Origin of the sequence: Paenarthrobacter sp. Y-19 (assembly GCF_029223985.1) — a bacterium.
GTDB lineage: Bacteria > Actinomycetota > Actinomycetes > Actinomycetales > Micrococcaceae > Arthrobacter > Arthrobacter nicotinovorans.
In genome coordinates, this window is the sequence record NZ_CP119414.1 from 1,140,989 (window position 1) to 1,598,325 (window position 457,337).

Sequence of the window (457,337 nt, forward strand, 5' to 3'; positions counted from 1 at the left end):
AAACCCGGCAACGGCTCCGAGGTCACCATCATCTGCGACCTCAGTGAACGCGGCAGGGCCGATGCTGCCCAGCGCATTCCCACAGCCCGCATCACTGCCGACCTCGATGAACTGCTGGCCAGCGACCTGGACGCCGTACTGGTCCTGACCCCCGATAGCCAGCACGCCGCCGTCGCGGTCCGGACGCTCAAGGCGGGCATCCCCACCTTCTGCGAAAAGCCCCTCGACATCACGGTTGAGGCCGCGGACCTGATCCTCAGCACGGCTTTCGAAACCGGCACACGCCTGTACGTCGGCCACAACATGCGCCACATGCCGGTGGTAGTACAGATGCGCCAACTCATTGAGGAAGGCAGGATCGGGGACGTCAAAGCGGTCTGGTGCCGCCACTTCGTCGGCCACGGCGGGGACTACTACTTCAAGGACTGGCACGCCCAGCGCGCCAACGTCACCTCCCTCCTGCTTCAAAAGGGCGCCCACGACATCGACGTCATCCACTTGCTCGCCGGTGGCTACACCAAGCGGGTTGCCGCCGTCGGAGATCTGGCTGTCTATGGTGATGTCGCCAACCGTGCCGACAACACCGGCAAACGCATGGGGGACTGGTTCTCCCTGGACAACTGGCCGCCGACGGAGCAGAAGGATCTGGCGGAAGTGATCGACGTCGAGGACATTTCCATGATGAACATGGTTCTGGACAACGGTGTGCTGGCCTCCTACCAGCAGTGCCACTTCACCCCGGATTACTGGCGCAACTACACGATCATCGGAACCAAGGGCCGGATCGAGAACCTGGGCGATGGACCGGGAGAAACCATCAATGTGTGGACTTCCCGGACGTCGGGATATGCGGCACCGGATGAGGTCATCACCATCCAGGACGGCGAGGGCGGCCACGGCGGCGCCGACCCGCGCCTGATCGAGGAGTTCCTCCGCTTCGCGTCGGAGGGCGGGCAGACGCAAACCAGCCCCATTGCTGCACGGCAGGCGGTGGTTGCCGGCATCCTCGCGGCAGAATCGCTGCGGGGCGACGGCTCAGCGCGAGAGGTCCCGGAACTCCCGGCCGAGCTGGTGGCCTACTTCGACGCCGGCCAGCCCGCTTTGGTCCGCGACTGAGTCAGCGCGGTTCGGAAAGCCCGGTCATGACGGTTTGAAGTGACTCGCAAACCGTCATGACCGATTTCCGTTTAAGCGTCTCCGGACGGGCCAGGATGTCGATTTTGCGCACCGAGTTCACGCCGGACAACGGGCGCAGCACTACGCCGGCGTCCAGGACACGCCGGGCCGTGAAGCGCGGGAGCAGCCCGATCGCGCCGCCGGCCGAGACGAGCGCGGCCACGGTTGAGTAGTCGTTGATGCGGTGCAGGACCTCCGCAGGCCTCCCGCTCACGGCAACGACGGCGGCGAGCACGTCTGCGGGGGAGTAACCGTCGCGGCTGGTCACCCAGGGTTCATCCACGACGTCGGAAGGCTCCAGTTCGCGGCGGGATGCGAGTGGGTGATCCGCCGGAAGCGCGATGTCCAGCGGCTCGTCGGCCAGTGGGATCACCGCGACTTTGTCCTCCGGCCATTGCGGGCTGTTGTCCATGCGATGCGCCAAAACCAGGTCGTACCGTGCTGCCAACCCCGGGAAATCCTCCTGCGCCACGTCCTCGTCGGCGAGGCGCAGGCGAGGCGAGTTCCCGCCGTCGGACGCCAACAGCGCTGCCAGCGGCGCGAACAGCGCCTGCCCTGCGCTGTGGAAGGCGCTCACGCTGACCGGCGCGTCGGGAGCATCGTGATACGCGCCGATCGCTGCCCGCGCGTCTGCCATGGCATTTACGACGGCGGCACCCGCCTCGGCCAGCACGCGGCCCGCGTCGGTCAGGACCAGGGCGCGGCCCTCCTTCCGTGTCAACGGCACGTCCACGGACCTTTGGAGCAGGGCGAGCTGTTGCGACACAGCCGAAGGAGTGACCATGAGTGTCTCTGCTACCGCCTTGACGCTGCCCAGGTCGCCGAGCTCGCGGAGCATCTGCAGCTGATGAATTTCCATTAGCAAATCCTAAATCGTTGATTGAGAAGAATCTAGTTGTGCTAAATCGTTGCCGGGGCTTCAATGGACTCAGCAGCAGTGAAGCAGCCCCAGCAGTGAGGAATCCCATGAAGGCTCTCTACAAATCCGGACCCCACGCCGGTTTCGAACTCGTCGACCGTCCGGAACCTGAAGCGGGCGCAGGCGACGTCAAGATCCGCGTGATGACCACCGGAATCTGCGGCACGGACCTCCACATCCAGAGCTGGGACGCCTGGGCGCAGAGCATCATCGAAACCCCCTTGATCGCAGGCCACGAGTTTTACGGTGAAGTGGTTGAAGTCGGCGAGGACGTCCGCGACGTCAAGGTCGGCGACCGCGTCTCCGGCGAAGGGCACGTAGTATGCGGAATCTGCCGCAACTGCCGCGCCGGACGCCGCCAGATGTGCATCCACACGGTCTCCGTGGGCGTGCAGCGCGATGGCGCGTTCGCCGAATACGTCGTGATCCCGGAGACGAACGTCTGGGTCCACCATGACGAATCCGTCACCCCTGAGCTCGGCGCCATTTTCGACCCCTTCGGCAATGCCGTCCACACCGCTTTGAGCTTCCCGCTGGTCGGCGAGGACGTGCTCATCACCGGCGCCGGCCCGATCGGGCTGATGGCCATCGCTGTGGCCCGGCACGCCGGTGCACGCAAGATCGCCATCACCGACGTCTCCGCACCGCGCCTGGAACTCGCGCGGCAGATGGGCGTGGACCTCGCCGTCGACGTTTCCAAGATGCGCGTCCGCGAGGCACAGCAGGAACTGGGCATGCGCGAAGGCTTTGATATCGGTCTTGAAATGTCGGGACACCCCACGGCACTGCCTGAGATGATCGACAACATGAACCACGGCGGACGCATCGCCATGCTCGGCCTTCCCAGCCAGTCCATCGACATCGACTGGGGCAAGGTTGTCACCCACATGCTGACGCTCAAGGGTATTTACGGTCGCGAGATGTTCGAGACCTGGTACGCCATGAGCGCCATGCTCTCGTCCAACCCCGTGCTGCACCGCAGCATCTCCGCCGTCGTCACCGACAAGCTGTCCGCAGCCGACTGGGAAAAGGGCTTCGAAATCGCCCGCAACGGCACCGGCGGCAAAGTGGTCCTCGACTGGACCGAACTGTAACTGGACCGAACTGTAAACCGGACCGAACTGTCACCCGGACCGAACCGCCACCCGGACCGCCAAAGACTTAGGAGCACCCATGTACTCAGCCATCAAAGACCAACTGCAGGGCGAACTCGACGAGATCCGCACCGCCGGCCTCTTCAAGACCGAACGCCACATCGATTCCCCGCAGGCAAGCCACATCGCCGCAGGACAGCTCGGCCAGCCGGCCAACAAGGTCCTGAACTTCTGCGCCAACAACTACCTTGGCCTGGCCGACCACCTGGACATCATCGCCGCCGCCAAGTCCGCCATGGACGAGCGCGGCTTCGGCATGGCCTCCGTGCGCTTCATCTGCGGCACGCAGGACCTCCACCTGGAGCTCGAAGCCCGCGTCTCGAAGTTCCTCGGCACGGAGGACACCATCCTGTTCTCCAGCTGCTTCGACGCGAACGGCGGTGTCTTCGAGTCCCTGTTCGGCCCCGAGGACGCCATCATCTCGGACTCGCTGAACCATGCGTCCATCATCGACGGCATCCGCCTGAGCAAGGCCAAGCGGTTCCGCTACGCCAACCAGGACATGGCGGACCTTGAAGCCAAGCTGGTCGAAGCTGAGGGCTCACGCCGCAAGATCATCGTCACCGATGGCGTGTTTTCCATGGACGGGTACCTCGCTCCGCTGGAAGCCATCTGCGATCTCGCCGAGAAGCACGACGCCCTGGTCATGGTTGACGACTCCCACGCCGTCGGTTTCATGGGCCCCACCGGCGCCGGCACGCCGGAGCACGCCGGAGTCTCCGAGCGCGTCGACATCTACACGGGAACCTTCGGCAAGGCCCTCGGCGGGGCTTCGGGCGGATACGTTTCCGGCCGCGGCGAAATTGTCGCCATGCTGCGCCAGAAAGCCCGCCCTTACCTGTTCTCCAACTCCCTCGCCCCGGCTATTGTTGCGGCCACTATCAAGGCGATCGAGCTCGTCCAGGAATCCGGAGAATTGCGCACCCGCCTCTTCGAGAACGCCGCGCTGTTCCGCCGCCGCATGAGCGAGGAAGGTTTCGAACTCCTCGACGGCGAACACGCCATCATCCCCGTCATGTTCGGCGATGCCGTGGTGGCCGCCAAGATCGCTGACGAGATGCTCAACAATGGTGTCTTCGTCACCGCCTTCAGCTTCCCCGTAGTGCCGAAGGGCGTGGCACGGATCCGGGTGCAGCTTTCGGCCGCGCACAGTGCTGACGACGTCGAAGCGTGCGTCCAAGCGTTCGTCAAGAGCCGCGCCGCCGTCGCCTAACAGCGCTCGCTCACATTCCGCGTGCTTGCCCGCGACGCTCGCTCACGTCCCGCGTGCTTGCTCCCGTCGCTTCTTCACGTCCCGCGTGCTTGATTCCGACGCTCGCTCACATCCCGCGTGCTTGATCCCGACGCTCACTCACGTCCCGCGTGCTTGGTTCCGACGCTCACTCACGTCCCGCGTGCTTGATCCCGACGCTCGCTCACTTCCTTCTAACAAGTGAGTAAGCGTTGGGGTTTAAGGGGCTGTTATGTGAGTGAGCGTTGGGATTTAAAAGGCCTGTTTCGTGAGTGAGCGTTGGTAGTTGGTGCTGCCCGGACAGGCGACGTCGACGGCGGTGCGTGCGTTCGGGTCGTCGTCAACAGTCGCGCCGCGGTCAGCCCTCCAAACGCTTCCTCACATCCCTCGGGTTTCCTGCCGTCGCTTCCTCACGTCCCGCGTGCTTGGTTCCGACGCGTCCTCACGTCCCGCGTGCTTGCCCGCGACGCTCGCTCACTTCCTTCTAACAAGTGAGTAAGCGTTGGGTTTTAAGGGGCTGTTATGTGAGTGAGCGTTGGGGTTTAACGGCCTGTTTCGTGAGTAAGCGTTGGTAGTTGGTGCTGCCCGGACAGGCGACGTCGACGGCGGTGCGTGCGTTCGGGTCGTCGTCAACAGTCGCGCCGCGGTCACCCCTCCAAACCCTTCCTCACGTCCCGCGTGCTTGCCCGCGTCGCTTGCTCACATCCCTCGGGTTTCCAGGCGTCCCTCCATCGCTTTTCCCAAGAAAGTGAGCGAGCGATCCCGGGAAGCCCGTGGGATGTGAGCGAGGATCGGTGGCGGTTCGGCGGGCTTCTGACAGGATGGATCCATGGCTTCGAATTATGACGTGGTAATCGTTGGTGGCGGTATCGCCGGGCTGTCCTTGGCGGCGGCATTGGCGGGCAAATGCACAGTAGCTCTGGTGGAAGCGGAGCAATCGCTGGCCTTCCACACTTCTTCACGCTCGGCCCGTCAACTGATCCCCAGCTACGGGCCGCCGGTGGTGCAGGAGCTGACTCTCCGGACCTTGGAATTGATGGCCGCCCGCGACGCCCGGGCAACGGAGCCGATCCTCACTCCGCGAGGCTTCATGCTGGTGGGGGATGAGGAGACGGTGAGTGCCGAGGCCAGTGGCAACATGCACCGTATCACCCACGCTGAGGCAATGGACCTGTGCCCTGTCCTCGCCCCGGATTCCTTCACTGCCGCAGGACTCGACAACGGCTCGTTCGGATGTAATGCTCCACTGCTGCTCGACGAACACCGGCGCACCGCAGAGGCCGCAGGCGTGGACATCATCACCGGTGCCAAGGTCCATTCGGCCCAGCGCTTGGGGAGTGGCTGGCAGGTGGGCGCCGGCACCGAAGGGTTCCAGTCCGGCGTCGTGGTGAATGCGGCCGGTGCCTGGGCAGATGAGCTGGCAGTCATCAGCGGCGTGGAGAAGCTGGGGCTTCAGCCGTTCCGGCGGACCGCCGCAATCGTGAACGTCCGGAATCCGCTGACGCCGGAAACGCCTATGGTGTGCGCAGCGGATGATTCCTTCTACTTCCGGCCTGAAGGCAAGCAAGTGCTGATCTCGCCGTCAGAGCACGTTCCCAGCGGTCCGGAAGACGCGAAACCACAGCCCGGGGACGTTGAAAGCCTCATCACCAGGCTCAACAGCGTGACAACGTTGGGCATCCAGTCCGTGGACCGCGCTTGGACCGGCCTGCGGACCGAGGCCGCCGACGGCATCCCGGCGGTGGGATTCGACGCCGAAGCACCCGGCTTCTTCTGGCTCGCCGGACAGGGCGGCTACGGTTTCCAGACGTCCTCTGCCATCGCTGAACTGGCTGCGGCCCTCATCCTTGGCACCGTCGAGGCGGAGAGTCCGGAATCCCGGACAGCGGAGCAACTCGCGGCCACCCGTTGGTCCATCCGGCGCTGAACAATAGGCATATGAGCGGAACCACACCAGCCAGCACACTCATTACCAACATCGGCGAGCTGATGACCCAGGACCTGGAGCACCGGGTCCTCACGGATGCGGCCATCGTCTTTGAAGGCGAACGGATTTCCTGGATCGGGTCCCGCCAGGACGCTCCGGCCGCCGATGAAAAAGTCGACGCCGAAGGCCGCGCCGTCCTGCCTGGCTGGGTCGATTCGCATTCCCATCTTGTCTTCGCGGGGGACCGCACCGCCGAGTTCGAGGCCCGCATGGCCGGGCAGAGCTACAGCGCGGGCGGCATCGCCGTGACCACGGGAGCTACGCGCAGCGTCAGCGACGATGAACTCAGCCGCCTCGTGCGGGACCGGGTCAAAGAGGCGGTCTCCCAGGGGACCACCTACTTGGAGAGCAAGACGGGCTACGGGCTGGACGTGGACAACGAAGCCCGCAGCGCCAGGATCGCCGCGGCCGAGGTCGACGAGGTCACGTACCTCGGCGCGCACCTGGTCCCCGCCGGTTCGGACCCTGAGGAGTACACGGACCTGGTCTGCGGTGCCATGCTCGACGCCGTCCTCCCGCACGTCCGCTGGGCAGACGTCTTCTGCGAGCGCGGCGCTTTCACCGAAGACCAGTCCCGTCGCGTCCTGACGGCGGCCCGCAACGCAGGTCTCGGCCTGCGGGTCCACGGCAACCAGCTCGGCGAGGGGCCGGGTGTGGCGCTGGCCGTGGAGTTCGCGGCTGCGAGTGTGGACCACGTGAACTATCTTTCGGACAAGGACATCGCAGCCCTCGCGGAAACCTGGACCGGCTGGGACGCCGCTACAGGCCAGGGAGCACGGGGCACGGTTGCCACCTGCCTTCCGGCTTGCGATCTCTCCACCCGCCAGCCTTTGGCGCCTGGGCGTGAATTGATCGACGCCGGCGTGCAGATCGCGCTGGCGGCCAACTGCAACCCTGGAACGTCGTACACCACGTCCATGGCTTTCTGCGTCACCACAGCGGTTCTCCAGATGCACTTGAGCGTCCACGAGGCCGTCCGCGCGGCGACGTACGGCGGCGCCTTGGCGTTGGGCCGGGAGTCCGGGAACGACGTCGACGCCGAACGGGCGGTGGGTTCGCTCGCCGTCGGCCACCGGGCTGACCTGCACATGCTGAAGGCACCGTCGGCGACCCACCTGGCGTACCGTCCCGGAGTTCCGTTGACGCACTCGGTGTGGCGGGCGGGCGTGCGCGTTCCAGGACAACAGTAAAGAAGGGCGGTGTTCCGGTAGGAACACCGCCCTTCTTTACTGGTGCGTGGAAAGACTGAGGCGCGAAGGGACTATGCGCAGCTGAACTTCGCGTCCGCCCAATCACCCCAGTCGTCGCCGGCGTCGTCACCGTTCCTGTCGGCGATCAGTTCGACGTTCTGGACTCCCGTGATGTCCACGTTGAGGGGAAGTGCTGCAGAGTCGGCGCTGAGAACGGGAGTCCGCAGCAGTTCACGTCCGTCGCCCTTCACGATGAAGACCACCGAGCCGTGCAGGCCCTTGTTCAGCTTCGCGTCGTCCACTCCCGCCACGGCGGTGAAGGCGGTGCATTTTGCTTCGGTGGCGATGCTGATCTTCGAGTCGGCGTGGACGCCGATTCCCTTGGGGTAGACGACGCCGTCAAGCCGCAATGCGGGTCCGTCACCGGCGTTCTGCTCACCGTTGGCCCTGTCCCTTTCCGCTGGACCCCAACCGTTGATGCTGCCGATCCAGGGCAGGTCGGAGGCGAACACGGTGCCTTGCAGGACGGGTGCGGGCGGTTCCTGGGACGTGGACGAGCACGTGAACCTGGCATCAGCCCAGTCGGCGTGGTCGTTGCCGTTGGAGTCGCCGGCGTCGTCAGCTACGAGTTCCACGTACTGGGCGCCGGTGACATCAACGGTGAGCGGCAGGGGAGCGCTGGTGGCTCCCAGGACGGGGGTTGTGACCTTGGTTGTCCCGTCAGCCACCACGGAGAACTTCACGCTGCCCCGCGTCGGCTGGGCATCATCAATGCCGACTGTTGCGGTAAAGGCGGTGCAGTAGCCGCCAAGGTAGTAGCGGATGTTGCCGTTGGCGTGTGCGCCAAGTCCCTTCGCGAAGACGGTGCCGTTCAGCGTCAGCGGGGTGCCGTCGCCGGCCCCGGTTCCGCCGTTGGACTGGTCCTTTTCAACAGGGCCCCAGCCGTTGGTGGCGCTGACCCATGGGTGGTCGCTGGCGAACACTGTGGCCTGCGGCGGTTTGGGCAGTGTCCGGACAGTGGTGGTGGTGCCGATGGTCCGGCCGCCTACCGGGTTGTTGCCCGATGCTGCGGCGGTGTAACCGGCCTTGGCCGTGATGGGGTAGTCGCCGTCCGCGGACGCGGGTGCCGTGATCTTCCAGGTGGTGGTGAGGGTGCCACCGGCGGGCAGGGTTGCTGCCGTGGCCGGCGTGGACGGTGTCGCGGTCCATCCCTCGGGAAGCTCAAGCGCAACGGCGAGGTCGCTGATGGCCGCCGGTTCGTCGGAGATAAACGTGGTGACGAAGTCCTGTGCCTTGCCCTGCTGGACCACGTCGCCTTGAAGTCCGGCGGTGAGTTGCGCACACGCCGGAACGGCTTCCGAGGTACCGAGGTCCTCCACCAGGAAGTTGTCCAGCGTGAAGTCCGATCCGTTGGCGCTGCCCGTACGCTGCAAGCCCACGAAGTAGTCACCGCAGAAGCCGGTGTCGAGGATCTGCTCGAACCGCGTGGTGGTGGTTTTCGCGTCGATGGCCTGGCTGCCCGTCACTGCGGGGCCCGCCTGCGAGTCGTAGCCGGAAACCCAGGCGTATTGCCCGGCCTTGGAGTTCTGGTAGTCGAAGGACACCTTGTACTTGCGGCCGGCCTGGAACGGAACGCCCGCCTCGGTGGTGCGGTACACCATGCCCGGTCCGCCGTCAGGGGCGGTGTTTTCGTCGTGCGCGATCAGGGACCATGTGCCGTCCAGGACTTCATCGATCACATTGGTGTCCCAGCCCTTCTGGGTGAAGGGCTCGTTGCGCTCGGTGATGTGAGTCCGGGGGTCCGTTGAGCCGCCGGCGTTGCCCTTCACGAAGGGTCCCCAGCCTTGGTCCACGTTCTCGAAGTCTTCGCTGAGCACGCCGGTGGTGGCCACCCGGGCGGTCTTGACCGCCCGGAAGTCGTCGACGCGCACTGTGGCGTCGCCGTCGGCGGCTTTGACGGAAACAGTGGCCTTCGTGTTGTTCCGCGGCACATCAACCAGTACCCGCACGCGCTGGAACGAGGTCCCGTGCTTCTCGTCGCCGGCCACGTAGTTTTCTGCGTTGGATGAATCGATGGTGGTGCTTTCGGTCTTGCCGTTGATCTCGACAGAGAGGGTGGTGGGCCGGGCCTTGCCGGGCTGGATTTCAACCCAGGCGCTGACGGATTGGGTTCCGGCGTCCAGCTTGACGTCCTGGCTGATCGACGACGGCGTTGCCCCCATCTCGGCGAAGCGGCGGCCCTTGTCGTCGCGCACCTGGGTGACGTTGCCCGTGGGGTTCCAGGGGGAGAGGTCGGCGCCGTTGAAACCGGGATCGTTGAAGGCTGTGCCTTCGCCGAAGTCCGCCTTCTTGGGGAGCGCGTTGTTCTTGGTCGTGAGGACGTAGGGCTGCTTCGGGTCCGCGGTGACGGTGACCTGGCCGTTGACTACCGGTACATCAGCGACCTTCACTCGTCCGTTGTCGGTCAGTTTGAACATTTCCAGCGATGATGACTTGGCGAATTCCTCCGTGAGCGTCCAGGTGCTGGCGCCACCGGCGGGGTTGTAGTGGTAGAGCTTGTCGGCCTTGCCGTTTTCCTTGGAGGACCACGGCAGCAGGTAGCTTCCGCCTTGCAGCACGGAGGTTCCGGCGACGGTGATGTTGCGTTCCTCCGCGGTGTTTCCGGTGACGGCCACGGCATCGGCGAGGTCGATCCGGTCTGGTGTCCATTTGGTGATCTGGTGGTGCTGCAGGAACTTCGCCAGGAGGTTGGCTGTCCAGACATTCTCACTGAAGGCGTTGAAGTCGTTCTGCCCGGTCCAGCCTTCGAACTCCACGATGTGGCTCACGCCGAGCTTGGGGTCCGGGTTCCACACGTCTGATTGGGTGTTGTTGATGAAGCGCAGGATCTGGGAGTTGACGCCTTTGTTGGTGGAGCCACCGTACTTCTCATCGTTGGCCCAGTGGGACCACGTGTTGTTGCGGGACAGATGGTCGGCCCACTCCGAGCCGACACGGAAGCCGTTCTTGACCAGTTCCTGCTGCAGCTTCTCGGCAAGCCAGCCGAACTCGTAGTAGACGTCCACGTACACGAAGTCCAGGTTTTTGTCCGTGGCTTCGCGGAGTTCTTTGATGCGCTGGGCGAGCTTGCCGGAGTTGATGTCCTGGCGCTGGTTGATGTAGTAGGACTGGTCCAGCCAGTTCCAGCCGAGTCCCTTGTCGGCGCGCAACAGGTCTTCGCTGAAGGACTTCGCTTCGGGGTAGATCTCTGTGGCGTTGATGTGGACGCCGAAGCTGGCGTTCCAGTCTTTGCCCTCCTTCACCAAAGTGTTGAGGTCCTCCAGGCCGCCTGCGCGGGTGTTGAAGTTGTTTCCGTAATCGGTGTTGGCCGAGTCGTGGCCTTCGCTGGTGTAGCCCTTGAGCATGGCCACCTGGCCCAGTCCGTCCGTTGCCAGGGAGATGCGTTTGACGTCGTCCAAAGTGCGGAGGAACGGGTGGGTTGCCTGCGAGGCGAAGTTGAAGGGGATATGGGTGATCACGTTGTCCGGGGTCTGTTCGCCCTTGTTGGCGGACACCTGGATGGATCTCATGGCGATGGCCGCATCCTGCCAGTCCACGCCGCCATCGGCATTCGCATCGGTGGTGATGGCAACCCGGGTCCAGGGAAGTTCCTCCGTAGTGGTGGAACCATCGGCACGGTACAGCCACTGGCCGCTGGCGATGCCCATGGCCACCCCGCCGGCGCCGTCGCTGACGGCCTGGCGCCAGAAGCGTCCCTTGTCTTTCGCTCCCGGGCCGGAGGAAGTGTCGTAGAGGGCGTTTGATTCGACGGCGGCACCCAGTGCGGCGGTGTTGGCCAGCGCGTACGCGGAGCTTTTGGGTGCAGTATCCAGGGGCGTAGCTGCAGTAACGGGCGTGAATTCGTCTCCGCTGACGCTTCGGTCGACGGACAGATTGGCTGTGGAGATCTGGGCCCCGGCCTGGGTGGAACCTACAGTGACCAGGTTCAGCCGGGGGAGTTGAAGGGTCTTCACGAGGTGGTCCGCGGAGTCCTTGATTTCCGTGACGTTGAAGGACACCACATTCTTCTTGACGGAGAGCCGCGCCTTGATCACGGTGTTGCCGAAATCGGGCACGGTGAGGACGTAATCCCGGGCATCCTTTCCGGAGGCCGTGGACGTTCCGCTGACATTGAACTCCACTCCGTTGAGGGTGATGGTGTTCAACCGGGCCGGGGTGCCGTCGAGGCGGGCCTTGGTGGCGGTGTCGGTGTAGCCGAGGACTTGGGGGAAGGTGGTGGCGATGTCCACGGCGAGGCTGCCGGAGGTGATGGTGGCGGCTTCAGCGGCGCTGACGAGCTCGGCAGGCAGGACCAGGGGGCTTGCGGTGGCGGGCTGGATGGCCATCAAGCCCAGCGAGGATGAGGCGACGACACAGGCCAAACTCAACGAGGCGAGGCGTCTGGGGGATGATAAGCGGGGCATGATGCTCCTTATTGATTATTCCGAGTGAGTAATAATCACTTTCTTGCGGACTCATCCAAGCCTGCTGCACGAACAAGAACATGACAAGAGTTAACAGGTAGTTAACTTAAAAGCACACGCAAGAACATGATTGCGGCGTGGGTGGGACCTCTTCCGTCATGAGCGGCAAATGAGCAGTCTTCTCCAGTAGATGATCCTTGTGAGATCGAAAATGATCGTTTAGTGTTTCTATAGATCAAAAAACGTCATTACTTGAGCGGGAGCGAAACACACGATGAGCGAGAACATACTGGGTGCCTTCATGGAGGAAGAGCTGGTTTCCCAGCCTGTCGTATGGCAGCGCGCCGTTGAGCAGGCCCGCAGCGAAGACCTGCTTCCCGCAGATGGAAAACGCATCGCCGTCATTGGCTGCGGCACGTCATGGTTCATGGCCCAAAGCTACGCAGCTGCCCGCGAATCCGCAGGCAAAGGGGTCACGGACGCCTTTGCGGCCTCCGAGGCTTTCCTTAACAGCAACAGTGCGGACCGTCAGTACGACGCCGTCGTGGCCATCACGCGCTCCGGCACCACCACCGAAGTGCTGGAGATCCTCGCCGCGCTGAAGGGCATCGTCCCCACCGTCGCGATCATCGGAGACACCACCTCGCCCATCATCGAACTGGCCGACACCGTGATCGGCCTCCAGTATGCCGACGAGCGCTCCGTGGTGCAGACCCGTTTCGCCACCACCGCGCTGGTGTACATGCTGACCAGCCTCGACATCGACGTGCAGCAGGCCATCGCCGATGCCCGCGACGCCGTGTCCGCTCCGGTCCCGCAGGAACTCCTGGACGCCGAGCAATTCACTTTCCTCGGCACGGGATGGACGGTAGGGCTGGCCCACGAGGCCGGCCTCAAGATGCGCGAAGCCGTCCAAGGCTGGACCGAGTCCTACCCGGCCATGGAATACCGCCACGGTCCGATCTCCATCGCCGCTCCCGGCCGGGTTACCTGGTTGTTTGGCACCCAGCCCGAAGGACTGGACCAGGACATGGCCGCCACCGGCGCCCTCTACCTCCACACGGACAAGCACCCCCTGGCCGAGCTCGCCCGGGTCCATAAGGTCACCCTCGAGCGTGCACGGGTCCGTGGCTTGAACCCGGACCTGCCGCGCAACCTGACCCGCTCGGTCATTCTCGACGCCTCCGCCTAGGTACACGTCATGGTTCTCGGAGCCGCAGAATCACCGGTGCTGTCCTTCGATGTTGGCGGGACCGACATCAAAGCCGGTTTGGTGGATGCCAAGGGCGTGGTGCTGGGTATGCGCCGCGTCCCCACGCCACTGGACCCGGCACGTCCTGGCGAAGCCGTCGTTGAGCGGCTGGCAGAGCTCGCCGCCGAGCTGGCTGCCGAGTTCCCGGGCACCCCTGCCAAAGCCGCCGGAATCATCGTCCCCGGCATTGTCGACTCGGTGGCAGGGGTGGGCGTTTACTCGGCCAACCTCGGATGGCGGAACTTTCCCTTCACGGCCGAAGCCGAAAGGCGTCTCGGGATTCCGGTGGCCTTCGACCACGACGTCCGCTCCGCCGCTGCCGTTGAGCACGCGCTGGGGGGCTCCAGGGAGTTCAGCGACGTTGTGGTCATGGTGGTGGGCACCGGCATCGCGGCCGCAGTCTTCTCCGGAGGCAAAGCCGTTACTGCCGGGGGTTTCGCCGGAGAACTCGGCCACGCGCAGGTTCCGGATCCCGACGCCGGTCCCGGCGGCACCGCGGCCACCATCCTGGAAGCCGTCGGTTCCGCCGGGGGCATCGCAAAGCGCTACCACCGGAAGTCGGGAAACAAGGTCAACGGCGCCCGCAGCGTGCTGCTCAGGGCAAAGTCCGGCGACGCCCTGGCAGAACGCGTATGGGCAGAGGCGATGGACGCGCTCGCCTTCACCATCTGCCAATGCGTCAACATCATCGGCACCGAAGCGGTGGTGATCGGTGGAGGCCTCGCCGAGGCCGGTGAGGACCTCCTGCAGCCCCTGCGCGCCCGGGTTGATCAGACCCTGGATTTCCAACGCCGCCCCCATCTGATCCGTGCCCAGCTGGGTCAGGACGCAGGCCTGCTCGGTGCCGCCCACAACGCACGCAAGCTGCTGGGAGCCGGACAATGAAGCGAGCCAACGTGAACCGCATCATCACAGTCACGCCGAACCCTGCCATCGACATGACGTACACCGTCCACGGCATCACTGAAGGCGCCAGCCACCGCGTCCCCACTCCCATCAGCCGTGCCGGGGGCAAAGGCATCAACGTTGCCCGTGTGACGCACCAACTCGGATACCCGGTGCTGGCCATAGCGCCCACAGGCGGTGCCGCGGGCCAGACCCTGGCGGCCGAACTCTGGACCAGCGGAGTGCCGCACATCCTGGTGGGGGTCGCTGCAGAGACGCGCCGCAGCATTGCCCTGGTGGACACCGTGGGCGGCGAAACGTCCATCTTCAACGAGGAAGGCCAGGCGCTGCTTCCCGATGAGTGGCGCTCCCTGCGCACCGCCGTCGCTGAAGCCGTCACCGGAAACCGCAATCTCCCCGCCTCCGTGCTGGTCGGTTCCGGCAGCCTGCCTCCCGGCGCTCCCGCTGACTTCTACCCGGAGCTGGTCCGTCTGGCTCACGACGCCGGCATTCCCGCCATCATCGATACCTCCGGTCCCGGGATCATCGCCGCAGCCAAGGCCGGCGCGGACATCCTCAAGCCGAACCACCATGAACTCGCCGAAGCCACGGGGGAGTCCAGCCTCCAGGCTGCGGCGCTTTCCTTGATCGACATGGGCGCCCGCACTGTGCTGGTGAGCGCCGGAGCGGACGGCATGCTCGCCTTCGACCACGCCGCCCCCGGCGGTTATTGGAGTGCGCGCTTGCCTGAGTCGCTCAGCGGCAACCCCACAGGGGCGGGCGACGCCGGTGTGGCGGCTGCCGCCGTCGCGCTCGCCGAAGGCATCACCGAGCCGCGCGAGATTCTTCGCCGTGCCACCGCCTGGTCCGCAGCAGCCGTGCTCATGCCGGCAGCAGGCGAGATCTCGCCGCGGTACCAGGAACTGCAGGACCAACTGATCGTGACATGGAAGGAGACCCGGTGACCCTGGTCAACACGCGGGAACTGATGGACAAGGCAGCTGCCGCCGGCACCGGCCAAGGCGCGTTCAATGTCATCCACATTGAAACTGCGGAGGGCCTGGTGGGAGGTGCCGAGGCCGCCGGCGTTCCGCTGATTCTCCAAATCTCCGAGAACTGCGCCAAGTACCACGGCGGCCTGGAACCCATCGCGTCCGCAGCGCTTGCGATCGCGCGTTCGGCCTCCGTGCCGGTGGCCCTCCACCTCGACCACGCCGAGTCCGAAGACCTGGCGCTCGCCGCCGTCGACCTCGGGTTCGGTTCCGTGATGTACGACGGCGCCCACTTGCCTTATGAGTGGAACGTTGAGGTCACGCGCCGCGTCGCCAAATACGCGCACGAGCGCGGTGTGTACGTTGAGGCCGAGCTCGGAAAAGTTGGAGGCAAGGACGGAGCCCACGCACCGGGTGTCAGGACCGACCCGTCCGAGGCCCGGGATTTCGTTGAGGCCACGGAAGTGGACGCACTCGCTGTGGCCGTCGGTTCGTCCCACGCCATGACGGAGCGCAGCGCAGCGCTGGACCTGCACCTGATCACCCGCCTGAAGTCCGCCGTTGGAAAACCACTGGTTCTTCATGGCTCATCCGGTGTCACAGATGAGATGCTCGTATCCGCTATCGGCGCTGGTATGACTAAGATCAACGTATCCACACATTTGAACGGGTTCTTCACCCGCGCCGTCCGTGAGTACCTCGCTGCCAACCCCGCAGTGGTGGATTCCCGGAAGTACATCAAGGCCGGCCGGGAGGCCCTGGTGCTGGAGTCGGCACGTATGCTGACGCTGTTCGCCAAAGCGAAATAGCCGGAAACCGCGAAAGGCTTGTCATGACCCGCACCGATCGGCTGACCGCCATCCTCGATCTCCTGGCCGAATCCGGCCACGTGGAAGTCGAGGACATCGTGACGCGTCTAGGCGTGTCACCTGCCACGGCCCGCAGGGATCTGGACAGCCTCGCCAAGCAGCGGCTGCTGAGCCGCACCAGGGGAGGCGCCACGACGGGATCGGTGGCATACGACCTTCCCGGACGATACAACCGTGACGACCACGCCGAGGCCAAGCAGGAAATTGCGCTCGCGGCCTCCGCGCTGATCCGTCCTGGAGCGGTCATAGGGCTGAGCGGCGGAACCACCAACACCGCCTTGGCCCAGCTCCTGTCCACCCGCGAAGACCTCAACGCACCGTCGAACAGGCCCACGCTTACCGTGGTGACCAATGCAATCAACATCGCCTCCCAACTGGCGGTGCGCCCCAACATCAAGATCATGGTCACCGGCGGCATCCTGAACCCGCGGTCCTATGAGCTGGTGGGACCGTACACAGACGTGATCATGCAAAAGGTCGCCTTGGACATCGCCTTCATTGGCGTCAACGGCGTAGACCCGGACCTCGGCCCCACCATCACTGACGAGGGCGAAGCCATGGTGAACACCGTGATGGCACGCCGAGCCACGGAATCCTACGTGGTAGCCGATTCCTCAAAGGTGCGCCGGCGCTCTTTTGCCGCCATGGCCGGCTACGACTTCAGGCACCTCATCACCGATTCCGGGATCAGCCCCGACGACAAAGCGGCGTTCGAAGCCAACGGCACGGAAGTCATCGTCGCACCGGCAGGCTGACGGGGACCCCTAGAACCGCATCCGCGGGGCGTGGAGCACCGAATCGTCCACATCCCTGGGCACCCACTGGCTGAACGGCAGATCCAGGCTGTACTGGTCGTCGTCGTTCTTGACCAGCGTGCGCAGCTCAGCGTTGCCCGGATTGTTGAGCGACTCAAAGTACTCCACCGTCCAGTGGAACCATCGCATGCAGAACAGCCGCATCGTCAGCCCGTGCGTCACCAACAGGGTGTTCGGTGCGTACGTGGGCTTCTGCCAGTGCCGGTAAAGCGTCTCCATGAAGGAAGACACCCGGTCGTAGACGTCCGAGCCTGATTCGCCTTCGCGGAAACGGTAGAAGAAGTGGCCGTAGACGTTCCTGAGTTCCTTCTGGTCCTCAATGTCCCCGGCGATCTGGAAATTGGCCCAGTCCTGCTCACGGAGCCGCGGCTCCTCGATGACACGCTCAATCAGGGACCCCAGGTTGAGGGCTTCCAGCGTCTGGTAGGCGCGCAAATAGGGGGAAACATAGACGCAGACCTGCTGCCCGTCGAGTTTGCGCCGCAGGTCCTCGCCGGCCAACCGGGCCTCCTGGACGCCCTGGTCCGTCAGCGGAATCCGATAATCCGGCACGCGGTTGTAGATGGACGTGTCGGCGTTCGCGGCGGACTGTCCGTGCCGGATCATGAATATTCTCTCTGGGGCACCCATCCCACCAAGCATAGGGCGGCGGTTCCCGGCAAAGAGGCAGGAACTGCGGGCAAGATAGGTACATGTTCCTTGCTTCCCGTCGCCGGCTGCGCGCCGAAGTGCTCATTGTCCTGGGCCTTTCCCTGGGCCAGTCGGCTGTCTACTCCGTGGTGCAGCTGCTCGACAAGATGACGCGGGCGCCGCTGGCTGATGCAACGTCCACGCTGAACAGGTCCCAGAGCACCCGCGAATATTTCGATCTCACGTACCAGCTTCTGGATATCCTGTTCGCCCTGGTGCCCGTGGCGCTGGTGTTCTACTTCCTGTCCACGCACGTCCAGGCCACCAGGGACGGTGAAGGTTCGGCGTTCGCCCGGCTCGGCTTCAACCTGGCCCGCCCCGGCAAGGATCTGCTTCAGGGCCTGGGCCTCGCGGCGCTTATCGGCATACCGTCCCTTGGCCTCTACGCGGCCGGCCGGGCGCTGGGAATCACCACTGCCATTGTGCCCAGCGGCCTGGATGCCTACTGGTGGACGGTTCCCGTGCTGATTCTCTCCGCCGTGCGACACGCCATTGTGGAAGAAGTGATTGTGGTGGGGTATCTCCTGGACCGCTTCGGCAAGTTCGGCTGGAGCGTTCCGGCGGGCATCATCGTCAGCGCCCTCCTTCGCGGGAGTTACCACCTCTACCAGGGCTTTGGCCCGTTCATCGGCAATGTGGTGATGGGCCTGGTCTTTGGGTGGATCTACACCAAGACCAAGAGGGTGATGCCCTTGGTGATTGCCCATGCCCTGTTGGACATTGTGGCGTTCGTTGGATTCAGCCTGTTCGGCAAAGCGGTGGGCCTGGGCTGAGCAGCCGTGAAAGCCGTTGCAGCCGTTAAAAGTATCCGGCCGCCATCGGTGGGTGACGTCATTGGCACCCGCTGATGGCGGCCGAAGCATTGTTTGGACAGCGGTGTCCAGGGCCGGGACCAGCCCGGATCAGGGGAACGGTCAGATGGTGACGGCTCCGGAGGCGGTTTCGAAAGTGACGGCCATGATGCCCGGCGTGCCGCGTGGTGCTATCCACTGGACCGCGACGTCCTCGAGAGGCTTCTCCACTGGCTCGCCCAGCCATTCGGTCACGCGTTCGGCGGAACCTGCGATCGTGAGGCTGGACATCTTCACATCGCTCTCGTACACCTTGGACGGGTGAAGTGAGGGGTCGCCCTCCCACTTGAGCAGGTACGGCACCTGGGGATCGGCGATCAAGCCGAGGATGCCGATCTGCTGCCACACCAGTTCGCGGCCGTCAGGGAACTTGCGGTTGCCCGGGACTGCTGCGCGGCCGAGGCGTTCCTCAAACGGGGCGAGGTCGTCAACTGCCACGCACCAGCCCATCCAACCGCCGCCGGCGGCTGAGCGTGCACGGACAGCTTGGCCGAAGGGTGCTTTGTCGGAAGCAGGGTGGTCCAGGACCTCCACGACTTCCAGGTACTTGTTATCCGCAAGGGGAATGATCATGTTCCGGGTGCCGAAGCGCGGGTGCACTCCGCCCCGGACTGCGTCCACTCCCAGAGCCGCGGAAATTCGTTCGGTAGTGGCCAAGAGGCCATCTCGTTCACAGGCGTAAGAGACGTGATCCATGCGCATGGCTTCATCTTGGCACTTTGTGATCGGTGTCTCAGCTAAGCCAACCCTAACTAAGGTGGGATCTCGCGACGGGCGTCATGGAAGGTCGCAAAAGAGCCCATATATTCTGCTGGCGTCACAAAGCTGTCCAAGGACCCGGACACTTCCTAGACTGGCCGCAGCTTCCTTCCCGCAGCTATTCCGCCGACCACACGCGCCACGAACAGGAGAATTCCATGTCCCAAGGATGGTCTTTCGAAACCCGCCAGATCCACGCAGGCCAAGAGCCGGATGCCGCCACGGGCGCGCGTTCCCTGCCGATCTACCAGACAACGTCGTTCGTTTTCCCGAGTGCTGAAAGCGCGGCCAACCGCTTTGCCCTGGCCGAACTGGCTCCGATCTACACCCGGATAGGCAACCCCACGCAGGACGCCGTGGAACAGCGCGTCGCGAGCCTCGAAGGCGGTCTGGGTGCACTGCTGCTCAGTTCGGGCCAGGCAGCCGAGACCTTTGCCATCCTGAACATCGCCGAGGCCGGCGACCACGTCGTCGCGAGCCCCAGCCTCTACGGCGGCACGTACAACCTGCTGGCCCACACGCTGAAGAAGTTCGGCATCTCCGTGACTTTCGTCGAGGACCCGGACAACCTCGAGCAGTGGCGTGCGGCCGTCCAGTCGAACACCAAGCTGTTCTTTGGTGAAGTCGTCTCGAACCCACGCCAGGACGTGCTGGATATCGAAGGCGTCGCCGGTGTCGCGCACGAGGCAGGCGTGCCTCTCATCGTCGACAACACCCTCTCCACGCCGTTCCTCATCCGGCCCATCGAGTGGGGCGCGGACATTGTGGTCCACTCCGCAACCAAGTACCTCGGCGGACACGGTTCGGCGATCGCAGGCGTGATCGTGGACTCGGGCAACTTCGACTTCGGCAAAGACCCGGAGCGGTTCCCCGGCTTCAACACCCCGGACCCCAGTTACAACGGCTTGGTTTACGCCCGCGACCTGGGCAAGGACGGAGCGCTCGGAGCCAACCTTTCCTACATCCTGAAGGCCCGTGTCCAGCTCCTTCGCGACCTCGGCTCGGCCGTGTCGCCGTTCAACGCGTTCCTCATCGCGCAGGGCCTGGAAACCTTGAGCCTGCGGGTGGAGCGCCACGTCGCCAACGCCACCAAGGTGGCCGAGTGGCTGGAAGCGCATGACGACGTCGAATCGGTCGCCTATGCGGGCCTGCCGTCCAGCCCCTGGTACGAGCGGGGCCGCAAGTACGGACCCCAGGGCACGGGAGCCATCGTGGCCTTCAACATCAACGGTGGCGTAGAGGCCGGCAAGCGCTTCGTGGACGGTCTGGAGCTGCACTCCCACGTCGCCAACATCGGTGACGTCCGCTCCCTGGTCATCCACCCGGCGTCGACCACGCACAGCCAGCTGACGGTCGAGCAGCAGGTAGCCGCCGGCGTCAACCCGGGCCTGGTCCGCTTGTCCGTGGGCATTGAGCACATCGATGACATCATTGCCGACCTCGAAGCCGGCTTCCGCGCGGCCAAGGGTGCCTGAACGGGCAGTCCACGCCTGCAGCTGACGCACCTGGCTGACGGACCCGGGGTGTCGTCCACATCGACGATTATTCGCCGGACGGCACCCCGGAGTGCTCTTTCGTGAATGAAGCTGCCCTTGAACGTCACACTGGTGTCACATTCTTCGCCATAACGGTGGTGTCTTTCCTAGACTCTACGTATTAGGTCATGAGTGCCAGCAGATAGCCCCGGCTTGCTGGCCGGCAACCCTCCTTCCGCGGTGGGGTGCCCCGGGTGAAGACCTGGCCTGTTCGCACGCAAGGCGACGGGCAAGCGCGAAGTTAGGTGTCAAAGGAATGACCATCACTGCTACAGCACTTCCCAAATCCGGAGAAGAAGACGGAACCGTCAAGTACGCGGGCATAGGGCCGCTGGCGCTCGAAGCCGGCGGTCACCTCCCCAACGTCGTGTTGGCGTACGAAACCTGGGGACGACTCAACGCCGACGCGTCCAATGCCGTGCTCATCCAGCATGCGCTGACGGGCAGCACCCACGTTGCCCGCGGAGCCACGGACGAGGAAGGGTGGTGGGAGCAGTTGGTGGGTCCGGGCGCCACCATCGACACCAACAGGTTCTTCGTTGTCTCCATCAATATCGTGGGCGGCTGCTATGGCAGCACCGGCCCGTCCTCCGATGCGCCGGACGGCAAGCCGTGGGGTTCCCGGTTCCCCCTGGTCACTCTTCGCGACAGCACGGTTGCTGAGGCCCGTTTGGCGGACCTCTTGGGGATTGAATCCTGGCACGCGGTCCTGGGCGGCTCGATGGGTGGGGCCAGGGCCCTCGAATGGGCTGTCACGTTTCCGGAGAGGGTCAACCGCTGCGCCGTCATTTCGGTGGGAGCCTACAGCACCGCCGAGCAGATTGCCTTTGCGCAGGCCCAAACCCTGGCCATCCGGCAGGACCCGCACTTCAACAATGGGGACTACTACGGCGGTCCGGCCCCGGAACACGGACTTGCCCTGGCCCGCCGGATTGCGCACATCACGTACCGTTCCGCCCTGGAACTGGATCTCCGCTTCGGCAGGGAAGCCCAACATCAGGAAACGCCGCTCTCCGCAGCAGTCCTGGGGGAGCGTGGTCGCTACCAGGTGGAAAGCTACCTGGACCACCAAGGGACAAAGCTTGTGCGGCGGTTCGATGCCAACAGCTATATCGCCATCACCGAAGCGTTGATGTCTCACGACATCAGGCGGGGACGGGGCACACTGCAGGAAGCACTTTCGCGTGCCACCGCCGAGTTCTTTGTTGCTGCTGTGGACACGGACCGGCTGTACTTCCCGGCCCAGTCCAAGGAGCTGGCGGCAGCACTGCCGGGTAATGTTCCGGTCCACACCATCCAGGCGCCGATCGGCCACGATGGCTTCCTCACGGAAATCGGCCAATTGTCGGAGCAGCTTCGCGGGGCGTTCTTCGCCTGACCGTGAGGAGCCTGTTCGTAGAGTTGCCTGTTTGCGGACGTGCCTAGCCGTTCATGATCTCCCCGCGCTGTTTCATGTAGTCCTCCATGGCGATCTGGCCATTGGTGAACTTCGCATCCAGTTCAGCCAGCTTTCGGGCGCGGTAGCCCTGGGGCTCGGAACCGGCAGTGGGAAACGGCGCGGGAGCGGGCTGTCCGGCCCGGTAGGAATCGCTTGGGTAGGAACCGCTTGGGTAGGAGGCGTTCGACGGCGGCGCGACCTGAGGTGCCTCGTCTGCAGGCCGGATGACTGCCGGCCCTGGCGGGTAGCCCGGGTAGTTCTGTTGCGGGTAGTCCTGCGGCGGGTAATTTTGTGGTGGGAAACCCTGTTGCGGATAATCCTGACCACGAAAATTCCCGTTCTGCAGGCGGCGGGCCTTGGACCGGTTGTACATGCGGATTCCCATGGGAATCAGCCACGAGCAGACGATGATCCAGAAGATCAGATTGTTCACAGTGCAGGCCTCCTAGGTCTTAGCCCCAGCTTAGCCCTGTGCCCATCACAGCAGCTTGGCCTCCATGCCCAGGAAAATCCCGTAGCGTTCCGCTTCGGCTTCCAGGGCCATCTGCTCTTCCTTGGTTGTCGGCTTGTCCATCCGGACCTCGAGCCCGCACATGCCCCCTGCGAAGCTGTGCCGCCACCATCCGGCCAGCCTGCCGTCCACGAGGACTACATGCATGGGGCCGTTGTCCTCAGGCAAGTACGGTGCGGTACCGCCCAGGTAGTGGCGGGATTGCGAATACCCCATCACGTATTCGTCGAAGCATTGGATGAGGTCGACGCGGGGGAGCACGGAACCGGCCGCTGGGCCGGCAGGAGCCTCCAGGGCTTCTGCGTCAGCCGAGGCGACGTAAAAGTCCAGGTCATCGAAGGAGACCCGGGTCAACGTTCCCGGTGATAATTCCGCAGCGACGTTGAGTCCCAACGTCACGTCTTTCATGGTCAGCCCGGACCACGCCGAACAGTCCTTCACGGTAGCCGGTCCGCGACTGCTGAAATACCGCAGGGCCATCTGCCCCAGGGCGTGTTCCCGGTCCGCTCCGCTGAGTGGCCTGGAAAACGGAGCGGTGACGCGTTCGGAGAACAAAGCGTAGGTCTGTTTCAGGGCTCCTCCAGCCGAACGAACCGGAGCGCCGCTCACCAGAATGCCGCTGATTTCGGCGTGCATGAGGTGGTAGATGAAACCCAGCCCCTTGCCGGGAAAGCTGGCCTGGCCCAGAACATCAGCCAACTCCTCGCGGGTCTTGTGGGCACCATCCGCCACGGCTGCTGCAAGGATCCTCCCACTGTGTGCGGCAGTTTCCCCGTCCACCCCGGTCCGCTTGTACATGCCCTTGTTGCCTTGATGCAGCCGGTCAGCGGACAACGCCATCAACCAGCCCAAGTCATCCCTGTGCACAAAATGCCATGTGGGGCGCAGGATGTGCGTCCGCAGGATGGTCCCGTCGGCAACGGCCTGTTCCACTGCAGCTGCAGTGCTCGAGGGCGTCCGCTGCGCCACGGTCCAACGGGCATAGGCGAATTCCTGCGACTGGACGGCCAGGAGATTGCGCACCACATCCCCCGGAGCTGCACCCAGGGGAGGACGTAACTGTTGCCGTCGGAGACGCAACTGCCGGACCCCCACTGTACGGGGAGAGTCATCACTCGCCATGCTGGTTCACCGGCCCATCGCTTCCGGCTAGCTGCGCGGCATCACGGTACCGGCGGCACCAAAGACAGGTCCCGGCGTCGGACGCTTTGGCGTGATGCCGTCGCCGGACGATTGGTGACGGAGCCTCCGGATAACCCAAGGCACGAAGTACTCCCGTGCCCAGACCAGGTCCGATGAGCGGGCTTCCCGCCACGTCCGGGGAGGAAGAGCCTTGGGTACCAGCGGCTCCAGGGTGTGCTGGACGTTCAATGCCTCCAGGACCATCATGGCGATGGTGTGGTGGCCCAGGGGGGAGAAATGCAGGCGGTCGGCATCCCACATCTGGGTATCAGCGAGCTGCCGCAAGGACCACATGTCGGCAATGATGGCATCGTGCCGGGCTGCGACCGTTCGCAGGTTCTCGTTGTAGATGGCAACTTTGCCCCGGATGCGGCCAAGGACCGAGGACGCAGTATCCGGACCGTTGAAGAGGATTACCGTGGCGCCACCCGAGCCCAGTTCGCCGACGGCGGCGTCGAGTTTCTCGGCCAGAAGGTCGGGATCACCGCCGGGGCGGATGAGGTCGTTTCCTCCGGCGGAAATGGAGACGAGGTCCGGTTGCAGTTCCAGGCAGGGGCCGACTTGCTCGTCGACGATCTGCTGCAGCAACCGGCCCCGGATGGCGAGGTTGGCGTAGGCGAAGTCCTCGTGTCCGCGTCCCAGCTCTTCGGCGACACGGTCCGCCCAGCCACGGTAACCGCCGGGATTGGCAGGTTCGGGATCGCCGATGCCTTCCGTGAACGAATCACCCAACGCCACGTAACGGCTCCACGGGTGCTTTTGGGCGGGTTCGCCCGGTTTCACTAAATGATTGTTCTCACTCACGCTCATATCCTGCCCCCAGAGGGCCGACCTACGCCACCGTAGGTTGTTACTTACGGGTAACTGCAAGAATGGAGGCATGACTGAAGCCCCCGCTTTTCCAGCACCTGTTGTCCTCTGGTCCCACGACGAAGCCGAACGCGCCGGCAAGCCCCTCCTGGTCCTGCTGCACGGCTACGGATCCAACGAGGACGATCTCTTCAGCCTGGCCGGGTTGCTCCCCGAGGGGTTCGTCGTGGCATCGCTGCGTGCACCGATGCCCATGGGCCCGGGTTTTACGTGGTTCCCGCTCACTGCGTCCATCGACTACTCCCTGGACGCCGTGAAGCTTGCCGCCGAATACGCCCTGGATTGGCTGGACACGGTAAAGGCCAACCATTCCTCGGTTACGCTTCTTGGCTTCTCCATGGGCATGGCCATGGCGACCACCATGCTCCGGTACCGTCCCGCGGACTTCGCGGCCGTCGTCGGGCTTTCAGGCTTCGTGATCGACGCCGGTGGCGACGCCGCGTTCAAGGACGACGAGCTGGACGGATCGGTGCCGATGTTCTGGGGCCGTGACCAGCAGGATCCTGTCATTACGCCGGACAAGATCGAATACACCATGGGCTGGGTCCGCAAGCACGTGGACCTTACCAAGGTCCTCTACACGGGTATGTGGCACGGCATCAACCAGCAGGAAATCGGGCACGTAGGGGAGTTCCTCACCCACAAGGTCCTCGCCCCCTAAGGGGCGTTGTTTCAGGCGGTGGTGATCCGCACTGTCTGACCATTGACGGTCACGGTGTCACCGGCGTGGAGTTGGCGGCCGCGCCGTTCATCGATCTCGCCGTTGACCTTCACCAGGCCGTTCTTGATGAGCTCCGTGGCCTCCACGCCGTCCTCCACCAAGCTGGCGAGCTTGAGCAGTTGGCCAAGGCGGATCATGTCGTCGCGGATGGGGATCTCTTCAATTTCGGGGTTGCTCATACAGCAATGATGCCTGAAGTAGTGTTGAGACGGTGCCGCAGCCTTCTCCCCGTTCAGCCCTTCCGTTGGCCGTTGGCCTGCCCATTGCAGTAGCAACAGGCCTGGTCATTCCGCTGCAGGGAAGGATCAACGGGGCGCTCGGCGCCAAACTCGACGACGGCATCGCCGCAGCTGTGGTGAGCTTCACCACAGGCCTGCTGCTGATCAGCGCGATATCCTTGGCCACGCCCAAAGGAAGAGCCGGTCTCCAACGCATCATCCCCGCCGTGCGGAACCGCAGCTTTCCCCGCTTCTACGTCATGGCCGGTGCGATCGGTGCATTGTTCGTCTTCGCGCAGTCTTTCACGGTGGCACTGCTCGGAGTCGCGCTGTTCACCGTGGCAGCCGTGACAGGGCAGACGCTGAGCGGTTTGCTCGTTGACCGCATGGGCATCGGGCCGGGAGGGCGCCGCGCCATCACAGGGGTGCGGGTCCTCGGCAGCGTCCTGACCGTCGCCGCCGTCGCCTGGGCTGTCTCGCCGCGCTTCGGCGGAGACGCCGACCTCGCCTCGCTGGTGCTGCCCGTCCTTCTTCCCTTGGCTGCAGGCTTCCTGATGAGCTTCCAGCAAGCCATGAACGGCACCGCCACGGTTCATTACGGCACGCCCGTGGCGGCGACCCTGGTCAACTTCGTGGCAGGTTCAGCGGTTCTCTGGACAGCGTGGCTCATCAAGCTCGCCGTCGCGGGACCGGGCAATCCGCTTCCGGCTGAGTGGTGGTACTACCTCGGTGGCCCCATGGGTTGCGTCTTTATCGGGCTGGCGGCCCTGCTGGTCCGCAGCCTGGGCGTGCTGATCACCGGCTTGGGCATGATTGCCGGGCAGTTGGTCGGGTCTCTGGTGCTCGACGTCGTGATCCCCAGCCCCGGCGCGGTGGTCGCCTTGCCCACGGTGCTGGGTACGGTCCTCACCCTCGCCGCGATCATCGTCGCCACCTTGCCCTGGCCCAAGGGAGCTTTCGCACGGAGAGGTGCGGCGAAAGGCCGGTAGGGTAGGAGTCAGTAAATTTTCCCCCAAACCCCGCCGGACAACCTCGTCCGGAATCCGGGGTCAAACCACCGCGGACCGCACCCAGCGGCCCTGTAGAACAAATGGAGTCACCCATGGCAGCAAAATCCGTCCTTGACCAGGTCATTTCCCTCTCCAAGCGGAGGGGCTTTGTCTTCCAGGCCGGTGAAATCTATGGTGGCTCCCGTTCTGCCTGGGATTACGGCCCCCTCGGCGCAGAGCTGAAGGAAAACATCAAGCGCCAGTGGTGGCAGAGCATGGTCCGCGGCCGCGAGGACGTAGTGGGCCTGGATTCTTCCGTTATCCTGCCCCGCCAGGTATGGGAAGCGTCCGGCCACGTGGAGGTCTTCTCCGATCCCCTGGTTGAGTGCCTCTCCTGCCACAAGCGCTACCGCGCGGACCACCTCGAAGAAGAGTATGAGGAAAAGAAGGGCCGCCCGGCAGAGAACGGCTTGGCGGACATCGTCTGCGCCAACTGCGGTACGCGTGGTCAGTGGACCGAACCCCAGGAATTCTCCGGCCTCCTGAAGACCTTCCTTGGCCCCGTGGCCAGTGACGAAGGCATGCACTACCTGCGCCCGGAAACGGCACAGGGAATCTTTGTGAACTTCAACAACGTGCTCACCACCTCGCGCAAGAAGCCGCCGTTCGGCATCGGCCAGATCGGCAAGTCCTTCCGCAACGAAATCACGCCGGGCAACTTCATTTTCCGCACCCGCGAGTTCGAGCAGATGGAGATGGAGTTCTTCGTCGAGCCCGGCACGGATGAAGAGTGGCACCAGTACTGGATGAAGGAACGCATGTCCTGGTACACGGGCCTGGGTATCCGCGAAGAGAACCTGCGCTTCTTTGAGCACCCCTTGGAGAAGCTCAGCCACTACTCGAAGGGCACCACGGACATCGAGTACCGCTTCGGCTTCCAGGGTTCCGAGTGGGGCGAGCTCGAGGGCATCGCCAACCGCACTGACTTCGACCTCTCCACCCACGCCAAGGCCTCCGGCACGGACCTGAGCTACTTCAACCAGGCCACCAACGAGCGCTACACGCCGTACGTCATCGAGCCCGCCGCCGGCTTGACCCGCTCCTTCATGGCGTTCCTGATCGACGCCTACACCGAGGACGAGGCACCCAACGCCAAGGGCGGCGTCGACATCCGCACGGTACTGAAGCTGGATCCGCGCCTGGCACCGGTCAAGGCTGCCGTCCTGCCGCTGAGCCGCAACGAGGACCTGTCCCCGAAGGCCAAGGCGCTGGGCGCCCAGCTGCGCAAGAACTGGAACATCGACTTCGACGACGCCGGTGCCATCGGCCGTCGCTACCGTCGCCAGGACGAAATCGGTACGCCGTTCTGCATCACCGTGGACTTCGACACCCTCGAAGACCAGGCCGTGACCATCCGTGAGCGCGACACCATGAGCCAGGAACGCGTTTCCCTGGACAAGGTTGAGGGCTACCTGGCCGCGCGTTTGATCGGCGCTTAGCCATGGCCTTGGAATACCGCGAATGGAAGGAAGGCGACGACCTCGCCCTTCTGGAAATCTGGGGTGGTCCTGAGACCCTCCCCGCAGAACAGTTCCGTGCTGCCCTTGCACCATCGAGCAACCAACCGTGGCGCCGGTGCATCGTGGCCGAGGACGTAGTCGACGGGGTGCGGATTCCCGTTGCCGCCGGCGTGGTCCACGAGGCTTCCCTGCACCCGGAACGCCTGTGGGCCTACATCGAGGTTGCCAAGGACCACCGCCGCAGCGGCGTTGGTGCCACCCTCCTGACGATGCTGCGCCGTGAAGCCGGGAACTCGCCGTCGGGCGTTTCCAAGCTCCGCAGCAAAGTTGAACCGGACACTGCAGGTGCGGCGTTCGCCGCTGCCGCCGGGCTGGCACCGATCCAGCGCTCCCAGCTGGTGGTGGTGGATCCTGAGCCCCTGACGCTGCCGCGTTTCGGGGACGGTTCCGAGGAAGCAGCATCGGAGCGGGTGGAGGATCTTGCGACCGGCTCGGTTGAGCTCAGCGACGTTGTTGGTAAGTACTACTCCCACGTCCATCATTGGGACAGCCCGGGGGAGCTGAGCATCGCCACTGTCCAGCGACTGTTCCTGCACGATCTCACCGGCGCCCATGGTGCCATTGTGCTGCGGGCACCCAAAGCCAGCGCCTTCGGCGATGGTGTTCCGGCGAGCCGCAAGGGAAAGATCCAGGCTTTTGCCATCAGCTACGCCCAGGGTGGCACCGACGAACCGTCGGACGTCTTCCTTGGGCACGATCCCAGTCTGTCCGCCGAGGACGCTGCGTTTGCGGTGCGGGATCTGCTGGCGCTCATTGCCTATCAGCACCCAGTGTTGCTTGAAGTCGATGAGTCCATGACGGCCCTGCGGACAGTCCTTGGGCCGCTGCTGGAATCCGGTAAGGCCCATGTCCGGGGTGCGGATACGTTGATTGTGAGCGACTGAGCGACTGAGCGATCGACGGCGTCGCGGTCGCCGTTGGACTACTGGCAATCCTGTCTGGCCCATGTTTCATGGGTCAGGCAGGATTTGCCGTTTCCGGGGTGGTTCCCGAAGGTTCTTGACGCGGCAAACGCTCAGGAGTAGTCCTATCGAAGTAAGCCCCCACGCCATCACATCCGGGGGGAGAAGCGTGTGGAAACATCCGGTCTCACGTCTGAATCGATGGTAAGCACTATGAACAAAATCGCCCTCGACGGGCTCCGAGAACAGTTGCGCGGACAACTCGTGACTCCCGAAGATCCTGACTACGACGCGGCACGCGCCGTCTTCAACGCCATGGTGGACAAGCGTCCTGCCGGCGTCATCCGTGTAGCCCAGGTCTCCGACGTCATCGCCGGCGTGAACTTCGCCCGGGAAAACTCCATGCCACTGGCCATCAGGGGAGGTGGGCACAGCGCTCCCGGATTCGGCACGTGGGACGACGCATTGGTTCTGGACTTCGTTAATCGCCCGGGGGTGCGGGTGGACCCGCAAAATTCCAGGGCCCGTGCCGAGGCAGGTACTACCTGGGCCGACTTCAACCACGCCACCCATGCCTTCGGGCTCGCCACCACCGGCGGCATCGTGGGATCCACCGGTGTGGCGGGTCTGACCTTGGGCGGGGGAATTGGCTACCTGGCAAGAAAGTACGGGCTCTCCTGCGACAACCTGGTCTCTGCGGATGTGGTGACCGCCGATGGCAACTTCCTGATCGCCAGCGACGAACAAAATCAAGACCTGTTCTGGGCCATTCGTGGCGGGGGAGGAAACTTCGGCGTGGTGACTTCCCTCGAGTTCCAGCTCCATCCCGTGGATATGGTCCATGCGGGAATCATCATTTATGGTGCCGAGAACATCCCGGCTGTTGCCCGGTTCTACCGCGACTACATAGCATCCGCGCCCGAAGAGTTCGGCGCCTTCCTGGGCTTCCACCAAGGACCGCCCGTTCCTTTCCTCCCCGAGGAATGGCACGGAAAGTCCGTTTGCGTCGTCGTGGGAATGTGGACGGGCGATCCAGCCGAAGGCGAGGCTCGCTGGCAGCCCTTCCTGGACGCCGCCCCGGTGGCGGGCTCCATGGTGGCTCCCATGCCGTATCCGGCCCTGAATGTGGCATTTGACGGGCTCAACCAGAAAGGCATGCAGGGGTATTGGAAAGCCAACTTCCTGCGCGATCTCAACGACGGCGCGATCGCTGCCCACGCACAGTTCGGGGCCACAGTGACCAGCGTCAACACTGCGGTCCACGTCTATCCCATAGATGGAGCAGTGTCCCGCGTAGGCGTGCAGGACACTGCCTTTGCCCACCGCGACATGAAGTTCGCTCCGGTCATCGCCACCCAGTGGCCCGACCCTGCGGACAACGAAGCAAACATCGCATGGGCCCGAGCATATGCAGCTGCGTTGGCCCCGCACTCGGAAGCTGGTGGATACATCAATTTCATGGACTCCGAGGACCAGAACCGAATCGCGGACAATTACGGACCTAACTGGGAAAGGCTGGTAGCGGTCAAAGCCAAATACGACCCCGACAACCTCTTCCGCGTAAACCAGAACATCGCGCCGGCCTGAGTCGGGAGTCCGCACGTAAACGGCACCTATGGCTCGGCATGGCGTCGATAAGCTAACTGGATGACGATGATCGAGGCCTTTGGGCCTACCTTGCTGGGCGTCGTCCTCCTCGTGGCCCTGACCGCGGTAGTGCTGACCGTTTATCGGGTGCCCTACCGGTGGGCGCCGGCTCTGGCGATCCCGAGGGGGGACGGTGCAGTTGATGGTCATCAGTGTCATCCTCAGCGGTGTCATCTCGAGTCCATCGTTTGTTGCCGCAGCGTTGCTGGTCATGTTTGCCGTTGCTGCAATGACGGCCACCCGGCGGATGGGCTGGAGTTGGAAGAACCTTGGCCTCGTGGGCGGATCCATGGGGCTCGGTGTTGCCGTGACGCTCGAGGAAGTGGAAGGATGGTTGGCCTTGGGCCGACACCTCGTCAGTCAATGCTGGAGCTGGCCCGCCACACTGTGTATTCGGCGTTGATTCCGTCCATAGACCAAACAAAGACGACGGGGCTTGTGACTCTGCCGGGTGCTTTTGTCGGGGCTATATTCGGTGGCATTTCACCGCTTGAGGCCGGACGGTTCCAGATCGTGGTGCTGGCCGGAATCATGGCGGCCGGTGCTTTGACCGCAGTTTTGGTCATCGCTTCCCGCGCCGCTGTTCAGCTGCGTCCAGCGCCATTGAGCCGGTGATGGGGCTACCGGCGATATTTGAAGGCCCGAGGAGCAGGTAGCTGTTGAGGATGCCCGTGGCCAGCCTATGGCATGGACATTGGGAGAATGATCCTCATACAGGTGCCTTGCGGGCCCGTGGAAACCACGTCAGCGGAGCCTCCGGCGGCGACGGCGATGTCGCGGACAAGGGCCAGCCCGATGCCGAAACTGCGCTGCTGCTGGCCCACGCCTTGATGGGTTGTCCGGGCGAATCGGTCGAAGATCCGGTCCCGGTCAATGCCGGTGATGCCCGGGCCTGTATCAGTCACGGTAATGATGGCCTGGCCGCCGGCAACGTTGGTGGCAACCGCTATCTGGCCGCCTGCCGGAGTATGGACAAGGGCGTTCTCCGCCAGACCCAGGATTGCACGGTGAAGCCTTTGCGGCGCAATGACCGCCCGTGGTTGTCCCTGGTTGGAACAATTCAGGGTAATGTCCCGGTTGGCAGCCAACAGCCGGACGCTGTCCACCACGTCCTGGGCAACGCCAGCGACGTCAGTCACCACAGCATACGGTTCCTGCGCCGCTCCGCTGGCGGATTCAAGGAGTTCGTTGACGATCGCGGTCAGGGCGGACGTGTCGCTTCGGATTCTAGCCAGCGCTTGGCCGTCCGCCGTATCAGGTGTTGTGCTGCGCTGCACCAGTTGAATTCTGGCGTCCAGGATAGCCAGGGGCGTGCGCATCTCGTGACTCGCGTCCTGAACGAAACGCCGTTGGATGGCCAGTGCCTCGCCCAGCGGCCGGATCGCGCTGCGGGCGCTGAGCCAGCCAATACCCCCGGCCAGCAGGACTCCCACCGCCCCGGCGATGGTCATCGCTTTGATCAGATCCTTGGTATCGAGATAGGCGTACACCGCGCCCGGCTCAGCCGGTTCCGGGCTGCCGGACTGGTTGAGCAGGTACAGCGTAGCCGCCGCCAGGAGGCACAGGACCGCAATGGCGCAGGCGGCACTGATGCGAAGAGCGATTCGCAGGGATGCCCGACGCAGGAATGCTTGATCCTGACCCCCAGAAGCGGGTTCTTTAGTCATTCGCATCACCAATCTGATATCCCAAGCCGTGCACGGTCCGAATAACAGATTTCGAAATTTTTCGTCGCAGGTGGTGTACGTAGGTATCGATCATCCCTGGCAGGTCACCCTGGCTTAACGTGGCATTGAGCAGCTCTTCGCGCGTGTAGACGCGATCTGGTTTCGCCGCCATCGTAGCCAACAGTTCGCTCTCCTTCGCCGTCAGGGAGGCTTGGAATCCATGGATGGACCGGATGGACCTGGCAGCAGGGTCCAGTTCCCAATCTCCAATAGTGAAAGTCTTGGGCTCTGGCTGGTAATTGCGGGTCAACGCCCTCAGCCGCGCACCCAGTTCCAGCGCGTCGAAGGGCTTGGTCATGTAGTCATTGGCGCCCGCATCGAGTCCCCTGACCTTCTCATCTGTTGCGCCGAGCGCGGTAAGGATGAGGACAGGGGTGGCGATGCCTTTGGACCGGAGCGCGCCAATCAGCGCGACACCGTCCATGCCGGGCAGGCCCCGGTCCACTACCATCACATCCCAGCTCCGGGAAAGTCCCAGATGCAGGCCCTCATGGCCGTCTACCGCGACGTGGATTTGGTAGTCCGGCTCGAGGAGTTCGGCGATAAGCGGTCCCAGGACGGTGTCGTCTTCGACCAGAAGCAGGGACGGCTTGGTGGGTGTGCTCACGAATCCATTCTCGCTTGTTGGTCACTTTCCGGCTTACGGGCCCGCTTGCGCTTGAGGAACTCGATGCCCCACGGCAACACGGAGACGAGGACCATGACAATTGCTATGAGATCAATGTTCTTCGACACGAAGTCAAACCGCCCCAGCCAGGAGCCAAGCAAGGTCACGGAGGTCGCCCAGAGGATTGCCCCAGTGACATTCCAGAGAGCGAAGGATTTATAGTCATAGCGCGCGATTCCCGCGCTCAGCGGCGCGAAGGTCCGTACCACGGGCACAAAGCGCGCCAGGAGCAGGGCCGGGCCCCCTCGGCGACGGAAGAACTCCTCCGCCTTTGTCAGGCGCGCAGTCTTCAGTACCCGGGCGTCGTCCGAAAACCATCGGCGGCCGAACCGGCGGCCCAGCAGATAGCCCACTTGGTCACCGGCAATGGCGGCCACGGCCACAACGGTGATTAATACCGGCAATGTCAGGTTCAGTTGCTGGTGCAGGAGCCCGGCAGTGAAGAGCAGCGAATCTCCCGGCAGGAACGGAAACAGGACACCGGACTCGATAAAGATGATCAGAGCCACGACCGCCAGCGTTGCAGGGCCCAGACCCTGCAGGAGGCTTGCCGGATCCAGGATAGGCAGCAGTTCGGTGTGGATCAGTGCAGGGGCGAACGTGAGGGCTTCCATGTGGGCTTCTTTCACTGGGGACTCCGGCGGGACCGGGACGACGATGTGGACTGGAGCCGGGCAAAAACCGAGGGGGCATACCGGTTCCATAGGCCAGCCATCAACACGACGGCCGCAAGCGTTGCCGGGAACGACGCCACGACATCCAGGGGATAGTGTGCTCCGATGTACACGCGGGACCATGCGACGATCACTGCCAGGCCTGTTCCGATCCAGAGAACCGGTTTCTCCGCGCGGCTCCCTCGAGAGAGAAAATATGCCGCCAGGGCAAGGGCGACAGCCAGAGACGTGTGCCCGCTGGGAAAGCTGTTGGACACTGGCTCCGGAACAAGGGGATCCAGCAATAGGTCCGGGTCAGGTCGGATCCTGCCGATGACCACCTTGAACAACTGGCAGGTCAACCACCCTGAGCCCACCGTGAGGGCAAAGAGCACAGCTTTCGGGGGCGACCTTCGGATCAGGACGAGGTACAGGCTAGTGGCCAGCACCATCAGCGCTCCGGCCACAGGTCCGAACAGCAGGTTCAACGCCAAAGCCAAACCAGTCAGGACGGGGATGTGGTTGCGGCTGAAGCCTTGGTCCACGGCCAACTCAGCCGACGTGAAACCTGGCACCCACTGGACCGCCAGCCCAACAGTGATGACGGCCACCGCAAGCACCACCGCAACGGTCAGCCAGTGTCGGTGAGCGGGCAGCCGCTGTAGGTGCACAGGGCCGGATGGCGGTTTTTGCAAGATGGGACCCTTCGGCAGGACGTATCGTTCTTCCCATCGTCTGCCAGGACAATTAAGAACCAGTTAAGAAGTCCCCGGACAAGTTGTGCCGTCAAGTTGTGCCGTCAGATGGTGATACGGTCCGCGGGCTCCCTGACCTGTTCCCGAGGCAGCACCGGATCATCCTGACGCCGGATCCTCCAGAAGGAGGTCCGGCGAGCACTGCCGTCCCACGTAGGCTTAACCCCATGAGGTTTTGCAGCTGATGGGCCACAGTCATTCCCACGGTCATTCCGAGGGTTCGGAACCAACTCCGCAGGCGATCGCTTCCCGTAAACGGGCCAACTGGCTGCTGGCGGCCGTCCTGGTGCCGTTGGGTGTGCTCACTCTCGTGGCGATGTTGCTTATGTGGCCGTCGGGCAGCCGGGAGGGAATCAACTTTTCCAGTCCCTACCAGGCTGCCCCGGGGGTCACTTTCGATACCGGCAAAATCCAGAGCGTGGTGGTGGAGAGCTGCTCGCAGACGGGTCAAACGAACAGCAGCCAGTCCGGCAGCAGCCAGCCCGGCAACAGCCAGTCCAACCAAACCGGCGGGTCCCAGTGCACCTTCGCCTACACCGTTCCGGACAAGGGCGGCGAGGCGGTCAAGGTGGTCATCAACCCTGATGTTGCGATGTCCCACGGGGTGGATGTCGGCGACTCCATCCGCTACCTGAACCTTTCCGGCGTCCAAGGAAGCAGTGCGGGCAACGGCGCCCCGGCGTACGTCTTCGTTGATTTTGTCCGCAACATCCCCATAGCCGCCCTGGCGGTGCTGTACGCGGTGGTGGTGATCGCTGTTGCCCGTTGGCGCGGCTTCCGTGCCCTGCTGGGCCTGGTGGGGGCCTACTTCGTCCTGGTCAGCTTCATCCTGCCCGGTCTGGTGGAGGGCAAGCCACCGCTCCTGCTGGCGCTCGTGGGGTCCACGGTGATCATGATCGGGGTCCTCTACTTTGCCCACGGGTTCTCGGCGAGAACGTCCACAGCGTTGCTGGGCACCATCTTCGGCCTGGGAATCACCGCCCTGCTGGCCGCCTGGGCCACGGATGCAGCAAACCTGGCGGGCGTAGGAAACCACGACGCTTCAACGTTGGTGAACATGTCACCGCAGATATCGATCTCCGGGATTATCCTGTGCGGTTTGATTATTTCCGGCCTCGGTGTCCTCAATGACGTCACCATCACCCAGTCCTCGGCCGTTTGGGAACTCTATGAGCTGGCGCCGAACACCAGCGCCCGCAAGCTGTTTTCCTCTGCGATGCGGATTGGCCGGGACCACATTGCTTCCACGGTCTACACCATCGCCTTTGCGTATGCGGGTGCCGCCCTTCCCATTCTGATTATTGTGATGCTGTACGACCGCCCCTTGGCCGAGGCCCTGACCAGCGCCGAACTGTCGGAAGAAGTCATCCGGACCCTGGTGGGCTCCATCGGCCTCGTCCTTGCCATTCCGGTCACTACCCTCATCGCCGTCCTGGTGGTCAAGGCCACCGGGATGAAGCGCCTTGCCGCCGCGGGGACCGCCGTCAGTCCGGACGACCTTGACGACACCGGCGCGCTGGCCGCTGCCGCCGTCGTGGCCGGTTCCGAGAAGGACGAAAGGAACGACGCCGGTACCCGCCCGGGTGCCGGGGACGGGCCGGTGCGGCCCGGGAGTCGCCGGGCGCAGCGCGAAGCCGAACGCCGGGGCAGCGACTAGCCCGATGACATTTGTCATCCCGAACAGGTGACACCCGCTACGGGTGTATGGATGCTCCTCCGGCTTGAATGGGTACACCAGACCTATTCCAGGGAGAGCAATGACAACACCGGGTGTTCCTGCGGTTCGCGCCGCCGGACTTCATAAGAGCTTCGGAAAAGTGCAGGCGGTGCGCGGCCTGGACCTGACGGTTCAACAGGGGGAGGTCGTGGCTTTCCTGGGCCCCAACGGCGCGGGAAAGACCACCACCATCGACATGATCCTGGGCCTGAGCACCCCGGATGCCGGCGAGGTGTCCATTTTCGGCCACAGCCCCAGAGGGGCCGTTTCCCGCGGACAGGTGGCCGCCGTCATGCAGACGGGGGGTTTGCTGCGCGACATCAGCGTCCGGGAAACCGTGCAGCTCACGGCCGCGATGTTTGATTCGGCACGGCCCGTGGATGAAGTCCTGACCCGCGCGGGAATCCTGGACATCGCCGACCGCCGGGTTGAAAAGTGCTCCGGCGGCCAACAGCAACGTCTTCGCTTCGCCATGGCTTTGGTCTCGGACCCCGGCCTGCTGATCCTGGACGAGCCAACCACGGGCATGGACGTTGCGGGGCGCCGGGACTTCTGGTCCGCCATCCGCGACGACGCGTCGAGGGGTCGCACCGTCATCTTCGCCACCCACTACCTCGAGGAGGCCGACGCCTACGCAGACAGGATTGTGCTGGTCCGCCAAGGGACGGTGGTTGCTGACGGCACGGCAGCGCAGATCAAGAACCTGGCGTCCGGGAGGACAGTACGGGCTTCGCTGCCGGCCGGTGACCGCGCGCTGCTGGCAGGATTGCCGCCGGCAGACCATGTGGAGTTCGACGGCGGCCGCGTCACCGTCCGCACCTCCGACTCGGATTCCGTAGTCCGGTTCCTGCTCACCAAAACAGGAGCCCACGATCTTGAAGTGGTTGCGAACAACCTTGAGGAGGCCTTTGTGACCCTCACCGCGGACGAAGCCGGGACGGCCACAACCCCCACGGATCCAACAGCCCCCACGGATCCAACAGCCCCCACGTATACCTCAGCCCCCACTGCTTTGGAAGGGGAGCGGGCATGAGCCAGTCGACAGCAATGCAGGACCGCAAGCCCTCCGCCGGCGGTGTCAACACGACGTTCCTGTGGATCGAAATCAAGCGGATGCTCCGGAACCGCCGGACCATCGTCTTCACCGTGCTCATGCCCGCGATCTTCTTCTTCATTTTCGGGCTGTCCAACAAAGACCAGCAATTGCCCAACGGCCACAGCTACGGCCAGTACATCCTGATCAGCCTGACCGTGTACGCAGCCATGACGGCCGCCACGGGAGCCGGCAGCCAGGTGGCGGTCGAACGTGCCCAGGGATGGAGCCGGCAACTGCGCCTCACGCCCCTGCTGCCCGGGGCGTATATCGCCATCAAGGCAGCTGCGGCGTTGACCCTCTCGCTGGTGGCTGTGATCGCCCAGTTCGTGATCGGAGCCATCGCCGGAGTGACCATGGACGCGCAGACGTGGCTGACCGCCGGGCTGGTGGCCTGGTTGGGTTCCCTGGTGTTCGCCGCCCTGGGACTTTTCGTGGGGTACCTCATGCCCAGCCAGAACGTCATGCAGATCCTTGGACCGGCCCTGGCGATCCTTGCCATGCTGGGAGGCCTTTTCATGCCGATCGAAATCATGGGCGATACCTTCGGGACCATCGCCAAATTCACGCCCGCCTACGGGATCGGTCAGCTGGCGCGCAGCCCCATCACCGGTGAGTTCGACGTCTTGTGGATTCTCAACGTCCTGGTCTGGCTCGCCATCTTCGTCGGCGGCGCCGCCATGGCCTTCCGCCGCGACACCAGCCGCGTCTAAGTTGCTCCGGCGTGGCTAAGGTGGGATCCATGAGCAGCCAGTCCCTGGGGGATGCCTTCCGCGGTCCCGGACCCCGCAAATGGTTCATCGGCGCCGGCTTTTCCATTGTCCTCTGGGCGTGGCCCACCTGGAACCTCGTGTGGTCCGTGGACGAACCGGCAGGCTGGAAGGTACTGGCCTCGGCGTCGTTGGTGGCCTTCTTCGCCGCCTATGCCGTTTTGCCGATGTTCAGCCGGGTACGGGACAGTCGGACCGGCCTGCTGTGCCTCGCGATCCTGCTGGCACTCAACGGCCTGGTGATCCTTCTGGTGGGCAGGGAAGCGCTGTGGACGTGGCCTTTCCTGGCGTGCGCCATTGGAATGACCACACTTCCGCCGCGCGTCGACTTCGCTGTGATCGTGGCGCTTTCGGGAATTTCACTTGCGTCGGAACTCGCCGGCGGCAACCCTGGACAGGCTTTCTTCCAACCGGCCCTCATCCTGTCCCTGGGATTCATGATGTCCTCGTTTGCGCGCCTGATCCGCCAGACCGTTGAACTCCGGACCGCCCAGACTGAACTGGCGGATGCCGCCGTCGCCGCCGAACGCAGCCGTGTGGCCAGGGACATGCACGACATCCTGGGGCATTCCCTCACTGTCATAGCGGTCAAAGCCGAGTTGGCTGCCCGGCTGTTGGAGCAGGCACCCGGCGGACCGGCCAAGGACAAAGCCTCAGCGGAAATCGTGGAAGTCCAGGAGCTGGCGCGTGGTGCGCTCGCAGATGTCCGGGCCACAGTTGCCGGCTACCGCGGGGTCAATGTCCTGGCAGAACTCGCGGCGGCCCGGACGGCGCTGGAATCGGCGGGTATCGACGCTGATCTTCCGGGGACTGTGGAGCAGGTGCCCGCCAAGCACCGTGAGCTGTTCGGCTGGGTACTGCGCGAGGGCGTGACGAACGTTGTGCGGCATTCCGGTGCCGGGCGTTGCCGGGTCCGGTTGACGGCGTCGACGGTTCTGGTGGAGGACGACGGCGTGGGGCCGGGTCCGGCAGCGGGCGGCAACGGGCTGGCGGGGCTTCGGGAGAGAGTGGCCAGTGCCGGTGGCACAGTAAACATAGGTGCGAGCGACCTGGGAGGGTTCAGATTGGCTGTTGACGTATGACCATCCGGTTGGTGATCGCGGACGACCAGGCGCTGGTGCGCGGTGCCCTTGCCGCCCTTCTGGGGCTTGAAGAGGACATCGAGGTGGTGGCGGAGCTGGCGGACGGCGCAGGCGTTGTGTCGGCCGTGCTGGAGCATGCCGCCGACGTGGCGATGCTCGACGTCGAGATGCCCGGTCTGGATGGCATCAGCGCTGCCGCGGCAGTCCGCCGTGCGGTACCGACATGCCGCGTCCTGATGGTCACGACGTTCGGCAGGCCGGGTTATCTCAGGAGGGCCATGCAGGCCGGAGCCTCCGGGTTCGTGGTCAAAGACACGCCTGCGCGGCAGCTGGCCGAAGCCGTGCGTCGCGTGCACAGCGGGCTCCGCGTGGTGGACCCGATGCTCGCCGCGGAGTCTCTGACCTCCGGTGACAGTCCGCTGACCGAGCGGGAGGTCGAGGTGCTGAAGGCTGCATCCGACGGCGGTACGGTGGCGGACATTGCCAAAGCGGCGATGCTCTCAGAGGGCACGGTACGGAACTATCTCTCAGCGGCGATGGCCAAGACCGGCGGCCGGACGCGGGCGGAAGCCGTGCGCCTGGCACATGAGAACGGGTGGCTTCTGTGAGGGCCTGCGCCCCCGATTTGCCCTGCTTTGCAACAATGGATAGGTGACTGTAGTAGCAACGCCTCCCGCACCAAAGCTTGAGCTCCCGCCCCTGAAGCTCGGCGGGATTACCGTGGACACCCCGGTAATCCTTGCGCCGATGGCCGGAATCACCAACTCCGCCTTCCGCAGGCTCTGCCGTGAATACGGTGGCGGCTTGTACGTGGCCGAGATGGTGACCTCGCGTGCCTTGGTGGAGCGGACGCCGGAATCGCTGCGCATCATCTCCCATGACGAGGACGAGAAAGTCCGCTCCGTCCAGCTCTATGGCGTGGACCCCGTAACCGTAGGCGCAGCGGTGCGGATGCTCGTGGACGAGGACCGCGCCGACCACATCGACCTCAACTTCGGCTGCCCCGTCCCCAAGGTCACCCGCCGCGGGGGAGGGTCCGCGCTGCCGTGGAAGATCGACCTCTTCACCTCGATCGTGCAGACCGCGGTCAAGGAAGCCTCCAAGGGCGGAATCCCGCTGACCATCAAGATGCGCAAAGGCATCGACGATGACCACCTGACCTACCTGGAGGCAGGACGCATCGCCCGTGACTCCGGAGTTGCCGCAGTGGCACTCCATGGTCGGACGGCTGCACAGTTCTATTCCGGCCAGGCCGACTGGTCCGCGATCGCCCGCCTCCGCGAGGCCCTCCCGGACATCCCGGTGCTCGGCAACGGCGATATCTGGTCCGCTGAAGACGCTGTCCGGATGGTGCGCGAAACCGGCGTCGACGGTGTTGTCGTGGGCCGTGGGTGCCAGGGCCGTCCCTGGCTGTTCGGCGATCTCCAGGCTGCTTTCGAAGGCAGCGACCAGCGGCACCGGCCCGGGCTGCGCGAGGTTGCCGAGGGCGTCTACCGTCACGCGGAACTGATGGTGGAGACCTTCGGGAACGACGAATACAAGGCTCTCCGCGAGATCCGCAAGCACATGGCCTGGTACTTCAAGGGCTACGTGGTGGGCGGGGAGCTGCGGGCGAAACTTGCCACAGTGCCCACCCTGGAGGTCCTGCGGGAATTGCTCGACGAACTGGACATGGATCTTCCTTATCCGGGCGTCGATTCCGAGGGCCCCCGGGGGCGTGCCGGATCCCCGAAAAAGCCGGCGCTGCCCAAGGACTGGCTGGACAGCCGTCAGCTGAATGCTGAACAGAGCGCGGATATCTCCGCAGCGGAGCTGGACGTTTCGGGCGGTTAGCCTCACACGTGTAAGACTGGCTCAAGAAGCTCCACACCCCGGCGCTTGAAGGAGGCAGATACCCATGGGAACCGAAGCAATGCTTGGCCACGATGCAGCAAGCCACGATTTTGTGCTGGCCATCCCCGGATACGCCGAGGCAGACTCTGCCCGGTGGGTTGAAGAGCCGCGCAAGAGCAACTACCGCTCCGACTTTGAACGGGACCGCGCCAGGGTCCTGCATTCCTCCGCGCTGCGACGCCTGGGCGCCAAAACACAGGTCGTGGCCCCGGATACCGATGACTTTGTCCGCACCCGGCTCACGCACAGCCTCGAGGTAGCGCAGGTAGGCCGCGAACTGGGCCGTTCGCTGGGTTGCGATCCCGATGTCGTGGACACCGCTTGCCTGAGCCACGATCTTGGCCACCCTCCCTTTGGCCACAACGGCGAATCCGCATTGAACGAAGTGGCTCACACGATCGGCGGTTTCGAAGGCAACGCCCAGACGCTTCGGTTGCTGACCCGCCTCGAACCCAAGGTGCTCGCTGCGGACGGCAGGCCGGCAGGGCTTAACCTGACCCGCGCGAGCCTGGACGCCGCCTCCAAATACCCGTGGTCCGCCGTCGACGCCCCCGTGATCCATGGCCACCGCACCAGCAAGTTCGGCGCCTACGAAGACGACCTTCCCGTGTTTGAGTGGCTGCGCGAGGGCGCGCCCGGCAACCGCTCCTGTATCGAGGCGCATGTGATGGATCTGGCCGATGACATCTCGTACTCGGTGCACGACGTGGAAGATGCGATCGTTGCCGGCCACTTCCAGCTGAAGTGGATGGAGAACCCTGACCATCGGGCGCGGGTGGTGGGCTACACCAAGCAGTGGTACCTCCCGCACAACGACCCCGCCGAAATTGATGCTGCCCTTGCCCGGCTCGAGGCCACCAAGGTCTGGGTCCGGGAAGCTGACGGCAGCCGCAAGTCGATGGCGGCGCTGAAGGACATGACCAGCCAGTTGATCGGCAGGTTCTGCCAGAGTGCCATGGAAACAACGCGGGCGCATTTCGGACCGGCCAACCTCACCCGCTATGACGCCGAACTCATGGTCCCCGAGGAGACCGTGACGGAGATCGCGGTGCTCAAGGGACTGGCCACCACCTTCGTCATCTCCACGGACCACCGGCAGCCTGTTTACGAACGCCAACGCGAAGTGCTGCACGCGCTCGTGGGCGTCTTGAACGCCACAGGCGACCGCCACCTGGAGCCGATGTTCGCCGCCGACTGGAGGGACGCCGTCGACGACGGTGCCCGCCTGCGGGTCGTCATCGACCAGGTGGCGTCCTTGACGGATGTCTCTGCCCTGGCCATGTACGAGCGTCTGGTGGGCAGCCTCCCGTCGCTTTGGTGAGGCGCGCCCGGGAGCCGGGCGGTTTGGTCGATGCGACTAGGATGGACACGTGGCTGGCCTGATCAAACGTGAAGATATCGACGAAGTACGCCAGCGCACGGACATCAAGGAAGTCGTTGACGGATACGTCACACTCAAAGGTGCCGGACTGGGCAGTTTCAAAGGCCTGTGCCCTTTCCACGACGAACGTTCCCCCTCCTTCACCGTCCGCCCGCAGGTGGGCAGGTACCACTGCTTCGGCTGCGGCGAGGATGGCGACGCCATTTCCTTCGTCCAGAAGATGGATCACAGTTCCTTCCACGAAGCCGTGGAAAAGCTCGCGGCCAGGATCGGTTACGAGCTGCGGTACGAAGACGGCGGGACGGGTCCCAGCCGCGAGGAAGTGGGCAAGCGCCAGCGCCTGCTGGACGCCCACAAGATCGCCGATGAGTTCTTCCGCGCACAGCTTCTGACCCCCGGAGCTGCGGAAGGCCGTAACTTCCTGGATGGCCGCGGGTTCGACCGTGCTGCCGCCGAACACTTCGGAGTGGGATACGCGCCACAAGGCTGGGACGCGTTGTTGAAGCACCTGCGCGGACGCGGCTTCACGGATGCTGAGTTGAAGCTCACTGGAATGTTTTCAGAAGGCAATCGCGGCATCTACGACCGCTTCCGCGGCCGGCTGATCTGGCCTATCCGGGACATCGCGGGGGACACCATCGGTTTTGGTGCGCGCAAGCTCTACGAAGACGACCAGGGCCCAAAATACCTGAACACCCCGGAGACCACGCTCTACAAGAAATCCCAGGTCCTCTACGGCATCGACCTCGCCAAACGGAACATCGCCAAGGAGCGCCAGCTGGTAGTGGTGGAGGGGTACACGGACGTGATGGCCTGCCACCTTGCAGGGATCACGACGGCGGTAGCCACCTGCGGTACAGCCTTCGGTACCGAACACATCAAGGTGGCCAGGCGGCTGCTTTCCGACGACGGCAGCGGGGGAGAGGTCATTTTCACCTTCGACGGTGATGCTGCCGGCCAGAAGGCCGCTCTCAGGGCGTTCGAGGAGGACCAGCGGTTCACGGCCCAGACCTACGTGGCTGTGGAGCCTTCCGGTGCCGATCCCTGCGACCTTCGCCAGCTCAAGGGTGATGCCGCTGTGCGCGAGCTCATCGGCACCCGGAAACCGCTCTTCGAATTCGCCATCAGGGCCACCCTGCGGCGGCACAACCTGGACACCGTGGAAGGCCGCGTAGCAGCGCTGCGTGAGGCTTCTCCGGTGGTGGCGCAGATCAGGGACTCAGCCACAAGGCCCGAGTACACGCGGAACCTTGCCGGCTGGCTGGGCATGCCCATCGAGGAAGTCAGCCGATACGTCGGCGCGGCTGCTAAACGGGGGACTAGCGGCAGCAACCCTGCAGGCAGCGGCGAGCAAGCAGCAGCCGCGGCAGCACCGCCGTCGGGCGGTCCGGTGTTCAACCGTCCCAACCCCCGCGACCCCGTAGCGGGGATGGAACGCCAAGCACTCGAGGTGGTTCTTCAGGATCCCGCAGTGCTCGGTGGAGTGGCGTGGGACCGCTTTGCGGCTACGATGTTCGCCACGCCGGCCTATGCTGCCGTCCACGCGGCCATCCGCGCCACGGGGCTCGGTCATACGGCAGACCCGGTGTCGTGGGTGGAGCAGATCCGGCAGGAAGTACCCGAACCCCTGCGCAATCTGGTGTCCGAACTTGCTGTGACACCACTGCCCGCCAGCACCCCGGAAGCTATGCAACGGTATTGCCGGGATATCCTGGCCCGACTCTTCGAGCTTCAGATCACCCGCATCAAGGCCGACAAGATGGGGCAGCTCCAACGGCTCGACGCCGCCTCCCAGCCTGAGGAATTCCAGCGGCTGAACCGTGAGTTGATGCAGCTCGAAATGGAACGCCGGGCGCTGCGCTCGGACGGCTGAGATCCTCGATTTCGTTTTCCGGCAGCCCCCTGTTAAGCTAGTAACCGCTTCATTCCTCCGTAGCTCAATTGGCAGAGCATTCGACTGTTAATCGAAGGGTTACTGGTTCAAGTCCAGTCGGAGGAGCGCACAATACCCCCGTTCCGGTTCGCCGGAGCGGGGGTATTTTTATACCCCCAGGGGGTACCGCCGACCGATTTCACATCCGGTAAAACCTTTGCTAAAGTCATAACCGCTTCATTCCTCCGTAGCTCAATTGGCAGAGCATTCGACTGTTAATCGAAGGGTTACTGGTTCAAGTCCAGTCGGAGGAGCACAAGGGCCCCGTACCCGCCTAATGGCTGGTGCGGGGTCTGCCTTTTAAACGAAATCCATCTCCACCTGGAGGAAGCGCGCGGCTTCCGCCACAGCCGCCATGAACGAGTCCTGCTCGGTGGGAGGGGTCCTGGGCTCACGCGGATGCCACTCATGCGGCGCCGAGTAGACTCTCGTGAAACCGCCGCCCGGAGGGGCATAGAAAATCCCGAACCTTTGGACCGGCCACTCCGGCGAGGTCTCCGGAGCGACCAACAGTGCGGCATCCGTTTCGGGGTTGTACCACTGGGCTATGGGCCGTCGCCGGTCGTCCGTGAAGAGTCCACCCGCGTACAAAGCGGCCGACGGCGGACTGGTCACCGAGCACAGGCGCTCCCACCACAGCGGGAGGATGCGGTCATCCTTGCGCTGCCATGGTGCCGGTAACGGGTTCAGCTCTTGCCAATGTGGCACATCTCAACTTTATCGCCGGTGGGTGGCCGCGAAAAGAGCTTCTAGCGGGACAGGCCCAGGCGCGGGTAGAGCACTTCGAAGCCCTTCTCCAGACCGGCGTTCAATGCCAGGCCCACGTGTCCGCCGTTGGGTACCTCGTAGTAGGTCACTTTCATTCCGGACGCCTGCGCCGCCGCGGACACGGCTTTCGCGGCGGCCACGTAGGTGGGGTCGTCCGAGCCGGCAGTGAACACGGCAGTGGTGTCGGGGAACTGTTTGCCCTTCATGATGTTGATGGGCTTTTGGGCATCATAGGCGGCTTGGTTACCGCCAAAGATCCCGGCCAGGTTCTCCGCGGGGTCCTCTGCGCCGGGGAACTCCTCGCCTGAGATGTCCACCACGTTGCCCCACATTCCGGGGTACTTGACGGCGAAGGAGATGGCGCATTGGCCGCCGTTGGAATAACCGGCGATGGTCCAGTGGTCCCTGTCCGGAAGGATGCTCAAGTTGTCCTTGGCCCAGTTCACCACGTCCTGGTTGATGTACTTCTCGACGTTTCCGTACTTAGGGGTGTCCAGGCACAGGGTGTCATCCTGGTCCGGGCCGATCTGGTCGGCGACGATCGCAATGGGGGCCAGTCCATTGTTTTTTGCAGCGAACTCGTCGAGGGCGGCGGAGACGTACTGCGGATCGGGGAGGCCCGGCTGGCCCATCATGAGGACGAACAGGGGAAGCCTCGGTGGATTGGCAGTCAGGGCAGCCGGTGGAAGGTAGATACCGGCCGGGCGCGCGTCGAAACCCGACACCGTGGCCGGGATGACTTGGGTCCCCACCTTGCCTTTCGAGGGCATGTTGGCGGGCGGAGTCCAGTGCTGCCACAAGGGTCCGGCCGGAATGGACGCATCCGGGTCCGGCTTGTTCAGTTCAATGACGTCCTCGGTTGAGATCCCCAGGGCCGAACCCAGGGTGTTGTTCAGTCCGAACTCGGCGTTGATTTGCAGGGCGGAGACAGTGGCGAAGACGGGGACCGAGATGATGGCCACCACTTTCCGCCAGCGCGCGCTGTGGAGAAAACTCACCGCGACCAATCCCAAAGCGGCGAAGCAGCTGATCGACCAGAACCATACCCGCGGGGTCAGTCCCACGTGAAAGACGTCCAGCACGTCCTCCACGATCCACACGGTGAACCACCCCACCAGCCCTGCCACCACAATGGCGCTCATCGCCGTGAGGACCCAGCGGGCAGACGGCCGGAGGAAGAGCACCAGGAAGAACCCGACGGCGATGATCCCGGCGATCGTCAGGACTACGGGGCTGCTGATTTCGAGTTTCAGGACATCGTTCATGGACGCACCGCCGGATGACCGGTCATGCGGCAGGCTCCCGGGCCACCATCTGCCTCAACAAACCAGCGCTTTGTGCGGGCGAGAGCCCGGGCAGGTAGGCCGAGCCGACCGCCAGTCCGATCGATGGCAAGGCCAGGGGGTCCTGGTAGTACATGTACAAGGTCCGGTGCTCGGGTTGGAACCTTGACTTGAAGGCAGCCAATGATTTGAAGCCGTACATCGGCTCCAGGGCATTTCCCAACAGGGCCAGGACGCGGTCCAGGGTGCTTCGGTCACCTTCCGCGCCTCCGGTCCCCGCATTGGCCAATGGAGAGCCTGAGAGGGAGATCTGCGGAACTTGCTCCTTGAAGTGCGTCACGGCTGAGGCGATCAGGAATTCCATGACGCCCTTGAAGCCTGTTGTGCGGCGCCTCATGAAGTCGAGGGTCCAACCGGAGATCTCGCCGTTGCTGAAAACGGGAAGCCAGCTGGTCACCCCGTGGACCAGGCCGTCGTCGTCCACCGCCACGCAGCAGAGAACTTCGGGATCCTTGAGTTCGTTCAAGCCGCCTAAGGTGAATCCCATCTCGGGTAGGGCCTTGTCAGCCACCCACTCCTCGGAAATCTCGGCCAGTTGGGCCCTGATGCCCGGCGGCATGCTGCCGTAGTGGTACCAGAGGTCCTTGATGGACAGCTTCTCAGCGCGGTTCAGCGCAGTGCGGACGTTCTGCCACTCTTTGCCCTTGAATGTCATTGCCTGGACGTTGAGAAGTGTTTCCTCCGCGACCTCCAGTTTCCTGAAGCCGTAGGGGAGCAGCGGGCCATCCAGCCCGGAGTCGGCAGAATAGAAACACGGGACCAATCCCAATGCGGAACAGTGCGCCACAAAACCAAGCGCTGCCTCGTCATGGTGGCCGGCATCGCCGTAGGGTCCGGCAACGGTCAACGCCACCCCGTTGTGGACCTGGTAGGCGACGCCGGCCTTCCTGTCCGGAGTGAACCAGTACTGGTTGTTGTCCCACAGTGCCATCCAGGACAAGGTGCCACCGCCCTGGTGCAGCAGCTCGCGGGTGTGGCCGAGATCGGCAGCAGGGTCGGTGGCGATCATCCTGAAGCGGCGGAAGTTGTTGAGGACCAGGACCAGGATGAGAAGCCAGATGACGTCTCCTCCCAGGCCGTACAGCACAGTGCTCAGCAGCCCCTGGGGCAGCGCCACAACGAACGGGACAGGGAAGGGCACCAGGATGTGCGTCAGCTGTCCGGCGAGGTCCCACAGGGTTGACTGGCCCGGGTTGCCCTCCAGGAACCAGAACGCCACGTAGAGGGCCACTGAAGTCACGGCCAGGATCAAGGCGGCCCGGCCGAGGGCGCGGTATCCGGCGTCGCTGGACTCCACCCTGAACCTGTGCCGGTTTGCCAGCAGCAGTGCCACGATGATGATTGGTGCCAGGAGCGCGGGGACCACGTACAGGAGGAGGTAGCCGAAATCGTCGTCGCCCATGGTTACATCCGGGTCGCTGATGTATTGGACAATCGCCAGGACGGTCACCGCAGCCAGATACACCTGGATGATCAGTGTCAGCCGATAAGCCAGGCGGCGACCACGTCGCAGGCCTTCGGCGCAGACCAGCAAGAGCAGGACAGGGATCACCGTCAGGATGGCCGCACCAAAGCTCCGGACACCAACGATGTTTTGCAGGGCCACGCAGTTCGCTTCGTTCCTGCAGGCCTCCTGAACCTCATCGACGTCGGGGCTTGCCTGGAGCATGACCTCGGAGACCACCGAGAGCGGGCCCACCTCCCAGGTGCCCGTCAGTTGGGTCAACAGGGGCCCCAGGGCGAAGACGCCAACCACCGTGCCGACCAGGAAACGCGTCTCACGGAGGCTGGAGGCATTGAACGATCCGCCGCTCTTGTGAAGGACCACGGAGTGTGCGGCCCAGCCGGCAACGATTCCGATCACTGCGCCGGCGAGAGCCTGCAAGGTTTGGGCCACTCCAACGAAGAGGGCGAACATCAGTGCCGCAGCGAGCAACCACGTCCGGAGGCGGCGCCGCCACAGCGAGTCAAGTGCCGCCGTCGAAAATCCCAGGGCAGCCGCGGCTCCGCCGTAAGCGCCCACCGCGTACTCCCCGCCGAGGAAGCTCAGCCATTGGTCGCTGTTGTCGGTACCGAAAGCCACCAGCGCGACCAGCACCAGTGCGCTGAGGGCGGAGCCGGCGATGAAGGCAGCCAGGGCCAGCCACGGGCCCATGACCCTTTCGGCAATACCGACCCCCAGCAGGATCGCTGCGGTGCACGCCAGGTAGTCGAGAAGCGAGGAACCGAAGAACGTTGACGTGAAGACCGACCACCACGGCCCGGGTTCCACGGCCAAGCCAAGCCCCACCTGCTCCAGAAGTGCTTCGGGAGGACCGTTAAGGACGCTTCCCGTCGCCAGTGCCAAAACCCAGAGGACCACCACCAAGGCAAGCGTCAGCGGCAAACTCCGCACGGTTGCCAGGCCCCGTAGGGTGCCACGAAATCCGACCGCCGTGCTCATGTGATGTCCCCTTCACCGGTTAGGCACCGGTAACACCGGCTGGCCACCATTCTGCCCTGCGGCAGGGCTTTAGGGGAGGCTTTGAAACGTTCGACGCCGGAGGGTCGGCAAGTGACGCCGCTTAGTCACGGTTCCTGCCTGGTCACGATTCCTGTCTGGTGACGATTCCTGCCTAGTCACGGTTCCATGGTCCAGGATTGACCCGGTACAGAACCGCGGCGCCGATCACGGCCCCGAGCAACGCGCCGAAAACCGCGCTTCCTGCAGCGCGGCCGATGAGTGCCCCGGCCACCGCGCCCAGCATCGCACCGAGAAAGAGGCCCCTGCCATTGCGGTGCGGTTTGTTCGTCATAGTGACAGCCTACGGTGCGGTTGATGGATGGCAGCTAGTGGATGGAGGGCACGGTCCGTGGCCGCACAACCAACCAAAGTGCGGTCATGGAACCCGTAATGCAGACGGCCATCACAGCTCCCATGGGGACGGCGGAGGTGACCCCCAGCCAGCCCACCACCGGAGGAACGATGCCCGCCATCATGAACTGTGAAGCGCCAAGGAGGGAGGCCGCCGTGCCGGCTTGTGCGCCGTGGTTGGCCAGGGACAACACCTGGACGCACGGAAACATGAACCCGGTGGCGCAGATGTAGAACCACAGGGGAATCAAGGTGCCCCACAGCCCCACGTGGAACAGATCAAGCACGATGATCACAAGGGACATGCACAACATGAACAGCGTTGCTCCGGCCACAATCCACTGCGGGGCTACGCGCCGGATCAAGCGGGAACTGATCTGGACACCGGCCACGATGCCCAATGAATTGATGCCGAACAGGATGCCGTATTCCTGGGGGGAGAAGCCGTAGACCTTCTGGAAGAGGAAGGTGGACGCGGACAAATAGGCGAACAGGCCGCCGAAGTTGAGGCTGCCCACCAGCACCATGCCCACGAAAATCCGGTCCGTAAGTACCTTCTTGTAGCGCTGTCCGACCGTCACGGTGGACTTGCCGCGCTGTTCGGCAGGCAAGGTCTCCCGGATAAAGAAGATGGAGGCGATGATGACCAGCAGGCCGTAGCACGCCAGGAAGTAGAAAATCCCGGGCCAGGGAAAGACAAGGAGCAGTTGTGACCCGATCACCGGAGCCAGGATGGGCGCGAGCCCGTTGACCAGTGACATGCGGGAGAACATCCGCACCATGGAGTAGCCGTGGAAAAGGTCCCTGACCATTGCCATGGCCACCACGCCACCTCCGGCAGCCCCGATTCCCATGAGGACACGGAAAACGGAAAGCATGCCGATGTCGGTCGCCAGCGCAGCGCCCAGGGAAGAGCCAATATGCACGGCTGTGGCCAGGATCAGCGGCAGCCTGCGGCCTACCTTGTCGCTGAACGGTCCCACCACCAACTGGCCAAGACCGAAGCCGACGGTTGTTCCGGCCAGGGTGAGCTGGATTGCCGCTTCCGAGACGTTGAAACTTGATTCCAGGGCCGGGAACGCGGGGAGGTAGAGATCGATGGTGAAGGGACCCAAGGCCGTCAAGGCGCCCAGGAGGAGAATGTAGACAAGCTTTTCGCGTCGGCTCAGGGAATCGCCCGGGGCAATGGGAGGGGTCACGATCATCTATCCTATGGCCCGGATCATATTTATTGCTGCTATGACGGGCGCGCCGGAGCGTGGCCCCGAAAGTTCAGCAGGAACCTGAATGATAGCTTTGAGGACAGGTGTCCGCGGCGGAGTTTTCCGTTGCGTTCGCCCGACACGATGCCAAGAGGAAGCAGTTAGGCGGAACCCATGAGTGGACGTCACACCGGCCGGACCAGTCAAGGACCAGCCATTCGTACTTTGCCGAAGACCCTCAAGCTCGTTGCACGCTTGGCCCCACGGCAAATCAATGATGAGATCGCCCTTGCCAAGGTGGAACTCAAACGCAAGGCCACACAGCTTGGCGTGGCCGGCGCCTTTTTCGGTGTTGCCCTCGTCTTCATGGCGCTGCTGGTCATTGCACTGGTGGTGGCAGCCATTCTGGGCCTGGCCACCATCATGCCCGGCTGGCTCGCGGCTCTGCTCGTTTCAGCGTTTTTCCTTGTGGTTGTCGCCATCGCATCGCTGATCGGCATCGCCAAGTTCAAGAAGGCCATGCCGTTGGTCCCCGAGGACACCATCCGGGGCATCAAGCATGACCTCGGGATCGCCAAGGAAGGCTCAGCGTTCGACGAGTCGATCCTCGACCCGAACTCGCCTGCCGCCAAGTCCGCCAAAGCCGAAAAGGAAGCCGCAGCTGAGAAGGCCAAGGCCGAAAAGGCAGCAAAGGAAGCTGCCAAGGAAGCCGATGCCGTCAAGGCGCCCACGGAAGCCGAGCTTCGCTCCCGCCTGAAGAGGCGCCGCGAACACCTGACGGGTGTCCGCGATGAGCTGGGTGAACAGCTGGACGTCAAAAAGCAGGGCCAGGCCTTGCTCGAGAGCGCCAACGTCAGGTTCCAGGAGGGCAAGGAATTCGCTGCCGCGAAGTTTGCCGACCTCGGCGATTCAGTTCCCCAAAGCGTCAGCGAGCGGATGGCCGCGCACTGGAAAGACCTTGCAGCTTTCGCCACCGCCGCGGTGGTCTTCGTGGTTGCGCTGAGGAAGCTGCTGAAGAAATAGCAGGTTTCTGAGCGCCGGATACTGAACACGAGGAAGGGGGACACATGAGGCTGATCGGTGCTGGTTCGCACCCGGATCGTCCGCAGGTCGACCATGACCTCATCTTCACTGTCCCCAATATCCTCACCGTCCTGCGTTTCATGGGCGTGCCTCTCTTTGTCTGGCTCGTGCTCTCCGAACAGGAGTACGGGTTCGCGGTGCTGGTGCTCGTCGTCATGGGCAGCACGGACTGGGTGGACGGCTACATCGCCAGGCGGTTCGACCAGACCTCCAAATTGGGCAGGATCCTGGATCCGATGGCCGACCGGGCCGCCCTCCTGGCAGTGGCTTTCACTTTGGCGATTGCCGGCGTCGTGCAGTGGTGGTATCTGGCAGCGCTTCTGGTCCCTGACGCGATCCTGGCGATCGCATCGTTGATCTATTTCCGGAGCCACCCGGATCTTCCCGTGAGCATCGTCGGGAAAATCCGCACCGCCCTTCTGCTGGTGGGCACGCCATTGCTCGTCCTGTCCAAACTGCCCATACCCTTGACTGACGTGTATTTCGTGGCGGCGTGGACGTTCCTGGGCCTGGGCCTGGTGGGCCACTGGATTGCGGCATACAACTACTTCTGGGCCATCCTGCGAAAAGGAAAAGAATTGAAAACCGACGACGGCGGACTCGGCTGATGGTCTGGCTGGCGGTTTGCCTGGCGGTACTTGGAGCCTTCTTCCTCGCCATCGGCGCCCAGCGGCAGGGGAGCGCGGTGAAAGCCGATACGGGTGGCCTGGCGCTGAGCTCCAATGGCTTCCTGCGGCTCCTGCGGAATCCGCGCTGGATGCTGGGCCTGCTGTTCCTTGCCTTGGGCATGGTGATGAATGCCATTGCATTGGTGTCTGCGCCCTTGACGGTGGTGCAACCGATCGGCGCCATTGCGCTGGTCATCACCACGGTGGTCAATGCCAAAGACCAAGGACTGAGCATCAACCGGGCAACAGTTGTGGCGATCAGCGCCTGTGTCACCGGTTCCGCGCTGTTTGTATTGCTGGCCGTGTTCGTCACACAGGAAAATCACCACGTCAGCGGTGACGATGAGCTGACGATCGTGCTGCTCCTTGCCCTGGCCGTCGGTATTTTCGGCACCCTGGCCGTCCTGTTCAAACACCGGATGAGCGCCTTCATTTACATCCTGGGCGCAGGCGTCCTGTTCGGTTTCGTGGCCGTACTGACCCGGATTATCGGCAAGCACTTGCTCGATCCCAACGGACTCTTCCTGCTCAACGTCCAGTGGTACACGCTGATAGCCATCGTTGCTGCAGGTGGCCTGGGTTCATGGTTTGTCCAGAGTGCGTACTCTGGTGGACCGCCGGACCTCGTGATCGCGGGATTGACTGTGATTGACCCGATGGTGGGCATTGCGATCGGCATCGTCATCCTTGGTGAGCTTCGTCCCGATGTCCACGCCGTGATGGCGATCGCCATGGCAGCGGCCGCTACGCTTGCTATCGTGGGGGTTATTGCCCTAAGCAGGCACCATCCGGAAGTCACCAAGCGCAAAAAGGACGCGAAGGCGGCTGCCAGCCGGAAGGCCTAGGGCAGATCTTTACCTTGCGCCACCGCTTTTGCGGGCGGCAACCCGGCGACACCGCAGCATTGCCACAAGCAGTGCTGTCCGCACCGTGACCATCAGGAGTTCTCCACGTGACCATTCCCGACACCAACAAGCCCCTCACCATCCTGATTGCCGCGGACACCTACCCGCCGCATGTCAACGGTGCTGCCCAGTTCGGCTACCGCCTGGCCAAGGGGATGACGGCACGCGGACACAACGTTCACGTGTTGGCCTGCCGTCCGGATTCGGGCAAGAGCTACACGGAATTCCGCGACGAGGCCACCGTGCACCGGCTGCGCTCCCATGGCGTTTTCACCCATGAGTACTTCCGCATCTGCTTCCCATGGGAAATCAAGAAGGAAATCAGCCTCCTGTTCGACAAGGTGCAGCCCGATGTCGTGCACATCCAAAGCCACTACATGATTGGCGAACACGTCCTTTATGAGGCCGTCAAGCGTGGCATCAGGATCATTGCCACCAACCACTTCATGCCGGAGAACCTGAACCCGTTCCTGCCGTTCCCGCAGTGGTTCAAGGACATCGTGGGCCGCATTTCCTGGAAGGACATGGGCAAGGTCATGGGACAGGCTGACGTTGTCACCACCCCTACGCCTCTGGCCGCCAAGGCGATGCACCAGCACGCCTTCCTGCGCAAAGTCCTGCCGTTGTCCAACGGCATCGATTCTTCGGCGTATGAGCTTCACCCCGGTGAAGTCATTGAACCGCACAGCCATCCCACCGTGCTTTTCGTTGGGCGCCTCGCGGAGGAGAAGCACATCGATGTGCTGATCGACGCCGTGGCCAAGACTCCCCGGGAGTTGAACGTCAACCTTGAAATCGTGGGCGGCGGAGAAGTCCGTCCGGCCTTGGAAGCCCAAGTGGCCCGGCTTGGCCTGGGAGACCGGGTCAAATTCCTCGGGCTCGCGAGCGACGAGGACCTGCGTGAGGCCTACATCAAGGCCGACATCTTCTGCATGCCCGGCACGGCCGAACTGCAGTCCCTGGTGACGCTGGAAGCCATGTCCGCTTCCACCCCTGTCCTGCTTGCCAATGCCATGGCGCTGCCGCACCTGGTCCGCGACGGAGAAAACGGCTACCTCTTCACACCCAACGACAGCTCTGAACTCGCCGCGAAAATCACCAAACTGGTTCAGCTTCCCGAGGACGAGCTGGAAGCCATGGGCAAGGTGAGCCGCGAAATGGTGGAGCCGCACAGCCTTAATGGCACCCTGCAGACCTTCGAGGACCTTTACCGGGGCGCGTCCTATGAGGACATGGTGGTGTGACCAAAGCACTCCCCGTTAGCTATTAGTATTGCTAGAGTGCTTTGCCCGGAACGGCTGCTGGACGGCGGCTGTTCGGGCATCACGGGGCTATAGCTCAGCTGGTTAGAGCGCGGGACTCATAATCCTAAGGTCCTCGGTTCAAGTCCGAGTAGCCCTACCGGAAAATCCCCCTTGCCGACTCAAAGTCGGCAAGGGGGATCTTTTTTTGTGTTGCCGGCCCTGGGCAAGCAGCACCATGCATCGTTGCAGGAGGTGGCGTCATGCGGTAAGTTACTGATCAGTAACTTATTACCCGCCGGTAACTTGGCTGCCCTGCCGACTCCCGGGTCACAGCGCAGTCCTTCCGGGACCTTGACGTGGTCGCAGGTGACCACCCTTGAAGGAGCGAACATGTCCAACACCGCATTCGACGCCACCACTCTTCCTTACGCCGATGGTGACTTCTATGCCTTCGAGCAGTTGCTGACAGGCAAGGAGCAGGACCGTCTGGCCGAAGTGCGGGAGTTCCTTGCCCGCGAGGTCACTCCGATCGCAGTGGACTGCTGGAACCGCGGCGAATTCCCCATGGACCTCATTCCCAAGCTTGGCGAGCTGGACCTCGTAAGCCCGGTTCGGCGCCAGGGATACTCCAATCTCTTTGCCGGCATGCTCCATGCCGAAGTGACCCGAGCGGATGCTTCCATTGCCACGTTCATGGGCGTCCATGACGGCCTCTTCACGGGCTCCATTGAAGCCCTCGCCTCCCAGGAGCAAAAGGATGCGTGGCTGCCGGACATCTACTCCCTGAAGAAGATCGGCGCTTTCGGGCTGACCGAGCCGCTGGGTGGTTCCGATGTTGCAGGCGGAACCCGCACGACGGCACGACGTGAAGGCGACACGTGGATTCTCAACGGTGCAAAGCGCTGGATCGGCAATGCCACCTTCTCGGACTGGGTGGTCATCTATGCCAAGGACGTGGCCGACAACCAGGTGAAAGCATTCCTGGTGGACACCACCCTGCCGGGCTATTCCGCCAGCAAGATCGAGAACAAGATTTCCCTCCGCACGGTCCAGAACGCGGACATCACCCTGGATAACGTGGTGGTGCCGGACTTCTTCAAGCTGGCCAACGGCAACAGCTTCCGGGATACCAACAAGGTCCTGAAGGTCACGCGCCTGGCTGTGGCGTGGCAGGCCGTCGGACTTCAGATGGCCGCCTTTGACGTTGCCCGCAGCTACGCCGTGGAGCGCCAGCAGTTCGGGCGCCCGTTGGCAGCCTTCCAGCTGGTCCAGAACCAGTTGGTGCAGATCCTGGGCAACACAGTCGCCTCAATGGGCATGATGGTCAGGCTTGCACAGCTTGAGGACGCGGGCGTTGCCAAAGACGAACAGTCCGCCCTGGCCAAGGCTTTCACCACTGCACGCATGCGCGAAAGTGTCGCCCTGGGGCGCAGTATCCTCGGCGGCAATGGCATCGTGACGGACTACGGCATGGCCAAGATCTTCTCCGATGCCGAGGCGATCTACTCCTACGAGGGCACCCACGAAATCAACACTCTGGTGACCGGTCGGGCCATCACGGGCGTTTCTGCCATCGTCTAGAACCTCCGCGGACGGCGCGGCGGGGCTCACTCCAGCGGCAGCAACACTGATGGGCGCAGGTCGGACACAAAGCCCAGTGGATTGAGGTACTCCTCGCCGCGCCGAACACCCCAATGCAGGCACGTGGCGCTTCCGCAGTGTCCCGGCTGCAGGGTGCCGACCGTTTGCCCTTTGGCCACGTGGTCGCCCTGCTTAAGGCTGCTGGCCACGGGTTCGAAACTGCTCCTGAGTCCGTCGCCGTGATCGATGGTGAGGACCGGGCGGTCAACCACGACGCCGGCGAAGGCCACCACGCCATCGGACGGCGCGGTGACCTGTCCGCCGTCGGGCCTTGGGCCTAAATCCACGCCGCGGTGTCCGCTCAGCCACGGCTTGTCCGGAGGATCAAACGTCCGCAGGACGGACGGCTTGGGGGACAGCGGCCAGCTCCATCTTCCCTGGGGAGCGTCCGGGGCGCCGTCCGCCCCGGACGGGATGCTGAGAGTGATGTTGAGGGTAAGGATCAAGGTGGCTGCCAGCTTCAGGAAGGACATGGATCCAGCCTTCCCTTTGCGTGATCCCGGGGCTACCGCGGGGAGCCGGTATGTGGACAACTGCCGGTGATGGGCGGTCCGTTGGGCGGTATGGCTGTAGTACACTTGGTGGAGCAGTTTGCTGTGCCCTCAAGCTTGTTCAGGAACATGTCTCATTCAGATGTGTGGGGGTGCCAGGCTGACTACGCGTATCCAGCCCTCCTCCAGCGAAGCCCATGGTTTCATGCTGCGGAGGATTGTGCCTCTTGCGGTCCGGAGGAGCCTTTGGTTCCATGCCGGATGAGAAGCGCAATGGATGCCAGGAGCCGCGCCCGTCCGGGCAGAGGCTAAACAACCGTCAACTATTGGCAGGGTAAGAGCAGCCCCATGGGCTCTCTCATGAATGACCTGCCGGAAGGAGCGTCGGCATGCCCGTCGTAACCATGCGCCAGCTGCTTGACAGCGGCGTCCACTTTGGACACCAGACCCGTCGTTGGAACCCGAAGATGAAGCGCTTCATCTTCACGGAACGCAACGGCATCTACATCATCGACCTTCAGCAGTCGCTGTCCTACATCGACCGCGCCTACGAGTTCGTCAAGGCTACTGTCGCCCACGGCGGCACCGTCCTGTTCGTCGGCACCAAGAAGCAGGCTCAGGAAGCAATTGCCGAGCAGGCTACCCGTGTTGGCCAGCCGTACGTCAACCAGCGTTGGTTGGGCGGTATGCTCACCAACTTCCAGACCGTCGCCAAGCGTATCCAGCGCATGAAGGAACTCGAAGAGATCAACTTCGACGACGTCGCCGGCTCCGCTTACACCAAGAAGGAGCTCCTGCTCCTCAAGCGTGAACTCACCAAGCTCGAGTCCAACCTCGGCGGTATCCGCAACCTGACCAAGGCTCCCTCGGTTCTGTGGGTTGTTGACACCAAGAAGGAACACCTTGCTGTTGACGAAGCCAAGAAGCTGAACATCCCGGTTGTTGCCATCCTGGACACCAACTGCGATCCCGATGAAGTCGACTTCCCGATCCCGGGCAACGACGACGCCATCCGCTCCGTCAACCTGCTCACCCGCGTTGTTGCCGACGCCGTAGCTGAGGGCCTCATCGCCCGCAACCAGCGCGCAACCGGTACCACCGAAGCTCCGGAAGAGCCGCTGGCCGAGTGGGAGCGCGAGCTCCTCGAAGGCAGCAAGGCTGAAGAAGCAGCAGCAGCTGAGGCTCCGGCCGCAGAAGCTCCCGCAGCAGAAGCTCCGGAAGCAACTGAAGCTGCAACCGGCGAAGCCGAAGCCAAGTAAATCTGGACCTTCCCTGATGCTGGAGACAGCGTCGGGGGCAACTGACAGGATGGCGGCTCACACGGTGGGCTGCCGTCCTGTCAGTCCGTAAACACACAAATTTCTAGACAGAGGGGTTCACATGGCGAACTACACTGCTGCTGACATCAAGGCCCTGCGCGAGCGCACCGGCGCCGGCATGATGGACGTCAAGAAGGCTCTTGACGAGGCCAACGGTGACGCTGAGAAGGCCATCGAGATCATCCGCATCAAGGGCCTCAAGGGTGCCACCAAGCGCGAAGGCCGTTCCACGGCTGAGGGCCTGGTTGCTGCCAAGGTCAACGGCGGCGTTGGCGTAATGATCGAAGTCAACTGCGAGACCGACTTCGTTGCCAAGGCTGACAAGTTCATCCAGCTGGCCGACAAGGTCCTCAACGTTGCAGTCGAGTCCGGCGCAGCCGACCTCGAAACCCTGCTGGCAACCGAAGTCGACGGCAAGCCGTTGTCCGAGGTCGTCGTCGAAGAGGGCGCTGTCCTCGGCGAAAAGGTTGTTGTCCGTCGCATCTCCCGCGTTGAGGGCACCACGGTTGACGCCTACCTGCACAAGACGTCCAAGGACCTCCCGGCCCAGGTCGGCGTCCTGTTCGCTGTTGACGGTGAAGGCGAAGCCGCTGCCACCGCCGCACACGACATCGCTGTCCACGTTGCAGCAATGGCACCGAACTACCTGACCCGCGAAGACGTCCCGGCCGAACTGGTCGAGTCCGAGCGCCGTATCGCCGAAGAGACCGCGAAGGCTGAAGGCAAGCCTGAAGCTGCTCTCCCGAAGATCGTAGAAGGCCGCGTTACGGGCTTCTACAAGGGTGAAGTTCTGGTTGACCAGGCATTCGCCAAGGATTCCAAGAAGACTGTTGCACAGGTCCTCGAAGAAGCCGGCGTCAAGGCAACCGCAGTAACCCGTTTCCGCGTCGGAAACTAGTAATTCATGAAAAGGGGTGGTCACTTCGGTGGCCGCCCCTTTTTCATGCACGCGTCCGGGTAGTACCTGCGCGGACCCCCAGCACGATAATCTAGCCAGAGTCCACCAACGGGAAGGCACCATGGAAACCGTCAACACTGCAATCCAGCCCGAGAAGACCCGCCGACGTGTACTTCTGAAACTTTCCGGCGAAGTCATCGGCGGAGGCAAGCTCGGCGTCGATCCCGAGACCGTCAGGGCCATTGCCAAGCAGATCGCAGCAGGTGTTGCGGATGTGGAAGTTGCAATCGTTGTTGGCGGCGGCAACTTCTTCCGGGGCGCTGAACTGTCCCAAAGCGGCATGGATCGCTCCCGCGCCGACTACATGGGCATGCTGGGCACCGTCATGAACTGCCTCGCGCTGCAGGACTTCCTGGAGCAGGCCGGAGTGGAGACCCGTGTCCAGAGCGCCATCACGATGGGCCAGGTGGCCGAGGCCTACATTCCACGCCGCGCCATCCGCCACATGGAAAAAGGCCGGGTAGTCATTTTCGGTGCAGGCGCCGGCTTGCCGTATTTCTCCACCGACACGGTGGCTGCGCAGCGTGCGCTGGAAGTGCACGCAGATGTTGTCCTGATGGCCAAGAGCGGCGTGGACGGCGTTTACACGGCCGACCCGAAGAAGGACCCCACCGCCGAGAAGCTCGATGTCCTCAGCTACGACGACGCCCTGCGCCGCGACATCCGCGTCATGGACCAGACCGCCATGACCATGTGCAAGGACAACAACCTCTCCATGGTGGTCTTCGGCATGGAGGGCGAAGGCAATGTCACCCGGGCGATCCTCGGCGAAACGCTGGGAACCCTGGTAACTCCCTAGCAAGGGCTAGGATATTTCTAGGACCGTCCGCCCCTGGTGGCGGATCTTTACTGTGCATTGCCGCCTGCAGCTGGGCAGCAACTATTTCTGAGGAGAAACCCGTGATCGAAGAGACCTTACTCGAAGCCGGCGAGAAGATGGACAAAGCCGTGGAAGTAGCCAAGGACGATTTCGCCACGATCCGTACGGGCCGGGCCAACCCCGGTCTCTACAACAAGGTCATCGTTGAGTACTACGGCACACCCACCCCGCTCCAGCAGCTGGCGTCCTTCGGTGTGCCCGATGCCCGTACCATCCTGATCACGCCTTATGACAAGACCGCGCTGCGCGACATCGAAAAGGCCCTAAGTGACTCCGAAGTCGGGGCCAACCCGTCCAACGACGGCAACGTCATCCGCGTCACCATCCCGGAGCTCACCAAAGAGCGCCGCAAGGAATACGTGAAGATCGTCAAGGGCAAGGGTGAGGACGCCAAGGTCTCCATCCGAAGCATCCGCCGCAAGGCAAAGGACACCCTGGACAAGCTCGTCAAGGACGGCGAAGCCGGTGAAGACGAGGGCTCGCGCGCTGAGAAGGAGCTCGATGCCCTGACCAAGCAGCACGTCGACAGCATCGACGAGCTGCTCAAGCGCAAGGAAGCCGAGCTGCTCGAGGTCTGATGAGCCAGGCTGAGCCGGCGCCCGCTGAACGGGTCCCGACACGCGATACCCCCAAGCGCGCACGGCGTGTGCGGGCGAACCCCACACCCAAGGCAGGCCGCAACCTGCCCGCGGCCATCGGCGTCGGCCTTGCCATGCTGCTGGCCGTCCTGGGCGGGCTGCTGTTCCTCCCGTTGGGGTTCGTCCTGCTCACCACGGCCTTCGCGGTCCTTGGTGTTTGGGAAGTTTTCCGTGCCCTCGAAGCCCAAGGCACCAGGATGCCGATCGTTCCAGTGATGGTCGGCAGCCTGGTGATGCCGGTTTCGGCCTACTTTGGTGGTCTCGAAGGCCTGCTCTTCACCATGACAGCCAGCTCGGTGGCCGTACTGCTCTGGCGCTCCATCGAAAGCGCAGCCGGGGCGCCGCGCAGCGTCTTCGCGGGTGTCTTCACTTTGGCGTGGATACCGTTCCTGATCAGTTTCGCTGCGCTGCCGCTTCACGCCACTGGCGGAGCCACCCCCGTGGGCTTCTGGCCGCATGGAATCCCGGACGGGGCATGGCAGATCGCCTCCATGCTGCTGCTGGTGGTATCGAATGACACTTTCGGCTACATCGTGGGAGCTTCGTTCGGCAAGCACCCGATGGCTCCGAAGATCAGTCCCAAGAAGTCCTGGGAGGGGTTCGCGGGATCTGTGGGTGGTGCCATGGTGATCGGTGTCCTGGCCTGCATCTTCCTGCTGGACCGGCCTTGGTGGGTCGGCCTTGTCCTGGCCGTTGGAATGGTTGCCGCGGCAACCGCTGGCGACCTTGCCGAGTCCATGGTCAAGAGGGAACTCGGCGTCAAGGACATGAGCAGTATCTTGCCGGGCCATGGTGGTGTGATGGACCGTCTGGACTCGATCGTGTTCGCGGCCCCTGTGGCCTATGTTTTGTTCGCGCTGCTGAGCGGCGTCTGACAACCGATGAAGGAAAAATAGTGGCCTTGGATATTCGACGCCAGATCCCCGCGACGTTCGACCGCGTGGAACGCAGCAAATATGGTTATAACGCCAAGCAGGTAGACGAGTTTCTCCAGCGCGCACGGACGTCGTTTGAGAACCCTGTTGGCGCCGCTGACCAGGTTGCCAGCGTGGATGTCCGTGAGGTGGCTTTCGACCCCGTCAAGGGTGGCTACGACGCCCACAGCGTGGACGCCGCCCTGGACCGCCTTGAGGACGCGTTCGCACGCCGTGAGCGGGACGAACTGATCAGCCAACAAGGCGAGGAAGCCTGGTTGCGCCAGATCGGGAAGCTTTCCGGGATACTTCGCGGCAGGCTGCACAGGCCCGACGGTGAGCGTTTCCGCCGCCCGGCACGCAAGCGGACGCGCAGTTACAACGTCCAGGATGTCGATGCCCTGTGCGTTGAGTTGATCGGCTACCTGGAAAACGATCAGCCCTTGAGCGTAGACACCGTTCGACGCGCCGTGTTCCGTGCAGCCAAGGGCGATGAGGGCTACGAAGAAGCGCAGGTTGATGCCTTCCTCGCCCGAGTCGTGGAGCTGATGGCGGCCATTGACTGACGCCTACCCGGGCTGGTGAGGCGTGGGGGAGAGCGGCGGATTGTTCTTCCATACGTCCATGTAGTGGCGCCTGCCCCGTACCAAGGATGTGGCGAAGAACGCCAAAGCCACAACAACTGCGATGGCCACGGCAAGCACAACGGGCAGGCCGGCTGCCAGCAGGGCTGATCCGAGCAGCAGGGCGATCAGGGCAGAGTTGGCGAAGCCCATGAAAACCATGCTGCTGCCTGCCACCTGGCTGAAGTCCTTCCTGCCGCCCAGGAAGTAGTAGGTGTGCTTCGAGCCTTCTTCGTCGTCGTGGTACCCGGCCATCAAGTACGGAGCCATTCCAGGGTCCAGATCCACGTAGGCGGCACGGAGCCGGTTCATGGCAATGACGTACATGAGGTCCTCCATGCCGACGCTCATGACGCGGATATGCGTCAACAGGCCCACCACCAGGTCAATGCCCAGAACGGTCAGGGCAAAGGCCCGGAAGGCGCCGGAGAATTGGGTTGCCTGGCCCACCAGTGCCACGCTGAGCAGGCTGGCCGAGGTGAACGTCAGGAACATGCTGATCCGGGTGAGGACTTCCCCCTGCGTGGTGCTCCGTGAAGCGAGCAAGCTCCAATGCTCAGTGGCCAGCAGTTGCGCGCGGACGCTTGGCGACAGCTCCGGCGGACCGGCCGTTGCTTGCCCATGGCCGGCAGGTGTTGGTTCCCGGCCGCCGGATTGTGGTTCCTCGGACATGGCGACATTGTCCTCCCGGGCCGTTGCGCGGACAACAGCTTTCAGCGCTCGGTAGCTACCGGCCGCTCCGGTACATGCAGCCGTGACATCACCCGGTTGACTGAGGCGGGAACGCGGTTCCGCGTCACGTTGGACACGATTACCGTGACGGCGAAGGCTGAAGGCACACTCCACGCCGCGGGCTGGGCCAGCCAAGCGGGAGCGTTCCCTGTCCCAGTCAGGGTGCCCGCCACCATGGCACCCCCACACAGCACTGCGCCTGTGACCATCCCTGCGATCGCACCAAAGTCCGTCAGGCCGCGCCACCAAATGCCCAACAGCAGGACAGGACAGATGGTGGAAGCGGTGAACGCGAAGACCAGGCCGACGCTGCCGGCCAGGGCCAGGGTGTCCGTCATGAAAGCAAAACCCAAAGGCACGACGGCGGCCATCACCGCCGCGAGGCGGAACCCTCTCACACTTCCCCCGAACAGGTCCTGGCTAATGACACCGGACAGCGACACCACCAGGCCGGATGTTGTGGACAGGAAGGCAGCGAAGGCGCCTGCCACCACGAGCGCTGACAACAGGTCACCTGGCACCCCGCCGATCAGCTTGCCCGGGAGGAGGAGGATCAGGGCGTCCGCTTGTCCGGAGTGTGCGAGCTCGGGGGCGAACATCCGTCCCAAGGCGCCGGAGAGAGTGGGGAAGAGGTAGAACACGGAGAGTAGGCCCAGGACGATCAGCGTGGTCCGGCGCGCAGATTGGCCGTCCGGGTTGGTGTAGAACCGCACCAGCACATGCGGCAGGCCAAGGGTTCCGAACAGCAAGGCCACCAGCAGCGAGATGTGTTGGTAGGCACCCGCAGCGGCCTGGCCGGTGGGATTGACCGGCAAGGGCGCCTGCGGTGGTGTTCCGTTGCCAACCAGCACCAACAGGATGAAGACCACGGGCACGGCAAGGGCAGTCAGTTTTAGCCAGTACTGGAAAGCCTGGACAAACGTGATGGACCTCATGCCACCTGCCACCACCGTGAGGCACACAACCGCCACCACCGCCGTCGAGCCTACCCACGACGGCAGGCCGGTGGTTATCCGGATGGTGAGCGCGGCGCCGTGCAGTTGCGGAACGATGTAGAGCCAGCCCACGGCCACCACCACCAGGCTCGTGACGCGGCGGACCAAGGGGGAGTCCAGGCGGGCCTCGGTGAAATCGGGGATGGTGTACGCGCCGGAGCGGCGCAGCGGTGCTGCCACGAAGAGCAGGAGCATCAGGTAACCGGCCGTGTAGCCAACGGGGAACCAGAGAGCGTCGGTGCCGGAGAGCAGGATCAGCCCCGCTACCCCTAGGAAACTCGCGGCAGAAAGATACTCGCCGCCAATCGCGGAGGCGTTCCACCATGGAGGGACGGTGCGTGAGGCCACGTAGAAGTCGCTGGTGGTCCGGGAGACGCGCAACCCGTAAAAGCCGATGACCGCCGTGGCGAGGGAAACGGCGAGGAACGCGAACAAGCCAACGGCTGGGTTCACTTGTCCTCCACCAGGTCCCGGTAGCGGGCCTCGTTGCGTGCTGCTGCCCGGTTGTAAAGCCAGGCGCTCAGGCCGATCACCGGATAGATGCCCACCCCAAGCGCCAGCCAGTCCAAGCGGATTCCCACAACGCGCGTCTCCGCTACGCCGGGACCGTAGACCAGGATCGTTGCGAGTACAGCGAGGATGATCAGGAATCCGCACGCCACCACCAACGCCAGGCGAAGCTGGGAGCGGATGAGGGAACGGACAAAGATCCGGCCGGCGTCCGAGTCCTCTGCGGCCTCATGTGGGTACGGCACCCGGCCGGTGGCCGGCGCGGCCGACTGGCGTGGAGCGGTAACGCGGACCCGGGTCATGCCTGTGGCCGGATGCGGGTGGACTGCAGCTTGTCCCTGACCGAGGGCAGGTGCCGCCTGCTGATGGGCAGCTCAGCACCCGAGACAGCGACGCTCGGTCCGGTAGTGGAAAGCTTGAGGTGTTGCACGTGCTGCAGCGCGATCAGGTAGGAGCGGTGAATCCTGATGAACCCGGCGTCCGCCCATTTCTGCTCAAGGTCGGTGAGGGAAACCCGGATGAGGTAGCTGGCCTCGGCGGTGTGCAGCCTTGCGTAGTCGCCTTGTGCTTGGACGTACGTGACATCGTCACGGCGGATCATCCGGGTGGTGCTGCCAAGGTCAACGGTAATCATTTCCGGGGCAGGAGTACCGTCCTTGATGAGTTCACTGATCCGGTCCACCGAACGGGCAAGCCGTTCCGCCCGGAGCGGCTTGAGCAGATAGTCGACGGCGGCGAGGTCGAAGGCCTCCAGTGCGCAGTCTTCGTCGGCGGTGACGAAGACGACGGCGGGCGGGCTGCTGCTGCGGGAAATGGCGCGGGCAATGTCCAGGCCTGACAGGGCGGGCATATGGATGTCCAGGAAGACGGCATCGACGGATTCAGTTTCCAGCTTGCGGAGCGCCTCGGTCCCGGAGGACGCGCGATGGATGGCGCCAATCCGCGCATCCCGTCCGAGGAGGAAGGCAAGTTCTTCCACCGCGGGCAGTTCGTCATCGGCGACGAGCACGTTGATCATGATTAAAGACTAACCGCCGCCTCAGGCGTCGTGGCCGGGTTGCGACTTCGGGACCCGCAGCGTGATCAGGGTGCCTTCGCCGGGGGCCGTATCGATCACCAGGCCGTGCTCATCTCCGTAGACCTGTCGCAGCCGGGCATCGACATTGCGGAGCCCCACATGGTCGCCATCCGTATGTCCGGCGAGGACTGACCGCAGGTGCTCCGGATCCATGCCCACGCCGTCGTCTTCGATGGTGACTTCGGCGAACGCCCCTGAATCATTGGCGCAGATGGTGATGTGCCCCGGACCTTCCTTCGCTTCCAAACCGTGCCTGACCGCGTTTTCCACCAACGGTTGGAGGCTGAGGAACGGAATGACGGTGCTCAGCACTTCGGGTGCGATCCGCAGGCTGACTTGGACGCGCTCACCGAAGCGTGCCCGCTCCAGCAGGAGGTAACGGTCGATGCACCGCAGCTCCTCCGCCACCGTGGTGAAGTCGCCGTGCCTGCGGAAGGAGTACCTGGTGAAGTCGGCGAATTCCACGACGAGTTCCCTGGCCCTGGCCGGGTCCGTGTTGATAAAGGACGCAATGGCGTTCAACGAGTTGTAGATGAAGTGCGGGCTGATCTGCGCGCGCAGGGCCCGCACTTCCGCTTCCATCAGCAGGGTCCTTGAGGCCTCCAGCTCCGCCAGCTCCAGTTGTGCCGCAATCCAGTCAGCAACCTCACTGGTCGCCCGCACCAGACCTGCTCCGGCGGCGGGAGCCAACGCCGCAACCGAACCGACAACCCTGGATCCTGCCCTGATCGGGGCGATGACAGCACTGAAATCAGGCCCGGCTTTGTCCGTGGAATGGCCTGCGTGGGGAACCACGGCAGTCCGCCCGGTCGCAAGGACTTCGGCTGCGAGCCCCATCAGTGCTGGCCGGAGTTCCTCCGCCGCCCCATCCCACGCAAGTACAGAGGCGGTGTCCGTCATGGCGAAGGCGTCGCAGCCCAGCAGGACGCGCAGCTGCCTGCTGGCTTTGGCAGCTCCCGCAGGCTGGAGGCCCGCGCGCAGATGCTGGCCCGCCCGCGATGCTGCGTGCAGCGTGTTGTACGTCGCGCGTTCGGCGTCCGTGCCGAGGTCCCGGAAGGAGCGGATCACCTTCAGGCCAACGCCCACGACGACGGCGACCGCCAGCAGGATCACGGCGATGGCGGCTGCGGTGAAGAGCGGGGAATCGGGCATAAGGCCAGCGTAGTCCGATGTGTTCCCCGAACCCCGATATCGCCTGTGGCCTGCTGCAACCCACCGTTTGGCGCAGCGGTACAGCCGCTGGGCGACGCCGACCGGCGTATCTATGGATGGGAAGCCGGAGCGCATTCGATAGTGATTGCAGTCACATCAGCCGCGCGCGCTGACGTGGACTCATCACAACCAGGAGGAACCATGGGTAATGAGGCCCGACCCCAGGACGCAACGGCGTCCGTGGACTTCCAGGAAGTCCAGCAGACGGAACGGTTCAAGACGCTGCGCAAGCGGCACCGCAGCTTTGTCTTTCCCATGGCAGTGATCTTCCTGCTGTGGTATTTCGCGTACGTTCTTTTGGCCGACTATGCCGTCGCCTTCATGTCCACCAAAGTCTGGGGCAACATCAACGTCGGCCTGATTCTTGGCCTGCTCCAGTTCGTCACCACTTTCGGCATCACGGCCTGGTACGTGAGCTACTCCAACAGGAAGCTGGACCCCATCGCGGCCGAAATCCGCAATGAGATCGAGGGGCACCAATTCGATAAGGACGGCAACGTCATCCACGGAGGAGCCAAATGAACGCCACCATGGTCCCGGCAGTAGAGGTCGCTGCCCTAAAAGACACCACGCTCCTGAACATGGGCATTTTCGCCCTTTTCGTCGCCGTCACCATGGTGATTGTCTTCAGGGCAAGCCGCAACAACAAGACAGCTGCCGACTACTACGCAGCCGGACGTTCCTTCACCGGCTCCCAGAACGGTACCGCCATCGCCGGGGACTACCTTTCTGCGGCCTCGTTCCTTGGCATCACGGGCGCCATCGCCATCAACGGCTATGACGGTTTCCTCTACTCCATCGGCTTCCTCGTCGCCTGGCTGGTGGCCCTGCTGCTGGTGGCCGAACTGCTCCGGAACACCGGCAAGTTCACCATGGCCGATGTCCTGTCCTTCCGGTTGAGGCAACGCCCCGTGCGCATCGCGGCGGCACTGTCCACCCTCGCCGTCTGCTTCTTCTACCTCCTCGCCCAGATGGCCGGTGCGGGCAGCCTGATCTCGCTCCTGCTGGGTATCAGTGACTGGGGCGGACAAGCCCTGGTGATTATCGTCGTCGGGGCCTTGATGATCATGTACGTGCTTATCGGCGGCATGAAGGGCACCACCTGGGTGCAGATCATCAAAGCCATCCTGCTCATCGCCGGTGCCGCCGTCATGACGGCCATGGTCCTCGCGATCTACGGTTTCAACCTCTCCAACCTGCTGGGATCGGCAGCGGAAGCGGCCAACAACCCGAACATCCTCAACCCGGGCCTGCAGTACGGCAAGACCGAAACGTCCAAGCTCGACTTCATGTCCCTGGGCCTGGCATTGGTCCTTGGAACAGCCGCCCTGCCGCACGTCCTGATGCGCTTCTACACCGTCCCGACGGCCAAGGAAGCCCGCAAATCAGTGGTGTGGGCCATCTGGCTGATCGGCCTGTTCTACTTGTTCACTTTGGTGCTGGGCTACGGCGCAGCAGCCCTGGTGGGTGCAGAAACCATCAAGTCCGCACCCGGCGGCGTGAACTCGGCCGCCCCGCTCCTGGCGTTCCACCTGGGTGGCCCGCTGCTGCTTGGATTCATCTCGGCCGTGGCCTTCGCAACCATCCTTGCGGTGGTGGCCGGACTGACCATTACCGCGGCAGCATCCTTCGCCCACGACATCTACGCAAACGTCATCTCCAAGGGCAAGGCGGACGCCACCACGGAAGTCAAGGTCGCCCGGCGTACAGTGGTGGTGATCGGCGTCCTCGCCATCCTGGGAGGCATCTTCGCCAACGGCCAGAACGTGGCCTTCCTGGTGGCGCTCGCCTTCGCTGTTGCGGCATCAGCAAACCTGCCCACCATCGTGTACTCCCTCTTCTGGAAGAAGTTCACCACCCAGGGCGCAGTCTGGAGCATGTATGGCGGCCTCGCCGCAGCCATCCTGCTGATCACTTTCTCGCCCGTGGTCTCCGGCGCCAAGACGTCCATGATCCCCGGCGCCAACTTCGCCATTTTCCCGCTGAGCAACCCGGGCATCGTGTCCATCCCGTTGGCCTTCTTCCTGGGCTGGCTCGGAACTGTCCTGGACAAGCGGCGCGAGGACCCGGCCAAGCAAGCTGAAATGGAAGTACGTTCGCTGACCGGCATCGGCGCCGAAAAGGCGGTGAACCACTAAGACCGGAACAAAAGGCTCCCCTGGAAACAGCGTTTTCCGGGGGAGCCTTTTGCGTGCGTCATTTCTTCAGGCTGAGCCACTCTTTCAATTGGGCCAGCGGCCAGGTGGTCACGATGCGTTCCATCGGCACCCCCAGGGCTTCCGCGCGCTCGGCACCATACTGCAGGAAGTCGAGCTGGCCGGGAGCATGGGCATCGCTGTCGATGCTGAACAAGCAGCCGGCGTCGAGGGCCATCTTGACGAGGTCATCCGGTGGGTCCTGGCGCTCGGGCCGCGAGTTGATTTCGACGGCGACGCCCCACTCGGCGCATTCCTTGAAAACCTTGGGGGCGTCGAATTCCGATTGGGGCCGGGTCCCGCGTGATCCCTGGACCAGCCGACCGGTGCAATGACCCAAAACGTTGGTGTGGGGGTCGCTGATACCGCCAAGCATCCGTTCGGTCATGGTCTTCTTGTCGGCTCGGAGCTTGGAGTGGACACTGGCGACCACGACGTCGAGCTTGTCCAGCATTGCAGGGGTCTGGTCCAGTGTGCCGTCCTCCAGGATGTCCACCTCGATGCCCTTGAGCAAGCGGAAGTCGTCCTGGTAAGAATTGATCCCTTCCACCACGTCCAGCTGCTTTTCGAGCCGTTCGACGCTGAGGCCGTTGGCGATGGTGAGGTTGGGGGAGTGGTCGGTCAGGGCCAGGTATTCGCGTCCGAGCGTGCGGGCCGCGGCCACCATGGCTTCGATGGGCGAGCCGCCGTCGGACCAATTGCTGTGACTGTGCAGGTCGCCGCGCAACGCGGCCCTGAGTGTGTCTCCGCCGGAGGCAAGGGCTTCGGTGCCCTTCCCGCGGAGGTCGGCCAGGTAGTCGGGGACGCGGTCCTCCAGTGCCTGGGTGATGACTTCGGCGCTGCGGCTGCCTACGCCTTTGAGGCTGGTGATCCTGCCGCTGGCGACGAGCCGGGCCAATTCATCTGTTGAGAGTTTCCGTGCGGCGTCGGCCGCCTTCCGGAAAGCCTGGACCTTGAAGGTTGGTGCTTGGCTGCGTTCCAGCCAGAAAGAAATTTCGTCGAGCGCCTCAATGGGATCCATGGCTCCATGATCCACGAACCAGGCGCAGCATCAACAGTGGGCACGGTTTGATGGTGCGCCGGTCCGTGACCGCCACCTAGTGGTGGTGGCCCGGATCCAGGGCGGGATTGGAGCCCTGGCCGTTTTCTCCGACGGGTGCCTGGCCGTGTTCCCCGTGTGGAACGGCGTACTGGCCGGCCATCGACGCGGCCAGTCCGGGTGTTGCTACTGAGGCAACAACGACGGCGGCTCCGAACGCGGCTGCCAGAAGCCGCCCGGTCCTTGGCTGGCCGTGGGCGCCGCCGTCGTTGGTCTTGTGCTGCCGCCTGAGCCAGCCTGCCCCGGCAAGTGCCATGAGGGTCAGGCCGAAGGCGGCAAAGTGGCTGACGTCAAGGGAGCGCTGGGAGGTGATCCCTGCAGCCATGGCCGCTACGTGCGCGACCGCTGCCGTGGCGAGGGCCGGGAGCGCGAAACGGGCCAGGACGAGGGAATTGCGGTGCAGGCCCCACAGCGACCAGGCCATGAAGGCCAGGCCCGCCGCGAGGGCTGCACCGCCGGCAACAACCATGCCCAGGGCGGCGGATCCAGTTCCAGCGAGGTACCCGGCGGCCAGGGACAGTTCAACCATCCCGGCTGCCATCGCAGCGAAGTATACGTACAGCACTACAGCTGCCCTCAGGGTGGGGTGGTTCACGCGGTGCATGGCTGTTACCGTCCTCGTCCTTTGGAGTCGATGATCAGGCGCGGGCGGAAGCTACGGTGGCCTTGTCCTGGGACAATGCAACGCCCAGCAGTACCACGGCGCTGGCGAGGTGCAGGACGTTGTCCGCGCCGTTCAGGGCGATGATGTTCAGTGAGCTGCCCACCAGGAAGAGGCCCACGATGCCGACCAGCAGGTAGACGCCGCCGACTGCGGTGTTGATGGACTTGGACAGCGTGACGCTGTTCATGCCGGCGATGAGGAGGGCTGCGCCAATGGCCAAGTGGATGATGTTGTGAAGCGGGTTCACGGCGAAGATGATCAAATTGGCGCCCTCGGTGGCGAAGAAGCCGATTCCCGAGGTGACGAAGAATCCGAGCACGCCTACCAAGAGGTAGACGGCTCCGAAGATGGTGGCGATCAAGCGATTGGGCGAAGTACGCATTGGTCCGAGCCTTCCGGTGATGGCCGGGATTCCCGGCCGACCTGCTGAGTCCCGGTCGGGACTCTCAAGCAGTGATTCGGATCATGCGTTTGCGTGGATGGGTGGATGGGCGGATTTATTTCTTGCCGGCTAGGGGCGGAGGCGGATGCTGCTCATTTTGAGGTCGTTGGTGCCCTCGAAAACGTACTGGAGGTCGATCGTCTTGCCGTCACATTGCAGTTTGCCTGCGAGGTTGGCCTTGTTGTTCCCGTTGTTTGAGTCAACGCTTACGGAGTTGTAGTTCGGCTTGCACGAGCTGTCCAGTTCCAGGCTGGCGATGCCGTCCACGAAGGACTGCTTGTCCAGTTCGTCCTTGAGGGGCTGGCTGAGGTAGTTGTCGTAGGCCTGCTCGGTCTGGCCGGAGACCACAAGGTTGGTGAATTCGTCCGCCAGCGACCGGGCCTTGGAGGTGGCATTGCCCACCACGTTGACCAGGATAAGGACGCCGACTACCGCCAGCACGATGACGCCCGCCACGATGCCGAGGACGATCCACAGAACTTTTCGGTTCTTCTTGGGAGGTTGCTGGCCGTACTGGCCTGGTTGGTAATGCCCGGGCGGGTATTGGCCCGGTGGGTACTGGCCTGGCTGATATTGGCCTGGTTGATACTGCCCTGGTGGGGTTTGTCCCTGGGGATAGGGGTTCTGTTGGCCGGGAGCCGCGTATTGCGGGTTCCCGCTTTGGGGATCGGACGACGGCGGCTGTTGCCACTGCGGCGACGCTCCGGTCTGCGGCGGGTAACCGGGCCCCGGGGGAACCGGTGGCGGGTTGTACCCGGGCTGGTTCTGGCTGGGTTCTTGCGGGTTGCTCACGGTAGTGCCCCTTTCGGCAGCCTTCGGCAGCGCCACCACCTGGCCGGGAACCTCTGGGCGGCCCCCGGTGCGTCCTCTTGAATCAAAGCGCATTTCCGCTTCCGCGGGCAAGAGGCGCGACGGAACACCGCAGGTGAAGTGGCGGTTCAAGCCCCGGAACGACGTCCCAGGAGCGGCTGCACGCGGTACGGGATCATCTCACGCATGGCCAGCGCGGTGTCCGTCCTGTCCACTCCGTCGCAACCGAGGATCTTTCCATTGATGCGGTAGAGATCTTCCGCATCCAGCGCAACGACACGCAACAACAGGTCAGCGGAGCCGGTGAGGCCGAAGCCTTCGAGGATTTCCGGGATGTCGGCCAGGTCCCGCGCCAGGGAAGCGAGCTTCTGCTGCTGCACGTGGACGGTGATGAAGGCCGTCAGGGGGTAGCCGAGGGCCACAGGATTGATCCGTCGTTCGAACGACAGAAAGGCGTGTTTCTTTTCGAGCTGCGCCATGCGGGCCTGCACCGTGTTGCGGGAGAGGCCGAGCTTCTGCGCAAGGGCAACCACAGTGCCACGGGGATCCTTCGCCATGGCGGAAAGAAGGCGGGTGTCGGTGCCATCCAAGGGTTGCATAATGCGCAAGATTAGCACGCCTCAGATACTCCGAATAGTGCATAATGCTCAACTTCATCCCGGGTAGTTGTACCCGATGCGTTCTGTGAGTAGGGTCACAATTAACTCCGGCGAAGGTGCCGGAGGGCCGGCGTGCGGCAGGATCACAAGTCCTGCGAGCGCCGACGAAAACGAGCCGGAAGGTTGCGATCACCTGTGTTGACGGATCAGGCGGGCAAGGGAGTGCGACATGATGCTCCGGGCCCGGAACAAAGTGCACATATCTCCTTGCGGACTGGCGGCGATTTGCTCCAGTTGGTGTCTCCGGACGGCGAGCGCATCAGCCATCCCGAGTTTGATCTATGGGTTAAGGATGTCGGCGACGAACAACTGTGCTCGCTCTACGAGGACATGACCGTCATCCGCCGTATCGACGCAGAAGCCACGGCACTCCAACGCCAGGGTGAACTGGCCTTGTGGCCGCCGCTCCTTGGCCAGGAAGCGGCACAGATCGGTTCAAGCCGTTCACTGCGCGACGACGACTTCGTCTTCCCGAGCTACCGGGAAAGCGGAGTGGCCTACGTCCGGGGTGCCCATCTTTCCGAGATCGCGCGAGTGTGGCGTGGTAACGCTTCGTACGGTTGGGACCCGCAGCGCATCAACCTGGCGACTCCCCAGATCATCATTGGTTCCCAGAGCCTGCACGCTACGGGCTACGCCATGGGTGTGCAGCTGGACGGGGCCAACACGGCAGTCCTCGCGTACTTCGGCGACGGCGCCACGAGCGAAGGCGATGTCAACGAGGCCATGGTGTTCGCAGCCAGCTACCAAGCTCCTGTGGTGTTCTTCTGCCAGAACAACCACTGGGCAATTTCGGAGCCCGTGCGCATCCAGTCGCACGTTCAGTTGGCCGACAGGCCCACCGGCTTTGGTATTCCCAGCATGCGCGTGGACGGCAACGATGTCCTGGCTGTCATGGCGGCCACTCGTGTGGCGCTTGACCGGGCGCGCAAGGGTGGGGGACCAACCTTCATTGAAGCCGTCACCTACCGAATGGGTCCGCACACTACCGCTGATGACCCCACCCGCTACCGTGATCCGATTGAGCTGGAGGATTGGGCTGCCAAGGACCCGATTCTTAGGCTCCGGAAGCTCCTGGAGGCCAAGGGCCTGCTCACGGAGGATGTGGAAGCCCGCGTCAAAGCCAAGGCCGACGCCGTTGCGGCCGATCTCCGTTCGAGCTGCATTGGCATGCCCGACCCGCAGCCATTGGACGTGTTCAACCACGTCTACAGCACTCCGAATTCCTGGATCGAGCGCCAGAAGGACCACTACTCCCGCTACCTGAACAGTTTCAACCAGCCCGTCGAGGAAGGTGCACTCTGATGTCCAAGCTCACTTTTGCCCGGGCAATCAACGCCGGCCTCCGGAAATCGCTCGAAAATGATCCCAAAGTGGTCCTCATGGGTGAGGACATTGGCTCCCTTGGTGGCGTTTTCCGTGTCACCGACGGGCTGCAGAAAGACTTTGGAAAGCACCGTGTTATTGATTCTCCCCTGGCCGAGTCCGGGATTATAGGCACCGCAGTGGGGTTGGCCTACCGCGGTTACCGCCCGGTGTGCGAGATCCAGTTCGACGGTTTCATCTACCCTGCGTTCGACCAGATCGTCAGCCAGGTAGCCAAGATGCATTACCGCACCCAGGGCCGCGTCAAGATGCCCATCACTATCCGGGTGCCTTTTGGCGGCGGGATCGGATCGCCGGAACACCATTCCGAATCGCCGGAAGCCTACTTCACCCACACTTCGGGTTTGCGCGTCGTGGCCGTTTCCAACCCCCAGGATGCCTACACGATGATCCAGCAGGCCATAGCATCGGACGACCCCGTCCTCTACTTTGAGCCCAAGAGGCGCTACCACGACAAGGGTGATGTGGATGAGTCGCTCGACCTCGCCACGGCGTTGCCCCTGGATAAGGCTGCTGTCGTCAACGCCGGCTCCGACGTCACCCTCATTGCGTACGGTCCGCTGGTCAAAACAGCGAAGGATGCCGCCTTGGCTGCCGCTGACGAAGGCATATCGGTTGAAGTGATCGATCTCCGGTCATTGGCCCCAGTGGATTACCCGGTAGTGGAAGCCTCCGTCCGCAAGACGGGACGACTCGTGATCACCCACGAAGCAGGACAATCCGGTGGCGTTGGCGCCGAGATCGCGGCGAGCATTACGGAACGCTGCTTCAACTACCTGGAGTCCGCGCCAGTCCGGATTACCGGCTTTGACGTGCCGTATCCCTACTCCAAGCTCGAAATGCACCACTTGCCGGATCTGGACAGGATCCTCGACGGCGTGGATCGCGCCCTCGGCCGCCCCAACTCCCTGAGTGGACTGGAAGGATGACCGCCACCATGATCAAGGAATTCAGGCTCCCGGATTTGGGTGAGGGGCTGACGGAATCGGAAATCCTGAGTTGGAAGGTGGCAGTGGGCGACACTGTCACGTTGAACCAGGTCATCGCCGAGGTCGAAACCGCCAAAGCCGTGGTGGAGTTGCCGTCACCGTTTGCAGGAACGGTGGCCGCGCTTCACGAGCAGCCCGGAACGGTCGTGGAGGTCGGGAAGCCGATCGTCTCTTTCGAAGTGGACGACGCCGGGTCCTCCAACGGGGCTGGCTCGCCGCCCGCTGGTGCGGGGTCCGCCGTCGGGGCCTCTGCGCATGGTGCGCCTGCCGCCAGCGGTGTTGAAGCGGTGGGGACCCCCGCGAAACGTGAGCCGAACCTGGTGGGTTACGGTGCCGTCGTCGAACACTCCGGACGTCCAACGCGACGTGCCCGCGTTCAGGCGCCCGCAGCAGTGCAGGCTACGGTGCAGGCGGAAGTTCCGGCGATCCCGGAACCGGTCGCGGAGCCGCAGGCGGAGGTCTCGGGGGAGCGTCCGAGGTCCACGCCTCCGGTGCGCAAGTTGGCCCGCGACCTCGGGATCGACCTGGAACTGGTGCCAGGAACCGGCCCGGGCGGACTTATCACCCGCGAGGATGTCCAGAACTTTTCCGGCACAGCGGATGAGCTTGCCGTGGCGCCGGTTGCTGCAGGGCAGGGCGAGCGGGAAACCCGCACGCCCATCAAGGGAGTCCGGAAGTTCACCGCCGCCGCCATGGTGCAGAGCGCCTTTACGGCACCGCATGTCACGGAATTCCTGACAGTGGATGTCACCGCGACCATGGAATTGCTGGCCAGGCTCAAGGGCAACAGGACCTTCGAAGGCTTCAAACTGACGCCGCTGACCATCGCAGCCAAGGCGGTCCTGGTGGCTCTGCGGAACAATCCCTCGCTGAACTCCCGCTGGGATGAGGCGAACCAGGAGATTGTCCAGTTCAACTATGTGAACCTGGGTATCGCGGCCGCGACGCCGCGGGGCCTGACCGTCCCGAACATCAAGGACGCTGACCAACTGTCGCTGCGCGAGCTCTCCACTGCGTTGACCCAGCTCACCGACACGGCGCGGGCAGGCAAGACGTCTCCGTCCGATCTCTCCGGTGGCACGATCTCGATCACGAACATCGGCGTGTTCGGGATCGACGCGGGCACGCCGATCCTCAATCCGGGCGAGGCCGCGATTGTGGCCCTTGGTGCTGTCAGGAAGGCGCCATGGGTGGTGAACGATGAACTGGCAGTGCGCCAGGTCATGTCCCTTAGCCTGTCCTTCGACCACCGTCTGGTGGACGGGGAACAAGGCTCGCGGTTCCTGGCGGACCTGGGCGCCATCCTGTCCGACCCCGCCATGGTCATGACCATGATCTGATGCGTCCCAAGCTGCGGCGGCCCATCCCCTTACGAGTGCATGCAGGAAACTGCAGCCAGGGGATGGGCCGTCGCGCGTCGGGGCACAATGGTGCCGCGTCCGTGCTGAGCGTTAGTCCTCGGTGGGAGTGGTGCGGTTGGAGTGGACGTTGCGCCAGCTGTGCTCAGGTTCGAAGCCCAACAGTTTGCGCGCCTTGTCGATGGACAGCATGGTTTCATGCTCGCCCAGCTCCTTGAGAACCTCGACGCCGGGGAAGACTTCCGCTGCCAACTCAGCGCTGCTGCGGCTCATCACGGTATCGGCGGCGGCGATGATGAACGTCTCGAATCCCGGTTCCCCGTGTTCCAGAGCACGCACCACGGCCAGGGCCCCGTCCCGGGCATCGATGTAGCCCCAAAGGTTCCATTTGCGCAGTGTGGCGTCGGCGTCGAAGGACGGGAAGGCATCGTAGTCCTCGGGGTCCATGACATTGGAGAAACGAAGCGCCGTGATGCTCAGGTCGGGATCCCACCGCGTGAGCTGGATGGCCATCTGCTCCTCGAGGTGCTTCACCAGTGAGTACGTGCTTTCCGGGCGGGCGGGGTACTCCTCATCGACCGGAATGTAGGGAGGGTCGATGTCGAAGGGGAGGCCAAGGACGGTCTCGCTGGAGGCATAGACCACCTTTTTGATGCCGGCACGCCGTGCTGCCTGGAAAACGTTGTAGGTGGAGACCATGTTGTTTTCGAAGATCGCAGCGTCGGGGGCGAGGCCCGGCGCTGGGATGGCGGCCAGGTGAACTATTGCATCGAGGCCGTCATGTTGGTCATCCAGGCCCAGGATGACGTCCAGGACCTGTCCGTAGTTCCGAAGGTCCACGCTGACGTAGCCTCGTCCGCGTGTGCCGGCCCGGTCCATATTGAGAACCTGGTGGCCATCCTGCGTGAGGCGACGCACCACGCTCCTGCCCAGTTTCCCGCTTCCGCCGGTGACGGCAATCCTCATGGTGTGCTCCTTGATAGTGGCTGGACCTTGCCCTGCTGCAGTGTGCTTTCCAGCGGGGTTCGGTTTTCCAGCCTAGGCCGCACGCGTGCCGTGCGCAGCCCCTAAGGCAGGCTCTGTGAGTCCTAGGAATACCGGAGCGACCCACGTGCGTGGCAGTGCAGGCGTGCGAACGACGGCAGCTGTCGTGGCCAGCGCGTTGGGAGCAGTGCATGTCCGGGGGGGCATGTCCGGCGCCCGTTCGGGCTCCTGTTTAGCTGCGTCTTGGGCCTGCCTTAGGCGCGCGGGCATTGGGTTGCGTATTGGTTTTCCCGCCCTGGGGTCACGTTTTTCCCGCCCGGTGTCATGTTTTGGGTGGTGTGTGGTGGTGGTTGCGTCGGGGTGTTTGGTGGGGGTCGATGTTGGGTGGGGGGGATGAACCAGGGGACGCCGTTTTGGATGGTGATGCGCCAGTGTTCTTTGTGGATGAGGTGGTGGTGGTGGGAGCAGAGCAGGGTGGCGTTGTTTGTTCCTGTGGTGCCGCCTTGTGACCAGTAGGTGATGTGGTGGGCTTCGCACCAGGGTGCGGGGAGGGTGCAGTCGGGGAACGCGCAGCCGCCGTCGCGGGCGGTGATGGCTTTGCGGATGTGGGGTGGGAAGATCCGGGTGGTGCGGCCGATGTCGAGTATTTGGGAGTCGGTGCCGAGCAGGACGGGCAGGATGTCGGCGTCGCAGGCTATTTTGCGGATGGTGTTGGGGTGGATCGGGCCGGTGAAGGTCGCGGTGCCGGTACTGACAGTGTTCCGGGGGCCCGGCTGATGTGTCGCGTTGGGCTGCTTCGGGGTGTTGGTTTCTTTTGTGGCGCTCGTGGTGGTGTGGGTGAGTTGTTGGAAGAGTTCGTGGTGGTCGATGGTGACGGTGAGTTGGGGTCGGAGTCCGCCGTTGCTGGGCAGTTTCCCGGTGGTCATGGCTACGGCGCAGGCTCCGATGAGGCCGTCGAGGAGTTTCTGGGCGCGGGAGCGCCGGTCCAGCTGAGGGCCGGTGGTGCCGGTTTGGGTGTTTGTGGTGTTGGTGAGTCGTGGGTTGGTGGCGGCGTTCATGGCGGTGGTGAGGGTTTCGTATTGTTTGGTGGTGGTGAAGATTTCCAGGTGGTGGAGTCCGTGGCGGCGTTGGCGTCGGAGGAACGCGCCTTGGACGTGGCGGAGGGCTTCTTCGGTGGGTTCGGGGCCGTTTTGGTCGATGTGGTCGATCCAGCGGTTGGCCATTGTGGTGACGAAGTCGGGGTCGGATTGTGTGGCGGTGGTGGTGAGGGCGTGTTCCATGCCGGTGAGGGTGTCCGGGTCGGTGAAGTGTTGGGCTTTGTCCAGGGCGGTGCTGATGATCGTCGCGGACCGGGACGGGACCTGTCCGGTGTGGAGGGCCTCGGCGAGTCTTTGACGACGGGCCGGGATTTCCTGGCCGGTTATTCCGGCCCCGGGCAGGACCTCGTTCGCGAGGGCGAGCCTGCGCCGTGCTTCGCCGATCCCGATCCGCAACCGGGCTCGGAGGAACTCCGCCGCGTTCCGGTACCCATCATCCAAAACACTGCCACCACCACCATCAGCAGTACCCGCTTTGACGGTGCTTCCGGGGGCTGCTTCACCCGTACCACCACCGGATCCACCGCCACCTTCTGACTCACCGGCTGGCTCGGTCCACCCCGTCCGCCATTCCTGCGCACTCGACGGCGGGGACTGTCCGGGCTGCTGTGCCGGCACCGCACGCTGCGCCTCCGTCCGGGTCCGCTCCACAGCCTGCGCCGCAACGACTTGGAGGTACTCGATCGACCGCGAGAGGTCCTCGATGCTGCCGGCAAGGTCAGCAGCCTGTACTAGATTGAACAAGGGTGCCTGCTCGGCAAACGACAACCGTGCGGTGTCCAGAAGAGCCTGTCCGTCCTCAAGAAGTGCCGCGAGATCCGGCCCCGCAGGCGCAGCAGGTCTCCGCCGTCGGAACCCCTGTAGGTGGTGCCCTCGCGGCTGAGTAGTCCAACGCCGTGGAAGTGGCCGATAGCGGTGGCTACCGCCGTCGAACCCTTGATCCACTGGAGATTGCCTGGGGATTGCCGTGAGCAGCTCGCGGTCAGGGCAGCGACAGCAGGTGACGACGCCACCCGCGCTGCTGTCAGTTGCCCCAAAGCTTCCATGCATAAAGCTTTTCACCAGGGTCTGACATTATTAGCGCTTCACCCTGTCGGCTGCTCCGCGTTCCGGAAACTGCACACTCAGGCAGATGTCAGCGCCGCCAAGGCCATCTGCTCCAGTATGGGCCTGGCTGATTTCACTGCGATCCTGCGGCCGTGATGCCGGACCGAATGCGGGGTGGAGTTGATCAACCCGAAGGCTGCGTGTGCCCGGACGCGCAGGCCTGCGATGTCCGCGTCGGCATGAATCCGGGCCAGAACATCCACCCAGGTCTCTACATAACTGCGTTGCAGGGATCGGACCTCGGCCTGGTCTGCCTCAGTGAGGCTGGCGAAATCACGGTCCTGTACCCGGATGACATCCGGATTGCTCAGGGCGAAGTCCACCTGGAATTTCACCAGGGCTTTCAGGGCGTCCCCTGGGCTGCCGGCTTCCGCAACAACGCGACGGCCGCCCTCCAGGAGGTCGCGGCTGACACTGAGGAGCAGTTCACCCAGAACCGCCTGTTTTCCCGGAAAGTGCCGGTACACCGCCGGTCCGCTTACACCGGCCGCGGCTCCCAGGTCTTCCAGGGATACGCGGCTGAATCCGTTGTCCGCGAAGAGTCCGGCTGCGGCTGACAGCAGTGCCAACCGGCGGAGCTCTTTGGCTTGGCTCCGCTGGGTTGTGGCGGCACGGGAGCCTTCGGCGTGTGCTTCCGGGCTTGCTGTCATGGTGTCCTCCTCGTGCCCGTCCCAACGCAGGCGGCAGGAGCCCCGCTGTGCTGGACATGTCAGTTAATAAAGACTAACCTAAATTTCAGTTACATGGCACTAACCGAAATGGCCGTGGGCCGGGAATGGAACAGGGGTCGATGGAGACAATTGCCAGCCTGACGGGAGCTGCCGCCGGCACCTTCGAGGCCAACCAGGAGGCGCAGCGTGCCTTGGTGGAGGAACTGAAGGAGCGCCTCGCCGCGGCAGCATTGGGTGGACCGGCCAAATCCCGGGAGCGGCACGTTGCCCGGGGAAAGCTCCTGCCGAGGGAGCGCATTGATTTCCTGTTGGATGAGGGCAGCCCGTTCCTTGAGATCGCGCCTCTCGCCGCCAATGGCATGTACAACGACGATTCACCCGGCGCCGGGGTGATCGCCGGCATCGGCCTGGTCCATGGCCGGCACGTCCTGGTGATCTCCAATGATGCGACGGTCAAGGGCGGTACGTACTACCCGATGACCGTGAAGAAGCACCTCAGGGCCCAGGAGATTGCTTTGGAGAACAAGCTTCCGTGCATCTACTTGGTGGATTCCGGGGGAGCGTTCCTGCCCAAGCAGGACGAGGTCTTCCCGGACAAGGAACACTTTGGCCGGATCTTCTACAACCAGGCCAGGATGTCTGCGGCCAAGATCCCACAGATCGCCTCCGTGATGGGCTCCTGCACTGCCGGCGGTGCCTACGTCCCCGCAATGAGCGACGAAACAGTCATCGTCCGCAACCAAGGCACCATCTTTTTGGGCGGGCCTCCGCTGGTCAAAGCAGCCATCGGCGAGATCGTCACCGCGGAGGAACTGGGCGGTGGCGACGTCCACTCAAGGATCTCCGGGGTCACCGATCACCTGGCCGAGAACGACCAGCATGCGCTGGAAATCGTCCGGGACATCGTAGCGACGTTGCCGAAGCCGGCGCAGCCGGCCTGGGACGTGCTCGACGTCGTCCTACCGCCCGTCGTCGACCCCTCGGAGATCTACGGTGTGGTTCCCACGGACGTCAACGCCCAATATGACGTCCGGGAAGTCATCGCACGCCTCGTGGACGGTTCCGAATTCCATGAGTTCAAGAAGAACTATGGCACCACCCTGGTGACCGGTTTCGCGCACCTGCATGGCCACCCCGTGGGAATCGTGGCCAACAACGGAGTCCTTTTCAGCGAGTCGTCGTTGAAGGGTGCCCACTTCATTGAGCTGTGCGATCAGCGGGGCATTCCCTTGGTCTTCCTCCAGAATCTCTCCGGGTTCATGGTGGGAAAGGACTACGAACAGGGCGGCATCGCCAAGAACGGCGCCAAGATGGTCACGGCAGTGGCGACGGCCCGGGTGCCGAAACTGACCGTGGTGATCGGCGGCTCCTTCGGCGCGGGAAACTACTCCATGTGCGGCCGGGCTTATTCGCCGCGTTTCCTCTGGATGTGGCCCGCGGCCCGCATCTCCGTCATGGGCGGAAACCAGGCCTCCAGCGTCCTGGCAACAGTCAAAAGGGACCAATACGAGGCCGCCGGCCAGAAATGGTCCGTCGAGGACGAGGAAGCCTTCAAGGCCCCCATCAAGCAGCAGTACGAGGACCAGGGCAGCCCCTACTACTCCACCGCCCGGCTGTGGGATGACGGCATTATCGACCCCGCTGACACGCGGCGGGTTCTGGGCATGGCCCTCGACGTCGTTTCCCGCCCGCCACTGCCGGAGACCTCTTTCGGCCTCTTCAGGATGTGACCATGACCCTGCCAACAACAGCTACAGAACCAACAACAGCCACAGAACCCACAGTCTCAGCGCAGACCTTTTCTGCCGTCCTCGTTGCCAACCGAGGTGAGATCGCGTGCCGTGTCATCCGAACCCTAAGGGACATGGGCATCCGCTCAGTCGCCGTCTATTCGGAAGTGGACAAGGACGCCAAACACGTCAGCCTGGCGGATACGGCCGTCGCCATTGGCGGAACGTCACCTGCGGACAGCTACTTGAAGATCGACGCCATCATCGACGCGTGCCGCCGCAGCGGAGCGGAGGCCGTTCATCCGGGCTACGGCTTCCTGTCCGAGAACGTTGCGTTCGCCAAAGCGTTGGACGCTGCCGGCATCACGTTCATCGGACCCGGTATCGGTGCCATCGAAGTGATGGGAGACAAGATCCGCTCCAAGAACCACGTGATGGCCTACGACGTTCCCTGCGTTCCCGGCATCGCCAAGCCCGGACTCACTGACCAGGATCTCATTGAAGCAGCCACCGAAGTCGGCTTCCCGCTCCTGATCAAGCCATCGGCAGGCGGCGGTGGCAAGGGTATGCACGTGGTGGAACGGGCCGAGGACATGGCCTCCACGCTTCTGACGGCGAGGCGCGTCGCAGCGTCCGCTTTCGGTGACGACACTCTCTTCCTGGAACGGCTCATCCGGGCTCCCCGGCACATCGAAGTGCAGGTCCTGGCCGACAACCACGGAAACGTCATCCACCTCGGCGAGCGCGAATGTTCCCTGCAGCGCCGGCACCAAAAGGTCATCGAAGAAGCTCCCTCCGCGCTTTTCGAATCACTGGCGGACGGCGCTGCCCACAGGGCGCGGATCGGCGAGGCGGCCTGCAACGCAGCGCGTTCGGTCAATTACAGCGGCGCCGGAACCGTCGAGTTCCTGGTGTCCGACGAACATCCGGATGAGTTCTTCTTCATGGAGATGAACACCCGGCTGCAGGTGGAGCATCCCGTCACTGAGCTGGTCACGGGAATCGACCTCGTTGAATGGCAGGTGAGGATCGCCGCCGGTGAGGTGCTCACCGTGGCGCAGTCCGACGTCGTACTGCAAGGCCATGCCGTGGAGGCGCGGGTGTACGCGGAGGTGCCCGAGCGGAACTTCATGCCGTCGATGGGGCGCATCGTGGCACTCGCTGAGCATGGCGCGGCGGACGCCGCGGTGTCCGGTCAGCAGCAGGCCCATGCCAATGTGCGGATCGACTCCGCCATGCGGGACGGGCTGCAGATCACGGGTGACTACGATCCCATGCTCGCCAAAGTTATCGCGTGGGGAGCGGACAGGGCCGCCGCACTGGACACGCTGGATGCTGCGCTGGGCCGTTACACCTTGCTGGGCGTGGACACGAACGTCGAGTACCTTCGACTCCTGATCAACGACGCCGATGTCCGTGCCGGGCACCTCGACACCGGGTTGATTGAACGCAAGCTGCCGTCCATGGAGTTCCGGCACGCAGGCCCCAAGGAACTGATCGCGGCCGCCCTCACGCTGTGGCTTGAACGCCCGGCCCCGGCGCTCGCAGGAGATGCGTGGAAGAGCGCCGACGCTTGGCGGGTCGGGGCTCCCGGTGCCTGGACCGCGACCTTCGGCGTCCCAGGCGCCGCCATGGCTACGGTCGCCGTCACTGAAAAAGCCGGCACCGTGACGGCAAGGGTCGACGACGGCGAACCGGTGGGCGTGCGGGTGGCCGACCGCAGCGGGACCGGGATAACCCTGGAGTTCGACGGCGGTCAGGTCACCTATGCGGTGGCCACGGCGGACGCACCACGGGAGATCTTCGTGGGTAACGATGGCTGGTCCTGCCGGCTTGAGGTCCTTGACCGGGCCGGGCGCCTGCAACGGATGCTCGCGGGGATCCAGCGCGTCGAAGGAGCAGCCGATCCGGAAGTGCGCTCGCCCATGCCGGGGACGGTGGTTTCCGTGTCCGTGGCCAACGGTGACGTGGTCGAGGAAGGACAGGTCCTCCTGGCTGTTGAAGCCATGAAGATGGAGCACCAACTTGTGGCGTCCGTCGCCGGAACCGTCCACCTCACCAGCAAACCCGGCGATCTGGTCAAAGCCGACCAGGTGCTCGCCACCATCCATGCAGCGGTCGCCGCAGAAGACACGGCCAACGCGGGCCGCGACACCAACAACGGCCGGAACCCAGACAAGAGCCAGAACCCAGACAACGGCCAAATCCCAGACAAGGAAGTCCAGCCATGAGCACGTTTGAACTGACAGAGGAATACCAGGACCTCAGCGATTCCGTCAGGGAGTTCGCCGACGAGGTAGTAGCCCCTGTCTCCGCCAAGCACGACGAAGAGCACAGCTTCCCTTACGAAGTGGTCAAGCAGATGGGGGAGATGGGCCTGTTCGGCCTGCCGTTCCCCGAGGAATTCGGCGGGATGGGCGGAGATTACTTCGCGCTCGCCTTGGCGTTGGAACAGTTGGGGCGCGTAGACCAGTCCGTGGCCATCACCTTGGAGGCCGGAGTATCGCTGGGGGCCATGCCGGTTTACCGCTTCGGCACCGAAGAACAGAAGCAGGAGTGGCTGCCGCAGCTGGCATCCGGCCGGTCCTTGGCCGGTTTCGGGTTGACCGAGCGTGAAGCCGGATCCGACGCCGGCGGCACCAAGACCAACGCCCACCTGGAAAACGGCGAGTGGGTCATCAACGGCAACAAGGAGTTCATTACCAACTCCGGCACGGACATCACTACCCTGGTCACCGTCACGGCAGTGACAGGCCGGAAAGAGAACGCCGACGGCAGCACCAAGAAGGAGATCTCCACCATCCTGGTGCCGACGGACACGCCGGGGTTTACCGCAGAAAAGCCCTATAACAAGGTGGGGTGGAACGCGTCGGACACCCACCCGCTGACCCTGGACAACGTCAGGGTTCCCGAAGCCAATCTGTTGGGCGAGCGCGGCCGCGGCTATGCCAACTTCCTCTCCATCCTGGACGAGGGCCGGATCGCCATCGCTGCCCTGGCCACGGGTGCGGCCCAAGGTTGCGTGGACCTGTCCGTGAAGTACGCCAAGGAGCGCAGCGCGTTCGGACAGAACATCGGCAAGTACCAGGCCATCCAGTTCAAGATCGCCCGCATGCAGGCCAGGGCCCACACAGCCCGCCTTGCCTACTACGACGCCGCCGCGAGGATGCTGGCGGGCAAGCCGTTCAAGACCGAAGCAGCCATAGCTAAGATGGTCGCAGGCGAGGCAGCCATGGACAACGCGCGGGACGCCACCCAGGTGTTCGGCGGCTATGGCTTCATCAACGAATTCACGGTGGCACGCCATTACCGCGACTCCAAGATCCTTGAGATCGGCGAAGGCACCACCGAAGTCCAGTTGATGCTCATCGCCCGCGAGCTGGGTCTGTAACCGTACGTTGGGTCGGCAGTGGCAGGGAAGGATCAAGGATGATTGACAAGGTTGTTGCCAGCGCCGCCGAAGCGGTGAAGGACATCCCGGACGGAGCCGCGCTCGCGGTAGGGGGCTTTGGCTTATGCGGTATCCCCGTTTCCCTGATTGAAGCCCTTCATCAGCAGGGAACCACGGACCTGGAAACTGTCAGCAACAACTGCGGCGTGGACGATTGGGGCCTGGGAATCCTCCTCAAGGACGGCCGCATCCGCCGCACCATCAGTTCGTACGTGGGCGAGAACAAGGAGTTTGCCCGGCAGTATCTGGCGGGGGAGCTTGAAGTTGTCCTCACCCCGCAGGGCACCTTGGCGGAGAAGCTGCGCGCCGGCGGCGCAGGCATCCCGGCCTTTTATACCAAGGCCGGCGTGGGAACCCAGGTGTCCGAAGGCGGCCTCCCGCAAAAGTACGACGCCGAAGGCAACGTTGCGATTGCTTCGGCGCCGAAGGAGGTGCGGGCTTTCAAGGACGGCGACTACGTCCTGGAAGAGTCTTTGACCCCGGACTTCGGGCTGGTCCATGCCTGGAAGGGGGACCGCCACGGCAACCTTGTTTTCCATGCGACGGCCATGAACTTCAACCCTCTCTGTGCCATGGCGGCCCGGGTGACGATTGCCGAGGTCGAGGAACTCGTGGAACCGGGGGAGTTGGATCCGGAGCACATTCACACGCCGGGTATCTTCGTTCAGCGGGTCGTCGTAGCAGGAGCTGCGGAGAAACGGATCGAAAAGCGCACCGTCGCGTTGATCTCCGCAACAAACGGACAGACAGGAGCTTCATGATGGCCGACAACACTTATCAGGACTTACCGCCGCGTCCCGAAGCAGTACGGCACGAGTACCGGCGGGCCGACGTCGAACACCACGAAGCAAAAGGCTGGACCCGCAACGAACTGGCCGCCCGCGTGGCCAAGGAACTGGTCAACGGACAGTACGTGAACCTGGGAATCGGGATGCCCACCCTGATCCCCAACTACATCCCGGACGGAGTGGAGGTCATCCTCCACTCCGAGAACGGCATCCTCGGAGTTGGCCCGTACCCTACCGAGGACAGGGTCGATCCCGACCTCATCAATGCCGGCAAGGAGACCGTGACAACCAACCCGGGTGCTGCGTTCTTCGACTCGGCGTCCTCGTTCGGCATGATCCGCGGCGGACACGTGGACGTGGCGGTCCTGGGAGCGATGGAGGTCGCTGCCAACGGCGATCTTGCCAACTGGATGATCCCCGGCAAGATGGTCAAAGGCATGGGCGGCGCCATGGACCTGGTGTTCGGTGCCAAGAAGGTCATCGTCATGATGGAGCACGTCGACCGCAACGGCCGGCCAAAGATTGTCCCGAGCTGCACGCTCCCCCTCACCGGCAAGGGCTGTGTGGACAGGATCATCACGGACCTGGCGGTGATCGACGTCGTCAAGGACGAAGGTGATCCGCGGTTGGTGTTGCGCGAGCTCGCCCCGAACGTCACCCTTGACGACGTCCTGGCGGCCACAGGCGCCGAGCTGTTCGAAGAGGACCAGGAGCTCACTGTATGACGCGGGTCGTGGAACAACGCGGACTCTACTTCGACGAACTCGAAGAAGGCGTGATCTACGCCCACAAGCCCGGCCGCACCGTCACGGAGACGGACAACGTTCTCTTCACCACGTTGACCATGAACACCCAGGCGCTCCATCTGGATGCTGCCTGGAGTTCCGGACAGCCGTTCGGTCAGCGCCTCATGAATTCCATGTTCACGCTGTCCACCATGGTGGGGCAGTCGGTGACACAGCTGACGCAGGGGACCATCATTGCCCAGTTGGGGCTGACGGATGTCACGTTCCCGCACCCGCTGTATCACGGGGATACGCTGTACACGGAAACGGTGATCACGGGAAAGCGTCTGTCTTCGTCCCGGCCCGGACAAGGCGTGGTGACCATGCAGCACACGGGCCGCAACCAGGACGGTACCGTGGTAGCCCTGGCCACCCGCACCTGCCTGATGTGGACCAAGGAAGCGCACGCCGCGAACCTCGCCGACCATTAGTACGCGCAGCCATCAGCACGCCCAGCAGCAAGGAAATCCATGCACTCTCCCTTCACCATGGGCCCGGCCCTCCTCTTCTGCCCCGCCGACCGGCCGGAGCGTTTCGGCAAGGCCGCGGACCGCGCGGACGCGGTCATCCTGGACTTCGAGGATGCCGTGGCTCCCGCGGACAAGCCCGGGGCCCGTGATGCTGTTTTGAAGCAGCTGGGTGCCGGGGAACTGGACCCCCAACGGACCATAGTGCGCGTGAATCCAGTGGGAACCCGTGACTTCGAACTCGATCTCCAGGCCTTGGAACAGACGCCGTACCGGACGGTCATGCTGGCCAAAGCAGAAAGCGGGGAACAGCTGCGGGCGCTGGCTGGCTACAGCGTCATCGCACTGTGTGAAACCGCATCAGGCATCGTTAATGCTTCCGCCATCGCGGCTGAGCCCAACACCGTTGCCATGATGTGGGGTGCGGAGGACCTCCTGGCTTCCTTGGGCGGACTCTCCAGCAGGAACGGCGACGGCGGCTACCGCGCTGTCGCACTGCACGCGCGCTCCACTGTGCTGCTCGCAGCCAAAGCCGCCGGCAAGGAAGCAATCGACTCCGTGTACGTGAACATCCCGGACTTGGCGGGCCTGCTGACCGAGTCCGCAGACGCGGTGGCCAGCGGATTCGGGGCGAAGGCGTGCATCCACCCCAACCAGGTGGCCGTGGTCCGGGAGGCTTATGCGCCTGCCCCCGAAGCTGTTGCCCAAGCCGAAGAACTCCTCGAAGCAGCGGCCGCCGCGGGCTCAGGTGTGTTCCAGTTCAAGGGCAAGATGATCGACGGACCCATTCTCAAGCATGCGGAAGCGACGCTGCGCCGGGCCAGGCGTTAAACAGAACCGGCCCTTGTTGCGCAGCCACCGTAGACCGGTTCGCTGGGCGAACAAGGGCCGGATTCGTGTGCGTCCGGTACGACGCCTTAGGCGTGGACCGCCGTCGCGAGTTCAGTGAGTTCGACGGCAGCGGGCCTGGCAACCGTGCTCTTGATGACTTCGGCCTTCCCGCTCTTGGCCGAGGCGAGGACCGATTCCATGACGTCCAGTGCATGGAAGGCCAACTGGCCACCGGCCCGCGGTTCCTCACCGGCGGGTGTCGCGGCGAGGTCTGCGATGCCGAAGCCGCGGCCCGAGTCCTTGTAGCCCGCAGAAACCGGGAGGGTTTCCCAGTCCTCGGCGCCAAGGGCGAAGAGCTGCACATCCCCGTCGAAATGATTCGGATCCGGGACGACCAACGACCCCTTTTCGCCATGGACTTCGATATTGGGACTCTTGGTCTTCACGGCGTCGAAGCTCATGAAGAGCGTGGACAGGGCCCCGGAAGCGTGGACCAGTACTCCGGTGACATGGGACTCGATGTCCACCGGGACCTTCTGCCCTTCCCGCGGACCTGAGCCGATGGTGCGTTCGTTTCGGGTATGGCTGGCCGCCCCCACCACCGACACCACGGGCCCCAGCAACGTGACCAATGCGGATACGTAGTACGGCCCCATGTCCAGCAGGGGCCCACCACCGGGCTGGTAGTAGAAGTCGGGGTTCGGGTGCCAGCGTTCGTGTCCGGGAGTTGCCATCGTGGCTGTGGCGGAAACCGGTGCACCGATCAGTCCGTCGTCGATCGCCTTGCGGGCTGTTTGAATACCGGTACCCAGGACGGTGTCCGGTGCACAGCCAACCAAGACACCCGCGGCGGACGCAGCCTCAAGTACCTCCTTGGCCTCAGTAGTTGTGGCTGCGAGGGGCTTTTCGCCGTACACCGATTTGCCGGCGGCGATTGCCTTGAGTGCGATCTCCGCGTGAGCAGCCGGGATGGTCAGGTTCAGCACCAGCTCGACATCATCCGCTGCCAAAAGCCCGTCCACACTCAGCGCCCTGACGCCCTCGTAGGAGTCGGCCACAGCCTGCGCCCTTGCGGGATCAAGGTCTGCCACGGCCACCAGATTCACCGAATCCAGCCGGCGGAAGTTTGCCAGGTACTGGGCAATGATGGCGCCGCAGCCGATGATGCCGACGTTGAGCGGCTTGGCGGGGTTCAGCGGGATGCCCACAGCATGCCCCTTTCGATGATGGTGCGGACGTTGCTGTCCTGCAGGATTTCCACCCTGTGGCCGGGGGTGCAGACGAAGATTTTGCCCTTGCCCCACTGGCGTGTCCAGATGGCCGGCGAGGTAACTTCGCGGTTCCAAGGATCCCACTCACGTACTTTTTGGGTGGTGGTGGCCAGGACATCAACGTAGTCGTCGCTCAAAACCCAGTACTGCTCCGTGACGAGGTCAAAATCGCCAATTCCCTGGGTAATGGGGTGTTCGGCTGCGGCGGGCAGCATGTTCACCGTGTAGGGAACATAATTGTCCGATTGCTCCCCGGTCTGTTCGTCCGAGTGCTTACCCGGGTGGCAGGCGAACTGGCCACCGATGAGATGGAGGTAATCGGAGTTGTTGCGGTAGGAATCGGCGATTCCGCCGTGCCAGCCGGCCAGTCCCGTGCCGTTTTCGACGGCGGTCCGCAGCCCTTGGAACTCGTCCTTCTCGATGGTGGACATGGTCATGCATTGGACGATCAGGTCCACACCGGCCATATATTCAGCGTCGGCATATATCTTGGGTGACTCTTCGACGCGGACGTCGTAGCCGTTGTCCCGCAAGTAGGGGAGGAAAAGCTCCGTGGCCTCGATTGGCTGGTGTCCATCCCAGCCGCCGCGGACCACCAACGCGGTCTTGTTATTGCTTGTCATGGTTTCCTTCGTATCGGGGCGTGTTCGTTGGAGTCAGGGTAGGGATTCAGCGTGTTGCGAAGGCCGCATCAAAGGCAGCGGCCGGAGGACTGATGGCAGCGAGTTCGCGGACCATCTTGAGCGCCTGGGGAGCGCCCACCAACCGGTCCATGCCGGCGTCCTCCCATTCGATGCTGGTTGGTCCTTCATAACCAACAGCGTTCAAGGTGCGGAAGATCGGCTCCCAATTCACGTCGCCGTGACCGGCCGTGACGAAGTCCCACCCGCGGCGGGGATCCGCCCAGGGCAGGTGGGAACCGAGACGGCCGTTTCGTCCATTGAGTTGCCGGACGGATTCCTTGACGTGGACATGGAAGATCTTGTCGGCAAAGTCCTGCAGGAACATCACCGGGTCCAGGTCCTGCCAGATGAAGTGGGACGGGTCGAAGTTCAAGCCAAAGCTCTCCCGCGGCCCGATGGCTTCCAGGGTGCGCTTGGCTGTCCAGTAGTCGTAGGCGATTTCCGATGGGTGGACTTCCAGGGCGAAGCGGACACCCACTTCGTCAAAGACGTCCAGGATGGGATTCCACCGATCGGCGAAGTCCTGGTAGCCGCGCTCAATCATGGCGTCCGAAGCCGGTGGGAACATGGCTACGCACTTCCAGATGGACGAGCCAGTGAAACCGGTGACCGTCTTGACGCCCAGCCTCGCGGCGGCGCGGGCCGTGGTTTTCATGGCTTCAGCCGCGCGTTGGCGTACGCCTTCAGGGTCACCATCGCCCCATACCGCCGGGGCGAGGATGTCACGGTGCCGCTCATCGATGGGGTCATCGCAGACGGCCTGTCCGGTGAGATGGTTGGCAATGGCATGGACAGTCAGGTTGTGCTTTTCCAGGATGTCGAGCTTTCCCTGAAGATAAGCGTCGTCCTCCACCACTTGCAGGGGATCCAGATGATCGCCCCAGCAGGCGATTTCCAAGCCGTCAAAGCCCCACTCGCCTGCAAGCCGTGCCACTTCCTCGAACGGCAGATCAGCCCACTGGCCGGTGAAGAGGGTGATGGGTCGGGTCATGATGCTTCCTTGTCGACGTTCTGCCAGCGGCTTGCGTTGTCCGCGCTGGTCTCGACTGCGGCCAGTACCTTTTGCACCTGCAAGGCATCAGCGAACGACGGCGAGGGCTGCTCGCCTGCGTCGATCGCGTTCACGAGGTCCACAACCTGATGGGTAAATCCGTGCTCATAGCCCAAACCATGTCCGGTGGGCCACCAGTTGGCGGTGTAGGGATGGGACGGTTCGGTGACCATGATCTTCCGGAAGCCCGCGTCCGGTTCCAGCGCCGCTTCATAGAACTGCAGCGAGTTCATGTCCTCGAAATCGAAAGCAAGGGAACCCTTGGTGCCGTTGAGCTCCAGGCGCATGGCATTCTTGCGTCCCAGGGCAAAGCGGGTGGCTTCGAAGATGCCGATGGGTCCTGACTCGAACCGCGCAGTGAACAGGGCCGCATCATCAACGGTTACCGGGCCACGCGGTCCATCTGAACCGCCGTGTCCGCCCAACCCCACGAAATCGCCGCCCACCGGGCGTTCCTTGACGAAGGTTTCCAGCAGCGCAGAGACTCCGGTGATATTGAGGCCGGTGATCCACTGCGCGGCGTCGATGCTGTGGGCTCCGATGTCGCCCAGGGAACCGGAACCGGACTTGGATTTGTCCAGTCGCCACGTCAGGGGTGCGTCCGCATCGCTGAGCCAGTCCTGGAGGTACTGGGCGCGGACATGGCGGATTTCGCCGAGCCGGCCTTCTTCAACCATTCTCTTTGCCAGTGCCAAAGCAGGCGTGCGGCGGTAGCTGAAGCCGCACATGGACAGGACTCCGCGCTCGGCTGCTGCCTGCGCGACGACTGTCATCTTTTCGGCTTCCTCCACGGAGTTGGCCAAGGGCTTTTCGCACAGGACATGCTTGCCGGCCTCGAGCGCGGCAATGGCGATCTCGGCATGGGTGTTGCCCGGGGTACAGATGTCGATCAGGTCGATGTCGTCCCGTTCGATCAACCGCCGCCAGTCGGTTTCGGTGGATGCCCAGCCGTATTTGGCTGCCGCAGCCTTGACACCGTCAGGATTCCTGCCTGCCACGGCCGTAAGTTCCGGTGTCCGTGGCAGGTCAAAGAACCGCGGTGCGGTACGCCAGGCGTGGGAGTGCGCGGCGCCCATGAAGGCGTAGCCCACCATTCCTACACGCAGTGGTTTTGCTTGTGTCACAGGGGAGTCCTTTCTATTTGCTGAAGCCTGCGGTCAGGCCGCTGACCAATTGGCGGCGTCCAAGGACATAGATCACCAGGATGGGCAGCGTGCTCAGCACGACCGAGGCGAGAACGGCAGGGATGTTGACGCTGAACTCACCCTGGAAGGACCACAGACCCAAGGGCAGGACGCGCAGTCCGGGACTTTGGGTGAGCACGAGCGGGAGCAGGAAGCCGTTCCAGACATGCAGGCCGTTGTAGATAGCCACGGTGACGATGGCGGGCTTGGTCAATGGAAGAGCCAAACGCCACATGGTCTGCCACTCGCTGCACCCGTCCAGGCGCATGGATTCGAAGAGCTCGTTCGGAACGTCGCGGATGAAGTTGGACAGGATCAATACCGTCAGCGGTATGGCGAACGCAATGGACGGAAGCATGATGGCCAACAGGCTGTCATAGAGATTCAGGCGGATGATCATCAGGTAGATCGGGATGATGGTGGCCTGAAGGGGAATTGCCAGTCCCATCAGGAAGACACCGTTGACGAACTTCAAGTACCTGCCCTTGCCGCGCACGATCGCGAAGGCCGCCATGAAGGCGATCAGGACCGTGGGGATAACCGATCCCAGTGTGACGATGACGCTGTTCATGAAGTAAGTGGCGAAGTTGGCTTCAAGAACCAGCTGGTAGTTCTCCAGGGTCGGGGCTGTCGGCAGCGCCATCGGATTTTGTCCGAAATAGCCTTCGGAGGTCTTCAGGCTGGTGATGACGATGTAGTAGACCGGAATGATGATGACGGCCAGCCAGATCCAGCCGCCGAGGCCGCCGGGGATGTTGAGCCGCCTGATCCGTGTGCCAAGGCTTTGCTTGGCTTTGATCGACGATGCCGCAGAGGCGGGTGTTCCGGGTTTTGAGTCGCTCTTGAGGACAGTACTCACGTTACATACCTTCCAGTTGGCTGCCCTGTTGGTCCTTGCCGCCCAGGCGTTGGAGGAATAGGGCCAGCGCCAGGCCAATGACGACAAGGATGACGGCGATGACGCTTGCAGGTCCCATGAGGTTGGCCCGGAAGCCGCGCAAGTACATGTCGAGGGCCAGGATGCGGGTGGTGTTACCCGGTCCGCCACCTGTGAGGACGAAGATGAGGTCGAAATACGTCAGCGACCCAACAACCATCAGGGTTGAGGACGTGATGATGGTGTACTTCAGCTGAGGCAGGGTGATGTGGAAGAACTGCTTGATGGTTCCTGCGCCGTCGATCTGGGCCGCTTCATAGAGCGACTTGGGGATCTGCCGCACGCCACCTTGGTAAATCAGGGTGTGGAACGGCACGAACTGCCAGGCGATTACGAAGATGATCAGTCCGAGTGCCAGCTGGGGCACTCCCAACCAGTCCTGGGCAAGGAACGGAAGTCCCAGGCCCATGGCCAGGCCGAAGTTCGGGTCCAGCAACGCCTTGTAGGCGATGGCGACCGCAGCCGAGGAAAGCAGCAGGGGCAGGAAGTACAACACGGCCAGAGCTGCCCTGTATCGCTGCGTTCCCGCGGTAAAGACCCCCAGCAACAGACTGATGGGCGTCTGGACGAGCCAGGACACAATCATGATCATGAAGGTCAGGCCAAGGGAGTTGTAGAGCTCGGGGTCGGACAAGACCGACGTCCAGTTCTCCATTCCGGCTGCTCCAATGGCGCCGATGCCGTCCCAGTTGGTGAAACTCAGGATCAGTACCCCGAGAAGCGGTACAACGGCGAAGACGACAAAGAAGAACAAGGCCGGAATCGTCAGCCAGGGAAGCGCGGATCTTTGCTGCACGCTTCCTTGGGTCTTTTGTGTACCAGAGGCAGCCCTGTTAGAGGTTATGGAGCTCATTTGCCCAGGGTGGCATTCATGTTCTCAGCGAATTGCTGCGGGGTGATCGACTTGAGGAAGAGCTGGTCAATGTTGTTCAGCAGGGCTTCGGCAGCGGTGGGGCTCAGGGCCTGGTCCCAAGACTGCTGGAAGTTGGGGGCGTCCTTGCCCAGGGCGTAGACGAAGTTCAGGAAGTCCTTGTCCGGGGACGAGGCAAGCTTGTCTTCAATGCCCTTGACGATCGGAACCGAGCCGGAGTTGATGTAGGCGTCGATGACCGTATCTGTCATGATGCCGTCCTTGAAGAATTTCTTGGCCGATTCCTTTTCCTTGTCCGTGGCCTTGGCCGAGATCGACATGTACTGGGCCGGGTTGCCCACGCCGTTCTTCGGGTCTCCCTTGCCGCCGGCAACGGTCGGGAAGTTTACGAAACCGAGCTTTCCGTTCTGGACGAAGTTCTGGCCGTCCTTCTTCATGGCGCCGTAGGTCCAGGAGCCCTGCAGCATCATCGCTGCCTTGCCGGTGAACAGGAGGGCCTGGTCTGCCTTTGAATCCGCCGTGATGGAGGAGAAACCCTTGATGAAGCCATCGGCGGAGACCAGTTCCTGGATCTTGGTTCCGGTTTCGATGACGGCCGGGTCCATCCAGGCGTTGGGCTTGCCATCGAAAATAGCCTTGAAGACCTCGGGGCCGCCGATGCGGTCCAGCAAGTATTCCAGCCACATCATGGAGGTCCAGCGGGATTGTCCGCCCAGGGACAACGGGGCTACGCCCATGTCGTTGAAGGTCTTGACCAGGGACATGAGGTCTTCCCAGGTTTTCGGCGGCTGGACTCCGGCTTTGTCGAACAGGTCCTTGTTGTAGAAAAGGACGATCGGGGCCACGTACTGGTTGGGAAGGGCGTAGATCTTGCCGTCAACCGTTGCTGCTCCGAAGGAGGAGGGGAAGAACTTGTCCTTGAGGTCCGGGTTGGAATCAAACCAGCTGGTGAGGTCTTCAACCTGTCCCGCGTCGGCGTACGTTTTCAGGCCACCGCCACCCCAGCCGTAGATGATCGTGGGGGCCTGGCCGGCCCCGATGGCCGTCTTGATCTTGGTCTTGTACGCGTCGTTCTGGAAGTACGTGACTGCGATCTTGTTGTCGGGATTGGCCGATCCGAATGCATCCACGGCCTTCTGCATGGTGGTTTGGTTGGGCTCACCTGTAAGGAACCACATGCTGGCTCCTCCTCCGCTCGCACCGCCTGGACCGGACGTGCCGCAGGCGCTTGTGGCCATGGCGGCGAAGGGAGTCACGGCCGCGAGGGCCAGGAAGGAACGCCGGGATGATTGGAACTGCTTCATTGCTTCTCCAGGGGTAGTCGCATCACTGAGCAAGCCTTGGTGCTTACTGCCGAACAGAGTGCCTGGCCCGAAATTTATCGAAAAATTTCGATGCCATGATTTAGGTCACGGTCTAAACTAAAGCCTGCGTCACAGTCCGTCAAGGGTCTCCTGGTAAAGATCTACGGTGATAAATCCGGTGAATTGCACGCGTCAGATTTATCGCCGATACTGAAAACACGTCGAAAGATTTCGAAAGTTGGGGAACATGGTTCGAGAAGTGCGTCCGCCCAAATTGACCTTGGCTGCCGTCGCCAAGGAAGTAGGCGTCTCCGCGCCAACCGTGTCCAAGGTGGTTAACGGCCGGCAGGACGTGGCCGAGGAGACCCGTAACCGCGTCCTCGCGGCCTTGCACAGAACGGGCTACCGTTCCCCGCTTCAGCGCAAGAGTCCTCCCGCGCAGCAAGCCGTGGAGGTGGTCTTCGATTCGCTGAACTCTGCGTACTCCGTGGAGGTGCTCAACGGAATAATGGAGCATGCCGCGGCCTCGCAGATGGAAGTGATCCTCTCCGTCACCAGCAGGCAGTCAGCATCGCCCATGGACCCGGAGGAGCGTGCCCAGCGCCTGCTCGATGAGGGCCGCAGCGGCATGATCGTCGTCACCTCGGCCTTCGGGCCAGGGCAGCTTAAGGCCTTCCAGCGACGCCGCATTCCGGTGGTCGTAGTGGATCCGCTCAACCCGCCACCGGGAGACGTCTTCAGCGTCGGAGCAAGCAACTGGGCAGGCGGAAAGGCGGCGGCTTCCCACCTGTTGGAACTGGGGCACCGTCGCATTGCGTACATTGGAGGTCCGGCGGCCGCCGAATGCAGCCAGGCCCGTTTGCATGGTTACATGGCCGCGCTGATGGCCGCCGGCGTGCCGGTGGTGGAGGAATATGTCTCGGCAGGTCCGTTCCGCTCGTCAACCGGGGTGGCGGCGATGAAGTCGCTCCTGGCCCTGGACGATCCCCCCACGGCGGTCTTCGCCGCCAGCGACAGCATCGCCCTTGGCGTCCTGGCAGAAGCCAGGAGGCAGAACATCCGCATTCCGGACGACATGAGCCTGGTGGGATTCGATGGCACGACGCAGGCTGAAGAGTCCCTGCCGCCACTGACTTCGGTATCGCAACCCCTGCTGGAAATGGGCCGTTCAGCGTTGAGCTTCATTCTCCGCCAACGGAGCGGAGAGGAAATCGACTCCCGGCGCGTCGAACTTGCCACCCACCTGGTGGTGCGTGAGTCCACCGCCCCGCCGCGTACGCAGCAGAGCCCGGCAGGTCTCCGACGCCAGGCGGAATGACGCCGGCAGTCAGAGCCGGAGCGGCGGAATGGCTTCGTACAGCGGCAACCGAACCCAACGATCGCCGGTTTCGCGGTACTCCTCGCGGCTGGCAAAGCGGTAAAGGTAGCTGCGCGCACGCACCCAGCGGGGGCGTTCGCCGTCGAACGGGTCTTGGCGAAGCAGCCCAAGCGTTGTTTTGTCGGCCTCCAGAAGTCGGTTGAGGAAGGCATAAAACCACTCCTCGTGGACGGTTCGCAGCGGCAGGAACCACATCAGCCAGTCCAGCCTGAGGTGATAGGGCGCCCATTGGCGCGGGAGGCGCCGGACGTCGCCGGGCTTTCCCTTGAAGCCGTATTCCAGCCAGCGGTCATCGGGCGCATCAGGTTCCTCGTCCAGGGTGCCCTCCACGACGATTTCGATCCGCTGTTTGGTGACCGTCCCGAACGCCCCATAGGCATTGACCAGGCGCCATCGGTTGAAGCTGGCATTCATGAGCTGCTGACGCGAAAACAGGTTCAGGAGCGGACGGTAGCTCAGGACCAGCAGCAGGACACTGACCATAACGACGACGGCGAGCCACCACGCCGGGGTTTCGGCGCCTGAGTGCCACTCAAGCGGGATGAACGGGAAAACGGCATGGACCGCGGAGTCGCCCACCGCTCCGAAGGTCAGGATGATCGCTGCCCAATTCAGCCACGCGAAGTTCCCTGAAGCCACCAGCCACAGCTGGGTGACGATGATGACGCCCGCGGCGGCGCTGGCGACCGGCTGCGGTGCGAAAAGGAAGAACGGCACCACCAGCTGCGCAAAATGGTTTCCCGCTACCTCGACCTTGTGCAGCGGGCGGGGGAGGAGGTGGGCCTGCCGGCTGAGCGGGCCGGGCATTGGCTGTGTTTCGTGGTGGTAGAACATCGCTGTCATGTCGCGCCACTCGCGTCCGCCGCGGATCTTGATCATCCCGGCACCGAACTCCAGCCGGAATACCAGCCACGTGATCAGGATGAGGATGGTGGTGGGTGGGGGCGTCTGGTCCGAACCAAGAAACGCCACCGTGAATCCCATCTCGAGGAGAAGGATCTCCCATCCAAACCCATAGAACGTCTGGCCCACGTTGACGATCGACATGTACAGGAACCACAGGGCAAGGAAAGCCACCATGGGCAGCCAGGGAGGACCGGCCTGCGGGAGGCCGATCAGCAGTAAGGCCGCCACTGTGATCCCCACCCGGCACACGGCTCGGAGCAGCGCATCCGAGTAGTGCCAGCGGAAAAGAGTCGGCCTGGCCAAGCGGCGTGCAAGGTCCAGGAATGCCGGTACCGGTAGCAGTCCCCGTTCGCCCACAAGGGCAGGGAACTGGTTCAGCGTCGAAAGGAACGCAACCGCGTAGAGTGCCGCGGTGCCGCGCTGCAACACTTGCCGGGCGAATTCATGGTCCCACGCATCAAACCAGGACAGCCATTCCACAATCCCACGGTACGCAGGGGAGCCCGGCGGTCAAGCAGTGCAGGGCCGCAGGGGTTCCCGTCCCGTTCGCAGGCCCTCGTGCCGGCTGGGATACTTAAGGAATGCAGCCGCGCAAGATCGTCATCCTCGGGTCCACTGGTTCCATCGGCACGCAGGCGATCGACGTCGTCGACGCCGCCCCGCACCGTTTCGAGGTGGTGGCACTGAGCGCCGGCGGAGGAAACCTGGAACTCATCGCCCAGCAGGCTGTTCACACCCGGGCGCAAGCGGTGGGCATTGCCCAGGGCGATCCTGCCACCCTGCAGCAGTTCATTGCCGCTGCGGCCGCGGAAGCGGGCGTGCCGGACTTCGCTCCGCAGATCTTCGTCGGCCCCGATGCCTCAACGGAGATTGCCGCCATCGACTGCGATGTTGTCCTTAACGGCATCACTGGTTCCATCGGCTTGGCCCCCACACTCGCTGCGTTGGGCACGGGAGCTACGCTGGCCCTGGCCAACAAGGAGTCGCTGATCGTCGGCGGTGCCCTGGTCAAAGCCGCCGCACGCCCGGGCCAGATTGTTCCCGTCGACTCCGAACACTCCGCCATTGCACAGTGTCTCCGGTCCGGCACCGAGCAGGAAGTGGAGAAACTGATCCTGACCGCTTCCGGTGGGCCGTTCCGCGGCCGCACCCGTGAGGAACTCCACCACGTCACTCCGCAGGAAGCGCTGGCCCACCCCACCTGGGACATGGGCCTCATGGTGACGACCAACTCGGCCAGCCTGGTCAACAAGGGCCTGGAAGTGATCGAAGCGCACTTGCTGTTCGACGTCCCCCTGGATCGGATCGAGGTGGTGGTCCATCCCCAATCCGTGGTCCATTCCATGGTTCAGTTCGTGGACGGTTCCATCATTGCCCAGGCGTCGCCCCCGGACATGAGGCTTCCCATTGCCCTCGGACTGGGTTGGCCCGACAGAGTGCCCCGGGCCGCGCAGGCCTGCGATTGGACGCAGGCCACGAGCTGGACGTTCGAACCGCTCGATGCCGTGGCGTTCCCGGCCGTCGACCTCGCCAAGGACGCAGCCAAGCAGGGGAGTACCTTCCCGGCGGTGTTCAACGCGGCCAACGAGGAAGCCGTTGAGGCCTTCCATTCCGGCCGGATCCGCTTCACGGACATCGTTGACACGGTGGAGTCCGTCCTCAGCGAACACTCAGGATCCTCTGAGCTAACGGTGGAGTCCGTGCTGGATGCTGAGAAGTGGGCACGAGCCCGAACCCACGATCGTTTAGCTTCACGCAGCGCCCAGTAACCCCCCCATACCTTTACGGAAGCAGTCCCACCGGCATGAGTCCCGTCCTTCTCTTCATTCTTGGAGTTATCTTCGTCGCGATAGGCGTCGCTGTCTCCATCGCGCTGCACGAGGTGGGCCACCTGGTGCCGGCGAAACTCTTCAAGGTGCGCGTCACCAAGTACATGATCGGCTTCGGGCCGACGCTGTGGTCCAGGAAAAAGGGCGAAACGGAGTACGGCTTCAAGGCCCTGCCCCTGGGCGGCTACGTCTCGATGATCGGCATGTATCCGCCCAACAAGGAGGACGGCGGAGTCCGCCCTTCAAGCACCGGCATGTTCCAGACCCTCGCGACCGAAGCCCGCTCGGTCGCCCATGAAGAAGTAGGGCCCGGCGACGAAGGACGTGTCTTCTACAAGCTTCCGGTCTGGAAGAAAATCATCATCATGCTCGGCGGACCGGCCATGAACATGGTGATTGGCTTGGTCCTGCTGGCCGTGCTGCTCATGGGATTCGGCGTTGCCCAGGCAACAACCACGATCTCCGATGTCTCCAAATGCCAGGTGGCGGCAGGCGAAACCGTGGACCCTGATTCAGCCGACTGCAAGCTCACCCCGGCAGCTGCCGCAGGGCTTCAGCCCAATGACAAGGTCACCTCCTTCGACGGCAAGGCCGTCACCAGCTGGGATGAACTGACCAGTTGGATCAGGTCCTCCGCGGGCAAGGAAGTACCCATCACGGTGGAACGCAATGGTGCAAGCGTGGAGACCACCGTGACGCCCGTTCTTTCCTCGCGCCCGGTCATCGGGGCGGACGGCCGCCCCGAGCAGGACGCCAACGGCGTCCTCAAATACCAGGAAGTCGGCTTCCTTGGCATCGGTGCGCAAAGCGCCTTGGTTCCCCAACCGGCGTCGGCTGTCCTTCCCATGGCGGGAGAGAACATCAAGCAAATTTCCGGTGTGATCTTCAACCTGCCCGCCAGGGTGGTCGGCGTCGCCAAAGCGGCCTTCAGCGAGGAGCCCAGGGACCCCAACGGCCCCGTCAGCGTGGTGGGTGTCGGCCGCGTGGCCGGCGAGGTGGCAGCCATGGAACAGGTACCCCTGCAGGCCCGGATAGGGACCCTGATCGGACTGCTGGCGGGGCTCAACTTCGCCCTGGCCATCTTCAACCTCATCCCGCTCCTGCCGCTCGACGGCGGCCATGTGGCCGGTGCCCTGTACGAAGGAGCACGACGGCGGTTGGCCAAGTTGCGTGGCAAGCCGGACCCGGGCGCCTTCGACATCGCGAAGCTCCTGCCGGTGACCTACGTCGTGGCGGCGTTGCTGCTGTGCATGAGCGTCCTGCTGATTTACGCGGACATCGTCAAGCCCGTCAACATTTTCGGCTGACCCATGAACATTGACGACCGCACTGTGGGGATAGGCTAGCTCCATGACTGTTTTCGCTGTTGAGTACGTATACGTCGCCGATTCCGACGCCCTCCGCGACGAAGCCCGGCCAGCACACCGTGCGTGGCTCGCCGGACTGGCTGAGGACGACAAGCTGCTTGCCAGCGGCCCCTATGGTGACGGTGCCGGCGCTTTGCTGATCTTCAAGGCCGCGGAAGAAGCCGAACTTAATAACCTCCTCAAGCAGGATCCATTTGCTGAAGCCGGGGTTATCGCCGGCATCCGTACCACCGAATGGGCCCCCATCATCGGCGTCCTGGCAGCCCACGCTTCCTAGCCCCGGCGTCCTCCACCTCAACGATCACCCCAACCCAAGGAGTCCACGTGACCTCGGTCAGCCTGGGAATGCCAGCAGCCCCACCACCCGTTCTTGCCCCGCGCCGCAAGACGCGACAAATCAAGGTTGGTTCCGTTGGCGTTGGCTCTGATTCGCCGATCAGTGTTCAGTCCATGACCACTACGCCAACCACGGACATCAACGCCACCCTCCAGCAGATCGCGGAACTGACTGCATCAGGCTGCGACATTGTGCGCGTTGCCTGCCCCTCCGCTGATGATGCCGAAGCCTTGCCGATCATCGCCCGGAAGTCGCAGATTCCGGTGATCGCCGACATCCACTTCCAGCCCAAGTACGTCTTCGCCGCCATCGAAGCAGGTTGTGCCGCCGTCCGCGTGAACCCGGGCAACATCCGCAAGTTCGATGACCAGGTCAAGGAAATCGCGGCAGCGGCCCGGGACCACGGCACGTCCATCCGCATCGGCGTCAACGCGGGTTCCCTGGAGCCCGGCATCCTGAAGAAGTACGGCAAGGCAACGCCCGAGGCGCTGGTTGAATCCGCCGTGTGGGAGGCCTCGTTGTTCGAAGAACACGGATTCCACGACTTCAAGATCTCCGTGAAGCACAACGACCCCGTGATCATGGTGGCCGCCTACGAGATGTTGGCAGAGAAGGGCGACTGGCCCCTCCACCTCGGTGTGACGGAGGCCGGACCGGCTTTCCAGGGAACCATCAAGTCGGCCACGGCCTTCGGTGCGCTGCTGTCCCGCGGCATCGGCGACACCATCCGCGTTTCCCTGTCCGCCCCACCGGTGGAGGAAATCAAGGTTGGCAACCAGATCCTCCAGTCCCTCAACCTCCGCCCACGCAAGCTCGAGATCGTCTCCTGCCCGTCCTGTGGCCGCGCCCAGGTGGATGTCTACACTCTCGCCGAGCAGGTAACTGCCGGCCTGGAAGGCATGGAGATTCCGTTGCGCGTTGCGGTGATGGGCTGTGTAGTCAACGGACCCGGTGAAGCACGCGAAGCAGACCTCGGTGTGGCCTCCGGAAACGGCAAGGGCCAGATTTTCGTGAAGGGCGAAGTCATTAAGACTGTGCCCGAGAGCGAAATTGTTGAGACACTGATCGAAGAGGCCATGCGTATCGCTGAAGAGATGGGGGAGGCCGATGGCGAAGATGCTGTCAAGGGTAGCCCCGTGGTTAGCGTCTCGTAACGAGAACGGCTTGGGGGTCAGGGTGCTCGGCGGTGCCGACACCCTGGCTCTTCGCGCGCTCGCAAACGAAGACGCCGTAGCCAACGTCTTCATCCTTGCCCATCTGGAAAGTACCGGAACGGCGGCGCCTACCAGCGGCGGGGCCAGCGTTTTCGGAGTTTTCGACGGCGACACGCTCCTGGGTGCCTGCTGGGCCGGCGCCAATCTGGTTCCCGTGCAGCTGGAGCCCGGGCTGGCCGGCTATGTGGCCAACGCCGCCCACCAGACCGGACGCCGGTACGCCTCCATCTTCGGACCGGCCGAGACTGTGCTTGCGCTTTATGCCCGGTTCGAGCAGTTGGGCCATGTGGCCCATGAGGTCCGCGCCGAGCAGCCACTTCTCAGCATCTCAGGCGGCCCGGCCATCGGCGCCAATCCGGCCCTCACCTTTGGCTCAATGGTGGATTTCGACCGCATCCTCCCCGCCTGTGCTGCCATGTTTGAGGAAGAAGTGGGCTACTCTCCCTTCCTCGGAGGCCAGGAGTTCTACAGCAAGAGGGTCGCCGGCCTCATCAGGCAGGGCCATTCCCTGGTTCACATCGATACTGCCGGCACGGTGGTCTTCAAAGCCGAGTTGGGCGCCGTCACTCGGGAGGTCACCCAGGTGCAGGGCGTGTGGATGAATCCGGAACTGCGTGGCCGTGGCCAGAGCGCCGGGTACATGGCCGCCGTCGTCAACCTCTCGAGGACGTTCGCTCCGGTGACGAGCCTGTACGTCAACGACTACAACACCAAAGCCCGGGCCACCTACGAGCGCGTGGGATTTGAACAGGTTGGCACCTTCGCGACGGTCCTGTTTTAGGTCGCTGGCCGCGACTTGTAGTCTGGTCCCGGTTGGCGCGTGCCTCCACATCACTCGAACTTCCCTGGGGAACAAATGAATAAAAATGCGCTGCGCGGTTTTGCCGTGTCAGGACTGTTGGTCATGGGCCTCACCGCATGCGGCGGTGCCGGGACTTCCACGGACGCCGCGTCCGCTCCGGCCAGCGAAACGGCGACACCGACGCCGACGACCGTTGAGTTCCGCACGTACTCAAAGGCGGAGCTAACAAAGATGGTCGGAGATGTCCGTGACGGCAAAGGCACCAGACTTATGGTGATGCCTGACGACCGCTTGGCAGACACCCTGCAGCAGGTGAAGGACCTTGTGGCGAACAGCGTCATTGAGCCCGCGTCCTGCACCAGCTTCCTGACTGGTGGCGGTATCCAGATGGAAGAAGGAGCCACGATGAGCATCGGCGCCTCGGCCAGTTCAACGGCAGAGACGGCTTACCTGCTGTCTTTGTTCTCCGGTGCTGCAGAGGACAAGGTCAAAGCCGTCGCCGAGAACAGTGCCAAGGATCTCGCTGCCTGTGGTGACATCCAGATGACGGTCATGGGAAATGCGGTACACGCCAGCATCAAGGCGCTGCCCACCTCCGCCAAGACTCCGGGGGCCATTGCCTACCACAGCACCGCGGCGGGGCCAGCTGGATCGCAGGAACAGTTGTTCGTCAGCACGGTCAAGAGCGGAGTCGTCCTGGTGGCACAGTCCACCGGTACGAAGGTCTCGGACTCCGATCTTCCCAAGCTTGAGGCGATGCTGGACCAGGCTGCCGATCTCATCAAGTAGCCGCCGGAATCTGTGTAGCAGTACATGCCGTTTTGGAGCTTCATTACGGCATGTACTGCTACTTACCTGGGGAGTCCAGGTTGCCTGTGAGGTAGTGCTGGATGTTCGGGGCAACCAAGCGGACGACTTCCTCGCGTGGGGCGGACGCCAGCGGCTGCAGCCGGATCACGTATCGCGCGAGCATGAGGCCCACCACTTGGGTAGCCACCAGGTTTCCGCGCAGCCGCACTTCGGCGGCGGAGCCCGGCAAGCCCCCCATGATCCGTGGCAGGACCGCCCTGCTGACCACTTCCTTCATGAGCGCCGTCTTGGCCTTGGAGCCGATGGTTCCACGGGCGAAGGCCACCATGGCGTGCTGTGCCGGGCCTTCCCAGAGCTCCAGGACGGTGCGGACAATGACTTCAGCCCTCACCTGGGGGTCTGCGGTTTCGACGTCGGACAGGACCGCCGCGGGATCGGCCGGCAATTCGACGCTTGCTGCGAACAGCTCGTCTTTGCCCTTGAAGAAGTGGTGCACCATGGCCGGATCCACGCCGGATTCGCGGGCTACCTGGCGCAGGCTTGTTCCATCGAACCCCTGCTCCGCGAAAAGCCCCCGGGCGGCAGCCAGTATGGCTTCCCTGGAGTGATCTTCCTGACTGCGTCGGCCGCGTCGTAGCTGCGGGAGGCTCATCGCGTTTGTCGCCGCAGGGTCAGCGACGCCAGGACCAATACGCCTACCACGATCGCAGCCATCACCGAGGCGTCCTGCCACATCGCCGACGTCGCCTCGGAATTGCCTGCGATCTCCTTCAGGGCGTCCACCGAGAAAGTCAGCGGCAGGACGCCCGAGATGCCGTCCAGGACCTCATTCATGTGCTCCCGCGCCACAAAGAGTCCGCACAGCAGGATCTGCGGAACAACCACTACCGGCATGAACTGCACGGCTTGGAACTCCGTCCGGGCGAACGCCGAACACAACAGGCCCAGGGCGACACCCAATACCGCGTTGATGACGGCGATCAGCACCACCAGGCCAGGGCTTCCCTTGATATCCAAGTCAAAGATCCAGTACGCCACCGCTGTGGCCACCAGGGACTGCAGGGCCGCCATGATGGAGAAAGCCAAGGCGTATCCGAACAACAGATCGGCTTTGTGGATAGGAGTGGTGAGTAACCGCTCCAAGGTCCCGGACGTGCGTTCCCGCAGCATGGTGATGGACGTCACCAGGAACATCACAACGAAGGGAAAGATCGCCAGCATCATCAGGCCCACACGGTCGAACGTGCGCGGTACCCCGGGCGGCAGGGTTTCGTTCTCATAGAGGAAGTAGACGGCCGTCAGCAGGAGGGCGGGAACAACGAGGATCATTGCCACGCTTCGGTGGTCGTGACGCAGCTGGCCCAGGACCCGGGTGGTCGTAGCCAGCGTCATCCGGAGGTTCATGATGCCACCTGGTTTTCGTGCCGGCCACGGTCCGCAGCCCGGATGATGGTCAGGAACGCCCGCTCGAGGTCCACGCTCTGGCCGCGTTCGGCAAGTTCGGCCGGCGTGAGCTGGGCGAGCAGGAGTCCTTGCCTGAGCAACAGCAAGGTGGAGCAATGGGACGCTTCCTCCATGACGTGGCTGGAGACCAGCAGGGTTGTGCCGGCTGCGGCCATGGCGGCGAACCGCTCCCACAGTTCGGCCCGAAGAACGGGATCCAACCCCACCGTGGGCTCGTCCAGGACGAGGACCCTCGGGTGGGCCACCAGTGCGCAGGCCAACGACACCCGGCTGAACTGTCCACCTGAAAGATCGGCCGCCTTTTGCCGGGCAAGATCCCGAAGCCCGACGGCGGCAATCGCCTCGGCGGCGTCTGCCGCCGTCGCGCTGTGCATGGCGCCAAAATAGCGGACGTTCGCTTCGACGCTGAGGTCTCCATAGACGCTGGCGCCCTGGGTGACATATCCGACGTCGTGCCTGAGGGGGGCGCTGCCTGCGGCCTGTCCCAGCACGGTGATTGATCCGCGGGTGATCCGCTGGACTCCGACGATGGCGCGCATGAGCGTGGTCTTGCCGCTTCCCGAGGGGCCAAGCAGTCCCGCTACCTGCCCCGGCGCTACTGTGAAATCGAGGCCGCGGAGGACTCTCTTGCGGCCCAAGGAAACATGGAGATCCGTTGCTGCGATGGCAACAGCAGCAGCGGAGGGAGCGGCAGGTTGGGGAGTGCGCGACATGATGGCCTCACGAGCATCCGAAAATTCATCAAGTGATGAAATAACGGTAGAACTGCCGCTGATGAGTGGTCAAGGACTTTCTTCTCCATCGAAAGTACAAAAATCCTTGAAAACGTGTCGTCAATCACATAGGTTCATCCCTAACCGTGTCGTTGGGGCGCGGGTGATTATTGAGGGGAATCGTGACAATGGCAGTTGGCGTTGATCTTTCGAAGGCACTTGACAAGGCGTACGAGGACAAGACCCTGAAGGAAATTCTGGATGCATCTCCGGCCGCGTTGGCAGGTGTTACGGATGCCACGGCAAAGGCCTTGAAGGATTCCCTGGGTATCGACACCATCCGCGAGCTCGGCAGCAATAAGTTCTTCGCAGTCGCAGGCGTACTCGTCGCCCTGGAGGGCAAGACCAAGTAGTCCACGGATAAAGCCCGCGGCCGGCCGGCCGTTGAGCCACGCCATCGCAGGATGACCAGCCCACAGCGGCCAGGGGCTTCCGCTCGCGACGGCGTGGCTCTTCCGTGTGCGGGGCAATGAGGCTCCTAAGGCCGTCCGTTCAAGGCGCAAGGCCGTCAGCCGGTAGATTAGTACGCAGTTGTTTTGCCACATCTGCCAAAGAAACGGATACGTACCCGTGGTCCTTCGCCTTTCCCAGTTATTCCTGCGCACCCTGCGTGAAGATCCCGTCGACGCCGAGGTCGCCAGTCACAAGCTTCTGGTCCGCGCCGGCTATATCCGCCGTGCGGCTCCCGGTATCTACACTTGGCTCCCGCTGGGCCTGAGCGTCCTGCGCAAGGTTGAGGAAATCATCCGCCAGGAAATGTCCGCCATCGGAGCCCAGGAAGTCCACTTCCCGGCGTTGCTCCCGCGCGAACCCTACGAGGCCACCAACCGCTGGACCGAGTACGGCGAAGGCCTGTTCCGTCTCCAGGACCGTAAGGGCGCCGACTACCTCCTTGCCCCCACGCACGAAGAAATGTTCACGCTGCTGGTGAAGGACCTGTACTCCTCGTACAAGGACCTGCCGCTGAGCCTGTACCAGATCCAGAACAAGTACCGTGATGAAGCACGTCCCCGCGCCGGGCTCCTCCGCGGCCGGGAATTCATCATGAAGGATTCCTACTCCTTTGACGTTGACGACGCCGGTTTGGACGCCAGTTACGCCGCCCACCGTGCCGCGTACCTGAAGATCTTCGAGCGCCTGGGCCTGGAAGTCATTCCGGTTGCCGCCACCGCCGGTGCCATGGGTGGTTCCAAGAGCGAGGAATTCCTGTTCCCCACCGAGATCGGCGAGGACACCTTCGTTCGCTCGGCCGGTGGTTACTACGCCAACGTCGAAGCCGTCACCACGGTTGTTCCGGCGGACATCGACTTCACGAACGCTCCGGCAGCCGAAGTCCTTGATACGCCGAACACGCCGACCATCGATACCCTGGTCGCGGCAGCCAACCAGCTGGCTCCGCGCAACGAGGCCGACGGCGGCGCATGGACTGCCGCCGATACCCTCAAGAACGTGGTCCTTGCCGTGACGCTGCCCACCGGTGAGCGCCAGATCGTCGTCATCGGCGTACCGGGCGACCGGGCCGTGGACCTCAAGCGCGTGGAAGCCAACATCGGTTCCCACCTGCCGATCGCCGGTGAGATCGGCCTCGAGGCCGCCAACGAAGAAGACCTCAAGAAACTCCCATGGCTGGTCAAGGGCTACATCGGCCCTGGCTTGTCGCTGGACCAGCCTGTGCTGGGTCTTGAGGGATCCTCCAAGGTGCTGTTCCTCGTGGATCCCCGCGTGGTTTCCGGCACCCGCTGGGTCACCGGCGCCAACGCTGAAGGCAAGCACGTCTTCGGCCTGGTGGCCGGCCGCGACTTCACCTGGGACGGCGTCATCGAAAGCACCGAAGTGCGCGCGGGCGATCCTGCGCCGGATGGCTCGGGACCCCTGGAAACCGCTCGTGGCATCGAGATGGGCCACATCTTCCAGCTTGGCCGCAAATATGCCGAAGCCCTCGACCTGAAGGTCCTGGACCAGAACGGCAAGCAGGTGGTGGTCACCATGGGTTCCTATGGCGTTGGTGTTACCCGTGCCGTGGCGGCCCTGGCTGAAGCCAACCATGACGAGCGCGGCATCGTGTGGCCGCGCTCGGTTGCTCCGGCAGACGTCCACGTGGTGGCCGTTGGCCGCGGCGACGACATCTTTGATGCTGCCGAGAAGCTCTCCATTGAACTCGAGGCCGCAGGCCTGGAGGTCATCTTCGACGACCGTCCCAAGGTTTCGCCAGGCGTGAAGTTCGGCGATGCCGAACTCGTAGGCGTTCCCACCATCCTGGCCGTTGGCCGTGGACTCGTGGACGGCGTCGTGGAAATCAAGGACCGTCGCAGCGGTGACGCCGAGAACATCCCGGTGGACAAGGCCGTGGATTACGTGGTCAACGCCGTACGCTCCCGGTGATTTCCGGCTTCGAATCGATCCAGCTCACCACTATCATCCTGATCGTGGTGGCTGGATTCGCAGCCGGTTGGATCGATGCAGTCGTTGGTGGCGGGGGACTGATCCAGCTCCCCGCCCTTCTGCTGGTACCGGGCATCAGCCCTGTCCAGGCGCTGGCGACCAACAAAATGGGGTCCATCTTCGGGACCACCACCAGCGCGGTGACGTACTACCGCCGTGTTGGTCCGGACCTCAAGACCGCGATTCCCATGGCTGTGATTGCTTTGGTCGGAAGCTTCGGCGGCGCCATCCTGGCCGCGTCCTTGCCGGCAAGCGTCTTCAAGCCGATCATCGTGCTGGCGCTGGTCGCCGTCGCAATTTTCACCGCGATGCGTCCCAGTGCAGGTGAGCTGACGGCATTGCGCCACGATGGCCACAAACACTATGTCGTGGCCTGTCTGATCGGCGGCGTCATCGGTTTTTATGACGGCCTGATCGGCCCGGGAACGGGCTCGTTCCTGGTCATTGCCCTGGTTTCGGCCATGGGCTACGCCTTCCTTGAAGCGAGCGCCAAGGCGAAGATCGTGAATATGGCAACCAACGCAGGGGCGCTGATCTTCTTCCTGCCGCACGGCTCGCTCCTCTGGGGCGTAGGCCTGGTCCTGGGCCTCGCCAACATGGCCGGAGGCTATCTGGGTGCCAGGACAGCCGTGGCCAGGGGGAGCAAGTTCGTACGCCTCGTCTTCCTGGTGGTGGTCGCCGCGTTGATCGTCAAACTGGGCGCGGACGTCTGGAACGAGAACTTCGCTTAAGGAACCGCGGCGCAGTCCGGCCCCACACTCCGGGCTGTTCTCCTCAGCTTTCGAGTTCTCCCGGATCCGGAAGATCGTGTGCCCGGGGAAGGTTGTCCAAGGTCCGGCCCGCCATGGTGCTTGCCACCCAGAGGGACCGTGCCAGGTCACCGCCGTGTCCGGGTTTGGCTGCGTACCACAGGGCGTTTTCCACTTCGCGGGCGATGCTCCACTGCTCCGCAATCCCGGGGTCGAGACCGGCTGCGAGGCTGAAGTCATGGCACCGCTCGCGAAGGGCTGCTTCAGGATCTGCCCACGAAAGGTCCGAAATGCGGTTCCAGAGGATCGGTGCTACGGCAAATTCAGCCTCGCCGATCTGAGGTTGGGGATCAATGGCGAGGTAGCTCCCACGCGCCTGCTGGTCTGTGGTGGTGGCGAGGATGTTCATGAAGTGCAGATCCGTGTGGACCAGCACGTCTTTACCTGAACGGCGGCCTACGGCTCCGCGGGTTTGGCACACCTCGAGGGCCGCCTCCAGCAGCCACCGGGGGAAGGGGCGGTCGAGGCGTTCCCACTCTGCGGGGAGCTCGTCGCTCCAACGCTCCGCGGTCGCGGCGATATGGTCGAAGGCCTGCCATTCACGTCCCTCGCCCGGCTGTATGGAGAGTTCCCGCACGATGCGGCCCCACGAGTCCACGGCCTGGTCCATCGGCACGTCCTGAAGCCCATGGATGGCGTCCAGCCGCTCCAACAGCATGGAGCAGCTGGCGGCGTCGGAAGCCAGGAGCCGGACGGCCCCACGCCCTTCCCAGAGTGCCAGCGCGTGCCGTTCTGCCCGTGCTTCGTCGTGCGGGAAGGCAATCTTTAGGGCGGCCGGCGCGGCACCATGCCGGCGGACGGGCACCACCAACGCGCCGTGGCCGTTCCATGGCTCGGCGCCGGGCGCCAGGTCCACAGAGAGTTCCCAGCGATCCAGGGCACCGGAGATGAGACCCGGCAGGCTGGCCAGCCAGTCCCGGCCCGCTGAGTCACGGTTATACCGGGCGTGCAGGGCGCCCGGAATAGGAATCATCGCGTGAAGGGTCACGCGAACAGCCTAACTCTGCGGGAATGGACGGCCCCTAGAAAACGCCGCTGGCGCCCAAGAGCGTTCCGATGGAGAACGTAGCGGCCAGCGCGAGCGCTCCACCCAGCACTACGCGGACCGCAGCCCGGACACGGGAAGCCCCGCCGATCCAGGCCCCAATTGCTCCTGTGATGGCCAAGGCCACAAGCACCGCAACGAACGTCAGCGGTACGCGCATCTCCGCGGGCGGAAGGAGGATTGCCAGCATCGGGAGCACTGCCCCCAAGGTGAACGCCACAGCGGAGGCCAAAGCGGCATTCCATGGGCTCACGATGTCGTCTTCGTGAATGTTCAGCTCGGCGGACAGGTGGGCAGCCAAAGCATCGTGCTCGGTCAGTTCTTCGGCGACAGTCCTGGCCGTCTTGGCGCTCAGCCCCTTGGACTCGTAGATCGCGGCGAGCTCGTTAAGTTCGTCTTCGGGTTGCTCGGCGAGTTCCCGGCGTTCCTTCTCGATCAGGGCCTTCTGGGTGTCGCTCTGGCTGCTGACGGAAACGTACTCGCCCAGGGCCATGGAGATTGCACCACCCACCAAACCCGCTGTTCCGGCAGCCAGGATGCTGCCCGTGTTGGTAGTGGCACCCGCCACGCCCACCACGATCGCGGCGACCGACACGATTCCGTCATTGGCGCCCAGCACCCCGGCCCGCAACCAGTTCAGCCGGTGGGCCAGATCGTCCCGGTGCGGTTCATTCTCATGGGTGGTGGCAGTTTCCGTTGAAGCCATGTTCCTAGCCAAGCACCCGGCGACGACGTTGGCCAGCATGGCTAGGCTCGCCTATCCACCCCGCGCCCGTGCGGTCGCTTATCCGCCGGTGGATGCCTGGGCGCGGGAGGAAACAGCGCCCGGAGTGGGCAGGGACGGCAAGGTATCGGCGTCGAGCTTGAGTCCAGGCAGTGCGGGAAGGGAGGCACCCCAGGCGACGCTCCTGCGGGCCGCCGCCAGAAGGCCGTCCACGGCCCACCCGCGGGTCTCACCGGTGGACAAGGCCACCAAGTCCCCGAAGCCCGGCAAGGACGACGTTTCCAAGGCGGCGAGGGCCGTAGCGGGATCCTGCGCAAACAGCTCCGGAAGCTGATAGCCGGCCGTTGTGGCTGGGACGTCCCCGCAATTGGCACGGGTCAGCGCTTCTGCCTGCCGAAGCAAAAGGACGTGCACTTCCAAACCCCTTGCCGCAGCGGTGCCGGCACTGTTCTCCAGCCTTTTCAGGGCGACCTGGTAGGCGTACACCGCTTCTTGTTGTGAACGGACTGCCGCAGCAAGCGCAGCATCGGTAGTTGCCGACGAGGGCTCCGGTGTGGGGCTGACTGAGGGACAGGATGCCGCGGTTGGCGTCGCCGCCGGAACCGTCGAAGCAAGCAGTGTCTTGCTGTCCGCCGGCGGCTCCACGGGCAACGGTAATTGCCACTGGGCAGCAAGTGTCTCAGCGTGGAGCAGTTGGGCGGTGCCGACGGAGGCCAGCAGGCGGGCAATCCCGCCGTCGGCTTCCCGTGCAGCCGCAAGGCGTTTCCGGCCGCTCAGAGCGAGCTCTTCAACCAGGGAAGCGCGTGTTGCCGGTGCGGCTGATGCGGCTTTCGTAGCTGGAGTGGCCTGGGGAGAGGGATGGGTGGCAGCTGCGCCGTTAGCATCTTCCGGAACCATCAGTGCCCGCGCGTGGGTTGTCAGCAATGTCACAAGACCGCCAAGGCCCGGGTTTTTGGCGTCCTTCCCCTCGGCTTCCGCGAGGGCTTGGGCTGCTTCGAGCAAAGCCGCGGCCTCTTTCGCGGCATCAGTGCGGGCAGCTTCGGAGAACGAAACGGGCGGAGGAGTCCCGGAATCGCGCGGAATCAGCACCATCCCGGTGCCAGCCACCAGCAAAGCCACCACGGCAACCAGCAGAACCCTGCCCCATGCTGGTGTTCGTCGTTTTTCGCTTGTTTGCCCGTTCACAACACACCATGGTGTCACGCGGGCAGGCAACTCCGTGCACCATGTTCCCGGGATAATCGTTAGGCTAGTAGTCACAACAACATCTATCGGGAGGCGGCGGGCAACGTGAGTGACTCGGAAGCCACGACTTCAACAGACCGTTCTGAATCGAACTCAACGGCCACCATCCACAACCCGGAAGAGAGCAGGCTCAAGGCGCTGCTCGAACCGGCTGTCCTCGCCAGCAGGCTCTACCTCGAGGATGTTTCCATCCACGTTGCCGGAAAACACCGCACTGTCCACGTCGTCGTGGACCTTCCCCAGGAAGAAACCGGCGGTGTCAGCCTTGACGCCATTGCGGAGGTTTCCCGGGGCCTGTCGGATATTCTGGACAACGATCCCCATGATGACGGACGTCCCTACGACCTCGAGGTTTCCTCGCCGGGAGTGGGACGCCCCCTGACCGAACCCCGCCACTGGCACCGCGCCCGTGGCCGAATGGTGCGGGTCAACGTCATCCAGGGAGACAACCTGCTGGGACGAATCACCTCCGTCGGTGACAACGACGTGACGATCATTCCCGAGCACGAAGTCAAGAAGGGCATGAAGCCCAAGCAGGGCGACCCCATCACTATTCCTTTCGACAGGATCCGCCATGGAAAAGTCGAGATTGAATTCAGCCACCTCCACGAGGCTGCGCTGGAAGACGAGCACAACGGACCTTCCGAGGAGGCCTAATGGATATTGACATGAGCGCACTGAGACTCCTGGAGCGTGAGCGTGAAATCCCGCTGGATCTCCTGATTCCGACCATCGAGCAAGCCTTGTTGGTGGCGTACCACAAGACCCCCGGCGCCTTTGAGAAGGCCCGTGCCGAGCTGGACCGCAAGAGCGGACACGTGACCATCTGGGCCACCGAGATTGACGACGACGGCGAGCCCATCGGCGAGTTCGAAGACACCCCGGCCGGCTTCGGACGCATCGCAGCAAGCACTGCGCGCCAGATCATCCTCCAGCGCCTCCGTGACGTTGAGGACGACAACGTGCTGGGCGAATTCAAGGGCCGTGAGGGTGAGCTCGTTGCCGGAATGATCCAGCAGGGCAACAACCCCCACATGATCCAGGTCAACCTCGGAACCGTGGAAGCCCTGCTTCCCCCGCCCGAACAAGTTCCCGGTGAAAAGTACCTGCACGGAAGCCGCCTGCGTGCCTTCGTCGTGGACGTCCACCGCGGCGCCAAGGGTCCCTCCATCACCCTTTCCCGGTCGCATCCCGGCCTGGTCCGCAAGCTCTTCGAAATGGAAGTTCCGGAGATCGCGGACCACTCCGTTGAGATCGTGGCGCTGGCCCGTGAAGCCGGCCACCGCACCAAGATCGCAGTGAAAGCGAACATCCCGGGCGTCAACGCCAAGGGTGCCTGCATCGGTGAAATGGGCTCCCGCGTCCGCGCGGTCATGACTGAGCTGAACGACGAGAAGATCGACATCGTGGACTTCAGCGAGGACCCGGCAACGTTCATCGCGAACTCGCTGTCGCCGTCGCGGGTGAATTCGGTCACAATCACCGACGAGGCGACCCGGTCGGCCCGCGTGGTCGTGCCGGACTACCAGCTTTCGCTGGCGATCGGCAAAGAAGGCCAGAACGCCCGGCTCGCAGCCAAGCTGACTGGATGGCGGATCGATATCGTTTCGGACGCAGCCCCGGCGAAATCCGAATAGCGGCAGAACCGACGGCATCGGCCGCCGGTTTCGCGCCGCCCTCCCGGCGCTCCTGGTTTCAGGAGTCAGGGGCCGGGGGGCTAGACTAGATGGAACCGGGCTTACGTCCGGTATCCGCGCGCTTTGGCGTGCCTCAGCTGCATCTGCAGGACCGGGGCCGCCGGCGCCAGTAACGTAAGGCAGGTTGGACACGTCGTGGCTGAACTGCTTGAACACGGCCAGGGGCCTGTTCGCACGTGCATCGGATGCCGGAAGCAAGGCTCCCGGTCCGAGCTTGTCCGGCTGGTCGCCCAAGGCAGCGGTTCATCCGCTGTCCTCGTCGATGTTCGACGCCGGATGGCCGGCAGGGGTGCGTGGCTGCACCCCAACGAAAAGTGCCTGGCATTGGCGATCAAGCGTCGCGCTTTCGGAAGGGCCCTTGCGGGCGCTACCGAAACGGACGCCGTCGAACGCTACCTGATGCCGGGTACGCCACTTGTGGAGGCCCCGGCAGCCGCAGGAAAACCGTCCAAACCTGAAAGCGGGTCAGAAAACTGATGGAAACCCGATGAGTTCCCAGCGATGAGTGCGTAACGATGACAACTTTGTTGCGCTCTGCAATGGGCCTTTCAATCGCGCAAGCGGCGAAGGCCCGCAGTAAGAAGTAGACGGTTCGTGCCTGGCTCGGTGCGGACCGAGACAGGAGAAATGTGGCCAAGGTCCGCGTACATGAGCTCGCCAAAGAGCTCGGTATTACTTCCAAAGATGCAGTAACCAAACTGCAGGAATTGGGCGAATTCGTTCGCTCCGCCTCTTCCACCATTGAGGCCCCCGTCGTGAAGAAGCTTCGCGACGCCTACCCGGGTGCCGGCGCTGCAAAGTCCGCCGCTCCCGCTGCCGCTCCGGCGGCAACCCGTCCAGCAGCAGCATCCCGTCCGGCTGCCCCGGCTCCGGGCCCTGCAGCGCCGAAGGCTCCGGCCCCGGCACCCGCAGCTCCCGCTCCGGCAGCTCCTGCTCCCGCGGCTCCGGCAGCCCCCGCTGCTCCCGCCGCATCCACCCCGGTTTCGGCAAAGCCCGGTGCCCGTCCTGCTCCCAAGGCAGAGACTCCGGCTCCGGCACGCCAAGGCGGCCAGGCTCCCCGTCCGGGCGGTCCCCGTCCCGGCAACAACCCGTTTGCCACGTCGCAGGGCATGCCCCGCGGCCGTGGTGGCGATGGCGATCGTCCGCCGCGTCCGGGCAACAATCCGTTTGCACCGTCGCAGGGCATGCCCCGCGGTGAACGCCGCAATGACGGCGAACGCCCCGGTGGCCCGCGTCCCGCAGCCGGTGCAGGCGGTCCCCGTCCCGCAGCAGGTACCGGTGGACCCCGTCCGGGTGCTCCGCGTCCCGGTGCACCCCGTCCGGGCGCTCCGCGTCCTGCCGGCGGCCCCGGTGGCGGAAACCGTCCGACTCCGGGCATGATGCCCAACCGCACTGAGCGTCCGGCTCCGGGTGGCGCAGGCCGTCCCGGTGGCGCTGGTCGTCCGGGTGGCGGACCGGGTCGTCCCGGTGGCGCTCCAGGTTCGGGCACTGGCGGCGGAGCTCCCGCCGGCGGTGGCTTCGGCAAGGGTGGCCGCGGTCGCGGTGGCACCCAGGGTGCCTTCGGCAAGGGCGGCGCCGGTCGTGGCAAGCAGCGCAAGTCGAAGCGTGCAAAGCGCCAGGAACTGGAGCAGATGAGTGCTCCGTCGCTGGGCGGCGTATCAGTACCCCGCGGTGACGGTGAGACCATCATCCGCCTGCGTCGTGGTTCGTCCATCACGGACTTCGCCGAGAAGATCGACGCGAACCCCGCATCGCTGGTAACCGTGCTGTTCCACCTTGGTGAGATGGCTACGGCTACGCAGTCCCTCGACGAGGACACCTTTGGCTTGCTTGGCGCCGAACTTGGCTACAAGCTCCAGGTTGTTTCGCCGGAAGACGAAGAGCGTGAGCTTCTGGACCAGTTCGACATCAACATCCAGGACGAACTCGACGCCGAAGGCGACGACGTCCTTGAGCCCCGCGCACCGGTTGTCACGGTCATGGGTCACGTTGACCACGGTAAGACCCGTCTGTTGGACGCCATCCGCAACTCCAACGTTGTGGCCGGCGAGCACGGCGGCATCACCCAGCACATCGGTGCCTACCAGATCAGCCACGTCCACGAGGGCACTGCCCGCGACATCACCTTCATTGACACCCCCGGTCACGAGGCCTTCACGGCCATGCGTGCCCGTGGTGCCAAGGTCACCGACATCGCGATCCTGGTTGTCGCAGCCGACGACGGCGTTATGCCGCAGACGGTGGAAGCGCTCAACCACGCACAGGCAGCAAACGTGCCGATCGTCGTCGCGGTGAACAAGATCGACAAGGAAGGCGCCAACCCTGACAAGGTCAAGGGCCAGCTGACCGAGTATGGCCTGGTTCCCGAAGAATACGGTGGCGACACCATGTTCGTTGAGGTCTCCGCACGCCAGAACCTCAACATCGACGAACTGATCGACGCAGTCCTGCTGACAGCCGATGCCGCCCTGGACCTGCGTGCCAACCCGGACAAGGACGCTCGAGGCATTGCCATCGAAGCGAACCTGGACAAGGGCCGCGGTGCTGTTGCTACCGTCCTGGTCCAGTCCGGCACCTTGGCTGTCGGCGACACGATCGTTGCCGGTACGGCCCACGGCCGTGTCCGTGCCATGTTCGACGAGAACGGTGAGGCACTCGATGTCGCACTGCCGTCCCGCCCCGTCCAGGTCCTGGGTCTGTCCAACGTGCCGCGTGCAGGTGACACCTTCCTGGTGACCCCTGACGAGCGTACGGCCCGCCAGATCGCTGAGAAGCGTGAAGCTGCCGACCGCAACGCGGCCCTGGCCAAGCGTCGCAAGCGCATCAGCCTGGAAGACTTCGACCAGGCCGTTGCCGAAGGCAAGATCGACACCCTCAACCTCATCCTCAAGGGTGACGTATCCGGTGCCGTGGAAGCCCTCGAAGACGCCTTGCTCAAGATCGACGTTGGAGACGACGACGTTCAGCTCCGTGTCATCCACCGCGGTGTGGGTGCCATCACGCAGAACGACGTCAACCTGGCAACAGTGGACAACGCCATCATCATCGGCTTCAACGTCAAGCCCGCCGAGCGCGTGGCTGAACTGGCTGACCGTGAAGGCGTGGACATGCGCTTCTACTCCGTCATCTACGCAGCAATCGATGACATTGAGATGGCTCTCAAGGGCATGCTCAAGCCGGAGTACGAAGAAGTCCAGCTCGGTACTGCCGAGGTCCGCGAAGTCTTCCGTTCTTCCAAGTTCGGCAACATCGCAGGTTCGATCGTCCGCTCGGGCATCATCCGCCGTAACTCGAAGGCCCGTGTCACCCGCGACGGCAAGATCATCGGTGACAACCTCACCGTTGAGACGCTCAAGCGCTTCAAGGATGACGCCACTGAAGTCCGTACGGACTTCGAGTGTGGTATCGGTCTTGGTTCCTTCAATGACATCAGCGAAGGCGACATCATCGAGACCTTCGAAATGCGCGAGAAGCCGCGCGTCTAGGTTCCGCATGGAACGGGTCCGTCGGGTAGTCCCGGCGGACCCGTTCCGTTCCCCGTTTCTACTTTCCAGGAGGAAGTCATGGCTGATCCCGCACGCGCTGCCAAGCTGGCACAGCGGATCAAGGTGGTCGTCGCCGAGGCCCTCGGGCGCCGGGTCAAGGATCCGCGCGTCGAGTCCATCACGGTCACCGACGCCCGCGTCACCAACGACCTTCAGCACGCCACCATCTACTACACCGTCTTTGGCGATGAAGTCGCGCACGCTGATGCCGCGCGGGCTTTGGAGAAGGCAAAGGGTGTGCTGCGCCAGGAAGTTGGCCGCAATATCACAGTGAGGCTCACTCCGACCCTCGAATTCGTGGCGGACCAGATCCCGGTCAACGCCTCGAACCTCGAGGAACTGCTGCGTGAAGCCAAGCGTCGCGACGCCGAGGTAGCCGCACTGGCTGCCAGCGCCAAGCACGCCGGCGAAGCAGACCCGTACAAGGGCGACGCCCCGGAGGATATCGACGAGGACGACTTCGACGAAGAGAACACCGACCTCTCCGGCGACAACGAGCTCGACGAAGACGCCAACCGCTAGTACCCCAAGTTTTTGTACAGCTCATGCCCCTAAGACTGCGTTTTAGGGGCATGAGCTGTACTCAAACTCGTTAGGATCAGAGCATGTCGGCGCACAGTGCTCACCAGCGTGATGAATACCTGAACCGGGCCATACAGTTGGCCGTACAGAACGTTGCCGACGGCGGCGGACCGTTCGGCGCCGTCGTGGTCACCCCGGACGGGGAGGCCCATGAAGGAGTCAACCGTGTCACGAGGGACCACGATCCCACGGCCCATGCGGAAGTAGTGGCGATCCGCCGGGCCGCAGCAGCGATCGGGAAGTTCGATCTTTCAGGGTCGGTTCTCTACGCCAGCTGCGAGCCTTGTCCGCTCTGCCTGTCGGCTACGCTCTGGGCCAGGATAGGGCGGGTCTACTTCGCCGCTGACAGGCATGGAGCCGCGCGTGCCGGTTTTGACGATGCTGTGTTCTATGAATATTTCAGCGGCTCACGGCCCGAACTTCTCCCCGTCGAACAAACCGTCCTCCTCGCGTCCGAGCAACCCTTCGACGCCTGGCGGAACCACGTGCGGCGCACCTCTTACTAGGACGCGCCGGTACTAGGCCCGGGCTGGAAGGCGATTGACGCCGTCGAGCAGTGCTTCCTGGCCGCCGCAGAGCGCAATCCGTATCCATCCCTCGCCGATGGATCCAAACGCCGTCCCGGGGGCGAACGACACGCCGGAGTCCGCAAGGAATTTGCGCACCCAGGTTCGGACATCCCCGTCGCTGACGTGCGAAACGTCAGCCCATAAGTAGAAGGCGCCTTGCGCGCCAAGGAACGGAATGTTCTTCGACCCGAGCACGGCCGAGGCCGCGTCGCGGTTGCTTCGGTAGTGCTCGCGGGCGGTGGCAACGTAGTCCTGCGGGCCCCTCAAGGCAGCCAGGGCTGCGTACTGCGACGGCGACGCAACGCACGACACGATCGATTCCATGACGTTGTTCATTTTCTGCTCCAGACCCGGCGGGCAGACCAGCGCCCCGATCCGGAGCCCGGTCAAGCCGTACGTCTTCGAAAGCGTCAGGGACGTGAAGACCCGGGCTTCCCCGGGAACGGCGCTGTCGAAGCGGGCCGGACTGACATGCGGGACGTCGAAGGTGAAGGCTTCGTAGCATTCATCAGAGATGATCCAGAGATCGTGCTTGACTGCCAACGCCACCAGTTCGCGGGTTGTTTCCTCACTGATGACGGCGCCAAGCGGATTGGATGGCGAGTTCAGCATCAGCACCCTGGTCCGCGGGGTAACCAGCGCCTCGATGTCCTCGATGTGCGGCTGGAAGTCGTTGTGCGGATACAGGGGGTACTGAACCGGGACGGCATGCAGGAGGCGGCTTGTCATGGCAAAGGTGGGGTACCCGGGGTTGGGGATGAGGATTTCGTCGCCGGGGGAGAGGAGGAGGCTCATGGCGAAATGCAGTCCCTGCTGGGCGCCATCCACAACATAAACCCGTTCCGCGCCGATGTTCACGCCTTGCTGGGCTCGGAACCGGGCAGCGAAGGCTTCACGGAGGGCCGGGAAGCCGGCATTGGGTGTGTAGTTGGTCTCATCCCTGTCCAGGCACGCAATGCCGGCATCCAGGACGTGGCGCGGCAGGGCAAAGCCCGGCTCGCCAATGCTGAGGACGATCGCTCCGGGGGTGGCCCAGGCGGCTTCTGTGATTTCACGGATCTGGTTCACGGGGACGTCGCGGACGTGCGCGGCAAGCTCAGGCATGGGAGCCATCCTAGCCACCCATATACTGGTAAGCGTGCTTTCTGGACTGGTAATCGTTGACAAACCGCAGGGATGGACCAGCCATGATGTGGTTGGCCGGATGCGGCGGCTGGCCGGCACCCGGAAAGTGGGGCATGCCGGGACGCTAGATCCCATGGCCACGGGGGTACTGGTGCTTGGCATCAACAAAGCCACCCGGCTCCTGACCTACATCGTGGGCACGTCCAAAACCTACACAGCCACCATCAGGCTCGGTGAAACCACCATTACCGATGACGCCGAGGGTGACGTCACCGAGGCCCGCAGCGCTGCTGCCGTCACCGACGACGCCATTGCAGCCGGAGTAGCGGCCCTGACGGGCCCCATCCAGCAGGTGCCCAGCAGCGTCAGCGCCATCAAAGTGAACGGTGAGCGCTCTTACGCCCGGGTCCGCTCGGGGGAAGAGGTCAAACTCGCTGCCCGCCCTGTTACCATCCACCGCTTCGACATCCACGCGGTCACCAGGGTCGACGGCGGCAGGGTAGTCGACGTCGACGTCACCGTGGAATGTTCTTCCGGTACGTACATCAGGGCCTTGGCCCGCGACCTCGGCAACGCCCTGGGAGTCGGCGGACACCTCACGGCCCTGCGTCGTACCCAGGTGGGACCGTACTCGATCGAGCAGGCCAGGACGCTGGAGGAGCTGGCGGAAGAACTCGAGGTCCTCGACATGTCACTGGCCGCGCGTGCCCTCATGCCCAACCGGGAACTGAGCGACGACGAAACCACGGAGATCTCATTCGGCCGCCGCATTGCTGCCGGCCCGGGTGCAGGCACCCCGGATGCTGCCACGGCCGAGAAGCCCGCCGCAGCGTTCGCGCCGTCGGGAGAGTTGGTCGCTTTGCTGGCCGATACCGGAACTTTCGCCAAACCGGTCCTGGTCTTTGCCCCGGGAACAGGCGCGGGAACAGGTTCGGGAGCGGGCGCGGGAGCGGGGCAGGCGCAGTAGGCATGGACGGATACTTTTACGCACTCCTGATCGTCGGCCTGGTCTCCACCATCATGTGCCTGGTGGCCGGCTTTATGAAGAAAGCCCCGAACGATCCCACGATCTACTCCGTGCTGGCCGTCGAAGTGGTACTGCTGGTGTACCTGGTGGGCTCGATCGTCCGCGTCGCCATGGGTGAACAGATTGCCGGGGAGCCCTGGGAGTTCTGGGGTTACCTCATCACCGCGCTGATCATCCCGCTGGGCGCCGTTTACTGGGCAATCCTTGAACGAACCCGCTGGAGCAATTTCGTCCTCGCAGCCGTAGGTGTGACGGTACTTGTCATGGGTGCCCGCATGAACCAGATCTGGTACTGACCTTGAAGGAAGAACACAAAGTGACTGGAACCGAGACCAACTCCACCGGCCAGCAGCCGAAGCAAAAAGACACCCGGAACACAGGTCCGGGGCGACTGCTGATCGCGGTGTACGCGGTGTTCGCCCTGTCTGCCACAGCCCGCGCCGGCTACCAGATCGCCACCAAGTTCGCGGAAGCTCCGTTGGCGCACATCCTTTCGGCGTTCGCCGCCGTCGTCTATATCGTGGCGACGGTTTCACTGGCCAAGCCAGGCCGCACCTGGTTCAAGGTGTCACTGGCGGCCGTGCTCACGGAACTCGTTGGCGTGCTGGTGGTTGGTGCGATCAGCCTCTTCGATCCTGTGGCTTTCCCGCATGACACCGTATGGTCACTGTTTGGCCGGGGATATGGCTTCGTGCCCCTGCTGCTGCCGATCCTTGGGCTCCTGTGGCTCAACAAGCGCCGTCCGTCCTGAGCCGCCGGCCCATGCGGGTAACCTTAGAATGTTCCGGCGCCGGGAGGTTGTCGGGCGGAACGAACATCTGCAGTAAAAGGCGAGGTTGATGGTCCACATCTGGAACGATCCCACCGAGGTCCCCAAGGACTTCGGACCTACCGTTGTCACCATCGGAAATTTTGACGGGGTACATCGGGGCCACCAGCATGTCCTCTCGCAACTGACGGACACCGCAAAGCGGTACAGCATTCCCTCCGTCGCCGTGACCTTCGATCCCCATCCTGCACAGGTACACCGGCCGGATGCAGCGCCTGAACTGATCATGGGCCTCCAGGACAAACTGGAAGCGCTGGGCGATACCGGTGTCGATGCCGTCCTGGTCATGAAGTACACCCTGGACCTTGCTGCGATGTCACCCATCGAATTTGTTCGTGATGTCCTGATCGACGGACTCCATGCGGCGCACGTTGTTGTCGGCCACGACCTGCGGTTCGGTGCCGGGAACGTCGGCGACGTCGTGACCATGCAGGAATTGGGCGAACAGCTGGGCTTCGGCGTGCAGGTGGTCAACGAATACGGCGCAGGCGGTTTTCCGCTGCATCACGACGGCGACGCGGACCGCCGCTGTTCCTCCACCTGGGTGCGGGAGGCCTTGTCCGAAGGCGATGTGGTCACTGCCGCCGCCGTGCTGGGCAGGCCCCACCGGATGCGCGGGGAAGTTGTCCACGGCGCTGCCCGCGGCCGCGATCTCGGATTCCCCACAGCAAATCTTTCCCCCGATTCAACCGGCTACATCCCCGCCGACGGCATCTACGCGGGGTGGCTGATCGACCAGTCGGGGACGCGTTGGCCTGCCGCCATTTCCGTCGGTTCCAACCCCACCTTTGATGGCGTCAGCCGTCAGGTCGAAGCGCACGTCATCGACCGCCCGGAGGAAAATGTGGAGGACTTCGACCTTTACGGCCAGACCGTGGCGGTCGAATTCACGCGGCGCTTGCGGGGGATGGTTGCCTACCGCGGACCCGAAGCCCTGGTGGAACAGATGTGCCTTGACGTTGCCCAGGCGCGCGAGTTGCTCGCCCCCAGCTAAGGGTGTTTCGACAACACTACTGACCTGCCGGTAAACTGATGAGTGGATCCGGCCGCAGTCCGTGGCAGCTGGACCTGTTTTTGTGTGCGGCAACGCATGCAAGGCAACCCGTCAGCGAGGCGCTGCATCGGGAAGCACGGCACAACTCTAGGAGTTCACGTGGCACTTGAAGCCGCTGTAAAGCAGTCCATCATCAAGGAATACGCAACCTCTGAAGGCGACACCGGTTCGCCCGAGGTCCAGGTTGCAGTCCTGACCCAGCGGATCAAGGATCTGACTGAGCACATGAAGGAGCACAAGCACGACTTCCACACCCAGCGCGGTCTGCTGGCCATGGTTGGTCGTCGTAAGCGCATGCTTTCCTACCTGAAGAACACTGACATTGCCCGCTACCGTTCGCTCATCGAGCGTCTCGGCCTGCGCCGCTAGTCTGCCTTTAGGGGCGGCCCGCGCCTCTGCAGGACGGGCCGCCTTCTTCACCAACAACTAAAAACAGGAATCAACCGCATCGCGCATTCGCGGTCCTCGGTAGTGATTCCCGGGAGGGCCATCTGTGATGATGGCGCCCGTGGATCTCGATCGATGACCGGGTGTCGTACAGGCCAGGAAAAAAGAAGAGGCCTGGGTTGATGCGGTGGACTTCCGCTAACAGAAACGGAGGTGACTCTCTATGGAGGGTCCCGAAATCCAGTTCTCCGAAGCCATCATCGACAACGGCCGTTTTGGCAAGCGCGTCATTCGCTTTGAAACAGGCCGCCTTGCCAAGCAAGCAGCCGGCGCCTCGATGGTCTACATCGACGAAGACACCGCACTTCTCTCCGCAACCACCGCAGGCAAGCAGCCGCGTGAAGGTTTCGACTTCTTCCCGCTGACCGTGGATGTCGAAGAGCGTATGTACGCTGCCGGCCGCATCCCGGGTTCGTTCTTCCGCCGCGAAGGCCGCCCCTCCACGGAAGCCATCCTTGCTTGCCGCCTGATGGACCGCCCGCTTCGCCCGGCGTTCGTCAAGGGCCTGCGCAACGAGGTCCAGATCGTCGTCACCGTCCTGGCGATCAACCCCGATGAGCTGTACGACGTCGTCGCCATCAACGCGTCCTCGATGTCCACCCAGCTTTCCGGCCTCCCGTTCTCCGGCCCGATCGGCGGCGTCCGCGTTGCCCTCATCGCCGACGAGCAGGGTTCGCAGTGGGTTGCTTTCCCGAAGCACTCCCAGCTCGAAAACGCTGTCTTCAACATGGTTGTCGCCGGCCGCATTGCCGGTGACGACGTCGCCATCATGATGGTTGAAGCCGAAGCCACGGACAACTCCTGGAACCTCATCAAGGAACAGGGCGCAACCGCTCCCACCGAAGAGGTCGTTTCCGAGGGCCTCGAGGCTGCCAAGCCGTTCATCAAGGCACTCTGCGAAGCACAGGCCGACCTGGCAGCCCGCGCCGCCAAGCCCACGGTCGAGTTCCCGGTCTTCCTTGATTACCAGGACGACGTTTACGCCGCTGTTGAAGCCGCTGCCGCTGACAAGCTGGCTGCCGTCTTCCAGATCGCAGACAAGCAGGAGCGCGACAACGCTTCCGACGAGCTCAAGGACGAAGTCCTTGGCGCCCTTGCCGGTGACTTCGAAGGCCGTGAGAAGGAACTGTCCGCAGCATTCCGCTCGGTCACCAAGCACGTCGTGCGCCAGCGCATCCTCAAGGACCAGGTCCGTATCGATGGCCGTGGCCTGACGGACATCCGCCAGCTGACCGCCGAGGTCGAGGTTCTGCCCCGCGTTCACGGCTCTGCCATCTTCGAACGCGGCGAGACCCAGATCATGGGTGTCACCACGCTGAACATGCTCAAGATGGAACAGCAGATCGACTCGTTGTCGCCGGTAACGCGCAAGCGCTACATGCACAACTACAACTTCCCGCCGTACTCCACCGGCGAGACCGGCCGCGTTGGTTCCCCCAAGCGCCGCGAAATCGGCCACGGTGCCCTCGCCGAGCGCGCCTTGGTTCCGGTTCTGCCCAGCCGTGAAGAATTCCCGTACGCCATCCGCCAGGTATCCGAAGCTCTCGGGTCCAACGGTTCAACCTCCATGGGTTCGGTCTGCGCTTCGACGCTTTCCATGCTCAACGCCGGTGTTCCGCTGAAGGCAGCCGTCGCCGGTATCGCCATGGGCCTGGTTTCCGACCAGGTCGACGGCCAGACCCGCTACGCAGCCCTGACCGACATCCTTGGAGCCGAAGACGCCTTCGGCGACATGGACTTCAAGGTCGCCGGTACGTCCGAGTTCGTCACGGCCATCCAGCTGGACACCAAGCTGGACGGCATCCCCGCCTCCGTGCTCGCAGCAGCACTGAAGCAGGCCCGCGAAGCCCGCCTCCACATCCTCGAGGTCATCAACGCCGCGATCGACACCCCGGACGAGCTCTCCGAGTTCGCACCGCGCGTCATTGCCGTGAAGATCCCCGTGGACAAGATCGGCGAGGTCATCGGCCCCAAGGGCAAGATGATCAACCAGATCCAGGAAGACACGGGCGCGGACATCTCCATCGAAGATGACGGCACGGTCTACATCGGCGCTACGAACGGTCCGTCTGCAGATGCAGCACGTTCGGCCATCAACGCCATCGCCAACCCGCAGGTACCGGAAATCGGTGAGCGCTACCTGGGTACGGTCGTCAAGACCACCACCTTCGGCGCCTTCGTTTCCCTTACCCCGGGCAAGGACGGCCTGCTGCACATCTCCGAGCTCCGCAAGCTGGCCAACGGCAAGCGCGTGGACAACGTGGATGACGTCGTTTCCGTGGGCCAGAAGGTCCAGGTCGAGATCACCAAGATCGACGACCGCGGAAAGCTCTCCCTCTCGCCGGTTGTTGCCGATGAAGAAGGCGCAAGCGCAGAGGAAGCTCCGGCCGAGGCCGCAGAAGCTTCCGCAGAGTAGTCTGTAAGCAGTACACCCGGCGGGGCCGGTGGGCTTGAAAAAGCGCCACCGGCCCTTCCGGCCTTAACCTGAAAGGCTTTAATGACTGTCGTACCCTTGCCGTTGGAGCAAACACTTCCTGGCGGCGAATTGATCCATGGTGCCGAGGGCGGTTCCGTTGTCCGGCGTTCTGTTCTTCCCGGGGGCGTCCGCGTCCTGACCGAGGCGATGCCGGGCCAGCGATCGGCCACTATTGGATTCTGGGTGGCAGTCGGTTCCCGTGATGAGGCAGAAGGCCAGCACGGATCAACACACTTCCTTGAGCACCTCCTTTTCAAGGGCACCAAACGCCGCACTGCATTGGAAATTGCCTCAGCGTTTGATGAAGTAGGCGGCGAGTCCAATGCTGCAACGGCAAAGGAAAGCACCTGCTACTTTGCCCGGGTACTGGACACCGATCTGCCCATGGCTATTGATGTCATCGCGGACATGATCACCGGAGCGGTCCTGGACCCTGCGGAGCTGGAGCAGGAACGCGACGTTATCCTCGAGGAAATCGCCATGGACAGCGATGACCCGACGGATGTGGCGCATGAGAAGTTTGTGGCCGCTGTCCTGGGTGACCACCCGTTGGCGCGCCCCATCGGCGGAACGCCCGAAGCCATCAAAGCCGTGGCCCGCGATTCCGTGTGGGAGCACTACCAGCGCTACTACCGGCCCGAAGAACTGGTCATCACCGCTGCAGGGGGACTGGACCACGACGTCGTCTGCGGGCTGGTCCTCGACGCCCTCACCGCCGCCGGGTGGAAGCTTGATTCCGACTCTGCTCCGGTGAACCGGCGGGGGACCGGCAGGGCAGTCATCACAGGGACGTCAGGGCTGCACGTGGTCAAGCGCCCCGTGGAACAGGCAAACATCATCATGGGCTGCCCCACGATCGTTGCCACCGATGACCGGCGCTTTGTCATGAGTGTTCTCAACGCCGTCCTCGGTGGAGGCATGTCCTCACGATTGTTCCAGGAGATCCGCGAAAAGCGCGGCTTGGTCTACTCGACGTACTCGTTCACTGCCGCCTACGCCGACGCCGGGTACTTCGGGATGTATGCCGGTTGCACACCCTCCAAGGTCCGCCAGGTGGTGGAACTGCTGGGTGTGGAGCTGGACAAGCTGGCTGAGGATGGCATCACGGAGGACGAACTTCGGAAGGCTGTGGGCCAGCTCAGCGGCGGGATTGTTCTGGCGCTTGAGGATACAGGCTCCAGGATGTCCCGGTTGGGCCGGGCAGAGCTGGTGTCCGGCGAATTCCAGGACATCGACGAGACATTGGCCCGCATCCAGGCAGTCACCGTGGAAGAGGTCCGCGACCTTGCCCGCGAACTGGCCGGGGCTCCCCGCACCATCACCGTGGTTGGCCCCTTCGAGGAATCGGAAACCTTCGGTCTCTGACGCGGACCCTATCCGGGTCCGAAGTCTCTGGACGCAGCCGGCATCGGCAGGGCAGCATGATCACACAAGGTGATGCTGCCCCCGTGGACTTTGGAGACGAGATGGACCTGCCCGCAACCGCTCATGCCGCGGATATTCTGCGGGATTTCATCGGTCATTGGCGGGGCATTACGGAGATTGCCTCTTCACCCTGGGGGACTGCACGGACGGCTGAGGCCGAAGTGGTGTTCACCAAGGCCGCCGGCGGCCACGCAGTGGTCCAGAGCTACAGGCACCGTGAGCCCGACGGCACCCATTTCGAAGGGCATGGCATGTTCACGGTCGACCGCGACCACGGAGACACCCTGTGGTACTACGTGGACAGCATGGGCAAGGGCCCGGCCGCTCCCGTGAGGGGAACCTGGAGCGGGGGAGTCCTGACCCTGGACAGGCGCACGGCCGACGGCGTGGCCAGGCACACCTTCCGCGTTGAAGACGGCGTCCTGGTGCACACCGCTGACTTGCGGCTGGAAGGACACAGCGGTTTCAGCCCACTGTTGAAGAGCGTGTTCCGGAAGAGCCCTGGACCGGGAGCTTAGCCTCCGGCGAAAGGCGGAAGCACGTCAATGACGTCTTCCGTGCCCAGCGGCACGGAGTGGTCACGGACGGCCACTTCGTTGCGGAGGAAACTGCTGCGTGCCACTATCCTCGCCAGCGTCGGCGTACCTTCCGGAGGTGCCGGACGTTCGACGGCGAGGGCGGCCTCCAGGAGCCCCTCCAGACTCGTGCCTTCCGGGAGGGCGTGGAGTTCTTCTTCGACGCCTGCTGCCGCACGCGCGGCAGCGAAGTAACGGACCAACAAGTTTTCAGCCTCCGATTGCGCTCATGCTGCGGTCCGGCTGGACGAAGTCCGCTGCGCCGAGACCGGTGTGGTCCATGCCATGGGCCTTGGGCTTGATCCACATGGCGTCCTGCCAACGGCCGGCGAGCTCGGTATCCGTAGCCCCGCTGCGAAGCAGCCCCAGGAGGTCGAACTCTTCACGGGAGAACAGACAGCTCATGATCTTGCCCTCTGCGGTGATGCGCGTGCGGCGGCAGTCCGAGCAGAACGGCTCGGTGACGGAGGCGATGATGCCAACGGTGCCCAGAACGGGACCGGAGGCATCCCCCGAAGCCGTGTCCCGGCGTCGTACTTCAAACCGCTCTGCTGGAGCGCCGTCCCGTTCACGGGGGTCGTTGGACAACACGAAGTCCCGGGACAGGAGCTCCCGGATCTCCGCGGCCGTGATCATGTTGCGTCGGGTCCAGCCGTGGTCGGCGTCGAGTGGCATCTGCTCGATGAAGCGGAGTTCGTAGCCGCGGCCCAATGCCCAGGCAAGGAGGTCCGGGGACTCGGCGTCGTTGATGCCACGCATGAGCACGGCGTTGAGCTTGACCGGACCCAGGCCGGCCGCCCAGGCAGCATCCACACCGGCCAGGACCCTGTCCAGGAACGGACGACGGGTGAGTTTGGTGAAGGTCTCCTCATGCAGGGAATCGAGGGAGACGTTGATCCGGTTCAGGCCGGCAGCCTTCAGGGCAGCAGCTTTCTTGTCCAACCCCACACCGTTGGTGGTCATGGAGATGGGAAGATCCGGATGTTCGCTGCGGATGCCGGAAATAATGTCTGTGAGGTCGGCGCGGACCAGGGGTTCGCCGCCGGTGAGGCGAAGTTCCCGCACGCCCAGGGCGGTGACGCCGATGCGTACTATCCGGACGATCTCATCCCGGGTCATGACAGCTTGCTTGGAAAGCCAGTCGAGGCCCTCGGCAGGCATGCAGTACGTGCACCGCAGATTGCATTTGTCGGTCAGGGAAAGACGCATGTCAGTGGCCCGACGACCATACTGATCCCACAAACCGGCAGGCGTTCCGGCAGGGCGGGGCGGCGGTGTTTGCCCACCGCTTTCCGTGCTGCCTGCGGCACTGCTGGAAGGGGGCATCGGCATGCCCAACTGAACACTCATAAATTCAGGCTACGCCACCGCACCCTGATCAGTGATACCCGTTACAGTCTTCAGTTCTTACGGAATCCGTACGGTTCGCCCGGGAGGGGCGGAATCGGGTGCCGGGCACCCCTGGCAAACTTATGCTGAGAGCGTGACCACAAATACGGCATCGTCAGCGGAGCCCGGAAACCGGCGCATCCTCCTGGTCGAAGACGAAGAGACCATTGCCGCTGTCGTCCGCGACTACCTGGTGAGGGCGGGCTTCCAAGTGGACACTGCGGGCGATGGCTTCACGGCCTTGGAAGTGGCCACGGCCCGCACACCGGATCTGGTCATCCTGGACCGTATGCTGCCGGGACTGGACGGGGTTGAAGTATGCCGGCGGTTACGCCAAACCATGAGCGTGCCGGTCATCATGGTCACGGCCTTGGGAACCGAAGACGACCGGATCCTGGGATTGGAGATGGGAGCTGACGATTACGTCACCAAGCCGTTTTCTCCCCGGGAACTGGTACTGCGCGTCAAGTCGGTACTGCGGCGCAGCATCAAGGACCATACGCCGGAACCAGCGGTCCAATCGGCAGGCCTGGAGCTTGACCCCGCGTCCCGGACTGTCACCATGCTTGGTTCACCGCTGGCTTTGACGGCCCGTGAATTCGACCTCCTGGCCTTCCTGATGCGCAGGCCCAACCAGGTGTTCAGCCGTGAAGAACTCATCAAAGCCGTGTGGGGATGGGACTTCGGAGACCTTTCCACGGTGACGGTCCACGTCCGGCGGCTGCGCGAGAAGATCGAAACAAATCCCACCAAGCCGGAACTCCTCAAGACCGTGTGGGGCATCGGCTACCGCTTTGACGTTCCCACGGAGGGAAAGGCGGAAGCCGTCCATGGAGGGTAGCGAGCTCTGGACCATCCTTGCGTGGGTACTCTTCTGGGCAGTCCTGATCGGTGCTGCAACGCTGCTCCTGTTGAGGTTGCTTCGGCGGGCCTCGGTACTGGTCCGGATCTGCTTGGTGGTGGTAGCCACCGTGGCTGTGCTGGTGGCCGGGATGGTCAGCGCCTTCAACGCGATGTTCATCTCTGCCAGGGACCTCGAAGTGATGTGGTACATCCTGGCGATGGCATCGGCCGTGGCTATAGCGCTGTCTTTGGTGCTCGGCGCGGGGGTGTCCAGGAACGCTGCCCGGCTGGTGGAGGCCGCCCGCAGGATAGGCCGTGGCGAAACGCTGGAGACCTCCGGGCCTGGGGGCAGGAGGGCGGCCCCTGCCATGACATCGGAGCTAGCTGCGCTTGAACAGGAACTGGAAGCCAGCAGCAGGAGCCTCGCCGAATCCCGGGAACGGGAAGCCGCCATCGAGACGGCACGGCGCGAACTGGTGTCCTGGATTTCCCATGATCTTCGAACGCCCCTTGCCAGCATGCGTGCCATGACCGAGGCCCTCGAAGACGGCATGGCCTCGGATGTGCAGGGCTATTACCGGAAGATCATCGGGCAGACCGAGCAGATGACTGCCATGGTCAACGACCTCCTGGAGCTTTCCAAGATCCAGGCCGGGACGTTGCATCTGCGCGCTGAAGCGCTGGACCTGTACGACCTCGTCAGCGATGCCCTCTCGGACCTGGCTCCGTTGGCAGCGAAACGGGGCATCAGGCTCGACGGCGGTGGTGACCGTGAGTGCATGGCCGTGGCGGACGGACCCAGCCTGGCCAGGGCCGTGAGGAACATCCTCCTCAATGCGATCATTTACAGCCGGCCGGAGACCGACGTCCACGTCAGTGTCGGGCGGGACAACGGAAACGCTGTCATTGCCGTCCAGGACCACTGCGGCGGCATTCCGGAGGAGGACCTTCCGCACCTGTTCGAAACGGGTTGGCAGAAAGACCCCGCCCGGGGCACCCAGGGGTCCCTGCAGGGAAGTTACAGCGGTGCCGGCATCGGGCTCAGCATGGTGGCGGGCATCGTCAAGGCGCACGGGGGATCAGTGACGGTCCGCAACGTCGACGGCGGCTGCCGCTTCGCCCTGAAACTTCCGGCCGGTTCGCTTCCGGAGCCATCGCCCGCTCCGGCTTCGCCAAAGCCCGGGCCGCTGGAAACCACTGAAACAAACGAGGGCCCTGGAGGCACATCATGAGCGCGCCGGCAGTCAAGCAAACGAAAACCGGACGTCCCGCCGGCGGAGCCCGGTTGTGGGCACCTGCCGCCGGACTCGCTGCCGGAGCCGCCGGGATTGCCGCGGGAGAGCTGACGGCAGGATTCCTCAGCCCGCTGGTTTCTCCGGTGACGGCCCTCGGCGGCGCAGTGATAGACGCCGTCCCGCCCGCGGTGAAGGATCTGGCCGTGCAACTTTTCGGAACGGCCGACAAAGTCGTCCTGGTGGCCTCCATCGTGGTGGTCGCAGGATTCCTGGCCGCGCTCGCCGGCATCCTGGAACGCCGGCGGCCCGGACTGGGCCTGGCACTTGCCGGCCTGGCGGGCGTGGCGGGACTTACCGCCGTCGTCACCCGTGCCCAAGCCGGCCCGCAGGCAGCGCTGGCACCGATCGTGGCCGCAGTTGTCACCATGCTGCTCCTGCGGATGCTCGTTCGGAGGCTGGATGCCTGGATTCCGCGCGGGAGCACCGCGGGCGGGGACGCTGCCGGGCGGGCGCCTCTCGCCAGGAGGAGCTTCCTCAACGCCCTGTCCGGAACTGCCCTGGCAGCGACGGTCGGAGGGACCGTCACCGCCATCCTCACCCGGGCGACCGCTGTGGCTGCCGGGTTCAGAAGCTCGCTGGCACTGCCGGCACCCACAACGCCGCCGCAAACCGTTCCCGCCGGCGCGTCCTTGAGCGTGCCGGGCATCAGCCCGCTGGTGACGCCGAACGCGGACTTCTACAGGATCGACACGGCCCTGACTGTCCCGGCCATCGATCCTCGGTCGTGGAAGCTGAAAGTCACCGGAATGGTCGAACGCGACATCGAACTGGACTTTGCCGACCTCTTGGCCAAACCCATGACTGAACGCCACATCACCATCGCCTGCGTTTCCAACAACGTTGGTGGCGACCTCATCGGCAACGCGCTGTGGCTGGGGTGGCCGGTGCGCGAACTGCTGGCCATGGCCGGCCCGAAAGCCGGTGCGGACATGGTGCTGTCCACCAGCAACGACGGCTGGACCGCCAGCACGCCTCTGGAGGCGCTCACCGACGACCGTGACGCCTTGCTGGCCGTGGGAATGAACGGGGAGCCGTTGCCTTTGGAACACGGGTTCCCGGTCCGGATGATTGTGCCTGGACTTTACGGGTTCGTCTCAGCCACAAAATGGTTGACCGAACTCAAAGTCACCCGTTTCGCGGACGATACCGCGTACTGGACACCCCGGGGGTGGAGCGACCACGGACCCATCAAAACGCAATCGCGCATTGACGTCCCACGCAGCGGACGGACGGTCCAGCCTGGAAAGGTCCAATTCGGCGGGGTTGCCTGGGCCCAACATCGTGGCATTGAACGCGTCGAACTGCGGGTCAACCGAGGCGCCTGGCAGAAGGCACAACTCGCCGGCGCCATCTCCACCGACACCTGGTACCAATGGCAGATCGGCATTGACCTCCAACCTGGCGACTACGAAGTCCAGGTCCGGGCCACTGACGCAAGCGGCCAACCGCAAACCGAAGACAAAGCCCCTGTGGCCCCCGACGGCGCCACGGGTTATCACACCATCACCGTGAAAGTGGCCTGAGGATCTACGCTGGGAACGTCCGGATCGTAGCCGGAAGCCAATGTGCCCCCAGGAGGATATCCGTGCCCAGATCCGTTGCAGCCCACCGCCAGGCAATCGCGGAATTGCTGACAACAGCCGCCGCAAGGAAAGGCACGCACCGGCTTCCGTTGATGGACGCACTCGGAAGGGTGCTCGCCGTCGACCTCCACGCACCCTTGTCCCTCCCGCCCTTCGCCAACTCCCAAATGGACGGCTTTGCCGTCCGTTCAGCAGACATCCCCGACGGCGGTGCGAAGCTCCCCGTAGCGGCGCCCGTTCCGGCGGGTGCCGCGCCGGAAGCCCTGAAGCCGGGCCATGCCGCTCCGATCATGACCGGAGCCATGATGCCGGAGGGAGCGGACGCCGTCGTACCTATTGAGAAGGCGACGCCCGGCACCTTTCCGGCGCCCACGGACGTCGACGCGGAGGTGGAGCTGCCAACGGTCGAGCCCGGGACGTACGTGCGTGATAGCGGCAGCGACATCGGCAAGGGAACCTTGGCGCTTGCCGCCGGCACGCTGCTGGGCCCAAGCCAGCTGGGGCTGCTGGCAGCGCTCGGCCTTGTCGACGTGGAGATCCGGCAGCCCTGGCGTGTCCTCCTGGTCACGACGGGCGATGAGGTCCTGGAACCGGGAACCGAACTGACAGCCGGGAAGATCTACGACTCCAATGGAACACTCCTGGAAGCCTCCATGCGGCAAGCCGGCCTCGACGTAGTCCGCACCGGTATCTCGGACGACCAACCCGAGGGCCTGCTCGCAGTCCTGAGGCAGCACCTCGCGGACCCGGACAAACCGGTGGACATGATCGTTTCCACCGGGGGAGTGAGCAAAGGGGCTTACGAAGTCGTACGCCTGGCCATGACCGGGCAGCCGGTGGAATTCCTCCACGTCGCCATGCAACCTGGCGGACCACAGGGACTGGGCACTTTCGAAGGAACCCCTTTCATCGGCTTCCCGGGCAATCCCGTCAGTTGCCTGGTCTCCTTCGAAATGTTCCTCCGCCCCGCCCTTTCACAGGTTGCCGGCGCCCCCTCGCCCAGGCCCGCGCTGAGGGCACACCTGGCCGAAGGCCTTACCTCCCCGCAGGGCAAGCATCAGGTGCGCCGTGGAACCGTCGTGGATGGCGTTGTCCGCATGGAAGGTGGTGCCGGCTCCCATCTGGTCCATGCCCTGGCCCGCGCCAATGCCTTGGTGCAGATCCCCGAGGACGTCACGGAACTCGCCGAAGGAGACGAAGTGGAAGTATGGATGTTGTGAACCACACTCCCGAATCCCCGGCAGGCCCCACAGGCCTGACCCACCTGAGGCAGGACGGCACTGCTCAGATGGTGGATGTCTCCGAAAAAGCCGTCACCACCCGCGAAGCCACCGCCACGGCCACGGTCCGCTCCACCTCCGAAGTCCTGGCCCTGCTGGGCGCCGGCGAACTGCCCAAGGGCGATGCGCTCGCAGTAGCACGCGTTGCCGGCATCATGGCTGCAAAGAAAACACCTGAACTGATCCCGCTGTGCCATCCTTTGCCCATTTCCAAGGTCACGGTGGACTTTGAGCTGGGTACGGATTCCGTGGGGATCCTTGCCACGGTCAAGACCCGGGGCGTGACCGGCGTCGAAATGGAAGCGTTGACGGCGGCCTCCGTTGCCGCCCTGAGTGTCTACGACATGATCAAGGCCGTGGACAAACATGCCGTCCTGGACGACATCCGGGTGCTGTCCAAGAGCGGTGGCAAGAGCGGAAGCTGGGACGTCTCCGGGGACTCCAGGCCGGAGGCAAGGGCATGAGCGCATGCGAGCCGAACGCACACGGCCCCCGGAAGGCCGGCGTCGTGATTGCCTCCACCCGGGCTGCCGCCGGGATCTACTCCGATGAGACAGGTCCTATCATTCTCGACTGGCTCAAAGAGCACGGCTTCGACACCTTCCCCACCATGGTGGTCCCGGACGGTGAAGCCGTGGGTGCCGCCCTGAGGGCATTGCTGACCCAGGAACCGGCCGTCATCATCACCAGCGGGGGAACGGGCCTCAGCCCGGACGACCACACACCGGAAATGACGCTTCCGCTGCTGGACCGGGAGATACCCGGCATCATGGAGGGCCTCCGCCGCGCAGGCGCCGCCAAGACCCCCATGGCGATGCTGAGCCGTGGCCACGCGGGCGTTGCGGGAAAGACATTCATCATCAACCTGCCGGGATCTCCCAAGGGAGTCATGGACGGACTGGCCGTCCTTGACCCTGTGATCGGGCATCTCTGCGAGCAATTGGAAGGAAGCCATGGGCACTGAAACAGACTTCGAAGTTGTCAGCGCTGTCCTCAGTTCCGAGCCGATCTCGGTGGACCAGGCCATCAGTGCAGTGGAATCGGACACTGCCGGCGCGGTCGTCAGCTTCAGCGGCGTTGTGCGCAACCACGACGGCGGCAAGGCAGTGGACCGGTTGAGCTACAGCGCCCATCCCACAGCGCATCAGGTCATGTCCGAGGTCGTGGCCCGGCTCGTCGCAGAGCACTCGGGCGAGGCTGACCAGCCGGTCCGTATCTGGGCTGCCCACAGGATAGGCACGCTGGAGATTGGTGATCCCGCGCTGGTGTGTGCGGTTGCAGCTGCCCACCGTGGACAGGCGTTCGCTGTTTGCTCGGAACTCGTGGACCGGGTCAAGGAGCAGGTCCCCATCTGGAAGGAACAGTTCTTCTCCGACGGCACCGTTGAATGGGTGGGTGCGGGGGAGTAGGAAGCTGTCACGGTTCCTTCCCGGGTCCTGCCCGGCGGTAGGGTTAAAGGTATGACCGAACAACTTGCTGTTGCTGTGCTAGGCGCCAATGGGCGCATGGGAATCGAAGCCGTCAAGGCCATTGAAGCAGCAGGGGACATGACGCTCGTGGCAGCGCTCGGCCGTGGTGATTCGCTGGAGAAACTGCTCGACGCCGGTGCACAGTACGTTGTTGACCTCACCGTTCCGGATATCACCGAAACCAACGTCCGGTTCGCAGTTGAGCACGGAATCCACGCTGTTGTGGGTACCACCGGTTGGAATGCGGACAGACTGGAATCCCTGCGGGCGCTGCTGGAGCAGAAGCCGGACACAGGTGTCCTGATTGCCCCGAATTTTGCCCTGGGCTCAGTGCTGGCGTCCGCTTTCGCGGCCAAGGCTTCCCAGTACTTTGAATCCGTGGAAGTCATCGAACTGCACCACCCCGACAAGGTGGATGCCCCCTCGGGTACGGCGGTACGCACAGCCCAGCTCATCGCCGAAGCCCGGCAGGAGGCAGGAGTGCCGGCAAGCCCGGACGCCACTGAAACCTCGCTGGACGGTGCCCGGGGCTGCGACGTGGACGGAATCCGTGTGCACAGCGTCCGGCTCCGCGGCCTGGTGGCCCACCAGGAAGTACTCTTCGGCGGACCCGGCGAACAGTTGACGCTGCGCCATGACTCCTTCGACCGGGCGTCCTTCATGCCCGGAGTCTTGCTGGGGCTGCGGAAAGTGGCAGCAAATCCCGGCCTGACGGTCGGCTTGGACGGCTACTTGGACCTGGGGCTCTAGGACGTGGGAAATTTCCTGGCAGCCCTGAAGAAGAACCGCACCAAAATCTGGGTAGGTGCCATCACCTTGCTTTTGGTGTTGTACCTGGTGGTCTCGGTCCAGCGGTCCTTCCTGCTTCTCGGTGATCCCAACCTGGTGGCCAAGGGCATCGGAGCGGCTTACCTGGTGCTTCCGGTCATTGGCGCCTGGGCCATGATCCGCGAGCTGCTTTTTGGCGCCCGGACAGAGCAGATGGCCAAGGTGCTCGAAGCCGAGGGTGGACTGCCGGAGGACACCCTGCCCCGGACCCCGGGCGGACGGATCGTTCGCGCCGCCGCCGACGCCGAATTTGAAAAATACCGTGCCGAGGCCGAGGCTGCGCCGGAGGATTGGCGTTCCTGGTTCAGGCTGAGCTGTGCCTACGACGCTTCCGGTGACCGCAAACGTGCGCGCGCATCCATGCGCGACGCCGTGAAGCTGTTCCGCTCTCAGCCCACCGCGGCCGGACGGTAGCTGCCCAGCCTCGATGCCATGTGGGCAGCCCATTCAAGCGGTCCACGCCGCCGGAGCAAGGCGAAACACACGCCGATGCCGATGGCTCCGAGCGCCTGCGTCCAGTACATGCCTTCGGCGGTCCACCCGGCGGGAAGCGGTTGGTTGGTGAAGCCCGAGACGAGCCATACGTGTGCTGAATACAGGCTCAAGGTCATGGCGCCTGGTCCGCTGAGCACCAGCAGGAAATTGACCTTGATGCGTTCGGCGAGCCTGCCAAGCATCAGGAAAATCCCAACGACGCCGGCGGCAACGCCACTGGTGTGCAACAAGTCCAGCGTGGTGCCCGCATGCGGTGAGGCCGTAGCCAACCACCACCACGAGTCCACTTGCTGGAGCCCGGTGAGATTGACCTGGAGCATGCTCTCCAGGGGATAGCCCCTGGTGCCGGGAAGCGCCGACAGGGCTGCCCGGCCGCCCCATACCTCCATGGCCAGCACGCCGCATATCTTCGCCATGCCGGCCACGACGAGTCCGGATGTCAGCAGCATCAGCTGGACGGCCGCCGTCGTCAGTGCCAGCCGCCCGATGACCAGGCCGACAAGAAGGTAGGAGATCCACTGGAACACCGGGTAGTACCCAGTGAAGAACAGATCGGCGAGCAGACGGCCGGGGGTTTCCAGATCTTCCCAGCCGGGGTTGTGCCCCAGCTGCAGCGGCGGGTTCCCGTCAAGCAGCACGGGGCGGACCAGGAACGCGAGAACGGGTGAAACAAGGATCCACCCAGCCGCCCAGAAGCAAAGGGCTTTGAGCCGCAAGCCGAGGAACGGCAGGATGCACAGGAACAGCATCGCGTAGTGGACCAGGATCACCGCGACGTTGACGTCCAGCCCTCCCAACGCAAGTCCGACGACGGCGATCACCACCGCGCGCATTGCCACGCCGGCCCTCGCGGACCAAAGCTCCTTTCCGCTGCGGGGATCCTGCTTGCCGGTGGACAGTGCAAGGCCGATTCCGGCCAGTACCGCGAACAGCGCAGCGGACCGCCCCGAGAACACCAAGCCCACCATTGTTGGCTCCCATTGGGGTGCCGGGCCGAATGTCGGCATCAGGTGCGTGGCCATCATGCCAAGGAGGGCAGCCCCCCTGGCTGCGTCGATGCCGGTCAACCGGGTGGGAGCCGCGCGTTGACCCCGTGTTTTTCGCGGAGGCGCCGTCTCTTGCGAAGTCATGCAGCGATCGTCTCACAGCCGGGTCCCGCGACCGGTGAGTGACGGCTGCCGGGACGTTCCCGGCCCGCGCCCTTGTGTTCGAATATATGTTCGAATAATATGGCGGCATGAATGAAGTTCCAGAGCGGCCGGACGGCATGGGCGGCCCCATGAAAGCGATGAGTCCGGGAGTTGTCGACTTCCTTTTCCGGCAGCTCGTGGCCGGCGAACCTCCCGAAGACACGCAATGGCGCCGCGAGGGTACGGTGCTCGCGGAGCAGGCTCCGGGTGCTGAACTGGCCCGCCGCTTGTTTGAAACGGATGTGGAATCGCTGACGCCCCTGGAACTGTTCGAGTACGTGCGGGCCTCGCAGCGTTTGGTCGCCTGGGCAGAACAACTCAAAGAGCGCGCCGTAGGGCAGTACTGCTCGGGTCAGCGTGCCCGCACACCCGGGGTCGCATAGCCTTCGCGGCAACGCGCATGAGGACCGTCACGCGATACCCATTCTTGTAACGAGGCCGTGACAGGGTAACGTTTTTCCTATGTCTGACGTTCGCGCGCCCATTCCCGCCCTTGGTACCCTGCTGACCGCCATGGTCACCCCGTTCACCGACGACGGCAAGGTGGACTACGACCAAGCCGCGGCACTGGCAGAAAAGCTTGTCCAGGATGGCTGCGATGGACTGGTGGTTACAGGCACCACCGGAGAGACGTCCACCCTCACGGACGACGAAAACCTGGGCATGTTCCGGGCTGTCAAGGAAGCCGTCGGTGGCAAGGCTGCCATTATCGCCGGCACGGGCACCAACGACACTGCCCACTCAGTGCACCTTTCGCAGCGCGCTGCCGAGTTGGGCGTCGATGGTCTCCTGATCGTGACCCCTTACTACAACAAGCCAAGCCAGGCTGGTGTGCGCGCCCACTTCGAGACCATTGCCTCGGCTACCGACTTGCCGGTGATGCTCTATGACATTCCCGGACGGTCCTCCATCGCCATTGCGCCGGAGACCATGATCGAACTGGCCAAGCACCAGAACATTGTGGCCGTCAAGGATGCGAAGGCTGATTTCGCTGCCGCTACCCGCGTCATGGCTGAGACCGACCTTCTTTTCTACTCCGGCGATGACGGCCTGACCCTCCAGTGGATGGCTCTCGGCGCCGTCGGACTGGTCGGCGTCACCACCCACGTGGCTACGCGCCGCTTCCGCGAGCTGATCGACGCCGTCAACAACAACGACCTCGCTACGGCGCGGTCCATCAACTTTGAACTGGAGCCGGTGGTTCGTGGAACCATGACCCGGGTCCAAGGCGCAGTAGCCGCCAAGCAGATTCTCAAGTGGCAGGGAGTCCTGCCCAACTCGGTTGTCCGTTTGCCCCTCGTGGAGCCGGACGCGGCCGAGATCGAAATCATCCGCGGGGATTTGGCGGAAGCCGGAATGGACTTCACCGTCCAGGATGGTTCCGCCGGAAAGTAGCACAATATGACCCAAACCGCCCTTCCCGGACTGGTTACGCCGCCGAAACTGCCGAAAGGCACGCTGCGGATCGTTCCGCTCGGTGGACTGGGAGAGATCGGCCGCAACATGGCGGTCTTCGAGATCGACGGCAAGCTGCTCATAGTCGACTGTGGGGTACTTTTCCCCGAGGAGACGCAGCCCGGCGTTGATCTGATCCTGCCCGATTTCTCCTACATCGAGAACCGGCTGGAGGACGTGGTCGGGGTTGTCCTCACCCACGGCCACGAGGACCACATTGGCGCGGTTCCCTACCTGCTGCGCCTCAAGGCCGACATTCCGCTGATCGGTTCCCAGCTCACCCTTGCGCTGGTGGAAGCGAAGCTGCAGGAGCACCGGATCAAGCCTTACACGCTCACCGTCACGGAGGGCCAGGTGGAGCAGTTCGGTCCCTTCGAGTGTGAATTCGTTGCCGTCAACCACTCCATTCCGGATGCCTTGGCCGTCTTTATCCGTACTGAAGGGGGCAACGTCCTCCATACCGGTGACTTCAAGATGGACCAGTTGCCGTTGGATGGCCGCATCACGGACCTCCGGCACTTTGCCCGCCTCGGTGAGGAAGGAGTCGACCTCTTCATGGCCGACTCCACCAACGCCGACGTGCCTGGCTTCACCACGGCAGAGAAGGAAATCGGACCTACACTGGACCGACTCTTCGGGCAGGCAAAGAAGCGCATCATTGTGGCTTCCTTCTCCTCCCATGTGCACCGTGTCCAGCAGGTACTCGATGCAGCAGCAAAGCACGGACGCAAGGTCGCCTTCGTGGGCCGCTCCATGGTGCGGAACATGGCCATCGCCGCCAAGCTTGGTTACCTGGAGGTGCCTGACGGCATCCTGGTGGACATCAAGAACATCGACAACATGCCGGACGATCGCGTGGTCCTCATGTCCACGGGGTCCCAGGGTGAACCGATGGCAGCCCTTTCGCGCATGGCCAACGGCGACCACCGGGTGATTGTCGGCAAGGGCGATACCGTCATCCTGGCGTCCAGCCTCATCCCCGGCAACGAGAACGCCGTATTCCGCATCATCAACGGTCTCCTCAAGCTCGGAGCCGACGTCATCCACAAGGGCACGGCCAAGGTCCACGTCTCCGGTCACGCGGCGGCGGGGGAGTTGCTCTATTGCTACAACATCCTTGAGCCGCTCAACGCCATGCCGGTGCACGGTGAAACGCGCCACCTGATCGCCAACGGGAACATTGCCCTGGAATCAGGCGTGCCGTCGGATGGCATCATCCTCAGCGATAACGGCACCGTGATCGACCTCAAGGACCACGTGGCGAACATTGTGGGCCAAGTGGAGGTGGGCTTCGTCTACGTGGATGGTTCGAGCGTTGGCGAAATCACTGACGCAGACCTGAAGGACCGCCGCGTCCTCGGCGACGAAGGCTTCATTTCCGTCATCACGGTCATCAGCCGCACCACCGGCAAAATCGTGTCCGGACCGGAGATCCACGCCCGTGGCGTCGCTGAAGACGACTCGGTCTTCGACGAGATCATCCCGAAGATCAACGCCGCACTCGAAGAGGCTGTGCTGAATCACACAGACCACACGAACCACCAGTTGCAGCAAGTGGTTCGCAGGATCATCGGCACGTGGGTCAACCGCAAGCTTCGCCGCCGTCCCATGATCATCCCGGTGGTCCTGGAGGCCTAGTCCGCCAGCAACATGAATACCCAAGGGGGTCTGAAATCCGCGGATTTCAGACCCCCTTGCGGTACCGTGGCACGTATGGCGACCCGTACTACCTCCGCGCCACGAGGCAGCTCCAGCAATAAATCCGGCGGCACAGGCCGGGGCGGAGCCGCATCCAAAACCAGCTCCGCCAGCAAAAGCGGGCGGGGAAGCACTGCCCGCACCAAGCAAGCAGCCGCCGTCGAGCCCCAGGCTCCGCTTCCGCTTCGCATGCTGTCCGGTGCCTGGCAGGGCATCGGGCACGTGGTGGGTGCCGGCGTGCGCCGGATCGGCCACGATGTCAGCGACCTCGACCCCGCGGACCGCCGGGACGGGGCAGCGCTGTTCAACCTGGTGCTGGGCATCGCGATCGCTACTTTTGCCTGGTGGGGCCTCACCGGTTGGCTCCCGGACATCGTGTACAGCGTGGTCAACGGGACCTTCGGCTGGATGTCCCTGATCCTGCCTTTCATGCTCTTCGTCTGCGCCTTCCGCTTGTTCCGCAAGCCCCAGGATGGCCGCGGAAACAACCGCGTGGGCATCGGATTCATGATCATGACGCTGGCCGGCTCCGGACTTGCCCAGGTCATTGGGGGTCAGCCCACCGTCGCCGATGGCTTCGACGGCCTGCGCCGTGCGGGCGGCATGCTGGGATTCCTCGCCGCGGCTCCACTTGCCGCCATCCATGTCGCTGTTCCGGTCATCATCTACAGTCTCCTGGCCTTTGTTTCCTTGCTGATCGTCACGGCAACCCCCTTCGGTGCCATTCCCGCCCGGATCCGGGGTGCCTACGAACACCTCATGGGCGTTGACCTCATGGACAACTCCGGCAAGGACGACCACGACCGAAGCTACCTCTACGGCAACGGCTCCTCGTCCGCGCCGCCGAAGAAGAAGAAGCGCATGCGCCTCTTCGGCAAGGATGAAGAACCTGACGCCGGCCTCGAAGGTTACGTCGGTGACGAAGCCTTCGAACACGCAATAGTCGACGACGACGAAACCCCCGCCGCATCCGCACCGCGTGTTCCGCCGGGTGTCCGGCGCCCCACGCAAGCGGAAATTGCCGTGGAGAAGATCAAGGCCGCCCAAGGCCTCGCGGGCGCAAACCCCGGGATCGACAACCCCACGGAAGCCATTCCCGTCCTGACCCCGGAAATGACGGCTCCCGTGGCGGCCCAGGTGCCGGCGCGGCCCGCAACACCTCCGCCTCCGCCCACGCCGATTCCGCAGCGTACGGAGCAGTTGTCACTGGCCGGTGATGTCACCTATACACTGCCTGCCTCCGACTACCTGACGCCGGGCTCCATTCCGAAGGAGCGCACGGAAGCCAACGACGCCGTCGTCGCCGCGCTGACGGACACCCTCACGCAGTTCAACGTCGACGCCGCGGTGACCGGCTTCAGCCGTGGTCCCACCGTGACCCGCTACGAGATTGAGCTCTCTCCCGGCACCAAGGTGGAACGCGTCACGGCGCTGTCCAAGAACATCTCCTATGCCGTGGCTTCCAGTGATGTCCGCATCCTGAGCCCCATCCCGGGCAAGTCCGCGATCGGCATCGAGATCCCGAACACCGACCGCGAGACGGTGTCCCTGGGTGATGTCCTCCGGAGCCAGAATGCCCGCCGTACCGACCACCCGATGGTCATGGGCGTGGGCAAGGACGTTGAGGGCGGCTACGTCGTGGCCAACCTCGCCAAAATGCCCCACCTCCTGGTCGCCGGTGCTACCGGTGCAGGTAAGTCGAGCTTCGTGAACTCCATGATCACCTCCATCCTCATGCGCGCAACGCCGGATGAAGTCCGCATGGTCATGGTGGACCCCAAGCGTGTGGAACTCACCGCCTACGAGGGCGTCCCGCACCTCATCACGCCAATCATCACCAACCCGAAGAAGGCCGCAGAGGCCCTCCAATGGGTGGTCCGGGAAATGGACGCCCGCTACGACGACCTCGCCAACTACGGCTACAAGCACATTGATGACTTCAACAAGGCCGTCCGTGCGGGCAAGGTCACGCCGCCGGTCGATTCCAAGCGCGTCATCAAGCCCTACCCCTACCTGCTGGTCATCGTGGACGAACTCGCGGACCTCATGATGGTGGCACCGCGTGACGTCGAAGACTCGATTGTCCGTATCACCCAGCTGGCCCGTGCCGCCGGTATCCACCTGGTGCTGGCCACCCAGCGTCCATCCGTGGACGTCGTCACGGGCCTCATCAAGGCCAACGTGCCGTCCCGCATGGCGTTCGCCACCTCGTCCGTGACGGATTCCCGCGTGGTCCTGGACCAGCCAGGCGCCGAGAAGCTCATCGGCCAAGGTGACGCACTGTTCCTGCCCATGGGCGCTTCGAAGGCCATGCGTGTCCAGGGTGCCTGGGTGACCGAGTCCGAGATCCACAAGGTCGTTGAGCACGTCAAGGGCCAGTTGCAGGCCGTCTACCGTGACGACGTCGCAGCCGAGGCTCCCAAGAAGCAGATCGACGACGACATCGGAGACGACCTCGAGGTCCTGCTCCAGGCTACGGAGCTGGTGGTCACCACGCAGTTCGGTTCGACGTCCATGCTGCAGCGCAAGCTGCGCGTCGGCTTCGCCAAGGCCGGACGACTGATGGACCTCTTGGAATCCCGCGGCGTCGTGGGCCCGTCCGAAGGTTCCAAGGCCCGCGATGTCCTGGTAAAGCCCGATGACCTCGCCGCTGTACTTGCTGCGATGAAGGGCCAGGAGTCACCGTCCACCCCTGATGCCCACACGGCCGCCCTGAGCGACAACGCGAACTCGAACATCGCCGTCGGCGGTTATGCCGAAGACCTGGTGCAGGCGGACCTGGACAACCGGACCCAGGCTGTTGAGTACTACGACGGCGCGGACGGCCCGGATGACGACGACGAGGGCGGCGAAGACGCCTGGTCGCTCACAGGACGTTAGCCCCCAAAGCGGCCGCCGCAAAGACGGTAGCCTAGAGGGGTGACTACAGCCGAGGGTGATAACGCGACCTCCAGCAGTTCCGATATCTGGAACCTGCCCAACATCCTCACGATGCTGCGCATCGTCCTGGTGCCGTTCTTCGTCTGGTTCCTGCTGGCCGATAACGGCGCGTACGGGATCTGGCGCTGGGCGGCGGTGGTTGCCTTCGCTGTAGCGATCTACACCGACAAGCTCGACGGCGACATCGCCCGGGCGCGCGGCCTTATTACCAACTTCGGCAAAATCGCGGACCCCATTGCCGACAAACTGCTCATCGGCTCAGCGTTGGTGCTCCTGTCCATCCTGGGGGAGTTGCCCTGGTGGGTCACCATTCTCATCCTGGTCCGTGAATGGGGCATCACGGCACTGCGCTTCGTTGTGATCCGGTACGGGGTCATGCCCGCTTCCCGTGGCGGCAAGCTCAAGACCGTCGTACAAACAGTGGCGATCTTCCTGTACATCCTTCCCCTCCAGGCGATCGCCCCATGGCTGGGCGCCGTCGCTTTCCTGGTCATGATGGTTGCCCTCGCCATTACGTTGTGGACCGGCGTCGAATATGTCATCCAGGCCATGCGGCTGCGCGCAGCGGGACGTCGCGCGTGAAGTCCGTGAGCGGTGCGGCAGAAACCGCGGAGACGGTGGTGGGCGCCGCCGTCCGCAGTGGCCTCACGGTGGCTACGGCTGAGTCCTTGACTGCAGGTCTCGTGGCCGCAACGCTCGCCAACACTCCGGGCGCTTCGGCCATGCTGCAAGGCGGTGTGGTCGCTTACCAAAACTCGGTCAAGGCCGGCATCCTGGGCGTGCCGGAGGAGCTTCTTGCATCGGTCGGCTCCGTTGACGGCGGTGTCGCCGAGGCAATGGCCGACGGCGCACGCCGGGCTTGCGCTGCCGACGTCGGGATTTCGACGACCGGCGTCGCCGGACCGGAGCCGCACGACGGCAAAGATGTCGGCACCGTGTTCATTGGCGTGGCGTCTGCGCTGGGCGTGGCGTCGTTCGAGTACAGCTTCGACGGCGACCGTCAGTCCATCCGCGAACAGGCCTGCGACGCCGCCCTGGCGCGCCTGCTTGCCGCGCTGGGTGACCTTGGTTACCGTTCGTAAAGTAGTCGGGAACAAAAACTCATTGCCAATAGTTGTGTCATTGTGTCGCTTCGGAAGAGCCGGGGCGCCTAGGATGTAAAAACATACCCGGTCCGCCAGCCAGCGAACCGGATCAACGAGGGAGCATGGCGATACAGATGGTAAAGCAGCCCGTATCCGTAAACGGCGTTGTCCGCTGGAAGGATGTGGGCTTGGCTGATCAGGCACAGAGCGAACAGAAGGAGCGCAAAATGGTTGTACTACGCCACGAGATCGGTGATGTACTGCGCGATGTCCGCCAGCGTCAGGGCCGTACCCTTCGCGAGGTTTCGCACAGCGCCCGCGTCTCACTTGGCTACTTGAGCGAAGTGGAACGGGGCCAGAAGGAGGCTTCTTCCGAGCTCCTGTCCTCTATCTGCACAGCCTTGGACGTTCCTTTGTCCCACATGCTTCGCGAAGTCAGCGACCGCGTGGCCGTCGCAGAAGGTGTTGCTGTCCCGGACACCGTCCCGCAGGAATTCTCACAGCGTTATGGCCGCGATCTGGGCCTCTCGGACGACTTCCCCCAGGGAATGCTCTCCGGAGCCCGCTAAACGGTTCCATAAGTAACGAAGAAGGTCCCCAGCCTGAGGCTGGGGACCTTCTTTCTTTAGCGCTGCGGCGTCGCGTCACGCGCCCGGGGGGTTGTCCGCGGAATCGGCTCCTGCTTCCTTGGTTCCCAGATCCCTGAGCGCGCCGTCACCGTAGATGGCATTCAGGCGCCCCATGTAGTCGGCCAGGGTCTGGACATCTTCCAAGGGCCACTCACCGAGGCGTTCCCTGAAGACCTGGCGCCGGGCATCCTGGACGAGGTGCATCTTCTCTTCGCCCTTTTCGGTCAGGCGGATGGATTGTGCCCGCCCGTCCTGCGGATCCGCTTCCTTGTAGACGAGGCCGATGCTCTCAAGGAAGGCGATCTGGCGGCTTACCGATGGCTTGCCTACGCCGATGCATGTGGCCAGCTCGGTGAGGCGGATGGGGCCTTCCCTGCGGATGACGGTGAGCAAACCGTAGGCGGCCGGTTCCATGTCCGGATGGACCTGGCGGGACAGTTGGTGGGAGATCGAACGGGCGCGGCGCCAGAGCAGGCTCAGCTGGTGTTCCACCTGCTGGAGGGCGTCGTCGACGTCGTCGCCTGGCACGGCTGGACCTGGCGCGCTCTGGAGAGGATTGCTCATGGCAACCATTCTAGAGTCCACTGCCATGAGAGACTCTATCCGTGAGGGCAAGTGACTTTTGGCGATTGATGGACGATGAATTCGGGGCCGGCTATTCCCGTGTCCTGGCCAACTCGCTGGTACTCGCCGGTGTGGGCGGACGGACGGCCGTGGAGGCCCTGGCGGCCGGATACCATCCCCGTGAGGTCTGGCTGGCCGTGTGCGAGGTCCAGGACGTACCCCCCGAGCGCCGGCTGGGCAGGGACATCAAACCCGCCTCGAACTGAGTCTGCAGCTGGCAGGAACGCCTCGGCACCGGGAGACACGCCGCACCATTGTTCGAATATCTGTTCGGATGGGGATATGCTCCTGTGAGAGGAAAATTGATCCCGTAGGACGCATTCCAACAGCATTCGGCAAGCAGGTTATCCACATAGCCGGAGTCGGCACCTAAAAATGTCAGGCCGCCGTAATAGCGTCTGGGATGACAGGAAAGCGGCCTATCGGGCCACTCCACAGCGAGAAAGCATCAGAGGTGTGAACCATGGCGGCAACCCCGGATCGTGAAAAGGCGCTCGAAGCAGCGCTTGCCCAGATCGACAAGCAGTTCGGCAAAGGCTCCATCATGCGTTTGGGTGATGACACCCGTGCGCCCATCGAAGTCATTCCCACCGGTTCCATTGCGCTGGACGTGGCCCTCGGCATCGGCGGCCTGCCCCGCGGCCGCGTCGTGGAAATCTACGGTCCTGAATCGTCGGGTAAGACCACGGTGGCGCTGCACGCCGTAGCCAACGCACAGCGCGCCGGCGGTATCGCCGCGTTCATTGACGCCGAGCACGCGCTGGACCCGGACTACGCTGCGAAGCTGGGTGTGGACACTGACGCCCTCCTCGTTTCCCAGCCGGATACGGGTGAGCAGGCCCTGGAAATCATGGACATGCTGGTGGGCTCCGGTTCGCTGGACATCATCGTCATCGACTCCGTCGCCGCGTTGGTACCCCGTGCCGAAATCGAAGGCGAAATGGGTGACTCCCACGTTGGCCTCCAGGCGCGCCTTATGAGCCAGGCGCTGCGTAAGATCACTGGTCGTTTGAGCCAGACCAAGACCACTGCCATCTTCATCAACCAGCTGCGTGAGAAGATCGGCGTCTTCTTTGGCTCGCCGGAAACCACCACCGGTGGCAAGGCGCTTAAGTTCTACGCTTCGGTCCGCATCGACGTTCGTCGCATCCAGACGCTGAAGGAGGGCGCGGATTCCGTAGGTAACCGCACCAAGGCCAAGATCGTCAAGAACAAGATGGCTCCGCCGTTCAAGATCGCCGAGTTCGACATCATCTATGGTCAGGGCATCTCCCGCGAGGGTGGCATCATCGACATGGGCGTTGAGCACGGCATCATCAAGAAGTCCGGTTCGTGGTTTACCTACGACGGCGACCAGCTCGGCCAGGGCATGGAAAACTCGCGGCGGTTCCTGCGGGACAACCCCGAGTTGGCGCAGGAACTGGAGCGCCTGATCAAGGAAAAGCTTGGCGTTGGCGTCAAGCCGGAGGAAGACTCCCCAAAGCTGAAGGCCGTTGACGGCTAGCACCGGGCCGGACCCGGAGTCTGCCCTGGCTGCAGACTCCGAGCCCGAGCCTGAGTCCGTGGCGCGTGCCATCGTCCTGCGACAGTTGACGATGGCGCCACGGAGCCGCCTGCAGTTGTCCCGCAAACTGGCGGAACGCAATGTTCCCAAGGACGTTGCCGAGGCGGTACTGGACCGCTTCGAGGAAGTTCAGCTGATTGATGACGCTGAATTCGCCCGGATGTGGGTGCGGAGCCGTTCGCAAAGCAAGAAACTGGCCAAAGGTGCACTTCGTCGCGAACTGGCTGATAAGGGCATCGTCCTCGAGGCCGCCGAGGAAGCACTGTCGCAACTCAGTGACCAGGATGAAGAGTCAGCCGCGAGGGATCTGGTGCAGCGTAAGCTTCGGCCGGGCATGAACCTCTCGGACCGTGCCGAGCGGGACAAGTACACGCGTAGGTTGGCCTCCATGTTGGCGCGCAAGGGCTACGCTCCATCGTTGGCCTTCAGGATCGTCGGCGAGGTGCTGGCAGAAGCCGGTACCCTTGAGTAGTGAGTTTGACCATTCCCTCCCCGACACCTGCCACCGCTGCTTCGACTGAGCCCCGGACGTATCAGGTCCGTACTTTCGGTTGCCAGATGAACGTCCATGATTCCGAGCGCATGGCGGGCCTGCTAGAGGACGCCGGCTACGTTCCTGCAGAGGGCGACGTTGCCGATGTCGTTGTCTTCAACACGTGCGCTGTGCGGGAGAATGCGGACAACAAGCTCTACGGAAACCTTGGGCAATTGCGGCAGGTCAAGGAATCCCATCCCGGCATGCAGATTGCCGTTGGCGGGTGCCTGGCGCAGAAGGACCGCGAGACCATTGTCCGGAAAGCGCCGTGGGTGGATGCTGTCTTCGGCACCCACAATGTGGGCGCCCTGCCGGCCCTCCTCAAACGGGCCCGGCACAACAACGAGGCCCAACTCGAAATCCTCGAATCCCTGGACGTCTTTCCGTCCACGCTTCCTACCAAGCGTGAGTCTGTGTACTCGGGGTGGGTTTCCATTTCAGTCGGTTGCAACAACACCTGCACGTTCTGCATTGTTCCCTCGCTGCGCGGCAAGGAAAAGGACCGCCGTCCAGGCGAGATCCTCGCGGAAATCCAGGCCCTCGTCGATGACGGCGTTGTCGAAGTGACGTTGCTGGGCCAGAACGTGAACTCGTACGGGGTGGAATTCGGCGATCGCCTGGCCTTTTCCAAACTCCTCCGTGCCTGCGGTGACATCGAGGGTCTCGAACGCGTGCGGTTTACCAGCCCCCACCCCGCGGCCTTCACCGATGACGTCATCGATGCCATGGCTGAAACCCCCAATGTGATGCCGCAGCTTCATATGCCACTGCAGTCGGGATCGGACAAAGTCCTCAAGGACATGCGTCGTTCCTACCGCTCCAGCCGCTTCCTGGGCATCCTGGACAAAGTGCGTGAGCGGATTCCGCACGCTGCCATCACCACTGACATCATTGTTGGATTCCCGGGTGAAACCGAAGAGGATTTCCAAGCGACCTTGGATGTCGTGGAGAAGTCGCGGTTCTCCTCGGCCTTCACGTTCCAGTACTCCAAGCGTCCGGGAACACCGGCAGCGGACTTGCCTGATCAGCTGCCTAAAGCGGTGGTCCAGGAGCGCTTCGAACGGCTCACTGCCCTGCAGGACCGTATCGCCGCCGAGGAAAACGCCGCGCAGCTTGGCCGGCAGGTAGAGGTCTTGGTGACAGCCCAGGCAGGCAGGAAGGCCGAGGCGACCCATCGGCTTTCCGGGCGGTCCAAGGACCAGCGGCTTGTGCACTTTTCCGTCCCTGACGGTGCGGAAACCCCCCGTCCCGGGGACTTCGTGACGGTGACCATTACGGAAGCAGCCGCTTTCCACTTGGTAGCCGACCCCTCGACAACCAATGACTACGTCCTGCGGCGTTCCAGGGCCGGAGATGCCTGGGACCGTTCGCAGGCCGACTCCTGCGGTGTTCCCGCACCAGGCACATCCGGCGGCAAGACCGGGGTGTCCTTGGGCATGCCCGCATTGCCGATCCGCCGCGCGTAGCCGTCGTCCATTCCATGTCGGATTCCCAGCAGGCCCGGCCTGTCATCGCCGTGGTCGGGCCCACAGGTTCGGGCAAGTCGGATCTGGGCGTCAACATCGCCCTGGCGCTCGGTGGAGAAGTCATCAATGCTGACGCGCTGCAGTTCTACCGGGGCATGGACATCGGCACAGCCAAGATCAGCATGGAAGAGCGGAAAGGCGTTCCGCATCATCTCCTGGACATCATGGATGTCACGCAAGAGGCAAGCGTGGCGGACTTCCAAAGCGAATGCCGCGCAGTCATCGAGGACATCCACTCCAGGGGGAAGCACGCCATTCTGGTGGGCGGATCTGGACTGTACGTGCGCGCGGCCCTGGACATCCTGGAGTTTCCGGGAACGGATCCCGCTCTGCGCCGAAGCCTCGAGGACGAATACGAAGCCAAAGGACTGGCTCCGCTCAGGGCCCGCCTGGAGGAAGTGGACCCGGTCTCGGCAGCCCGTCTTGGCGACGCCCGAAGGGTAATTCGTGCTTTGGAGGTCCACGGACTGACAGGTCGAGCCTTCAGTTCCTTCATGCCCCAGAGGGAGTACTATCAACCCGCTGTTCAGATCGGCCTTTCCGTTGACCGCGAAGAACTCAGGGAGCGGCTTGCCCGCCGAGTGCACCGCATGGTCGAGACCGGCCTGGAGAACGAGGTCGCGCGACTCGACACCTTGGGATTGCGCCAGGGCAAAACAGCATCAAGGGCTCTGGGGTACGCCCAGTTCCTCAAAGTCCTGGACGGTGACATGGACGTGCCGGCCGCGGCCGAGGAGACCATCGTCGCCACAAGGCAGTTCGCGCGCCGCCAGCTCACCTGGTTCCGGGCAGACCCACGGATCTCATGGTTGGACTGGAAGGACCCCGGGCTGACATCCCGGGCCGTGTCGGCAATCCTCGCCCAGGGGTAACCTTGGGTGATTTCTGGCCGAACACACGTGGAAGGTAGCCTTGGTTCCATGGATGAAACCGCCTCAGTTCCCACCCGCCAGCCCTCGGCTGCCGGGGCTGCCGAACCCACATCGAGCCTTGCCGGATTGGCGTTCTCAAAAGGGCACGGGACAGGCAACGATTTCGTCCTGATCGCCGATCCCGGCGACGCCCACGAGATCACTCCTGAACAGGTGGCACACTTGTGCGATCGCCACACGGGCATCGGTGGCGACGGACTTATCCGTGCAGTTCCCTCGCGGTTCCTCCCGGAAGGGCGGGCACTCCTGGAAGTGGACCCTGCTGCGGAGTGGTTCATGGACTACCGCAACGGCGACGGTTCGCTGTCCGAAATGTGCGGCAACGGCGTGCGCGTCTTCGTTCACTTCCTCAATGAGCAGGGATTGGTGGACCTTGGTCCCGGCGAAACCCTCACCATCGGCACGCGTGGCGGAGTCAAGAAAGTAGTCCGTACCGTGAACGGCTACGCGGTGGACATGGGCCCTTGGGAGTTCATTTTCCCGGACGAGGCAACCAGCAAGGCCATGGATGCCCTGGTCAGCGCGGACGGCCTGGAAGTGGCACGCCCCGGCCTTTCGGTCAGTATGGGCAACCCGCACACAGTCGTTGCCTTGGCCGAACTCAGCGAGCTTTCAGCAACCCAGCTGTTCAAGGCTCCGGTTGTTGATCCCAAGCCGGTCAACGGCACCAACGTTGAATTCGTTGTTCCGGCCGAACCGTTGGTCGAAGACGGCGTGGGAACCATCACCATGCGCGTGCACGAGCGGGGAGTGGGGGAGACCCAGTCCTGCGGTACGGGAGCCTGCGCAGCAGCGGTTGCAATCCGTCACTGGGCCGGCAGCACGGCGCCCAACGACTGGCACGTCAAGGTTCCCGGCGGCGTCGTCGGTGTGAAGTTCTTCCCCGGCGCCGGTGGCCGTGAGCACGTTGAACTCAGCGGCCCCGCCGTCATAGTGGCTAGCGGGACGCTTTCCTGACCCGAATGATCCTGAAGGACTTCGACGTGCTTTCGCGGGAAACGCTGAAGGACGCGTCCAGTTCAGAAGCCAGCCACCGCTGCAAGGAATCTGAACCCAGGTTCTTCTGAACCACCAGCCATGCGTTTCCTCCCGGCGCCAGCCGCGGCAACCAGGTCAGCAACAACGAGTGGAGTTCATCCTTGCCGATCCGGATGGGCGGATTGGACCAGATGGTGTCGAACTCGACGGCGGGATCCACCTCATGCGGGAGGCTGGCGGTCACGTTCTCCAGGCCCAGGGCCGCTGCGTTCTCGGTGGTCAGGGTCACGCAGCGTTCGTTGACGTCGACGGCGTACACGCGGGCGTGCGGGGCCATCAAAGCAAGGGTGAGGGCTATTGGACCCCAGCCGCAGCCGATGTCCAGCAGATTGCCTTGGGGAGCGGGCGGTGGAACCTCTGACAGGAGTATTGCCGTTCCCTTGTCCACGCCGTCGGGGCTGAAGATGCCGGATGACGTCTGCAGGTGGCGCGTAGCTCCAGCGAGTTCAACTGTGAGTGGCTTACGGGTGAACGGCCCAGCCGGCTGGGCGGTGAAATAGTGTGCAGACTCCATAATTTGCCAGATTAGTTGGCTATTGGCGCCTTGGGAAACCGCCATGGTCCCAGGTTCGTTTGACACGGCTGATAGTGTTGAGGTCATGTTCTTGATCTTTGAGTAATCGGCCGAACCACGCCTGCTTTCCAGGCGTTCCCCGGCACCGCCCGCGACGCAGGTCCGGCTTGGCACCATGCCCGGCCCATGGCCTTTCCGCCCGGCAGGTCCCACGGCACATGTCGGCGCCACTTCCTTGTGGCGCCGGACGCTCAGAAGATCAAAGCCCCACCCATGCCTTCACATGACGGTATTCCCGGAACCGGGCCATCGTGCGAACCCTGGTGGGCAGCATAACGACTTCAAGCAGGCCAGGACCTCCCTGCGGATCCACCCGTCAGATCACCGACGCCACGTCCCCGACAGGCCAGTGGCGTTCAGCACACAGGAGGCCACTTTGGCCCAAGCCCGTCAGCCCAGCGCGAAGAGCGCCCCATCGAGCGACAAACAGCACTATTCTGGAATTGCCGAACAGTCTAAGGAGACCATGACCACCCAGAAGCACTCCGGATCCGATTCCGACGCCCAGGACATGAGTCCTGAACAAATCCAGGCCGTCATCGACCGGATTCTTTCCAAGGATGCCCCCGCACAGGCATCCGAAGACAACGACACCAGTGGTGTGTTCGGCAAGGCGCAGGCCATCTCGACCCTGGACCAAGAGCACAGTATCTACGACGGCGACCAGGAAGACCTGGCCGAGCGTCGCGCCTTGCGCCGCACCGCGGGGTTGTCGACTGAACTCGAAGACGTCACAGAGGTCGAATACCGGCAGCTGCGCCTCGAACGCGTTGTGCTGGCTGGTCTGTGGACAGAAGGTACCCTGGCCGACGCCGAGAACTCGCTGCGCGAACTGGCGGCCCTTGCCGAGACCGCAGGTTCTGAAGTACTTGATGGCCTGGTCCAACGCCGCTCCAAGCCGGACCCGGGAACGTTCCTTGGATCCGGCAAGGCACAGGAACTCAAGGACATTGTCGCTGCCACAGGCGCGGACACTGTCGTGGTGGACACTGAACTGGCACCGTCACAGCGACGCGGTCTTGAGGACATCGTGAAGGTCAAGGTCGTTGACCGGACCACGCTGATCCTGGATATCTTCGCCCAGCACGCCAAGAGCCGCGAAGGCAAGGCCCAGGTGGAGCTCGCGCAGCTGGAATACCTGCTTCCACGCCTGCGTGGTTGGGGTGACTCCATGTCCCGGCAGGCCGGCGGCCAGGTGGGCGGGGCCGGGGCAGGCATGGGCTCGCGCGGTCCCGGTGAAACCAAGATCGAACTGGACCGCCGCCGAATCCGCACACGCATGGCCAAACTGCGCCGGGAAATCGCCGCGATGAAGCCGGCCCGTGAGACCAAACGTGCCAACCGCCGTCGTAATGCTGTTCCGTCCGTCGCGATTGCCGGGTACACCAACGCCGGTAAATCGTCGTTGTTGAACCGCCTCACCGACGCAGGTGTCCTTGTGGAGAACGCACTGTTCGCCACTCTGGATCCCACGGTCCGCAAAGCGCAGACTCCTGACGGCATCGGCTACACACTGGCCGACACCGTGGGATTCGTGCGCTCACTGCCGACCCAGCTCGTTGAAGCCTTCCGCTCAACGCTCGAGGAAGTGGCCGATGCGGACCTCATCCTCCATGTCGTGGATGCATCCCACCCGGACCCCGAAGGCCAGATCGCAGCAGTGCGCACTGTCTTCACCGAGGTCGACGCCCGCAAGGTTCCCGAGATCATCGTCCTGAACAAGGTTGATGTGGCCGATCCTTTCGTGGTTGAGCGTCTCAAGCAGAAGGAACCCCGGCACGCAGTGGTTTCCACCCGCACAGGACAGGGAATCGCCGAACTGCTGGAGGACATCAGCCGGTCCATACCGCGTCCGGGGGTGCGGCTTGAAGTGCTCATCCCGTACGACCGCGGCGACATGATCAACAAGCTGCACAATTCCGATTCCGAGATCCTCAGCCTGGAACACGAGGAAAGCGGGACGCGCGTGGTGGCGATGGTCCGTGAAGGTCTGGCAGCTGAGCTGGAGTCATTCGTCAGTAATGGTTGAGAAGGTGGCGGCGGACGCCGTCGAGTCGGTGGGAGAGAAGACCACCCTGGAATTGTTGGACCGGGCTGTCGCCGGAATGGGCGGCCAAAGCCGTGCCGGCCAGCACGAAATGGCCAAGCACGTCACCCGGGCCATTGAGACCGGGGAACATCTGCTGGTCCAGGCGGGAACCGGTACGGGTAAGTCATTGGCGTACCTGATTCCGTTGATCGCCCATTCCATGGACAGCGATAAACCGACGCTCGTGTCCACCGCCACCTTGGCTTTGCAGACCCAGATCGTAGGCAGGGATCTTCCGCGTTTGCTGGCGACCATCAATCCTGCCCTGGACCGTCCGGTCAATGTCGCGCTCGTGAAGGGCAGGGCAAACTACGTCTGCCTGCAAAAGCTCGAGGGCGGCTTCCCGAGTGAGGAGCCCTCCGAAGGACAACTTTTCTCCCTCGGTGAGGACACGAGCGTGCCGCACTTCGCGGCGTCGGTCGGCGGCCCGTCGTCCCAGCTGGGCAAGGAGGTTGTCCGGCTCCGGGAGTGGGCCGAAACGACGACCACCGGCGACCGGGACGAGCTCATGCCGGGGGTCACGGACCGTGCCTGGCGGCAGGTCTCCGTGACGTCCATGGAGTGCCTTGGGGCCCAGAAATGTCCGGTTGCCGAGGAGTGCTTCAGCGAGCTGGCACGCGCCCGGGCAGCCGAAGCCGACGTCGTGGTCACCAACCACGCCATGTTGGCCGTCAGCGCGTTCGAAGGCCTCGCGGTGCTGCCCGAGTACGACGTCGTGGTGGTGGACGAGGCCCACGAGCTTCAAGACCGGGTCACAGGGGCAGTGTCAGGGCAACTCTCTGTAGCCATGGTGCACGCCGCGGCATCAAGCGCCCGCAAGCACACAGCCATCACCGTTGACGCCCTGAATGCGGCCGCGGATAGGCTTGACATGGCTATTGCGGGAGTACCCAACGGGCTCCTTCCCAGCGGACTCAACGACGAACAACTCGATTGCCTGGACCAGCTGCGCGACGCCACACGGGCGGCCCTGTCCGATTCGAAGACTGATTCCTCCAGTGCCGCGGACGGCGGACGGCAGCTGGCACGTTCGCGGCTGATGCTCATCCTTGAGCTGTGCGAACGGATGCTCGCTGCCAAGGAGAACCGCGAAGTAGTGTGGTTCTCCCGTAACAGCACTTTTGATCCCCAGCAGGGATACTCCCAACCTGACGAGACCGCGCCTGCGCTCATCAACATCGCGCCGCTGAGCGTGGCAGGCAGGTTGCGCGAGGGATTGTTCGCCGGACACACGGTGGTGCTGACCTCGGCCACGCTGGCCATCGGCTCGGCTTTTGAACCCGCGGCCGGAGGCCTCGGCCTGATTGGCGACGGCGCGCCCAGCTGGACAGGAATCGACGTCGGATCTCCTTTTGATTACCCCAAACAGGGGGTGCTGTACGTAGCGAAGCACCTTCCGAAACCCGGTCGGGGCACGTCACCGGAGGCCTTGGACGAATTGGAAGACCTCATCCGGGCATCCGGCGGGGGAGCACTGTGTCTCTTCTCCTCACGGCGGGCCGCCGAGGAAGCTGCGGACGCCATGCGGCTGCGCCTGGACGTGGATATCCTCTGTCAAGGCGAATCCACCATGGCTGCGTTGGTGAAGCAATTTGCCGACGAGCCGGATACTTGCCTCTTCGGAACCATGTCGCTGTGGCAAGGGGTGGACGTACCCGGCGGCTCGTGCCGCCTGGTGGTTATTGACCGGATTCCCTTCCCGCGTCCTGACGATCCCCTGATGACCGCCCGTTCCCGTGCCGTGGCACAGTCCGGGGGGAACGGGTTCATGGCTGTTTCCGCCACCCACGCAGCCATCCGGCTCGCGCAGGGTGCAGGGCGCCTGATCCGGTCCACCGGTGACAAGGGCGTCGTGGCAGTCCTTGATTCACGCCTCTCGACAGAACGTTACGGCGGGTTCCTGCGGGCCGCCCTGCCGCCGTTCTGGGCGACCACTGACCGCACCGTGGTTCGTGGTGTCCTGGAGCGCTTGGGATCCGCCAAGAAGGCGTAGAAGACAGTCAGCTCCGGGCCCCTTACGGGTCGGAAAAAGCTAGAGGGACCTCAGTACCGAAACGACCTTGCCCATGATGGTTGCCTGGTCGCCGAGAATGGGTTCGTACTGGGTGTTTTGGGGCAGCAGCCAGGTATGGCCATCGCGCTGTCGGAACGTCTTTACAGTGGCTTCGTCGTCCAGCAAAGCGGCCACGATGTCGCCGTTGATGGCGTCGTTCTGGCGGCGGACAACGACCCAGTCGCCGTCGCAGATCGCGGCATCAATCATGGAGTCGCCAGCGACTTTCAACATGAAGAGCTCACCGTGTCCCACCAGTTGCCGGGGCAGGGGGAGCACGTCCTCAACTGTCTGGTCGGCCAGGATGGGTCCGCCTGCCGCGATGCGGCCAACCAGCGGAACCATGGCGGTGTCGCTTGCGCTGGTGAGTTCTGTCACAGCCAGGCCGCCGGTGCTCCGAAGCGTTGCCGGTGCCTCCACGCCCGGGATGGGGCCGCCGTCCAGGGTCAAGGGCATCAGTACTTCCATTGCGCGGGGACGCTTGGGGTCCCGGCGAAGGTAGCCGAGTTTTTCCAGCTGGGACAACTGGTGGGTAACGCTGGAAAGGCTGGCCAGTCCAACGGTGTCCCCGATTTCGCGCATGCTGGGCGGATAGCCGTTGTCGTTGACTGACCGCTGGATGGTTTCCAGGATCTTTTTCTGGCGCACGGTCAGGCTCTTGGGAGTCTTGGGAGGCTGTTGGCTCCGCAGGGGTACCCCGCCGCCTGTGGCTTTCGCTGCCATGTTCGCCAATGCCTTTCGTTCCGCCCCGAAACGAACCGGGGATGCAGGGACTGAAAAAATGTCAGACCCTCCTGTTCCACTGAAACAGTGCTGTTCCTTCACTCAAACGTAGGGCAGGCACAGGCGTTTATCAAACATTTGTTCTAGCGAGTCTCGACACCGTTCGTTGATAAGTGCTAAAAATGTCATAGCAAGGTTCGAACATGTGTTCTAGAAACCTCGCGCTGAAACTGGATGTTCGAACGAACTGTTCGAATACCGGCCGCAGTCGGGAGGAGCACACAAAGAATTGGCAGCCTTGCTCCGGAAGCTCCGGAGCAAGGCAATAGCTCAGAAGGGCTCAGCTCATGTCCGCAATAACTTCGTTCGCTGAATTCCGCACCACGCAGGCCCCCGCCCGCCTGCGCCTGACCCGCCGTGGCCGGGTGGTGTTCTTCTTCATCCCGGCCATGCTGCTGGCGGCTGTTCTGCTCAGCCTTGCCGGGTTCATCACTTCCCCTGCCAAGGCTTCCGATTCCCAGGCCGAGCTGCAGCCGCCGGTTGCAGTCTCTGTGACAGTCCAGCCCGGTCAGTCCCTGTGGGGCATTGCCGGCGCGGCGGCTCCTGAGCGGGACCCGCGTGATGTCATTGCTGAAATCATCCAGTTGAACGACCTCCGCGGCGGGGGCATCCTTCCGGGGCAGCAGCTGTTCGTCCCGGCCCACTAAGGCTTTTAGCCGGTGGCCGGATCCCGCGCCGCGACGTCATAGTTACTCCGCAGTCCCGCCAGCCCCTTAAACTGTTCCAGTGAGTGAGCAGCTTGAGCGACTTGACCGACTACCCCTCCGGACCAACCTGCGTGGACTGAGCCCCTACGGCGCACCGCAGCTTGATGTCCCCGTTTTGCTCAACGTTAACGAAAACACCCATGGCGTCCCCGCCGATGTTCAGGCGGCGATTACTGAGGCCGTGGCAGCAGCCGCCACAGGACTGAACCGCTATCCTGACCGCGAGTTCACCGATCTTCGTGAGGCCCTCGCCGAGTATCTTGGCCACGGCCTTTCAGCGGACAACATCTGGGCCGCCAACGGGTCCAACGAGGTCCTGCAACAGATCCTGCAGGCGTTTGGCGGCCCGGGACGCAAGGCCCTTGGCTTCCCGCCCACGTATTCCATGTACCCGTTGCTGGCCAGCGGAACGGATACCGAATACATCCGGGGAGTCCGCGCCGATGACTACGGGCTGGATGCCCGGTCGGCGGCTGCGCAGGTGCGCGAAACCGAAGCCAACATCGTCTTCCTGTGCTCACCGAACAACCCCACAGGGACGGGCCTGGGCCTGGATGTGGTGGAGGCCGTGTATGAAGCCGGTGAAGCAAGCCAGGCCATCGTGATCGTGGACGAGGCCTACCACGAGTTCGCCCACGACAACACTCCGAGCGCGTTGACGCTCCTGCCCGGCCGTGAGCGCCTGATCGTTTCGCGCACCATGAGCAAGGCATTTGCCCTGGCAGGTGCCCGGCTCGGCTACATGGCGGCGGCCCCTGAAGTTACGGACGCCATCAGGTTGGTCCGCCTGCCGTACCACTTGTCTGCCATCACGCAGGCCACCGCCCTCGCAGCATTGACTCACCGCGAGGCCCTGATGGCCGACGTTGAGGACATCAAGGTCCAGCGCGATCGGATCGTCACCGAACTTCTCCGCATGGGGCTCAAGCCCGCGGAGTCGGACTCGAACTACGTCTTCTTCGGTGGACTCGAGAACCCGCACGAGATCTGGCAAGGGCTGCTCGACGCAGGCGTGCTCATACGTGATGTCGGCATTCCGGGTCACTTGCGGGTTACCGCCGGGACCGAACCGGAAACCACCGCATTCCTTGATGCCCTGGAAGCACTCCTGGAACGCGCAGCGTCACAGCGCGCCTAAACTTGTCAATAGACCCAACCTCCCTCCCTGCATAAGGACGTCCCAATGAGCGAAACCGGCGCCACGCCGTCCGCTGCCCGCACTGCGCGCATGGAGCGCACCACCAGCGAATCTTCCGTATTGGTGGAGATCAACCTGGACGGTTCCGGAATTTCGGACATCAGCACCTCGGTACCGTTCTACGACCACATGCTGACCGCACTGTGCAAGCACTCCCTGATTGACATGACGGTCAAAGCCACAGGTGACACGCACATCGATGCCCACCACACGGTGGAAGACGTCGCCATCACGTTCGGTGAGGTGCTCCGGACGGCCTTGGGCGACAAAGCTGGTATTCGTCGTTTTGGCGAAGCCACGGTGCCTCTGGACGAAGCCCTCGCCCATGCAGTCGTTGATGTTTCCGGACGTCCGTACCTTGTGCACGGTGGTGAACCTGCGGGACAGGAGTACCACCTGATCGGTGGCCACTTCACCGGCTCGTTGACCCGCCATGTTTTCGAGGCAATCACGTTGCACGCCGGAATTTGCCTGCACATGAACGTTCTTGCTGGCCGGGATCCGCACCACATTGTGGAGGCCCAGTTCAAGGCTTTCGCGCGCGCACTGCGTGCCGCCGTAGAGTCCGATCCGCGTGTCGAGGGCATTCCCTCCACCAAGGGGGCACTGTGAGTAGCCAGGTCCTGAAGAACGGCGCAGTGGCTGACGCCACGGCATCCGTTAGGCCTCAGTCGCCGGAGGGCAAGCCGACCGTTACGGTTCTGGACTATGGATCCGGCAACGTCCGGTCCGCCGTCCGCGCGCTTGAGCGGGCAGGTGCCCACGTGGTGCTCAGCGCCAAGCCTGAGGACGTCCTCAACGCCGACGGCCTGGTTGTCCCCGGTGTTGGCGCCTATGAGACCGTGATGAAAGAACTCAAAGCCGTAGACGCCATCCGCATGATTGGACGCCGGGTTGCCGGTGGACGTCCGGTGCTGGCCATCTGCGTGGGTCTCCAGGTTCTTTTCGAGGCCGGCGTTGAGCATGGTACCGAGTCCGAAGGCATGGCCGAATGGCCTGGCAAAGTCGAACTCCTTCCTGCTCCCGTGGTGCCGCACATGGGATGGAACACAGTGGACGTACCTGAGGGTTCCAAGCTGTTCGCCGGTGTGGAGCAGGAGCGTTTCTACTTCGTTCACTCCTACGGTGTGCAGGAGTGGAACTTCGACGTCGTGCAGCCCCGCATGGCGCCCCCCATGGTCACGTGGTCCGAGCACGGCGCACGTTTCATCGCTGCCGTGGAAAACGGCCCGCTGTGCGCCACCCAGTTCCACCCAGAGAAGTCGGGCGACGCCGGGGCCCGCCTCCTGCGTAACTGGGTGGATGGCCTTCGGAAGCCCGCACCGGAAGCTTCCGGAAACGGTGCTGCCTAGATGTGGTCTGTGATCCTCATGGGCCTGGCCGGCCTCCTGGTGGGCGGTGGGATTTCCTTCCACCAGCAAAAGAAGCCCCGCTGGGTCTCCATTTCTTTCTACGTGTTGGCCGGGATGTCCCTGCTGGCTGCGTACCTCCTGACACTTCCCGGTAACTGAACCGCTGGTCCCAAGCCGGCGATCCCTCAACTCCAAGGACACTCATGACCACCTCCTCCCAGTCCGTACTGGAACTCCTGCCGGCCGTCGATATCGTCGATGGCCAGGCGGTGCGCCTCCTGCAAGGAGAGGCGGGATCTGAAACCAGCTATGGGACGCCCTTGGAGGCAGCCTTGAACTGGCAGAACGACGGTGCGGAATGGGTCCATATGGTTGACCTCGACGCCGCCTTTGGCCGTGGCGACAACGCCGCTCTCATCAGCGAGGTCGTGTCTCAGCTCGACGTCAAGGTGGAGCTTTCGGGCGGCCTGCGGGATGACGAATCACTCGAACGGGCCCTCGGTTTGGGCGTTGCCCGGGTAAACCTTGGGACAGCAGCGCTGGAAAACCCGGAGTGGACGCGCCGGGCGATCGAACGCTTCGGTGACAAGATCGCCGTCGGGCTTGATGTCCGCGGTACTACGCTGGCCGGACGCGGATGGACCAAGGAAGGCGGGGACCTTTGGGAGGTTCTGGCCCGCCTCGAGGACGCCGGGTGCGCCCGCTACGTAGTCACGGACGTTACCAAGGACGGAACGCTGCAGGGCCCCAACGTGGATCTGCTGCGTCAGATGGTGGAGAAGACCGGCAAGCCCGTAGTGGCTTCCGGCGGTATCTCCAGCTTGGAAGATCTTCGCGTGCTGCGTGAACTCGTGCCGCTGGGTGTCGAGGGTGCGATTGTGGGCAAGGCTCTGTATGCCGGTGCCTTCACCCTGCCCGAAGCCCTGGACGTGGCCGGCCGCCGCTGATGGGCCGCCACTCAGCCCACGAGCCGGAGCTTAACCAGCGGGAGAAGCGCGACCTGCCCGGTCACATCGCGGCGGCCTTGGCAGGCGCCGGGGGAGCCACGGACTCGGCGGGCCAACCCTGGGCAGGTAGAAGCCTCACTGGCGACGACGCCAAAATCCACAACTTCGAAGACGATGATGGAACCGCAGACGCCGGTTACCTTGCGGCTATTGCGGCGCTGATCGACGGAACCGGTGGCGAGGCGGAGGTCGTGGCCTCCCTGGCCATGGCACGTGTCTTTGTCCCGGTGGTTGCCCAATTGGCCGAGGAAGCCGAAGGCGTCGACGGCCTGCATGCAGACAAGCAAGCCGATATGGCATTGGTCACACTGAAGGCCCCCGACGGCCGCACGGCAATGCCGGTGTTCACCTCGGCGGCAGCCTTGGAAGCCTGGCACCCCCAGGCGCGGCCGGTCGCTGTTTACGCAGCACGCGCAGCACTCTCGGCGGTGTCGGAAGGGGCCCAACTCCTGGTTTTGGACCCTGGCTCCCAGTTCGCCTTCGTCGTGCGGCGACCCGCCATGTGGGCGCTCGCGCAGCAGAAGGACTGGACGCCGTCATACCTTGATGATCAACTGGAGACTGCTCTCGTTTCGACGATTTCAGCCTTCACTGCGGTCCGCCGCCTTGAGACGCACCCCGGCGGTGGCGTTGCGTCCCTCACGGCGGACGGCCGCCAGGTCCTCGGAGGCGGTCCGGGCCCGGAACTGCGTGTGGTGCTTTTCCTCGAGGACGGTTTGGACGCCGGGGCCGTGCAGGCGCTTGTCGCGCAACTGAACGATGCGTGGGCACGGATGGATTCCTTTGCCGAGGGTGTTGATTCCATGGAAGTAAAACTGCAGCGTGCAGCACAGGAGCGCGCGCCGCACTAATGGCAGGTCCGGTTCCCCGGGACTGCCCGGGGAAATGAGGATTGAGCCAGTGAACTTCGCTCTCTACAAAGAGATGCTGTCCATACGCCCTGTCCGGCGGCTGCTGGTTGTCGGGATGGTTGCGCGTATCCCGCATTCGGCCGCGGGAGTGCTACTTACCTTGCACATTGTCCTGACGCTTGGCCAGGGATATGCCGCTGCGGGTGCTGCGGCGGCGGTCATGACCATCGGCATTGCCCTGGGCGCGCCGTGGCGTGGCCGCAGGGTTGACATGGTGGGGCTGCGTAAAGCTCTGATCCCGTCAGTTGTCTCCGAAACCGTCATCTGGTCGATCGTCCCGCACGTGTCGTACCAATGGCTGCTACCTCTGGTGTTCATCGGAGGCCTCTTCACCCTTCCGATCTTCAGTGTCGTCCGCCAATCGTTGGGCGTCATGGTGGACGGTGAGCAGCGGCGTTCGGCCTTTGCCTTGGATTCCATAGCCACCGAGCTTGTTTTCATGATCGGTCCGGCCGTCGGAGCTGTGGTGGCGACCAGCGGCTACTCGGCTCTTGGCCTGACCGCCGTTGGTGTCTCGGTATCTGTGGCTGGACTTTTCCTGATGTGGTTCAACCCGCCCACCAGAAGCGAAGCAGCCTGCACACCGGAGGAATCCGCCGATCGGGAGTCGGCCGATCTTGCGGCAGCGGAGGCGGCCATGGTGGCTTCGGCTCCTGCGCATGTCCAGGAAGCGGCCTCGGAGATGGCGTCTGCAACCTCGCGCACGGCCGGGCTCCGGAGCCGAGTGGCCAGGAATTTCACCTGGTTCACCGTTTCTGTTGCTGCGCTCTTCGCAGTAGCCGCTGGTTCGGGCATGGTGCTCAGCGGCTCGGATGTCAGCATCGTGGGGCTGCTGGAACGTGGCGGCCACCAAAACGAGATCGGTATTGTCTTCTTCTTCTGGTGCGCCGCGTCGGTAGTCGGCGGTCTCATCTACGGTTCGATGAAGCGGTCCATCTCACCCATGCTCCTTCTGCTGGGCATGGCCGCACTGACCATTCCGATGGGATTTGCCCAGGACACCTGGACCCTGGCGTTCCTCTCACTCCTGCCGGGCTTGTTGTGCGCACCGGTGCTGTCTGCTTCCTCCGAGAAGGTTGCGGACCTTGTGGAGGAGGATCGCCGGGGCGAAGCAATGGGCTGGTACGGCTCTGCGCTGACCGCCGGTGTTGCTCTGGGGGCGCCCCTGGCAGGGGTCTTCATCGACACCGTGGGTCCGTCGGGCGGCTTCGCTGCTGTTGGTATCGCCGGCGTCGTGCTGTGCGCCACCGGCCTGGTGCTCATGTCCATCCGTCGACGGGCTGCCCGGGTCTGAGTCAACCGGCACCAGACGACGACGGCGGGTCGACCACTAATGGTCGGCCCGCCGTCGATGATTATTCAGGCAGTTGGCGTCAGTTCACCGGTCCGGTGAACTTTTCGCCCGGGCCCTTGCCGGGGGCATCCGGAATGATGGATGCCTCGCGGAACGCGAGTTGCAGGGAGCGCAGGCCGTCGCGCAACGGCCCTGCGTGCTGGGAGCCGATTTCGGGTGCGGCTGCGGAGACCAAGCCGGCGAGTGCGGTGATCAGCTTGCGGGCTTCGTCCAGGTCTTTGAGATCCTCGGCGTTGGGGTCGTCGGCAAGCCCAACCTTGACCGCTGCCGCACTCATGAGGTGCACGGCGCCGGTGGTGATGACTTCCACTGCCGGGACCTCTGCGATGTCACGGATCTGCTGGGAGACTCCGGCGTCGGCCGCGGGGGCGTCTCCGCCGAAGGAATTGCGGGAATTGCTGTCTTCAGTGCTCATACTGGTAAGCTTGTCACAGACCGACTGGAAGTCGATATTCACCGTGGACATCTACAGTACTGTGGGCATCGACAGTGAACCATCGCAGTCAACGTCCCGCCGTTCGCAATGTGCGCTTGGCGGGTTGTTTCTGTAGAATTGACTTTCAGTTTGCAAGCGGAGTTCTCTCCCACCCGCGTCAGCCGTTTCCCTTCGGGGACAGGATCCCCTTGATGGGACAAGAGGTTGCCGGGTACCTGGTCGGACATTTCAGGGTTGATCCCGGAAGTGCGCGCTTTCCATAGGGGAAGTGGATCCGATCTTCGAGGCCTTCGATTGCGCCAGCAATTGGGGGCCTTCTCTATTTGCCGGTGACACCACCACAACCACAGGAGCTTTAACATTAGCGAGCCAAGAATCAATGAGCGTATCCGCGTCCCCGAGGTGCGGCTGGTCGGCCCTGCCGGCGAACAGGTAGGAATTGTCCGCATCGAGGACGCACTGCGTCTTGCTGCCGAATCCGATCTCGATCTCGTTGAAGTTGCGCCGCAGGCTAAGCCTCCTGTTTGCAAGTTGATGGACTTCGGCAAGTACAAGTACGAAGCCGCCGTCAAGGCCCGCGAAGCCCGCAAGAACCAAACCAATACGGTTCTGAAGGAAATCCGCTTCCGCCTCAAGATCGACAAGCACGACTACGAAACCAAGCGCGGGCACGCTCTGCGCTTCCTCGGAGCCGGTGACAAGGTCAAGGCCATGATCCAGTTCCGTGGTCGTGAGCAGCAGCGGCCTGAAATGGGCATCCGCTTGCTTCAGCGTTTCGCGGAGGATGTAGCCGAGGTTGGCGTCATCGAGTCCAGCCCGCGCATCGATGGCCGCAATATGGTCATGGTGATCGGACCGCTGAAGAACAAGGCCGAAGCGAAGGCTGAAGCCCGTCGTGCAAGCCAGCGTGCAGAAGCCAAGGCCCAGAATGAGGCCAAGGCCGCAGGACGCGTTGACACCACGGGGGAGCAGGCGCCGCTGACGCAGAGCCTCGCCGATCTTCTGCCCGAAGGCTTCAAGGTTTCCGAAGAGGAAAGCACGCAGGAAGCTACCGCAGCAACCGAGGCGCCCGCAGCTGAAGAAGCACCGGTTGTCGAGGAAGCTGCAGCTGAAGCTCCGGTTGCCGAAGAGGCACCTGAAGCAGCAGAGGAAGCACCCGTTGCTGAGGAAGCTCCGGCTCCCAAGGCGGCTCCGGCACCTAAGGAAGCTCCGGCTCCCAAGGCGGCTCCGGCACCTAAGGCGGCTCCGGCTCCCAAGGCAGCTCCGGTGGAGGCAGCTCCGAAGCCTGCTGTTCCGGCTGCGGCGCCCAAGCCAGCGGTTCCTTCGGCCCCGAAGCCTGTCGCCAAGCCGGCAGCTCCCAAGCCGGCTGCCCGGCCCGCGGCCCCCAAAGCCACGCCGAAGCCAGCAACACGTAAGACCAATTAGTTCAACGCCGCGGAGGCCCTGGCCTCCACCGGCAAGCAACCAGCACGTCGGCCCTGGTGGCCGGCTGCGCGATAGAATCGCGGACTTGTCCGTGGATACGTAAGGAGATCGGTTCCCATGCCGAAGATGAAGACCCACAGCGGTGCTAAGAAGCGCTTCAAGCTGACCGGTACCGGCAAGCTGAAGCGTCAGCAGGCCAACCGCCGTCACTACCTGGAGCACAAGTCCTCCAGGCTGACCCGTCGCCTCGCCGGCGACAAGCTCGTCTTCAAGGGCGATGCCAAGGTCATCAAGAAGATGCTCGGCGTCTAAGTTCCAAGTTCTTTGGTTACTGCCATCCGGCAGGGACCGACTACACCAAAAGCCTTCTCAGGCCGGCCGGGTTTCCGGCAGTAGCAGCTTGGGATAAAGATTTCTGAAGGAGTACGCACGTGGCACGTGTGAAGCGGGCGGTAAACGCCCACAAGAAGCGCCGGGTTGTCCTCGAACGCGCCAAGGGTTACCGCGGTCAGCGTTCGCGCCTGTACCGCAAGGCCAAAGAGCAGCTGCTGCACTCGTTTGTGTACAGCTACGGTGACCGCCGTAAGAAGAAGGGCGACTTCCGTCGCCTCTGGATCCAGCGCATCAACGCTGCATCCCGCGCCAACGGCCTCACCTACAACCGTCTGATCCAGGGCCTCAAGGCCGCTGAGGTCGAGGTTGACCGCCGCATGCTCGCCGAGCTGGCTGTTTCCGACGCCAACGCTTTCGCCGCTCTGGTGAACGTTGCCAAGGCTGCCCTGCCGGCTGACACCTCTGCTCCGGCTGCCAAGGCTGCTCCGAAGGCCAAGGTTGCTCCGGCTGTCGCTACGGCTCCTGCCGTAAAGGCCGTCGTTTCCGAGAAGCCGGCCATCGATGGCGCAGTTGCCGCCGACGGTGACGAGGCTCCGGAAGGCTACGCCATCAAGGGCAACGCCGAATCCAAGAAGTACCACGTTCCGGGTTCCACCTGGTACAACACCACCGCTGCTGAATACTGGTTCTCCACCGTTGAAGCTGCGAAGGCAGCCGGTTTCGAGCCGGCCGGCGGCGAAGCCCGCCAGCAGATCAAGAACTAGTCGCAACTGCCACTAAAGTTCTTTATATGAACGAAACCGGGCGCCCGCAAGACTTTCCGATGACCAACCCCCGAGCAGATCGGGTGAGGGATGTCGCAAAGCTTGCCGGGCGCCCGGCGCGTTTAAAGCGCGGGCGGTTCCTTGCTGAGGGGCCGCAGGCGGTGCGCGAGGCATTGACCCTGCACCGCGACCGGACAACGGCGGGCGGATCCGCCGTCGTACATGAAGTTTTCGCCAGCGAAGCGTGCCTTGATCGCCTCCCCGAGCTTGCCGACCTGGCGCGGGGGACGCTGCTGCGGCTGGCGAGCGATGAAGTACTAGCCGCCATGGCTGACACCGTTAACCCGCAAGGGATCGTAGCGGTCTGCAGTTTCGTGGACGTCAGCCTGGACTCGGTGCTCGACGCCGGTCCGCAGCTTCTTGCTGTCATGTGCCAGGTGCGTGACCCCGGCAACGCCGGAACCGTGCTCCGCGCCGCCGATGCCGCTGGAGCAGACGCCGTGGTTCTCACCGGCTCCAGCGTAGACATCTATAACCCCAAAGCGGTGCGGTCCACCGCAGGCTCCCTGTTCCACCTCCCGGTGGTTCTGGGGGCGGACGTCGAGGAACTGGTTGCGCGGTGCCGGGAGCGGGGAATAGGCATCCTGGCCGCTGATGGCTATGGAACCCTCAATCTGGACAAGCTCCAGGATGAGAACGCTGCACGGAGGCTCGGCAACGGTTCCGTGGCCTCGGACTATGCCCTGGAGTCGCCTACAGCGTGGCTCTTCGGCAACGAAGCCCAAGGCTTGTCGGAGGACGAACTTGCACTGGCCGATCACCGTGTTGCCGTGCCCGTGTACGGGGCGGCCGAGAGCCTGAACCTGGGTACCGCCGCCACTGTGTGTCTTTACGCCAGCGCACGTTCGCAGCAGGGCGCCCGAGTGGGGAATGCGTAAACAACGCGCCGCCGGGTACGGTATTGCTTGCAAGATCAGACGATGACGACTCTTCTTGGCCCTTTCCATTCTTTCCCAAACCCGAAGAGGTGAAGCTTTCGTGGCTGCTGGTGGCGGTACCAAAGCGATTGTTGCGGCTCTCGCCGCAAATCTAACGATTGCTGTTCTGAAGTTCATTGCATTTTTCCTGACAGCGTCATCGTCCATGCTCGCCGAGGCAATCCACTCAGTTGCCGACTCCGGCAACCAGATCCTGCTGCTGGTGGGCGGGAAGCGGTCCAAACGCGCCGCCAGTCCGGAACATCCGTTCGGCTATGGCCGCGAACGCTACATCTACGCCTTCATCGTGTCCATTGTCCTGTTCAGCGTCGGTGGCCTGTTTGCCCTTTACGAGGCCTGGGAGAAGTTCCAGCACCCGCACGGCATCGAAGGCGGCTTCTGGTGGGTTCCCTTGGCGGTGCTGGTGGGAGCGATCATTGCCGAAAGCTTCTCCTTCCGCACGGCGATCATCGAATCGAACCACATCCGCGGCAAGCAGAGCTGGGTCAAGTTTGTCCGCAATGCCAAGCAGCCCGAGTTGCCGGTCATTCTCTTGGAAGACTTCGGTGCCCTGCTTGGCCTGGTCTTCGCGCTCTTTGGTGTCAGCATGACGCTGGTCACCGGTAATGGCGTCTGGGATGCCCTCGGAACCGCGATGATCGGCCTGCTCCTGGTCGCAATTGCCGTGGTCCTGGCGATGGAAACCAAGTCCCTGCTGCTGGGCGAGTCTGCCACCAAGGAGGACGTCCAGCGTATTGCCGACGCCCTGCAGGCTGACGGGACCCGCATCATCCACCTCAAGACCATGCACCTCGGACCTGAAGAACTGCTGGTCGCCGCCAAGATTTCCATGGGAGCGTCCGAGACGGGCGAGCAGATCGCCCAGGGAATTGACGACGCCGAGCAGCGGATCCGTGCCGCGGTTCCCATCGCCCGGGTCATTTACCTTGAACCCGACATCGAACGGGTCCAGGCCCAGGCTTAGTCCCGGCCGTCAGTCCCGTAGAGGCGACTAAAAAGAATGGCTCCGCATTTGCGGAGCCATTCTTTTTTGGGACAGATCGTTTCCAACCAGCCATTCTTCCCTTGGGTCAGGCAGCCAGCGCTTTCCTGCGTTCGAGTGCACCGCTGATGACGGCTACGACCAGTCCGAGGATGGCCAGGACTGCGCCCACCAGGGCCGGGGCTACGTAGCCCCAACCCCACGCGATGACTGTGCCGCCGAGGAAAGCGCCCAAGGCGTTGGCAATGTTCAGGGCTGAGTGGTTCAGCGAGGATGCCAGCGAGGCCGCCCCCGGTGCTGCGTCGAGAAGCCTGGTCTGCAAAGCAGGAGTCAGCATGGAACCGATGCCGCCGACGACGAAAGCCATGACGAACGCGGACCACGCCCAATGGGCGGCAATCGCGTAGACCACCAAGGCGGCGGCAATCCCCGGCATGACCCAATAAATGGTGCCCATGACGGACTTGTCCGCCAGCCGCCCACCGATGATGTTGCCAACCACCATGCCGAGCCCATAGAGGGCAACAACGGCCGGAATGAGGTTCTCCGGGATGCCGGCCACAGACGTCATCGTGTGGGCGATGTAGGTGTAAACGGCGAAGAATCCTCCGAAGCCGATGATCCCGATGAGCAACGCCAGCCATACTTGGAGCCGTTTGAGCGCCCCAAGTTCCCGACGGATGCTGGCATCCGGATGCGCGGCTTCGAAGGGGACGAACTTCCACACCATGGCAACAGTAAGCAGGCCGATGGCGCCCACTATGACAAACAGGAGCCGCCACCCGAAGGTTTGTCCCACCCAGGTGGCCAGCGGAACACCAATGACATTGGAGACCGTGAGTCCGGCCATCACCATTGAAATGGCCCAGCCGCGTTTGGTTGGTGCAACGAGGCCGGCTGCGATGACAGCCGCCACCCCGAAGAAGGCCCCGTGGGGGAGCCCGGAGGCAAACCGCGACAACAGCATCAAGCCGTAATCGGGGGCGATGAAAGACGTGAGATTCGCCAGTGCCAGGAACAGCATGAGGCCCAGGGCCAGGTTCTTCCTGGGTAGTTTGGCCCCCAAGGCGGCAAAGACGGGTGCGCCGATCACGACACCCAGTGCATACGCCGAGATGAGGTTTCCCGCTTCGGGGGTGCTGATGCCGAGTCCCTCTTCGACTTCCTTCAGCAGGCCCATCATGGCGAACTCGGTGGTTCCGATGGCAAATCCGCCCATGGCCAGAGCCAGGATGGCCAGGCCAAGGTGGCGTCGGGATTTTTTGGCGACGACGGGCTGGGACGTGGTGATAGACATAGACCTGCTTCTGGGGGCGTCTTGCGAGCTGGGAAGAATGGAAGAAAATCCGATAACAAGTCTAGTTCGCCGCCGGGGTAGGGCTTTACTTATGTGACTACGCCCATGTGCGCGGTCCGTGGACCTGCCGGCTCCTGAATCGTGCGGCCTCTGAATCGTGCGGCCTCTGAACCGTGCGGCCTCTTGTACGGTCGGGCCCTAGACTGTTGCGGTGACTGCATTGATAAACGTCGTGGGTGCCGCCGTCGTCGACTCTTTGGAGGCCCCCGGCCGTTTGCTGGTTGCCCGTCGCACCGCCCCGCCTCAATTTGCCGGCATGTGGGAGTTCCCGGGTGGCAAGGTTGAATCCGGTGAAGCCCCGGAAGCGGCCCTCCACCGCGAACTCACTGAAGAGTTGGGGATCCAGGTCAAGCTTGGCCGGGAGCTGGAATCGGGCAAGCCGGACGGGTGGACCCTCAACGAACGGGCGTCCATGCGAGTGTGGTTTGCCGAAGTGACCGCTGGGGATCCGCTACCACTTGAAGACCATGACGAGCTTCAGTGGGTTTCGCTTGCCAACCCTGACGAAGCGCTCGGCCTGGCGTGGATACCTGCGGATCTTCCGATTGTCCGTGCGCTCCTGCAACGGGTCTCGATGCCCGCCGAAGGCGTCCGGCCGGTCTAGAACAGAGGTTGTTGCCCCGGAAGAGGGACAGCAACGCCCGCCGTTTGGACGTCAGCAGAGGCGGTTGCGTACCGGGCGTTCCGGTGGCTGAATCCGGAGCTTCCCGTGAAACCGTATTTCGCCTTGAAGTGACTGATTCTGCCGGCCAACCAAGCGCGATACTCCTTGGAGGCGTACCAGCCGTTGCCATAGACGCGCCGGTACTTGCCCACTAATCCGGGGTGCTGGGCGGCAAGCCAGTCCATGTACCACTCGCGTGTGCCGGGTTTGAGGTAGAGGGCTCCTGCCGATACTCCTGTGGCGCCGGCCTGGGCCAGTCCGGCGAACAGGGAGTCCAAGGCTTCGTCGGAATCCGTTAGCCACGGCAGGATGGGCATCGCCATGACACCGCATCCCAAGCCGGCGTCGCGGAGCCGGGCAATAAGTTTCAAGCGGGCCTTGGGGGAGGGGGTGCCGGGCTCGATGAGTGCGGCGAGGTCCTCGTTGGTCATGGCCAGGGAAATGCCCAGATCCACGGGAACCTGGGTGGCAGCGTGCTTGAGCAAGGGGATGTCCCGCGCCAAGAGTGTGCCTTTGGTCAAGATGGAGAACGGCGTGCCCGAATCCGCAAGGGCCCGGATGATCCCGGGCATCAGGGCGTAGCGGCCCTCCGCCCTCTGATACGGGTCCGTGTTGGTGCCCAGGGCAACCTGATGGTGTCCCCAGGACGGCTTGGCGAGTTCTTTGCGGAGCACCTCGGCAGCATTGATCTTGACGACAACCTGGGAGTCGAAGTCCCGGCCCGCATCGAATTCCAGATACGTGTGGCTTTTGCGTGCGAAGCAATAGACACAGGCATGGCTGCACCCGCGGTAGGGGTTGACCGTCCATTCGAACGGCATGTTCGAACCGGTGGGCACCTTGTTGAGCACTGACTTTGCGGTGACCTCATGAAAGGTGACCCCGGAGAATTCGGGTGTAGAGACGGAACGCACAAGCCCGGCCAAGGGCAGCAAGGCATCCATCGCCGGGGCAGGGCGTGGAACGATGCTGCCATCCGCATCCGGTGCCGGTTCACGCGTCGGTGAAAGTGCTTGTGCGTCCCATCTCATGAACTCCATTCGAATGTATGTTCGAATCAATGTCAAGGCCTCCGAATATTCGTATCTCACGGCCGGGCCCCTCGTTGCTAAGGTAGGCCCATGATTCTGCTCACGGGTTTCGAACCGTTCGGCCGGGATACGGTCAATCCCTCCTGGCTTGCCGTCCAGCTCGCCAGGGAGAGCCTCCAGGCAGAGGGGTTCGCCGTGGAGGTCATCGAATTGCCCTGCGTTTTCGGAGAGTCGCTGGAGGTCCTCCACCAGGCCATTTCGCGTCTCACTCCGGAGGTGGTGGTCTGCGCGGGCTTGGCCGGTGGCCGGGACCGGGTATCGCTGGAACGCGTCGCCATCAACTGCGATGATGCCCGGATCCCGGACAACAAGGGCCAGCGCCCCATTGATGAAGAAGTGATCCCCGGAGGACCTGCAGCATACTTCTCCAGCCTGCCGATCAAGGCCGCGCTCAGGAACCTGCAGATCGCGGGGATCAAAGGTGAAATCTCCCAGACAGCCGGTACCTACGTGTGCAACCACGTGTTTTACGGCTTGATGAATTCACTGGCGTCCCGGCCGGGCGTTCGGGGCGGTTTCGTTCACGTTCCCTATCTTCCGGAACAGGTCACGCCGGAAGGGGCAGCCCCATCAATGCCGCTGGAGCTGACGGCCGAGGGGATCGCTGTAGTTGTCCGCACTGCGCTCAACACCCCGTTGGATACCAAACTGCCCGCCGGGGCAATCCACTAGCGAGGGCCATCCACTAGCGAGGGCCATCCACTAGATAAGTTCCCATTCCACCGTGACGCTGGCGGAGATGACAGATTCACCGGCCTCAACCGGCAGGGTCTCTGCGACGTAGGACGCCCGGACCATTCCACCCATGGGAACCGGGCCGCTGTGTACCGGTTGCTGGGAGATGGACACCACGGATCCCAGCCGGGCGGAGGCCAGCGCCGCGTACTGTTCGGCCCGGGCCAAGGCATCCTGCCAGGCGGCTTCCTGGGCTTGTGCCGTGGCGCGGGAGGGGTCGGCCAGTCCTTGCTCCAGGCCGTTGATGCGGATGTCATCGCCGCCGGCTGCGACGGCTGCAGCAATTGCTGCCGGTGCGTCCCCATATGACCGGACACCGACGTGCAGTGTCGTGGACGCTACGTAAGCCGACACCTTCTGGCCTTGACCTTCAACCCACATCACATCGGCCCGCAGGTTCAGCCCGCTCGTCCGCAGGTCCCCGTCCCCGATACCCGCTGCTCGCAAGCTTGCCGCGACGGCGGCCGCTGACGTGCCGGCGTCGTCGTATGCTTTCGCCGCGGTTTCCCGTCGCGTCTCCACGCCCAAAGTCAGCGTCACCAGGTCCGGAGCAGCCGTTGCGCTCCCTGTACCCGTCACGGTGATGGTTCGCTCCATGGCTAAGCCTCGATTCGATCATGGGCAGGATGGTCCTGCCGGCGGTTGGTGGGTTCGATGTAGCCGCCTGCTTCCAGCCCGGCCTGGCGCTCGAACCAGTTACCCAGTCCCGGATTACCGGTCCGGACCATCGACCAGCAGGCCGCAGCCCCGTAAAGGACCAGGAACGGAAGCCCGAGGCAATACGCATATTGCGTGCTGTGCCGCTCCTCGTGGCCCAGCAGCACAGGGTTGGTTCCGGCAACACCGTACGGAGCCCGGTACACAACCACGTTGCCGACGGTAAAGGCCCCGGCAAGGGGGAGCCTCCACTGGTAACCGGACGCAATCAGCAGGCCGCGCGGCCCGCGCGACAACTTCGACCGTGACGTGACGGCCACCGCCAGTCCGAGCGGAGTGGACAGGTTCAGGACGTTGGCGATCTGCCGGAGGCGTTGCGCGGGAGTCATGAAGCCATGCTAGACCCGCGGCGTGTGGCAGGGCGCGGACGGCAGGGATACGCTGTTCGAGCACTCACTCGTGCAGGGGATGAATGGGGAAAGAAACATGAACGTAAAACGCGCCATAGGCGTGCTCGGTGTGCTGATTGCCGTCATGGTGGCCTTGACCGGATGCGTCAAGCTCAACATGTCAGTCAAGGTCAATAACGAGAAAAGCGTCGACTACGAGGTTGTATACGCGATCCAAAAGTCGGTTCTGGGGGACAAGTCCTTCGACGACTTCATGAAGTCCAATGGCGGCGGCAGCCAGGAGATGGACATTCCTGAGGGTGCCACCGTGGTGGACTACGAAGACGACAAGTACAAGGGCAAACGGATCACGGCGGTGAACCTTGACCCGGCCAAGCTGGCCGAATCGTCCAGCTCCGAGAACCCTTTTGATCTGAAAAGGGATGGAGACTTCTATGTCATGTCCATGGGAAGTGTTACGGGAGCTGACAGCAGCGATCCCCAGGCATCCGCCATGGCAAAGTCGATGTTCGACGAAGCGTCCGTCAAGTTCACCTTCCCCGGGAAGATCGTTGAAGCCAACGGTGCAGTCGTTGATGGCAACACTGCAACATTCGACATGCTGTCCATCAAGGAGACGGCTGTTCAGGTAAAGGCCGAGGCCAATGCCGGCATCCCGGGGTGGATCATCTGGACCCTCGTGGCCCTGCTGGTGGTTGCTGCGGCGCTGGTGCTGCTGTTCGTGCTGTTGCGCAGGAAGTCAGCCCGGCAGTCGCCGGCGCTCGCAGGCGCCCCAGTGTACGGCCAGGACGTGAACGGCCCGGGGCAGCCCGGTTACCCCGCACCGCAGTCACCATCGGGACAGCCCGGGTACCCTGCGCCGCAGCCTGGCCAGCCTGGCCAGCCGGCCCAGTCGCCACAGCAGGACTGGGCCGGTCAGGGCTACACGCCCGGCGCGCAGTCCACGCCGCAGCACGGGAATGGTCACGACGACGGCCAGGTACCTCCGCCGCCGGCCGCACCACCGGCTTCGGGCGCCTAAGCGCCCGGCTGCGTACCGCCGTCGTGATGAAAAGCGGCGGCTGTTTCACATAGCGGGATGCGCGCGGGCGGGTTAAATCCCGCATGTGCGCTTCAACTAGACTGAGGGGTAGTGCCCGCCGTCCGCGGCGAGCACTACCCCTTTGTTTTGCAGGCCTGCATTGCCGGCCGCTCCCAACTCGTAGCTAAGAACAGTAGATGACTGACACTTTGCCAGGCGCCGCCATCCCGAATCCGCTGGATGAAGCCGCCATCAACGCCGCCGTCGAGGACGCCATCGCCGCTATTGCGGCCGCGTCTTCCCTTGATGAACTCAAGGCTGTCCGCCTCGCCCACACCGGCGAGAAGTCGCCCCTGAGTCTTGCCAACCGCGAAATCGGTGGCTTGGCCAAGGAACACAAGGCAGCTGCGGGCAAGCTCATGGGCTCCTCGCGTGGCCGGGTCAATCAAGCGCTCGCGGCAAGGACCCAGGTTCTGGAAGCTGAGAATGATGCCCGCATCCTGATCGAGGAAACGGTCGATGTTACAGCGGCCCCGCGTCGTCGCCGCGCCGGTGCCCGCCACCCGCTGTCCACCTTGCAGGACAGGGTGTCGGACATCTTCGTTGGCATGGGTTGGGAGATCGCCGAAGGACCCGAGGTGGAGTCCGAGTGGTTCAACTTCGATGCCCTGAACTTCAAGCCGGACCACCCGGCACGCGAAATGCAGGACACGTTCTTCGTGGAGCCTCCCGAGGCGCACCTGCTCATGCGTACGCACACTTCACCGGTACAGGTTCGTTCCATGCTGGAGCGCGAAGTGCCTATCTATGTCCTGTGCCCGGGCAAGGTCTTCCGGACCGACGAGCTCGACGCGACGCACACACCGGTGTTCCACCAGTTCGAGGGTCTCGCAATCGACAAGAACCTCAGCATGGCTGACCTGCGCGGCACGCTGGAGCATTTCGCACGCCAGATGTTCGGCGACGAAGCCTCCATCCGTCTGCGCCCAAACTACTTCCCGTTCACCGAGCCGTCGGCAGAACTCGACATCTGGCACCCGGGCGCCAAGGGCGGCCCACGCTGGATCGAGTGGGGCGGCTGCGGCATGGTCAACGCCAATGTCCTGCGGGCTGCCGGGATCGATCCGGACATCTATTCAGGTTTTGCTTTCGGTATGGGCATTGAGCGCACGCTCATGTTCCGCAACGAGGTCGGCGACATGCGCGACATGATCGAAGGCGATGTACGTTTCAGCGAGCACTTCGGGATGGAGATCTAACAGTGCGTATCCCACTTTCCTGGTTGCGTGAGTTCGCGCAGGTTCCGGCCGAAGCTACGGCCGAAGATGTCATGGCTGACCTGGTCAAGGTCGGCTTTGAAGAAGAAGATGTCCACCGTCCCACCGATGAGCTGAAGGGCCCTGTGGTTGTCGGGCAGGTGCTGAGCCTGGTCAAGGAGCCGCAGACCAACGGCAAGACCATCAACTGGTGCCAGGTCCGGGTTGTCCCAGAGGGCCAGGAGCAGACCCTCACCGGCAAGGGCATCGACCCCTCCGGCGTGCAGGGCATCATCTGCGGCGCCCACAACTTTGTTGAGGGCGACAAGGTTGTTGTTACCTTGCCCGGAGCCGTACTGCCCGGAAACTTCCAGATCTCGGCCCGCAAGACCTATGGCCACCTGTCTGCCGGCATGATCGCATCCGTGCGAGAGCTGGGCATCGGCGATGACCACGATGGCATTTTGGTCCTCTCCCGCATCGGCCTCGACCCCGAGATCGGCACTGACGCCATGGAGCTGCTGGGTCTGTACGACCAGGCAGCCGAAATCAATGTCACTCCGGACCGCGGCTACGCATTCTCCATCCGTGGGGTTGCCCGCGAGTACGCCCACGCCACGGGAACTTCGTTCGTGGATCCGGCGTCCAAGGTCATCGCGCCTGCTTCCCTGCAGGGTGGCTACGGAGTCAAGCTCAACGACGATGCTCCCATTTACGGCAAGCCGGGCTGCGATCGTTTTGTTGCGCGTACGGTCCGGGGCGTGGATGCCTCCCGCCCCACCCCGCCGTGGATGTCCTCACGCCTCCGCCTGGCCGGCGTACGTTCCATCTCGTTGCCCGTGGATATTTCCAACTACGTGATGTTGGAGCTTGGCCAGCCGAACCACTGCTACGACCTCGACAAGCTTTCGGGCGACATCGTTGTCCGCCGCGCGGTCGCGGGGGAGAAGATCACCACGCTCGATGACAAGGAGCGCACCCTCGACGCCGAGGACCTGCTGATCACGGATGATTCGGGTGCGATCGGCATCGCAGGCGTGATGGGTGGCGCCTACACCGAGGTTTCCGATTCCACCACGAATATCCTTGTGGAAGCCGCGCACTTCGACGAAGTATCCATTGCCCGCTCACGCCGCCGCCACAAGCTGCCGTCCGAGGCGTCCAAGCGCTTCGAACGCGGTGTGGACTGGCATGTCGCCAACGTCGCTGCCCAGCGCGTGGTGGACCTCCTGGTGGAACTCGCCGGAGGTACCGCGGACGAGACCGGTACCGACGTCGGAACGGCGCCTGACGCCGTCGTGATTGAGCTGCCTGCCGGTTATGCCTCCGCGCGCATCGGCATCGACTTCACCGAAGATCAGATCACCACCTCCCTTGAGGACCTGGGGGCCGTGGTGGAGAAGACCTCCTCCGGTTACCGCGTGACTGCACCAAGCTGGCGCAACGACCTCGAAACCAAGGACGACCTCTCCGAGGAAATCGCCCGTCTTGTGGGCTACGACAACATCCCGGCCACCTTGCCGGTGGCTCCTCCGGGACGCGGATTGAGCCGCACGCAGCAGCAGAAGCGCCGCGTCGTGCAGGCCCTGGCCGTTGCCGGGCTGACAGAGGTGCTGTCCTACCCCTTCGTCACGAAGGCAGCCAACGACACCTTCGGAGTGGCGGAGGAAGGCGCTGCCCGTCCGGCGTTGAAGCTCGCCAACCCGATCAGCGAGGAACAGGGGTATCTCCGCACGTCCATCCTGCCGGGCCTGATTGAGGTGGCACGCCGCAACCACTCGCGCGGTTTCCGCGACCTTGCACTCTACGAGGCAGGCTCGGTCTTCCTGCCGGGTGACAAGCTCGGAACGGAGTCCATCCCGCCGTTGGGTGTCAAGCCTTCCGATGAGGTGCTGGATGCACTGTACGACGGCGTCCCCCACCAGCCGCTGCACATCGCCGCGGTCCTGACCGGTCATGATTCTCCGGCTGCCGCCACGCACAAGCCGCGTGCCTGGGACTGGGCCGACGCCCTGGACGTGGCCCGGCTGATCGCTGACGTTTTGGGCGTTGAACTGGTTGTCAGCCAAGGCAGCCACCAGGCATTCCATCCCGGGCGCGCGGCGCAGCTCGCACTGCGCAACGGCGACGTGGTTGGATACGCAGGGGAACTCCACCCCAAGCTCCTTGCTGCGCACGACATGCCTGCGCGTTCAGTAGCGGTTGAGGTGGATGTCGATGCCTTGTTCGAAGCTGCCGCCGACGTGATTGTCGCCAAGCACATCTCCGGGTTCCCGGTGGCGACGCAGGACGTTGCCCTGGTAGTTCCCCTGGACGTGCCGGCCGATCAGGTCCTGTCCGCACTCCGTGAGGGTGCAGGTGAGCTCCTTGAGGACGTCTCGTTGTTCGACGTCTACGTGGGCCCGGGCATCGATGACGGTAAGAAGTCGCTCGCCTTCGGCCTGCGGTTCCGCGCAAACGACCGCACCCTGACGGCGGATGAGGCTTCGGAGGCCCGCGCTGCTGCCGTGGCCGTAGCCGCCGACCGCTTTGGAGCTGTCCAGCGCTAACTCGAATCAAGAAAACCCCGGGACTGCTGTCCCGGGGTTTTCTATTTAACGAGATTCAACTCCCAACATCTTGACAGGCTGTTCACATGTGTATGACAGTTTTGTCATACACATGTGAAGCATGTGTATCACATCCCTCGAACGGTTCCACGGGAGCCGTCCTTTGAAAGGTACCCATGAAGAAGCAGAACATTGCTGTGCTTGTCGGGGCTGCAGTTGTGGCTTTGACGTCCTCGCTTGGTGGAGCTGCGGTAGCGTCAGAGCCGACGCCGCAGGCCGCCATTTCCGGGGTGCAGCCTGTGTCGCACACGGTGGACAAGACGCAGACGTCAGGGTCCGCGGCATCTCCGCTGGCCGACAAGTACACTCTGGCGATGCCCTCCAAGGGTGGCGGCGCTTCCACGGACTCAGTCATCGGCGCTGATGGCAGGGTACGGATCACGAACACCACGGCCGCGCCCAACCGCTCGATCGTGCAGATCGAATTCAACGGAGGCTACATCTGCTCCGGCGCCCTCATTTCGGATGACACCGTGCTGACCGCGGGCCACTGCGTGCACGAAGGTGGCACGGGTTCCACAGCGGATTACTCCTGGGGTGTGAAAGTGGCTCCCGGCCGGAACGGATCAACTGATCCTTACGGTACCTGTGGAGCTACCCAGCTCCTGACGGATCAGCGCTGGATTGATTCGGCCAACACCAATGCCGACTGGGGAGTCATCAAGCTCGACTGCACCATCGGCAACACCACCGGCTGGCTGAACTACACCGGAACGACCACCAGCCTGAACGGAACCACCGCGACGGTCCGGGGCTATCCCGGTGACAAGGCCTTCGGCACCATGTGGTCCATGACCGGTTCCATTGACAGCACCCAGGCCGAGAAGGTCTTTTACAAGATGGACACCTACGGCGGCCAGAGTGGCGCACCCGTCTACAACAGCTCCAACACCATCGTGGCCATCCACACCAACGGAGGCAGCTCGAACTCAGGCACGCGCATCACGCCCACCCTGGCGAGCTACCTGAACTCGGTGAAGTAGCGCCGGTGGGTTAACTCAACAACAGTGTTCCCCGCAGCAATCCTGGCTGCGGGGAACACTGTTGTTTGCCCGGTAAACATCACCACCACGCTACAGTTTGCTGGGGACAAAGCCGCGAAAGGGGTCGTGATGGACGAGCCTGTACTTGAGTTGCGCAGGCTCGACGAAGTTCCAGCTGCCGAGTGCTTCACACGACTCGGCAAACCCGCTCAGCAACGTGCGCTCCATTTAGCCAACCCCAAGGACCGTGAAGAATTCGTCGCTGGCCGGCTGGCCCTGCTGAATTTTGCCGCCTCGCTTCTCGACGTCGATCCCGTACACCTCGGGCCTGATTATCATTGCCCGCAATGCGGTCCCGGCCAGGATCACGGTCGCCCCGGCTTCCTTCTCGACGGCGGTCCGGCGCCTCTGCTGCTGAGCGCATCCCGGGCGTCGGGCTGGGTGCTGCTGGCCGGCGTCGTGCATCCAACAGATGGCTCCCGGCTGGGAGTGGATCTGGAAGCGATAGAGGGGGTTGGCTTCGACGGATTCGATGACGTGGCCCTGACTGAAAGCGAGAAGCGTTTCCTGGTGTCCTTCCCGGAACAGGACCAAGCCACGCTGCGGGCCCGGCTCTGGGCACGCAAGGAAGCCTGGCTGAAGATGACCGGCGAGGGACTGCGGCATAACCCAGCAGGGCTGGATGTGCTGGGCCTGCCCGGTCTGCACGACATCACCCACATGCAACTACCTGACGGACTGGTGGCCGCCCTGGCCCTGGGCTAACGTGCTGCAGGCAGCGGCGGAAGCGCGGCTTCGTATAGCCAGGGCCGGAGAATTCCAGCAGCACCGATCCCCGGAATGAAGGCGTCTGCAGCTGCAATGAACGATTCCGTGGATACTGACCCGTGCCGGTTCGCGGCGGTCCACTCCTGCAGGAAGCCAAAGAACGCTTCATCCCCGGCAGCCATCCGCAGAGCGTGGACGGCCAGCGCCCCGCGCTTGTAGACACGGTCATCGAACATCAGCTCCGGGCCGGGGTCGCCCACCAGCAGGTCCTGGGGCCCGGCGTCGAGCCTCTTCCATGCAGCCGATGCCCGCGCCGCAACAGTCATGGTGCCGGATTCCTCGGACCACAACCATTCGGCGTAGCAGGCAAATCCCTCATGAAGCCAAATGTCCTTCCAGTTGCTGACCGTCAGCGAATTCCCAAACCATTGGTGGGAGAGCTCGTGGGCGATCAGCCGCTGGGAATCCCAGGCATCCTTCATGTGGTTTCGGCCGAAAATGGAGACCGTCTGGGCTTCCAACGGAATTTCCAGCTCGTCTTCGGTGACCACCGAGGTGTAGTCCGCGAACGGGTACGGGCCGAAGCAGTCCTCGAATGTCCGCATCATGTCCGGTTGGCGACGCAGCCCCTGAAGGGCGTCCCCGGTCATTTCAGGAGTCACGGCAACGTACTGGGGGACCCGGTGGTGTGCGCCGTCCACCTGCAGCGGCACTTTGGCGTAACGGCCTATTTGAACGGTGGCCAGGTAGGTCGCCATCGGCTCAACCTGCTCATAGACCCACGTTTCCCGGCTGGATTTGCGGGAATGGGACACGAGCCTGCCGTTGCACACCGGGCGGTAGTTCTCGTCAGTGGTCACGGAAATCAGGAAGCTGGACTTGTATCGGGGGTGGTCATTGCAGGGGAACCATGAGGCCGCGCCGTTGGGCTGGCCGGCCACCAGTACGCCGTCGTTCAGTTCTTCCCAACCCACGTCGCCCCACAACCCGCGCCGTGGTTGCGGATTGCCGTCATAGCGGATCTCCAGGGAAAACTGCTGCCCGGTTTTGAGGGCCGAGGCCGGATTGAGGACCAGGTGCTCGGCACGGTGGCTGAATTTCTGCACCTTCTTGCCGTCCATATGCACCTTCGACGCCCGCAAGCCCACCAGGTCCAGGACAATCTGTGTGCTTGCTTCCAAAGCTGTGCACTTCAGGACCGCTCTGCCCATCAGCTTGTTGCTGCCCAGTCTGACATCGAGCTCCAGCTCGTATCGGTCCACCCGGTAGCGCGTGCTTCCGTGGTCCAGGGTGTAGGGGTCGGGACTGGGGGTGCTGATGGGTGCGGTCATTAGCTCCCAATCTACTTGAGACGGGGAGCTTGTGCTGACGGACCCACCCACGGGCTCACCGGGTTACCCATCCAGTATGTCCCTGCGGGGACGGTTTCGCCGCGCATGACCAACGACGCCGGACCAACAGTCCCGCCGTCACCGATACTGGCCGCGGGGAGGATGACGCCGTGCGGCCCCATCGTGGCCCCATTGCCCAGTGTCACGGTGTCCAGGCTCATGACGCGATCATGGAACAGGTGCGTTTGGACGACACAACCCCGGTTGACGGTGGAGTTCTCGCCCAAGGTTACGAGGTCGGCTTCGGGCAGCCAATAGCTTTCGCACCACGTGCCGCGGCCAATCTTCGCACCGAGGCCGCGGAGCCACCACACCAGGGCCGGAGTGCCCGCCGCCGACCTGGCAAACCACGGCGCGCTGACCATTTCGATGAAGGTGTCCACCACCTCGTTGCGCCAAATGAACGAACTCCACAGGGGGTGTTCGCCGGCCCGGATGGTTCCCACCAGAACCCATTTGGCAACAATGGAGCTGAGTGCTGCCACCGCTCCAGCGGCCAGCATCACGATGCCGCACAGCAGGGCGGCAATCCAGTAGCCCCATCCGCGCGCAATCCAGTCCAGGAACACCATGACGGCCACGGCGATGGAAACAGTGAGGATGACGGGCACCAGCCGGCACAGTTCCCACAACGCCCGTGCCAGCTTGAGTTTGAACGGCGGCTTGAAGGTTCGGCTCTGGTCAGCGTCGACGGCGGTGCGGCGCAACCTCACAGGCGGGCTGCCCAGCCACGATGTTCCGGACTTCGCTTTGGCCGGGGTGGCTGACAATACCGCGACGAGGGAATTCTTGGGCACATTGCGTCCGGCAGCAGTCATGCCCGAGTTGCCGAGGAAGGAGCGTTTCCCGATCTTGGCCGGGGCAATCTTCATCCAGCCGCCACCGAGTTCGTAGGAAGCCACCATGGTGTCGTCGGCGAGGAACGCGCCGTCGCCGATGGTGGTCATCCTGGGGACCAGCAGCACCGTCGAGGCTTCCACGTTCTTGCCCACTTTGGCTCCCAGCAAGCGCAACCAGACAGGTGTGAACAGGCTGGCGTAGATGGGGAAGAGAAGGTCCCGTGCCATGTCCAGGAGGCGTTCAGTTGCCCACACCTGCCAGCCGATGCGGCTGCGGACGCGGTAATGCCCCTCTTTGAGTCCCACGCCCAGGAGCCTGGCCATCAAAAGAATCAGAAGGAGGTTACCGAGGAACCACACCAGCGCTGCCAACGGTGCGGACAGGGCGATCCCGGGGAGCGCGGTTTCCAAGGAATCGTGTCCTTGAATGAAGGCGAGGATGACCATGGCACCGGCGAAGGCAGAGATGTAGGGGATCAGGGCGAGCAGGGCCGACGCGCCAGCAAAAGCAAGGAGCCACAGCCGGTCGACCGCCGAACGACGGATCATCGCTTCGGGCCAATCGTGTTTGGCCTTGCCGCGCCGTTCCGCCGGTGACCCCGCCACCAGATGGCCGGCCTTGACCTTGCCGAAAACTGCGGAGCCAGGCTCTACGTGGGCCCCGGCGCCGATGCTGGCTCCAGGCATGAGCGTGCTGCGGGAACCCACAACGGCGCCCGCACCAACATGGACCTGGCCAATGTGGACCGAATCGCCATCCACCCACCAACCGGACAGGTCCACCTCGGGCTCAATGTTCGCTCCGCTGCCCAGTGACAGGAGGCCGGTGACGGGCGGAAGCGAGTGAAGGTGCACGTCCCGGCCGATTTTGGCCCCGAGGGCACGCGCATAGTAGGGAACGAACGGGGCGCTGGCCAGCCCGATGGCGCCGGACAGGTCCTGGATCTGTTCGGCCAGCCACAGCCGCAAGTGGGTCTTGCCGGACCTGGGGTAGGTACCGGGCTCGACCCTTCCCAGCAGCAATCGTGCCGCCACCACGGAGATGGCCATGCGTCCCAGTGGGCTGACGAAGATCAGCCAGGACAAGCCGATCCACCACCAGGAAACGACCGGAGCGGCAGAAAAACCGGCGAAGTCAGCCAGCAACTTGTTGGCAGCCATGAGATAGGTCAGCCAACGCATTCCCACCAGGATGTGCAACGGAACGCCCATCAGGACTTGGAAGATCTGCGACTTCAAGGCGGTGGGGCGGACGGTTCGCTCGGCAGCGGGACCCGGGGCGCCGCCGTCGGGAAGTGACTGGCGGGCGGCGTCGATCAGTGCGCCGACGCGCGGTGTCGCGTAAATATCGGCGACGGTAATGGTGGGGTACCTGACGCGAAGTGCGGAGACGAGCTGGGCCGCTGCCAGGGACCCGCCACCATAGGCGAAGAAATCGGCGTCGAGCGAACTCACGGGACTGCCGAGGACCGCTTCCCATTGCTCCACCACCCAGCGGGCGTCATCGGGCAGGTTCAAGGGGGCGTTGCTCGCCTCCGTAGCGCCGGCGCCGGCCAGCGGCCAGGGGAGCGCGTGGCGATCCACCTTGCCGCTGGTCTTGGTGGGCAACGAATCCACCACGGTCAGCAAGGGGATCAACGCAGCCGGAAGGCTTTCGCCAAGCAACCTGCGGGCTTCGTCCATGCTCAGCTCGTAACCGTCAACCGGGGCCAGATAGCCCACCAGGATCTGGTTGCCGGCGGCGGTCGTCTGCACGGCAGCAGCCGCACCGGCGACGCCGGGCAAGGACTGCAACGCTGCATCGACCTCGCCCAGTTCAATCCTGCGCCCGCCGAGTTTGACCTGTTCATCGGCCCGGCCCATGAAGATCAGGCCCTCGGCTTCGAACCGCACCAGGTCACCCGAGCGGTAGGCCCGGTCCCAGCCCAGCGTGGGCATGGGTGCGTACTTCTCGGCGTCCTTGGCGGGATCGAGGTAGCGCGCAAGGCCGACGCCGCCGATGATGAGTTCGCCGATGTCACCTTCGGCAACCGGAACACCACTGGAATCGACGACGGCGAGGTCCCACCCGTCCAGCGGAAGCCCGATCCGCACGGGGCCGGGTCCGCCCAAGGGAGCGGCGCACGCAACGACGGTGGCTTCCGTGGGGCCGTAGGTGTTCCAGACTTCGCGACCGTCCACAGCGAGCCGCTCGGCGAGCTCCGGAGGGCAGGCTTCGCCACCGAAAATGAGAAGACGCACGTTTTCCAGTGCCTCGGCCGGCCACAGGGCGGCGAGCGTCGGCACTGTGGACACCACGGTGATGCCGTGGTTGATCAGCCAGGGACCGAGGTCCATTCCGGTGCGGACCAGAGCGCGGGGCGCAGGCACCAGACACGCTCCATGGCGCCAGGCCAGCCACATCTCTTCGCACGAGGCGTCGAAGGCCACCGAGAGGCCGGCAAGCACCCGGTCCTGGGGGCCGATGGGTTCGGCCTGGAGGAAGAGCCTGGCTTCGGCGTCCACGAAGGCGGCGGACGAACGGTGCTTGACGGCCACACCCTTGGGAGTGCCGGTGGATCCCGAAGTGAAAATGATCCAGGAATCATCGTCCAGCCCAGGTTTTGCCGGATTGGAGAGAGGTGCGCGCGAAGCATCGGAAAGCCGGACGTCCAGCCCCGCACCGATGACTGCCGCCACTTTGGCCTCCCCGAACACCAAGCGTGCCCGTTCCTCGGGATCGTCGGCGTCGACGGGCACGTAGGCGGCCCCGGCCATCAGGATGCCGAGGATAGCCACGTAGAGCTCATTGGTTCCGGAAGGGATGCGGACACCGATTTTCGCACCAGGGCCCAGACCCGCTGTGTTCAGGGTCCGGGCAAAAGAGCTGACGGCGACGAGAAGTTCGGTGTAGCTAAGTGACTTGTGGCCGTCGTCCAGCGCTGAGGACTCCGGAAAGGAAGCCGCGGTGGCCTCCAGGATGTCCACGAGGGTACGTTCGGCAGGTGCTGCGGTGCCGCCCGGCAGCTGGGGGCGGTACGTGGTCGGGGCAGGCGTCTGCCCGGCCCCCACGGAATGTTCTGTGCTCACGGGCTCAGCTTTTCGCAGGAAGGTGAACAAAAGATGTCGGTGGCTTCTTGCCCGTCACAGTCCGTTGCTGCGATGTTCGCCTGAACGTCACCGGGAGTTTGGGAGTTTGGGGACGGGCGCTGCCCCTACGGGACAAGCCAGTCGTCACAGGACAAGCCGGTCGTCATGGGACAAGCCGGCCGTCACGGGACCAGCAGGACCTTGCCGGTGGTCCGGCGTCCCTCCAGGTCCCTGTGGGCCTGGGCCGCTTCGGCCAGGGGGTACGTGGCGCCGACCCTGACAGCAAGAGTGCCGTTGGCTGCGGCGTCGAAAATTTCGGCCGAGCGCCACCGGCGTTCCTGGGCATTCTGTACAAAGTGCGCCATGGTGGGCCTGGTGAGTGTCAACGAGCCTGCCGCGTTCAACCGCTGTGGATCAAACGGCGGCACCGGTCCCGAGGCTGCGCCGAACAGCACCATGGCCCCACGGATCCGCAGGCTTCTCAGAGAGTCATCGAAGGTGTCCTTGCCAACGCCGTCGTAGACGACGTTGACGCCCTCGCCGTCGGTGAGTTCACGGACCTTGTCGGCGAAGCCCTCATAGCGCAGGACGTCATCAGCCCCGGCGAGAGTGGACAGATCGGCCTTCTCGTCGGAGGACACGGTGGTGATGACCCGGGCCCCGCGGGCCTTCAGCAGTTGGGTCAACAGCAAGCCTACTCCGCCGGCTCCGGCGTGCAGAAGCACCGTGTGGCCGGGCTCAACCCGGAAAGAGGAGTTCATCAGGTAGTGGGCCGTTATTCCCTGCAGCGGCAGGGCGGCGGCGGTGTGGTCATCGACGCCGGCAGGAACCGGGAGCGCCCTGGCGGCGTCCACCAGGGCGTACTCCGCGTAGGTCCTGGTTCCTTCGGCCGTGGCAATGCGGTCGCCGATGGCAAACTCTTCAATGCCCTCGCCTACCGCCTCCACGACGCCGGCTGCTTCGGCGCCGGGGGTGAAGGGGTAGTCCACCTTGTAGGTGCCATTGCGCTGGTAGGTCTCGATGAAGTTGACCCCGGCAGCTGCGACTTTGATCAGCAGCTGCCCGGGGCCCGGTGCCGGTACTTCGACGGAAGCGAACTCGAGGACCTCCGGTCCTCCGGGCTGCTGTGCAACGATTGCGTGCGTCATGGTGGCTCCTTACTCCGGGGCGGACCTTCCGGTGCCCGGTTCCAGAACCCATCCTAGGGAGGTTGGGGCCTCCCGTGTCGAACGCCTAGAAGCGTCCGTGCGTCGATGCCACGGGGCAATCGAATCCGCGGCCCGCTGCCAGGCCGACTTCGTTCAGGTACCGGACCACGATGCCGTAGGACTGCATCAGCGTGGTTTCGGTGTAGGAGATCGAATGCTTGGCGCAGAATTCGCGGACGATCTTTGTGGCCTTGTACAAGTGGGGGCGGGCCATGTCCGGGAACAAGTGGTGCTCCACCTGCCGGTTGAGTCCGCCCAGGAGGAAGTCCATGAAGATGCCGCCGGAGATGTTGCGCGAGGTCAGGATCTGACGGTTGAGGAAGTCCACGCGGCTGTCCTTGGGGAGGACGGGCATGCCCTTGTGGTTCGGCGCAAACGAAGCTCCCATGTAGAAGCCGTAGACCATGATCTGGACACCGAGGAAGGCAAAAGCCATCCCGATGGGCAGGAAGGTGAAAGCCAGTACGGGAAGGGCCGTGAGCCTTGCCAGCAGGATGGGTGCCTCTACCCAGCGGTGACGTACGTTCTGCTTGCCGAGCACGAAACGAAGCGAGTCGAACTGAAGGCTCAGGCCAAGCAACGTCAGGAGGGGGAAGAAGAACCACCCCTGCTTCTTCGTGAGGAACGCCAGGCGGCCCTTGCGTTCTGCTGCTGCATCCTCGTAGAAGACCAAGGCGTTGTTCCGGATGTCGGGGTCCTTGGAAATGACGTTGGGGTGGTTGTGGTGGGCGCCGTGTTTCTGTTCCCACCAGGAGTAGCTGATGCCGGCAATGCCTGTGGCCAGGAGACGGGCTGACCAATCGTTGGCGCGGCGTGAAGCGAAGATCTGCTTGTGTCCGGCCTCATGGGCCAGGAAGCTGAGCTGTGTGCAGAGAATACCGACTGCGGCGGCGATGAGGAGTTGGTACCAGGACTCGCCCAAGAGGGCGAAGCCGAGCCAGGTGCCGGCCATGAGCAGTATCAGGGCTACGAAAACCCAGATGTAGAAGCCGCTGCGGCGCTCAAGGAGCCCTGCGGACTTGACGGTCTTGAGGAGCTCTGAGTAGCTCTGAACGACGGGATTTGGCTGAATTGCGCGTGCTTTGGGGCGCTCAGCGGTGGACGTGGGTGCCATATATGTGCCCCGTATCGCTAACGGGCAACGCTGCAGCCGACGTTCGGACTGCACGGTCTGGATCACCCTCCACTAAGCATACGCGCAATGTCCTAACAAATGTGACAGCTCACATTGGGCATGCATAAATATCGGACAGCATGAATATTCTTGCTGTATAGTGGAGTTATGACTATTTCTGTTGCCGTCTCCGGTGCCAGCGGCTACGCCGGGGGAGAAGTGCTGCGCTTGCTTGCGGGCCATCCGAACGTCACCATCGGTGCCATTACCGCACACAGCAACGCCGGTTCCAGACTAGGGGAGTTGCAGCCACATCTCCACGGTTTGGCCAGCCGGATACTGGAAGACACCACGGTGGAGAACCTCTCCGGCCATGACGTTGTGTTCCTGGCCCTGCCGCACGGCACCTCTGCCGGGATCGCGGCACAGTTGCCGGAAGGCACTGTAGTCATCGACGCCGGCGCGGACCACCGCTTGCAGGACGCCTCAGCGTGGGAGAAGTTTTACGGCTCCGAACATGCGGGCACCTGGCCGTACGGCCTGCCCGAACTGCCGGGCCAGCGCGAGGTTCTCAAGGGCGCAACCCGGATCGCCGTGCCTGGCTGCTATCCGACGTCGGCCCTGCTGGCCTTGACGCCAGGGTTCGCCAACAATCTCCTCCAGCCGGACGACGTCGTGATTGTTTCCGCCTCAGGCACCTCAGGTGCCGGCAAAGCGGCCAAGGTCAACCTGATCGGCTCGGAGGTCATGGGTTCCATGAGCCCCTACGGCGTGGGTGGCGGTCATCGCCACACGCCCGAGATCGAACAGGGACTGTCCAATGCGGCAGGGGAATCCGTGACAGTGTCGTTCACCCCTACGCTCGCTCCGATGAGCCGCGGCATCCTCACCACTGCTACAGCGAAAGTGCGGCTGCAGGATGGTCGCAGTGTCGCTGAAGCCGAGCTTCGCCAGGCGTGGGCGGATGCCTACGACGACGAACCGTTCGTGCACCTGCTGCCCGAGGGCCAGTGGCCAACCACCAAGTCGGTGCAGGGTTCCAACCATGCCGTCATGCAGCTGGCGTTCGACCAGCACACCGGCCGTGTCATCGTCACCTGCGCCATCGACAACCTCACCAAGGGGACAGCCGGCGGAGCCGTGCAATCCATGAACATTGCCCTCGGCCTGGACGAAACAGCCGGCCTGAACCTGCAGGGAGTTGCACCGTGACCATTACCGCACCCAAGGGATTCCGGGCCGCCGGCATCACAGCCGGCATCAAGGCCTCAGGCAAGCCGGATCTGGCACTCGTCGTCAACGATGGTCCGTCCAAGGCGGCCGCCGCGGTTTTCACCTCCAACCGCGTGGCAGCTGCCCCTGTTCACTGGTCCCGCCAAGTTGTCAGCGATGGCCGCGTGGATGCCGTAGTGCTGAACTCCGGCGGCGCCAACGCCTGCACCGGCCCGCAGGGCTTCCAGAACACCCACGCAACCGCTGAGAAAGTGGCGGCGGTGCTGGGAATCTCAGCTTCCGACGTCGTGGTGTGCTCCACCGGGCTGATCGGCGAGCAGCTGCCCATGGACAAGATCATCCCGGGTGTCGAAGCCGCCGCCAAGGAGCTCTCCGAGGACGGTGGCGCAGCCGCGGCAACCGCCATCATGACCACGGACAGCGTCTCCAAGGAAGCTGTCTTCGCGGGTAAGGATGCAGAAGGCAAGCCGTTCACCGTCGGCGGTATCGCCAAGGGTGCGGGGATGCTGGCTCCAGGCCTGGCCACCATGCTGGTGGTCCTTACCACCGACGCTGAAGTACCTGCGAACGAGCTCGACGTAGTGCTCCGGGACGCCACGCGCGTCACGTTCGACCGTGCAGACTCGGATGGCTGCATGTCCACGAACGACACCGTGGTGCTGCTCGCTTCAGGTGCTTCCGAGGCCCTGCCGTCGGCAGAGCAACTCAGCGAAGCGGTAACCGCCGTCTGCGCTGAGCTTGCCCGCAAGCTGATCGGCGACGCCGAAGGTGCCAGCCACGACATCGCCATCCGCACCTTCAATGCCGCCAGCGAACGTGACGCTGAAACCGTCAGCCGCTCCGTGGCCCGCTCCAACCTCTTCAAAGCGGCCATCTTCGGCAAAGACCCCAACTGGGGCCGCGTGCTGTCCGCCGTAGGAACCACCGACGCTGTGTTCGAAGCGGACCAGCTCAACGTCGCCATGAACGGCATCCAGATCTGCCGCAACGGTGCGATCGGTGATGACCGGAACCTGGTGGACCTCGAACCGCGCGAAGTGCTCGTGGAAATTGATCTCCAGGCCGGCGACGCCGAAGCGACTATTTGGACCAACGACCTCACGCACGACTACGTGCACGAGAACAGCGCCTACTCGAGCTGAGCGGAATGACGATGACTGCGCACACCCGCGAGAAGACTGCACCGGGCTACGTCTCGGCCGAATCAGCACAGGACAAGGCCGGCACGCTGATCGAGGCACTGCCTTGGATCCAGCGTTTCGCCGGCACCACCATGGTGATCAAGTACGGCGGAAACGCCATGGTCAACGATGACCTTCGGCGTGCCTTTGCCGAGGACATCGTGTTCCTCCACCACGTAGGTATCCACCCGGTGGTGGTCCACGGCGGAGGTCCCCAGATCAACTCAATGCTGGGCCGGCTCGGCATCGAGTCCGAGTTCAAAGGCGGCCTGCGCGTCACCACCCCCGAAGCCATGGACGTTGTCCGCATGGTCCTCACGGGCCAGGTAGGACGCGAACTCGTTGGCCTCATCAACTCCCACGGACCGTACGCGGTGGGCATGTCCGGCGAAGACGGTGGACTGCTGCGCGCCGTCCGGACCGGCACCGTGGTGGACGGCGAGGAAGTCGACCTCGGCCTGGTGGGCGAAGTCGTCGGCGTGGACCCCGCTGGTATCACAGACATCCTCGACGCCGGCCGCATCCCCGTGATTTCTACGGTCGCCCCCGAGATCACTGAGGAAGGCAACGGTTTCCAGACCACAGGCCAGGTCCTCAACGTCAACGCGGACACCGCCGCAGCCGCGGTAGCGTCAGCCTTGGGCGCCACCAAGCTGGTCATTCTCACCGACGTCGAAGGCCTCTACGCCAACTGGCCGGACAAGTCCTCGCTGATCTCCTCCCTGACGGCCTCCGAACTCCGTGAAATGCTGCCCCGCCTCGAGTCCGGAATGATCCCGAAGATGGCCGCGTGCCTGAAGGCCATCGACGAAGGCGTGGAACGCGCACACATCGTCGACGGCCGCCTGCCGCACTCGATGCTGCTGGAAACCTTTACGACGGCGGGCATCGGCACCCAGGTAGTACCCGACGAGGAAGTGAACGCATGAGCACGGAACTGAGCCATACCGCCGAAAGCCGCAGCAGCGATGGGGGGCCGGGTGTGGTCGGGCACCGCGAAGCGGGCGGGGCCCCCATCGCTGCGGAGGCTGCCGCGACCACGCTCGTTTCCCAGAGCTCAGGTGCGGACTGGCTTGCCCGGTACTCGTCGTCGCTCATGGGTGTCTTCGGGACCCCGCAGCGGGTTCTTGTCCGTGGCGCCGGCTGCCTTGTGTGGGACGCCGACGGCAAGGAATACCTGGACCTCCTGGGCGGTATCGCTGTGAACGCGCTGGGCCACGCCCACCCGTTCGTCACCTCGGTGATTTGCAGCCAGTTGGCCACGCTGGGCCATGTCTCCAACTTTTTCACCAGCCCCACCCAGATTGCCCTTGCCGAGAAGCTGCTGTCCCTGAGCAAGGCACCGGCCGGGTCCAAGGTGTTCTTCGCGAACTCCGGCACGGAAGCGAACGAGGCGGCCTTCAAGCTCGCGCGGCGGAACAACGCCGACGGCAAGCGCACCAAGATCATTGCCCTTGAAGGCGCCTTCCACGGCCGCACCATGGGTGCTTTGGCGCTCACTGCCAAAGAGGCCTACCGTGCGCCTTTCGAGCCACTGCCCGGTGGCGTGGTCCACATCCCGTTCAACGACATCGACGCCTTGCGCGCCGCCGTCGACGATTCCACCGCGGCCGTATTCCTGGAACCGATCCAGGGCGAAGCGGGCGTCCGGCCCCTCAGTACCGAATTCCTGCGGGCTGCCCGTGAGGCCACCAGCGCCGCGGGCGCGCTGCTGATTCTGGACGAGGTCCAGACCGGCATCGGCCGCACCGGCAAATGGTTGGCAAGCGAAGACGCGGGCATCGTGCCCGACGCCGTGACCCTCGCCAAGGGACTCGGTGGCGGCTTCCCCGTAGGAGCTCTGGTCACGTTCGGCAGTACGACGTCGGCCCTGCTCACGGCCGGGCAGCACGGCACCACTTTCGGCGGAAACCCCGTGGCCACCGCCGCCGCGCTTGCCACGCTTCACGCGATCGAAAGCCAGGGTGTCCTGCAGAATGTGCTCGCTGTTGGAGCGCACCTGCGCGACGGCCTCGCCGCACATGAGGCTGTGACCGAAGTCCGCGGAGAAGGCCTTCTCATCGGCTTTGACGTGGACGCCGACGTAGCACCGGCCATGGTGACAGCGGCCCTGGATGCCGGATTCATCATTAACAGCCCCGGCCCGCGGACCATCCGCCTGGCGCCCCCGCTGATCCTGACCATCGAACAGGCAGACCGGTTCCTGACCGCCCTGCCGGCATTGATCTCCACGGCCAAGGCCACGACTTCCAAGGACAACAAGTGAGCATTTCCACCCGTCACTTCCTCAAAGACACCGACCTGAGCCCGGCTGAGCAGGCCGAGGTTCTGGAACTCGCAGCCCGGATGAAGGCCGCGCCGTACAGCGTGCAGCCCTTCGCCGGGGAAGGCAACGGCCGGAAGACGGTCGCGGTGATCTTCGACAAGACGTCCACCCGGACACGCGTCTCCTTCGCCACGGGCATCGCCGACATGGGTGGCAACGCCTTGATCATCAATCCCGGTGAAGCGCAGATCGGTCACAAGGAATCCGTGGAGGACACCGCGAAGGTCCTGGAGCGCATGGTCTCCACTATTGTCTGGCGCACCGGAGCCCACTCGGGCCTGGTGGCCATGGCGGAAAACTCCAAGGTCCCCGTCATCAACGCCCTGTGCGACGACTACCACCCGTGCCAGCTCCTTGCCGACCTCTTGGCCGTCAAGGAACACAAGGGGGAGCTCGCGGGATTGACCATGGCCTACTTGGGCGATGCTGCGAACAACATGGCCAACTCCTACCTCCTGGCGGGAGTTACCGCGGGAATGCATGTCCGCATCTCCGGTCCCGAAGGCTACCTCCCGGCACCGGAAATCGTGGCGGCCGCAGAAGAACGCGCCGCTGAAACCGGTGGTTCCGTCCTGATCACCAGCGATGCCGCCGAAGCCCTCAAAGGTGCAGATGTCGTGGCAACGGACACCTGGGTGTCCATGGGCCAGGAAGCGGAGAAGGAAGCACGCCTGCAACTGTTCCGCGACTACTCCGTGGACGAGGCTGCCATGGCGCAGGCCGCGCCGGACGCCGTCGTCCTCCACTGCCTCCCGGCATACCGCGGTTACGAGATTTCGGCCAGCGTCATTGACGGACCGCAGTCCATCGTCTGGGATGAGGCAGAGAACCGGCTCCACGCCCAGAAGGCCCTCATGGCCTGGCTGATGCACCGCTCCGGGCTTGCGTTCGTTGAGGGTCTCTCTCCCGTCGAAGGCACCAGGGAGAGCACGTTCTAGTGTCCGCCAACCCGTCCGTGCCGGGCGCAAGCCCGGCCACCAAGACCGCCCGACAGGCCCGCATCACTGCGATCCTGACGGGTGAGTCCGTGCGTTCCCAAGCAGAGCTTGCAGCCCTGCTCGCGGACGACGGCGTGCAGGTCACCCAGGCCACACTGTCCCGCGACCTCGTGGAACTGGGCGCGGTGCGCGTCCGCGGCAAGGATGGAGCATTGGTCTACGCCGTGCCAGGGGAGGGCGGCGACCGCAACGCCAAGAGCGGGGTCACCCAGGAAATTCTCGACGCGCGGCTGACCCGGCTCTGCGGCGAACTCCTGGTAACCGCCGAGGCATCGGGCAACATCGTGGTGCTCCGCACCCCGCCGGGGGCAGCGAACTTCCTGGCACTGGCCGTTGACCACTCCGTGATGCCGTCGGTATTGGGTACGATCGCAGGCGACGATACTTTGCTGCTGGTCGCACGGGATCCCGATGGCGGGGCAGAGCTAGCGGCCAGATTCCTGCGGATGGCCGAGGAAGCCGGCCCCGGCAACTAACTGCTTTACACAGCACTGATTCACACAGCATTTGATTCGAATGAACCAAGCAACAACAAAGGAGCACTCTCGTGACTGAGCGCATTGTTCTGGCCTACTCCGGTGGCCTTGATACGTCCGTAGCCATCGGCTGGATCGGTGAAGCCACCGGTGCCGAGGTCATCGCCGTGGCCGTTGACGTCGGACAGGGTGGCGAGTCCCTGGAGACCATCCGCCAGCGCGCCCTCGGCTGCGGCGCCGTCGAGGCCTACGTCGCGGACGCCCGCGACGAGTTCGCCAACGAGTACGCCATGCCGACGCTGAAGGCCAACGCGCTCTACCAGGGACACTACCCGCTGGTTTCGGCGATCTCCCGTCCGGTCATCGTGAAGCACCTGGTGAAGGCTGCCCGCGAATTCGGCGCCACCACCGTTGCCCACGGCTGCACCGGCAAGGGCAACGACCAGGTCCGCTTCGAAGTCGGCATCCAGACCCTCGGCCCGGACCTGAAGTGCATCGCACCTGTCCGCGACCTCGCACTGACCCGCGACAAGGCCATCGCCTTCGCTGAGGAAAAGGGCCTGCCTATCGAGACCACCAAGAAGAACCCGTACTCGATCGACCAGAACGTCTGGGGACGCGCCGTCGAAACCGGTTACCTCGAGGACATCTGGAACGCTCCCACCAAGGACATCTACGACTACACCGCCACCCCGGAATTCCCGCCGGCACCGGACGAGGTCACCATTTCCTTCCAGGCCGGCGTGCCGGTAGCCATCGACGGCGTCAAGGTCACCCCGCTGCAGGCCATCCAGGAACTCAACCGCCGTGCGGGCGCGCAGGGCGTTGGCCGCATCGACGTCGTCGAGGACCGCCTTGTGGGCATCAAGTCCCGCGAAATCTACGAAGCCCCGGGTGCCATGGCGCTGATCACCGCGCACAAGCACCTCGAGGACATCACTATCGAGCGCGAGCAGGCCCGCTTCAAGGCCACCGTTGGCCAGCGCTGGGCAGAACTCGTGTACGACGGACAGTGGTTCTCCCCGCTCAAGCGCTCCTTGGACGCCTTCATCGAGGACACCCAGAAGTACGTCTCCGGTGACATCCGCATGGTCCTGCACGGCGGCCAGGCAGTCGTCAACGGACGTCGCTCCGAGACCTCGCTTTACGACTTCGACCTCGCCACCTACGACACCGGCGACACCTTCGACCAGTCCATGGCACGCGGCTTCATCGAGCTGTGGGGCATGTCCTCGAAGGTAGCCTCCGGCCGCGACCTCCGCGTCGCAGGCGAGTGACGCCGCAGCAGGGCCCCGGGACGCAGGGGTCCCCGGCGGCCGAGCGTAGCGAGGTAGGGGAGCGTTCAGGGACAAATGAAGGTGCACTGTGGGGCGGCCGGTTCGCCGGCGGCCCCGCGGATGCGCTGGCCGCACTGAGCAAGTCCACCCACTTTGATTGGCGGCTTGCCCGTTACGACATCGCCGGTTCCAAGGCCCACGCCCGCGTGCTGGCCAAGGCCGGACTGTTGGACGACGCCGAGCTCGAAGGCATGCTCGCAGCCCTCACGCAGTTGGACGAAGACGTCGCGAGCGGCGCCTATCTCCCGGCCGAGAGCGACGAGGACGTGCACGGGTCACTGGAACGCGGACTGATTGAGCGTGCCGGGACCCAGTTGGGCGGCAAGCTCCGCGCCGGCCGTTCACGCAACGACCAAGTGGCCACCCTTGGCCGCATGTTCCTGCGGGACCACGCCCGGATCATCGCCCAGGGCGTCCTTGCCACCATCGATGCCCTCGTTGAGCAGGCAAAGGCACACCATGGTGTCGCCATGCCTGGCCGTACCCACTTGCAGCATGCCCAGCCGGTTCTCCTGAGCCACCACCTGCTGGCCCATGCCTGGGCTTTGCTGCGCGATGTGCAGCGGCTCCAGGACTGGGACAAGCGCGCCGGTGTTTCGCCGTATGGTTCCGGTGCCTTGGCTGGTTCGTCCCTTGGGCTGGATCCTGAGGCTGTCGCCGCGGACCTCGGTTTCTTCTCGGCCGTGCACAACTCGATCGACGGCACTGCTTCACGTGATGTCTTTGCCGAGTTCGCCTGGGTTTGCTCCATGATTGGCGTTGACCTGTCCCGGATTTCCGAGGAAGTCATTTTCTGGGCCACCAAGGAGTTCTCCTTCGTCACGCTGCATGACTCGTACTCCACGGGGTCCTCGATCATGCCACAGAAGAAGAACCCGGATGTTGCCGAGCTCGCGCGCGGCAAGGCGGGACGCCTCATCGGCAACCTGACCGGCCTCCTCGCGACGCTCAAGGGCCTGCCGCTCGCGTACAACCGCGATCTGCAGGAAGACAAGGAGCCGGTCTTCGACGCCGCAGACACCCTGGAGCTCTTGCTCCCGGCCGTGTCCGGCATGATCGCCACGCTCACGTTCAACACCGAGCGGATGGAATCACTGGCACCCCAGGGCTTTGCGCTGGCGACCGATATCGCCGAATGGCTGGTCCGCCAGGGCGTTCCGTTCCGCGAGGCGCACGAGCTCTCCGGGGCAGCGGTGAAGCAGGCCGAAGGCCGGGGCGTGGAACTGTGGGATCTCACGGACGAAGAGTACGCAGCGATTTCGGAGCACCTCACGCCCGAGGTCCGCTCTGTGCTGAGCACCGAAGGTTCCCTCAACAGCCGCAACTCGCAAGGCGGAACCGCACCGGCCGCCGTCGAACGCCAACTGGCTGCTTTGGAAGCTGAACTGGACGCAGCGCGCTCCTACGCGTTGTAACCCTCGTCCGCCGGGAGCGGGACGGTGCCTGAAGGCGCCGTCCCGCTCTTCGTTTAACTCTGCGTTAGCATGGCGATATGACCCGGATCACCCCAGAGACGCTGCCCGCAGAGCTTCACAAAGCCGCCGGCACCGTCACCCGACTCCTTGCCAAAATGGACGACGCGTCCGTAGCCGAACCCTCGGAACTTCCCGGTTGGACCCGTGGACACGTCCTTGCCCATGTCAGGGGCATTGCCGACGCGATGGCACGCCAGCTCGAATATGCACGCCGGGGAGGAACCATCGAACTGTACGACGGCGGCATGGAAGGACGCACGAAAGCGATTGAACTGGCCGCCGGTCACAGCCTTGCGCAGCACACGGAGTCCGTCACCGCTGCGCTGGATTCCGCCCTCGCCGCATTCGACGCCTTGGGTCCTGACGACTGGCAAGCCCGGATTGCCTATCGGGACGGAACAGTCCTCGACGGCGGCCTGGCGCTGTGGCGCGAACTCACCATCCATGCCGCGGACCTGCGTCTGGGATTCGGACCGGAGACCTGGAGCCGCCCGTTCTGCGAACACCTCGTGGGTTTCCTGGCCGCGCGCGTGCCCGGGAAATACAAGCTGGTCCTTCAGCCCACCGGCCTTCCGCAGCTGAGCATCGGCAGCGGTGGCACGTCGATTGCGATCACCGGCATGCTGACGGACGTCGCAGCGTGGTTGGCGGGTCGCGAACCGAGCCTCGGCAGCCTCCGGGCAACTGCGGCCGCCGACGGCGTCGAACTGCCCGAACTTCTGCCCTGGCCGGCCGCCCAACCCGCTGCCCGCTAGTCCACCGACGCTTCCTCACGTTCCGCGTGTTTGGTGCGGACGCTTGCTCACGTTCCGCGTGCTTGGTCTGGTCGCTTCCTCACGTTCCGCGTGTTTGGTCCGGACGTTTGCTCACGTTCCGCGTGTTTGGTCCGGACGTTTGCTCACGTTCCGCGTGTTTGGTGCGGTCGCTTGCTCACGTTCCGCGTGTTTGGTGCGGTCGCTTGCTCACGTTCCGCGTGTTTGGTGCGGACGCGCTTCCTCACGCCCAGTCGACTCAACAGCGCGACGCCGGCACTATGCGTGGGTGCCGACGCCGGCTGCCGTGCGGGCGGGACGGACCGCAACGGGCTTTGCCGCTGCCCGCCACAAATGCATGGTGGCGTAGGAGCGCCAAGGGCTGACTTCCCGGAAGTCGGCACTGAGTCCCGCCCCTGACGGAAGGACCTTCAAGCCGTTCCGGACAGCAGCATCGTTGGCCAGCAGAATGTCCGGAGCGCCGAGCACGCGCATCGCGACGTATCCCACGGTCCACGGCCCCACCCCGGGCAAGGGGAGCAGCTTGTGTCCAAGGCTTTCGACGTCGTCGCCGTAGTCGAAATCAAGTGTCCCGGTAGCCATGGCCTCCGCAACTGACACGATGGAGTCGATGCGACGCCGGGGTCCCCGGAGCAGGGCCCGGCCGTGCTCGGCGAGTTCTGCCGCCGTCGGAAACAGTCGATCCAAACCCGGTCCGCCCACACCGGCGGGGGAGCCGGCGTCCGACAACTGTGTGAGGGCCGTGCGGGCGGCGGCGACGGTGATCTGTTGACCGATCATCGCCCGGATCAGCAGTTCCTGGGGATCCACCGCGCCGGGAACCCGGATACCGGGAATGGCCGGGATTCTGCCGGACAGGCGGGGGTCTATGGCAAGGGCGTCATCGATCGCCTGCGGATCCGCGTCGAGGTCGAACAGTCTCCGGACCCGGCTCAACAGTGCGGGGAGGTCGTGGAGATCCAGGGCGTTGACCGTCAGTTGCAGGGGCTTTCCACGGGATTCGGGGTTGAAGGAGACAGAGAAGGATGCGTTGCCTCGAGGCAGGCGCAGGGTGCGCGCGTAGCTCCGGGTTCCGTCGGCCGAGGTGTCCGCGGACTCGATGCCGGGAACTGCGCGTACTGCCAGGAAGTCGAAGATTCCGGGGTCGAACGGTTCCCTATAGGGCAGGTTCAGTGTCAGCGCCGTGGGCGTGGCCTCCGAAACCCCGGCACCACGGCGCAGGCCGGTCTTCGCCCCGGTGGCGCGCAACGCCGTCGGGGTCATGGCGAACACTTCACCGATGGTGTCGTTGAATTGGCGCAGGCTGTTGAACCCGGAAGCGAATGCGACATCTGCCAGAAGCATGTCCGTAGAGACCAACAGGGTCCTGGCCGTCTGCGCTCGGCTTGCCCGTGCAAGGGAGAGCGGGCTCGCGCCCAGTTCATGGCTGAGGATGCGGTTGAGATGGCGGGCTGAGTACCCCAAACGGTGCGCCAGGCCATCGACGCCTTCGCGGGTTATGACGCCGTCGTTGATCAATCGCATGGCGCGGCCGGCGATATCGGAACGGAGGTTCCACGCGGGCGTCCCGGGAACCGCTTCGGGCAGGCATCGCTTGCAGGCCCGGTAGCCGGCCTCGTGCGCTGCCGCCGATGTTTCATAGAACGTGACGTTCTCGGCCTTGGGTGTCCGGGCGGGACAGGACGGCCGGCAATAGATGCCGGTGGACCTGACGGCTGTGAAGAATTGACCGTCGAACCGGGTGTCGCGGGCGTCGATTGCCCGGTAGCGCTGCCAGAAGTCCATGGCTTCATCCTGCCAGCCGTCCCGGGGCGGTGCTAGCGGAAATCGGACATGTCCGTTACGGGGGTTGTTGCTAGGGTCTGGTCATGAGTTCGTCCATGGAGAATGGTGTCAGCGACCCGGCGGAAGTGCGTAGCTTCCTTGAGGGCGACCCCCGTGTGATCGCCCCGCTGATCCTTGGCGCTGTACTGACCCACAACTCGGAAGCGGGCCCGGTTTCCGTCCGCCTGACGGAAGTCGAGGCCTATATGGGTCCCAAGGATTCCGAACACCCCGACCCCGGTTCGCACACCTTCGGCGGCCCCACGGCCCGGAACGCGCCCATGTTTGGACCGCCGGGATTTCTCTACGTCTACTTCACCTATGGCATGCACTATTGCGCCAACATCGTCTGCGGACCCGACGGTTCACCCTCGGCTTTGCTCCTGCGGGCGGGAGAAATCGTCGACGGCGAAGGCCTCGCCACCGTCCGAAGACCGGCCTCGAAAGCACATAAGGACCTGGCCAGCGGACCAGCCAGGCTCGCCTCCGCACTGGGACTGACGACGTCGGACACCGGCCGTGACGCGCTCGCGGAACCCTTCAGCTTGTGGTTGCCTGCGGTTCCGGCGGCGGCAGTGGCCAGCGGTCCCCGCGTTGGAGTGGCTGGACCGGGCGGCACCACCGAGTACCCGTGGCGTTTTTGGATTGAGGATGACCCGACTGTGTCCAGGTACAAGGCGGCGCGGCCCAGAAAAAGGCCTGCATCCGGGTAACTTTCCCCTCCGGCAGTACGACTTTCCTGTGACGCAGTCCGAGGTATGACTTGTACCCCACGCGTTTACCAAAATCGCTGTAGAATGGTAGGTCTGTCTTTTGCGATAGGGGTTACGGTTCGATGCACGACGCTGATTTGGTCCACGAGCAGGAATACGTTGCCGGGCTTTACGCCCGGCTCGATGAGCTGCGCGCTGAAAAGCGCGCCCAGCTGGCGCAGGTGCGCAAGGCAGGCGCGGTGGGAACCATGCAGAACGTCTCAGAGCGTGACGCGTTCGCTGCCCTGTACGAGGACCGCCTTGCCCAGCTCGACGCCGTCGACGACCGCTTGGTCTTCGGCCGCCTCGACCTGGATTCCGGAGAGGCGCAGTACATCGGTCGCATCGGCCTGTCCACGGCCGACCTCCAGCGGCTCATGGTCGACTGGCGTGCGCCCGAAGCCGGCCACTTCTATCAGGCGACCGCGTTCGACCGCCAAGGTGTGCGCCGCCGTCGTCACCTGATCCTTCAGGGACGCGACGTCAAGGCGATCGAAGATGACGTCCTGGACGCGGGGATGCTGGCCGACAACGACTCCCTCCAAGGCGAAGGCGCGCTGCTGGCCGCGCTGAATTCGAAGCGTACGGGCCGGATGTCGGACATCGTGGGCACCATCCAGTCCGAACAGGACAGGATCATCCGTTCCTCCATTTCAGGGGCGCTTGTTGTTCAAGGTGGTCCCGGTACGGGTAAGACCGCTGTTGCCCTGCACCGCGCGGCCTACCTGCTCTACACGCACCGCGACCGGCTCAAGAGCGCCGGCGTCCTGCTGGTGGGACCGTCGTCGTCGTTCATGCACTACATCGAACGCGTGCTCCCGTCCCTCGGTGAGACGGGGGTGGTCATGGCCAGCCTCGGCCGCCTGATGCCCGGCATCAACGCCGTCCCCGAGGAAAACGCCGACGTCGCTGCCCTCAAGGGCAAGCTCGACATGGCCAAGGTGGTGGCCAACGCTGTGGCGAACCGGCAACGGACACCTGCCGAGGACCGCATCCTGGAAGTCGATTCACGGAAGCTGACGCTCACCGTGCGCCAAGTGCGCCGTGCCCGCGAAAAGGCTCGCGCCACCGGCAAGCCCCACAACGAAGCACGCCTGACGTTCGTCAAGATTCTCCTGCGCGAGCTCACCGAGCAGCTGACGGACCTCGTCGAGGAATCGAACATCGGCAACAACGCCGATCGCGCCTACCTTGCCGAGGACGTTCGCTCTGCCAGGGACGTCCGGATCGCGTTGAACTTGTGCTGGATGCCGATGACGCCGGAGAAGCTCATCTCGGAACTCTTCAGCAAGCCCGCCATCCTTGAAGCGTGCACGCCGCACCTGACGCCCGAACAGCGTTCGTTGCTCCAGCGGCCTGTCGACGCGCCGTGGACCGAAGCAGACGTTCCGCTCCTGGATGAGGCCGCCGAACTTCTGGGCGAGCTGGATCCGGCAGCCGGCAGGGGATTGGCCCAGCAGGAAGCTGACCGCGCTCGTGACCTTGCCAATGCCAAGCAGACCCTGGCCAACATGGAAGCCATGGGCGTCGACGTCCTGGTCACGGCCGAAGAGCTCGCGGAGCAAAACCAAGAGCGCGAAGGCCGGTTGACCGCTGCCGAGCGCGCCACGAGCGACAGGTCGTGGGCCTTCGGCCACATCGTAGTTGACGAGGCCCAGGAGCTCTCACCCATGCAGTGGCGTCTGTTGGTGCGCCGCTGCCCGTTGAAGTCCTTCACCATCGTGGGCGACATCGCCCAGACGAGTGCCGCAGCCGGTGCCAATTCGTGGCAGAGCGCATTGGCGCCGTCGTTCGGTGACCGCTGGACGCTGGAGGAATTGACGGTCAACTACCGCACGCCGTCACAGATCGCAGAAGCTGCCGTCCGCATGGCCAACCGGGCCGGGCTGGTGGTCTCAGCCCCGAAGGCGGTGCGCGAGGGCAAGTGGTCACCCATCGTTGACCGCGTGGAGCCGGACGGTATTGTGCAGCGCCTGGTGGACGTCCTGCCCGAGGAGGTGGAAGCGATCGACGGCGGCCTGCTGGCCGTCATTGCCGACGGTCCCTTGCTGCCGCAGGCAACCGCGGCCTTGAAAGAGGTCTACGGACGCCGTATCGGTGCCGGAGCAGGCAGCTACGAACAGGACATCGTGGTCATCAGCCCCAAGGAAGCGAAGGGGCTGGAATTCGACGGCGTGGTGGTCCTTGAACCGGCGGCGATGCTCAACCACGAGCACGGCAAGGTAGGCGACCTCTACGTTGCCATGACCCGGGCCACGCAGCGTCTGCGCCTCATCGCGGCCGCGCCGGTGCCTGCCGGTATCGAGCGCTAGGCAAAACCGTCCCCGCAACCCTGCTAACTTAGATCTCGTGTCACACGTAAACAACCTCGAGTCCCAGCACAACGATCCCGCCTTTGCCAACATCTGGCAGGAACTTACTTGGCGCGGCCTGGTCCACGTTTCCACTGATGAAACGGAACTGGAAAAACTGCTCGCCGGGGACCCGATCACGTATTACTGTGGCTTCGACCCCACGGCGCCGTCACTGCACTTGGGCAACCTCGTGCAGTTGCTGCTGATGCGTCGCCTGCAGTTGGCCGGCCACAAACCCCTCGGTTTGGTGGGCGGTTCCACCGGCCTGATCGGCGACCCGCGTCCGACGGCGGAGCGCACCTTGAACACCAAGGACACTGTGGCCGAGTGGGTGGGTTACCTGCAGGGCCAGGTTCGCCGCTTCCTCAGCTTTGAAGGTGACAACGCTGCCCGCATGGTCAACAACCTTGACTGGACTGCGCCCCTGAGTGCCATCGACTTCCTCCGGGAAATCGGCAAGCACTTCCGCGTGGGCACCATGCTCCGCAAGGACGCTGTTGCCTCGCGCCTGAATTCCGACGAGGGCATCAGCTACACCGAGTTCAGCTACCAGATCCTGCAGGGCATGGACTACCTCCAGCTCTTCCGCGACTACAACTGCGTCCTGCAGACCGGCGGTTCGGACCAGTGGGGCAACCTCACCAGCGGAACCGAGCTCATCCGCAAGGTGGAGGGCAAGAGCGTGCACGCCCTGGGTACGCCGTTGATCACCAACTCCGACGGCACCAAGTTCGGCAAGAGCGAAGGCAATGCTGTCTGGCTTGACCCGGACATGTGCAGCCCGTACACCTTCTACCAGTTCTGGCTGAACACGGCGGACGCTGATGTCGTGGATCGCCTCAAGGTGTTCACCTTCCTCTCGCGTGCCGAGATCGAAGCGTTGGGCGAGGCCGTGGCGGAACGTCCGTTTGCCCGCGAAGGCCAGAAGAAGCTTGCCTACGAAGTGACGTCGTTGGTCCACGGAGTCGACGCCACGGAGAAGGTCATCGCTGCCTCCGCTGCCCTTTTCGGGAACGGCGACCTCACGGTTCTGGACGAGCGCACCCTGGAGGCGGCCACTGCGGAACTTCCTTCGGCGACGATCAACGCTGACGGCCTCGGCATCATCGATCTCCTCGTTGCGTCCGGACTTTCCGAGAGCAAGTCGGCTGCCCGACGGACAGTTGGCGAAGGTGGTGCGTACGTGAACAACACCAAGGTGTCCGATCCCGACGCCGTCATTGCCCGGGACGAACTCCTTCACGGCCGTTACTTGCTGCTCCGCCGGGGCAAGAAGAACCTGGCCACGATCGAGGTCTCGGCCTAGGTTCCTTGGCAACTCAGCTCTGAAAGGGCCGGCGACCGTGATGGTTGCCGGCCCTTTTTGTGTTTAAGCGCGGGTTGTTCAGTTCCTCAGACCGGTGGGGCGTGTCGCCGAGGGGTGGCCGGCGGGGAGGGGTGGCCGGCGGGGAGGGGCGGTTATCCGGCTGCGCGCTCGGTCGTTCCTCCCTTGGACGCGCGCTGCCGGATAACCGCCCCCTCTTTCCGACGCTCGCTCACATTCCGAGGGTTTCAGGCCGACGCTCGCTCACGTTCCACGGGTTTCAGGCCGACGCTTGCTCACGTTCCGCGGGTTTCAGGCCGACGCTTGCTCACGTTCCACGGGTTTCAGGCCGACGCTTGCTCACGTTCCGCGGGTTTGGGCCGGTCGCTTGGTCGCGGTCCGCTGGGATGAGGTTCGACGGCGGTTGTTGGGTTGGGTGCGTGGGTGTGGGTGGGGTGTGATGGGGTTCACGGTGGTTGTTTTGGTGGGTTTGGGGGTTGTTTGTTGGGTTGGTGGGGTTGTTTGGGTTGTGTTTGCGGGGTTTTTGGGTGGTGTTGGGGTGGATTTGGTGTGGGGGTGGGGCGCGTGTAAAGTTATTCGAGTCGCCGCCGCTGATGCGGAAAGATAGCGACCGACTCCCTTTCAAATCACCGGTTCCGGTTGTGCTTTTGTGTGCTTCTGGTGGGTGGGGGAGGCCCGGGGTTTGGTTTGCTTTGTGCGGCCGGTTCGGGTAAGTTTGGAAAGTTGCTCCGGAGCGATCCTGGACCCTGTGGGGTGTGGGTGGTGCCGGTAGTGTCTGTTGTTTGAGAACTCAATAGTGTGCCAAGTTTGTTGATACCGATTGTTTTATTGATTGGTTGAAATTTTGCCAGGTTGCTGCGCACCCCCGTGTGTGGTGGTCTGGTTTTCAGCTGGTTTCGAATTTTGTGCAGCCGCGTTTTGCCGTTATTTCCGGTGGGTGTGGTTGTGTCTGTTTGATTTTGTTTTATTTCAACGGAGAGTTTGATCCTGGCTCAGGATGAACGCTGGCGGCGTGCTTAACACATGCAAGTCGAACGATGATCCCAGCTTGCTGGGGGATTAGTGGCGAACGGGTGAGTAACACGTGAGTAACCTGCCCTTGACTCTGGGATAAGCCTGGGAAACTGGGTCTAATACCGGATATGACTCCTCATCGCATGGTGGGGGGTGGAAAGCTTTTGTGGTTTTGGATGGACTCGCGGCCTATCAGCTTGTTGGTGGGGTAATGGCCTACCAAGGCGACGACGGGTAGCCGGCCTGAGAGGGTGACCGGCCACACTGGGACTGAGACACGGCCCAGACTCCTACGGGAGGCAGCAGTGGGGAATATTGCACAATGGGCGCAAGCCTGATGCAGCGACGCCGCGTGAGGGATGACGGCCTTCGGGTTGTAAACCTCTTTCAGTAGGGAAGAAGCGTAAGTGACGGTACCTGCAGAAGAAGCGCCGGCTAACTACGTGCCAGCAGCCGCGGTAATACGTAGGGCGCAAGCGTTATCCGGAATTATTGGGCGTAAAGAGCTCGTAGGCGGTTTGTCGCGTCTGCTGTGAAAGACCGGGGCTCAACTCCGGTTCTGCAGTGGGTACGGGCAGACTAGAGTGCAGTAGGGGAGACTGGAATTCCTGGTGTAGCGGTGAAATGCGCAGATATCAGGAGGAACACCGATGGCGAAGGCAGGTCTCTGGGCTGTAACTGACGCTGAGGAGCGAAAGCATGGGGAGCGAACAGGATTAGATACCCTGGTAGTCCATGCCGTAAACGTTGGGCACTAGGTGTGGGGGACATTCCACGTTTTCCGCGCCGTAGCTAACGCATTAAGTGCCCCGCCTGGGGAGTACGGCCGCAAGGCTAAAACTCAAAGGAATTGACGGGGGCCCGCACAAGCGGCGGAGCATGCGGATTAATTCGATGCAACGCGAAGAACCTTACCAAGGCTTGACATGAACCGGAAAGACCTGGAAACAGGTGCCCCGCTTGCGGTCGGTTTACAGGTGGTGCATGGTTGTCGTCAGCTCGTGTCGTGAGATGTTGGTTAAGTCCCGCAACGAGCGCAACCCTCGTTCTATGTTGCCAGCGGTTCGGCCGGGGACTCATAGGAGACTGCCGGGGTCAACTCGGAGGAAGGTGGGGACGACGTCAAATCATCATGCCCCTTATGTCTTGGGCTTCACGCATGCTACAATGGCCGGTACAAAGGGTTGCGATACTGTGAGGTGGAGCTAATCCCAAAAAGCCGGTCTCAGTTCGGATTGGGGTCTGCAACTCGACCCCATGAAGTCGGAGTCGCTAGTAATCGCAGATCAGCAACGCTGCGGTGAATACGTTCCCGGGCCTTGTACACACCGCCCGTCAAGTCACGAAAGTTGGTAACACCCGAAGCCGGTGGCCTAACCCTTGTGGGGGGAGCCGTCGAAGGTGGGACCGGCGATTGGGACTAAGTCGTAACAAGGTAGCCGTACCGGAAGGTGCGGCTGGATCACCTCCTTTCTAAGGAGCTGCTTGCAATGGCTGGTGCCCTGCATGGGGTGTCTGGTTGTTGTCAGTGTTGCCCATTGCGCAGGCGTTTGTTCTGCGGTGGGTGCTCATGGGTGGAATATCAACGAATCATTTTTTTGGCATGGCTTTCGTGGTTGTGTCCTGGTGCTAGTACGGCGGTTCGTGCTCCTGCTTTGTGTGGGGGTGTGGGTTGTTGGGAACGTGTCCGGGGTGCGGCTGGTGGGGGTTGTGTTTGGCGCACTGTTGGGTCCTGAGGCAACAGGACCTTTTTGCAGCAATGCAGGGGGGCACTTCTGGTGTTTCTTTTGTTCCTGCAGCCGGTTCCTCCGGTCTTTGTGTTGCGGCCTGCGTGTGTGGGTTGTGGCGGGTTGGGGGGTTGGTTGATGGGGTTGTTGTTTGAGAACTACATAGTGGACGCGAGCATCTGGGACATACACGCTTTGGTGTGTGTGTTCCATACAGCAATTTCTTATGAATGAACCTTGGGCCGTAGTGGCTCGTGGTTCTCTCGAGTAAGTTTTTGATCATGTTTGTGTGGTCAAGTTTTTAAGGGCACACGGTGGATGCCTTGGCATTAGGAGCCGAAGAAGGACGTAGGAATCTGCGATAAGCCTGGGGGAGTTGATAACCGAGCGTTGATCCCAGGATGTCCGAATGGGGAAACCCCGCACAACGCTGTCATGGTGATTGTGTGACCCGCATCTGAACACATAGGGTGCGTGGGGGGAACGCGGGGAAGTGAAACATCTCAGTACCCGCAGGAAGAGAAAACAAGAGTGATTCCGTTAGTAGTGGCGAGCGAACGCGGATCAGGCTAAACCGTTTCCATGTGTGATAGCCGGCGGGCGTTGCATGGGCGGGGTTGTGGGACTTTCCGTTCTGGTTCTGCCGGGCCAGTGAGGTGAGAGTGCGTGCATAGGTGAACGGTCTTGAAAGGCCGGCCAGAGAGGGTGTGAGCCCCGTAACCGTAATGTTGTGTGCCGCCTGGAGAGTATCCCAAGTAGCACGGGGCCCGAGAAATCCCGTGCGAATCTGTCAGGACCACCTGATAAGCCTAAATACTTCCTAATGACCGATAGCGGACCAGTACCGTGAGGGAAAGGTGAAAAGTACCCCGGGAGGGGAGTGAAACAGTACCTGAAACCGTGTGCTTACAATCCGTCGGAGCAGTCTTGTTACTGTGACGGCGTGCCTTTGAAGAATGAGCCTGCGAGTTAGTGTTACGTCGCGAGGTTAACCCGTGTGGGGTAGCCGTAGCGAAAGCGAGTCTGAATAGGGCGAGTGTAGTGGCGTGATCTAGACCCGAAGCGGAGTGATCTACCCATGGCCAGGTTGAAGCGACGGTAAGACGTCGTGGAGGACCGAACCCACTTCAGTTGAAAATGGAGGGGATGAGCTGTGGGTAGGGGTGAAAGGCCAATCAAACTCCGTGATAGCTGGTTCTCCCCGAAATGCATTTAGGTGCAGCGTTGCGTGTTTCTTGCCGGAGGTAGAGCTACTGGATGGCCGATGGGCCCTACAAGGTTACTGACGTCAGCCAAACTCCGAATGCCGGTAAGTCAGAGCGCAGCAGTGAGACTGTGGGGGATAAGCTTCATAGTCGAGAGGGAAACAGCCCAGACCACCAACTAAGGCCCCTAAGCGTGTGCTAAGTGGGAAAGGATGTGGAGTTGCGAAGACAACCAGGAGGTTGGCTTAGAAGCAGCCATCCTTGAAAGAGTGCGTAATAGCTCACTGGTCAAGTGATTCCGCGCCGACAATGTAGCGGGGCTCAAGTACACCGCCGAAGTTGTGGATTTCACACAGTACCCTAGCCTTCGTGGTTCAGGGGTGTGGAGTGGTAGGGGAGCGTCGTGTGGGCAGTGAAGTCGCGGTGGAAACCAGCGGTGGAGCCTACACGAGTGAGAATGCAGGCATGAGTAGCGAAAGACGGGTGAGAAACCCGTCCGCCGAATGATCAAGGGTTCCAGGGTCAAGCTAATCTGCCCTGGGTAAGTCGGGACCTAAGGCGAGGCCGACAGGCGTAGTCGATGGACAACGGGTTGATATTCCCGTACCGGCGAAAAACCGCCCATGCCAAGCGGGGGATACTAACCGCCCGGAGCCTGCCCGCTCACCCTTGTGGTGTTGTGGGTTTTGGCCGAGCGCGGGACCTGATCCCGGGAGGTAAGCGTATTAACAGGTGTGACGCAGGAAGGTAGCCGGGCCGGGCGATGGTTGCCCCGGTCTAAGGATGTAGGGTCAGGGATAGGCAAATCCGTTCCTGTGTGCTTCGAGCACGTTCCTGAGATCTGATGGGACTCCCGTAAGGGGGGATCCGGTGATCCTATGCTGCCAAGAAAAGCATCGACGCGAGGTTTTAGCCGCCCGTACCCCAAACCGACACAGGTGATCAGGTAGAGAATACCAAGGCGATCGAGAGAATTATGGTTAAGGAACTCGGCAAAATGCCCCCGTAACTTCGGGAGAAGGGGGGCCTGCCCCGTGATGGAGACTTGCTCTCCGTGAGCGGGTGTGGGCCGCAGAGACCAGGGGGAAGCGACTGTTTACTAAAAACACAGGTCCGTGCGAAGTCGCAAGACGATGTATACGGACTGACTCCTGCCCGGTGCTGGAAGGTTAAGAGGACCGGTTAGCCACTTGTGGCGAAGCTGAGAATTTAAGCCCCAGTAAACGGCGGTGGTAACTATAACCATCCTAAGGTAGCGAAATTCCTTGTCGGGTAAGTTCCGACCTGCACGAATGGAGTAACGACTTCCCCGCTGTCTCAACCATAAACTCGGCGAAATTGCAGTACGAGTAAAGATGCTCGTTACGCGCAGCAGGACGGAAAGACCCCGAGACCTTTACTATAGTTTGGTATTGGTGTTCGGAGTGGCTTGTGTAGGATAGGTGGGAGACGTTGAAACCCGGACGCCAGTTCGGGTGGAGTCATCGTTGAAATACCACTCTGGTCACTTTGGACATCTAACTTCGGCCCGTGATCCGGGTCAGGGACAGTGCCTGATGGGTAGTTTAACTGGGGCGGTTGCCTCCTAAAAAGTAACGGAGGCGCCCAAAGGTTCCCTCAGCCTGGTTGGCAATCAGGTGTCGAGTGTAAGTGCACAAGGGAGCTTGACTGTGAGAGAGACATCTCGAGCAGGGACGAAAGTCGGGACTAGTGATCCGGCGGTACATTGTGGAATGGCCGTCGCTCAACGGATAAAAGGTACCTCGGGGATAACAGGCTGATCTTGCCCAAGAGTCCATATCGACGGCATGGTTTGGCACCTCGATGTCGGCTCGTCGCATCCTGGGGCTGGAGTAGGTCCCAAGGGTTGGGCTGTTCGCCCATTAAAGCGGTACGCGAGCTGGGTTTAGAACGTCGTGAGACAGTTCGGTCCCTATCCGCTGCGCGCGCAGGAAATTTGAGAAGGGCTGTCCTTAGTACGAGAGGACCGGGACGGACGAACCTCTGGTGTGTCAGTTGTACTGCCAAGTGCATCGCTGATTAGCTACGTTCGGATGGGATAACCGCTGAAAGCATCTAAGCGGGAAGCTCGCTTCAAGATGAGATTTCCATACACATTATGTGTGAGAGGCCCCCAGCCAGACCACTGGGTTGATAGGCCGGATGTGGAAGCGAGGACTAAAGACTCGTGAAGCTGACCGGTACTAATAGGCCAACAACTTACACCACACACAAAACACTGCACGCGTCCACTATGTGGTTCCCGAACAACAACCGTTCCAGGAACCAACAACAACAACAACTACATAACACCACAGTTGTAACCACAAGCTTCCCACCCACCCCCACACCAACGCGGGGGTCGGGACGGGTAACAGAGTTACGGCGGTCATAGCGTGGGGGAAACGCCCGGTCCCATTCCGAACCCGGAAGCTAAGACCCACAGCGCCGATGGTACTGCACCCGGGAGGGTGTGGGAGAGTAGGACACCGCCGGACAACCATTAACGAAGAGCCCCAACCACGGTTGGGGCTCTTCCATTTAACAAACACAACCCCCACACAAGCACCGGCCCTGCCCCCTCGTGGCAATTCCTGTGGGCCTTCGTGCTTGTGAGACTTGCCACGGGTGCCCCAAATCGGGGTTCCACGTTCGGGACTGATGGCGGGGTCGAATAGAATTGAATGAGATATACGAGTCGGGAGCTTCGGGCTGCCGGCGGCGTGACAACGAAATAAGGGTTATGAGCGACTACGCACGCGCCAGTGGTCGGCTCGCAACAGGAGGAATCCACCATGGCTGAGCACAACGGCGGCAATCGCGGCGGCAATCGCGGAAACTTCGGCGGGAACCGGGACGACCGCGGTTCGTACCGCCCCAACAACAATTCCGGCGGAGATCCTCGAGGATTCCGTTCCAGGGAAAACCGGGACAGCAACGATCGTCCGGCTCGTGATGGTGAGCGTCGTCCTTTCAGCAACGATCGTGGTGATCGTCCGGCTCGTGATGGTGAGCGTCGTCCTTTCAGCAACGATCGTGGTGATCGTCCGGCTCGTGATGGTGAGCGTCGTCCTTTCAGCAACGATCGTGGTGACCGTCCGGCCCGTGACGGCGAACGTCGTTCGTTCGGTGACCGTCCGGCTCGTGATGGTGAGCGTCGTCCTTTCAGCAACGATCGTGGTGACCGTCCGGCCCGTGACGGCGAACGTCGTCCCATCGGTGACCGTCCGGCCCGTGATGGTGAGCGTCGTTCCTTCGGTGGGGATCGTGATCGAAAGCCGTTTGGTGATCGTGGTGACCGTCCGGCTCGTGACGGCGAACGTCGTTCGTTCGGTGACCGTCCGGCTCGTGACGGCGAACGTCGTTCGTTCGGTGACCGTCCGGCCCGTGATGGTGAGCGTCGTTCCTTCGGTGGCGACCGTGACCGCAAGCCTTTTGGTGACCGCCCCGAGCGCGGCCCGCGGAACTTTGACGGTCCTCGTCGTGATGGCGATGACCGCCGTCCCTTCAACAACGATCGTGGAGACCGCAAGCCTTTCGGCGACCGTCCGGCCCGTGATGGTGAGCGTCGTTCCTTCGGCGGCGACCGTGACCGCAAGCCCTTTGGTGACCGCAAGCCCTTCGGCGACCGCCCCGACCGTGGTGACCGCCCCGCCCGCGGCGACCGTCCCGTGCGCCCGGCCCGTGATGGTGAGCGTCGCTCCTTCGGCAGTGACCGCGGCAATTCCTGGGAAGAGCGTCCTGCACGGGTGCCCAACGCCAAGGACATCCGCAGCGCAAACCGTCCTGACCGCGAACGTTCCCCCGAGATCGATGACGACGTCACGGGCAAGGAACTCGACCGTGCCACGGGTCACCAGATCAAGACCCTTGAAGAGCAGAGCGCAGGCTGGGTTGCAAAGCACTTGGTCATGGCCGGCCGCCTGATAGACATTGAACCGGAGCTTGCGTTCCAGCACGCCCTGGCTGCAAGCCGCCGCGGTGGCCGTCTCTCGGCTGTCCGTGAAGCTGTGGGTCTGACGGCCTACGCTGCCGGCCACTATGGCGAGGCACTGCGTGAATTCCGTACCTACCGCCGTATCAGTGGATCCAACGTACACCTGCCGGTGATGGCCGACTGCGAACGTGGCCTCGGCCGCCCGGACCGTGCATTGGATATGGTTCGTTCGCCCGAAGCTCAGGATCTTGACGCTCCGGGCAAGGTGGAGCTGGCGATTGTGGCGTCCGGTGCACGCACGGACCTGAATCAATTGGACGCTGCTGTCAGCGAGCTTGAGATCCCGCAGTTGGACATCAACCGGGCGTTCTCCTACAGCCCCCGTCTCTTCCGTGCTTACGCTGAGGCACTGAGCGCTGTTGGCCGTACTGAGGAAGCCGACAAGTGGGCCCGTCAGGCCCTCGTGGCCGAGAATGCTTTGGGCGTTGGAGATTTCGCTGAGCCTGAGATTCTTGACCTCGGCTGGGATGAGCAGGAAGAAGAAGCCGAACGCAGGCCGCGCTTCAAGACGCCGGCCCCGGAGGCCGACTTCGCAACGGCAGAAGCCGCGACGGCAGAAGCCGCGACAGCACAAACCGAAACGGTCATCGTGGAAGCCGCAGCTGCTGATGTTGAGCACGACGAGGTTGAACTTGATGACGCTGAGTCGGACTACTTCGAGTCGGATGACGCTGAGTCGGACGTTGATTCCGTCGAGGACGAGGAAGAGCACAAGGAAGCGGACAACGAGGGTACCGACTCCCAGCATGGCTGATTCACTGATCTCGAGGTTTGATGCTGTCCTGTCGGACCTGGATGGCGTGGTCTACGCTGGACCGCACGCCATTCCGGGCGCCATCGAAGCGCTGCAGCGGCTGGCGTCCGTGGGGGTTGGTCTGGGTTATGTCACCAACAACGCATCCAGGACCCCCGCCCAGGTCGCCGCGCACCTGCGTGAGCTCGGTGCGCCGGCTGAGGACCATCAGGTAGTCAGTTCCTCGCAGGCAGCAGGGGAGCTCCTGGCTTCCCTGCTTCCCGCGGGGGCACATGTCCTCATCACAGGCAGTGCGGCGTTGGCCCATGAGATCGAATTGGTGGGACTCAAACCGGTGCACAGTGCAACTGAGTCTCCGGTTGCTGTCGTCCAGGGGTTCAACCCGGACATCGGTTGGAAGGATCTGGCCGAGGCGTCGTACGTGGTGGCCGGGGGAGCCATGTGGTTCGCCACCAACACGGACATGTCCATTCCTCAGGCACGCGGCATGGCGCCGGGCAACGGAACCCTCGTTGCCGCCGTCGCTGCTGCCACAGGGAAGTCCCCGTTGGTGGCGGGGAAGCCGGAAGCGCCGTTGTTCCATGCGGCAGCCAAGCGACTCAAGGCGGACCGGCCACTGGTGGTGGGCGACCGTCTGGATACTGACATCCTGGGCGGTAACCGTGCAGGATATGCGACGGCGGCCGTCCTCACCGGTGTTGACACCAAGCACACCATCCTGGCTGCAAGGACCGATGAGCGTCCCGACTACCTGCTGGCGAACCTCGAGGACCTCTACGCTCCGTATCCCGGAATTATCGACGACGGCGGCTCGTTCCGTTGCGGGTCGGCGTCGGCGGTTGCTGATGGCGGCACGGTGACGGTGACCGGCGAAGAGGGCGATCTCGACGCATGGCGCGCCGCGTGCGCGGCATGGTGGGCAGCTGTCCCGTACGCGTCGACAGCGCAGGCGCCGCGGCTGGAATGGCGAACTCACTAGACTGGTGCGATGACCGTGCCGAACAGTTCACCCGAGCCCGGGACGCCCGAGCCCGAAACCCGCGACATCCAGTGGCCTGACGACTCCGAGACCACCGGCGACGCACTCGTCGACAGGGCCCTCGGCTTGCTCGAAGGAGTCCGGGAAGCACCCATAGCAGAGCACGGTGAACTGTACGCCGGAATTCACGACTCCCTCTTGGCGGCTTTGGACGCGGAACCTGGACTCCCTGCCGCGCCGAGGCCCATCACCCCGGAAGGCGACAGCTAACGCATGGCACGACTCGATCAGGAACTTGTCACCCGCGGGCTGGCGAGGTCCCGTACCCATGCGGCCAAGCTCATCAGCGATGGCAAGGTCAGCTCGTCCGGCAGCGTCCTCGCCAAGGCAGCCCTGCAGGTCGACGCTGAGACGGAGCTTTCCGTCGAGGCCCATCTCGAAGACATCTACGCCAGCCGTGCCGGTCACAAACTGGCCGGCGCGCTGGAGGCCTTTCCCGCCGTCGCGGTGGCAGGGAAGCGGTGTCTCGACGCCGGTGCCTCCACCGGTGGTTTCACCGACGTGCTGCTCCGGCAAGGTGCAGCGCAGGTTGTGGCGGTCGACGTCGGGCACGGACAACTGGTGCCGCACCTTCGGGACGATCCGCGCGTGGACGTCCATGAGGGCCTCAACGTCCGGTATATGACCCCGGAGCAGATCGGCGGCACGGCCGCGCTGACTGTCGCGGACCTGTCCTTCATCTCGCTGACTCTGGTGGTGGCACCCCTGGCGTACTGCACTGATCCAGGCGGTGACCTGGTCCTCATGGTCAAGCCCCAGTTCGAGGTCGGCAAGGAGCGGCTGAGCCGGACCGGCGTTGTTTCTTCCGACAATGAACGACGCCGGGCTGTTGCCCAGGTTGCCCGGGCTGCGGTTGATTCGGGGTTGGATCTACGGGGCCTTGCGGCCAGTCCGTTGCCGGGCCAGGACGGAAATGTTGAATACTTCCTGTGGATGACGCGCCGGATGTCGGCTGCGTTGCCTAAGATCGAAGAGCGGGACCAGCACGTAGCTGCCTTGTTGAAGAACCTCTGGCCAAACCACTAGAAAGCAGAACCCGATGAGCAGGCGTGTACTTGTCCTTGCCCACACTGGGCGGGAGGAATCGCTCCGCGCTGCATGGGATGCCTGTACGCAATTGCACTCGTCAGGTTTGGTTCCTGTGCTGCAGAAGTCCGAACTTGCAGATATCGAGCGGTTTTTCGGTGCTTTGGACACCCCGATTGAGATTTTGAACGACCACGTCAGCTTGGAGGACGTTGAACTTGTCATGGTCTTGGGTGGCGATGGCACTATCCTGCGCGCCGCTGAGCTGGTCCGCGAGGTCGACGTCCCTCTGCTTGGGGTGAACCTTGGGCATGTGGGCTTCCTGGCCGAAAGCGAACGGGCTGACCTCGCCCAGACGGTGGAGTGGATCGCGAGCCGCCAATACACGGTGGAAGAGCGCATGACCATCGATGTCCAGGTGTGGATCAAGGGTCAAAAGATTTGGCACACGTGGGCTTTGAACGAGGCAGCCATCGAGAAAGCCAACCGGGAGCGGATGCTGGAGGTGGTGACGGAAGTGGACGAGCGTCCCCTGACCTCCTTCGGCTGTGATGGCGTGGTGATGGCTACCCCCACCGGGTCCACTGCCTACGCTTTCTCGTCGGGCGGACCCGTGGTGTGGCCGGAAGTTGAAGCGCTCGTGATTGTCCCCATCAGCGCACACGCACTGTTCGCCAAGCCCTTGGTGGTCTCTCCGCGCTCCAAGCTGGCCGTTGAAATCATGAACCGCACGGATGCCCTGGGTGTCCTCTGGTGCGATGGGCGGCGCTCAGTGGATCTGCCGCCCGGTGCCCGGGTGGAGGTAACCCGGTCAGCTACTCCGGTGCGGCTTGCCCGGACCCACAAGACGCCGTTCTCGGCCAGGCTCGTGCGTAAGTTCGAGCTTCCGATCCATGGCTGGCGTGGTCCGGCCCCCCGGAGCGGCGAAGTCCACACAGGTCCCATCCCTGTGATCCGGACCTTGTCGCCGGCTCCCTTGCCCAGTCCGCGGGATGTTGACAGTCCCCAGGACGGTGAACCTTCCGATCCCACGAATGCGAAGTGAACCATGCTTGAAGAACTCCGAATCCGTGACCTGGGCGTCATCACTGACGCTGCCCTGCCGCTGGGCCCTGGCCTCAGCGTCGTCACCGGCGAGACCGGTGCCGGCAAGACCATGGTGGTGACCGCCGTCGGGCTCCTTCTCGGTGCCCGATCGGATGCCGGGGCCGTCCGGAGTGGCGCCAAGTCCGCGTCGGCTGAGGCCGTGTTGAAGCTTGATCCCGCGCACAGTGCTGTCCAGCGGGCCAAGGACGCGGGGGGAGACGCCGAGGAGTTCGACGGCGTGGCTGAACTCCTGCTGGCCCGCACGGTGGGCGCGGATGGACGCAGCCGTGCGTACGTTGGCGGGCGCGCGGCACCGGTAGGGGTGCTGGCCGAGCTGGGGGAGAGCCTGGTGGTGGTCCACGGCCAATCGGACCAGATCCGGTTGAAGAGCGCGACGGCACAGCGTCACGCTTTGGACCGCTTTGCCGGAGCGCCCCTGGCCAAAATCCTGGGGGAGTACCAGGAGAAGTACAACCACTGGAAAGCGATCCAGTCGGAGCTGGAGACTTTGCGGAGGGAAGCCCGCGAACGCTTGCGGGAGGCCGAATCGCTGGACGCGGCCCTCAAGGAGATCGACGAGGTGGATCCGCAGCCGGGCGAGGACGAGACCCTCAAGGCCGAAGCCGTGAAGCTGGCCAACGTCGAAGAACTAAGGCTTGCTGCAGCAGCGGCCCACGAGTCGCTCATTGCCGAGGAATTCGGTGAGTCGGGAGATGCCACCACCATGGTGGATGCGGCGAAGCGGACGCTGGAGCATGTTGCCGACCACGATGAAGAGCTGCGCTCCGCTGCTGCACGGCTGGCCGAGGTGGGCTTCCTTCTCAACGACATTGCAGCGGAGCTTTCCAGCTACCAGGCAGCGCTTGATACGGAAGGCCCTGAACGCCTTTCCGAAATCGAGGACCGCCGCGCGGCCCTCGCCAAGCTGATCCGCAAGTATGCGCCCAGCATTGACGAGGTACTTGAGTGGGCCGCCGCAGCCCGGACCCGCCTGGACGAGCTTCAGGATGACTCCAGCCGTATCGAATCCCTCGACGCCGAGGTGGCCTCCACTGAGGTGGCGCTCCGCAAGCAGGCGGCGGCTATCAGCAAGGCACGTGCCAAGGCCGCCAAGGACCTGTCCGGACGCGTGAGTGCGGAGCTCAAGGCACTGGCCATGGCCGATGCAACCCTGGTGATCGAAGTGGACAGCACCGATTCACTGGGCCCTTGGGGAACCGACGAGATCGCTTTCCTCCTGCAGCCGCACTCGGGGGCTCCTGCCCGTCCGCTGGGCAAAGGAGCCTCCGGAGGTGAACTGTCCCGGGTCATGTTGGCGATCGAGGTTGTCCTGGCCGCCGTGGACCCTGTCCCGACCTTCGTCTTCGATGAGGTGGACGCAGGCGTGGGCGGCCGCGCCGCCGTCGAAATCGGCCGTCGGCTCGCCATGCTGGCACGGCACGTCCAAGTGCTGGTGGTCACCCATCTGCCGCAAGTGGCAGCTTTCGCCGACCAGCACATCCGTGTCACCAAGACCTCGGTGCGGGGTTCGGACGGCAAGACGGCCACCGGCTTCACTTCCAGCGACGTTCAGCTCCTCAGCGACGACGAACGCGTCAAGGAGCTGGCGCGCATGCTGGCAGGCCAGGAAGATTCCGAATCCGCTCAGGCCCACGCCCAGGAATTGCTGGATGATGCGAAGCTCCTGCCTCAGAGTGCCTGATGCCGCAGCGGTGCGGTGCGAAACGCGATGCGAGCACCATCACATCAAGAGGCTTTTGGCCGCCCGGCTCTTGATTGGAACGCGGTCCTGGGCAACCATTGACCATTTGGGGAATCCGAACAGGACGCTTGGAAGGCGTAATTGATGATAAGCTCGAATTCCGTGGTGCAGCGATCAAATTCCCGTGTAAATTCCCGGTTCCCGGGATCGTCCAAGACGACCAAACACATCTTCGTCACCGGTGGTGTGGCGTCCTCGCTCGGTAAGGGTCTGACGGCTTCCAGCCTCGGCCACCTGCTGCGGGCACGCGGTTTGTCTGTAACTATGCAGAAGCTCGATCCCTACTTGAACGTGGATCCGGGCACGATGAACCCCTTCCAGCACGGCGAAGTATTCGTGACGGATGACGGCGCCGAAACCGACCTCGACATCGGACACTACGAGCGCTTCCTCGATGAAAACCTCGAAGGTTCGGCCAACGTCACAACCGGCCAGATCTACTCCACCGTCATCGCCAAGGAACGCCGCGGCGAATACCTGGGAGACACTGTCCAGGTCATTCCGCACATCACGGATGAAATCAAGCGCCGCATGCGCCTTCCTGCCGAAGGCAAGAACGCTCCGGACGTCATCATCACCGAAATCGGTGGCACCGTGGGCGACATCGAATCCCAGCCGTTCCTGGAATCGGCCCGCCAGGTCCGCCAGGATGTGGGACGCAACAACGTCTTCTTCCTGCACGTTTCCCTGGTGCCGTACATCGGCCCCTCCCAGGAACTGAAGACCAAGCCGACGCAGCACTCCGTGGCGGCCCTCCGTTCGATCGGTATCCAGCCTGAAGCCATCGTGATCCGTTCGGACCGTGAAGTCCCCGAAGCCATGCGCGAGAAGATCGGCCGCATGTGCGACGTCGACATCGACGCTGTGGTTAACGCCGCAGACGCACCCAGCATCTACGACATCCCCAAGACCCTGCACTCCCAGGGCCTGGATTCCTACATCGTCCGCGCGCTGGACCTGCCGTTCAAGGATGTCGACTGGAGCAAGTGGGACAAGCTGCTTGAAGCTGTCCACAACCCCAAGCACGAAGTCGAGATCGCTTTGGTGGGCAAGTACATCGACCTGCCCGACGCGTACCTCTCGGTGACCGAAGCCCTCCGCGCCGGTGGTTTCGCCAACGAGGCAAAGGTCAAGATCCGCTGGGTACCTTCGGATGAGTGCGAGACCCTGGCCGGTGCTACAAAGTCCTTGGCCGGCGTCGACGCCATCTGTGTTCCCGGCGGCTTCGGCATCCGTGGGCTTGAAGGCAAGCTGGGTGCTTTGAAGTTCGCCCGCGAATCCAAGCTTCCGGTCCTGGGCCTGTGCCTCGGCCTGCAGTGCATGGTCATCGAGTACGCCCGTAACGTGGTTGGCCTTGAGGGCGCTTCCTCCAGCGAGTTCGAACCCGATTCCAAGTACCCGGTCATCGCCACCATGGAAGAGCAGCTGGACATTGTCGATGGCAAGGGAGACCTGGGCGGCACCATGCGCCTTGGCCTGTACGAAGCCAAGCTGGACGAGGGCTCGGTCATTGCCGAGACCTACGGCACCACAACGGTCAGCGAACGCCACCGCCACCGCTACGAGGTCAACAACAAGTACCGTGACCAGATCGCCGCAGAAGGACTGGTCTTCTCCGGTACCTCTCCTGACGGCAAGCTGGTGGAGTATGTGGAGCTTCCCCGCGAAGTCCACCCGTACTACGTGGCAACCCAGGCGCACCCGGAGCTCAGCTCACGCCCGACGCGCCCGCACCCGCTGTTCGCAGGTCTGGTGAAGGCTGCGCTCGAGCGTCGTGAAGGAGCCCCCGTTGCCACCAAGACCGGCGACCGCACGGTAGCAGCCAAGTAAACAGCAAGCACTAACGAAGGACGGCGCGATGCCCGCTATTTCTGAAACCCCCCGCACATCAAGGCAGGTTTCGGACATGCCGAGCCCGCGCCGTCTTTTGTCTACCAGCAAGGTTTACGAAGGACGCATCTGGGACGTGGTCAGTGACTCGTTCCAACTCAGTGAGGGCACGAACACCCTGGTCCGCGACTACATCGACCACCCAGGTGCAGTAGCGGTGCTTCCCATGAACGTCGACGGGGAAATCCTCCTGTTGAAGCAATACCGTCACCCTGTGGGCATGGACCTCTGGGAGATACCGGCCGGTTTGCTGGACGTGGAGGGCGAGGATTTCGTGGTGGGTGCTGCCAGGGAACTTGCCGAGGAAGCTGACCTTGTGGCGGCGACGTGGAATGTCCTGGTCGACTTCTTCAACTCGCCCGGCTCCTCCAGCGAGGCAGTCCGCATCTACCTGGCGCGCGGGCTGCGGGATGTTCCCGAGGCCGAGCGCCACGTCCGTACGGACGAGGAAGCGGAGATCGAACTCCACTGGGTTCCGCTGGAAGATGCGGTCAAGGCCGTCCTGGAGGGGCGTCTGCACAACCCCTCCGCGGTGCTGGGCATCCTTGCCGCCGCTGCAGCGAAGGCCGACGGATTCACCAGCCTCCGCCCTGCCAACGCGCCGTGGCCGGCACACCCGAGCCAGCGCTGAGCATGACCGAAGCCGCTGCCCGACCCATCAACGGGATTGACCGTGCGGTAACGGATTACCTGCAGCACGTTGGCGTGGAGCGCGGCCTGGCGGCGAACACCTTGGCTGCCTACCGCCGGGACCTGGCCCGATACTCCAATTTCCTTGCAGCGCAGGGGGTGGAGCGGCCAGTCGACATCACACGCCATCATGTGACAGCTTTCGTCCAGGCGTTGTCCGACGGTTCGGACGGAGGCGCCGTTCTGGGCGTCCGTTCAGCGGCACGCACCGTGGTTGCCGTCCGCGGACTTCACAAGTTTTGGGCCTTGGAAGGGACTACGACGGCGGACCCCGCCAGCGATGTCCACCCGCCTATGCCGGGCAAACGGCTTCCGAAAGCCATCAGCGTAGGAGAAGTGACGCGGATCCTGGAGGCTGCAGGTTCGGACACGGCCACAGGGCTCAGGGACCGGGCGCTTCTTGAGTTCCTATACTCCACCGGAGCCCGCATCAGCGAGGCCGTCGGGCTGGACGTGGACGATGTCTCGTTGGAAAACCCTGAAGCCGGTCCGGCGATCGTACGGTTGTTTGGCAAAGGTTCCAAGGAACGGTTGGTGCCGCTGGGGTCATACGGTGCTCGCGCCGTCGGAGCTTATGTCGTCCGGGGTCGGCCCTTGCTTGCCTCCAAGGGCAAAGGCACCCCGGCGCTGTTCCTCAATGCCCGGGGAGGCCGGATCAGCCGGCAAAGCGCATGGACCATTCTGAAAACGGCGGCCGAGAGGGCGAACATCACCAAGGATGTCTCGCCGCACACGCTGAGGCACTCGTTCGCCACGCACCTGTTGGAGGGTGGCGCTGATGTAAGGGTGGTGCAGGAGCTGCTGGGCCACGCCTCCGTGACCACCACACAGGTGTACACCCTGGTCACCGCCGACACCCTGCGCGAGATTTACGCAGCGGCCCACCCCAGGGCGCTCGGCTAGTAATCTTCGGCTGGAAACCGTTACTGGAACCACTCCGCCGGAAGCAGGTTACTCCAGAATGTTCAGCGTCAATTCGACGGCGTCCACGAACAGCGCCAACAAAGAAGTTCCCAGTCCGGCCACCAGCAGCAAACCCGGATGGGCGAGTCCCACCACCACGCGCTTCAGCTGTGGACGTCCCCGCAGGAACTTCTTGGGAACCCTGGTCTTGACCGGCACCTGCCGCCAACCGCGCAGCCGCCGCAGGAACCAGGCACACCGCACGATGAAGGCCATCCAGAGCACGGAGAGCACCAGGGGAACGGCCGCCAGCATGAGGTTGAAGCCAAGGGCAGTGACTTCCTTCTCCGAGTCGCCGATTACTGACTGGACAGTGGTGGAGATGGACGCGCTCATCACCACTGACGCCGCCCACACCATGAAGGCAGCCACCAATGCCAGGAACCGGACAAAGAAGTGTCCGAGCACGGTCGCGTCGACCGCGCGGAGATGGCTCCGTGGGGTGGCGTGCAGCACCACCAGCGTGGAGATCAGCGTTGGCAAGGCAGCAACCAGGACCAGCAGGTACCAGGTCCAGCCGGCCAGGTCCAGCACTTCGTCCAGGACAATGAGCCCGGCCCAGAGAAGGGTCCACGCCCACCCGGCGTAAAGCGGATGAGCCACAAGCCAGCGCGGGAGCCAGGCGTCCCGTTCGGCTTTGGCTTCGGCGCCTTTGACTGTTGTCCCGTCCCGGGTGCTTTCCGCTGTGGACGGCATCCCGCCAATCTCATCGACGGCGGCCGCTTTGGCGCCCGCTTCACCCCCACCTTCGCTCATGGGCTCACTGTAGCAATGGCGGCAACGGCTGGGGAGATCAGGTTAAGGTAGGCAGCATGACTGCAGCCCATGTGACTTTGTGCTTCCTCCTCCGCGACGGTGCGGACGGCGAACACGTACTTCTCGGCACCAAGAAGACCGGCTTTGGCCGGGGAAAAGTAGTGGGCGTTGGCGGCCATGTCGAAGTGGGGGAGACTGCATCCGAGGCCGCCTGCCGTGAGGTTATGGAAGAAATCAACGTGGTGGTCCATGCGCATGACCTGATTCCCGCGGGAACCGTAGACTTCGTTTTTCCGGCCAGGCCCGAATGGAACATGGCCACCACGGTCTTCCTCACCCGTGCCTGGGAAGGCGAGCCCTCCGAGAGCGAGGAGATCGCTCCGGCGTGGTTCCCCGTTGGCAGGCTTCCGGTGGAGCGGATGTGGGCAGATGCTGAGCATTGGTTGCCCGCCATGATTTCCGGTCAGCGCATCGCCGTGCGTGTCGACCTGGCGGAAGACAACGAGAATGTCGCTGAGGTCCACACTGTGGAGTGGGCGGAACCTGAGGCCTAAAGAGTACGACGTCGGGCCGGTCGCCTTTCGGTGACCGGCCCGACGTCGTACTTACCGCTTTTTGGCGCCCAAAAAGCCTTACGGAACGTGGCGCTCTTCGGGTCCGTTGTATTCGCTCAGCGGGCGGATCAGGGAGTTCGAAGCCACCTGCTCCATGATGTGCGCGGTCCAACCAGTAATGCGGCTGGCGACGAACAACGGTGTGAAGGTTTGGGTGTCGAAGCCCATGAGGTGGTACGTGGGTCCGGCAGGGTAGTCAAGGTTGGGCTTGATGGCCTTGGCCTCGTCCATGGCCTGCTCCAAGCCGTTGTAAAGACCGAGGAGCTCGGGTCGTCCGTAGTGGGCGATCATCTTGTCCAGGGCGGCCTTCATGGTGGGCACGCGGGAGTCGCCGTGCTTGTAGACGCGGTGCCCGAAGCCCATGACCTTCTTCTTCTGCGCCAGCGCGTCTTCCATCCACGTCTTCGCCCGGGAGGCGGCTTCTTCGAGGGACTCCTCGCTGCGGATGCCGATTTCGTCGAACGTGTGCATCACGGCCTCATTGGCGCCGCCGTGCAGCGGGCCCTTGAGTGCTCCGATGGCTGCGGTGACAGCCGAGTGCAGGTCCGAGAGCGTGGAGGTGACTACGCGGGCGGTAAACGTCGAAGCGTTGAAGGAGTGCTCTGCGTAGAGAATCATCGAGACGTTGAAAGCCTCCACTACCTCGGGCACTTGTTCTTCGCCGAAGGTCATCCACAGGAAGTTGGCGGAGTAGTCCAGGTCCTCGCGGGGTTCCACGGGTTCCTGGCCGTGGCGGCGGCGCTGGTCGTAGGCGACGACGGCGGGCATGGCAGCCCACAGGTCGATGGCTTTCTTCATGTTGGCTTCGGGTGATGAATCCTCGGCCAGCTCGTGCCGGGCGCCGAGTACGGACGCGGCGGTGCGGCACACATCCATGGGGTGTGCTGTGGTGGGCAGGGCATCGATAACCTGCTTCACTACCGGGTCCAGCGCGCGGCCCGCGCGCTCGCGGGCGGTGAATTCGGCCAACTGTGCCTCGTTGGGCAGTTCTCCGTTCCACAACAGATAGGCGACCTCTTCGAAGCTGCATTTGGCGGCCAGTTCCTGGACCGGGTATCCGCGGTACAAGAGCGAGTTGGTGTCCGGGTTGACCTTCGAGACGGCGGTGTAGTCCACCACGACGCCGGCAAGGCCCTTTTTGATGTCAACAGCTGCCATGCTGCTCTCCTTCGTTCATAGTGCAGGTGCACCGGGTCGATCCGGAACGCCTGCGTTCCCCTTGATGAATCCGGAACCTAGCGGACGCCAGGAACCTGGAAGTTGAAAACGCCGGTATCGAATTGGTTGTATGCCTCGTAGTCGACGAGTTCGTAGAGGCGCGCACGCGTGAGCATGTTTTCCACTTGCGCTTCTTGGGTCCCCGCAGCCTTAATCGATTCCAGAGTACGCTCTGCAGCGCCCATGGCAATGCGGAGGAGCGTGACGGGGTAAATGACCATGTTGACGCCCACCCCTTGGAGCTGGTCGACGGTGAAGAGCTCGCTTTTGCCGAACTCGGTCATGTTGGCCAGGATCGGAACGTCCACGGCGTCGCGGATGGCTTGGAATTCGTCCAGGGTGGCCATGGCTTCAGGGAATATTGCGTCGGCGCCGGCGTCTACGAGGGCTTTGGCGCGGTCCTGTGCTGCCTGGATTCCTTCAACGGCGCGGATGTCGGTGCGGGCCATGATGAGGAAGTTCGGGTCCCGGCGGGCGTCTGCTGCGGCGCGGATGCGTTTGGTGGCGGTGTCGATGTCGACGACGTTCTTGCCGTCCAGATGTCCACAGCGTTTCGGGTTGAACTGGTCCTCAATGTGGCAACCGGCCAGGCCTGCGTTTTCGAGTTCCTGGATGGTGCGTGCCACGTTCATGGGCTCGCCGAAGCCGGTGTCGGCATCCACCAGCGACGGCAAATCGGTCATGCGGGCGATTTGCCCTGCCCGGGTGGCTACCTCGGTGAGGGTGGTGAGGCCGATGTCCGGCAGGCCGAGGTCATTGGCGAGGACTGCGCCGGAGATGTAGACGCCGGCGAAGCCTTTTTCCTCGATGAGCCGGGCCGAGAGCGGGTTGAAGGCGCCCGGGAACTGCTGCACGGTCCCGGAGGCCAGCAGTTCCCGGAGTTTCAGCCGCTTCTGTTCGGGGGTGACTTTGGAGTACAGCATTTAGAACAGTCCCTTGGGTGCGTTGTTGAGGTTGATCACGCCGGGGGCTGCGGTGATGTTCAGCTGGTCCAGTTCGCCTTCGCCCAGTTCGGTGACGCGTTCGACGGCAGCGAGGAACCTTTCGATTTCGGCTTCCTCCACGAGCCCGGCAGCAAGCGTGCGGAACTTGTTGATGTATTGCTCGCGGGCGAACGGCCGGGCACCGAGCGGGTGGGCGTCGGCTACGGCGATCTCGTCCGTGACAACCGACCCATCCGTGAGTGTAATGACAACAGTGCCGCCGAAGGCTTTTTCCGCGATGTCCAGGGAGTGGTAGCGGCGGGTCCATTCCGGGTCCTCCACAGTGGTTACCTTGTGCCAGAGTTCCACGGTGTCCGGGCGGGCGGCGCGCTCGGGGGCGTAGGAGTCCACGTGGTGCCACGCGCCGTCCTGCAGGGCGACGGTGAAGATGTACGGGATGGAGTGGTCCAGGGTTTCGCGGGATGCCGTGGGGGAGTACTTCTGGGGGTCGTTCGCGCCGGAGCCGATCACGTAGTGCGTGTGGTGGCTGGTCTTGATCAGCACCGATTCCACGTTGGCGGGGTCGGTGGTTTCGGGGTGCTCGCGGTGCAGTTTGCGGGCGAGGTCGATCCAGGCCTGGGCCTGGTACTCGGCGGAGTGTTCCTTTGTGTAGGTGTCCAGGATGGCGCGCTTGGCTTCACCGGGCAGCGGCAGCGGGACCTCGTAGGAGGCGTCCGGTCCGTCGAGCATCCAGGCGATCACGCCATCTTCGCCTTCGTAGATCGGCACGGGTGACGTCTGTCCGCGCATGGAGCGGTCCACGGCTTCGATCGCCATCTTGCCTGCGAAGGCCGGGGCGTGGGCTTTCCAGGTGGAGATTTCGCCCTTGCGGGACTGACGCGTGGCGGTGGTGGTGTGCAGAGCCTGGCCCACGGACTGGAAGATCGTCTCGACATCCAGCCCCAGCAAGGTGCCGATGCCTGCGGCGGCCGATGGGCCGAGGTGGGCGACGTGGTCGATCTTGTGCTTGTGCAGGCAGATGGCCTTGACGAGGTTCACCTGGATCTCGTAGCCGGTGGCGATGGCACGGACCAAGTCAGCGCCGTTGGAGCCAACGTGCTGGGCAACGGCCAGGATCGGCGGGATGTTGTCGCCCGGGTGGCTGTAGTCGGCGGCCAGGAACGTGTCGTGGTAATCGAGTTCACGCACGGCTACGCCGTTGGCCCAGGCAGCCCACTCCGGAGAGACCTGCTCAGTGATGCCGAAGACGTGGGCACCCTTGCCGTTGGCGGAGGGGCCGTGGGTCAGGGCCTGTGCACGGGCTGCGACGATCGGTGCCCGGTTCAGCGAGGCGATGGCAACGGAAGCGTTGTCGATGATGCGGTTAATCACCATGTCGGTGACCTCCGGGGTGACCTCGACGGGGTCGGCGGCGACCACGGCGATCTTGTGCGCCAGTTGCTCCTCCCGGGGAAGGTTCTCCTCGGACTTGTAAACACGGACGTGGTTGGACTTGACCATGGTGCTCCTTCTGGTGGGACGTTCAGCCGGCTGAATGAGCGGCTTTGAGGTGGGTGAGACTGCGGTGCAGGTGGACCATCGTGGCGGCTTCGGCCAGGCGCGGGTTGGCGACGGCGATTGCTTCGGCAATGGCGGCATGTTCGGCGGCCGCTGCTTGGAGCCTGGCGGTATCGTCGGCGGCCAGGCGGCGGACGCGGGCAAGGTGGACGCGGAGGCTTCGCATGGCGTTGGCCATGTACACATTGGAGATCGCGGCGTCGATGGCTTCGTCCAAACGGCTCACCAGGGCGTAGTACTCGTGCCTGGCGGGATCGTCGTCGCCCAGCAGCGTGGGAGCCAGCAGCAGTTCTGCGTGCAGTTCCGCGAACACTCCGGGTTCGCCGCGTTGCGCGGCGAGGGAAGCGGCCCTCACTTCCAGGGTTTCGCGCAGTTCGAACAGTTCGTCGATGCTGTCCAGCGAGATATCGGTGACGACGACGCCGCGGCCGCCCGCCGCCGTCGTCAGACCTTCCGCGGTGAGTCGCCCCAGCGCTTCCCTGACGGGAGTGCGCGAGACCCCAAGGCGTTCGGACTGCTCGACCTCAGCGAGGACGGTGCCGGGGCGGAGGCGCCACTCGAGAATGTCTTCCCGGAGGGCCCTGTAAGCCCGATCACTGGCGCGCATGACCTCAGTGTATACATTGAGGATGAGCTACGCCAGCATTGGGGCTATAGAGCGATGCTTTGTATACATTCATTCAATTGCGGTTCCAGCCATACTCGTTCTCCGGTCGGCCAGGAGTACCGTACCGCGGTGCCCGGGTGACCGTTCCGGCGTCGGCCAAGTACTCCAGATACCTGCGGGCGGTCACCCTGGACATGCCCAGCGCGTCCATGACTTCACTCGCGGAAATGGGATCCTCGCGCCCCCGCACCAGTTCCTTGACCGCTTCGAGCGTGGACCCGGACAGACCCTTGGGCAGCGGCAGTTCCGTCGGGGCACGGAGGCTCGCGAACGCCTGGTCAACGTCGCTCTGTGACGCGCCGGCTTTGGAAATCCCGGACAGTGAACCCGCCAACTGTTCGCGGAATGTCCGATAACTGCGCAGCTTGTCCGCGAAGGTGGCGTACGTGAACGGTTTAATGAGGTACTGCACGACGCCGATGGATACGGCACTGCGGACAATGTTCAGTTCACGGACGGCCGTGATGGCGATGATGTCGGCGAAGACACCTGCTGAGCGCATGCGGCGGGCGACATCCAGCCCATGCAGGTCCGGGAGGTTCATGTCCAGCAGGACCAGATCCACGGGGGAGCCTGATGCTGCGAACTCACCCAGGATGCGCAGGGCCGATTGTCCGTCTGGCGCTGTTCCCACCAGGGTGAATCCGTCCAGGCGGCCGATGTAGACGGAGTGGGCATCCGAGGCGATCGGCTCGTCCTCTACAACCAGGACGCGGATGTCTGTCATGCCTTCTCTTCCTCGGGAACCGGCGAAGGCAGCACAACATGGAACTGTGCACCGCCGGGATTGCTGATGGTCATCGTACCGTTCAGCCGCTGGACGGCCTGCCGCACCAGGGCAAGACCCACGCCCCGGCCGTGCGCTCCACGGGAGTTTCCCTCCGACGACTTGGTGCTGAATCCGTACTGCAGGACGTCGTCGATCGATTCAGGGTCGATGCCGGCGCCCGAATCGCGCACGGTGAATTCGACAGCGGCAGGACCGGCGTCCACGTCCATTTCCACTTGGCGGGGGAAATCCCCGGCTGCCGCGGCATCGATCGCATTGTCCAGCAGGTTACCCAGGATGGTGACGAGGTCCTGGATTTCCAGCCCCCGGACACCTCCACTGCCTGATGTCCGGACAATCAGTTCCACGCCGCGCTCATGAGCTTCGGCGGCCTTGCCCATCACCAGGGCGCTCATGACGGGTTCATCCACCGAGGCCACCATGTCATCGGTGAGTTGTTGGCTGAGTTCCAGGTCCTTGGTGGCGAAGTCCAGGGCCTGCGGTGTCCGGCCCAGTTCCAGCAAGGAGACGATCATGTGGAGGCGGTTGGCGTGTTCGTGGGTCTGGGCGCGCAGAGCATCGGAGAGGGTTTTCATGGTCTGCAGCTCCGTGCCCAGGGATTCGATTTCCGTGCGGTCCCTGATGGTGGCCACTGTCCCATACACCGCCGGTTTCTGGCGGCTGCGCGCGGGAACCGGTCCGACCGCCGGAGCCTGGTTGATCACCAGGATGCGGGAGCCGGTGAGGTGGATTTCGTCATGGGCGGCCCTGCCGGATTCGAACAGTGCCCGCAGGCTACCGTCGATCGGCAGCTCCGCCAGCTTTGGCGCCGCCGTTGGTGACCTGTCGGCGTCGGAAGGCTCCAAACCCAGGAGTTCGGCTGCCTGGTCGTTGTACATCACGGCCTTGCCATGGGTGTCGATGAGAATCAGGCCCTCGCGTACTGAGTGCAGGACCGATTCGTAGTAGGCGAAGAGCTGTGCCAGCTGTTCCGGCCCCCAACCGCGGGTGACCGAGCGGAGGTAGCGGCCCAACAGCCAGGCAGCAAAAGACCCGAACGCCAGCACCACCAAGGCAATGCTGCCAATGACGCCCAACCGCTCGGCGACGTCGGTGTCCACCGTGCGGACCGTGACCCCTGCGGCAACCAAAGCCTTGATGGATCCGTCCGGTGCCCTGACCGGTGCAATGGTACGGACCGAAGGCCCCAGCGTTCCCGCAGTGACTTCAGTGAAGGTCTCTCCGCGCAGGGCTGGCTCGATCGTCCCGATGTAAGGCTTGCCCAGCTCTTCGGCCCGGGGGTGGGTCCACCGCGTCCGGTCCGGAGCCATGATCGTAATGAAGTCCGCATCGGCATCGTGCATGACCTTCAGGGCATACGGCTGGAGCGTCTCTGATGGGTTGGCAGTGGCGGCCGCCTCCAGCACCAGGGGATTGTTGGCAATCGACGTGGATAGGGCAAGCATCCGCCCGCCGGCGTTGTCATAGGCCCGGTCCCTGGCTTCCAGCACCGAAAAGGTCCCGAAGACCGCCGTCATCACCAGGACGAACAGCAAGTTCGCAACAAACAACCGCCGGGCAATGCTCCAGCTGTGAAACACATGGACCTCCATGACCAATATGACCGCAACGGTGATGTATGTCACCAGCGGCTCAATGATGGATATCACACAAGGGCAGCGGATTGGACATCAGTGCAGGACCGCAGCGCCTTACACAGTATCCAGAAGGAGAATCCCATGACCTCTCAACGAGGAGAGTCGGCAGTAGCTGCCAAAAGTGGACGCAAGGGGCTCGACAAGTCGCACTACCTGTACATCGCGGTCATCCTGGCCGTAGTGCTTGGCGCTGTCGTCGGCCTGATGTTCCCTGAGGTCGGAAAGTCACTCAAACCGCTGGGTGATGGCTTCATCAAACTCATCAAGATGATGATCGCCCCCGTGATCTTCTGCACCATTGTCCTTGGCATCGGCTCCATCGCCAAGGCCGCAACCGTCGGCAAGGTCGGCGGGCTCGCTTTGGGGTACTTCGTGGCGATGTCGACGTTCGCGCTCGCCATCGGCCTGGTGGTCGGCAACCTCATCCACCCGGGTGAGGGACTCAAGCTGACGCCGTACGATCCCAACAAGAAGGCGGCGACGGACAGCACCGTTGACTTCCTCCTCGGCATCATTCCGGGCGACATCCCCGTCCTGCCCACCCTGCTTGCTGCAATCCTGGTCGGCTTCGCGCTGCAGAAGATGGGCAAGCAAGGCCAGCCCGTCCTCAATGCCATCGGCCACGGTCAGCGACTCGTGTTCCGCATCCTCATCATGATCATGTGGCTGGCCCCGGTAGGTGCATTCGGTGCGATTGCCGCCGTCGTCGGTGCGACGGGTGCCCAGGCCATCCTGAGCATGTTCACCCTGATGCTGGCCTTCTACATCACCTGCGCCCTGTTCATTGTGGTGATCCTCGGTACGTTGCTCCGCGCCGTGGCCGGTGTGAACATCTTCCGCCTCATGAAGTACCTGGCCCGCGAATACCTGTTGATCTTCTCCACGTCGTCCTCCGAAGCGGCTCTTCCCCGCCTCATCGCCAAGATGGAACACCTGGGTGTTTCCAAGCCGGTCGTTGGCGTCACCGTTCCCACGGGCTACTCCTTCAACCTGGACGGCACGGCCATCTACTTGACCATGGCCTCCCTCTTCGTGGCCAACGCCATGGGTACGCCGCTTGACCTCGGTGCGCAGATCTCGCTGCTGGTCTTCATGATCATTGCCTCCAAGGGAGCCGCAGGCGTAACGGGTGCCGGACTGGCGACCCTGGCGGCCGGTCTCCAGGCGCACAAGCCCGAACTCCTGGGCGGGGTAGGCATGATCGTTGGCATCGACCGCTTCATGTCGGAGGCCCGCGCTCTGACCAACTTCACCGGCAACGCTGTGGCCACCGTCCTCATCGGTACCTGGGTCAAGGAAATCGACAACGGCCAGGTCGAGCGGGTCCTCTCCGGAAGCGAGCCCTTCGACGAGCAGACGATGATGGCCCATGGCGAAGAAGACGTGGTTGTCGCCGAAGCCGAAACCCGCGGCAAGGCTGTCGTCTAACAGCCAAGTCCCGGAACAGAACAGCAACGCCGAAGGCCGGCACCATCCAGGTGCCGGCCTTCGGCGTTTTCCAATTCCCGGGCAGGCTCCCGGATCCCAACCTTCGACCTCAACTAGAGGGTCAAGGCTCAAACAACGGACAAAGTCAAGTTCCCCGGATTACCGTGTCGGGACATGTAGCCTAAGGGGGTAGTAGCGCTGCAGCCGGGGGTACAGCGGCAGGGAAGATCGTCGTCGAAAGAGTGGTTAGATACGTGAGCATCGAACGGGGAACAGCTACGCTGGAAGGCACCGAGCTCGATCTGGAAGACGCCGTCATGGGGCCTACCGGCCGCCCTTACCGCGAATTCCCGGAACCCGCACCCCTTGCCTCCCACGGGCCGGCGCGAGTCATCGCCATGGTCAATCAGAAGGGTGGGGTCGGTAAAACGACGTCCACCATCAACCTTGCAGCAGCGCTCGCAGAGTACGGCCGGCGGGTCCTGTTGGTGGACTTTGACCCCCAGGGCGCTTTGTCGGCGGGCCTGGGCGCCAATCCGCATGAACTCGACCTCACTGTCTACAACGTCCTGATGGACCGCAAGGTCAATATCCGTGACGCCATCCAGCAGACCGGGGTGGAGGGCGTGGATCTCCTTCCTGCCAACATTGACCTCTCTGCTGCTGAAGTGCAGCTCGTCAATGAGGTAGCCCGGGAACAGGTCCTTGACCGCGCCCTCAAGAACGTCGAAGACGACTACGACGTCGTGCTCATTGACTGCCAGCCCTCGTTGGGTCTTCTGACCGTCAACGCGCTCACGGCAGCCCACGGCGTCATCATCCCTTTGATCTGCGAATTCTTCGCCCTGCGCGCCGTGGCCCTGCTTGTGGAGACCATCGAGAAAGTCCAGGACCGCCTCAACCCGCGCCTGCAGGTTGACGGCGTCCTGGCCACGATGTACGACGCCCGGACCCTGCACAGCCGTGAAGTCATCTCCCGCCTGGTGGAAGCCTTCGGAGACAAAGTCTTCGAGACCGTCATCAAGCGCTCCATCAAATTCGCCGACGCCACGGTGGCGGCGGAGCCCATCACCAGCTACGCCGGCAACCACATCGGTGCCGACGCCTACCGCCGCCTTGCCAAGGAACTGATTTCGCGCGGCGGCGCGCCGTAACCGACGGTGGCACCGTCACTCGCCCCGGCATCGGAAGCGATCGCCGAACGGGAAGCACCCGACGCCGATACCTCCGCAGCTCCCAAAGCGGGCTTTGAGGTCCGGCTGGCCAACTTCACCGGCCCCTTCGACCTCCTGCTGGGACTGATTTCCAAGCACAAGCTGGACATCACCGAAGTGGCCTTGGCTACCGTCACCGATGAGTTCATCAAGTACATCCGCCGCCTCCAGGAACTGGGGGAGGACTGGGCATTGGACGAAGCCAGCGAATTCCTGGTGATCGCAGCAACCCTGCTTGACCTCAAGGCCGCCCGCCTCCTGCCCGCAGGAGAAGTGGAGGATGCCGAGGACATTGCCTTGCTGGAGGCAAGGGACCTCTTGTTCGCCCGTTTGCTGCAGTACAAGGCCTTCAAGCAAATCGCCGGAATCATGGGTGAAACGCTGGAGCAGGAAGCCATGCGGTACCCGCGCCAAGTGGCTCTTGAGGCTCACTTCGCCGCGCTGCTTCCGGAACTCGTGTGGCGGCACACCCCTGAACAATTCGGTGAACTGGCGGCCAAAGCGCTCAAGCCCAAGGACTCGACTCCGGAAGAGGTGGGTTTGGGCCACCTTCACGCCCCGCCGGTGAGCGTCAAGGAGCAGGCGGCGATCATCGGCCATCGCCTGAAGCTGGGTGCCCCGCTGTCCTTCCAGACGCTGATTGCCGATGCCGAAACCACCTTGGTGGTGGTGGCCCGGTTCCTGGCGTTGCTGGAGATGTTCCGGGATCGCGTGATCGCGTTCGAACAGCCGGAGCCGCTGGCAGAGCTGACGGTGCGGTGGACCGGCGACGACGCCGAATGGGACAGCTCAAGGCTGAGTGAAGAATACGAGGCAGGTATCAATGAGTGAACAAGAAGCGGTCCAGGATGGGCTTGCGGAGCTGGAGGCTTTGCCCGGCGGAGCCCGCGCTGCGCTGGAGGCCGTGCTCATGGTCATCGACCAGCCGGCAACCTCAGAAGAGCTGGCCGCCGGACTCAACGTAACGGTCGCCGTCGTCGAGGATTTGCTGGAGGACCTGCGGCGGGAGTATAGCGGCTATACTGTTAAAGCCCCGGACGTGGATGCTGTCGGCTTTGCCGTTGCCAGCACTGCACCCCGGGGTTTTGAATTGCGGAACGTCGCTGGAGGGTGGCGGATCTATTCACGGTCGGATTTCGCCGACATCGTGGGAAGGTTCGTCCTCGAGGGGCAGACCACCAGGCTTACTCAGGCAGCACTTGAAACCCTGGCGGTTATTGCTTACAGGCAACCGGTCTCCAGGGCCCGGGTGTCCGCCATTCGCGGCGTTAACGTCGATTCCGTGGTCAGGACCCTTACACAGAGGGGCTTGATCGAGGACTCCGGAACGGATCCCGAATCCGGGGCTGTCCTGTATCGGACAACCTCGTACTTCCTGGAACGGATGGGCATTGGATCGGTGGCCGAATTGCCACAGCTCTCGCCGCACCTTCCGGGTTTGGAAGGGATCGACGAATACTACGACGCAAGCCGGATGTAGCCGCGGGCTTCAACAGGCTGTGCGACACAACTTCATACTGAATTTCGGCACCTTATATAGGTGCACAGCGACAAGGGGCAGACGATGTCTGCCCGGCTGGCTAGTGTTGATTGCAGCACACAATGCCGGCCATTACTACACAAGGACGGGTCATGACACAGGCGGGACGCCAGAGTTCACCACGTAACGGTTCGGGGCGCAACAGCTCCGGACGCAATGAGGCCAAGGGAGGCGGCACTGGCCGCTCCAACGCCGGCGGCTTCTCCGGCCGCGGCGGAAGCGCCGGCGCTGGAAAGCGCAACTTCACCCAGGGCGAGGGTCGCCCCTTCAAGGCTTCGAAGCCGCGCGAAGCGGCACCCTTCGATCCCGACAACCCCACAACGGCCGGCGACTACGACCGCGGCCAGGCTGCAAGGCCTGCCAAGCCGTTCCGCAAGCCCGGCTCCAACAAGCCCGGCTTCGGCAAGGCACCCGGCACGCCCGGCGCTTTGAAGCCCAAGGCCAAGCCGGCCCGGCAATACGGTTCCAAGGCCTTCGGCAGCGAACGGTTCGGCCAGAACCTTGGCCCCGTGCGCAAGCCGGGCCGCAACCGCGGGCCCCGCCAAGAGGTCCCGCAGTCGGACCTTCACGATGCCGACGGCGTACGCCTGCAGAAGGTCATGGCCCAAGCCGGAGTTGCTTCCCGCCGTGTCTGTGAGGAAATGATCCTCGAAGGCCGCGTTGAAGTAGACGGCGTGGTCACCACCGAGCTCGGAATGCGCGTGGACCCTGCAACGGCAGTCATCCACGTGGACGGTATCCGTATCCAGCTGGACGAGACCCTCGTCTACATGGTGTTCAACAAGCCCAAGGGCGTTGTCTCCACCATGGAAGACCCCGAGGGCCGCCCCTGCATCAGCGACTTCCTCAAGAACAGCAAGAACAAGGGCGAACGCCTGTTCCACGTAGGACGCCTCGACGTCGCCACCGAAGGACTGCTTCTGCTGACGAACGACGGCGAGCTCGCCAACCGTCTGACCCACCCTTCCTACGAGGTACCCAAGACGTACCTGGTCCAGGTGCGTGGCCCCTTCCCGCAAGGAGTCGGCGCCAAGCTGAAGAGCGGCGTTGAGCTTGAAGACGGCGTAGCAGCAGTGGACTCCTTCCGGCTGGTGGACTCCACTCCGGGCCACGTCCTGATCGAGGTTGTCCTCCACTCCGGTAAGAACCGCATTGTGCGCCGCATGTTCGACGCCGTCGGCTTCCCGGTAGAACGGCTTGTCCGCGTCAAGGTTGGTCCCATCGGCCTGGGTGACCAGCGCCAGGGCAGCATCCGCAACCTCGGCAGGCAGGAAGTCGGACACCTCCTGGCATCTGTGGGGCTCTAGGGCATGTCGGCATTCGGTACGCACGGCCGGGGCCATCTTGATGGCCCGGTCGTCGTTCTCGGTACAGGCCTGCTGGGGGCCAGCATTGGCCTCGGGCTGCGCGGACGCGGGGTCCCGGTCTTTCTTTTCGATCCTTCGCCCACCAACCAGGCGGTTGCGGTGGACATCGGTGCAGGCCGGCCTTTGTCTGAGCTGGATGAAGTACCCCAACTGGTAGTCGTTGCTGCCCCGCCTGACGTGACGGCCGACGTCGTGCAAAAAGCGCTGGGGGACTACCCGTCCGCCGTCGTCGTCGACATCGCGAGCGTAAAGGCAACCATCCTGGCGCAGCTGCGCGAACGCGGAGTTGATCTCTCCCGGTACGTGGGGACACACCCCATGGCCGGGCGCGAGAAGTCCGGTCCCGTTGCAGCAAGGGGGGAACTCTTCACGTCCATGCCGTGGGTCGTTTGCCCTTCCGAGGAGACCTCGGCAGCGGCCGTCCAGGTAGCGCGTTCGCTCGCCGGAGATCTTGGGGCGATTGTCTCCCAGTTCACCGCGGACGAGCACGATGAAGCCGTTGCCTTGGTGTCGCATCTGCCGCAGATCATGTCGTCCCTGCTGGCCAGCCGCTTGCAGGGTACGCCACTGCATGCCCTCTCCCTGGCCGGGAACGGGCTCCGGGACACCACCCGGATTGCCGCCAGTGATCCAACCCTCTGGGTGCAGATCCTGGGAGGCAACGCAGACAAGGTGGTGTCCATCCTGCACGGTGTGCGGGAGGACCTGAACCGGCTGATCGGCACGTTGGAAGCACCGTCCGCGCCGGGCGCCAGGCTCGACCTCGCCCAACTGATCAGCGAAGGCAACGCCGGCCAGGCAAGGATTCCAGGCAAACACGGCGGACCACCGCAGGCCTACTCGTGGCTCACCATCCTGGTGGACGACAAGCCAGGCCAGATCGCACGTCTCCTGACCGAGATCGGTGAAATCGGCGTGAACCTTGAAGACCTTCGGCTCGACCATTCGTCCGGGCAGAACGTGGGCATGGTGGAGCTCTCCGTGCTTCCCAGCAAGCATGACCTCCTTGTTGAAGCTTTGACCGACCGTGGATGGCGGGTACTCCAGTAATGACACGTGAATTCTTTGGCCCCGAGACGGTCGCCCGCCCCGGCAAGCCCTTGGTGATTGCGATCGACGGCCCTTCGGGTTCCGGAAAATCGAGCGTCAGCAAGGAAGTGGCCCGCCGCTTGAAGCTGGCTTACCTGGATACGGGTGCGATGTACCGTGCCTTGACCTGGTACTGCCTCAAAACCGGAGTGGACCTGCAGGACGGCGCCGCCGTGGAACATGCCTCCAAAACCATGCCCTTGGAAGTCAGCACCAGTACTGCCAAGGAATATGTGGCCGTTGACGGCACCGACATCACCGATGAGATCCGGGAACCCCTGATTTCGTCCTCTGTCAGTGCCGTGGCGACAACCCTCGGCGCACGCACCGAATTGATCCGCCGGCAGCGAGAGCTGATCGACCAGCACCACCACCGCATGGTGGTGGAAGGGCGGGACATAACCACTGTCGTCGTCCCCAATGCCGAGGTCCGTATGCTCCTGACCGCCAGTGAGGAAGCCAGGCTCCGGCGTCGTGGAATCCAGTTGGGTGGCACGCAGAGCAAAGAGCAGCTTGCGGCCCAGGTAATCCAGCGCGATGCCAAGGACTCCACGGTGGTGAACTTCACCCAGGCTGCCGACGGCGTTGTGACGCTAGATTCTTCCGACCTCAACTTCGAGGAAACCGTCGACACCGCCCTGGCAATCGTCAGCAAGGTCATCTATGGCGACTAGCAATCAACTCCCGGCAGCGTGGACGCGCCTCTGGAGCCGGCCTGTGGGTTGGTTCCTGGACCACGTCCTCTACCGGACCGAGGTATCGGGCAAGACCAACGTGCCCGCTGCCGGCCCGGTGGTTTTCGCCGCCAACCACATCAGCTTTCTGGACGGACCGGTGATGTTCGGCGCTTCGCCGCGTCCCATGCACATCCTGGTCAAGAAAGAGATGTTCAAAGGATTCCTGGGCAAGGTCCTCAGGGGCTCCGGGCAGATTCCAGTGGACCGGACCGGCGACCGCACGGCGCTGCACATCGGCAAGCAACTGCTCGACGACGGCCGCTGCGTCGGGATTCTTCCTGAAGGAACCCGGGGGAGCGGCGCCGCAGAAAACATCAGCAACGGGGTTGCGTGGCTCGCCATCAATTCCGGAGCAACAGTAATTCCGGTCGCCATCCTCGGAACCCGCCAGGGTGACGAGCACCGCGACCATATCCCCAAACCACGCCGCAAGCTCCATGTGAGCTTCGGCGAACCCATCACGGTGAAGCGCCGGAAGGGCGAACCGGGGCGTGTTTCAATGGACAGGGCAGCTGCGGAGATCCGTGAAGCCCTTGCCGGACACGTCCAGGATGCCATCCTGGCCACGGGCCAGGGCCTGCCTACGGAGCCTGTGCCCGGGGTAGCCCTTCTGCAGCACCGCCCATCAGAAGTAGCCGGGACGCCGGCAGACCACCACTAAGGAAAGTGCAATGAGCGATACGACTCAAAAATCCGGCCTCCACGGAGCCGGCGACGACGAATACACGCCCACCGGCACCGACCAGGTGGCTGAAAACCTGGCTGCCCTGGACGACGACGAGGCCGAGCTGCGCGCAGCCACCCTCCGGGCAGGCCTGGACGATTACGAACTCGATGAAGAAGATGCTGCGCTGCTCAGTGGCGAGTACGGCGATGAAGGAGACGAAGGTCCCCTCAAGCTGGACCCCGTCCTGGCCATCATCGGCCGTCCGAACGTCGGCAAGTCCACGTTGGTCAACCGCATCCTGGGCCGCCGCGAGGCAGTTGTCGAAGATACCCCCGGCGTCACCCGCGACCGCGTCATGTACTCGGCCCGCTGGAACGGCCGCAACTTCACCCTGGTGGACACCGGTGGCTGGGAGCATGACGCCAAGGGCATCCATGCCCGCGTAGCCGAGCAGGCCGAGATGGCAGTGGAGCTCGCTGACGCAGTTCTCTTCGTGGTGGACTCCGCCGTTGGCGCGACAGCCACGGATGAGGGCGTCATGAAGATGCTCCGCAAGAGCAAGAAGCCGGTCATCATGGTGGCCAACAAGGTGGACGACTTTGCGCAGGAAGCCGATTCCGCAGCACTGTGGGGACTGGGCTTCGGTCAGCCGTACCCCGTCTCCGCGCTGCACGGACGCGGTGTTGCCGACCTCCTTGACCACGTCATGGACACCCTTCCCGAGTACTCCCTGGTCGAAGGAGTGGAGCGCTCCGGCGGCCCGCGACGTATCGCCCTGATCGGACGCCCGAACGTTGGCAAGTCCTCGCTGCTGAACAAGCTCGCAGGTTCCGAGCGCGTAGTGGTGGATCCGCTGGCCGGCACCACGCGCGATCCCGTTGACGAGTTCATCGAGCTGGGTGACCGCACCTGGCGATTCGTGGACACCGCCGGTATCCGTCGCCGCCAGCACATGGCACAGGGTGCAGACTTCTACGCATCCCTGCGTACGCAGGCCGCGCTCGAAAAGGCGGAGGTCGCCGTCGTGCTTCTAGCCGTGGACGAGGTCCTCAGCGAGCAGGACGTCCGCATCCTTCAGCTGGCCATCGAATCCGGCCGCGCCCTGGTGCTTGCGTTCAACAAGTGGGACCTGTTGGATGACGAGCGCCGCCGCTACCTTGAGCGTGAGATCGAGCAGGACCTGGCCCACGTTGAATGGGCTCCCCGCGTCAACATCTCAGCCAAGACCGGCTGGCACAAGGACCGATTGGTTCCTGCCTTGGACATCGCCCTGGAGAGCTGGGACCGCCGTATCCCCACCGGACGCCTCAACGCGTTCCTGGGTGAACTCGTCGCAGCCCACCCGCACCCGGTCCGTGGTGGAAAGCAGCCCCGCATTCTCTTCGGTACCCAGGCTTCCAGCCGTCCGCCGAAGTTCGTGCTCTTCACCACCGGCTTCCTGGACCCGGGATACCGTCGCTTCATCACCCGCCGCCTGCGCGAAACGTTCGGCTTCGAGGGCACGCCCATCGAGGTCAACATGCGCGTACGCGAAAAGCGCGGTAAGAAGCGCTAAGTGAGACGCGCATCACAGCCCACTTTGGCTGTGATGGCGTCTCCGACCTCCAACTTCGTGTAAGCTTTTGGAGGTGGTTCGGCCGGACTGCTTAGGTGGGACTCTTCGGAGGAAAACTTAGGCGGAGAACGGTGGAACCAGCGGGCTGTAGCGCAGCTTGGTAGCGCACTTGACTGGGGGTCAAGGGGTCGCAGGTTCAAATCCTGTCAGCCCGACTAGCAAAAACCGCTCTATCACTGGGAAGTATCCCGGTGGTGGGGCGGTTTTTCTTTTGCCCTCAGACCGGAATCGAGGGGTGTGTGTGCAGTGTGTGTGCACCGCCTGATTTCACAGGGACCAAAGCCGCTGCTTTCTCTGCTGCGTTCGACGCCGCAGAGCCAACAAGGTGCCCATAGATGTCGGACGTGATCGTGATGGATGAGTGCCTAAGAAGCTTTTGCACGATCGCAATATCCTCGCCCGAGGAAATCAGCAGAGAGGCGTATTCGTGCCTCTGGCCGTGGAAGGTGAGCTTCGGGAGCCCGGCCTCCGTCCTGAGCTTTTCGAACAGCCTGGTAGCGTACTGAGGCTTTAGCGGGCGTCCATCCTCCATCGTGAACACATACCCGCTGGGGGAGTAGGCTTCCTGACCTGCCTCGCGTTCCTGGTCTTGCTGGATCTTCCAAGCCACCAGTGCACCTATGGCCCGTTCGCTGAGGTCGATGGTCGCGTAACTGTCATCGGTCTTTGTGTCATTGTCTAGGACCCGCCCATCCGCCTGGACGCGGTTGTTGCGGATGCTCAATTGCCGGCGCGAGAGGTCAACGTCAATCCACCGCAAACCCACCAGTTCACCGCGCCGCAGGCCTGTGAAGGTCGCGAGCTCGAACAAGGCACCCAGCCTGTGATGGGAAGCGACATCGAGGAAGTGCCCAACCTGCTCGGGCTGCCATGCCTGAATGCGCTTCTTCTCTACTTTGGGCAACTCGAGTTCCGTGGCGGGGTTGGTGTCGATCCGCTGTGACCTGGCCGCAGCGCGGAGTGACGCTTGGAGCACCGCGGCTATACGCCGCACCGTCACGGCGCCCCTGCCCGCTGCTGAGAGGCTTTGCAGGAAGTCGTTGAGGTGGTACCGGCGAATGTCCGAGAGCATCATTCGGCCCAGCTCTGAACCCTTGATGTCGTTGCGAATGTACCTTGCGTAGTTGTCGTAGGTGGTTGCCCGGATACCCTTGCCGGTGTCCCGGTGCCTTTCGAGCCATCCGTCGAGGTAGTCACCGTACCTTTCGGTGTTCCGCTTTACAAAGGTCCCTTGGTCGAGGTCACGGGCTGCTTTGTTCCGGGCTTCACGGGCTGCTTTCTGCGTGGCGAACCCAGCCTGCCTGACCTGCCGGCGCTTACCTGTCGCCGGATCCACCCCGGCAGCAACGTAGAAGCCCCACGAGCCATGCTTCGGATCCTTCGCGAGCTGCGGGCATTTAGCGCCATACTGCTTCTTGTTCTCATCCCGGCAGCCGCAGCGTCGATAGACATCATTAGCCATTTGCTGATTCCTTTCCGTTGACTTCGGACACCGGTTCCCAAGCGCCTTGGTCCCCGTTGCCGCCCCATACTCCAACTGACTGATTTATCACCGCGCGGGGAATGGCCATGAGAGCGCGTGCATCCTCAGGTGTTTCGGCTGGGAATGGGGTTCCGAGTTCGTTATCTCCCAGCCCGTCATAACTTCGGGGGTCGCCCGTGGGTTGCATTCGAGTGATGCGTCCAGCAAGCCATGTGGGGTAGTCGCTCGGATTACTCGGACGTGGATTCTCCACGTCTTCCAGGGCTCCCCAGAGTTCTGGGTTTGAGCCGAGAGACTCTCTCGCATTCGCGGCGAGTCCGTACAGGTTTCCTAGGTACTCCATTAGGTCCTTGACGCGTTCCAGGACAATTTCATGTTCCTCTCGGATGCGATCGGCGGGGCTCAAGTCAGGTTGCAGGAGCCTCTCAACGCTGATCTTGAACACTGAGGCAAAAGCGACAAGCTCGTTGACGGTGATTTTTCGTGGAGGGTTTCCCTTGATGATCTTCTGTATGGAGCTCCGCTCGATCGGGCAGCCCGCACGCTCCATGAGCTCCGAGAGGTCGCCGTAGGACCACCCGTGCTCAAGCCTCAGGGTTTCGATCTTCTCGGCTAAGACCTTCTCAGCCCCGGCTGCTGCTAAGTATTCGGACAAGCTGCGCTCCCTCTTGAGTGTTTCAAAATCGCATTACCGTCCCATCTTGACACGACGGGAAATCATGGGTCAACATGGGAACTAAGCGGAAACGAAACAGTGACGCTTTTTTGAAACAGTCGCTATCGGAGGCTACATGTACACACAGGAAGCAGAGGCGGTCCTCGCTAAGCCGACCGCAGGAGTGGAAGAGGTCGCCCAGATATTGGGCATCGGGCGAAGGCAAGCCTACGAAGCAGTGAAGCGCGGTGATATTCCGGCCATCAGACTTGGCAAGCGGATCCTGATCAGCACGCGAGTTGTTAGGGACATGCTCGCAGCCGGCTCCATTCCCAAGCAGGCAGCATAGGTGCCCCGCACCATCGTCGGCAGCACAGATCAGCGAGCCGAGCAGTGGATGCAGTACCTTGCGGAATCCCGCGCACACCAGACACCCAAAAACCTGCACATATGCAGAAAGGACATCGGCCCGTCCCGCTACGCCCAAGTCCTGCTAACGCTCCACCGGTCGAAGAACATCCTCAAAACCGTTCTTCGAACACAAGTGGAACGCACGTGGCCTGACGCCACAACCACGGCAGAAATGCCTCTTGCCGCCTGGGATGAACTCCAGAAGGCGATCAAACCCAAACCCCGGCGAGCCTAACCAGCCGCCCCGCAAGAAACGGTCTCTCAACCATGAACCCAACCACCACCCCCGCCGCTATCAACGCCGAAAACTTCAAAGCCGCTCCCGAGGGCTACCAACTGGATGTCAACTCAACCGAGCCATGCTGGCTCGGCTCGGATTTCGACGACTCATGGGCTTCCTGGGACTTCACCGGCTTCACCGTCTGGGCCTACGACGGCAAGAGCGTCACCGACCTCCCCTTAGCCCAAGCCATAGAGCTGCACCGTCAACTCACCGGCGTGCTGACCAACATGGGCGCACTCCCGACCCCGAGCGAGGTGGCCGCATGACCATATCCCGGAAGATCACCATCGATGTTGCGAAATTCGACCGCAGCACCCGCGGATCCATCACCTACGACCCGTCCGAACTCGACCGAATCCACGCATGGGATGTCTCCAACCTGCCCCGCGGCGCCGTTGTGGAACTCCTGGTCCACAGCTACCGCCCATTCCGGTTTCCCCGCGAATACGGCGGGCATGAACGGTTCCCGGATCCTCACGCGATGATGCGCCCGGACTTCCACCTGATCATCACTGCGGACTCCAATGACATCGCTGGGGAGTGGGAAGCCCTCTTCATGGACCACTTCCAGAACCCACCCAAGCCAGCGGTGGCGAAAGCCGCCTAACTAAACCCGCACCGACCGCGGGCCAGCCGAGATGAGCGCCGGCTGGCCCGCACCCCAAGCACTCGGCCAACTCACCCCAAGGACCCAACCTTGACCGCACAAGAACCACCAGCGCTCAACGAAGCGACATCATGGTCGCCCATCGACCTCACAGCCGTGCTCAACGGCTCATACAAGGTGCAGCCACCCACCTACATGAAACGCACAGACGGCGTGGCATTGCTTTACCCCGGCAAAGTAAACGGGGTCCACGGCGAATCCGAATCAGGAAAGTCACTGCTCATGCACGCCGTGACCGCGGAAGAGCTCGCAGCCGGCAGACGCGTACTGTTCATCGACTTCGAATCCGACCAAGCAACCGTCGTCACCCGCATACTCATGCTCGGCGCCACCCCGGAACAAATCAGCGGCAACCTCCACTACATCCGACCCGAATGCAACCCCCTCGCACTGGCCCAGGAACGACAAGCATGGGAACAACTCATGCAAACCCGATACTCACTCGCAGTAATCGACGGCGTAACCGAAGCATTCTCCGTCTACGGCGTCGGATCCATGGACAACGACGAGGTCAGCGCATGGGGTCGCAACGTACCCCGCCAAATCGCCCAACGCACTGGCGCCGCCGTGGTCCTCATCGACCACGTCACCAAATCAGCCGAAGGCCGGGGACGCTTCGCCATCGGCGCGCAAGCCAAGATGAGCTACCTGACCGGCGCCTCATACTCAGTTGAAGTCATCGCACCCATCGGCGTTGGCATGGCCGGCAAACTCGCCATCCGCATCGGCAAAGACCGCCCAGGACTCGTGCGCCCCTACGGCGGCGAATGGCGGAAAAGCGACCGCACCCAAGAAGTCGCTGTTGCACTCATAGACTCACAGGACCGCGGACGCATCAAATACGCCCTCATGCCACCCAGAGACTTTGCAGACGTTGGCGCCCCGGACAAGCACGCCAAGCTCAGCGAGGACATCCTCCAAGCAGTGCGCGACTCACCAGAAGCACTCAGCTTCCGCGCCCTCGACACGGTAGTTCGAGGGAAACAAGACGCCAAACGCACGGCAATCCAAGAACTCGTAAACACGGGCCAACTCGAAACCTACCCAGGCCCACGCAACTCCACACTCCACCGGATCCCAAACCAGCGGGATACACAACCAGAGCTAAAAGCAGTGTGAGTGTATCCCCTCTTAAGAAGAGAGGGGGGATACACACACTCAACCGTATCCGGGATACACAACGGATACGCAGGGATACACACCACAAGGAAGCCCAATGAACACCCCAAACACAACCAAACCAGACGCTCATTCGAAGGCTCAGCGGTCAGTCCGCGCCCTAGCCGTGGATGCGTCAAACCCCGCGCGCAAGACAGCCATTAGTTCCGGACTGTCGGTGCTCACGGTGACTGCACACACAACTGCACTCACCTGCTCACAACCCGCGTCTGACCTGCGGTTTTATCCTCAGCCTTTGATGCCCAATCAAGAGGCCTTCACGCTTGGAGTCTTCGCATGAGTACCCGTGAAGCCCTGACCAACTGGGCAGCAGCATGGGGACTCGGCGGCGCTATCAACGCCCTCGACGAGATACAGAAGTCAGACGCCGACAACATCCCCAGTGAGGTGCGAGAGGCGGGCCTAGCCCTCGCCGAAGCCCTCGAAGCGTTGGACCTGTGCACGAGCAAGGCGCCCCTCGCCAGTGACGTGTGGAGGGCAGAACCATGACGCGGCTGTTCGACCATATGGGCACCCAGATCATCACCGACCTGGACCCCACTACCATCGGGCTACCCGACACACAGGCTGGCTGGGGGCTGGTGGCATGCACCGAAGCCACAGGGCGCCGCTACACGATAGCAGTCGAGGGAGACTACGCAGCCAACCTACTGGCTGCCCAGGCAGCGCTCACCGGTTTGCTGAACGTCCCTGAGCAAGCCGTGAGATGGGTGCGGCTGGGCTACCCCGACGAGTGGGGCACCACCACCTACTCCACCCCATGGGCTCCGGTGTACCCCATGGGCACTGTCCCACCTGAACCGACTGAGGATAGCGATGACGACCGACTCTGACACGCCTACGCCCTGGGAGCCTGCCTTCGAGGGGCAGCGCCCCCCGTTCACCCTTGGCAATGAGATGGCGGTGAAGCATGGGGCGAAGTCACCCCGGAAGGTTGACCCCATAGCGGATGCCTTGGCCTCTGAGCTGCTTCTGGATGAGACGGTGGCATACCTCCGGGCACCCCGGTACGCGGCAGCGGTCCAGGCTTGGGCTCAGGCGGAAGCAAAGTGCGCGCTGATTTCGAACTGGGTAGATGGCATGCCCATTGAGGCGGCTGCTGCTTCGAAGCAGGGGCAAACCTCACCACTGGAGTTGCTGCGGAAGTGGGAGACGACGGCTCAGAATCACCGCTCGCGGTTGGGGCTGGATCCCATGTCGGCGGCGCGGCTGGGCAAGGACGTGGCGCAGGGCCGGCAGGCTGACGCCGCTACTGAACTAACGAAGATGAGGGCTCAGATGGATGCTTCCGTGCATGGAGAGGTGGTGTCTGAATGACGCGGACGGTGGAGTATCACCCGGCTACGGATCCGGGGGCATTCTCAGCCCAGATCTTGGGGCGCGAGCTATGGGACCACCAGCTTGCCTTTGCCCGCTCAAAGGCGCGGTATCGGGTGGTGTGTGCTGGCCGGCAGGTTGGCAAGTCCACGACCCTTTCCGCTGTCGCCTTGTTTGAAGCGACGACACGCAACAACGTCACAGTCTTGCTTGTTTCGGCAGGTGAGGTGGCGTCCAGGCGGCTCCTGGAAGAGTGCACTTCCCTGGCGTTGGCTTCACGTACGATGTCCGGCTCGGTCTTGGATGATTCGAAGTCGGTACTGACGTTATCGAACGGATCCAGGATTATCAGCGTCCCGGCGTCGTCCCGGCAGATCCGCGGGTGGCCCGTTGACGTGCTGATTCTGGATGAGGCGGGCTTCATCGACACGGAGATTTGGCGCGCGGCGGAACCCGCGATCATTGCGCGGCCAGGTTCGCGCGTGATTATGGTTTCGACGCCGTGGGGCGGGCTCGACCACTTCTTCCGGCAGTTGTGGCAGCGGGGGATGGATCGCCCGGACGAGCATGTGGAGTCGTGGCATTGGCCTTCAACCGTGAGCCCGCTGGTTGACGCCGCACTCTTGGAGCAGATTCGTGAGCGGGAGTCCCCCGAGTACTTCCGAAGGGAGTTCCTGGCAGAGTGGACCGATGAGGCAGGAGCGTACTTTACCGAAGCCGAGATAATGAGTGCGGTGGCTGACTACGAGATGGTAGCCCCTGAGGATCTGGTACTTCCGTGGCTTGGAGACAGATTCGATCAGCGTTACACGGTTGCGGCTGGCGTTGACTGGGGCTTCTCGCGGGATGCTAACGCGCTGACCATGGTTTCGGTGTTGGAGGACTTCGGACTCAACCAAAACCGGCATGGCGACAATCTCATTTTCTATGTTCCGTGGCTCGAAGCGCGGCATAACTGGTCGTATGCCGACTTCATTGACAGGATCGTTGAATCCGGCAGGACCTATCGTTACGACTTCCTTGCCTCTGAGGTAAATGGGGTTGGAGCTTATCCGACTGACGACCTGTCAGCGCGATTGCAGGAGTCACGTGTTGATGGCTGGGTCGGTCGTGTATGGACGGATGCCAAGCGTAAGCAATCAGGCTTTTCGAAGATCAAGGGCCTGTTGCAGCGGCGCCGTCTGGTTCTTCCGAATCATCCGGAGCTGTTGAAGCAGTTGCGTGGGTTGGAGTTTGAGCAGCTCGCGTCGGGTTCAACGCGTATTGCTGTGCCAGACCGCGCCGGCCACGATGACCTTGTCATGAGCCTTATGCAGGCTGTGTCGTTGGTGTACCCGGATTACGCCCGCCGCAGCATCAACGCTAACCTGCGGTGGTCATTGGAGCGGGAGCGTCCAGGGGTCGAGGACCTGTTGCAGACTCGAAGCGGTTTGTATGTGCCGCGGAACGCTAAGCCGGTCGCGTACTCACGTGGCTGGGCTGGCTGGCCTGAGGGCGTCGAGCGTGGGAACAGCCAATGGTGATGCCGCTAAGGGACGCGCAGTTCGCCCACCTGATTCGACCAGACGGAACTGTCGTTGTCCCTGGTTCCGTGGCTGAGCCCATTCTCCGCCTCATTGTGCGTGGGCTCAGACAGTCTGCATCGCCAAACGGCGGCGGTGGCAAGCTCAATGCGGACACCATCGGCGTGCTTTCCGCGCTCAATGCCGCCGCCGCGCATGAAGAAGAACGGTCAAGTTCCGCAGCCGGAACCGAGACTATTGAATCCGGGATCATCGGTAGTAGATCCGATGCGCGCAAGCTGACAGCGCTCGAAGCAGCTGACCTCTTAGGGTGCACGGACAGGGCCATACGGAAGGCCTGCACAGAGGGCCGGCTCCGAGCTGTGAAGTTCGGAAAGACATGGCTCATAGACGCTCAAGACCTCGACCGACACCGATTCGGTACGACGACCAGAAAGACCACCTGAACAATGGCACCGAACTTCAAAAACGATGTGTCCGCCGCAGTAGCCGCGGACGCAGAGGCAGTAACCGCGGCAGAGGATGCAAAGGCGCTCGCAGAGAAAGCCCAGACTGAACATGACGCAGTTGAGGAAAGCATCCGTCAGGGCGACGAGACGGTCACACCCGATGACCTGAACAAATCCCGTGGCCTGCTCCAGTTTGCTCGGCTCCGGCAGGAGGCTGCTGAACGGAAAGCCGCAAACGCAGCACGTGAAAAGGAACTGGCGCAGCAGCGGTTGGCTGTCGATGAAGCTGTGAAGCGGGCGCGCAGCCTGCCTGGAAACGAGCCAGCCCTGGACGGCCTCCTGGATGTAGCCGTGTCGGCTGTGCGCGCCTATCTTGACGCTGCCGCCAAGTTCCACGACGAGGCCCGCGAGGTTGCCCTCGCGATTGGTGACGCTGGCCCCAAGGCCGAAGAGCTCGGAGTGCCGACCCCAGCGGATCTGGGGATCATCGTGGAGCCCGAACGGATCGTTGTGGAGTCGCGCAACGGCGAAAAGTCGTTCGTTGTGCTGGGGGACTACGCGTTGAAGAACGCCGTGCAGGAACTGCTTGAAGGCGCTGAGCTCGTCGCCAAGGGTGGGTTCGTGGGCGGATTGAAGCGGGAGTACATTGAGGGCCTTCTTCCGTGCAACTCCGTACGCTTCGACCGCGCGTAATCGAATGAATATTTATGCAAACTATTGCATGTTTTTGCAATTCGCGCTAAACTGAGATAGGTACACAAGCCGGGTGCTAGCCGGGCGCATCTCCACTGCTCATGTGGTGGTTGCGCTCGGCTTTCCCCGTTAAAAGTTCAGGAGACATGCCATGGCAGCGCGCTACGCCAGCCCAGCGGAGGCAGCGACGTTCTATTCCGTCAGCCTCAGGACGATCTACAACTGGATCAACTCCGGCGCGCTCAAAGCTGTTCGCATCGGGCACACCGTACGCGTGGACCTCGATCAGTTCGACGCTGGTGAGGCCGCATGACGGAGTCAACAAACGTCGGCACAATCGTCGCCAAACTCAAGATCGATTCCTCTGAGTGGATGCGTGAGCTTGCACGTGTAGAAGCCCAAGCCCACTCCTTGGGCAGGGCTAACCCGAAGATCCGCATTGAGACGACCGGCACGAAGCAGGCAGTCGCTGAGCTCGCAGCCGTGGAGGTCGCGGAGAATCGCATCACCGCGTCGTCCGCTGCCCTCGCCCGCATGCGTGAGCAGTCCCGTGCTGTCATCATCGGGCAGGCGTTGGCTGAGAAGGAATCCATCAAACCCAAGATGGACTTCACTGAGTGGACGCAGCGTTCCACCGAAGCCACAAAAAGCGACACTGGGGCCAAAGAAAAAAACGCGGACTCGAACCGCAAGGTAGACAACACCGCTAAACAAGCTGGCGGGTCCATCCACCTCCTGTACTCGGCCCTTGCGATGCTCGCCCCCGCAGCCGTGCCCATCGCTGGGGTGGCCGTCGCGGGCGCCGCGGCCCTTGGCGCCCTTGGCGTGGCTGGTGTCCTCGCCGTCGTCGGCATCAACGAGGAAATGAAAAAGGGCAGCCCGCTCGGCAACCAGTACGCCGCTGGTGTTGAGCAGATCAAAGACCAGTTCAAGGGACTCGCCGCCACCTCTGCTGAGGGTACGCTGTCCGGGTTCAACCGGTCAGCTAACACCCTGAACACGTACATGCCATCGCTGAACCGGCAGATGGGCGACTTCTCCCGTGTCACGGGCAACGTCGCAGCGAACGGCCTGACGGGCATGCTCGGCATGTTCACCACCCTTGACCCGGTCATGCGGGGCTTCGCCGGGTACCTCGGCGACCTGTCCGCCCGGTTCGCGACAATCGGGCAAAGCAACGGGCTCCGCTCCTTCGGTGACTACGCCCTCGCCGTCATGCCGCAGGTCATGGCAACCATCGAAGCTCTGGTGCGTGGAGCCGGGAACCTGATCGCCGCTCTCGCCCCCCTGGGTAGCGTTGGCCTGACAACCCTCAAGGTCATCGGTGACATCCTCGACGGTATCCCCACAGAAGTACTCACACTGCTGGTGTCCGGTGCGCTTGGCGCCTACGCCGCGTTCGCTACGTGGTCCGCGCTCATCCCCATCATTCAGTCGTTCGGGCTCATGCTGAACATGTCCCTCGGCCCCATTGGTCTTGTGGTCGCTGGTGTTGGTGCGCTCATCGGTGTGATGGTCGGTTCGGCTGCTTCCACGAAGGACGCCACCGCGGCGACTATGGGTTACACGGCAGCGTTGCAGCGTGACAATGGCATCATCGCGGAGAACGTCCGTTCCCACACGGCGGAACAGATCGCCAAGTCAAACGCTGCCGACTCGGCTAAGAAGCTCGGCATCAGCTTGGAAACTCTCACCCAGGCGGCGCTTGGGAACAAGGACGCGCAGAACCAAGTCAACAAGGTTCTGGATGATTATGACCGGGCTGCGAAGGATTCGAAGAGCGTCACCGAGGAAATGGGTGGCATCAACCGCGATCAGATGAAAATCAACTGGGATGTGCAGGCGTCGGTCAAGTCCGTGCGTGAGGAAATCGGCAACCAGAACAGTGCCTTGAATCAGGCTGTTGAGTTTGAGCGGCGGTTCAACGAAGCGAAGGGGCAGACTGGTACGACGCTGGACGCGCAGTCAGGGAAGCTTTCCGCCCTTGCTGGCATGTACGGCACGAACGTGTCTGCCCTGGCTGGGGCTGAGGAAGCAGAGCGGAAGACCGCCGACCAGTTGGCGCTGACCACGTTGCAGATGCAGTTCCAGAACGACGCTGGCGGGCTGCTGAAAATGCAGCTGGATCTTCTGTCCGGCAAGACGATTTCGTTTGAGCAGGCGCAGAACTCATTCGAGAAGCAGCTCATTTCATCCACGGACGCCATGAACAGCGCCAAAGCTGCGGTAGACGCTAACGGTAACTCATTGGCGGCTAACGCTGTGGTATTGGATGGGAACAGCAAGGCAGCGGTTGATAACCGTGGCCGACTGCTTGAGCTGGTGAACTCTGCGCAGCTTTCCGCTGAGGCTTATGGGACTATGACCGGCAGCACTGAGGAAGCCCGTCGGAAGCTCATCGACCAGCGCCAAGCGATCATCGACAACGCCGCGGCGAACGGCATGAACAAGGACGCCGTTATCAGGTACATCGATTCGATTATGAAGATCCCTGCCAGTGTGCCGCCGACGAAAATCGATGTGGAAACCGCTGCTGCTGCGGCGAAAATCCAATACATCAAAGATGCGCTTGCGGGCTTGGATGGGCGCCGCGCTACCGCGTACGTGGACACTATCCAAAGGAACTATAGCGAAAGCTCCACGTCCGGCACTGCCCCCGGAGCAGGGAATATCGCTTCGGCGTTCGAGCATGGCGGCATGGTGAACTACCTCGCTACTGGCGGGTTCCCACAGTTCAAACCTGTTGGGACTGACACTGTCCCGGCGATGCTCACCCCCGGAGAGATTGTCATCAAGAAATCTTCCGTGGATTCGATCGGCGCCGGCAAGCTGCTGCACGCGAACGAAACCGGCAAGCTACCCGAGTCCGGCACCACCATCAATGTCTACGACACGAGCGGCAGCCCGATAGCCACCGCGTACAACACCGCCCGTGTCCTCGCCGCACGTGCAGTCTAAATCAGAGAGAGAAACACACTAATGGGAATCCTGGACTTCACCAGAGTTACTGACAAAGGCCTGCCTGACCGCCTCCAAGATGAGGCACTGAATGCCACTAATGCCCGAGAAACGGCAGTTACCGCCACGGGCGATGACCGCACCATGTTGCAGGCACTCATCAACGCTGCGGCAACCAGCGGCAAGCCTGTTGCGCTACGCCGGGATGCTGTCTATCAGGTCTCGGGACCGCTCACTATCCCGTCAAACGTGACCATCGAGGGCAACGGCGCAACGATCAAAGCGCTGGCTGGGAACAACACCTACGTCATAACCAATGCTGACCGCGTTGGCGGCAACAGCGGAATCATCCTCCGCGACCTCAAGGTTGACGGGAACGCGGCAGGGCAGACGGCGCAGTACAACTCCATCGAGTTCATGCGCGTCACCTACTCCAAGTTCTACAACTTGGATGTCACAGGGGCAAAGCGCAATGCAACCTTTCCCAATGGCACCAATGGTGACGGCATCTGCTTGATCTACTGCAACTTCAACGAGATCATCGGCGGATACTTCCACCACAACACCTACGACGGCATCAAGCTTCGCGGGTCAAGCTACAACAAGATCACCGCCCCAGTATGCGACGAAAACGGGCGGTCCGGGATTCAGCTGGCGTTCTTCTCGCCTACCGGGCCGCCATTCAACGTCAACGAGGGCGTTGAGGCTGAGGGATCAAACCACAACACCATCGTCACCCCGACGATCCTCCACAGCACCGGAGTACCTCACGCCTACGCTCCGACCACCAGTGGCGTGTACGTTCACACGGGTTTCCGAAACACCGTCCTTGGCATCCAGGCCATTGGTGTCAGGCAAGGTATCGGCGTTTACGCGGGAGCCAACGACAACGAGTTCAGCGGTGGCTTCATCGCTATCAACCATGTGGACCGCGCCGCGCTGCACATCGAAGGCGGCCCGTCGGGGCTCTTCCGTAACAGCTTCAAGGGCATCACAACCCGCGGAATCTCAGGGGCAAATGGCAAGCATGTCATTGTCGCAGGCGGTCTGAGCGGTGGAGGGCTCAACCGCTTCGAAAACTGCTACTTCGCACGCGGCACAGGCACCGGCACATGGACGGTTGATGTAGTTGCGGGGGTTACTGACACTTGGTTCACTGGTTGCAGCAACGACGGCAACCTCTCTGACCTCGGAACGAACACCGTGTTTAGCGGGCCTTCCCTTGCTACCGGAACGCTGCGGCACGCCACCCCAGTCACCAACGCTCCGGTAACCACGGAGCCATCAGGGCCGGTCAGCAACCAGGTCACGACATTTGTGGACACTACAGGGCGTCAGTGCTTCAAGGACAGCACCGGCAAGGTGACGCGGATGGGTTACGGAACGCTTACGCTTCCGGCCGGCGATCCGTTGCCCACTGCCGACGCAACCCGTCGCGGACAGATGCGCCTAATCCAAGGCGCGACCGGTGTAGCTGACGGGCTCTACCTCTGCCGCAAGAAAGCAGACGACACTTACGAGTGGCTGTTGCTCTGACCTCGTAGCGCCGCGACCTTGGCACTGAGGCGCGGCGCTTCCGGGTTGCGGGTCTCCATCGACCAGTTGCCGAGAACGAACAACGCGTGTTGGAACGGGTCTTTGGTGCCGTGGTCTAGCGCAAGCTCGCGGATATCCTTCGGGGCGGCACGCAGGATCGATTCAAGGGAAGAAGTCATGAGCAGAGTCTAACGGCACCTTCCGCCCCAGCGTTATGGGCAGGTAAGACCGGTTATGTTCCGTGGACTCGTTAGGCTCTGTGCATGACTACGACGAAACCTGACAAGTGCCCTGAATGCGGATCCGAAGCGATTGGCGCCAACCCCTCTCGATGGTCTCCCTCATCAAATATGGTCGCCAATCGGGAACGAACCAACTACTTCGGATGTGAAGAGTTCAGCTGCTCATGGATGAGTCCATTGTTCGAGGAGTACCACGACGGGCAGAGGATCTTTCAGATATGAGTAGCGAGGCCCCCATCCTCCGAGAAAGATGGGGGCCTCGTAACTACGAAGAGGTGAGTCGGCCTGGCTTCCGCTTGGCTTTCTTCGTCACAATGCCCCAGCCGTTGACTTCGTTGCCATCTTCGTCGCGAGACATCGAGTTGTTTGGGTTCAGCGCGGAGATCTCCTGGGCGATAGCCAGGAGGGCAGCTACTTCCGCGGCTTTCAGTTGCTGGTCCACAGTGAGGTGGTCAATCTCGGTGATGCTTCCCGCACTCTGTCCTTTCCCGGCGCCTATGGCGTCACCCAGCGCATCCCACGCGACGCGATAATCATTGCTCATGCTGCACTCCCCATTCTTTGAGGCCGGCCCGTTTGCCGGCTCCGCCCACGCTATAAGACAGACCCCTCCCAGACGGCAACAATCAGGCGGAATTTACGGGTTATCTTTGGCGTACCGGCGCAGCTTGCCGACGATGTCCCTGTTTTTCTTGCCGCGGATTGTTTTGTGGCCGCTAACCGCCGTCGCTTGGATCCAGGAGACGGCGGGTGAGGCGTTGAGAAGGTGCCCCATTCGTTGCGCCGAATATGAGATTGAAGCCGTCTGTCCTGGGCCAATTGTGGCCGGTAGTTTGGAGTCACGTGGATTGGGTCGAATGTTCGAGCCGAACGTTCTCTTCTCGTTGGTTTGGAGCAACAGGAAGGACACCTCGGTTGTTGCCGTTCGGCTGCGGTTGGTCACCTCCACAAGAACGACATCTTGTCCGGTGAACATCTGCATAGAAGACGTCTCGACGGGGACCCAGACTGCCTGCACCTTGAGGACCAGCCGGTCAAAGTAGCGGAATGCAAGCGTCAGGCCTACCGAGAACACAGAGATAAGAAGCGCCGCCACGGGGAGTATCTGCTCCCACCATGAATTGACTAGCTCAACCTGGACGGTCTCAACGGGGAAAGGCATGAGTCTGACAGTACCTGCGTCAAGCATCGGCGAAGGAATTGACGCGAGAAGCCGAGGCCCCACGGGCAGCTAGGGGCGGCCTCAGTTCTTGCTGAACCGTGCAACCGGGTGAAGTAAGTTGCATATTTCGTCTGCATCCCATCCTTCATTCGGGTCATGGACCCCGCCTCTGGCAAGCTTGCCGCCATGAATCTCTTGGATGTTCGAATCGGACACATAATCAAGCTGGAGCGCCAAAAGAAGCGCTTGACGTTGGATCAATTAGGGAACCTTGTGGGTTGCGACCACTCGACATTGTGCGGCTATGAGGCAGGCCGGCGACGGCTTCCCGCGGCCAGGGTTGATGCTCTCGCCACAGTGTTCGGAATCCCTCCGAAGATCATCGACCCGGAAGCCTACCAAGGATGAGACGGCTGACGCATAAGCGATCACTTAACTATTGGCGATCGTTCATGTATGCTTTCTACATCTTGCTAGCCTCTGTGGTGGTTGACTAGCAGGCCCGAGGGAACCGTTCACTCCCAGAGGCGGTTTTGAACGTTCTGCCCCAGGGCCGGCGCTGAGAGGATCAGGCTAGCCGCTGGGGCAGCTTACGTTCTGGGCGCTATGGCTGGTAGTGCTCCACTTTGCCGCCAAGGGCGTCAGCGATCTTTTGAGAGACTTCCATCTCGCCCCTTAGATCCGGCGCAGGCGCCGTCTGACCACTCATTCCGAGCTTTAGGAGCTCGCCCCCTTGATTCGTGATTTGGTACTGGAACGTCATGTCCCGTCTTACGTGTGCGGTCCAGCCGGTACCTCTGGCGTAATAGACCTCGGCTTCGTTCGCCTCTATGACTCGCTTCATGCTGTCGATTGCTTTGGTGTCCCGCCAACTGTTGACGTCGATCGTCCGCCCATCTAGTACGCAGGAGGCCGTAGACGCAAGGTCTGGTCCGCCTTTGGCGATATCTCCCGGCTTGATATCTGAGCACCCTGGAATGAGTGCGGCCACCGCTGATGCTGTCTCGCCGTAGTAAGTTGTTGGCTTCGGCGATGCACTCGGCGAAGCGGATTCAGCTTGGCTTGCAACAGTGTCGGCAGAACCGCAGGATGCTAACGAAACTGCCAGCAGAACGGCGCCGGCTACCCCCAATATTCGTTTCATGCCCTGATGGTACATGTGCCGCCTAAGACAGTATGTACCTTCGAGTTGAGGGTGTGTGCAGTTGTGTGTGCACACTGCCGGAACGTCCCGGAGTTTAGGGGATATGAAGCGCGCAGCAGACCCTATATATATAAGGTAAGAGGCCACCATACGCACCCCGCGGATACTGGGGGATATGGTGGCCTCATTACTGGGGGTCAAGGGGTCGCAGGTTCAAATCCTGTCAGCCCGACCAAAAAGGCCGGAATCACGTGGAAACGCGTGATTCCGGCCTTTGGTCGTTAAGTCGGGTCGCTAAGGCGCAAGACTTCCCGGGCTCGTTGGCCACGCCCGTCATTCAGGGCGGAATTGCGCCTACGAGCCCGGGATCCGGCCTAAGCCTTTTGCAACGCTCCGAGCGCCCTCACCAGCGGCTCAAGCTCCGGCACGGCCTCCGCGGCGTCCAAGGCTGCAGCCAGGGTGTCGTCATGGACAGGCTTGGCCGCTTCGAGGAGCTTCTGGCCGGCGCCCGTCAGCTCCGTGTAGATCCCTCGCCGGTCGTCGGCGCAGAGGATGCGGGTGAGCAGCCCCCGGTCTTCCAGGCGGTTGACCAGGCGCGTTGTGGCGCTGCTTGAGAGTGCGGTGGCGCGGGCCAGCTGCTGCATCCGCATGTGCCAGCCGTCCTGGCGGCTCAGCGCATCCAGCACCGTGTACTCCACGACAGAGAGCTCGTTCGAGGCCTGGAGCGCCCGTTCCAGCTCCGCTTCGATGCTTCCGTGCAGGGCGGCAAGGGTCCGCCAGCCCTGTGCCCGTACTTCTACGGCGTCATCCTTGATGCCCATGTCTGCTGTGCTCCTGCCTTGATGTTGAGTCGATCGCGGACGTTCGAAAGTAGTTGCTTGCGCAAGTACCTAGCGTATGCAACTATATATAGAGCGTCTGCAACTATTATTCTACGGTTCCCGGCGACGCACTTCCACTTCCCAGGGGAACCGGCCATCTAAGGAGTTCCACATGCCCGCAGGGTTGATTGCCCTTGCCCTCGGCGGATTCGGCATCGGACTGACCGAATTCGTGATCATGGGCCTCTTGCCCGAGGTTGCCGCCGACTTCGACGTCAGCGAGGCTTCGGCCGGTTGGTTCATCTCCGGTTACGCCCTCAGCGTCACTGTCGGTGCCCTGCTGGTGACTGCCGCTGTGACCCGGCTGCCCCGCAAACCTGTACTCATGGGCCTGCTCGTGCTCTTTATCGCAGGCAATTTCCTCTCCGCGATCGCCGACACCTACTCGGCCATGCTGCTCGGACGTATCGTGGCCGCACTGTGCCACGGGGCCTTCTTCGGTATCGGCTCAGTGGTGGCCGCAAGCCTCGTGCCGGCGCACAAGAAGGCCGGCGCCATCGCGATCATGTTCACCGGCCTGACGGCGGCCAACGTCCTGGGTGTTCCCTTCGGGACATTGCTGGGCCAGAACTTCGGCTGGCGTTCAACGTTCTGGGCTATCACCGTGATCGGCGTAGTGGCGCTGCTCGGCGTCGCCTTCATGGTCCCCAAGGCCGGCACGGAACCCACAAAGGGCCTACGCAGCGAACTGGGCGCCTTCGCATCCGGCCAGGTGTGGCTGTCGATCATCGTGACCATCCTCGGCTTCGGCGGCATGTTCGGCGCCTTCACCTACATTGCCTTTACCCTCACCGAGGTCTCCGGATTTGAGCCGGGCGCCGTCCCATGGCTGCTGGTGCTGTTCGGTGGAGGACTGTTCGTCGGCAACTTCCTCGGCGGCAAGGCTGCCGATAAGGCCTTGGACAAGTCACTCATCGTGATCCTCGCTGGACTTGTGGTGGTTCTGGTCTTCTTCGCCCTGACGGCTGCCAGCAGCATTGCAACCCTGGTGTCCCTGGCCCTGATGGGCGGATTCGGATTCGCAACCGTTCCAGGCCTCCAGATGCGCGTGATGCACTTCGCCTCCACGGCACCAACGCTGGCATCGGGTGCGAACATTGGTGCCTTCAACCTTGGCAACGCGCTGGGCGCATGGCTGGGCGGCGTCACCATCACCGCCGGTCTCGGCTACACCTCGCCCATCTGGGCGGGCGCAGGGATCACGGTTGCTGCCCTGCTGGTCATGATTGCTGCCGCTGCGGCCGCCAAGCGCGGGGGAGGGGCCGCACCGACGGCAACTCCCGACGTCGAACGCGAACCTGATGGGGCCATCGTCGCCTAAGTCATGTGGTCTGGAGCCCGACGCCTGGAGCGTCACGTCTGACGCAGGCAGGAAAATGCCCGCCACGGAAAGTCCGTGGCGGGCATTTTCGGCTCTTACGGGGTGGGCGTGGGGTTCTGCGGTTCCGGTTCGGCGTTCCGGTTCCCGGCAGCCTTGATGCGTTCGTTCTCCGCCTGCTTCAGGGCCTTCATCTGTTTGCCCCGGCGCCGCCAGATCGACCACATGACCGTCACCGCAATAAAGACAACTACCGCGGCAACGGCGGAGATGGCTGTCCAGGTGGTGAAGAAGCCTGTATCCACGCTGAGGGTCCTCTGGCCGGCGTGGGCTGATTCCGTGGAGCCAAAGACGATTCCGGCAGTGAGCAGATTGGGAGTTGCGATGGCAACTGCCAGCAGGACGATGGCTGTTTTCCAGGGCCAGCTTACGGCTTTCCTGGTGGCCTGCCAGGCGACCAGCAAAGGAATGAAGGTAAATACGAAGCCGTAGAACATGCCGACCAGCACGCTGGCACCAAGGTCACGCCTGATTTGTCCTGCGATGACATCGGACCACCATCTGGGAAGAATTGCCCCAAGAATGAACCAGGCGGCCACAGCAACCAGCAAAACACAAGGACCAGGATTATTTTTGCGCCCAGGTTGCTCTTTTTCCCGGCTGGTACTTGTGCTTGTTCAGTCATGGGTCAATCATGGCAGAGACCCCATCAGGCGCAGGGGAATTGTGCCTATACTTTCAGCGGCGGCCAGCTGCGCAGGCCGTCGCCGAGGTTCGTCATTGTCCCGATGAAAGGCCACCCGTGAGCAATATTCCTGAAGAACTTTCCTACACTGCAGAACACGAGTGGGTCACCGCTCCGGATGCCGACGGCGTTGTGCGCATTGGCATTACCGACTTCGCCCAGGACGCGCTGGGCGACGTGGTCTACGCCCAGATGCCGGAGCCGGGGACAAAAATCACCGGCAATGAAGTTGTTGGGGAAGTCGAATCCACCAAGAGCGTCAGCGACATCTATGCTCCGGTTTCCGGCGAGGTCACCAATCGCAATGACGCGTTGGATACGGATCCCGCACTGATTAACTCCGACCCGTACGGCGAAGGTTGGCTCATTGAAGTAAAGCTCGCAGAACCTGACGCAGTGGATTCCCTGCTCAGTGCATCGGAGTACGAACAACAGGTAGGCTAAAGTTATCTGGCCCGCCAGGCTGTTTTCCCATTACAGGGGAAATGGAAGGGCGGGCCAGGAACCGATTTGCCCGGCGGTACCGGGATGCGGAAGTTGCTGGCAGGGTTTGGAACTGTCAGCGGATGAGGAGGAAATTCCATGGTTGGCGGCGAACAGAATCAAGCCAATGTCGGGAACGGCGCGGAGGAACAGCCGACGTCGGAGACCACCTCGATCAGCATCACGCCAACGTGGGACGAGCCGAGCATTGCCCCCAAGTTGGCTCCTGAAGAGCGTGCATCCGTGGATGCTCTTCCGCCGAATTCGGCCTTGCTCATTGCACACAGCGGACCCAACGCCGGAGCCCGGTTCCTGCTGGACGCGGACACCACAACTGCCGGCCGGCACCCTGACGCGGACATTTTCCTTGACGATGTCACGGTGTCCCGCAAGCACGTGCAGTTCATCCGCACTGCGTCGGGATTCGAGCTCGTAGACATGGGCAGCCTCAACGGTACGTATGTCAACCACGACCGCGTTGACCGCGTGCAGCTCAAGAGCGGCAACGAGGTCCAGATCGGTAAGTTCCGGTTGACCTACTACATCAGCCCTGTCCGCTCAGCAGGCCAAGTCTGACGGGGAACCTGCCTGTGGCTATTGCCCAGCCGGACCGTCGCGGGCCGCAGGTCCTGAACATCGGGGAAGTCCTCGCCCAATTGAGCGATGACTTCCCTGGAATGACTGCGTCCAAGATCCGCTTCCTGGAGGAAAAAGGCCTCATCAATCCGAAGAGGACTCCTGCCGGATACAGGCAGTATTCGGACAGCGATGTGGAGCGCCTGCGCTTCGTCCTGGCCCTGCAGCGTGACCAGTACCTGCCGCTCAAGGTCATCAAGGACTACCTCGACGCCATCGACCGCGGTGAACGGCCGGAGAATCTTCCTCCGGGGGTCACTGTCTCCCCGAGGGTTGTCTCGCCGGAAATGGCGGCGGAGATGCAAGGACGAGCCCGGGCCCTCACGGAGGAGCAATTGCGTGCCGAGTCCGGCGCCAGCGTGCCGCTGCTGGAATCGCTCCTGAGCTTTGGCTTGATCTCCCATGTCGGTGGCAAGTTCGACGAACATGCCCTCCAGGTGGCCAGGGCTTGTGTTCAATTGGAGGGCCACGGCCTTGAGCCCCGGCACCTTCGTCCCTTCCAGGCTGCAGCCGAGCGGGAGTTCGGCTTGGTTGAAAGGGCCGTCGCGCCGTTGACCTCACGGCGCGACGCAGCATCCCAGGCAAGGGCCGCAGAAGCGGCACGCGAGATCAGCGAGCTGTGCCTCACCCTCCACCGGGCCCTCGTCCACGACCGAATCTCCCGGATGGACAGCTGATGATCGAAGTCGAAATTGTCGGTGTGCGGATCGAATTGCCGTCCAACCAGCCATTGGTGCTCCTTCGCGAACTCAACGGTGAACGGCATGTGCCAATCTGGATCGGCACGCCGGAAGCCAGTGCCATCGCCCTCGCCCAGCAGGGCGTGGTCCCGCCCCGGCCCATGACGCATGATCTCCTGATCGATGTCGTGGAATCGCTGGGTCACACAATCATCAGCGTGAACATCGTGGCGGTCGAGGACAACATCTTCTATGGCCAGCTGCAGTTCGACGACGGCACGGTGGTCAGTTCCCGCGCCTCGGACGCCCTCGCCCTGGCTTTGCGGGCCAAGTGCCGCATCTGGTGCGCTGACGCCGTCATGGAAGAAGCGGGTGTCCGGATCACCGAGCACGATGAAGGCGAGGATTCGGAGCCGGATCCCACGGTGGACGAAGAACGAGAAATGCGCCGGTTCCGCGAGTTCCTCGACGATGTGGAACCTGAAGATTTCGAAGGTTGAAACACCCTCAACCTAAAGTTGAGGGTGAAAGTTTCGACACGACTGGATTTTGGGCCCGAGGTCTTTGACCTCGGCGCTTCACGGGCCTAACGTCGAAGTATCAAGTTCCCGTTGCATACACTGCCCGCGCAAGTCACACTGGAAGGTGCCGACTTGTGGGAATTACACTGCTGCATTTTGTTGTTGTGTCTGGGGTATGCACCGTCCCCAAGGGAGCTGAGAACAAGGAGGTCACGTGAGTCCGAAAGGCGAAGCAGGCGAGCTGAAGCAGTCCTCTGCCGGCATTGCTGCGCCCGCATCCGGCGCCCAAGGTCTGCTCTTCACCGAGGATCTTCCCGTGCTGGACGAGGACGCGGGATACCGCGGCCCCACCGCATGCAAGGCGGCAGGTATCACCTACCGCCAACTGGACTACTGGGCACGCACAGGACTCGTTGAACCTGCTGTCCGTGGAGCTGCCGGCTCCGGATCACAGCGGCTCTACGGATTCCGCGACATCCTGGTTCTCAAAGTGGTCAAGCGACTTCTTGACACCGGCGTATCACTCCAGCAGATCAGGACCGCGGTGGAACACCTCCGCGAACGTGGCGTGGAGGACCTCGCGCAGATCACCCTCATGAGCGATGGTGCCAGTGTTTACGAATGTACCTCCGCAGATGAGGTCATCGACCTGGTGCAGGGTGGCCAAGGAGTCTTCGGCATAGCCGTTGGCCGCGTATGGCGGGAAGTTGAGGGCAGCTTGGCCGCGCTGCCGAGCGAGCACGCCGTCGAGCAATCCTTTCCCGACGACGAACTGAGCAAGCGCCGCGTTGCCCGCCGCATAGGCTAGGCAACCGACAAATGACATGAAGAAAGCCTCTTCCCACAGGGAAGAGGCTTTCTTGTTGTGCAGACCGGGGCCACTGACGGAGCCCCGCGCCCGTCAGCGTTGGCGGCGTTCCCTGGTGGAATCCTGCCCCTCAAGAAGACTCTCTAGCAGGGCATCGAAAAGTTTTGCGGCATTCTTCGCAGAATCTCCCGGCCAGTGGTGGACGGAATGCGCCGCACCCTGGATCTGCTGCCAATTGGCTTGTTCCGGAATGTGCGGAGTCAACAGCAGCTCTCCGAACATGGACTCCATTTCGGCCAGGCGGAAGGTGTGCTCGGCGGATCCGCTGCGCACGCGGTTGGCCACGATACCTGCCGGGGCCAGATTGGGGGCGAATTCCTGGCGGAACAGCTGAATGGCCCTCATGGTTCGTTCGGTGCCCGCTACGGAAAACAGCCCGGGCTCGGCCACGAGCACCACGCGGTCACTGGCGCTCCAGGCCATGCGGGTCAATCCATTCAGGGACGGCGGGCAGTCGACCAGTACCAACTCGTAGTTGGTGGTGCCGGCCAGAACCGTGGACAGCCTGCGGAGGTCGCGGCGGCCGAGGTCGGGGCGGTCGTAGATTCCGGTGAACGCTGAGCCTACTGCGACGTCCAGGGTGCCGTTGCTGGAGCCGTTGGAGACCCAGCTGCTGCCGGCGACGTTGTCCTGGAGCCTGGCGCGCCGAGGGCTTTTCAGCATCCGACCGATGTCCTGCTGGCCGCCGGGCTGGACACCAAGTGCCGTCGTGGCGTCGGCATGGGGATCGAGATCCACCACCAGGGTGGATATGCCGGCAGCGAGGGCCGCGGACGCCAGACCGGTGGTCACGGACGTCTTTCCCACTCCACCTTTGAGGCTGCTGATGCTGACTACTTGCACTTGAAAACCCAAAACCTAACGCCGGTTGCCGTATCGCGCTCATTCGCCTCCGGAATCACCGGAGCCGGGGCTTGCCGAAGCCCCCTCAACATCATATGGTGCTTCGGCATCGAATCCCGCTTTCTACGCGCCCGGCCAAGGGAGATCGCAGTTGGCAATAGCATGCCGTTGGATCGCGCGCACGCATATACAGCGCACATGACGATTCCTTTGTGATGGTTGCCACAAAGATTTGTGTTTGATGCTGGCGGCACTACACACTGTGACCACCGACCGATCCACCCGCAATGATGCAGGAGAAGTATGTTTTCGAAAATTCTGGTGGCCAATCGCGGCGAAATCGCGATCAGGGCGTTTCGCGCTGGTTATGAACTGGGCGCCAAGACCGTAGCCGTCTTTCCGCACGAGGACCGTAACTCGATCCACCGTCAGAAAGCCGACGAAGCTTACCTGATCGGCGAGGTGGGTCACCCCGTCCGCGCCTACCTGGACGTCGAGGAGGTTGTCCGCGTCGCCAAGGAAGCCGGGGCAGACGCCATCTACCCCGGCTATGGCTTCCTTTCGGAGAACCCGGATCTCGCGCGAGCGGCCAAAGCTGCGGGCATCACCTTCGTGGGCCCGCCCGCCGAGGTCCTGGAACTGGCCGGCAACAAGGTCGCAGCACTGGAAGCCGCCCGCAAGGCCGGTGTGCCCGTCCTGAAGTCGAGCAAGCCCTCCAAGGATCTTGACGAACTCATTGCGGCAGCCGACGAGATCGGATTCCCCATCTTCGCCAAGGCTGTTGCCGGAGGTGGCGGTCGCGGCATGCGTCGCGTTGAGACGCGCGAGGCCCTCCCCGAAGCACTGCAGTCTGCCATGCGCGAGGCTGACGCGGCCTTTGGTGATCCCACAATGTTCCTTGAGCAGGCCGTACTGCGTCCGCGCCACATCGAAGTACAGATCCTGGCTGACGCCGAGGGCAACGTCATGCACCTCTTCGAGCGTGACTGTTCCCTGCAGCGTCGCCACCAGAAGGTCGTTGAAATCGCCCCGGCACCGAACCTGGATGAGAACATCCGCCAGGCGCTCTACCGCGATGCCGTGGCGTTCGCCAAAGCACTGAACTACGTCAACGCCGGAACGGTCGAGTTCCTGGTGGACACCGAAGGTGAGCGTGCGGGACAGCACGTCTTCATCGAAATGAATCCCCGCATCCAGGTGGAGCACACCGTGACGGAGGAAATCACCGACGTCGACCTCGTGCAGGCGCAGATGCGCATTGCGTCGGGGGAGACCCTGGCGGATCTGGGATTGAGCCAGGAAACCGTCTCCATCAAGGGCGCGGCCCTGCAGTGCCGTATCACCACTGAAGACCCCGCCAACGGCTTCCGGCCTGACGTCGGAAAGATCACCGGCTACCGTTCAGCCGGTGGCGCCGGTGTAAGGCTCGACGGCGGCACGGTCTACTCGGGTGCCGAGATCAGCCCCCACTTTGACTCCATGCTGGTGAAGCTGACCTGCCGCGGCCGCGACTACCCGGCCGCTGTTGCCCGCGCCCGGCGCGGACTCGCCGAGTTCCGTATCCGTGGCGTGTCCACCAACATCCCGTTCCTGCAGGCCGTCCTCGCCGACCCCGACTTCAACGCCGGCAATGTGGCGACGGATTTCATCGACAAGCGTCCTGAACTGTTGAAGTCGCACATCTCCGCCGACCGTGGCACCAAGCTGCTCACCTGGTTGGCTGAGGTGACTGTGAACAAGCCGAACGGCGAACTCAAGGTCCACAGCGATCCCGCAAGCAAGCTGCCCGCCGTCGAGGGTCCTGTTCCGACGTCGGGTTCGCGGCAGAAGCTGATCGAGCTCGGCCCGGAGGGCTTCGCCAAGGCTCTGCGCGAGCAGAACGCTGTGGCGGTCACGGACACCACGTTCCGTGACGCCCACCAGTCGCTCCTTGCCACACGGGTCCGCACCCGCGATCTGGTCGCGGCCGGTCCGGCAGTGACAGCTTTGATGCCTGAGCTGCTTTCAGTGGAGGCATGGGGTGGCGCGACGTACGACGTCGCCCTGCGGTTCCTGGGCGAGGATCCCTGGGACCGCTTGGCCGCACTGCGCCAGGCCCTTCCGAACACCTGCCTCCAGATGCTGCTTCGCGGACGAAACACCGTCGGGTACACGCCCTACCCGGAAGAAGTGACGGAAGCTTTCGTCGAGGAAGCCGCCGCTACGGGCATCGATATCTTCAGGATCTTCGACGCCCTTAATGACGTCAACCAGATGGCTCCGGCCATCCGGGCGGTCCGGGCCACGGGAACAGCTGTAGCGGAAGTGGCCATGTGTTACACCGGCAACCTCCTGGATCCCAACGAGGACCTGTACACGCTGGACTACTACCTGGACCTGGCCCAGAAGATCGTCGACGCCGGTGCGCACATCCTCGCCATCAAGGACATGGCCGGCCTCCTTCGCCCGGCCGCCGCGGCCAAGCTCGTTACCGCACTCCGTGAGCGCTTCGACCTGCCCGTGCACCTGCACACGCACGACACCGCCGGCGGCCAGCTGGCCACCCTGCTGGCAGCTGTCGACGCCGGCGTGGATGCGGTGGATGTCGCCGCGGCTTCCCTGGCCGGTACCACCAGCCAGCCTGCTGCCTCCGCGTTGGTTGCCGCTTTGGCCAACACTCCCCGTGACACCGGCCTCAGCCTGGCCAACGTCGGCGCCATGGAACCGTACTGGGAAGCTGTGCGACGCGTTTACGCACCCTTCGAATCCGGCCTCCCGGGCCCGACCGGCCGTGTCTACCAGCACGAGATCCCGGGCGGCCAGCTGTCCAATCTGCGCCAGCAGGCCATTGCCCTGGGACTGGGGGAGCGGTTCGAAGCGATCGAGGACATGTACACCGCGGCAGACCGCATCCTCGGCCGCCTCGTCAAGGTGACACCGTCCTCCAAGGTCGTGGGCGATCTCGCCCTGCACCTAGTGGGACTGAATGCAGACCCGGCGGACTTCAACGAGAACCCGCAGAACTACGACATTCCGGATTCCGTCATCGGCTTCCTGTCCGGCGAACTTGGTGATCCTCCCGGTGGCTGGCCCGAACCCTTCCGCACCAAGGCCCTCCAGGGCCGCAGCGTGAAGGTCCGCGACGTCGATATCAGCCCGGAAGACAGCGCAGCCCTCAAGGGCGACTCCAAGACGCGCCAGCACACGCTGAACCGCCTGCTGTTCGCTGGTCCCACCAAGGACTACCTGAAGAGCGTGGACACCTACGGCAACATTTCCGTTCTCGACACCCGTGACTACCTCTACGGTTTCCAGCAGGGCTCCGAGCACGTCATCGAACTGGAAAAGGGCGTCCGCCTCATTGCGCAGCTCGAAGCCGTTTCCGAAGCCGACGAGAAGGGCATGCGCACGGTCATGTGCACGCTCAACGGCCAGTCCCGGCCCGTGGTCGTCCGCGACCGCTCCGTGGTCAGCAACGTCAAGGCTGCAGAAAAGGCCGACCCAGCCCAGCCCGGACAGGTTGCAGCACCGTTCGCCGGTGCCGTGACCGTTACGGTCAAGGCCGGCGATGCCGTGAAGGCCGGTGACACTGTGGCCACCATTGAGGCGATGAAGATGGAGGCATCCATTACGACGCCGGTGGCCGGCACGGTTTCGCGCCTGGCCATCTCAGCGGTGGAGCAAGTGCAGGGTGGCGATCTGCTGCTGGTCATCAGCTAGCTAGCGGCCACGAAAAAGTACCCCGCCCGGAGTCATCCGGGCGGGGTACTTTTTGCTTTTTGCTGTGTGCTGTCCGGCTGTTTGGCCGGAAGGCGGTCTAGGAGGCGCGGGGAGCCGAGTACATTTCCTCGATCACGGCGTCAAAGTCCTTCATGACCTGCGCGCGCTTGACCTTCAACGACGGTGTCAGGTGACCGGAGGCCTCGGTGAAGTCAGCCGGAACCACACGGAAGGCCTTGATGGCCTCTGCCTGGGAGACTGACTGGTTCGCCTTGCTGATCAGCTCCTGCACCGCAGCCTTGACCACGGCGTTTTCGGTGGCCTCGGCCAAAGTCGTGCCGGCCGGAAGTCCGTGGCGTTCGAGCCAGCCGGGCAGGGCTTCCTCGTCCAGGGTCACCAGCGCGCCGATGAAAGGACGGTTGTCACCAACCACCAGGACCTGGGACACCAAGGCGTCTGCGCGGATCTGGTCCTCCAACAGCGCAGGGACCACGTTCTTGCCGCCTGCGGTGACGATGATCTCCTTCTTGCGGCCAGTGATCTTCAGGAAGCCGTTGCTGTCCAGCTCTCCGATGTCGCCGGTTCGGAACCATCCGTCGGCCGTGAAGGTCTCTTCCGTGAGGTCAGGTCGTTTGTAGTAGCCGCGCATCACGCAGACGCCCTTGGCGAGAATCTCGCCGTCGTCCGCGATCTTCACTGAGTTCCCCGGAAGGGGAGCGCCCACCGAGCCGATCCGGATCATGGATGGAGTGTTGACGGAGATCGGAGCCGTGGTTTCGGTCAGCCCGTACCCTTCGAGAATTTGCAGGCCGATGCCCTGGAAGAAGTGGCCCAGGCGTTCGCCGAGCGGCCCGCCACCGGATACCGCGTGGGCCACGTGGCCACCCATCGCCGCCCGGAGCTTTCCGTAGACCAGCTTGTCGAACACGGCATGCTTGATCTTCAGCCCCAGGCCAAGATTCCCGTCCTGGCGCGCCTTGGAATAGGCGATCGCGGTGTCTACCGCCCGGTGGAAGATGGCGCCCTTGCCACCGTCTTCGGCCTTCGTGAGCGCCGAGTTGTATACCTTCTCGAACACGCGGGGCACGGCGAGAATGAACGTCGGCTGGAAGCTCTGGAGGTCGCCCAGCAGGTTCTTGATGTCCGGGGTGTGGGCAACCTTGACGCCGCCGGCCACGGCCAGCACAGAGATAAAGCGGGCAAAAACGTGGGCCAATGGCAGGAACATGATGGTCTTGCCGGATTCGTTGATGATTTCCGGCAACGAGGCGCGGGCATTCTCGGAAAGTTCCACGAAGTTTCCGTGGGTCAGTTCGCAGCCCTTAGGCCTGCCCGTGGTTCCGGAGGTGTAGATGATGGTGGCGATGTCCCGCAGGCCTGCCGCGGACCGCCGGGACTCGAGTTCGTCGTCGGGAACTCCCGCTCCCGCAGTGCGCAGGGCATCGAGGCCGGCGCCTTCGAGTTGCCAGACGTTGGCAACGGACGTGATGTCCTCCGCGACGACGGCCTGGCGGATGATGTCCTCATGGTGGGCTGACTCGCCGAAGGCGGCTACTGCGCCTGAGTCACCAAGGTTCCATGCCACCTGCGACGGCGACGACGTTTCGTAGATCGGGACGGAGACGGCCCCGGCGAACCAGATCGCGAAGTCCACCAGCGACCACTCGTAGCGTGTCCGGGACATGATGCCTACACGGTCACCCTGTCCTACGCCGCTGGCGATGAGGCCCTTGGCCAGAGCCCGGACGTCAGCGAGGAAGTCGGTGGCGCGGATGTCCGCCCACTGCCCGCTGGCATCCAGCTTGGAGAACAGCGGGGGATTGGACGCCTTTCCCGCCTCCCGAAGCACGAGGTCCGTGATGTTGGTTTCAGGGGAGATGTTCACGAGGGGAGGAACACTGATTTCACGCACGGTAGCTCCTTTGATATCCACGGGCCACGAGGGGCTTCTTCCACTCTAGTATGCCCGCTCGCGGAGGTGTGTTCTATTTCACCTACTGGCGAGTAACTTTACGGATCAGGCCCCATTTCAAGCAACTCGGGGACTTCTGGACCCGGCGATGCGGGGGCGTGCCCGATGGCGGAATAGGATGATGGGATGCCCGCATTTCGGTCCAGCACCCGCGTAAACTCCAGGCCCCCGGCCGCTGCCTGGAAGGACGTCCCCTGGGCCGCCCGGCGAAGCCACTTGGGCCGCAGGGGACTGGCCATCGGAATCGATATCGGGGGCACCAAAGTTGCCGCCGGTGTGGTGGACGCCGACGGCAGGGTCCTCGCCGAGGCGCGCCGGTCCACCCCGGGCGCCGATCCGCGGGCAGTTGAACAGACCATTGTGGAACTCGTGGACGAACTCAGTGCGGGGCACAGGGTGGCCTCCGTGGGGATAGGCGCCGCCGGTTGGATGGACCTCGACGGCGGCACGGTGCTTTTCAGCCCGCACCTCGCCTGGCGTAACGAACCGCTCAGGGCCAGCCTGCAGAAACTGCTCAGGCGCCCGGTCCTGCTCACCAACGACGCCGATGCCGCAGCATGGGCGGAATGGCGCTTCGGGGCCGGTCAAGGAGAGAGCCGGCTTGTGTGCATCACCCTTGGTACTGGCATTGGTGGTGCCATGGTGATGGACGGCCGGGTGGAACGGGGCCGCTACGGTGTCGCCGGCGAATTCGGTCACCAGATCATTTTTCCCGGCGGCCACCGATGCGAATGCGGGAACCGAGGGTGCTGGGAACAATACGCTTCGGGCAACGCGCTGGGACGTGAAGCCCGCCAGCTGGTGAGGACAAATTCGCCCGAAGGCCGGGCCTTGCTGGATCGCGCCGGAGGCACCGCCGACAACATCACGGGGGCGGTCGTCACCGCCCTCGCCCTGGCCGGGGACGCTACGTCCCGGGAGTTGCTGGCGGACCAGGGCGACTGGCTTGGCCTGGGCCTGGCCAACCTTGCAGCTGCCCTGGACCCGGGAATGTTTGTCATCGGTGGTGGACTCTGCGACGCCGGAGACCTTTTGGCTGGTCCTGCCCGCGACTCTTTTGCCAAGAACCTCACAGGGCGTGGCTTCCGGCCCATGGCCAGGATTGAACTTGCTGCCCTGGGCCCACGTGCCGGCATGATTGGCGCTGCCGACTTGTCACGGGTCAGCGGCCGGACGCACAGCTAAGCCTCAGCGGGACCTGGAGCGTCGGCACCTAGATGCGGGCGCCGTCGTCGTCCTCGTTCTTCTCCTGCGGAAGCCTCATGATGAGGAAAACCACCGAGACCACAAACGCGGCGACGATTCCGAGGATGGCTGCCAGCGGCGCTGATCGCCAGAACATGGCAGTGAAGAGCAGCGCGATGGGTCCGCCCACAGCGCCTACCCAGGCCAGCATGGTCAGCGGTTCGGTACCTGCCAGGCTCGGCGGTTCTTCCGGGACGAACGACTCGTCGTCGTCGTCCACCTCAAAGTCACGCGGTCCCGGCGCACGCCCCTGACCCTCTCCGGCCACGGGATCAGCGGCCGGCACTGCAGCGGACGTGGAAAGGCCGAGGGGATCGAAATCCCGGAAAGACCTGGCGGGACCCGCCGGAGCCTCGCCGGGGCCGGCGGTGGGATCCGGTTCTTGTTCATCAGGCGTGGACCTGGTTGCCTCAAGCCGGGCCACGAGGTCCTGCCAGACCGCGTCGTCGTCTTTATTGGCGCTTTGGTCGGCGGAGTTGGGATCAGGCCTGTTCATGGGCTGCGTCCTTATCGGGAGATGGCCCCTGTCCGGCCAAGGCGGCAAGTGTCTGTTGAATGAAATCGACCGTACCGGAGAAGATTTCCGGTGCGTCGTTGTCGAGGGTGGCCACGTGGTGGCTGTTGTGAAGATAGCTGATGTCAACCGGAGCGTTCACGCGGGAGCGGAGAAATTCCAAGCTGGCGTTCGATATGACGTTGTCCACTGTTGACCGGTAGACGCGCACCGGGGCGCTGATGCGTGGCAGGATCGCGGCCGTGTCCTTGTACATCTTCTTCAACTGATGGGCCGCGGCAACAGGGGTGCGTGCATACGCACCTTCGTCCTGGTCCGGTTTGAGGATGTCGTTGGCGATGGCCGGCGTCGTCTTCACCACGTACTTGAGTGCGGCGACGATCACGGCGCGTGGATCGTCCAGGACGAGGCCGGGATTGACCACCACAGTCCCCGCGACGGGCCGCGTGGCTGCTATCCGCAATGCCAGGGTGCCGCCCATGGACAAGCCCGCGGCGAAGACGTAGTCGCACTCCGCAGCCAGTTCAAGGTAGGCATCATCCACTGCCCTGTGCCATTCCTGCCAGGATCGCTTCGCCATATCCTGCCAGGTAGTGCCGTGGCCCGGCAGCAACGGCAGGCGGACGGCATAGCCGGCAGCGGCCAAATGCTCAGCCCAGGGCCGCACGCTGTGCGGACTCCCGGTGAAGCCGTGGGACATGACCACGCCGACGCGCGGTCCAGTTCCGCTCCAGCTGCTGAGGAACGGTGAGAAATCCGGGGTCATCTTCATGATGACTCCGAGGCTACTCTGTGATTGGCGTGCCGGCGGAAAAATACTGCTGATTCTTCAAAAATGGTGGGGGCGTCAACGTCCAGGGTGGCCACGTGCCCGCTGTGCGGGAGGGTCACAACTTTCAGGCGCGCCGAGTCGATGTGCTTGCGGATCGTGTCCACCGAGCTGGGCGGAATGACCCCATCCACCGACGATTTGAAGACCAATGCCGGCGCCTTCACCTGGGTCAATCCCCGGGTCGCGGACCGGAACAGCTTCTTGAGCTCGTGCACGGACTTCAAGGGTGTCTTGGAGTAGTCACTGTCTTCGATGAGCTCAGGTGCCGGGGAATCCTCCACGATGGGATCCGTGGTGCGCATGACGTATTTCAACGCGCCCACGTACTTCACACGGCGGTCATAGAAGCTCAAACCCGGATTGACCAGCACGACGCCCGGAACATCGTGGAGGGACGCCAGACGGAGGGCTACAGCCCCACCCATGGACAGCCCCGCCACGAAACACGTTTCCGTTGTGGCAGCGAGGTCCAGGTAGCTCTTTTCAAAGGCCCGGTACCAGTCCTGCCAGCGGGTTGTGGCCAGGTCATGCCAACTTGTCCCGTGTCCTGGAAGCAGGGGGACCGTGACAGCGAAGCCTTGCGCGGCCAGATATTCAGCCCACGGCAGCATGCTCAACGGGCTGCCGGTAAATCCGTGGCAGATCGCTACGCCAGTGGAGGCGTTCGGCCCATGTCCGGCGTAGTGGAAAGCGGCCGCGGCTGGTGGTTTGCGTTCCGTCATGCGTTCCATCGTGTCATTGTTCCGGACATTTCACACTGGAGTAGGGTTGCAGTTGAATGCCGGCCGGGTTGCCGGACGCATGCCTGCCAACGGCCGTGAGAGGACAAACGTGTTCTATTGGGTCATGAAGAGGATCTTTCTGGGTCCGATCCTCAAACTCCTGTTCCGCCCCTGGGTCAAAGGCCTGGACAATGTCCCTGAGAACGGCGCAGCAATCCTGGCATCCAACCACCTTTCCTTTTCGGACTCCATCTTCCTTCCCCTGATGGTGCATCGCCCGGTGATCTTCCTGGCGAAGTCGGAGTACTTCACCGGCAAAGGGCTTAAAGGACGCCTGACGGCATTGTTCTTCAGGCTGAGCAACCAGCTCCCCATGGACCGGTCCGGAGGCGCCGCGTCCGAGATGTCGCTGCAGGCAGGCAAAGACGTCCTCACGTCGGGCGGCCTCCTGGGTATCTACCCCGAAGGCACGCGAAGCCCCGATGCCCGGCTCTACCGCGGCAAGGTGGGCGTTGCCCGGCTTGCCCTGCAGACCCGTGTTCCGGTGGTTCCGGTAGCCATGATCGGCACGGAGAAGGTCCAACCCATCGGCAAGAGGCTTCCAAGCATTCGCCGCATTGGCATTATCTTTGGGCAACCCTTGGACTTCAGCCGCTATTACGGCATGGAGGACGACCGCCTGGTCCAGAGGGCGGTCACCGACGAAATCATGTACGAACTGATGCGCCTCTCCGGCCAGGAATATGTGGACGAGTATGCCGCCGTCGTCAAGGCACGGCTGGCCGGTAAGGGGCCGGAGCCCCTCCACAAGCTCGAAGGGACGGAAGACGCCGTCGCGGACATCGCCGAAGACAGGGACGACCCCAATCCCGAAGGCCAGGAACCACCAAGGAAACTGTGACGTAGACGGCGGCATCAGTTACGCCTGCAGTGCCTCAACCCCGCCGGAGGCTACTACTCTTGAAGGGTGACTGAGCTAACCGCGAACACCGCACCTTCCACAGTAGATCCCCTCGCCAGCACCGCCCAGAGCGGAGCGGCAAACTATCCCGGGCTGGATGCCTGGCGTGACCTGCCGATTTCGCAGCAGCCAACGTGGTCGGATGCCGATGTCTTCAAGGCCTCGGTCAACGAACTCTCCGTTGTTCCGCCATTGGTCTTTGCCGGAGAAGTGGATGTTCTTCGGGAACGTCTGGCTGCCGCAGCCCAGGGCAAGGCGTTTCTGCTCCAGGGCGGAGACTGCGCAGAAACGTTCGAGGCTGCCACGGCCGACAAGATCAGCGCACGCGTCAAAACCATCCTGCAGATGGCCGTGGTGCTGACCTACGGCGCAGCAATGCCCGTGATCAAGATGGGACGGATGGCCGGCCAGTTCGCCAAGCCGCGTTCGTCCAATGACGAGACCCGCGACGGCGTGACTTTGCCCGCTTACCGCGGCGACATCGTCAACGGCTACGAGTTCACACCTGAGTCCCGCGCACACGATGCCGGCCGCATGTTGAAGGCCTACCACACCTCGGCTTCCACCCTGAACCTGATCCGTGCTTTCACCCAGGGCGGCTTCGCTGATCTGCGCCTGGTGCACCAGTGGAACAAGGGATTCACTGAAAACCCTGCCCATGCACGCTACGAGTCGCTGGCCCGTGACATCGACCGCGCCATTATGTTCATGGATTCCTGCGGGGCAGACTTCGAGGCACTGAAGCGCGTTGAATTCTTCGCCAGCCATGAAGCATTGCTGCTGGACTATGAGCGCGCCCTCACCCGCATCGACTCCCGTACAGGCCTCCCTTATGACACCTCCGCCCACTTCCTCTGGATCGGGGAGCGGACCAGGGAACTTGACCACGCGCACGTGGACTTCCTGTCGCGTGTCCGGAACCCCATTGGCGTCAAGCTCGGGCCGACCACCAGCGGTGACGACGCCCTGCGCCTCATCGACAAGCTGGACCCGAACCGCGAACCCGGCCGCCTGACGTTCATCACCCGCATGGGCGCGAGGAACATCCGCGAAAAGCTGCCGGCCGTCGTCGAGCGTGTCACGGCATCCGGTGCCCAGGTGCTGTGGGTGACCGATCCGATGCACGGCAACACGGTGACCTCACCCAACGGCTACAAGACCCGCAACTTCGACGACGTCATCGATGAAGTCCGTGGCTTCTTCGAGGTGCACCACTCGCTCGGCACCGTCCCCGGTGGTCTGCACGTTGAAATGACGGGCGATGACGTCGCTGAGTGCTTGGGCGGCGCAGACCCGATCGACCAGGACGCATTCCTGGACCGCTACGAGTCCGTATGCGACCCGCGCCTGAACCACATGCAGTCGCTGGAGATGGCGTTCCTGGTGGCCGGCGCCCTGTCCAAGCGGTAGCTGACAGTCCCCGCTGCCACAGAAGAAGGCGCGGTCCGGATTTCTCCGGGCCGCGCCTTCTTGGGTACTGGGTCGCTGCGTGGCCGGGTTACTACACCACTGTCAGCGTCACGACCGATTCTTCGGGTGCCTCGGTATTGACGGGATTCTGATCCCGTACCGTTCCAAAGAAGCCGCCCAGGATCTTGTTGATCTCTACCTTGAAGCCCAGCTTCTTGAGTTCTTTCTCCGCTTCGGCGGCCTGCTTCCCGATGAAACTCGGTATCTTGACCATCTTTGGTCCCTTCGAGACCGTCAACGTCACCGTCTCACCCTTGACGAGCGTGCCATTGGCGGGCGCCTGCGAGACAACCGAGCCTTTGGGGACGGACTTGTCGTTCACCGTCTCCGGGGCGATCACGGCTTTCAGCCCGGCATCCTGGATTGCCTTGACTGCCGCGTCCTGCGCAAGACCCCGTACATCCGGGACCGGGATGGGCTGGGGACCCTTGGAGACGACCAGGGCAATGGGAGTGCCGTGCCTGACTTCCGTGCCCTTCGCGGGATCCTGGGCGATGACCACGCCGGCAGGCACTTTGTCATCGAAAGCCTCAGTGACGTTGCCCAGGGCCATCTGGGCTGAATTCAAGGCAGTTTTGGCTTCGTCCAGGGTGCCGCCGGTGAGGTCCTCGAGAGGGAAGAGCTGGGCTCCCTTGGACACGAAAAGGGTGATGGGCTGAAACTTCCGGACTTCGGCACCTGACTCCGGCTTGGTGCCAACAGCGAGGCCGGAGAGGATATCGTCATCGAAAACATCCTGGGGTTCTGACTGGAAGCCGGCAGTGCGAAGCAATTGCTGGGCCTCGGCGACAGTCTTGTTCTTGACGTCCGGAACGGTGCCTGGCGACCCCGGCCCCATGCCGAAGAACCAGCCGGCGCTTGCCGCGAGCAGCGCAAGAATGACGATCACCACGGTCCAGATCAAGCCACGACGGCGTGGATTACCTTCCCGCAGTGGTCGGACCGGGGTTGCCGCCGCACGGGCCTGGTCCTTGGCCTGCTGCCGTTCGATCCGTTTTAGGTCCCTTTTTCCGGGCGGGCGTGACTCCACCTCCGTGGCACCCTTTGGCGACTGGTAGGACGCGCCACCGGCGGCCATGATGGTGGTGGGGTTGCTTTGCCGGGCAATGAATTCCGTTGGTGATGCCGTGGTGGCAATGGCTTCAGTGGCGTTCGTGTCCGGCCCGGAGGCTGCCATGGCTGTGGTGGGAGCGGCAGGGAGGACAGCGGTGGCTGACTGTTGCTTGAGATCCAGCTGTTCGTCGGTGAGCGTCGTTCGGATGTGGCGCAGTTCAGTCAGCAGTGCGGACCCGTCGATGGGCCTGTTCTCTGCGTCAACGGAGGTGCACCATTGCACCAGTTCGTCCAGGTCTTCGGCCAACCCGGGGGCTGCGTCCGACGGGCGGCCGACAGAGGCGTTCACGTGCTGGTAGGCCACATGGATGGGGGAGTCGCCGTTGTACGGTTGCTTGCCGGTCAGCATTTCGTAGAGCATGATTCCGGCCGAGTAGATGTCGCTGCGGGCATCGGCAGGCCGGCCAAGGACAAGCTCCGGAGCCAAGTAGGCCACAGTCCCGATCAGGGCCCCGGTGCTGGTGTTGGCAGAGATGGCCCTGGCCAAACCGAAATCCCCGACCTTGATCCGCCCATCGTCTGCGATCAGGACGTTCTCAGGCTTGATGTCGCGGTGGATCAAGCCTGATGAATGGGCGGCCGCCAGACCTTCGATCACGGGATCGATCAAGGCCAGGGCGAGGCGCGGGGGCAGCGCTCCTTGGGTATTGAGGACATCACGGAGGGTGTGCCCCTTGACGTACTCCATGACCAGGTACGCGATATGGCCGTCTTCGCCTTGATCCAGGACGCCGACTATGTGGGGGTGTGAGAGGCTGGCTGCGGCTTTTGCTTCGCGGCTCAGGCGCTCCAGGAAGGTCTGGTCGTTTGCCAGATGCGGGTGCAGGACCTTGAGGGCCACGTCGCGCTCCAGGCGTCTGTCAGTGGCCAGGTAGACGGTGGACATTCCCCCTTTCGCCAAGCGGGAACGGACCACGTAGCGCCCGTCCACGGTGGTACCGATGAGGTGGTCCTGCGTTGCTTCTTGCACCATACGATCCTAAACGAGACAGGGAAGGGGCCCGAATCCCCGGTGGGATGCGGGCCCCTTCCGAGGGTGCTGCAACAGGCCTAGCCGAACGTGCGCTGACGTGCCTTGATCGATTCGACGTAGCGCTTGGTGTCCTCGTACATACCGTACTTGCTCACCGAATACTGTCCCTGGTAGTAACCGGCAATGGCCGTATCGAGATCCTTGCTGGTGGCCACCAGGACGCGGATGATCGCGACGCCGGCCGTGGCGTTGTCGTAGGGGTCCAGGAGGTTGAGTTTCCGGCCAACCAGGTCAGAGGCCCACTGGCCGGAGGACGGAATGACCTGCATGGTGCCAATGGCGTTGGCCGGGGAAACGGCCCGCTGGTCAAAACCGGATTCCTGCTCTGCGAACGCGAGGGCCAGCGACGGGCTGACGCCCATGCGCCGTGCCGTGTCAGCCACAATGGTTTTCATCTCAGCGCGGCTGGGCACCGGCGAAGCGTTGAGGAGTGCCTTGTTTTCATTCGCGGAGCTGACCACGGCCGGGGGATAGGTGAACCCCAGGAATGTGCTGGGCACCAGCGGTGTGGTCTCTCCGGCAGGCTGCAGGCTGCCGCCGGGGATGGTCAGCTTCTGGCCGGGGTAGATGACCGTGCTGGCGTTCACGTTGTTGGCCGACATGAGTGCGGAGAGCGAAACGCCCAACCGTGAGGCGATGGAGCTGAGGGTGTCGCCGGCCTTGATGGTGTAGGAACCCGTGCTTGCCAGGGGGGCAGGTGCTGGTGCCGGCGCTGGTGCGGGTGCCGGAGTTGCGGGCGCGGACGGCGCCGATCCGCCACTGACCTTGATTTTTTGGCCCGGGTAGATGATGGAGCTGCCATTGAGGTTGTTCCAGCTGAAGATGCTGGACAGCGGAACGCCGTGCTTGGCCGCAATGCCGCCGAGGGTATCGCCGGAGACAACCGTGTAGACGGTGGCGGTGCTCGCGGTGCCGGAGGCAGGCGGGGCGCTGGGCGCCGGGGCCGACGCAGCCGTTCCGGTGAGCTTGATGCTCTGCCCCGGGTAGATCAGCGTGGTGGGGGTCAGGTTATTCAGCTGGAGCACCGCGGACGTGTCGAGGTTGAAACGTCGGGCGATGGCGCTGATGGTGTCGCCTCGAACCACGGTGTAGCTGTCCGGGGTTGCGGGGGCCATCGGGCGGAGCGCCGCGGGAAGCGTGGCGGCCACTGCCTGCGCGGGGATCACCGTACCGGTCGTGACTGCCTGGGCCTTCATGGCGGCAGCGAGCGTGGCCGGTATTTTGCGGGGTTGGGGTGCGGGCGCTGCGATGGACGGTTGGGCCAGCGCAAGCGACGACAAAACCACAGCGGGAAGCGCGGCCGTGGTCGCCGCGATAACGGGCATGCTCATGGTTCGTTTCGGCGAGCGGGGCGTCGTCATGAAGGAGTCCTCATCTCAAACAGCGGGGGTTGATTGTTAACGCTGTTGTCAGTGTTGCCAATGTTACTGATGTTATCAATGGTGCAAGTGTGATCAGTGTGAATCTCTCATACTTATTCCGTGGACACAACAATTCCCGCGGGGGAAGATTCTTGATGCCATTTGTTGGTATGGGAATTGCAGGTAATAAGGGCTTCGACGTGGTCCCTTTCGGGCTCCGGCTAGGCGACGGGTGGGCCGGCATGGCAACCTTGATCCGTGAGTAATGTAGAAAGCCTTGTTTCCGAGTGGTTGCCGCTTCCGGATGTTGCCGGGTTGCTGGAAGTTTCCATCACCAAAGTCCATGGACTTTTGGATGAGCGTGCGCTCGTCGCCGTCAGGCGGGGAGAACGGAATATCCGCTCCGTCCCGGCCTTGTTTATTCAGGATGGCCATGTTGTGGACAGCTTGAAGGGGACCATTGCGGTCCTTAGTGACGCCGGCTACAACGACGAAGAGTTGATCACCTGGCTGTTTACTCCCGATGAATCACTGCGTGGCCGTCCCATTGACGCCTTGCGTGAGGGGCGTAAAACGGAGATCAGGCGCCGCGCCCAGTCCCTGGCCTGGTAATTGCGCCGGTTCACTTCCTAAAGCGGCAACTACTTAAAGCGACGACGACGGCGGTCCCCAAACCGCCGTCGTCGTCTCATGTCCTCTTTGCCTTGCTCCGCGCGGCTGACCTGCACCCGGTGTCAGGCTGCGCGGCTGACGGCCGCTTCGGCCAGTTCTCCCAAAGCCTGCAGCGGGAGTGCATCCAGTGGCAGGCGTTCCAACGCTTCGAATGCGTCAGTGCTCAGCTGCGCGATCAGCGATTCCGTCGCGTCCAGAGCCCCGCAATCAACCATGAGATGGCGGATCCTGGCAACGTCCTCCTCAGCGAGTTCCGGGTTCCCCAGCATGCGGTCAAGGTAATCGGCTTCGGCCGCCGAAGCCTGATTAAGGGCAAAGCCAACCAGCACAGTGCGCTTGCCCTCCCGCAGGTCATCTCCGGCCGGCTTTCCTGTCGTTGCTGGGTCTCCAAAGACCCCAAGAACGTCATCGCGCATTTGGAACGCTTCACCGAGCGGGAGCGAAAAACCGGAGTACCCGGCAAGTAGTTCCGTGGAAGCGCCGGCAAGGGCACCGCCCAATGCCAGCGGATGTTCCGTGGAGTACTTGGCTGACTTGTAGCGGATGATGGAGCGGGCCCGGTCCACCGATCCCGCCCGGTCGCGCACGGGGCCGGCCACCTCTTCAAGGATGTCAAGGTATTGACCGGCCATCACCTCTGCCCGCATCACGTTGAAGATGCGGCGGGCAGGGCTCCCTGAAACGGCGCGGGGCCCAATCCCGGTAAAAGCCTCTTCGCTGAAGGAGAGACAGAGGTCACCGGTCAAAATTGCGGCAGCATCTCCAAAATGTTCGCTGTCCAGGGCCCAGCCGTTCGTTTCATGAAGCTGGCTGAACCGTTTGTGCACGCTTGGGCCGCCGCGCCGAGTATCGGAACGGTCGATGATGTCGTCGTGTATCAGTGCCGCAGCCTGGAAAAGTTCCAGGGCACATCCGGCTGTGACAATGTCCGCGTCGCCGGCGGGGCCGCCTGCGCCGCGCCAACCCCAGTAGCACATCAACGCCCTCAGCCGCTTGCCGCCGGTTACCAACGTCGAGATCGACCCGATGAGCGGATCGACGTCGGGTGAAACGGTAGCCATGACGTCGCGCTGTCCCGACAGGAAACTGCTGAGGCTGCCGGCGACGCCTTCAATGTATAGGGCCTGCTCTGACGCGACGGGGGACGCTGACGTCACTTGATGGACCCGGCTGCCACATTGGCGCCGATGGTGAAGGTAGAGACGCCTTCCTTTTGCATGATCGAGACATTCACTGTTTCACCATCACCGCGGACAAAGTCCAGGGAGGTGACGTTGCCCACCGCTTCCGGTCCGGGGACAAGCTTAAAGCCCTGAGCCTCGAGCGAGGACTTGTAGTAGTCCACCACGCCCTGCGGAGGCGCTTTGACGGTCCCTACCAGCGCCACGGTGGCCAGGGAGGCGTTCTTGTCGAAGCTGCTGGACCGTACCGAGGTCTTTGGCATGACGGGAATGAGCTTCTCAGGGAATCCGGGAACAAGCGCATTGACCGTGGCCGTGGCATTGGGGTCGGGTGCGCTGGACTCGGTGAACCCGGTGGTTTCAGGCGAGGGGGTGCTGCTCGCCGAAGACGCTGTCCCGGAGGGTGAGGGCGCCGGCGAAGCTGACGAAGATGAAGCAGCGCCGGTGGATGACGGAGCCGCCGAACCGCTGGGGGACGGCGTGCATGCGGAGACCGCCACTGCGACACTGACTGCGAGCAGGGCAAACCCTCGCGATTGAGGAGTTCCAAAGAGCTTCACAGGGTATCCTTCCTGGGGCTGAGCCGGACTTTGCCTCCAGTTTAGTCAGTGCCCGGGCATAGTATTGCCGTTGTGAGGCAGGAAGCACCCGGCGGCGAGTCAAGCGCTGGACACAGACCGGCCCGCAGCGCTGAAGAAGCCCTGCGGGAATTGAGGCGAACCAGCATCCTGCACGTGGATATGGACGCATTCTTTGTCTCCGTCGAACTCCGCAGCCGTCCCGAACTGCGGGGCAAGCCCGTGATCGTGGGATTCCCCGCGGACAGGTCCGTGGTCCTCTCTGCTTCCTATGAAGCCCGGACCACAGGGGTCAAGTCGGCCATGCCGATGTCCATTGCGATGAGGCGCTGTCCAGCGGCGGTTGTCATCAATCCCCGCCACACTCTGTACTACGAGGTCTCAGCGCAGCTCATGGAGATCTTCGGGTCCATTACGGACCTGGTGGAGCCTTTGAGCGTGGACGAAGCTTTCCTGGACGTTGGCGGGGCCATCCGCCGGCTGGGCACGCCCTTGGAAATTGGCCACCTCATCAGGCGCAGGGTCCAATCAGAGCTTGGCATCACGGCTTCCGTGGGGATTGCCGGCACCAAGTTCGTTGCCAAGATCGCCTCCACCCGGTGCAAACCCGACGGCATTTTGCAGATCGACGCCGAGGACACCCTTTCCTACCTTCACAGCCTTCCTGTCAGTGCCCTCTGGGGTGTGGGTGGCAAGACCGGGGAGGTCCTGGCGCGTATGGGCATCCGAACGGTCGCCGATGTGGCCGCCACACCCTTGTCCTCGCTGAAGAAGGTTCTTGGCGCAAGCGGGGAACATGTGTACAGGCTCTCCATGGGAATTGATCCCCGTCCAGTGACGCCCACCAGGGTTGAGAAGAGCATTGGTGCTGAAGAGACCTTCTCCGTAGACACAGCAGATGAAGAACTGCTGCACAGAGAGTTGTTGAGGTTGTCCCACCGGACGGCCAGCCGTCTCCGGAGTTCCGGAATGCTCGCACGGACGGTCGCCTTGAAGCTCCGGTATGCCGATTTCTCCACGGTGTCCCGGAGCCGCACTGTGCAAACGCCGGTAGACAGTGCCCAGTTGATCTACCAGGTGGCCATGCAGCTGCTCGACTCCTTGGGTCCGCGTTCCATGAGCGTCAGGCTGGTGGGAGTGCGGGCGGAGCAATTGGAACCGGCAGGTCAGACGTCGATGCAATTGAGCCTGGACCGCCGGGATGACAACTGGCGGGCAGCCGAGCAGGCCCTGGACAGGGTTTCCCAGCGATTTGGTTCCAAAACCCTGCTTCCGGCCCGGCTCCTGGAACCCGGTAAACCTGCCTCGGAGGCCTGAACCCTGTGACCTTGGTCCCGCACGGCCCCAGGCGTCTTTCAGAACGGCCCCGGACAAACTATCCTATTTATTACAGAGATTTAGATCGTCTGGACAAACTGTTTCCTGAACAGTCGGCCCTGAGGTATCCGCTGAACAAGAGGGTATTTTGGGAACGAAATTCTTGGTCCGATCGTTGGGGTAAACAGACGCACAGGACGCGTTATGTCCAGACGCTGGCTGACTAAAGGAGGTCGCGATGCCCCTCTCGGAGCACGAACAGAAGCTGCTTGAGCAACTTGAAAAGCAACTTCATGAGGACGATCCGAAGTTTGCCAACACCATGGGTTCGGATCCCATCCGCAGCTGGTCGACCAGGCACGTCATCATTGGCGTCCTTGGGGCAATCGCCGGCATTCTTCTCCTGCTGGTCGGCGTCTCGCTGCAGGCGATACCTGTGGGTGTCCTCGGCTTCATAGTCATGGGTGCTGGCGTGTACTTCGCGACGTTGCGTGGAGCGGCTTTCGGGAAATCCGGTAAGGGAAAGCCCGCCAAGGCCAAGCCCAAGAGCACATTCATGAGCAGCCTCGAAGAGCGCTGGGATGAACGGCGCCGCGACGACCACTGACGGAGGGCGTGTCACTTCTCCGGCAGCAGGCCATCGTGAGTCAGTCGCGCCCCTGAGTCCGCTCGTGGATCAAACACTTCCAAAGCTTTGACAAGGACCCGCCAAGCGGGTCCTTTCGCATTTAAGGGTTGCCACGCCGGGCCCCTCCATTTCCCACCACCAGCTCCACTTTCCTCCCGCCGAAAGCGGTTTTGGGGTGCAAAGCGCTTCCCAGGCGCCTTTCAGCTTGCCGGCGCGGGACTTGGACGTCGGCCGATGCGTCGATACCTCCACTTCACTCCACCCCCGGAAAACCCGCGGCAATTCGGCCCCGAGGAATCTCAAAGTGGTGGAGAAACGCCTACGGGTGCGTTGACTGTGGTGCGTTGTGGAGTAAAGTGGAGCACATAAGAGGGTAGTGGCAGTGTTGGGTATGTACGGGCACCTTGACTGAGGGGCGGTGGGGCCAGTGTTTCTGGGCACTCACTCGCCGCGTCTCGATGAAAAGGGCCGGATCATACTTCCCGCCAAGTTTCGTGAGGAGCTTGCAGAGGGACTGGTCCTCACAAGGGGCCAGGAGCGCTGCATCTACGTCTTCAGCCAGAAGGAATTCGAACGTATCCACGAGTCGATGCGGGAAGCGCCATTGTCTTCCAAGCAGGCACGTGACTACATCCGGGTCTTTCTGTCCGGAGCCTCGGACGAAGTACCTGACAAGCAGGGGCGCGTGACCATTCCACCGGCGCTCCGTGCATACGCAGGCTTGGGAAGGGAGCTGGCAGTGATTGGTGCCGGCACCCGGGCCGAGATCTGGGATGCAGACGCTTGGAACGAGTACCTCAACGAGAAGGAAGCAGCCTTCTCGGAAACGGATGACGACAATCTGCCCGGGTTCATCTAACCGGTCGGTGGAAGCAGTACCGCTTCTTGAATGGGATCTCCAGCCGCCCATCGGACAGTCTTCCTGGCTCAACTTCCCCTGAGCCAGGCCGGCGGACGATAGGCGCGGATGGGGATCCGGTTCAAGAATCACCATGCACGTAACTGAGGAAAGAGGAGGCAGCGTGGAAGAGCAGGACGCGGCAAAGCCCACATCGGAGCGCCACGTGCCCGTCCTGAAAGACCGCTGCATCAACCTGCTCGCTCCCGGCTTCGAAGCTGCCAGGAGCAGGGGAGAGACTCCTGTTGCCATCGATGCGACTCTCGGCATGGGCGGGCACTCCGAAGCGATGCTGCAGCGCTTTCCCGATCTTCACCTCGTTGGCATTGACCGGGACGAAGAAGCACTTTCACTGGCCGGCGCCCGGCTGGAGCCCTTTTCGCAGCGCACTGACCTTGTTCACGCCGTCTATGACGAGATCGAGGACGTGCTGGCTGACCTCGGAATTCCGGAGGTCCACGGCATCCTGATGGACCTGGGAGTTTCCTCGCTGCAGCTGGACGAACGCGAACGTGGATTCGCCTACTCCTATGACGCTCCTCTGGACATGCGCATGGACACGAGCCGCGGGCAGACCGCCGCCGACGTCGTGAACACCTACAGCGAAGAAGATCTTGTCCGCATCATCCGCAAATGGGGCGAGGAGAAGTTCGCCGGACGGATTGCCAACAGGATCGTCAACGCGAGGGCAGAGAAGCCATTTGCCACCACGGGCGAGCTCGTGGAGCAGATTCGCAGCGTGGTTCCTGCCGCCGCAGCGAAAAGCGGGGGACACCCTGCCAAGCGCACCTTCCAGGCTTTGCGCATCGAGGTCAACGAGGAACTCGATGTCCTGGAACGCGCAGTTCCGGCCGCAGTGGCCGCCACGGCGTTGGGTGGCCGCGTGGTGGTGATGTCCTATCACTCGCTGGAAGACAAGATCGTCAAGTCCGTATTCCAGAAGGGCTCGAAATCCTCGGCGCCGCTCGGGTTCCCGGTGGAGCTCGAGGAACACAAAGCTGAATTGAAGACAATCACCAAAGGCACGGAAGTGCCCACAGCGGCAGAAATCGCAGAGAACCCGCGCGCGGCTTCTGCGCGGCTGAGGGCCGTCGAACGCATCAAATCGAGGAGAGACGCATGAGCAACGCCGCAGCGAGGACTTTGCCCTCCGTGGTGGGCAACACTGCCCGCGCGCTTCCAACACCGGCAGGGAAGCCGGATGTCGCCCGCCGGCCGCGCACGCCGCTCTCCGTTGTACGCAGTGCTCCCGGCAGGCGCAGGACCCCCTTCGTGGTTCTGTGCTTCGTGGCCATGGCAGCGGCGCTCCTGACGGTCCTGGTGCTGAACATCTCCGTGTCGACGGCGCAGTACCAGCTGGTGCAGCTCAAGGCGCAGGCCGCGACCCTTAACAAGGAAAACCAGGACCTGACACAGAAGAAGCAGAACTTCGAAGCTCCCCAGAATCTGGCCGCCAAGGCTACAGAATTGGGTATGGTTCCTTCCACGGTCAAAGGCCAGATCGACCTGAACACCATGACGGTGACCGGGAAGGCTACTCCCGCAGTCAAGGGCGACAGCCCCGGGGCTGTTCTTGCTCCTCCGGCCGTCGGGGGCGTATTGGATGTTGTTCCCTCGGTGACCACCAAGGATCCTTTGGAGAACCTCAAGCCAGTCACCCCCGCGGCGCCGGCAGCGTCGGCCGCGCAGGCAACTGCGCCGGCAGCTCCGGCGTCCCCGGCAGCGAAACCGCCGGTGGATCTTCATGGAGGGTCGGTCCCGGCCCCCCAGCAGAAGACTCCCGGACAGTAGTCCATCCGTCCACTGAACCAAGGCCAGCAGCAAGGAATCAACGTGGCTCAGAACCCCGGCACATCGAATAAAACGAAGACGCCGGCGGCACGAAGGCGGCTGCGCGTTGGGCTCGGCATCATGCTGACCCTGCTGCTGGTGGTCGGGGGCAAGTTGTTCATGGTCCAGGGCCTGGACATGGGCGGGATGGCCGAGGCTGCCCTTGCCAAGCGCCTGACCCCCCAGGTCCTCCCCGCTGAGCGTGGGCAGATCCTGGACGCGAACGGCACTGTTCTGGCCAGCAGCGTCATCCGGTACAACATCGTCGTCGACCAGACCGTGAATACGAACACCGAGACGTTCCACCGCTACAACGAGAAAACGGAAAAGCTCGACGAAATCACGCGTGACCAGGGCATTGCTGATCTTGCGGCCTTGCTCGGGACCGACGTCGCCAAGGTCCGGGAGTCCCTGACGGGGGATAAGCGCTACTTTGTGGTCGCCAAGGACATCAAGCCTGAGCTGGAGGACCGGATTACCAAGCTCTACATCCCGGGACTCAAAGCTGAAGGCATCAGCAAACGCGTCTACCCGAATGGCAGCGTGGCCGGCGGGGTAGTGGGTTTCCTCAAGGACGGGACCACCGGCCAGGCGGGCATCGAGCAAACCCAGGACGAGATTCTCCGCGGTACTGAAGGCAAGCGCGTCTTCGAGATCGGTGCCGACGGCCTCCGTATTCCCGTGGCCACTGACGAACTGACACCTGCCGTCGACGGCAGTGACGTCAAACTGACCATCAATACCGACATCCAGTACTTCGCTCAACAGGCTATTCAGAGCCAGGTCAACAAAATGAATGCCGAGTGGGGTTCGATCGTCGTGATCGACACGAAGACCGGCAACCTCATCGCCCTGGCCGACACCAATGCCCCGGACCCGAACGACCCCGGCAAAGTCGACGCCAAGGACCGTGGCGTGCGTTCGGTGACTGCCGCCTACGAGCCCGGCTCCGTCCAGAAGATGATCACCGCTGCGGCGGCAATCGAGGAGGGCAAGTCCTTCCCGCTGGACCACTTCACCATTCCGCCCGCATACACCATTGACGGGCAGACCTTCACGGACGCTTTCGAGCACGGCACCGAAGAACGCACACTCGCCGGCATCCTGGGCTGGTCCATGAACACCGGCACCGTGATGGTCGGGAGCCGCCTGAGCAAAGAGCAGCGGTATGACTGGCTGAAGAAGTTCGGCATCGGAGAGCAGACGGACATCGGGCTGCCGGCCGAAGCGACGGGCATCCTCGCCACGCCAGACCAATGGGATGAACGCCAGCAGTACACGGTGCTCTTCGGACAGGGCGTGTCGCAGTCGACGCTGCAGACGGTCCGGGCCTTCCAGAGCATCGCCAACAACGGGGTGATGCTCCAACCCCGGCTGATTGACGGTTACATCGGCCCCGACGGCCAGGAGCAGAAGGCCCCTGCCAAGGATCCGCGCCAAGTGGTCTCGAAGGAGACCGCCCAACAGGTCAGGGACATCTTGGAGAGCGCAGTGACCGAGGGACAGATCAAGGATGCCGCCATCGACGGCTACCGTGTCGGCGCCAAGACCGGTACGTCCCAAGCCCCGCGTGAGGACGGACTGCCGGGCTTCGATGGCTACACTGCCTCGATGGTTGGCATGGCCCCCATGGATGACCCCCGGTTCATCGTTGAAGTGGTCTTGCAGCGCCCCAAGGGAAACATCTATGGAGTCACCAACGGCCCGGTGTTCCGGTCAGTGATGGCACAGGTCCTGAGGACCTACAACGTGGCCCCATCCACCGGGACTCCCGCGCGGCTGCCCCAGTTCGTCAAGTAAGCTTCTTGGGCGTCTGTTTCGGTCACCATTCGATCCACCACTAACGGCCCGGGCGCCGCTGGCCCCCGGCCGGTCGTTCCACGAGCACCAACGGAGAACCACGTGTCAGAGCACAAAGAGGCAGCTTCCAATACCGCGACGCCGGATGCCGGACGGTCAGCTTTCCGTCCCGCATCCGTTGCTGCGGTGCCCCTGGCAGCCATAGCGGGAGCGCTGGGAGTAACGGCCCCTGACGGCAGCCAGGACCTTGGCGTCACCGGCATCACGCTCAATTCCCGTGCCGTTGAACCGGGCGATCTCTACATGGCCCTGCCGGGCGCCACGCGCCATGGTGCCGATTTCGTGCCCCAAGCCGTGGAGGCCGGTGCCGTCGCAGTGGTTACGGACGACGCCGGTGCACGCCAGCTTGCGCTGGCAACCGAGCAGCCCGTCCCTGTCCTCATCATTGCGGAGCCGCGGGCCGCCGTCGGGCCTTTGTCCGCGCTGATCTATCGCAGCCAACCGGAGGATGCGGCCTTCCCGTCGCTTTTCGGCGTCACGGGGACCAATGGCAAGACCACCACCACTTACTTCATCAACTCGCTGCTGCGTGCCTTGGGCAAGCAGCCGGGCCTGATCGGGACCATCGAGATAGTGGCCGGCGGAGAACCCATCCCGAGCCTCCTGACCACTCCGGAGTCCCCGGATGTCCACGCACTGCTCGCATTGATGCGGGAGCGGGGCCTGGACGCGGCGTCCATGGAGGTTTCATCGCACGCGATCTCCTACCGCCGGGTGGACTCTGTCATGTTCGACGTCGCAGGATTCACCAACCTCACCCAGGACCATCTGGACCTCCACGGCAGCATGGAGGAGTACTTCAACACCAAGGCTGAACTCTTCACCGCCGGACGCGCACGCCAGGCTGTTGTCACGGTCGACGACGAATGGGGCCGCAAGCTTGCCGGCCTGTCGGACATTCCGGTCACCACACTTTCAGCGGCTTCTTCCAGTGGCGCCCCGGACGCTGACTGGCACGTCGCGTCCATCAACCCGCGCGGGTTGGGTTCGGAATTCGAACTGCACCACACGGACGGCCGGACCTTGCGGGTCCACACCGGCTTGCCGGGCGACTTCAACGTGGCAAACGCGGCGTTGGCTACCGTCATGGTCCTGGCGTCCGGGGTAGATGAATCCGAGCTCCAGGACGCCTTGGATGCCCACGATCCTTTTACGGTTGCTGTTCCCGGGCGCATGCAGCTCGTCTCCACGGAGCCCGCCGCCGTTGTTGATTTTGCCCACAATCCCGATGCCCTGGCCCGTGCACTGATGGCGGTCCGGTCACCGGAGGAAGAGTCACGCGTCATCGTGGTTTTTGGCGCCACAGGACAACGTGACCAAGGCAAAAGGCCTACCATGGGCGCAATCGCGGCCCGTCTGGCCGACGTCGTGATTATCAGCGATGACGACCCCCACGATGAGGATGCCGCCGCCATCCGCGCTGAGGTGCTGGCGGGCGCCTTTGCTGCGCGGGAGGGAGAGAACCTGGGCAGCGAGATCATCGAGTCCTACCCGAGGGATGCTGCCATCCGCCTCGCCGTTGACCTGGCGACGGCGAAGGACACCATCCTCATCGCAGGACGCGGCCACGAGGTGTGGCAGGAAGTACAAGGCGTAAACCTCGCCCTGGACGACAGGGTCGAGTTGCGGGCCGCCTTGACATCCAAGGGATTCAGCGTTTCATCGGACCAGCGGATAGAGTCCTAAACCGAGATGATTGCACTTACTGCGGCGGAGATCGCCGACATCACCCATGGCCGTTTGACCGGAGATCCGGGCATCGTGCCCTCCTCTGTGGTTACTGACTCACGGGAGGCGATGCCCGGCTCGTTGTACGTGGCCAAACCCGGCGAGCACGCCGATGGCCACGACTTCGTCGACGCCGCGTTTGAGCGTGGCGCCGTTCTGGTCCTCGCCGAACGTGAGGTGACCGATGCCCACGGCAGCCCATATCCCGCCGTCGTGGTCGACGACGCTGTCCTGGCCATGGGCGCCCTGGCGGCTGAAGCGGTCCGGCGCATCCGGGCCGACCGCGAACAGCGCGGCGAGCAGTTCACGGTCATTGGAATCACCGGCTCAGCCGGCAAGACCACCACCAAGGATCTCCTTGCCGGCGTGTTGTCGACGGCAGGCGCCACTGTGGCGCCACAGGGCTCGTACAACGGCGAGGTGGGTGTTCCGCTCACGGTTTTCGCCGCTGACACCGATACGCGCTTCCTTGTCATCGAGATGGGTGCCACCGGCCTGGGCCACATCAAGTACCTCGCGGAGATGGTCAAGCCGGACATCGGTGTAGTCCTGGTAGTCGGGACCGCCCATGCCGGCGAATTCGGCGGTGTGGAGAACATCGCCAAAACCAAGGGTGAACTGGTCGAAGCCCTTAGCGAAAACGGCACTGCGGTCATCAACCTCGACGACGGCCGCGTAGCTGCCATGCGCGCCCGCACCAAGGCCAAGGTCCTGGGGTTCACGGCCTCGCCCGCTACCACCGAAGAGGTGGAAGCCCGCAACGTCGTGGTCAACGACCAGGGCTTCCCCGACTTCGACCTCATACTTCCCGACGGCGGCCCTTCTGTTCCGGTGCGGAGCCGCCTGATCGGTGGCCACCACGTGACCAACCTGCTCGCAGCTGCGTCAGCGGCTTTTGCGGCCGGGATTCCAGCCGTCGACATCGCCTCGTCACTCAGCTCCCAGTCGGCAGCCAGCCGTTGGCGCATGGAGCGAACAGAACGTGAAGACGGCGTGACCATCATCAACGACGCCTACAACGCGAACCCGGAATCCATGCGCGCTGCTCTGCGCACTCTTGCAGACCTTGGACAAGGCAGGAGGACCTGGGCTGTCCTTGGCGCCATGCTCGAGCTGGGCGAAGACTCCATCCGCGAACACACTGCGGTTGGCACTCAGGTGGTCCGGCTGAACATCTCCAGGCTGGTGGTGGTGGGACGCGAAGCCCGCGCCCTCTATGTCTCTGCCATCCAGGAAGGCTCCTGGGGGGATGAATGTTCCTTCACCGAGACTGTGGAGGAAGCATACGAACTCCTGCAGAACGAACTCAGACCAGGCGACCTCGTGTTGTTCAAGTCCTCCAATGGTGTGGGGCTCAGGCACTTGGGGGATCGGATAGCATTACCTCCACGGGCCGAGCCCACCGGAGAAAGCGCGGCTGAAGCTGCCGCAAGCGAAGGGAACGAGCAGCTGTGATTGCACTTTTGATCGGCGCCGGCGTCGCCCTTCTGGTGGCCTTGATAGGCACACCCCTCTTCATCAGGTTCCTGGTAGCCAAGAGTTACGGGCAGTTCATCCGCGATGACGGCCCCACTTCGCACCACACCAAGCGCGGCACCCCCACCATGGGCGGGACCGTCGTGGTGGCGGCTGTGCTCATCAGCTACTTTGTGACGCACCTGATCATGTGGATGATGAACCCGCGGTCCGCCGGGCCATCGGCGTCAGGTCTTCTTCTGCTGTTCCTCATGGTCGGCATGGGCTTCGTGGGATTCCTGGATGACTACATCAAGATCTCGAACAAACGCAGCCTGGGCCTGAACGCCCGAGCCAAACTCATCCTCCAGGCAGCCGTTGGCATCATCTTCGCCGTGCTCGTCCTGCAGTTCCCGAATGAGGACGGGCTCCGTCCGGCCTCGACGCAGATCTCGCTGGTACGGGATATTCCCTGGCTGGATCTCGCCTTCGGCGGGACAGTACTGGGCGCTATCTTGTTCATTGTCTGGTCCAACCTGATCATCACGGCAGCAACCAATGGCGTGAACCTGACAGACGGCCTGGACGGGCTGGCCGCCGGAGCATCCATCATGGTCTTCGGCGCCTACACCATCATGGGTATCTGGCAGAACAACCAAGCATGCGGTTCACCCAAGGAAGCGGGCAGCGGTTGCTACCAGGTCCGCGACCCCATGGATCTGGCCTTGCTCGCGGCCATCCTCAGCGCAGCCCTGGTCGGGTTCCTCTGGTGGAATACGTCACCGGCCAAGATCTTCATGGGCGACACCGGCTCGCTGGCCATCGGCGGAGCCGTGGCAGCATTTGCCATCCTTTCCCGGACTGAGCTGCTGTTGGCTTTCATCGGCGGCCTGTTCGTGCTCATCACCCTGTCGGTCATCATCCAAGTGGGCTTCTTCAAGCTCTCAGGCGGTAAACGGGTGTTCAAAATGGCCCCGCTCCAGCACCACTTCGAACTGAAGGGCTGGGCCGAGGTCACCGTGGTGGTCCGCTTCTGGATCCTCGCCGGGCTGTTCGTGGCCGCAGGCCTGGGAATTTTCTACGCTGAATGGGTGGTGCTGCTGTGAACGAGGCCCCTGGAACCATGTCCTCTTCATCCGACCGGCTCAAGGAGCTGACCAGCTGGGATTCCAACTGGAGCGGGCTGCGGGTCGTGGTGACGGGTATCGGCCTGTCCGGTTTTTCCGCTGCCGACACCCTGATTGAGCTCGGAGCCAAGGTACTAGTGGTGGACGCCGCAACCACCGACAAAGCCAAAGCTCAGGCAGACACCCTGAAAATCGTCGGCGCCGTTGACGTCCTGCTGGGGGAGGACGCTGTCAGCACCCTCCCGCTGATTGAGGACAGCCTGCCCGACCTCGTGGTAACTTCTCCCGGCTGGCGTCCGGATCAAGCCCTGCTGGCGGCGGCCAAGCGCAAGCACATCGCCGTATGGGGCGACGTCGAATTGGCGTGGCGACTCCGGGTCCGTGAAGGGCGCAAGACCACCGACTGGCTGACCATCACCGGCACCAACGGCAAAACCACCACGGTGGGGATGACCGAGTCAATGCTGCAGGCTGCCGGCTTGAAGGCCATCGCGGTCGGCAATGTTGGAACGCCGATCCTGGACGCCCTGCGGGACCCGGTGGACTATGACGTCTTTGCTGTGGAACTGTCCAGCTTCCAGTTGCATTGGAGTCACTCGCTCTCGCCCGTGGCAAGTGTGTGCCTCAATGTCGCGGAGGACCATGTGGACTGGCACGGTTCCTATGCGTCCTACCTCGCGGACAAGGCCAAGGTGTACGAGAACACCCAAAAGGCAGCGATCTACAACGCCGAGCAAATCGAAACCGAGCGCATGGTCGAGAATGCGGACGTTGTGGAGGGTTGCCGGGCCATCGGTTTTACCACCAACACTCCTGCCATCAGCATGCTGGGCGTCGTGGACGGTCTGCTGGTGGACCGCGCTTTCATCGCCGAACGCAAGGATTCGGCAGCGGAACTGGCCGCGATGACAGATCTTGGCCCGGTGGCCCCGCGCCACATGGTGGCCAACGCGCTGGCCGCCGCGGCACTGGTCCGGGCCTACGGTGTGGAACCCTCGGCTGTGAAGCAGGGACTGGTCAACTACCTCCCCGGCGCGCATCGGATCCAACTGGTAGCCAAGCACAACGACATCCTGTGGATCAACGACTCGAAGGCGACGAATCCGCATGCGGCATCGGCGGCACTCTCGGCCTTCCAGAACGTGGTGTGGATTGCCGGCGGCCTGTCCAAGGGCGTCAACTACGACGAGCTGGTCAAGGAACATGCACGGCGGCTCAAGACCGTGGTGCTCATCGGAACCGACACCGCCTCGCTGGAGGCCTCCCTCCAGCGACACGCGCCGGATGTCCCGGTGATAGCCCAGGCCAAGGGTGACACTGAGAGTGTGCAGACCGCAGCCGGTAACGCCGCTTCGCCAATTTTCGGCGAGACCATCATGGCCCAGGCCGTGGCGTCCGCAGCCGGAGTGGCAACCTCGGGCGATACCGTCCTCATGGCACCAGCGGCTGCATCCATGGATCAGTTCTCTTCCTACGCTCACCGTGGCGACGCATTCGTCCAGGCAGTTCGCGAGCTTGTGGAAGGGCAGGCACAGACCACCGAGGAGTAACAATGGTCAGCACGCCCACCCGCACCCGCGGCAAAGAGCCACGGGACGGGAAGAACAAGGCCACGCCCCCGGCCGCCAGGCAGCCCAAAGGGTTACGCCGGCACTGGCGCAGCTTCTGGGAGAGCCTAGAGGGCAAAAGCAAGGCGCCCAACAGCTCCACTTATTACCTCATTCTCGGTTGTGCCCTGGCGTTGACGGCCATTGGCATCATGATGGTGTTGTCCGCTTCCAGCGTCGAAGCCATCTCGGAGGGAAAGTCCCCCTACGCGGATGCGTTGAAGCAGGCCGTGTTCGGCGTCGTCGGCCTGGTCGCCATGTACGTCATTTCACGAACCAACGTGAACTGGATGAAGAAACTTTCCTGGTGGGCTCTTGGCGCCGTCGTGGTCCTCCTGGCCTTGGTCCAGGTCATGGGCAACAGCGTCAACGGAAACAAGAACTGGATCGACATCGGCGGTGTCACACTCCAGCCTTCGGAGATGTCCAAGCTGGTCCTTTGTGTCTGGATTGCCGCCGTGCTTGCCCGGAAACAAAAGCTCCTTAACCGGTGGATGCACGTGATCATCCCGGTTGTGCCGGGTGCCGGACTGGTCATCGGTTTGGTGATGCTCGGTAATGACCTCGGAACAGTCATTGTCATTGCAGCCATCGCCGCCGCAGGGCTCTACTTCGCCGGCGTTCCGGGGCGCATGCTCGGCATCGCCGGCGCCGTGGGTATCGTCGGGGCTGTGCTGGCCACCGTCAGCAGCTCCAACCGGATCTGCCGCATCACGTCATGGCTCGGAACGGCGTCCGCGACGTGCACCGAACAGTTCGACTTCGATTTCCAGTCAACGAACGGCATGTACGGCCTGGCCCAGGGTAGCTGGACAGGTCTGGGCCTTGGCCAGAGCCGGCAGAAGTACAACTGGCTTCCGGAAGCCCACAACGACTTCATCTTCGCCATCATCGGTGAGGAGCTCGGCCTTGTGGGAACCATTGTGGTCCTGGTGCTGTTTGCCATCCTGGGCATTGCGATTTTCCGGGTCGTGGTCCGCCAGACGGACCCGTTCCAGCGGACCCTTGCCGGCGGCATCATGGTGTGGCTCCTGGGCCAGGCGAGCATGAACATGGCGGTGGTAACGCAGTTGCTGCCGGTGGTGGGAGTGCCTTTGCCGTTCATCTCATATGGCGGTTCGGCGCTGATCATCTCCCTGTGCGGTGTGGGCGTAGTGTTGTCCTTGGCCCGCGGCCAGCTGCCACCCCAGCAACGTCCACGATTCCTGCCGCGCCGCTCACCCAAACCCGCACGAAAGCGTACCTAGCACTTCATGACTTCTGATTCCCACGCGACCAAGCCTTTGTCCGTCGTCCTTGCAGGCGGCGGAACTGCCGGGCACATCAGCCCTTTGCTCGCCATTGCTGATGCCATCAGGGAAAAGCGTCCGGAGGCGTCCATCCTGACTGTTGGCACGCCGTCGGGAATGGAAACCAGGCTCATCCCGGCGGCCGGTTACGAGCTCGCCACCATTGACCGTGTCCCGTTCCCCCGACGGCCTTCCGTTGATCTGCTCAAGCTTCCGGGCCGCCTGGGCGGGGCAGTCAAGCAAGCCCGCCGGATCCTGGAGAACGCACGGGCCGACGTCCTGGTGGGTGTGGGCGGCTACGTCTGCACCCCCATGTACCTTGCAGCACGGAAGCTCGGCGTCCCGATCGTGGTCCACGAAGCCAACATGAAGGCAGGGCTGGCCAACCGGGTCGGCGCCCGGTTCAGCAACCACGTCGCCGTGGCCTTTGCTGGTACACGCCTGAGGGGCGCCCGCCATGTAGGCATGCCGATGCGGCGTGCCATCTCCACTCTCGACCGGGGCGCAGCGGGTCCGGCCGCCAAAGCCATGCTCGGCCTCGATGCGGACCGGCCGGCCCTGATCGTGACCGGAGGCTCTTCCGGAGCGCTCAGCATCAACCGTGCCATCGCCGCAGCTTTGCCTGCCTTCGGGGCTGCAGGGGTCCAGACGCTCCACATCACAGGTGTCGGCAAAGCCGTCAAGAACGACGACGGCGGCCTGCTGGCCGGTGAAGGCTACCGGCAGGTTGAGTACGTGGACGGGATGGAGAACGTCTACGCTGCTGCTGACGTCCTGCTGGCCCGCGCGGGAGCCGGAACGGTCAGCGAAGTGGCAGCAGTCGGCGTGCCGGCGGTCTTTGTGCCGTTGCCGATCGGAAACGGGGAGCAGGCCCTGAACGCGGCTCCCTTGGTGGAAGCCGGCGGTGCGTTGTTGGTCGCGGACCAGGACCTTGACCCGCAGTGGCTGGAACGCGAGCTCATTCCCCTGCTCTCGGACCGCGAACGACTGAACGACATGGCCCGGAAATCCGAGGCCCTTGGTATTAGAAACGCCGATCAGCGCATGGCTGATCTCGTCCTGGAAGCGGTATCCGCATGACCACCAGCATCGCACCCCTTGAGACCCTCGGCCGGGTCCACTTCATTGGTATCGGCGGTGTCGGCATGTCCGCCGTTGCACGCATCATGGTTGCCCGTGGAGTTACCGTAAGCGGCAGCGACGCCAAGGATCTGCCAGTCATGCAGGATCTGGCTGCTGCCGGAGCACGCATCGCCGTCGGGTACGACGCGGCAAACCTGGGTGACGCCCAGACCATCGTCGCTGGATCAGCCATCCGGGCCGACAATCCTGAACTCGTGGCGGCACGAAGTGCCGGGCTGCCTGTCCTGCACCGCTCAGAAGGCCTGGCGGCCACCATGGCGGGACACCGGGTGGTCACGGTAGCCGGTACGCACGGGAAGTCCACCACAACGTCCATGGTTGCAGTCCTGCTCAAGGAGGCCGGCCTGGACCCGTCCTTCGCCATTGGGGCGAACGTTCCCGCGCTTGGGGTCAATGCAGCGCATGGCTCCTCGGATATTTTCGTGGCCGAGGCGGACGAATCAGACGGCTCATTCCTGAACTACCAGCCGCTCATCTCCGTCGTGACGAATGTCGAAGCGGACCATTTGGACCACTACGGCACACCCGAAGCTGTCTTTGCTTCCTTCGACGCGTTCGCAGCGCTGCTGCCCGCCGACGGCGTACTGCTGGCGTGCGCCGACGACCCTGGAGCGCTAGCACTCGCCGAACGAACAGCGGCCAAGGAAAGCACCCGGGTCTTGACGTACGGAACGTCACCCGACGCCGACATCAGGCTCCACGATGGTGGACCCGGAGAGGTGTCGGTGGGTCTTGGCAACGACATTCACCGCCTCGAACTCCAGGTACCCGGACGCCACAACGCGCTCAACGCAGCGGCTGCCTTCGCCGTGGCGCTTGAACTGGGGGTGGCCCCTGCGGCTGCCGCGGCAGCGCTGGGACACTTCACTGGAGCCTCGCGCCGGTTCGAGCTGAAGGGGCAGGGGAGGAGCGTGCGGGTCTACGACGACTACGCTCACCACCCCACGGAAGTCCGTGCCGCCCTGTCTGCTGCCCGTTCGGTAGCCGGCGGCCACAAAGTCCACGTTCTCTTCCAGCCGCACCTCTTCTCGCGCACGCGGGAATTCGCCGGGGAGTTTGCCTCGGCACTCGGGGCGGCAGATACAGCGCTGGTCCTGGATATTTATCCGGCGCGCGAGGACCCGATTCCCGGCGTGACCAGTTCGCTGATATCCGACCGGCTGTCGAATGGGCGCCTGGTGACCGGGGCCGAGGCCGTGGACGCCATTGCGGCGGTTGCAACGGAGGGCGACGTGGTGATCACGGTGGGGGCCGGGGACGTTACAGCCTATGGTCCCGCCATTGTGGAGGCGTTGGGTGGCTAGCACCCGGAAGCCCACGTTCAAGCCGGCTGCCCGCCAACCGGAACCTGCGGCGGGCCGTTCGGCCAAGCCCGGGGGCCATGACTCCGGCGCCATCATCAGTGCGCAACGGGATCTTGAACCTGACGTGAAACCGGCAGATAAAGCCGGTCGCAAGTTGCCTGAGAAGACTGCTGACAAAGCCCCCGGAAAACCTGCCGGGAAGTCCGGCGGGAAGGCAGGCGCGACGGCAACCAAGTCCGCTGCGTCATCCGGGGACAACATCATTGCGTTCCCCGAACCCAAGCGCAGGCGCCAACGCCGCATCGTGTGGTGGACGGTTTCCGTGGTGACCGCATTTATTGCCGTGCTTATTGCCGGGGCCATCTTCTCGCCGGTATTGGCAGTACGGACCATCACGGTTGACGGCACCACCCTGCTGACGCCCGACGCCGTGCAGAAGGCGTTGTCCGGCCTCGAGGGCAAGCCGCTGCCGCAGGTCACTGAGCAGGACATCAATGAGCTCCTCAAACCTCTGGTCCAGGTCCGATCGGCAACCATGGAGGCCCGGCCGCCGTCGGGGCTGTTGGTGCACATCAATGAGCGTGTTCCGGTGGCGCTGTTGAAGCAGGGCGATTCCTACATCATGGTTGACGTTGATGGGGTCCAGTTAGGTGCGACGCAGGATCCCTCTGCCGTGGCACTGCCGTTGATCGATGCCGGTGCCGGATCGACCAATACGGAATTGTTCAAGGCGATCGCCGCGGTCCTGGATACCTTGCCTGCGGATGTCCGAGCCCGGATGTCGACGGCGTCTGCGGCTTCGGTCGACGCCGTGGAACTCAAACTCGTGGACGGAAAGACTGTAGTGTGGGGCAATGCCGAGGACAGGGAGCTGAAGGCGAAGGCACTTGAGGCACTGCTCAAGATGCCTGCCGATCCGAAGGTTCCCGTCAGCGTCTATGACGTCAGTGTTCCACGGCATCCATTCACCAAATAGGCAGCTTTGACGATGTAAATCCACTGCCGCCGGTAGCCCTTAATTTGCGACATTCCCACGACACGCGCAAGCGGTCATTGCATGTGCGAACCATAGGAAATACCGTCGCAGTAGAGTTACTTGACATAACTATAACCTTCAACTAGAGGGTTAAGGTCCAAGGATTCAAGTTGGACTCGATCAGTTTCGCTATAGGACACAAGCAAGGGGCACGAAACGTGGCAGCACCGCAGAATTACCTGGCCGTCATCAAGGTCGTCGGCATCGGCGGCGGTGGCGTGAACGCAGTCAACCGCATGATCGAGGTCGGCCTTCGGGGAGTCGAGTTCATCGCCATCAATACTGACGCGCAGGCGCTGCTCATGAGCGACGCCGATGTCAAGCTTGACGTCGGCCGCGAACTGACGCGCGGCCTTGGCGCCGGCGCAAACCCTGAGGTCGGCAAGCAGGCCGCCGAGGACCACGCTGATGAGATCGAAGAAGTTCTCCGCGGCGCTGACATGGTCTTCGTAACCGCCGGCGAGGGCGGTGGCACCGGAACCGGTGGCGCCCCTGTTGTTGCGCGCATCGCCCGCTCCCTGGGCGCGCTGACCATTGGTGTGGTCACCCGTCCGTTCACGTTCGAGGGCCGTCGCCGTGCAGGTTCTGCCGAGGCCGGAATCGACGCCCTCCGCGATGAAGTCGACACTTTGATCGTGATCCCCAACGATCGCCTCCTGTCCATCAGCGACCGCAATGTCTCTGTCCTTGACGCCTTCCGTTCCGCGGACCAGGTGCTCCTCTCAGGTGTCCAGGGCATCACGGACCTCATCACCACCCCCGGCCTCATCAACCTGGACTTCGCCGACGTCAAGTCGGTCATGCAGGGTGCCGGCTCGGCCCTGATGGGCATTGGCTCGGCCCGCGGCGAGGACCGCGCGGTCAAGGCAGCGGAACTTGCCATTGCCTCGCCGCTCCTGGAGGCTTCCATCGATGGTGCGCATGGTGTTCTGCTCTCCATCCAGGGTGGCTCGGACCTCGGCCTCTTCGAAATCAACGAAGCAGCCCGCCTTGTCCAGGAAGTTGCCCACCCTGAGGCCAACATCATCTTCGGTGCTGTTATCGACGACGCCCTTGGCGACGAAGCACGCGTAACTGTCATCGCTGCAGGCTTTGACGACGTCAAGGCCACTTCGCCTTCCATGGACCAGTCCCGTCCGGCCCAGAACCCCGTACCGGCCGACCGCCCTGCTGCGCCGTCCAGCGCGCCGTCGAACGCTGCGGCTCCGCAGCACGCAACGGCTGGCATCGGCGCCGCCGGCTTGAGCAACTGGGGCCAGCAGCGTCCTGCCGCGTTGCCCGCGGACTCAGGCTTCGACGTCGACCTCCCCGCAGTGGTGGAGCCCGATCTTTCGGGCAGCCGCTCGGACGATCTCGATGTTCCTGACTTCCTGAAGTAAGCCCCGTTCGGAGAAGAAGTACTTGGTGTTTTTGTGGCGCGATGAGGTCCGGCCCGGCGTCTCCGTAGCATTCACTGATACGGGCGCCGGGAACCTGGCCCTCCACGTGGGGGACAATCCCGGCGACGTGCAGCTCCGCCGTACCGGGCTGGAGCAGTCGGCAGGGTTGGGCTCCAAGCGATTCCAATTCATGGACCAAGTGCATGGAAACCATGTGGAGTTCATTGCTTCGCACGGTTCCGGGCCCACCGCCGATGCCATGGTGTCTGCGGCCGTACTGCCCAACGGTGCGCCCCAACCGTTGGCAGTCATGGTCGCCGATTGCGTACCGGTGGTTCTGGTAGGGATCGACTCCGGAGATCGCCCCGTTATCGCCGTGGCCCACGCCGGTCGCCCGGGTGTTGCCGCCGGAATCGTTTCTTCCACGGTGGCCGAAATGCGGCACCGGGGTGCGCTGGATATCCAGGCATGGGTGGGTCCCTCAATTTGTGGAAACTGCTATGAGGTCCCGGAGCAGTTGCGGTCTGAGGTCGCGGAAAAGGTTCCTGCGACGTGGTCTTCCACATCGTGGGGAACTCCTTCCCTGGACCTGCCTGCGGGTGTCCGGGCCCAATTGGACGCTGCCGGCGTTGCCGTGGAGTACCTGGGGGAGTGCACGTTGGAGAGCGACTCGCTGTTTTCATACCGGCGGGACTCCCGTACCGGTCGATTCGCAGGATTGGTGTGGACGCATGACTAGCCCAGGCAACGGCGACGCCCCGCGGCACGGTGACGCGCGTTCTGCGGAACTTGCGGAGCGTCTCGATGCTGTAAGTCACCGGATCAAGGCCGCTACTGTTGCCGCCGCCCGCTCCGACACTCCCCGGCTGATCGTCGTGACCAAGTTCCATCCCGCGGACGATGTCCGCAGGTTGGCCGCCCTCGGGATCGCCGATGTTGGCGAAAACCGCGATCAGGAGGCCGCCGCAAAGGCTGCCGGGCTTACTGAACTGGACATCCGCTGGCATTTCATCGGCCAGCTTCAAAGCAACAAGGCCAAATCCGTGGCCAAATATGCGTCTTCGGTCCAATCGATCGACAGGCCCCAACTGGTTGATGCCCTGGCAAAGGCTGTCGCCCGTGAGCAGGACGCCACGGGCAGGGCAGACCTTGATTGCTTCATCCAGGTCAGCCTGGAGAACGACGCCGGTACCCACCGGGGCGGCGCCGCTCCGGCAATGGTCGGGGACCTCGCCGCCCGGATCGAGTCGGCGGCCGGCCTGCGTTTGTGCGGGCTCATGGCGGTTGCGCCACTCGGCGCGGACCCCGAAGAAGCGTTCGCGAACCTCGCCGGCATTTCTGCCGCACTGCGAGCCGACCATCCGTCCGCGACGGCGATTTCCGCCGGCATGAGCCAGGACCTGGAGGCCGCTGTGAAGTTCGGGGCGACACACCTGAGAATTGGCTCCGATATTCTCGGTTCACGTCCGGCCGTGGGGTAGCGTCAAAGTATTGGAATGACGGGCCGGGGTTCCAATATGTCAAGTCATGGCGGCCCGCCTACTGCAGAAATGATAGGAGTGCACCATGGCTGGCGCTCTGCGCAAGACAATGATCTATCTTGGGCTCGCCGACGGCGATGAACACTACGAATCTGAGCAGTCCGTCGCCGCGCACCACGACGAAGAACGCCCCCAGACACAGGATCGGGAAGAGCGACGCGCGCCCGCTCCCGTCCGGGAAGTTGTCCGTGAAATGCCCCCTGTTGAGGTCGAAGAGGAATACCGCGCACCCGTGACACCAATTAAGCGTGCGGCGTCCAGCCGCGAAGATGCCTCTGGCTTGAGGCAGATCACCACCGTTCACCCCCGCTCCTACAACGATGCCAAGGTCATCGGTGAAAGTTTCAGGGATGGCATTCCGGTCATCATGAACGTCACCGACATGGGTGAAGCGGACGCCAAGCGCCTGGTGGACTTCTCCGCCGGCCTGGTCTTCGGCCTGCACGGCAGTATCGAGCGGGTTACCAACAAGGTCTTCCTGTTGTCGCCGTCGTACGTTGAAGTCATCGGAGATGACAAGAAGGCCAGCGAAACGCAGGCCAGCTTCTTCAATCAGAGCTGACAACAGTCTTTTCGCGGATGCCAGGCGGGTCAACCTGCCTGGCATCTGTGTTGCAATAGTAGGGACCGATCCGCATTCCGGAACAAGTGGGAGATCTGAGCTAACTCGTGGGCATTGTTTTCGGCCTTATCCATATTGTGTTGTTTCTGTTCTTCATCACCCTGATCATCCGCCTGGTCTTTGAATGGGTGCAGATGTTTGCGCGCCAGTGGCGCCCCAGGGGTGTGGCATTGGTTACAGCACATGTGGTCTACTCCGTCACGGATCCTCCCCTGGGAAGGCTTCGTCGACTGATACCGCCATTGCAGCTGGGTGGAATATCCCTGGATTTGGGCTTCCTGATCCTGATCATTGCCGTGAGCATCGCCATGGCAGTGACCTTCAGCCTGGCCTGATTGCCGCGGAACCTGGACCACCGATGGTTCACAGGCCGCAAATTCTCCAAATCAACACGATGGTGTTGAATTGGAGGAACAAGATGTTATTTAGGTACCGTAGTTTTGAACGGCCGGAAGGCCTACTGACTAACTAGACCAACGAGGTGACCAGATGGCTTTGACGCCAGAAGACGTTGTCAACAAGCGCTTTCAGCCGACCAAGTTCCGCGAAGGCTACGACCAGGACGAGGTCGATGACTTCCTGGACGAGATCGTGGTGGAACTGCGCCGCTTGAACCAGGAAAATGACGAGCTCCGCAAGAAGCTCGGCGAGGCTGGTTCGGCTGTGCCCGCTGCAACTGCTGCGGCTCCGGTCGTCGAGAAGGTTCCGGCTCCCGTCAAGGTCGACAAGGAAGCCGAGGCGAAGGCCGAGGCTGAAGCGAAGGCCGCCGAAGCTGCCAAGAAGAAGGAAGCTGAGCAGGCTGCAGCCGCTGCCAAGGCCCCGGCCGCCAGCAACAGCGTTACCCCCTCCGCTGAATCCGCTGCAGGCCTGCTCGCCATGGCGCAGCAGATGCACGACAAGCACGTCTCCGACGGTGCGCAGCAGAAGGAAAAGATCATTGCCGAGGCTCAGATCGAGGCTTCCAGCCTCGTGAACGATGCCCAGGAAAAGTCCCGCAAGATCCTTGGTGCACTCGAGCAGCAGCGTTCCGTCCTGGAGCGCAAGGTTGAGCAGCTCCGTGGCTTCGAGCGTGACTACCGTTCACGCCTGAAGGCTTACATCGAAGGCCAGCTGCGCGATCTCGATGCCCGTGGTTCCGTTGCTGCCCCCGAGGTCGGCGAAGCAACCGCAGACGTTTAGCAAGTATTCTAAAAGCCGGTGGCTGAGGACTCCTCGGCCACCGGCCTTTGCTGTTAAAGACCAATAACAGACCGCCACGCCTCCCGAATGAAAGCACTATGACCGACGACCTAACTGACGACGCCTCACAGCCGGCACCCACCGTGCAACGTAAGTGGCGTCCGGCCATGCTGTGGCTTTTTGCCGGCTTCGCTGCGTTCGCTTACGCGTTTGACCAGCTCACCAAGCTCTGGGTTACGAGCACCATGACCGAGGGGGAGCGCATTCCGGTCCTGCCTCCGTTGCTGCACTGGTACTTCATCAGGAACTCCGGGGCCGCGTTCTCCATTGGCGAGAATGTGACGTGGATTTTCACGATCATTATGGCGGCGGTATCGGTGGCCATCCTGTTCCAGCTTCGTCGCCTGGGCTCTGCATGGTGGGCGCTCTCCTTGGGCCTTCTCCTGGGAGGAGCACTGGGCAACCTGACGGACCGCTTGTTCCGGGAGCCTTCGTTCGCCATGGGTCACGTGGTCGATTTCATCCAGCTGCCGAATTTCGCCATCTTCAACATCGCTGACTCCGCGGTGGTGTCCGGCGTCGTCATCATCTGTTTGCTGACCTTGCGGGGTATTGGCATGGACGGCAAGCGCCATGTCGCCGCCGCGAAGTCTTCCAAGGACGCCAAGCCGGCCGGCGGAGGCTCCGCCGGTGAGTGACGCTGTGGTTGTACCTGACCATCTGGCCGGCGTCCGCGCGGATGCCGGACTGGCCCAGCTGCTGGACATATCCCGCTCGGCCGCGGCCCTGTTGATCGCCGAAGGTAACGTTACGAGCGCCGGTGCGCCCTTGGGGAAGTCGGCAAAGCTTGTGGCCGGTGCGGTGCTGGACGTCACGGTTCCCGACCGGCGTGACCCCCTTGAAGTGGTGGAGGAAGTTGTGGAAGGCCTGAAAATCCTGCTGGATGACGAAGACTTCGTTGTCATCGACAAGCCTGTGGGGGTTGCGGCGCATCCGTCTCCCGGGTGGGTTGGACCCACAGTGGTTGGCGGTCTCGCCGGGGCGGGGTACAGGATTTCCACGTCCGGAGCGCCGGAGCGCGCCGGCATCGTCCACAGGCTCGACGTTGGCACGTCCGGTGTCATGGTCGTAGCCAAGACCGAGCATGCGTACACGGTGCTCAAGCGGGCTTTCAAGGAGCGCACCGTGGACAAGGTTTACCACGCCGTTGTCCAAGGGCTGCCCGATCCCTTGGTCGGAACCATTGATGCACCGATCGGCCGGCACCCGGGCCACGACTGGCGCTTCGCCGTCATCGAGGACGGTCGTCCGTCCGTTACCCACTACGAGGTCCTGGAAGCCTTCGGTAAGGCGACCCTGGTGGAAGTCCATCTGGAGACCGGACGGACGCACCAGATCCGTGTCCACTTCTCGGCGCTGCGCCACCCGTGTGCCGGAGATCTCACCTATGGTGCCGATCCCCGTCTTGCGGCAACGCTGGGGCTGACCAGGCAGTGGCTGCACGCCCGCCAGCTCGGCTTCACGCACCCCCGCACCGGCGAATGGGTGGAAGTTGCCAGCGATTATCCGGCGGACCTCCAGTACGCCTTGGATCTGTTGGAAACAGGTTCGGCCTGATTCCATTGACCTGAAGTCCAGTGCCGTTGCGGTCCGTTTCCTCCCCGACCCGGGACGGTAGACTGTCGTGGTGACTTCCAGCAATGATTCGTTCGTCCACCTTCACACCCACACCGAATACTCCATGCTGGATGGAGCGGCACGGCTGGGGGAGTTGTTCGACGAAACTGAGCGCCTGGGCATGCCGGCCCTCGCAACCACAGACCATGGCTATTTGTTTGGCGCCTTCGACTTCTGGCGCAAGGCGACGGATAAAGGCATCAAGCCGATCATCGGCGTCGAAGCCTATGTGACCCCGGGAACGGCCCGCGGTGACAAAGAGCGGGTCCGTTGGGGCGATGAGAGCCAGCGCAAGGACGACGTTTCCGGCGGTGGCTCCTACACCCACATGACCCTGCTGAGCTACAACAACGTGGGCATGCGGAACCTGTTCCGGGCCTCGTCGATTGCGTCGTTGGATTCTGTTTTCGGTAAGTGGCCGCGCCTGGACCGTGAACTGCTCAACACCTATTCCGAAGGCCTCATTGCCACCACGGGTTGCCCCTCCGGAGAAGTCCAAACGAAGCTCCGCCTGGGACTCTACCGCGAGGCTGTGGAAGCCGCAGCCGAGTTCCGCGACATCTTCGGCGCGGAAAACTACTTCTGCGAGTTGATGGACCATGGTCTGGACATTGAGCGGCGCGTCACCGGTGACCTGCTCCGCCTGGCCAAGGAGCTCAACCTGCCGTTGGTGGCCACCAACGATCTCCACTACACACACGAACACGATGCCAAGGCGCACGAAGCCCTGTTGGCCATCCAGTCCGGTTCCACTCTGCTCGAGCCAACCTACGACAACGGCGGGTCCCGCTTCGCCTTCTCCGGCAGTGGCTACTACCTGAAATCACCGCAGGAAATGCGGGAGCTGTTCCGTGACCATCCGGAAGCCTGCGACAACACGCTCCTGATCGCCGAGCGCTGCGAAGTTTCCTTCAATACCGGTGCCAACTACATGCCCCGCTTCCCCTGCCCGCCAGGCGAAGACGAGACCTCGTGGCTGGTGAAGGAAGTCGACGCCGGCCTGAAGTACCGCTACCCCCAGGGCATCCCGGACAAGGTCCGCAAACAAGCCGATTACGAGCTTGGCGTCATCACCTCCATGGGTTTCCCCGGGTACTTCCTCGTGGTGGCCGACTTCATCAACTGGGCCAAGAACAACGGCATCCGGGTGGGTCCCGGACGTGGTTCCGGTGCCGGTTCCATGGTTGCCTACGCCATGCGCATCACCGACCTCGACCCCCTCCAGCACGGTCTGATCTTCGAACGCTTCCTCAACCCGGACCGCGTTTCCATGCCTGACTTCGACGTCGACTTCGATGATCGTCGCCGTTCGGAAGTGATCGACTACGTCACCAAGAAGTACGGCGACGAGCGCGTGGCGATGATCGTGACGTACGGAACCATCAAGACCAAGCAGGCGCTCAAGGACTCCTCCCGCGTGCTGGGCTATCCGTTCAGCATGGGCGAGCAGCTGACCAAGGCCCTGCCGCCGGCCGTCATGGCCAAGGACATTCCCCTCGCGGACATCCAGAATCCGGAGTCCAAGCGCTACAGCGAGGCCGGGGACTTCCGGCAGCTCATTGCCACCGACCCGGAGGCAGCCAAGGTCTTCGAGACGGCGCTGGGCATTGAGGGCCTGAAGCGCCAATGGGGTGTACACGCCGCCGGCGTCATCATGTCCTCGGACCCCATCATCGACGTTATTCCGATCATGCGGCGGTTCCAGGACGGCCAGGTCATCACGCAGTTCGACTACCCCACCTCTGAAGGCCTCGGCCTGATCAAGATGGACTTCCTGGGCCTCCGAAACCTCACGATCATTTCGGACGCCCTGGAAAACATCAAGATGAACCGCGGCGTGGACCTGGATCTCGAAAACCTCGCGCTGGACGACGCCGCGTCGTATGAGCTTCTGGCCCGCGGCGACACCCTGGGCGTGTTCCAGCTCGACGGCGGACCCATGCGGTCGCTGCTCAAGCTCATGAAGCCTGACAACTTCGAAGACATCTCCGCCGTCCTGGCCCTGTACCGGCCGGGTCCCATGGGCGCCAACGCCCACACGGACTATGCCTTGCGCAAGAACGGCATCCAGGAAGTCATTCCCATCCATCCGGAGCTGGAAGAGCCGCTCAAGGAGATCCTTGGTGGCACCTTCGGCCTGATCGTCTACCAAGAGCAAGTCATGGCCGTCGCCCAGAAACTGGCCGGTTACTCGCTTGGCCAGGCAGATATCCTTCGCCGCGCGATGGGTAAGAAGAAGAAATCCGAACTGGACAAGCAGTTCGCCGGGTTCTCCCAAGGCATGCAGGACAACGGCTACTCCATGGCCGCGGTCAAAACGCTCTGGGACATCCTGCTTCCGTTCTCCGACTACGCCTTCAACAAGGCGCACTCGGCCGCGTACGGGGTTATTTCGTACTGGACTGCCTACTTGAAGGCGCACTATGCACCGGAGTACATGGCCGCACTGCTGACCTCGGTGGGTGATGACAAGGACAAGTCCGCGATCTACCTCAATGAGTGCCGGCGTATGGGCATCACAGTGCTTCCGCCGGACGTCAACGAATCGTCGCTGAACTTCACCCCGGTGGGCCAGGACATCCGTTTCGGCATGGGAGCCATCCGCAACGTTGGTGTCAACGTGGTGGACGCGATGGTGTCCACCCGGGCAACGGAGGGAAACTACACGTCCTTCAAGGACTTCCTCCTCAAGGTCCCGGCGGTGGTGTGCAACAAGCGCACCATTGAATCGCTGATCAAGGCGGGCGCCTTCGATTCCCTCGGCCACCATCGCAGGGCTCTGGCGATGATCCACGAAGAAGCCATTGATTCGGTGATCACGCTCAAGCGAAACGAAGCCATTGGCCAGTTCGACCTCTTCGCCGGGTTCGAAGACCAGGAACCGGAAGCTTCGCTGACCACGGAAATTCCCGATCTCCCTGAATGGGAAAAGAAGGACAAACTCTCCTTCGAGCGCGACATGTTGGGACTGTACGTTTCAGACCACCCCCTGCAGGGGCTGGAGGGTGTCCTGAGCCAGCACGCCGAGCAGACCATTGCGTCGATCATCGCCGAGGACGGACCACACGACGGCGCCATTGTCACCATTGCAGGCATGATCACCTCCCTGAGCCGCAGGATCGCCAAGGCCAGCGGCAATGCCTATGCCAGGGCGGAGATCGAGGACCTCGGTGCATCAATGGAGGTCATGTTCTTCGGCCAGGTCTACGGCCCCATTGCTTCTGTGCTGGCCGAAGACCTGATCGTTGTGGTCAAGGGGCGCCTGCAGCGCCGGGATGACGGCGCTGTGACATTGAACTGCATGGAACTATCGGTGCCGGACCTGAGCGAAAGCGTCAACGGTCCCGTCGTGATCACCATTCCCACGTTCAAGGCCACGGAGGCAGTGGTAACGGATCTGCGGGACGTCCTTCGCACCCACCGCGGGAACTCGGAGGTCCGGTTGAAGCTGATGGGTGATACCAAGGTGGAGGTCATGGGATTGCCAGTGCATCTTCGGGTGAATCCCAGTCCGTCGCTCTTTGGAGACCTCAAGGTCCTGCTCGGTCCGGCCTGTCTGGACAACTGACAGCTGGGTCCGCGGTAGTCAGATCTCGTAGTCGAGCGGCGCAGGCTTGCTGTAAGCGCCGCCGTGGTACAGCAGCGGGGTCCCTTCCCCGCCCACTTGGCCGTCGACGACCTCGACCACAACCACTGCGTTGTTCTCAAAAGACAAGCGCATCTGGATCTTGCCGACCAGCCAGCCGCTGACGTCCTTGAGGATGGGAACGTCATGGGGGCCGGGCTCCCAGTGGTCGCCGTCGAACCGGTCGCGGGTCCGTGCGAACCTGTCGGCCAACGCCTGGTTCTCCAGCCCCAGCATATGGACACCGATATATTCCGCGTTCGCGACAGCGGGCCAGGAACTGGAGCTCCTGGCCATGTTGAAGGTGAAACGGGGCGGCTCGGCGGACAGCGATGCCACGGATGTTGCGGTGAAACCAAAGGGTTTGCCGTTGAGGTTGGCCGTAATGATGGCGACTCCGGCGGCGTGCCTGCGGAACATCTCCCTGAAAGTCTGTTCGAAGCCGGATGGTTCGCTTGCCACGGTGGTGTTCTCCTGGGGTGGGCCTATGCTCTCCTCCCAGAGTATTCCTCCCACGCAGCGGTTCCCCTATTTTGCGGAGCCAGCGTGAACCTTTGTTAATGTGAGTGCATGACCGAGCCCAGTGTGAACCTCCAAGCTGCTTCCGAACCGGCTCCGGCCACCGCTTCCCGCCCGGCGCGGGACTTCCTTTGGCTGGTTGTCCCGGCCGCTTCCGGAATCGTTGTGGGGCTGCTCTGGTGGTTGCTGGCTCCGGGCGGCCTCAACCTCGTCTCAGGCAATCCCGAGCTGTCCAATCCTGACAACCCTGAGTCGTGGCTCCCGCGTGACCTGATCCTGGCGGCCTTGATGCTGGTATCGGGATGCGCTGCCGGGCTCATGCTCGATGGCAAGCTCGAGGGTGCCAGCGCCTCCCGGCGTTTGGTGTTGGCGCTTCTCGGGGGTGCGGCGGGTGCACTCCTCGCATGGCTGACCGGCTTGCTGGCCGCCCAGCTATGGGGTCCTCCAGCCAACCCGGCCCTCGGCCCTGGTTATGGGTTCACGCTCCGGTCCTATGCTGTCCTCCTGCTATGGACCGGTGCGACGGCGTTTGTCACCTTCGTCCTGTCTTTATTCGGGGTTCTCTCCAAGAAGCCCGTAAAATAGCGGGGTGACCACTTCCTCCGATACTTCCGCCCCAGCCGCCCTTAACTTCCGGAGCATTGACTTCCGGGGTCGTCGCCTCTCCCTGGCGGAACTCCGCGGAGCTGTTCCCAGGGCGCGCCATCAGACCATGGCGGATGCGGAACAGAAGGTCCAGGACATCATTGCCGCCGTTCGCAGCCGCGGGTTCAGTGCCTTGGCCGAGCTGGCACGCACGTTCGACGGCGTTGAGCAGTCGCATCCAAGGGTTTCCGCGGAGGCCCTGACCCAGGCTCTCGCCGGGCTTGATCCCAACGTCCGGGCCGCCCTTGAAGAGTCAATCAGCAGGGCTCGGCAGTTTGCCGACAGGCAGCGACCCCGCAACGTGGACGTTTCGCTGGGGGACGGTGCAGTCGTCAGCCAGAACTGGATTCCGGTGGGCCGGGTGGGGCTGTACGTTCCCGGGGGACTCGCTCCGTTGGCGTCCTCCGTCATCATGAACGTCGTTCCTGCGGTGGCCGCCGGCGTCGAATCCATCGCCCTGGCCTCACCGCCGCAGAAGGACTTTGGCGGACTTCCGCACCCCACTATTCTCGCGGCCGCCAAGCTTCTGGGCATTGATGAGGTCTACGCCATCGGCGGTGCGCAGGCCATTGTGTCCTTCGCCTACGGGATTCCGGGCTCGGGGGACGAACTGCCCATCGAACCTGTGGACGTCGTGACAGGCCCGGGCAACATCTTCGTGGCCACGGCCAAGCGGCTGGTCAAGGGCGTGGTGGGTATTGACTCGGAGGCGGGCACTACGGAGATCGCCATCCTCGCTGACTCCACTGCCCAAGCCCCGCTTGTGGCGGCCGACCTCATCAGCCAGGCAGAGCACGATCCCAAAGCAGCCTCAGTCCTGGTGACGGATTCGACCGAACTCGCTGACGCCGTCGTGCGTGAGCTGGCGCGTCAGGCGGCGGCAACCAAGCACAGCGCCCGTGTTCTTGAGGCCCTCTCCGGCCCGCAGTCCGGCGTGGTCCTCGTGGATGACCTTGAGCAGGGGATTGCAGTCTGCAACGCCTACGCTGCGGAGCACCTGGAAATCATGACGGCGGATGCCGCAGCGGTAGCCAGACGCATCCACAACGCCGGGGCCATCTTCGTGGGGGATTACAGCCCTGTCAGCCTCGGCGACTACTGCGCCGGATCCAACCACGTCCTGCCCACCAGCGGCACGGCGGCGTTCTCCTCTGGGCTGAACGTGACCACCTTCCTGCGGGCCGTCCAGGTCATCAACTATGACCGCGGTGCCCTGGAGGAGGTCAGCAGCCACATCGTGAGCCTGTCCGGTGCCGAGGACCTGCCGGGTCACGGAGATGCGGTGCGGATCCGCTTCGAATAGCAGGTCAACCACTACATATAAGGGTCACCACCACTACATGTAGTAATTACAAGCTTGTCATTACGGTGTGTACCTACGTAAACTGGTGCCGGAAGTGAATCTTCCGGCACCTTTTGCGCATCCGGCGGCTTGCCGGGTGGTGCCCGTGCCGGAGTTGTCAGGGGAGGCCCAGCGTGTATTGTCCGTTCTGCCGGAATCCCGATTCCCGTGTTGTCGACAGCCGCATGGCGGACGACGGCTCTTCCATTCGCCGCCGTCGGCAATGCCCGGAATGCGGCCGCCGGTTTACCACGGTGGAGACAACCAGCCTCTCCGTCATCAAACGCTCAGGCGTGGGTGAACCATTCAGCCGCATCAAGGTCATCAGCGGCGTCCGCAAGGCTTGCCAGGGGCGGCCGGTGACCGAGGACGACCTCGCCATGCTTGCCCAGGAAGTTGAAGAAAACATCCGCTCATCCGGCGCGGCGGAGATTGATGCCCACGAGGTCGGGCTCGCCATCCTTGGACCGCTCCGCAAATTGGACGAGGTTGCCTACCTCCGCTTCGCCAGTGTGTACCAGGCCTTCGAATCATTGGAAGACTTCGAATCCGCTATTTCGCTGCTCCGACACGAGCATGAAGCTCACGCAAAAGCGGGCAGCAAGCAACCCAAAGGCTCCGAGGCGAGCCAACTCTAGCTCCGGTGGCGGCAGCGGAGGGGAAGCCGCAGCCGCCACCGGCACCAAGGCATGGCCGTATCAGCGGCCGCCGGAGACCGGCAGCACTGCACCCGTGATGTACCCGGCGTCATCGGACATCAGCCACGTCACAGCTGCCGCGATTTCCTCGGGTTCGGCTCCGCGGCCCATGGGAATGGTGGGATTGAGCCTTTCCACACGATCCGGCATTCCGGCTGCGGCATGCAACCCGGTGTTCGTGCTTCCGGGCGCTACGGCGTTGACCCGGATTCCCTGTTTGGCGACCTCGGCAGCCAGGCCCACGGTGAGAACGTCCACTGCGCCTTTGGTTGCGGCGTAGTGGACCCAGGTTCCGGGAGAGCCGGCTTTGGTGGCCGTCGACGAAATATTGATGATGGAACCGCCGGGTCCGCCGGAATCCAACGAGAGCCTCCGGACAGCTTCCTGGCACATATAGATCAGGCCGGCGATGTTAACGTCGCATACCCGTTGAACAGTCCCCGAGGGTACGTCCACCAGCGGCCCGATCAGATCGCCCGTGATGGCTGCGTTGTTGATAACGGCAGTCACTGGTCCGCGGCGCGCAGCTTCGTCAAACAAACGCTCGACGTCGGCGGGTTGGCTGACGTCTGCCCGGACGGCGTGTGCCTCGCCGCCGCGGGCGCGGATGCTGTTAACCACGGCATCCGCGCCCGCGGCGTCAGACGAGTAATTGATGACGACACCGTATCCCGCCAAGGCCGCTGCTTGGGCGACGGCAGCACCAATCCCGCGGCTTGCGCCGGTGACGATCGCGATGCCTGAGCGGCTTTCTGTAGCCTCGGCCATGTACGGGTTACTTGGCGAGTTTGTGGTGCAGGGCAACTTCGAGGGCTGCGCCCACGATGCCGGCGTCGTTCTTCAACTTTGCAGTCACGATCCTGGTACGGAGGTCCAGGTGCGGGAAGTACTCGTCCGAGCGCTTGGAGATGCCACCGCCCACGATGAAGAGCTCAGGGGAGAACAGGAATTCCACGTGCTGGAGGTAGCGGTTGAGCAACACGCCGTACTCGTCCCAGCTGAGGCCATCCCGTTCGCGGGCCACGGCGGAGGCTTTGGTTTCGGCGTCATGTCCGTCCACCTCAAGGTGGCCGAGCTCGGCGTTGGGGACCAGCTGGCCGTTGAAGATGAATGCTGACCCGATGCCCGTTCCCAGGGTGATCACCAGGACGGTACCGTCGACACCTTCACCGGCTCCGTAACGTGCTTCCGCGAGGCCCGCTGCGTCGGCGTCGTTGATGACCTCAACTGGACGGCCGAGGCGCTCGGTGAACTTCTTGTCTATGTCGGTTTCGAGCCAGGACTTGTCCACATTTGCTGCGGAGTGGACAACGCCGTGCTGGATGATGCCGGGAAAAGTGACGCCCACCGGGGAGTCCGCTGTCGGGGCCTCGGGACGCTTGGACAGCTCCGCGACAATCTCGGCTACGACATCGGCCACCGCTTCCGGTGTAGCAGGCTGCGGTGTGGGGACCCGGAAGCGGTCGCCGATCAGCTTCCCCTTCTTGAGGTCGACGATGCCGCCTTTGATGCCGGTACCGCCGATGTCGATACCGATCAGCGGCGCGTTCTTGTGGGTTTTCTCATCCTTCTTGGACAATGCATTTCCGATCATGGCAGGAGGGGATGGGCAAGGCACAGCCGGCCGGGCTGCTTGGACCTTCCGGTGAGCTCAGGGAAGGGTAAGGATTTCCGCGCCGGTCTCAGTGACCAGCAGCGTGTGTTCGAACTGGGCGGTTCGTTTGTGGTCGCGGGTGACGACTGTCCAGTCATCTGCCCACATATCCCATTCGATGGTGCCGAGGGTAAGCATGGGCTCGATGGTGAACACCATGCCCGCCTCGATCACGGTGTTGTATGCCGGGGCTGCGTCGTAATGCGGAATGATGAGGCCCGTGTGGAAGGCCTCACCCACGCCGTGGCCTGTGAAGTCCCGGACCACACCATAACCGAAGCGCTTGGCGTAGGACTGGATGGCACGGCCGATTACGTTGATTTCGCGGCCGGGGGCCACGGCCTTGATGGCCCGGTTGAGCGACTCCTGCGTACGCTCAACCAGCAGACGGGACTCTTCATCCACGTCGCCAACCAGGAAAGTGTAGTTGGTATCCCCATGCACACCGTCAATAAAGGCGGTGATGTCGATGTTGAGAATGTCGCCGTCCTGGACCACGGTGGAATCCGGGATGCCGTGGCAAATCACCTCGTTGAGGGAGGAGCAGAGGGACTTGGGGAAGCCCCGGTAGCCCAGGGTGGACGGGTAGGCGTTGTGATCCAGAAGGAACTCATGGCCGACCTTGTCCAGCTGGTCGGTAGTGACACCCGGTTGGATGTGCTTTCCTACTTCTACTATCGCCTGGGCTGCAATCCTGCCTGCTACGCGGATCTTCTCAACCGTCTCCGGCGACTTCACTTCGGAGCCCGTGAACTTCGCAGGCGCCTTCTTGCCGACGTACTCCGGCCGGGGAATCGATGCGGGGACGGGGCGTTCAGGGCTGATGGTTCCCGGGGTGAGGGCGCCAATGGGTGCAGTCGAAGCAAGAGAAGGCATAGATTGATCATATAAGGCACGCAAGAGACGTAAGTAACAATGCACGGCAAGGCTCCTGTGGCCGCGCCAACGTTACGCGTTCAACGGCCCCGGCGATGAGGAGGAGACGTGACGGAGTACTGGTACAACGTCAAGACGCACGAGATCGAAGAGGACGCCATGTCCGATTGGACCCAGCTGATTGGCCCCTACAAAACCAGGGAAGAAGCCGAGCACGCATTGGAGAAGGTCAAAGCCCGCAATGACGCCTGGGACGCCCAGGACGACGATTAGCCAAGGCCTGCCTAGAAGGAGTGTTCCGGTCCGGGGAACTGCCCGGACCGGACGTCCTCGCCGAATGCGGCAGCTGCGTCGGTCAGGGTTGTGCGCAGGTCTGCGTACTGCTTGACGAACTTGGCCATCTTGCCGCCCCGGAGTCCGGCCATGTCCTGCCAGACGAGGACTTGGCCTGTGGTGCTCTTGCCTGCTCCGATGCCCACCGTTGGTACGCGCAACGCAGCGTCCACAATGGCAGCCGTTTCCGCGGGGACCATTTCCATCAGGACGCTGAACGCTCCGGCATCCTGGAGGGCCACAGCGTCGTCCACGAGCCGCTGCGCGTCATCCCCACGCCCCTGGACGCGGTAACCGCCGAGGGAGTGTTCGCTTTGCGGTGTGAAGCCGATATGCGCCATGACGGGGATGCCTGCCTGGACCATCGCTTTGACAGTGTCCGCGTAGTACGCGGTTCCCTCGATCTTCACCGCGTGTGCAAGGCCTTCCTTCAGGAAGCGCACACCGGTAGCCACAGCCTGGCCGGGAGAGACCTCATAACTGCCGAAAGGCAGGTCGGCAATGACCAATGCCCGCTTGGCTGCGCGGCTCACTGCCCGGGTCAGGGGAAGAAGCTCATCCACGGTGACGGGAAGGCTGGTTTCGTTGCCGAAGACGTTGTTGGAAGCCGAATCGCCGACAAGCAGCACTTCGATTCCCGCTTGGTCGAAGATCTCCGCCGCGTACTGCTCATACGCGGTCAGCATGGCGAAGTGTTCGCCGTTGTCCTTGGCTTGCTGGAGGTGGTGGATCCGTACCCGGCCGGCCGGCTTCCTGCCGGTCGCTGATGGCGCCTGCGCACCGGTTCCGGGACCGCTTCCGTAAGGGGCGGAAACTTCGGCGGGCGTGGTGGACTCAGGAAGGTTGCTCGGGGCCATGGATAGAGCCTAAGCGGTGCCGACGGCGGCTGCCAGCAGTGTGCCCAGCGTCACCTTTTGTAAACGGTGTGTTACACGCAGCTACTGCTGCGGCTTTAGGGGGGAACTCTTAGTAGAGTGAAGGCTGAGCTGCCGTGGCTTCTGTCCCTTGAAACCAGCGGCATGGACAACGAATCGGAAAAGAGGCCCTATGGACCGCCAGCAAGAGTTCGTTCTGCGGACAATCGAAGAGCGTGACGTGCGCTTCGTACGCTTGTGGTTCACCGACGTCGTGGGTTCCCTTAAATCGGTGGCGCTTGCGCCCGCCGAAGTCGAGGGTGCCTTTGAAGAAGGCCTTGGCTTTGATGGCTCAGCGATCGAAGGCCTGGCGCGTGTGTTCGAATCCGACATGCTCGCCCAGCCGGATCCCTCCACCTTCCAGATCCTGCCCTGGCGTGGTGAGACCGAACAAACCTCACGGATGTTCTGCGACATCCTGACTCCGGACGGCGAACCGTCGGCCGCGGACCCCCGCAACGTCCTCAAGCGGACCTTGGCCAAGGCCGCGGACATGGGCTTCACCTGTTACACCCACCCTGAGATCGAGTTCTACCTGCTCAAGTCCAAGGACCTGGGCCCGGATGGCTCGCCGGTACCTGTGGACGAGGGCGGCTACTTCGACCACGTTCCCGGTGGTGTGGCACAGGACTTCCGCCGTACTGCGGTCACCATGCTCGAATCCGTGGGCATCTCCGTGGAGTTCAGCCACCACGAGGGCGGCCCGGGGCAGAACGAGATCGACCTTCGTTACGCCGATGCGCTTCAGACCGCGGACAACATCATGACGTTCCGTACCGTCATCAAGGAAGTTGCGCTCCAGCAGGGTACCTACGCCACGTTCATGCCCAAGCCGTTCACCGACCACCCCGGTTCCGGCATGCACACGCACTTTTCGCTGTTCGAGGGCGACACCAACGCATTCTTCGAAGCCGGTGCGGAGTTCCAGCTCTCCAAGACCGCACGCCAGTTCATTGCCGGCATCCTCAAGCACGCTCCGGAATTCACGGCTGTCACCAACCAGTTCGTGAACTCCTACAAGCGGCTTTGGGGCGGCGGCGAGGCCCCGAGCTACCTGAGCTGGGGACACAACAACCGGTCTGCGCTGGTGCGCGTTCCGCTCTACAAGCCCGGCAAGGGACAGTCTGCGCGGATCGAATACCGTGGCATCGACTCCGCCACCAACCCTTACCTGGCCTACGCCGTGTTGCTCGGGGCGGGCCTGAAGGGCATCGAGGAGGGCTATGAGCTTCCCGCTGCCGCTGAGGACGACGTATGGTCACTGACCACCGCGGAGCGCAAGGCGATGGGGCACGCGCCTCTTCCGGCCAGCCTCCACGACGCCATCCGGGCCATGGAGGAATCCGAACTGGTGGCCGAAATCCTCGGCGAGCAGGTTTTTGAGCACTTCCTCCGCAACAAGCGGGCAGAGTGGCAGGATTACAGGCTCCAGGTCACCCCCTATGAGCTGCAGCGCAACCTCGGCATTCTTTAGGCAGGGCCAGTGAGCCTTGCACGACGGCTCATCTCAGCCGGATTCAGCGACCTTGAGAAGGGGGAGCGCTTCCTTGCTGCCCCCGAGCTTGAGGGTATTGACGAGGACGCACTGTTTGCCGGCCTTTCCATGGCGGCCAGTCCCGATACAGCCCTGCAGTCACTGGTCCGGCTCATTGAGAAGAATCCTGGCCTGAAGAAGCTGGCCGCGGCGGATCCGGACACCTGCGAGCCCCTGTACCGTTTGCTGGGGGCCTCGGAGGCGCTGGGGGAGTTCCTGATGCGCCGGCCTGAGCACCTGGATGTCTTTGATGCTCCTGTCAGTCCGGAGCCCCTGCAGGCTTCCAGCGACGAGCTCCGCGCCACACTGCTTCGTTCCGTCAAGGCTGAGCCCGGCGCCCACAGGCCCGTGGCAGGCATCACCGGGCAGCCCGCCTATGCCGCATTGCGGACGGCGTACCGCCGGGGCCTGACTGAGCTCGCCATCAAAGACCTGTGTGCAGCTTCGCCCCAGGACTTCATGCCTGCAGCCGGAGCTGAACTGGCCGACCTCGCCGGTGCCGCGATCGAAGCCGCCCTTGCCGTATCCCGGGCTGAAGCGGCAGGCCATTACGACGCTGACGACATCGCCGACGTCGGACTGGCCGTCATCGGAATGGGCAAATGCGGAGCCCGCGAGCTGAACTACATTTCGGACGTCGATGTCATCTATGTCATCGAGTCCGAAGAGCTGGAGGATGCCCGGGCGTCCACCATCGGGACCGCCCTGGCCTCGGGTATTTCCCGGGCAATTTCCTCCTTTGCTCCCGAACCGGGCCTCTGGGAAGTGGATGCGAATCTCCGCCCGGAAGGAAAATCGGGCCCTCTTGTACGCACCCTTCCTTCCCACCTGAGCTACTACGCCCGGTGGGCCGAAAGCTGGGAGTTCCAGGCGCTGCTCAAAGCTCGGACCATCGCCGGCGACCGGGAACTTGGCCAGCGCTATGAAAAGGCCGTGGAGCCGTTGGTCTGGTCTTCTGCCGGCCGTGAGGGCTTTGTGGAGTCCGTGCAGGCGATGCGCCGCAGGGTGACTGACTACATCCCCGCATCCGAGGAGCAGCGGCAGATCAAGCTGGGACGTGGCGGACTGCGGGATGTCGAGTTCACCGTCCAGTTGCTGCAGTTGGTACACGGCAAGTCCGATGAATCCCTCCGCTGCAAAGACACGACGTCGGCCATCGCCGCACTTTCGGCGGGTGGCTACATCGGGCGTGCCGATGCCGCTGCCTTCGACAGCGCTTACCGGTACCTCCGCTTGCTGGAGCATCGAATCCAGCTGTTCCAGCTGCGGCGCACCCACCTTATGCCTGTGGCTGAGGATGCCCAGCGGTTCCTGGCCAAAGCTGTCCTGGGTCCGTTTTCCCTTGAGCGCCCCCATCCGGACCAGCTCATGGCTGCATGGCAAAAGACCAAGAAGTCCGTGCGGGAACTCCATGAGCGGATCTTCTACCGTCCGCTGCTCAACACTGCTGCGAAGTTGAGCAGCGAAGACGCAAAGCTCAGTCCTGAGGCAGCCCAGGGCCGGCTGGCGGCTCTCGGCTACCTGGATCCCCAGGGAGCTCTGCGACACATTGAAGCTTTGACGGCGGGCGTCAGCCGCCGCGCTGCTTTGCAACGGCAGTTGCTGCCGATCCTTCTGGGTTGGCTTGCTGAGGGCGTCGACCCCGATGCCGGCCTGCTTGCGTTCCGCCGGGTCAGCGAAGCCCTTGGCACCACGCACTGGTACCTGGGCCTGCTCCGTGATTCGCAGGCTGCCGCCGAACGCCTATGCCAGGTCCTGGCCAATTCCCGTTTGATTTCGGACCTCCTGGAAGTATCACCGGAGTCTGTGGCGTGGCTGGGCAGCGACAAGGAATTGGCCCCCGTTCGTTTCGAAGCCCAATGGCAGGAAATCCAATCCAAGCTGTCCCGGCATCCTGACCCTGAGAGCGCCATGAGGCTCATCCGGTTGATCCGGCGACGCGAGATCCTCAGGACAGCCATTGCGGATAGCGCCGGACTCCTTGACCAGGACGCCGTCGGTTTGGCTTTGGCCGAGACTGACCGCGCTGCCGTACTGGGAGCCCTGCATGTGGCCGAGGCCGTAGTGGCTGGCTCAGGCCCGTTGAAAACCGATGTACTTGTGGTTGCCATGGGTAGGCAGGGCGGCCGCGAGATCGGCTACGGCTCGGACGCGGACGTTATGTATGTGCACCGTGCCCGCCCTGGCTTCAGCGATGCTGAGGCGCAGGAACAGGCGACGGCGATCGTCGCCAAGGTCTCCGGCTTCCTCACCCAGCCGCTCAAGCCGGCAATCATGGCCGAGCGGGTGCTGATGGTGGACGCCGACCTCCGGCCGGAAGGCAAGAACGGTGCGATGGTGCGGTCCTTGGACTCCTATGCGGAGTATTACCGCCGGTGGTCTTTGATCTGGGAAGCCCAGGCGCTGCTGCGTGCCCGTCCCATGGCTGGTTCGGATGAGTTGGCGGCAGACTTCGTTAAGCTGATCGATCCCATCCGGTATCCGCAGGAACTGCAGGAGCAGGATGTTCGGGAGATCCGGCGGATCAAGGCGCGGGTAGAGTCTGAACGGCTGCCCCGGGGCGCAGATCCCGCCAGGCACGTCAAGCTTGGCCGTGGTGGTCTGAGCGACGTCGAGTGGCTGGTGCAGCTGCTTCAGTTGCAGCATGCCGGGAAGCATCGCGCTTTGCGGACCAGCTCCACCCTTGAGGCCCTGGCTGCCGCTGAGGAGTTGGGGTTCATCGGCAGGGACGACGCGGCACTGCTGCGGGATGCTTGGCGTCTGGCCAGCCGCATCCGGTCGGCCAATGTGATCGTGACCGGGCGTGCCTCAGATGTCCTGCCTTCCTCGCGCAAGGACCTTGAAGCTGTTGCGCGTTGGTGCGGCTACCCGCCCGGGAACGCCGGCCATTTTGAGGAGGACTACCTCCGGCTGAGTCGTCGGGCCAGGGCGGTTTTCGAGAAGATGTTCTACGCCACCTAAGGCCAAAGGGGTTACGGGCTACTTCGTGACAGCGGCCGAGGCGGCCAGTTCCCGGGCATGCCGCAGCATCGTCATCACCGGCACTCCGGTGACCAGCTCGCCGTCGACGACGTACCCTTCTTCGCGGTCTGTCAGTGCCTCTACCATGCGTTGGCGCCACATCGTCAATTCCGCCTGATGGGTTGCGTCGTCGGCGAGGTTGTTCCGTTCCTGCGGATCGGCGTCGAGGTCGAACAGTTCCTCAGTGCCTTCGCCCGAGCCCCATATGTACTTGTAACGGCCGTCCGTCAGCCAGTGCAGGTTTTGCCCCCAATACACGTGTTCGCCGTGCAGTACCTCCCGAACGGCATCAGTGTTTTCACCACGGATGATTGATGCCAGGGACTTGCCGTCCACGGAATCGGGGATCGGGAGTCCGGCGAGTTCCAGCAGAGTGGGCATGATGTCCCTGAGTTCCACTACGTGGTCCACTACGGCTCCACGGACGGCATGCTCCGCGGTGGGAGCATTGGCGATGATGAATGGGACCCGGGCCGACCCCTCATAGGGCACGGCCTTGCGGAACATGTGGTGATCGCCCATCATCTCCCCGTGGTCACTGGTAAAAGCGATCACGGTATTCCGGTCGAGACCGAAGTCCGCCAGCGACTCTTTGATCCGGTTGATCTGCAGATCAATCTGGGCCATCAGGCCGTAGTACCCCGCTCTGGCTCTATGTACAACGTGGTCGGGAATGGTGCCGTAGCTGGCTTGGTAATCGCTGTCCTGCCGGTGGGCGTCCCAGTGGTGTTCCCAGTTGCCCTCCACGGCTTCGTAGGCGGGAATGCCGAGGTACTGTTCGAAAGCCCATGACGGCGGATCGTACGGCGGATGGGGGCGGTGGAAGGACAGATACAGGAAAAAGGGCTTCACGGGGTCCCGGCGGTGCATCCATTCAATGGCTTGCGTGCCGACCCAGTACGACGGGTGCAGACTTTCAGCCTTGTCCCACGGGCGGGCGACGATGGAATTGCAGTTGACGCCGTGGTCGAAGTACTCGGCGTCGGGGCCCATGCCGGGTTGCCTGCGGAGCCATGGCACGTAGTCATCAAACATCGCGAAATGCTGTTGGTGCTCCCGGCGGGCGTGGTGGAGGTAGCCATCGTGGAGGATGACGTCGTCGAAACCGAGCCTGGAGCGTTCGGGCCACACGTGCATCTTTCCTATGGCCTGCGTGTGGTACCCGCCCTTTCTGAACTCCTCCTGTACCGTCACCGGGTGGACAGCATGGAAAGGAACGCCATCGTTGTAGCCAACCCGGCCGTGCCTCTCCTGGGACTGTCCGGTGAACAGTGCTGCGCGGGCCGGCACACACGACGGCGTAGCAGAATAGCCTTTGGAGAATCGGACGCCGTTCCTGGCGAGTTCGTCGAGGTGGGGTGTCTCCACATAAGGGTGACCGTCCGAGGACAGGCAGTCGCCCCTCCATTCGTCAACGCAGATCAGGATGACGTTGGGCTGGCTCATCGAAGGGTTCCTTTGCCGTAGGAAACTGTTGAGACAACCCTAAGGGGAGGAGAGCACTTAATGCGTGAACATGACTCAGAAAAAGCTTTTTCAATCGGAAGCGATCAAGATCCTGTTGGCGATGTGTGGTTGATTCCGCTGAAGATGCTCGACGCCGACGCCCGTGCCATCCAGCTTGGCGCCGTGGCTGAACTGTCCGTTGGGGACGGGCAGCGGGAGTTTGTGGGGGATCCGTTGCGCATGATGCTGATAGCTCTGGAGGAAGAGTCCAGGCTGCCCTTTGTCATTGAGTCGGGTGGTGTGGGTGTAGGGGTGCTGACACTGCAGACCGGTGCGGCGTCGCTGGCGGGCTGGGGAGATGACGATTCGGTATGGCTGCTCAGGGGTTTCCTTATCGACGCCGGGAGCCAAGGGCGTGGTCTGGGTACCCGGGCTGCCCGCGCTGCCGTGGCCGAAGCCCGCAAGCTGACAGCGAGGCTGGGAGGCGGCCAGTCCGGCGTCGTGCTTTCTGTCAATGAGCGCAACCCTGCAGGGTTGGCCGCCTACAAGAAGGCCGGCTTTGTGGACGCCGGGCGCTATTCGGGCGGCAATTCCGGACCGCAGAGGACGATGTTCAAGTCCTTCCTGTGACGCGGTATGCATCGCCGTTGGCTGGCCGGAGTCACGCGTTGCACATAAAACTAAGCAACCTTATAGACTTGGCGTGTCACTGATCTCGAATCGGAGGGAACGTCCATGGAATACAACGGAAGCCCCACTGAAAGGGCAATTCCTGCCGGAGAACTCGACCGGCGCCACGTGGGTCAATCGGTTAGCTTTCAGCCAAATGACTTCACAGTTGTCTTCGGCACCATCGCAGGCATCGCCCGGACTGAGGCCCTCGTCTATCTGTCTCTCGACGGAGTCGGCGGCGGAACGCATCTGAAGGAAGAATACGACCTGTCGATCGACCACAAGGTCTATCTCCAGCTCGATCCCTTGGGAAGCGCAGAAAAGGGTCTTTCCGAGGCAGCAAGCTTCGTGAAGGAGAAGTTGGATGAGATCACCCGGAACATCAGGGACCGTGAACAGGGGAAGCCTGGGCAGTAATCCCTGCGCATTGAAAAAGGCCAGCCCCATCCTCGCGGATGGGGCTGGCCTTCTCAGTATGTGCCCAGGGGCTTAGACGCCGTAGTAGAGCTCGAACTCGTAGGGGTTCGGGCGGAGCGACAGCGGGCGGATCTCGTTTTCGTACTTGTAGTCAATCCAAGTATCGATGAGGTCCTGGGTGAAGACGCCGCCGGCCTGCAGGAACTCGTTGTCCTCGCGCAGGGCCTCCAGGGCTTCTTCCAAGGAACCCGGAGCCTTGGGGATGTCCTTGGCTTCTTCGGCCGGGAGCTCGTAGAGGTCCTTGTCGATGGGAGCCGGGGGTTCGATGCGGTTGCGGATGCCGTCGATTCCGGCCATCAGCTGTGCGGCGAACGCCAGGTACGGGTTGGACGAGGGGTCCGGAGCGCGGAACTCGATGCGCTTGGCCTTCGGGTTGGTGCCCGTGATCGGGATGCGGATACCGGCAGAGCGGTTGCCCTGCGAGTAAACCATGTTCACGGGAGCCTCGAAGCCCTTGACCAGGCGGCGGTAGGAGTTGACGGTCGGGTTGGTGAACGCCAGAACTGCCGAGGAGTGCTTGAGCAGGCCGCCGATGTACCAACGGGCGGTGTCGGAGAGTCCGGCGTAGCCCTTCTCGTCGTAAAACAGGGGATCGCCGTTGCTCCACAGCGACTGGTGGCAGTGCATGCCGGAGCCGTTGTCGCCGAAGACGGGCTTCGGCATGAACGTCACGGACTTGCCCCAGGCGTCAGCGGTGTTCTTGATGACGTACTTGAACTTCTGCAGGTCATCAGCAGCTGCGGTCAGGGTGGTGAACTTGTAGTTGATCTCCGCCTGGCCGGCAGAACCAACTTCGTGGTGGGAACGCTCGACCTCGAGGCCGGCCTTGTCCAGCTCAACGCACATGGCGTCGCGGAGGTCAGCCTGCTTGTCGGTGGGGGACACCGGGAAGTAACCGCCCTTGACGGGGGTCTTGTAACCGAGGTTGCCGCCTTCTTCCTTGCGGCCCGTGTTCCAGTGTGCTTCTTCAGAGTCGATCTTGTAGAAGCTGCCCTGCGGGGAAGACTCGTACTGGATGTTGTCGAAGACGAAGAACTCGGCTTCCGGCGCGAAGAATGCGGTGTCAGCGATGCCGGTGGAAGCCAGGTAGGCCTCTGCCTTCTCGGCCACGCCACGGGGGTCGCGGTGGTAAGGGTCGCCCGTGCGGGGGTTCACGATGGAGAAGTTCAGGGCAAGGGTCTTCTCGATGCGGAAAGTGTCGATGAAGGCCGAGGTCACATCCGGGATGAGCTGCATGTCCGACTCGGCAATGCCCTGGAAGCCGCGGATGGAGGATCCGTCGAAGAGCTGGCCGTGGACGAAGAAGTCCAGGTCAACGCTCTTGGCAGGCACATTGAAGTGCTGCTGGACACCAGGAAGGTCGGTGAAGCGGATATCGACGAATTTGACGTCTTCGTCTTTGATGAACTTGAGGACTTCGTCCGCAGTCTTGAACATCTATGCTCCTTATGCATATCAAGTAACAGGCCCGGAAGGCCGCGTGGTGCAGCCCAGACCAGGACGCAGGAAACACAAAAAGGTCCCCTTGCCATGGTGGCTGGCAACTCATACCACCATAGGGAGGTGGGATTTCCCGGGGGTGTCAGTATTGTTTCCGGCAGGTTACAGAATCATCTGTTGTGTAAACGGTAGTCTGCTTTCCGGTGCCAGGTCCACGTGGGTCCGCTGGTCGAACACCCGGCCGGTTCGGACTCTGTCCCGGGGCCTCCGCCCGGCATGCCCAACCATCCTCCAGCGGTAGGCTTGGAGGGTGGTAGATCGAAAAGACATTGGCTCCTGGTTGAGCGGTCCGGACACTTCCGGCATCTCCAAATATCCTGGTGAAAGGCTCGGCCTGCCCGAGTCCGGTCCTGGCTCCATGGCGCGTGCCGGGCGCCGGATCCTCGGCATCGTGATCGACTGGACCATCGCCTTGGTCATCAGCAACTTTGCCTTCGGCGGAAATCAGTGGGCAACGCTGGCCATTTTTGCCGTGGAACAGATCCTGCTGATCGGCACGTTGGGATACAGCGTGGGACACAGGATTGCCGGTATTCATGTGGTCCGCTTGGGCGGCGGTCCTGCAGGCCCGCTGGCCGCCGTAGTGCGAACCCTCCTGCTGTGCCTGGTCATACCGGCCGTTGTTTTCGATCCCGACCAACGCGGTCTTCACGACAAAGCCATGAACACCATCCTTGTCCGCATGTGATTCCGCGGGGCCGGGCGGTGAAGACCGCGGTTGTCCCCGGACCAACGACAAAAACAAACCGCCCCCGCCTCTGTTACCCAGAGGCGGGGGCGGTTTTGTGCCTGGTTCAGGAATATCAGCGGCCGCGTGCGGCTTTGCGGTCGGGACGAGCTTTGTAGGGGTCGATGCCCTTGGGGATCGGGAGACGGTTGCCAAGGGAGTTGATGCGCTTGGAAACTGCGTTGACCTCAACCTTGGTCAGTTCGTTCTTCATCTTGCCCATGGTCTTAGCAAGTTTGTTGAGGGGGACCTGGCCCTCGCCGCGGCCTGACTCCAGGACGTGGATGGTGACGTTGGGGAGGATGCGCGTAAGGCGCTTGCGCTCCGCATCCACCAGCGTCTTCACGCGGTGGCTGGGCCCTTCGCTGACGAGAACGACGCCGGGACGTCCGATCGCCATGAAGACGGCATCCTGGGTGCGGGGGTTGACAGCAACCGGCTGATCCTGGGTGACCCACCCGCGCCGAAGCGTGCCCAATGCAGCACCGGAGGCGCCGGGCTGGTTCTCGATTTGCGCGAAGGCGGCTTTCTCCGCGCGGCGGGAAAGGATGAAGACGGCTGCGAGAAGGCCCAAAGGGATACCGATGATCAGGCCGGTGACCCAGTTCTCCAACAGGAAGCCGATAAGGAAGGCAACGGCAACCACAGCGAGGAATGCCAGCAGCATGATCCAGACAACCTGGGGATCATTTCGCCGGGTCATCTTGAAGACTTCAGCGATCTGCTTCAGCTGGCTCGGCTTCTTGGCCTTGGCTTCCTTGGGCTTGCGCTGGAACAGCCCACGCTTGGGTGCGTCGGCCGAGGGGGTCGAATTGCTGGAATCAGAGGAGTTCGCCATAGTGCCTTAATTCTACGTGATGTACGTCGAAGGACCGGACGCCGTTACGTGGGGCATCCGGTCCTTCAGAACTGCTTGCTGTTACTTCTGTGCCGTTTTGGGGCTAGCCGTGGGCGGCGAGGATGGTGGAGGCTTCCTGGCGGGTGGTGCCGGAGGACTCGATGTGTGCCAGGGCTTCGGGGATTTCCCAGCCCTTCTTCCGCATCGCGGTGGCCCACAAGCGGCCGGCCCGGTACGAGGACCGCACCAACGGCCCGGACATGACACCGAGGAAGCCGATCTCTTCGGCTTCGTGCTGGAGGTCCACGAATTCCTGCGGCTTGACCCACCGGTCCACCGGCAAGTGCCGTTCGGACGGGCGAAGGTACTGGGTGATGGTGATCAGGTCGCAACCGGCCTGGTGCAGGTCGCGCAGGGCTTCGGAGATTTCGTCCCGGGTCTCGCCCATGCCCAGGATCAGGTTCGACTTGGTCACCATGCCCAGATCCCGGCCCTGGGTGATGACATCCAGGGACCTCTCGTACCGGAACGCCGGACGGATCCGCTTGAAAATCCTCGGCACGGTCTCGACGTTGTGGGCGAACACCTCAGGCTTGGAATCACAGATCGCCGCGATGTGTTCGGGCTTGCCGGAGAAGTCCGGGATCAGCAACTCCACCCCGGTGCCCGGGTTCAGTTCATGGATCTTCCGGACTGTTTCGGCGTACAACCAGACACCCTCATCGGCCAGGTCATCACGGGCCACCCCGGTCACGGTGGCGTAGCGCAACTGCATCGCCTGGACACTCCGGGCCACCTTGGTGGGTTCGAACATGTCCACCGGAGAGGGCTTGCCGGTATCGATCTGGCAGAAATCACAACGCCGGGTGCACTCGGAACCGCCGATCAGGAACGTCGCTTCCTTATCTTCCCAGCACTCGAAAATGTTCGGGCAGCCGGCCTCTTCACAGACCGTGTGCAGGCCTTCCTTCTTCACCAGGTTCTTGAGCTGGACAAACTCAGGCCCCATCTGGACCTTGGCCTTGATCCACTCAGGCTTACGTTCAACCGGTACCGCAGAATTACGCTGCTCAACGCGCAGCAACTTACGGCCTTCAGGTGCCAAGGTCACTGGAGTGCTCCTTCGGGGGTGGAAACGAGTGCTTCTTCATGCTTGCGGAATTCTTCCACGAAGCGGTCAACGATATCGGCGGGATTGATGGTCCGACCGGTTTCCAGCGTCATGGTGGTGACGCTGGCGTCAGTGATTCCACAGGCAATGATTTGGTCGTAGGGTGCCAGGTCATTGCTGCAGTTGATGGCGACGCCGTGCATGGTGACACCCTCCAGGACGCGGATGCCGATTGCGGCTATCTTCCGGTCCGGTCCCTTGTCGTCGGCAAGGATCCATACTCCAGCGCGGCCCTTGACGGTGACGGCTTTGATTCCGTAGTCGACCATGACGGCGATCATGATGGCCTCGAGGCGCTCGACGTAGTCGCGGATGCCGGCTCGGTTTTTCAGTTTAAGGATCGGGTAAGCGATCAGCTGACCGGGACCGTGCCACGTCAGTTTGCCGCCACGGTCCACGGGAACAACGGGGGTTCCATCGAAGGGCCGCTCGTGATCTTCCGTGAGCTTGCCGGCAGTGTAAACGGCGGCGTGCTCCAGAAGCAGGACGGTGCTGTTCTGCTCACCCGCAACAACTTTGTTGTGGATCTCGCGCTGCAGGTCCCAGCCCTGTACGTAGTCAACGAAATCCGGGGCAAGACCCAGTTGTGAAAACTCAAGAGTCATGCGTTCAAGCTTAGACCCAGCAGGGGATTGCCCATGGTTTTGTGGTGAAGCTCTCAGTCGCATCACGTGCTGTCGTGACAGGTGCGACAACGGCAAAAGTGCCGTGGCTGTGGATAACTTCTGCAGAGAATCGCAAGGTCCGGTAGACCTGATCCATGGAAACTCTGGAAACCGCCAATGCCGTGGCACCCCTGCTTCCGGGCTACGAAATTTCCCGACTCCTGGGTCAGGGCAGCAGCTCCGACGTCTGGCTCGTCAACCGGCTCAGCGACCGGGCCCTGTTGGCGGTCAAATGTCCGCGTGGAGAAGTGCAGGCTGAAGCCTTGGGGAGCGCCGCCCGCGAGGTCACGCTGCTGTCGCACCTGGTGCACCAACATCTCGTGCGCATCCACGAGGTCCTCCCAGCGGATGATGGTTCCGGCGGGACGGCCGGGATCGTTATGGATTACGCCGCAGGGGGATCGCTGGCGAACCTGGTGCCGGGGAGGAAACGGTTGAGCGTTGGCGAAACAGTGACGGTGCTGACGCCCATTGCACAGGCGTTGGACTATTTGCACCTCAACGGCATCGTGCACGGTGACGTTTCGCCGGGAAACGTCCTGTTCACAGCGGTGGGCATGCCGGTCCTGGCGGATCTGGGCCTTGCAGTGAGCGTGGGGGATACGCATCAGAACCTTGATGCCGGAACCACGGGATTCAAGGATCCGTTCAGCCCGGTATCCACGCATGGGACCTCAGACCATGGGCTGCGGCCGCAACGGGACGTGTACTCCTTGGCAGCAGTCGGCTGGTACTGCCTGACCGGCGTCGTACCCGGGCCGCCCCAGGTGAGGCCACCATTGTCAATGCTGGTTCCTGACGTGCCGAAAGGCCTGGCCGCAGCCCTTGAGGCCGGGTTGGCGCCGGACCCGCAGATGCGGCCGACGGCAAAGGAGTTCGGCACGGCTATCTTCAGGAGTGCTGCCCCGGAGACCCTTGACCTGTCCGGAGCGGTGCATCATTCCGTGATTCCTGAGTTGCTCACCCGGCGCGAAGTGCACGGTCGTCAGGCACGCCGGGCAAGCCGTGGGCACTCCTGGATGCGCAGGCTCCTGCCGTTGCCCCGGGTGGAGGGACAATCAGGAGCCCGACGGCCCGGTACCTCCAGGAGCGTCCTGGCTGTCCGCGTGGCTCTGGTGGGGGTGGGCGGCACGCTGATCGGCGTCATGGCTTGGAACCTGTGGCAAGGGGGTGGTCTCGAGCCAAGGAATTTCCAGGCTGAGCCAACGGCCAGCCCGTCTGCCGGTCCCGGTCCATCCATGGAGCCTGCAAAGGCGGATGATCTTCCGGAAGGGCTCGCCGGAGCCCTCACAGCCGATGATCCAGAGGTCGCTGTGGGTGCCCTCTCAGCTGTTCGTGACTTCGCGCTGAGGGAAGGGCGGCTCCAACTGCTGGACCTGGTCAATGCCCAGGGTTCCCCGGCTGCGGAGTCGGATCACGGGCTTCGCGAACAGCTGCGGCTGTCCGGCACGACGTTCGGGGGGTTCACTACTGCACTGTCGGGAGCATCGGTTGGCGCATCACCGGAAGTGGACCGCGTACAGGTAGACGTCACGGCCACGATCTCGGCTTATGAGGAACGTGATGCGTCGGGCGCGGTGGTCCGGACGCAAACAGCCGGCGCATCCCAAGCCCTTCGCCTGACCTTGATCCGTGCGGATGGACGCTGGTGGCTTACGGAAGTAGCCGGGCCGGGCAAATGACCGCATCACAGCCGGCCGTCCGGGAACCCTGCTGCGCTTAGTGGTCAGTGTCCCTACGCAGCCACTCCATGGCTTCGGCCAGGGACGGGTGTTGCCAGTGGAAGCCTGCTTCGGCCAGGCGGGAGGGCTCCATACGTTGGTTGGCCAGCACGAGTTCATCCGCCAGCTTCCCCAGGACAAGACGCAGGGCAGGGCGGGGCACCCGGCAAAACGCCGGCCGGTGATACGCCTTCGCCAGCGCCTTCACGATCGTGTTGACGTCAGCACTTTCCGGGGCGCAAACGTTGACCGGACCTTCGAGTCCGGACCTCAGGAGGAAAGCGAGGGCAGCTGCCTCGTCCTGCAGGGTGATCCATGGCCAGTACTGGCGTCCGTTCCCGAAAGGACCCCCGAGCCCAAGCTTCAACAGGGGGAGCAGGGGCCCCAACGCTCCGCCCGCGGAACTCAACACAACACCCGTTCGGGGAGTCACTACCCGGACGCCCGCCGGTGCCGTCCTGGCAGCGCCTTCCCACTCGACGCAGAGAGGGCCCAGCACGCCGCCGCCGGCTGGCGAATCCTCGCGGAGGACGCCTGTACTGTCCGCTCCGTAATAACCGGAGGCGGATTGGCTGATGAAGGCAGCGGGCGGCTTGGCAAGGCGCCCCATGGCCGCTGTGAGCGTGTGCGTGGTTTGCAGTCTGGAATCGCGGAGGACTTCGATCCGTTTCTTCGTCCATGGCCGGTCCCCGATGCCGGCGCCGGAGAGGTTGACCACAGCATCCACGCCATCCAGGACTGCTTCGTCCAGCTCGCCCTTGGCGGGGTCCCAGGTGAATTCACCGGGCGTGTCGGCGGGCCGGCGCACAAGCCGGACAACCTCATCGCCCTGTGCGGCCAATTGCCCGGCCAGGGCGGTTCCAATCATTCCTGAAGCTCCGGACATCACGATGCGCATGACCCATCTCACCATAAGGCCAACGTCTGGCGGAAACGCCTGTCGTTGCCGCCGAGGGCAGGTGCCTCTTGACTATGATCGAACAATGACCTCCTCCAGCTACCTCCGTTTCCCGCATGTGCACGGCGATCTGGTCACTTTCGTGGCCGAAGACGACGTCTGGGTCGCACCGCTCCAAGGGGGCCGCGCCTGGCGGGTCTCCTCCCAGCAGCTTCAAGCAAGGAACCCGCGGTTCACCCCGGATGGAAAACGGTTGGTGTGGACGGTCGTGGTGGGAACGTCCCCGGAAGTCGTCACGGCCAACGTCGACGGCGGAGGGTACCGGCAGCTGAGCTACTTCGGGCACAGCACCACGAAAGTCAAGGGATTCACTCCGGCGGGCCACGTAGTGGTTACCAGTGCCTTCCAGCAGGCGGAAAGCCGCCACACGCACGCCTACAGCCTCCCGCTCGACGGCGGCGCCGCCGTCGAACTTCCTTTTGGTCCGGTAGAGGCTGTTGCTTTCGGGCCGGAGATCGGCGACGAGAAGCCGGTGGTTCTGGCGAGCGTTCTTTCCCGCGAACCCGCCTGGTGGAAGCGTTACCGTGGCGGCACTGCCGGCAAGCTGTGGATTGACGCAGACGGCAACGGTGAGTTTGAACGGCTGATTCCGGAGATTGATGGAAACGTCACCGACCCCCTGTGGGTCAAGGGCAGGATCGCTTTCCTGTCGGACCACGAAGGTTACGGCAATCTCTATTCAGTCCTTCCCGATGGCTCCGGGTTGCTGCGGCACACGGATCACGAAGACTTCTATGTCCGGCACGCCAGCACGGACGGCCAGCGGGTCGTCTTCGAGTCTGCCGGCGAGCTGTGGGTCCTTCCTTCCCTCGATGCTGAGGCGCAGCCGGCCAAGCTGGAGATCTCGCTCGGCTCAGCTTCACCGGCGCGCCGTCCCGCACCCCTCAAGGCTTCCGCGCACCTCGGCGATGTCTTCCCGAATGCCGGAGGCACGGCCAGCGCCGTGGAAGCGCACGGCACCATTCACTGGCTTCGGCACAAGGACGGCCCCTCGCGGGTGGTGGAGGCCACGCCCGGTGTCCGCGCACGCCTGCCCCGTCCGCTCACCGACGGCAGGATCGCCTACGTGGCGGACCACGGGGGAGTCGAAGTGCTTTACATCAAGCGCATTGCGGCACGGCTGACTGCCTCGGTGGAGGTATCCAAGGATGCTGAGGCGCCGGCGCCGGCGAAGGAAGACGATTCCCTGCCGAAGCCGGTTTCCGCCTCAAACGTTTTGGGACAACCGAAAGCGGCCGGGGAGGCAGCCGCACCGGTAACGCTTTCCGTCGCCAACGCCGACACTCCTGCCAACGCTGCGCCCTCGCCCGACACGGCCGCCGGCGTCTCTACCTCTGATGCAGTTCCTTCGCCTGAGGACGCCGCCCAGCTACGCATCGACTTTCCGCAGCCCACTCGAACCAGCGCTTTGGAGCCGAGCCCTGATGGCCGCTGGATCGCCGTCGGGACCTCCTTTGGTGATGTTTTCGTCGCTGATACGTCGACCGGGAAGCTGGTCAAGCTCGTCAGTGTGGGCGATGGCAGCATCGAGCAGTTCGCGTGGTCGGGCGACTCGCAGTGGCTCGCCTGGTCCGAACCGGTCACGTCCTTTGGCTCACGCAGCAAGTTGAGGATTGCCCGCCCAGGCGAGCCCAGCCCGGGCATCATTGATGTCACTGACGGCCGCTTCTGCGACGAATGGCCGAGGTTCACCCCGGACGGCAAATTCCTGGCATTCCTGTCCAACCGGAGTTTCGACCCCGTCTACGACGGTCACTCCTTCGACCTCTCCTTCCCCAGCCCCATCAAGCCGTACATGGTGGCGCTGGCGGCGGATACGCCGTCGCCGTTCGGACCCTCGGTAGATACGCTTGAGGATGCGCCGCTGGATGCCGGAAAGTCCGACGACGGCGACATCCCGGACGTGCGCGTGGATGCCGAAGGACTGGCCCACAGGGTCATCACCGTTCCGGTTCCGCAGGGTAACTATTCCCACCTCGCCGTCGGCGAGGGCGCACTGCTGTGGTTGGACACTGAACTTTCAGGCGTTACCGGCGAGGGCAAAGGCACGCCCCAGGATAAGAAGTCTGCGCCATCCTTGGTGCGTTATGACCTCGCCAAGCGCAAGTCCACCACCATCGTTCCTGCAGTGGACAGCTACCGGCTATCCGGTGATCTGCGTCGGGTGGTTTACATCCTGGACAAGAGCGTCACCTCGGTGCCCGCCGATAGCAAGGTGGAGGAGGATTCGGCAGAACACGTGAAAGTGGAGCTCAACAGGATCCGCGTGACCCTCGACCCGGTCGCGGCCTGGGGACAGGCATTCGATGAAGCCTGGAGGTTGCAGCGCGACTTCTTCTGGACCGCGGACATGGCAGGCCAGGACTGGGACTCCGTCTACAAGAGGTACCGGCCGATCGTGGACCGCCTCGGCTCCCATGACGACCTCGTTGACCTGCTGTGGGAGCTCCACGGCGAGTTGGGAACCTCGCACGCCTACGTGCGTCCGGCAGCCGTCAACGAACCGGGGCGGAATGGCCAGGGGCGGCTGGGTGCCGAGCTGCAGCTCAGTAGCAAGGGTTGGGAAATCACCCGGATCCTCGCAGGGGAATCATCGGATCCGTTGGCTACCTCGCCCTTAACGCGACCCGGTGTGGACGCGAAGGTGGGCGACGTGCTCCTGGCTGTTGACGGCGTCGGGCTTTCGGCAGCCTTGACGCCGGCGATGCAGCTGGTGGGCGCAGCAGGACGGACTGTGGAGCTGACGCTTCTGAACGGTGACGGACACGGCGGTTCCGCTGGCGCGCAGCGACGTGTGGCAGTGGTTCCCATCCGTGATGAGGAACGGCTCCGCTACCAGGACTGGGTGCGTGCGAACCGCAGGACCGTCCGTGAAGCTTCCAATGGCAAGTTCGGTTACCTCCACGTCCCCGACATGATGGCCAACGGCTGGGCCCAGCTCCACCGTGACCTGGATACCGAAACGGCACTCGACGGACTGATAGTGGACGTTCGCCGCAACCGCGGTGGACACACCTCGCAACTGGTCGCCGAGCTGATTGGACGCAAGGTGACCGGCTGGAGCATGCCGCGCGGCGAAAAGCCCCGGACCTACCCGGACCACGCACCCCGAGGACCTGTCATCATCCTGACCGACGAATTTGCCGGTTCCGATGGCGACATCATCACGCAGGTCTCAAAACTCAGGGGCATCGGGCCTGTCATCGGGACCCGGACCTGGGGTGGCGTGGTGGGAATCGACAACCGCTTCTCGCTGGCCGACGGTACGGGCGTCACGCAGCCCCGCTACGCCACCTGGTTCAGCGGCGGAATCGGCTGGGACGTTGAGAACCGGGGCGTTGAGCCTGACATCGAAGTACTTTTCCCGCCGCACGCGTACGCAGCCGGCACGGATCCCCAGCTCGAGTACGGTATCGGTGCACTCAAGGAAATGATCCAGGAGCTGCCTACCGACCGGCCCCCGCTGCGCGAAGGCTACCGGAAGCTGCGGCCGGAGCCGTTGCCTTCACGGCCACAGGCCCGGAAGTAGAGAGCCCGGTAAGCACAAAGAACCCCGTAACCAGCTGGTGACGGGGTTCTTTTGCATCAAGCGCGGGGGTTCTGGCCCCTCTGCAATGCGCGCTTGCTGCGGCTACTCGGCGAGTGTTGCGTCCAAGGTGATTTCGATGCTGGCCAGCGCGCCCGAAACGGGGCAACCGGTCTTCGCGTCCTCGGAGATACGGCGGAAATCCTCTTGGGAAAGACCCGGAACCTTGGCGGTCATCGTCAGGTGGCTGCCGGTGATGCCGGTGCCCGGAACGAAGGTCACATCGGCCTTGGTGTTGACTTCCTCGGCGGTGAATCCTTCACCGGCCAAGGCGTGGCTGAAGGCCATGGAGAAGCACGCGGAGTGGGCTGCAGCGATCAGTTCTTCCGGGCTGGTCTTGCCGCCGGACTGCTCCGTGCGGGCCTTCCAGGTGACATCGAACGTACCCAGGCCGGAGCTGTCCAGTGTGGTGTTTCCAGCGCCCTCAATGAGGTTGCCGTTCCATACCGTGTGTGCGGTGCGTGTTGCTGCCATGTCCACTCCTTGGGTCGTTGTATTCCGGCACCCGGCCTCCGCCGCGTGCCACCGCTTTCAATCCTAGGGATTCGGTCCAAGGACTGCACGGTCATTCCGCTGTCGGTGGATTGTGACCCCCTAAACTGGCGCCATGGATACAAAAGAACACGTAACCGGCGTGCAACGCCGAGGCCCAAGAATCGCGTCGATCATGGTCAATGCCGTGGATGCGGCCCGACTCTCCGCTTTCTGGTCTGAACTGCTGGACATGCCCGTTTCAGCGGAGCACGAAGGTTTTATCTGGCTGCGTCCAGCCGAACCGGGTCTTCCCCAACTGGCGTTCCAGCAGGTCAACGAACCTACCGAAGGACGGCGTCGGCTTCACCTGGACCTTCACGACGCCGATGCCGCTGCCTTGCGGCGAAGGGCGGAGTCCCTGGGCGCTACTTTCATTGAGGGGCACGACGTAGCGGATTTCCACTGGGACGTCATGCATGATCCTGAGGGAAACGAGTTCTGTATCGCCCAGGAGTAGCAGCGTGCTTAACGGCGGAGGCCGTCCCGCCGGGCTGTGCGCACGGTGGGACGGCCTCTTGCATCAGGATGCAGGCGTGGGAGCTAGTTCCAGAGAGTGGCGATTGCTATGTTCACCAAGGCAAGCCCGCCCACACCGTGAGCCAATCCGGTAGACACAGCTTCACCGTTCTTGACCTTGCGCGAGCCGATGACCGCCAGCACGGCCACGGCCACGGCAATGGCGAACTTGACGCCGAGCTTGAAGTAGTTGGGATCAGCGTCCGGCAAGAAGGGGATCACACCCATCATGGCGATGCCGGTCAGGAGCTGAAGGAACGCACCATCGCGCTGGCGCGGGTGGACGGTTGGCTCCCTGAGGGTGGCGATCCAGTAGCCCACGATCATGGCTGCGCCGACGATGTGCAAGAACACCAGAATGTTGAAGAGAATACTCATGGCCCTAGCTTATCCAGTCGGTTCTACGTCCTGTAGCAAAGCCACGCGCTGGTGTTAAAAGCGGAAGGGGCAGGTCCCCGGGTTTCCCCGGCAAGCTGCCCCTTCCGGATCTGCAGGAGTACCTGCAGACGGAACTAGTTAGAGACCGAGGTCTGCTTCGAACGCGCCCTCTTCAAGGCGTGCCTTGAGGGTCTGCAGGAACCGGCCGGCGTCGGCGCCGTCCACCAGGCGGTGGTCGTACGTCAGCGACAGGTACATCATGGAGCGGATGGCGATCGAGTCGTCACCGTTTTCGTCAGCAACCACAACAGCGCGCTTGACGATGGCACCGGTGCCGAGGATACCTACCTGCGGCTGGTTGATGATCGGGGTGTCGAACAGGGCGCCGACAGAACCGATGTTGGTGATGCTGAACGTACCGCCGGACAGCTCATCCGGGCCGATCTTGCCGTCGCGGGTGCGGCCTGCAACATCAGCGATCTTCCCGGCAAGGCCGGCGAGGTTCAGGTTGCCGGCGTCGGAGATGACGGGAACCAGAAGGCCCTTGTCAGTGTCGACGGCGATCGCCAGGTGTTCGGCGTTGTGGTAGGTGATTTCCTGCTTGGACTCGTCGTAAGCAGCGTTCAGCTTGGGGTGCTGCTTCAGTGCCTCGGCCACAGCCTTGGCGATGAACGGCAGGAACGTCAGCTTGACGCCGTTCTGGGCCTGGAACGAGTTCTTGGCCTTGAGGCGGAGCTTGGCGATCTTGGTCATGTCGACCTCGTGCACCTGGGTCAGCTGTGTGGAGACCTCAAGAGACTCGCGCATGCGGCGGGCGATGACCTGACGGATGCGGGGAGCCTTCTCCGTGGTGCCGCGCAGCGACGACGCAACGACCGGTGCAGCAGCCTTGGCTGCGGGCGCAGCGGCAGGAGCGGGGGCAGCCGGTGCAGCGGCAGCCTGCTTGGCTTCCGCGGCGGCAAGCACATCCTGCTTGCGGATACGTCCACCAACGCCGGTGCCGGAGACCGATGCAATGTCAACGCCGTGCTGGTTGGCAAGCTTGCGAACCAACGGAGTGACGTAGCCGGATTCGGAGGAGCCAGCCGATTCGGCGGCAGGAGCAGCATGTGCGGCGGCCGGAGCGGCTGCGGGAGCCGGGGCGGCTGCGGGAGCCGGGGCGGCTGCGGGAGCCGGGGCTGCTGCAGCGGGGGCAGGTGCTGCCGGTGCTTCTGCAGGAGCGGCCGGAGCCGGAGCGGCAGCAGGGGCGGCCGGAGCCGGAGCGGCGGCCGGGGCGGCTGCGCCCGAGCCGATGATTGCCAGGACGGAACCGACTTCAGCAGTCTCGTCCTCGTTGACGCGGATCTCCTGGAGGGTACCGGCAACGGGGGAGGGGATCTCCGTGTCGACCTTGTCGGTGGATACCTCAAGAAGGGGCTCGTCGACCTCAACGGTGTCACCGACGGCCTTGAGCCACCGGGTGACGGTGCCTTCGGTGACGCTCTCGCCCAAGGCGGGGAGGGTGACTTCGTGGCCTTCGCCGGACGAAGCGGCGGGTGCTTCCGCAGCCGGAGCTTCTTCTGCGGCGGGAGCTTCTGCGGCGGCCGGTGCGGCCTCTTCCGCGGGAGCGGCAGGTGCTTCCTCAGCCGGTGCCGCAGGTGCGGCCTCTGCAGCTGAGCCGGAGCCATCGCCGATGCGGACCAAGGGTGCGCCAACTTCAGCCGTCTCGTCTTCAGCGACGAGGATTTCTTCGATGACGCCTGAGATCGGAGAAGGGATTTCGGTGTCTACTTTGTCGGTTGAAACCTCGAGCAGCGGCTCGTCGATCTCCACCCGGTCACCAACCTGCTTGAGCCAGCGGGTGACGGTTCCTTCGGTGACACTCTCACCGAGGGCGGGCAAGTTAACGGATTCAGACATGTCGTCCCCGTTCTCCTTATTGATCTTTGTGCGGATGAATTCTGCTGGTCCGGGCCGGGTGCATCCGGCAGATTCCGCCGCATGCACCCGACCCGTTTGTCTTGGGTAAAGACTTAGCCGTGGAGCGGCTTGCCCGCGAGGGCGAGGTGGGCTTCGCCCAAAGCTTCGTTCTGGGTCGGGTGGGCGTGGACCAGCTGGGCCACGTCCTCCGGGTAGGCTTCCCAGTTCACGATCAGCTGGGCTTCACCGATCTGTTCACCCATACGTGAACCAATCATGTGGATACCAACTACGGGCCCATCCTTCTGGCGGACAAGCTTGACGATGCCGCCAGTGCCGAGGATGGAGCTCTTGCCGTTTCCGGCAAGGTTGTATTCCTGGGTCTGCACCTGGTCGTCGCCGAATTTCTCCTTGGCGGCCTTTTCGGTGTAACCGACCGTGGCGATTTCAGGTTCGCAGTACGTGACCTTGGGGATGTTGATGTCTTCGACGATGGCCGGGTTCAAGCCGGCGATCTCCTCGGCAACGAAGATGCCCTGCTGGTAGCCACGGTGTGCGAGCTGGACTCCCGGGACGATGTCGCCCACGGCGTAGATGTTGCCGACACCGGTGTGGAGGCGCTCGTTGGTGATGACGAAGCCACGGTCGATGGTGATGCCGGCTTCTTCGTAGCCCAGGTTGGCGGTCACGGGACCGCGGCCTACTGCAACGAGCAGGAGGTCTGCTTCGAAGGTCTGGCCATCAACCAAGGTGACCTTGACGCCGTCGTCGTTCTGCTCGACGCCCTGGAAGAAGATGCCAGTGGTGAACTTGATGCCGCGCTTCTTGAACGCACGCTCGAGGTTCTTCACGATCGAGGCGTCCTCGTTGGGGACCAAGGAGGGGAGGCCTTCGATGATGGTGACGTCCACGCCGAAGGACTTCCACACGGAAGCGAATTCGACGCCGATGACGCCGCCGCCGAGGACGATGGCGCTCTTGGGGATGTAGTCCATGGTGAGGGCCTGGTCGGAGGTGATGACCTTGCCGCCGATTTCAAGGCCCGGGAGCGACCGAGAGTAGGAACCGGTGGCCAGGACAATGTTCTTGCCCGTGTAAGCCGTGCCGTTCACTACGACGGTGTTGTTGCCCTGGAGCTTGCCTTCACCCTCGATAACGGTGATGCCCTTGGACTTGATGAGTCCCTGGAGGCCCTTGAACTTGCCGGCGATGATGCCGTCCTTGTAGGCGTTCACGGCCGACATGTCGATGCTGTCGAGCGTGACGTTCACGCCGTACTTGGCGGAATCGCGTGCATGGTCAGCCAGTTCGGCCGAGTGCAGGAGGGCCTTGGTGGGGATGCAACCATTGTGCAGGCAGGTTCCGCCGAGCTTTGCCTTTTCCACAAGGCCAACGGTGAACCCAAGCTGCACGGCCCGCAGGGCAGTGGCGTAGCCGCCGCTGCCGCCACCGAGTACCAGGATGTCGAATTCTTGCGCAGTTGCCTGATCGGCCACTAAAACGCTCCCTCGCGTGAATGATGACACGGGACTGCGTGCCATCTGGTCTTTGGAACTTGTTCTGCCGTGATTATGCCAGCACCTAAGTTCTCTTGCATTTGTGACTATCGAGTTCACCTTAGCGAACCACCTACCCATGCTCCACCCTCTGCGGGTGTTTGTGGAGCGCTTGTGTCGAGACTCACGTTCACTTGTGACACAGCGCTACACGCCGCATAATTCCGGGGTTGCGTGGCCCTTGCCGGGTCATCGCCCGGACCACGCAACCCCGGAGGAAGCGGGGAGTGTGCCGCTAGGCGGAAACCGCCAAAAGGTCCTCGGCGTAGGCAACCAGGGTGCGGACGGTGCATCCGGTGCCCTGCTTGGGTGTGTAGCCGTAGGGGCTGCCGTTGTTGAAGGAGGGGCCGGCAATGTCCACGTGGGCCCACGGGATCTGCTCGCCGGAATCGTCCTTGCCCACGAATTCGCGCAGGAACACCGCGGCGGTCATCATGCCACCGTTGCGCTCACCAATGTTGGCGATGTCTGCCACCTGGGAGTCCAGGCTTGGGCGGAGTTCTTCCGGCAGCGGCATCGGCCACACCAGTTCGCCTGCGCGGTCGGCGGCGGACTTGAGTGCAGCCGTGACGGAATCCGAACCCATCACACCAGCGGTGCGCAGGCCCAGGGCGATCAGCTGTGCACCCGTCAGGGTGGCGACGTCAATGATCACATCCGGCTTCTCCAGGCTGGCGGCGACGAGTCCGTCGGCCATCACCAGGCGACCCTCGGCGTCGGTGTTCAGTACTTCCACGGTCTTGCCGCCGTGGATGGTGAAGACATCGGCGGGCCGCGCTGCGGCGCCGGACGGCATGTTCTCGGCGATGCAGAGCCAGGCGGTTGCCTTGATGGGCAGGCCCAGCGAAGCCAGCGCCAGGACAGTATTGAGGACGACGGCGGCGCCCGCCATGTCGCTCTTCATGTCGCCCATGCCGAGGGCGGGCTTGATGGAGATGCCACCGGTGTCAAAGGTGATGCCCTTTCCGACGAGGGCAATCTTCCGGGTGGCCTTGGCGGGAGCGTATTCCACCTTGACCAGGCGCGGCTGGCGAGTGGAGCCCTTTCCGACGCCGAGGATGCCGCCAAAGCCCTCCTTCTCCAGGCGCTTCTCATCCCAGACGGTTACCTTGACCGGAAGGCCCTTGGCGAGTTCCTTGGCGGACTCGGCAAACGACTCAGGGTAGAGGTGGCTGGGCGGTTGGTTCACCAAGGTGCGGGTGGCGTTGACTGCCCTTGCCAGGACAACTGCCCGATCGAGCGCAGGCTGGGCCGTCTTTGCATCCACGTCAGAGAAGATCAGTGCCTTGGCCACCGGCGCCTTCAGGCCATCGGTGGAGGAGCGGTGCTCAGTGTAGGAATAGGCGCCCAAAGCGGCACCTTCGGCGACCGCTGCCACATCCGTGAGTGCCGGCGTCGGGAAAGCCAGTGTCACCGACGGCAGCCCTGCAAGCTGGCGCACTGCCGATCCTGCGGCCCGGCGCAAAGCCTCTTCGCTGAGGTTGCCGCCGTTGGCAAGTTTGCCCACGCCCGCCAAGACCAGAATTCCGGCGCCCGTTTCGGGCAGTCCGGGAAGGCGGTGCACCTGGTCGGCCGCGCCGCTGATCCCCAGGAGCTTCAGGGAGCCTGCCACAGACTCGGCAGACTTGGCACTGAGCGGATTGGGAAGCAGCACCGGCCCATCCGTGCCTTGTGCAACTCCGATCACGAGTGCGTCGCTGGGGGACTTTTTCAGGTCCTTGGCAATGATGCCCAGGATGATGTCAGTAGTCTTGACCACGAGGATGTGTCCTCACTTCTCTCTGCATTGCATGGCGGGGCCGCATGTTAGGCGGCCTGCCCCGGTACGCGCCCGACGTCCACGTGCGACGGCGGCCTTGGTCTTCAGGCCGGGCGTCACTGGAGGACGGCGGCCCGTTTCGATCGTAGTCTCTCAGCGACCGCTGACAGCAATTAAATGAGAGCTGCCGCACATCGGGGGCAGGAATGCCAGCTCCGCGTGCAGCGTTGTAACCATACAGACCATCCCGAACCACAGAACCGAACTTGCCCCGTGAAAGGAATACGCCGTGTTTGAACGGATATCCGGCACCCTCCTGGACCCTGAAGCGCTCTACGCGAGCAACATCGAGACCTTCCACAGCCCCGAATTGCGCGGCCTGGACATGGTCATGGGCTTCACGGGGTTTGCCGATGCCGGTCATGTAGTCCGGCAAATCAATGCGGAACTGTTGGACGAGCTCGATGCCGAGGTCGTGGCCATGTTCGACGCCGACCAGCTCATCGACTACCGCTCGCGCCGACCCCACATCAGCTTTGTGGAGGACCATCTGCAGGATTACCAGGCGCCCAAGCTCGGCCTGTACAAGCTGACGGATGGGCTGGGACAGCCTTTCCTCCTGCTGGCCGGTTTTGAACCTGATCTGCAATGGGAGCGGTTTGCCCGCGCCGTGGTCGGAATCGTGGAGAAACTGGACGTCAACCTCGTCACATGGATCCACTCAATCCCCATGCCTGTGCCGCACACGCGGCCAGTGGGTGTGACGGTGCACGGCAACAGGCCCGAGCTCATCGAAGGAATCTCCAGCTGGAAGCCCACCGTGGAGGTGCCGGCAGCCATTGGCCACATCCTCGAGCTTCGGCTCACCGAGGCCGAACGCAGCGTCGCCGGTTACGTCATCCACGTGCCGCACTACTTGTCCGAGGCCGAGTACCCTCCCGCGGCAGTGGCGGGCTTGGAATACCTCGGGGCGGCGACGTCCCTGATGCTCCCCACTGACCGCCTGCGCGAAGCGGGGCGGGAGGTTGGCCGGCAGATCGCTGAGCAGATCGCAGCTTCCGAAGAAGTGCAGGCGGTGGTGGCGAACCTGGAGACCCGCTACGACGAGAAATCCGAGGGAATCGTCCGCCGCTCCCTGCTTGCCGACGAGAACGACGAACTGCCCAACGCCGAGGACATCGGAGCAGCTGTGGAAGCGTACCTGGCACGTAAAGACACGCCTCAATAAATCAGCTTTATCCGTTGACCGGCATAATTGAGGTGTGACTTCTCCCCGCGCCTGGCTTATTTGGACCATAGGCATCTTCGCCTACCTCGTGGCTGTAGCGCAGCGGACTTCCTTCGGCGTGGCAGGTTTGGAGGCAACTGAACGGTTCCACGCCAGCGCCTCAGCCATCTCCTTCTTCACCGTCCTTCAGTTGTTGGTCTATGCAGGGCTGCAGATTCCGGTGGGCGTACTGGTGGACCGGTTCGGGTCGCGGGTCATGGTGGCCGGCGGTGCTGTCCTCATGGCCGCCGGACAACTCCAGCTTGCTTTCGCTGAGAGCATTCCCGGCGGTGTCCTGGGCCGCGTTCTCGTAGGGGCGGGCGACGCCATGACGTTCATCTCGGTAATCCGCCTTGTTCCCCTGTGGTTCGCCCCGGCAAGGGTTCCCCTGGTGACCCAGTTGACTGGCATGTGCGGCCAGCTGGGCCAGCTGTTCAGTGTGGTCCCGTTCGCGTTGTTGCTGCATTCTGCCGGATGGACGCCAGCGTTCCTGACACTGGCAGCGATGTCGGTGCTGGCAGTTGTCCTGGTCCTTTGCCTGTTGCGGGACGCCCCTCCAGGCCACCCCGCCAAGGCTTCGGCCCAAGGCCTGCGGGCCACGGGCGTTTCCCTGTCCAGCGCCTGGAAACAGCCCGGGACCAGGCTGGGCCTGTGGAGCCACTTCACCGTACAGTTCAGCGGCAACCTCTTTGCGATGACCTGGGGATACCCGTTCCTGCTCTCAGCCCAGGGACTGGACGCCGGAACGGTGTCCGCCCTGATGGCGCTCTTCGTGGCAACGGCCATCGTTGCCGGACCTGGACTAGGACGGTTCGTCTCCAGGCACCCCATGCGCAGATCGGCAATGGTCCTTTTGATCACCACCGCCACGGCCATGGCGTGGGCGGCCGTGCTCCTTCTTCCTGAGCGGGCTCCACTCTGGCTTCTGGTTCTATTGGTTGTGGTGCTTGCCATCGGTGGCCCGGGCTCCATGATCGGCTTTGACTTCGCCCGGACGTTCAATCCTTCACACCGGATCGGCACGGCAACAGGAATCGTCAACGTTGGCGGCTTCATCGCCGCCCTCATTGCCATCTACCTCATTGGCCTGGTGCTCGACCTCCTGAACGCCAGCGGATTCTCCGGCGGAGAGTTGTACGGCCTCGCACCGTTCCGGATTGCCCTCAGTGTCCAGTTCCTGCTGCTCGCGATCGGAACCGTCCTGATTCTGGTCACCCGGCGGAAAGTCCGGCGCCAAATGGCAAGCCAGGGCATCCACGTCCCTCCATTGGCAACCGCGCTCGCAAGGCAGCGGCGTGAGCGCCTGGAGCGCCGGCGCGAGGCACGGTCCAAGGCGGCGGGGACTAGAGCGGCGGGGGAGTAGAAGGCGCGCAGCAGCCGCCTCCGCACCCTGACGGCTTTTCCACATAGCTGGGTTTGTGCCTGTTCCTTGTCTTCGCCGGTGCGCAGGCTTGAGGCATGACCACCAACAAAACTCTTAATATCCACCAGCCCGAAGACATCCTTGGCTACATACCCCACATGCTGGGCTATTGGCCCGAGGACAGCCTCGTGGCCATCACGATGCAGGGAAAGCTCCTGGGCGCAACCCTCCGGGTAGACCTGCCGGTGTTGTCCTCCCACGCAGCCATTGCCCGTTTCGCTGAACATGTGCGCCAGTATCTGATTGCCGATGAGGCTGCCAATGGCGTGGTCCTCGCCGTGTATACCGATGGCGGTTGGCAGGACGGCTCAGTGGTTGGCCGGATGACGCCCTTGCTCGATGCCCTCAGGGCCAGCCTCGACTGCGTCGATCTCTCAGTGCGTGACGCTTGGCTGGTGGGTGCCGAATACTGGCGGGGAGCCTACTGCGTCGATGAAGGCTGTTGCCCGCTTCCCGGGTTCGCCGTTGAACGGATCAAGGAAAGCCGGCTCAGTGCGGAATTGGTGTACCAGGGGAATGCCATCGGACCGTCCCCACGAAAAGGCTTTGAAGGGCTGGGACTCGCCTTGTCCGGCCCGCACGGATCCCGGGTATCGGAAGCGGAGGTGCAATTCGGTCAACAGATACTTGGCAGCTGGCGCAGCGAGGCCTGCTTCGATGCTGTCCTTGCTGTGTGGCGGTACGTCATGGCCAGGGCCCTCCGGAATGCTCCCCTGGACCCGGCCGCTGATGCGACGCTCATCGGATTTCTTAGGACCACGCTGAAAGTGACGGCGTGGCGGGACGCGGTGGTGGTGATGGCCGCAGCCGGCACGGATGCTGCAAAGTCCGGCGCTGAAGAATTCGGACTCTTCGTCGAGGATGGGCTGGACAGCCCACCTTTTGATTTTCGGGAACTGGGAGTGCCCGATGTCGGGCCAACCACCGAAAACCAGTCGGGGGCCGCCCGTACTGCAGGATCCAAAGAGCCCGCCGACATTTACACCTACGGCGATGTCCTGTTGGGCATGCATCCGGAGGTGCCCTGCTGGAGCGACTTAGACGTGCTGCAACAGGCCCTTGCCCTACTGACCATCGAGGGCGAGCTGGGAGAAGTGGCAGCCGCTGCGCTGACCCTGCAAGGGTGGATTTTCTGGTGCAGGGGCAACGGCTCCCTCGCACACGCCTGCCTGAGCCGGGCCGGAGACGCCCAGCCAGGCTACCGCTTGGCCGAGCTGCTCATGGAGATTCTGGGGGAGGGCGTTCTGTGTGGGTGGGCGCGCCGCCCCGACTCCGCATGGAAGGGGCCGGGCAATGCACCTGCCTAGTTTCCTTGGCACTCAACAGGCGTACGTTTCGCAAAACCGTGAGACAATGGATGCCGAGACCCGGTTGGGTCCGCGTTTGAATGCCTGGATGGGCCCGGAAACGGGAACAATCCAGTGTCGCCGGTAGTTGTAATCAAAGACTCTGCAGGCGGTGATCGCATTTGAAGTTGATCGCGGACTTGACAGGGTCATAGTGGTGTTGCCCGTATGGTGATTCCACAGACCGCCGCTAGAAAGGTTTTCTGTGACCCCGTCTTCCGTCGAGAAGGAACCCGCCGCCCAGGCCGAATTGTCCGCTGAGGAAAAGAAGGCGGCCACATCGGCAAAGCGCGCCGCGACACGTGCTGCCAACAAGGCTTCAGAGGGCGACTCTGACAAGCCTGCCCCGAAGAAGCGTGGACCCAAGCCCGGTGCGAAGGCCGCTGCCGAAGCAGCGAACAGCTCCTCCGCCACCGACGCCGAGGAGCCCAGCGCCGAGGACGAAGACTTCGACCCCGCAGCAGCGGAGGAAGTCGAAGTCGGAGACGACGACACCGAGGACGGCGCGACTGCTGCCAAAGACAAGGCTGCCCCATCCGGCTCAGGCTTTGTCTACTCGGATGCCGATGATGACGACGCACCTGTACAGCAGGTCATGTCAGCTGGTGCAACCGCAGACCCCGTCAAGGACTACCTGAAGCAAATCGGCAAGGTGGCCTTGCTGAACGCCGAACAGGAAGTCGATCTGGCCCTCCGCATCGAGGCCGGGCTCTTCGCTGAGGAAAAGATCAACGCGGATGACGGATCCATGGATCCCAAGCTCAAGCGGGAGCTCGAGTTCGTCATCCACGATGGCAAGCGTGCAAAGAACCACCTGCTCGAGGCCAACCTTCGCCTGGTTGTATCGCTCGCGAAGCGTTACACCGGACGAGGCATGCTGTTCCTGGACCTGATCCAGGAAGGCAACCTGGGCCTTATCCGCGCCGTGGAGAAGTTCGACTACACCAAGGGCTTCAAGTTCTCCACTTACGCCACGTGGTGGATCCGCCAGGCAATTACCCGTGCCATGGCTGACCAGGCCCGCACCATCCGTATTCCGGTGCACATGGTCGAAGTCATCAACAAGCTGGCCCGCGTTCAGCGCCAGATGCTTCAGGACCTGGGCCGCGAGCCCACGCCCGAGGAGCTGGCACTGGAACTGGACATGACACCCGAAAAGGTCGTCGAGGTCCAGAAGTACGGTCGCGAACCCATTTCGCTCCACACCCCGTTGGGCGAGGACGGCGACTCCGAGTTCGGTGACCTGATCGAGGACTCCGAAGCGGTTGTTCCGGCTGACGCCGTGAGCTTCACGCTCCTGCAGGAGCAGTTGCACTCAGTTTTGGACACCTTGTCAGAGCGTGAAGCAGGCGTGGTCGCCATGCGCTTCGGCCTCACTGATGGCCAGCCGAAGACTTTAGACGAAATCGGCAAGGTCTACGGAGTGACGCGTGAGCGCATCCGCCAGATCGAATCCAAGACCATGTCCAAGCTGCGGCACCCGTCCCGCTCGCAGGTCCTGCGGGACTACCTGGACTAAACGTTCCAAGCAAGTGCGTCAGCACCAAAGCGGCCCAGTCGGTTATCCGGCTGGGCCGCTTTCTTGTTGACCGCCCGGACATCAATCCACGGCGGAACCGGCATTAAGCAGCGCCCTGTGGAAGCAGACGGATACAGCAAAAAGGACCCCTCCCGGTGGGGAGGGGTCCTTTGGCTCGATGTGGTTCCGGACTCTTGCCGGTTGCATTGTCCAGTCGACGTGTACGTTAGTCGACGGGTACGGGTGCCTTCTCATTGAGGCGCTCGGTCTCATCATGCCAGTCGGAAGTCATGGGCCGGAGCGTGGCTTCAACTGCACGTGCGTGGTGGCCGCAGAAGAGCAGCTCACCACCGGAGGACTCGAGTACAACGCGGACATACGCCTGGGCTCCGCAACGATCGCACCGGTCAGCGGCGTTCAGTGTGCGGTCTGCAACTGCTGTTGTCATGTCGGCCTCCTTAGTAGTTCTGTACATCCATATAACCAGCATTCGACGCAGATCCATGGCAAGGATGGGTCACTTTCGCTGTCCGCGTATCACATGTGCGTAACGTAACGATGCGGATCATCGGACGCCGGGAGTGGCAACCAGTACCTAAGGGCCGCGGCGGCTAGCCTAGTATGGGCAGTGTTTGCCTTGAATTACCAGCGAAATACCAGCGACATACGGCTGGGAAGCACCCTGAGTTATACCCCCGAAGGAGCAGACCCCCACGTGGCACCGAGTTCTGAATACAACGCCCGGCATTTGTCTGTCCTGGAGGGCCTGGAAGCGGTCCGCAAGCGCCCGGGCATGTACATCGGCTCCACCGACTCACGTGGCCTCATGCACTGCCTGTGGGAAATCATCGACAACGCCGTGGACGAAGCCCTGGCCGGCTTTGGGCACGACATCAAGGTGATCCTGCACGCGGACAACTCAGTGGAAATCCATGATGACGGCCGTGGCATTCCAGTGGACGTCGAGCCCAAAACCGGCCTGTCCGGCGTCGAAGTCGTCTTTACCAAGCTGCACGCGGGCGGCAAATTCGGCGGCGGCTCCTACACGGCGTCCGGTGGCCTGCATGGCGTGGGCGCTTCCGTGGTCAATGCACTGTCCAGCCGCCTCGATGTCCAGGTGGACCGCGGTAGCAAGACCTATCAGATGTCCTTCCGCCGGGGTGAACCTGGCCGCTTCCTCGATGCCGGCTCCAAGACCGGACCTGATTCGCCGTTCGAACCATTCGTTGAGAATTCGGTACTGGACGTTGTGGGCAAGGCCAAGCGGGGCGTCACGGGAACCCGTGTGCGCTACTGGGCGGACCGCCAGATTTTCACCCCCGACGCGAAGTTCTCCTACGACGATCTGGTGGCCCGCGCCCGCCAGACGTCCTTCCTCGTGCCCGGCTTGCGGATCACGGTCCGCGACGAACGAAAGCTCGCCGGCACCCCCGGTGAGCACGGGGTCCACGAGGAAGTGTTCCACCACGACGGCGGTATCAGTGAATTCGTTGAATTCCTGGCAGCCGACTCCGGCGTTACCGATGTGTGGCGGCTGCACGGATCCGGAAAATTCAAGGAAACCGTTCCTGTGCTGGATGAGAACGGGCACAGCAAGATCGCCGAAGTGGAACGTGACTGCGAAGTCGATATCGCACTGCGTTGGGGGATCGGCTATGAAACCACCATGCGCAGTTACGTCAACATCATTGCAACGCCCAAGGGTGGCACGCACCAGTCGGGCTTTGAAGCTGCTCTCCTGAAGACCTTCCGTAAGGCCGTGGAAACCAATGCCCGCAAGCTCAAAGCGGGCAACGACAAGATCGAAAAGGACGACATTCTTGCCGGCTTGACGGCCGTCCTGACCGTTCGCCTGGCTGAGCCGCAGTTCGAAGGGCAGACCAAGGAGATTCTTGGCACGTCAGCGGTTCGGGCGATCGTTGCCAAGGTGGTCGAAAAGGAGATCACCGCACGGCTGAACTCGGCCAACCGCAATGACAAGGCCCAGTCGGCCCTCCTGCTGGAGAAGATGGTCAGCGAGATGAAATCGCGCATCTCGGCCCGCGTCCACAAGGAGACCCAGCGCCGCAAGAACGCGCTGGAGACCTCGTCAATGCCTACCAAGCTGGCTGATTGCCGCACGGATGATGTGGCACGGTCGGAATTGTTCATCGTGGAGGGTGACTCCGCGCTCGGAACAGCGAAGCTTGCGCGGTCCTCGGATTTCCAGGCGCTGCTGCCGATTCGTGGAAAGATCCTGAATGTCCAAAAGGCGTCGGTGGGCGACATGTTGTCCAACGCTGAGTGCGCTGCCCTGATCCAGGTGGTGGGCGCCGGTTCCGGCCGAAGCTTCGACCTTGATGCGGCGCGCTATGGCAAAGTCATCCTCATGACGGATGCCGACGTTGACGGTGCCCACATCCGTACTCTGCTGCTGACGCTGTTCTTCCGGTACATGCGGCCCATGGTCGAAGCCGGCCGGGTGTTCGCCGCAGTCCCGCCGCTGCACCGCGTGGAAGTCATCAACCCGGGCCAGAAGGCCAACGAGATGATCTACACCTACTCCGAAGCCGAGCTTCACGTGCTCCTCGCGAAGCTGGTCAAGGAAGGGAAACGGTATAAAGAACCGATCCAGCGCTACAAGGGCCTTGGCGAGATGGACGCCCAGCAATTGGCGGAGACCACCATGGATCCCCGGCACAGGACCCTGCGGAAAGTCGGTATCGACAGTGCGCAGCGGGCGGAAGAAGTCTTCGACCTGCTGATGGGCTCGGATGTGGCACCACGCAAGGAATTCATCATCGCCGGCGCAGCAACCTTGGACCGGGAGCGTATCGACGCTTAGCCCCACCAGGGGATCACCGTGGCTCCCGGGTGGACGATGCGTGGCTGGCGGCAGCGGCGGGGGCGGCGAACGCTGCCGCTCCCACCAGAACTGCAAGCGCACCCAGCCCCCAGGGCAGCCCTGCGGCAACGGCGATACCACCCACCAGTAACGGACCCCCGGCGTCGCCGAGTTCCCGCCCGAGCTCGGCCGAGCCCATGGTCCGGCCGAGCCTGGGCTTGGGTGTGGAATCTGCAAGATGGGCGAACGCCAGCGGCGTCGCCACGCCAATCCCGACTCCAATGAGCAAGGCCGCAGCGTAGATCCAGAGTGCCCCTGGCAAGGTGGCCGCGATCAGGATCCCCACGGCGATGCATGACAGTCCGGCGATCATCCCCGGCCTGTCGGTAAGTATGCCGCGATCCCGCAGGGCGCCAAGGCGTGGCTGGACTGCGGAGGACGCAAGGGCCAGGACAGTCACGACGGCGACGCTCCCGGCAGTGCCCAGTCCGTCCCTGGCGGCAAGGGCCGGAAGGAAGCCAACAGCAGCCCCGAGCGCCCCTGTGGCCGCTGCGAGCACCAGTGTGGAGCCCAGGAACGTCTTCCCGGTGCTCTGCCGCCACACGTCCGCCAGGGTGTACCGGGTCCTGGGCAATGGTTCCAAACGCGGCATGGAGACGAGGACCCATGCGGCCACCACAAGGGCCACGCCGGACAGGACGGAGAACAGGAGCCCGAAACCGCCCGCCAGGATGGCACCGGCGCCCAATAGCGGCCCCAGGGCGTAGCCGAGGCCTTTCCAGGAGCCGTAACGCCCAAAATAGCGGCCGGTATTGTTGCCCGCGAGCCGGGCGACACTGGCGGAGGAAGCCGGTGAAAAGGCCGATGCTGCCAAGCCCTGACCGAGCCTGGCCGCGGCGAGCATGCCGGGTTGTTCAGCCCAAAGACCCGCCAAAGACGCGGCGGCGAAGGCCAGAAGCCCGCCCACGATTACGGGCTTGGGCCCGATGCGGTCGCTCAGTGCGCCGAAGACAGGCTTGAGGAAGACTTCGGCAACGTCATACAAAGCGAGCAGAATACCCAGTCCGAGAAGGCTCAGTCCGATGTCCTGGCTTTCGGCGCCAAGACCTGCGGCAACAGCATGCGCCCCGAAAGCTGTAGTGAAGCCCGCAGCATAAAGGGGCCACCGCTGGTAGGGAGACCTGCGCGCAGGGCCGGTCTTTTCGGGCGGATTCACGCCCCTGAATGTAACGGATTCACGCCCCTAAAGGTAACCGGATTCACGCCCCTAAATGTAACAAGGCGCTGTGGTGTCCTTATGAAGCTGCGCTGCTGGCACTGTGGGCGGAGCCCATCCCAGCCGGCTAACCGAGCAGACCGGGCACAATCAACAGCGCTGTGGGAACGGCCAGCAGCATCGCCGAGGCAGCAAGGACCAGCACCCTGAGCCCTTTGGTCAGTGGTGGCTGTGGCGAGAGCAGCCGACTGACGCGTGACGCCGTCGTCCGCGGTGAATCGGCACCTCCGGTGGCGCTGACACCGTTGCCCTCGACGACGGCGCCACCACCCTTCAGCGCGGCGGCGCTGACGGCCGGCTGGGAGCTGCCGCTGGCTACGATGGCGATGGCCTTGATGAGCGTGCCCTTGCTTTCGGTCCGAAGCGCGACGTCGTCCGCCAGCATCTCGATCAGGGAGTTCACGGCTGTCTGGGCGAGGCGGGTTGTGGGAAACCAGGGGAGGGCCTGGCGCCAGGCAGCGAAGGCCCACAGCAAAAGATCGTGCCGCTGGGAAAGATGGGCGTTCTCATGGATGAGGACGGCCCGCAGCTCGGCTGGATCGAGTGCGGCCATGAGGCCATCGGACAGGACCGTGACCGAACGGGCGCCGCCGGGCAGGCAGTAAGCAACCGGGGACTCATGGTTGATCACGACGGTCCCGGGACCGTCGTCGGAGGGTGATGCCAGCAGCGCGAGAAGTTCCCGGTGCCGGCGACGCTGGCGCTCGATCTTGTAGTACGTCAGCAACAGGGTGAAAACGAGATGCGCGGTCAGGAGTGCGGCGGCGGAGAGGGCAAAAAGGTGCCAGAAACCCAAAGCAGTGGTGGGCTCATTATTGAACACCATTCCGGCCAGGCTCCTGAGGCCGGCAAGGAGGTTGTCGCCAATCGGTTCCAGACCGTAGACCAGCATGGCGCCAATCATCGACAATCCACCGGCAAGGGCTATGGCCTGCCACAGCACCATGGCGGTGAAGGGCGACCGTGCCGGCCACTGTGCGCGCGACAGCAGGACGGGAACCGGCCACGCCAGAATCAATGCCAGGACCGCAAGCAGGTATGAGGTCCAGAACATAGTGGCTAATTGTAGCCGAGCAGTTTGCGCAGGGTAGCGGCTTCACTTTCGGTGACGGAGCCAATGAAGCGGGCAAGGACAGCCTCACGGTCCGGAGCGGAGCCCAGGACTTCGTGCATCAGTTCCGCAGTGTGGTCGGCGCGGCTGGAGACTGCCTGGTAACGGTGCGGGCGTGTTCCCCGCTCGCGTTCCACCAGACCCTTCTTTTCCAGGCGTGACAGCACGGTCAGGACGGTGGTTACTGCCAGGTCTTTGCCTTGATGGCCTGCGGTGCCGTCGCCGGCCTCCGAGTCCTGCGCCAGAAGATCGCGCAGCGTATTGGCGGTTGCAGCTTCCTGGCCTGCCCAGAGCAGATCCATCACTGCCCGTTCCAGTTCCCCAAGACTTGCCATCGTTACTTCCCTACCTTCCGCTTCCTGCTGCAGGGTTACTGCCGCGGGGAGCGATGATCCAACATTCCACAATAAATCTACCGCTTTTCCTACGCTGATTCTACGTGAGGTAGAACTGTCGGCGCGCCGCCACGCCCGGTGGCCTCTTGCGCGTGGCCGATGCCACTTGAAGAATGGGTTTCGTTGCCCGGCATTTGTTCTACACTGTGTAGAAGAGAAGTTTTCTACGCCATGTAGAACTAACGTCATCGTACTTCGGTCCACCGCACAAAGGACAGCCATGGACGCCTTGGAAATCGCACGCTGGCAATTCGGTATCACTACCGTTTACCACTTCATGATGGTGCCCCTCACCATTGGGCTGGGTTTGGTCGTGGCCATCATCCAGACCATGTGGTACCGCACGGGCAAGCCCGAGTACCTGCGCATGACCAAGTTCTGGGGAAAGCTCTTCCTGATCAACTTCATCATGGGCGTGGCCACCGGCATCGTCCAGGAATTCCAGTTCGGCATGGCCTGGAGTGAGTACAGCCGCTTCGTCGGTGACGTGTTCGGGGCGCCCCTCGCTCTCGAAGCGCTGCTGGCATTCTTCGTGGAGTCCACGTTCCTTGGGCTTTGGATCTTTGGCTGGAAGCAACTGAAGCGCGGCGTCCACCTCGCCTGCCTGTGGATCGCGGTCATCGGCTCGGTCTTCTCTGCCTACTTCATCATTGTCGCCAACTCCTGGATGCAGCACCCCGTGGGAGTTGAAATGGTGGACGGACGCCCCGTCATGACCGACGCCTGGGCCGTCTTCACCAACAACACTGCCCTGGTAGCGGTGCCCCACACCCTGTTTGGTGCGCTGGCCGTCGCCGGAGCCTTCCTCCTGGGAATCGCCTGGTACCACCTGTGGCGTCGACGCCACGATGGGATCGACACCGTGGGCAAGGACGGCCGGATCATTCCCGGTGATGCGCCGCAGATCCCCGGGCGGGACAAAGCCGACTACACAGTCTGGATGAAGTCCCTGCGCATCGGCGCCGTCGTGGCCATGATTTCCTTCGCAGGAACGGCCTTCACCGGCGACCTCCAAGGCAAGCTCATGTTCGAACAGCAGCCCATGAAGATGGCTGCAGCGGAAGCGGCCTGCCACGATGGAACAGGGTTCTCGATACTGAGCGTCGGAAACGTGGGCTCTTCCAACTGTGAAGATGTGGTGGCCGTCATCGAAGTGCCGGGCATCCTCTCCTTCCTGGCCAAGGGAGACTTCACCACCGAGGTCAAGGGAGTCAACAGCCTGCTCGGCGAGTACAAAGAGAAGTACGGCACCAATCTGCCGGACAACCCGCTCTACGGCGACCGCGCCGGACAGGAAATCCAATACGTTCCCGTCATGGAAGTGACCTACTGGGGCTTCCGCATGATGATCGGATTCGGCGGCGTCGCAGCCCTCGCCGCGCTGCTGGCCCTCTGGGTAACGCGTAAGGGCGTAGTCCCGGAGTCCAAGTGGCTCATGCGGATTGCGGTCTTCGGAATCCTGGCGCCCTTTGGCGCCAACGCCGCAGGCTGGATCTTCACCGAAATGGGCCGGCAGCCGTTCGTCGTTGCCCCTAATCCGGATATGAACGGCATCGACCAGGTCTTCATGTTCACCGCCGCTGCGGTGTCCCCAGGGGTCAGCGCAGGGGAGATCCTGACTTCGCTGGTAGTGCTTACGGCAATCTACGCGGTGCTGCTGGTGGTGGAAGTGAAGCTGCTGGTCAAATATGTCCGCGGTGGCGTTGCGTCCGCGATGCCGGAACTGGGGCATGGCAAAGACAAGGACGGGTCCCCGAACGGGGATGGCAAAGACAACGACACCCCGGACAAGTCCGGCGACGACGTCCTGGCATTCGCTTACTAGGAGCAGGGGAAACTGACAATGGAACTGTTGCCAACCATTTGGTTCGTGGCCATCGCCGTCCTGTGGACCGGTTACCTCTTCCTTGAGGGCTTTGACCTCGGCGTGGGCATGCTCATGAAGCTGTTCGCACGAAACAACACCGACCGCCGGGTCCTGCTGAACACCATCGGTCCGGTCTGGGACGGAAACGAGGTGTGGTTGCTGACCGCAGCCGGCGCTACCTTCGCCGCCTTCCCGCTCTGGTACGCGTCTCTGTTCTCCGCCCTCTACCTGCCGCTCCTGGCAGTCCTGGTTGCCTTGATTTTCCGGGCCGTTGCCTTCGAATACCGGGGCAAGGTCGATTCCGAACGCTGGCGCAACCGCTGGGACTGGGCCATCGCCGTCGGCTCCTTCGTTGCCGCTTTCGGCATCGGTGCAGCACTTGCGCTCACCACTACGGGCCTGCCCCTGAACGCCAACGGAGACCGGGAGGGCGGCCCGATGTCCTGGTTCAGCGGCTACGCGCTGCTGGGTGGCTTCGGAGTGGTGGCCTTCGCCCTGGTGCACGCGCTGGCATTCCTTGCCCTCAAGACCGACGGCGAGGTGCGGCACCGTGCCCGCCGCTGGTTTGTGCGGTTGGTCCCGGCCGCGGTTCTGCCGATGTTCGGGTGGATGGTGGCAGTCCAGTTCCTCAGCGGCAAGCCATGGACGTGGGCCCTGGTAGCTGCCGCCGTAATCGCAGTGGTCCTGGCCTGGGCACTGGCCCGCGCAGGCTCCGAGGGGCGGGCCTTTGGAGCCCTGGGTGCATTCATTGTCTGCGCCACCGCCTCAATCTTCGGGGCGGCCTTCCCGGTGGTTATTCCCTCCACGATCGATCCCGCCTTCAACCTGACCATCTCCACGGCTTCTTCCTCGGACTACACGCTGGGCTTGATGAGCATTGTGGCTGCCGTGGGCCTGCCGTTGGTGATCGCCTACCAGGCCTGGACCTACTGGGTCTTCCGGCGGCGTGTCAGCGCGGCACACATTCCTGAGGCACACGGCTTCCTCCCCGCCATCGCGGCAAAGGTACTCGTTTCCAAGGAAGGCGCCTCCTCCAACCCCGCGCAACCGGGAAAATAGCCGCCTCATGAAACCGGTGTTTCCTTCCGGACAGGCCACCCGCTCGGCGCTCTACGTCCTGGGGCTGATGTCCGCGCTCAAAGCGCTGTCCCTTGTCCTGATGGCGCAGGCTGTGGCCGCAATGCTCGCCGGTCTCGCAGCGGGTTCCGGTGACTGGAACAGCGACCTGCTGTGGGGTGCGGTCGGGGCCGTGCTGCGGTCACTGACCGTGTGGGGACAAGGAGTTGCGGCACGTCACGCCGCTCTGGGTGTCAAAGAGGAACTACGCGTGCGGCTGCTCAGGCGGTCCCTGGACGACGGGGGTTCGGCCCCCGTTGAGGGAATGAACGACGGCGGCCTGGCGATACTGGCCACGCGCGGGCTTGATGCGCTGGACGACTACTACACCCAGTACCTGCCCGCTTTGGTCAATTGCGCCACGGTTCCCTTGTTGATCGGAGCGCGGATCCTCTTCGCTGACTGGGTAAGCGCCGTGGTGATCGTCCTGACCGTGCCGTTGGTGCCACTGTTCATGGTGTTGATCGGCCGTCATACCGAGGACCGCGTCCGGGACGCACAAACCACCTTGCAGAAACTCTCCGGCCACATCCTGGAACTGGCCAAGGGACTGCCCGTACTGGTGGGGCTCGGCCGCGCCAGCGAGCAACGCTCCGCATTGGAAGACATCTCCGAGCAGTACCGCAGCAGGACCATGGGTACGCTCCGCACTGCTTTTCTCTCCGCGCTTGCCCTTGAACTCATCGCCACCATCTCGGTAGCCGTGGTTGCAGTATTCATCGGTGTCCGGCTCGTAGCAGGGGACATGGCCCTGGAAGCGGGCCTCCTGGCCTTGATCCTCGCCCCTGACTGCTATCTGCCACTGCGGGAGCTCGGCACCGCGCATCACGCCAGCGACGACGGCCGGGCAGCCCTCGAAACAACCAACGCCGTACTGGAAGCTCCCCGGCACCGACGCGTCACGGACGCGACGCGCCGTACGGAGCCCGCCGACGTCGTCGTCAGCGACTTGTCGGTGACGTACCGCGGCAGGACCGCTGCCGCCGTCGGACCGCTCGACTTCACTGCCCCGCAGGGGAGCATCACAGCCCTCGACGGCGACAGCGGCGCCGGAAAGAGCACCGTCCTGGGAGTGCTGGCGGGACTCATCGGCAACGGGCCGGGAGCCCGCGTCACAGGTACCGTGGCGGGGGTGGCCCCTGCATCCGTGGCCTGGGTTCCGCAGCATCCCGTCATGGCAGCCGACAACGTGCAGAAGGAGATCGAACTCTACCTTGACGGGTTCGAAGGCAACACCGCCGAAGCGGTGGCCAAGATCCTCAGCAGGGCATCAGCCGGACACCTGGCAGCGAAGCACCCGGCTGAACTAAGCCCGGGCGAACTGCGCCGTGTGGCCTTGGCCCGCGGTCTGGCCCGCGTCGAGGCAGGCGCAACGCTGCTGCTCCTCGATGAGCCCACCGCTCACCTGGACGACGACTCGGCCGCCGCCGTCCGTCGCGCCATCGAATCGCTTCGCGGCACGGCCACCGTCATCCTGGTGGCCCACGACTCCGCCACCCGTGCGCTCGCTGACCACCTTGTAGCCATCGGACACAAGGCAACACCTGCCGGGACAGCCGCCGCGGCCGCCGCGCAGCCGGTCGCCTTGACCGCAACGGACACCGCACGGGACACCGCGCGGGAACCGGCTGTGGCCCTCGGCAGTGCCGGGCCGTTCAACGTCACGGACCGGTCGCGTGCCGGCAGCGTTCGCCTCCTGGCGGGCATCCTCAAACCCGTCCGCTGGAAGTTCGCAGCCGCCGGCGTCGTGGCGGTGCTGGCCGCACTGTTCGCCGTCGCCCTGTCCGGCCTGTCCGGTTGGCTCATCATCAGGGCCAGTCAGCAACCACCCATCCTCTACCTACTGGGCGCCATCGTTGGCGTCAGGTTCTTCGGCATCGGACGGGCCGTGCTGCGGTACTGCGAACGTCTCCTGACCCACGACGCCGTGTTCGCGGCCATGACACGGCTTCGCGGATCGCTCTGGTCAACCCTGAGCCTGCGGGCGTTGTCGCTGCGGCGCCTGCTGCAGGGCGGAAACGTTTTGGGATCGATCGTGGACGATGTCGATACACTCCGCGACCTCCTGCCCAGGGTGGCCCTGCCACCCCTTACTGCGGTAGGAGTTGGCGGCGCGGCCATCGCAGCGACCGCCATCGTCGTGCCTGCCGCGTTGCCCGCCGTGGTGATCGCCGCCGTGGTGGGACTGGTGGTTGCTCCTGTCCTGGCTGTCCTGGCTGACCGGAACGCCGCACAGGCCGAACGACAGCTGCGTTCGGTGGTGCTCCGGGGAGTTGCTGCGGCACTGGATGCGCGGGCTGAACTGAGTGCAAACAACGTCAGCGAACCGGTGATCGGATCGCTGGAGGGCAAAGACCGGGCCGCCACCGTGTCGGCCAAGCGCGCCGCATGGGCCGAGGGTCTGGGCCAGGCAGTGATCGTCCTCGCGTGTTCTTTGTCGGCACTCTGGGCAGGCGCCCTCAGCGCTCCCTCCGTGTTCGAGGGTACGGTGGCTCCGGAGCTCGCCGCTGTCATTGTCCTGATGCTGCTGGCCCTGGTGGAACCCTTCGCGGGCATCGTCTCCGCGACGCGTCAGGCACCGGCGCTCGCGGCCGTCCTGGGAAAGGTGGCCTCCTCCGGCGCTTTGGACTCAACGGACGGTCCCCGGGGCCGGGAAAACCACGACGACGGTCCGCTGCCTTTGCCTGACCGGCCCGGCCAGGAGGGACTCGAGTTGCGCGGTGCGGCTGCAGCGTGGCCAGGAGGGCCCACCGTCATCTCCGGACTCGACGCCGTGGCCGCACCGGGCCGCTGGTTGGCCGTCACGGGACCGTCCGGGGCCGGCAAATCCACACTGCTCTCGGTCCTGCTGGGCTTCCTTCCCCTCGCGGAAGGAACGGCAAAGCTGACCGGTACTGCCGCGTGGTGCCCGCAGGAAGCGCACCTCTTCGACTCCACGGTGCGGGGCAACCTCCTTCTTGGCCGGCCAGCGGCCGAAAAGCCCGGCGAAGCGGACATGTACAAGGCGCTGGCCGCCGTCGGCCTTGACGCCGTAGTGGCGGCCCTGCCGGGTGGCCTGGATGCGCGCATCGGGCCGGGTGGTTCCTTCCTCAGCGGCGGCGAGCGGCAGCGTCTCGCCATGGCCAGGACACTGCTGACGGGCGCCTCCGTCCTGTTGCTGGACGAACCAACAGCACATTTGGACGCAGGCTCTGCGCGGGAAATGATGGCTGTGCTTCGCAAGGGTCTGAAGGATGTCACCGTGGTCCTGGTGACCCACAACCCTGATGACATAGACCCCTCGGATGCGCGGCTTGAGCTGTCCGCCGCAGGAACACCGGTGCGCAGGCCGGGCGCGGCGGAACTGGTGGGAGGGCCTACTGCTCAGTAACCTGAGGGCATGCCTTTCAAAGATGCAAGCCATGCCATGCCCGACCCGGAGGTCACCGGCCTCCAGTGGCGCCCTGCCGGCATGGCGGACCTGGACGGTTGGGCCGGACTGATCGCCAGGACGGCCGCCGTCGAACAACCGGTCTGGTATGAAAAACGCGGCGACCTCGTCCACATCCTGCAGTCCAGCAAGAACCCACCCCAAGCGAACACCCTGCTGGGCATGGACGCCAAGGGCGTGCCGCGTGCCTACGGCCGCATCACCAAGAACCCCGGCGGCGACAAAGCAACCGGGATGGCGTGTGTTGACCCCGAATGGCAGCAACGTGGCATTGGCTCGGCGGTCCTTCTCTGGCAGGAAGAGCAAACGCGCAGCCGCTTCGAGGCGGACGCGGCCGCCGGCCATCCTGTAACCCCGCCCCGGCTCCGGGTCCAAACCGAAGAGAAGCACGAGCACCAGGCGAAACTCCTGATGGGGCACGGTTATGGTGCCGTGCGCTGGTTCAACGAAATGCACAGACCGTTGGCTGGCCGGATCCCGGATGCGCCGTTGCCCGCCGGGCTGGAACTCCGGACCCTGGATTCCTCCCTCTTCGAGCCAGTGCGCCTGGCCCACAACGATGCCTTCCGGGACCACTGGGGGAGTGAACCACGCGACGAGGAATCGTGGCGCTTCACCATCGAGGAACCCACAGGGCGGCACGACCTCAGCGCCGTAGTGATCGATAGTTCCACGGGTGCCGTGGCCGGGTATCAACTGACCAGCCATGATCCCCAGTCCGCCGTGGAGCGCGGCTTCAAGGAAGGCTACACCGAGCTCCTTGGCGTCCGACGCTCCTACCGGGGCCGTGGCATCGCCCAGGCTTTGCTCGCCGACGCCATGCGCCGCTACGCCCTGGCCGGGATGGACATAGCGTCCCTGGACGTTGACTCTGCGAATCCCACGGGAGCGCTGCAACTGTACCTGGGCATGGGCTACGCCCCGGTGAACCGCAGCATGACGTGGGAAAAGATGCTCTAGCTGCTAACCATCCACGTCGTGAAGGTGATGGACAACGTCGTGCAGGAAGTACTGGGAGAACGTCAGCACAGTAAAAGCTGAACCGTTGCTCCGGGTCCCGGTGCGCTGCCAGTCGTCCTCCACGACGCGCGCAAAGGACTCGGCGATCACGGTGCCTTCCGCCTCGAGTTCATCAGCCACGGCACGGGGATCAGCGGAATCGTATTCACCGTCGATCGCGGCCTGGTCCTGGTCCCAGTTGGCGAAACGGGCGTCGTCCTCTGCGAGCATCAGGTTCAGGCGCTGGTCGAAAAGGCTGAAGACGTCGCGGACGTGGCACGCGTATTCCAGGGGCGACCACGTATGGTCGTTCGGGCGCACGGCTGCGTCTTCCCGCCGCAGGACGGCCCGCCACCGCGGAAGCATGTTCAGGACGGTGCCTGGCACCGTTGCAGGAGTCACCGTTGAGGGGTCGAAACCACATTCGGGGCAGGGCTCGGAGAGGACCCAGGTCCAGTCCTTTTCATCAGGGATGATCGGCATGCGGCCAGTCTAAGCTCATCCCGGCCACAGCCCGTTACAGGTCAGGAAATATGCTGCCCTATTGCGATTTCTTCCCATACCGGCCAGGAGTAAAGTTCGTTCCGGGGGGAGAGCCGGAAAGAGAAAACAATGCTCAAGGATCAGCAGGTTGGTGCCGTTCTCCCGGCACAGGACATAGCCCGGGCGCGCGCTTACTACAGCGAGAAGCTCGGACTGGAACCCGAAAATCCGGACGCCGACGACAACCTCCAATACAGGTGCGGCGACGGGACCGGATTCTTCGTGTATCAGACGCCGAATGCGGGGACGGCGAAGAACACCCAAATGGGCTGGACCGTCAGTGACGTCAGGGCCACGGTGGAGGAGTTGCGCGGCAAAGGAGTCACGTTCGAGGACTACGACTTCCCCGGACTGAAGACCGAAGACGGCGTGGCGACCATGCCCGACGGCAGTGCCGCAGCGTGGTTCCTCGACAGCGAAGGAAACATACTGAGCATCAACCAGAACGGCTAGCCCGGCTGGCGGCCCCGCGGCCGCTGCGAGGCAGAGGCTGGAGGTCGTCTGGAACCTCCGGCCTCTGCCATGCCCGGCGCGGGCACTATTCTGAGGCGTCAGCCCACGTCATGCTCGGACCAATGGCTTCAACCGGCTGTGACAACGGGACGCCGGAGCCATCGCGCCTTCCGTGCTCATGGGGGAGGGCGCGTGCCACCCCTGCCGCGGACGACGCCTTGGCCGGTCCGTGCCCGGCCCACGCCAGAAGCAGAGTGTCTTCGCCCTTAAGGAAACGGTGGACGCGGACGCCACCGGTGGCGCGGCCCTTGGCCGGATACTCCTCGAAAGCTGTCACCTTCGCGGTACCAGGGGCCGTGCCCGGCAGCGCACCCGTGGTGCCGGCGATGGTCACCACGACGGCGGCGGAATCGTTGGTGCGCACGGCACCGAAGTGGATCACCTCGTCACCGGCGGCAAGCTTGATACCGGCCATACCGCCGGCCGTGCGTCCCTGCGGGCGGACGTTGGAGGCACTGAACCGCAGCAACTGGGCTTGCCTGGTCACGAAGACGAGATCGACGTCGTCCTCCTGGGCGGGCTCCACGGCGAGAACCGAGTCCTTGTCCTTCAGGGCGATGATCTCCCAATCCTCGCGGTTCAGCGGGTAGTCCGGCTGAACGCGCTTCACCACTCCCTGCCGCGTACCGACGGCCAGAACCGCGTCCAAGGGGACAAACGCGATGAGCGTTTCTCCCTTGAGAAGCGTGATGAAGTCCTTGGCAGGAACGCCTCCGGCCAGGTTGGGAAGCCCTGAGACAGGCGGCAGCACCGGCATGTCCATGACCTGCAGGCGCAGCATCCGCCCCTGCGATGTCACGGCACCGATTTCTCCACGGGCAGTGGTCTTGACCACGGAGCGGAACACATCGTGCTTGACGCGCGGACCGGCTTCAACCAACGGCTCCTGGTTGGAGGTCCTGGCAATCTGCCCGGAGGTGCTGAGCAAGGCCCAGCAAGGGTCGTCCGGAATCTCCAGGGGAAGGGCCGCTGCCTTCCCCTTGGGACCTGGCGCGGCGGCCAGGGCCGCGGCAACCGTGGGGGATACGGCCTCGGATTCCAGGAGCACAGTCCGCCGTGGCGTGCCGTACTTTTCGGCGACGACGCCCAGCTCTCCCGACACGAGGTCGCGAAGCAATTCGTCGGAGGCCAGGATGGCTTCGAGCGCCTCGATTTCCCGGCGCAGTTCGTCCTGTTCCTTCTCCAGTTCAAGCCGTGAATACTTGGTCAGCTGCCGCAACCGTAGCTCCAGGATGTAGTTCGCCTGGATCTCGGTGAGGTCGTAGATGGACATGAGCCGTTCGCGGGCGGCCGCTGCCTCATCCGAGGAGCGGATGATCTGGATGACCTCGTCGATGTCGACAATCGCGATCAGCAGACCTTCCACCAGGTGGAGGCGGTCCTTCTTCTTGCCGAGGCGGAAAGCTGTCCGCCGGCGGACCACGTTGAGGCGGTGTGCCACATAGACCTGGAGCAGTTCCAGCAGGCCGAGCGTCTGCGGTTGCCCATCCACCAGCGTGACATTGTTGATCCCGAAGGAATCTTCCATGGGCGAGTAGCGGTACAACTGCTGCAGCACGGCATTGGGATTGAAGCCGTTTTTAAGCTCGATCACCAGACGCAGACCGTGGTTGCGGTCCGTGAGGTCCACGACGTCGCTGATGCCCGTCAGCTTCTTGGCATTGACGGCATCCTTGATCTTCTCGATGACCTTTTCGGGGCCCACCATGTAGGGGAGTTCCGTGACCACCAGGCCGGTGCGGCGGGCGGACAACTGCTCCACCTCCACCTTGGCGCGTGTCTTGAAGGATCCACGACCGGTGGCATAGGCATCCCGGATCCCGTCCAGTCCCACAATGCGGCCGCCCGTGGGCAGGTCCGGACCGGGGATGAAGCGCATGATCTCATCCAGGGTGGCGTCGGGGTTGGCGATCAGGTGCCGGGCGGCCGCGATGACTTCCACCAGGTTGTGCGGAGCCATATTCGTCGCCATGCCAACGGCAATGCCGGTAGTGCCGTTGACCAGCAGGTTGGGGAAAGCTGCAGGAAGGACTTCGGGCTGCGTGAGCTGGTTGTCGTAGTTCGGGACGAAGTCCACCACGTCTTCATCGAGGTGGTCGGTCATGGTCAGCGCAGCAGCCGCCAGGCGTGCCTCGGTATAACGCGGAGCCGCCGGGCCGTCGTCGAGCGAGCCGAAGTTGCCGTGGCCATCGATCAGCGGCAGGCGGAGCGAAAAGTCCTGCGCCATGCGGACCATGGCGTCGTAGATGGCCGCGTCGCCGTGGGGGTGGAGCTTTCCCATGACCTCGCCCACAACACGGGCGCTCTTGACGTGACCCCGGTCAGGGCGCAGGCCCATGTCGGACATCATGTACAGAATTCGCCGTTGGACAGGCTTCAGGCCGTCGCGCGCGTCCGGAAGGGCGCGCGAATAGATCACCGAGTAGGCGTACTCCAGGAAGGAGCCTTCCATCTCGGACGTGACGTCAATATCGACGATGTTCTCGGTGAAATCGCCGAGCGGTTCGGCTTTGCGTGCGGAAGATTGGCTGCGGGCCATGGGGTCGGTGGATCCTTGAGAGTTGTACTGCGGATGTTTTAGCTAGGCTAAGCCTATGTTGGATCAGCCCGGCGTCGGCATTTATCCGGAATATTGGGAGGCCGATGTCGTGCTGCGCGACGGCGGAACGGCCCACCTCCGCCCGATCAGGCCCGAGGACGCCGAGGCTTTGCAGGCTTTCCACGCAGGTCAGTCGCAGGCGTCCATCTACATGCGGTTCTTTTCCTTCAAGCCCAAACTGTCCGGCAAGGAAGTGCGGCGCTTCACCGAAGTCGACCACATCAACCGCGTCGCGTTCGTAATCACCATCGGTGGCGAAATCATGGGAATAGGCCGCTACGACCGGCTCGATGATCCCAGCGAAGCCGAGGTGGCCTTCAACATTTCCGACGCCCACCAGGGGCGCGGCATCGGTTCGATCCTCCTGGAGCACCTCGCCGTGGCCGCCCGGGAGAACGGCATCCGGCGGTTCACCGCCGAGGTCCTGCCGGACAACCGCAAGATGCTGATGGTCTTCGCCGACGCCGGGTATGACCTCAAGCGCCACTTTGACGACGGCGTGGTGAGCGTCGAGTTCAACATCGACCCCACGGAAAAATCGCGGGCTGTCATGGAGTCCCGTGAGCACCGCGCTGAGGCGCGCAGCGTACGCGACCTGTTGTCGCCGTCGTCGGTGGCTGTCATCGGTGCCAGCCGCAAATGGGGGACTGTCGGCTATCAACTGCTCGAGCACATCATTGAAGGCGGCTTCAAGGGACCTGTCTATGCAGTCAATCCGGAGGCGTTCGAGCTCGCCGGCATGATCTCGTTTTCGAAACTGTCCGAAATTCCGGGGCCCGTCCAGCTGGCCATCATCGCCGTTCCCTATGACGAAGTGCCCAAGGTGGTGGACGAATGTGCCGCCACAGGAGTCAAGGGGATCGTTGTGGCCACGGCAGGATTTGCCGACGACGGCGAGCGGGGCCTGGCACGCCAGCATGAGCTGGTACGGCGGGCACGGGCCAACGGCATGCGCGTGATCGGTCCGGAGTCCCTCGGGATCCTGAACACCCACCCGGCCGTTTCCTTGAACGCGTCCATGGCCCCCTCCATGCCGCCCCGGGGAAGCCTTGGCCTGTTCAGCCAGTCGGCCGCCGTGGGTGTGGCGGTGTACGCGGCCGCCAGCCGCCGTCGATTGGGGTTGTCCTCGTTCCTGTCCGCAGGCAACCGCGCTGACGTTTCGGGTAACGACGTCATGCAGTACTGGGAGGACGACGCCGACACGTCCGCCGTGGGCCTCTACCTTGAGTCCATTGGCAACCCGCGCAAGTTTTCGCGGCTGGCGCGCCGCCTGTCGCGCAACAAGCCGGTGATCGTCGCCAAATCCGACGTCACTGGCCTCAGCCTGCCGCCCGGGCATGAGGTCCGGACCACGCAGGCGCCCGCTGCGGCCCTGGATGCCATGATGCGGCAGGCGGGCGTGATCCGCGTGGACACCATCGAGCAACTCATGGACATCGCCCAGATCGCCTCCTCCCAAGCGCTGCCGCAGGGCCCGGGATTGGCCGTGTATTCGAACTCGGTTGCGCTGGCGAAGGTGGTGGCGGACAGTGCCGTGCCACTGGGCCTGGACGTCAACCGCCTGGTGACCGACGTGGACCTCGATGCCGGGATGTCCCTCGCGCTGCCGGCGCTCAGGGCCAGTCTGCTGGAGAGCCTCGCGGACACCTCCGTCCATGCTGTGGTGGCTGCCCTCCTCCCGGCCCGCGGCCTGACAGTTGAGGCCTTGGCCAGCGTCCTGGCCGAGTGCGCTGCGGAGGCGGGAAAGCCCATCATCGCGGCCTTCACGGGAATCCTGGACCCCTCCGTCCACGTCGAGGGAATGGTAGGAGCTGACGGTAGGCCACCGCTGCCCTGTTACTCCAATGCCGGGGCAGCTGTAGCTGCGTTGGCGTCGATTGTCCGGTACGCCCAGTGGCGGGACCGCGACCAGGGACTCTTCGTTGAACCTGAAGGCTGCGATGTCGACGGCACCAGGGACACACTCGCGGCGATGCTCGCCGGTGTCACGGGTGAAAAGATCAGGAAGCTCGACGCCGGTGCAGCTGCGGCCCTGCTGGCCGGCTACGGTATCGAGGTGCTGCCCAGCTTCGGTTTCGGCACGGATGAGGAAGCCGTCAGTGCCGCGGACAAGGCGGGCTGGCCCGTGGTGCTGAAAACTACCGACCCGGCGCTTCGACACCGGCTTGACCTGGGCGGCGTGCGGCTGGACATCCAGGACGCCGGATCCTTGCGCCAGAACATCGCACAGATGCGCCGGGCCCTGGAGCCTTACGGCTCTCCGTCGCTGGAAGTGCAAGCCATGGCCCCCGTGGGGCAGGCGTGTACCTTCCGTGCCATGGAGGACCCGCTCCTGGGGCCCGTCGTGTCGTTCGGACTGGCCGGTGACGCGGTGAACCTCCTGGATGACTGGGCCCACAGGGTGCCGCCACTTTCGGCCGGGGATCTTCACGATGTCATTCGATCGCCTCGTGCCTCCAGGAAGCTCTTCGGTTACCAAGGGCTCCCGGCCGTTGATGTCGCTGCCCTTGAAGACATCGCAGCCCGGCTCGCCAAACTCAAGGACGACCACCCTGGGATTGCATTGGTTGAGTTCAACCCCGTACTTGCAGGCCCGGCAGGCGCCACGATCCTCGGAGCCGAGGTGTGGATCGGCAACGCGGCCCAGCGTACCGACAGTGCCCGCCGTGCGATGCGAAGTTAGCCACAGGGGCACGGTGCGCGGTTAGGAAGTCACCATGCGATCTGTGAAAATGGGGGAATGAGCACCCAGTCTCCGACGCCTCAGTCCCGCCCGTCCTCCACCGGGAACCACGCAGGACACCACCACAGTTCCCAAGGACAAAGCCTGGAGCAGGCCCTGCAGCAGGCCGGGTTCTACCCGCGTTTGGTGGCCGACGTCGTTGACGATGCCCTCGATGGCCGCGAGTGCTTGTCGCACTTGGTCCACCTCGAGACGCACTTCGACCGCGCGGAGGTCCGCCGGCACATCACCGTGCTTGTCCTCACGGAGGACATGCTGGTGATTACCCATGTGGATGACCAGCAACTGGACGAGGCCGGTGAGCAGATCGTTGCCCAGATCTCCACGGAGTCGGTACCTGTTGCCCAGATCCGTTCGGTGGTCCTTAGTTACATGTACTCCCAGCCGCAAAACTACAAACCATCCGATCCCGTGCGCGAGTTGACGGTATCCATAGCCTGGTCCGGCGGACAACGGCTGGACATGGGCCCTGCAAGCTGCGGAGACCCCCAGTGCGAAGCTGACCACGGCTACAGCGGAACCATCGCCCAGGAAGACATCGTTCTGCGTATCAGTGCAGAAGCCGATGGACTGCAGGCCGTCCAGGACGCCAAACTCTTCGCCAGGGCGCTGCGCGCAGTCAACACGGGAAATCCCGCCCCGGTCCAGCACTCCGGCATTCCGGCCCCCAGGCCGCGTTCGGGCGTCTTCAGCAGCCGCCTGAGCCGTGGGCACCAGCGTTGAGGGACACCGCGCAGACCCCCGCGCCGGCGGACTCCGCGGCAGCTGACCTTCCAGCTCCACCCCTTTACGGGACAAAATCGATCGCTGAAGTCTTGACGAGTTCCGCGGCGGCGCTCGGGGTCCCCGGTTTCAGCAACCAACTCCAGCTGCCGTCCACCCACCGGGTCTGTGTCGTGCTGGCCGACGGCTTGGGAAGGAGCCTGCTCAAGCAAAAGGCTTCCCACACGCCGTTCCTGCGTTCGGTCATTGCGGCGGGCCAGAGAAGCGTCCCGCAGTGGATTGACTCCGCCTTTCCGAGCACCACGGCCGCTTCCCTTGCCAGCCTTGGCACGGGGCTGGCCGCCGGGCAGCACGGGATGGTGGGGTACGACGTCCTGGACCCTGGACAGGACAAGGTGGTCAACCTCCTTGGGAACTGGGACCCCCAGGTGGATCCCGCTCTCTGGCAGCCCAATGCCACGGTCTTTGAACGCGTGGCCGCCGAGCTGGACGTTGTCACGGTCAGCCTGCCCCAGTTTGGGAATTCACCCATGACCCAGGCTGCGCTCCGGGGAAGCCGGTTCATTGGAGGGACCAGCTTGCACGCAAGAACTTCTGCTGCGGCTGAAGCCATGTCCGGTGGTGGCCGGTCCTTGATGTACTTCTACGTCAATGAACTCGACAAAGCCGGTCACCGTTACGGCTGCCAGTCCGATCGCTGGGAGCACCAGCTCGAAGAGCTTGATTCCACGGTGAAGCGGCTTTCCGCCACGCTGCCGGCAGGGACCACCATCCTGTTGACCGGTGACCACGGCATGCTCGACGTCCCTGCATCCCAGCGGATCGACTACGCGGCCGATGCCTCGTTGGTGGCCGGTGTCCGGCACACAGCCGGGGAACCACGCATGGTGCACCTCTATCTGGAACCTGACGCCACAGAGGCACACCGCGATTCGCTGGTTGATGCCTGGCGCCGGCGCTTTGGCGAACGGATCTGGGTCTTCACCCGCGACCAGGCAGTGGCAGCCGGCTTGTTTGGCGACGTCCTTCCCGAGGTAGCTCCGCGCATTGGTGACCTCATGATTGCCGCCAGGGACACCTTGGCCCTGTACGACACCCGCCGTGCCCGACCAGCCTCGCTTGAGGTGGTGGGCCAGCACGGTTCACTGACCCGCGCCGAACGCGAAGTGCCGCTTCTCTGCTTCCCTGCGGCGGGCAGGCAGGGCAAACGTGGCTGAGCTGGTCTTCTTCTCCGGCACCATGGACTGCGGAAAATCGACGTTGGCCCTCCAAATGGACCACAACCACCGTGCCCGGGGCCGCGGTGGGGTCCGGTTCAGCTGCAACGACAGGGCAGGTGATTCCACGATTTCCAGCAGGCTGGGGCTCCAGACCGATGCCGTGGAGGTGGGGGGCGACACGGACTTCTGGGACGAAGTCGTAATCCGCCGCACCAGCGGACTTCGCGTGGATTACCTCATCTGCGACGAAGCACAGTTCTACTCACCGGTCCAGGTGGAGCAGCTGGCGCGGGTAGTGGACGAGATGGACGTCGACGTTTTCGCTTTTGGAATCACGTCCGATTTCCGCACCAGGCTGTTCCCGGGATCCCAGCGGCTCATCGAGTTGGCCGACAAGGTTCAGGTCCTGCAGGTCGAGGCACTCTGTTGGTGTGGCCGCCGGGCAACCCAGAATGCGCGCACACTCAACGGCATCATGGTGGTGGAAGGCGAACAGGTCATGGTGGGTGATGTCGCTCCCACCGCCTCAGACGCCGATGCGCAAGACCGGGCCGATGCCGGCGTCGTCGGTTACGAGACTCTGTGCCGACGCCATTACATGCGAAGGGTCACGGCCCACGGGGCCAACCTCATGGCGGGCGGCGATCAGCCGTTGCCGTTCGACATCGATGCGTGCCTCTGGCCGGGAGCCGGACAACAGGCCCAGCGCTAGTCTCCGCGCGCTCCGAACACGATCTCATCCCAGCTGGGGATGCTGGACCTCTTGGGGCGTGCTGGTTGGCGTTCGGCAGGGGCGTCGGCGGGTTGCGGTGCCCCGGGCTCGGTGGATTCAACCGCCGCTGTTTCGTCCGTGGACGTGTCCTGCTGGCGCCCGGCAGCAGGGGCTGGAGTTTCGCTGCCCGGGCCGCCACCCAGGAGCTCGTCGAGACCGGCCGGCTTACGGCCGGTCAGTGAAGTAACAGGACGAACCGGGCCGGCCACCACCGTGATTTCGCGGGTGTCAGTGCTGACGCCGTTGTGAAGCTTCAGGGAATCGTCATCGTCATCAGCCTCGACGTGCCGGGGGGCAAGGCTCAGCCGGGAAAGCATTGAGGGCCGTCCGTCCTTGCGTGCGGGTTCCTCTGCAACGGGGACACTGGAAGCGCCCTGGGAAAGACCCTCGTCCTCGGGGGCATCAGTAGCGTCGTCGCCTGGTCGGGGATGGGCCGCAGGCACGTTGCTCAACAAGACGGCCAACGCGTCGTCGCCGTCTTCGTCGACGCCCAAGCGCTGTCCCCGGCGTGAACGGAGCATTTCCAGGAGGCTGTCCGATTCCTTCGCCGAGGCACGGGCGGCAGTTTCGGCATCGGTCTCAAAATCGAAAGGGCGGTCCGAGACGGCGGCGAGCCGTCGGGCAGGCACCGGGCCATCCAGTGGTTCAAGTTCGCTGAGCTGCTGGGCCCAACGGTTTGCGTTTTGCAGTGACTTGCGTTGCGGACTGAACGTCCACATGGCGGGAGGTTCCTCACCAATGCTGGCGTGCGAGCCTGGAGCGGTCTCGAACCTGGCAACCACTGTCCAGGAACCATCAGGGCGGCGCCAGGAATCCCACTCGAGCGTCGATGAGTCGATGCCGTGGGCAGACAGCCTGTGGTCCACCATTTCACCAAGGGTGGCGGGGGCATCCCCGAAAGCCGAACGGTAGGCGTCGTGGCCCGGAGCGGGGGACGCCACTTCGATGGCACGCGCTTGCCGGGCAACGTACTCGCGCTCGGCGAGGACGGGTCCCTCGTAACGCTGGACATTGGCAAGAGGGAGCCCTGACAACTCGGAAACTTCAGCTGCTGTTGCGCCGCTGCGGATCCTGGCCTGGATGTCCCTGGGGGACATGGCGATCGGCGTGTTGGAGGCGCGGGCGGCCACCTGTGCCGGGGTACGGCTCGCTGCCGCCCTCAGAGCTTCGTCGATCGGCAGCTGGAACATCGCACCGCCCGGGCCGCTCAAGAGCAGGTGCCCGCCGTCGTCGTGGACGCCTACCAGCCGTAGATCCTGCATAACACCCTCCACCACATGGCATAACTGACATTCGAAACTCTGCCATCAGCGGGGGCCTTTTCCTACTAGGAGCGAGGGCGTGCCGTGATATTCCGCAGAAACCGGCCGGATTCGACCCCATGCTGTGCTGCGGCGGGGGGCTATGGACTTTTGCCGGACGCCGGAGGACAATCTGGCCGATATCGGGCACAAATCCCGTGCGTCCGGTGTTGCACCCATACACCGGTGGCGGACAGGGAGCCGTCCCGGATCCCACCCAGAGCAGGTATGGAGGACGAAGAAAGACCATGGCCACGGATTACGATGCTCCTCGAAAGACCGAGGAAGACGTCAGCGAGGATTCCCTGGAGGAACTCAAGACGCGCCAATCGGGGAAACAGTCCTCAGCAGTGGACGTCGATGAGACCGATCTTGCCGATGGGTTCGAACTCCCGGGAGCCGACCTCTCCGGAGAAGAGCTCCTGATTCAGGTCATGCCACCGCAACCTGACGAGTTCACCTGTTTCAACTGTTTCCTGGTCAAGCACAGGTCCCAGATCGCTGCAGAACGGGGCGGTCACCTGTACTGCACGGAATGTGAAAGCTAGGCGGCCCGTGCCCGCGGGCAGGAACTAGGCGCGGGGTGTGCTGAGGGCAGCGACGAGCTCGTCGGGCCGGCGGGAGGAAGCGAGCCAGTAAGGGGTGCGGTCGGCCGGGTCCGTGATTTCGATCTTGACCACGGGGTCGATCCAACCCCTGAAGCACATGTAGGCCAGCCCGTTCAGTCGCGGTCCGCGTTCGGCGGTTGCTTCGGCTTTCTTGAACGCCTGGACCGAACCCACGAACGCGCGGTCGATGCTGGCACGCCCCAAGCGCACAGTGTCTGCGGTGACGGTGATGGTGGGAGTGGAAAGTACCAGCATGGTGGTGATGATGGCCAGTAAGGCGAGGGCTGCGATAATTCCGGCCATAGGGCTGATCGGTCCGAACATCAGCAGGCCTGCGCTTGACAGGCCCAGGACCACAATCCAGATCCACAACGACGGCCACAGCTTCTCCGTGTACAGGACCCCGGAAGTTGCTGGGGTGTTCCGGGCAGGCACGGGGGAAGACTGGTCAGGCGTAGGCATGTACCCAGCTTATCCGGCGGCTGACACCACTGCGTGCATGCCTGCGGGGCCGCAACCGGAGCAGGCAGCGCCAATAACAGTAGAATGAACCACTGTGAGTAACGAGACCGCAGTATTCAGTACAGACACCGCCAGCTCTGATGCGGAGACCACCGCAGCGTACGGTGCCCCGACCCTGGACGTGCAGCTGAAAATGCTCGACGCCGGCCTGGAAGCACCGTCCTACGCCCACCCAGGCGATGCCGGAGCCGACCTTCGCGCCCGCGAGGACGTGCATCTGGCCCCGGGGGAACGGAAGCTCGTTCCGACGGGGGTCTCCATCGCCTTGCCCGACGGCTTCGTCGCCCTCATCCATCCGAGGTCGGGACTCGCCACCAAACACGGGCTGACTGTCGTCAATGCTCCGGGAACCGTCGATGCCGGATACCGCGGCGAGATTGCCGTGACACTGCTCAATACCGATCAAAACAGCGCCATCAGCCTCAAGCGCGGCGATAGAATTGCACAGATGGTGATTCAGCGTGTGGAGTACGCGCGGTTCGTTACCGTGGACCAGTTGTCCGATTCCGTCCGCGGCACCGGCGGCTTCGGTTCCACGGGCGGATTCAACGCACCGAAGGCCTGAGCCGACTACTCAATCGGCGCGTGCTGCCGACTGCCCTCTGACGCTGTTGCGCGGTTAACGTGGATTAACGTGGTTGCGGTTTACTTGGGGACAGACCACTACTAAGGAGAAAACCCAATGCTTTTTGGGCGCGGCAAGAAGTCCAAGGCCGAGCGGTCTGACACCGCCGGCACCGTCGAGGAATCCGGTGCCGAGGCGCAAGATCCCCAAACCAGTGAGTCCCCGGCGCGGGGTGACTTCCGTCTGGGCAAAGGTCCCCTGGACGTGGATGAAATCGACAGTCGCGAGGGGTACGTTGACCTGGGTGCCCTGCTGATCGCGCCCGCTGAAGGTCTCCAGCTCCGCCTTGAGGTGGAAGAAGCAACCCAACGCGTGGTGGCAGTGACGCTGGATCTGGCAGGTTCCAGCCTGCAGTTGCAGGCATTTGCTGCACCACGTTCGGAAGGGTTGTGGGATGAAATCCGGGAACAGATCACCCAGTCCGTAGCAAGCCAAGGCGGCGAAACGGAAGAAATCCAGGGAGACTTCGGTACCGAACTTGTAGCCAAGCTGCCGGCCGAGGCCGCCGATGGAAGCAAGGGATTCCGCGCAGCCCGCTTCATGGGCGTGGACGGGCCCCGCTGGTTCCTGCGCGGCGTGCTCGGTGGGCAGGCTGCCCTGGAACGTGACGCCGCAGCAGGCCTGGAGGAGCTCTTCCGCCGCGTAGTAGTGGTCCGCGGCGACAATCCGATGCCGCCACGAGAACTGCTGCAGCTGCGCTTGCCCAAGGATGCAGCCGTTCCCGGCCCGGCCGCCGCTCCCCAGGGAGCCGTGCCGCCGTCGGACTCCACCCTTCAGCAGCCCGAGCGAGGCCCGGAGATCACCCAGATTGGCTGACTCGCCGGGCCGCGGGGGAGTGGCGTCGCAGCGCCCCGGGGACCGGGGGATCCGTGATCTTCCCGAGCGGGGAAGGGCAGTATGCACGGGGATCATCGAGTCGGTGACGCACCAGCCACCCAGCGAACAGCCATTTTTCTCCGCTATGGTGGTGGACGCCCTCAGGCCGGGAATCCAGCCCTCCGCGACGAGCGGGGGAGCCAGGAAGCCTTACGACCGCCTGCGCGTCATCTGGCTCGGCCGGACACGTGTACCGGGAATCGAAGCCGGCGTGGAACTTCGCCTCAACGGCATGGTGACGCAGCTTGACGGTTTCCCGGCAATGTTCAACCCGCGCTACGAAATACTTTCCCGTCAGGAGCACCTATGACCGTCGCCAACGGATCAGACCCCAAGGACACCGGACCGTCTTCGCCCCAACGCGGCGAGGGGCCTGGTCTGGAGGCACCGGCGCCCGACACGGATAAGCCGCGCATGTCCGACATCGCCGCCGGATACGCCGAAAAAGCAGGACTTCACCGCAACAGCGCCGGCCACGTGGACATGTTGAAGTCGGCCGGTGGTGTGCAAGGCATTGCCGAGAGTATCCTGCCGGGGCTTGTCTTCCTGGTGACCTTTACCATCACCCGGGACCTGACGCCGTCGCTTGTTGCCGCCCTGGCGACTGCAGCAGTCTTTACCGTCGTCCGCCTGATCCAGCGGCGCCCCCTGACGCAGGCGCTGGCAGGCGTGGTTGGAGTCGGTATTTCCGCCTGGCTCGCGAACACCACCGGGAAGGCCGAGGACTTCTACGTGCTCGGGTTCTTCACCAACCTCGCGTATATCGCCGCCATGGTCCTTTCCATCGTGCTCAAATGGCCCGTGGCCGGCCTGCTCTTCGGGTTCGTCCGCAATGAGGGCCTTGAATGGCGGAAGGATCCGGAGCGGCTCCGTGCTTACAAGCTCGGCACCTGGATCGTGGTGGCTGTGCTCGCCCTGCGCCTGGTAGTGCAGGTTCCCCTGTACTTCATGGGCGAGGACGGGTTGACCGCACTTGCCACCACCCGGCTCCTGATGGGTGCCCCGCTCTACATCCTGGGGTTGTGGGTGGCGTGGCTGGTCACCAAGCCCGGAGTTCAGCCGTCGAAGCCGTCGTCGTCGGACGCTTGAGCCGTTTCCGCGGCGTGTTCGCCGGAGTCTTCGCCGGCGCCTGAATTCTTCGACAACAGTGCCCGCAGACCATCTTCCGCCGCGATGGTGGTGACGAAGAAGAGCTCGTCGCCACCATCGAGGACGTCGTCCCGCGTGGGGGTGATGGGGGCCTGGTCGCGCAAAATGGCCACAAGTGTTGAATCTTCGGGCCATTCAATGGCACCCACGGTGCTCCCAATCACATGGGAGTCGTGCGGAACCGTGAACTCCACGATTGATGCCACACCGGTTTGCAGGGTCAGCAGGCGCACGATGTCGCCAATCTCCACGGCTTCCTCGACGAGGGCCGTCATGAGCTGCGGAGTATTGACCGCCACGTCAACACCCCAGGAGTCGTTGAACATCCAGTCATTCTTCGGGTTGTTGACGCGTCCGACGGTGCGTCCGACGCCGAACTCGGTCTTGGCGAGAAGTGACACGACCAGATTTACTTTGTCGTCGCCTGTGGCTGAAACCACGACGTCGGCATCGTCAAGTTTGGCGTCCTGCAAGGTGCTTAGCTCACAGGCGTCGCCCACCAGCCACCGGGCACCGCGGAGTCCGCTGCGTCCGATGACCTCGGGTTTGAGATCGATGAGCAGGATCTGGTGATGGTGGGCCAGGAGCTCGCGCGCAATGGACGAGCCGACGCTGCCTGCGCCAACAATGACAACTTTCACTAAGACTCCTTGGCGGGTGCTTTGGCGAGGATCCGGCTGATCTCGGATGTTCGGTCCAGGCTCAGCATGGCGTGGACTGTATCGCCTTCCTGGTAGGCGGTGCCGGCCTGCGGAAGCAGGCCCTCTCCGAAGCGGGTAAGAAAGGCGATGCGTATACCGGCGGCCTCTTCGATGGAGCTGAGCCTGTGGCCGATCCAATCCTGGTGCAGGTCCACTTCAGCCAGGACCAAACGGCCTGAGGGTTCGCGGTAATCGCCCGCCAGGTGTTGTTCGGGCAGGATGCGGCGAAGGACCTGATCCGCACTCCAACGCACGGCGGCAACGGTGGGGATGCCCAGACGCTGGTAGATCTCGGCGCGTCCCGGGTCGTAGATGCGGGCCACAACGTGGGCAACGTGGAAGGTCTCGCGGGCCACCCGGGTGGCCAGGATGTTCGAGTTATCGCCGCTGGAGACCGCTGCGAAAGCGTAGGCTTCCTCCACGCCGGCCTGCTTGAGGGTGTCCCGGTCAAAGCCCACTCCGGTGACCTTGCGCCCGGTAAAGGACTTCCGCAACCGGCGGAAGGCCCGCTCGTCCTGATCGATGATGGCCACGGAATGGCCTGCATCCTCCAAAGTGTGTGCCAGAGTTGCGCCAACACGCCCGCAACCCATGATCACGAAGTGAGCCACCATGTCTCCTAATGTGTGTTGTCCCTGCCGCTCGGTATGACTTTACCGTCGCCGGCTGGCTAAGCACGCCTTCGTCGTCATGACATCGCAGGGTATTCAGAGTAGCTTTGCGGAGTGCTGACAATTTTGAATGCCGCGAAGCGGGTGCTGGTGGGCCGGCCTGTCCGGAACGACCGCCTGTCCCACACGCTGTTGCCCAAACGCATCGCATTGCCGATCTTCGCCTCGGACGCCCTGTCGTCGGTGGCGTACGCCCCGGATGAAATCCTGCTTACGCTCGCCTTGGCCGGGGTCAGCGCCGTGGCGTTCTCGCCCCTGGTTGGCCTCGCCGTCATGGTGGTGTTGCTCACAGTGGTGGCCTCGTACCGCCAAAACGTCCATGCCTACCCGTCCGGTGGCGGCGACTATGAGATCGCGAACGTCAACCTCGGCAAGTATGCGGGCCTTACGGTTGCGTCGGCCCTGCTGGTTGACTACGTCCTCACCGTCGCGGTGTCCATGTCCTCGGCTGCGACGTACCTGACCACCGCCATCCCCTCGCTCCACGGCCAGCAGGCGTTGATCGCCACCATAGGTGTCACCATCCTTGCGTTGGTCAACCTGCGGGGAATCAAGGAAGCCGGCACGGTCTTCGCCATTCCTACCTACATCTTCATGGCGTCCATCCTGGGCATGACGGCCGTTGGAATCTTCCAGGCGGCGACCGGACAGCTGGGGGAGGCCCCGTCAGCCAACTTCACAATCGTTCCCGCGCCCGGATTCGATGAAGGTCTGGTGGGACTTGCCGGCGCCTTCCTGCTGCTTCGGGCCTTCTCCTCGGGAGCCGCGGCCCTCACCGGCGTCGAAGCCATCAGCAACGGCGTACCCAACTTCAAGAAGCCCAAGAGCAAGAATGCAGCGACGACGCTGCTGCTCCTGGGTGTCATTGCCGCTTCGATGCTGGCTGGAATCCTCTACCTGGCCAATGCCACGAAGGTGCACATCGTCCTGGACCCGGCAAAGGAGTTCCTGGTGGACGGCAAGCCGCTTCCCGAGGGCTACATCCAAACCCCGGCCATCAGCCAGATCGCCGATACGATCTTCGGCTCCGGCTCCATCCTCTTCTACATTGTCGTTGCAGCCACCGGCATCATCCTGGTGTTTGCCTCCAACACCGCCTTCAACGGATTTCCCGTACTGGGCTCCATCCTTGCGCAGGACGGATACCTTCCCCGCCAGTTGCGCACCAGGGGCGACAGGTTGGCTTTCAGCAACGGTGTCCTGGCCTTGGCAGCCGGAGCCTTGGTCCTCATCCTCGCGTTCAACGCAGATGTCACCAAGCTGATCCAGCTCTACATCGTGGGCGTTTTCATCTCCTTCACGGCGAGCCAGTTGGGCATGATCCGCCACTGGGGCCGTGAGCTGAAGCTGGCCAAGGACAAGGTTGTCCGGCGGCGCATCATCAAATCCCGCACCATCAACATGATGGGCTTCGGGATGACTGCGCTGGTGCTGGTGATTGTCCTCATCACAAAGTTTGAACAGGGTGCCTGGATCGCCCTGCTCGCGATGTTCATCCTCTTCCTCATCATGTGGAGCATCCGGGCCCACTATGACAATGTCGCCAAGGAACTCGCAGTCGACGAAGACTCCTCTCCCCGCGCACTGCCTACCCGGGTCCACGCCGTACTTCTCGTCTCGCACGTGCGCAAACCGGTCCTGAGGGCGCTGGCCTATGCCCGCGCATCAAGGCCATCACGTTTGGACGCCGTGACCGTGGACATCAACTCCGAAGAGACTGAGCACACCGTCAGGGACTGGGAAAAACTGGAAATTCCCGTTCCCTTGACTGTTTTGGCCAGCCCCTACCGTGAAACTGTCACGCCCATCATGGACTACATCAAGACCATGCGCCGGGACTCTCCACGCGACCTCATCGTCGTGTACATCCCGGAGTATGTGGTGGGCAAGTGGTGGGAACAGCTGGTCCACAACCAGACAGCACTCAGAATCAAGACGAGGCTCCACTTTGAACCCGGAGTCATGGTTGCCAGCGTTCCGTGGCAACTGAAGTCGTCAGAAGAAGCAAAGGCACTGCAGGATACCCAATGACCCCCAACAGCCATCCGCCCCGCACGGGGCACAGCGACACCCACGGAGCCCAGGCTGCGGACGGTGATGAACTCGTCGTCAGCGTCGGTCCGATCGCCCACGGCGGGCATTTCGTCGCACGTCACGAGGGCCGCGTTATTTTCGTCCGGCATGCCATCCCCGGTGAGAAGGTCCGCGTCCGGTTGACTGACTCGGGTGACTCGTCGCGCTTCTGGCGCGCCGACGTCGTGGAGGTCCTGGAAGCTTCGCCAGACCGCGTTCCGCACTTTTGGAAGGCGGCGGATTCCCTGGCGTCCTGGAACCGGGGTGCCCCGCCGGTCGGCGGCGCCGAACTGGGGCACATCTCGCTCGAGCGGCAGCGTGGCCTGAAAGCAGAGGTTCTCGCCGAACAGCTGAAACGGCTCGCCGGCCTTGATCTCGCCACCGGGGTGGAGGCAGTCGGCGGGAACCACGACGACGGACTCGGCTGGCGTACGCGCGCCAGCTTCGCGGTGACCTCCAACGGACGCTTGGGCATGCATGCCCACCGCTCGGACATGGTGCTTCCGGTCAAGGAAATGCCGTTGGCCCTGCAGGGGATCAACGACCTCCGGCTTTGGGACATTGACCTTTCCGGCATAGCACGTGTGGAGGTCGCTGTCCCAGCCAACGGTTCCAGGCCCCTGATCCTCCTGGCTCCGGAGGAAGGCACCAGCCCCAAACGCTTGCACAGCATCGTCTCCCAACTGCCAGGCGACGTCTCCGTGGCGGGTTTCGATCCCATCAAGGGCGAGGTCCAGCAACTGCGAGGGAGGACCTGGGTCCAGGAGAGTGCCGCAGGCCACGACTACCGGGTAACAGGAGAGGGTTTCTGGCAAATCCATAAGGATGCACCGGACACCCTGGTTGGAGCTGTGACGGACTATCTTTCCCGCGGCGGGTATCTGGAGCCCGGTGCGGCGGTCGCCGATCTCTACGCCGGCGCCGGGCTGTTTACGGCCCCTCTGGCGGACGCCGTAGGGATCACTGGTTCGGTCCTCTCTGTCGAGGGCTCGCCGGGCACCAGCCGGGACGCCCGCAAGAACCTCCATGGAGCGCCCCAGGTGGAAATAGTCCAGGGCCGCGTGGAGCGGGTCCTGCACCAGCGGTCCCGCAGCTTCGACTCCTTGGTGCTGGATCCGCCCAGGGCCGGCGCAGGCAAAACCGTGGTCAAGCAATTGATGGCCACCGGCCCGCGTGCAATCGCCTATGTGTCCTGCGATCCCGCTTCCTTTGCGCGTGATCTGGGTTACTTCCATCAGGGCGGATGGCGGCTGGAGTCGCTGCGGGCTTTTGATCTCTACCCCAACACCCACCATCTCGAAACGGTTGGCCTGATCGTTCCGGCCGCCTAGCTGGGCCGGTCCCCGTCCGCGCGAGACTGCGGACTGGGCGGCTTTGGCGGATGGCTGCCCGTGGCGGAGACAATGCCACTACGATGGGCGTAGTAGTCCCGCTCCGCAGGAATGAACACCCCCGGGGTGGGGTGACCAACAGAGATGCCGCCCGGCTAAGTAAGGTCCACCTAACTGGCTAGCGGCCAACCACGCGACAAAGATGAAACTGTTGCGAGAGGAGTCCTGCCATGAGCACTGTGGACAGCTTCGGTTCCAAAGGCGTACTGAATGTAGCCGGCACCGACTATGAAATTTTCCGGTTGAACTCCGTAGAGGGCGCAGACAGCCTTCCGTTCAGCCTCAAGGTATTGCTTGAAAACCTCCTGCGGACTGAGGATGGCGCCAATATAACGGCTGACCATGTCCGCGCCCTGGCCGGTTGGGATCCCAACGCGGAGCCCGACACGGAAATCCAGTTCACCCCGGCACGTGTCATCATGCAGGACTTCACTGGCGTTCCCTGCGTTGTTGACCTGGCCACCATGCGTGAAGCCGTCAAGGAACTTGGCGGCGACCCCAAGCGCGTCAACCCGTTGGCGCCTGCGGAAATGGTTATCGACCACTCCGTCCAGATCGACGCGTTCGGTAACTCGGGCGCGCTGGAACGCAACATGGAGATCGAGTACCAGCGCAATGGTGAGCGCTACCAGTTCCTTCGCTGGGGCCAGACCGCGTTCGACGACTTCAAGGTCGTTCCCCCGGGAACCGGTATTGTCCACCAGGTCAACATCGAGTACCTGGCACGCACCGTGATGACCCGCGAGGTTGACGGCGTCGTCCGTGCCTACCCCGACACCTGTGTGGGCACTGACTCCCACACGACCATGGTCAACGGCCTTGGCATCCTGGGTTGGGGCGTCGGTGGCATCGAAGCCGAGGCAGCAATGCTCGGCCAGCCGGTCTCCATGCTCATTCCGCGTGTTGTCGGCTTCAAGCTCAACGGCAGCATTCCGGCCGGCGCAACCGCTACGGACGTCGTCCTGACCATCACCGAAATGCTGCGCAAGCACGGTGTTGTGGGCAAGTTCGTCGAGTTCTACGGCGAAGGCGTTGCGGCTGTGCCGCTGGCCAACCGCGCCACCATCGGCAACATGAGCCCGGAATTCGGTTCCACGGCCGCCATGTTCCCGATCGACGACGTCACCTTGGACTACCTGCGCCTGACGGGCCGCTCAGAAGAGAACGTCGCCCTGGTGGAGGCGTACACCAAGGAGCAGGGCCTCTGGCACGACCCTTCCCGCGAACTGCGTTTCTCCGAGTTCCTCGAGCTGGACCTCTCCACCGTTGTTCCGTCGATCTCCGGCCCGAAGCGTCCCCAGGACCGCATCGAGCTCACGGATGCCAAGGAGCAGTTCCGCAAGGACATCCACAACTACGTCTCCATCGAAGACGGCAGCGTGGACGAGGCCTTGGACGAATCCTTCCCCGCTTCCGATTCGCCGTCCTTCACGCACGCCGACTCGCACACCACGGAGACGGCACGCGTTGCGTCCGCCGCCAATGGTGCGAACGGCCGTCCGTCGTCGCCGGTTCACGTGAAGACCGCTGACGGACGCGAATTCGAACTGGACCACGGCGCAGTGTCGATCGCCTCGATCACGTCCTGCACCAACACGTCCAACCCTTCTGTCATGCTGGCTGCCGCCCTCCTGGCACGCAACGCCGTGGACAAGGGCCTCACCTCCAAGCCGTGGGTCAAGACGTCCGTCGCCCCCGGCTCCAAGGTGGTCACGGACTACTACGAAAAGTCCGGCCTGACCCCGTACCTCGAGAAGCTCGGCTTCTACATCGTGGGTTACGGCTGCGCCACGTGCATCGGCAACTCCGGCCCGCTTGAGCCGGAAATCTCCGAAGCAATCCAGGCCAACGACCTCTCGGTGACGGCAGTCCTCTCGGGCAACCGCAACTTCGAAGGCCGCATCAACCCGGACGTAAAGATGAACTACCTGGCTTCGCCGCCGCTGGTCATCGCTTACGCACTGGCTGGTTCCATGGACTTCGACTTCGACACCGATGCCCTGGGCACCGACTCCGAAGGCAACGAGGTGTTCCTGAAGGACATCTGGCCGAACCCGACCGAGGTGCAGGAAGTCATTGACTCCTCGATCGACGAGGCCATGTTCGCCAAGGGTTATGAAGGCGTCTTCGACGGCGACGACCGCTGGAAGGCACTCGACACCCCTGCCGGTGACACCTTCGCCTGGGCCGAGGACTCCACCTACGTGCGGAAGCCCCCATACTTCGAGGGCATGAAGGCGCAGCCGGATCCCGTCAAGGACATCTCGGGTGCCCGCGTGCTCCTGAAGCTTGGCGATTCCGTCACCACGGACCACATCTCCCCGGCCGGCTCCTTCAAGTCGGACACCCCCGCCGGCCAGTACCTCCTGGCCAACGGTGTGGAGCGCAAGGACTTCAACTCCTACGGCTCACGCCGTGGCAACCACGAAGTCATGATCCGCGGTACCTTCGCCAACATCCGCATCAAGAACCAGCTCCTGGACGGCGTCGAAGGTGGCTTCACCCGCGACTTCAGCCAGGAAGGCGCACCGCAGGCCTACGTCTACGACGCAGCCCAGAACTACCAGGCTGCGGGAACGCCGCTGGTTGTCCTGGCAGGCAAGGAATACGGTTCCGGTTCGTCCCGTGACTGGGCAGCCAAGGGCACTGCGCTCCTGGGTGTCAAGGCAGTCATCGCCGAGAGCTACGAGCGCATCCACCGCTCCAACCTGATCGGCATGGGTGTCCTTCCGCTCCAGTTCCCGGCCGGCGAGTCGGCTGCGACGCTGGGCCTGACCGGTACGGAAACCTTTGCAGTTGAGGGCGTCACCGAGCTGAACAACGGCACCACGCCGAAGACGCTCAAGGTCACGGCAACGGCTGAGGACGGCACGTCCAAGTCCTTCGACGCTGTCCTGCGTATCGATACCCCGGGCGAAGCAGACTACTACCGCAACGGTGGCATCCTGCAGTACGTTCTGCGTCAGATCTCCGCATAACGTAATCCGGCTGGTTTCAGCCGATTACGGTGCCATGCAGCCCCGGCTGGTCGATTGACCGGCCGGGGCTGCTGGCGTCCGGGATAATTCCGCCCCGCCGAAGCGGTGGCCGGGGGAACGCGCTGCACCGGGCACGCGCTAAAGTTAACGAGCACGTCATTCACCCTAAGGAGGGCCGTTGGGACTTTTGGAAACCGTCAAGGATCCACAGGACCTGGCCAAACTGTCCGGCAAAGAGCTGGAAGAATTGGCTGGCGAAATCAGGAAGTTCCTGATCACCAACGTCGCCGCGACAGGCGGCCACCTCGGTCCGAACCTGGGCGTGGTTGAACTTACCCTTGCAGTCCACCGGATGTTCGATTCGCCGCGCGACAGCATCGTCTTTGATACCGGCCACCAGTCCTATGTCCATAAACTTCTGACGGGTCGCCAGGACTTCAGTACCCTCCGTCAACAGGGTGGGCTCTCCGGCTACCCGGAGCGGGCCGAGTCCGAACACGACATCGTGGAAAGCTCCCACGCCTCGTCGTCCTTGTCCTGGGCCGACGGAATCTCCCGCGCCCGCCAGCTCACCGGTGAAGGTGACCGGTTCGTCGTCGCGGTTGTCGGCGATGGTGCGCTGACAGGTGGCATGACATGGGAGGCCATCAACAATATTGCCGCTGACAAGCGGCGACGCGTCGTGATCGTGGTCAACGACAACGGACGTTCCTACGCGCCCACTGTCGGTGGTTTTGCCGACTACCTTGCCTCGTTGCGCCCCACGATCGATTCGCTCCGCACTGCCCCCGCGTACGAGCGGATGCTCGACTGGTGGAAGAAGAAGCTGCAGAACGGCGGCCCGGCCGGCCAGTTCACCTACAAGAGCCTGCACGCCATGAAGAAGGGCATCAAGGACTGGTGGGCCCCGCAGGGCATGTTCGAGGACCTGGGGATGAAGTACATCGGCCCCGTCGACGGACACAACCTCCAGGCCATGGAGCATGCCCTCAACACGGCGAAAGCCTACGGCGGGCCTGTCATTGTGCATGCCATGACCGAGAAGGGGCACGGGTACGCACCCGCCCTCGCCAACGAGGCGGACCAGTTCCACGCCGTGGGCATCATCGACCCCGAAACAGGGGAGTCCACTGAAATCCCCGGTGCCAGGTCGTGGACCTCGGTGTTCGCCGAGGAGATCGCGGACATTGCTGACGAGCGCGAGGACATCGTCGGCATCACCGGCGCCATGCTCATCCCGGTGGGGCTGCATAAGTTCGCTGAGCGCCATCCTGAACGCGTCATCGATGTCGGCATCGCCGAGCAACATGCCCTGACCTCGGCCGCAGGAATGGCCTTCGGCGGCCTGCACCCTGTGGTTGCCGTGTACGCAACCTTCCTGAACCGTGCCTTCGACCAGCTCCTGATGGACGTTGCGTTGCACAAAGCCGGTGTCACCATTGTCCTGGACCGCGCCGGAGTGACCGGTCCGGACGGGCCCAGCCACCACGGCATGTGGGATATGGCCATGGTCCAGATTGTTCCTGGCCTCCATTTGGCTGCCCCCCGCGATGCCACCCGGCTCCGCGAAGAACTCCGTGAGGCTGTTGCCATCAACGATGCTCCCACCGTTGTGCGCTTCTCCAAGGGCAGTGTCGGTTCCGAAGTTGAAGCCATCGAACGGCTCCACGACGGCGTGGACATCCTTGCGCGCAGGCCTGCAGGCTCCACTGAGAACGACGTCCTGATCGTCAGCGTAGGTGCGATGTCCGAGTTGGCCTTGGACGTGGCCGACCGCCTGGGCGCCCAAGGCATCAGTTCAACAGTGGTGGATCCGCGGTGGGTCCTTCCGGTCCGGAAATCAATCATCGCCCTTGCAGCCCGTCACCGCCTGGTGATCTGCATCGAAGACGGCGTACGCGCCGGTGGCGTTGGTTCCCGCATCCGTCAGGAAATGCGTGCAGCCGGCGTGGATACTGCCCTGAACGAGGTCGGCTTGCCGGTGGAGTTCCTGGTGCACGGTTCCCGGAGCCAGGTGCTGGAACGCGTCGGGCTCACCGCGCAAAAGATAACGCACGACGTCGTTGCCCAGGTTTTGGGGACCAAGGTCCCCTTTGCACGCCCCCTCCCGGGTCAGGAGCACCCCACTACAGGCAGCTTGCCCACCCTGTGAGGGACGATCGCGGACCGGGCGCCCTGCAGCCTGGAGACCTTGTTGTGGCGCGGAACAGGAAGTGGGACGGCACCGCCCACTGGGTTGTTCCCGGCCGTTATCTTGGTGAGGACATTTACGGCTGGTGGATATTCCAGGGCGCAGGGGAGTTCTGTTCCCGCCCGGGGGCGGCGTTCTACACCGCTTCTGATGCCATCTTGCTTGTACCCAGGACAGGCGAGTACGTGGCAACGTTCTACGATGACAGCTACCCGGGCGACTTCCGCATTTATGTGGACCTGGCCACCGCCCACGCCTGGACTCCCATCAAAGCCGGTGTGACCGAGTTCCACATGATCGACATGGACCTGGACGTCATCCGTTCCACCACGCACGGGGTGTTTGTTGATGATGAGGACGAGTTCGAGGAACACCGGGCAGCCATGGGCTATCCGGGACAAACAGTGGACGCCATGCGTACCGAATGCGCAGCGCTATACGAAGCAGTGGACACCATGAAACCACCGTTCGACGTTCTGGGGTCCAACAGTCCCAGCGCCGAGTGGTTCAGGAAAGGACGCGCATGACCGGGATTATCCGGACGTACAAGACAGACGACGAGGGTGTACTGCACTTTCGCGAAGCCTGGTACGACGACGAAGACCAGCAGTTCGTGGTTAACCACGGGGTAGTTGGCCACCAGAGCAAGACCAACGAAACCGGAGTGGATGACGAGTCCGCTGTCGAAGGTTTGATGACCGCCTTTGCCGCCCAGTGCGAGGAAGACGGCTACGCCGAGATTCCCGAGTCCGAGCAGTTCTGGGTGGTGGCGCAGATTGCGCTGAAGACCAAGGACGGCACAGAACGCGACCGCCATCTGGAAAGGAAGGCGAAAGCGGCCCTTACCGGCGAACTGGCGTGGCGTGGACTGGGGATCGTGGACCGCTCTGAGATCGGCAACGGCCACCTCAACATCTTTTGCCTGTGCCCGGATGTCAACAAAGCCGTCAACGCCATCAAGATCTGTGTCCGCGGCGAAGACCTGGACTTCACGAAGCTCACCGTGGCTGCCGCGCCCCATGGAGATCCCGCAGCGTTCAAGGTGAAGCACTCGCCGAAGCAAGGTATGGGCTTTAGTCTCTAAGTAGCACCCAATGCACGAGGAGGGAACCCCATGTCGTCCAAGAGCAACTGGCCCGGACATACACCTTTGCCCAAGGGCCTGGCAGCACCGGCCAAGCGCGCACTGGCCCATCAGGGCATAGAAACATTGGAGCAGCTGGCCGAGTACGGTGAGGGCCAGGTTTCCAAGCTCCACGGCATGGGTCCAGTGGCCATCGCCCAGCTTGAGGATGCCATGGAGGAATCGGGAATCACCTACGGTACTGCCGGCGGCTAGGGTTTTGTTGCCCGGGGTGACTATCTTCCCGTGGGAGCGGGATAGGGTGAATTCATGACTGAATACCGACGCCTTGGCCATTCCGGACTGACCGTCTCAGCTGTAGGGCTGGGCTGCAACAACCTGGGGCGTGCCAATACGCCCACGGAGTCCCAGGAAGGCACTGACGCAGTTGTCCGCGCCGCCGTTGAAGCCGGGGTGACGTTCTTCGACGTCGCCGATGTCTACGGACGCGAGCCGGGGCTCAGCGAAACCATGCTGGGAAAGGCTCTGAAGGGCCGCCGGGACGATGTCGTGATCGGCACCAAGTTCGGTATGGACATGCGCGGGGTGAACGGCAATGACTTCGATGCCCGTGGTTCGCGGCGGTACATCGTCAAGGCCGTCGAAGCCTCCCTGCGCCGGCTGGACACTGACTGGATCGACCTTTACCAGTTCCACACGCCTGATCCCCGGACGCCGATTGAGGAAACCCTGGCTGCCCTGGATGACCTGGTCTCCAGCGGCAAAGTTCGTTACATCGGGCATTCCAACTTTGCCGGCTGGCAAATAGCGCAGGCCGAGTATGTGGGACGCGAATCAGGTGGTGTCCGCTTCATTTCCACGCAGAACCACTACAACCTGCTGGACCGCCGCGCCGAGCTTGAGGTCCTTCCCGCGGCACAGGCGTTCTCCCTGGGCGTGTTGCCGTACTTCCCCCTCGCCAACGGGCTGCTCACGGGAAAGTATTCGGCGGGCAAGGCGCCGGAGGGCTCCAGGCTGAGCCATACACGGACCAACCTGGTGCACGACGCCGACTGGGAGCAGCTGGGCCGCTTCGGCCAGTTCGCCAAAGAGCGCGGCATCAGCGAGTTGCAGTTGGCTTTCTCCTGGCTCGCTGCCCAACCCGGAGTCAGCAGCGTTATCGCCGGTGCGACGCGGCCCGAACAGATCCGCGAGAATGCTGAAGCGGTCTGCTGGGTACCAACCCAGGAAGACCGTGACGAGCTGGACGACATCTTCCCGAAGTCGCCCAAGGTGGCGCTCTTCTGATCCGATACAGAACTGGCCGGCCCCGGAGCAACTGCTCCGGGGCCGGCCTGTTTACTGTTTGGCCTGTTCTACTCTTTGGATTTAGGCCGGTGCGGAAGCTACGCCAGGCGCCAGGAAGCGCTTGCCGTTGACCCGCTCGGAGGCACCCACCCTGTCCAGGTAAGGGGTGATGCCGCCCAGGAACATTGGCCATCCCGCACCCATGATGACGCACAGGTCGATGTCCTCGGGGCCGGCCACGACGCCCTCTTCGAGCATGAGCCCGATTTCTTCGGCCAGGGCATCCTGAGTGCGGCGAAGCACTTCTTCCCCGGTGGAGGGGGTGTTGCCGAACGACATGATGGCCAGCGTCTCAGCGGGAATGACCGGTTTCCCATCGGATCCCGGGACCCACAAGGACTTCACGCCGTTGTCGATCAGTTTTTGCAGGTTCTGCGAAACCGGGAAGCGGTCCCCGAATGCCGCGTGCAAGGATTCCTGGACGTGCTGGGCCACCGGAAGCCCCACCATGGCGCTGAGGGTGAACGGGGACATGGGCAAGCCCATCGGACGCAGTGCGGTATCGGCAACCTCTGCCGGGGTTCCCTCGTCGAACGCTGCGATGACCTCGCCCATGAGGCGAAGCAGGATGCGGTTCACAACAAAGGCGGCCGCGTCCTTGACCAGCACTGCGGTCTTCTTTAGTCCCTTGGCCAGTTCGAAGGCTGTAGCGAGGACAGCATCGTCGGTCTTCGGTGCCTTTACGATCTCAAGAAGGGGCATGACGGCCACCGGGTTGAAGAAGTGGAAGCCGACCAGGCGCTCCGGGTGCTTCAGGTCTTCTGCCATGGCGGTCACGGACAGCGACGACGTATTGGTGGCCAAAATGCACTCCGGGGAGACAATTTCTTCCACCTCTGCGAAGACCTGCTTCTTGATATGCAGTTCTTCGAAGACGGCTTCAATCACGAAATCGGCGTCGGCAAAGGCTTCCTTGGAGACGGAGCCTGTGACCAGGGCCTTGGTCCTGTTCGCGGCGTCAGGCTTGATCCGCTTCTTCGCCAGCATTTTGTCCACCTCGGAGTGGACGTACGCTACTCCCTTGTCCACGCGCGTCTGGTCGATGTCCGTCATGACCACGGGGACCTTCAGCTGCCGCGCGAACAGCAATGCCAACTGGCTGGCCATGAGGCCCGCACCCACGACGCCGATCTTGGTGACAGGACGTGCCAACTTGCGGTCCGGGGCTCCGGCCGGGCGCTTGGAACGCTTCTGCACCAGGTCCAGGAAGGCGTACACGGTGGAACGGAACTCATCGGTCTGCATGAGGCCGGCGAGGGTTTCGCATTCGAGCTCTGCCGACTCCTGCTGCGTCATGGTCCTGTTGGCTTCCATGACGTCCAGTACCTTGGCCGGTGCAGGCGAGGCGTTGGAGGTTTTGGCCTCAACGAAGGCACGTCCTGCCGCGACCGCAGCGACCCAGCGGGCGGCCACCGCATCATCGCTTGCCTCAACGGCGTTCTTGCGTTCCGGCACCTCTTCACTTGCGATGACGCGTGCAGCCCAGGCCAGGGACTGTTCCACGAAGTCGGCGGGCTCAAAGATGGCGTCGGCTATCCCCAGCTCGTAGGCCTGCGGCCCGGTGAGCGTCCTGTTGTTGCTCAGCGGGTTCTCGATCATCACCTTGACCGCATTCTCCGGCCCGATCAGGCGCGGGAGGATGTAGACGCCGCCCCATCCCGGGACCAGGCCGATGAAGGCTTCCGGAAGCGCCAGCGCGCCGGCACCCGTGGAGACGGTTCTGTACGTGGACTGGAGGGCGATCTCCAGGCCACCGCCGAGGGCCAGGCCGTTGATGAACGCGAAACTCGGGACGCCGAGATCGGCCAAGGTTGCGTAGACGGCGTGCCCGAGCTGGGCCATCCAGAGACCGTGTTCGCGCTCCTTGAGGGTTTTCACGGCCGAGAGGTCGGCGCCGGCAACCAGGAAATACGGCTTGCCTGTGACACCGACACCCACGATTTCGCCCCGCGAGGCCCGTTCTTTGAGACCGTCAAGGACGCTGCCGAGCTCTACCAGCGTGTTGGGGCCGAGGGTGGTGGGCTTGGAGTGGTCCAGGCCGTTGTCCAGGGTGATGAGGGCGAAGGTGCCCACCCCGCCCGGGAGCTGGATGTCCTGGACGTAGGAGTGTGTGACGACCTCGTCGGGAAACAGTGCGGCGAGCTTCTGGAATTCTGCGGCGCTCATGCGGCGGCTCCTTCAGTGGGGGCGGTGGTTGCGGTCGTGACCGGCTCAGGGGTGGACGATGCGTAGTCGGCGTGGTGGGGGTTCTCCCAGATCACCGTTGCGCCCATTCCCAGGCCGATGCACATGGTGGTGATGCCGTAGCGGACGGACGTGTCCTCTTCGAACTGGCGCGCGAGCTGGTTCATCAGCCTGACGCCTGAGGAAGCCAGCGGATGTCCGACGGCGATCGCCCCGCCATAGCGGTTGACGCGCGGGTCGTCATCGGCAATCCCGAAGTGGTCCAGGAAGCTCAGTACCTGGACGGCGAATGCCTCGTTGATTTCGAACAGGCCGATGTCCTCGATGCCCAGCCCGGCGTTCTTCAGTGCCTTCTCGGTGGCCGGGACAGGGCCGATGCCCATGACTTCGGGCTCGACGCCGGCGAAGGCGTAGGATACGAGGCGCATTTTGACGGAAAGCCCGAGTTCCTCGGCGGCTTCCGCTGAGGCCAGGACGGCGGCCGTGGCCCCGTCGTTCAACCCTGCGGCATTTCCCGCAGTGACGCGGCCGTGTGCCCGGAACGGAGTGCGCAGTTCAGCCAGGTCCTCAACGGTGGTGCCTGGACGAGGCGGTTCGTCCGTGGTGTGCAGCGCCCATCCCTGACCGGGTTTCATGGTGGCGACGGGCACGAGGTCTTGCTGGATCTGTTCGTTGCTGTAGGCGGCGGCCAGCTTGGCCTGCGAAGCTGCTGCGTAAGCGTCCGTCCGGTCCTTGGTGATCGCCGGGAAGCGGTCGTGCAGGTTTTCGGCGGTGTTGCCCATGTTCAGGGCTGCAGGGTCAACCAGTCGCTCGGACATGAAACGCGGGTTGGGATCCGCGCCCGCGCCCATGGGGTGGTTGCCCATGTGTTCCACGCCGCCTGCGATGACGACGTCGTAGGCGCCGAAGCCGATGCCGCTCGCCGTCGTCGTTACCGCGGTCATGGCACCTGCGCACATGCGGTCGATGGCGAAGCCGGGAACGGAACGGGGGAGGCCGGCCAGGAGGGCCGCTGTGCGGCCGATGGTCAGGCCTTGATCTCCGGTCTGGGTGGTGGCGGCGATGGCTACTTCGTCGACGCGCTCCGCGGGAAGCGAGGGGTTACGCCTCATGAGTTCGCGGATGCATTTCACTACCAGGTCATCGGCGCGGGTCCCGGCGTAGATACCCTTTTCGCCGGCTTTGCCAAAGGGCGTGCGGACACCGTCCACGAAGACGACGTCCCGGACGTTGCGCTGGGCAGTGCGTGATGGACTCATGTATTTACTCCTCGTTGAGACATGGCACCGTGTCCCGCGGGGCGGGGTCCGGTTGGCATAACTGCAATGTTACTCATGGGTAACTTAGCGTGCAAGGCCATGGGCTTCTACCCGCCGCATCCGGCACGCAAATGGCCCGCCGCCACGAACGTACGTTCGGGCAACGGGCCATTGCGACGGCGGTGACCACTAGGAGTCCTTGGAATGCTGTGCTTCGTTGGCCTTGGATTCCTTGGTTGGTAGCGGGCTCGGGTTTAAGCAGGCCTCGGTCAGGATGGGGGCGGCGATGGCGATTTGCCACTCCCTTGCGCCAAGCGTCCGAAGTTCCTGCGAAACGGTCTCCAGCGATACATCCGTTGGTGGCCGCCAGGCTATGCGCCTGAGGTAGTCCGGAGTCAGCAGGTTCTCCACGGGCAAGTTGAGTTCGTCAGCCTTGGCTTGGAGGGCCGGCCTTGCCGTGGCCAGCCGCGCTGCTGCCTCCGGGTCCCGGTCTGCCCAGACCCGGGGAGGCGGCGGGGCATTTGTGGGCAGATGCAGCGGAGGAAGGTCCGTCATGGATCTGGCGTTCGTGATGCAGCGCAGCCATCGGGGAGCTTCCCGTTGCGCTGACCTGCCGTGGAACCCCTTTGTGGCCAGAAGCTGTGGGACTGTGGTTGGCATGGCCTTGGCGGCGGCCACCAGGGCTGAATCAGGGATGAGCCGGCCAGGTGCGACGTCGCGCTTGCGGGCCAGCTGGTCGCGTTCCTGCCACAGTTCCCGGACGGCTGCCAGCTGGCGGCGGTCACGGATCTGATGGAGACCGGAGGTCTTACGCCATGGTTCGACCCTGGGTGCCGGGACACCTGCGGCGAGGATGCCGGCGAATTCCTGTTCGGCGTACTCCAGCTTGCCGTCGGCCTCCAGGAGTTCAATAAGTTCTTCGCGCAGCTCGGCGAGGACTTCGACGTCGAGCGCTGCGTACCGCAACCAGGGTTCGGGCAGTGGCCGAGTCGACCAGTCAGCGGCAGAGTGTTCTTTGGCGAGACCGAAACCGAGCAGTTGTTCGATAACAGCCGCCAGGCCGACGCGGGGGAGCCCTGCGAGCCGCGCCGCGAGTTCAGTATCGAACAGCTTGTCCGGCCACATGCCGAGCTCGGACAGGCAAGGCAGGTCCTGGGTGGCGGCGTGAAGGATCCATTCCACCCCGCGCAGGGCGTCGTTGACGATGTCCAGGTTGTCGAACGGTTCGGGGTCGATGAGCCAGGTCCCGGCTCCTTCGCGACGGATCTGCACCAGGAAGGCACGCTGGCCGTAGCGGAAACCGGAAGCCCGCTCGGCATCGACGCCGGCAGGTCCGGTGCCGGCTGCTATTGCGGCTGCGCATCGTTCAAGTCCGGCAGGTGTGTCGATGACCAGGGGTACGCCCTCGCGTGGGGTGTCGAGATCAATGACTTCAGGGACGTGGCTGTCAAAGCCGTCAACCTTGATGTGGGTGGTGGGATCAGCAACCGGATCGCCGGCTGTGGTGTTTTCCAGGTTTTCAGGGGTCATGGTGGCTTAAGCTTACCGATTTGTCGCGTAACGGGGCGCTTTTGCCTTCGCCAGCCCAGCGGTTACGGCGCGGGTGGCCGTCAATTGCGCCTCCTGTTGGGCAGGCCGGTGACCCCGGGTGGCAGTGGAGGCAGTCCGGCGAAAGTGCACACCATGTCGGACCAGGCTTCCAGATGCGATTGGACATCCGCGCCGTCAGGCGTCCAGGAGGCCCGGAGTTCTATGTCGATGGTGTCGGGCCGCTCAGTCAGGGTGCCGAAGCTTTCGGAAAGGATCCGGGTAGCTGTGCCGCCGGCAGCCCGGTAAGGGGCTGAACGGTGTTCCAGGGCTTCGACGAGCCACGTCCAGGCCACGGAACCGAGCATGGAGTCGTTGCCCATTTCCGCATCCATTTGGGCCCGGATATACGTGACGATCCTGAACTCGCCCTCCCACACGGCCGATCCGTCCGGATCGTAGAGCAGGATGAAGCGGCCTGTGGCCAGTTCGTCCTCGTCTTCGCTGGAGGGGCTTCCGGCCTGGCTCTTGGCAAAGGCCTTGGCTGCCGGTCCATGCACGGGAACCTGGCGGGTGGCGGCGGTGGGGCTGAAGACTTCAGCGCCCAAGGCCACTGCATAAGGGGCCAAACGTGCGGGGGCGGGGATCTCATCAAGCCGCAACTCGCTGCGGCACTGGGCTTTTCGTAGCGTTCCCAAGGCGAAGAGAAAGTCCTGGGGAACTTGTGCGAGGGCGTTCACACTCGCAGATTATGCGTCCGGGGCGGCGAACCTGTGCAGGCTCGCCGCCCCGGACGGCAGGCGTATCAGCGTTACGCCAGTTCCTGCTTGATCGCCGCAACGAAGGTGTCGATGTCTTCTTCGGTGGTGTCGAACGAGCACATCCAGCGGACCTCGCGCCGGGCGGCATCCCAATCGTAGAACGCGAAGGACTTCCGCAGGCGGTCGGCAGCGCCTTCCGGGAGGATGGCGAAGACGCCGTTGGACTGCGTGGCCTGGGTGGGCTCGACGCCGTCGATCCCTTCAACGGCACTCCGCAGGCGGGTGGCCATGGCGTTGGCGTGAGCCGCGGACCGCAGCCACAGCCCGTCCTCCAGGAGTGCGATGAACTGGGCGGAGATGAAGCGCATCTTCGAAGCCAGCTGCATGTTCATCTTCCGCAGGAACTTCAGGCCGTCGGCGGCTTCAGGGTTGAGGGCCACCACCACTTCGCCGAAGAGCAGGCCGTTCTTGGTCCCTCCGAATGAGAGGATGTCCACGCCGGCGTCGCGGGTAAATGCACGCAAGGGAACGTCCAGGTGGGCAGCGGCGTTTGCCAGCCGCGCGCCGTCCATGTGCAGCTTCATGCCCTTGGAGTGGGCGTGGTCGGCAATGGCGCGAACTTCTTCCGGCGTGTAGCAGGTGCCGAGTTCCGTTGTCTGCGTAATGGAAACAACCAGGGGTTGTGCACGGTGCTCGTCGCCCCAGCCCCAGGCTTCACGATCGATGAGCTCCGGGGTGAGTTTTCCGTCCTCAGTGGGGACCTGCAGGAGCTTGATCCCGCCGATACGTTCCGGGGCCCCGTTCTCGTCCATGTTGATGTGTGCGGTGGAGGCGCAGATGACGGCTCCCCAGCGCGGCAGCAGCGACTGCAGCGACAGGACATTGGCGCCGGTGCCGTTGAAAACCGGGAAGGTCTCGATGCCTTCGCCGAACTGCTGCTCCAGGACGGCCTGCAGCCGGGCCGTGTACACGTCCTCGCCATAGGAAACCTGGTGTCCACCGTTGGCGGCCGCCAAGGCCGCAAGGATCTCCGGGTGCACGCCTGAGTAGTTGTCGGAAGCAAAACCCCTGACCGTGGGGTCGTGCAGCCGGCTGCCCTCGGAAATGTGGCCCGTGCTGGGCATTGCCTCTGTTGTGCTCGTCACTTGTTCATTCACGCTTTCAAGTCTATTTGGCCAGCAGGATCCGCTGGCCGTTCAGGATGGAGGCAGGTTGATCGAAAAGGCCGACGGCGGCAGCGGCCAGTTCTTCGACGTCGGTATGTCCGGGGAACCGCCGTTCGGGATGTGCGCGCCTCATGGTTTCGTCCACGAGCGCCTTGACCACGAACACCACGGCGGCACTGTGCTGTCCGCTGGTGTCCGTGTCGACGGACTGGGCGCGCCGGAAGCCATCAGCCACCGCAAGCGTCCAAGCTTCTGCAGCGGCCTTCGCAGCAGCGTAACTGGCTGCGGCCGCGGTTGGGCTGGATACCGCGGTTGACGACACCATGGCGAACCGGCCATGCGGCGACACTTCGAGTTGGCTGTAGAACACCCTGGTCACGTTCCGCAGCGTGGTAACCGCGCTGTGTTCCAGCGCCTCCCAATCAGCATCCGTCTGGTCTTCGATGCCCTTGGCCCCGCGCCAACCACCGACGAGGTGGATTACTCCGTCGACGCCCCCAAAGCCGCGGTCCTCGATCATCGAAGCCAGCCCACGAACGGATTCCAGGTCGCCGAGATCGCACACGAGGGGAGTCACAGCGCCGCCGGCCTCCCGCGCGGCCGCCTCGATCCGGGTCTGGTCCGAACCAACAGTCAGGACCCGGTGGCCGGCAGTGGACAAGGCTCGGGCGGCAGCGACGCCCGAAGCGCCGCTACCGCCCGTTACCAAAACTGTCAGTGGGGACATCAGGCCGCCGTGGCGCCCGTGATGCCGGTGGTGGATTCGATGACGGGACGCATCTTCTTCTCCAAGGCTTCGTAGAACATGGACAGGGGGAACTCATCGTCCAGGACCTGGTCGGTCAGCCCGCGGGGGGCGCCGTCCAAGGGCAGGGCGTCCGGGCCCTTTGCCCAGACCGAAGCCGGGTGCGGGGTGACGGTGCTTGAGATCAGCTCATAGGCGGCCAGCCAGTGGGCAGCCTTGGGACGATCAATGGAACGCCAGTATAGTTCCTCGATTTTGGCGCCGAGTTCAACGACGACAGCCGCTGCGTCATCCCAGTCGATGGAGAGCTTGCTGTCGGTCCAGTGGAGTACGTGGTGCTGGTGCATCCAGGCGAACAGGAGCTGCCCGCCCAGGCCGTCGTAGTTGCGGACGCGGTTGCCGGTGATGGCGAAGCGGAAGATCCGGTCGAAGATGACTGCGTACTGGACAAGCTTTGCGTGCTTGCGGGCATCGGGGTCGGCGTTCTCGTCCTTTTCGATCAGGACGGATTCGCGGAAGGCGGTCAGGTCGCAGCGCAGTTCTTCAAGGGAGTAGAGGAAGAAGGGCATCCGCTGCTTGATCATGAACGGATCAAACGGAAGGTCGCCGCGCATGTGGGTGCGGTCGTGGATCAGGTCCCACATGACGAACGTTCGCTGGGTGAGCTCCTGGTCCTCGATCAGCTGGGCCGCGTCCTCGGGCAGTTCCAGAGAGGTTGTTTCCGCGGCAGCCTTGAGCACCCGGCGGAAGCGGGCGGCCTCGCGGTCGGCGAAGATGGCTCCCCACGTGAACGTGGGTGTCTCGCGCACCGCCACGGTCTCCGGGAAGAGCACAGCCGAGTTGGTGTCATAGCCGGGGGTGAAGTCAACGAACCGGATGGGGACGAAGAGCTTGTTGGAGTACTCCCCGGCCTCCAGGCCGTCAATGAATTCCGGCCAGATGACCTCGATCAGTACAGCCTCGACCAAGCGGTTGGTGCTGCCGTTCTGCGTGTACATGGGGAAGACCACCAGATGCTGGAGGCCGTCGATGCGCTGCTTCTGTGGTTGGAAAGCCTGGAGGGAATCCAGGAAGTCCGGGACGCCGAAGCCGTTGCCGGCCCAACGCTTGAAGTCCTCCACGAGCAGCGCCAGGTACTGGGCGTCGTGATCGAAGCTGGGGGCGAGGGCCGTGATGGACTTGGTGATGGTGGCTACGAGCCTTGCCGCCTCATCGTGGACAGAGGGATCGGCGATGGATCCGTCCTGCTCCTGGTACCCCTGGAGGGACGTGGCAGCGGCTTTGAGGGCTACCCATTCAGCGTTGTCGGCGGTGACACGCGGGAGGGTGGCGATAGCGGTGGTGGTCATGGTGCTCGGCCCTTTCCGAAGTTGTTATTGCTTCTGGGCCGAGCGTAGCAAGCGAATAGCATCGCTAATTCAAGAATGGACTGAGCATAAGAAACTCTTGCTCATAGCCCCCGAACTTGGACCTTTAGATCCAGTTCGGGGGACACAGAGCCGCCTACCGCTCTTCCGGGTCGACCAGACGGAGCGATATGGAGTTGATGCAGAACCGCTGGTCCGTCGGCGTGCCATAACCTTCGCCCTCGAAAACGTGTCCCAGGTGCGAATCACAGTTGGCACACCGTACTTCCACCCGGTCCATGCCCATGGTGCGGTCATGGAGGTACCTGACAGTACCTTCGGCCAACGGCGCCCAGAAGGACGGCCACCCGCAGTGCGAGTCAAACTTCTCCTTGCTGGTGAACAACTCGCTGCCGCAGGCCCGGCACTGGTAGACACCCTCGGTGTGCGTGTCCCAGTACTCGCCCGTATAAGGACGCTCAGTGCCGGCCTGGCGCAGCACGCGGTATTCCTCAGGGGTCAACTCCTCGCGCCACTGGGCATCGCTCTTCTCCAGGGGCACAGAAGGTGTCTTGCTGATGTTTTCAGGAGTGTTCATGTCTTATGCAACGCTCACGAGTCGCCGATAAATCCCGAACCCGCGTACAAGTGGAGCACCGGAAGCCCCAACTGGTCCTGGGCCTTGTTGGCCCAATCCGTGTGGAGCGTGTCAGAGATGGCATGGGGCCGGGTAATGACCACTGCCTGCGCCGCATCCACCTCCCGGACCTTGGCCACCAAGCCGTCGACAGCACCGCCGTCGACGATTTCGCCGGTAACACCGCCACCCAGGCCTTCCAGCGCTGCCAGGGAAGTCGACAACGTCACCGCGGCTTCCGCACGCTCAGCCGCTGGATCCGGCGACTGGGCAGTAAGTTCCCGGAACGCCTTCGCCACATCAAGCAACGAAAGGTTCTCGAGGAAATCCACCAAAAGGTGGCGCTCAGTATTGGCAGGAACCAGCACTACCAACGGCGCGTCCCCGCCGTCGATCAGTTTGGCGATGTTCACGCGGTCGTCGGGGCCAAGGGGCTCTTCAGTCAGGATGACTATGGGATCACTCATGGCTACAGCGTAGTCCCGGGGAACGGCGTCCGCAGGGTTTCCGCGCCCGATTCGGCCCAACCTTCGCCGCGCGGGCCCAGCCTGCACCAGCCCACGCCGACTCACGGCAAAATGGAACCATGGCATCAATGACAAGGCCAGCGAGCGACGCTGCTGAGAAAAAACTGTCCCCCCGCACCAAGTGGGCCATTGGAGGTTTCCTTGCCGGCGCCACCATTGCGGGACTTGTCGGCGCCGGTTCCTCTGCGCTCGCCGTCTACTTTGCCCGCCGGGTCATCACGCCCGCCGCACGGCACGAGGACCAGGAAGTCCTGGCCGTCATCCGTGGGGACAACGGCCTGCAGGTCATCCTGGCTGCCACGCCCGACTCGACCATCGACGGCGTCTTCAGCCTGTTCTTCTCAGGTGGAAAGGGACACGCCAGGATAGGCCGGATCGTCTCCTACCTGCCCGCCGAACAGACCGTCCTCCGGGAAGTCGAGGAGGTCTACAGCGGCGATCTTTCGGAAGCACGCCGGGCGTGGTGGAGCGGCGCTACCTACCCCGATCCGTCCGCGATCGGCCTTGCGGCCGAAGATGTTGAGATCGACGTCGACGGCGGGAAGGCGCCTGCGTGGTTGATCCGCGCCGATGCCTCGTCGCCGTCGCCGGTCTGGGCGATCATGGTCCATGGCCGGGGAGCCACCCGGCTCGAAGGTCTCCGGGCAGTCCGCACCGCCCGGGACCTTGGCCTGGACAGCCTGCTCATCTCCTACCGGAACGACGGACTGGCACCTTCCGCCCTGGACGGCCGCTACGGTCTGGGCTCCACGGAATGGCGTGATGTGGAGTCAGCGATCGAATACGCCTTGGAGAACGGCGCACGTGAAGTGGTGCTTTTCGGTTGGTCCATGGGCGGTGCAATCAGCCTGCAGACTGCGGACCTTTCCAAATACCGGCAAGTCATCAGGGCCTTGGTTTTGGATGCTCCGGTGATCAACTGGGTGGACGTCATGGCCCACCACGCCGAAATGAACAGGATCCCCTATACCGTGGGGCGTTACGGGCAACTGATGCTGGGCCATCCCCTGGGACGCAGGCTGACTGGGCTCGCAGCACCCGTGGACCTCAAAGCAATGGACTGGGACAGCCGCGCCGTTGAGTTGCGCACTCCAACGTTGCTGATCCACAGTGTGGACGACGACTACGTTCCTTTCGGGCCCTCGGCCAGTCTCGCCGAAAAGAACCCCGAGATGGTGACATTCGAGCCGTTCCACGGTGCCCGCCACACCAAGGAATGGAACGTCGATCCGGAGCGTTGGGAGCGGCTGGTGCGCTCCTGGCTCCAAGCCCAACTCGCACCCCGGAGGAACCCGGGCCAATCGGGCGAAGCCGGCGGTGCTGCCGCGGGGCCCGCAGCCTGAGGGTCAGTTGCTTCCCGTGCCGATCGGCCCGGTGACGCCGTTGGTAAGCCGCAGCAGGTCCGCAGGCGCAAGCTCTATATCCAGGCCCCGACGGCCACCGGAGACCAGGATGGTGTCAAAAGCCAGCGCTGATTCGTCCAGGACCGTGGGGGAGGGCTGGCGTTGCCCCAGCGGTGATATACCGCCCAGGACGTAGCCAGTGCGGCGTTCAGCAGCTTTCGGATCTGCCATCGCCGCTTTCTTGGATCCGAGGGCCGCAGCTGCGGCCTTCAGGTCCAGGTTCCCGGACACGGGGACAATGGCAACGGCCAACTTGCCTTCCACCTCCACCATCAGCGTCTTGAAGACACGGTCGGGATCAATGCCCAGGACCTCCGCCGCTTCCAGCCCGTAGCTGCTTGCAGCGGGATCATGCGCGTAGGGGTGCAGGACGAAGGGAACGCCGGCCGCAGCGAGTGCTGCTGTTGCCGGCGTTCCCTGTGAAGCCATTTTCCTTGCCATACCGAGTGGCGTTGCCTTTCAGTGTTCCAAACGGCTTGCGGCCGCAACCTTCCGCTTGATGCGGCCGAGCATCGCCGTCATTCCTCGCATCCGCAAGGGCGTGATCGCCCGGGTCAGGCCCAGGAGCTCGGGCATGTCGTCAGGCACCGCAAGGATCTCCTTGGCAGTCAGTCCGTCCAGCCCCTCATGCAGCACCCCTGCGAAACCCCGGGTAGTCGGTGCTTCCGGCGGCGCTTTGAAGAAGAGACGGTATGAACGCTCGCCGTCGGCGTTCTTCTCTGACCCAATCGTCAGGAACAGCGGGGACTGGCATTCCACGACTTGCTCCAGCAGTTCCGGGTGGTCCTTCAGACGCTCCGGCAGCTCAGGCAGGCCTCTGGAGAACTCCAGGAGGAGCTGGAGGCGGTCAGGTTCCGTCAACGCCTGGAAGTCGTCAACAATTTCCGCCAGGGCGGTGGGCAAGGTGTTCGTACTCATCTCTTCCAGCTTACGCACAAAGGTGCTGAGAGCGCGGTACTAGCTGTGGACCAAGGCGGAGGGAACTGTACCCCGTTCGGCTCCCTTGACGATGGGAACCCGCACTGCGTTGCCCCACTCGGTCCACGAGCCGTCGTAGTTGCGCACTGTGTCGAAGCCCAGAAGGTACTTCAGGGCGAACCAGGTGTGGCTGGACCGCTCGCCGATGCGGCAGTACGCCACGACATCGTCGCCCGGCTTCAGCCCCGCCTCGCCCAGGTAGAGGGCCTCAAGTTCTTCGCGGCTGCGGTAGGTGCCGTCTTCCGCTGCAGCCCGGGCCCACGGAATTGAGGCGGCCGTGGGAATGTGGCCGCCACGCAAGGCGCCCTCTTCGGGGTAGGCAGGCATGTGGGTGCGCTGGCCGGTGTATTCCTCGGGGGAGCGGACGTCGATCAAGGGGTTGCCCAAATGTGCCAGGACATCCTCCTTGAAGGCCCGGATGGGAGCGTCGTCGCGCTCGACCTCGGGGTATTCGCCCGCAGCAGGCCGGGAGACCTCAGTGGTCAGCTCGCGGCCCTCGGCGATCCATTTGTCGCGTCCGCCATCAAGGAGGCGGACATCCTGGTGACCGAACAATGTGAAGACCCACAGGGCGTAGGCAGCCCACCAGTTGGACTTGTCGCCGTAGATCACCACAGTGCTGTCGCGCGAGATGCCCTTGGAAGCGGCGAGGGCAGCGAAGGCTGCCCCGTCGACGTAGTCCCGGGTGACTTCATCGTTCAGGTCGGTGTGCCAGTCGATCTTGACTGCTCCCGGGATGTGCCCGGTTTCGTACAGCAGGACGTCCTCGTCGGACTCGACCAGCACCAACTTGCCGTCGGCTACAGCGCCGTCAGCAATTGCTGCCGCGAGCCAGTCGGTGGAAACGAGGCGTTCAGGGTTCGCGTAAGAGGCAAACTTTTCGTTTTGTTCAACGGGGTAGGACATGATGGCCTTTCACTGACAACGGACGGAGCCAGGCCGTGGAAGGTGGTGCAGGTGCGGGCCCGGCCTGCTTCAACACTAACCACGGGCTGCGCGGATTGCTTCCCGGTGGTCATACGGTGAAACATGGGCTTGGTCACGTGTCAGTTACCGTGGCGTCCGTTGCCGGTATTCTTGCTGGGGACCCAATGCCGAAGGAACGGACCACCGTGGTAAAGATCGAACAACTGGCTGCCCGCACGCCGGCAGTTTCCGTGGAGGAACTCCTCAAGGGTTTCTACCCGTCTCCCCGGTTCGGAGAGGTGTCGTTCGACAGTTACAGGCCCGATCCTTCCCAACCAAGCCAGGCCAACGCCGTGAAACTCCTGTCGGCATTTGCCGATGGCGTAGGCAACGGCAATGACGCTGGGCTCTTCAAAAAGCTCTTCGCCAAGAAGGCGCCGGCCACGAGGGCCGGGATCTACCTCGATGGCGGATTCGGCGTCGGTAAGACCCACCTCCTGGCGTCCCTTTGGCACAGGTCTCCAGGCCCCAAGGCGTTTGGAACGTTCGTGGAATACACCAACCTGGTGGGGGCGTTGTCGTTCCGCAAGACCGTGGAAGCGCTGAGCAACTACAAACTGGTGTGCATCGACGAATTCGAACTCGATGATCCCGGAGACACGGTGCTGATGTCCCGCCTCATGCGGGAACTCGCTGACGCAGGTGTGAAGCTTGCTGCCACGTCGAACACCCTGCCTGGTTCACTGGGCGAAGGCCGCTTCGCCGCCGTCGACTTCCAGCGGGAAATCCAGGTACTCGCGGACCAATTCGACGTCGTCAGGATCGACGGCGAGGACTTCCGCCACCGTGGCCTTCCCGCCGCGCCGGCACCGCTCAAGACTGAAGAACTCAAGCACCGGATGCGGACTGAGTTCGACGGGAAGACCGTGGCGGTGGATGATTTCCGCACCTTGGTCAACCATCTGGCTGCGGTGCACCCCAGCCGGTACCGTCAACTCATTTCCGGCGTGGAGGCCGTGGTGTGGAGCGACGTCGAAACCATTACGGAACAGGCCGTCGCGCTCCGTTTCGTGGTGCTGGCCGACCGGCTCTATGACAAAGATGTGCCCATTCTGGCCAGTGGCGTTCCCTTCGACCAGCTCTTCACCGAAGAGATGATGACGGGCGGATACATGAAGAAGTACTTCCGCGCCGTTTCGCGCCTGACCGCCCTGGCCCGCGAAGCACAAAATCACGAACCTGCCTGAATCAGACCGCTTTTCGGGGTCCGCGGTCCTTCAACACCCAGCGGATAACGATTCCGCCTGCCAAGGCCCAGAACGCTGCGCCGACACCGGCGAAAGCAATTCCTGAAGCTGCCAGCAGGAAAGTGATGCAGGCCGGTATCCTCTCCTCAGCCACTGCCAGCGCAGACGAGATCGAGGCTGCCAAAGTACCCAGCAACGCGAGGCCCGCGACGGCCTCAAGGAGTCCCGGGGGCGCTGCCGCGACAACCGTAACGAGCGCTGCCGACGCCGCCGCGAGGACCAGATACGCCAAACCGGAGACGAAGGCGGCGATCCAGCGCCGGCCGTGATCCTTGCCTGCTTCCTCCCCGGCGGCAAGCGCGGCGCTCAGCGCTGCCAGGTTGATCGCATGGCCGCCGAACGGTGCGCCGGCAATGGTTCCTGCTCCGGTCACCAGCATGGACGGCCGCCACGGGGTGGTGTATCCAAAGGACTTCAAGACAGCTACGCCGGGAATGTTTTGCGACGCCATGGTGACCACGAACAACGGCAGCGCCAAGCCGATGGCAGCCTCCGGGGAGAACACCGGCGTTGTCCATTCCAGCCGCGGGAGGAGGCTCTCAGCCGGGATCTGTACGCCCGAGGACATGATGTGGATCCCAATCACCGCCAGTGCCACCAGCAGCGATGCAGGAACGGACCAGCGTGGCGCGAATTTCATCAGCACGATCCAGCACAACAGCACCGGGGCGATCAACGCCGGTGCCGTACCCAGCGACTTGAAGGGTGCAAGGCACAAGGGGAGCAGGACTCCTGCGAGCATGGCCTGGGCCAAGGCCGTGGGAATCTTTGCCATCAACCTCCCGAGCAACGGAACCAACCCCGTGAGGACGATCAGCACCCCGACCAACAGGAAGGCACCCACGGCCGCCGGCCACCCGCCGTCGACGGTTCCTGCGGTCGCAAGGAGCGCCGCACCGGGAGTTGACCACGCGAGGGTCACCGGCATCCTGCTCCGCCAGGACAGCCAGAGGATGCCCAGACCAAAAGTCAGGGTCAGGGCCAGCAAGCCGCTGGAGGCTTGTCCTTGATCCGCGCCTACTGCCCTGAGTCCAGCAAGGACGACAGCGAATGATGAAGTGAACCCGACCAAGGCTGTGACGATGCCTGCAGTGATCGGCGGTCCCAAAGCGTCCCGGGTGGCACTGCTGTTGGTGGTTGTCGGGGAGGCTGAAGGCATAAGCTCCAAAATACCTGACCTGTTGGCGGCCGTTGCAAACGCCAACAGCACCGGTTAAACGCCAAGGGCACCGGTGGCGCCTCTCGGCGGGACCGGTGCCCCCTTGACGTATCTGGTACGGCGGCTCAGGCAGCTACGGCTGCTTCGGCTCATCCGTGACGGGAGCCTGCTCAGGCTGACCGTCGTTCTTGGCCACGAAGTCGGAAGCGGCGTTCTGGACCTTGTCGACGTGACCGGCGTACTTGCCGCCCGTCTTTTCGTCCACAAAATCCCCGGCCTTTTCGATGCCATTCTTGATGGCTTCTTCGTTGCCTTGAATGAGACCCTGAGCCTTGCCCTTCAGGTCGTCAATTAAACCCACGGGCACCTCCCTTCCATCGCGGAGCCAGTTCGCTCCTCCGCGTCCGACCCTAACACCAGTTCCCTGAGGTGCCAAGGGCTCAAACGCGGCCTGTGGATAACTAGGCCAACGGTTCGTTGGCGACCTTGTGCCGCGGGCTGTCCGGGTTCATCAGGGAATGCTTGCGGCCGTAGGCGAAATAGATCACCAGGCCGATGATGAGCCAGACGCCGAACCGTACCCAGGTTTCCCAGTGGAGCTGGAACATCAGGAACGCCGATGCCAGCACGCCGAAGGCGGGAACAAGGGGCATGAGCGGCAGACGGAAGGTACGCGCTGCGTTCGGCTTGGTGTACCGGAAGACGATCACCGAAACACAGACCACGACGAAGGCTGCCAGGATGCCGATGTTGGTCAGGTCCGCAACTTCCTTGATCGGGAAGACACCAGCCAGGAAGGCCGAGGCGATGCCTGCGATCCACGTGACACGCTGCGGGGTGCCGTGGCGGTCAGTCTTGGCAAACCAGCCGGGCAGCAGCCCGTCGCGGCTCATGGAGAACCAAACGCGGGTGACACCCAGGAGGAACGTCAGCATCACGGTCAGGATGGACAGCACCGCGAACACCGAAATGATGGTGGCAATGACCGGGAGGCCGACGCCGGTGAACGCCGAGGCGAAGCCGGCGGTCGGGTTGATGTCCTTGTAGTTCTGCATTCCTGTAAGGACGAGCGTGGCGGCAACATAGAGCAGCATGGCGATGATCAGCGACAGGATGATGGCCTTGGGCATGTGCTTCTTGCCGTCCTTGGCTTCCTCCGCTGCAGTACTCATGGCGTCGTAACCAAAGACCGCGAAGAAGACGGTCGCGGCACCAGCCACAACGGGGCCGAAACCGCTGGGCATGAACGGGTTGTAGTTCTCGGTGTTCACGTAGAAGATGCCGAGCCCGATGATGAACAGGATCAGGATGACCTTGATGGCCACGGCCACCAGTTCGAATCGGCCGAACGCCTTGGTTCCACGGCTCAGGATCCAGGTCACCAGAAGGCAGACGAGGATGGCGGGAAGATTGATGATGCCGCCCTTGCCTTCATCGGCAGTGGACGTCATCCAGGTTGGCATGTGGATGCCAATGCCGGAGAGGAAGGCGTCGAAGTAGCCGGAAATGCCGATGGCTACCACCGCCACGATGGCGATGTATTCAAGCAGCAAGTCCCAGCCGATGAACCAGCCGATGATTTCGCCCAGCGCAACGTAGCCGTAGGTGTAGGCCGATCCGGCGCGGGGGATCATGCCGGCAAATTCGGCATAGGACAATGCAGCCGCCCCGGAGGCGAGTCCGGCGATCAGGAAGGAAAACAGGACGGCTGGGCCCACGCCCGGGGTGCTGTCGCTGCCGTGGGCTACCAGGCCTGCCAGCGAGAAAATGCCGACGCCGATAATTCCGCCGACGCCGATGGCGGTCAGTTGCCACAGGCCAAGACTTTTAAAAAGCCCGCTGTGCTTGCTTTCTTCCTCGATATCGTCGATGGGCTTGCGCCTCAGGACGGACTGTGAAGCCGTCTTTACATTCATGGGGGTACTCCTGCCGGTAGGCGTGGAACGGTGATGAGCTCGCAGTACATTATGCGAGCGGAATCACATTAGATAAAGCGACTTCTTCCGAGGGGTATCGGTTACTTCTCATGATGAATTAGGTCGCAGGTAAATGAGGGCATAAAAAAAGCAGCTCCTGGGAGCTGCTTTTCGTGGAGCGGACGACGAGATTCGAACTCGCGACATCCACCTTGGCAAGGTGGTGCTCTACCAGCTGAGCTACGTCCGCACATGTTGCCTGCCAGACTGGGTCTGGCTTTCAACAACAAACAAGTTGCCTTGTTCTGGTGGGCGATACTGGGATCGAACCAGTGACCTCTTCCGTGTCAGGGAAGCGCGCTACCGCTGCGCCAATCGCCCGTTACCGGGTCCTGCAATGAGGAGAGCGGACGACGAGATTCGAACTCGCGACATCCACCTTGGCAAGGTGGTGCTCTACCAGCTGAGCTACGTCCGCACATGTTGCCTGCCAGACTGGGTCCGGCTTTCAACAACAAACAAGTTGCCTTGTTCTGGTGGGCGATACTGGGATCGAACCAGTGACCTCTTCCGTGTCAGGGAAGCGCGCTACCGCTGCGCCAATCGCCCATGCATCCAGCAAAAGCCGGAAGACATGGTTTTCACCGAGGTGGGTACGGGATTCGAACCCGTGTATACGGCTTTGCAGGCCGCTGCCTCGCCTCTCGGCCAACCCACCGTGTAAGCAGGATTCCGGGGAATACTTGCCTTGACAGTGCCTTGCGAGCGGACGACGAGATTCGAACTCGCGACATCCACCTTGGCAAGGTGGTGCTCTACCAGCTGAGCTACGTCCGCAGTGCGGTTCCGACGGGCAACCCTGTAGGCATTCCGTCGCTTTCCGACGAGTAAAAACTCTATAGGAGGTTCCTGCATTCTCCAAATCGGTAGCTTGGATCCGGGTGCGGCGGGCCTTGGTTCCTTGTACTGACGCGGATTCGGGCGAGTTTCACTGCTGTAATTCCACAGCTGTAGTTCAACGTCCTTCGGCAGCCTTCCGCTCGTTTTGCAATCCGGCCCGGGTCCGTTAGTGTTTTCTATGCACCCGGGCGATTGGCGCAGTGGTAGCGCGCTTCGTTCACACCGAAGAGGTCACTGGTTCGAACCCAGTATCGCCCACCAAAAGAAGGCCCCCGGAGATCCGGGGGCCTTTTGGGTTTCTGGGCCTTTCCACAAATTCCTGGTAGCTGCCGGAACTCGTGACCGGGTTTCCTGGTCTCGGATGTATAGCGATTGCCGCAGAGGCGGTATGCGTGCCGGAAGACCCTGTCACGGTGCCGATCGAACAGTACGCCGAATGCTGCACCGTCACCAGTCAGACTCCGCGTCCATAATCCGGCATCGTGAGATTCCAAGTTCCCCATAACCTGTAGTGTCCGCAAGATCACAAAGGGTTTCACGATTGCGCAAAAAGATTTTGAACTGATGAATCAGGCGTCGCCTCCAGCGGGCACATGCTTGGCATAAGGATCTCATCGACAGCATCATGAATTGCCTTGCTTCAGCACATACTTAGCATGCAGGAACCTGAGGATGCTGAACAGCTTCGCACCGCGGAGCAACCCCGCCCGCCGTTTGAGGAGCTGGCCCGGAGCGCGCCCGTCCTTGCCGGCAAGCTTGCCCGGCTCTCTCCGGAGCAGCTCCTCAGGATCTTCCCGCCGGAGAATTCTGTCGGTCCTCTATGACAAAGTCTTTATATGACTGCTCCACTGCTTGCCCACGCTACTGACTACGGCCGGATGTATGCCCGCTCCACCACAGAGCAATTCTCCGTGCCATCCATCACGACGGTGATCGGCCAACAGGCCCATGCACTGGACGGTTGGTTCAGCTACATGGGGGCAAGCAGCCTGGCGGCGGATCCTGAGCTCCCGGCGATCCTCGGAAGTCCGGCAAAAGTGCGGCAAGCAGTCAATAAGGCATCCAAGGCAGCCGAGGTGTACCGGGACGCGGCTGCGGCGCGTGGTGATCGCGTCCATACATACTGCGAGCAGGTAGCTTTGCGGGCCCTGGGACGCCCGCACCGCATGCAGGAATGCAGGGACGAACTTGCAGCCAACGGTGAGCAGGCGTTTGCGGCCCGCTTCGATGAATGGTGGGAGTTGTACCGGGTGGAGCCGCTGGCGCCCGAGATTACGGTGTGGAACAAGACAGTGGGCTATGCGGGGACGCTGGACCTGGTGGCCAAAATCAATGGACGTATTTGTCTCATTGACTACAAAACCAAGGGCACCACCCGTGACGGAACGGTTAAATCCCTTGACGACAAAGTGGTCATGCAGCTTACGGCCGGGATGAAAGCCGAAGAAAGCCTGGTGGACCCCGTTTCGGGTGAGTGGGAACCCTGGAGGTACGGGGACAATCCCATGTTGCTGGCTGTTGCCATCGGAGAAACCGAGGTGAGGCCCATGCGGGCAAACCCGGAGATTCTCAAGCACCACTGGTGGAAGTTCTGCGCCCTTCGGCGGGTGTGGGAGATGTCGGCGGATGTCACTGCTGCCGGACAAGCCCTGCTGCCGGTTGCGCCACCGGTGTTTACTGCGGCCGGTGCCGCGCCGGCCAACAGCGGCGGTGCCATGACCTCAACTAAACTGGCTTAGGCTCCGCAACGCGAGGGCCGGGTTCGACGATCGTGAGGACAGGCAAAGCATGGCAATTTTGAGTATCCGAATCATCGGGGATCCGGTGCTGCGCACCGTGGCCGACCCCGTCACCGACTTCGGTCCGGAGCTCGCCAAGCTGGTAGCTGACATGACAGAAACCATGGAGGACGTTGAGGGCGCAGGCCTGGCCGCTCCGCAGGTCGGCGTCAGCCAGCGCGTCTTCACTTACCGCATTGGCGGAGTGGAGGGCCACATCATCAATCCGGTCCTGGAAAACAGCGAAGACTTCCAGCCTGACGAAGTAGAGGGTTGCCTCTCGATTCCCGGCCTTGGATTCCCCGTGCGCCGCTACAGGGCCACCCGGGCAACTGGCGTGGACCTGAACGGCAAACCGGTGTCGGTGGAGGCCGAAGGCATGCTGGCACGCTGTTTCCAGCACGAGACCGATCACCTTGACGGCGTGCTGTACACGGACAGGCTGGAAGGGGAGGACCGCAAGGCTGCCCTTCGCGCCATCAGAAACGCCAACTACCACGCCATAACCGAAAAGACGACGTCGAAGCGTGCTAACAGTGTGGGTTCAAGCTTCGGTGGGGGCAGTTTCGGGGTTCCCGAGTGAGGGTACTCTTCGCGGGGACGCCGGCCGTAGCTGTACCGTCCCTGGACGCTTTGGTTAAGGCCGGTTTCGACGTCGTTGCCGTCCTGACCCGCCCGGATGCTCCACTGGGCCGCAAGCGTGTCATGACTCCCTCTCCAGTAGCGACCCGCGCCGGGGAATTGGGCATCGAGGTCATTCGCGCGGCCAAGGTGGATGCCGATACCACGGCCCGAATCGCGGGTTATGCGCCGGATGTGGCCGCCATCGTTGCCTACGGCGGGATTGTTCCGCGCGCTGCCCTGGGCGTCCCCACGCATGGCTGGGTCAATCTGCACTTCTCTTTGTTGCCGGCCTGGCGCGGTGCTGCTCCTGTTCAGCGTTCCATCATTGCCGGAGACGACGTCACTGGCGCCGCAACGTTCCAGCTCGAAGAGGGCCTCGATACCGGGCCCGTGTTTGGAACCCTCACGGAAACTGTCCGGCCGGAAGATACTGCCGGCGATCTCCTTGAGCGGTTGTCCATCAGCGGAGCCGTGCTGCTGAGCCAGACGCTCTCCGCCATCGACGCCGGACAGGCTGCTCCGCAACCGCAGTCAGGCGAGGTGTCAACGGCTCCCAAGCTGACATTGGATGACGGGCGCCTGGACTGGCGGCAGCCGGCACTGGCACTGAACCGCCGTTCCAGGGGAGTGACCCCGGAACCGGGAGCATGGACAACATTGGAAGGCCAGCGGGTCAAACTGGAACCTGTGACGTTGAGGCCCGGGATCGACGATCTCGCGCCCGGAACCATCCGGGTGGATGGCAAATCCGTACTCGTGGGCACCGGTTCCCACGCCGTGGAGCTTGGCCGGATTCAACCGGCCGGTAAGAAAATGATGTCGCCGGCCGATTGGGCCCGCGGCTTGGCAGCACCTGAGAGAGTGGTATTCGAATGAGTGAGTCCGGCCGTCGAGGCCCCAACAACAGCGGGAGCCGGGACGGCGGTGGGCAGGGCAACCGCGGGGCCAGGGGCGGTAGCCAACGCAACGCCCAAGGCAGGGAGCGGAACAGGGGACCCCAGCGCGGATTCACCAACAATGCGCCGTCGCAGCGTACTCGCCGGGCCGACCCTGCGCGCTTGGTCGCTTTCGAGGTACTCCGGGCTGTCGCCTCGGAGGACGCCTACGCCAACCTGGTCCTCCCCGCGAGAATCCGGGAGCACCGCCTGGACCGTCGAGATGCCGGGTTCGCCACCGAGCTGAGCTACGGGGCACTGCGTGGCCAGGGTACCTATGACGCCATTCTGGCCCGTTGTGTTGACCGGCCCCTGGAGCAGCTGGACCCCGCGATCCTGGATGCCCTGCGGATCGGTGTGCACCAGCTACTGTCGATGCGGGTTCCTGCCCATGCCGCGTTGGACCAAACAGTAGGTTTGGCCCGTGCAGTCATTGGCGCCGGTCCATCGGCCCTGATCAACGCGGTACTCCGCAAGGTCACTGCCCACAGCATGGACGAGTGGTTGGATATCCTGCTGGACCAGGAAACCGACGAGACCAAGATCGCTGCCCTCCGCCATGCACACCCTGAGTGGATCGTCCGCGCGCTGCGGCAGTCACTGGTGAACCACGGCAGGCCCAAGGCCGAGATCGACGACCTCCTGGAAGCCGACAACGCGGCGCCGGTGGTCAACCTGGTGGCTCTACCGGGTCTGGGTGACCTGGATGAGGCCTTTGACAACGGAGCCACTCCCGGTGAACTCGTAGAAGGCTCGGCGCTCTCCGCAGGCGGGGACCTTGGCCGCTTCGAATCAGTACGGCGTGGCACCACGCGTGTCCAGGACGTGGGATCCCAGCTTGTTGCACGTGCGTTGGCCGGCGTAGAGCTCGGGGAGCGTGCCGCCCATGGCGAGAAATGGCTGGATCTTTGCGCAGGTCCCGGTGGCAAGGCGGCGCTGCTGGCCGCCCTTGCCTATCGCGACGGAGCTACCCTCCTGGCAAACGAGCCGGCACCACACCGGGCCAAGCTTGTCCAACAGGCGCTCTCCGCTGTGCCTACGGAATCCTGGAGTGTGCGCACGGGCGACGGGCGCGAAGTCGGCGCCGAGCAGCCAGAAGCTTTTGATCGTGTCCTGGTGGATGTTCCGTGCAGCGGCCTTGGCGCCCTGCGCAGGAGGCCGGAGTCACGTTGGCGTCGCTCGCCCAAGGACATCGGCGATCTCGGTCCGCTGCAGCGGGATCTCCTGAAATCGGCGATCGACGCCGTCAAGCCCGGCGGCGTCGTGGCCTACGTGACGTGTTCTCCCCACCCTGCTGAGACCACCGCAGTGGTTGGCGACGTACTCTACAAGCGGGACGACCTCGAATTGCTCGACTCCGGGCAGGCACTCGACCATGTCAGCCTGACCGGAAATCTGGGTGCGGGACATGAGCTCACTGCCCAGCTGTGGCCGCACATCCACCAGACGGATGCCATGTTCATGGCCATTATCCGAAAGAAGCCGTAGCCGCTACATCCCCTGGCTGCGGCGGAACCATTCCTTTCGCTGCAGCCGTACCATGACCCATACCGACCCGAAGGGGCTGCCTTGTCTCAGTGCTGTATCAACCCGAGCATCTTGTCCGCGGACTTCGTCAACCTTGAGGCGGAGTTGCAGAGGATCAGCAACGCCGACGCCGTCCACGTCGACGTCATGGACAACCACTTCGTGCCCAACCTGACGCTCGGATTGCCGGTGGTACAGCGGATTCAGGCCGTAAGCCCCGTTCCGCTGGACGCGCATCTGATGATTTCCGACGTCGACCGCTGGGCGCCTGCCTACGCAGACGCCGGCGTCGCGTCCGTGACGTTCCACGCCGAGGCCGCCATGGCCCCGGTGAAACTGGCCCGTGAACTGCGGGAACGGGGATCCAAAGCAGGCATGGCTTTACGGCCTGCGACACCGGTAGAGCCCTACCTGGACATGCTCAGTGAGTTGGACATGCTGTTGATCATGACGGTGGAGCCCGGCTTCGGCGGGCAATCGTTCCTTGACATCACCCTGCCCAAGATCCGCCGCGCCCGTGCTGCCATCGAGGGTTCGGGCATTGCTGTAGCGATCCAGGTGGACGGCGGCATTACGGAGGAGACCATCGTCCGGGCTGCTGAGGCCGGCGCCAACGTCTTTGTTGCGGGCTCGGCTGTCTACGGTCACGAGGACCCGGCTGCGGCGATCGATCGGCTGCGTGCAGCAGGCCAGGCCGCGACGGCGGCCTAGGCTTTTCGCCGTCACCGGATATTACGAAGATGGCCGGGAATAGCCTGGTCATCGCTCTGGTTATGGCACAATAACAACACACATACGTGCTCCGGGGTCGGTGTAAGTCCGAACCGGCGGTTATAGTCCGCGACCCGCGAGCCACCGATGTCCTGAGCAATCCGGATAGAGGTGGCGGACGGTTGAACCGGTGGAATTCCGGTACCGACAGTTAAAGTCTGGATGGGAGAAGCACGTACAGTCATGCCGTGGGCGTTCCTTCAGTGACGCCCGGCATTGCGCTGTCGTACACCCCCGGAGTCATCGCGGCTTACTGGGAAGGAACGGCATGGATTTTCTGCGATGGCTCTTCGAAGCACAGATCCCCGTTGGAGGATCTGCTCTTGTCTTACGCGAAGTGCTTGGAAACATCTTTGGGTTACTCAGCGCCCTCGGCGGAATGCGCCGGAAAGTCTGGGCTTGGCCGGTAGGAATCATCGGCAACATCCTTTTGCTCACCGTGTTCCTCGGCAACGTATTCGGTGCTGCTGCGCCCGCAACCCTCTGGGGACAGGCCGGCCGGCAAGTGATGTTCATCGCCGTTGCACTTTATGGCTGGTACCGGTGGCGTCAAGGCCGGCAGTCGAGCACCCAGGGCCGGGCCGTGGTCCCCGGCTGGGCCGGTAACAAGGTGCGCCTGGTTCTGATCGGCGCGATGGTAGCCGGTACTGCGGCCCTGACGCCCCTGTTTGACGCCCTCGGCTCCTACCCGCCTGTGTGGGCAGACGCCTGGACCTTCATGGGCTCCCTTCTGGCCACTTACGGCATGGCCCGGGGATGGACTGAATTCTGGTTGATCTGGGTTGCCGTGGACATCGTGGGCGTGCCTCTGCTGTTCAGTGCCGGCTATTACGCCAGTGCTGTGATGTACCTGTTCTACGGGTTCTTTACCCTGACCGGATTCTTCGTGTGGTGGCGGGCCGAAAAGCGTGAGCGTGGCGCTGTTCAACCACTTCCGGCGCCCGCAGGAGCCGTGCGATGAGCGCGCAGGCCGTTGAGTTTTCGGCTACTGAAAAGGCCGCCATGGACGCAGCTCTCACCGCCGCCCTGGCTGGCCCGCGAGGAGCGAATCCGCTGGTTGGTGCAGTGATCCTCGGCGCGGAAGGCGAGCAACTTGCCACCGGCTACCATCGCGGTGCCGGAACGGCCCATGCGGAGGCCGACGCCATCTCCGAAGCCCGGCGCCAGGGAATCGACACCAAGGGCACCACCATGGTGGTCACCCTGGAGCCTTGCAACCATGTAGGCCGGACAGGTCCCTGTGCCCAGGCGATCATTGCAGCCGGCATCGCAAAGGTGATCTACGCCGTCGACGATCCGCACGACCCCGCCGCCGGCGGTGCCAAGACGCTGCGCGCGGCAGGAATCGATGTCACGTCCGGGCTCGGCTACGACGAATCCCTGGACTTGAACCGGGAATGGTTCGACGCCGTTGCCGCCAAACGCCCGTTCGTCACCTTGCATATTGCACAGACCCTGGACAGCCGGATCGCTGCTGTTGACGGCACCAGCCAGTGGATCTCCAGCGCAGAGTCGCTGGCAGATAACCACGCGTTGCGGCGCCTGATCGATGCGATCCTCGTAGGGACCGGAACCGTGCTCATCGACAACCCCCGGCTGACGGCGCGCACTCCTGACGGTGAACTTTCCCAACGCCAGCCCGTCCGGGCAGTCATGGGCCTGCGGGATGTCCCGGAGGGGGCAGCGGTACGGGGAACCGACGGCCGCTTCAGGCATCTGCCAACCCGGGATCCAGCAGAGGCCCTGGGCATGCTCTTCGAAGAGGGTGTCCGGCATGTGATGGTCGAAGGGGGTTCGAGCATTCTGAGTACCTTCCTTGCGGCGGAGTTGGTGGACGAGTTGATTGTCTACCTGGCGCCGACCCTGCTGGGGTCCGGCACTCCGGCGCTGAACGACTTGGGTATCGGCACGCTCGCCGAAGCCCAGCACTGGGCGTGGGACGAGGCATCAGGGGGTCCGGTACGGACCCTCGGCAACGACCTGCGGCTCCATCTCCGTCCGGCCGGACGTGCTGCCAACACCACTAAGAATTCGATTCCGCAGAAGAATATGGTTTCACGCAGTGACGCCGCGGAATATGTCACAGGAGGACACTGATGTTTACCGGAATCGTTGCAGAACAAGGCACTGTCCTGGGTATCGAGCATGACGGCGATGCCAGCGCAACGCTGCGCTTGAAGGCCCCCACCACTACCGGGGACCTGCCGTTGGGCGGCTCCATTGCCGTCAATGGTGTCTGCCTCACGGCCACCCGCATTGATGGACAGGACTTCAGCGTCGATGTCATGGGCGAGACCCTGACGCGCACCACCATCGGGGAATTGGCTGCGGGCGACACCGTGAACCTGGAACGCTGTGTTCCTGCCGGCGGACGGCTGGATGGCCACGTCGTGCAAGGCCATGTTGACGGCGTGGGGGAGCTGCTCGAGCGCGAAGCGCTGGGCAACTGGGACCGCTTGCGGTTCGGCGTCCCCGCCCCGCTGGCACGCTACATCGCCGAAAAAGGTTCCATCGCCGTCGACGGGGTATCGCTCACGGTGACCGCCGTCAGCGCGGCTTCCGAAAAGGACGCGTGGTTCGAAGTCGGCCTCATCCCCACCACGCTGGAGGAGACGGGCCTGGGAGCGAAACCGGTTGGCGGGCACGTCAACCTGGAAGTGGATGTCCTGGCAAAATACACCGAACGGCTTCTGTCGTTCGCTCCGCGGCAGGAGGGCACCCGATGAGCGCCCCCACGACCCCGCAGCCGGCGACGTCGCAGCGTCCGGGCCTGGACTCCGTGGAATCCGCCATCGCAGCCATGGCGGCCGGGCGGGCCGTCATTGTGGTGGACAACGAGGACAGGGAAAACGAAGGCGACATCATTTTTGCCGCTGAACATGCCACGCCGGCCCTGATGGGTTGGACCATACGATATTCCTCCGGCGTCATCTGTGTTCCGTTGGAAGGCCAGCGGGCCGACGCGCTGATTCTGCCCCCGATGGTCGAAATCAACGAAGATGCTAAGGGTACTGCCTATACTGTTTCCTGTGACGCTGCGGTAGGAGTCAGCACGGGTATTTCTGCCACGGACCGGGCCCTGACGGCCCGGATCCTGGCGGACCCGAGCAGCACTCCGGCGTCACTCACCCGCCCCGGGCATATTTTTCCGCTCCGGGCCGTTAAGGGGGGAGTGCGAGAACGTCCGGGACACACGGAAGCTGCCGTGGACTTGTGTCGCCTGGCCGGGCTCGCCCCGGTGGGTGTGATCGCAGAGTTGGTACATGACGACGGTGAAATGATGCGCTTGGACAGCCTGCGCGGGTTCGCCGCTGAACATGGATGCCCCCTCATCTCCATCGAGGACCTGGTGTCGTATGTTGAGGCGACGGAGTCCCGGGCGGCGCAGATTTCACGGGTAGACGAGGAGAAGCGATGACCGCATCGACAACACGCAGCAGTGAGCACACGGAGCCCGGTCCGCACCCCGTAAGCGGGGGACCGATCGTCCAGTTGCCGACGGCCTTTGGTGAATTTGTGGCGCAGGCGTGGACGGATCATGTCACGGGGGTCGAACATCTCGCGGTCAGCTCGCCCAATCCGCCCAAGGGCGGCCAGGCACCCTTGGTCAGGCTGCACTCTGAATGCCTGACCGGAGATGTGTTCGGTTCCTACCGCTGCGATTGCGGTGAACAGCTTGCCTTCGCCCTGGAGCTCATCCACAGGGAAGGCGGCACGCTGCTCTACCTGCGTGGACAGGAAGGGCGCGGCATCGGACTCGCCAACAAGATCAAGGCCTACGCCCTGCAGGAAGCCGGTTTCGACACTGTCGAGGCCAACGAGCAACTGGGCCTGCCGGTCGATGCCCGTTCCTACAGCGCAGCGGGTCAGATCCTTGCCGAAATGGGTCTCAACGAAGTCCGGCTGTTGAGCAACAACCCGGACAAACAGCACCGCCTGGACAAAGCCGGGGTGACTGTCGTGGAGATGGTGCCTACGGAGGTGCCGTCCCGGGAGCAGAACCTTCGGTACCTGCAAACCAAGAAGGACCGTATGGACCACCGGCTGACGCTCGACGTCGAGCCGGTCAGCAACGGCAAGAAGACAGCTTCACCCCAAACCTCAAACAGCAACCAAGACTGAACGGATCCCCAGCACACCATGAGCGGACACGGCGCGCCCACAATCGACCTCACTACCCTCAACCCTGAAGAAACCTCGCAGCTCAAGCTCGCCATCGTGGCCGCGAGCTGGCACACCCAGATCATGGACGGCCTGGTGGATGGTGCCCTGCGTGCCGCGAAGGAAGCAGGCATCGCCGAACCCACCCTGGTGCGGGTTCCGGGCAGTTTTGAATTGCCGGTTGCAGCCGCCCGGCTGGCACCGCACTTTGACGCCGTCGTGGCCCTGGGCGTTGTTATCCGTGGCGGAACCCCGCACTTTGACTACGTTTGCCAGGCCGCGACGTCGGGACTCACCGATGTCAGCGTCCGCACCGGCGTGCCGGTCGGCTTCGGCGTACTCACCTGCGATACGGAACAACAGGGCCTTGACCGGGCCGGCCTCCCGGGTTCCCAGGAGGACAAGGGCCACGAGGCGGTCACCGCTGCCCTGGCCACCGCTGTGACGCTCAAGCAATACAGCTGATTCCAGCGCGAACGGAGGGGATGTGAGTGTGTGTTCACTCACATCCCCTCCGTCATGCAACGCCCCAACAAGCGGCGCCGGGCCCGGAGCAAGTAGTCTGGAGGGCGTGAAGAATTTCGAGACGCTGTTCGCAGAACTGAGTGAGAAAGCAGCGACCCGTCCGGCAGGCTCGCGCACGGTAGCCGAGCTGGACTCCGGAATCCACGGCATCGGCAAGAAGGTGGTCGAAGAGGCCGCCGAAGTCTGGATGGCCGCGGAGTACGAATCGGACGAGGCCGCTGCTGAGGAAATCTCCCAGCTGCTCTACCACCTGCAGGTTCTCATGCTCGCCAAGGGCCTCAGCCTGGAAGACGTTTACAAGCATCTCTAGCCACGCCCCTCCGCACGCATTTCAAGCGGAGTCAGCCGCGTGGCCGATGTGCCTGAAACCTCCATTCCAAAAAGAAAGTCTCTCCCAATGCTCCGTGTAGCAGTCCCCAACAAGGGATCCCTGTCCGAAGCCGCCTCGGCAATGCTTTCCGAGGCCGGCTACCGCCAGCGCCGCGACTCCCGCGAACTGGTGATGGTTGATCCTGACAACGACATTGAGTTCTTCTTCCTCCGTCCCCGTGACATCGCCGTCTATGTAGGCCAGGGAACCCTGGACGTCGGCATCACCGGCAGGGACCTCCTGCTTGACGCGAAGGTGGAAGCTGAAGAGTTGCTCCCCTTGGGCTTCGCGCCTTCGACATTCCGTTTCGCCGGCCCTGTTGGTGACTTCACCGGCGTCGAGCAGCTTGAAGGCAAGCGGCTGGCCACAAGCTATGACGGCCTCCTGCGTGACTACCTCGCTGAACGCGGCGTCAACGCCACAGTGGTCCGTCTCGATGGGGCCGTGGAATCATCCGTCCGCTTGGGCGTGGCCGACGCCATTGCCGATGTCGTGGAAACCGGCAATACCCTCAAGGCCGCCGGCATGGAGATCTTCGGCGACCCCATCCTGAAGTCCGAAGCCGTCCTGATCCGTCGTACGGGCTCCGCTGGCGCAGCCAACGGGACCGCGAAGGAAATCGACATCCTCATCCGCCGCCTTCAAGGCGTTCTGGTTGCGCGCCAGTACGTGCTCATGGACTACGACATCCGCAAGGACCTCGTGGAAGACGCCGCGGCGCTGACTCCCGGACTTGAATCGCCCACGGTCTCGCCGCTTCGCGATTCCGAGTGGGTAGCCGTGCGGTCCATGGTCCCCAAGAAGGAAACCAACCGCATCATGGATGAGCTTTACGACCTCGGCGCGCGCGCCATCCTGGTCAGCAGCATCCACGCCTGCCGGATCTGACCCACACTGACCGACTAGAGCCCAGCAGAACTGAGGAGCAGCACATGGCTGTAGCCGTACGCGTCATTCCATGCCTGGACGTGGACGCCGGCCGCGTCGTCAAGGGTGTCAACTTTGAAGGCCTTCGCGACGCCGGAGACCCGGTGGAACTCGCCCACCGGTACGACAACGGCGGGGCAGACGAACTGACGTTCCTGGACGTCACGGCGTCGTCAGGGAACCGCGAAACAACGTTCGACGTCGTTCGCCGCACCGCAGAGGAAGTGTTTATTCCCCTCACCGTGGGTGGTGGCGTCCGCGGGGTGGCCGAGGTGGACAAGCTCCTGCGCTTTGGTGCGGACAAGGCGTCCATCAACACAGCCGCCGTTGCCAGGCCCGATGTCATCGATGAAATTACCCGCCACTTCGGCTCCCAGGTCCTGGTGCTCTCCGTCGACGCGCGCCGGACCCGGGAAGGCGACGCCCCGACGTCGTCCGGGTTTGAAGTCACCACGCACGGCGGCCGGACCGGTACCGGAATCGATGCCATTGCCTGGGCGAAGGAAGCCGCGGACAGGGGAGTGGGGGAGATCCTGCTCAACTCCATTGACGCCGACGGCACCAAGGACGGCTTCGACCTTGAGCTGATCCGTTTGGTTCGGGCAGCCGTGAATATCCCGATTATCGCCTCGGGCGGTGCCGGTGCCCCGGAGCACTTCCCGCCCGCTGTACAGGCTGGGGCTGACGCTGTGCTGGCCGCCTCGGTGTTCCACTTCGGTCCGGATGACATGATCGCTCAGGTCAAGGCCGCGATCCGCGAGGCCGGCTTCGAAGTCCGCTAGGCAACGCAAACGCGGGGTCGCTGATGGCCATCATCCCTTGCGGGATGGGCCATCAGCGACCCCGCGTTGCTTGGTTAAAGGCCGATGTCCGCTGACTGCAAGAGCGCGACGGCGTCCGGCTGGCCTTCGAAGGTGACCAGGGCCTGGTTGGTGCGGCCGTGGGCGTGCATGAGAAGCTCGCCCGGCTCGCCAACGATGGCGACGGATACGGGTGCGCGCTTGGCCACATGCCGCGGCCCCGTGGGCCTGACAAGGACGATGCCGAGGTCCACGCCGCGGTACAGGAACGCTGCACGCTTGATGAGGTCATTCCAGAGTGCATCCGAATAGGCTTCGTCCAGTGCCCTCGGCGCCCACCTGTCGCCGGCGCGGCGGATGTCCTCGGTGTGCACGAAGTACTCGATGAGGTTGGAGGTCTCGTCCAGCGCCTTGATCTTCAAAGGAGAGAAAGCGGGAGGCCCGGAGCGGAACGTCTTGACGAGGTCCGCGTACGCGTCCGTGGTCTTCAGCTGGGAGGCCAGCTTGGAGGTGGCTTTTTCCGATGCCTTGCCCAGACTGGGAATCAACAGGCCAAGACCGACAGCGATTTTCCGCTCCCGCAAGTACAAATGCGCGGCAAGGTCACGGGTCCGCCAGCCTTCACAGAGCGTGGGGGAGTCAGGCCCGGCCGCCAGCAGGGTTTCGGCCAGTACTTCTCGGGAGGGATCGACGAAATGCATCACTTGTGAAACTAGCACGATCGGAGCGCTCTTGCGCAGTGGAACCGCCGCAGAACCGCCAGTCCCGTCAAAGGCACTAGACTTGATCTGATGTCAGAGCAGTCCGCCCCCAGCCCCTCTCCCGCCGTGGAGCTTTCCAGCGACCCCGCGGGTCCGTTGCCGCAGGAGATCGCGGACGCTCTCAAGCGCGATTCCGCCGGCCTGGTTGCTGCTATTGTGCAGCAGCACGACACCAACGAGGTTCTCATGCTCGGATGGATGGATGACGAGGCACTGCACCGCACCATGACCACCGGGCGCGTCACGTTCTACTCCCGCTCCCGCCAGGAATACTGGCGTAAGGGCGACACTTCCGGACACGTACAGTTCGTGAAGTCCGTCGCCCTTGATTGCGACGGCGATGCCCTCCTGATCCGCGTGGACCAGATCGGCGCAGCCTGCCACACCGGAACCCGGACCTGCTTCGACGGTCGCGACTTTACAGTCGTTACGGGCCACCGCGACTAAGGCACCCAGCACTTACCACTGACGCACCACCTCATACCAAAAGGCGGAGAACAATAGCCATGCAGGACCTTGGAATCATCAGCCCGGGCCTGGAAGAGTTCCGGGAACTCGCCGTCCACAGCCGTGTTATCCCCGTGCGGCTCAAAGTCCTGGCCGATGCAGAAACCCCCATTGGCCTTTACCGGAAGCTCGCCAAGGGACAGCCCGGCACCTTCCTCCTGGAATCAGCAGCAGTAGGCGGGGCCTGGTCGCGTTATTCGTTCATCGGTTCAAAATCCCGCGCAACCTTGACCACCAAGGACGGCCAGGCACACTGGATCGGTGAGCCGCCCGTCGGCGTGCCAGTTTCCGGGAACCCGGTGGAGGCCGTCCGCGACACGATTGCCGCACTGCAGACCGATCGTTTCGAGGGCCTTCCACCCTTCACCTCCGGCCTGGTCGGCTTCCTTGGCTGGGAATCCGTGCGCCACTGGGAACGCCTGACGTCCCCACCAGAGGACGACCTGCAGTTGCCGGAGATGGCGCTGAACCTGGTCACCGACATGGCGGTTCATGACAACGTCGACGGCACTGTTCTGTTGATCGCCAATGCCATCAACTTCGACGGCAGCAGCGAACGCGTGGATGATGCCTGGCACGATGCCGTGGCCCGAGTGCAAGCGCTCCTGGACCAGATCAGCACGCCCGTTCCCCAGCCTGTTTCCGTTTTGGACACGGCAGCCCTGGACTTTGCCTCAAGCGTGCAGGAACGCTGGGAGGAAGCGAAGTACCTGGAAGCCATCGACCGTGGCAAAGAAGCGATTGTTGACGGCGAAGTGTTCCAGGTGGTGATTTCGCGCCGCTTCGAGATGGAATGCGCCGCAGATCCCCTGGATGTCTACCGCGTGCTGCGCAACACCAACCCCAGCCCCTACATGTACCTCTTCAGCCTCGAAGATGCAGACGGCCGCGAGTACTCGATTGTCGGGTCCTCGCCGGAAGCGTTGGTGACGGTGACCGGTGAGGAAGTCATCACGCACCCCATCGCCGGTTCACGTCCCCGTGGGAAGAATGTAGAGGCCGACAAAGCCCTGGCCACAGAGTTGCTCGCGGACCAGAAGGAACGCGCGGAACACCTGATGCTCGTGGACTTGTCCCGTAACGACCTTTCCAAAGTGTGCGTGGCCGGGACAGTCGATGTCACCCAGTTCATGGAAGTGGAGCGCTTCAGCCACATCATGCACCTCGTTTCCACTGTGGTGGGGCAGCTTGCTCCCCACGCCAAGGCATACGACGTCCTCAGGGCAACCTTCCCGGCAGGTACGTTGTCCGGCGCCCCGAAGCCCCGTGCGCTGCGGCTCCTCGATGAACTCGAACCGCACCGCCGCGGCATCTACGGTGGCGTGGTGGGCTATCTGGACTTCGCCGGTGACATGGACATGGCCATTGCCATCCGTTCGGCACTGCTCCGTGAAGGCCGCGCCTATGTGCAGGCCGGCGGTGGCATCGTGGCCGATTCGCACAAGCCTTCGGAAGCGCTCGAAACGGTAAACAAGGCAGCTGCGCCGCTGCGCGCCGTGCACACCGCAGGCTCACTGCAGAACATTGCGGTGGACGCCGGCCGGGCCGAAGTTCCCGACGACGGGACGCCCGCCTCGTGAGCGCCGCCGCATCCGCACTTCCCGCCAAGACTTCACCGCGCTGGGCCCGTAAATCCACACTGGTGCTCGCCGCGGTCGTGCTGGCCCTCGCTGTCTTCGGAACCACCACCCAGACCTGGATTGAAGTGCAGCTGGACCCCTCCGGTGTATCCAGCAGCAACCTCCAGGTTCCCGGAAACAAGGCTGCTACCGCAGTCACGGCTCTGGCCCTGGTGGCCCTGGCCGGTGGTCTGGCGGCATCCATTGCAGGCAAAGTGGCGCGCTGGATCATTGCGGTCATCATTGCTTTGTCCGCGGTGGGGATCATCCTGGCGGCCACTACCGTGCTGACCGATCCGCTCGGCGCAGCGCAGGGTGCCATTGCAGCTGCGACGGGCCTTGCGGGTGGACAGGCGAGTGTCGCTGCGACGGCCTTCCCCGTAGTAGCCATAGTTGCCGGGGCGCTGCTGGCAGTGGTTGCGGTTGGCTTGCCGGTGGCCGGGCGTTACTGGAAGACCCGCACCAAGTACGACACCAATGCCGTCAGGAATGACGGCGAACCGGTGGATGAGATCGACAGCTGGGACAGCCTGTCGCGCGGCGAGGACCCTACGTAGGCAGCCGGGAGCGGGTTTCGCGCGGCTTCGTTGCGACTTTGCCGCCACCGTTGCCCCGGACGTCGGTCCATGTTCCCGGCTGACGTCAATAAATGGCAGAATGTAAGCAGTATTCATCCTGAGGAGATTTCACATGAGCAAAACCACAGTGTCCGCAAACCAAACTGAATCCACCATGGCCAGCCACGCTGACGCCATCGGTCACGGAAACAGCCCGGCTGCCTGGACCTGCGTGATTGTCATGCTGGTTGGTGCCTTGATTTCCTCCATCGCTTTCGTCATCGCCAGCACCCCGATCTTCGTCGGTGGCCTGGTTGTCATGGTTATCGGCCTGATTGTTGGCCTGGTTATGCGCAAGGCGGGCTACGGAGTGGGCGGCAGCAAGCTGCAGAACAACGGCCACTAATCGTGACCGTTCTTGATGACATCATCGTTGGCGTCAAGGAGGACATGGAGGCCCGCCGGGCTCAAGTGTCCCTCGAGGAGCTAAAGGACCGCGTCGCCGGTGCTGCACCTGCACGGGATGCCTGGGCAGCCCTGGGCGGATCCGCATCCGACCGCAACGACCTTAAAGTCATCGCAGAGATCAAGCGCCGCAGTCCGTCGAAGGGCGACCTCGCTTCCATCGCAGACCCCGCATCGCTCGCAGTGCAGTACGCGGACGGCGGCGCCTCCGTCATCAGCGTCCTGACCGAACAGCGCCGCTTCGGCGGCTCGCTGGCCGACCTCGATGCCGTGCGTGCCGCCGTCGAAACGCCGTTGCTCCGCAAGGACTTCACAGTTGACGAGTACCAGATCTGGGAAGCCCGTGCCCACGGTGCCGACCTCATCCTGCTCATCGTCGCAGCGCTGACCGACGCCGAACTCGTCCGGTTTAGTGCCTTGAGCCATGAACTGGGCATGAGCGTGCTCGTGGAGACCCATACCGAAGAAGAGATCGAGCGGGCGGTTGCGGCCGGCGCCAGGATCATCGGCATCAACGTGCGCAATTTGAAGACGCTCGACGTCGACCGCTCGGTTTTCGGTTCGCTGGCCGGTTTGATTCCGGCCGGGGCAGTCGTGGTCGCGGAGTCTGGCGTCAGGGGTGCCGACGACGTCGCGCATTACGCAGCCAATGGCGCCAATGCCATCCTGGTGGGCGAAGCGCTGGTCAGCGATTCAACCCCGCGTGAACGAATTACCGAATTCAAGGCAGCAGGAGCTGCCGCCATCGCCGTCAGGAACTGAGGCAGTTACTGAATTACGGCGAGCAGTCATGAGGCAGCCCGGGCACCAGCCCGTGGCTGCCTTGTGGCACGTGGAACTACCCAAAGAACTAACTGGAACAGGACGGTGAGACTGATGGTCGACGCGCCAACAGCCGGCTCAGAAGAGAATGCGGCAGACGCATTCCTGCAAGGTGGCCCTTCGCTGCGCAACGCATCGGGACCCTACTTCGGCAGCTACGGCGGACGCTGGATGCCGGAGTCTCTCATTGCCGCCTTGGATGAAGTCCAGGACACCTTCGAAAAAGCCAAGGCCGATCCCGATTTCATCGCCGAGCTGAAGGACCTCAACAAGAACTACTCGGGCAGGCCTTCGCTGTTGACCGAGGCCAAGCGCTTCTCGGCGCATGCCGGTGGCGCCCGCATCTTCCTCAAGCGTGAGGACCTCAACCACACCGGTTCCCACAAGATCAACAACGTCCTGGGCCAGGCGCTCCTGGCGAAGCGGATGGGCAAGACCCGCGTCATTGCCGAAACCGGAGCCGGACAGCACGGCGTCGCAAGTGCCACGGCTGCGGCGCTGCTGGGACTTGAGTGCGTGGTCTACATGGGTGCCGAAGACTGCCGCCGCCAGGCACTCAACGTCGCCCGCATGCAGCTTCTTGGTGCCACAGTCGTGCCCGTGACCAACGGTTCGCAGACACTCAAGGACGCCATCAACGACGCCCTCCGCGATTGGGTCTCCAACGTCGAGGACACGCACTACCTCCTGGGTACTGCCGCCGGAGCGCACCCGTTCCCGGCCATGGTCCGCTACTTCCACGAGGTCATCGGCGAAGAGGCGCGCAGCCAGATCCTGGAGCAGACGGGCAAGCTTCCTGATGCCATCTGTGCGTGCATCGGTGGCGGGTCCAACGCCATCGGCTTGTTCCACGCATTCCTCGATGATGCTTCCGTGAAGATCTACGGCTTTGAAGCCGGTGGCGAAGGTGTGGAAACCGGCCGTCACGCTGCGGCCATCTCCCTTGGCCGCCCGGGTGTGCTGCACGGCGCCCGTTCCTACCTCATGCAGGACGAAGACGGCCAGACCATCGAGTCGCATTCCATCTCTGCCGGTCTTGATTACCCCAGCGTTGGCCCTGAGCACTCATACCTCGCCGACATCGGCCGGGTCACCTACGAGGCCGTCACGGACACCGAAGCCATGGACGCCTTCAGCCTGCTCTGCCGGACTGAGGGCATCATCCCCGCCATCGAGTCCTCGCATGCCCTGGCCGGTGCCATCAAGATCGGCCACCGCCTCACGGAAGGCAAGGAAGACCCCTCGGAAGTCACTATCATCGTGAACTTGTCCGGGCGAGGCGACAAGGACGTGGAAACCGCCGCCGCATGGTTCAACATGTTGGATGACGAGGGGCACGTCAAGGGGACCACCCTGTCCACCCGTAAGCCCAAGGGCCCTTCAGAGCGAGCCTCTGAAGCATCCGCGGATGACAACGAGGACCAGAACTGATGAACGAATCAACAGCCAGCAAGTCAGCTGCGGCCATTGACAAGGCCAGGGCCGAGGGCCGCGCCGCTTTGGTGGGTTACCTGCCAGCCGGCTACCCCACGGTCAAGGAAAGCATCGAGGCCGGCATCGCGCTTGCCCGGAACGGCGCCGATCTCATTGAGATCGGAATTCCGTACTCCGATCCCGTGATGGACGGTCCTGTCATCCAGGCGGCCACTACCGAAGCGATTTCGAACGGTTTCCGCGTAGCCGACGTCTTCGAAGTCGTTGCAGGGATTACCGCAGTTACGGATGCTGCCGTCCTGGTGATGACGTACTGGAACCCGGTCATGCGCATGGGCGTGGACGAGTTCTCGCGCCGTCTGGCAGAAGCCGGGGGAGCAGGTCTTATTACTCCCGACCTCGTCCCCGATGAGGCTGCAGAATGGTTCGAGGCCTCGGACAGGTACGGCTTGGACAGGGTGTTCCTCGTGGCCCCGTCGTCCACTCCTGAACGTCTGGACATGACGGTCAAGGCCAGCCGCGGTTTTGTCTACGCTGTTTCGATCATGGGGGTCACCGGAGCCCGCACCTCCGTCAGCAGCGCTGCCGAAGAGGTGGTGGCCCGTGCCCACGCAGCCGGTGCGGATCGGGTATGCGTAGGCCTGGGTGTCTCCAGTCCCGACCATGTACGGGAAATTGCTGCCTATGCCGACGGCGTCATTGTAGGCACCGCCCTGGTGGCAGCCCTCCGCGATGGCGGGGTGGACGCCGTCGGGCAACTCACCAAGAACCTCAGCGCCGGCTTGGGCCGCGCAGCTGCAGAAGCCTAGAAAAGGAAACAGCGAAGCGCATGCAGACGGTCCTCCACGCAGCGGCAATGGTCCCCTTGAGTATCCCGAGCCCATCCTGGTCCGGTTTCGACATTCCGCTGCCGTGGGGGACGTTGCGTATCCACGCCTACGCCTTGTGCATCCTGGCGGGCATCATTGTTGGCCTTTGGCTGACGTCTGCCCGGTGGAAGCAGCGCGGCGCGCCCGAAGGCAGCCTGTGGGACATCGCCATTTGGGCGATTCCATTCGGAATTATCGGCGGTCGCCTGTACCACGTCTTCTCTTCGCCCGATGCCTACTTTGGCCCGGGCTTCGACGGCACAGGCGACCTCTCGCTGATTCCCCAGATCCAGCGCGGCGGGCTGGGCATCTGGGGCGCGGTGGTCCTCGGCGTCGTGGGCGCATGGATCGGATGCCGCCGTGCCGGTGTCCGGCTGACGGCCTTCCTGGACGCCGCTGCACCTGGCCTGCTTCTTGCACAGGCCATCGGACGACTGGGGAACTGGTTCAACCAGGAACTTTTCGGCGCGCCCACCACGTTGCCATGGGGCCTGGAGATCGATCCTTCCAACGCGAACTTCCCGCCCGACATGGCCGCCGGAACCCTCTTCCACCCGACGTTCCTCTACGAGATGCTGTGGAACCTCGCCGGCGTAGCGCTCCTCCTGGTGCTGGACAAGAAATTTGCCTTCCGCTGGGGCCGCCTGTTCTGGCTCTACGCCATGTACTACACACTGGGCCGCGTGTGGATCGAAGCGCTCCGAATCGACGACGCCGAGCAGATCACCCTCTTCGGAATCACGACCCGGCTTAACGTGTGGACCAGCATCTTTGTCTTCATCGCGGCCTTGGTTATCTTCCTGCTGCTCGCCCGGCGCGGCCGACCAGTGCCGGACAGCCCCTATCTGCCGGGGCGCGAGCCGGAAAAAGAGGCCGTCAAGGACCCCGCTACGGTGACGAGCGTCACCAGTCATGATGTGGACGCACCTGTCTCGGATAGTGGTTCGCGTGATAATCTCCCAGATAACCAAAGTGATCCGGGCAACGTCGACGGGCCGCGGGATGCATCAGTGAAGACCGTCCAGGACACCACGTCCACAACGGAGCCGTCATCTGATGCCACCGCCGCCAGGAAAACATCCGGATCCTCGCCTGGGGCTGACGACACCAAGTAGTCGCCGAAGGTAAAGGGGCAACAGAGTCACCGCTCGTAGGGCCCAGTCCACAGCGTCGTGGCACCCCGGAAACCGGATCGCAGCATACCGATGTTCACTGGTCAAGCCGGGGCCAGAGGTCTGCGTAACTGTTCGTTGCGCTGGATCGACTGGCCTACAATTCCAATAACTAGCGCTTTGTTGTGCCCGTCACAGGGCAGGCAAGGTGGGGCCAACGTTGTCCCTTCCATACGCACGATCTCGAGGAAGGACGTCTCCCATGACCCATCTTCATAACCCCGGTTGGTCCGAAAATATCGAACCGCAGGGTGCCATGTCTCCGTTCAAGCGTTTTGCTGCGCTCCCGGAGGCCCAGGGTCTTTACAACCCTGATAAGGAGAAGGACGCCTGCGGCCTGGCTATCATTGCCACGCTCCGCGGGGAACCGGGATACGACATCGTGGAAGCGGCACTGACCGCCCTCCGCAATCTCGAACACCGCGGCGCCGTGGGCGCCGACGAAGGAACCGGCGACGGAGCGGGCCTGCTGATGCAGATCCCCGACGAGTTCTTCCGCGCCGTCACCGAATTTGAACTGCCGGCACCCGGACAGTACGTGGTGGGTACCGCGTTCCTTCCGGCTGAAGCCCGCGAAGCTGCGACAGCGAAAGCCGGCATCGAGGCACTTGCCGCCGACGAAGGCCTTACAGTCCTCGGCTGGCGTGAGGTTCCTGTGGTCGCGGACCTCGTGGGAGCCATGGCACGGGCATGCATGCCCTACTTCTCCCAGCCGTTCTTCGCCTCTGCCAACGGTGAGCAGCTTGAACACAACGAGCTGGACTCCCGCGCCTGGCGGATCCGCAAGCGCGCCCAGAACAAGTTCGGCGTGTACTTCCCCTCGCTGTCCTCGCGCACCATCGTTTACAAGGGCATGCTGACAACGGCCCAGCTGGAGCCGTTCTACCCCGATCTTTCGGACAAGCGCTTCAAGACCAAGCTGGCCATCGTCCACTCGCGCTTCTCCACCAACACGTTCCCGTCCTGGCCGCTGGCACAGCCGTTCCGCACTATCGCGCACAACGGTGAGATCAACACAGTCAAGGGCAACCGGAACTGGATGCGTGCCCGCCAGTCGCAGCTGGCCAGCCCCTTGCTGGGCTCGGTCCCGGAAGAGCTGTACCCGATCTGCACCCCGGGTGCCTCTGACTCCGCCTCCTTCGATGAGGTAGCCGAGCTGCTGTGGCTCTCAGGGCGCCCCATCACGCACTCCATCATGATGATGATCCCGGAGGCGTGGGAGAACCACGCCACCATGGATCCGGCACGCCGTGCCTTCTACGAGTACCACTCCCTCCTCATGGAGCCGTGGGATGGTCCCGCTGCAGTGTCCTTCACCGATGGCAGCCTCGTTGGCGCCACGCTGGACCGCAACGGCCTGCGACCGGGACGCTACTGGATCACCGAAGACGGCCTGATCATCTTCGCCTCCGAAGTTGGCGTGATCGAGGTCGAGCCCTCCAACGTGGTGAAGAAGGGTCGCGTTGCTCCCGGCAAGATGTTCCTGGTGGACACTGAAGCCGGCCGCATCATTGACGACGCCGAGGTCAAGGCCGAGGTAGCTGCTGCCAACCCCTGGGCCGAGTGGCTCAAGGACAACCTGATCGACATCAACGAGCTTCCCGAGCGTGAGCACGTGCTCCACACGGCAGCATCGGTGAACATCCGCCAGCGTACCTTCGGCTACACCACTGAAGAGTTGAAGATCCTGCTTGGACCGATGGCCCGCACCGGTGCCGAGCCCCTGGGCGCCATGGGTTCGGACACTCCGGTAGCTGTGCTGTCCAAGCGGCCGCGTCTGCTGTTCGACTACTTTGTGCAGTCCTTCGCCCAGGTCACCAACCCGCCGCTGGATGCCATCCGCGAAGAATTGGTGACTTCCCTGAAGTGCGCCATCGGTCCCAACGGCAACCTCCTGGACGGTAAGCAAGTCCGCCAACCGCAGATCTCGCTGCCGTTCCCCGTGATCAATAACGACCAGCTCGCCAAGATCGCGAACATTGAAAGCCCCGACGGCGACCGCATCGCCATGAAGGTCCGTGGCCTTTACCGCCCCGAGGGTGGGGAAGCGGCTCTCCGTGCCCGCCTGACGGAGATCTGCGAGCAGGTATCCGGCGCGATCAACCGTGGCGTCCAGTACGTGGTGCTGTCCGACCGCGACTCGAACGCCCAGTGGGCACCGATTCCCTCGCTCCTGCTGGTCAGCGCGGTCCACCACCACCTGCTTCGCAGCGCCAACCGCACCAAGACCGCCCTGGTGGTTGAAGCCGGTGACGTCCGCGAGACGCACCACGTTGCCGTGCTCATCGGTTACGGTGCCTCCGCTGTCAACCCGTATCTGGCCATGGAATCGGTGGAACAGCTGATCTCCAACGGTGACGTGACGGGCGTGACCCCGGAAGACGGCGTCTACAACCTCATCAAGGGCCTGGGCAAGGGTGTCCTGAAGATCATGTCCAAGATGGGCATCTCCACTGTGGCTTCCTACACGGGTGCCCAGACCTTCGAAGCGCTGGGCTTGTCCCAGGAACTCGTGGACGAATTCTTCTCCGGCACACACTCCCAGCTCGGTGGCGTTGGCCTGGATGTCATCGCCGCGGAGGTTTCGGCACGCCACCAGATGGCGTACCCCGAAGGTGGCATCGAGCACCCGCACCAGCCGCTGCTCGGCGGCGGCGAGTACCAGTGGCGCCGCGACGGCGAACCGCACCTCTTCAACCCGGAGACAGTGTTCCGCCTGCAGCACGCTACCCGCGAACGCCGCTACGACATCTTCAAGTCCTACACCAAGGGCGTTGACGACCAGTCCGAGAACCTGATGACCCTGCGTGGGCTCCTCAAGTTCAAGGACGGCGTCCGTCCGCCTGTGCCGCTGGAAGAAGTGGAGTCCGTTTCCAGCATCGTGAAGCGTTTCTCCACTGGTGCGATGAGCTACGGCTCCATCTCCAAGGAAGCGCACGAGACACTGGCCATCGCCATGAACCGTCTGGGCGCCAAGTCCAACACGGGTGAAGGCGGCGAGGACGTGGACCGCCTGCTGGATCCGGAACGCCGTTCTGCCATCAAGCAGATCGCTTCAGGCCGATTCGGTGTCACCAGCCTCTACCTCACCAACGCCGACGACATCCAGATCAAGATGGCGCAGGGCGCCAAGCCCGGCGAAGGTGGCCAGTTGATGGCGCAGAAGGTCTACCCCTGGGTAGCCCGGACCCGTCACTCCACTCCCGGCGTCGGGCTGATTTCCCCGCCCCCGCACCACGACATCTACTCGATCGAAGACCTCGCGCAGCTCATCTACGATGCCAAGCGCGCCAACCCTTCGGCCCGGGTGCACGTGAAGCTGGTTTCGGAAGTCGGGATCGGTACTGTGGCGTCCGGCGTCACGAAGGCCAAGGCCGACGTCGTGCTGGTTTCAGGTCACGACGGCGGTACCGGCGCCTCGCCGCTGAACTCGCTCAAGCACGCGGGCGTGCCGTGGGAACTCGGACTGGCCGAGACCCAGCAGACCCTCATGCTCAACGGCCTCCGCGACCGCGTGGTTGTACAGGTGGACGGTCAGCTCAAGACCGGCCGCGACGTCGTCATTGCTGCCCTGCTGGGCGGCGAGGAGTATGGTTTCGCGACTGCTCCGCTGGTGGTGTCCGGCTGCATCATGATGCGTGTTTGCCACCTGGACACCTGCCCCGTGGGTGTTGCCACGCAGAACCCTGAACTTCGGTCCCGGTTCAATGGCAAGCCCGAGTTCGTGGTCAACTTCTTTGAGTTCCTCGCTGAAGAAGTCCGTGAAATCCTTGCCGGGCTTGGCTTCCGCAGCCTCGAAGAGGCCATTGGCCACGCCGAGATGCTGGACACCCGCGAGGCCATCGACCACTGGAAGGCCGAAGGCCTGGACCTGGACCCGATCCTGCACGGTCTCGAGTTCGACGACGACGTGCCGCTGCGCAACATGACCGGCCAGAACCACGAGCTGGACAAGCACTTCGACCAGCGCCTGATCACGATGGCCCAGGAAGCACTCAGCGACCGCATGCCTGTCAAGATCACCTTGGACGTCATCAACACGGACCGTTCCGTGGGCACGATGCTCGGCCACGTGGTGACCAAGACGTTCGGTACCGATGTAATGGCGACGGACACCATCGACATCACGCTCAATGGCACCGCGGGCCAGTCACTGGGCGCTTTCCTGCCTGCCGGCATCACGCTGCGCATGTTCGGGGACTCCAACGACTACGTGGGCAAGGGACTTTCCGGTGGGCGCATCATTGTCCGCCCGGACCGTACCAACGTTTTCCAGGCGGAACGCAACGTCATCGCGGGCAACGTCATCGGCTACGGTGCGACCAGCGGCGAGATGTTCCTGCGTGGCCAGGTCGGCGAACGGTTCCTGGTCCGCAACTCCGGTGCCACCGCCGTCGTCGAAGGCATTGGCGACCACGGTTGTGAATACATGACCGGTGGCCAGACGCTGATCATCGGCCGTACCGGCCGCAACTTCGGCGCCGGCATGTCCGGTGGTACCGCCTACGTGCTGGACCTGCAGCCTGAGCGCGTCAACAAGCTCGCCCTGGATACGGGTGAACTCCAGCTCCTGGAGCTCGACGCTGAGGATCGTGACATTGTCCACGGCCTGCTCACCAAGCACGTTGAGGAAACCGAATCCGTCCTGGCCGGCCGTCTGCTCGAAAATTTCGACGACACTGCCGCCCGCATCACCAAAGTACTGCCGCGCGATTACGCCGCAGTCCTGCAAACCCGTCTCGACGCCATCGAAGAGGGCCTGGACCCTGATGGCGAAGAAGTATGGTCTCGAATCCTGGAGGTAACCGGTGGCTGATCCACGCGGATTTCTGAAAGTCCGGCAGCGCGAGACGCAGCCACGCCGTCCCGTTCCCGTCCGCATCATGGACTGGAAAGAAGTGTACGAAGCCCAGGAGAAGGGCGTCCTGAAGAGCCAGGCCGGGCGCTGCATGGACTGCGGTGTTCCCTTCTGCCACCAGGGCTGCCCGCTGGGCAACCTGATTCCGGAATGGAACGACCTCGTTTGGCGGGACAAGGGTGAGGAAGCGATTGAGCGCCTTCACGCCACGAACAACTTCCCGGAGTTCACCGGCCGGCTGTGTCCTGCACCCTGTGAAGCGTCCTGTGTGCTGGGCATCAACCAGCCTGCCGTGACCATCAAGCAGGTCGAGGTTTCCATCATCGACCAGGCGTTCGACAACGACTGGGTCCAGCCCCTTCCGCCGACGCGCCTCACCGGCAAGACGGTCGCCGTCGTCGGTTCCGGCCCCGCCGGCCTGGCCGTGGCGCAGCAGCTGACGCGTGTTGGCCACACCGTTGCCGTGTACGAACGCGACGACAAGATCGGTGGCCTGCTCCGGTACGGCATCCCCGACTTCAAGATGGAGAAGGAACAGGTCGACCGTCGCCTCGAGCAGATGAAGGCCGAAGGCACACGCTTCCGGACCGGCGTCGCCGTCGGAACGGATGTCACGTGGGAGCAGCTGCGCCGCCGTTACGACGCCGTCGTTGTCGCCACCGGGGCCACCGTCCCGCGCGACCTGCCGATCCCGGGCCGCGAGCTTGAAGGCGTGCACTTCGCCATGGATTACCTTGTGCCGGCCAACCGCGTGGTGGCGGGGGAGACCCCGGAGAACCACATAGACGCCCGCGGCAAGCACGTTGTCATCCTCGGTGGTGGCGATACCGGTGCTGACTGCATCGGAACCGCCCACCGCCACCAGGCAGCGTCGGTGACGACGCTGGCGATCGGCAAGCAGCCGCCGTCGGAACGCGCAGCCCACCAGCCGTGGCCGACGTTCCCCACCTTGTTCGAGATGGCCAGCGCCCACGAAGAAGGCGGCGAGCGTACGTACCTTGCGTCCACCGTTGAGTTCGTTGGTGAAAATGGCAAGCTCACCGGCGTCAAGGTTGCCGAAACCGAGTTCGTGGACGGCAAGCGACTGCCCAAGGCAGGCACGGAGCGGATTATTCCGGCTGACCTGGTGTTCCTGAGCCTCGGCTTTACCGGCGCTGAGCCGGCAGGTATCACCGAGCAGGTCAGTGCAGAATTCGACGGTCGGGGCAACGTAGCCCGCGACGGCTACTACATGACAAATACCGAGGGAGTATTTGTTGCCGGCGATGCCGGACGTGGCCAGTCACTGATTGTGTGGGCCATTGCGGAAGGCCGTGCGTGCGCGGCCGCAGTGGACAGGTTCCTGATGGGAAGCACCATTCTCCCGGCACCGGTCGCCCCCACCGACCGGGCGATAGCGGTCTTATAGCGCCGGCAGGAACTGATCTTTTACTCAATCAGCATGAACTACTTAGGGTAGGTATATGAGACGCGCGAAAATTGTGGCAACTTTCGGCCCGGCTATCTCCAGCTTCGACAACACCCTCGCGGTGCTGGAGGCCGGCGTCGACGTTGCTCGCATGAACATGAGCCACGGCGACTACTCCGTGCACGACAACACCTACGAGAACGTCCGCAAGGCTGCGGCCCAGTTGGGCAAGCCCGTGGCCATCATGGCCGACCTCCAGGGACCCAAGATCCGCCTTGGACGTTTTGTTGACGGCCCGCACGAGCTGGCTGTCGGCGACACCTTCACCATCACCACTGAAGACGTTCCCGGCACCAAGGACATCTGCTCCACCACGCTCAAGAGCCTCACCGAGGACGTCAACGTCGGCGACGCACTGTTGATCGACGACGGCAAGGTGGCGCTGCGCGCCATCGAAGTTGACGACGTCAAGGTTGTCGCCACGGTCACCGTCGGCGGCAAGGTGTCCAACAACAAGGGCATCAACCTTCCCGGTGTTGCCGTCAACGTTCCCGCGTTGAGCGAAAAGGACGAGGACGACCTCCGCTGGGCCCTCAAGCGCGGTGCTGACCTGATCGCCCTCTCGTTCGTGCGTGATGCCTCCGACATCAAGCGCGTCCACGAGATCATGGACGAAGAAGGCCGCCGCGTACCGGTAATCGCCAAGATCGAAAAGCCGCAGGCCGTGGAGCAGCTCCACGAAATCATCGACGCGTTCGACGCCATCATGGTTGCCCGTGGCGACCTCGGCGTCGAACTGCCGCTCGAAGAGGTGCCGATCGTCCAGAAGCGTGCCATCGAACTGGCACGCCGCTGGGCCAAGCCGGTCATCGTGGCCACCCAGGTCCTCGAATCCATGATCGACAACCCGCGTCCGACCCGCGCCGAGGCTTCCGACTGCGCCAACGCAGTTCTCGACGGCGCCGACGCGGTCATGCTCTCCGGCGAAACCTCCGTGGGCCAGTACCCCATCGAGACCGTCAAGGTCATGGCACGGATCATCGAGTCCACCGAAGTCCACGGCCTTGAGCGCGTACCCCCGCTGGGTACCAAGCCCAAGACCCGCGGTGGCGCCATCACCCGTGCCGCCGTCGAAATTGCCGACCAGCTGGATGCAAAGTACATCTGTACTTTCACCCAGTCCGGTGACTCGGCACGCCGCCTTTCGCGCCTCCGCCCGGTCAAGCCGGTCTTCGCGTTCACGCCGGTGGAGCACGTCTGGAACCAGCTGGCCCTCACCTGGGGCATCCAGCCGGTACTGGTTCCCTCCGTGGGCCACACCGACGAGATGACCGCACAGGTGGACAAGAGCCTGTTGGAAATGGATCTCGTGGACGAAGGCGACCTGGTTGTCATCGCAGCCGGTTCCCCTCCAGGACAGGCCGGTTCCACGAACTCGCTGAAGGTCCACAAGGTAGGCGACCTCGCCGACACCTCCAAGACCGACGACGGTTCGCGTAAGGAACCTGTTGGTCCTTGGCCCGAAAAGAAATCCAAGGCCAAGAACTAAGCCTCAGCTTTGACACAGCCGGCCCCGCCATTTGGCGGGGCCGGCTGTGTTTTGTCTTGGGTTTCTTTAATCCGTGGTGAGTACGACGGCGGCCGCGCACCTCATGCGAGGTACGCGGCCGTGCGTTGCGTTTAGTTAGTTGACCTGGTTGATGATGGTCTCGGCAACCTCACGCATGCTGAGGCGGCGGTCCATGGAGGTCTTCTGGATCCAGCGGAAAGCTTCCGGTTCCGTCAGGCCCATCTTGGTGGTCAGGAGGCTCTTGGCGCGCTCTACAAGCTTGCGCGTGGCGAACTGCTCCTGGAGGTCGGACACCTCGTTTTCCAGGGCCTTGATTTCCTCGTGGCGCGAGAGGGCGATCTCAATGGCCGGAATCAGGTCCGCGGGGGAGAACGGCTTGACGACGTAAGCCATTGCGCCGGCGTCGCGGGCGCGCTCCACCAATTCCTTCTGGCTGAACGCGGTCAGCAGGACGACGGGAGCAATGCGGGCCTTGACGATCTTCTCGGCTGCCGAGATGCCATCCATGACGGGCATCTTCACATCCATGAGGACAAGGTCGGGCTTGAGTTCCTCAGCCAGCTGCACGGCCTTCTCGCCGTTGTCCGCCTCGCCTACGACGTCATACCCTTCGCCCTTCAGGATCTCGATAATGTCCAAGCGGATGAGGGTTTCATCCTCGGCTACGACAACGCGTCGGGCCGGCTGGGCTGTAGACGTGGACTCCGTCTGTTCGGTCACGGGATCTCCTTGAAAAGGTTCGGCGGGTTCATGTCCATCTTAGTGTGGACTCTTTGATGGCAGGTTTTGTTGCATCAGCGCGTCCGGTTCTTTGAATCAGCCTATCTGCATGTAGAGTAGTTTCGCGTGCTGGGAAAGGATCGCGTTGCTCACAGGAATGAGAGCAGCTGAACTCCCAGTATTCCGGGCCCGAGTGGCGGAATTGGCAGACGCGCCGCACTCAAAATGCGGTATCGAAAGGTGTGTGGGTTCGAGTCCCACCTCGGGCACGGCATACCCCCTCGTCTGAGGGGGTTTTTGCTTCTACGGGTGTACATTCTGGGTGGTCAGGTCCCTCTGACGCTGGCCGCAGCGCTTTGTTCAAGGTCATGGCGGTGTACCGACTGCGGCTGTCGGCTGTATTCAAGCTGTTTTCGTTTGTTTGCGATGTGCACAAATGTGTTGAGCGCCTATGCAAGGTCAGCGGCTAGCTGCATGGACAGTGAAAAACTGCGAGTGCAAGCCCTGTGAAAGGCGAACGCGCTGACGGTAGGGACCGAAGGCCGGGACAACCCGCTTGGCAGCCCCCAAGCTGTTGGCGCCACAAATCAACGAAGCTGAATTGATCTAGGCGAATAGGGTTTGCTCGAGCCCAGGCTCAAACTCGTCATGGTGTCCGTCACACGCCATCAGTGCTCGAAACAGCCGGCGAAGTGTGGTGATCAATCTGTGGAACCACGCGTTCGGCACGCTAGGTACCTCGTCCTGCTTCTGCAAGGAATCTAAAGGCGCTCCAAGGCCTGGAAACCAATCGGCAGTCCTGCCGGTGCCGGGCTGCGAACGACGGCTGACGCTGCTGTCCCGCTCGGAACACGGCTCGTCCGTCACAAGAAAGGCATGCCAATTCCTGACGGGTGGCATTCTGCTCTTCCGGAAGAAGCCCGGCAAATTCCGTTGCGGTCCATTCCGTGCCGTCCAATATGCTTTTTGCCATATACAAGGTGCCTCCTCGTGTACTGCTAACTGAAGTTCGAACGGCCATCAATAAGCTCCGCCGCCGGCCACCTCGCGAACGCCGGTATCCCGCGAGCCCCTGTCAGTCACCAGCCGGGGCGGGATAAGTTTCGGCACCTCATTGCCTGCCGTGTTTGTTCTGGAGACGATTCGGTCGTCTGAAGGTCATGGGCCGCAGGTAGCCACTGCGGGCCCATGACCGCCTTCTGGCCTGCTATTTCGAGCTGGGTCGTCCGGGGATATGGCTAAGAATGGACTTGGAGAAGCCGCCATCGACGCAAATATCCTGACCGGTGACGTAGCCGGATAGTGGGCTTACGAGAAATTCGATCACGTTGGCGATGTCCATCGGATCTCCTATTCTTGCGAGCGGGATAATTTCCTCCCGTGCCTTCTTGATTTTGGGATCCTCATACATTTTTTCGGTCATCCGGGTATGGGTCATGCCGGGGGAGACTACGTTGACGCGGATGCCGTCGGGTGCCCATTCCAATGCCAGTGTCTGGGCCAACATTGTCAGCGCGGCCTTGCTTGGGCTGTAGGCGCCGGATCCGGCGTGTGGTTGTTGACCGGACATGGATGAGGTGAAGCAGGCGGCGCCGTGGCTGTCCTTCAAGTGCTGGTAGCTTGCTTTGGCGAGAAGCCATGGGCCGCGCAGGTTGACGGAGAACATTGCGTCCCAGTCTTCAAGGGAGACGTCGCATATGGGTCCGGGGTTGGCGATTCCGGCATTGGCTACCAACGCGTCCAGGCCACCGAATTCTGCAACGGCAGCCTTGACCAGCTGGCTCGGCACGTTGGGGTCGCCGAGATCACCTGCCAGTGCGATGGCGGTGCCTCCCACAGCCTGGATTGAACGAACAACCTGCTCTTGGCTGCTGTTTGATTCGTGTCCGCAGACTGCAATCATTGGCTGCTCACCGCGCGCAAGGGCTGCCTCCGCGAGTCTCAGGGATGCTGCAGCGCCGATTCCGCTGCTTCCGCCACTGACCAAAGCCCTCATTACACAAACTCCTCTTTCAGGTTTTTTCGCATTGATAAATTAGACCTCAATAATGCTGGTTTCTTCCGTGCTCGAATAAATTCTTGGTGGAGCCCGGTTTCCGGCGGAAGGAGTTAACTCTCCAGTTCCCATCCGTGATTCTTGAGGTCCTGCATCGCTTTCGCAAATTCGTGGACTGGATTATCCTCACGGATGATCTCCAGAACGACATTCCCGACGCCGCATGTGTCCTTGACGGCGTCGCCCAGCCCAGCCCAGTCAATGACTCCCGTGCCGATGGGGTCGTGACCCCAAGTGTCCACGCCGGTGTCGGAAATGTGCACCAGTCCGATGGCCTGGTGATGCTCCCGCAGACTGGCGACGGGATCTTCTCCGATGAAGGCGGCGTTGGCGACGTCGTAGACGATCTTGACAGAATCGTCGTTGATCGTGCTGACGACACCTGCCAAGTCCTGGATTGTGGGAGTGAAGCAGTAGGGGGTGTTTTCGAAGAGCAATCGTGTGCCAGCCTGCTTGGCCACCGGGATGAGACTTTCCAGGCTTTCATACATCCATCCGTGGACGCTTTCGAGCGAGGGCGAGATCATAGGACGGCGGGTGCCGGGGGAGATCACGACCTCAGCGACGTCCCAAGCGGCCGCCAAGTCAATTACCGACTTGATGTGATCAATACTTTTGCGGCGCATGCTGGCCCCGGGGCTGGCCAGGTTGATGTCATATCCGCCAGCGTTCAAGGACCGTATTTCCGCACCGTACCGGCTGAGCCTGTCTTGGATGGCCGTGCGTTCGGGGGTTGCTAACTCATCCGGCCAGCAGTGCGGAGAACTGACTGGAACCTCGAACGTTTTGTAGCCGTTGTCGACAAGCTCGGCTATCGCATCGATCGCCGTCGCTGACCAAAGATATGAAAACGTATTGATAATCATGTTGTTCACGTAGGAGAAGTCCTCTCAGTTCCGCGCCATGGAGAAAGAAGCTTCCCTTCATAACGCACTATAAATTCTGAGCTGCCGCGGAGCTGCGGCCGAACTGCCGCAGCTCCGAACCGACCGTCTATTTGGAGTGCCGGGAGACGTCGACCATCGAGGTGGTGCCCGAAACCAAATTTTCGCCTTCGAGTACCTCAGGGTCTGCCAGTGCCACAGTGGAACGGTCACCGCGGTTGCCGGTCTCCGGCAGCGTGAAGTAGACGACGAGGCACAATGCGACGACGACGATCATGTAGACAGCGACGAGCATCGGCTGCCCGGCTCCGACAAATGCGGCAGCGATCAGAGGTGCGGTTCCACCAAAGACGGCAATCACGATCTGATGCGCGAAACCGATGCCTGATACCCGGACGGAGGCCGGGAACAATTCGGCCTGGATGGTCGGATAGACCGACTGCCAGATGCCGAGAACTACCCACCCGGAGGCCGATACCAGGACGTATACCCAGAAGCCCGGCTGGTTGAGGAGCAGGAGCAAGGGGTAGAAGAGAACAATCATGCCGATGGCGCCGATGATTGGGAAGATTTTGCGCCGGCCGAGTCGATCAGAGAGTGCGCCGCAAGTCGGCACGATAACCACCAGCAGGGCCAGCCCGATAACACTTCCGGCGAGTGTGGAGGAGAGGTCCCGGCCGCTGGTGAGTTTGGCGTACGTGGGAAGGAAGGTGGCCCAGGTGTAGTAGGCCACGGCTGGTGCGGAGAGTGCAGCTGCCTGAAGCAGGGCCTTCGGGTGCTCGCGAAGCAGATCCATCAGGCGCGCCGCAGCGGACTTCTGGTCGACAAGGGCTTCTGCTTCGAATTCGGGGGTCTCTTCAGCCCGGGCCCTCAGGATCAGGCCGACGATGCCGAGGAAGCCGCCCACAACGAAGGGGATGCGCCATCCCCATGCGGCGAGATCGGCGGTGGAGAACGATGACGTTACCATCGCCGCGGCGCCCGTAGCTGCCAGGGTTGCAAGGCCACTTGCCATATTGGTGAAGGAACCGAACAAGCCTCGCCTGTTCGCTGGAGCGTGTTCGACCATGAACGCGATGGCACTTTGGCCTTCGCTGCCGGCCGAAATGCCCTGGATGACGCGGGCAACCAGGAAGAGGACGGGTGCCGCATAGCCGATGCTCGCAAATGACGGTGTGAGGCCAATGATGAGTGAGCCGAGCGCCATCCCGGAGACGGATAGAGTCAGGATGAGCCGCCGTCCAAAACGATCAGCCAGTGGCGAGATGATGATGCCGCTAAGAGGCCGTACAACAAACCCGACGGCGTACGTCAGGAGTGCGGCGATCAGGGAGGCGAACGGGGAGTCGCTGGGGAATATCTGCGACGAGAATACCGCTGCGAGCAGCCCATAGATGTACCAGTCGTACCACTCAACGAAGTGGCCGATCGTGCCTGCAATCAGGTTCAGGGTGCGGCGCGGATGTTTAGACGTTTCGGGACGCCCCGAAGTGTCGGGACTGCCGACTGCTTCTTTTGAGGTCTTCATTGAACTCTCCATGTTTTCACGTTTAGCGCTTTGGTTATAGTGCTGGATCTGGGCACCTGGTGTGCGGGGCCGGGCCGCCTGTTAGTGCGTCCGACCGGTTGACGAAATGCCAGGGGAGGCGGCCGGTGCGGGGCGGGCGGCGCTGCTTGCCAATAAGCGAAGAAAGCTTTCACAAACCTCCAGGCTCCGAATGAGATCGGTTGCTGAGATCGGTTGCATTCAACAATACGGATGGAATGTGATCTTTGTCAATGCACAATAGCGACGTTTCGTCCCATGCCAACGCCACTCACGGCCCGTCGCTAGGCTGCATCAATCGAGGGAAAGTGGTGCCTCGTTGTCGAAGTCCTGAAACTGCACACCTGACCAGGTGCATTCGAGGCGGCCGTAAGTGGCCCAGTAGTCATCCCAGTGTGCGAGCTTCCAGTTATCGCGCTCCAAAGCACGCTTGATGAGTCGCGAACGCAGGACGTCTTGGGGCACCCGGACTCGTATCACGGTGATCTCGGGAGAGGGCCAGTGGAAGTCATTTGCCGCACGGGTCAGGTAGCCCGGATCGTCAAAATAGGCCCCGAAGGGGGCGTCGAGGACTACGGAGCGGCCGAGGCGCAGGTTTACTCCTGCCACATCCATGAGGGTCTCGTACTCAAGGGGCAGCAGATTGGCGCGATAGTAGTCGTTTGACTCGCGGTCGGTCGGGTCATGCCCCGTGGCGGTCAGTGCGAATTCGACGAAGCGGCCGCTCACCCGGTCCTTGTCCAGGTAAGCCGCTTGATGCTTCTCAGCCGTTTGTTGCGCGATGGTTGTTTTCCCTGAGCCGGCTGGTCCAATGACGATGAAGACCTGGGGAGACATTATCCGCGTGCCTCTGCTACTGCTGCGAGGAAGGCCCGGGCTGCTTCGGTGACGCGGGTGAAGTCCCCGTCAGGCTGCCATGCCTTGGTAACGTAACTGCCCACGCCGACGCCCGCCACGCCTGCGGCGAACCACTCGCCAACATTTTCCAGTGTGACGCCACCTGCAGGCATGATCGGCAGGTGCGCCAGAGGTGCGAGCACTGCCTTTGCGTAGGCCACCCCGCCGGCCTCGGTGGGGAAGAGCTTGAGGATGTCAGCTCCTGCCTCGGCGGACTCAACGAATTCCGTGGGTGTGAAGGCTCCGCTGATGGTTGGCACCTGATAGCGGTTCGCGGTCCGGATCATCGCAGGGTTCAACTGGGGGCTGACGAGGAACTCGGCGCCAGCCCGGATGCATTCGTACGCGGAGTGCTCGTCAAGAACCGTTCCCGCACCAACCGCCACTCCGCTTGGTCCATGCTTTGCGGCCAGGCGCCGGATCACCTCGACGGCCCCGGGAATCGACAGGGTGATCTCCAATGCCCGGAAGCCACCCTCGATGGCAGCCTCCGCGACCTTCTCGGCAACCTCGGCGCTCTCAAGTCGCACAATAAGGACGGCCCCGGACTCGTCGATGGTCTGCAGGGTACGAAGTTTCTTATTCATGATGCCCTCTCTCCGGCCGGGTGGCTCTTTGCTCCAGCCAAACCCGGCTCTATTGATGTTTCGTTGACAAACTCTCCCACCATCCATAGTGTTATTGCAACCGATCTCAGCAACCGATCTCATACAAGGGGGTATTGCGGTTGACTAAAGTACGAACAATTATTCTTGGTGCATCCCATTGGCATGTTCCACTCTGCGCACAGGCCATGGCCGAAGAACACGACATGATCGCAGTAGGCGACGATGATGTCTCCCGTTTGCAGGTGCAGAAACTGGCAGACGGCTGGGGAGCGCCGGTTGAAGCTGACTGGCAGAAACTGGTGGATTTGCCCGACGTCGGACTCGCCTATGTGTTTGGTCCCCACGAGGGTATGGCAGAAAAGTGCATGGCCCTGATCGAGCGGAATATTCCGTTCGTCGTGGAAAAGCCATTGGGCACCTCCCTTGGCGAGCTGTCCACCGTGCGTCAGGCCGCCGAAGCAGCTGGCGTACCGGCCACGGTGCCCTTGGTGCAGCGTGGCGGCCCGACGGACCAATGGCTCGCCAAGGCAGGCCGGCCAAGTTATCAACGGTCCTCGTTCATTGCTGGTCCGCCATCCCGGTACCTCCACAATGCCAATCCCTGGATGCTCGATCCTTCCAAGGCTGGGGGAGGCTGCCTGGCCAACCTGGCCCCTCATTTTGTTGACCTGTTTCTACGGGGCACCGGCGAATCAGAGCTGCAGGTGCAATCCCGGCTCTCATCGGTTCTTCACGGCCAAGATATTGAGGATCACGCGAGCCTTATCCTCACTACGCCCGAGGGCCGCGAAACCATCGTGGAAGTCGGCTACGCATTCCCGGGCTCGCCGCTGAAGCGTTACTGCAGCTTCACATCGGTCGGCGAAGCGGGATTTGCCGCCGTTGATTCCGACGGCACAGCTACTTTCACGTCGACGGACGGCACCACGGAAGTGGACAAGATTAATGTCGACAGCGACCCACTCTACGATCCGTTTGTCCGAAGTGTCGCCCGGACGCTGGAAGATGGATTCCAGGGCCTGACAACGCTGGCCCAGCTCGAAGATGTCATGCGCCCCATTTGGCGGGCCTATGACGATCAGCACGGAGGAAGAGAACATGCCTGACTTGAGTATCGACGTCGTCGCTAAAGCCGCCGGGGTTCACCGGTCAACCGTCTCCCGGGCGTTCTCACGCCCTGAGGCTGTGAAGAGTGAAACGCGCGAGCATATCCTTCGGGTTGCCGAGGGACTTGGCTACACCATGAGTCCGCTGGCACAGGCGCTTCGTCGCAAGACCAGCAACATCATTCCTCTGATCGTCCCTGACATTACGAACCCGTTCTTCGCGGAACTTGCCAAAACGATGACACAAGCAGCTGACGAGCGCGGCTACCAGCTCATGCTCTGCGTCACCAACGGCGACCCTGCCAAATCTGATGGATACTTCACGGCCATGCAGGCGATGTATGCCCCGTTCGGGATTGTGGCACCCTCCACAAAGGTGGACACCGAGGCGCTGAAGCGTTTCGCCTTCGGCCACAAGGTTGTGGTGATTGACCGCGTGGAAGGCGACGACTCCGTTCCAACGGTTACCGTTGACAGCCGCAAAGGAATCATGCTGGCGTTGGATCACCTGCATTCCCTGGGGCATACCTCGATCGGATACGTATCCGGTATCGCCGGGACACACACGGCCCAGGACCGGATGGACGCCTATCTGGAGCTCACCGCCCAAAGCGGCAGCACACCTGTCGTGCTCGACAGCGGGTCAGACCTCGATGCGGGCACGCGCGGTGCGGAGCATTTCCTGGCTATGGACAATCCACCCACAGCGATCATTGCAGCCAACGACATGGTGGCTTTCGCGGTGATTTCGGCGCTCGGCCGAAGTGGCCTTCGGGTACCGGAAGACGTGTCGGTCATCGGGTTTGATGGGCTCGCTCTAGGTGCCCGCTTCAACCCACCACTGACAACCGTGCGGCAGCCGATCGCTGACATGGGACACATCGCCATCGAATTGGCTGAAAAGCAAAATGTTGACGGCTCCGTGGACCATATCGTCCTCGAACCCGAACTTCTGGTCCGCGGCTCCACCTCGGAGCTCCGCAAATGAGCGGGGTGCAGGAGCAGAAGCTTCGGCCTCTGCCGGGGCTCCAGCACACGGACCACGTCGGTTTGACGGTTCCCAACCTTGAAGAAGGCATTCGTTTCTTCGTCGACGTTCTTGGAGCTGAAGAGCTATACCGCTCCGAACGCGGGCCGGACGAAGAGTTCATGCCCACGAACTTTGAAGTCCCGGCAGATGCCAAGCTCACGCTCGCCATGTTGCGGCTGCCACCGAATCTCAATATCGAGCTTTTCGAGTGGAGCAGTGCCGAGCGGCGGGAGACGCCACCGAGGCATTGCGACGCCGGAGGGCACCACCTGTGCTTCGTTGTGGATGACGTCGATGAAGCCATTGCCGTGCTGCAGGAAACGCCTGGAGTACGTGTGCTCGGTGAGCGCAAGGAAGTTGCCGGCGATAGCCCGCGCGTAGCCGGCAACCGTTGGACCTATTTCGTAACCCCCTGGGGCCTGCTGATGGAAATCGTGGATCGATCCCGCGTCCCGGCCCCTCCCCGACTGGTCGGTCCCACGGACTGGGCAGCAGCTCCACACACTTCAGAAAGGACATAGAACAATGCGGCTAGCGGGTCACACACTAGGCACCCCGAACCACACGGTTCCCCAAGCACTTAGTCTCTTCCGGGCCGCAGGGCTCGATGCGGCAGAAGTCATCTACCAGGACGACTACAAGTCCGGCTTGCCCCTAGGGGACCGGCACTCCGCGGCGGAGGCACTCAAAGCGTCCGAAGGCGAAGGCATCCCCATCGTGGGACTAACGCCGTACACCACCGCCATCAACTCACTGGACGATGCCGAATGGCGCAAAGCCGTCGACGAATTTCGTGGAGCCATAGATACCGCACAACTGCTCGGGGCTGACAGGGTCCGCGTCTACGCCGGCTCCTGGCATCCCGGAGACACCGACCACGCTGCGCGGTGGGGGCAGTTGCGCAAAGCCTTGGAGACCCTCGCGCCCGAAGCCCATCAAGCCGGCGTCCGCCTTTGCGTAGAGAACCACTTCGGCACGATGACCCAGACCGCAGCGGACACCGCGGCACTCGTCCGGGAAATTGCCCAGCCCTCCGTCCGCGTGCTCTACGACCAGGCCAACCTGACCTTCACGCACGACGAAAGCTACGAAGAAGCCTTCGCCGTCCAAGGTGACCTGATCGGCCACGTCCACGTCAAAGACCTTGTCTTCACAGACCCGACGGCGACCTTCCGAGCCTCGGAGACGGCCAGGGTCAACGCCTCAGAGCGTGCAGTCCGGTCACGTGTGGTCGGAAGCGGCGTTGTGCCGTGGTCCCCGGTTCTCGCCGCACTGCTGAAGCACGGCTACGACGATGTACTCAGCATCGAACTCGAATACCGCTGGCACCCGCAAGATCTCCCCACCCCCGAGGATGGATTCCGGGAATCCGCCACAGTCCTGCGCTCAATGCTCACTGATTTGGCCGAAGTAAGGAACGCCTGATGAACACCAATCGCCTCCGTGTCGGAGTTATCGGCGCCGGCAACATCGCCACCATCGCGCAACTGCCCACCCTCGTCCAACGGGACGATGTCGAGCTGGCCGCCTTGGTTTCCCGGCGCGAAGATCCCAGCAGCCTGGTCCGGCGCTGGGGCTTCAACGCCGCCTACAAGACAGTGGAGGAGATGCTGGCCGCGCAGGAACTGGATGCAGTGTTCGTGCTGACCCCGCGCTCCGAGCACGCCCACGCCGTCGAGCTTTGCCTCAACCGCGACGTGGACGTGTTCTGCGAGAAACCGCTTGCCCCGGCGACAGCTGAGGCAGAACATTTGGCAGACCTCGCCGACGAGCGGGGACGGATACTCATGGTTGACTTCAACCGGCGCTATGCACCCGTCTACACGGCCGGCCGGGAGGCTTTTGGCGACAAAGGCGCCACCTTCTGCGTGGCCCAAAAGAACCGCCCTGGATCCGAATACCGTGCAACGTTCGAGAACGCCATCCACATGGTCGATCTCCTGCGCTGGTACTGCGGGGGCGAACCTGAGCACGTGGCTGCCCACGCTGCTGGTGAAGATCCTTGGGAAGAAGACGGAATCGCAGCGACCATCCGCTTCAGCACCGGTAACACCGGCGTCCTGATGGCAGCCCGAACAGCGGGAGCATGGAACGAGAAACTGGACGCCTACGGTGACGGGAAGACCGTCGAAGTCAGGGCGCCCGAGACCGTTTCCACCACCATCAACGGCGTCACTACCTCGCGGGAACTCAGCGCCGAAGCGTACGGCTGGGCTACTGCGACAGACACCCTCGGATTCTCAGCCGCCGTTCACCATTTCCTTGACCGGGTGGCCGACAGGGCCCAGCCGCTGACTTCAGGCCGCGAAGCAGTACGCACCCAGAGCCTGCTGGACCAGATCCTCGCCGCGGCCGGCCTGCCCACAGAGGAGCAAACGGGGCGCGAATGGGCGAGCCACGCAGTCAACGCAAGCTGAATCTTTACTCACGTAAGGAGGTGTCACCATCGCTCTCCTTCGTGCTCGTAGGGCTGCATCGGAAGTCTTCGGAGCGGGGAAGCGGTCATTTCGTGGGCGTTTCACCGCCCTTGCCGGCATCCTGCTGGTTGCCTTTAGCGCTCGCGAAGCGGTTTCGGCGGCGTCTCCGCTCTTGGGCCGAATTGGCACGGACCATCCCTTTGACGCCCTGACCACAGGAATTCTCGGAATGCTGCCGACCGCCAGCTTCGCAGTGGTGGGCTTCGCTGCCCTTCCGCTCCTGCGGCGCCTCCAGCTGGAGCACCTCCTGGTGATTGCGATCCTGCTAACAACATTGGGTCAGCTAGGCCGCGCAGTGGGATGGAATGTCCTGGCATTCCTGGTGTTCACCTGTGTCGCCATGCTCGGGATTGGTCTGGTCAATGTCGTGGCTCCACCTCTCCTGGCGAAGTACTTCCCAGACAGAATCGGGCTTCTCGCAGCGATCCACGTCACACTCCTGGGTGTCAGCACGGCAGTGGCCGCCCAATTCGCCATTCCTTTGGATGCTCTTTATGGCTGGCGCTTCTCCATCGGTATTTGGGCTGCCCTCAGCGCGTTGGCTGCGGTCCCGTGGCTGATTCTTCTTGTGGCCAGAAGGACCGTTGCCCGCTCGGGGGACCATGCAGCGGAGGGCAGGCAGTTGCCTTCTGCGAATGGAGTCAGACCGTGGCGATCAGCTATCGGCTGGGGCACAGCATTGGTTTTTGCTGGTTGTTCCAGCAATACTTTTGCGGCGCTCACTTGGCTCCCGGCTGTCCTCGTTGACAGAGGACTGAGCCAGGAAACTGCCGGATCCATGCTGGCGCTCTATTCAATTCTTGCTCTGCCGGTCGCTTTGATTGTGCCCATGGTTGTTGTGAGGATGTCCCGGCCACTACCTGTTGCCGTCCTCTTTGTCGTAGCTTTCGCCTTAGGCTACGGCGGAATCATGATGGCGCCGCCAGCTTCGGCAGCCTTGTGGGTCGTCATTGCCGGGCTGGGCCAGGGCGCCTATTCCTTTGCATTCATCTTGATCAATAAGCGAACACGAACGCAGTCCGGTTCAGGAAGTATGTCTGCGTTTTCCCAAGGAACCGGCTATGCCCTCGCAAGCGTCGGCCCGTTCCTTTTCGCGCTCCTGCACACTCCCGGGGATGGTTGGCTGCCCTCGTTCGGCATGCTCGGTGTGTGGCTCCTGGTGCTTGTGGCAGGGGCCATCATGGTCAACAAACCACGCATGCTTGAAGACACCACAGTCTGGTGCCGCCGTTCCAAGCAACCGATTCACTAATTTCCGAAGCAACTCAAAGGAGAGATTACATGAGCACCGCTTATGGCCCTGGGCCTGATCTTTGCGCGTCCGACATCATGACGACGGCGACACAGCCCCCGCGCGTTGCCGTGGTGGGCGCGGCCGGGTGGGCAGGATCCCGTCATGCCCGGGCTTTCGCCCAGGTGGGCGCCAACGTCACCCACCTTGTGGAGAAGGACGAACGGGCGGTTTCATTGGCTGACGAGCTGGGCGCGCGGGTGGTGCCCGGCATCCAGGACCTTCATTCTGATCAACTGGACTTGGTCGTGGTAGCGCTACCCACCACTCTGCAACCGGAAATCTGTGCAAATTTGCTGAACAGGGGATTCCGGGTGCTGACGGAAAAGCCCGTGGCGGCAGATACAGCAGGTGCCGCCGTCGTGTCCGCCGCTACAGGAGTGAACGAACGACTCATGGTGGGGTATACACTCCATCAGCACCCCGCCGTCGAACTCCTTTCCGAGTGGATCCGAGACAACGACGTGATCGCTGTCAACGTTCGATCGGTCGCCCACAAGGAGACCATCGACTCATGGCGCGCTGATCCGGGTGAGGGCGGCGTTGCGGTGGTAAACGGCATCCATGCCATCGAACTGGTCTCTTCGTGGTTCGAGGGTGACCCAAAAGTCCTTGCCACAAGCGTCAGCAGCAGCCTGTACGGGTCTCCGGTACCGGAACACGTCCTTTCCACGCTCGAATTCCCGTCTGGCGTGGTGTTCACTCTGCAGACTTACTGGTCTCCCTGGCAGGAACCCCAAGGGCTCAACCAGGGAGATTGGAGCCTCACCGTGGATGTTCTGGCCACTGGCGGCCGTATGTTGTGGTCAAACGATTCCCTTCACGTGTGGAACCGTGACGGCGGACAACAGGAGAAAAACTTCGAGCCCTCGGACCTCTTCCTGCGCCAGGCAGCAGCAGCCGTGAGGTTCTGCGGGGGTGACGCGCCTGCCGTTACTTTTGCCCAGGCGCTCCGCGCCACGGAAATCGCCGACGCCGTTCAGGCGGCCTCGGCCTCCGGCGCTCCGGAGGTGCCAGCCCCCTAAGCACCAATCGAACCGATCAAAGGTCGACCCGCCGAACCGAGCATTATCGAGTAAGGAAAATGAACATGAAACCAGCACCTCACACTCCGACCGCACGAGCACTGCGCTCGAGCTGCACCCGGAACGGAGAGAACCGATGAGCCTCAAAGACCAAGTGGTCCTGGTAACCGGATCAAGCGGAGGAATCGGCGACGCCGCGGTCACCGCACTCATAGCCGCCGGAGCCAGGGTCATCGGTGCCGATCGTTCCCCCAAAGAGGACCAGTCCTTGGAGGCGTTTTACCCCCTCGACATCACCTCGGAACAACAATGCGCTACGGTCATCCAGGACATCCAAGCCCAACACGGCCGTGTTGATGTCCTCATCCATGCAGCAGGAGTGCTCGGCCCCACCCCGGACATCATGGAAACAACCACCGAAGAGTTCGACTCCATCCTGAGGATCAACGCCACCGCGACCTTCACCATGGTCCGGGAGACCGCAAAATCCATGCTTGAGACCGGCACGGCCGGCTCCATCGTGGTCCTGTCCTCAGTTGCGGCCAAAGAATCACGCCTCAACTACCTGCCCTACAACGCGAGCAAGCTCGCCGTCCTCCACATCATGTGGTCCTTTGCCGAACTGCTCGGACCCAATGGAATCTCTGTAAACGCGATCGCACCAGGACCGGTGAACACACCCATGTGGGCACAATTTGCCCGGGATTCCGGTCCGGACGCTGCAGCCAACCGAGCGAAGAGGGCAGCGCAGCTGCCGATGCGCCGGTTCGCTGAACCCGATGAAGTAGCCCGGGCCATCCTGTTCCTTTCAGATCCCGACAACCGCTACATCACGGGGGTGTCCTTGGACGTGGCCGGCGGGGCACATCTGGGAATAGGAACCTGAGACTCCCGACAGAGCTTGTCCATTGGCGGCCCGTGGCTGTGTGCCCTTGACTCACCCGGAGCAACATCAACGGCATAGGGCTGCCCTCATCCAGGAAGGTCATTGAGCAGTCAGAGACGGGTCCCTGACCTACGAAGGAGACACATAATGCGACATCACCACACTGCCCTGCACGTCACGGATATGGAGCGGAGCGAGCGATTCTATGTGGATGGCCTCGGACTGGCGCGTTTCGATGCCTGGACGTCGGGACCATATATCGGAGAACTTTACGGCCGTCCTGACGTGACCGTCAGAGCCATGCTTCTCGCTACCAGCGACGGATCCTTCCGGCTGGAACTAGCACATGCCGAGCCGCTACTGCCAGCAGTTGATCCATCACGGGCGCAACCGGGCACAGCTCACCTGGCCTTTACAGACATTGACGTTCGAGAGGTTTACGCCAGGATGACAGCGCTGGGTTACAGCGCGGTATCTGAACCCGTTGCCCCGACCTCGGGCCCCATTGCCGGAGGGTGGTTGGTTTACCTCCTCGATCCTGACGGAAATCGTGTGGAGCTGATTCAGCCGCCGGACTGGCGCCCAAGCCAGGACATGTAAGGCGCCCGCCGGCTGAATGACGCGCCGGCCCCGCCACCCCCGACTGATTCGGGGGTGCAAGAGCTCCGCTCAATGTTGCGCAAAAGCAGGCCCCGTGAGCCGTCGGCGACGGTCACAGGGCCTGCTTTTTGTGTGTTGCGGGAGAGTGCTGCTGGTTGGTGCGTCGACTTACCCCTTGACACCACCGGAGGTCATGCCGGCCACAAACCAGCGCTGGAATGCCAGGAAGATTGAGAGAACAGGGATGAAGGCAACCACGATGAAGGCGGCGAAGAGTCCCCAGAAGCTACCGAAGCCGGTGGTTATGTATCGCACTATGCCGTTCTGCACGGTCTTCATGTCTTCAGTGGTGGCGAGGACAGTGCCGACAAGGAAGTCGTTCCAAACGAACACGAAGATGAAGATGGCGACGGCAGCGATACCAGGACGGATGAGAGGGAGGATGATGCGCCACAGGATCTGCATGCGGGAGCAGCCATCGATGGCGGCCGCTTCCTCGATTTCCACAGGAATATTCTCGATGAAATTACGTAAGAACAGGATGGTTTGTCCGCAGATGATTGCCGTGTAGACGATGATCATCATGGGGTAAGTGTTGATTAATGCGGTCTTGACGAACATCGAGTACAGCGCGATAAAGACTACGATGGCCGGGACCATGGACAGGACCAGAATCCCTGTCATCAGAGTTTCCATGCGGCGGCTCCGATACCTTGTGGCCACATATGCCGCAGGGATGCAGATGGCCAGAGCCAGGACGATAGAGCCGCCGGCATAGATGAGGGAGTTTACGAAGAATCGGATGTTGGTCGAGGTCAGAAGGCCGACATAGCCCTCGGATGAGAATGGGGCCGGTATCCATTTTGGCGGGAATTCCAGTGTGCCTGAACCGGTCTTCAGTGACGTGGACACAATCCATGCGACCGGCGGGAGTACGACCGTTGCGGAGAGGATGATGTACGCCCAGGCAGGGACTGCCCGGATGAAACTGCCCAAGCGCCGCTGGCGGCGCGGGGTTGTGATGCTCACAGGCTTTCCTTCCGTCGGAAGCGAATGGCGACGAGGGTCAGGACGATGTTGACGGCGAAGAGCAGGATTGCCGTTGCTGATGCTCCGGAGAGATCAAACTTGTCGAACATCTGGTTGTAGACCCGCATGGACAGGGTTTCTGTAGAACCGATGGGGCCTCCTCTTGTGGTGACGAGGATGATGGTGACCATCTGCACATAGAGCATGAGAAGGACGACCACGACGGAGACAATGGTGTTGCGCAAGTAGGGCAGCGTGATGTTCACGAACTGGTGCCAGATACCGCCGCCGTCCACTTTGAGGCTTTCGCGGAGCTCCTCAGGAATCGTTTGAAGGGCGCCCAGGAAGAGGAGCATCGCTTGCGGGTAGGACCACCAGGCTGTCATCAGTGTTACTGCAACCAGCGCACTGGTCGGTGTTGAGAATACGTCCGTGGGACCGAACCCCAGGGACTTGGTGATCGCTGATGCTGGGCCGTAGTTGGGGTTGAGGAACCACAGCCAGATTGTTCCTGCAGTGGCCTGGGACATCAGCCAGGGAAGGAGGAAGAGGCTCCGGACCGAACGCTTGAAGCGGTGAAGGTTGTTGAGCACGATTGCAGATAGCAGCCCTGCCGGCAAAGCGATAACTAGGGCCCCGAGCGAGAACACCAAGGTTGTCCATATGCGACTCGGCAGGTCGGAGTCTGAGAACAATCGGGCAAAGGAATTCAGACCCGAGAATTTGCCAATCTGGTAATACGACGTCTCGTGCAGGGCCGTCCACGCTGTGTAGATGAGCGGCCCCACAAATACAAAGAGGAAGACGGCGCTGACCGGGAGGACGTAGAGCCATACCATTCGATCCCTACGGACTCGGCGGATGGTCTGGGTGCCTAAGGGCGACGTTGGGGTCTTGCGTGGGCTGCGGATGGGGCTTTTGGTTGACATTATCTGTCCCTTCCAGGGGGAGCCTGGTTTCCCAGGCTCCCCCTATTTCGGGCGGCTACTTCTTGTTGGCCGCGTCCTGGGCGGAACGAATAAAGTCGTTGCCTGATGAGCCGTTGAGAGTCAGCTTCTGCCCGGCTTGGGAGAGGCCAGTGGCAAGCGCGGTCCATGTGTTGGAATACGTGCGTGGTTCACTGTTGGTCTTGACGTAGGCCGCGATGTCGTTGACGGTCTTTGCCTCTGGAGTGGAGAAGAACGGTTGCTGGTAGGTGGCGGCACGGGTGGGTACCTCACCGCCGGTTGCCATCAGCGCACCGGCTTCCGGCCCGGTCATGTACTCGATAAACTTCCAGGCAGCCTCGGTGTTTTTACTGCCGTTTCCGATCCCCAGGGTCCATCCAATGGTGGTACCTGTCGTGTCGCCGGTACTCGCCTTCGGCAGGGCCGTCCACTTGAGGTCCTTGTTCTGCGAGCCGAAGGAAACCGCTCGTTCTGTGCCCAGGACCGCCATCGCGACAGTGCCGCTCGCCATGCCGTCAGCTACCGTGCCGTACGTGTCGGATACGACGTTGCTACCAAGAGCCTTTGCGTCCCTGAGCTTGGCCAGGAAGTCACCAAACTCGTTGCCTTTGTCCGTCGCGAAATCAGCTTGACCATCCTTGTTCCAGATTTCCTGATCCACCTGGGACATGAAGCAGTTAAAGAAGGTACTGATGATGGCCGAATTGTCTGTGTCCGAGAAGCCCGTCCCGAACCCGGTAATGCCAGCGGCAGCAGCCTTCTTGGCGACTTCGACAACCTCGTTGTATGTGGTCGGGACGGCCGCGCCGATCTGGCTAAGGATCTTTTGGTTGTAGTAGAGGGCACAGGTTCGGTATTCGTACGGCACTGCAACAGGCTTGCCGTCGGGCCCCGCAAGAGTGTCTGTGGGACGCAGCCAATCAGTTACCTTCGAGGCGGCGTCCGGCAGAGGGGAGTAGACGCCGGCAGATGCCATCTGGGGAACGACGGGAGTGAACATCTTGAAGACATCAGGGGCCTGACCTGCTGCCGCGGCCTGAGGGAGTCTGTTCAACATGTCGCCCAACGAAACGACGGAGAGGTTGATCTTGATGTCCGGGTTGGCCGCCTCAAACTTGGCAATGTTTTCCTTCAGTGCCTTTGAACGCGGATTAGCCTGGCTGGGATCGAGGAAGTCCCAGTAGTTCAAAGTCACGGGACCTTTGGGTTCCGAAGCTGAGGGTGAACAGCCGCTGAGGGCAAGGCCGGCCACAACGGCTGTTACGAGCGCCAAGCCCCATCGCTTTTTGATCATGAATTTCTCCTGTGAATGGGTGTGCTGATGTGGGAGCATGCCGTGCTCAAGCGACGCGTGCTAAATGCGGGACTTCGACGGTAGGGAGAAGCCGATTGGTTCATCGAATCTCTCCTTTGAGATCGGTTGCATTTTCAGAAGTAGGACTGAGATCGGTTGCTGAGATCGGTTGCACTAAATTTAGGGCCGCGGGATGGCTCTGTCAAGGAAAGATTCGATATAGATCCGGAACGGACTAAATCCCAGATTCAGCCCTGGGTGTCGACCTTTGAAAGCCGGAACCTTTCGGAGCCCACAAGCACGGGTTGAGCACCGCAGAGTGAACAGCCCGTGGCTTGGCGTGCTGGTCTGGGCGTGCTGGTCTGACGTGGAGAAGTTCCAGCCGGAAATGCTGTCACCCGTGGTAGGCATCAGGGCTCTGACCCAGGATCCTCCGCCTGCTGTCGATCAATCAGGGGAGGCCGCTGCGGGCCTTAGCAAGCGATCACGTTAACAGCGAGGCCGCCGCGGGACGTTTCTTTGTACTTGCTTTTCATGTCTGCTCCTGTCTCGCGCATCGTCTTGATGGCTGTGTCAAGCGAGACGTGGTGGACGCCGTCTCCGCGCAGGCTGATCCGCGCAGCGTTGATGGCTTTGTTGCTGGCCATGGCGTTGCGTTCGATGCACGGGATCTGGACCAGGCCGCCAACGGGGTCGCAGGTCAGCCCGAGGTTGTGCTCGATACCAATCTCGGCGGCGTTCTCCACCTGCTGGGGTGTGCCGCCCAGAATTTCGCACAGCGCGCCCGCTGCCATGGAACAGGCTGAGCCGACTTCCCCTTGGCAGCCGACTTCGGCGCCGGAGATGGAGGCGTTCTGCTTAAACAGGACACCTATGGCAGCTGCGGTGAGGAGGAATCGGATCACTGCTTCTTCGCTGGCTCCGGGTGTGAACATCATGTAGTAGTGCAGCACCGCTGGAATGATTCCGGCAGCGCCGTTGGTGGGGGCGGTGACGACGCGTCCACCCGTGGCGTTCTCTTCGTTCACCGCCAGGGCAAACAGGTTCACCCAGTCCACTGCACGCAAGGGATCGCTGGTGTCGTCTTTCGCTTGCAAGTCCGCCAGCAGCCGCGGCGCACGACGGCGGACCATCAGGTTCCCGGGCAGGTGTTCTTCCGTTCGGCTACAGCCGCGTGACACGCACTCTTTCATGGTTTCCCAGATGTGCATCAACTGCGCGCGGGTTTCCTCCTCGCTGCGCCAAGCGCTTTCGTTGGCGAGCATGACGTCGCTGATGGAAAGGCCTTCACGCTTGCAGTGGGCCAACAGTTCCTCGGCGTCGGAGAACGGATAGGGGAGTTGTATCGTCTCGGGACGCGAGTTCCCAACGTCATGCTCGTCAACGACGAAGCCGCCGCCCACTGAGTAGTAGACGCGTTCGCTCAGCACTCTCCCCAAATTGTCGAAGGCTTGGAACCGCATGCCGTTTGGATGCGCAGGCAATGACTTGCGCAGATGGAGCACCACGTCCTTGCTTCTGTTGAAGGTGATCATTCGGCGCCCTGCAAGCAATATCTTCCCAGCCTCAGTGGCTTCGTTGACCACAGTGTCTGCCGTGGTTGTGTCTACGGTTTCCGGCGACTCGCCCATGAATCCCAGGATGACCGCCTTATCCGAGCCGTGCCCGCGTCCGGTAGCACCCAGCGAACCGAACAGTCCAGCATGAAGGCGATCTACGGCGTCGAACTTTTCTTCCCTCTCCAGTTCTTCGACGAACGCGCGGGCCGCGCGCATCGGCCCCACGGTGTGGGACGACGAGGGGCCGATTCCGATTGAGAAAAGGTCAAGGGCACTTAAAGCCATGGCATACCTCCGGTGCAGATTTGGTGTGGGGTCTGCTACCAGCTTGGGTGCAAATGCGGTCAGCGTCTATCGGAAACTTTTGAACAGAACGTCAAGCAGAACTTAACAATTCGCCTGGACTCCCGCGCGCGTCACGCTTTGGGGCGGGCGTCAGTCGCTTTCCGCAGTTCGTCGACGACGGCCGCTACGGCCGGCGATTCCCGGCTGGCCGCCCGGTGCAAGACAATGATGTTGCGGCCGCAGCTTGGATCTACGCGACGCACCACCAGGTCGTCCGTTTCCCGGCCGAGGTTCAGTTCACTCATCAGGGCGACCCCGAGGCCACCACGGACCAATCCCAGGGTGGCCATCAGGTTTCGACAGTGGGCTATGACGTTCGGCTCGAATCCAGCGTCGCGGCAGGTTTGCAGGACGAATTGCTCAAAAACGCTGCCTTCCTGGTCCAGGATCCACCGTTCATCGGCGTAGTCGGCCAGCGTCGCAGCGTCCGGTGCCTCCCGGTCCTGGGGGAGGCAGAGGATGATTTCATCGCGGGCCAGAATAGTCTTCACGAGCCCCTCATCCTGGATGTCATGCAGGTCATCCACCACTGCGACATCGATGTGCCCTTCCCTCAACTGGGCCACACTTTCGAATGGTTCGAGGTCGGACACGGTGATGTCGAGTCGCGGGTAGCTGGCCTGAAGGGACATGACGGCGGCGGGGAGCACCGTGCTGCAAAAGCTGGGGAAAGCGCTGATGGCGAGGTGTCCACGGACATCTGTCTGAAGCTTCTTTAAGTTCGCCTCGGCCGCCTCAACTTCAGCAGCTATCCGGCCAAAATGCTTCACCAGCATGACTCCGGCTTCCGTCAGCCGCACTTTCCGGCCGGCACGGATCAGGAGCGCCAGCCCGGCCTCCCGTTCAAGCACGGCCAACTGTTGGCTGACCGCCGAGGTTGTCATATGGAGCTTGGCGGCAACGGCCGTCATGGTTCCCTCAACCTCAAGGGTCTTGAGGATTTGCAGGCGTCGGATATCGAGCACGGGACCTCCCAGGGTTTAGGACCACTTAACCTCAGAACTGCGGTCTCAGCTACTTTCCGACGACGGGTGGACGAATCCCAGCGTCGCGGCCCCTTGTTCATCGATGAGCCGGCCGAGGTGCTTGCTCATCCTGAACACCACGCTGCGGTCAACGATGCGGGCGCTCGGCACGGCAGCTTCCATGGCAGCCTCGAAGCGCATGACATCGGACATTTCCTTCAGCCAGACCGCCACCACCAAGTTGTACTGGCTTGCGACGGCCAGCGCCGTTCGGGCTTCAGGAATCTTAGCCATGAGCCCCTTCATCTGCTGAACGTGCTTGGCGGCGGTCCGCATGAAGTACCAGGCGTAGACAGGCCAACCCGTGACCGTGCGTGCGACGTCCGTGCGTATCCGCAGCATGCCATCGGCGCGCATGCGGGCCAGCCCATCCGCGACGCGCTGTTCGCTGAGTCCATGTTCTGCGGCAATGCGGCTGACGGGGCGCCGCCCATCTTCGGCCAGGCAATGGCGGAGCGCTGCTTCGACGTCAGGGTGCACGGTCCGCGGCGCCCGTGCCCGTGGTGGGCGGGGGCGGGGGACCCTGGCTGCCTCCTGCGGTGTGAGGGCGCGGAGCCTCCAATCGGAGGCCTCCATGACTACTTCGGTAACGAGATGCGTCTGGGTGTTCCTGACGCCTTCCAAGCCGCCGATGCGGTTGGTGACTGTGTCCCAGATGGAGAGCGGGGTGTCGGCGAGGACCGTGGCCAACAGATCCCGTCCGCCGGAGGTGTGGTCGAGGGTCATCACTTCCGGGATCTGCGCCAATTGGCGGGCCACGTCGCCCGTTTGCTGGGGTTTGCAGGTGATGTCCACCAGGGCCGATGCTCCGTCGGGGAAGATGCCGGTGACCCACGCGAGCCCGCGTTCCCGCAGCGAGTCCCAGCGCCTGGCGAGGGTTACGGCGTCGACTCCGATCATGGGGGCCAGTTCACTCCACGGCGCCCGACCTTCGATCTGAAGAGCATGGATGAGGCGCTCCTCGAGTGGATCAAGCATGTTTTCCGGCATAGAAAACAGAATAGCCACGGAAAGCTGCAATTTCATCAATTGGAAACACGGCACTTCCATGATGTTGTGATCCCGTTCACTTCTCATCACATCGGAGCGCACATGCGTACAACGGCGCAAAAATCCACTACGGCGGCAGGAGCCGTCGGTTTCCTGGTGGTCATGGAGCTTGGCAGTGGCATACTTCAGGGCTGGCTGAATCCTCTCTTCTCTTCCATTGGTGAACACCATGGAGTCTCGGCAGCATCGCTGAATTGGATCAGCGCCGCCTACTTGCTGGCGACAGTGCTGGTGGTCCCTTTGCTGTCCAAGCTGGGTGACATCCACGGCCACAAGCGGATACTCATGATCTCCACGGCTATCGTTGCCGCGGCTTCCGTCTTGGTTGCCTTCGCCCCAAACTATGAACTGTTCCTTCTGGGACGTGCTATCCAAGCCCCGCTGGCCGTTTTCCTCCCCTTGGAATTCGCCATCGTCCATCAACGCGACTCTGAACGCTCCGGGCGAAGCATCGGCAGGCTTGTGGCGGCGTTGACCCTCGGCGCAACCATCGGCGGTCTCCTGGCCGGATTTGTCCTCGACGCGACTGAGAGCCTTTCCATCACTCTGCTGATGCCGGCGATCTTCATGGCCCTGTGCGTTCCTGGCATCGCGTTCTTCGTCAAGGAAAGCCCGCTGCGGAGCGAAGGGCGGGTGGATTATCTCGGTGCTGCACTGCTTGGCGGTGGCTTGGCTGCTCTCCTGGGAGGCGCTTCGAATCTCTCAACGTGGCCGCCGCTGACCACGGCCCTCGCGATGGCGGTCGGCATCGCCCTCCTGGCCGGCTGGGTGGTTTCAGCCCGCAGGACAGAACACCCCCTGGTGGACCTCACCATGCTCCTTCGTGGCGGCATTGGCCTTCCGATTGTCGTCGCCTTCCTTTACGGCGCGCAACTGTTCGGCGCGCAAGCACCCATCTCCGTCTACCTGCGCTCCGATCCGGCCACGCTGGGATTCGGCTTCGGTGCTGCTGCCTCTGCCGCGGGAACAATGCTCAGCATCATGGCTCTTGCAGCCTTCCTGGGTGCCTCGCTCAGCGACCGGGCATCCCGGCTGATCGGCGGCCCACGGAGTGTTGCCCTTGGGGGAGGGATCAGCGCCATCGCGTACGTCCTCATGATTCTGGCGCCGGGTACCCTGGTGACCTTCGCGGTGTGGCTCGTCATGGCCGGACTCGGCGCGGGGCTGGTCAGCGGCACGCTCCCGACTTTGGTGGTCCAGCGGGCAGCAGCCGATTCAGTGGGGATCGCCTCGGGGTTGTACAACACAGCCCGCACCGCCGCCGGAGGAGTCGCCGGTGCTCTTTTCGCGCTGCTGATGGCAGCACTCACCACACCAACAGCCGCCGGAACGCGGGCGGCCACCGAACTGTCCTTCCACGCCGTTTGGTGGATCTGCGCCGGAGTCTGCGTCCTCTTCGCCGTGGCCGTTCTGTTCATCCGGCCTGCCCGGGCCACACCGGTCGAATCAACCACATCGTCATCGAATGCCGACGACGTCCTCGAACCTGCCAACTAATCCACCTCGACACGAAGGATCAACAATGACCGTTTCCATCGACACCACCTCCCAGGACACCTTGCGCGACACCGTACGCGAGTCCGCTGCCGCCGTCGGGCCTTCCATCCTTGAACTTAGCCACAAGGTCCATGCACTGGCAGAGATCTCCTGGGAGGAACACGACTCAGCTGCGGCCGTGGCCGCTGTCCTCCGCGACGGCGGCTTCGAGGTGACCGAACGCGCCTATGATGTTCCGACGGCGATCGAGGCCGTCTACGGCACCGGCGAACTGACCGTGGTCATCTGTGCCGAATACGATGCCCTCCCCGAAGTCGGCCATGCGTGCGGGCACAACATGATCGCCGCAGCCGGCGTCGGCGCTGCGCTGGCCCTTAAGCCCGTGGCCGACGCCGCCGGACTGCGGATCAAACTCCTCGGCACTCCCGCGGAGGAACACGGCGGCGGAAAAGTCTCGCTGCTTCAGGCCGGAGCGTGGGAGGACGCAGCGTTCTCCCTTATGGTGCATGGCATGACGGGCGCTGAGCGGAGTGCGGCGGCCATTGGTATGGCCGCCGTAGAGCGCTTCGAAGTGCAGTTCAAAGGCAGCGAAGCCCACGCAGCCGGAGCCCCGGACAAGGCCATCAACGCAGGCGCGGCGGCGAGCCTGGCGCTGATGAACATGGCCGTCCTGCGGCAGCACCTACCGGAGAACGCAAACACCAACGCGTTCATCTCGCACGGCGGCGGTGCCACCAACGTCATCGCCGGCGACTCCACGGTTCAGGTGGAAGTCCGCGCGGGAGACGTTGATGTTTGGCGGGACCTCAAGCGGCGCGTCCTCGCGTGCTTCGAAGGTGCGGCCATCGCCACCGGCTGCACCTGGACCCACCAGCAGACCGAGCACCCCTACGCCCCGCTCAATACCCACGTCGGGCTGGGCGAAGCATGGGACGCCAACATGGAAACCGTCGGAAGGCCCGTGGACACGACGCCCATCTTCGGGGGCGGTTCCTCCGACATGGGCAACGTTTCCCAGGTAGTCCCGTCCGTGCACGGCATGGTGGTGGTCCGCAACAGCACCGCGGTCCCGCACCACCCTGACTTCACCGCCGCCGCCATCTCACCGGAGGCGGACGAAGCCATTCTCGACGGCGCCACCGTCCTGGCACTCACGGTTCTGGATGCGGCTCTGGATACCTCACTCCGGGCCGAACTGCTGGAACTCCAGTCTGCGCGGGTTCCCGGCGCCACAACGGTGACGCTGGAAGCCTGATTCCCGGAGGTTGACCGGTGGCGTCTCTTAGTCGAAACGCTAAGGGGCGCCAACTCGTCGCGGTCGGGCCGTGCGCAGTGCGACGGGGACGGCTTCGTTTGATGCACGACATACGAAGTTGCCGTGCCCTGCTACCAGACCCCGGGCTAATCGGAGGTAAATGAGCAGTGGGGACAATGTCCACCCTTTCCACCACGGATTGCCCCGTTCTTCCGCCGGAATGCCCCGGATTCCGGAGGTTTCCGCCACTTCCCAGTGTTTGTTATCGCAACCCACAAATGTGTTGACACGGAACGAGATCCTTACAGTTGCCGACGTGATTCAGGAGCGCATCGACCTCACTGCCTATTGTTCTTCACGATGAACGACGCGAAGATTGCAGCAACCACCGGGATCAACACAGTTAGTGTCGCGCTGAGAATGTTCTGGGAATCTCCGAGCAGGCCTCTGATCCCAAGGGTTGTCAGCCCCACAAGCAGCCCGAGTCCAGGCCAGTAGATCCGTTGCTTCGTTGAGGTCGTGTGGCGGTCGGGCGTCTTAGCAGTTGGTTGCACTCTTGGTTCCTGGAAAGTTAAAACCGTTATAGCCAGCGGCGGGCTGGAATTGTCCGTCGGCCTGTTCGTGGTGCGTTGACATCGTAAACGGCAACTTGTCGTCGACGCCTCCAGACTTGTCAGGGGCCTTGGCCCGGAAATTCCCGGCAGATACGCTTTGATGGGTGGCAGCCATCGCCGGCACGGGCGCCCTCAGGCCAGAAACAAGAACCAAACCCAAGCCGTGCAACAACACGTTCTCACGATTCATCTCTCCCTCGAATCTGCTCGATCTCCGTTCCCGATGCCATCGCACCAACATCGGAACCAAGAGGCCGTTTGACGAGCGGCATCGACTCTATCTTCGGCGCGGGAACCTTGCTGGATCGCTATCTAGTAGTGCAATCAAAGGCGTTACCGTGACGCTTCCGGAAATGGGGAACCCGCGTCCCGGCCGCTCGGCGCATCGAGAGAGAGCCGCGCGTACGTCTACGTCTGGTCGAACGTCAGGCCGAGCAGGGCGTTTTCGGTGACCTCCGGTAGTGCGGGGTGGATCCAGTATTGCTTCGCGGCAAACTCGCGGACGTCAAGGTCGAAGGCCAGGGCGGTGATCATTTGCTGGATCAGGGTTG

At 63.2% G+C, this 457,337-nt stretch carries 417 protein-coding genes, 12 tRNA genes, 3 rRNA genes, 2 pseudogenes and 2 riboswitches (2 of these 436 running past the window's edge); of the genes and pseudogenes, 284 read left to right on the plus strand and 150 right to left on the minus strand.

Features of this window, described 5'->3' with window-relative positions:
• On the plus strand, positions 1 to 1,116 hold the 3' portion of the coding sequence (locus tag PYR64_RS05225) for a Gfo/Idh/MocA family oxidoreductase (protein WP_275778760.1). The gene continues 78 nt to the left of window position 1, outside the view; only the last 1,116 of its 1,194 coding nucleotides appear in the window; its start codon lies beyond the left edge, outside the window; it ends in the stop codon at positions 1,114 to 1,116.
• A 1-nt stretch (position 1,117) separates the two neighbouring features.
• On the opposite strand, the gene PYR64_RS05230 is transcribed toward PYR64_RS05225, so the two are convergent.
• Positions 1,118 to 2,035, minus strand: coding sequence for a LysR family transcriptional regulator (locus tag PYR64_RS05230; RefSeq protein ID WP_110504529.1), 918 nt, complete (start codon positions 2,033 to 2,035; stop codon positions 1,118 to 1,120).
• 107 nt (positions 2,036 to 2,142) lie between these two features.
• Here PYR64_RS05230 and tdh point away from each other — a divergent pair, with 107 nt between their 5' ends.
• The 4 genes from tdh to hutI all read left to right on the plus strand — a co-directional run bounded on the left by tdh (position 2,143) and on the right by hutI (position 7,657).
• Positions 2,143 to 3,189, plus strand: a complete 1,047-nt coding sequence (gene tdh, locus PYR64_RS05235; RefSeq protein WP_055975051.1) for an L-threonine 3-dehydrogenase — start codon at positions 2,143 to 2,145, stop codon at positions 3,187 to 3,189.
• Between the two features lie 79 nt (positions 3,190 to 3,268).
• Complete coding sequence (locus tag PYR64_RS05240; RefSeq protein WP_189075839.1) at positions 3,269 to 4,462, plus strand: glycine C-acetyltransferase; 1,194 nt, start codon at positions 3,269 to 3,271, stop codon at positions 4,460 to 4,462.
• A gap of 847 nt (positions 4,463 to 5,309) precedes the next feature.
• Positions 5,310 to 6,407, plus strand: a complete 1,098-nt coding sequence (locus PYR64_RS05245) for an FAD-dependent oxidoreductase (RefSeq protein WP_079581030.1) — start codon at positions 5,310 to 5,312, stop codon at positions 6,405 to 6,407.
• 11 nt (positions 6,408 to 6,418) lie between these two features.
• Positions 6,419 to 7,657 (plus strand): imidazolonepropionase, encoded by a 1,239-nt coding sequence (hutI, locus tag PYR64_RS05250; RefSeq protein WP_275778765.1) that lies wholly within the window; start codon positions 6,419 to 6,421, stop codon positions 7,655 to 7,657.
• A gap of 71 nt (positions 7,658 to 7,728) precedes the next feature.
• On the opposite strand, the gene PYR64_RS05255 is transcribed toward hutI, so the two are convergent.
• A complete protein-coding gene (locus PYR64_RS05255) occupies positions 7,729 to 12,120 on the minus strand; it encodes an endo-alpha-N-acetylgalactosaminidase family protein (RefSeq protein ID WP_275778766.1) in 4,392 nt (1,463 codons plus the stop codon).
• A gap of 274 nt (positions 12,121 to 12,394) precedes the next feature.
• Between PYR64_RS05255 and PYR64_RS05260 the strand changes: the two genes are divergently transcribed.
• From PYR64_RS05260 to PYR64_RS05280, 5 genes are read left to right on the plus strand one after another with little or no spacing between them, the layout of a single operon-like run.
• A complete protein-coding gene (locus PYR64_RS05260) occupies positions 12,395 to 13,312 on the plus strand; it encodes an SIS domain-containing protein (RefSeq protein ID WP_018777441.1) in 918 nt (305 codons plus the stop codon).
• 9 nt (positions 13,313 to 13,321) lie between these two features.
• A complete protein-coding gene (locus PYR64_RS05265; RefSeq protein WP_055975061.1) occupies positions 13,322 to 14,257 on the plus strand; it encodes an ROK family protein in 936 nt (311 codons plus the stop codon).
• Positions 14,254 to 15,222 (plus strand): hexose kinase, encoded by a 969-nt coding sequence (locus PYR64_RS05270; RefSeq protein WP_018777443.1) that lies wholly within the window; start codon positions 14,254 to 14,256, stop codon positions 15,220 to 15,222. The genes PYR64_RS05265 and PYR64_RS05270 overlap by 4 nt, the downstream gene beginning before the upstream one ends.
• Positions 15,204 to 16,058 carry a class II fructose-bisphosphate aldolase gene (locus tag PYR64_RS05275; protein WP_079581028.1) on the plus strand — a complete coding sequence of 285 codons (855 nt, stop codon included), beginning with the start codon at positions 15,204 to 15,206 and terminating at the stop codon, positions 16,056 to 16,058. Before PYR64_RS05270 ends, PYR64_RS05275 begins: the two co-directional genes overlap by 19 nt.
• Before the next feature lie 23 nt (positions 16,059 to 16,081).
• A complete protein-coding gene (locus tag PYR64_RS05280; RefSeq protein WP_018777445.1) occupies positions 16,082 to 16,873 on the plus strand; it encodes a DeoR/GlpR family DNA-binding transcription regulator in 792 nt (263 codons plus the stop codon).
• A 9-nt stretch (positions 16,874 to 16,882) separates the two neighbouring features.
• Here PYR64_RS05280 and PYR64_RS05285 read toward each other — a convergent pair whose 3' ends face one another.
• Positions 16,883 to 17,539: a histidine phosphatase family protein gene (locus tag PYR64_RS05285; RefSeq protein ID WP_275778771.1), complete on the minus strand. Its 657-nt coding sequence runs from the start codon at positions 17,537 to 17,539 to the stop codon at positions 16,883 to 16,885.
• A gap of 86 nt (positions 17,540 to 17,625) precedes the next feature.
• Between PYR64_RS05285 and PYR64_RS05290 the strand changes: the two genes are divergently transcribed.
• Positions 17,626 to 18,396, plus strand: coding sequence for a type II CAAX endopeptidase family protein (locus PYR64_RS05290; RefSeq protein WP_275778773.1), 771 nt, complete (start codon positions 17,626 to 17,628; stop codon positions 18,394 to 18,396).
• A gap of 141 nt (positions 18,397 to 18,537) precedes the next feature.
• Here the strand turns inward: PYR64_RS05290 and PYR64_RS05295 are convergent, their stop codons facing one another.
• Complete coding sequence (locus PYR64_RS05295; RefSeq protein ID WP_018777448.1) at positions 18,538 to 19,176, minus strand: VOC family protein; 639 nt, start codon at positions 19,174 to 19,176, stop codon at positions 18,538 to 18,540.
• A gap of 194 nt (positions 19,177 to 19,370) precedes the next feature.
• Between PYR64_RS05295 and PYR64_RS05300 the strand changes: the two are divergent.
• Positions 19,371 to 20,708: pseudogene (locus PYR64_RS05300) on the plus strand (bifunctional o-acetylhomoserine/o-acetylserine sulfhydrylase); the annotation flags it as partial.
• A gap of 184 nt (positions 20,709 to 20,892) precedes the next feature.
• Positions 20,893 to 21,010: riboswitch (SAM riboswitch) on the plus strand.
• 14 nt (positions 21,011 to 21,024) lie between these two features.
• Positions 21,025 to 22,146, plus strand: a complete 1,122-nt coding sequence (locus PYR64_RS05305; protein ID WP_039240446.1) for a homoserine O-acetyltransferase — start codon at positions 21,025 to 21,027, stop codon at positions 22,144 to 22,146.
• Between the two features lie 43 nt (positions 22,147 to 22,189).
• Here PYR64_RS05305 and PYR64_RS05310 read toward each other — a convergent pair whose 3' ends face one another.
• The 3 genes from PYR64_RS05310 to PYR64_RS05320 form a co-directional block, all read right to left on the minus strand.
• Complete coding sequence (locus tag PYR64_RS05310) at positions 22,190 to 22,639, minus strand: hypothetical protein (RefSeq protein ID WP_064721838.1); 450 nt, start codon at positions 22,637 to 22,639, stop codon at positions 22,190 to 22,192.
• Positions 22,640 to 22,684: 45 nt separating this feature from the next.
• The gene (locus PYR64_RS05315) at positions 22,685 to 23,740 is read right to left on the minus strand and encodes a winged helix DNA-binding domain-containing protein (RefSeq protein WP_275778777.1); all 1,056 of its coding nucleotides are present in this window, start codon (positions 23,738 to 23,740) and stop codon (positions 22,685 to 22,687) included.
• A 126-nt stretch (positions 23,741 to 23,866) separates the two neighbouring features.
• Positions 23,867 to 24,709: an SGNH/GDSL hydrolase family protein gene (locus tag PYR64_RS05320; protein WP_051088483.1), complete on the minus strand. Its 843-nt coding sequence runs from the start codon at positions 24,707 to 24,709 to the stop codon at positions 23,867 to 23,869.
• Positions 24,710 to 24,779: 70 nt separating this feature from the next.
• Here PYR64_RS05320 and PYR64_RS05325 point away from each other — a divergent pair, with 70 nt between their 5' ends.
• Positions 24,780 to 25,430, plus strand: coding sequence for a phospholipase (locus PYR64_RS05325; protein WP_275778779.1), 651 nt, complete (start codon positions 24,780 to 24,782; stop codon positions 25,428 to 25,430).
• A gap of 11 nt (positions 25,431 to 25,441) precedes the next feature.
• Here PYR64_RS05325 and PYR64_RS05330 read toward each other — a convergent pair whose 3' ends face one another.
• Positions 25,442 to 25,669: an RNA-binding S4 domain-containing protein gene (locus tag PYR64_RS05330; protein ID WP_018777454.1), complete on the minus strand. Its 228-nt coding sequence runs from the start codon at positions 25,667 to 25,669 to the stop codon at positions 25,442 to 25,444.
• A gap of 32 nt (positions 25,670 to 25,701) precedes the next feature.
• On the opposite strand from PYR64_RS05330, the gene PYR64_RS05335 reads away from it, so the two are divergent.
• The 6 genes from PYR64_RS05335 (at position 25,702) to PYR64_RS21735 (ending at position 31,441) form a co-directional block, all read left to right on the plus strand.
• Positions 25,702 to 26,697, plus strand: coding sequence for a DMT family transporter (locus tag PYR64_RS05335; RefSeq protein WP_018777455.1), 996 nt, complete (start codon positions 25,702 to 25,704; stop codon positions 26,695 to 26,697).
• A gap of 113 nt (positions 26,698 to 26,810) precedes the next feature.
• Positions 26,811 to 28,196 (plus strand): glycine--tRNA ligase, encoded by a 1,386-nt coding sequence (locus PYR64_RS05340; RefSeq protein ID WP_110504545.1) that lies wholly within the window; start codon positions 26,811 to 26,813, stop codon positions 28,194 to 28,196.
• A gap of 2 nt (positions 28,197 to 28,198) precedes the next feature.
• On the plus strand, positions 28,199 to 29,161 hold the full coding sequence (locus tag PYR64_RS05345) for a GNAT family N-acetyltransferase (protein ID WP_189075828.1): 963 nt from the start codon (positions 28,199 to 28,201) through the stop codon (positions 29,159 to 29,161).
• Positions 29,162 to 29,392: 231 nt separating this feature from the next.
• Positions 29,393 to 30,766, plus strand: coding sequence for an FAD-binding oxidoreductase (locus tag PYR64_RS05350; protein ID WP_189075827.1), 1,374 nt, complete (start codon positions 29,393 to 29,395; stop codon positions 30,764 to 30,766).
• A gap of 202 nt (positions 30,767 to 30,968) precedes the next feature.
• Positions 30,969 to 31,229, plus strand: coding sequence for a hypothetical protein (locus PYR64_RS21730; RefSeq protein ID WP_345799343.1), 261 nt, complete (start codon positions 30,969 to 30,971; stop codon positions 31,227 to 31,229).
• A complete protein-coding gene (locus tag PYR64_RS21735; RefSeq protein ID WP_307730320.1) occupies positions 31,190 to 31,441 on the plus strand; it encodes an ABC transporter permease in 252 nt (83 codons plus the stop codon). Before PYR64_RS21730 ends, PYR64_RS21735 begins: the two co-directional genes overlap by 40 nt.
• 65 nt (positions 31,442 to 31,506) lie before the next feature.
• Here PYR64_RS21735 and PYR64_RS05360 read toward each other — a convergent pair whose 3' ends face one another.
• Genes PYR64_RS05360 through PYR64_RS05375 form a run of 4 tightly spaced genes read right to left on the minus strand, consistent with a single transcriptional unit; the run spans position 31,507 to position 34,484 of the window.
• Positions 31,507 to 32,493, minus strand: coding sequence for a HAMP domain-containing sensor histidine kinase (locus PYR64_RS05360; RefSeq protein ID WP_039240454.1), 987 nt, complete (start codon positions 32,491 to 32,493; stop codon positions 31,507 to 31,509).
• Complete coding sequence (locus PYR64_RS05365) at positions 32,486 to 33,160, minus strand: response regulator transcription factor (RefSeq protein ID WP_039240455.1); 675 nt, start codon at positions 33,158 to 33,160, stop codon at positions 32,486 to 32,488. Before PYR64_RS05365 ends, PYR64_RS05360 begins: the two co-directional genes overlap by 8 nt.
• Entirely contained in the window at positions 33,157 to 33,834 is a 678-nt protein-coding gene (locus PYR64_RS05370) for a VTT domain-containing protein (protein ID WP_039240456.1), read from the minus strand. The genes PYR64_RS05365 and PYR64_RS05370 overlap by 4 nt, the downstream gene beginning before the upstream one ends.
• A gap of 11 nt (positions 33,835 to 33,845) precedes the next feature.
• The gene (locus PYR64_RS05375) at positions 33,846 to 34,484 is read right to left on the minus strand and encodes a phosphatase PAP2 family protein (RefSeq protein WP_229778603.1); all 639 of its coding nucleotides are present in this window, start codon (positions 34,482 to 34,484) and stop codon (positions 33,846 to 33,848) included.
• 328 nt (positions 34,485 to 34,812) lie between these two features.
• Between PYR64_RS05375 and PYR64_RS05380 the strand changes: the two genes are divergently transcribed.
• From PYR64_RS05380 to PYR64_RS05425, 10 genes are all read left to right on the plus strand, one after another.
• A complete protein-coding gene (locus PYR64_RS05380) occupies positions 34,813 to 36,285 on the plus strand; it encodes a YibE/F family protein (protein WP_189075826.1) in 1,473 nt (490 codons plus the stop codon).
• Between the two features lie 100 nt (positions 36,286 to 36,385).
• Positions 36,386 to 37,378 (plus strand): ABC transporter ATP-binding protein, encoded by a 993-nt coding sequence (locus PYR64_RS05385; RefSeq protein ID WP_189075825.1) that lies wholly within the window; start codon positions 36,386 to 36,388, stop codon positions 37,376 to 37,378.
• On the plus strand, positions 37,375 to 38,151 hold the full coding sequence (locus PYR64_RS05390) for an ABC transporter permease (RefSeq protein ID WP_035733434.1): 777 nt from the start codon (positions 37,375 to 37,377) through the stop codon (positions 38,149 to 38,151). The genes PYR64_RS05385 and PYR64_RS05390 overlap by 4 nt, the downstream gene beginning before the upstream one ends.
• Before the next feature lie 29 nt (positions 38,152 to 38,180).
• Entirely contained in the window at positions 38,181 to 39,290 is a 1,110-nt protein-coding gene (locus PYR64_RS05395; RefSeq protein WP_110504553.1) for a histidine kinase, read from the plus strand.
• Complete coding sequence (locus tag PYR64_RS05400) at positions 39,287 to 39,898, plus strand: response regulator transcription factor (RefSeq protein ID WP_055975094.1); 612 nt, start codon at positions 39,287 to 39,289, stop codon at positions 39,896 to 39,898. The genes PYR64_RS05395 and PYR64_RS05400 overlap by 4 nt, the downstream gene beginning before the upstream one ends.
• 43 nt (positions 39,899 to 39,941) lie before the next feature.
• Positions 39,942 to 41,123, plus strand: a complete 1,182-nt coding sequence (gene dusB, locus PYR64_RS05405; RefSeq protein WP_018777469.1) for a tRNA dihydrouridine synthase DusB — start codon at positions 39,942 to 39,944, stop codon at positions 41,121 to 41,123.
• A 64-nt stretch (positions 41,124 to 41,187) separates the two neighbouring features.
• Positions 41,188 to 42,504, plus strand: coding sequence for a deoxyguanosinetriphosphate triphosphohydrolase (locus PYR64_RS05410; protein WP_275778786.1), 1,317 nt, complete (start codon positions 41,188 to 41,190; stop codon positions 42,502 to 42,504).
• 49 nt (positions 42,505 to 42,553) lie between these two features.
• The gene (gene dnaG / locus PYR64_RS05415) at positions 42,554 to 44,437 is read left to right on the plus strand and encodes a DNA primase (protein WP_055975097.1); all 1,884 of its coding nucleotides are present in this window, start codon (positions 42,554 to 42,556) and stop codon (positions 44,435 to 44,437) included.
• 53 nt (positions 44,438 to 44,490) lie between these two features.
• Positions 44,491 to 44,563 (plus strand) — tRNA-Asn (locus PYR64_RS05420).
• Between the two features lie 115 nt (positions 44,564 to 44,678).
• Positions 44,679 to 44,751: transfer RNA gene (locus PYR64_RS05425), tRNA-Asn, on the plus strand.
• Between the two features lie 46 nt (positions 44,752 to 44,797).
• Here PYR64_RS05425 and PYR64_RS05430 read toward each other — a convergent pair.
• The 5 genes from PYR64_RS05430 to PYR64_RS05450 all read right to left on the minus strand — a co-directional run bounded on the left by PYR64_RS05430 (position 44,798) and on the right by PYR64_RS05450 (position 50,667).
• The gene (locus PYR64_RS05430; protein ID WP_039240465.1) at positions 44,798 to 45,205 is read right to left on the minus strand and encodes a hypothetical protein; all 408 of its coding nucleotides are present in this window, start codon (positions 45,203 to 45,205) and stop codon (positions 44,798 to 44,800) included.
• A 41-nt stretch (positions 45,206 to 45,246) separates the two neighbouring features.
• Positions 45,247 to 46,530, minus strand: a complete 1,284-nt coding sequence (locus tag PYR64_RS05435; protein ID WP_275778790.1) for an alpha/beta hydrolase-fold protein — start codon at positions 46,528 to 46,530, stop codon at positions 45,247 to 45,249.
• A 22-nt stretch (positions 46,531 to 46,552) separates the two neighbouring features.
• On the minus strand, positions 46,553 to 49,051 hold the full coding sequence (locus tag PYR64_RS05440) for a DUF2156 domain-containing protein (RefSeq protein WP_018777474.1): 2,499 nt from the start codon (positions 49,049 to 49,051) through the stop codon (positions 46,553 to 46,555).
• Between the two features lie 172 nt (positions 49,052 to 49,223).
• Complete coding sequence (locus tag PYR64_RS05445; protein WP_018777475.1) at positions 49,224 to 49,403, minus strand: glycine zipper domain-containing protein; 180 nt, start codon at positions 49,401 to 49,403, stop codon at positions 49,224 to 49,226.
• 34 nt (positions 49,404 to 49,437) lie between these two features.
• Positions 49,438 to 50,667, minus strand: coding sequence for a multidrug effflux MFS transporter (locus PYR64_RS05450; RefSeq protein ID WP_275778793.1), 1,230 nt, complete (start codon positions 50,665 to 50,667; stop codon positions 49,438 to 49,440).
• Between the two features lie 171 nt (positions 50,668 to 50,838).
• Between PYR64_RS05450 and PYR64_RS05455 the strand changes: the two genes are divergently transcribed.
• From PYR64_RS05455 to PYR64_RS05480, 6 genes are all read left to right on the plus strand, one after another.
• Positions 50,839 to 51,687, plus strand: coding sequence for a phage holin family protein (locus tag PYR64_RS05455; RefSeq protein ID WP_275778795.1), 849 nt, complete (start codon positions 50,839 to 50,841; stop codon positions 51,685 to 51,687).
• A 44-nt stretch (positions 51,688 to 51,731) separates the two neighbouring features.
• A complete protein-coding gene (locus PYR64_RS05460; protein WP_055975112.1) occupies positions 51,732 to 52,355 on the plus strand; it encodes a CDP-alcohol phosphatidyltransferase family protein in 624 nt (207 codons plus the stop codon).
• Positions 52,355 to 53,260 carry a DMT family transporter gene (locus tag PYR64_RS05465; RefSeq protein WP_039240471.1) on the plus strand — a complete coding sequence of 302 codons (906 nt, stop codon included), beginning with the start codon at positions 52,355 to 52,357 and terminating at the stop codon, positions 53,258 to 53,260. Before PYR64_RS05460 ends, PYR64_RS05465 begins: the two co-directional genes overlap by 1 nt.
• Positions 53,261 to 53,367: 107 nt before the next feature.
• Positions 53,368 to 54,564: a glycosyltransferase gene (locus PYR64_RS05470; RefSeq protein WP_055975117.1), complete on the plus strand. Its 1,197-nt coding sequence runs from the start codon at positions 53,368 to 53,370 to the stop codon at positions 54,562 to 54,564.
• Positions 54,565 to 54,647: 83 nt separating this feature from the next.
• Positions 54,648 to 54,721 (plus strand) — tRNA-Ile (locus PYR64_RS05475).
• A 233-nt stretch (positions 54,722 to 54,954) separates the two neighbouring features.
• Complete coding sequence (locus PYR64_RS05480) at positions 54,955 to 56,145, plus strand: acyl-CoA dehydrogenase family protein (protein ID WP_018777481.1); 1,191 nt, start codon at positions 54,955 to 54,957, stop codon at positions 56,143 to 56,145.
• Positions 56,146 to 56,171: 26 nt separating this feature from the next.
• Here PYR64_RS05480 and PYR64_RS05485 read toward each other — a convergent pair whose 3' ends face one another.
• The gene (locus PYR64_RS05485; protein WP_275778799.1) at positions 56,172 to 56,678 is read right to left on the minus strand and encodes a M23 family metallopeptidase; all 507 of its coding nucleotides are present in this window, start codon (positions 56,676 to 56,678) and stop codon (positions 56,172 to 56,174) included.
• 407 nt (positions 56,679 to 57,085) lie between these two features.
• Here PYR64_RS05485 and rpsB point away from each other — a divergent pair, with 407 nt between their 5' ends.
• From rpsB to PYR64_RS05515, 6 genes are all read left to right on the plus strand, one after another.
• Entirely contained in the window at positions 57,086 to 57,955 is an 870-nt protein-coding gene (rpsB, locus tag PYR64_RS05490) for a 30S ribosomal protein S2 (RefSeq protein WP_018777483.1), read from the plus strand.
• A gap of 121 nt (positions 57,956 to 58,076) precedes the next feature.
• Complete coding sequence (gene tsf / locus PYR64_RS05495; RefSeq protein ID WP_018777484.1) at positions 58,077 to 58,913, plus strand: translation elongation factor Ts; 837 nt, start codon at positions 58,077 to 58,079, stop codon at positions 58,911 to 58,913.
• 121 nt (positions 58,914 to 59,034) lie between these two features.
• Entirely contained in the window at positions 59,035 to 59,772 is a 738-nt protein-coding gene (pyrH, locus tag PYR64_RS05500) for a UMP kinase (protein ID WP_018777485.1), read from the plus strand.
• A 101-nt stretch (positions 59,773 to 59,873) separates the two neighbouring features.
• Entirely contained in the window at positions 59,874 to 60,431 is a 558-nt protein-coding gene (frr, locus tag PYR64_RS05505; protein ID WP_018777486.1) for a ribosome recycling factor, read from the plus strand.
• The gene (locus PYR64_RS05510) at positions 60,431 to 61,366 is read left to right on the plus strand and encodes a phosphatidate cytidylyltransferase (RefSeq protein ID WP_079581017.1); all 936 of its coding nucleotides are present in this window, start codon (positions 60,431 to 60,433) and stop codon (positions 61,364 to 61,366) included. The genes frr and PYR64_RS05510 overlap by 1 nt, the downstream gene beginning before the upstream one ends.
• 20 nt (positions 61,367 to 61,386) lie before the next feature.
• The gene (locus PYR64_RS05515; protein ID WP_018777488.1) at positions 61,387 to 61,971 is read left to right on the plus strand and encodes a DivIVA domain-containing protein; all 585 of its coding nucleotides are present in this window, start codon (positions 61,387 to 61,389) and stop codon (positions 61,969 to 61,971) included.
• 3 nt (positions 61,972 to 61,974) lie between these two features.
• On the opposite strand, the gene PYR64_RS05520 is transcribed toward PYR64_RS05515, so the two are convergent.
• The 5 genes from PYR64_RS05520 to PYR64_RS05540 are packed head-to-tail and all read right to left on the minus strand — an operon-like array spanning position 61,975 to position 66,495.
• On the minus strand, positions 61,975 to 62,700 hold the full coding sequence (locus PYR64_RS05520) for a hypothetical protein (RefSeq protein ID WP_275778803.1): 726 nt from the start codon (positions 62,698 to 62,700) through the stop codon (positions 61,975 to 61,977).
• Between the two features lie 41 nt (positions 62,701 to 62,741).
• A complete protein-coding gene (locus tag PYR64_RS05525; RefSeq protein WP_275778805.1) occupies positions 62,742 to 64,208 on the minus strand; it encodes a cation acetate symporter in 1,467 nt (488 codons plus the stop codon).
• Positions 64,205 to 64,567, minus strand: coding sequence for a hypothetical protein (locus PYR64_RS05530; protein WP_018777491.1), 363 nt, complete (start codon positions 64,565 to 64,567; stop codon positions 64,205 to 64,207). Before PYR64_RS05530 ends, PYR64_RS05525 begins: the two co-directional genes overlap by 4 nt.
• Positions 64,564 to 65,283: a LytTR family DNA-binding domain-containing protein gene (locus PYR64_RS05535; protein WP_039240480.1), complete on the minus strand. Its 720-nt coding sequence runs from the start codon at positions 65,281 to 65,283 to the stop codon at positions 64,564 to 64,566. Before PYR64_RS05535 ends, PYR64_RS05530 begins: the two co-directional genes overlap by 4 nt.
• Positions 65,284 to 65,304: 21 nt before the next feature.
• Positions 65,305 to 66,495 carry a histidine kinase gene (locus PYR64_RS05540; RefSeq protein WP_275778808.1) on the minus strand — a complete coding sequence of 397 codons (1,191 nt, stop codon included), beginning with the start codon at positions 66,493 to 66,495 and terminating at the stop codon, positions 65,305 to 65,307.
• Positions 66,496 to 66,696: 201 nt separating this feature from the next.
• Between PYR64_RS05540 and PYR64_RS05545 the strand changes: the two genes are divergently transcribed.
• Both PYR64_RS05545 and PYR64_RS05550 read left to right on the plus strand, forming a co-directional pair.
• Positions 66,697 to 67,077: a DUF485 domain-containing protein gene (locus tag PYR64_RS05545; protein WP_039240481.1), complete on the plus strand. Its 381-nt coding sequence runs from the start codon at positions 66,697 to 66,699 to the stop codon at positions 67,075 to 67,077.
• Positions 67,074 to 68,693 (plus strand): sodium/solute symporter, encoded by a 1,620-nt coding sequence (locus PYR64_RS05550; protein ID WP_018777495.1) that lies wholly within the window; start codon positions 67,074 to 67,076, stop codon positions 68,691 to 68,693. Before PYR64_RS05545 ends, PYR64_RS05550 begins: the two co-directional genes overlap by 4 nt.
• A 58-nt stretch (positions 68,694 to 68,751) precedes the next feature.
• On the opposite strand, the gene PYR64_RS05555 is transcribed toward PYR64_RS05550, so the two are convergent.
• The 5 genes from PYR64_RS05555 to PYR64_RS05575 all read right to left on the minus strand — a co-directional run bounded on the left by PYR64_RS05555 (position 68,752) and on the right by PYR64_RS05575 (position 72,364).
• On the minus strand, positions 68,752 to 69,771 hold the full coding sequence (locus PYR64_RS05555) for a PHP domain-containing protein (protein ID WP_275778811.1): 1,020 nt from the start codon (positions 69,769 to 69,771) through the stop codon (positions 68,752 to 68,754).
• A 76-nt stretch (positions 69,772 to 69,847) separates the two neighbouring features.
• The gene (locus PYR64_RS05560; RefSeq protein ID WP_018777497.1) at positions 69,848 to 70,453 is read right to left on the minus strand and encodes a hypothetical protein; all 606 of its coding nucleotides are present in this window, start codon (positions 70,451 to 70,453) and stop codon (positions 69,848 to 69,850) included.
• Between the two features lie 34 nt (positions 70,454 to 70,487).
• A complete protein-coding gene (locus tag PYR64_RS05565; protein WP_018777498.1) occupies positions 70,488 to 70,895 on the minus strand; it encodes a DUF4383 domain-containing protein in 408 nt (135 codons plus the stop codon).
• A gap of 129 nt (positions 70,896 to 71,024) precedes the next feature.
• Positions 71,025 to 71,747 carry a hypothetical protein gene (locus PYR64_RS05570; RefSeq protein WP_275778814.1) on the minus strand — a complete coding sequence of 241 codons (723 nt, stop codon included), beginning with the start codon at positions 71,745 to 71,747 and terminating at the stop codon, positions 71,025 to 71,027.
• Positions 71,748 to 71,893: 146 nt separating this feature from the next.
• Positions 71,894 to 72,364 (minus strand): Lrp/AsnC family transcriptional regulator, encoded by a 471-nt coding sequence (locus PYR64_RS05575; RefSeq protein WP_018777500.1) that lies wholly within the window; start codon positions 72,362 to 72,364, stop codon positions 71,894 to 71,896.
• Between the two features lie 195 nt (positions 72,365 to 72,559).
• Here PYR64_RS05575 and pdhA point away from each other — a divergent pair, with 195 nt between their 5' ends.
• Genes pdhA through PYR64_RS05590 form a run of 3 tightly spaced genes read left to right on the plus strand, consistent with a single transcriptional unit; the run spans position 72,560 to position 76,139 of the window.
• The gene (gene pdhA, locus PYR64_RS05580; protein ID WP_018777501.1) at positions 72,560 to 73,729 is read left to right on the plus strand and encodes a pyruvate dehydrogenase (acetyl-transferring) E1 component subunit alpha; all 1,170 of its coding nucleotides are present in this window, start codon (positions 72,560 to 72,562) and stop codon (positions 73,727 to 73,729) included.
• Positions 73,729 to 74,739 carry an alpha-ketoacid dehydrogenase subunit beta gene (locus PYR64_RS05585; RefSeq protein WP_039240487.1) on the plus strand — a complete coding sequence of 337 codons (1,011 nt, stop codon included), beginning with the start codon at positions 73,729 to 73,731 and terminating at the stop codon, positions 74,737 to 74,739. Before pdhA ends, PYR64_RS05585 begins: the two co-directional genes overlap by 1 nt.
• Complete coding sequence (locus tag PYR64_RS05590; protein ID WP_275778816.1) at positions 74,736 to 76,139, plus strand: 2-oxo acid dehydrogenase subunit E2; 1,404 nt, start codon at positions 74,736 to 74,738, stop codon at positions 76,137 to 76,139. Before PYR64_RS05585 ends, PYR64_RS05590 begins: the two co-directional genes overlap by 4 nt.
• A 111-nt stretch (positions 76,140 to 76,250) precedes the next feature.
• On the opposite strand, the gene PYR64_RS05595 is transcribed toward PYR64_RS05590, so the two are convergent.
• The 4 genes and pseudogenes from PYR64_RS05595 to PYR64_RS05610 form a co-directional block, all read right to left on the minus strand.
• A complete protein-coding gene (locus PYR64_RS05595; protein WP_018777504.1) occupies positions 76,251 to 77,123 on the minus strand; it encodes an NAD(P)-dependent oxidoreductase in 873 nt (290 codons plus the stop codon).
• Between the two features lie 340 nt (positions 77,124 to 77,463).
• Positions 77,464 to 79,021: pseudogene (locus tag PYR64_RS05600) on the minus strand (DUF222 domain-containing protein).
• Positions 78,970 to 79,284: a hypothetical protein gene (locus PYR64_RS05605; protein WP_275780051.1), complete on the minus strand. Its 315-nt coding sequence runs from the start codon at positions 79,282 to 79,284 to the stop codon at positions 78,970 to 78,972. The pseudogene PYR64_RS05600 and the gene PYR64_RS05605 overlap by 52 nt, the downstream one beginning before the upstream one ends.
• Positions 79,285 to 79,362: 78 nt before the next feature.
• Positions 79,363 to 79,995, minus strand: coding sequence for a TetR/AcrR family transcriptional regulator (locus PYR64_RS05610; RefSeq protein ID WP_110505771.1), 633 nt, complete (start codon positions 79,993 to 79,995; stop codon positions 79,363 to 79,365).
• Positions 79,996 to 80,135: 140 nt separating this feature from the next.
• Here PYR64_RS05610 and PYR64_RS05615 point away from each other — a divergent pair, with 140 nt between their 5' ends.
• Genes PYR64_RS05615 through PYR64_RS05645 form a run of 7 tightly spaced genes read left to right on the plus strand, consistent with a single transcriptional unit; the run spans position 80,136 to position 88,068 of the window.
• On the plus strand, positions 80,136 to 81,746 hold the full coding sequence (locus tag PYR64_RS05615) for a carboxyl transferase domain-containing protein (protein WP_275778819.1): 1,611 nt from the start codon (positions 80,136 to 80,138) through the stop codon (positions 81,744 to 81,746).
• Between the two features lie 2 nt (positions 81,747 to 81,748).
• Positions 81,749 to 83,977: a biotin carboxylase N-terminal domain-containing protein gene (locus tag PYR64_RS05620; RefSeq protein WP_275778821.1), complete on the plus strand. Its 2,229-nt coding sequence runs from the start codon at positions 81,749 to 81,751 to the stop codon at positions 83,975 to 83,977.
• On the plus strand, positions 83,974 to 85,137 hold the full coding sequence (locus tag PYR64_RS05625; RefSeq protein WP_039240561.1) for an acyl-CoA dehydrogenase family protein: 1,164 nt from the start codon (positions 83,974 to 83,976) through the stop codon (positions 85,135 to 85,137). The genes PYR64_RS05620 and PYR64_RS05625 overlap by 4 nt, the downstream gene beginning before the upstream one ends.
• A gap of 38 nt (positions 85,138 to 85,175) precedes the next feature.
• Positions 85,176 to 85,958, plus strand: a complete 783-nt coding sequence (locus PYR64_RS05630; protein WP_275778825.1) for a CoA transferase subunit A — start codon at positions 85,176 to 85,178, stop codon at positions 85,956 to 85,958.
• Positions 85,958 to 86,710 (plus strand): CoA transferase subunit B, encoded by a 753-nt coding sequence (locus PYR64_RS05635; RefSeq protein ID WP_055977977.1) that lies wholly within the window; start codon positions 85,958 to 85,960, stop codon positions 86,708 to 86,710. The genes PYR64_RS05630 and PYR64_RS05635 overlap by 1 nt, the downstream gene beginning before the upstream one ends.
• Positions 86,707 to 87,201, plus strand: coding sequence for a MaoC family dehydratase (locus PYR64_RS05640; protein ID WP_018779012.1), 495 nt, complete (start codon positions 86,707 to 86,709; stop codon positions 87,199 to 87,201). The genes PYR64_RS05635 and PYR64_RS05640 overlap by 4 nt, the downstream gene beginning before the upstream one ends.
• Before the next feature lie 39 nt (positions 87,202 to 87,240).
• Positions 87,241 to 88,068: a CoA ester lyase gene (locus PYR64_RS05645; RefSeq protein WP_275778827.1), complete on the plus strand. Its 828-nt coding sequence runs from the start codon at positions 87,241 to 87,243 to the stop codon at positions 88,066 to 88,068.
• 86 nt (positions 88,069 to 88,154) lie between these two features.
• Here PYR64_RS05645 and PYR64_RS05650 read toward each other — a convergent pair whose 3' ends face one another.
• From PYR64_RS05650 to PYR64_RS05680, 7 genes are read right to left on the minus strand one after another with little or no spacing between them, the layout of a single operon-like run.
• The gene (locus PYR64_RS05650; RefSeq protein WP_275778829.1) at positions 88,155 to 89,276 is read right to left on the minus strand and encodes a Gfo/Idh/MocA family oxidoreductase; all 1,122 of its coding nucleotides are present in this window, start codon (positions 89,274 to 89,276) and stop codon (positions 88,155 to 88,157) included.
• Positions 89,261 to 89,962 carry a ThuA domain-containing protein gene (locus tag PYR64_RS05655; RefSeq protein WP_018779015.1) on the minus strand — a complete coding sequence of 234 codons (702 nt, stop codon included), beginning with the start codon at positions 89,960 to 89,962 and terminating at the stop codon, positions 89,261 to 89,263. The genes PYR64_RS05650 and PYR64_RS05655 overlap by 16 nt, the downstream gene beginning before the upstream one ends.
• Before the next feature lie 46 nt (positions 89,963 to 90,008).
• A complete protein-coding gene (locus PYR64_RS05660) occupies positions 90,009 to 91,013 on the minus strand; it encodes a sugar phosphate isomerase/epimerase family protein (RefSeq protein WP_193589685.1) in 1,005 nt (334 codons plus the stop codon).
• Complete coding sequence (locus PYR64_RS05665; RefSeq protein WP_026267330.1) at positions 91,010 to 92,197, minus strand: Gfo/Idh/MocA family oxidoreductase; 1,188 nt, start codon at positions 92,195 to 92,197, stop codon at positions 91,010 to 91,012. The genes PYR64_RS05660 and PYR64_RS05665 overlap by 4 nt, the downstream gene beginning before the upstream one ends.
• A 13-nt stretch (positions 92,198 to 92,210) precedes the next feature.
• Positions 92,211 to 93,116, minus strand: coding sequence for a carbohydrate ABC transporter permease (locus PYR64_RS05670; protein ID WP_018779018.1), 906 nt, complete (start codon positions 93,114 to 93,116; stop codon positions 92,211 to 92,213).
• A gap of 1 nt (position 93,117) precedes the next feature.
• Entirely contained in the window at positions 93,118 to 94,047 is a 930-nt protein-coding gene (locus PYR64_RS05675) for a sugar ABC transporter permease (protein ID WP_064723189.1), read from the minus strand.
• The gene (locus tag PYR64_RS05680) at positions 94,044 to 95,369 is read right to left on the minus strand and encodes an extracellular solute-binding protein (RefSeq protein WP_275778833.1); all 1,326 of its coding nucleotides are present in this window, start codon (positions 95,367 to 95,369) and stop codon (positions 94,044 to 94,046) included. Before PYR64_RS05680 ends, PYR64_RS05675 begins: the two co-directional genes overlap by 4 nt.
• Positions 95,370 to 95,616: 247 nt before the next feature.
• Between PYR64_RS05680 and PYR64_RS05685 the strand changes: the two genes are divergently transcribed.
• Positions 95,617 to 96,687, plus strand: a complete 1,071-nt coding sequence (locus tag PYR64_RS05685; protein WP_275778835.1) for a LacI family DNA-binding transcriptional regulator — start codon at positions 95,617 to 95,619, stop codon at positions 96,685 to 96,687.
• A gap of 9 nt (positions 96,688 to 96,696) precedes the next feature.
• Here the strand turns inward: PYR64_RS05685 and PYR64_RS05690 are convergent, their stop codons facing one another.
• Complete coding sequence (locus tag PYR64_RS05690; protein ID WP_275778837.1) at positions 96,697 to 98,133, minus strand: lipase maturation factor family protein; 1,437 nt, start codon at positions 98,131 to 98,133, stop codon at positions 96,697 to 96,699.
• Between the two features lie 101 nt (positions 98,134 to 98,234).
• On the opposite strand from PYR64_RS05690, the gene dxr reads away from it, so the two are divergent.
• The 6 genes from dxr (at position 98,235) to PYR64_RS05720 (ending at position 103,991) form a co-directional block, all read left to right on the plus strand.
• Positions 98,235 to 99,422 carry a 1-deoxy-D-xylulose-5-phosphate reductoisomerase gene (gene dxr / locus PYR64_RS05695; RefSeq protein WP_039240576.1) on the plus strand — a complete coding sequence of 396 codons (1,188 nt, stop codon included), beginning with the start codon at positions 98,235 to 98,237 and terminating at the stop codon, positions 99,420 to 99,422.
• 35 nt (positions 99,423 to 99,457) lie between these two features.
• Positions 99,458 to 100,789 carry a site-2 protease family protein gene (locus PYR64_RS05700; RefSeq protein WP_275778839.1) on the plus strand — a complete coding sequence of 444 codons (1,332 nt, stop codon included), beginning with the start codon at positions 99,458 to 99,460 and terminating at the stop codon, positions 100,787 to 100,789.
• Between the two features lie 43 nt (positions 100,790 to 100,832).
• Complete coding sequence (locus tag PYR64_RS05705; RefSeq protein ID WP_018779025.1) at positions 100,833 to 101,126, plus strand: YciI family protein; 294 nt, start codon at positions 100,833 to 100,835, stop codon at positions 101,124 to 101,126.
• A gap of 47 nt (positions 101,127 to 101,173) precedes the next feature.
• On the plus strand, positions 101,174 to 102,340 hold the full coding sequence (ispG, locus tag PYR64_RS05710) for a flavodoxin-dependent (E)-4-hydroxy-3-methylbut-2-enyl-diphosphate synthase (RefSeq protein WP_018779026.1): 1,167 nt from the start codon (positions 101,174 to 101,176) through the stop codon (positions 102,338 to 102,340).
• A complete protein-coding gene (locus PYR64_RS05715) occupies positions 102,303 to 103,181 on the plus strand; it encodes a GNAT family N-acetyltransferase (protein WP_055978001.1) in 879 nt (292 codons plus the stop codon). Before ispG ends, PYR64_RS05715 begins: the two co-directional genes overlap by 38 nt.
• 75 nt (positions 103,182 to 103,256) lie before the next feature.
• Complete coding sequence (locus PYR64_RS05720; RefSeq protein ID WP_275778842.1) at positions 103,257 to 103,991, plus strand: hypothetical protein; 735 nt, start codon at positions 103,257 to 103,259, stop codon at positions 103,989 to 103,991.
• A 58-nt stretch (positions 103,992 to 104,049) separates the two neighbouring features.
• Here the strand turns inward: PYR64_RS05720 and PYR64_RS05725 are convergent, their stop codons facing one another.
• The 3 genes from PYR64_RS05725 to PYR64_RS05735 are packed head-to-tail and all read right to left on the minus strand — an operon-like array spanning position 104,050 to position 106,189.
• On the minus strand, positions 104,050 to 104,664 hold the full coding sequence (locus tag PYR64_RS05725; RefSeq protein ID WP_275778844.1) for a TetR family transcriptional regulator: 615 nt from the start codon (positions 104,662 to 104,664) through the stop codon (positions 104,050 to 104,052).
• Positions 104,661 to 105,404 (minus strand): ABC transporter permease, encoded by a 744-nt coding sequence (locus tag PYR64_RS05730; RefSeq protein WP_018779031.1) that lies wholly within the window; start codon positions 105,402 to 105,404, stop codon positions 104,661 to 104,663. Before PYR64_RS05730 ends, PYR64_RS05725 begins: the two co-directional genes overlap by 4 nt.
• Before the next feature lie 8 nt (positions 105,405 to 105,412).
• Positions 105,413 to 106,189, minus strand: a complete 777-nt coding sequence (locus tag PYR64_RS05735; RefSeq protein ID WP_193589689.1) for an ABC transporter ATP-binding protein — start codon at positions 106,187 to 106,189, stop codon at positions 105,413 to 105,415.
• Positions 106,190 to 106,371: 182 nt separating this feature from the next.
• Between PYR64_RS05735 and PYR64_RS05740 the strand changes: the two genes are divergently transcribed.
• The 3 genes from PYR64_RS05740 to PYR64_RS05750 all read left to right on the plus strand — a co-directional run bounded on the left by PYR64_RS05740 (position 106,372) and on the right by PYR64_RS05750 (position 109,422).
• Positions 106,372 to 106,602 carry a hypothetical protein gene (locus PYR64_RS05740; RefSeq protein ID WP_200888235.1) on the plus strand — a complete coding sequence of 77 codons (231 nt, stop codon included), beginning with the start codon at positions 106,372 to 106,374 and terminating at the stop codon, positions 106,600 to 106,602.
• A gap of 217 nt (positions 106,603 to 106,819) precedes the next feature.
• Positions 106,820 to 108,631 (plus strand): proline--tRNA ligase, encoded by a 1,812-nt coding sequence (locus PYR64_RS05745; RefSeq protein ID WP_055977951.1) that lies wholly within the window; start codon positions 106,820 to 106,822, stop codon positions 108,629 to 108,631.
• Positions 108,628 to 109,422 (plus strand): TSUP family transporter, encoded by a 795-nt coding sequence (locus PYR64_RS05750; RefSeq protein ID WP_275778846.1) that lies wholly within the window; start codon positions 108,628 to 108,630, stop codon positions 109,420 to 109,422. Before PYR64_RS05745 ends, PYR64_RS05750 begins: the two co-directional genes overlap by 4 nt.
• A 43-nt stretch (positions 109,423 to 109,465) precedes the next feature.
• On the opposite strand, the gene PYR64_RS05755 is transcribed toward PYR64_RS05750, so the two are convergent.
• From PYR64_RS05755 to PYR64_RS05765, 3 genes are all read right to left on the minus strand, one after another.
• Positions 109,466 to 110,488, minus strand: a complete 1,023-nt coding sequence (locus tag PYR64_RS05755) for an aminoglycoside phosphotransferase family protein (protein ID WP_275778847.1) — start codon at positions 110,486 to 110,488, stop codon at positions 109,466 to 109,468.
• Positions 110,489 to 110,522: 34 nt separating this feature from the next.
• A complete protein-coding gene (locus tag PYR64_RS05760) occupies positions 110,523 to 111,251 on the minus strand; it encodes a VIT family protein (protein ID WP_018779037.1) in 729 nt (242 codons plus the stop codon).
• A 78-nt stretch (positions 111,252 to 111,329) separates the two neighbouring features.
• Entirely contained in the window at positions 111,330 to 112,454 is a 1,125-nt protein-coding gene (locus tag PYR64_RS05765) for a DUF4439 domain-containing protein (protein ID WP_275778848.1), read from the minus strand.
• A 105-nt stretch (positions 112,455 to 112,559) separates the two neighbouring features.
• Between PYR64_RS05765 and rimP the strand changes: the two genes are divergently transcribed.
• The 6 genes from rimP (at position 112,560) to PYR64_RS05795 (ending at position 118,844) form a co-directional block, all read left to right on the plus strand.
• The gene (gene rimP, locus PYR64_RS05770) at positions 112,560 to 113,171 is read left to right on the plus strand and encodes a ribosome maturation factor RimP (RefSeq protein WP_018779039.1); all 612 of its coding nucleotides are present in this window, start codon (positions 112,560 to 112,562) and stop codon (positions 113,169 to 113,171) included.
• On the plus strand, positions 113,171 to 114,151 hold the full coding sequence (nusA, locus tag PYR64_RS05775) for a transcription termination factor NusA (protein WP_018779040.1): 981 nt from the start codon (positions 113,171 to 113,173) through the stop codon (positions 114,149 to 114,151). Before rimP ends, nusA begins: the two co-directional genes overlap by 1 nt.
• Positions 114,152 to 114,346: 195 nt before the next feature.
• Positions 114,347 to 114,688, plus strand: coding sequence for a YlxR family protein (locus tag PYR64_RS05780; RefSeq protein WP_039240583.1), 342 nt, complete (start codon positions 114,347 to 114,349; stop codon positions 114,686 to 114,688).
• A gap of 152 nt (positions 114,689 to 114,840) precedes the next feature.
• Entirely contained in the window at positions 114,841 to 117,696 is a 2,856-nt protein-coding gene (infB, locus tag PYR64_RS05785; RefSeq protein WP_018779042.1) for a translation initiation factor IF-2, read from the plus strand.
• Positions 117,697 to 117,774: 78 nt separating this feature from the next.
• Positions 117,775 to 118,278, plus strand: a complete 504-nt coding sequence (rbfA, locus tag PYR64_RS05790; protein WP_018779043.1) for a 30S ribosome-binding factor RbfA — start codon at positions 117,775 to 117,777, stop codon at positions 118,276 to 118,278.
• A gap of 83 nt (positions 118,279 to 118,361) precedes the next feature.
• Complete coding sequence (locus tag PYR64_RS05795; protein WP_018779044.1) at positions 118,362 to 118,844, plus strand: nucleoside deaminase; 483 nt, start codon at positions 118,362 to 118,364, stop codon at positions 118,842 to 118,844.
• A 12-nt stretch (positions 118,845 to 118,856) separates the two neighbouring features.
• Here PYR64_RS05795 and PYR64_RS05800 read toward each other — a convergent pair whose 3' ends face one another.
• On the minus strand, positions 118,857 to 120,011 hold the full coding sequence (locus PYR64_RS05800; RefSeq protein ID WP_018779045.1) for a pyridoxal phosphate-dependent aminotransferase: 1,155 nt from the start codon (positions 120,009 to 120,011) through the stop codon (positions 118,857 to 118,859).
• A 34-nt stretch (positions 120,012 to 120,045) separates the two neighbouring features.
• On the opposite strand from PYR64_RS05800, the gene truB reads away from it, so the two are divergent.
• From truB to PYR64_RS05840, 8 genes are all read left to right on the plus strand, one after another.
• A complete protein-coding gene (gene truB / locus PYR64_RS05805; RefSeq protein WP_275778853.1) occupies positions 120,046 to 120,999 on the plus strand; it encodes a tRNA pseudouridine(55) synthase TruB in 954 nt (317 codons plus the stop codon).
• A 2-nt stretch (positions 121,000 to 121,001) separates the two neighbouring features.
• Positions 121,002 to 121,355, plus strand: coding sequence for a hypothetical protein (locus PYR64_RS05810; RefSeq protein ID WP_275778855.1), 354 nt, complete (start codon positions 121,002 to 121,004; stop codon positions 121,353 to 121,355).
• 20 nt (positions 121,356 to 121,375) lie between these two features.
• Positions 121,376 to 121,810, plus strand: coding sequence for a hypothetical protein (locus PYR64_RS05815; RefSeq protein WP_018779048.1), 435 nt, complete (start codon positions 121,376 to 121,378; stop codon positions 121,808 to 121,810).
• Between the two features lie 88 nt (positions 121,811 to 121,898).
• A complete protein-coding gene (locus PYR64_RS05820) occupies positions 121,899 to 122,882 on the plus strand; it encodes a bifunctional riboflavin kinase/FAD synthetase (RefSeq protein ID WP_018779049.1) in 984 nt (327 codons plus the stop codon).
• Positions 122,883 to 123,041: 159 nt separating this feature from the next.
• Positions 123,042 to 123,311 carry a 30S ribosomal protein S15 gene (gene rpsO / locus PYR64_RS05825; RefSeq protein WP_039240590.1) on the plus strand — a complete coding sequence of 90 codons (270 nt, stop codon included), beginning with the start codon at positions 123,042 to 123,044 and terminating at the stop codon, positions 123,309 to 123,311.
• A gap of 241 nt (positions 123,312 to 123,552) precedes the next feature.
• Complete coding sequence (locus PYR64_RS05830; protein WP_018779051.1) at positions 123,553 to 125,805, plus strand: polyribonucleotide nucleotidyltransferase; 2,253 nt, start codon at positions 123,553 to 123,555, stop codon at positions 125,803 to 125,805.
• Positions 125,806 to 125,886: 81 nt separating this feature from the next.
• Entirely contained in the window at positions 125,887 to 127,230 is a 1,344-nt protein-coding gene (locus PYR64_RS05835) for a pitrilysin family protein (RefSeq protein ID WP_018779052.1), read from the plus strand.
• A 101-nt stretch (positions 127,231 to 127,331) separates the two neighbouring features.
• Entirely contained in the window at positions 127,332 to 127,808 is a 477-nt protein-coding gene (locus PYR64_RS05840) for a DUF1579 family protein (RefSeq protein ID WP_275779895.1), read from the plus strand.
• Here PYR64_RS05840 and PYR64_RS05845 read toward each other — a convergent pair.
• Both PYR64_RS05845 and moaA read right to left on the minus strand, forming a co-directional pair.
• Positions 127,805 to 128,071: a MoaD/ThiS family protein gene (locus tag PYR64_RS05845; RefSeq protein ID WP_018779054.1), complete on the minus strand. Its 267-nt coding sequence runs from the start codon at positions 128,069 to 128,071 to the stop codon at positions 127,805 to 127,807. The genes PYR64_RS05840 and PYR64_RS05845 overlap by 4 nt on opposite strands.
• A 4-nt stretch (positions 128,072 to 128,075) precedes the next feature.
• Entirely contained in the window at positions 128,076 to 129,191 is a 1,116-nt protein-coding gene (moaA, locus tag PYR64_RS05850; RefSeq protein WP_275779896.1) for a GTP 3',8-cyclase MoaA, read from the minus strand.
• 157 nt (positions 129,192 to 129,348) lie between these two features.
• On the opposite strand from moaA, the gene PYR64_RS05855 reads away from it, so the two are divergent.
• The 9 genes from PYR64_RS05855 to PYR64_RS05895 are packed head-to-tail and all read left to right on the plus strand — an operon-like array spanning position 129,349 to position 136,966.
• Positions 129,349 to 130,095 carry a response regulator transcription factor gene (locus PYR64_RS05855; RefSeq protein WP_275778859.1) on the plus strand — a complete coding sequence of 249 codons (747 nt, stop codon included), beginning with the start codon at positions 129,349 to 129,351 and terminating at the stop codon, positions 130,093 to 130,095.
• Positions 130,085 to 131,329 (plus strand): HAMP domain-containing sensor histidine kinase, encoded by a 1,245-nt coding sequence (locus PYR64_RS05860; protein WP_275778861.1) that lies wholly within the window; start codon positions 130,085 to 130,087, stop codon positions 131,327 to 131,329. Before PYR64_RS05855 ends, PYR64_RS05860 begins: the two co-directional genes overlap by 11 nt.
• Positions 131,326 to 132,915: a molybdopterin-dependent oxidoreductase gene (locus PYR64_RS05865; RefSeq protein WP_275778863.1), complete on the plus strand. Its 1,590-nt coding sequence runs from the start codon at positions 131,326 to 131,328 to the stop codon at positions 132,913 to 132,915. Before PYR64_RS05860 ends, PYR64_RS05865 begins: the two co-directional genes overlap by 4 nt.
• Positions 132,916 to 132,971: 56 nt before the next feature.
• A complete protein-coding gene (gene glp / locus PYR64_RS05870; RefSeq protein WP_275779898.1) occupies positions 132,972 to 134,195 on the plus strand; it encodes a gephyrin-like molybdotransferase Glp in 1,224 nt (407 codons plus the stop codon).
• Positions 134,183 to 134,719 carry a cyclic pyranopterin monophosphate synthase MoaC gene (moaC, locus tag PYR64_RS05875; protein ID WP_018779060.1) on the plus strand — a complete coding sequence of 179 codons (537 nt, stop codon included), beginning with the start codon at positions 134,183 to 134,185 and terminating at the stop codon, positions 134,717 to 134,719. The genes glp and moaC overlap by 13 nt, the downstream gene beginning before the upstream one ends.
• Positions 134,716 to 135,219 carry a MogA/MoaB family molybdenum cofactor biosynthesis protein gene (locus tag PYR64_RS05880; RefSeq protein ID WP_275778865.1) on the plus strand — a complete coding sequence of 168 codons (504 nt, stop codon included), beginning with the start codon at positions 134,716 to 134,718 and terminating at the stop codon, positions 135,217 to 135,219. The genes moaC and PYR64_RS05880 overlap by 4 nt, the downstream gene beginning before the upstream one ends.
• Positions 135,209 to 135,664, plus strand: a complete 456-nt coding sequence (locus PYR64_RS05885; RefSeq protein ID WP_018779062.1) for a molybdenum cofactor biosynthesis protein MoaE — start codon at positions 135,209 to 135,211, stop codon at positions 135,662 to 135,664. Before PYR64_RS05880 ends, PYR64_RS05885 begins: the two co-directional genes overlap by 11 nt.
• 51 nt (positions 135,665 to 135,715) lie before the next feature.
• The gene (dapB, locus tag PYR64_RS05890) at positions 135,716 to 136,474 is read left to right on the plus strand and encodes a 4-hydroxy-tetrahydrodipicolinate reductase (RefSeq protein WP_018779063.1); all 759 of its coding nucleotides are present in this window, start codon (positions 135,716 to 135,718) and stop codon (positions 136,472 to 136,474) included.
• 3 nt (positions 136,475 to 136,477) lie between these two features.
• Positions 136,478 to 136,966: a hypothetical protein gene (locus PYR64_RS05895; RefSeq protein ID WP_018779064.1), complete on the plus strand. Its 489-nt coding sequence runs from the start codon at positions 136,478 to 136,480 to the stop codon at positions 136,964 to 136,966.
• Here the strand turns inward: PYR64_RS05895 and PYR64_RS05900 are convergent.
• Positions 136,942 to 138,177: a heparan-alpha-glucosaminide N-acetyltransferase domain-containing protein gene (locus tag PYR64_RS05900; RefSeq protein WP_275778868.1), complete on the minus strand. Its 1,236-nt coding sequence runs from the start codon at positions 138,175 to 138,177 to the stop codon at positions 136,942 to 136,944. The genes PYR64_RS05895 and PYR64_RS05900 overlap by 25 nt on opposite strands.
• 107 nt (positions 138,178 to 138,284) lie before the next feature.
• Here PYR64_RS05900 and PYR64_RS05905 point away from each other — a divergent pair, with 107 nt between their 5' ends.
• The 7 genes from PYR64_RS05905 (at position 138,285) to PYR64_RS05935 (ending at position 145,984) form a co-directional block, all read left to right on the plus strand.
• Positions 138,285 to 138,620 carry a hypothetical protein gene (locus PYR64_RS05905; RefSeq protein WP_026267342.1) on the plus strand — a complete coding sequence of 112 codons (336 nt, stop codon included), beginning with the start codon at positions 138,285 to 138,287 and terminating at the stop codon, positions 138,618 to 138,620.
• A 79-nt stretch (positions 138,621 to 138,699) separates the two neighbouring features.
• Complete coding sequence (gene dapA, locus PYR64_RS05910; protein WP_018779067.1) at positions 138,700 to 139,632, plus strand: 4-hydroxy-tetrahydrodipicolinate synthase; 933 nt, start codon at positions 138,700 to 138,702, stop codon at positions 139,630 to 139,632.
• Between the two features lie 6 nt (positions 139,633 to 139,638).
• Positions 139,639 to 141,330, plus strand: a complete 1,692-nt coding sequence (locus tag PYR64_RS05915; RefSeq protein ID WP_018779068.1) for a ribonuclease J — start codon at positions 139,639 to 139,641, stop codon at positions 141,328 to 141,330.
• A 75-nt stretch (positions 141,331 to 141,405) separates the two neighbouring features.
• Positions 141,406 to 144,270 carry a DNA translocase FtsK gene (locus tag PYR64_RS05920; protein WP_275778871.1) on the plus strand — a complete coding sequence of 955 codons (2,865 nt, stop codon included), beginning with the start codon at positions 141,406 to 141,408 and terminating at the stop codon, positions 144,268 to 144,270.
• 39 nt (positions 144,271 to 144,309) lie between these two features.
• Entirely contained in the window at positions 144,310 to 144,912 is a 603-nt protein-coding gene (gene pgsA, locus PYR64_RS05925) for a CDP-diacylglycerol--glycerol-3-phosphate 3-phosphatidyltransferase (protein WP_039240608.1), read from the plus strand.
• 5 nt (positions 144,913 to 144,917) lie between these two features.
• Positions 144,918 to 145,412, plus strand: a complete 495-nt coding sequence (locus PYR64_RS05930; RefSeq protein ID WP_229778622.1) for a nicotinamide-nucleotide amidohydrolase family protein — start codon at positions 144,918 to 144,920, stop codon at positions 145,410 to 145,412.
• A 137-nt stretch (positions 145,413 to 145,549) separates the two neighbouring features.
• Entirely contained in the window at positions 145,550 to 145,984 is a 435-nt protein-coding gene (locus tag PYR64_RS05935) for a helix-turn-helix transcriptional regulator (protein ID WP_018779072.1), read from the plus strand.
• Positions 145,985 to 146,059: 75 nt separating this feature from the next.
• Here the strand turns inward: PYR64_RS05935 and PYR64_RS05940 are convergent, their stop codons facing one another.
• A complete protein-coding gene (locus PYR64_RS05940; RefSeq protein WP_051088528.1) occupies positions 146,060 to 146,608 on the minus strand; it encodes a MarR family transcriptional regulator in 549 nt (182 codons plus the stop codon).
• 68 nt (positions 146,609 to 146,676) lie between these two features.
• Here PYR64_RS05940 and PYR64_RS05945 point away from each other — a divergent pair, with 68 nt between their 5' ends.
• From PYR64_RS05945 to dapF, 6 genes are all read left to right on the plus strand, one after another.
• Positions 146,677 to 146,874: a DUF3046 domain-containing protein gene (locus PYR64_RS05945; protein WP_018779074.1), complete on the plus strand. Its 198-nt coding sequence runs from the start codon at positions 146,677 to 146,679 to the stop codon at positions 146,872 to 146,874.
• A 257-nt stretch (positions 146,875 to 147,131) separates the two neighbouring features.
• Positions 147,132 to 148,172, plus strand: coding sequence for a recombinase RecA (gene recA / locus PYR64_RS05950; RefSeq protein WP_018779075.1), 1,041 nt, complete (start codon positions 147,132 to 147,134; stop codon positions 148,170 to 148,172).
• On the plus strand, positions 148,162 to 148,704 hold the full coding sequence (locus tag PYR64_RS05955) for a regulatory protein RecX (RefSeq protein WP_039240611.1): 543 nt from the start codon (positions 148,162 to 148,164) through the stop codon (positions 148,702 to 148,704). The genes recA and PYR64_RS05955 overlap by 11 nt, the downstream gene beginning before the upstream one ends.
• Entirely contained in the window at positions 148,704 to 150,233 is a 1,530-nt protein-coding gene (gene miaB / locus PYR64_RS05960; protein ID WP_039240613.1) for a tRNA (N6-isopentenyl adenosine(37)-C2)-methylthiotransferase MiaB, read from the plus strand. Before PYR64_RS05955 ends, miaB begins: the two co-directional genes overlap by 1 nt.
• A 14-nt stretch (positions 150,234 to 150,247) precedes the next feature.
• Entirely contained in the window at positions 150,248 to 151,165 is a 918-nt protein-coding gene (gene miaA / locus PYR64_RS05965) for a tRNA (adenosine(37)-N6)-dimethylallyltransferase MiaA (RefSeq protein WP_039240614.1), read from the plus strand.
• Positions 151,166 to 151,213: 48 nt separating this feature from the next.
• Positions 151,214 to 152,182, plus strand: a complete 969-nt coding sequence (dapF, locus tag PYR64_RS05970; protein ID WP_018779079.1) for a diaminopimelate epimerase — start codon at positions 151,214 to 151,216, stop codon at positions 152,180 to 152,182.
• On the opposite strand, the gene PYR64_RS05975 is transcribed toward dapF, so the two are convergent.
• Positions 152,163 to 152,777 (minus strand): methyltransferase, encoded by a 615-nt coding sequence (locus tag PYR64_RS05975; RefSeq protein WP_039240617.1) that lies wholly within the window; start codon positions 152,775 to 152,777, stop codon positions 152,163 to 152,165. The genes dapF and PYR64_RS05975 overlap by 20 nt on opposite strands.
• A 526-nt stretch (positions 152,778 to 153,303) precedes the next feature.
• Between PYR64_RS05975 and hflX the strand changes: the two genes are divergently transcribed.
• A complete protein-coding gene (gene hflX / locus PYR64_RS05980) occupies positions 153,304 to 154,866 on the plus strand; it encodes a GTPase HflX (protein WP_018779081.1) in 1,563 nt (520 codons plus the stop codon).
• Positions 154,859 to 156,919, plus strand: a complete 2,061-nt coding sequence (locus tag PYR64_RS05985; RefSeq protein WP_275778877.1) for an ATP-dependent DNA helicase — start codon at positions 154,859 to 154,861, stop codon at positions 156,917 to 156,919. Before hflX ends, PYR64_RS05985 begins: the two co-directional genes overlap by 8 nt.
• Before the next feature lie 39 nt (positions 156,920 to 156,958).
• Here the strand turns inward: PYR64_RS05985 and lexA are convergent, their stop codons facing one another.
• Positions 156,959 to 157,702 (minus strand): transcriptional repressor LexA, encoded by a 744-nt coding sequence (lexA, locus tag PYR64_RS05990; protein ID WP_018779083.1) that lies wholly within the window; start codon positions 157,700 to 157,702, stop codon positions 156,959 to 156,961.
• A gap of 347 nt (positions 157,703 to 158,049) precedes the next feature.
• On the opposite strand from lexA, the gene PYR64_RS05995 reads away from it, so the two are divergent.
• The 8 genes from PYR64_RS05995 to PYR64_RS06030 all read left to right on the plus strand — a co-directional run bounded on the left by PYR64_RS05995 (position 158,050) and on the right by PYR64_RS06030 (position 164,231).
• Positions 158,050 to 158,409 carry a LysM peptidoglycan-binding domain-containing protein gene (locus tag PYR64_RS05995; RefSeq protein ID WP_275778881.1) on the plus strand — a complete coding sequence of 120 codons (360 nt, stop codon included), beginning with the start codon at positions 158,050 to 158,052 and terminating at the stop codon, positions 158,407 to 158,409.
• A gap of 79 nt (positions 158,410 to 158,488) precedes the next feature.
• Positions 158,489 to 159,607, plus strand: coding sequence for a histidinol-phosphate transaminase (locus tag PYR64_RS06000; protein WP_275778883.1), 1,119 nt, complete (start codon positions 158,489 to 158,491; stop codon positions 159,605 to 159,607).
• Positions 159,608 to 159,652: 45 nt separating this feature from the next.
• Positions 159,653 to 160,279 (plus strand): imidazoleglycerol-phosphate dehydratase HisB, encoded by a 627-nt coding sequence (gene hisB / locus PYR64_RS06005; protein WP_018779086.1) that lies wholly within the window; start codon positions 159,653 to 159,655, stop codon positions 160,277 to 160,279.
• A complete protein-coding gene (hisH, locus tag PYR64_RS06010) occupies positions 160,276 to 161,019 on the plus strand; it encodes an imidazole glycerol phosphate synthase subunit HisH (protein WP_275778886.1) in 744 nt (247 codons plus the stop codon). The genes hisB and hisH overlap by 4 nt, the downstream gene beginning before the upstream one ends.
• Positions 161,020 to 161,178 (plus strand): hypothetical protein, encoded by a 159-nt coding sequence (locus PYR64_RS06015; protein ID WP_018779088.1) that lies wholly within the window; start codon positions 161,020 to 161,022, stop codon positions 161,176 to 161,178.
• A 44-nt stretch (positions 161,179 to 161,222) separates the two neighbouring features.
• Positions 161,223 to 161,966 (plus strand): bifunctional 1-(5-phosphoribosyl)-5-((5-phosphoribosylamino)methylideneamino)imidazole-4-carboxamide isomerase/phosphoribosylanthranilate isomerase PriA, encoded by a 744-nt coding sequence (priA, locus tag PYR64_RS06020; protein ID WP_039240621.1) that lies wholly within the window; start codon positions 161,223 to 161,225, stop codon positions 161,964 to 161,966.
• On the plus strand, positions 161,966 to 162,877 hold the full coding sequence (locus PYR64_RS06025) for an SseB family protein (RefSeq protein ID WP_275778889.1): 912 nt from the start codon (positions 161,966 to 161,968) through the stop codon (positions 162,875 to 162,877). Before priA ends, PYR64_RS06025 begins: the two co-directional genes overlap by 1 nt.
• 49 nt (positions 162,878 to 162,926) lie before the next feature.
• The gene (locus tag PYR64_RS06030; RefSeq protein WP_275778891.1) at positions 162,927 to 164,231 is read left to right on the plus strand and encodes an MFS transporter; all 1,305 of its coding nucleotides are present in this window, start codon (positions 162,927 to 162,929) and stop codon (positions 164,229 to 164,231) included.
• A 79-nt stretch (positions 164,232 to 164,310) separates the two neighbouring features.
• On the opposite strand, the gene PYR64_RS06035 is transcribed toward PYR64_RS06030, so the two are convergent.
• Positions 164,311 to 164,706 carry a DUF1844 domain-containing protein gene (locus PYR64_RS06035; RefSeq protein ID WP_026267346.1) on the minus strand — a complete coding sequence of 132 codons (396 nt, stop codon included), beginning with the start codon at positions 164,704 to 164,706 and terminating at the stop codon, positions 164,311 to 164,313.
• Between the two features lie 396 nt (positions 164,707 to 165,102).
• On the opposite strand from PYR64_RS06035, the gene infC reads away from it, so the two are divergent.
• The 5 genes from infC (at position 165,103) to PYR64_RS06060 (ending at position 169,211) form a co-directional block, all read left to right on the plus strand.
• The gene (gene infC / locus PYR64_RS06040; protein WP_275779901.1) at positions 165,103 to 166,152 is read left to right on the plus strand and encodes a translation initiation factor IF-3; all 1,050 of its coding nucleotides are present in this window, start codon (positions 165,103 to 165,105) and stop codon (positions 166,150 to 166,152) included.
• Positions 166,153 to 166,269: 117 nt separating this feature from the next.
• Positions 166,270 to 166,464 carry a 50S ribosomal protein L35 gene (gene rpmI / locus PYR64_RS06045; RefSeq protein ID WP_011774324.1) on the plus strand — a complete coding sequence of 65 codons (195 nt, stop codon included), beginning with the start codon at positions 166,270 to 166,272 and terminating at the stop codon, positions 166,462 to 166,464.
• 119 nt (positions 166,465 to 166,583) lie between these two features.
• Complete coding sequence (rplT, locus tag PYR64_RS06050) at positions 166,584 to 167,249, plus strand: 50S ribosomal protein L20 (protein WP_018779094.1); 666 nt, start codon at positions 166,584 to 166,586, stop codon at positions 167,247 to 167,249.
• Between the two features lie 26 nt (positions 167,250 to 167,275).
• A complete protein-coding gene (locus tag PYR64_RS06055) occupies positions 167,276 to 168,187 on the plus strand; it encodes an RNA methyltransferase (protein ID WP_018779095.1) in 912 nt (303 codons plus the stop codon).
• A 100-nt stretch (positions 168,188 to 168,287) separates the two neighbouring features.
• Positions 168,288 to 169,211 carry a cation diffusion facilitator family transporter gene (locus PYR64_RS06060; protein ID WP_039240632.1) on the plus strand — a complete coding sequence of 308 codons (924 nt, stop codon included), beginning with the start codon at positions 168,288 to 168,290 and terminating at the stop codon, positions 169,209 to 169,211.
• Positions 169,212 to 169,317: 106 nt separating this feature from the next.
• On the opposite strand, the gene PYR64_RS06065 is transcribed toward PYR64_RS06060, so the two are convergent.
• Entirely contained in the window at positions 169,318 to 170,526 is a 1,209-nt protein-coding gene (locus tag PYR64_RS06065; protein WP_018779097.1) for an MFS transporter, read from the minus strand.
• A 211-nt stretch (positions 170,527 to 170,737) separates the two neighbouring features.
• Here PYR64_RS06065 and PYR64_RS06070 point away from each other — a divergent pair, with 211 nt between their 5' ends.
• Positions 170,738 to 171,190: a (deoxy)nucleoside triphosphate pyrophosphohydrolase gene (locus PYR64_RS06070; RefSeq protein WP_275778901.1), complete on the plus strand. Its 453-nt coding sequence runs from the start codon at positions 170,738 to 170,740 to the stop codon at positions 171,188 to 171,190.
• Here the strand turns inward: PYR64_RS06070 and PYR64_RS06075 are convergent.
• Positions 171,187 to 172,281 (minus strand): Rv2578c family radical SAM protein, encoded by a 1,095-nt coding sequence (locus PYR64_RS06075; protein ID WP_275778903.1) that lies wholly within the window; start codon positions 172,279 to 172,281, stop codon positions 171,187 to 171,189. The two genes, PYR64_RS06070 and PYR64_RS06075, sit on opposite strands and share 4 nt — an antisense overlap.
• Positions 172,282 to 172,371: 90 nt before the next feature.
• Here PYR64_RS06075 and pcp point away from each other — a divergent pair, with 90 nt between their 5' ends.
• Positions 172,372 to 173,013, plus strand: a complete 642-nt coding sequence (pcp, locus tag PYR64_RS06080; RefSeq protein ID WP_275778904.1) for a pyroglutamyl-peptidase I — start codon at positions 172,372 to 172,374, stop codon at positions 173,011 to 173,013.
• 30 nt (positions 173,014 to 173,043) lie between these two features.
• Here pcp and PYR64_RS06085 read toward each other — a convergent pair whose 3' ends face one another.
• Both PYR64_RS06085 and PYR64_RS06090 read right to left on the minus strand, forming a co-directional pair.
• Positions 173,044 to 173,673, minus strand: a complete 630-nt coding sequence (locus tag PYR64_RS06085) for an SIMPL domain-containing protein (protein ID WP_275778906.1) — start codon at positions 173,671 to 173,673, stop codon at positions 173,044 to 173,046.
• A 2-nt stretch (positions 173,674 to 173,675) separates the two neighbouring features.
• The gene (locus PYR64_RS06090; RefSeq protein ID WP_018779102.1) at positions 173,676 to 174,122 is read right to left on the minus strand and encodes a hypothetical protein; all 447 of its coding nucleotides are present in this window, start codon (positions 174,120 to 174,122) and stop codon (positions 173,676 to 173,678) included.
• A gap of 97 nt (positions 174,123 to 174,219) precedes the next feature.
• Here PYR64_RS06090 and PYR64_RS06095 point away from each other — a divergent pair, with 97 nt between their 5' ends.
• The 5 genes from PYR64_RS06095 (at position 174,220) to PYR64_RS06115 (ending at position 180,777) form a co-directional block, all read left to right on the plus strand.
• The gene (locus PYR64_RS06095) at positions 174,220 to 175,164 is read left to right on the plus strand and encodes a hypothetical protein (RefSeq protein ID WP_275778908.1); all 945 of its coding nucleotides are present in this window, start codon (positions 174,220 to 174,222) and stop codon (positions 175,162 to 175,164) included.
• A 197-nt stretch (positions 175,165 to 175,361) separates the two neighbouring features.
• A complete protein-coding gene (gene pheS, locus PYR64_RS06100) occupies positions 175,362 to 176,423 on the plus strand; it encodes a phenylalanine--tRNA ligase subunit alpha (RefSeq protein WP_039240644.1) in 1,062 nt (353 codons plus the stop codon).
• A gap of 2 nt (positions 176,424 to 176,425) precedes the next feature.
• Complete coding sequence (gene pheT / locus PYR64_RS06105) at positions 176,426 to 178,969, plus strand: phenylalanine--tRNA ligase subunit beta (RefSeq protein ID WP_275778911.1); 2,544 nt, start codon at positions 176,426 to 176,428, stop codon at positions 178,967 to 178,969.
• A gap of 176 nt (positions 178,970 to 179,145) precedes the next feature.
• Complete coding sequence (locus tag PYR64_RS06110; RefSeq protein WP_039240648.1) at positions 179,146 to 180,012, plus strand: serine protease; 867 nt, start codon at positions 179,146 to 179,148, stop codon at positions 180,010 to 180,012.
• Positions 180,013 to 180,141: 129 nt separating this feature from the next.
• A complete protein-coding gene (locus PYR64_RS06115) occupies positions 180,142 to 180,777 on the plus strand; it encodes a 4'-phosphopantetheinyl transferase family protein (protein WP_275778913.1) in 636 nt (211 codons plus the stop codon).
• Here the strand turns inward: PYR64_RS06115 and PYR64_RS06120 are convergent.
• From PYR64_RS06120 to PYR64_RS06135, 4 genes are all read right to left on the minus strand, one after another.
• Positions 180,774 to 182,111: a M1 family metallopeptidase gene (locus tag PYR64_RS06120; RefSeq protein ID WP_275778915.1), complete on the minus strand. Its 1,338-nt coding sequence runs from the start codon at positions 182,109 to 182,111 to the stop codon at positions 180,774 to 180,776. The two genes, PYR64_RS06115 and PYR64_RS06120, sit on opposite strands and share 4 nt — an antisense overlap.
• An 11-nt stretch (positions 182,112 to 182,122) precedes the next feature.
• The gene (locus PYR64_RS06125) at positions 182,123 to 186,079 is read right to left on the minus strand and encodes a Pls/PosA family non-ribosomal peptide synthetase (RefSeq protein WP_275778917.1); all 3,957 of its coding nucleotides are present in this window, start codon (positions 186,077 to 186,079) and stop codon (positions 182,123 to 182,125) included.
• 182 nt (positions 186,080 to 186,261) lie between these two features.
• A complete protein-coding gene (locus tag PYR64_RS06130; RefSeq protein WP_275778919.1) occupies positions 186,262 to 187,227 on the minus strand; it encodes a quinone oxidoreductase in 966 nt (321 codons plus the stop codon).
• 85 nt (positions 187,228 to 187,312) lie between these two features.
• Positions 187,313 to 188,401, minus strand: a complete 1,089-nt coding sequence (locus tag PYR64_RS06135; RefSeq protein WP_018779111.1) for an acyl-CoA desaturase — start codon at positions 188,399 to 188,401, stop codon at positions 187,313 to 187,315.
• A 168-nt stretch (positions 188,402 to 188,569) separates the two neighbouring features.
• Between PYR64_RS06135 and argC the strand changes: the two genes are divergently transcribed.
• The 9 genes from argC to PYR64_RS06180 all read left to right on the plus strand — a co-directional run bounded on the left by argC (position 188,570) and on the right by PYR64_RS06180 (position 198,182).
• On the plus strand, positions 188,570 to 189,613 hold the full coding sequence (argC, locus tag PYR64_RS06140) for an N-acetyl-gamma-glutamyl-phosphate reductase (RefSeq protein WP_193589708.1): 1,044 nt from the start codon (positions 188,570 to 188,572) through the stop codon (positions 189,611 to 189,613).
• Positions 189,610 to 190,776, plus strand: coding sequence for a bifunctional glutamate N-acetyltransferase/amino-acid acetyltransferase ArgJ (gene argJ / locus PYR64_RS06145; RefSeq protein ID WP_039240658.1), 1,167 nt, complete (start codon positions 189,610 to 189,612; stop codon positions 190,774 to 190,776). Before argC ends, argJ begins: the two co-directional genes overlap by 4 nt.
• Positions 190,777 to 190,781: 5 nt before the next feature.
• A complete protein-coding gene (gene argB, locus PYR64_RS06150; protein WP_110505802.1) occupies positions 190,782 to 191,744 on the plus strand; it encodes an acetylglutamate kinase in 963 nt (320 codons plus the stop codon).
• A complete protein-coding gene (locus tag PYR64_RS06155; protein WP_275778920.1) occupies positions 191,741 to 193,081 on the plus strand; it encodes an acetylornithine transaminase in 1,341 nt (446 codons plus the stop codon). Before argB ends, PYR64_RS06155 begins: the two co-directional genes overlap by 4 nt.
• Positions 193,078 to 194,079 carry an ornithine carbamoyltransferase gene (gene argF / locus PYR64_RS06160; RefSeq protein WP_275778922.1) on the plus strand — a complete coding sequence of 334 codons (1,002 nt, stop codon included), beginning with the start codon at positions 193,078 to 193,080 and terminating at the stop codon, positions 194,077 to 194,079. The genes PYR64_RS06155 and argF overlap by 4 nt, the downstream gene beginning before the upstream one ends.
• Positions 194,079 to 194,615, plus strand: coding sequence for an arginine repressor (locus PYR64_RS06165; RefSeq protein ID WP_039240660.1), 537 nt, complete (start codon positions 194,079 to 194,081; stop codon positions 194,613 to 194,615). Before argF ends, PYR64_RS06165 begins: the two co-directional genes overlap by 1 nt.
• 71 nt (positions 194,616 to 194,686) lie before the next feature.
• On the plus strand, positions 194,687 to 195,892 hold the full coding sequence (locus PYR64_RS06170) for an argininosuccinate synthase (RefSeq protein ID WP_018779118.1): 1,206 nt from the start codon (positions 194,687 to 194,689) through the stop codon (positions 195,890 to 195,892).
• The gene (argH, locus tag PYR64_RS06175; protein WP_039240662.1) at positions 195,889 to 197,367 is read left to right on the plus strand and encodes an argininosuccinate lyase; all 1,479 of its coding nucleotides are present in this window, start codon (positions 195,889 to 195,891) and stop codon (positions 197,365 to 197,367) included. Before PYR64_RS06170 ends, argH begins: the two co-directional genes overlap by 4 nt.
• Positions 197,368 to 197,444: 77 nt before the next feature.
• Positions 197,445 to 198,182 carry a maleylpyruvate isomerase family mycothiol-dependent enzyme gene (locus tag PYR64_RS06180; protein ID WP_275778926.1) on the plus strand — a complete coding sequence of 246 codons (738 nt, stop codon included), beginning with the start codon at positions 197,445 to 197,447 and terminating at the stop codon, positions 198,180 to 198,182.
• 276 nt (positions 198,183 to 198,458) lie between these two features.
• Here PYR64_RS06180 and PYR64_RS06185 read toward each other — a convergent pair whose 3' ends face one another.
• A complete protein-coding gene (locus PYR64_RS06185; protein WP_275778928.1) occupies positions 198,459 to 199,985 on the minus strand; it encodes an AlkA N-terminal domain-containing protein in 1,527 nt (508 codons plus the stop codon).
• A gap of 95 nt (positions 199,986 to 200,080) precedes the next feature.
• Here PYR64_RS06185 and PYR64_RS06190 point away from each other — a divergent pair, with 95 nt between their 5' ends.
• From PYR64_RS06190 to rrf, 6 genes are all read left to right on the plus strand, one after another.
• On the plus strand, positions 200,081 to 200,737 hold the full coding sequence (locus PYR64_RS06190) for a DNA-3-methyladenine glycosylase (protein ID WP_275779903.1): 657 nt from the start codon (positions 200,081 to 200,083) through the stop codon (positions 200,735 to 200,737).
• Positions 200,738 to 200,859: 122 nt separating this feature from the next.
• Positions 200,860 to 203,088: an ATP-binding domain-containing protein gene (locus PYR64_RS06195; protein WP_275778930.1), complete on the plus strand. Its 2,229-nt coding sequence runs from the start codon at positions 200,860 to 200,862 to the stop codon at positions 203,086 to 203,088.
• A 37-nt stretch (positions 203,089 to 203,125) separates the two neighbouring features.
• A complete protein-coding gene (gene tyrS, locus PYR64_RS06200; protein ID WP_189075773.1) occupies positions 203,126 to 204,436 on the plus strand; it encodes a tyrosine--tRNA ligase in 1,311 nt (436 codons plus the stop codon).
• 987 nt (positions 204,437 to 205,423) lie between these two features.
• Positions 205,424 to 206,941, plus strand: a 16S ribosomal RNA gene (locus PYR64_RS06205).
• 545 nt (positions 206,942 to 207,486) lie between these two features.
• A 23S ribosomal RNA gene (locus tag PYR64_RS06210) occupies positions 207,487 to 210,629 on the plus strand.
• Between the two features lie 152 nt (positions 210,630 to 210,781).
• Positions 210,782 to 210,898 (plus strand): 5S ribosomal RNA (rrf, locus tag PYR64_RS06215).
• Together the 16S, 23S and 5S rRNA genes form the textbook arrangement of a ribosomal RNA operon.
• 243 nt (positions 210,899 to 211,141) lie before the next feature.
• On the opposite strand, the gene PYR64_RS06220 is transcribed toward rrf, so the two are convergent.
• Positions 211,142 to 212,257, minus strand: a complete 1,116-nt coding sequence (locus PYR64_RS06220) for a hypothetical protein (RefSeq protein ID WP_275778933.1) — start codon at positions 212,255 to 212,257, stop codon at positions 211,142 to 211,144.
• A gap of 54 nt (positions 212,258 to 212,311) precedes the next feature.
• Here PYR64_RS06220 and PYR64_RS06225 point away from each other — a divergent pair, with 54 nt between their 5' ends.
• The 9 genes from PYR64_RS06225 (at position 212,312) to xerD (ending at position 221,547) form a co-directional block, all read left to right on the plus strand.
• On the plus strand, positions 212,312 to 213,151 hold the full coding sequence (locus PYR64_RS06225; RefSeq protein WP_275778935.1) for a hypothetical protein: 840 nt from the start codon (positions 212,312 to 212,314) through the stop codon (positions 213,149 to 213,151).
• Positions 213,144 to 214,130, plus strand: a complete 987-nt coding sequence (locus PYR64_RS06230) for an HAD-IIA family hydrolase (RefSeq protein ID WP_275778937.1) — start codon at positions 213,144 to 213,146, stop codon at positions 214,128 to 214,130. The genes PYR64_RS06225 and PYR64_RS06230 overlap by 8 nt, the downstream gene beginning before the upstream one ends.
• A 9-nt stretch (positions 214,131 to 214,139) precedes the next feature.
• Complete coding sequence (locus tag PYR64_RS06235; RefSeq protein ID WP_039240682.1) at positions 214,140 to 214,400, plus strand: hypothetical protein; 261 nt, start codon at positions 214,140 to 214,142, stop codon at positions 214,398 to 214,400.
• Between the two features lie 3 nt (positions 214,401 to 214,403).
• The gene (locus PYR64_RS06240; protein ID WP_039240683.1) at positions 214,404 to 215,216 is read left to right on the plus strand and encodes a TlyA family RNA methyltransferase; all 813 of its coding nucleotides are present in this window, start codon (positions 214,404 to 214,406) and stop codon (positions 215,214 to 215,216) included.
• Positions 215,217 to 215,229: 13 nt separating this feature from the next.
• A complete protein-coding gene (locus PYR64_RS06245; RefSeq protein ID WP_026267372.1) occupies positions 215,230 to 216,261 on the plus strand; it encodes an NAD kinase in 1,032 nt (343 codons plus the stop codon).
• A 3-nt stretch (positions 216,262 to 216,264) separates the two neighbouring features.
• On the plus strand, positions 216,265 to 218,004 hold the full coding sequence (recN, locus tag PYR64_RS06250; protein ID WP_039240684.1) for a DNA repair protein RecN: 1,740 nt from the start codon (positions 216,265 to 216,267) through the stop codon (positions 218,002 to 218,004).
• A 144-nt stretch (positions 218,005 to 218,148) separates the two neighbouring features.
• Positions 218,149 to 219,894 carry a CTP synthase gene (locus PYR64_RS06255; protein ID WP_039240685.1) on the plus strand — a complete coding sequence of 582 codons (1,746 nt, stop codon included), beginning with the start codon at positions 218,149 to 218,151 and terminating at the stop codon, positions 219,892 to 219,894.
• Positions 219,895 to 219,922: 28 nt separating this feature from the next.
• Complete coding sequence (locus PYR64_RS06260; RefSeq protein WP_275778944.1) at positions 219,923 to 220,585, plus strand: NUDIX hydrolase; 663 nt, start codon at positions 219,923 to 219,925, stop codon at positions 220,583 to 220,585.
• 2 nt (positions 220,586 to 220,587) lie between these two features.
• Entirely contained in the window at positions 220,588 to 221,547 is a 960-nt protein-coding gene (gene xerD, locus PYR64_RS06265; RefSeq protein ID WP_275779905.1) for a site-specific tyrosine recombinase XerD, read from the plus strand.
• Positions 221,548 to 221,595: 48 nt separating this feature from the next.
• Here xerD and PYR64_RS06270 read toward each other — a convergent pair whose 3' ends face one another.
• On the minus strand, positions 221,596 to 222,363 hold the full coding sequence (locus tag PYR64_RS06270; protein ID WP_275778946.1) for a hypothetical protein: 768 nt from the start codon (positions 222,361 to 222,363) through the stop codon (positions 221,596 to 221,598).
• Between the two features lie 56 nt (positions 222,364 to 222,419).
• On the opposite strand from PYR64_RS06270, the gene PYR64_RS06275 reads away from it, so the two are divergent.
• Complete coding sequence (locus PYR64_RS06275) at positions 222,420 to 222,917, plus strand: NUDIX domain-containing protein (RefSeq protein ID WP_275778948.1); 498 nt, start codon at positions 222,420 to 222,422, stop codon at positions 222,915 to 222,917.
• 78 nt (positions 222,918 to 222,995) lie between these two features.
• Here the strand turns inward: PYR64_RS06275 and PYR64_RS06280 are convergent, their stop codons facing one another.
• The 6 genes from PYR64_RS06280 to PYR64_RS06305 form a co-directional block, all read right to left on the minus strand.
• Positions 222,996 to 224,135, minus strand: coding sequence for a bifunctional 2-methylcitrate synthase/citrate synthase (locus tag PYR64_RS06280; RefSeq protein WP_018779244.1), 1,140 nt, complete (start codon positions 224,133 to 224,135; stop codon positions 222,996 to 222,998).
• A 77-nt stretch (positions 224,136 to 224,212) separates the two neighbouring features.
• On the minus strand, positions 224,213 to 225,118 hold the full coding sequence (prpB, locus tag PYR64_RS06285; RefSeq protein ID WP_064723236.1) for a methylisocitrate lyase: 906 nt from the start codon (positions 225,116 to 225,118) through the stop codon (positions 224,213 to 224,215).
• Positions 225,119 to 226,639: an MmgE/PrpD family protein gene (locus tag PYR64_RS06290; RefSeq protein WP_039240691.1), complete on the minus strand. Its 1,521-nt coding sequence runs from the start codon at positions 226,637 to 226,639 to the stop codon at positions 225,119 to 225,121.
• Between the two features lie 22 nt (positions 226,640 to 226,661).
• Positions 226,662 to 227,303 carry a GntR family transcriptional regulator gene (locus PYR64_RS06295; RefSeq protein ID WP_026267373.1) on the minus strand — a complete coding sequence of 214 codons (642 nt, stop codon included), beginning with the start codon at positions 227,301 to 227,303 and terminating at the stop codon, positions 226,662 to 226,664.
• Positions 227,304 to 227,376: 73 nt separating this feature from the next.
• The gene (locus tag PYR64_RS06300; protein ID WP_018779248.1) at positions 227,377 to 228,090 is read right to left on the minus strand and encodes a response regulator; all 714 of its coding nucleotides are present in this window, start codon (positions 228,088 to 228,090) and stop codon (positions 227,377 to 227,379) included.
• Entirely contained in the window at positions 228,087 to 229,733 is a 1,647-nt protein-coding gene (locus tag PYR64_RS06305; protein WP_039240744.1) for a sensor histidine kinase, read from the minus strand. Before PYR64_RS06305 ends, PYR64_RS06300 begins: the two co-directional genes overlap by 4 nt.
• A gap of 138 nt (positions 229,734 to 229,871) precedes the next feature.
• Between PYR64_RS06305 and PYR64_RS06310 the strand changes: the two genes are divergently transcribed.
• From PYR64_RS06310 to PYR64_RS06355, 10 genes are all read left to right on the plus strand, one after another.
• Positions 229,872 to 231,218, plus strand: a complete 1,347-nt coding sequence (locus PYR64_RS06310; RefSeq protein WP_275778952.1) for a cation:dicarboxylase symporter family transporter — start codon at positions 229,872 to 229,874, stop codon at positions 231,216 to 231,218.
• 254 nt (positions 231,219 to 231,472) lie between these two features.
• Entirely contained in the window at positions 231,473 to 232,372 is a 900-nt protein-coding gene (locus PYR64_RS06315; RefSeq protein WP_018779251.1) for an AAA family ATPase, read from the plus strand.
• A gap of 39 nt (positions 232,373 to 232,411) precedes the next feature.
• On the plus strand, positions 232,412 to 233,263 hold the full coding sequence (locus PYR64_RS06320) for a ScpA family protein (protein ID WP_227453703.1): 852 nt from the start codon (positions 232,412 to 232,414) through the stop codon (positions 233,261 to 233,263).
• On the plus strand, positions 233,256 to 233,912 hold the full coding sequence (locus PYR64_RS06325; protein WP_018779253.1) for an SMC-Scp complex subunit ScpB: 657 nt from the start codon (positions 233,256 to 233,258) through the stop codon (positions 233,910 to 233,912). The genes PYR64_RS06320 and PYR64_RS06325 overlap by 8 nt, the downstream gene beginning before the upstream one ends.
• Before the next feature lie 152 nt (positions 233,913 to 234,064).
• Positions 234,065 to 235,279, plus strand: coding sequence for a pseudouridine synthase (locus PYR64_RS06330; protein WP_039240696.1), 1,215 nt, complete (start codon positions 234,065 to 234,067; stop codon positions 235,277 to 235,279).
• 3 nt (positions 235,280 to 235,282) lie between these two features.
• Entirely contained in the window at positions 235,283 to 236,389 is a 1,107-nt protein-coding gene (locus PYR64_RS06335; protein WP_039240699.1) for a prephenate dehydrogenase, read from the plus strand.
• The gene (cmk, locus tag PYR64_RS06340) at positions 236,389 to 237,102 is read left to right on the plus strand and encodes a (d)CMP kinase (protein ID WP_039240700.1); all 714 of its coding nucleotides are present in this window, start codon (positions 236,389 to 236,391) and stop codon (positions 237,100 to 237,102) included. The genes PYR64_RS06335 and cmk overlap by 1 nt, the downstream gene beginning before the upstream one ends.
• Positions 237,092 to 237,826, plus strand: a complete 735-nt coding sequence (locus tag PYR64_RS06345) for a lysophospholipid acyltransferase family protein (protein ID WP_275778957.1) — start codon at positions 237,092 to 237,094, stop codon at positions 237,824 to 237,826. The genes cmk and PYR64_RS06345 overlap by 11 nt, the downstream gene beginning before the upstream one ends.
• Positions 237,827 to 237,836: 10 nt before the next feature.
• On the plus strand, positions 237,837 to 239,387 hold the full coding sequence (gene der, locus PYR64_RS06350) for a ribosome biogenesis GTPase Der (protein WP_039240711.1): 1,551 nt from the start codon (positions 237,837 to 237,839) through the stop codon (positions 239,385 to 239,387).
• A gap of 141 nt (positions 239,388 to 239,528) precedes the next feature.
• Positions 239,529 to 239,602: transfer RNA gene (locus PYR64_RS06355), tRNA-Pro, on the plus strand.
• A 62-nt stretch (positions 239,603 to 239,664) separates the two neighbouring features.
• Here the strand turns inward: PYR64_RS06355 and PYR64_RS06360 are convergent.
• On the minus strand, positions 239,665 to 240,909 hold the full coding sequence (locus tag PYR64_RS06360) for a tyrosine-type recombinase/integrase (RefSeq protein ID WP_275778959.1): 1,245 nt from the start codon (positions 240,907 to 240,909) through the stop codon (positions 239,665 to 239,667).
• Positions 240,902 to 241,585, minus strand: coding sequence for a hypothetical protein (locus PYR64_RS06365; RefSeq protein WP_275778960.1), 684 nt, complete (start codon positions 241,583 to 241,585; stop codon positions 240,902 to 240,904). Before PYR64_RS06365 ends, PYR64_RS06360 begins: the two co-directional genes overlap by 8 nt.
• Positions 241,586 to 241,721: 136 nt before the next feature.
• Here PYR64_RS06365 and PYR64_RS06370 point away from each other — a divergent pair, with 136 nt between their 5' ends.
• The 12 genes from PYR64_RS06370 to PYR64_RS06425 all read left to right on the plus strand — a co-directional run bounded on the left by PYR64_RS06370 (position 241,722) and on the right by PYR64_RS06425 (position 252,601).
• Positions 241,722 to 241,934, plus strand: a complete 213-nt coding sequence (locus PYR64_RS06370) for a helix-turn-helix domain-containing protein (RefSeq protein ID WP_275778961.1) — start codon at positions 241,722 to 241,724, stop codon at positions 241,932 to 241,934.
• Between the two features lie 329 nt (positions 241,935 to 242,263).
• On the plus strand, positions 242,264 to 242,545 hold the full coding sequence (locus PYR64_RS06375) for a hypothetical protein (protein WP_275778962.1): 282 nt from the start codon (positions 242,264 to 242,266) through the stop codon (positions 242,543 to 242,545).
• Positions 242,542 to 242,886 (plus strand): hypothetical protein, encoded by a 345-nt coding sequence (locus tag PYR64_RS06380; protein ID WP_262278132.1) that lies wholly within the window; start codon positions 242,542 to 242,544, stop codon positions 242,884 to 242,886. The genes PYR64_RS06375 and PYR64_RS06380 overlap by 4 nt, the downstream gene beginning before the upstream one ends.
• 90 nt (positions 242,887 to 242,976) lie before the next feature.
• Entirely contained in the window at positions 242,977 to 244,065 is a 1,089-nt protein-coding gene (locus PYR64_RS06385; protein WP_275778965.1) for an AAA family ATPase, read from the plus strand.
• A 336-nt stretch (positions 244,066 to 244,401) separates the two neighbouring features.
• Positions 244,402 to 244,614 carry a hypothetical protein gene (locus PYR64_RS06390; RefSeq protein WP_275778967.1) on the plus strand — a complete coding sequence of 71 codons (213 nt, stop codon included), beginning with the start codon at positions 244,402 to 244,404 and terminating at the stop codon, positions 244,612 to 244,614.
• Complete coding sequence (locus PYR64_RS06395) at positions 244,611 to 244,958, plus strand: hypothetical protein (RefSeq protein WP_275778969.1); 348 nt, start codon at positions 244,611 to 244,613, stop codon at positions 244,956 to 244,958. The genes PYR64_RS06390 and PYR64_RS06395 overlap by 4 nt, the downstream gene beginning before the upstream one ends.
• Complete coding sequence (locus tag PYR64_RS06400; protein WP_275778971.1) at positions 244,942 to 245,442, plus strand: hypothetical protein; 501 nt, start codon at positions 244,942 to 244,944, stop codon at positions 245,440 to 245,442. Before PYR64_RS06395 ends, PYR64_RS06400 begins: the two co-directional genes overlap by 17 nt.
• The gene (locus tag PYR64_RS06405; RefSeq protein WP_275778973.1) at positions 245,439 to 246,965 is read left to right on the plus strand and encodes a terminase family protein; all 1,527 of its coding nucleotides are present in this window, start codon (positions 245,439 to 245,441) and stop codon (positions 246,963 to 246,965) included. The genes PYR64_RS06400 and PYR64_RS06405 overlap by 4 nt, the downstream gene beginning before the upstream one ends.
• Positions 246,966 to 247,414: 449 nt before the next feature.
• Positions 247,415 to 248,107, plus strand: coding sequence for a hypothetical protein (locus PYR64_RS06410; protein ID WP_275778975.1), 693 nt, complete (start codon positions 247,415 to 247,417; stop codon positions 248,105 to 248,107).
• Between the two features lie 151 nt (positions 248,108 to 248,258).
• Positions 248,259 to 248,420, plus strand: a complete 162-nt coding sequence (locus PYR64_RS06415; protein ID WP_083262040.1) for a helix-turn-helix domain-containing protein — start codon at positions 248,259 to 248,261, stop codon at positions 248,418 to 248,420.
• Positions 248,417 to 251,065 (plus strand): hypothetical protein, encoded by a 2,649-nt coding sequence (locus PYR64_RS06420; RefSeq protein ID WP_275778979.1) that lies wholly within the window; start codon positions 248,417 to 248,419, stop codon positions 251,063 to 251,065. The genes PYR64_RS06415 and PYR64_RS06420 overlap by 4 nt, the downstream gene beginning before the upstream one ends.
• 21 nt (positions 251,066 to 251,086) lie before the next feature.
• Positions 251,087 to 252,601 (plus strand): right-handed parallel beta-helix repeat-containing protein, encoded by a 1,515-nt coding sequence (locus PYR64_RS06425; protein ID WP_275778981.1) that lies wholly within the window; start codon positions 251,087 to 251,089, stop codon positions 252,599 to 252,601.
• Here PYR64_RS06425 and PYR64_RS06430 read toward each other — a convergent pair.
• From PYR64_RS06430 to PYR64_RS06440, 3 genes are all read right to left on the minus strand, one after another.
• Positions 252,580 to 252,780 carry a hypothetical protein gene (locus tag PYR64_RS06430; protein WP_275778983.1) on the minus strand — a complete coding sequence of 67 codons (201 nt, stop codon included), beginning with the start codon at positions 252,778 to 252,780 and terminating at the stop codon, positions 252,580 to 252,582. The two genes, PYR64_RS06425 and PYR64_RS06430, sit on opposite strands and share 22 nt — an antisense overlap.
• A gap of 328 nt (positions 252,781 to 253,108) precedes the next feature.
• A complete protein-coding gene (locus PYR64_RS06435) occupies positions 253,109 to 253,387 on the minus strand; it encodes a hypothetical protein (protein ID WP_275778985.1) in 279 nt (92 codons plus the stop codon).
• Positions 253,388 to 253,480: 93 nt separating this feature from the next.
• Positions 253,481 to 254,005: a hypothetical protein gene (locus PYR64_RS06440; protein ID WP_275778987.1), complete on the minus strand. Its 525-nt coding sequence runs from the start codon at positions 254,003 to 254,005 to the stop codon at positions 253,481 to 253,483.
• 156 nt (positions 254,006 to 254,161) lie between these two features.
• On the opposite strand from PYR64_RS06440, the gene PYR64_RS06445 reads away from it, so the two are divergent.
• Complete coding sequence (locus PYR64_RS06445) at positions 254,162 to 254,413, plus strand: helix-turn-helix transcriptional regulator (protein WP_275778989.1); 252 nt, start codon at positions 254,162 to 254,164, stop codon at positions 254,411 to 254,413.
• 196 nt (positions 254,414 to 254,609) lie between these two features.
• Here the strand turns inward: PYR64_RS06445 and PYR64_RS06450 are convergent, their stop codons facing one another.
• Together PYR64_RS06450 and PYR64_RS06455 are read right to left on the minus strand one after the other, a co-directional pair.
• Positions 254,610 to 255,149, minus strand: coding sequence for a hypothetical protein (locus PYR64_RS06450; RefSeq protein WP_275778991.1), 540 nt, complete (start codon positions 255,147 to 255,149; stop codon positions 254,610 to 254,612).
• 374 nt (positions 255,150 to 255,523) lie between these two features.
• Positions 255,524 to 255,970, minus strand: coding sequence for a MarR family transcriptional regulator (locus PYR64_RS06455; protein ID WP_275778993.1), 447 nt, complete (start codon positions 255,968 to 255,970; stop codon positions 255,524 to 255,526).
• Positions 255,971 to 256,142: 172 nt separating this feature from the next.
• Between PYR64_RS06455 and PYR64_RS06460 the strand changes: the two genes are divergently transcribed.
• Entirely contained in the window at positions 256,143 to 257,351 is a 1,209-nt protein-coding gene (locus tag PYR64_RS06460; protein ID WP_018779260.1) for an MFS transporter, read from the plus strand.
• A 95-nt stretch (positions 257,352 to 257,446) separates the two neighbouring features.
• Here the strand turns inward: PYR64_RS06460 and PYR64_RS06465 are convergent, their stop codons facing one another.
• Positions 257,447 to 257,947: a hypothetical protein gene (locus PYR64_RS06465; RefSeq protein ID WP_275778996.1), complete on the minus strand. Its 501-nt coding sequence runs from the start codon at positions 257,945 to 257,947 to the stop codon at positions 257,447 to 257,449.
• 203 nt (positions 257,948 to 258,150) lie between these two features.
• Between PYR64_RS06465 and gcvH the strand changes: the two genes are divergently transcribed.
• The 5 genes from gcvH to PYR64_RS06490 all read left to right on the plus strand — a co-directional run bounded on the left by gcvH (position 258,151) and on the right by PYR64_RS06490 (position 261,221).
• Positions 258,151 to 258,537 (plus strand): glycine cleavage system protein GcvH, encoded by a 387-nt coding sequence (gene gcvH, locus PYR64_RS06470; RefSeq protein WP_018779262.1) that lies wholly within the window; start codon positions 258,151 to 258,153, stop codon positions 258,535 to 258,537.
• Between the two features lie 138 nt (positions 258,538 to 258,675).
• Positions 258,676 to 259,152 carry an FHA domain-containing protein gene (locus PYR64_RS06475; protein WP_018779263.1) on the plus strand — a complete coding sequence of 159 codons (477 nt, stop codon included), beginning with the start codon at positions 258,676 to 258,678 and terminating at the stop codon, positions 259,150 to 259,152.
• 20 nt (positions 259,153 to 259,172) lie between these two features.
• On the plus strand, positions 259,173 to 259,889 hold the full coding sequence (locus PYR64_RS06480) for a MerR family transcriptional regulator (RefSeq protein WP_026267375.1): 717 nt from the start codon (positions 259,173 to 259,175) through the stop codon (positions 259,887 to 259,889).
• The gene (locus PYR64_RS06485) at positions 259,889 to 260,392 is read left to right on the plus strand and encodes a bifunctional nuclease family protein (RefSeq protein WP_018779265.1); all 504 of its coding nucleotides are present in this window, start codon (positions 259,889 to 259,891) and stop codon (positions 260,390 to 260,392) included. The genes PYR64_RS06480 and PYR64_RS06485 overlap by 1 nt, the downstream gene beginning before the upstream one ends.
• A gap of 235 nt (positions 260,393 to 260,627) precedes the next feature.
• Positions 260,628 to 261,221 (plus strand): MerR family transcriptional regulator, encoded by a 594-nt coding sequence (locus tag PYR64_RS06490; protein ID WP_018779266.1) that lies wholly within the window; start codon positions 260,628 to 260,630, stop codon positions 261,219 to 261,221.
• 93 nt (positions 261,222 to 261,314) lie between these two features.
• Here PYR64_RS06490 and PYR64_RS06495 read toward each other — a convergent pair whose 3' ends face one another.
• The gene (locus PYR64_RS06495; protein ID WP_275778999.1) at positions 261,315 to 262,124 is read right to left on the minus strand and encodes a ParA family protein; all 810 of its coding nucleotides are present in this window, start codon (positions 262,122 to 262,124) and stop codon (positions 261,315 to 261,317) included.
• A gap of 303 nt (positions 262,125 to 262,427) precedes the next feature.
• Between PYR64_RS06495 and PYR64_RS06500 the strand changes: the two genes are divergently transcribed.
• On the plus strand, positions 262,428 to 265,823 hold the full coding sequence (locus PYR64_RS06500; protein ID WP_275779001.1) for a pyruvate carboxylase: 3,396 nt from the start codon (positions 262,428 to 262,430) through the stop codon (positions 265,821 to 265,823).
• A 97-nt stretch (positions 265,824 to 265,920) separates the two neighbouring features.
• Here PYR64_RS06500 and PYR64_RS06505 read toward each other — a convergent pair whose 3' ends face one another.
• Complete coding sequence (locus PYR64_RS06505) at positions 265,921 to 267,735, minus strand: long-chain fatty acid--CoA ligase (protein WP_039240717.1); 1,815 nt, start codon at positions 267,733 to 267,735, stop codon at positions 265,921 to 265,923.
• 186 nt (positions 267,736 to 267,921) lie between these two features.
• On the opposite strand from PYR64_RS06505, the gene PYR64_RS06510 reads away from it, so the two are divergent.
• Positions 267,922 to 268,980, plus strand: coding sequence for an ROK family protein (locus PYR64_RS06510; protein WP_018779271.1), 1,059 nt, complete (start codon positions 267,922 to 267,924; stop codon positions 268,978 to 268,980).
• Between the two features lie 28 nt (positions 268,981 to 269,008).
• Here PYR64_RS06510 and PYR64_RS06515 read toward each other — a convergent pair whose 3' ends face one another.
• Genes PYR64_RS06515 through PYR64_RS06525 form a run of 3 tightly spaced genes read right to left on the minus strand, consistent with a single transcriptional unit; the run spans position 269,009 to position 271,108 of the window.
• Positions 269,009 to 269,536, minus strand: a complete 528-nt coding sequence (locus PYR64_RS06515) for a hypothetical protein (RefSeq protein ID WP_055977812.1) — start codon at positions 269,534 to 269,536, stop codon at positions 269,009 to 269,011.
• Positions 269,523 to 270,326, minus strand: a complete 804-nt coding sequence (locus tag PYR64_RS06520; protein WP_064723224.1) for an alpha/beta fold hydrolase — start codon at positions 270,324 to 270,326, stop codon at positions 269,523 to 269,525. The genes PYR64_RS06515 and PYR64_RS06520 overlap by 14 nt, the downstream gene beginning before the upstream one ends.
• Positions 270,323 to 271,108 carry an alpha/beta fold hydrolase gene (locus PYR64_RS06525; protein ID WP_275779908.1) on the minus strand — a complete coding sequence of 262 codons (786 nt, stop codon included), beginning with the start codon at positions 271,106 to 271,108 and terminating at the stop codon, positions 270,323 to 270,325. Before PYR64_RS06525 ends, PYR64_RS06520 begins: the two co-directional genes overlap by 4 nt.
• Before the next feature lie 109 nt (positions 271,109 to 271,217).
• Here PYR64_RS06525 and PYR64_RS06530 point away from each other — a divergent pair, with 109 nt between their 5' ends.
• Together PYR64_RS06530 and PYR64_RS06535 are read left to right on the plus strand one after the other, a co-directional pair.
• On the plus strand, positions 271,218 to 272,009 hold the full coding sequence (locus tag PYR64_RS06530; RefSeq protein WP_026267377.1) for a lysophospholipid acyltransferase family protein: 792 nt from the start codon (positions 271,218 to 271,220) through the stop codon (positions 272,007 to 272,009).
• 66 nt (positions 272,010 to 272,075) lie between these two features.
• Positions 272,076 to 273,479 (plus strand): 3-deoxy-7-phosphoheptulonate synthase class II, encoded by a 1,404-nt coding sequence (locus tag PYR64_RS06535; RefSeq protein ID WP_039240719.1) that lies wholly within the window; start codon positions 272,076 to 272,078, stop codon positions 273,477 to 273,479.
• Between the two features lie 91 nt (positions 273,480 to 273,570).
• Here the strand turns inward: PYR64_RS06535 and pknB are convergent, their stop codons facing one another.
• Both pknB and PYR64_RS06545 read right to left on the minus strand, forming a co-directional pair.
• On the minus strand, positions 273,571 to 275,625 hold the full coding sequence (gene pknB / locus PYR64_RS06540; protein WP_039240721.1) for a Stk1 family PASTA domain-containing Ser/Thr kinase: 2,055 nt from the start codon (positions 275,623 to 275,625) through the stop codon (positions 273,571 to 273,573).
• Positions 275,626 to 275,702: 77 nt separating this feature from the next.
• Positions 275,703 to 277,046 (minus strand): LysM peptidoglycan-binding domain-containing protein, encoded by a 1,344-nt coding sequence (locus tag PYR64_RS06545; RefSeq protein WP_026267378.1) that lies wholly within the window; start codon positions 277,044 to 277,046, stop codon positions 275,703 to 275,705.
• A gap of 258 nt (positions 277,047 to 277,304) precedes the next feature.
• On the opposite strand from PYR64_RS06545, the gene PYR64_RS06550 reads away from it, so the two are divergent.
• Entirely contained in the window at positions 277,305 to 277,658 is a 354-nt protein-coding gene (locus tag PYR64_RS06550) for an Rv2175c family DNA-binding protein (protein ID WP_018779279.1), read from the plus strand.
• Between the two features lie 122 nt (positions 277,659 to 277,780).
• Here the strand turns inward: PYR64_RS06550 and PYR64_RS06555 are convergent, their stop codons facing one another.
• Both PYR64_RS06555 and PYR64_RS21740 read right to left on the minus strand, forming a co-directional pair.
• Positions 277,781 to 278,875: a polyprenyl synthetase family protein gene (locus PYR64_RS06555; protein ID WP_064723220.1), complete on the minus strand. Its 1,095-nt coding sequence runs from the start codon at positions 278,873 to 278,875 to the stop codon at positions 277,781 to 277,783.
• Positions 278,872 to 279,162: a hypothetical protein gene (locus tag PYR64_RS21740; protein WP_018779281.1), complete on the minus strand. Its 291-nt coding sequence runs from the start codon at positions 279,160 to 279,162 to the stop codon at positions 278,872 to 278,874. Before PYR64_RS21740 ends, PYR64_RS06555 begins: the two co-directional genes overlap by 4 nt.
• Between PYR64_RS21740 and PYR64_RS21745 the strand changes: the two genes are divergently transcribed.
• From PYR64_RS21745 to dnaE, 24 genes are all read left to right on the plus strand, one after another.
• Positions 279,161 to 279,439 carry a hypothetical protein gene (locus PYR64_RS21745; protein WP_306765510.1) on the plus strand — a complete coding sequence of 93 codons (279 nt, stop codon included), beginning with the start codon at positions 279,161 to 279,163 and terminating at the stop codon, positions 279,437 to 279,439. The genes PYR64_RS21740 and PYR64_RS21745 overlap by 2 nt on opposite strands.
• Positions 279,440 to 279,531: 92 nt before the next feature.
• A complete protein-coding gene (dinB, locus tag PYR64_RS06565) occupies positions 279,532 to 280,794 on the plus strand; it encodes a DNA polymerase IV (RefSeq protein ID WP_275779009.1) in 1,263 nt (420 codons plus the stop codon).
• Between the two features lie 238 nt (positions 280,795 to 281,032).
• Positions 281,033 to 281,401, plus strand: coding sequence for a DUF3040 domain-containing protein (locus PYR64_RS06570; RefSeq protein ID WP_039240730.1), 369 nt, complete (start codon positions 281,033 to 281,035; stop codon positions 281,399 to 281,401).
• 448 nt (positions 281,402 to 281,849) lie between these two features.
• Complete coding sequence (gene mraZ, locus PYR64_RS06575; RefSeq protein WP_018779285.1) at positions 281,850 to 282,281, plus strand: division/cell wall cluster transcriptional repressor MraZ; 432 nt, start codon at positions 281,850 to 281,852, stop codon at positions 282,279 to 282,281.
• A 133-nt stretch (positions 282,282 to 282,414) separates the two neighbouring features.
• Positions 282,415 to 283,443: a 16S rRNA (cytosine(1402)-N(4))-methyltransferase RsmH gene (rsmH, locus tag PYR64_RS06580; protein WP_051088534.1), complete on the plus strand. Its 1,029-nt coding sequence runs from the start codon at positions 282,415 to 282,417 to the stop codon at positions 283,441 to 283,443.
• Complete coding sequence (locus tag PYR64_RS06585; protein ID WP_018779287.1) at positions 283,440 to 284,111, plus strand: hypothetical protein; 672 nt, start codon at positions 283,440 to 283,442, stop codon at positions 284,109 to 284,111. The genes rsmH and PYR64_RS06585 overlap by 4 nt, the downstream gene beginning before the upstream one ends.
• Positions 284,112 to 284,153: 42 nt before the next feature.
• A complete protein-coding gene (locus PYR64_RS06590) occupies positions 284,154 to 285,950 on the plus strand; it encodes a penicillin-binding protein 2 (RefSeq protein WP_018779288.1) in 1,797 nt (598 codons plus the stop codon).
• A gap of 102 nt (positions 285,951 to 286,052) precedes the next feature.
• Complete coding sequence (locus tag PYR64_RS06595; RefSeq protein WP_055977791.1) at positions 286,053 to 287,696, plus strand: UDP-N-acetylmuramoyl-L-alanyl-D-glutamate--2,6-diaminopimelate ligase; 1,644 nt, start codon at positions 286,053 to 286,055, stop codon at positions 287,694 to 287,696.
• Between the two features lie 6 nt (positions 287,697 to 287,702).
• Positions 287,703 to 289,193, plus strand: coding sequence for a UDP-N-acetylmuramoyl-tripeptide--D-alanyl-D-alanine ligase (murF, locus tag PYR64_RS06600; protein ID WP_189075740.1), 1,491 nt, complete (start codon positions 287,703 to 287,705; stop codon positions 289,191 to 289,193).
• Positions 289,190 to 290,299 (plus strand): phospho-N-acetylmuramoyl-pentapeptide-transferase, encoded by a 1,110-nt coding sequence (gene mraY / locus PYR64_RS06605; RefSeq protein ID WP_018779291.1) that lies wholly within the window; start codon positions 289,190 to 289,192, stop codon positions 290,297 to 290,299. The genes murF and mraY overlap by 4 nt, the downstream gene beginning before the upstream one ends.
• 17 nt (positions 290,300 to 290,316) lie before the next feature.
• Positions 290,317 to 291,870, plus strand: coding sequence for a UDP-N-acetylmuramoyl-L-alanine--D-glutamate ligase (gene murD, locus PYR64_RS06610; protein WP_229778592.1), 1,554 nt, complete (start codon positions 290,317 to 290,319; stop codon positions 291,868 to 291,870).
• A 2-nt stretch (positions 291,871 to 291,872) separates the two neighbouring features.
• Complete coding sequence (gene ftsW / locus PYR64_RS06615; protein WP_275779018.1) at positions 291,873 to 293,174, plus strand: putative lipid II flippase FtsW; 1,302 nt, start codon at positions 291,873 to 291,875, stop codon at positions 293,172 to 293,174.
• A gap of 6 nt (positions 293,175 to 293,180) precedes the next feature.
• Positions 293,181 to 294,296 (plus strand): undecaprenyldiphospho-muramoylpentapeptide beta-N-acetylglucosaminyltransferase, encoded by a 1,116-nt coding sequence (gene murG, locus PYR64_RS06620; protein WP_039240737.1) that lies wholly within the window; start codon positions 293,181 to 293,183, stop codon positions 294,294 to 294,296.
• The gene (gene murC, locus PYR64_RS06625) at positions 294,293 to 295,663 is read left to right on the plus strand and encodes a UDP-N-acetylmuramate--L-alanine ligase (protein ID WP_018779295.1); all 1,371 of its coding nucleotides are present in this window, start codon (positions 294,293 to 294,295) and stop codon (positions 295,661 to 295,663) included. Before murG ends, murC begins: the two co-directional genes overlap by 4 nt.
• Positions 295,656 to 296,639 carry an FtsQ-type POTRA domain-containing protein gene (locus PYR64_RS06630; protein WP_275779021.1) on the plus strand — a complete coding sequence of 328 codons (984 nt, stop codon included), beginning with the start codon at positions 295,656 to 295,658 and terminating at the stop codon, positions 296,637 to 296,639. Before murC ends, PYR64_RS06630 begins: the two co-directional genes overlap by 8 nt.
• 218 nt (positions 296,640 to 296,857) lie before the next feature.
• Positions 296,858 to 298,078 carry a cell division protein FtsZ gene (gene ftsZ / locus PYR64_RS06635; protein ID WP_018779297.1) on the plus strand — a complete coding sequence of 407 codons (1,221 nt, stop codon included), beginning with the start codon at positions 296,858 to 296,860 and terminating at the stop codon, positions 298,076 to 298,078.
• 25 nt (positions 298,079 to 298,103) lie between these two features.
• Positions 298,104 to 298,817 (plus strand): polyphenol oxidase family protein, encoded by a 714-nt coding sequence (locus PYR64_RS06640; RefSeq protein ID WP_018779298.1) that lies wholly within the window; start codon positions 298,104 to 298,106, stop codon positions 298,815 to 298,817.
• Positions 298,810 to 299,559 carry a YggS family pyridoxal phosphate-dependent enzyme gene (locus PYR64_RS06645; protein ID WP_018779299.1) on the plus strand — a complete coding sequence of 250 codons (750 nt, stop codon included), beginning with the start codon at positions 298,810 to 298,812 and terminating at the stop codon, positions 299,557 to 299,559. The genes PYR64_RS06640 and PYR64_RS06645 overlap by 8 nt, the downstream gene beginning before the upstream one ends.
• Before the next feature lie 85 nt (positions 299,560 to 299,644).
• Positions 299,645 to 300,181, plus strand: coding sequence for a cell division protein SepF (sepF, locus tag PYR64_RS06650; protein ID WP_018779300.1), 537 nt, complete (start codon positions 299,645 to 299,647; stop codon positions 300,179 to 300,181).
• 107 nt (positions 300,182 to 300,288) lie between these two features.
• Positions 300,289 to 300,576 carry a YggT family protein gene (locus PYR64_RS06655; RefSeq protein WP_018779301.1) on the plus strand — a complete coding sequence of 96 codons (288 nt, stop codon included), beginning with the start codon at positions 300,289 to 300,291 and terminating at the stop codon, positions 300,574 to 300,576.
• 154 nt (positions 300,577 to 300,730) lie between these two features.
• Positions 300,731 to 301,420 carry a DivIVA domain-containing protein gene (locus PYR64_RS06660; RefSeq protein WP_018779302.1) on the plus strand — a complete coding sequence of 230 codons (690 nt, stop codon included), beginning with the start codon at positions 300,731 to 300,733 and terminating at the stop codon, positions 301,418 to 301,420.
• A 98-nt stretch (positions 301,421 to 301,518) separates the two neighbouring features.
• The gene (lspA, locus tag PYR64_RS06665; RefSeq protein WP_018779303.1) at positions 301,519 to 302,118 is read left to right on the plus strand and encodes a signal peptidase II; all 600 of its coding nucleotides are present in this window, start codon (positions 301,519 to 301,521) and stop codon (positions 302,116 to 302,118) included.
• On the plus strand, positions 302,111 to 303,037 hold the full coding sequence (locus tag PYR64_RS06670) for an RluA family pseudouridine synthase (protein WP_018779304.1): 927 nt from the start codon (positions 302,111 to 302,113) through the stop codon (positions 303,035 to 303,037). The genes lspA and PYR64_RS06670 overlap by 8 nt, the downstream gene beginning before the upstream one ends.
• 70 nt (positions 303,038 to 303,107) lie before the next feature.
• Positions 303,108 to 306,665: a DNA polymerase III subunit alpha gene (gene dnaE, locus PYR64_RS06675; protein ID WP_026267382.1), complete on the plus strand. Its 3,558-nt coding sequence runs from the start codon at positions 303,108 to 303,110 to the stop codon at positions 306,663 to 306,665.
• 18 nt (positions 306,666 to 306,683) lie between these two features.
• Here the strand turns inward: dnaE and PYR64_RS06680 are convergent, their stop codons facing one another.
• Positions 306,684 to 307,184 carry a flavin reductase family protein gene (locus PYR64_RS06680; RefSeq protein ID WP_018779306.1) on the minus strand — a complete coding sequence of 167 codons (501 nt, stop codon included), beginning with the start codon at positions 307,182 to 307,184 and terminating at the stop codon, positions 306,684 to 306,686.
• A 108-nt stretch (positions 307,185 to 307,292) separates the two neighbouring features.
• Between PYR64_RS06680 and PYR64_RS06685 the strand changes: the two genes are divergently transcribed.
• The 3 genes from PYR64_RS06685 to nrdR all read left to right on the plus strand — a co-directional run bounded on the left by PYR64_RS06685 (position 307,293) and on the right by nrdR (position 309,866).
• Positions 307,293 to 307,826 (plus strand): hypothetical protein, encoded by a 534-nt coding sequence (locus PYR64_RS06685; RefSeq protein ID WP_018779307.1) that lies wholly within the window; start codon positions 307,293 to 307,295, stop codon positions 307,824 to 307,826.
• Positions 307,827 to 307,830: 4 nt separating this feature from the next.
• On the plus strand, positions 307,831 to 309,189 hold the full coding sequence (gene hisD, locus PYR64_RS06690) for a histidinol dehydrogenase (RefSeq protein WP_018779308.1): 1,359 nt from the start codon (positions 307,831 to 307,833) through the stop codon (positions 309,187 to 309,189).
• A gap of 173 nt (positions 309,190 to 309,362) precedes the next feature.
• The gene (gene nrdR / locus PYR64_RS06695; protein WP_026267383.1) at positions 309,363 to 309,866 is read left to right on the plus strand and encodes a transcriptional regulator NrdR; all 504 of its coding nucleotides are present in this window, start codon (positions 309,363 to 309,365) and stop codon (positions 309,864 to 309,866) included.
• A gap of 60 nt (positions 309,867 to 309,926) precedes the next feature.
• Here nrdR and PYR64_RS06700 read toward each other — a convergent pair whose 3' ends face one another.
• The 3 genes from PYR64_RS06700 to map all read right to left on the minus strand — a co-directional run bounded on the left by PYR64_RS06700 (position 309,927) and on the right by map (position 312,456).
• Positions 309,927 to 310,694, minus strand: coding sequence for an SDR family oxidoreductase (locus tag PYR64_RS06700; RefSeq protein ID WP_018779310.1), 768 nt, complete (start codon positions 310,692 to 310,694; stop codon positions 309,927 to 309,929).
• Between the two features lie 7 nt (positions 310,695 to 310,701).
• Positions 310,702 to 311,505 (minus strand): polyphosphate--glucose phosphotransferase, encoded by an 804-nt coding sequence (locus PYR64_RS06705; protein WP_275779910.1) that lies wholly within the window; start codon positions 311,503 to 311,505, stop codon positions 310,702 to 310,704.
• Positions 311,506 to 311,577: 72 nt separating this feature from the next.
• The gene (gene map / locus PYR64_RS06710) at positions 311,578 to 312,456 is read right to left on the minus strand and encodes a type I methionyl aminopeptidase (RefSeq protein WP_018779312.1); all 879 of its coding nucleotides are present in this window, start codon (positions 312,454 to 312,456) and stop codon (positions 311,578 to 311,580) included.
• Between the two features lie 108 nt (positions 312,457 to 312,564).
• Here map and PYR64_RS06715 point away from each other — a divergent pair, with 108 nt between their 5' ends.
• Positions 312,565 to 312,729, plus strand: a complete 165-nt coding sequence (locus PYR64_RS06715) for an SPOR domain-containing protein (protein WP_011774435.1) — start codon at positions 312,565 to 312,567, stop codon at positions 312,727 to 312,729.
• A gap of 11 nt (positions 312,730 to 312,740) precedes the next feature.
• On the opposite strand, the gene panB is transcribed toward PYR64_RS06715, so the two are convergent.
• The gene (gene panB, locus PYR64_RS06720) at positions 312,741 to 313,646 is read right to left on the minus strand and encodes a 3-methyl-2-oxobutanoate hydroxymethyltransferase (RefSeq protein ID WP_018779313.1); all 906 of its coding nucleotides are present in this window, start codon (positions 313,644 to 313,646) and stop codon (positions 312,741 to 312,743) included.
• Between the two features lie 190 nt (positions 313,647 to 313,836).
• Here panB and glnA (PYR64_RS06725) point away from each other — a divergent pair, with 190 nt between their 5' ends.
• Positions 313,837 to 315,177, plus strand: a complete 1,341-nt coding sequence (gene glnA / locus PYR64_RS06725; protein ID WP_018779314.1) for a type I glutamate--ammonia ligase — start codon at positions 313,837 to 313,839, stop codon at positions 315,175 to 315,177.
• Between the two features lie 9 nt (positions 315,178 to 315,186).
• A complete protein-coding gene (locus PYR64_RS06730; RefSeq protein WP_018779315.1) occupies positions 315,187 to 318,198 on the plus strand; it encodes a bifunctional [glutamine synthetase] adenylyltransferase/[glutamine synthetase]-adenylyl-L-tyrosine phosphorylase in 3,012 nt (1,003 codons plus the stop codon).
• An 18-nt stretch (positions 318,199 to 318,216) separates the two neighbouring features.
• Here the strand turns inward: PYR64_RS06730 and PYR64_RS06735 are convergent, their stop codons facing one another.
• A complete protein-coding gene (locus tag PYR64_RS06735) occupies positions 318,217 to 319,704 on the minus strand; it encodes an arylsulfatase (RefSeq protein WP_018779316.1) in 1,488 nt (495 codons plus the stop codon).
• 60 nt (positions 319,705 to 319,764) lie between these two features.
• On the opposite strand from PYR64_RS06735, the gene PYR64_RS06740 reads away from it, so the two are divergent.
• Both PYR64_RS06740 and PYR64_RS06745 read left to right on the plus strand, forming a co-directional pair.
• Positions 319,765 to 320,334: a GNAT family N-acetyltransferase gene (locus PYR64_RS06740; protein WP_275779026.1), complete on the plus strand. Its 570-nt coding sequence runs from the start codon at positions 319,765 to 319,767 to the stop codon at positions 320,332 to 320,334.
• 105 nt (positions 320,335 to 320,439) lie between these two features.
• Complete coding sequence (locus tag PYR64_RS06745; protein ID WP_018779318.1) at positions 320,440 to 320,793, plus strand: hypothetical protein; 354 nt, start codon at positions 320,440 to 320,442, stop codon at positions 320,791 to 320,793.
• A 72-nt stretch (positions 320,794 to 320,865) separates the two neighbouring features.
• Here PYR64_RS06745 and glnA (PYR64_RS06750) read toward each other — a convergent pair whose 3' ends face one another.
• Entirely contained in the window at positions 320,866 to 322,290 is a 1,425-nt protein-coding gene (gene glnA, locus PYR64_RS06750; RefSeq protein WP_018779319.1) for a type I glutamate--ammonia ligase, read from the minus strand.
• A gap of 313 nt (positions 322,291 to 322,603) precedes the next feature.
• Between glnA (PYR64_RS06750) and PYR64_RS06755 the strand changes: the two genes are divergently transcribed.
• On the plus strand, positions 322,604 to 323,041 hold the full coding sequence (locus PYR64_RS06755; RefSeq protein ID WP_039240740.1) for an RDD family protein: 438 nt from the start codon (positions 322,604 to 322,606) through the stop codon (positions 323,039 to 323,041).
• 115 nt (positions 323,042 to 323,156) lie between these two features.
• Here PYR64_RS06755 and PYR64_RS06760 read toward each other — a convergent pair whose 3' ends face one another.
• The 3 genes from PYR64_RS06760 to lipB all read right to left on the minus strand — a co-directional run bounded on the left by PYR64_RS06760 (position 323,157) and on the right by lipB (position 325,694).
• Positions 323,157 to 323,918, minus strand: a complete 762-nt coding sequence (locus PYR64_RS06760) for a DUF4191 domain-containing protein (RefSeq protein WP_018779321.1) — start codon at positions 323,916 to 323,918, stop codon at positions 323,157 to 323,159.
• 103 nt (positions 323,919 to 324,021) lie between these two features.
• Positions 324,022 to 325,029, minus strand: a complete 1,008-nt coding sequence (gene lipA, locus PYR64_RS06765; protein ID WP_210077287.1) for a lipoyl synthase — start codon at positions 325,027 to 325,029, stop codon at positions 324,022 to 324,024.
• Positions 325,026 to 325,694 carry a lipoyl(octanoyl) transferase LipB gene (gene lipB, locus PYR64_RS06770; protein WP_018778719.1) on the minus strand — a complete coding sequence of 223 codons (669 nt, stop codon included), beginning with the start codon at positions 325,692 to 325,694 and terminating at the stop codon, positions 325,026 to 325,028. The genes lipA and lipB overlap by 4 nt, the downstream gene beginning before the upstream one ends.
• Before the next feature lie 155 nt (positions 325,695 to 325,849).
• Here lipB and PYR64_RS06775 point away from each other — a divergent pair, with 155 nt between their 5' ends.
• Positions 325,850 to 327,436 (plus strand): serine/threonine-protein kinase, encoded by a 1,587-nt coding sequence (locus PYR64_RS06775; RefSeq protein WP_275779030.1) that lies wholly within the window; start codon positions 325,850 to 325,852, stop codon positions 327,434 to 327,436.
• Between the two features lie 37 nt (positions 327,437 to 327,473).
• Here the strand turns inward: PYR64_RS06775 and PYR64_RS06780 are convergent, their stop codons facing one another.
• The gene (locus PYR64_RS06780; protein ID WP_039240755.1) at positions 327,474 to 328,373 is read right to left on the minus strand and encodes a TIGR01777 family oxidoreductase; all 900 of its coding nucleotides are present in this window, start codon (positions 328,371 to 328,373) and stop codon (positions 327,474 to 327,476) included.
• An 85-nt stretch (positions 328,374 to 328,458) separates the two neighbouring features.
• On the opposite strand from PYR64_RS06780, the gene PYR64_RS06785 reads away from it, so the two are divergent.
• Positions 328,459 to 331,962, plus strand: coding sequence for a S41 family peptidase (locus PYR64_RS06785; RefSeq protein ID WP_275779032.1), 3,504 nt, complete (start codon positions 328,459 to 328,461; stop codon positions 331,960 to 331,962).
• A 102-nt stretch (positions 331,963 to 332,064) separates the two neighbouring features.
• On the opposite strand, the gene PYR64_RS06790 is transcribed toward PYR64_RS06785, so the two are convergent.
• The gene (locus PYR64_RS06790) at positions 332,065 to 332,493 is read right to left on the minus strand and encodes an OsmC family protein (RefSeq protein WP_018778715.1); all 429 of its coding nucleotides are present in this window, start codon (positions 332,491 to 332,493) and stop codon (positions 332,065 to 332,067) included.
• Between the two features lie 133 nt (positions 332,494 to 332,626).
• On the opposite strand from PYR64_RS06790, the gene PYR64_RS06795 reads away from it, so the two are divergent.
• On the plus strand, positions 332,627 to 333,010 hold the full coding sequence (locus PYR64_RS06795; protein ID WP_275779035.1) for a VOC family protein: 384 nt from the start codon (positions 332,627 to 332,629) through the stop codon (positions 333,008 to 333,010).
• An 83-nt stretch (positions 333,011 to 333,093) separates the two neighbouring features.
• Here the strand turns inward: PYR64_RS06795 and PYR64_RS06800 are convergent, their stop codons facing one another.
• From PYR64_RS06800 to PYR64_RS06815, 4 genes are all read right to left on the minus strand, one after another.
• Positions 333,094 to 333,447 carry a hypothetical protein gene (locus PYR64_RS06800; RefSeq protein WP_018778713.1) on the minus strand — a complete coding sequence of 118 codons (354 nt, stop codon included), beginning with the start codon at positions 333,445 to 333,447 and terminating at the stop codon, positions 333,094 to 333,096.
• Between the two features lie 138 nt (positions 333,448 to 333,585).
• Entirely contained in the window at positions 333,586 to 335,346 is a 1,761-nt protein-coding gene (sucB, locus tag PYR64_RS06805) for a 2-oxoglutarate dehydrogenase, E2 component, dihydrolipoamide succinyltransferase (RefSeq protein WP_275779037.1), read from the minus strand.
• Between the two features lie 113 nt (positions 335,347 to 335,459).
• A complete protein-coding gene (lpdA, locus tag PYR64_RS06810) occupies positions 335,460 to 336,842 on the minus strand; it encodes a dihydrolipoyl dehydrogenase (protein WP_018778711.1) in 1,383 nt (460 codons plus the stop codon).
• Positions 336,843 to 337,137: 295 nt separating this feature from the next.
• Positions 337,138 to 338,661: a leucyl aminopeptidase gene (locus PYR64_RS06815; RefSeq protein ID WP_018778710.1), complete on the minus strand. Its 1,524-nt coding sequence runs from the start codon at positions 338,659 to 338,661 to the stop codon at positions 337,138 to 337,140.
• Between the two features lie 289 nt (positions 338,662 to 338,950).
• Between PYR64_RS06815 and PYR64_RS06820 the strand changes: the two genes are divergently transcribed.
• The 4 genes from PYR64_RS06820 (at position 338,951) to PYR64_RS06835 (ending at position 344,216) form a co-directional block, all read left to right on the plus strand.
• Positions 338,951 to 339,889, plus strand: coding sequence for a PAC2 family protein (locus tag PYR64_RS06820; protein WP_018778709.1), 939 nt, complete (start codon positions 338,951 to 338,953; stop codon positions 339,887 to 339,889).
• 34 nt (positions 339,890 to 339,923) lie between these two features.
• Positions 339,924 to 341,291, plus strand: coding sequence for an MFS transporter (locus PYR64_RS06825; protein ID WP_018778708.1), 1,368 nt, complete (start codon positions 339,924 to 339,926; stop codon positions 341,289 to 341,291).
• Between the two features lie 95 nt (positions 341,292 to 341,386).
• Positions 341,387 to 342,658, plus strand: coding sequence for a DUF4192 domain-containing protein (locus PYR64_RS06830; protein WP_275779041.1), 1,272 nt, complete (start codon positions 341,387 to 341,389; stop codon positions 342,656 to 342,658).
• A 244-nt stretch (positions 342,659 to 342,902) separates the two neighbouring features.
• On the plus strand, positions 342,903 to 344,216 hold the full coding sequence (locus PYR64_RS06835) for an RNA polymerase sigma factor (RefSeq protein ID WP_018778706.1): 1,314 nt from the start codon (positions 342,903 to 342,905) through the stop codon (positions 344,214 to 344,216).
• A 226-nt stretch (positions 344,217 to 344,442) separates the two neighbouring features.
• Here PYR64_RS06835 and PYR64_RS06840 read toward each other — a convergent pair whose 3' ends face one another.
• The gene (locus PYR64_RS06840) at positions 344,443 to 344,664 is read right to left on the minus strand and encodes a hypothetical protein (RefSeq protein WP_018778705.1); all 222 of its coding nucleotides are present in this window, start codon (positions 344,662 to 344,664) and stop codon (positions 344,443 to 344,445) included.
• A gap of 267 nt (positions 344,665 to 344,931) precedes the next feature.
• Here PYR64_RS06840 and PYR64_RS06845 point away from each other — a divergent pair, with 267 nt between their 5' ends.
• Complete coding sequence (locus PYR64_RS06845; RefSeq protein WP_039240769.1) at positions 344,932 to 347,040, plus strand: DNA topoisomerase IV subunit B; 2,109 nt, start codon at positions 344,932 to 344,934, stop codon at positions 347,038 to 347,040.
• Between the two features lie 13 nt (positions 347,041 to 347,053).
• Here PYR64_RS06845 and PYR64_RS06850 read toward each other — a convergent pair whose 3' ends face one another.
• From PYR64_RS06850 to PYR64_RS06860, 3 genes are all read right to left on the minus strand, one after another.
• Positions 347,054 to 348,256 (minus strand): MFS transporter, encoded by a 1,203-nt coding sequence (locus PYR64_RS06850; protein WP_275779045.1) that lies wholly within the window; start codon positions 348,254 to 348,256, stop codon positions 347,054 to 347,056.
• 127 nt (positions 348,257 to 348,383) lie between these two features.
• A complete protein-coding gene (locus tag PYR64_RS06855; protein WP_039240773.1) occupies positions 348,384 to 349,370 on the minus strand; it encodes a M56 family metallopeptidase in 987 nt (328 codons plus the stop codon).
• 5 nt (positions 349,371 to 349,375) lie between these two features.
• Positions 349,376 to 349,762, minus strand: coding sequence for a BlaI/MecI/CopY family transcriptional regulator (locus PYR64_RS06860; protein ID WP_011774471.1), 387 nt, complete (start codon positions 349,760 to 349,762; stop codon positions 349,376 to 349,378).
• A 280-nt stretch (positions 349,763 to 350,042) separates the two neighbouring features.
• Between PYR64_RS06860 and PYR64_RS06865 the strand changes: the two genes are divergently transcribed.
• From PYR64_RS06865 to PYR64_RS06880, 4 genes are read left to right on the plus strand one after another with little or no spacing between them, the layout of a single operon-like run.
• Positions 350,043 to 351,647: a cytochrome ubiquinol oxidase subunit I gene (locus PYR64_RS06865; protein ID WP_018778700.1), complete on the plus strand. Its 1,605-nt coding sequence runs from the start codon at positions 350,043 to 350,045 to the stop codon at positions 351,645 to 351,647.
• Between the two features lie 18 nt (positions 351,648 to 351,665).
• Positions 351,666 to 352,748 carry a cytochrome d ubiquinol oxidase subunit II gene (gene cydB, locus PYR64_RS06870; RefSeq protein ID WP_039240777.1) on the plus strand — a complete coding sequence of 361 codons (1,083 nt, stop codon included), beginning with the start codon at positions 351,666 to 351,668 and terminating at the stop codon, positions 352,746 to 352,748.
• A 7-nt stretch (positions 352,749 to 352,755) separates the two neighbouring features.
• Positions 352,756 to 356,175 carry a thiol reductant ABC exporter subunit CydD gene (gene cydD, locus PYR64_RS06875; protein ID WP_275779051.1) on the plus strand — a complete coding sequence of 1,140 codons (3,420 nt, stop codon included), beginning with the start codon at positions 352,756 to 352,758 and terminating at the stop codon, positions 356,173 to 356,175.
• A gap of 9 nt (positions 356,176 to 356,184) precedes the next feature.
• Positions 356,185 to 357,195 carry a GNAT family N-acetyltransferase gene (locus PYR64_RS06880; protein WP_275779052.1) on the plus strand — a complete coding sequence of 337 codons (1,011 nt, stop codon included), beginning with the start codon at positions 356,185 to 356,187 and terminating at the stop codon, positions 357,193 to 357,195.
• Positions 357,196 to 357,198: 3 nt separating this feature from the next.
• Here the strand turns inward: PYR64_RS06880 and PYR64_RS06885 are convergent, their stop codons facing one another.
• Positions 357,199 to 357,717: a DinB family protein gene (locus PYR64_RS06885; protein ID WP_018778696.1), complete on the minus strand. Its 519-nt coding sequence runs from the start codon at positions 357,715 to 357,717 to the stop codon at positions 357,199 to 357,201.
• Between the two features lie 129 nt (positions 357,718 to 357,846).
• Here PYR64_RS06885 and PYR64_RS06890 point away from each other — a divergent pair, with 129 nt between their 5' ends.
• Positions 357,847 to 358,230 carry a VOC family protein gene (locus tag PYR64_RS06890; protein WP_018778695.1) on the plus strand — a complete coding sequence of 128 codons (384 nt, stop codon included), beginning with the start codon at positions 357,847 to 357,849 and terminating at the stop codon, positions 358,228 to 358,230.
• An 85-nt stretch (positions 358,231 to 358,315) separates the two neighbouring features.
• Here the strand turns inward: PYR64_RS06890 and PYR64_RS06895 are convergent, their stop codons facing one another.
• Positions 358,316 to 360,829, minus strand: a complete 2,514-nt coding sequence (locus PYR64_RS06895; RefSeq protein ID WP_018778694.1) for a DNA topoisomerase IV subunit A — start codon at positions 360,827 to 360,829, stop codon at positions 358,316 to 358,318.
• A gap of 55 nt (positions 360,830 to 360,884) precedes the next feature.
• On the opposite strand from PYR64_RS06895, the gene PYR64_RS06900 reads away from it, so the two are divergent.
• The 4 genes from PYR64_RS06900 to PYR64_RS06915 are packed head-to-tail and all read left to right on the plus strand — an operon-like array spanning position 360,885 to position 366,287.
• Positions 360,885 to 363,572: a bifunctional GNAT family N-acetyltransferase/acetate--CoA ligase family protein gene (locus tag PYR64_RS06900; protein ID WP_275779055.1), complete on the plus strand. Its 2,688-nt coding sequence runs from the start codon at positions 360,885 to 360,887 to the stop codon at positions 363,570 to 363,572.
• A gap of 57 nt (positions 363,573 to 363,629) precedes the next feature.
• Positions 363,630 to 364,355 carry a DUF5998 family protein gene (locus tag PYR64_RS06905; protein ID WP_018778692.1) on the plus strand — a complete coding sequence of 242 codons (726 nt, stop codon included), beginning with the start codon at positions 363,630 to 363,632 and terminating at the stop codon, positions 364,353 to 364,355.
• On the plus strand, positions 364,352 to 365,572 hold the full coding sequence (locus PYR64_RS06910) for a nucleotide pyrophosphatase/phosphodiesterase family protein (RefSeq protein ID WP_275779057.1): 1,221 nt from the start codon (positions 364,352 to 364,354) through the stop codon (positions 365,570 to 365,572). Before PYR64_RS06905 ends, PYR64_RS06910 begins: the two co-directional genes overlap by 4 nt.
• Positions 365,565 to 366,287, plus strand: a complete 723-nt coding sequence (locus tag PYR64_RS06915) for a thymidine kinase (RefSeq protein ID WP_018778690.1) — start codon at positions 365,565 to 365,567, stop codon at positions 366,285 to 366,287. The genes PYR64_RS06910 and PYR64_RS06915 overlap by 8 nt, the downstream gene beginning before the upstream one ends.
• Here PYR64_RS06915 and sepH read toward each other — a convergent pair.
• Positions 366,284 to 367,609: a septation protein SepH gene (gene sepH, locus PYR64_RS06920; RefSeq protein WP_275779059.1), complete on the minus strand. Its 1,326-nt coding sequence runs from the start codon at positions 367,607 to 367,609 to the stop codon at positions 366,284 to 366,286. The two genes, PYR64_RS06915 and sepH, sit on opposite strands and share 4 nt — an antisense overlap.
• Before the next feature lie 287 nt (positions 367,610 to 367,896).
• On the opposite strand from sepH, the gene PYR64_RS06925 reads away from it, so the two are divergent.
• Positions 367,897 to 368,196: a DUF4193 domain-containing protein gene (locus PYR64_RS06925; protein WP_018778688.1), complete on the plus strand. Its 300-nt coding sequence runs from the start codon at positions 367,897 to 367,899 to the stop codon at positions 368,194 to 368,196.
• A 24-nt stretch (positions 368,197 to 368,220) separates the two neighbouring features.
• On the opposite strand, the gene PYR64_RS06930 is transcribed toward PYR64_RS06925, so the two are convergent.
• Positions 368,221 to 368,718, minus strand: a complete 498-nt coding sequence (locus PYR64_RS06930) for a DUF3093 domain-containing protein (protein ID WP_275779061.1) — start codon at positions 368,716 to 368,718, stop codon at positions 368,221 to 368,223.
• Between the two features lie 94 nt (positions 368,719 to 368,812).
• Here PYR64_RS06930 and dut point away from each other — a divergent pair, with 94 nt between their 5' ends.
• The 4 genes from dut (at position 368,813) to PYR64_RS06950 (ending at position 371,368) form a co-directional block, all read left to right on the plus strand.
• Positions 368,813 to 369,343 carry a dUTP diphosphatase gene (dut, locus tag PYR64_RS06935; protein WP_275779063.1) on the plus strand — a complete coding sequence of 177 codons (531 nt, stop codon included), beginning with the start codon at positions 368,813 to 368,815 and terminating at the stop codon, positions 369,341 to 369,343.
• A gap of 117 nt (positions 369,344 to 369,460) precedes the next feature.
• Positions 369,461 to 370,219, plus strand: a complete 759-nt coding sequence (locus tag PYR64_RS06940) for a DUF3710 domain-containing protein (RefSeq protein ID WP_018778685.1) — start codon at positions 369,461 to 369,463, stop codon at positions 370,217 to 370,219.
• Positions 370,212 to 370,589, plus strand: coding sequence for a hypothetical protein (locus tag PYR64_RS06945; RefSeq protein ID WP_275779066.1), 378 nt, complete (start codon positions 370,212 to 370,214; stop codon positions 370,587 to 370,589). Before PYR64_RS06940 ends, PYR64_RS06945 begins: the two co-directional genes overlap by 8 nt.
• Positions 370,586 to 371,368 carry a DUF3159 domain-containing protein gene (locus PYR64_RS06950; protein ID WP_018778683.1) on the plus strand — a complete coding sequence of 261 codons (783 nt, stop codon included), beginning with the start codon at positions 370,586 to 370,588 and terminating at the stop codon, positions 371,366 to 371,368. Before PYR64_RS06945 ends, PYR64_RS06950 begins: the two co-directional genes overlap by 4 nt.
• Here the strand turns inward: PYR64_RS06950 and PYR64_RS06955 are convergent.
• Together PYR64_RS06955 and PYR64_RS06960 are read right to left on the minus strand one after the other, a co-directional pair.
• Positions 371,335 to 372,069, minus strand: coding sequence for an NAD-binding protein (locus PYR64_RS06955; RefSeq protein ID WP_018778682.1), 735 nt, complete (start codon positions 372,067 to 372,069; stop codon positions 371,335 to 371,337). The two genes, PYR64_RS06950 and PYR64_RS06955, sit on opposite strands and share 34 nt — an antisense overlap.
• On the minus strand, positions 372,069 to 372,740 hold the full coding sequence (locus PYR64_RS06960; RefSeq protein ID WP_026267290.1) for a TrkA family potassium uptake protein: 672 nt from the start codon (positions 372,738 to 372,740) through the stop codon (positions 372,069 to 372,071). The genes PYR64_RS06955 and PYR64_RS06960 overlap by 1 nt, the downstream gene beginning before the upstream one ends.
• Before the next feature lie 114 nt (positions 372,741 to 372,854).
• On the opposite strand from PYR64_RS06960, the gene PYR64_RS06965 reads away from it, so the two are divergent.
• The 8 genes from PYR64_RS06965 to PYR64_RS07000 all read left to right on the plus strand — a co-directional run bounded on the left by PYR64_RS06965 (position 372,855) and on the right by PYR64_RS07000 (position 383,804).
• Positions 372,855 to 374,831, plus strand: a complete 1,977-nt coding sequence (locus PYR64_RS06965; RefSeq protein WP_039240785.1) for an APC family permease — start codon at positions 372,855 to 372,857, stop codon at positions 374,829 to 374,831.
• Positions 374,828 to 376,204 carry a TRAM domain-containing protein gene (locus PYR64_RS06970; protein WP_275779069.1) on the plus strand — a complete coding sequence of 459 codons (1,377 nt, stop codon included), beginning with the start codon at positions 374,828 to 374,830 and terminating at the stop codon, positions 376,202 to 376,204. Before PYR64_RS06965 ends, PYR64_RS06970 begins: the two co-directional genes overlap by 4 nt.
• A 230-nt stretch (positions 376,205 to 376,434) precedes the next feature.
• Positions 376,435 to 379,242, plus strand: coding sequence for an aconitate hydratase (locus PYR64_RS06975; RefSeq protein WP_018778678.1), 2,808 nt, complete (start codon positions 376,435 to 376,437; stop codon positions 379,240 to 379,242).
• 178 nt (positions 379,243 to 379,420) lie between these two features.
• Positions 379,421 to 381,394 carry a 1-deoxy-D-xylulose-5-phosphate synthase gene (dxs, locus tag PYR64_RS06980; RefSeq protein ID WP_018778677.1) on the plus strand — a complete coding sequence of 658 codons (1,974 nt, stop codon included), beginning with the start codon at positions 379,421 to 379,423 and terminating at the stop codon, positions 381,392 to 381,394.
• Positions 381,391 to 381,960, plus strand: a complete 570-nt coding sequence (locus tag PYR64_RS06985) for a DUF402 domain-containing protein (protein ID WP_039240787.1) — start codon at positions 381,391 to 381,393, stop codon at positions 381,958 to 381,960. The genes dxs and PYR64_RS06985 overlap by 4 nt, the downstream gene beginning before the upstream one ends.
• Complete coding sequence (locus tag PYR64_RS06990) at positions 381,957 to 382,517, plus strand: hypothetical protein (RefSeq protein ID WP_039240788.1); 561 nt, start codon at positions 381,957 to 381,959, stop codon at positions 382,515 to 382,517. Before PYR64_RS06985 ends, PYR64_RS06990 begins: the two co-directional genes overlap by 4 nt.
• A 30-nt stretch (positions 382,518 to 382,547) precedes the next feature.
• Positions 382,548 to 382,772 carry a hypothetical protein gene (locus PYR64_RS06995; protein WP_018778674.1) on the plus strand — a complete coding sequence of 75 codons (225 nt, stop codon included), beginning with the start codon at positions 382,548 to 382,550 and terminating at the stop codon, positions 382,770 to 382,772.
• Between the two features lie 54 nt (positions 382,773 to 382,826).
• Complete coding sequence (locus PYR64_RS07000; protein ID WP_039240789.1) at positions 382,827 to 383,804, plus strand: aldo/keto reductase; 978 nt, start codon at positions 382,827 to 382,829, stop codon at positions 383,802 to 383,804.
• An 81-nt stretch (positions 383,805 to 383,885) separates the two neighbouring features.
• Here PYR64_RS07000 and PYR64_RS07005 read toward each other — a convergent pair whose 3' ends face one another.
• The 9 genes from PYR64_RS07005 to PYR64_RS07045 all read right to left on the minus strand — a co-directional run bounded on the left by PYR64_RS07005 (position 383,886) and on the right by PYR64_RS07045 (position 393,956).
• Complete coding sequence (locus PYR64_RS07005; RefSeq protein WP_275779073.1) at positions 383,886 to 386,030, minus strand: 3-hydroxyacyl-CoA dehydrogenase NAD-binding domain-containing protein; 2,145 nt, start codon at positions 386,028 to 386,030, stop codon at positions 383,886 to 383,888.
• Positions 386,027 to 387,307, minus strand: coding sequence for an acetyl-CoA C-acyltransferase (locus PYR64_RS07010; protein WP_275779075.1), 1,281 nt, complete (start codon positions 387,305 to 387,307; stop codon positions 386,027 to 386,029). Before PYR64_RS07010 ends, PYR64_RS07005 begins: the two co-directional genes overlap by 4 nt.
• 189 nt (positions 387,308 to 387,496) lie before the next feature.
• The gene (locus PYR64_RS07015) at positions 387,497 to 388,837 is read right to left on the minus strand and encodes an HRDC domain-containing protein (protein WP_275779077.1); all 1,341 of its coding nucleotides are present in this window, start codon (positions 388,835 to 388,837) and stop codon (positions 387,497 to 387,499) included.
• A gap of 80 nt (positions 388,838 to 388,917) precedes the next feature.
• Positions 388,918 to 389,574: a DUF3000 domain-containing protein gene (locus PYR64_RS07020; RefSeq protein WP_275779079.1), complete on the minus strand. Its 657-nt coding sequence runs from the start codon at positions 389,572 to 389,574 to the stop codon at positions 388,918 to 388,920.
• Positions 389,575 to 389,645: 71 nt separating this feature from the next.
• Positions 389,646 to 390,719: a low specificity L-threonine aldolase gene (locus tag PYR64_RS07025; RefSeq protein WP_018778668.1), complete on the minus strand. Its 1,074-nt coding sequence runs from the start codon at positions 390,717 to 390,719 to the stop codon at positions 389,646 to 389,648.
• Between the two features lie 43 nt (positions 390,720 to 390,762).
• Entirely contained in the window at positions 390,763 to 391,488 is a 726-nt protein-coding gene (locus tag PYR64_RS07030) for an SDR family NAD(P)-dependent oxidoreductase (RefSeq protein ID WP_275779081.1), read from the minus strand.
• Positions 391,488 to 392,855: a DUF6421 family protein gene (locus tag PYR64_RS07035; RefSeq protein WP_055977681.1), complete on the minus strand. Its 1,368-nt coding sequence runs from the start codon at positions 392,853 to 392,855 to the stop codon at positions 391,488 to 391,490. Before PYR64_RS07035 ends, PYR64_RS07030 begins: the two co-directional genes overlap by 1 nt.
• 154 nt (positions 392,856 to 393,009) lie before the next feature.
• Positions 393,010 to 393,450, minus strand: coding sequence for a peptide-methionine (R)-S-oxide reductase MsrB (gene msrB, locus PYR64_RS07040; RefSeq protein WP_018778665.1), 441 nt, complete (start codon positions 393,448 to 393,450; stop codon positions 393,010 to 393,012).
• Between the two features lie 14 nt (positions 393,451 to 393,464).
• On the minus strand, positions 393,465 to 393,956 hold the full coding sequence (locus tag PYR64_RS07045) for a hypothetical protein (protein WP_018778664.1): 492 nt from the start codon (positions 393,954 to 393,956) through the stop codon (positions 393,465 to 393,467).
• A 119-nt stretch (positions 393,957 to 394,075) separates the two neighbouring features.
• Here PYR64_RS07045 and PYR64_RS07050 point away from each other — a divergent pair, with 119 nt between their 5' ends.
• A complete protein-coding gene (locus PYR64_RS07050; RefSeq protein ID WP_275779083.1) occupies positions 394,076 to 395,359 on the plus strand; it encodes an alpha/beta fold hydrolase in 1,284 nt (427 codons plus the stop codon).
• A gap of 3 nt (positions 395,360 to 395,362) precedes the next feature.
• On the opposite strand, the gene ybaK is transcribed toward PYR64_RS07050, so the two are convergent.
• From ybaK to PYR64_RS07065, 3 genes are read right to left on the minus strand one after another with little or no spacing between them, the layout of a single operon-like run.
• Entirely contained in the window at positions 395,363 to 395,860 is a 498-nt protein-coding gene (gene ybaK / locus PYR64_RS07055) for a Cys-tRNA(Pro) deacylase (protein WP_039240802.1), read from the minus strand.
• 18 nt (positions 395,861 to 395,878) lie between these two features.
• Entirely contained in the window at positions 395,879 to 396,337 is a 459-nt protein-coding gene (locus PYR64_RS07060) for a SufE family protein (protein WP_275779085.1), read from the minus strand.
• Between the two features lie 39 nt (positions 396,338 to 396,376).
• Positions 396,377 to 397,303, minus strand: coding sequence for a sulfurtransferase (locus PYR64_RS07065; RefSeq protein WP_018778660.1), 927 nt, complete (start codon positions 397,301 to 397,303; stop codon positions 396,377 to 396,379).
• Between the two features lie 206 nt (positions 397,304 to 397,509).
• On the opposite strand from PYR64_RS07065, the gene zapE reads away from it, so the two are divergent.
• On the plus strand, positions 397,510 to 398,550 hold the full coding sequence (gene zapE, locus PYR64_RS07070; RefSeq protein ID WP_035733964.1) for a cell division protein ZapE: 1,041 nt from the start codon (positions 397,510 to 397,512) through the stop codon (positions 398,548 to 398,550).
• A gap of 1 nt (position 398,551) precedes the next feature.
• On the opposite strand, the gene PYR64_RS07075 is transcribed toward zapE, so the two are convergent.
• The 9 genes from PYR64_RS07075 to PYR64_RS07115 all read right to left on the minus strand — a co-directional run bounded on the left by PYR64_RS07075 (position 398,552) and on the right by PYR64_RS07115 (position 402,522).
• A complete protein-coding gene (locus tag PYR64_RS07075) occupies positions 398,552 to 399,769 on the minus strand; it encodes a benzoate/H(+) symporter BenE family transporter (protein ID WP_275779086.1) in 1,218 nt (405 codons plus the stop codon).
• Positions 399,770 to 399,902: 133 nt separating this feature from the next.
• Entirely contained in the window at positions 399,903 to 400,136 is a 234-nt protein-coding gene (locus PYR64_RS07080; RefSeq protein WP_018778655.1) for an antitoxin, read from the minus strand.
• A 94-nt stretch (positions 400,137 to 400,230) separates the two neighbouring features.
• On the minus strand, positions 400,231 to 401,685 hold the full coding sequence (locus PYR64_RS07085) for an amino acid permease (RefSeq protein WP_018778654.1): 1,455 nt from the start codon (positions 401,683 to 401,685) through the stop codon (positions 400,231 to 400,233).
• Positions 401,686 to 401,859: 174 nt separating this feature from the next.
• Positions 401,860 to 401,935: transfer RNA gene (locus PYR64_RS07090), tRNA-Gly, on the minus strand.
• A 56-nt stretch (positions 401,936 to 401,991) separates the two neighbouring features.
• Positions 401,992 to 402,066: transfer RNA gene (locus PYR64_RS07095), tRNA-Val, on the minus strand.
• Positions 402,067 to 402,090: 24 nt separating this feature from the next.
• Positions 402,091 to 402,163 (minus strand) — tRNA-Gly (locus tag PYR64_RS07100).
• A 56-nt stretch (positions 402,164 to 402,219) separates the two neighbouring features.
• Positions 402,220 to 402,294, minus strand: a tRNA-Val gene (locus PYR64_RS07105).
• A 38-nt stretch (positions 402,295 to 402,332) separates the two neighbouring features.
• Positions 402,333 to 402,403: transfer RNA gene (locus PYR64_RS07110), tRNA-Cys, on the minus strand.
• A 46-nt stretch (positions 402,404 to 402,449) separates the two neighbouring features.
• Positions 402,450 to 402,522: transfer RNA gene (locus PYR64_RS07115), tRNA-Gly, on the minus strand.
• Positions 402,523 to 402,771: 249 nt separating this feature from the next.
• Here PYR64_RS07115 and PYR64_RS07120 point away from each other — a divergent pair.
• The 16 genes from PYR64_RS07120 (at position 402,772) to hisF (ending at position 414,985) form a co-directional block, all read left to right on the plus strand.
• Positions 402,772 to 402,846 (plus strand) — tRNA-Val (locus PYR64_RS07120).
• A 395-nt stretch (positions 402,847 to 403,241) separates the two neighbouring features.
• A complete protein-coding gene (locus PYR64_RS07125) occupies positions 403,242 to 403,409 on the plus strand; it encodes a hypothetical protein (RefSeq protein ID WP_179128352.1) in 168 nt (55 codons plus the stop codon).
• A gap of 12 nt (positions 403,410 to 403,421) precedes the next feature.
• Positions 403,422 to 404,324 carry a hypothetical protein gene (locus PYR64_RS07130; protein WP_018778649.1) on the plus strand — a complete coding sequence of 301 codons (903 nt, stop codon included), beginning with the start codon at positions 403,422 to 403,424 and terminating at the stop codon, positions 404,322 to 404,324.
• 49 nt (positions 404,325 to 404,373) lie between these two features.
• Positions 404,374 to 404,946, plus strand: coding sequence for a peptide deformylase (def, locus tag PYR64_RS07135; protein ID WP_275779089.1), 573 nt, complete (start codon positions 404,374 to 404,376; stop codon positions 404,944 to 404,946).
• Positions 404,943 to 405,863, plus strand: coding sequence for a methionyl-tRNA formyltransferase (gene fmt / locus PYR64_RS07140; protein ID WP_275779091.1), 921 nt, complete (start codon positions 404,943 to 404,945; stop codon positions 405,861 to 405,863). The genes def and fmt overlap by 4 nt, the downstream gene beginning before the upstream one ends.
• Entirely contained in the window at positions 405,860 to 407,410 is a 1,551-nt protein-coding gene (locus PYR64_RS07145) for a transcription antitermination factor NusB (protein ID WP_275779093.1), read from the plus strand. Before fmt ends, PYR64_RS07145 begins: the two co-directional genes overlap by 4 nt.
• Positions 407,411 to 407,491: 81 nt before the next feature.
• The gene (gene rpe / locus PYR64_RS07150) at positions 407,492 to 408,160 is read left to right on the plus strand and encodes a ribulose-phosphate 3-epimerase (RefSeq protein WP_018778645.1); all 669 of its coding nucleotides are present in this window, start codon (positions 407,492 to 407,494) and stop codon (positions 408,158 to 408,160) included.
• 82 nt (positions 408,161 to 408,242) lie between these two features.
• Positions 408,243 to 408,399: riboswitch (FMN riboswitch) on the plus strand.
• A gap of 89 nt (positions 408,400 to 408,488) precedes the next feature.
• Positions 408,489 to 409,181, plus strand: a complete 693-nt coding sequence (gene pnuC, locus PYR64_RS07155; RefSeq protein WP_018778644.1) for a nicotinamide riboside transporter PnuC — start codon at positions 408,489 to 408,491, stop codon at positions 409,179 to 409,181.
• Entirely contained in the window at positions 409,178 to 410,317 is a 1,140-nt protein-coding gene (gene ribD / locus PYR64_RS07160; RefSeq protein WP_018778643.1) for a bifunctional diaminohydroxyphosphoribosylaminopyrimidine deaminase/5-amino-6-(5-phosphoribosylamino)uracil reductase RibD, read from the plus strand. The genes pnuC and ribD overlap by 4 nt, the downstream gene beginning before the upstream one ends.
• A complete protein-coding gene (locus PYR64_RS07165; protein WP_039240817.1) occupies positions 410,317 to 410,946 on the plus strand; it encodes a riboflavin synthase in 630 nt (209 codons plus the stop codon). The genes ribD and PYR64_RS07165 overlap by 1 nt, the downstream gene beginning before the upstream one ends.
• The gene (gene ribB / locus PYR64_RS07170; protein ID WP_079581330.1) at positions 410,943 to 411,638 is read left to right on the plus strand and encodes a 3,4-dihydroxy-2-butanone-4-phosphate synthase; all 696 of its coding nucleotides are present in this window, start codon (positions 410,943 to 410,945) and stop codon (positions 411,636 to 411,638) included. Before PYR64_RS07165 ends, ribB begins: the two co-directional genes overlap by 4 nt.
• Positions 411,635 to 412,342 carry a GTP cyclohydrolase II gene (ribA, locus tag PYR64_RS07175; RefSeq protein WP_039240819.1) on the plus strand — a complete coding sequence of 236 codons (708 nt, stop codon included), beginning with the start codon at positions 411,635 to 411,637 and terminating at the stop codon, positions 412,340 to 412,342. The genes ribB and ribA overlap by 4 nt, the downstream gene beginning before the upstream one ends.
• Positions 412,343 to 412,360: 18 nt before the next feature.
• A complete protein-coding gene (ribH, locus tag PYR64_RS07180) occupies positions 412,361 to 412,846 on the plus strand; it encodes a 6,7-dimethyl-8-ribityllumazine synthase (protein ID WP_018778639.1) in 486 nt (161 codons plus the stop codon).
• 106 nt (positions 412,847 to 412,952) lie between these two features.
• Positions 412,953 to 413,216 (plus strand): phosphoribosyl-ATP diphosphatase, encoded by a 264-nt coding sequence (locus PYR64_RS07185; protein ID WP_018778638.1) that lies wholly within the window; start codon positions 412,953 to 412,955, stop codon positions 413,214 to 413,216.
• 87 nt (positions 413,217 to 413,303) lie between these two features.
• Complete coding sequence (hisG, locus tag PYR64_RS07190) at positions 413,304 to 414,164, plus strand: ATP phosphoribosyltransferase (RefSeq protein ID WP_018778637.1); 861 nt, start codon at positions 413,304 to 413,306, stop codon at positions 414,162 to 414,164.
• Between the two features lie 44 nt (positions 414,165 to 414,208).
• Positions 414,209 to 414,985 (plus strand): imidazole glycerol phosphate synthase subunit HisF, encoded by a 777-nt coding sequence (gene hisF / locus PYR64_RS07195; RefSeq protein ID WP_018778636.1) that lies wholly within the window; start codon positions 414,209 to 414,211, stop codon positions 414,983 to 414,985.
• Positions 414,986 to 415,059: 74 nt separating this feature from the next.
• Here the strand turns inward: hisF and PYR64_RS07200 are convergent, their stop codons facing one another.
• Positions 415,060 to 415,704, minus strand: coding sequence for a TIGR03085 family metal-binding protein (locus PYR64_RS07200; RefSeq protein WP_018778635.1), 645 nt, complete (start codon positions 415,702 to 415,704; stop codon positions 415,060 to 415,062).
• Between the two features lie 90 nt (positions 415,705 to 415,794).
• Here PYR64_RS07200 and hisI point away from each other — a divergent pair, with 90 nt between their 5' ends.
• The 11 genes from hisI (at position 415,795) to pyk (ending at position 431,024) form a co-directional block, all read left to right on the plus strand.
• On the plus strand, positions 415,795 to 416,211 hold the full coding sequence (gene hisI, locus PYR64_RS07205) for a phosphoribosyl-AMP cyclohydrolase (protein WP_018778634.1): 417 nt from the start codon (positions 415,795 to 415,797) through the stop codon (positions 416,209 to 416,211).
• A gap of 59 nt (positions 416,212 to 416,270) precedes the next feature.
• The gene (locus PYR64_RS07210; RefSeq protein WP_275779107.1) at positions 416,271 to 417,851 is read left to right on the plus strand and encodes an anthranilate synthase component I; all 1,581 of its coding nucleotides are present in this window, start codon (positions 416,271 to 416,273) and stop codon (positions 417,849 to 417,851) included.
• Positions 417,848 to 418,447, plus strand: coding sequence for a Trp biosynthesis-associated membrane protein (locus tag PYR64_RS07215; protein WP_110504113.1), 600 nt, complete (start codon positions 417,848 to 417,850; stop codon positions 418,445 to 418,447). The genes PYR64_RS07210 and PYR64_RS07215 overlap by 4 nt, the downstream gene beginning before the upstream one ends.
• A gap of 133 nt (positions 418,448 to 418,580) precedes the next feature.
• Entirely contained in the window at positions 418,581 to 418,853 is a 273-nt protein-coding gene (locus tag PYR64_RS07220) for an HGxxPAAW family protein (protein ID WP_018778631.1), read from the plus strand.
• A 2-nt stretch (positions 418,854 to 418,855) separates the two neighbouring features.
• A complete protein-coding gene (trpC, locus tag PYR64_RS07225) occupies positions 418,856 to 419,674 on the plus strand; it encodes an indole-3-glycerol phosphate synthase TrpC (protein WP_275779110.1) in 819 nt (272 codons plus the stop codon).
• 114 nt (positions 419,675 to 419,788) lie between these two features.
• The gene (trpB, locus tag PYR64_RS07230) at positions 419,789 to 421,165 is read left to right on the plus strand and encodes a tryptophan synthase subunit beta (protein ID WP_039240824.1); all 1,377 of its coding nucleotides are present in this window, start codon (positions 419,789 to 419,791) and stop codon (positions 421,163 to 421,165) included.
• Positions 421,165 to 421,977 (plus strand): tryptophan synthase subunit alpha, encoded by an 813-nt coding sequence (gene trpA / locus PYR64_RS07235; RefSeq protein WP_018778628.1) that lies wholly within the window; start codon positions 421,165 to 421,167, stop codon positions 421,975 to 421,977. The genes trpB and trpA overlap by 1 nt, the downstream gene beginning before the upstream one ends.
• 20 nt (positions 421,978 to 421,997) lie before the next feature.
• A complete protein-coding gene (lgt, locus tag PYR64_RS07240; RefSeq protein WP_275779113.1) occupies positions 421,998 to 423,152 on the plus strand; it encodes a prolipoprotein diacylglyceryl transferase in 1,155 nt (384 codons plus the stop codon).
• Positions 423,153 to 423,411: 259 nt separating this feature from the next.
• Positions 423,412 to 428,025: a glutamate synthase large subunit gene (gltB, locus tag PYR64_RS07245; protein WP_275779115.1), complete on the plus strand. Its 4,614-nt coding sequence runs from the start codon at positions 423,412 to 423,414 to the stop codon at positions 428,023 to 428,025.
• Positions 428,018 to 429,475, plus strand: coding sequence for a glutamate synthase subunit beta (locus tag PYR64_RS07250; protein WP_018778625.1), 1,458 nt, complete (start codon positions 428,018 to 428,020; stop codon positions 429,473 to 429,475). Before gltB ends, PYR64_RS07250 begins: the two co-directional genes overlap by 8 nt.
• Before the next feature lie 55 nt (positions 429,476 to 429,530).
• Positions 429,531 to 431,024 carry a pyruvate kinase gene (gene pyk / locus PYR64_RS07255; RefSeq protein ID WP_035733916.1) on the plus strand — a complete coding sequence of 498 codons (1,494 nt, stop codon included), beginning with the start codon at positions 429,531 to 429,533 and terminating at the stop codon, positions 431,022 to 431,024.
• A gap of 135 nt (positions 431,025 to 431,159) precedes the next feature.
• Here pyk and PYR64_RS07260 read toward each other — a convergent pair whose 3' ends face one another.
• Positions 431,160 to 431,765: a response regulator gene (locus tag PYR64_RS07260; RefSeq protein ID WP_011774540.1), complete on the minus strand. Its 606-nt coding sequence runs from the start codon at positions 431,763 to 431,765 to the stop codon at positions 431,160 to 431,162.
• 187 nt (positions 431,766 to 431,952) lie between these two features.
• On the opposite strand from PYR64_RS07260, the gene PYR64_RS07265 reads away from it, so the two are divergent.
• Positions 431,953 to 432,034: transfer RNA gene (locus PYR64_RS07265), tRNA-Leu, on the plus strand.
• Positions 432,035 to 432,972: 938 nt separating this feature from the next.
• On the opposite strand, the gene PYR64_RS07270 is transcribed toward PYR64_RS07265, so the two are convergent.
• The 5 genes from PYR64_RS07270 to eda form a co-directional block, all read right to left on the minus strand.
• Positions 432,973 to 433,761 (minus strand): SDR family oxidoreductase, encoded by a 789-nt coding sequence (locus tag PYR64_RS07270; protein ID WP_018778623.1) that lies wholly within the window; start codon positions 433,759 to 433,761, stop codon positions 432,973 to 432,975.
• 113 nt (positions 433,762 to 433,874) lie between these two features.
• Positions 433,875 to 434,687 (minus strand): sugar phosphate isomerase/epimerase family protein, encoded by an 813-nt coding sequence (locus PYR64_RS07275; RefSeq protein ID WP_275779913.1) that lies wholly within the window; start codon positions 434,685 to 434,687, stop codon positions 433,875 to 433,877.
• A 127-nt stretch (positions 434,688 to 434,814) separates the two neighbouring features.
• Entirely contained in the window at positions 434,815 to 436,233 is a 1,419-nt protein-coding gene (locus tag PYR64_RS07280; RefSeq protein ID WP_275779121.1) for an MFS transporter, read from the minus strand.
• A gap of 312 nt (positions 436,234 to 436,545) precedes the next feature.
• Complete coding sequence (locus PYR64_RS07285) at positions 436,546 to 437,088, minus strand: ATP-binding protein (RefSeq protein WP_275779123.1); 543 nt, start codon at positions 437,086 to 437,088, stop codon at positions 436,546 to 436,548.
• Positions 437,088 to 437,735 (minus strand): bifunctional 4-hydroxy-2-oxoglutarate aldolase/2-dehydro-3-deoxy-phosphogluconate aldolase, encoded by a 648-nt coding sequence (gene eda, locus PYR64_RS07290; protein WP_018778619.1) that lies wholly within the window; start codon positions 437,733 to 437,735, stop codon positions 437,088 to 437,090. The genes PYR64_RS07285 and eda overlap by 1 nt, the downstream gene beginning before the upstream one ends.
• A gap of 206 nt (positions 437,736 to 437,941) precedes the next feature.
• Between eda and PYR64_RS07295 the strand changes: the two genes are divergently transcribed.
• The 8 genes from PYR64_RS07295 (at position 437,942) to PYR64_RS07330 (ending at position 445,571) form a co-directional block, all read left to right on the plus strand.
• Positions 437,942 to 438,862 carry a Gfo/Idh/MocA family oxidoreductase gene (locus PYR64_RS07295; RefSeq protein ID WP_275779126.1) on the plus strand — a complete coding sequence of 307 codons (921 nt, stop codon included), beginning with the start codon at positions 437,942 to 437,944 and terminating at the stop codon, positions 438,860 to 438,862.
• The gene (locus PYR64_RS07300; RefSeq protein ID WP_018778617.1) at positions 438,855 to 439,850 is read left to right on the plus strand and encodes a LacI family DNA-binding transcriptional regulator; all 996 of its coding nucleotides are present in this window, start codon (positions 438,855 to 438,857) and stop codon (positions 439,848 to 439,850) included. The genes PYR64_RS07295 and PYR64_RS07300 overlap by 8 nt, the downstream gene beginning before the upstream one ends.
• Entirely contained in the window at positions 439,847 to 440,413 is a 567-nt protein-coding gene (locus PYR64_RS07305; RefSeq protein ID WP_275779128.1) for a VOC family protein, read from the plus strand. The genes PYR64_RS07300 and PYR64_RS07305 overlap by 4 nt, the downstream gene beginning before the upstream one ends.
• Before the next feature lie 4 nt (positions 440,414 to 440,417).
• Positions 440,418 to 441,317 carry a sugar phosphate isomerase/epimerase family protein gene (locus PYR64_RS07310; protein WP_275779130.1) on the plus strand — a complete coding sequence of 300 codons (900 nt, stop codon included), beginning with the start codon at positions 440,418 to 440,420 and terminating at the stop codon, positions 441,315 to 441,317.
• The gene (locus tag PYR64_RS07315; RefSeq protein ID WP_275779131.1) at positions 441,317 to 442,309 is read left to right on the plus strand and encodes a Gfo/Idh/MocA family oxidoreductase; all 993 of its coding nucleotides are present in this window, start codon (positions 441,317 to 441,319) and stop codon (positions 442,307 to 442,309) included. The genes PYR64_RS07310 and PYR64_RS07315 overlap by 1 nt, the downstream gene beginning before the upstream one ends.
• Positions 442,310 to 442,481: 172 nt before the next feature.
• Positions 442,482 to 443,621, plus strand: coding sequence for an MFS transporter (locus PYR64_RS07320; protein ID WP_275779134.1), 1,140 nt, complete (start codon positions 442,482 to 442,484; stop codon positions 443,619 to 443,621).
• Positions 443,622 to 443,650: 29 nt separating this feature from the next.
• Positions 443,651 to 444,685 (plus strand): Gfo/Idh/MocA family oxidoreductase, encoded by a 1,035-nt coding sequence (locus PYR64_RS07325; protein WP_275779136.1) that lies wholly within the window; start codon positions 443,651 to 443,653, stop codon positions 444,683 to 444,685.
• Between the two features lie 136 nt (positions 444,686 to 444,821).
• Positions 444,822 to 445,571 (plus strand): SDR family oxidoreductase, encoded by a 750-nt coding sequence (locus PYR64_RS07330; RefSeq protein ID WP_110504157.1) that lies wholly within the window; start codon positions 444,822 to 444,824, stop codon positions 445,569 to 445,571.
• 768 nt (positions 445,572 to 446,339) lie between these two features.
• On the opposite strand, the gene PYR64_RS07335 is transcribed toward PYR64_RS07330, so the two are convergent.
• From PYR64_RS07335 to PYR64_RS07360, 6 genes are all read right to left on the minus strand, one after another.
• On the minus strand, positions 446,340 to 447,200 hold the full coding sequence (locus tag PYR64_RS07335; RefSeq protein ID WP_018778609.1) for a carbohydrate ABC transporter permease: 861 nt from the start codon (positions 447,198 to 447,200) through the stop codon (positions 446,340 to 446,342).
• Positions 447,197 to 448,039 (minus strand): sugar ABC transporter permease, encoded by an 843-nt coding sequence (locus PYR64_RS07340; protein WP_018778608.1) that lies wholly within the window; start codon positions 448,037 to 448,039, stop codon positions 447,197 to 447,199. Before PYR64_RS07340 ends, PYR64_RS07335 begins: the two co-directional genes overlap by 4 nt.
• 145 nt (positions 448,040 to 448,184) lie before the next feature.
• Entirely contained in the window at positions 448,185 to 449,441 is a 1,257-nt protein-coding gene (locus tag PYR64_RS07345) for an extracellular solute-binding protein (RefSeq protein WP_275779139.1), read from the minus strand.
• 473 nt (positions 449,442 to 449,914) lie between these two features.
• Positions 449,915 to 451,285 carry an L-serine ammonia-lyase gene (locus PYR64_RS07350; RefSeq protein WP_275779141.1) on the minus strand — a complete coding sequence of 457 codons (1,371 nt, stop codon included), beginning with the start codon at positions 451,283 to 451,285 and terminating at the stop codon, positions 449,915 to 449,917.
• A gap of 131 nt (positions 451,286 to 451,416) precedes the next feature.
• Positions 451,417 to 452,310, minus strand: coding sequence for a LysR family transcriptional regulator (locus tag PYR64_RS07355; protein WP_275779142.1), 894 nt, complete (start codon positions 452,308 to 452,310; stop codon positions 451,417 to 451,419).
• A gap of 45 nt (positions 452,311 to 452,355) precedes the next feature.
• Positions 452,356 to 453,348 (minus strand): Lrp/AsnC family transcriptional regulator, encoded by a 993-nt coding sequence (locus PYR64_RS07360; RefSeq protein ID WP_235338904.1) that lies wholly within the window; start codon positions 453,346 to 453,348, stop codon positions 452,356 to 452,358.
• A gap of 114 nt (positions 453,349 to 453,462) precedes the next feature.
• Between PYR64_RS07360 and PYR64_RS07365 the strand changes: the two genes are divergently transcribed.
• Together PYR64_RS07365 and PYR64_RS07370 are read left to right on the plus strand one after the other, a co-directional pair.
• Positions 453,463 to 454,917 (plus strand): MFS transporter, encoded by a 1,455-nt coding sequence (locus PYR64_RS07365; protein WP_275779145.1) that lies wholly within the window; start codon positions 453,463 to 453,465, stop codon positions 454,915 to 454,917.
• Positions 454,918 to 454,942: 25 nt separating this feature from the next.
• Complete coding sequence (locus PYR64_RS07370) at positions 454,943 to 456,172, plus strand: amidohydrolase (protein ID WP_275779147.1); 1,230 nt, start codon at positions 454,943 to 454,945, stop codon at positions 456,170 to 456,172.
• Between the two features lie 537 nt (positions 456,173 to 456,709).
• On the opposite strand, the gene PYR64_RS07375 is transcribed toward PYR64_RS07370, so the two are convergent.
• Positions 456,710 to 456,976 carry a hypothetical protein gene (locus PYR64_RS07375; protein ID WP_275779149.1) on the minus strand — a complete coding sequence of 89 codons (267 nt, stop codon included), beginning with the start codon at positions 456,974 to 456,976 and terminating at the stop codon, positions 456,710 to 456,712.
• A 218-nt stretch (positions 456,977 to 457,194) separates the two neighbouring features.
• Positions 457,195 to 457,337: the 3' portion of a mycothione reductase gene (mtr, locus tag PYR64_RS07380; protein WP_275779151.1), read on the minus strand. The gene runs 1,273 nt beyond the window's last position; only the last 143 of its 1,416 coding nucleotides appear in the window; its start codon lies beyond the right edge, outside the window; its stop codon occupies positions 457,195 to 457,197.

What these genes read in the sequence shown, in the direction of transcription:
- PYR64_RS06570 (WP_039240730.1), top strand. Translation starts at nt 281,033, where the DNA reads ATGCCCCTCTCGGAGCACGAACAGAAGCTGCTTGAGCAACTTGAAAAG.
- PYR64_RS06660 (WP_018779302.1), top strand. Translation starts at nt 300,731, where the DNA reads ATGGCTTTGACGCCAGAAGACGTTGTCAACAAGCGCTTTCAGCCGACC.
- PYR64_RS07130 (WP_018778649.1), top strand. Translation starts at nt 403,422, where the DNA reads ATGACTGCTCCACTGCTTGCCCACGCTACTGACTACGGCCGGATGTAT.
- PYR64_RS05625 (WP_039240561.1), top strand. Translation starts at nt 83,974, where the DNA reads ATGAGCACGTTTGAACTGACAGAGGAATACCAGGACCTCAGCGATTCC.
- PYR64_RS06775 (WP_275779030.1), top strand. Translation starts at nt 325,850, where the DNA reads ATGGAAACTCTGGAAACCGCCAATGCCGTGGCACCCCTGCTTCCGGGC.
- PYR64_RS06740 (WP_275779026.1), top strand. Translation starts at nt 319,765, where the DNA reads ATGCGTGAACATGACTCAGAAAAAGCTTTTTCAATCGGAAGCGATCAA.
- sepH (WP_275779059.1), bottom strand. Translation starts at nt 367,609, where the DNA reads ATGCAGGATCTACGGCTGGTAGGCGTCCACGACGACGGCGGGCACCTG.
- PYR64_RS05640 (WP_018779012.1), top strand. Translation starts at nt 86,707, where the DNA reads ATGACGCGGGTCGTGGAACAACGCGGACTCTACTTCGACGAACTCGAA.
- hutI (WP_275778765.1), top strand. Translation starts at nt 6,419, where the DNA reads ATGAGCGGAACCACACCAGCCAGCACACTCATTACCAACATCGGCGAG.
- moaC (WP_018779060.1), top strand. Translation starts at nt 134,183, where the DNA reads ATGGATGTTGTGAACCACACTCCCGAATCCCCGGCAGGCCCCACAGGC.
- PYR64_RS05380 (WP_189075826.1), top strand. Translation starts at nt 34,813, where the DNA reads ATGGGCCACAGTCATTCCCACGGTCATTCCGAGGGTTCGGAACCAACT.
- PYR64_RS05445 (WP_018777475.1), bottom strand. Translation starts at nt 49,403, where the DNA reads ATGACGAACAAACCGCACCGCAATGGCAGGGGCCTCTTTCTCGGTGCG.
- def (WP_275779089.1), top strand. Translation starts at nt 404,374, where the DNA reads ATGGCAATTTTGAGTATCCGAATCATCGGGGATCCGGTGCTGCGCACC.
- PYR64_RS06950 (WP_018778683.1), top strand. Translation starts at nt 370,586, where the DNA reads ATGACCGTCGCCAACGGATCAGACCCCAAGGACACCGGACCGTCTTCG.
- PYR64_RS06015 (WP_018779088.1), top strand. Translation starts at nt 161,020, where the DNA reads ATGTGGTCTGTGATCCTCATGGGCCTGGCCGGCCTCCTGGTGGGCGGT.
- PYR64_RS06055 (WP_018779095.1), top strand. Translation starts at nt 167,276, where the DNA reads ATGAACGAAACCGGGCGCCCGCAAGACTTTCCGATGACCAACCCCCGA.
- lipB (WP_018778719.1), bottom strand. Translation starts at nt 325,694, where the DNA reads ATGACTCTTGAGTTTTCACAACTGGGTCTTGCCCCGGATTTCGTTGAC.
- eda (WP_018778619.1), bottom strand. Translation starts at nt 437,735, where the DNA reads ATGAATAAGAAACTTCGTACCCTGCAGACCATCGACGAGTCCGGGGCC.
- PYR64_RS05730 (WP_018779031.1), bottom strand. Translation starts at nt 105,404, where the DNA reads ATGACGCTGGCTACGACCACCCGGGTCCTGGGCCAGCTGCGTCACGAC.
- PYR64_RS05385 (WP_189075825.1), top strand. Translation starts at nt 36,386, where the DNA reads ATGACAACACCGGGTGTTCCTGCGGTTCGCGCCGCCGGACTTCATAAG.
- PYR64_RS06380 (WP_262278132.1), top strand. Translation starts at nt 242,542, where the DNA reads ATGACCATATCCCGGAAGATCACCATCGATGTTGCGAAATTCGACCGC.
- PYR64_RS05340 (WP_110504545.1), top strand. Translation starts at nt 26,811, where the DNA reads ATGGCAGCAAAATCCGTCCTTGACCAGGTCATTTCCCTCTCCAAGCGG.
- PYR64_RS06520 (WP_064723224.1), bottom strand. Translation starts at nt 270,326, where the DNA reads ATGAAGATGACCCCGGATTTCTCACCGTTCCTCAGCAGCTGGAGCGGA.
- miaA (WP_039240614.1), top strand. Translation starts at nt 150,248, where the DNA reads ATGTCGGATTCCCAGCAGGCCCGGCCTGTCATCGCCGTGGTCGGGCCC.
- glnA (WP_018779319.1), bottom strand. Translation starts at nt 322,290, where the DNA reads ATGTTCAAGACTGCGGACGAAGTCCTCAAGTTCATCAAAGACGAAGAC.
- PYR64_RS05915 (WP_018779068.1), top strand. Translation starts at nt 139,639, where the DNA reads ATGACCCAAACCGCCCTTCCCGGACTGGTTACGCCGCCGAAACTGCCG.
- rbfA (WP_018779043.1), top strand. Translation starts at nt 117,775, where the DNA reads ATGGCTGATCCCGCACGCGCTGCCAAGCTGGCACAGCGGATCAAGGTG.
- PYR64_RS06645 (WP_018779299.1), top strand. Translation starts at nt 298,810, where the DNA reads ATGACTAGCCCAGGCAACGGCGACGCCCCGCGGCACGGTGACGCGCGT.
- PYR64_RS06255 (WP_039240685.1), top strand. Translation starts at nt 218,149, where the DNA reads ATGATAAGCTCGAATTCCGTGGTGCAGCGATCAAATTCCCGTGTAAAT.
- PYR64_RS06940 (WP_018778685.1), top strand. Translation starts at nt 369,461, where the DNA reads ATGCTTTTTGGGCGCGGCAAGAAGTCCAAGGCCGAGCGGTCTGACACC.
- sepF (WP_018779300.1), top strand. Translation starts at nt 299,645, where the DNA reads ATGGCTGGCGCTCTGCGCAAGACAATGATCTATCTTGGGCTCGCCGAC.
- PYR64_RS06110 (WP_039240648.1), top strand. Translation starts at nt 179,146, where the DNA reads ATGAAGAAGCAGAACATTGCTGTGCTTGTCGGGGCTGCAGTTGTGGCT.
- PYR64_RS06370 (WP_275778961.1), top strand. Translation starts at nt 241,722, where the DNA reads ATGTACACACAGGAAGCAGAGGCGGTCCTCGCTAAGCCGACCGCAGGA.
- ribA (WP_039240819.1), top strand. Translation starts at nt 411,635, where the DNA reads ATGACCGCATCGACAACACGCAGCAGTGAGCACACGGAGCCCGGTCCG.
- PYR64_RS05510 (WP_079581017.1), top strand. Translation starts at nt 60,431, where the DNA reads ATGAGCCAGGCTGAGCCGGCGCCCGCTGAACGGGTCCCGACACGCGAT.
- PYR64_RS07045 (WP_018778664.1), bottom strand. Translation starts at nt 393,956, where the DNA reads ATGAGTGATCCCATAGTCATCCTGACTGAAGAGCCCCTTGGCCCCGAC.
- PYR64_RS06865 (WP_018778700.1), top strand. Translation starts at nt 350,043, where the DNA reads ATGGACGCCTTGGAAATCGCACGCTGGCAATTCGGTATCACTACCGTT.
- PYR64_RS06035 (WP_026267346.1), bottom strand. Translation starts at nt 164,706, where the DNA reads ATGAGCACTGAAGACAGCAATTCCCGCAATTCCTTCGGCGGAGACGCC.
- PYR64_RS06390 (WP_275778967.1), top strand. Translation starts at nt 244,402, where the DNA reads ATGAGTACCCGTGAAGCCCTGACCAACTGGGCAGCAGCATGGGGACTC.
- PYR64_RS05760 (WP_018779037.1), bottom strand. Translation starts at nt 111,251, where the DNA reads ATGGCTTCAACGGAAACTGCCACCACCCATGAGAATGAACCGCACCGG.
- PYR64_RS05275 (WP_079581028.1), top strand. Translation starts at nt 15,204, where the DNA reads ATGGAAGGAGACCCGGTGACCCTGGTCAACACGCGGGAACTGATGGAC.
- PYR64_RS05945 (WP_018779074.1), top strand. Translation starts at nt 146,677, where the DNA reads ATGGACGATGAATTCGGGGCCGGCTATTCCCGTGTCCTGGCCAACTCG.
- PYR64_RS05820 (WP_018779049.1), top strand. Translation starts at nt 121,899, where the DNA reads ATGGTCCACATCTGGAACGATCCCACCGAGGTCCCCAAGGACTTCGGA.
- PYR64_RS06485 (WP_018779265.1), top strand. Translation starts at nt 259,889, where the DNA reads ATGATCGAAGTCGAAATTGTCGGTGTGCGGATCGAATTGCCGTCCAAC.
- PYR64_RS07015 (WP_275779077.1), bottom strand. Translation starts at nt 388,837, where the DNA reads ATGACCCCTGAAAACCTGGAAAACACCACAGCCGGCGATCCGGTTGCT.
- moaA (WP_275779896.1), bottom strand. Translation starts at nt 129,191, where the DNA reads ATGCCCCCTTCCAGCAGTGCCGCAGGCAGCACGGAAAGCGGTGGGCAA.
- PYR64_RS05575 (WP_018777500.1), bottom strand. Translation starts at nt 72,364, where the DNA reads ATGCAACCCTTGGATGGCACCGACACCCGCCTTCTTTCCGCCATGGCG.
- PYR64_RS06735 (WP_018779316.1), bottom strand. Translation starts at nt 319,704, where the DNA reads ATGAGCCAGCCCAACGTCATCCTGATCTGCGTTGACGAATGGAGGGGC.
- PYR64_RS06410 (WP_275778975.1), top strand. Translation starts at nt 247,415, where the DNA reads ATGGCACCGAACTTCAAAAACGATGTGTCCGCCGCAGTAGCCGCGGAC.
- lgt (WP_275779113.1), top strand. Translation starts at nt 421,998, where the DNA reads ATGCAGACGGTCCTCCACGCAGCGGCAATGGTCCCCTTGAGTATCCCG.
- PYR64_RS07165 (WP_039240817.1), top strand. Translation starts at nt 410,317, where the DNA reads ATGTTTACCGGAATCGTTGCAGAACAAGGCACTGTCCTGGGTATCGAG.
- pyk (WP_035733916.1), top strand. Translation starts at nt 429,531, where the DNA reads ATGAGACGCGCGAAAATTGTGGCAACTTTCGGCCCGGCTATCTCCAGC.
- PYR64_RS05545 (WP_039240481.1), top strand. Translation starts at nt 66,697, where the DNA reads ATGGGTAATGAGGCCCGACCCCAGGACGCAACGGCGTCCGTGGACTTC.
- PYR64_RS05265 (WP_055975061.1), top strand. Translation starts at nt 13,322, where the DNA reads ATGGTTCTCGGAGCCGCAGAATCACCGGTGCTGTCCTTCGATGTTGGC.
- PYR64_RS05285 (WP_275778771.1), bottom strand. Translation starts at nt 17,539, where the DNA reads ATGATCCGGCACGGACAGTCCGCCGCGAACGCCGACACGTCCATCTAC.
- PYR64_RS05270 (WP_018777443.1), top strand. Translation starts at nt 14,254, where the DNA reads ATGAAGCGAGCCAACGTGAACCGCATCATCACAGTCACGCCGAACCCT.
- nusA (WP_018779040.1), top strand. Translation starts at nt 113,171, where the DNA reads ATGGATATTGACATGAGCGCACTGAGACTCCTGGAGCGTGAGCGTGAA.
- PYR64_RS05865 (WP_275778863.1), top strand. Translation starts at nt 131,326, where the DNA reads ATGAGCGCGCCGGCAGTCAAGCAAACGAAAACCGGACGTCCCGCCGGC.
- PYR64_RS05795 (WP_018779044.1), top strand. Translation starts at nt 118,362, where the DNA reads ATGTCGGCGCACAGTGCTCACCAGCGTGATGAATACCTGAACCGGGCC.
- PYR64_RS05330 (WP_018777454.1), bottom strand. Translation starts at nt 25,669, where the DNA reads ATGAGCAACCCCGAAATTGAAGAGATCCCCATCCGCGACGACATGATC.
- PYR64_RS05940 (WP_051088528.1), bottom strand. Translation starts at nt 146,608, where the DNA reads ATGAGCAATCCTCTCCAGAGCGCGCCAGGTCCAGCCGTGCCAGGCGAC.
- PYR64_RS21735 (WP_307730320.1), top strand. Translation starts at nt 31,190, where the DNA reads ATGCTGGAGCTGGCCCGCCACACTGTGTATTCGGCGTTGATTCCGTCC.
- PYR64_RS05645 (WP_275778827.1), top strand. Translation starts at nt 87,241, where the DNA reads ATGCACTCTCCCTTCACCATGGGCCCGGCCCTCCTCTTCTGCCCCGCC.
- PYR64_RS06420 (WP_275778979.1), top strand. Translation starts at nt 248,417, where the DNA reads ATGACGGAGTCAACAAACGTCGGCACAATCGTCGCCAAACTCAAGATC.
- PYR64_RS06075 (WP_275778903.1), bottom strand. Translation starts at nt 172,281, where the DNA reads ATGAGATGGGACGCACAAGCACTTTCACCGACGCGTGAACCGGCACCG.
- PYR64_RS06785 (WP_275779032.1), top strand. Translation starts at nt 328,459, where the DNA reads ATGACCTCCTCCAGCTACCTCCGTTTCCCGCATGTGCACGGCGATCTG.
- PYR64_RS07075 (WP_275779086.1), bottom strand. Translation starts at nt 399,769, where the DNA reads ATGCCTTCAGCCTCCCCGACAACCACCAACAGCAGTGCCACCCGGGAC.
- murF (WP_189075740.1), top strand. Translation starts at nt 287,703, where the DNA reads ATGATTGCACTTACTGCGGCGGAGATCGCCGACATCACCCATGGCCGT.
- PYR64_RS06375 (WP_275778962.1), top strand. Translation starts at nt 242,264, where the DNA reads ATGAACCCAACCACCACCCCCGCCGCTATCAACGCCGAAAACTTCAAA.
- PYR64_RS05280 (WP_018777445.1), top strand. Translation starts at nt 16,082, where the DNA reads ATGACCCGCACCGATCGGCTGACCGCCATCCTCGATCTCCTGGCCGAA.
- PYR64_RS06275 (WP_275778948.1), top strand. Translation starts at nt 222,420, where the DNA reads ATGACTGCAGCCCATGTGACTTTGTGCTTCCTCCTCCGCGACGGTGCG.
- PYR64_RS06270 (WP_275778946.1), bottom strand. Translation starts at nt 222,363, where the DNA reads ATGAGCGAAGGTGGGGGTGAAGCGGGCGCCAAAGCGGCCGCCGTCGAT.
- lexA (WP_018779083.1), bottom strand. Translation starts at nt 157,702, where the DNA reads ATGGCAGCGAAAGCCACAGGCGGCGGGGTACCCCTGCGGAGCCAACAG.
- PYR64_RS05520 (WP_275778803.1), bottom strand. Translation starts at nt 62,700, where the DNA reads ATGTCCGAGGAACCACAATCCGGCGGCCGGGAACCAACACCTGCCGGC.
- PYR64_RS05975 (WP_039240617.1), bottom strand. Translation starts at nt 152,777, where the DNA reads ATGGAGTCTGCACACTATTTCACCGCCCAGCCGGCTGGGCCGTTCACC.
- PYR64_RS07365 (WP_275779145.1), top strand. Translation starts at nt 453,463, where the DNA reads ATGCGTACAACGGCGCAAAAATCCACTACGGCGGCAGGAGCCGTCGGT.
- PYR64_RS06185 (WP_275778928.1), bottom strand. Translation starts at nt 199,985, where the DNA reads ATGGACTTCTGGCAGCGCTACCGGGCAATCGACGCCCGCGACACCCGG.
- PYR64_RS06460 (WP_018779260.1), top strand. Translation starts at nt 256,143, where the DNA reads ATGCCCGCAGGGTTGATTGCCCTTGCCCTCGGCGGATTCGGCATCGGA.
- PYR64_RS05255 (WP_275778766.1), bottom strand. Translation starts at nt 12,120, where the DNA reads ATGCCCCGCTTATCATCCCCCAGACGCCTCGCCTCGTTGAGTTTGGCC.
- PYR64_RS05655 (WP_018779015.1), bottom strand. Translation starts at nt 89,962, where the DNA reads ATGACAAGCAATAACAAGACCGCGTTGGTGGTCCGCGGCGGCTGGGAT.
- PYR64_RS05605 (WP_275780051.1), bottom strand. Translation starts at nt 79,284, where the DNA reads ATGGAAGCTTTGGGGCAACTGACAGCAGCGCGGGTGGCGTCGTCACCT.
- pnuC (WP_018778644.1), top strand. Translation starts at nt 408,489, where the DNA reads ATGGATTTTCTGCGATGGCTCTTCGAAGCACAGATCCCCGTTGGAGGA.
- PYR64_RS06280 (WP_018779244.1), bottom strand. Translation starts at nt 224,135, where the DNA reads ATGGCAGCTGTTGACATCAAAAAGGGCCTTGCCGGCGTCGTGGTGGAC.
- PYR64_RS05935 (WP_018779072.1), top strand. Translation starts at nt 145,550, where the DNA reads ATGGTAAAGCAGCCCGTATCCGTAAACGGCGTTGTCCGCTGGAAGGAT.
- PYR64_RS05230 (WP_110504529.1), bottom strand. Translation starts at nt 2,035, where the DNA reads ATGGAAATTCATCAGCTGCAGATGCTCCGCGAGCTCGGCGACCTGGGC.
- rpmI (WP_011774324.1), top strand. Translation starts at nt 166,270, where the DNA reads ATGCCGAAGATGAAGACCCACAGCGGTGCTAAGAAGCGCTTCAAGCTG.
- murG (WP_039240737.1), top strand. Translation starts at nt 293,181, where the DNA reads ATGACTTCTGATTCCCACGCGACCAAGCCTTTGTCCGTCGTCCTTGCA.
- PYR64_RS05480 (WP_018777481.1), top strand. Translation starts at nt 54,955, where the DNA reads ATGTCCAACACCGCATTCGACGCCACCACTCTTCCTTACGCCGATGGT.
- PYR64_RS06405 (WP_275778973.1), top strand. Translation starts at nt 245,439, where the DNA reads ATGACGCGGACGGTGGAGTATCACCCGGCTACGGATCCGGGGGCATTC.
- PYR64_RS05675 (WP_064723189.1), bottom strand. Translation starts at nt 94,047, where the DNA reads ATGAGCTCCATAACCTCTAACAGGGCTGCCTCTGGTACACAAAAGACC.
- PYR64_RS07330 (WP_110504157.1), top strand. Translation starts at nt 444,822, where the DNA reads ATGAGCCTCAAAGACCAAGTGGTCCTGGTAACCGGATCAAGCGGAGGA.
- PYR64_RS07035 (WP_055977681.1), bottom strand. Translation starts at nt 392,855, where the DNA reads ATGACCACCACCGCTATCGCCACCCTCCCGCGTGTCACCGCCGACAAC.
- PYR64_RS05360 (WP_039240454.1), bottom strand. Translation starts at nt 32,493, where the DNA reads ATGACTAAAGAACCCGCTTCTGGGGGTCAGGATCAAGCATTCCTGCGT.
- PYR64_RS06290 (WP_039240691.1), bottom strand. Translation starts at nt 226,639, where the DNA reads ATGGTCAAGTCCAACCACGTCCGTGTTTACAAGTCCGAGGAGAACCTT.
- PYR64_RS05680 (WP_275778833.1), bottom strand. Translation starts at nt 95,369, where the DNA reads ATGAAGCAGTTCCAATCATCCCGGCGTTCCTTCCTGGCCCTCGCGGCC.
- PYR64_RS06260 (WP_275778944.1), top strand. Translation starts at nt 219,923, where the DNA reads ATGCCCGCTATTTCTGAAACCCCCCGCACATCAAGGCAGGTTTCGGAC.
- PYR64_RS07280 (WP_275779121.1), bottom strand. Translation starts at nt 436,233, where the DNA reads ATGAAGACCTCAAAAGAAGCAGTCGGCAGTCCCGACACTTCGGGGCGT.
- PYR64_RS05400 (WP_055975094.1), top strand. Translation starts at nt 39,287, where the DNA reads ATGACCATCCGGTTGGTGATCGCGGACGACCAGGCGCTGGTGCGCGGT.
- PYR64_RS06095 (WP_275778908.1), top strand. Translation starts at nt 174,220, where the DNA reads ATGAACGTAAAACGCGCCATAGGCGTGCTCGGTGTGCTGATTGCCGTC.
- PYR64_RS05595 (WP_018777504.1), bottom strand. Translation starts at nt 77,123, where the DNA reads ATGAGGATTGCCGTCACCGGCGGAAGCGGGAAACTGGGCAGGAGCGTG.
- pcp (WP_275778904.1), top strand. Translation starts at nt 172,372, where the DNA reads ATGATTCTGCTCACGGGTTTCGAACCGTTCGGCCGGGATACGGTCAAT.
- PYR64_RS07315 (WP_275779131.1), top strand. Translation starts at nt 441,317, where the DNA reads ATGAACACCAATCGCCTCCGTGTCGGAGTTATCGGCGCCGGCAACATC.
- PYR64_RS06295 (WP_026267373.1), bottom strand. Translation starts at nt 227,303, where the DNA reads ATGCGCGCCAGTGATCGGGCTTACAGGGCCCTCCGGGAAGACATTCTC.
- PYR64_RS05305 (WP_039240446.1), top strand. Translation starts at nt 21,025, where the DNA reads ATGACCATCACTGCTACAGCACTTCCCAAATCCGGAGAAGAAGACGGA.
- PYR64_RS07370 (WP_275779147.1), top strand. Translation starts at nt 454,943, where the DNA reads ATGACCGTTTCCATCGACACCACCTCCCAGGACACCTTGCGCGACACC.
- PYR64_RS06900 (WP_275779055.1), top strand. Translation starts at nt 360,885, where the DNA reads ATGTTGGATCAGCCCGGCGTCGGCATTTATCCGGAATATTGGGAGGCC.
- PYR64_RS06475 (WP_018779263.1), top strand. Translation starts at nt 258,676, where the DNA reads ATGGTTGGCGGCGAACAGAATCAAGCCAATGTCGGGAACGGCGCGGAG.
- PYR64_RS06065 (WP_018779097.1), bottom strand. Translation starts at nt 170,526, where the DNA reads ATGTCTATCACCACGTCCCAGCCCGTCGTCGCCAAAAAATCCCGACGC.
- PYR64_RS06500 (WP_275779001.1), top strand. Translation starts at nt 262,428, where the DNA reads ATGTTTTCGAAAATTCTGGTGGCCAATCGCGGCGAAATCGCGATCAGG.
- ribH (WP_018778639.1), top strand. Translation starts at nt 412,361, where the DNA reads ATGAGCGGACACGGCGCGCCCACAATCGACCTCACTACCCTCAACCCT.
- PYR64_RS05560 (WP_018777497.1), bottom strand. Translation starts at nt 70,453, where the DNA reads ATGCACCGCGTGAACCACCCCACCCTGAGGGCAGCTGTAGTGCTGTAC.
- PYR64_RS06360 (WP_275778959.1), bottom strand. Translation starts at nt 240,909, where the DNA reads ATGGCTAATGATGTCTATCGACGCTGCGGCTGCCGGGATGAGAACAAG.
- PYR64_RS05810 (WP_275778855.1), top strand. Translation starts at nt 121,002, where the DNA reads ATGGACGGATACTTTTACGCACTCCTGATCGTCGGCCTGGTCTCCACC.
- PYR64_RS06930 (WP_275779061.1), bottom strand. Translation starts at nt 368,718, where the DNA reads ATGCCTACGCCTGACCAGTCTTCCCCCGTGCCTGCCCGGAACACCCCA.
- PYR64_RS06885 (WP_018778696.1), bottom strand. Translation starts at nt 357,717, where the DNA reads ATGCCGATCATCCCTGATGAAAAGGACTGGACCTGGGTCCTCTCCGAG.
- glnA (WP_018779314.1), top strand. Translation starts at nt 313,837, where the DNA reads ATGGACCGCCAGCAAGAGTTCGTTCTGCGGACAATCGAAGAGCGTGAC.
- PYR64_RS05460 (WP_055975112.1), top strand. Translation starts at nt 51,732, where the DNA reads ATGAGGCTGATCGGTGCTGGTTCGCACCCGGATCGTCCGCAGGTCGAC.
- PYR64_RS06800 (WP_018778713.1), bottom strand. Translation starts at nt 333,447, where the DNA reads ATGAGTATTCTCTTCAACATTCTGGTGTTCTTGCACATCGTCGGCGCA.
- PYR64_RS05590 (WP_275778816.1), top strand. Translation starts at nt 74,736, where the DNA reads ATGACCGCCACCATGATCAAGGAATTCAGGCTCCCGGATTTGGGTGAG.
- PYR64_RS06925 (WP_018778688.1), top strand. Translation starts at nt 367,897, where the DNA reads ATGGCCACGGATTACGATGCTCCTCGAAAGACCGAGGAAGACGTCAGC.
- PYR64_RS07060 (WP_275779085.1), bottom strand. Translation starts at nt 396,337, where the DNA reads ATGAGTACGAACACCTTGCCCACCGCCCTGGCGGAAATTGTTGACGAC.
- PYR64_RS06025 (WP_275778889.1), top strand. Translation starts at nt 161,966, where the DNA reads ATGGGCCGCCACTCAGCCCACGAGCCGGAGCTTAACCAGCGGGAGAAG.
- PYR64_RS06855 (WP_039240773.1), bottom strand. Translation starts at nt 349,370, where the DNA reads ATGTTCTGGACCTCATACCTGCTTGCGGTCCTGGCATTGATTCTGGCG.
- PYR64_RS07005 (WP_275779073.1), bottom strand. Translation starts at nt 386,030, where the DNA reads ATGAGCGCCGCAGAATTCCAGAAGCTCGCCGCACTGTTTCCCGACGAG.
- PYR64_RS06790 (WP_018778715.1), bottom strand. Translation starts at nt 332,493, where the DNA reads ATGGCAGCAACACGCACCGCACACACGGTATGGAACGGCAACCTCATT.
- PYR64_RS07350 (WP_275779141.1), bottom strand. Translation starts at nt 451,285, where the DNA reads ATGGCTTTAAGTGCCCTTGACCTTTTCTCAATCGGAATCGGCCCCTCG.
- PYR64_RS06090 (WP_018779102.1), bottom strand. Translation starts at nt 174,122, where the DNA reads ATGACTCCCGCGCAACGCCTCCGGCAGATCGCCAACGTCCTGAACCTG.
- PYR64_RS21740 (WP_018779281.1), bottom strand. Translation starts at nt 279,162, where the DNA reads ATGCCAAAGACCTCGGTACGGTCCAGCAGCTTCGACAAGAACGCCTCC.
- PYR64_RS07375 (WP_275779149.1), bottom strand. Translation starts at nt 456,976, where the DNA reads ATGAATCGTGAGAACGTGTTGTTGCACGGCTTGGGTTTGGTTCTTGTT.
- dapF (WP_018779079.1), top strand. Translation starts at nt 151,214, where the DNA reads ATGGATGAAACCGCCTCAGTTCCCACCCGCCAGCCCTCGGCTGCCGGG.
- PYR64_RS07085 (WP_018778654.1), bottom strand. Translation starts at nt 401,685, where the DNA reads ATGAATGTAAAGACGGCTTCACAGTCCGTCCTGAGGCGCAAGCCCATC.
- PYR64_RS05345 (WP_189075828.1), top strand. Translation starts at nt 28,199, where the DNA reads ATGGCCTTGGAATACCGCGAATGGAAGGAAGGCGACGACCTCGCCCTT.
- msrB (WP_018778665.1), bottom strand. Translation starts at nt 393,450, where the DNA reads ATGAACACTCCTGAAAACATCAGCAAGACACCTTCTGTGCCCCTGGAG.
- sucB (WP_275779037.1), bottom strand. Translation starts at nt 335,346, where the DNA reads ATGTCTGAATCCGTTAACTTGCCCGCCCTCGGTGAGAGTGTCACCGAA.
- recA (WP_018779075.1), top strand. Translation starts at nt 147,132, where the DNA reads ATGGCGGCAACCCCGGATCGTGAAAAGGCGCTCGAAGCAGCGCTTGCC.
- rsmH (WP_051088534.1), top strand. Translation starts at nt 282,415, where the DNA reads ATGCACGTAACTGAGGAAAGAGGAGGCAGCGTGGAAGAGCAGGACGCG.
- PYR64_RS05735 (WP_193589689.1), bottom strand. Translation starts at nt 106,189, where the DNA reads ATGTCGCGCACTCCCCAACCTGCCGCTCCCTCCGCTGCTGCTGTTGCC.
- PYR64_RS06395 (WP_275778969.1), top strand. Translation starts at nt 244,611, where the DNA reads ATGACGCGGCTGTTCGACCATATGGGCACCCAGATCATCACCGACCTG.
- PYR64_RS06180 (WP_275778926.1), top strand. Translation starts at nt 197,445, where the DNA reads ATGACCCGGATCACCCCAGAGACGCTGCCCGCAGAGCTTCACAAAGCC.
- PYR64_RS07270 (WP_018778623.1), bottom strand. Translation starts at nt 433,761, where the DNA reads ATGAGGGCTTTGGTCAGTGGCGGAAGCAGCGGAATCGGCGCTGCAGCA.
- PYR64_RS05860 (WP_275778861.1), top strand. Translation starts at nt 130,085, where the DNA reads ATGGAGGGTAGCGAGCTCTGGACCATCCTTGCGTGGGTACTCTTCTGG.
- PYR64_RS05905 (WP_026267342.1), top strand. Translation starts at nt 138,285, where the DNA reads ATGAATGAAGTTCCAGAGCGGCCGGACGGCATGGGCGGCCCCATGAAA.
- PYR64_RS06445 (WP_275778989.1), top strand. Translation starts at nt 254,162, where the DNA reads ATGGACCCCGCCTCTGGCAAGCTTGCCGCCATGAATCTCTTGGATGTT.
- PYR64_RS06995 (WP_018778674.1), top strand. Translation starts at nt 382,548, where the DNA reads ATGTCGTCCAAGAGCAACTGGCCCGGACATACACCTTTGCCCAAGGGC.
- ftsW (WP_275779018.1), top strand. Translation starts at nt 291,873, where the DNA reads ATGGTCAGCACGCCCACCCGCACCCGCGGCAAAGAGCCACGGGACGGG.
- PYR64_RS05390 (WP_035733434.1), top strand. Translation starts at nt 37,375, where the DNA reads ATGAGCCAGTCGACAGCAATGCAGGACCGCAAGCCCTCCGCCGGCGGT.
- PYR64_RS06425 (WP_275778981.1), top strand. Translation starts at nt 251,087, where the DNA reads ATGGGAATCCTGGACTTCACCAGAGTTACTGACAAAGGCCTGCCTGAC.
- PYR64_RS07340 (WP_018778608.1), bottom strand. Translation starts at nt 448,039, where the DNA reads ATGGTATGGCTCTACGTCCTCCCGGTCAGCGCCGTCTTCCTCTTTGTA.
- tsf (WP_018777484.1), top strand. Translation starts at nt 58,077, where the DNA reads ATGGCGAACTACACTGCTGCTGACATCAAGGCCCTGCGCGAGCGCACC.
- PYR64_RS05555 (WP_275778811.1), bottom strand. Translation starts at nt 69,771, where the DNA reads ATGGATCCCATTGAGGCGCTCGACGAAATTTCTTTCTGGCTGGAACGC.
- PYR64_RS05540 (WP_275778808.1), bottom strand. Translation starts at nt 66,495, where the DNA reads ATGCCCGATTCCCCGCTCTTCACCGCAGCCGCCATCGCCGTGATCCTG.
- PYR64_RS07310 (WP_275779130.1), top strand. Translation starts at nt 440,418, where the DNA reads ATGCGGCTAGCGGGTCACACACTAGGCACCCCGAACCACACGGTTCCC.
- map (WP_018779312.1), bottom strand. Translation starts at nt 312,456, where the DNA reads ATGCCTTCTCTTGCTTCGACTGCACCCATTGGCGCCCTCACCCCGGGA.
- PYR64_RS05325 (WP_275778779.1), top strand. Translation starts at nt 24,780, where the DNA reads ATGACTGAAGCCCCCGCTTTTCCAGCACCTGTTGTCCTCTGGTCCCAC.
- PYR64_RS07345 (WP_275779139.1), bottom strand. Translation starts at nt 449,441, where the DNA reads ATGATCAAAAAGCGATGGGGCTTGGCGCTCGTAACAGCCGTTGTGGCC.
- der (WP_039240711.1), top strand. Translation starts at nt 237,837, where the DNA reads ATGAGCGATACGACTCAAAAATCCGGCCTCCACGGAGCCGGCGACGAC.
- PYR64_RS06905 (WP_018778692.1), top strand. Translation starts at nt 363,630, where the DNA reads ATGAGCACCCAGTCTCCGACGCCTCAGTCCCGCCCGTCCTCCACCGGG.
- PYR64_RS05830 (WP_018779051.1), top strand. Translation starts at nt 123,553, where the DNA reads ATGGAGGGTCCCGAAATCCAGTTCTCCGAAGCCATCATCGACAACGGC.
- PYR64_RS07275 (WP_275779913.1), bottom strand. Translation starts at nt 434,687, where the DNA reads ATGATTATCAATACGTTTTCATATCTTTGGTCAGCGACGGCGATCGAT.
- recN (WP_039240684.1), top strand. Translation starts at nt 216,265, where the DNA reads ATGCTTGAAGAACTCCGAATCCGTGACCTGGGCGTCATCACTGACGCT.
- lspA (WP_018779303.1), top strand. Translation starts at nt 301,519, where the DNA reads ATGACCGACGACCTAACTGACGACGCCTCACAGCCGGCACCCACCGTG.
- PYR64_RS06195 (WP_275778930.1), top strand. Translation starts at nt 200,860, where the DNA reads ATGCACGACGCTGATTTGGTCCACGAGCAGGAATACGTTGCCGGGCTT.
- PYR64_RS06325 (WP_018779253.1), top strand. Translation starts at nt 233,256, where the DNA reads ATGAGTGAACAAGAAGCGGTCCAGGATGGGCTTGCGGAGCTGGAGGCT.
- PYR64_RS06860 (WP_011774471.1), bottom strand. Translation starts at nt 349,762, where the DNA reads ATGGCAAGTCTTGGGGAACTGGAACGGGCAGTGATGGATCTGCTCTGG.
- PYR64_RS05900 (WP_275778868.1), bottom strand. Translation starts at nt 138,177, where the DNA reads ATGACTTCGCAAGAGACGGCGCCTCCGCGAAAAACACGGGGTCAACGC.
- tdh (WP_055975051.1), top strand. Translation starts at nt 2,143, where the DNA reads ATGAAGGCTCTCTACAAATCCGGACCCCACGCCGGTTTCGAACTCGTC.
- PYR64_RS06700 (WP_018779310.1), bottom strand. Translation starts at nt 310,694, where the DNA reads ATGGCCGAGGCTACAGAAAGCCGCTCAGGCATCGCGATCGTCACCGGC.
- PYR64_RS05535 (WP_039240480.1), bottom strand. Translation starts at nt 65,283, where the DNA reads ATGATCAACGTGCTCGTCGCCGATGACGAACTGCCCGCGGTGGAAGAA.
- dapA (WP_018779067.1), top strand. Translation starts at nt 138,700, where the DNA reads ATGTCTGACGTTCGCGCGCCCATTCCCGCCCTTGGTACCCTGCTGACC.
- dapB (WP_018779063.1), top strand. Translation starts at nt 135,716, where the DNA reads ATGACCGAACAACTTGCTGTTGCTGTGCTAGGCGCCAATGGGCGCATG.
- PYR64_RS07220 (WP_018778631.1), top strand. Translation starts at nt 418,581, where the DNA reads ATGAGCAAAACCACAGTGTCCGCAAACCAAACTGAATCCACCATGGCC.
- PYR64_RS05725 (WP_275778844.1), bottom strand. Translation starts at nt 104,664, where the DNA reads ATGAGCCTCCCGCAGCTACGACGCGGCCGACGCAGTCAGGAAGATCAC.
- murD (WP_229778592.1), top strand. Translation starts at nt 290,317, where the DNA reads ATGTCCTCTTCATCCGACCGGCTCAAGGAGCTGACCAGCTGGGATTCC.
- priA (WP_039240621.1), top strand. Translation starts at nt 161,223, where the DNA reads ATGACCACCTCCTCCCAGTCCGTACTGGAACTCCTGCCGGCCGTCGAT.
- PYR64_RS05800 (WP_018779045.1), bottom strand. Translation starts at nt 120,011, where the DNA reads ATGCCTGAGCTTGCCGCGCACGTCCGCGACGTCCCCGTGAACCAGATC.
- pknB (WP_039240721.1), bottom strand. Translation starts at nt 275,625, where the DNA reads ATGGTGCAAGAAGCAACGCAGGACCACCTCATCGGTACCACCGTGGAC.
- prpB (WP_064723236.1), bottom strand. Translation starts at nt 225,118, where the DNA reads ATGCTGTACTCCAAAGTCACCCCCGAACAGAAGCGGCTGAAACTCCGG.
- PYR64_RS05260 (WP_018777441.1), top strand. Translation starts at nt 12,395, where the DNA reads ATGAGCGAGAACATACTGGGTGCCTTCATGGAGGAAGAGCTGGTTTCC.
- PYR64_RS06760 (WP_018779321.1), bottom strand. Translation starts at nt 323,918, where the DNA reads ATGGCGAACTCCTCTGATTCCAGCAATTCGACCCCCTCGGCCGACGCA.
- PYR64_RS07030 (WP_275779081.1), bottom strand. Translation starts at nt 391,488, where the DNA reads ATGTCCCCACTGACAGTTTTGGTAACGGGCGGTAGCGGCGCTTCGGGC.
- PYR64_RS06890 (WP_018778695.1), top strand. Translation starts at nt 357,847, where the DNA reads ATGCTCAAGGATCAGCAGGTTGGTGCCGTTCTCCCGGCACAGGACATA.
- PYR64_RS05705 (WP_018779025.1), top strand. Translation starts at nt 100,833, where the DNA reads ATGACTGTTTTCGCTGTTGAGTACGTATACGTCGCCGATTCCGACGCC.
- xerD (WP_275779905.1), top strand. Translation starts at nt 220,588, where the DNA reads ATGACCGAAGCCGCTGCCCGACCCATCAACGGGATTGACCGTGCGGTA.
- PYR64_RS05410 (WP_275778786.1), top strand. Translation starts at nt 41,188, where the DNA reads ATGGGAACCGAAGCAATGCTTGGCCACGATGCAGCAAGCCACGATTTT.
- PYR64_RS06430 (WP_275778983.1), bottom strand. Translation starts at nt 252,780, where the DNA reads ATGACTTCTTCCCTTGAATCGATCCTGCGTGCCGCCCCGAAGGATATC.
- ribD (WP_018778643.1), top strand. Translation starts at nt 409,178, where the DNA reads ATGAGCGCGCAGGCCGTTGAGTTTTCGGCTACTGAAAAGGCCGCCATG.
- PYR64_RS06310 (WP_275778952.1), top strand. Translation starts at nt 229,872, where the DNA reads ATGACCTCTCAACGAGGAGAGTCGGCAGTAGCTGCCAAAAGTGGACGC.
- PYR64_RS06085 (WP_275778906.1), bottom strand. Translation starts at nt 173,673, where the DNA reads ATGGAGCGAACCATCACCGTGACGGGTACAGGGAGCGCAACGGCTGCT.
- PYR64_RS05320 (WP_051088483.1), bottom strand. Translation starts at nt 24,709, where the DNA reads ATGAGCGTGAGTGAGAACAATCATTTAGTGAAACCGGGCGAACCCGCC.
- PYR64_RS06235 (WP_039240682.1), top strand. Translation starts at nt 214,140, where the DNA reads ATGACCGTGCCGAACAGTTCACCCGAGCCCGGGACGCCCGAGCCCGAA.
- PYR64_RS05350 (WP_189075827.1), top strand. Translation starts at nt 29,393, where the DNA reads ATGAACAAAATCGCCCTCGACGGGCTCCGAGAACAGTTGCGCGGACAA.
- PYR64_RS21730 (WP_345799343.1), top strand. Translation starts at nt 30,969, where the DNA reads ATGGTCATCAGTGTCATCCTCAGCGGTGTCATCTCGAGTCCATCGTTT.
- PYR64_RS05630 (WP_275778825.1), top strand. Translation starts at nt 85,176, where the DNA reads ATGATTGACAAGGTTGTTGCCAGCGCCGCCGAAGCGGTGAAGGACATC.
- hisB (WP_018779086.1), top strand. Translation starts at nt 159,653, where the DNA reads ATGAGCGAAACCGGCGCCACGCCGTCCGCTGCCCGCACTGCGCGCATG.
- PYR64_RS05450 (WP_275778793.1), bottom strand. Translation starts at nt 50,667, where the DNA reads ATGATCGTGACCCCTCCCATTGCCCCGGGCGATTCCCTGAGCCGACGC.
- cydB (WP_039240777.1), top strand. Translation starts at nt 351,666, where the DNA reads ATGGAACTGTTGCCAACCATTTGGTTCGTGGCCATCGCCGTCCTGTGG.
- PYR64_RS07145 (WP_275779093.1), top strand. Translation starts at nt 405,860, where the DNA reads ATGAGTGAGTCCGGCCGTCGAGGCCCCAACAACAGCGGGAGCCGGGAC.
- PYR64_RS06450 (WP_275778991.1), bottom strand. Translation starts at nt 255,149, where the DNA reads ATGAAACGAATATTGGGGGTAGCCGGCGCCGTTCTGCTGGCAGTTTCG.
- PYR64_RS06135 (WP_018779111.1), bottom strand. Translation starts at nt 188,401, where the DNA reads ATGGCACCCACGTCCACCGCTGAGCGCCCCAAAGCACGCGCAATTCAG.
- pyrH (WP_018777485.1), top strand. Translation starts at nt 59,035, where the DNA reads ATGGAAACCGTCAACACTGCAATCCAGCCCGAGAAGACCCGCCGACGT.
- PYR64_RS07325 (WP_275779136.1), top strand. Translation starts at nt 443,651, where the DNA reads ATGAGCACCGCTTATGGCCCTGGGCCTGATCTTTGCGCGTCCGACATC.
- cmk (WP_039240700.1), top strand. Translation starts at nt 236,389, where the DNA reads ATGACACGTGAATTCTTTGGCCCCGAGACGGTCGCCCGCCCCGGCAAG.
- PYR64_RS05530 (WP_018777491.1), bottom strand. Translation starts at nt 64,567, where the DNA reads ATGACCCGGGTCCGCGTTACCGCTCCACGCCAGTCGGCCGCGCCGGCC.
- PYR64_RS06525 (WP_275779908.1), bottom strand. Translation starts at nt 271,108, where the DNA reads ATGACGGAACGCAAACCACCAGCCGCGGCCGCTTTCCACTACGCCGGA.
- PYR64_RS07050 (WP_275779083.1), top strand. Translation starts at nt 394,076, where the DNA reads ATGGCATCAATGACAAGGCCAGCGAGCGACGCTGCTGAGAAAAAACTG.
- cydD (WP_275779051.1), top strand. Translation starts at nt 352,756, where the DNA reads ATGAAACCGGTGTTTCCTTCCGGACAGGCCACCCGCTCGGCGCTCTAC.
- PYR64_RS07010 (WP_275779075.1), bottom strand. Translation starts at nt 387,307, where the DNA reads ATGAGTCCATCACGCACTGCCCAGCGCAACGTCCGGGACGTCGTCTTC.
- PYR64_RS07305 (WP_275779128.1), top strand. Translation starts at nt 439,847, where the DNA reads ATGAGCGGGGTGCAGGAGCAGAAGCTTCGGCCTCTGCCGGGGCTCCAG.
- argB (WP_110505802.1), top strand. Translation starts at nt 190,782, where the DNA reads ATGACGATGACTGCGCACACCCGCGAGAAGACTGCACCGGGCTACGTC.
- hisI (WP_018778634.1), top strand. Translation starts at nt 415,795, where the DNA reads ATGTCAGAGCAGTCCGCCCCCAGCCCCTCTCCCGCCGTGGAGCTTTCC.
- PYR64_RS05620 (WP_275778821.1), top strand. Translation starts at nt 81,749, where the DNA reads ATGACCCTGCCAACAACAGCTACAGAACCAACAACAGCCACAGAACCC.
- murC (WP_018779295.1), top strand. Translation starts at nt 294,293, where the DNA reads ATGACCACCAGCATCGCACCCCTTGAGACCCTCGGCCGGGTCCACTTC.
- PYR64_RS07200 (WP_018778635.1), bottom strand. Translation starts at nt 415,704, where the DNA reads ATGCATTTCGTCGATCCCTCCCGAGAAGTACTGGCCGAAACCCTGCTG.
- PYR64_RS05435 (WP_275778790.1), bottom strand. Translation starts at nt 46,530, where the DNA reads ATGAACGATGTCCTGAAACTCGAAATCAGCAGCCCCGTAGTCCTGACG.
- rpsB (WP_018777483.1), top strand. Translation starts at nt 57,086, where the DNA reads ATGCCCGTCGTAACCATGCGCCAGCTGCTTGACAGCGGCGTCCACTTT.
- PYR64_RS07360 (WP_235338904.1), bottom strand. Translation starts at nt 453,348, where the DNA reads ATGCTTGATCCACTCGAGGAGCGCCTCATCCATGCTCTTCAGATCGAA.
- PYR64_RS05635 (WP_055977977.1), top strand. Translation starts at nt 85,958, where the DNA reads ATGGCCGACAACACTTATCAGGACTTACCGCCGCGTCCCGAAGCAGTA.
- PYR64_RS06780 (WP_039240755.1), bottom strand. Translation starts at nt 328,373, where the DNA reads ATGCGCATCGTGATGTCCGGAGCTTCAGGAATGATTGGAACCGCCCTG.
- PYR64_RS06745 (WP_018779318.1), top strand. Translation starts at nt 320,440, where the DNA reads ATGGAATACAACGGAAGCCCCACTGAAAGGGCAATTCCTGCCGGAGAA.
- panB (WP_018779313.1), bottom strand. Translation starts at nt 313,646, where the DNA reads ATGGCCCCGAGCAACCTTCCTGAGTCCACCACGCCCGCCGAAGTTTCC.
- PYR64_RS05700 (WP_275778839.1), top strand. Translation starts at nt 99,458, where the DNA reads ATGAGTCCCGTCCTTCTCTTCATTCTTGGAGTTATCTTCGTCGCGATA.
- ybaK (WP_039240802.1), bottom strand. Translation starts at nt 395,860, where the DNA reads ATGGCAAGGAAAATGGCTTCACAGGGAACGCCGGCAACAGCAGCACTC.
- PYR64_RS05290 (WP_275778773.1), top strand. Translation starts at nt 17,626, where the DNA reads ATGTTCCTTGCTTCCCGTCGCCGGCTGCGCGCCGAAGTGCTCATTGTC.
- PYR64_RS06300 (WP_018779248.1), bottom strand. Translation starts at nt 228,090, where the DNA reads ATGACAGACATCCGCGTCCTGGTTGTAGAGGACGAGCCGATCGCCTCG.
- PYR64_RS07300 (WP_018778617.1), top strand. Translation starts at nt 438,855, where the DNA reads ATGCCTGACTTGAGTATCGACGTCGTCGCTAAAGCCGCCGGGGTTCAC.
- PYR64_RS05550 (WP_018777495.1), top strand. Translation starts at nt 67,074, where the DNA reads ATGAACGCCACCATGGTCCCGGCAGTAGAGGTCGCTGCCCTAAAAGAC.
- PYR64_RS07125 (WP_179128352.1), top strand. Translation starts at nt 403,242, where the DNA reads ATGCAGGAACCTGAGGATGCTGAACAGCTTCGCACCGCGGAGCAACCC.
- PYR64_RS05585 (WP_039240487.1), top strand. Translation starts at nt 73,729, where the DNA reads ATGTCCAAGCTCACTTTTGCCCGGGCAATCAACGCCGGCCTCCGGAAA.
- PYR64_RS06975 (WP_018778678.1), top strand. Translation starts at nt 376,435, where the DNA reads ATGAGCACTGTGGACAGCTTCGGTTCCAAAGGCGTACTGAATGTAGCC.
- PYR64_RS06795 (WP_275779035.1), top strand. Translation starts at nt 332,627, where the DNA reads ATGGATACAAAAGAACACGTAACCGGCGTGCAACGCCGAGGCCCAAGA.
- PYR64_RS06230 (WP_275778937.1), top strand. Translation starts at nt 213,144, where the DNA reads ATGGCTGATTCACTGATCTCGAGGTTTGATGCTGTCCTGTCGGACCTG.
- hisF (WP_018778636.1), top strand. Translation starts at nt 414,209, where the DNA reads ATGGCTGTAGCCGTACGCGTCATTCCATGCCTGGACGTGGACGCCGGC.
- PYR64_RS06240 (WP_039240683.1), top strand. Translation starts at nt 214,404, where the DNA reads ATGGCACGACTCGATCAGGAACTTGTCACCCGCGGGCTGGCGAGGTCC.
- PYR64_RS07210 (WP_275779107.1), top strand. Translation starts at nt 416,271, where the DNA reads ATGCAGGACCTTGGAATCATCAGCCCGGGCCTGGAAGAGTTCCGGGAA.
- PYR64_RS05455 (WP_275778795.1), top strand. Translation starts at nt 50,839, where the DNA reads ATGAGTGGACGTCACACCGGCCGGACCAGTCAAGGACCAGCCATTCGT.
- PYR64_RS06545 (WP_026267378.1), bottom strand. Translation starts at nt 277,046, where the DNA reads ATGACGACGCCCCGCTCGCCGAAACGAACCATGAGCATGCCCGTTATC.
- PYR64_RS05245 (WP_079581030.1), top strand. Translation starts at nt 5,310, where the DNA reads ATGGCTTCGAATTATGACGTGGTAATCGTTGGTGGCGGTATCGCCGGG.
- PYR64_RS06345 (WP_275778957.1), top strand. Translation starts at nt 237,092, where the DNA reads ATGGCGACTAGCAATCAACTCCCGGCAGCGTGGACGCGCCTCTGGAGC.
- PYR64_RS05440 (WP_018777474.1), bottom strand. Translation starts at nt 49,051, where the DNA reads ATGAGCACGGCGGTCGGATTTCGTGGCACCCTACGGGGCCTGGCAACC.
- PYR64_RS05995 (WP_275778881.1), top strand. Translation starts at nt 158,050, where the DNA reads ATGTCCGCAATAACTTCGTTCGCTGAATTCCGCACCACGCAGGCCCCC.
- PYR64_RS06155 (WP_275778920.1), top strand. Translation starts at nt 191,741, where the DNA reads ATGAGCACGGAACTGAGCCATACCGCCGAAAGCCGCAGCAGCGATGGG.
- PYR64_RS06225 (WP_275778935.1), top strand. Translation starts at nt 212,312, where the DNA reads ATGGCCGGCCGCCTGATAGACATTGAACCGGAGCTTGCGTTCCAGCAC.
- argC (WP_193589708.1), top strand. Translation starts at nt 188,570, where the DNA reads ATGACTATTTCTGTTGCCGTCTCCGGTGCCAGCGGCTACGCCGGGGGA.
- gltB (WP_275779115.1), top strand. Translation starts at nt 423,412, where the DNA reads ATGACCCATCTTCATAACCCCGGTTGGTCCGAAAATATCGAACCGCAG.
- PYR64_RS06415 (WP_083262040.1), top strand. Translation starts at nt 248,259, where the DNA reads ATGGCAGCGCGCTACGCCAGCCCAGCGGAGGCAGCGACGTTCTATTCC.
- PYR64_RS07025 (WP_018778668.1), bottom strand. Translation starts at nt 390,719, where the DNA reads ATGCCCAGCACGGGCCACATTTCCGAGGGCAGCCGGCTGCACGACCCC.
- PYR64_RS05840 (WP_275779895.1), top strand. Translation starts at nt 127,332, where the DNA reads ATGGACCTGCCCGCAACCGCTCATGCCGCGGATATTCTGCGGGATTTC.
- PYR64_RS06685 (WP_018779307.1), top strand. Translation starts at nt 307,293, where the DNA reads ATGACCGAGCCCAGTGTGAACCTCCAAGCTGCTTCCGAACCGGCTCCG.
- PYR64_RS21745 (WP_306765510.1), top strand. Translation starts at nt 279,161, where the DNA reads ATGACGGGAATGAGCTTCTCAGGGAATCCGGGAACAAGCGCATTGACC.
- trpA (WP_018778628.1), top strand. Translation starts at nt 421,165, where the DNA reads ATGAACGAATCAACAGCCAGCAAGTCAGCTGCGGCCATTGACAAGGCC.
- PYR64_RS07000 (WP_039240789.1), top strand. Translation starts at nt 382,827, where the DNA reads ATGACTGAATACCGACGCCTTGGCCATTCCGGACTGACCGTCTCAGCT.
- PYR64_RS05720 (WP_275778842.1), top strand. Translation starts at nt 103,257, where the DNA reads ATGAATAAAAATGCGCTGCGCGGTTTTGCCGTGTCAGGACTGTTGGTC.
- PYR64_RS05660 (WP_193589685.1), bottom strand. Translation starts at nt 91,013, where the DNA reads ATGACCCGACCCATCACCCTCTTCACCGGCCAGTGGGCTGATCTGCCG.
- PYR64_RS06440 (WP_275778987.1), bottom strand. Translation starts at nt 254,005, where the DNA reads ATGCCTTTCCCCGTTGAGACCGTCCAGGTTGAGCTAGTCAATTCATGG.
- PYR64_RS06515 (WP_055977812.1), bottom strand. Translation starts at nt 269,536, where the DNA reads ATGAACAGGCCTGATCCCAACTCCGCCGACCAAAGCGCCAATAAAGAC.
- PYR64_RS07285 (WP_275779123.1), bottom strand. Translation starts at nt 437,088, where the DNA reads ATGTCTCCCCAGGTCTTCATCGTCATTGGACCAGCCGGCTCAGGGAAA.
- hflX (WP_018779081.1), top strand. Translation starts at nt 153,304, where the DNA reads ATGACCACCCAGAAGCACTCCGGATCCGATTCCGACGCCCAGGACATG.
- PYR64_RS06840 (WP_018778705.1), bottom strand. Translation starts at nt 344,664, where the DNA reads ATGACAACAGCAGTTGCAGACCGCACACTGAACGCCGCTGACCGGTGC.
- PYR64_RS06895 (WP_018778694.1), bottom strand. Translation starts at nt 360,829, where the DNA reads ATGGCCCGCAGCCAATCTTCCGCACGCAAAGCCGAACCGCTCGGCGAT.
- PYR64_RS05240 (WP_189075839.1), top strand. Translation starts at nt 3,269, where the DNA reads ATGTACTCAGCCATCAAAGACCAACTGCAGGGCGAACTCGACGAGATC.
- PYR64_RS05610 (WP_110505771.1), bottom strand. Translation starts at nt 79,995, where the DNA reads ATGACAGCAAGCCCGGAAGCACACGCCGAAGGCTCCCGTGCCGCCACA.
- dxr (WP_039240576.1), top strand. Translation starts at nt 98,235, where the DNA reads ATGCAGCCGCGCAAGATCGTCATCCTCGGGTCCACTGGTTCCATCGGC.
- PYR64_RS06510 (WP_018779271.1), top strand. Translation starts at nt 267,922, where the DNA reads ATGCCCGCATTTCGGTCCAGCACCCGCGTAAACTCCAGGCCCCCGGCC.
- PYR64_RS05685 (WP_275778835.1), top strand. Translation starts at nt 95,617, where the DNA reads ATGGTTCGAGAAGTGCGTCCGCCCAAATTGACCTTGGCTGCCGTCGCC.
- PYR64_RS06455 (WP_275778993.1), bottom strand. Translation starts at nt 255,970, where the DNA reads ATGGGCATCAAGGATGACGCCGTAGAAGTACGGGCACAGGGCTGGCGG.
- PYR64_RS05615 (WP_275778819.1), top strand. Translation starts at nt 80,136, where the DNA reads ATGGAGACAATTGCCAGCCTGACGGGAGCTGCCGCCGGCACCTTCGAG.
- PYR64_RS05485 (WP_275778799.1), bottom strand. Translation starts at nt 56,678, where the DNA reads ATGTCCTTCCTGAAGCTGGCAGCCACCTTGATCCTTACCCTCAACATC.
- PYR64_RS06330 (WP_039240696.1), top strand. Translation starts at nt 234,065, where the DNA reads ATGACACAGGCGGGACGCCAGAGTTCACCACGTAACGGTTCGGGGCGC.
- PYR64_RS07065 (WP_018778660.1), bottom strand. Translation starts at nt 397,303, where the DNA reads ATGTCCTACCCCGTTGAACAAAACGAAAAGTTTGCCTCTTACGCGAAC.
- PYR64_RS06880 (WP_275779052.1), top strand. Translation starts at nt 356,185, where the DNA reads ATGCCTTTCAAAGATGCAAGCCATGCCATGCCCGACCCGGAGGTCACC.
- PYR64_RS06990 (WP_039240788.1), top strand. Translation starts at nt 381,957, where the DNA reads ATGACCGGGATTATCCGGACGTACAAGACAGACGACGAGGGTGTACTG.
- PYR64_RS06585 (WP_018779287.1), top strand. Translation starts at nt 283,440, where the DNA reads ATGAGCAACGCCGCAGCGAGGACTTTGCCCTCCGTGGTGGGCAACACT.
- PYR64_RS06435 (WP_275778985.1), bottom strand. Translation starts at nt 253,387, where the DNA reads ATGAGCAATGATTATCGCGTCGCGTGGGATGCGCTGGGTGACGCCATA.
- PYR64_RS05395 (WP_110504553.1), top strand. Translation starts at nt 38,181, where the DNA reads ATGAGCAGCCAGTCCCTGGGGGATGCCTTCCGCGGTCCCGGACCCCGC.
- PYR64_RS05985 (WP_275778877.1), top strand. Translation starts at nt 154,859, where the DNA reads ATGGTTGAGAAGGTGGCGGCGGACGCCGTCGAGTCGGTGGGAGAGAAG.
- hisG (WP_018778637.1), top strand. Translation starts at nt 413,304, where the DNA reads ATGCTCCGTGTAGCAGTCCCCAACAAGGGATCCCTGTCCGAAGCCGCC.
- PYR64_RS05565 (WP_018777498.1), bottom strand. Translation starts at nt 70,895, where the DNA reads ATGCGTACTTCGCCCAATCGCTTGATCGCCACCATCTTCGGAGCCGTC.
- PYR64_RS06130 (WP_275778919.1), bottom strand. Translation starts at nt 187,227, where the DNA reads ATGACGCACGCAATCGTTGCACAGCAGCCCGGAGGACCGGAGGTCCTC.
- PYR64_RS05295 (WP_018777448.1), bottom strand. Translation starts at nt 19,176, where the DNA reads ATGCGCATGGATCACGTCTCTTACGCCTGTGAACGAGATGGCCTCTTG.
- PYR64_RS06970 (WP_275779069.1), top strand. Translation starts at nt 374,828, where the DNA reads ATGACCCCCAACAGCCATCCGCCCCGCACGGGGCACAGCGACACCCAC.
- PYR64_RS06400 (WP_275778971.1), top strand. Translation starts at nt 244,942, where the DNA reads ATGACGACCGACTCTGACACGCCTACGCCCTGGGAGCCTGCCTTCGAG.
- PYR64_RS06830 (WP_275779041.1), top strand. Translation starts at nt 341,387, where the DNA reads ATGACCACCAACAAAACTCTTAATATCCACCAGCCCGAAGACATCCTT.
- PYR64_RS05885 (WP_018779062.1), top strand. Translation starts at nt 135,209, where the DNA reads ATGGGCACTGAAACAGACTTCGAAGTTGTCAGCGCTGTCCTCAGTTCC.
- PYR64_RS07295 (WP_275779126.1), top strand. Translation starts at nt 437,942, where the DNA reads ATGGCCGAAGAACACGACATGATCGCAGTAGGCGACGATGATGTCTCC.
- PYR64_RS05715 (WP_055978001.1), top strand. Translation starts at nt 102,303, where the DNA reads ATGCTGTCAAGGGTAGCCCCGTGGTTAGCGTCTCGTAACGAGAACGGC.
- PYR64_RS05880 (WP_275778865.1), top strand. Translation starts at nt 134,716, where the DNA reads ATGAGCGCATGCGAGCCGAACGCACACGGCCCCCGGAAGGCCGGCGTC.
- trpB (WP_039240824.1), top strand. Translation starts at nt 419,789, where the DNA reads ATGGTCGACGCGCCAACAGCCGGCTCAGAAGAGAATGCGGCAGACGCA.
- PYR64_RS05465 (WP_039240471.1), top strand. Translation starts at nt 52,355, where the DNA reads ATGGTCTGGCTGGCGGTTTGCCTGGCGGTACTTGGAGCCTTCTTCCTC.
- PYR64_RS05920 (WP_275778871.1), top strand. Translation starts at nt 141,406, where the DNA reads ATGGCGACCCGTACTACCTCCGCGCCACGAGGCAGCTCCAGCAATAAA.
- PYR64_RS05835 (WP_018779052.1), top strand. Translation starts at nt 125,887, where the DNA reads ATGACTGTCGTACCCTTGCCGTTGGAGCAAACACTTCCTGGCGGCGAA.
- PYR64_RS06245 (WP_026267372.1), top strand. Translation starts at nt 215,230, where the DNA reads ATGAGCAGGCGTGTACTTGTCCTTGCCCACACTGGGCGGGAGGAATCG.
- PYR64_RS06190 (WP_275779903.1), top strand. Translation starts at nt 200,081, where the DNA reads ATGGAGAATGGTGTCAGCGACCCGGCGGAAGTGCGTAGCTTCCTTGAG.
- PYR64_RS06115 (WP_275778913.1), top strand. Translation starts at nt 180,142, where the DNA reads ATGGACGAGCCTGTACTTGAGTTGCGCAGGCTCGACGAAGTTCCAGCT.
- PYR64_RS05370 (WP_039240456.1), bottom strand. Translation starts at nt 33,834, where the DNA reads ATGGAAGCCCTCACGTTCGCCCCTGCACTGATCCACACCGAACTGCTG.
- PYR64_RS06120 (WP_275778915.1), bottom strand. Translation starts at nt 182,111, where the DNA reads ATGACCGCACCCATCAGCACCCCCAGTCCCGACCCCTACACCCTGGAC.
- ribB (WP_079581330.1), top strand. Translation starts at nt 410,943, where the DNA reads ATGAGCGCCCCCACGACCCCGCAGCCGGCGACGTCGCAGCGTCCGGGC.
- pheS (WP_039240644.1), top strand. Translation starts at nt 175,362, where the DNA reads ATGACTGACACTTTGCCAGGCGCCGCCATCCCGAATCCGCTGGATGAA.
- PYR64_RS06335 (WP_039240699.1), top strand. Translation starts at nt 235,283, where the DNA reads ATGTCGGCATTCGGTACGCACGGCCGGGGCCATCTTGATGGCCCGGTC.